Source organism: Arthrobacter sp. EM1 (assembly GCF_029964055.1).
In the GTDB taxonomy this organism is placed as follows: domain Bacteria; phylum Actinomycetota; class Actinomycetes; order Actinomycetales; family Micrococcaceae; genus Arthrobacter.
The window spans coordinates 1543798-2005170 of record NZ_CP124836.1 but is presented as its reverse complement, the minus strand read 5'-3'; the positions used below and the strand labels follow the sequence as shown (position 1 = coordinate 2005170).

At 65.6% G+C, this 461373-nt stretch carries 418 protein-coding genes, 1 tRNA gene, 7 pseudogenes and 1 riboswitch (2 of these 427 cut by a window edge); of the genes and pseudogenes, 217 read left to right on the top strand and 209 right to left on the bottom strand.

The window, feature by feature from the left end; genetic code table 11:
• The 3 genes from QI450_RS09195 to trxA form a co-directional block, all read right to left on the bottom strand.
• Positions 1 to 434, bottom strand: the 5' end (the start) of a protein-coding gene (locus tag QI450_RS09195; RefSeq protein WP_282467992.1) for an HAD-IC family P-type ATPase. The gene continues 2236 nt to the left of window position 1, outside the view; 434 of the gene's 2670 nt are visible here — the first part of the coding sequence; the start codon lies at positions 432 to 434; its stop codon lies beyond the left edge, outside the window.
• A 9-nt stretch (positions 435 to 443) separates the two neighbouring features.
• Complete coding sequence (locus tag QI450_RS09190; protein WP_226774517.1) at positions 444 to 1490, bottom strand: Gfo/Idh/MocA family oxidoreductase; 1047 nt, start codon at positions 1488 to 1490, stop codon at positions 444 to 446.
• A gap of 355 nt (positions 1491 to 1845) precedes the next feature.
• Positions 1846 to 2211, bottom strand: a complete 366-nt coding sequence (gene trxA / locus QI450_RS09185; RefSeq protein ID WP_226774516.1) for a thioredoxin — start codon at positions 2209 to 2211, stop codon at positions 1846 to 1848.
• Positions 2212 to 2374: 163 nt separating this feature from the next.
• Here trxA and QI450_RS09180 point away from each other — a divergent pair, with 163 nt between their 5' ends.
• From QI450_RS09180 to QI450_RS09145, 8 genes are all read left to right on the top strand, one after another.
• On the top strand, positions 2375 to 2704 hold the full coding sequence (locus QI450_RS09180; RefSeq protein WP_226774515.1) for a rhodanese-like domain-containing protein: 330 nt from the start codon (positions 2375 to 2377) through the stop codon (positions 2702 to 2704).
• A gap of 2 nt (positions 2705 to 2706) precedes the next feature.
• Entirely contained in the window at positions 2707 to 3033 is a 327-nt protein-coding gene (locus QI450_RS09175; RefSeq protein ID WP_226774514.1) for a metal-sensitive transcriptional regulator, read from the top strand.
• A gap of 145 nt (positions 3034 to 3178) precedes the next feature.
• On the top strand, positions 3179 to 3481 hold the full coding sequence (locus QI450_RS09170) for a rhodanese-like domain-containing protein (protein ID WP_226774513.1): 303 nt from the start codon (positions 3179 to 3181) through the stop codon (positions 3479 to 3481).
• Positions 3482 to 3587: 106 nt separating this feature from the next.
• Positions 3588 to 4196: a rhodanese-like domain-containing protein gene (locus tag QI450_RS09165; protein ID WP_226774512.1), complete on the top strand. Its 609-nt coding sequence runs from the start codon at positions 3588 to 3590 to the stop codon at positions 4194 to 4196.
• Positions 4193 to 4957, top strand: a complete 765-nt coding sequence (locus QI450_RS09160) for a sulfite exporter TauE/SafE family protein (protein WP_226774511.1) — start codon at positions 4193 to 4195, stop codon at positions 4955 to 4957. Before QI450_RS09165 ends, QI450_RS09160 begins: the two co-directional genes overlap by 4 nt.
• 183 nt (positions 4958 to 5140) lie before the next feature.
• On the top strand, positions 5141 to 5653 hold the full coding sequence (locus QI450_RS09155) for a DinB family protein (protein WP_226774510.1): 513 nt from the start codon (positions 5141 to 5143) through the stop codon (positions 5651 to 5653).
• Positions 5654 to 5730: 77 nt separating this feature from the next.
• A complete protein-coding gene (locus QI450_RS09150) occupies positions 5731 to 6189 on the top strand; it encodes a universal stress protein (RefSeq protein ID WP_226774509.1) in 459 nt (152 codons plus the stop codon).
• Between the two features lie 72 nt (positions 6190 to 6261).
• Positions 6262 to 6915 (top strand): DNA alkylation repair protein, encoded by a 654-nt coding sequence (locus QI450_RS09145; protein WP_226774508.1) that lies wholly within the window; start codon positions 6262 to 6264, stop codon positions 6913 to 6915.
• Between the two features lie 22 nt (positions 6916 to 6937).
• On the opposite strand, the gene QI450_RS09140 is transcribed toward QI450_RS09145, so the two are convergent.
• Complete coding sequence (locus QI450_RS09140; RefSeq protein WP_226774507.1) at positions 6938 to 7213, bottom strand: hypothetical protein; 276 nt, start codon at positions 7211 to 7213, stop codon at positions 6938 to 6940.
• Between the two features lie 172 nt (positions 7214 to 7385).
• Positions 7386 to 7584, top strand: a riboswitch (cyclic di-AMP (ydaO/yuaA leader).
• A 4-nt stretch (positions 7585 to 7588) separates the two neighbouring features.
• Between QI450_RS09140 and QI450_RS09135 the strand changes: the two genes are divergently transcribed.
• Complete coding sequence (locus QI450_RS09135; protein WP_282467991.1) at positions 7589 to 8350, top strand: hypothetical protein; 762 nt, start codon at positions 7589 to 7591, stop codon at positions 8348 to 8350.
• 57 nt (positions 8351 to 8407) lie between these two features.
• On the opposite strand, the gene QI450_RS09130 is transcribed toward QI450_RS09135, so the two are convergent.
• Both QI450_RS09130 and QI450_RS09125 read right to left on the bottom strand, forming a co-directional pair.
• Positions 8408 to 8995 carry a dihydrofolate reductase family protein gene (locus tag QI450_RS09130; RefSeq protein ID WP_226775065.1) on the bottom strand — a complete coding sequence of 196 codons (588 nt, stop codon included), beginning with the start codon at positions 8993 to 8995 and terminating at the stop codon, positions 8408 to 8410.
• A gap of 88 nt (positions 8996 to 9083) precedes the next feature.
• Positions 9084 to 10538, bottom strand: coding sequence for a DUF5129 domain-containing protein (locus tag QI450_RS09125; protein ID WP_226775066.1), 1455 nt, complete (start codon positions 10536 to 10538; stop codon positions 9084 to 9086).
• A 12-nt stretch (positions 10539 to 10550) separates the two neighbouring features.
• Between QI450_RS09125 and QI450_RS09120 the strand changes: the two genes are divergently transcribed.
• Positions 10551 to 11204, top strand: a complete 654-nt coding sequence (locus QI450_RS09120; protein ID WP_226775067.1) for a DedA family protein — start codon at positions 10551 to 10553, stop codon at positions 11202 to 11204.
• Positions 11205 to 11344: 140 nt separating this feature from the next.
• On the opposite strand, the gene QI450_RS09115 is transcribed toward QI450_RS09120, so the two are convergent.
• On the bottom strand, positions 11345 to 13024 hold the full coding sequence (locus tag QI450_RS09115) for a SulP family inorganic anion transporter (RefSeq protein WP_226775068.1): 1680 nt from the start codon (positions 13022 to 13024) through the stop codon (positions 11345 to 11347).
• 26 nt (positions 13025 to 13050) lie between these two features.
• Entirely contained in the window at positions 13051 to 13755 is a 705-nt protein-coding gene (locus QI450_RS09110; protein WP_226775183.1) for an endonuclease/exonuclease/phosphatase family protein, read from the bottom strand.
• Between the two features lie 199 nt (positions 13756 to 13954).
• On the opposite strand from QI450_RS09110, the gene QI450_RS09105 reads away from it, so the two are divergent.
• Together QI450_RS09105 and QI450_RS09100 are read left to right on the top strand one after the other, a co-directional pair.
• Positions 13955 to 14239: a DUF427 domain-containing protein gene (locus QI450_RS09105; RefSeq protein WP_226775069.1), complete on the top strand. Its 285-nt coding sequence runs from the start codon at positions 13955 to 13957 to the stop codon at positions 14237 to 14239.
• A gap of 85 nt (positions 14240 to 14324) precedes the next feature.
• Positions 14325 to 15128: a thioesterase family protein gene (locus QI450_RS09100; RefSeq protein ID WP_226775070.1), complete on the top strand. Its 804-nt coding sequence runs from the start codon at positions 14325 to 14327 to the stop codon at positions 15126 to 15128.
• 52 nt (positions 15129 to 15180) lie between these two features.
• On the opposite strand, the gene QI450_RS09095 is transcribed toward QI450_RS09100, so the two are convergent.
• A complete protein-coding gene (locus tag QI450_RS09095) occupies positions 15181 to 15564 on the bottom strand; it encodes a DUF2177 family protein (RefSeq protein WP_226775071.1) in 384 nt (127 codons plus the stop codon).
• Between the two features lie 16 nt (positions 15565 to 15580).
• Here QI450_RS09095 and QI450_RS09090 point away from each other — a divergent pair, with 16 nt between their 5' ends.
• On the top strand, positions 15581 to 16330 hold the full coding sequence (locus tag QI450_RS09090) for a lipoate--protein ligase family protein (RefSeq protein ID WP_226775184.1): 750 nt from the start codon (positions 15581 to 15583) through the stop codon (positions 16328 to 16330).
• 97 nt (positions 16331 to 16427) lie between these two features.
• On the opposite strand, the gene QI450_RS09085 is transcribed toward QI450_RS09090, so the two are convergent.
• Entirely contained in the window at positions 16428 to 18860 is a 2433-nt protein-coding gene (locus QI450_RS09085) for an alpha/beta fold hydrolase (protein ID WP_226775072.1), read from the bottom strand.
• Positions 18861 to 18930: 70 nt separating this feature from the next.
• On the opposite strand from QI450_RS09085, the gene QI450_RS09080 reads away from it, so the two are divergent.
• Positions 18931 to 19563 carry a TetR/AcrR family transcriptional regulator gene (locus QI450_RS09080; protein WP_226775073.1) on the top strand — a complete coding sequence of 211 codons (633 nt, stop codon included), beginning with the start codon at positions 18931 to 18933 and terminating at the stop codon, positions 19561 to 19563.
• A 26-nt stretch (positions 19564 to 19589) separates the two neighbouring features.
• Complete coding sequence (locus QI450_RS09075) at positions 19590 to 20447, top strand: 3-hydroxyacyl-CoA dehydrogenase (RefSeq protein WP_226775074.1); 858 nt, start codon at positions 19590 to 19592, stop codon at positions 20445 to 20447.
• Positions 20448 to 20468: 21 nt separating this feature from the next.
• Here the strand turns inward: QI450_RS09075 and QI450_RS09070 are convergent, their stop codons facing one another.
• From QI450_RS09070 to QI450_RS09040, 7 genes are all read right to left on the bottom strand, one after another.
• Complete coding sequence (locus QI450_RS09070; RefSeq protein ID WP_226775075.1) at positions 20469 to 20846, bottom strand: VOC family protein; 378 nt, start codon at positions 20844 to 20846, stop codon at positions 20469 to 20471.
• A gap of 49 nt (positions 20847 to 20895) precedes the next feature.
• Complete coding sequence (locus QI450_RS09065; RefSeq protein ID WP_226775076.1) at positions 20896 to 21333, bottom strand: universal stress protein; 438 nt, start codon at positions 21331 to 21333, stop codon at positions 20896 to 20898.
• Between the two features lie 160 nt (positions 21334 to 21493).
• A complete protein-coding gene (locus QI450_RS09060) occupies positions 21494 to 23164 on the bottom strand; it encodes a phosphodiester glycosidase family protein (RefSeq protein ID WP_226775077.1) in 1671 nt (556 codons plus the stop codon).
• A 140-nt stretch (positions 23165 to 23304) separates the two neighbouring features.
• Positions 23305 to 24153, bottom strand: coding sequence for an SDR family oxidoreductase (locus tag QI450_RS09055; RefSeq protein WP_226775078.1), 849 nt, complete (start codon positions 24151 to 24153; stop codon positions 23305 to 23307).
• A 194-nt stretch (positions 24154 to 24347) separates the two neighbouring features.
• Entirely contained in the window at positions 24348 to 24995 is a 648-nt protein-coding gene (locus QI450_RS09050; protein WP_226775079.1) for an MBL fold metallo-hydrolase, read from the bottom strand.
• On the bottom strand, positions 24992 to 26077 hold the full coding sequence (locus tag QI450_RS09045; protein ID WP_226775080.1) for an S-(hydroxymethyl)mycothiol dehydrogenase: 1086 nt from the start codon (positions 26075 to 26077) through the stop codon (positions 24992 to 24994). The genes QI450_RS09050 and QI450_RS09045 overlap by 4 nt, the downstream gene beginning before the upstream one ends.
• 120 nt (positions 26078 to 26197) lie before the next feature.
• On the bottom strand, positions 26198 to 26455 hold the full coding sequence (locus QI450_RS09040) for a mycoredoxin (protein ID WP_024367105.1): 258 nt from the start codon (positions 26453 to 26455) through the stop codon (positions 26198 to 26200).
• Positions 26456 to 26660: 205 nt separating this feature from the next.
• Between QI450_RS09040 and QI450_RS09035 the strand changes: the two genes are divergently transcribed.
• Entirely contained in the window at positions 26661 to 27590 is a 930-nt protein-coding gene (locus tag QI450_RS09035; protein ID WP_226775081.1) for an NADP-dependent oxidoreductase, read from the top strand.
• A gap of 90 nt (positions 27591 to 27680) precedes the next feature.
• Positions 27681 to 28427 (top strand): SOS response-associated peptidase, encoded by a 747-nt coding sequence (locus tag QI450_RS09030; protein ID WP_226775082.1) that lies wholly within the window; start codon positions 27681 to 27683, stop codon positions 28425 to 28427.
• A gap of 54 nt (positions 28428 to 28481) precedes the next feature.
• On the opposite strand, the gene QI450_RS09025 is transcribed toward QI450_RS09030, so the two are convergent.
• Positions 28482 to 28904, bottom strand: coding sequence for a VOC family protein (locus QI450_RS09025; RefSeq protein ID WP_282467990.1), 423 nt, complete (start codon positions 28902 to 28904; stop codon positions 28482 to 28484).
• Positions 28905 to 28918: 14 nt separating this feature from the next.
• Here QI450_RS09025 and QI450_RS09020 point away from each other — a divergent pair, with 14 nt between their 5' ends.
• Entirely contained in the window at positions 28919 to 29245 is a 327-nt protein-coding gene (locus QI450_RS09020) for a chorismate mutase (protein WP_226775185.1), read from the top strand.
• 8 nt (positions 29246 to 29253) lie between these two features.
• On the opposite strand, the gene QI450_RS09015 is transcribed toward QI450_RS09020, so the two are convergent.
• Positions 29254 to 29640, bottom strand: a complete 387-nt coding sequence (locus QI450_RS09015; protein WP_226775084.1) for a hypothetical protein — start codon at positions 29638 to 29640, stop codon at positions 29254 to 29256.
• A 157-nt stretch (positions 29641 to 29797) separates the two neighbouring features.
• Here QI450_RS09015 and QI450_RS09010 point away from each other — a divergent pair, with 157 nt between their 5' ends.
• The 6 genes from QI450_RS09010 (at position 29798) to pdxS (ending at position 38111) form a co-directional block, all read left to right on the top strand.
• Positions 29798 to 30136 carry a DUF6504 family protein gene (locus tag QI450_RS09010; protein WP_226775085.1) on the top strand — a complete coding sequence of 113 codons (339 nt, stop codon included), beginning with the start codon at positions 29798 to 29800 and terminating at the stop codon, positions 30134 to 30136.
• Positions 30133 to 33633, top strand: a complete 3501-nt coding sequence (dnaE, locus tag QI450_RS09005) for a DNA polymerase III subunit alpha (protein WP_226775086.1) — start codon at positions 30133 to 30135, stop codon at positions 33631 to 33633. The genes QI450_RS09010 and dnaE overlap by 4 nt, the downstream gene beginning before the upstream one ends.
• A 106-nt stretch (positions 33634 to 33739) precedes the next feature.
• A complete protein-coding gene (thrS, locus tag QI450_RS09000) occupies positions 33740 to 35746 on the top strand; it encodes a threonine--tRNA ligase (protein WP_226775087.1) in 2007 nt (668 codons plus the stop codon).
• A 16-nt stretch (positions 35747 to 35762) separates the two neighbouring features.
• On the top strand, positions 35763 to 36386 hold the full coding sequence (locus QI450_RS08995; RefSeq protein WP_226775088.1) for an HIT domain-containing protein: 624 nt from the start codon (positions 35763 to 35765) through the stop codon (positions 36384 to 36386).
• Entirely contained in the window at positions 36376 to 37014 is a 639-nt protein-coding gene (gene pgsA, locus QI450_RS08990) for a phosphatidylinositol phosphate synthase (protein ID WP_226775089.1), read from the top strand. The genes QI450_RS08995 and pgsA overlap by 11 nt, the downstream gene beginning before the upstream one ends.
• A gap of 170 nt (positions 37015 to 37184) precedes the next feature.
• Positions 37185 to 38111, top strand: coding sequence for a pyridoxal 5'-phosphate synthase lyase subunit PdxS (gene pdxS, locus QI450_RS08985; RefSeq protein ID WP_226775090.1), 927 nt, complete (start codon positions 37185 to 37187; stop codon positions 38109 to 38111).
• Positions 38112 to 38211: 100 nt separating this feature from the next.
• Here the strand turns inward: pdxS and QI450_RS08980 are convergent, their stop codons facing one another.
• Positions 38212 to 40224, bottom strand: a complete 2013-nt coding sequence (locus QI450_RS08980; protein WP_226775091.1) for a M3 family metallopeptidase — start codon at positions 40222 to 40224, stop codon at positions 38212 to 38214.
• An 80-nt stretch (positions 40225 to 40304) separates the two neighbouring features.
• On the opposite strand from QI450_RS08980, the gene QI450_RS08975 reads away from it, so the two are divergent.
• Together QI450_RS08975 and QI450_RS08970 are read left to right on the top strand one after the other, a co-directional pair.
• On the top strand, positions 40305 to 41573 hold the full coding sequence (locus QI450_RS08975) for a CapA family protein (protein ID WP_282467989.1): 1269 nt from the start codon (positions 40305 to 40307) through the stop codon (positions 41571 to 41573).
• A gap of 120 nt (positions 41574 to 41693) precedes the next feature.
• On the top strand, positions 41694 to 42530 hold the full coding sequence (locus QI450_RS08970) for an alpha/beta fold hydrolase (RefSeq protein WP_226775093.1): 837 nt from the start codon (positions 41694 to 41696) through the stop codon (positions 42528 to 42530).
• A 51-nt stretch (positions 42531 to 42581) separates the two neighbouring features.
• Here QI450_RS08970 and QI450_RS08965 read toward each other — a convergent pair whose 3' ends face one another.
• From QI450_RS08965 to QI450_RS08950, 4 genes are all read right to left on the bottom strand, one after another.
• Complete coding sequence (locus QI450_RS08965) at positions 42582 to 43427, bottom strand: class I SAM-dependent methyltransferase (protein ID WP_226775094.1); 846 nt, start codon at positions 43425 to 43427, stop codon at positions 42582 to 42584.
• Complete coding sequence (locus QI450_RS08960; protein WP_226775095.1) at positions 43424 to 44524, bottom strand: glycosyltransferase family 4 protein; 1101 nt, start codon at positions 44522 to 44524, stop codon at positions 43424 to 43426. Before QI450_RS08960 ends, QI450_RS08965 begins: the two co-directional genes overlap by 4 nt.
• 107 nt (positions 44525 to 44631) lie before the next feature.
• Complete coding sequence (locus tag QI450_RS08955; RefSeq protein ID WP_226775096.1) at positions 44632 to 45354, bottom strand: glutamine amidotransferase; 723 nt, start codon at positions 45352 to 45354, stop codon at positions 44632 to 44634.
• Positions 45351 to 46700, bottom strand: coding sequence for a Mur ligase family protein (locus tag QI450_RS08950; protein WP_226775097.1), 1350 nt, complete (start codon positions 46698 to 46700; stop codon positions 45351 to 45353). The genes QI450_RS08955 and QI450_RS08950 overlap by 4 nt, the downstream gene beginning before the upstream one ends.
• Positions 46701 to 46781: 81 nt before the next feature.
• Between QI450_RS08950 and pdxT the strand changes: the two genes are divergently transcribed.
• The 9 genes from pdxT (at position 46782) to QI450_RS08905 (ending at position 56713) form a co-directional block, all read left to right on the top strand.
• A complete protein-coding gene (pdxT, locus tag QI450_RS08945) occupies positions 46782 to 47483 on the top strand; it encodes a pyridoxal 5'-phosphate synthase glutaminase subunit PdxT (protein WP_226775098.1) in 702 nt (233 codons plus the stop codon).
• A gap of 3 nt (positions 47484 to 47486) precedes the next feature.
• Positions 47487 to 48242 carry a YebC/PmpR family DNA-binding transcriptional regulator gene (locus QI450_RS08940; RefSeq protein WP_226775099.1) on the top strand — a complete coding sequence of 252 codons (756 nt, stop codon included), beginning with the start codon at positions 47487 to 47489 and terminating at the stop codon, positions 48240 to 48242.
• Complete coding sequence (gene ruvC / locus QI450_RS08935) at positions 48239 to 48817, top strand: crossover junction endodeoxyribonuclease RuvC (protein ID WP_226775100.1); 579 nt, start codon at positions 48239 to 48241, stop codon at positions 48815 to 48817. Before QI450_RS08940 ends, ruvC begins: the two co-directional genes overlap by 4 nt.
• Positions 48818 to 48909: 92 nt before the next feature.
• Positions 48910 to 49557: a Holliday junction branch migration protein RuvA gene (gene ruvA / locus QI450_RS08930; RefSeq protein ID WP_226775101.1), complete on the top strand. Its 648-nt coding sequence runs from the start codon at positions 48910 to 48912 to the stop codon at positions 49555 to 49557.
• On the top strand, positions 49550 to 50659 hold the full coding sequence (gene ruvB, locus QI450_RS08925; protein WP_226775102.1) for a Holliday junction branch migration DNA helicase RuvB: 1110 nt from the start codon (positions 49550 to 49552) through the stop codon (positions 50657 to 50659). Before ruvA ends, ruvB begins: the two co-directional genes overlap by 8 nt.
• A gap of 189 nt (positions 50660 to 50848) precedes the next feature.
• On the top strand, positions 50849 to 51256 hold the full coding sequence (gene yajC / locus QI450_RS08920; protein WP_226775103.1) for a preprotein translocase subunit YajC: 408 nt from the start codon (positions 50849 to 50851) through the stop codon (positions 51254 to 51256).
• A 106-nt stretch (positions 51257 to 51362) separates the two neighbouring features.
• Positions 51363 to 53123, top strand: coding sequence for a protein translocase subunit SecD (secD, locus tag QI450_RS08915; protein WP_226775104.1), 1761 nt, complete (start codon positions 51363 to 51365; stop codon positions 53121 to 53123).
• Positions 53124 to 54146: a protein translocase subunit SecF gene (gene secF, locus QI450_RS08910; protein ID WP_226775105.1), complete on the top strand. Its 1023-nt coding sequence runs from the start codon at positions 53124 to 53126 to the stop codon at positions 54144 to 54146.
• A gap of 248 nt (positions 54147 to 54394) precedes the next feature.
• Complete coding sequence (locus tag QI450_RS08905) at positions 54395 to 56713, top strand: bifunctional (p)ppGpp synthetase/guanosine-3',5'-bis(diphosphate) 3'-pyrophosphohydrolase (RefSeq protein ID WP_226775106.1); 2319 nt, start codon at positions 54395 to 54397, stop codon at positions 56711 to 56713.
• Between the two features lie 46 nt (positions 56714 to 56759).
• Here the strand turns inward: QI450_RS08905 and QI450_RS08900 are convergent, their stop codons facing one another.
• From QI450_RS08900 to QI450_RS08890, 3 genes are all read right to left on the bottom strand, one after another.
• Entirely contained in the window at positions 56760 to 57272 is a 513-nt protein-coding gene (locus QI450_RS08900) for a type IV toxin-antitoxin system AbiEi family antitoxin (RefSeq protein WP_226775107.1), read from the bottom strand.
• Positions 57273 to 57541: 269 nt separating this feature from the next.
• Positions 57542 to 59167 carry a DUF349 domain-containing protein gene (locus QI450_RS08895; RefSeq protein ID WP_226775108.1) on the bottom strand — a complete coding sequence of 542 codons (1626 nt, stop codon included), beginning with the start codon at positions 59165 to 59167 and terminating at the stop codon, positions 57542 to 57544.
• A gap of 61 nt (positions 59168 to 59228) precedes the next feature.
• Positions 59229 to 60029 (bottom strand): peptidylprolyl isomerase, encoded by an 801-nt coding sequence (locus tag QI450_RS08890; RefSeq protein WP_226775109.1) that lies wholly within the window; start codon positions 60027 to 60029, stop codon positions 59229 to 59231.
• Between the two features lie 258 nt (positions 60030 to 60287).
• Here QI450_RS08890 and hisS point away from each other — a divergent pair, with 258 nt between their 5' ends.
• Entirely contained in the window at positions 60288 to 61646 is a 1359-nt protein-coding gene (gene hisS / locus QI450_RS08885) for a histidine--tRNA ligase (protein WP_226775186.1), read from the top strand.
• On the opposite strand, the gene QI450_RS08880 is transcribed toward hisS, so the two are convergent.
• A complete protein-coding gene (locus QI450_RS08880) occupies positions 61643 to 62941 on the bottom strand; it encodes an APC family permease (protein WP_226775110.1) in 1299 nt (432 codons plus the stop codon). The two genes, hisS and QI450_RS08880, sit on opposite strands and share 4 nt — an antisense overlap.
• A gap of 108 nt (positions 62942 to 63049) precedes the next feature.
• On the opposite strand from QI450_RS08880, the gene aspS reads away from it, so the two are divergent.
• From aspS to mmuM, 3 genes and pseudogenes are all read left to right on the top strand, one after another.
• Entirely contained in the window at positions 63050 to 64831 is a 1782-nt protein-coding gene (gene aspS / locus QI450_RS08875; RefSeq protein WP_226775111.1) for an aspartate--tRNA ligase, read from the top strand.
• Positions 64832 to 64856: 25 nt separating this feature from the next.
• Positions 64857 to 65558: pseudogene (locus tag QI450_RS08870) on the top strand (GNAT family N-acetyltransferase); the annotation flags it as partial.
• A pseudogene (gene mmuM / locus QI450_RS08865) lies at positions 65535 to 66380 on the top strand (homocysteine S-methyltransferase); the annotation flags it as partial. The pseudogenes QI450_RS08870 and mmuM, both read left to right, overlap by 24 nt.
• Before the next feature lie 348 nt (positions 66381 to 66728).
• Here the strand turns inward: mmuM and QI450_RS08860 are convergent.
• From QI450_RS08860 to QI450_RS08845, 4 genes are read right to left on the bottom strand one after another with little or no spacing between them, the layout of a single operon-like run.
• Positions 66729 to 67724 carry a HAMP domain-containing sensor histidine kinase gene (locus QI450_RS08860; RefSeq protein WP_226775112.1) on the bottom strand — a complete coding sequence of 332 codons (996 nt, stop codon included), beginning with the start codon at positions 67722 to 67724 and terminating at the stop codon, positions 66729 to 66731.
• Complete coding sequence (locus QI450_RS08855) at positions 67721 to 68395, bottom strand: response regulator transcription factor (protein WP_226775113.1); 675 nt, start codon at positions 68393 to 68395, stop codon at positions 67721 to 67723. The genes QI450_RS08860 and QI450_RS08855 overlap by 4 nt, the downstream gene beginning before the upstream one ends.
• 1 nt (position 68396) lies before the next feature.
• Complete coding sequence (locus tag QI450_RS08850; protein ID WP_226775114.1) at positions 68397 to 69137, bottom strand: VTT domain-containing protein; 741 nt, start codon at positions 69135 to 69137, stop codon at positions 68397 to 68399.
• 10 nt (positions 69138 to 69147) lie between these two features.
• Positions 69148 to 69912, bottom strand: coding sequence for a phosphatase PAP2 family protein (locus tag QI450_RS08845; RefSeq protein ID WP_226775115.1), 765 nt, complete (start codon positions 69910 to 69912; stop codon positions 69148 to 69150).
• Between the two features lie 170 nt (positions 69913 to 70082).
• Here QI450_RS08845 and QI450_RS08840 point away from each other — a divergent pair, with 170 nt between their 5' ends.
• Both QI450_RS08840 and QI450_RS08835 read left to right on the top strand, forming a co-directional pair.
• Positions 70083 to 71600, top strand: a complete 1518-nt coding sequence (locus tag QI450_RS08840; RefSeq protein WP_282468157.1) for a CYTH and CHAD domain-containing protein — start codon at positions 70083 to 70085, stop codon at positions 71598 to 71600.
• A gap of 236 nt (positions 71601 to 71836) precedes the next feature.
• Positions 71837 to 72058: a hypothetical protein gene (locus QI450_RS08835; RefSeq protein ID WP_226775118.1), complete on the top strand. Its 222-nt coding sequence runs from the start codon at positions 71837 to 71839 to the stop codon at positions 72056 to 72058.
• Between the two features lie 129 nt (positions 72059 to 72187).
• Here the strand turns inward: QI450_RS08835 and QI450_RS08830 are convergent, their stop codons facing one another.
• Entirely contained in the window at positions 72188 to 72409 is a 222-nt protein-coding gene (locus tag QI450_RS08830; RefSeq protein ID WP_226775119.1) for a hypothetical protein, read from the bottom strand.
• A gap of 193 nt (positions 72410 to 72602) precedes the next feature.
• Between QI450_RS08830 and QI450_RS08825 the strand changes: the two genes are divergently transcribed.
• The 4 genes from QI450_RS08825 (at position 72603) to QI450_RS08810 (ending at position 76981) form a co-directional block, all read left to right on the top strand.
• Positions 72603 to 75314: a PLAT/LH2 domain-containing protein gene (locus tag QI450_RS08825; RefSeq protein ID WP_226775187.1), complete on the top strand. Its 2712-nt coding sequence runs from the start codon at positions 72603 to 72605 to the stop codon at positions 75312 to 75314.
• Between the two features lie 130 nt (positions 75315 to 75444).
• Positions 75445 to 75807 (top strand): PadR family transcriptional regulator, encoded by a 363-nt coding sequence (locus QI450_RS08820; protein WP_226775120.1) that lies wholly within the window; start codon positions 75445 to 75447, stop codon positions 75805 to 75807.
• Between the two features lie 2 nt (positions 75808 to 75809).
• Positions 75810 to 76190, top strand: a complete 381-nt coding sequence (locus tag QI450_RS08815; protein ID WP_226775121.1) for a DUF1048 domain-containing protein — start codon at positions 75810 to 75812, stop codon at positions 76188 to 76190.
• 203 nt (positions 76191 to 76393) lie between these two features.
• Positions 76394 to 76981, top strand: coding sequence for a hypothetical protein (locus QI450_RS08810; RefSeq protein WP_226775122.1), 588 nt, complete (start codon positions 76394 to 76396; stop codon positions 76979 to 76981).
• A 121-nt stretch (positions 76982 to 77102) separates the two neighbouring features.
• Here the strand turns inward: QI450_RS08810 and QI450_RS08805 are convergent, their stop codons facing one another.
• Positions 77103 to 77750, bottom strand: a complete 648-nt coding sequence (locus QI450_RS08805) for an acVLRF1 family peptidyl-tRNA hydrolase (RefSeq protein ID WP_282360601.1) — start codon at positions 77748 to 77750, stop codon at positions 77103 to 77105.
• Positions 77751 to 77810: 60 nt separating this feature from the next.
• Between QI450_RS08805 and QI450_RS08800 the strand changes: the two genes are divergently transcribed.
• From QI450_RS08800 to QI450_RS08670, 27 genes are all read left to right on the top strand, one after another.
• The gene (locus QI450_RS08800; RefSeq protein ID WP_226775124.1) at positions 77811 to 79253 is read left to right on the top strand and encodes a replication-associated recombination protein A; all 1443 of its coding nucleotides are present in this window, start codon (positions 77811 to 77813) and stop codon (positions 79251 to 79253) included.
• Positions 79254 to 79444: 191 nt separating this feature from the next.
• The gene (gene rpsD / locus QI450_RS08795; RefSeq protein WP_123254752.1) at positions 79445 to 80071 is read left to right on the top strand and encodes a 30S ribosomal protein S4; all 627 of its coding nucleotides are present in this window, start codon (positions 79445 to 79447) and stop codon (positions 80069 to 80071) included.
• A 145-nt stretch (positions 80072 to 80216) separates the two neighbouring features.
• Positions 80217 to 80591, top strand: coding sequence for a DUF948 domain-containing protein (locus QI450_RS08790; RefSeq protein WP_226775188.1), 375 nt, complete (start codon positions 80217 to 80219; stop codon positions 80589 to 80591).
• A gap of 19 nt (positions 80592 to 80610) precedes the next feature.
• Positions 80611 to 80877 carry a DUF6167 family protein gene (locus tag QI450_RS08785; RefSeq protein WP_226775125.1) on the top strand — a complete coding sequence of 89 codons (267 nt, stop codon included), beginning with the start codon at positions 80611 to 80613 and terminating at the stop codon, positions 80875 to 80877.
• 165 nt (positions 80878 to 81042) lie between these two features.
• A complete protein-coding gene (gene alaS, locus QI450_RS08780) occupies positions 81043 to 83721 on the top strand; it encodes an alanine--tRNA ligase (RefSeq protein ID WP_226775126.1) in 2679 nt (892 codons plus the stop codon).
• A gap of 10 nt (positions 83722 to 83731) precedes the next feature.
• Positions 83732 to 84346 (top strand): Holliday junction resolvase RuvX, encoded by a 615-nt coding sequence (gene ruvX, locus QI450_RS08775; RefSeq protein ID WP_226775127.1) that lies wholly within the window; start codon positions 83732 to 83734, stop codon positions 84344 to 84346.
• A complete protein-coding gene (mltG, locus tag QI450_RS08770) occupies positions 84327 to 85988 on the top strand; it encodes an endolytic transglycosylase MltG (RefSeq protein WP_226775128.1) in 1662 nt (553 codons plus the stop codon). The genes ruvX and mltG overlap by 20 nt, the downstream gene beginning before the upstream one ends.
• Positions 85985 to 86899, top strand: coding sequence for a shikimate dehydrogenase (locus tag QI450_RS08765; RefSeq protein WP_226775129.1), 915 nt, complete (start codon positions 85985 to 85987; stop codon positions 86897 to 86899). Before mltG ends, QI450_RS08765 begins: the two co-directional genes overlap by 4 nt.
• Before the next feature lie 26 nt (positions 86900 to 86925).
• Positions 86926 to 88125, top strand: coding sequence for a chorismate synthase (aroC, locus tag QI450_RS08760; RefSeq protein ID WP_226775130.1), 1200 nt, complete (start codon positions 86926 to 86928; stop codon positions 88123 to 88125).
• Positions 88126 to 88136: 11 nt separating this feature from the next.
• On the top strand, positions 88137 to 88730 hold the full coding sequence (locus QI450_RS08755) for a shikimate kinase (protein ID WP_226775131.1): 594 nt from the start codon (positions 88137 to 88139) through the stop codon (positions 88728 to 88730).
• Entirely contained in the window at positions 88727 to 89818 is a 1092-nt protein-coding gene (aroB, locus tag QI450_RS08750) for a 3-dehydroquinate synthase (RefSeq protein ID WP_226775132.1), read from the top strand. The genes QI450_RS08755 and aroB overlap by 4 nt, the downstream gene beginning before the upstream one ends.
• Positions 89818 to 90336, top strand: coding sequence for a tetratricopeptide repeat protein (locus QI450_RS08745; protein WP_226775133.1), 519 nt, complete (start codon positions 89818 to 89820; stop codon positions 90334 to 90336). The genes aroB and QI450_RS08745 overlap by 1 nt, the downstream gene beginning before the upstream one ends.
• Positions 90337 to 90516: 180 nt before the next feature.
• Positions 90517 to 91080: an elongation factor P gene (efp, locus tag QI450_RS08740; RefSeq protein ID WP_226775134.1), complete on the top strand. Its 564-nt coding sequence runs from the start codon at positions 90517 to 90519 to the stop codon at positions 91078 to 91080.
• A complete protein-coding gene (nusB, locus tag QI450_RS08735) occupies positions 91080 to 91490 on the top strand; it encodes a transcription antitermination factor NusB (RefSeq protein ID WP_024368581.1) in 411 nt (136 codons plus the stop codon). The genes efp and nusB overlap by 1 nt, the downstream gene beginning before the upstream one ends.
• 429 nt (positions 91491 to 91919) lie before the next feature.
• Positions 91920 to 92519 carry a bifunctional pyr operon transcriptional regulator/uracil phosphoribosyltransferase PyrR gene (pyrR, locus tag QI450_RS08730; RefSeq protein WP_226775135.1) on the top strand — a complete coding sequence of 200 codons (600 nt, stop codon included), beginning with the start codon at positions 91920 to 91922 and terminating at the stop codon, positions 92517 to 92519.
• Complete coding sequence (locus QI450_RS08725; protein ID WP_226775136.1) at positions 92516 to 93553, top strand: aspartate carbamoyltransferase catalytic subunit; 1038 nt, start codon at positions 92516 to 92518, stop codon at positions 93551 to 93553. The genes pyrR and QI450_RS08725 overlap by 4 nt, the downstream gene beginning before the upstream one ends.
• Positions 93553 to 94920: a dihydroorotase gene (locus QI450_RS08720; protein WP_226775137.1), complete on the top strand. Its 1368-nt coding sequence runs from the start codon at positions 93553 to 93555 to the stop codon at positions 94918 to 94920. Before QI450_RS08725 ends, QI450_RS08720 begins: the two co-directional genes overlap by 1 nt.
• Entirely contained in the window at positions 94920 to 95438 is a 519-nt protein-coding gene (locus QI450_RS08715) for a hypothetical protein (RefSeq protein ID WP_226775189.1), read from the top strand. Before QI450_RS08720 ends, QI450_RS08715 begins: the two co-directional genes overlap by 1 nt.
• Positions 95419 to 96684 carry a glutamine-hydrolyzing carbamoyl-phosphate synthase small subunit gene (carA, locus tag QI450_RS08710; RefSeq protein ID WP_226775138.1) on the top strand — a complete coding sequence of 422 codons (1266 nt, stop codon included), beginning with the start codon at positions 95419 to 95421 and terminating at the stop codon, positions 96682 to 96684. Before QI450_RS08715 ends, carA begins: the two co-directional genes overlap by 20 nt.
• The gene (gene carB / locus QI450_RS08705; protein ID WP_226775139.1) at positions 96684 to 100010 is read left to right on the top strand and encodes a carbamoyl-phosphate synthase large subunit; all 3327 of its coding nucleotides are present in this window, start codon (positions 96684 to 96686) and stop codon (positions 100008 to 100010) included. The genes carA and carB overlap by 1 nt, the downstream gene beginning before the upstream one ends.
• A complete protein-coding gene (pyrF, locus tag QI450_RS08700; protein WP_226775140.1) occupies positions 100003 to 100869 on the top strand; it encodes an orotidine-5'-phosphate decarboxylase in 867 nt (288 codons plus the stop codon). The genes carB and pyrF overlap by 8 nt, the downstream gene beginning before the upstream one ends.
• Positions 100870 to 101116: 247 nt before the next feature.
• On the top strand, positions 101117 to 101452 hold the full coding sequence (mihF, locus tag QI450_RS08695) for an integration host factor, actinobacterial type (RefSeq protein WP_226775141.1): 336 nt from the start codon (positions 101117 to 101119) through the stop codon (positions 101450 to 101452).
• 24 nt (positions 101453 to 101476) lie between these two features.
• Positions 101477 to 102049 carry a guanylate kinase gene (gene gmk, locus QI450_RS08690; protein WP_226775142.1) on the top strand — a complete coding sequence of 191 codons (573 nt, stop codon included), beginning with the start codon at positions 101477 to 101479 and terminating at the stop codon, positions 102047 to 102049.
• A gap of 39 nt (positions 102050 to 102088) precedes the next feature.
• On the top strand, positions 102089 to 102349 hold the full coding sequence (gene rpoZ, locus QI450_RS08685; RefSeq protein WP_011692102.1) for a DNA-directed RNA polymerase subunit omega: 261 nt from the start codon (positions 102089 to 102091) through the stop codon (positions 102347 to 102349).
• A 19-nt stretch (positions 102350 to 102368) separates the two neighbouring features.
• Positions 102369 to 103640: a bifunctional phosphopantothenoylcysteine decarboxylase/phosphopantothenate--cysteine ligase CoaBC gene (coaBC, locus tag QI450_RS08680; RefSeq protein ID WP_226775143.1), complete on the top strand. Its 1272-nt coding sequence runs from the start codon at positions 102369 to 102371 to the stop codon at positions 103638 to 103640.
• A 78-nt stretch (positions 103641 to 103718) separates the two neighbouring features.
• Positions 103719 to 104954 carry a methionine adenosyltransferase gene (metK, locus tag QI450_RS08675; RefSeq protein ID WP_226775144.1) on the top strand — a complete coding sequence of 412 codons (1236 nt, stop codon included), beginning with the start codon at positions 103719 to 103721 and terminating at the stop codon, positions 104952 to 104954.
• Between the two features lie 172 nt (positions 104955 to 105126).
• Entirely contained in the window at positions 105127 to 107283 is a 2157-nt protein-coding gene (locus QI450_RS08670) for a primosomal protein N' (RefSeq protein WP_226775145.1), read from the top strand.
• Positions 107284 to 107565: 282 nt separating this feature from the next.
• Here the strand turns inward: QI450_RS08670 and QI450_RS08665 are convergent, their stop codons facing one another.
• The 4 genes from QI450_RS08665 to QI450_RS08650 form a co-directional block, all read right to left on the bottom strand.
• The gene (locus QI450_RS08665) at positions 107566 to 108651 is read right to left on the bottom strand and encodes a glycosyltransferase family 1 protein (protein WP_226775146.1); all 1086 of its coding nucleotides are present in this window, start codon (positions 108649 to 108651) and stop codon (positions 107566 to 107568) included.
• Positions 108648 to 109568, bottom strand: coding sequence for an alpha/beta hydrolase (locus QI450_RS08660; RefSeq protein ID WP_226775147.1), 921 nt, complete (start codon positions 109566 to 109568; stop codon positions 108648 to 108650). Before QI450_RS08660 ends, QI450_RS08665 begins: the two co-directional genes overlap by 4 nt.
• A gap of 19 nt (positions 109569 to 109587) precedes the next feature.
• Positions 109588 to 110466, bottom strand: a complete 879-nt coding sequence (locus QI450_RS08655; protein ID WP_226775148.1) for an aldo/keto reductase — start codon at positions 110464 to 110466, stop codon at positions 109588 to 109590.
• A gap of 84 nt (positions 110467 to 110550) precedes the next feature.
• Entirely contained in the window at positions 110551 to 111513 is a 963-nt protein-coding gene (locus QI450_RS08650; protein ID WP_226775149.1) for a sugar-binding domain-containing protein, read from the bottom strand.
• Between the two features lie 125 nt (positions 111514 to 111638).
• On the opposite strand from QI450_RS08650, the gene QI450_RS08645 reads away from it, so the two are divergent.
• The 8 genes from QI450_RS08645 (at position 111639) to holA (ending at position 123877) form a co-directional block, all read left to right on the top strand.
• Positions 111639 to 113432, top strand: coding sequence for a glycerol-3-phosphate dehydrogenase/oxidase (locus tag QI450_RS08645; RefSeq protein ID WP_226775150.1), 1794 nt, complete (start codon positions 111639 to 111641; stop codon positions 113430 to 113432).
• A gap of 154 nt (positions 113433 to 113586) precedes the next feature.
• On the top strand, positions 113587 to 114336 hold the full coding sequence (locus tag QI450_RS08640) for an MIP/aquaporin family protein (protein WP_226775151.1): 750 nt from the start codon (positions 113587 to 113589) through the stop codon (positions 114334 to 114336).
• A 50-nt stretch (positions 114337 to 114386) separates the two neighbouring features.
• Positions 114387 to 115901, top strand: a complete 1515-nt coding sequence (glpK, locus tag QI450_RS08635) for a glycerol kinase GlpK (protein WP_226775152.1) — start codon at positions 114387 to 114389, stop codon at positions 115899 to 115901.
• Positions 115902 to 116298: 397 nt separating this feature from the next.
• A complete protein-coding gene (gene leuS, locus QI450_RS08630; protein WP_226775153.1) occupies positions 116299 to 118824 on the top strand; it encodes a leucine--tRNA ligase in 2526 nt (841 codons plus the stop codon).
• Between the two features lie 96 nt (positions 118825 to 118920).
• Complete coding sequence (locus tag QI450_RS08625; protein WP_226775154.1) at positions 118921 to 119928, top strand: DegV family protein; 1008 nt, start codon at positions 118921 to 118923, stop codon at positions 119926 to 119928.
• Between the two features lie 134 nt (positions 119929 to 120062).
• Positions 120063 to 120977, top strand: a complete 915-nt coding sequence (locus QI450_RS08620) for a helix-hairpin-helix domain-containing protein (RefSeq protein WP_226775155.1) — start codon at positions 120063 to 120065, stop codon at positions 120975 to 120977.
• A gap of 9 nt (positions 120978 to 120986) precedes the next feature.
• A complete protein-coding gene (locus QI450_RS08615; RefSeq protein ID WP_256446874.1) occupies positions 120987 to 122930 on the top strand; it encodes a ComEC/Rec2 family competence protein in 1944 nt (647 codons plus the stop codon).
• Positions 122864 to 123877 (top strand): DNA polymerase III subunit delta, encoded by a 1014-nt coding sequence (gene holA, locus QI450_RS08610; protein ID WP_226775156.1) that lies wholly within the window; start codon positions 122864 to 122866, stop codon positions 123875 to 123877. The genes QI450_RS08615 and holA overlap by 67 nt, the downstream gene beginning before the upstream one ends.
• 122 nt (positions 123878 to 123999) lie before the next feature.
• Here the strand turns inward: holA and rpsT are convergent, their stop codons facing one another.
• The gene (gene rpsT, locus QI450_RS08605) at positions 124000 to 124260 is read right to left on the bottom strand and encodes a 30S ribosomal protein S20 (protein ID WP_226775157.1); all 261 of its coding nucleotides are present in this window, start codon (positions 124258 to 124260) and stop codon (positions 124000 to 124002) included.
• A gap of 174 nt (positions 124261 to 124434) precedes the next feature.
• Complete coding sequence (locus QI450_RS08600) at positions 124435 to 124974, bottom strand: type II toxin-antitoxin system PemK/MazF family toxin (RefSeq protein WP_226775158.1); 540 nt, start codon at positions 124972 to 124974, stop codon at positions 124435 to 124437.
• Between the two features lie 219 nt (positions 124975 to 125193).
• Between QI450_RS08600 and lepA the strand changes: the two genes are divergently transcribed.
• Positions 125194 to 127047 carry a translation elongation factor 4 gene (lepA, locus tag QI450_RS08595; RefSeq protein ID WP_226775159.1) on the top strand — a complete coding sequence of 618 codons (1854 nt, stop codon included), beginning with the start codon at positions 125194 to 125196 and terminating at the stop codon, positions 127045 to 127047.
• Positions 127048 to 127089: 42 nt separating this feature from the next.
• Positions 127090 to 128328, top strand: coding sequence for a radical SAM family heme chaperone HemW (hemW, locus tag QI450_RS08590; protein WP_226775160.1), 1239 nt, complete (start codon positions 127090 to 127092; stop codon positions 128326 to 128328).
• 18 nt (positions 128329 to 128346) lie between these two features.
• Here hemW and QI450_RS08585 read toward each other — a convergent pair whose 3' ends face one another.
• Entirely contained in the window at positions 128347 to 128766 is a 420-nt protein-coding gene (locus tag QI450_RS08585) for a DUF4870 domain-containing protein (protein ID WP_226775161.1), read from the bottom strand.
• Positions 128767 to 128909: 143 nt separating this feature from the next.
• Positions 128910 to 129758: a DUF3097 family protein gene (locus QI450_RS08580; protein WP_226775162.1), complete on the bottom strand. Its 849-nt coding sequence runs from the start codon at positions 129756 to 129758 to the stop codon at positions 128910 to 128912.
• Positions 129759 to 129978: 220 nt separating this feature from the next.
• On the opposite strand from QI450_RS08580, the gene hrcA reads away from it, so the two are divergent.
• The 3 genes from hrcA (at position 129979) to QI450_RS08565 (ending at position 133005) form a co-directional block, all read left to right on the top strand.
• Positions 129979 to 130992 (top strand): heat-inducible transcriptional repressor HrcA, encoded by a 1014-nt coding sequence (hrcA, locus tag QI450_RS08575; RefSeq protein WP_226775163.1) that lies wholly within the window; start codon positions 129979 to 129981, stop codon positions 130990 to 130992.
• Between the two features lie 94 nt (positions 130993 to 131086).
• Positions 131087 to 132214 (top strand): molecular chaperone DnaJ, encoded by a 1128-nt coding sequence (gene dnaJ, locus QI450_RS08570; RefSeq protein ID WP_226775164.1) that lies wholly within the window; start codon positions 131087 to 131089, stop codon positions 132212 to 132214.
• A 2-nt stretch (positions 132215 to 132216) separates the two neighbouring features.
• Entirely contained in the window at positions 132217 to 133005 is a 789-nt protein-coding gene (locus QI450_RS08565; RefSeq protein WP_226775165.1) for a 16S rRNA (uracil(1498)-N(3))-methyltransferase, read from the top strand.
• 42 nt (positions 133006 to 133047) lie between these two features.
• On the opposite strand, the gene QI450_RS08560 is transcribed toward QI450_RS08565, so the two are convergent.
• Positions 133048 to 133929 carry a GerMN domain-containing protein gene (locus tag QI450_RS08560; RefSeq protein ID WP_226775166.1) on the bottom strand — a complete coding sequence of 294 codons (882 nt, stop codon included), beginning with the start codon at positions 133927 to 133929 and terminating at the stop codon, positions 133048 to 133050.
• Positions 133930 to 134357: 428 nt separating this feature from the next.
• On the opposite strand from QI450_RS08560, the gene QI450_RS08555 reads away from it, so the two are divergent.
• The 5 genes from QI450_RS08555 (at position 134358) to QI450_RS08535 (ending at position 139870) form a co-directional block, all read left to right on the top strand.
• Positions 134358 to 135446: a PhoH family protein gene (locus QI450_RS08555; protein WP_226775167.1), complete on the top strand. Its 1089-nt coding sequence runs from the start codon at positions 134358 to 134360 to the stop codon at positions 135444 to 135446.
• On the top strand, positions 135443 to 135916 hold the full coding sequence (ybeY, locus tag QI450_RS08550) for an rRNA maturation RNase YbeY (protein WP_226775168.1): 474 nt from the start codon (positions 135443 to 135445) through the stop codon (positions 135914 to 135916). The genes QI450_RS08555 and ybeY overlap by 4 nt, the downstream gene beginning before the upstream one ends.
• Positions 135913 to 137244, top strand: a complete 1332-nt coding sequence (locus QI450_RS08545; protein ID WP_226775169.1) for a hemolysin family protein — start codon at positions 135913 to 135915, stop codon at positions 137242 to 137244. Before ybeY ends, QI450_RS08545 begins: the two co-directional genes overlap by 4 nt.
• Positions 137228 to 138187, top strand: a complete 960-nt coding sequence (gene era / locus QI450_RS08540) for a GTPase Era (protein ID WP_226775170.1) — start codon at positions 137228 to 137230, stop codon at positions 138185 to 138187. Before QI450_RS08545 ends, era begins: the two co-directional genes overlap by 17 nt.
• Before the next feature lie 102 nt (positions 138188 to 138289).
• The gene (locus tag QI450_RS08535; RefSeq protein ID WP_226775171.1) at positions 138290 to 139870 is read left to right on the top strand and encodes an LCP family protein; all 1581 of its coding nucleotides are present in this window, start codon (positions 138290 to 138292) and stop codon (positions 139868 to 139870) included.
• 91 nt (positions 139871 to 139961) lie between these two features.
• Here QI450_RS08535 and QI450_RS08530 read toward each other — a convergent pair whose 3' ends face one another.
• A complete protein-coding gene (locus QI450_RS08530; protein WP_226775172.1) occupies positions 139962 to 141914 on the bottom strand; it encodes a M13-type metalloendopeptidase in 1953 nt (650 codons plus the stop codon).
• Between the two features lie 251 nt (positions 141915 to 142165).
• Here QI450_RS08530 and leuA point away from each other — a divergent pair, with 251 nt between their 5' ends.
• From leuA to QI450_RS08515, 3 genes are all read left to right on the top strand, one after another.
• Positions 142166 to 143905, top strand: coding sequence for a 2-isopropylmalate synthase (leuA, locus tag QI450_RS08525; protein ID WP_226775173.1), 1740 nt, complete (start codon positions 142166 to 142168; stop codon positions 143903 to 143905).
• Positions 143906 to 143998: 93 nt separating this feature from the next.
• Positions 143999 to 144754, top strand: a complete 756-nt coding sequence (recO, locus tag QI450_RS08520; protein WP_226775174.1) for a DNA repair protein RecO — start codon at positions 143999 to 144001, stop codon at positions 144752 to 144754.
• An 8-nt stretch (positions 144755 to 144762) separates the two neighbouring features.
• Complete coding sequence (locus QI450_RS08515; protein ID WP_226775191.1) at positions 144763 to 145605, top strand: isoprenyl transferase; 843 nt, start codon at positions 144763 to 144765, stop codon at positions 145603 to 145605.
• A gap of 39 nt (positions 145606 to 145644) precedes the next feature.
• Here the strand turns inward: QI450_RS08515 and QI450_RS08510 are convergent, their stop codons facing one another.
• Genes QI450_RS08510 through QI450_RS08500 form a run of 3 tightly spaced genes read right to left on the bottom strand, consistent with a single transcriptional unit; the run spans position 145645 to position 149381 of the window.
• Positions 145645 to 146667: an alpha/beta hydrolase gene (locus QI450_RS08510; RefSeq protein ID WP_282468156.1), complete on the bottom strand. Its 1023-nt coding sequence runs from the start codon at positions 146665 to 146667 to the stop codon at positions 145645 to 145647.
• An 11-nt stretch (positions 146668 to 146678) separates the two neighbouring features.
• Positions 146679 to 147674, bottom strand: a complete 996-nt coding sequence (locus QI450_RS08505) for an alpha/beta hydrolase (protein WP_226775176.1) — start codon at positions 147672 to 147674, stop codon at positions 146679 to 146681.
• Positions 147675 to 147683: 9 nt separating this feature from the next.
• The gene (locus QI450_RS08500) at positions 147684 to 149381 is read right to left on the bottom strand and encodes an FAD-binding dehydrogenase (protein ID WP_282360632.1); all 1698 of its coding nucleotides are present in this window, start codon (positions 149379 to 149381) and stop codon (positions 147684 to 147686) included.
• A 67-nt stretch (positions 149382 to 149448) separates the two neighbouring features.
• Here QI450_RS08500 and QI450_RS08495 point away from each other — a divergent pair, with 67 nt between their 5' ends.
• Complete coding sequence (locus QI450_RS08495; protein WP_226775178.1) at positions 149449 to 150522, top strand: quinone-dependent dihydroorotate dehydrogenase; 1074 nt, start codon at positions 149449 to 149451, stop codon at positions 150520 to 150522.
• A gap of 87 nt (positions 150523 to 150609) precedes the next feature.
• Here the strand turns inward: QI450_RS08495 and QI450_RS08490 are convergent, their stop codons facing one another.
• Positions 150610 to 151209, bottom strand: a complete 600-nt coding sequence (locus tag QI450_RS08490; RefSeq protein WP_226775179.1) for a DUF3043 domain-containing protein — start codon at positions 151207 to 151209, stop codon at positions 150610 to 150612.
• Positions 151210 to 151314: 105 nt separating this feature from the next.
• Here QI450_RS08490 and QI450_RS08485 point away from each other — a divergent pair, with 105 nt between their 5' ends.
• The 5 genes from QI450_RS08485 to QI450_RS08465 all read left to right on the top strand — a co-directional run bounded on the left by QI450_RS08485 (position 151315) and on the right by QI450_RS08465 (position 156515).
• The gene (locus QI450_RS08485) at positions 151315 to 152745 is read left to right on the top strand and encodes a dipeptidase (RefSeq protein ID WP_226775180.1); all 1431 of its coding nucleotides are present in this window, start codon (positions 151315 to 151317) and stop codon (positions 152743 to 152745) included.
• A 171-nt stretch (positions 152746 to 152916) separates the two neighbouring features.
• The gene (locus QI450_RS08480) at positions 152917 to 153306 is read left to right on the top strand and encodes an iron-sulfur cluster assembly accessory protein (protein ID WP_226775181.1); all 390 of its coding nucleotides are present in this window, start codon (positions 152917 to 152919) and stop codon (positions 153304 to 153306) included.
• 200 nt (positions 153307 to 153506) lie between these two features.
• Positions 153507 to 154379 (top strand): cytochrome c oxidase subunit II, encoded by an 873-nt coding sequence (coxB, locus tag QI450_RS08475; RefSeq protein ID WP_226775182.1) that lies wholly within the window; start codon positions 153507 to 153509, stop codon positions 154377 to 154379.
• Positions 154380 to 154389: 10 nt separating this feature from the next.
• Positions 154390 to 156117 (top strand): cytochrome c oxidase subunit I, encoded by a 1728-nt coding sequence (gene ctaD / locus QI450_RS08470; protein ID WP_253032725.1) that lies wholly within the window; start codon positions 154390 to 154392, stop codon positions 156115 to 156117.
• Positions 156114 to 156515 carry a cytochrome c oxidase subunit 4 gene (locus QI450_RS08465; RefSeq protein WP_226772978.1) on the top strand — a complete coding sequence of 134 codons (402 nt, stop codon included), beginning with the start codon at positions 156114 to 156116 and terminating at the stop codon, positions 156513 to 156515. Before ctaD ends, QI450_RS08465 begins: the two co-directional genes overlap by 4 nt.
• A 118-nt stretch (positions 156516 to 156633) precedes the next feature.
• Here the strand turns inward: QI450_RS08465 and QI450_RS08460 are convergent, their stop codons facing one another.
• Positions 156634 to 156927: an HPr family phosphocarrier protein gene (locus QI450_RS08460; RefSeq protein WP_226772976.1), complete on the bottom strand. Its 294-nt coding sequence runs from the start codon at positions 156925 to 156927 to the stop codon at positions 156634 to 156636.
• Positions 156928 to 157091: 164 nt separating this feature from the next.
• Here QI450_RS08460 and QI450_RS08455 point away from each other — a divergent pair, with 164 nt between their 5' ends.
• Complete coding sequence (locus tag QI450_RS08455) at positions 157092 to 157883, top strand: GntR family transcriptional regulator (RefSeq protein WP_226772975.1); 792 nt, start codon at positions 157092 to 157094, stop codon at positions 157881 to 157883.
• A gap of 314 nt (positions 157884 to 158197) precedes the next feature.
• Here QI450_RS08455 and QI450_RS08450 read toward each other — a convergent pair whose 3' ends face one another.
• The 4 genes from QI450_RS08450 to QI450_RS08435 all read right to left on the bottom strand — a co-directional run bounded on the left by QI450_RS08450 (position 158198) and on the right by QI450_RS08435 (position 162573).
• Complete coding sequence (locus QI450_RS08450) at positions 158198 to 159877, bottom strand: cytochrome bc complex cytochrome b subunit (RefSeq protein ID WP_226772973.1); 1680 nt, start codon at positions 159875 to 159877, stop codon at positions 158198 to 158200.
• Positions 159855 to 160925 carry a Rieske 2Fe-2S domain-containing protein gene (locus QI450_RS08445; protein ID WP_226772972.1) on the bottom strand — a complete coding sequence of 357 codons (1071 nt, stop codon included), beginning with the start codon at positions 160923 to 160925 and terminating at the stop codon, positions 159855 to 159857. Before QI450_RS08445 ends, QI450_RS08450 begins: the two co-directional genes overlap by 23 nt.
• 101 nt (positions 160926 to 161026) lie before the next feature.
• Positions 161027 to 161812, bottom strand: a complete 786-nt coding sequence (locus QI450_RS08440) for a c-type cytochrome (protein ID WP_226772971.1) — start codon at positions 161810 to 161812, stop codon at positions 161027 to 161029.
• 86 nt (positions 161813 to 161898) lie between these two features.
• Complete coding sequence (locus QI450_RS08435; protein WP_226772970.1) at positions 161899 to 162573, bottom strand: heme-copper oxidase subunit III; 675 nt, start codon at positions 162571 to 162573, stop codon at positions 161899 to 161901.
• A 112-nt stretch (positions 162574 to 162685) separates the two neighbouring features.
• Between QI450_RS08435 and trpD the strand changes: the two genes are divergently transcribed.
• The gene (trpD, locus tag QI450_RS08430; RefSeq protein ID WP_226772969.1) at positions 162686 to 163744 is read left to right on the top strand and encodes an anthranilate phosphoribosyltransferase; all 1059 of its coding nucleotides are present in this window, start codon (positions 162686 to 162688) and stop codon (positions 163742 to 163744) included.
• Positions 163745 to 163800: 56 nt separating this feature from the next.
• Here trpD and QI450_RS08425 read toward each other — a convergent pair whose 3' ends face one another.
• Together QI450_RS08425 and QI450_RS08420 are read right to left on the bottom strand one after the other, a co-directional pair.
• On the bottom strand, positions 163801 to 164082 hold the full coding sequence (locus QI450_RS08425; protein ID WP_226772968.1) for an Lrp/AsnC ligand binding domain-containing protein: 282 nt from the start codon (positions 164080 to 164082) through the stop codon (positions 163801 to 163803).
• A 99-nt stretch (positions 164083 to 164181) separates the two neighbouring features.
• Positions 164182 to 164622, bottom strand: coding sequence for a DUF3054 domain-containing protein (locus QI450_RS08420; protein WP_226772967.1), 441 nt, complete (start codon positions 164620 to 164622; stop codon positions 164182 to 164184).
• Between the two features lie 319 nt (positions 164623 to 164941).
• On the opposite strand from QI450_RS08420, the gene QI450_RS08415 reads away from it, so the two are divergent.
• The 4 genes from QI450_RS08415 (at position 164942) to QI450_RS08400 (ending at position 166988) form a co-directional block, all read left to right on the top strand.
• Positions 164942 to 165244 carry a DUF4193 domain-containing protein gene (locus tag QI450_RS08415; RefSeq protein ID WP_226772966.1) on the top strand — a complete coding sequence of 101 codons (303 nt, stop codon included), beginning with the start codon at positions 164942 to 164944 and terminating at the stop codon, positions 165242 to 165244.
• 196 nt (positions 165245 to 165440) lie between these two features.
• Positions 165441 to 165677: a hypothetical protein gene (locus QI450_RS08410; RefSeq protein ID WP_226772965.1), complete on the top strand. Its 237-nt coding sequence runs from the start codon at positions 165441 to 165443 to the stop codon at positions 165675 to 165677.
• A 220-nt stretch (positions 165678 to 165897) separates the two neighbouring features.
• A complete protein-coding gene (locus tag QI450_RS08405; RefSeq protein ID WP_226772963.1) occupies positions 165898 to 166074 on the top strand; it encodes a hypothetical protein in 177 nt (58 codons plus the stop codon).
• The gene (locus tag QI450_RS08400; RefSeq protein ID WP_226772961.1) at positions 166071 to 166988 is read left to right on the top strand and encodes a cation diffusion facilitator family transporter; all 918 of its coding nucleotides are present in this window, start codon (positions 166071 to 166073) and stop codon (positions 166986 to 166988) included. Before QI450_RS08405 ends, QI450_RS08400 begins: the two co-directional genes overlap by 4 nt.
• A 19-nt stretch (positions 166989 to 167007) precedes the next feature.
• Here the strand turns inward: QI450_RS08400 and QI450_RS08395 are convergent, their stop codons facing one another.
• Entirely contained in the window at positions 167008 to 169401 is a 2394-nt protein-coding gene (locus tag QI450_RS08395) for an excinuclease ABC subunit UvrA (RefSeq protein ID WP_226772960.1), read from the bottom strand.
• Positions 169402 to 169532: 131 nt separating this feature from the next.
• Between QI450_RS08395 and QI450_RS08390 the strand changes: the two genes are divergently transcribed.
• From QI450_RS08390 to QI450_RS08380, 3 genes are read left to right on the top strand one after another with little or no spacing between them, the layout of a single operon-like run.
• Complete coding sequence (locus tag QI450_RS08390) at positions 169533 to 170768, top strand: type III polyketide synthase (RefSeq protein WP_226772958.1); 1236 nt, start codon at positions 169533 to 169535, stop codon at positions 170766 to 170768.
• A 6-nt stretch (positions 170769 to 170774) separates the two neighbouring features.
• The gene (locus tag QI450_RS08385; RefSeq protein ID WP_282359908.1) at positions 170775 to 171476 is read left to right on the top strand and encodes a class I SAM-dependent methyltransferase; all 702 of its coding nucleotides are present in this window, start codon (positions 170775 to 170777) and stop codon (positions 171474 to 171476) included.
• Positions 171469 to 172602, top strand: coding sequence for an FAD-dependent monooxygenase (locus QI450_RS08380; protein ID WP_282359909.1), 1134 nt, complete (start codon positions 171469 to 171471; stop codon positions 172600 to 172602). Before QI450_RS08385 ends, QI450_RS08380 begins: the two co-directional genes overlap by 8 nt.
• A gap of 46 nt (positions 172603 to 172648) precedes the next feature.
• On the opposite strand, the gene QI450_RS08375 is transcribed toward QI450_RS08380, so the two are convergent.
• Positions 172649 to 173053: a nuclear transport factor 2 family protein gene (locus QI450_RS08375; RefSeq protein WP_226775830.1), complete on the bottom strand. Its 405-nt coding sequence runs from the start codon at positions 173051 to 173053 to the stop codon at positions 172649 to 172651.
• A gap of 149 nt (positions 173054 to 173202) precedes the next feature.
• On the opposite strand from QI450_RS08375, the gene QI450_RS08370 reads away from it, so the two are divergent.
• Together QI450_RS08370 and QI450_RS08365 are read left to right on the top strand one after the other, a co-directional pair.
• The gene (locus tag QI450_RS08370) at positions 173203 to 174084 is read left to right on the top strand and encodes a hypothetical protein (RefSeq protein ID WP_282468155.1); all 882 of its coding nucleotides are present in this window, start codon (positions 173203 to 173205) and stop codon (positions 174082 to 174084) included.
• Positions 174085 to 174093: 9 nt separating this feature from the next.
• Positions 174094 to 174765, top strand: a complete 672-nt coding sequence (locus QI450_RS08365; protein WP_226775832.1) for a peptide deformylase — start codon at positions 174094 to 174096, stop codon at positions 174763 to 174765.
• Positions 174766 to 174815: 50 nt separating this feature from the next.
• On the opposite strand, the gene QI450_RS08360 is transcribed toward QI450_RS08365, so the two are convergent.
• On the bottom strand, positions 174816 to 176909 hold the full coding sequence (locus tag QI450_RS08360; protein ID WP_226775833.1) for a S9 family peptidase: 2094 nt from the start codon (positions 176907 to 176909) through the stop codon (positions 174816 to 174818).
• A 108-nt stretch (positions 176910 to 177017) separates the two neighbouring features.
• Here QI450_RS08360 and QI450_RS08355 point away from each other — a divergent pair, with 108 nt between their 5' ends.
• From QI450_RS08355 to QI450_RS08340, 4 genes are all read left to right on the top strand, one after another.
• On the top strand, positions 177018 to 177929 hold the full coding sequence (locus tag QI450_RS08355; RefSeq protein WP_226775834.1) for a methyltransferase domain-containing protein: 912 nt from the start codon (positions 177018 to 177020) through the stop codon (positions 177927 to 177929).
• Between the two features lie 96 nt (positions 177930 to 178025).
• Positions 178026 to 178487 carry an NfeD family protein gene (locus QI450_RS08350; protein WP_226775882.1) on the top strand — a complete coding sequence of 154 codons (462 nt, stop codon included), beginning with the start codon at positions 178026 to 178028 and terminating at the stop codon, positions 178485 to 178487.
• A 97-nt stretch (positions 178488 to 178584) separates the two neighbouring features.
• Positions 178585 to 179589, top strand: coding sequence for an SPFH domain-containing protein (locus tag QI450_RS08345; RefSeq protein ID WP_226775835.1), 1005 nt, complete (start codon positions 178585 to 178587; stop codon positions 179587 to 179589).
• A gap of 297 nt (positions 179590 to 179886) precedes the next feature.
• The gene (locus QI450_RS08340) at positions 179887 to 180234 is read left to right on the top strand and encodes an RNA polymerase-binding protein RbpA (protein WP_024367218.1); all 348 of its coding nucleotides are present in this window, start codon (positions 179887 to 179889) and stop codon (positions 180232 to 180234) included.
• A gap of 92 nt (positions 180235 to 180326) precedes the next feature.
• On the opposite strand, the gene QI450_RS08335 is transcribed toward QI450_RS08340, so the two are convergent.
• From QI450_RS08335 to QI450_RS08250, 18 genes are all read right to left on the bottom strand, one after another.
• Positions 180327 to 181070, bottom strand: coding sequence for a polyprenol monophosphomannose synthase (locus tag QI450_RS08335; protein WP_226775836.1), 744 nt, complete (start codon positions 181068 to 181070; stop codon positions 180327 to 180329).
• 438 nt (positions 181071 to 181508) lie between these two features.
• Positions 181509 to 183152, bottom strand: a complete 1644-nt coding sequence (locus QI450_RS08330; RefSeq protein WP_226775837.1) for an amidohydrolase family protein — start codon at positions 183150 to 183152, stop codon at positions 181509 to 181511.
• Positions 183153 to 183240: 88 nt separating this feature from the next.
• Positions 183241 to 186147, bottom strand: coding sequence for a DEAD/DEAH box helicase (locus tag QI450_RS08325; protein ID WP_226775838.1), 2907 nt, complete (start codon positions 186145 to 186147; stop codon positions 183241 to 183243).
• Positions 186148 to 186171: 24 nt separating this feature from the next.
• Positions 186172 to 187008, bottom strand: a complete 837-nt coding sequence (gene tatC, locus QI450_RS08320) for a twin-arginine translocase subunit TatC (RefSeq protein WP_226775839.1) — start codon at positions 187006 to 187008, stop codon at positions 186172 to 186174.
• A 6-nt stretch (positions 187009 to 187014) separates the two neighbouring features.
• The gene (gene tatA, locus QI450_RS08315) at positions 187015 to 187284 is read right to left on the bottom strand and encodes a Sec-independent protein translocase subunit TatA (protein ID WP_226775840.1); all 270 of its coding nucleotides are present in this window, start codon (positions 187282 to 187284) and stop codon (positions 187015 to 187017) included.
• A 29-nt stretch (positions 187285 to 187313) separates the two neighbouring features.
• The gene (locus QI450_RS08310; RefSeq protein WP_226775841.1) at positions 187314 to 187718 is read right to left on the bottom strand and encodes an alkaline shock response membrane anchor protein AmaP; all 405 of its coding nucleotides are present in this window, start codon (positions 187716 to 187718) and stop codon (positions 187314 to 187316) included.
• A 5-nt stretch (positions 187719 to 187723) separates the two neighbouring features.
• Positions 187724 to 189733 (bottom strand): WYL domain-containing protein, encoded by a 2010-nt coding sequence (locus QI450_RS08305; protein ID WP_282468154.1) that lies wholly within the window; start codon positions 189731 to 189733, stop codon positions 187724 to 187726.
• Between the two features lie 137 nt (positions 189734 to 189870).
• Positions 189871 to 190266: an FKBP-type peptidyl-prolyl cis-trans isomerase gene (locus tag QI450_RS08300; protein ID WP_282359914.1), complete on the bottom strand. Its 396-nt coding sequence runs from the start codon at positions 190264 to 190266 to the stop codon at positions 189871 to 189873.
• 43 nt (positions 190267 to 190309) lie between these two features.
• Positions 190310 to 191248 (bottom strand): FKBP-type peptidyl-prolyl cis-trans isomerase, encoded by a 939-nt coding sequence (locus QI450_RS08295; RefSeq protein WP_226775845.1) that lies wholly within the window; start codon positions 191246 to 191248, stop codon positions 190310 to 190312.
• Positions 191249 to 191358: 110 nt separating this feature from the next.
• Positions 191359 to 192723 (bottom strand): Pup--protein ligase, encoded by a 1365-nt coding sequence (gene pafA / locus QI450_RS08290; protein WP_226775846.1) that lies wholly within the window; start codon positions 192721 to 192723, stop codon positions 191359 to 191361.
• 1 nt (position 192724) lies between these two features.
• Positions 192725 to 193432 carry a proteasome subunit alpha gene (prcA, locus tag QI450_RS08285; protein WP_253032757.1) on the bottom strand — a complete coding sequence of 236 codons (708 nt, stop codon included), beginning with the start codon at positions 193430 to 193432 and terminating at the stop codon, positions 192725 to 192727.
• Position 193433: 1 nt separating this feature from the next.
• Positions 193434 to 194267, bottom strand: a complete 834-nt coding sequence (gene prcB, locus QI450_RS08280) for a proteasome subunit beta (protein WP_226775848.1) — start codon at positions 194265 to 194267, stop codon at positions 193434 to 193436.
• A 69-nt stretch (positions 194268 to 194336) separates the two neighbouring features.
• Positions 194337 to 194540: a ubiquitin-like protein Pup gene (locus QI450_RS08275; RefSeq protein WP_226775849.1), complete on the bottom strand. Its 204-nt coding sequence runs from the start codon at positions 194538 to 194540 to the stop codon at positions 194337 to 194339.
• A gap of 89 nt (positions 194541 to 194629) precedes the next feature.
• A complete protein-coding gene (gene dop, locus QI450_RS08270; protein ID WP_226775884.1) occupies positions 194630 to 196240 on the bottom strand; it encodes a depupylase/deamidase Dop in 1611 nt (536 codons plus the stop codon).
• 59 nt (positions 196241 to 196299) lie between these two features.
• Complete coding sequence (gene arc, locus QI450_RS08265; protein WP_226775850.1) at positions 196300 to 198096, bottom strand: proteasome ATPase; 1797 nt, start codon at positions 198094 to 198096, stop codon at positions 196300 to 196302.
• Positions 198097 to 198178: 82 nt separating this feature from the next.
• Entirely contained in the window at positions 198179 to 199279 is a 1101-nt protein-coding gene (locus QI450_RS08260) for a tRNA (adenine-N1)-methyltransferase (protein ID WP_226775851.1), read from the bottom strand.
• Between the two features lie 113 nt (positions 199280 to 199392).
• Positions 199393 to 200601 carry a site-2 protease family protein gene (locus QI450_RS08255; RefSeq protein ID WP_226775852.1) on the bottom strand — a complete coding sequence of 403 codons (1209 nt, stop codon included), beginning with the start codon at positions 200599 to 200601 and terminating at the stop codon, positions 199393 to 199395.
• Positions 200594 to 201343 (bottom strand): HAD family hydrolase, encoded by a 750-nt coding sequence (locus tag QI450_RS08250; protein ID WP_282468153.1) that lies wholly within the window; start codon positions 201341 to 201343, stop codon positions 200594 to 200596. Before QI450_RS08250 ends, QI450_RS08255 begins: the two co-directional genes overlap by 8 nt.
• A gap of 130 nt (positions 201344 to 201473) precedes the next feature.
• Here QI450_RS08250 and QI450_RS08245 point away from each other — a divergent pair, with 130 nt between their 5' ends.
• Complete coding sequence (locus QI450_RS08245) at positions 201474 to 202379, top strand: PAC2 family protein (RefSeq protein WP_226775854.1); 906 nt, start codon at positions 201474 to 201476, stop codon at positions 202377 to 202379.
• A gap of 20 nt (positions 202380 to 202399) precedes the next feature.
• Here QI450_RS08245 and mshC read toward each other — a convergent pair whose 3' ends face one another.
• Complete coding sequence (mshC, locus tag QI450_RS08240; RefSeq protein ID WP_226775855.1) at positions 202400 to 203680, bottom strand: cysteine--1-D-myo-inosityl 2-amino-2-deoxy-alpha-D-glucopyranoside ligase; 1281 nt, start codon at positions 203678 to 203680, stop codon at positions 202400 to 202402.
• Positions 203681 to 203695: 15 nt separating this feature from the next.
• Positions 203696 to 204529, bottom strand: a complete 834-nt coding sequence (locus QI450_RS08235; protein WP_226775856.1) for an undecaprenyl-diphosphate phosphatase — start codon at positions 204527 to 204529, stop codon at positions 203696 to 203698.
• A gap of 52 nt (positions 204530 to 204581) precedes the next feature.
• On the opposite strand from QI450_RS08235, the gene QI450_RS08230 reads away from it, so the two are divergent.
• Entirely contained in the window at positions 204582 to 205517 is a 936-nt protein-coding gene (locus QI450_RS08230; protein ID WP_282359924.1) for an aldo/keto reductase, read from the top strand.
• A 30-nt stretch (positions 205518 to 205547) separates the two neighbouring features.
• Here QI450_RS08230 and QI450_RS08225 read toward each other — a convergent pair whose 3' ends face one another.
• Positions 205548 to 205811 (bottom strand): hypothetical protein, encoded by a 264-nt coding sequence (locus QI450_RS08225; RefSeq protein ID WP_226775858.1) that lies wholly within the window; start codon positions 205809 to 205811, stop codon positions 205548 to 205550.
• Positions 205812 to 205850: 39 nt separating this feature from the next.
• On the opposite strand from QI450_RS08225, the gene QI450_RS08220 reads away from it, so the two are divergent.
• Positions 205851 to 206084, top strand: coding sequence for a DUF5703 family protein (locus QI450_RS08220; protein ID WP_226775859.1), 234 nt, complete (start codon positions 205851 to 205853; stop codon positions 206082 to 206084).
• Between the two features lie 19 nt (positions 206085 to 206103).
• Here the strand turns inward: QI450_RS08220 and QI450_RS08215 are convergent, their stop codons facing one another.
• Positions 206104 to 207270 carry an acyl-CoA dehydrogenase family protein gene (locus tag QI450_RS08215; RefSeq protein WP_226775860.1) on the bottom strand — a complete coding sequence of 389 codons (1167 nt, stop codon included), beginning with the start codon at positions 207268 to 207270 and terminating at the stop codon, positions 206104 to 206106.
• Between the two features lie 20 nt (positions 207271 to 207290).
• Positions 207291 to 208595, bottom strand: coding sequence for a M20/M25/M40 family metallo-hydrolase (locus tag QI450_RS08210; protein WP_226775861.1), 1305 nt, complete (start codon positions 208593 to 208595; stop codon positions 207291 to 207293).
• Between the two features lie 163 nt (positions 208596 to 208758).
• On the opposite strand from QI450_RS08210, the gene QI450_RS08205 reads away from it, so the two are divergent.
• Positions 208759 to 208841, top strand: a tRNA-Leu gene (locus QI450_RS08205).
• A gap of 218 nt (positions 208842 to 209059) precedes the next feature.
• Here QI450_RS08205 and malQ read toward each other — a convergent pair.
• Positions 209060 to 211294, bottom strand: a complete 2235-nt coding sequence (gene malQ, locus QI450_RS08200) for a 4-alpha-glucanotransferase (RefSeq protein ID WP_226775862.1) — start codon at positions 211292 to 211294, stop codon at positions 209060 to 209062.
• A 134-nt stretch (positions 211295 to 211428) separates the two neighbouring features.
• Between malQ and QI450_RS08195 the strand changes: the two genes are divergently transcribed.
• From QI450_RS08195 to QI450_RS08180, 4 genes are all read left to right on the top strand, one after another.
• Entirely contained in the window at positions 211429 to 211815 is a 387-nt protein-coding gene (locus tag QI450_RS08195; protein WP_226775863.1) for a TraR/DksA C4-type zinc finger protein, read from the top strand.
• Positions 211812 to 212612, top strand: a complete 801-nt coding sequence (locus QI450_RS08190) for a M50 family metallopeptidase (RefSeq protein WP_226775864.1) — start codon at positions 211812 to 211814, stop codon at positions 212610 to 212612. The genes QI450_RS08195 and QI450_RS08190 overlap by 4 nt, the downstream gene beginning before the upstream one ends.
• The gene (locus tag QI450_RS08185) at positions 212609 to 213673 is read left to right on the top strand and encodes a glutathione S-transferase C-terminal domain-containing protein (protein ID WP_226775865.1); all 1065 of its coding nucleotides are present in this window, start codon (positions 212609 to 212611) and stop codon (positions 213671 to 213673) included. Before QI450_RS08190 ends, QI450_RS08185 begins: the two co-directional genes overlap by 4 nt.
• 117 nt (positions 213674 to 213790) lie before the next feature.
• The gene (locus QI450_RS08180; RefSeq protein ID WP_226775866.1) at positions 213791 to 214921 is read left to right on the top strand and encodes an aromatic acid exporter family protein; all 1131 of its coding nucleotides are present in this window, start codon (positions 213791 to 213793) and stop codon (positions 214919 to 214921) included.
• Positions 214922 to 214998: 77 nt separating this feature from the next.
• Here QI450_RS08180 and QI450_RS08175 read toward each other — a convergent pair whose 3' ends face one another.
• The 3 genes from QI450_RS08175 to QI450_RS08165 are packed head-to-tail and all read right to left on the bottom strand — an operon-like array spanning position 214999 to position 218672.
• A complete protein-coding gene (locus QI450_RS08175; protein ID WP_226775867.1) occupies positions 214999 to 215913 on the bottom strand; it encodes a MaoC/PaaZ C-terminal domain-containing protein in 915 nt (304 codons plus the stop codon).
• Positions 215910 to 217250 carry a 3-oxoacyl-ACP reductase gene (locus QI450_RS08170; RefSeq protein WP_226775868.1) on the bottom strand — a complete coding sequence of 447 codons (1341 nt, stop codon included), beginning with the start codon at positions 217248 to 217250 and terminating at the stop codon, positions 215910 to 215912. Before QI450_RS08170 ends, QI450_RS08175 begins: the two co-directional genes overlap by 4 nt.
• A gap of 9 nt (positions 217251 to 217259) precedes the next feature.
• Positions 217260 to 218672 carry an acetyl-CoA C-acetyltransferase gene (locus tag QI450_RS08165; RefSeq protein WP_226775869.1) on the bottom strand — a complete coding sequence of 471 codons (1413 nt, stop codon included), beginning with the start codon at positions 218670 to 218672 and terminating at the stop codon, positions 217260 to 217262.
• A 68-nt stretch (positions 218673 to 218740) separates the two neighbouring features.
• Between QI450_RS08165 and QI450_RS08160 the strand changes: the two genes are divergently transcribed.
• Entirely contained in the window at positions 218741 to 219487 is a 747-nt protein-coding gene (locus tag QI450_RS08160; protein ID WP_226775885.1) for a TetR/AcrR family transcriptional regulator, read from the top strand.
• Between the two features lie 83 nt (positions 219488 to 219570).
• The gene (locus QI450_RS08155; RefSeq protein WP_226775870.1) at positions 219571 to 221697 is read left to right on the top strand and encodes an acyl-CoA dehydrogenase; all 2127 of its coding nucleotides are present in this window, start codon (positions 219571 to 219573) and stop codon (positions 221695 to 221697) included.
• A gap of 85 nt (positions 221698 to 221782) precedes the next feature.
• Here the strand turns inward: QI450_RS08155 and glgA are convergent, their stop codons facing one another.
• A complete protein-coding gene (gene glgA / locus QI450_RS08150; RefSeq protein ID WP_226775871.1) occupies positions 221783 to 222988 on the bottom strand; it encodes a glycogen synthase in 1206 nt (401 codons plus the stop codon).
• 95 nt (positions 222989 to 223083) lie between these two features.
• On the opposite strand from glgA, the gene glgC reads away from it, so the two are divergent.
• The 3 genes from glgC (at position 223084) to QI450_RS08135 (ending at position 226593) form a co-directional block, all read left to right on the top strand.
• Positions 223084 to 224499: a glucose-1-phosphate adenylyltransferase gene (glgC, locus tag QI450_RS08145; protein WP_226775886.1), complete on the top strand. Its 1416-nt coding sequence runs from the start codon at positions 223084 to 223086 to the stop codon at positions 224497 to 224499.
• Positions 224500 to 224571: 72 nt separating this feature from the next.
• Entirely contained in the window at positions 224572 to 226035 is a 1464-nt protein-coding gene (locus QI450_RS08140) for an SDR family oxidoreductase (protein WP_226775872.1), read from the top strand.
• Positions 226036 to 226122: 87 nt separating this feature from the next.
• Complete coding sequence (locus QI450_RS08135) at positions 226123 to 226593, top strand: pyridoxamine 5'-phosphate oxidase family protein (protein ID WP_226775873.1); 471 nt, start codon at positions 226123 to 226125, stop codon at positions 226591 to 226593.
• 38 nt (positions 226594 to 226631) lie between these two features.
• Here QI450_RS08135 and QI450_RS08130 read toward each other — a convergent pair whose 3' ends face one another.
• Positions 226632 to 227084 carry a universal stress protein gene (locus QI450_RS08130; RefSeq protein ID WP_226775874.1) on the bottom strand — a complete coding sequence of 151 codons (453 nt, stop codon included), beginning with the start codon at positions 227082 to 227084 and terminating at the stop codon, positions 226632 to 226634.
• Positions 227085 to 227374: 290 nt separating this feature from the next.
• Here QI450_RS08130 and QI450_RS08125 point away from each other — a divergent pair, with 290 nt between their 5' ends.
• A complete protein-coding gene (locus QI450_RS08125) occupies positions 227375 to 228103 on the top strand; it encodes a response regulator transcription factor (protein ID WP_226775875.1) in 729 nt (242 codons plus the stop codon).
• 43 nt (positions 228104 to 228146) lie between these two features.
• Here the strand turns inward: QI450_RS08125 and QI450_RS08120 are convergent, their stop codons facing one another.
• Positions 228147 to 229847: a GAF domain-containing sensor histidine kinase gene (locus QI450_RS08120; protein ID WP_226775887.1), complete on the bottom strand. Its 1701-nt coding sequence runs from the start codon at positions 229845 to 229847 to the stop codon at positions 228147 to 228149.
• A gap of 169 nt (positions 229848 to 230016) precedes the next feature.
• Between QI450_RS08120 and QI450_RS08115 the strand changes: the two genes are divergently transcribed.
• Positions 230017 to 230505: a pyridoxamine 5'-phosphate oxidase family protein gene (locus tag QI450_RS08115; RefSeq protein WP_226775876.1), complete on the top strand. Its 489-nt coding sequence runs from the start codon at positions 230017 to 230019 to the stop codon at positions 230503 to 230505.
• A gap of 90 nt (positions 230506 to 230595) precedes the next feature.
• Here the strand turns inward: QI450_RS08115 and QI450_RS08110 are convergent, their stop codons facing one another.
• The 3 genes from QI450_RS08110 to QI450_RS08100 form a co-directional block, all read right to left on the bottom strand.
• Complete coding sequence (locus QI450_RS08110) at positions 230596 to 231447, bottom strand: transglutaminase family protein (protein ID WP_226775877.1); 852 nt, start codon at positions 231445 to 231447, stop codon at positions 230596 to 230598.
• Complete coding sequence (locus tag QI450_RS08105) at positions 231444 to 232370, bottom strand: alpha-E domain-containing protein (protein ID WP_226762129.1); 927 nt, start codon at positions 232368 to 232370, stop codon at positions 231444 to 231446. The genes QI450_RS08110 and QI450_RS08105 overlap by 4 nt, the downstream gene beginning before the upstream one ends.
• Positions 232371 to 232445: 75 nt before the next feature.
• Complete coding sequence (locus QI450_RS08100; RefSeq protein ID WP_226775878.1) at positions 232446 to 234002, bottom strand: circularly permuted type 2 ATP-grasp protein; 1557 nt, start codon at positions 234000 to 234002, stop codon at positions 232446 to 232448.
• 162 nt (positions 234003 to 234164) lie between these two features.
• Between QI450_RS08100 and QI450_RS08095 the strand changes: the two genes are divergently transcribed.
• Both QI450_RS08095 and pepN read left to right on the top strand, forming a co-directional pair.
• Positions 234165 to 235196 (top strand): putative sulfate exporter family transporter, encoded by a 1032-nt coding sequence (locus QI450_RS08095; RefSeq protein ID WP_226775879.1) that lies wholly within the window; start codon positions 234165 to 234167, stop codon positions 235194 to 235196.
• Positions 235197 to 235200: 4 nt separating this feature from the next.
• Positions 235201 to 237804: an aminopeptidase N gene (gene pepN, locus QI450_RS08090; protein ID WP_226775880.1), complete on the top strand. Its 2604-nt coding sequence runs from the start codon at positions 235201 to 235203 to the stop codon at positions 237802 to 237804.
• Positions 237805 to 237889: 85 nt separating this feature from the next.
• On the opposite strand, the gene QI450_RS08085 is transcribed toward pepN, so the two are convergent.
• The 5 genes from QI450_RS08085 to QI450_RS08065 form a co-directional block, all read right to left on the bottom strand.
• Positions 237890 to 238999, bottom strand: coding sequence for a biotin/lipoate A/B protein ligase family protein (locus QI450_RS08085; protein ID WP_282359935.1), 1110 nt, complete (start codon positions 238997 to 238999; stop codon positions 237890 to 237892).
• A 123-nt stretch (positions 239000 to 239122) separates the two neighbouring features.
• The gene (locus QI450_RS08080) at positions 239123 to 239380 is read right to left on the bottom strand and encodes a type B 50S ribosomal protein L31 (protein ID WP_024365679.1); all 258 of its coding nucleotides are present in this window, start codon (positions 239378 to 239380) and stop codon (positions 239123 to 239125) included.
• A 136-nt stretch (positions 239381 to 239516) separates the two neighbouring features.
• Positions 239517 to 240326, bottom strand: a complete 810-nt coding sequence (locus QI450_RS08075; RefSeq protein WP_226774918.1) for an RNA methyltransferase — start codon at positions 240324 to 240326, stop codon at positions 239517 to 239519.
• 40 nt (positions 240327 to 240366) lie between these two features.
• Positions 240367 to 241152: a sulfite exporter TauE/SafE family protein gene (locus tag QI450_RS08070; protein ID WP_226774917.1), complete on the bottom strand. Its 786-nt coding sequence runs from the start codon at positions 241150 to 241152 to the stop codon at positions 240367 to 240369.
• 18 nt (positions 241153 to 241170) lie between these two features.
• Entirely contained in the window at positions 241171 to 241956 is a 786-nt protein-coding gene (locus tag QI450_RS08065) for an ABC transporter ATP-binding protein (RefSeq protein ID WP_226774916.1), read from the bottom strand.
• Between the two features lie 133 nt (positions 241957 to 242089).
• On the opposite strand from QI450_RS08065, the gene serB reads away from it, so the two are divergent.
• Positions 242090 to 242986, top strand: a complete 897-nt coding sequence (gene serB, locus QI450_RS08060) for a phosphoserine phosphatase SerB (protein WP_226774915.1) — start codon at positions 242090 to 242092, stop codon at positions 242984 to 242986.
• Positions 242987 to 243058: 72 nt separating this feature from the next.
• Here serB and QI450_RS08055 read toward each other — a convergent pair whose 3' ends face one another.
• Together QI450_RS08055 and fabG are read right to left on the bottom strand one after the other, a co-directional pair.
• Entirely contained in the window at positions 243059 to 243811 is a 753-nt protein-coding gene (locus QI450_RS08055; protein ID WP_226774914.1) for an SDR family oxidoreductase, read from the bottom strand.
• Positions 243812 to 244092: 281 nt separating this feature from the next.
• Complete coding sequence (fabG, locus tag QI450_RS08050; RefSeq protein ID WP_226774913.1) at positions 244093 to 244818, bottom strand: 3-oxoacyl-ACP reductase FabG; 726 nt, start codon at positions 244816 to 244818, stop codon at positions 244093 to 244095.
• A gap of 151 nt (positions 244819 to 244969) precedes the next feature.
• On the opposite strand from fabG, the gene QI450_RS08045 reads away from it, so the two are divergent.
• From QI450_RS08045 to QI450_RS08030, 4 genes and pseudogenes are all read left to right on the top strand, one after another.
• Complete coding sequence (locus QI450_RS08045; RefSeq protein ID WP_226774912.1) at positions 244970 to 245494, top strand: DUF3099 domain-containing protein; 525 nt, start codon at positions 244970 to 244972, stop codon at positions 245492 to 245494.
• The gene (locus QI450_RS08040; protein WP_226774911.1) at positions 245491 to 245739 is read left to right on the top strand and encodes a hypothetical protein; all 249 of its coding nucleotides are present in this window, start codon (positions 245491 to 245493) and stop codon (positions 245737 to 245739) included. The genes QI450_RS08045 and QI450_RS08040 overlap by 4 nt, the downstream gene beginning before the upstream one ends.
• A pseudogene (locus tag QI450_RS08035) lies at positions 245740 to 246608 on the top strand (SURF1 family protein).
• A gap of 3 nt (positions 246609 to 246611) precedes the next feature.
• Positions 246612 to 247088: a YbaK/EbsC family protein gene (locus tag QI450_RS08030; RefSeq protein ID WP_226774909.1), complete on the top strand. Its 477-nt coding sequence runs from the start codon at positions 246612 to 246614 to the stop codon at positions 247086 to 247088.
• A 13-nt stretch (positions 247089 to 247101) separates the two neighbouring features.
• Here QI450_RS08030 and QI450_RS08025 read toward each other — a convergent pair whose 3' ends face one another.
• Complete coding sequence (locus QI450_RS08025) at positions 247102 to 248700, bottom strand: ABC-F family ATP-binding cassette domain-containing protein (RefSeq protein WP_226774908.1); 1599 nt, start codon at positions 248698 to 248700, stop codon at positions 247102 to 247104.
• A 286-nt stretch (positions 248701 to 248986) separates the two neighbouring features.
• Between QI450_RS08025 and QI450_RS08020 the strand changes: the two genes are divergently transcribed.
• Genes QI450_RS08020 through QI450_RS08010 form a run of 3 tightly spaced genes read left to right on the top strand, consistent with a single transcriptional unit; the run spans position 248987 to position 251147 of the window.
• Positions 248987 to 249679 (top strand): biotin transporter BioY, encoded by a 693-nt coding sequence (locus QI450_RS08020; protein WP_226774907.1) that lies wholly within the window; start codon positions 248987 to 248989, stop codon positions 249677 to 249679.
• The gene (locus QI450_RS08015) at positions 249676 to 250467 is read left to right on the top strand and encodes an ABC transporter ATP-binding protein (protein ID WP_226774906.1); all 792 of its coding nucleotides are present in this window, start codon (positions 249676 to 249678) and stop codon (positions 250465 to 250467) included. The genes QI450_RS08020 and QI450_RS08015 overlap by 4 nt, the downstream gene beginning before the upstream one ends.
• Complete coding sequence (locus QI450_RS08010; RefSeq protein WP_226774905.1) at positions 250464 to 251147, top strand: energy-coupling factor transporter transmembrane protein EcfT; 684 nt, start codon at positions 250464 to 250466, stop codon at positions 251145 to 251147. The genes QI450_RS08015 and QI450_RS08010 overlap by 4 nt, the downstream gene beginning before the upstream one ends.
• Positions 251148 to 251286: 139 nt before the next feature.
• Here QI450_RS08010 and QI450_RS08005 read toward each other — a convergent pair whose 3' ends face one another.
• Together QI450_RS08005 and QI450_RS08000 are read right to left on the bottom strand one after the other, a co-directional pair.
• The gene (locus tag QI450_RS08005; protein WP_226774904.1) at positions 251287 to 252492 is read right to left on the bottom strand and encodes a thiolase family protein; all 1206 of its coding nucleotides are present in this window, start codon (positions 252490 to 252492) and stop codon (positions 251287 to 251289) included.
• A complete protein-coding gene (locus QI450_RS08000) occupies positions 252485 to 253891 on the bottom strand; it encodes an AMP-binding protein (RefSeq protein WP_226774903.1) in 1407 nt (468 codons plus the stop codon). The genes QI450_RS08005 and QI450_RS08000 overlap by 8 nt, the downstream gene beginning before the upstream one ends.
• A 58-nt stretch (positions 253892 to 253949) precedes the next feature.
• On the opposite strand from QI450_RS08000, the gene QI450_RS07995 reads away from it, so the two are divergent.
• Positions 253950 to 254840: a neutral zinc metallopeptidase gene (locus QI450_RS07995; RefSeq protein WP_226774902.1), complete on the top strand. Its 891-nt coding sequence runs from the start codon at positions 253950 to 253952 to the stop codon at positions 254838 to 254840.
• Between the two features lie 93 nt (positions 254841 to 254933).
• Here QI450_RS07995 and QI450_RS07990 read toward each other — a convergent pair whose 3' ends face one another.
• The 6 genes from QI450_RS07990 to QI450_RS07965 form a co-directional block, all read right to left on the bottom strand.
• Positions 254934 to 255266, bottom strand: a complete 333-nt coding sequence (locus tag QI450_RS07990; RefSeq protein ID WP_226774901.1) for a metal-sulfur cluster assembly factor — start codon at positions 255264 to 255266, stop codon at positions 254934 to 254936.
• Positions 255267 to 255279: 13 nt separating this feature from the next.
• Positions 255280 to 256077: a Fe-S cluster assembly ATPase SufC gene (gene sufC, locus QI450_RS07985; protein ID WP_226774900.1), complete on the bottom strand. Its 798-nt coding sequence runs from the start codon at positions 256075 to 256077 to the stop codon at positions 255280 to 255282.
• A gap of 87 nt (positions 256078 to 256164) precedes the next feature.
• Positions 256165 to 256524, bottom strand: coding sequence for a non-heme iron oxygenase ferredoxin subunit (locus tag QI450_RS07980; RefSeq protein ID WP_226774899.1), 360 nt, complete (start codon positions 256522 to 256524; stop codon positions 256165 to 256167).
• A gap of 31 nt (positions 256525 to 256555) precedes the next feature.
• On the bottom strand, positions 256556 to 257842 hold the full coding sequence (sufD, locus tag QI450_RS07975) for a Fe-S cluster assembly protein SufD (RefSeq protein ID WP_226774898.1): 1287 nt from the start codon (positions 257840 to 257842) through the stop codon (positions 256556 to 256558).
• Positions 257842 to 259305, bottom strand: coding sequence for a Fe-S cluster assembly protein SufB (sufB, locus tag QI450_RS07970; RefSeq protein ID WP_226774897.1), 1464 nt, complete (start codon positions 259303 to 259305; stop codon positions 257842 to 257844). Before sufB ends, sufD begins: the two co-directional genes overlap by 1 nt.
• Complete coding sequence (locus QI450_RS07965; protein ID WP_226774896.1) at positions 259305 to 260162, bottom strand: winged helix-turn-helix transcriptional regulator; 858 nt, start codon at positions 260160 to 260162, stop codon at positions 259305 to 259307. The genes sufB and QI450_RS07965 overlap by 1 nt, the downstream gene beginning before the upstream one ends.
• 156 nt (positions 260163 to 260318) lie before the next feature.
• On the opposite strand from QI450_RS07965, the gene QI450_RS07960 reads away from it, so the two are divergent.
• From QI450_RS07960 to QI450_RS07950, 3 genes are read left to right on the top strand one after another with little or no spacing between them, the layout of a single operon-like run.
• Entirely contained in the window at positions 260319 to 261287 is a 969-nt protein-coding gene (locus QI450_RS07960; RefSeq protein ID WP_226774895.1) for an ABC transporter ATP-binding protein, read from the top strand.
• The gene (locus QI450_RS07955) at positions 261284 to 262108 is read left to right on the top strand and encodes an ABC transporter permease (RefSeq protein ID WP_226774894.1); all 825 of its coding nucleotides are present in this window, start codon (positions 261284 to 261286) and stop codon (positions 262106 to 262108) included. The genes QI450_RS07960 and QI450_RS07955 overlap by 4 nt, the downstream gene beginning before the upstream one ends.
• A 7-nt stretch (positions 262109 to 262115) precedes the next feature.
• On the top strand, positions 262116 to 263060 hold the full coding sequence (locus tag QI450_RS07950; protein WP_226774893.1) for a COX15/CtaA family protein: 945 nt from the start codon (positions 262116 to 262118) through the stop codon (positions 263058 to 263060).
• Between the two features lie 106 nt (positions 263061 to 263166).
• Here QI450_RS07950 and QI450_RS07945 read toward each other — a convergent pair whose 3' ends face one another.
• Positions 263167 to 264129 carry a heme o synthase gene (locus QI450_RS07945; protein WP_226774892.1) on the bottom strand — a complete coding sequence of 321 codons (963 nt, stop codon included), beginning with the start codon at positions 264127 to 264129 and terminating at the stop codon, positions 263167 to 263169.
• A gap of 516 nt (positions 264130 to 264645) precedes the next feature.
• Between QI450_RS07945 and tkt the strand changes: the two genes are divergently transcribed.
• The 6 genes from tkt (at position 264646) to pgl (ending at position 272911) form a co-directional block, all read left to right on the top strand.
• Complete coding sequence (gene tkt, locus QI450_RS07940) at positions 264646 to 266763, top strand: transketolase (protein WP_282359979.1); 2118 nt, start codon at positions 264646 to 264648, stop codon at positions 266761 to 266763.
• 66 nt (positions 266764 to 266829) lie between these two features.
• Positions 266830 to 267960, top strand: coding sequence for a transaldolase (tal, locus tag QI450_RS07935; RefSeq protein WP_226774891.1), 1131 nt, complete (start codon positions 266830 to 266832; stop codon positions 267958 to 267960).
• A 4-nt stretch (positions 267961 to 267964) separates the two neighbouring features.
• Entirely contained in the window at positions 267965 to 269599 is a 1635-nt protein-coding gene (locus QI450_RS07930) for a glucose-6-phosphate isomerase (protein ID WP_226774890.1), read from the top strand.
• A 15-nt stretch (positions 269600 to 269614) separates the two neighbouring features.
• A complete protein-coding gene (gene zwf / locus QI450_RS07925; RefSeq protein ID WP_226774889.1) occupies positions 269615 to 271177 on the top strand; it encodes a glucose-6-phosphate dehydrogenase in 1563 nt (520 codons plus the stop codon).
• Entirely contained in the window at positions 271174 to 272115 is a 942-nt protein-coding gene (locus QI450_RS07920; protein WP_226774888.1) for a glucose-6-phosphate dehydrogenase assembly protein OpcA, read from the top strand. The genes zwf and QI450_RS07920 overlap by 4 nt, the downstream gene beginning before the upstream one ends.
• The gene (pgl, locus tag QI450_RS07915) at positions 272105 to 272911 is read left to right on the top strand and encodes a 6-phosphogluconolactonase (protein WP_226774887.1); all 807 of its coding nucleotides are present in this window, start codon (positions 272105 to 272107) and stop codon (positions 272909 to 272911) included. The genes QI450_RS07920 and pgl overlap by 11 nt, the downstream gene beginning before the upstream one ends.
• A 31-nt stretch (positions 272912 to 272942) precedes the next feature.
• Here the strand turns inward: pgl and QI450_RS07910 are convergent, their stop codons facing one another.
• The 17 genes from QI450_RS07910 to QI450_RS07830 form a co-directional block, all read right to left on the bottom strand.
• Complete coding sequence (locus QI450_RS07910) at positions 272943 to 273323, bottom strand: RNA polymerase-binding protein RbpA (protein ID WP_226774886.1); 381 nt, start codon at positions 273321 to 273323, stop codon at positions 272943 to 272945.
• Positions 273324 to 273440: 117 nt separating this feature from the next.
• Positions 273441 to 273698, bottom strand: a complete 258-nt coding sequence (gene secG / locus QI450_RS07905) for a preprotein translocase subunit SecG (RefSeq protein ID WP_226774885.1) — start codon at positions 273696 to 273698, stop codon at positions 273441 to 273443.
• A 49-nt stretch (positions 273699 to 273747) separates the two neighbouring features.
• Positions 273748 to 274563, bottom strand: a complete 816-nt coding sequence (gene tpiA, locus QI450_RS07900; RefSeq protein WP_226774884.1) for a triose-phosphate isomerase — start codon at positions 274561 to 274563, stop codon at positions 273748 to 273750.
• An 81-nt stretch (positions 274564 to 274644) separates the two neighbouring features.
• Entirely contained in the window at positions 274645 to 275871 is a 1227-nt protein-coding gene (locus QI450_RS07895; RefSeq protein WP_226774883.1) for a phosphoglycerate kinase, read from the bottom strand.
• A 10-nt stretch (positions 275872 to 275881) separates the two neighbouring features.
• On the bottom strand, positions 275882 to 276892 hold the full coding sequence (gap, locus tag QI450_RS07890) for a type I glyceraldehyde-3-phosphate dehydrogenase (RefSeq protein WP_226774882.1): 1011 nt from the start codon (positions 276890 to 276892) through the stop codon (positions 275882 to 275884).
• Positions 276893 to 277147: 255 nt separating this feature from the next.
• Positions 277148 to 277771, bottom strand: coding sequence for a superoxide dismutase (locus tag QI450_RS07885; protein ID WP_226774881.1), 624 nt, complete (start codon positions 277769 to 277771; stop codon positions 277148 to 277150).
• Between the two features lie 172 nt (positions 277772 to 277943).
• Complete coding sequence (gene whiA, locus QI450_RS07880; RefSeq protein ID WP_226774880.1) at positions 277944 to 278924, bottom strand: DNA-binding protein WhiA; 981 nt, start codon at positions 278922 to 278924, stop codon at positions 277944 to 277946.
• Between the two features lie 10 nt (positions 278925 to 278934).
• Positions 278935 to 279954: a uridine diphosphate-N-acetylglucosamine-binding protein YvcK gene (yvcK, locus tag QI450_RS07875; RefSeq protein WP_226774879.1), complete on the bottom strand. Its 1020-nt coding sequence runs from the start codon at positions 279952 to 279954 to the stop codon at positions 278935 to 278937.
• Positions 279954 to 280877, bottom strand: coding sequence for an RNase adapter RapZ (gene rapZ, locus QI450_RS07870; protein WP_226774878.1), 924 nt, complete (start codon positions 280875 to 280877; stop codon positions 279954 to 279956). Before rapZ ends, yvcK begins: the two co-directional genes overlap by 1 nt.
• Before the next feature lie 122 nt (positions 280878 to 280999).
• A complete protein-coding gene (gene uvrC, locus QI450_RS07865) occupies positions 281000 to 283027 on the bottom strand; it encodes an excinuclease ABC subunit UvrC (RefSeq protein ID WP_226774877.1) in 2028 nt (675 codons plus the stop codon).
• A gap of 44 nt (positions 283028 to 283071) precedes the next feature.
• Positions 283072 to 283740 carry a lysophospholipid acyltransferase family protein gene (locus tag QI450_RS07860; RefSeq protein ID WP_226774876.1) on the bottom strand — a complete coding sequence of 223 codons (669 nt, stop codon included), beginning with the start codon at positions 283738 to 283740 and terminating at the stop codon, positions 283072 to 283074.
• The gene (locus tag QI450_RS07855) at positions 283727 to 284503 is read right to left on the bottom strand and encodes an HAD hydrolase-like protein (protein WP_226774875.1); all 777 of its coding nucleotides are present in this window, start codon (positions 284501 to 284503) and stop codon (positions 283727 to 283729) included. The genes QI450_RS07860 and QI450_RS07855 overlap by 14 nt, the downstream gene beginning before the upstream one ends.
• Before the next feature lie 111 nt (positions 284504 to 284614).
• Positions 284615 to 287455: an excinuclease ABC subunit UvrA gene (gene uvrA, locus QI450_RS07850; protein ID WP_226774920.1), complete on the bottom strand. Its 2841-nt coding sequence runs from the start codon at positions 287453 to 287455 to the stop codon at positions 284615 to 284617.
• Positions 287456 to 287661: 206 nt separating this feature from the next.
• Positions 287662 to 288054, bottom strand: coding sequence for a GntR family transcriptional regulator (locus QI450_RS07845; protein ID WP_226774874.1), 393 nt, complete (start codon positions 288052 to 288054; stop codon positions 287662 to 287664).
• Entirely contained in the window at positions 288051 to 289787 is a 1737-nt protein-coding gene (locus tag QI450_RS07840) for an ABC transporter ATP-binding protein (protein ID WP_226774919.1), read from the bottom strand. Before QI450_RS07840 ends, QI450_RS07845 begins: the two co-directional genes overlap by 4 nt.
• A 200-nt stretch (positions 289788 to 289987) precedes the next feature.
• Positions 289988 to 291715 (bottom strand): ABC transporter ATP-binding protein, encoded by a 1728-nt coding sequence (locus QI450_RS07835; RefSeq protein ID WP_226774873.1) that lies wholly within the window; start codon positions 291713 to 291715, stop codon positions 289988 to 289990.
• 145 nt (positions 291716 to 291860) lie between these two features.
• Complete coding sequence (locus QI450_RS07830; RefSeq protein WP_226774872.1) at positions 291861 to 292640, bottom strand: trans-aconitate 2-methyltransferase; 780 nt, start codon at positions 292638 to 292640, stop codon at positions 291861 to 291863.
• Between the two features lie 116 nt (positions 292641 to 292756).
• On the opposite strand from QI450_RS07830, the gene QI450_RS07825 reads away from it, so the two are divergent.
• Genes QI450_RS07825 through QI450_RS07815 form a run of 3 tightly spaced genes read left to right on the top strand, consistent with a single transcriptional unit; the run spans position 292757 to position 297240 of the window.
• On the top strand, positions 292757 to 295303 hold the full coding sequence (locus QI450_RS07825) for a DEAD/DEAH box helicase (RefSeq protein ID WP_226774871.1): 2547 nt from the start codon (positions 292757 to 292759) through the stop codon (positions 295301 to 295303).
• A gap of 22 nt (positions 295304 to 295325) precedes the next feature.
• The gene (locus QI450_RS07820) at positions 295326 to 295826 is read left to right on the top strand and encodes a GNAT family N-acetyltransferase (protein WP_226774870.1); all 501 of its coding nucleotides are present in this window, start codon (positions 295326 to 295328) and stop codon (positions 295824 to 295826) included.
• Positions 295827 to 295878: 52 nt separating this feature from the next.
• Positions 295879 to 297240, top strand: a complete 1362-nt coding sequence (locus tag QI450_RS07815) for an alpha/beta fold hydrolase (protein ID WP_282468168.1) — start codon at positions 295879 to 295881, stop codon at positions 297238 to 297240.
• A 25-nt stretch (positions 297241 to 297265) separates the two neighbouring features.
• On the opposite strand, the gene QI450_RS07810 is transcribed toward QI450_RS07815, so the two are convergent.
• The 4 genes from QI450_RS07810 to coaE all read right to left on the bottom strand — a co-directional run bounded on the left by QI450_RS07810 (position 297266) and on the right by coaE (position 303213).
• Positions 297266 to 298600 (bottom strand): MFS transporter, encoded by a 1335-nt coding sequence (locus QI450_RS07810; RefSeq protein WP_226773382.1) that lies wholly within the window; start codon positions 298598 to 298600, stop codon positions 297266 to 297268.
• A 36-nt stretch (positions 298601 to 298636) separates the two neighbouring features.
• Positions 298637 to 299665: a TerC family protein gene (locus QI450_RS07805; protein ID WP_226773377.1), complete on the bottom strand. Its 1029-nt coding sequence runs from the start codon at positions 299663 to 299665 to the stop codon at positions 298637 to 298639.
• Positions 299666 to 299843: 178 nt separating this feature from the next.
• A complete protein-coding gene (gene uvrB, locus QI450_RS07800) occupies positions 299844 to 301925 on the bottom strand; it encodes an excinuclease ABC subunit UvrB (RefSeq protein WP_226773378.1) in 2082 nt (693 codons plus the stop codon).
• 82 nt (positions 301926 to 302007) lie between these two features.
• The gene (gene coaE / locus QI450_RS07795) at positions 302008 to 303213 is read right to left on the bottom strand and encodes a dephospho-CoA kinase (protein ID WP_226773379.1); all 1206 of its coding nucleotides are present in this window, start codon (positions 303211 to 303213) and stop codon (positions 302008 to 302010) included.
• A 22-nt stretch (positions 303214 to 303235) separates the two neighbouring features.
• Between coaE and QI450_RS07790 the strand changes: the two genes are divergently transcribed.
• Together QI450_RS07790 and QI450_RS07785 are read left to right on the top strand one after the other, a co-directional pair.
• On the top strand, positions 303236 to 303937 hold the full coding sequence (locus QI450_RS07790) for a YigZ family protein (RefSeq protein ID WP_226773380.1): 702 nt from the start codon (positions 303236 to 303238) through the stop codon (positions 303935 to 303937).
• On the top strand, positions 303921 to 304445 hold the full coding sequence (locus QI450_RS07785) for a GNAT family N-acetyltransferase (RefSeq protein ID WP_226773381.1): 525 nt from the start codon (positions 303921 to 303923) through the stop codon (positions 304443 to 304445). The genes QI450_RS07790 and QI450_RS07785 overlap by 17 nt, the downstream gene beginning before the upstream one ends.
• Before the next feature lie 163 nt (positions 304446 to 304608).
• On the opposite strand, the gene QI450_RS07780 is transcribed toward QI450_RS07785, so the two are convergent.
• The 4 genes from QI450_RS07780 to polA all read right to left on the bottom strand — a co-directional run bounded on the left by QI450_RS07780 (position 304609) and on the right by polA (position 311100).
• Positions 304609 to 305046: a VOC family protein gene (locus tag QI450_RS07780; protein WP_226773147.1), complete on the bottom strand. Its 438-nt coding sequence runs from the start codon at positions 305044 to 305046 to the stop codon at positions 304609 to 304611.
• A 379-nt stretch (positions 305047 to 305425) separates the two neighbouring features.
• Positions 305426 to 306907, bottom strand: coding sequence for a 30S ribosomal protein S1 (gene rpsA / locus QI450_RS07775; RefSeq protein ID WP_226773148.1), 1482 nt, complete (start codon positions 306905 to 306907; stop codon positions 305426 to 305428).
• A gap of 198 nt (positions 306908 to 307105) precedes the next feature.
• Entirely contained in the window at positions 307106 to 308395 is a 1290-nt protein-coding gene (locus QI450_RS07770) for a GNAT family N-acetyltransferase (RefSeq protein ID WP_226773149.1), read from the bottom strand.
• Between the two features lie 47 nt (positions 308396 to 308442).
• Positions 308443 to 311100 carry a DNA polymerase I gene (gene polA, locus QI450_RS07765; protein ID WP_226773168.1) on the bottom strand — a complete coding sequence of 886 codons (2658 nt, stop codon included), beginning with the start codon at positions 311098 to 311100 and terminating at the stop codon, positions 308443 to 308445.
• 187 nt (positions 311101 to 311287) lie between these two features.
• Here polA and QI450_RS07760 point away from each other — a divergent pair, with 187 nt between their 5' ends.
• Positions 311288 to 311752 carry a hotdog fold thioesterase gene (locus tag QI450_RS07760; RefSeq protein ID WP_226773150.1) on the top strand — a complete coding sequence of 155 codons (465 nt, stop codon included), beginning with the start codon at positions 311288 to 311290 and terminating at the stop codon, positions 311750 to 311752.
• 34 nt (positions 311753 to 311786) lie between these two features.
• On the opposite strand, the gene QI450_RS07755 is transcribed toward QI450_RS07760, so the two are convergent.
• From QI450_RS07755 to QI450_RS07725, 7 genes are all read right to left on the bottom strand, one after another.
• The gene (locus QI450_RS07755) at positions 311787 to 312338 is read right to left on the bottom strand and encodes a dihydrofolate reductase family protein (RefSeq protein WP_226773151.1); all 552 of its coding nucleotides are present in this window, start codon (positions 312336 to 312338) and stop codon (positions 311787 to 311789) included.
• Positions 312339 to 312381: 43 nt separating this feature from the next.
• A complete protein-coding gene (locus tag QI450_RS07750) occupies positions 312382 to 312603 on the bottom strand; it encodes a hypothetical protein (RefSeq protein ID WP_226773152.1) in 222 nt (73 codons plus the stop codon).
• Complete coding sequence (locus QI450_RS07745; protein ID WP_282468152.1) at positions 312603 to 313814, bottom strand: inorganic phosphate transporter; 1212 nt, start codon at positions 313812 to 313814, stop codon at positions 312603 to 312605. Before QI450_RS07745 ends, QI450_RS07750 begins: the two co-directional genes overlap by 1 nt.
• Before the next feature lie 202 nt (positions 313815 to 314016).
• The gene (locus QI450_RS07740) at positions 314017 to 314700 is read right to left on the bottom strand and encodes a hypothetical protein (protein ID WP_226773153.1); all 684 of its coding nucleotides are present in this window, start codon (positions 314698 to 314700) and stop codon (positions 314017 to 314019) included.
• 51 nt (positions 314701 to 314751) lie between these two features.
• On the bottom strand, positions 314752 to 315621 hold the full coding sequence (locus QI450_RS07735) for a universal stress protein (protein ID WP_226773154.1): 870 nt from the start codon (positions 315619 to 315621) through the stop codon (positions 314752 to 314754).
• 188 nt (positions 315622 to 315809) lie between these two features.
• A complete protein-coding gene (locus QI450_RS07730) occupies positions 315810 to 317123 on the bottom strand; it encodes an erythromycin esterase family protein (protein WP_226773155.1) in 1314 nt (437 codons plus the stop codon).
• A complete protein-coding gene (locus QI450_RS07725; RefSeq protein WP_226773156.1) occupies positions 317120 to 318502 on the bottom strand; it encodes an MBL fold metallo-hydrolase in 1383 nt (460 codons plus the stop codon). The genes QI450_RS07730 and QI450_RS07725 overlap by 4 nt, the downstream gene beginning before the upstream one ends.
• 216 nt (positions 318503 to 318718) lie before the next feature.
• Between QI450_RS07725 and QI450_RS07720 the strand changes: the two genes are divergently transcribed.
• Positions 318719 to 320506 (top strand): long-chain-fatty-acid--CoA ligase, encoded by a 1788-nt coding sequence (locus QI450_RS07720; protein ID WP_226773157.1) that lies wholly within the window; start codon positions 318719 to 318721, stop codon positions 320504 to 320506.
• Positions 320507 to 320515: 9 nt separating this feature from the next.
• Here the strand turns inward: QI450_RS07720 and QI450_RS07715 are convergent, their stop codons facing one another.
• Positions 320516 to 321031, bottom strand: a complete 516-nt coding sequence (locus QI450_RS07715) for a TspO/MBR family protein (protein ID WP_226773158.1) — start codon at positions 321029 to 321031, stop codon at positions 320516 to 320518.
• A complete protein-coding gene (locus tag QI450_RS07710) occupies positions 321028 to 321855 on the bottom strand; it encodes a dienelactone hydrolase family protein (protein ID WP_226773159.1) in 828 nt (275 codons plus the stop codon). Before QI450_RS07710 ends, QI450_RS07715 begins: the two co-directional genes overlap by 4 nt.
• A 214-nt stretch (positions 321856 to 322069) precedes the next feature.
• Here QI450_RS07710 and QI450_RS07705 point away from each other — a divergent pair, with 214 nt between their 5' ends.
• Positions 322070 to 324421, top strand: coding sequence for an FdhF/YdeP family oxidoreductase (locus QI450_RS07705; protein ID WP_226773160.1), 2352 nt, complete (start codon positions 322070 to 322072; stop codon positions 324419 to 324421).
• Positions 324422 to 324581: 160 nt separating this feature from the next.
• Here the strand turns inward: QI450_RS07705 and QI450_RS07700 are convergent, their stop codons facing one another.
• Entirely contained in the window at positions 324582 to 324899 is a 318-nt protein-coding gene (locus QI450_RS07700) for a DUF6457 domain-containing protein (protein ID WP_226773161.1), read from the bottom strand.
• 108 nt (positions 324900 to 325007) lie between these two features.
• Positions 325008 to 325988, bottom strand: coding sequence for a LysR family transcriptional regulator (locus QI450_RS07695; RefSeq protein WP_226773162.1), 981 nt, complete (start codon positions 325986 to 325988; stop codon positions 325008 to 325010).
• Between the two features lie 120 nt (positions 325989 to 326108).
• Between QI450_RS07695 and QI450_RS07690 the strand changes: the two genes are divergently transcribed.
• From QI450_RS07690 to QI450_RS07640, 11 genes are all read left to right on the top strand, one after another.
• Complete coding sequence (locus QI450_RS07690; RefSeq protein ID WP_226773163.1) at positions 326109 to 326987, top strand: xanthine dehydrogenase family protein subunit M; 879 nt, start codon at positions 326109 to 326111, stop codon at positions 326985 to 326987.
• 5 nt (positions 326988 to 326992) lie between these two features.
• Positions 326993 to 327553 (top strand): (2Fe-2S)-binding protein, encoded by a 561-nt coding sequence (locus QI450_RS07685; protein ID WP_282468151.1) that lies wholly within the window; start codon positions 326993 to 326995, stop codon positions 327551 to 327553.
• Positions 327550 to 329943: an aerobic carbon-monoxide dehydrogenase large subunit gene (locus QI450_RS07680; RefSeq protein ID WP_226773164.1), complete on the top strand. Its 2394-nt coding sequence runs from the start codon at positions 327550 to 327552 to the stop codon at positions 329941 to 329943. The genes QI450_RS07685 and QI450_RS07680 overlap by 4 nt, the downstream gene beginning before the upstream one ends.
• A 1-nt stretch (position 329944) precedes the next feature.
• Positions 329945 to 330865 carry an XdhC family protein gene (locus QI450_RS07675; RefSeq protein WP_226773165.1) on the top strand — a complete coding sequence of 307 codons (921 nt, stop codon included), beginning with the start codon at positions 329945 to 329947 and terminating at the stop codon, positions 330863 to 330865.
• Entirely contained in the window at positions 330849 to 331499 is a 651-nt protein-coding gene (locus QI450_RS07670; protein WP_226773166.1) for a nucleotidyltransferase family protein, read from the top strand. The genes QI450_RS07675 and QI450_RS07670 overlap by 17 nt, the downstream gene beginning before the upstream one ends.
• The gene (locus tag QI450_RS07665) at positions 331496 to 332419 is read left to right on the top strand and encodes a MoxR family ATPase (RefSeq protein WP_226773167.1); all 924 of its coding nucleotides are present in this window, start codon (positions 331496 to 331498) and stop codon (positions 332417 to 332419) included. The genes QI450_RS07670 and QI450_RS07665 overlap by 4 nt, the downstream gene beginning before the upstream one ends.
• 38 nt (positions 332420 to 332457) lie before the next feature.
• Positions 332458 to 333690, top strand: coding sequence for a VWA domain-containing protein (locus QI450_RS07660; protein WP_282359968.1), 1233 nt, complete (start codon positions 332458 to 332460; stop codon positions 333688 to 333690).
• Positions 333690 to 334487, top strand: coding sequence for an SRPBCC family protein (locus QI450_RS07655; RefSeq protein WP_226774356.1), 798 nt, complete (start codon positions 333690 to 333692; stop codon positions 334485 to 334487). The genes QI450_RS07660 and QI450_RS07655 overlap by 1 nt, the downstream gene beginning before the upstream one ends.
• A complete protein-coding gene (locus QI450_RS07650) occupies positions 334480 to 335607 on the top strand; it encodes an XdhC family protein (RefSeq protein ID WP_226774355.1) in 1128 nt (375 codons plus the stop codon). The genes QI450_RS07655 and QI450_RS07650 overlap by 8 nt, the downstream gene beginning before the upstream one ends.
• A 10-nt stretch (positions 335608 to 335617) precedes the next feature.
• Positions 335618 to 336304 (top strand): DUF5134 domain-containing protein, encoded by a 687-nt coding sequence (locus tag QI450_RS07645; protein ID WP_226774354.1) that lies wholly within the window; start codon positions 335618 to 335620, stop codon positions 336302 to 336304.
• A gap of 120 nt (positions 336305 to 336424) precedes the next feature.
• Positions 336425 to 337045, top strand: a complete 621-nt coding sequence (locus QI450_RS07640) for an L-threonylcarbamoyladenylate synthase (protein ID WP_226774353.1) — start codon at positions 336425 to 336427, stop codon at positions 337043 to 337045.
• Positions 337046 to 337058: 13 nt separating this feature from the next.
• On the opposite strand, the gene QI450_RS07635 is transcribed toward QI450_RS07640, so the two are convergent.
• Both QI450_RS07635 and QI450_RS07630 read right to left on the bottom strand, forming a co-directional pair.
• A complete protein-coding gene (locus QI450_RS07635; protein WP_226774352.1) occupies positions 337059 to 337337 on the bottom strand; it encodes a hypothetical protein in 279 nt (92 codons plus the stop codon).
• A 198-nt stretch (positions 337338 to 337535) separates the two neighbouring features.
• A complete protein-coding gene (locus QI450_RS07630) occupies positions 337536 to 338477 on the bottom strand; it encodes a BTAD domain-containing putative transcriptional regulator (protein ID WP_226774351.1) in 942 nt (313 codons plus the stop codon).
• A 375-nt stretch (positions 338478 to 338852) separates the two neighbouring features.
• On the opposite strand from QI450_RS07630, the gene QI450_RS07625 reads away from it, so the two are divergent.
• Positions 338853 to 339356, top strand: coding sequence for an HtaA domain-containing protein (locus QI450_RS07625; protein ID WP_226774350.1), 504 nt, complete (start codon positions 338853 to 338855; stop codon positions 339354 to 339356).
• 66 nt (positions 339357 to 339422) lie between these two features.
• Here the strand turns inward: QI450_RS07625 and QI450_RS07620 are convergent, their stop codons facing one another.
• Positions 339423 to 339689: a hypothetical protein gene (locus QI450_RS07620; RefSeq protein ID WP_226774349.1), complete on the bottom strand. Its 267-nt coding sequence runs from the start codon at positions 339687 to 339689 to the stop codon at positions 339423 to 339425.
• A gap of 231 nt (positions 339690 to 339920) precedes the next feature.
• On the opposite strand from QI450_RS07620, the gene QI450_RS07615 reads away from it, so the two are divergent.
• Together QI450_RS07615 and QI450_RS07610 are read left to right on the top strand one after the other, a co-directional pair.
• Complete coding sequence (locus QI450_RS07615) at positions 339921 to 340223, top strand: DUF4193 domain-containing protein (RefSeq protein ID WP_226774361.1); 303 nt, start codon at positions 339921 to 339923, stop codon at positions 340221 to 340223.
• Positions 340224 to 340341: 118 nt separating this feature from the next.
• The gene (locus QI450_RS07610; RefSeq protein WP_226774348.1) at positions 340342 to 342600 is read left to right on the top strand and encodes an EAL domain-containing protein; all 2259 of its coding nucleotides are present in this window, start codon (positions 340342 to 340344) and stop codon (positions 342598 to 342600) included.
• A 121-nt stretch (positions 342601 to 342721) separates the two neighbouring features.
• Here the strand turns inward: QI450_RS07610 and QI450_RS07605 are convergent, their stop codons facing one another.
• Positions 342722 to 343720 (bottom strand): pirin family protein, encoded by a 999-nt coding sequence (locus QI450_RS07605; protein ID WP_226774347.1) that lies wholly within the window; start codon positions 343718 to 343720, stop codon positions 342722 to 342724.
• Between the two features lie 70 nt (positions 343721 to 343790).
• On the opposite strand from QI450_RS07605, the gene QI450_RS07600 reads away from it, so the two are divergent.
• On the top strand, positions 343791 to 344462 hold the full coding sequence (locus QI450_RS07600) for an alpha/beta family hydrolase (RefSeq protein ID WP_226774346.1): 672 nt from the start codon (positions 343791 to 343793) through the stop codon (positions 344460 to 344462).
• Positions 344463 to 344475: 13 nt separating this feature from the next.
• Here QI450_RS07600 and QI450_RS07595 read toward each other — a convergent pair whose 3' ends face one another.
• Positions 344476 to 345759, bottom strand: a complete 1284-nt coding sequence (locus QI450_RS07595) for a cyclopropane-fatty-acyl-phospholipid synthase family protein (RefSeq protein ID WP_226774360.1) — start codon at positions 345757 to 345759, stop codon at positions 344476 to 344478.
• Between the two features lie 279 nt (positions 345760 to 346038).
• Positions 346039 to 347061: a non-homologous end-joining DNA ligase gene (gene ligD, locus QI450_RS07590; RefSeq protein WP_226774345.1), complete on the bottom strand. Its 1023-nt coding sequence runs from the start codon at positions 347059 to 347061 to the stop codon at positions 346039 to 346041.
• A gap of 361 nt (positions 347062 to 347422) precedes the next feature.
• Between ligD and QI450_RS07585 the strand changes: the two genes are divergently transcribed.
• Positions 347423 to 348145, top strand: a complete 723-nt coding sequence (locus tag QI450_RS07585; RefSeq protein WP_226774344.1) for a cytochrome b N-terminal domain-containing protein — start codon at positions 347423 to 347425, stop codon at positions 348143 to 348145.
• On the top strand, positions 348142 to 349095 hold the full coding sequence (locus tag QI450_RS07580; protein WP_226774343.1) for a hypothetical protein: 954 nt from the start codon (positions 348142 to 348144) through the stop codon (positions 349093 to 349095). Before QI450_RS07585 ends, QI450_RS07580 begins: the two co-directional genes overlap by 4 nt.
• A gap of 194 nt (positions 349096 to 349289) precedes the next feature.
• Here QI450_RS07580 and hrpB read toward each other — a convergent pair whose 3' ends face one another.
• Positions 349290 to 351953 carry an ATP-dependent helicase HrpB gene (gene hrpB, locus QI450_RS07575; RefSeq protein ID WP_282468150.1) on the bottom strand — a complete coding sequence of 888 codons (2664 nt, stop codon included), beginning with the start codon at positions 351951 to 351953 and terminating at the stop codon, positions 349290 to 349292.
• Between the two features lie 170 nt (positions 351954 to 352123).
• Positions 352124 to 353137 (bottom strand): 2-oxoglutarate and iron-dependent oxygenase domain-containing protein, encoded by a 1014-nt coding sequence (locus QI450_RS07570; RefSeq protein WP_226774341.1) that lies wholly within the window; start codon positions 353135 to 353137, stop codon positions 352124 to 352126.
• 392 nt (positions 353138 to 353529) lie between these two features.
• Here QI450_RS07570 and QI450_RS07565 point away from each other — a divergent pair, with 392 nt between their 5' ends.
• Entirely contained in the window at positions 353530 to 353865 is a 336-nt protein-coding gene (locus QI450_RS07565; protein ID WP_226774340.1) for a DUF1508 domain-containing protein, read from the top strand.
• Here QI450_RS07565 and QI450_RS07560 read toward each other — a convergent pair.
• On the bottom strand, positions 353840 to 354853 hold the full coding sequence (locus QI450_RS07560) for a hypothetical protein (protein ID WP_226774339.1): 1014 nt from the start codon (positions 354851 to 354853) through the stop codon (positions 353840 to 353842). The two genes, QI450_RS07565 and QI450_RS07560, sit on opposite strands and share 26 nt — an antisense overlap.
• A 22-nt stretch (positions 354854 to 354875) precedes the next feature.
• The gene (locus tag QI450_RS07555; protein WP_226774338.1) at positions 354876 to 355178 is read right to left on the bottom strand and encodes a DUF4193 domain-containing protein; all 303 of its coding nucleotides are present in this window, start codon (positions 355176 to 355178) and stop codon (positions 354876 to 354878) included.
• Between the two features lie 760 nt (positions 355179 to 355938).
• Here QI450_RS07555 and QI450_RS07550 point away from each other — a divergent pair.
• A complete protein-coding gene (locus QI450_RS07550) occupies positions 355939 to 356844 on the top strand; it encodes an MBL fold metallo-hydrolase (protein ID WP_226774337.1) in 906 nt (301 codons plus the stop codon).
• Positions 356845 to 356878: 34 nt separating this feature from the next.
• Here the strand turns inward: QI450_RS07550 and QI450_RS07545 are convergent, their stop codons facing one another.
• From QI450_RS07545 to QI450_RS07505, 9 genes are all read right to left on the bottom strand, one after another.
• Positions 356879 to 358087: an alanine racemase gene (locus QI450_RS07545; protein WP_226774336.1), complete on the bottom strand. Its 1209-nt coding sequence runs from the start codon at positions 358085 to 358087 to the stop codon at positions 356879 to 356881.
• Between the two features lie 82 nt (positions 358088 to 358169).
• The gene (locus tag QI450_RS07540; RefSeq protein ID WP_226774335.1) at positions 358170 to 359486 is read right to left on the bottom strand and encodes an MFS transporter; all 1317 of its coding nucleotides are present in this window, start codon (positions 359484 to 359486) and stop codon (positions 358170 to 358172) included.
• Positions 359487 to 359568: 82 nt separating this feature from the next.
• Positions 359569 to 360975 (bottom strand): MBL fold metallo-hydrolase, encoded by a 1407-nt coding sequence (locus QI450_RS07535; protein ID WP_226774334.1) that lies wholly within the window; start codon positions 360973 to 360975, stop codon positions 359569 to 359571.
• Between the two features lie 263 nt (positions 360976 to 361238).
• Complete coding sequence (locus tag QI450_RS07530; protein ID WP_226774333.1) at positions 361239 to 362702, bottom strand: protein adenylyltransferase SelO; 1464 nt, start codon at positions 362700 to 362702, stop codon at positions 361239 to 361241.
• A 23-nt stretch (positions 362703 to 362725) separates the two neighbouring features.
• On the bottom strand, positions 362726 to 363028 hold the full coding sequence (locus tag QI450_RS07525) for a hypothetical protein (RefSeq protein WP_226774332.1): 303 nt from the start codon (positions 363026 to 363028) through the stop codon (positions 362726 to 362728).
• A 184-nt stretch (positions 363029 to 363212) separates the two neighbouring features.
• Positions 363213 to 364469 (bottom strand): MFS transporter, encoded by a 1257-nt coding sequence (locus QI450_RS07520; protein ID WP_226774359.1) that lies wholly within the window; start codon positions 364467 to 364469, stop codon positions 363213 to 363215.
• 137 nt (positions 364470 to 364606) lie between these two features.
• Positions 364607 to 364933: a YciI family protein gene (locus QI450_RS07515; protein WP_226774331.1), complete on the bottom strand. Its 327-nt coding sequence runs from the start codon at positions 364931 to 364933 to the stop codon at positions 364607 to 364609.
• Between the two features lie 154 nt (positions 364934 to 365087).
• A complete protein-coding gene (locus QI450_RS07510; RefSeq protein WP_226774330.1) occupies positions 365088 to 366065 on the bottom strand; it encodes a TIGR03086 family metal-binding protein in 978 nt (325 codons plus the stop codon).
• Positions 366065 to 366436 carry a helix-turn-helix domain-containing protein gene (locus QI450_RS07505; protein ID WP_226774358.1) on the bottom strand — a complete coding sequence of 124 codons (372 nt, stop codon included), beginning with the start codon at positions 366434 to 366436 and terminating at the stop codon, positions 366065 to 366067. Before QI450_RS07505 ends, QI450_RS07510 begins: the two co-directional genes overlap by 1 nt.
• Positions 366437 to 366547: 111 nt before the next feature.
• Between QI450_RS07505 and arfB the strand changes: the two genes are divergently transcribed.
• Positions 366548 to 366970 carry an alternative ribosome rescue aminoacyl-tRNA hydrolase ArfB gene (arfB, locus tag QI450_RS07500; RefSeq protein WP_226774329.1) on the top strand — a complete coding sequence of 141 codons (423 nt, stop codon included), beginning with the start codon at positions 366548 to 366550 and terminating at the stop codon, positions 366968 to 366970.
• Between the two features lie 162 nt (positions 366971 to 367132).
• Here the strand turns inward: arfB and fmdA are convergent, their stop codons facing one another.
• The 3 genes from fmdA to QI450_RS07485 are packed head-to-tail and all read right to left on the bottom strand — an operon-like array spanning position 367133 to position 369405.
• Complete coding sequence (fmdA, locus tag QI450_RS07495; RefSeq protein WP_226774328.1) at positions 367133 to 368389, bottom strand: formamidase; 1257 nt, start codon at positions 368387 to 368389, stop codon at positions 367133 to 367135.
• 36 nt (positions 368390 to 368425) lie between these two features.
• Complete coding sequence (locus tag QI450_RS07490) at positions 368426 to 368716, bottom strand: zinc ribbon domain-containing protein (RefSeq protein ID WP_226774327.1); 291 nt, start codon at positions 368714 to 368716, stop codon at positions 368426 to 368428.
• A gap of 50 nt (positions 368717 to 368766) precedes the next feature.
• Positions 368767 to 369405, bottom strand: a complete 639-nt coding sequence (locus QI450_RS07485; protein ID WP_226774326.1) for an AmiS/UreI family transporter — start codon at positions 369403 to 369405, stop codon at positions 368767 to 368769.
• A 398-nt stretch (positions 369406 to 369803) separates the two neighbouring features.
• On the opposite strand from QI450_RS07485, the gene QI450_RS07480 reads away from it, so the two are divergent.
• Positions 369804 to 370481 carry a hypothetical protein gene (locus QI450_RS07480; RefSeq protein WP_282468149.1) on the top strand — a complete coding sequence of 226 codons (678 nt, stop codon included), beginning with the start codon at positions 369804 to 369806 and terminating at the stop codon, positions 370479 to 370481.
• A 364-nt stretch (positions 370482 to 370845) separates the two neighbouring features.
• Positions 370846 to 372321 carry a glycosyltransferase 87 family protein gene (locus QI450_RS07475; RefSeq protein ID WP_226774289.1) on the top strand — a complete coding sequence of 492 codons (1476 nt, stop codon included), beginning with the start codon at positions 370846 to 370848 and terminating at the stop codon, positions 372319 to 372321.
• Here QI450_RS07475 and QI450_RS07470 read toward each other — a convergent pair.
• From QI450_RS07470 to QI450_RS07460, 3 genes are all read right to left on the bottom strand, one after another.
• On the bottom strand, positions 372318 to 372767 hold the full coding sequence (locus QI450_RS07470) for a hypothetical protein (RefSeq protein WP_226774288.1): 450 nt from the start codon (positions 372765 to 372767) through the stop codon (positions 372318 to 372320). The genes QI450_RS07475 and QI450_RS07470 overlap by 4 nt on opposite strands.
• Positions 372764 to 373978 (bottom strand): molybdopterin-dependent oxidoreductase, encoded by a 1215-nt coding sequence (locus QI450_RS07465; RefSeq protein WP_226774287.1) that lies wholly within the window; start codon positions 373976 to 373978, stop codon positions 372764 to 372766. Before QI450_RS07465 ends, QI450_RS07470 begins: the two co-directional genes overlap by 4 nt.
• Positions 373979 to 374082: 104 nt before the next feature.
• Complete coding sequence (locus QI450_RS07460) at positions 374083 to 374760, bottom strand: hypothetical protein (RefSeq protein WP_282468051.1); 678 nt, start codon at positions 374758 to 374760, stop codon at positions 374083 to 374085.
• 315 nt (positions 374761 to 375075) lie between these two features.
• Here QI450_RS07460 and QI450_RS07455 point away from each other — a divergent pair.
• Positions 375076 to 376017 (top strand): annotated as a pseudogene (locus QI450_RS07455) (acetylxylan esterase).
• A 78-nt stretch (positions 376018 to 376095) separates the two neighbouring features.
• Here the strand turns inward: QI450_RS07455 and QI450_RS07450 are convergent.
• The 6 genes from QI450_RS07450 to QI450_RS07425 form a co-directional block, all read right to left on the bottom strand.
• Complete coding sequence (locus tag QI450_RS07450) at positions 376096 to 379329, bottom strand: D-Ala-D-Ala carboxypeptidase family metallohydrolase (RefSeq protein ID WP_226776469.1); 3234 nt, start codon at positions 379327 to 379329, stop codon at positions 376096 to 376098.
• Positions 379330 to 379343: 14 nt separating this feature from the next.
• Positions 379344 to 380687, bottom strand: coding sequence for a hypothetical protein (locus tag QI450_RS07445; RefSeq protein ID WP_226776470.1), 1344 nt, complete (start codon positions 380685 to 380687; stop codon positions 379344 to 379346).
• A 2-nt stretch (positions 380688 to 380689) separates the two neighbouring features.
• On the bottom strand, positions 380690 to 381259 hold the full coding sequence (locus QI450_RS07440) for a hypothetical protein (protein WP_226776471.1): 570 nt from the start codon (positions 381257 to 381259) through the stop codon (positions 380690 to 380692).
• A 17-nt stretch (positions 381260 to 381276) separates the two neighbouring features.
• A complete protein-coding gene (locus QI450_RS07435; RefSeq protein WP_226776472.1) occupies positions 381277 to 382530 on the bottom strand; it encodes a hypothetical protein in 1254 nt (417 codons plus the stop codon).
• Positions 382523 to 384913: a hypothetical protein gene (locus tag QI450_RS07430; RefSeq protein WP_226776473.1), complete on the bottom strand. Its 2391-nt coding sequence runs from the start codon at positions 384911 to 384913 to the stop codon at positions 382523 to 382525. The genes QI450_RS07435 and QI450_RS07430 overlap by 8 nt, the downstream gene beginning before the upstream one ends.
• A gap of 81 nt (positions 384914 to 384994) precedes the next feature.
• Positions 384995 to 385213 (bottom strand): hypothetical protein, encoded by a 219-nt coding sequence (locus QI450_RS07425; RefSeq protein ID WP_226776474.1) that lies wholly within the window; start codon positions 385211 to 385213, stop codon positions 384995 to 384997.
• Positions 385214 to 385374: 161 nt separating this feature from the next.
• Between QI450_RS07425 and QI450_RS07420 the strand changes: the two genes are divergently transcribed.
• The gene (locus QI450_RS07420; protein WP_226776475.1) at positions 385375 to 386112 is read left to right on the top strand and encodes a BTAD domain-containing putative transcriptional regulator; all 738 of its coding nucleotides are present in this window, start codon (positions 385375 to 385377) and stop codon (positions 386110 to 386112) included.
• Here the strand turns inward: QI450_RS07420 and QI450_RS07415 are convergent.
• Complete coding sequence (locus QI450_RS07415; protein WP_226776476.1) at positions 386081 to 387781, bottom strand: hypothetical protein; 1701 nt, start codon at positions 387779 to 387781, stop codon at positions 386081 to 386083. The two genes, QI450_RS07420 and QI450_RS07415, sit on opposite strands and share 32 nt — an antisense overlap.
• A 218-nt stretch (positions 387782 to 387999) precedes the next feature.
• Here QI450_RS07415 and QI450_RS07410 point away from each other — a divergent pair, with 218 nt between their 5' ends.
• The 12 genes from QI450_RS07410 (at position 388000) to QI450_RS07355 (ending at position 401798) form a co-directional block, all read left to right on the top strand.
• A complete protein-coding gene (locus tag QI450_RS07410; protein WP_226776477.1) occupies positions 388000 to 389976 on the top strand; it encodes an amino acid transporter in 1977 nt (658 codons plus the stop codon).
• Between the two features lie 304 nt (positions 389977 to 390280).
• A complete protein-coding gene (locus tag QI450_RS07405; protein WP_226760016.1) occupies positions 390281 to 390379 on the top strand; it encodes a potassium-transporting ATPase subunit F in 99 nt (32 codons plus the stop codon).
• A gap of 7 nt (positions 390380 to 390386) precedes the next feature.
• On the top strand, positions 390387 to 392054 hold the full coding sequence (kdpA, locus tag QI450_RS07400; RefSeq protein ID WP_226776478.1) for a potassium-transporting ATPase subunit KdpA: 1668 nt from the start codon (positions 390387 to 390389) through the stop codon (positions 392052 to 392054).
• On the top strand, positions 392051 to 394189 hold the full coding sequence (kdpB, locus tag QI450_RS07395; protein WP_226776479.1) for a potassium-transporting ATPase subunit KdpB: 2139 nt from the start codon (positions 392051 to 392053) through the stop codon (positions 394187 to 394189). The genes kdpA and kdpB overlap by 4 nt, the downstream gene beginning before the upstream one ends.
• Positions 394190 to 394199: 10 nt before the next feature.
• Entirely contained in the window at positions 394200 to 394811 is a 612-nt protein-coding gene (kdpC, locus tag QI450_RS07390; protein ID WP_226776480.1) for a K(+)-transporting ATPase subunit C, read from the top strand.
• 36 nt (positions 394812 to 394847) lie between these two features.
• Positions 394848 to 397508: a DUF4118 domain-containing protein gene (locus QI450_RS07385; RefSeq protein WP_226776481.1), complete on the top strand. Its 2661-nt coding sequence runs from the start codon at positions 394848 to 394850 to the stop codon at positions 397506 to 397508.
• Entirely contained in the window at positions 397505 to 398179 is a 675-nt protein-coding gene (locus QI450_RS07380; RefSeq protein WP_226776482.1) for a response regulator, read from the top strand. The genes QI450_RS07385 and QI450_RS07380 overlap by 4 nt, the downstream gene beginning before the upstream one ends.
• Before the next feature lie 428 nt (positions 398180 to 398607).
• A complete protein-coding gene (locus QI450_RS07375; RefSeq protein WP_226776483.1) occupies positions 398608 to 399048 on the top strand; it encodes a cupredoxin domain-containing protein in 441 nt (146 codons plus the stop codon).
• Positions 399045 to 399530: a hypothetical protein gene (locus QI450_RS07370; protein ID WP_226776484.1), complete on the top strand. Its 486-nt coding sequence runs from the start codon at positions 399045 to 399047 to the stop codon at positions 399528 to 399530. Before QI450_RS07375 ends, QI450_RS07370 begins: the two co-directional genes overlap by 4 nt.
• A gap of 121 nt (positions 399531 to 399651) precedes the next feature.
• Positions 399652 to 400404, top strand: coding sequence for a CHRD domain-containing protein (locus QI450_RS07365; RefSeq protein ID WP_282468148.1), 753 nt, complete (start codon positions 399652 to 399654; stop codon positions 400402 to 400404).
• A gap of 23 nt (positions 400405 to 400427) precedes the next feature.
• Entirely contained in the window at positions 400428 to 401102 is a 675-nt protein-coding gene (locus QI450_RS07360) for a class F sortase (protein ID WP_226776486.1), read from the top strand.
• 81 nt (positions 401103 to 401183) lie between these two features.
• Entirely contained in the window at positions 401184 to 401798 is a 615-nt protein-coding gene (locus tag QI450_RS07355; RefSeq protein ID WP_226776487.1) for a hypothetical protein, read from the top strand.
• Positions 401799 to 401865: 67 nt separating this feature from the next.
• On the opposite strand, the gene QI450_RS07350 is transcribed toward QI450_RS07355, so the two are convergent.
• Positions 401866 to 402273: a hypothetical protein gene (locus QI450_RS07350; protein ID WP_226776488.1), complete on the bottom strand. Its 408-nt coding sequence runs from the start codon at positions 402271 to 402273 to the stop codon at positions 401866 to 401868.
• Positions 402274 to 402635: 362 nt separating this feature from the next.
• Between QI450_RS07350 and QI450_RS07345 the strand changes: the two genes are divergently transcribed.
• Both QI450_RS07345 and QI450_RS07340 read left to right on the top strand, forming a co-directional pair.
• On the top strand, positions 402636 to 402920 hold the full coding sequence (locus QI450_RS07345) for a metalloregulator ArsR/SmtB family transcription factor (protein ID WP_226776489.1): 285 nt from the start codon (positions 402636 to 402638) through the stop codon (positions 402918 to 402920).
• Complete coding sequence (locus QI450_RS07340; protein ID WP_226776490.1) at positions 402917 to 403330, top strand: VOC family protein; 414 nt, start codon at positions 402917 to 402919, stop codon at positions 403328 to 403330. The genes QI450_RS07345 and QI450_RS07340 overlap by 4 nt, the downstream gene beginning before the upstream one ends.
• 97 nt (positions 403331 to 403427) lie before the next feature.
• Here QI450_RS07340 and QI450_RS07335 read toward each other — a convergent pair whose 3' ends face one another.
• From QI450_RS07335 to QI450_RS07320, 4 genes are all read right to left on the bottom strand, one after another.
• Positions 403428 to 403700, bottom strand: a complete 273-nt coding sequence (locus QI450_RS07335; protein WP_226776491.1) for a hypothetical protein — start codon at positions 403698 to 403700, stop codon at positions 403428 to 403430.
• Positions 403700 to 404380 (bottom strand): DUF2306 domain-containing protein, encoded by a 681-nt coding sequence (locus QI450_RS07330; protein WP_226776492.1) that lies wholly within the window; start codon positions 404378 to 404380, stop codon positions 403700 to 403702. Before QI450_RS07330 ends, QI450_RS07335 begins: the two co-directional genes overlap by 1 nt.
• Positions 404377 to 405066 (bottom strand): hypothetical protein, encoded by a 690-nt coding sequence (locus QI450_RS07325; RefSeq protein WP_226776493.1) that lies wholly within the window; start codon positions 405064 to 405066, stop codon positions 404377 to 404379. The genes QI450_RS07330 and QI450_RS07325 overlap by 4 nt, the downstream gene beginning before the upstream one ends.
• A 128-nt stretch (positions 405067 to 405194) precedes the next feature.
• Positions 405195 to 407936: a LuxR C-terminal-related transcriptional regulator gene (locus tag QI450_RS07320; protein WP_282468147.1), complete on the bottom strand. Its 2742-nt coding sequence runs from the start codon at positions 407934 to 407936 to the stop codon at positions 405195 to 405197.
• Positions 407937 to 408172: 236 nt separating this feature from the next.
• On the opposite strand from QI450_RS07320, the gene QI450_RS07315 reads away from it, so the two are divergent.
• Together QI450_RS07315 and QI450_RS07310 are read left to right on the top strand one after the other, a co-directional pair.
• Positions 408173 to 408529, top strand: coding sequence for a DUF6221 family protein (locus tag QI450_RS07315; RefSeq protein WP_226776495.1), 357 nt, complete (start codon positions 408173 to 408175; stop codon positions 408527 to 408529).
• A 122-nt stretch (positions 408530 to 408651) separates the two neighbouring features.
• A pseudogene (locus QI450_RS07310) lies at positions 408652 to 409037 on the top strand (ATP-binding cassette domain-containing protein); the annotation flags it as partial.
• A 111-nt stretch (positions 409038 to 409148) separates the two neighbouring features.
• On the opposite strand, the gene QI450_RS07305 reads toward QI450_RS07310, so the two are convergent.
• Positions 409149 to 409832, bottom strand: coding sequence for a GntR family transcriptional regulator (locus QI450_RS07305; RefSeq protein WP_226776496.1), 684 nt, complete (start codon positions 409830 to 409832; stop codon positions 409149 to 409151).
• A 449-nt stretch (positions 409833 to 410281) separates the two neighbouring features.
• Here QI450_RS07305 and QI450_RS07300 point away from each other — a divergent pair.
• Positions 410282 to 410407: pseudogene (locus QI450_RS07300) on the top strand (hypothetical protein); the annotation flags it as partial.
• A gap of 207 nt (positions 410408 to 410614) precedes the next feature.
• The gene (locus tag QI450_RS07295; RefSeq protein WP_282468167.1) at positions 410615 to 411856 is read left to right on the top strand and encodes an amidohydrolase family protein; all 1242 of its coding nucleotides are present in this window, start codon (positions 410615 to 410617) and stop codon (positions 411854 to 411856) included.
• Between the two features lie 58 nt (positions 411857 to 411914).
• On the opposite strand, the gene QI450_RS07290 is transcribed toward QI450_RS07295, so the two are convergent.
• Both QI450_RS07290 and QI450_RS07285 read right to left on the bottom strand, forming a co-directional pair.
• Positions 411915 to 413228 carry an MFS transporter gene (locus QI450_RS07290; RefSeq protein WP_226776497.1) on the bottom strand — a complete coding sequence of 438 codons (1314 nt, stop codon included), beginning with the start codon at positions 413226 to 413228 and terminating at the stop codon, positions 411915 to 411917.
• A gap of 143 nt (positions 413229 to 413371) precedes the next feature.
• Positions 413372 to 414745: a DUF3100 domain-containing protein gene (locus QI450_RS07285; RefSeq protein WP_226776498.1), complete on the bottom strand. Its 1374-nt coding sequence runs from the start codon at positions 414743 to 414745 to the stop codon at positions 413372 to 413374.
• Positions 414746 to 415030: 285 nt separating this feature from the next.
• On the opposite strand from QI450_RS07285, the gene QI450_RS07280 reads away from it, so the two are divergent.
• A complete protein-coding gene (locus QI450_RS07280) occupies positions 415031 to 416521 on the top strand; it encodes a chlorohydrolase family protein (protein ID WP_226776499.1) in 1491 nt (496 codons plus the stop codon).
• Between the two features lie 33 nt (positions 416522 to 416554).
• On the opposite strand, the gene QI450_RS07275 is transcribed toward QI450_RS07280, so the two are convergent.
• Together QI450_RS07275 and QI450_RS07270 are read right to left on the bottom strand one after the other, a co-directional pair.
• Complete coding sequence (locus QI450_RS07275; RefSeq protein ID WP_226776500.1) at positions 416555 to 417181, bottom strand: response regulator transcription factor; 627 nt, start codon at positions 417179 to 417181, stop codon at positions 416555 to 416557.
• Complete coding sequence (locus tag QI450_RS07270; RefSeq protein WP_226776501.1) at positions 417178 to 418377, bottom strand: histidine kinase; 1200 nt, start codon at positions 418375 to 418377, stop codon at positions 417178 to 417180. Before QI450_RS07270 ends, QI450_RS07275 begins: the two co-directional genes overlap by 4 nt.
• Positions 418378 to 418591: 214 nt before the next feature.
• Here QI450_RS07270 and QI450_RS07265 point away from each other — a divergent pair, with 214 nt between their 5' ends.
• From QI450_RS07265 to QI450_RS07255, 3 genes are all read left to right on the top strand, one after another.
• On the top strand, positions 418592 to 419164 hold the full coding sequence (locus QI450_RS07265) for a heme-binding protein (RefSeq protein ID WP_226776502.1): 573 nt from the start codon (positions 418592 to 418594) through the stop codon (positions 419162 to 419164).
• A 6-nt stretch (positions 419165 to 419170) separates the two neighbouring features.
• The gene (locus QI450_RS07260; protein ID WP_226776503.1) at positions 419171 to 419884 is read left to right on the top strand and encodes an ankyrin repeat domain-containing protein; all 714 of its coding nucleotides are present in this window, start codon (positions 419171 to 419173) and stop codon (positions 419882 to 419884) included.
• A gap of 365 nt (positions 419885 to 420249) precedes the next feature.
• A complete protein-coding gene (locus QI450_RS07255) occupies positions 420250 to 421578 on the top strand; it encodes a GGDEF domain-containing protein (RefSeq protein WP_226776504.1) in 1329 nt (442 codons plus the stop codon).
• Positions 421579 to 421620: 42 nt separating this feature from the next.
• On the opposite strand, the gene bcp is transcribed toward QI450_RS07255, so the two are convergent.
• The 11 genes from bcp to QI450_RS07200 all read right to left on the bottom strand — a co-directional run bounded on the left by bcp (position 421621) and on the right by QI450_RS07200 (position 434297).
• Positions 421621 to 422115 (bottom strand): thioredoxin-dependent thiol peroxidase, encoded by a 495-nt coding sequence (bcp, locus tag QI450_RS07250; RefSeq protein WP_226776505.1) that lies wholly within the window; start codon positions 422113 to 422115, stop codon positions 421621 to 421623.
• A 48-nt stretch (positions 422116 to 422163) separates the two neighbouring features.
• Positions 422164 to 422562 (bottom strand): winged helix-turn-helix domain-containing protein, encoded by a 399-nt coding sequence (locus QI450_RS18105; RefSeq protein WP_309485723.1) that lies wholly within the window; start codon positions 422560 to 422562, stop codon positions 422164 to 422166.
• A 254-nt stretch (positions 422563 to 422816) separates the two neighbouring features.
• Positions 422817 to 424160 carry an allantoinase AllB gene (allB, locus tag QI450_RS07240; protein WP_226776507.1) on the bottom strand — a complete coding sequence of 448 codons (1344 nt, stop codon included), beginning with the start codon at positions 424158 to 424160 and terminating at the stop codon, positions 422817 to 422819.
• Positions 424153 to 425349: a glycerate kinase gene (locus QI450_RS07235; RefSeq protein WP_226776508.1), complete on the bottom strand. Its 1197-nt coding sequence runs from the start codon at positions 425347 to 425349 to the stop codon at positions 424153 to 424155. The genes allB (QI450_RS07240) and QI450_RS07235 overlap by 8 nt, the downstream gene beginning before the upstream one ends.
• 60 nt (positions 425350 to 425409) lie before the next feature.
• On the bottom strand, positions 425410 to 427188 hold the full coding sequence (gene gcl / locus QI450_RS07230; protein WP_226776509.1) for a glyoxylate carboligase: 1779 nt from the start codon (positions 427186 to 427188) through the stop codon (positions 425410 to 425412).
• A 55-nt stretch (positions 427189 to 427243) separates the two neighbouring features.
• Positions 427244 to 428122, bottom strand: a complete 879-nt coding sequence (locus QI450_RS07225; RefSeq protein WP_226776510.1) for a 2-hydroxy-3-oxopropionate reductase — start codon at positions 428120 to 428122, stop codon at positions 427244 to 427246.
• Between the two features lie 39 nt (positions 428123 to 428161).
• Positions 428162 to 428962, bottom strand: coding sequence for a TIM barrel protein (locus tag QI450_RS07220; RefSeq protein ID WP_226776511.1), 801 nt, complete (start codon positions 428960 to 428962; stop codon positions 428162 to 428164).
• Between the two features lie 196 nt (positions 428963 to 429158).
• A complete protein-coding gene (locus tag QI450_RS07215; RefSeq protein ID WP_226776512.1) occupies positions 429159 to 429971 on the bottom strand; it encodes a bifunctional allantoicase/(S)-ureidoglycine aminohydrolase in 813 nt (270 codons plus the stop codon).
• A gap of 15 nt (positions 429972 to 429986) precedes the next feature.
• Positions 429987 to 431258 (bottom strand): aldolase, encoded by a 1272-nt coding sequence (locus tag QI450_RS07210; protein WP_226776513.1) that lies wholly within the window; start codon positions 431256 to 431258, stop codon positions 429987 to 429989.
• A 3-nt stretch (positions 431259 to 431261) separates the two neighbouring features.
• Positions 431262 to 432860 (bottom strand): malate synthase A, encoded by a 1599-nt coding sequence (gene aceB, locus QI450_RS07205; protein ID WP_226776514.1) that lies wholly within the window; start codon positions 432858 to 432860, stop codon positions 431262 to 431264.
• Positions 432861 to 432887: 27 nt separating this feature from the next.
• Positions 432888 to 434297 carry an NAD-dependent malic enzyme gene (locus QI450_RS07200; RefSeq protein WP_226776515.1) on the bottom strand — a complete coding sequence of 470 codons (1410 nt, stop codon included), beginning with the start codon at positions 434295 to 434297 and terminating at the stop codon, positions 432888 to 432890.
• Positions 434298 to 434506: 209 nt separating this feature from the next.
• Here QI450_RS07200 and QI450_RS07195 point away from each other — a divergent pair, with 209 nt between their 5' ends.
• Positions 434507 to 435262, top strand: coding sequence for an IclR family transcriptional regulator (locus QI450_RS07195; protein WP_226776516.1), 756 nt, complete (start codon positions 434507 to 434509; stop codon positions 435260 to 435262).
• A 61-nt stretch (positions 435263 to 435323) separates the two neighbouring features.
• Here the strand turns inward: QI450_RS07195 and QI450_RS07190 are convergent, their stop codons facing one another.
• The 5 genes from QI450_RS07190 to uraD form a co-directional block, all read right to left on the bottom strand.
• Positions 435324 to 436832 (bottom strand): nucleobase:cation symporter-2 family protein, encoded by a 1509-nt coding sequence (locus tag QI450_RS07190; RefSeq protein WP_226776517.1) that lies wholly within the window; start codon positions 436830 to 436832, stop codon positions 435324 to 435326.
• Between the two features lie 143 nt (positions 436833 to 436975).
• On the bottom strand, positions 436976 to 437884 hold the full coding sequence (gene pucL, locus QI450_RS07185) for a factor-independent urate hydroxylase (RefSeq protein WP_226776518.1): 909 nt from the start codon (positions 437882 to 437884) through the stop codon (positions 436976 to 436978).
• Positions 437885 to 439058: 1174 nt separating this feature from the next.
• On the bottom strand, positions 439059 to 441812 hold the full coding sequence (gene aceE / locus QI450_RS07180) for a pyruvate dehydrogenase (acetyl-transferring), homodimeric type (protein ID WP_226776519.1): 2754 nt from the start codon (positions 441810 to 441812) through the stop codon (positions 439059 to 439061).
• Positions 441813 to 442018: 206 nt separating this feature from the next.
• The gene (gene uraH, locus QI450_RS07175; RefSeq protein ID WP_226776520.1) at positions 442019 to 442360 is read right to left on the bottom strand and encodes a hydroxyisourate hydrolase; all 342 of its coding nucleotides are present in this window, start codon (positions 442358 to 442360) and stop codon (positions 442019 to 442021) included.
• Positions 442357 to 442854 carry a 2-oxo-4-hydroxy-4-carboxy-5-ureidoimidazoline decarboxylase gene (gene uraD, locus QI450_RS07170; RefSeq protein WP_226776521.1) on the bottom strand — a complete coding sequence of 166 codons (498 nt, stop codon included), beginning with the start codon at positions 442852 to 442854 and terminating at the stop codon, positions 442357 to 442359. The genes uraH and uraD overlap by 4 nt, the downstream gene beginning before the upstream one ends.
• A 615-nt stretch (positions 442855 to 443469) precedes the next feature.
• Between uraD and QI450_RS07165 the strand changes: the two genes are divergently transcribed.
• The 4 genes from QI450_RS07165 (at position 443470) to QI450_RS07150 (ending at position 449139) form a co-directional block, all read left to right on the top strand.
• Positions 443470 to 445014: an NCS1 family nucleobase:cation symporter-1 gene (locus QI450_RS07165; RefSeq protein ID WP_226776522.1), complete on the top strand. Its 1545-nt coding sequence runs from the start codon at positions 443470 to 443472 to the stop codon at positions 445012 to 445014.
• A gap of 76 nt (positions 445015 to 445090) precedes the next feature.
• A complete protein-coding gene (locus tag QI450_RS07160; RefSeq protein ID WP_226776523.1) occupies positions 445091 to 445855 on the top strand; it encodes an aspartate/glutamate racemase family protein in 765 nt (254 codons plus the stop codon).
• A gap of 60 nt (positions 445856 to 445915) precedes the next feature.
• Positions 445916 to 447268 (top strand): allantoinase AllB, encoded by a 1353-nt coding sequence (allB, locus tag QI450_RS07155; protein ID WP_282468146.1) that lies wholly within the window; start codon positions 445916 to 445918, stop codon positions 447266 to 447268.
• 218 nt (positions 447269 to 447486) lie between these two features.
• Positions 447487 to 449139: a molybdopterin-dependent oxidoreductase gene (locus QI450_RS07150; protein WP_226775735.1), complete on the top strand. Its 1653-nt coding sequence runs from the start codon at positions 447487 to 447489 to the stop codon at positions 449137 to 449139.
• A gap of 109 nt (positions 449140 to 449248) precedes the next feature.
• On the opposite strand, the gene QI450_RS07145 is transcribed toward QI450_RS07150, so the two are convergent.
• Complete coding sequence (locus QI450_RS07145; RefSeq protein ID WP_226775736.1) at positions 449249 to 449629, bottom strand: bleomycin resistance protein; 381 nt, start codon at positions 449627 to 449629, stop codon at positions 449249 to 449251.
• Positions 449630 to 449848: 219 nt separating this feature from the next.
• On the opposite strand from QI450_RS07145, the gene QI450_RS07140 reads away from it, so the two are divergent.
• Positions 449849 to 450376 carry a DUF427 domain-containing protein gene (locus QI450_RS07140; protein WP_226775737.1) on the top strand — a complete coding sequence of 176 codons (528 nt, stop codon included), beginning with the start codon at positions 449849 to 449851 and terminating at the stop codon, positions 450374 to 450376.
• 342 nt (positions 450377 to 450718) lie between these two features.
• On the opposite strand, the gene QI450_RS07135 is transcribed toward QI450_RS07140, so the two are convergent.
• Complete coding sequence (locus tag QI450_RS07135) at positions 450719 to 451252, bottom strand: TM2 domain-containing protein (RefSeq protein WP_226775738.1); 534 nt, start codon at positions 451250 to 451252, stop codon at positions 450719 to 450721.
• A 143-nt stretch (positions 451253 to 451395) separates the two neighbouring features.
• A complete protein-coding gene (locus QI450_RS07130; RefSeq protein ID WP_226775739.1) occupies positions 451396 to 451848 on the bottom strand; it encodes a hypothetical protein in 453 nt (150 codons plus the stop codon).
• A gap of 65 nt (positions 451849 to 451913) precedes the next feature.
• Between QI450_RS07130 and QI450_RS07125 the strand changes: the two genes are divergently transcribed.
• Both QI450_RS07125 and QI450_RS07120 read left to right on the top strand, forming a co-directional pair.
• Positions 451914 to 452309: an HsmA family protein gene (locus QI450_RS07125; protein ID WP_226775740.1), complete on the top strand. Its 396-nt coding sequence runs from the start codon at positions 451914 to 451916 to the stop codon at positions 452307 to 452309.
• 68 nt (positions 452310 to 452377) lie between these two features.
• Positions 452378 to 452636: pseudogene (locus QI450_RS07120) on the top strand (pyridoxal 5'-phosphate synthase lyase subunit PdxS); the annotation flags it as partial.
• 209 nt (positions 452637 to 452845) lie between these two features.
• On the opposite strand, the gene QI450_RS07115 reads toward QI450_RS07120, so the two are convergent.
• The gene (locus QI450_RS07115) at positions 452846 to 453196 is read right to left on the bottom strand and encodes a hypothetical protein (protein ID WP_226775741.1); all 351 of its coding nucleotides are present in this window, start codon (positions 453194 to 453196) and stop codon (positions 452846 to 452848) included.
• A gap of 694 nt (positions 453197 to 453890) precedes the next feature.
• Here QI450_RS07115 and QI450_RS07110 point away from each other — a divergent pair.
• A complete protein-coding gene (locus QI450_RS07110) occupies positions 453891 to 454334 on the top strand; it encodes a YdeI/OmpD-associated family protein (protein ID WP_226775742.1) in 444 nt (147 codons plus the stop codon).
• A 73-nt stretch (positions 454335 to 454407) separates the two neighbouring features.
• Positions 454408 to 454692, top strand: coding sequence for a DUF1905 domain-containing protein (locus tag QI450_RS07105; RefSeq protein WP_226775743.1), 285 nt, complete (start codon positions 454408 to 454410; stop codon positions 454690 to 454692).
• An 88-nt stretch (positions 454693 to 454780) separates the two neighbouring features.
• Here the strand turns inward: QI450_RS07105 and QI450_RS07100 are convergent, their stop codons facing one another.
• Positions 454781 to 455245: a phage tail protein gene (locus tag QI450_RS07100; protein WP_226775744.1), complete on the bottom strand. Its 465-nt coding sequence runs from the start codon at positions 455243 to 455245 to the stop codon at positions 454781 to 454783.
• A 137-nt stretch (positions 455246 to 455382) separates the two neighbouring features.
• Here QI450_RS07100 and QI450_RS07095 point away from each other — a divergent pair, with 137 nt between their 5' ends.
• Positions 455383 to 456171: an isocitrate lyase/phosphoenolpyruvate mutase family protein gene (locus QI450_RS07095; RefSeq protein ID WP_226775745.1), complete on the top strand. Its 789-nt coding sequence runs from the start codon at positions 455383 to 455385 to the stop codon at positions 456169 to 456171.
• 57 nt (positions 456172 to 456228) lie between these two features.
• A complete protein-coding gene (locus tag QI450_RS07090) occupies positions 456229 to 457020 on the top strand; it encodes an alpha/beta hydrolase (protein ID WP_226775746.1) in 792 nt (263 codons plus the stop codon).
• 34 nt (positions 457021 to 457054) lie between these two features.
• Here the strand turns inward: QI450_RS07090 and QI450_RS07085 are convergent, their stop codons facing one another.
• Together QI450_RS07085 and QI450_RS07080 are read right to left on the bottom strand one after the other, a co-directional pair.
• Complete coding sequence (locus QI450_RS07085) at positions 457055 to 458110, bottom strand: DNA polymerase IV (RefSeq protein ID WP_226775748.1); 1056 nt, start codon at positions 458108 to 458110, stop codon at positions 457055 to 457057.
• A gap of 141 nt (positions 458111 to 458251) precedes the next feature.
• Positions 458252 to 459016: a type 1 glutamine amidotransferase domain-containing protein gene (locus tag QI450_RS07080; RefSeq protein ID WP_226775747.1), complete on the bottom strand. Its 765-nt coding sequence runs from the start codon at positions 459014 to 459016 to the stop codon at positions 458252 to 458254.
• Positions 459017 to 459353: 337 nt separating this feature from the next.
• Here QI450_RS07080 and QI450_RS07075 point away from each other — a divergent pair, with 337 nt between their 5' ends.
• Positions 459354 to 460460, top strand: coding sequence for an IS110 family transposase (locus QI450_RS07075; RefSeq protein ID WP_282468062.1), 1107 nt, complete (start codon positions 459354 to 459356; stop codon positions 460458 to 460460).
• A 390-nt stretch (positions 460461 to 460850) separates the two neighbouring features.
• Positions 460851 to 461373, top strand: the 5' portion of a protein-coding gene (locus QI450_RS07070) for an IS481 family transposase (protein WP_282360797.1). 440 nt of this gene lie beyond the right edge of the window; the window shows 523 of its 963 coding nt (coding positions 1-523); its start codon is at positions 460851 to 460853; its stop codon lies beyond the right edge, outside the window.

Genomic DNA, 461373 nt, shown 5'->3' with positions numbered 1-461373 from the left:
ACATCGCCGGGCACAATCTCAGGCCCGGCAACCACCTGTTCGGTGCCGTCCCGCAAGGCCCTGCATGAGGGCGTGGAGAGCGATTGCAACGCCCGGACGTCAGCCTCAGCCTTGCGCTCCTGGACATACCCGAGGGCGGCATTGATACACAGGATGAGGAAAATCGCGCCGGAATCCACCCAGTGCTGCTGAATGAGGGTGACCACGGCGGCGGTCAACAGGATCCCAATCAACGGGCTGACGAACTGCCGCACCAGCACCCGCCACCAGGGCGTGGCTGCTGCGACGGTCAGTTCGTTGGACCCGGCATCGCCCAGTCGACGGGACGCCTCCGCTGCGGTGAGTCCGGAGGGCCCGGACGTCAGCCTGGCAAAGACGGCTGCCGAGTCCAACGCATGCCACGGCACGGGCTTCGCGTCCTTAGCCGGTGGCACTGGCGGCCGCTACCGCTCGTCGCTGGCGTAAGAAAGCCCGATCTGGCTCCGGACCGCGTCCAGGGCCAGCATGACCTGCACACTCTCGCGGGGCGAAAGGATATCGTTTGCCGTTGCGCCGGCGGCAATGAGCCGCTCGATTTCCCACGCCTGGTACTGCATGCCGCGGCCGGTGACCGGTTCGTCGAACCGCTCGACGACGGTGCCGCCGTCGTCGTACCGGGTGAAGCCGGTGGGGGTGTACCAGACCGGATCGATTTCGATGCGGCCTTCGGTGCCGATGACGGCGGCCCGGTTGGGCCCCGCGGTGTCCAGCGCGCACTGCAGGACGGCCTGCTGTCCATCCGGATAGTCGAAGATCATCGAGCTCTGGCGGTCGACGCCGGTAGCTGTCATGCTGGCGGCTCCCTGGATCCTGGTGGGGTTCCCGAACACATCGAAGGCGAAGGACACCGGGTAAATACCCAGGTCAAGGAGGGCGCCACCGCCGAGGGCGGGATCGTTGAGCCGGTGCTCCGGGTTCTTGGGCAGGTTCTGGTTGTGGTCCGCAATCAGCGTCCGGACGTCGCCGAGGGCCCCTGAACGGATCAACTCACGAATACGGACCATGTGCGGCAGATAGCGCGTCCACATGGCCTCAAGGGCAACCAGTCCGCTCGACTCGGCCAGGTCCACCACGGCCCGGGCCTGCCACGCATTCATGGCAAACGGCTTTTCGACCAGCACGTGCTTTCCGGCGTTGAGGGCCAGCAACGCGTGCTCGTAGTGAAAGGGGTGCGGCGAAGCAATGTACACAACATCGACGTCGGGGTCGTTTACCAGGGCTGCATAGCTGCCATGGGAAGACTGCAGCTGAAATCCAGCGGCAAACTCCCTGGCTCTCGCCGGCTCGCGGGATCCCACCGCCTGCACGCTGAAACCGTGCCCGACCAGATCCGAGGTCTGCAGCCCCGCGATGAATCCGGTGCCCAGGATTCCCCACCGGACAGGTTTGCCGGAGCCGCCCGGGGAGCCGCCGGAACCTTCAGCGGAGCGGGTTGCGGCGGTGTCTGACATGGCGGTGGATCCCCTCGGGCAGGCGGTCAAGAGGGCGTCGGGTGCGAAGTGGAGCGAAGCTACGCCGTCTGCTTATGCTAGCCCAGGGCGGTCCCCGGAGCGCTGCGAAGACGGGCCGGAAAGCCTTCCACCAGTTGGTGAAGAAGCTTCCCGGCCCGCCGTCGGATTACTTGCAGGTGCAGCGCTGTTCTGCGGCGACGTCGGCCATAACGGAATCGACATGCTCGCCGCAACCGGCCCAGGTGATCTTGCCACAGCTGTTGCAACGGACGGGACTACACATTGGTTTTCTCCTTGGTTGTGGTGGTGAAGCTGATTCGGCTGGGAGCCCTGTCTTGAGGGCGCTAGTGAGTGGTCAGGACGCGGCTGCGGTGGACATCTTGCTGCGGACGTCCTCCATGTCGAGCCCCTTCACGGCGGTGATGAGCTCCTCAAGGCCGGCGGCGTTCATGGCGCCGGGCTGGGAGAAGACCAGGATGCCCTCGCGGAACACCATCAGGGTGGGGATGGAGGTGATGTTGGCGGCCGCGGAGAGGCCTTGTTCGGCTTCGGTGTCGACTTTGGCGAACACGACGTCGGCGTGCACCTCCGAAGCCTTGCTGAAGGTGGGTGCAAACATCCGGCACGGGCCGCACCATGATGCCCAGAAGTCCACCAGCACAATGTCATTGCCGGAAATGGTGTCGTTGAAGGTCTTTTCGGAGATGTCGAGGGTTGCCATGCCTCAACTGTATACCCCCGGGGGTATAACCGCAACCGCTCCTTTGTTGGGTTCCGGACATTGTCCGCTCGGGAGGCGGCGCTTGCCTATATACCCCCGGGGGTATCACAATGGAAGAATTAGGCCCGTGCCCGGAGCCCCGGGAGGCCGGAAGGAAAGCGGTATGAAAGGCATTTCTGTTGATGATCTGGCAGCGCTCGCACCCGAGGTCCCCATTATCGATGTCCGGGAGGCTGAGGAGTATAACGAGGCCAATGTTCCGGGCACCAGGAACCTGCCGCTGTCGCGGCTGAGCCACTCCCTGGGCGACATTCCGATCGGGCGTGCGGTCTACGTTATGTGCGCCTCCGGCGGGCGCAGTGCGCGGGCCACAGCGCACCTGGTGGAGCAGGGCTACGACGCGGTAAACGTCCTGGGCGGCATTACTGAGTGGTACCGCAATGGTCACCCCGTTTCATATGGCCCTGTGTTATATCGCCGCGGAAGTGATTGAGCATGTCCTCGGTAGCCAGCGTTCCGGCGCCAACCCCGGGCAATAATGCCGGCCGGCGCCGGACTGTCAACCGGCTCAAAAGGGCCCACGGGCAGCTCGCAGCCCTGATTGCCGCCGTCGAGTCCGGGCCCGATTGCGGGAGTGTAGTCACCCAGCTCTCGGCTGTCCGCGGCGCCTTGGACAAGGCGGGTTTCGAGCTCATTTCGGCAGCGATGGGCGAGTGCCTCGCCGGGGCGCCGCCTGAACCTGAGGCAACAACTCCCGACGGCGCGGCGGGCCAGCAACTCACACTTGAGGAAATACGAGGATTGTTCCTGCGCCTGGCCTGAGGTGCCGGCGCCTCCCGGGACGTCGATGCCGAGGGGATCGGCCCGGACCCGGGCCTGAAATTTGAAACCACATACCCCGAGGGGTATGTTGTATAGGGCCGGATTCGCCACGTAGCCGTACCAGCATCCCGAAAGGTGCAACCCCATGGACATGACCTCCCAGCAGCTTAGCGACCACCTCCAGAAGGACAGCGACATCCAGATTGTGGATGTTCGCGAGGCCGATGAAGTTGCATCCGGCATGATCGCCGGAGCCAAGCACATCCCACTGGGTGAATTGCCGGCCCGGCTGGGGGAGTTGGACAAATCCCGCCGTGTGGTTGCCGTCTGCCGCAGTGGCCGGCGTAGCGAAGCCGCCGCCGAGCAGTTGGCAGCGGCCGGCTTTACTTCCTTCACAATGACCGGCGGGATGCTGGACTGGACCGCGGCCGGACTCCCCACAGGCTGACCCCTTACGGGTGTGCCGGGGCATCGTTCCCAGTTTTGAGCTGCCAGGCCACCCTCCGCTTCCGCGCCCAACCGCCGGAACCGCCCAAGCCAGACCGAAAGAGATTATGACTATCGCACCCAACACCGCCTCAGCCCGCCCCGCGCCGCAGACCATTGACGCGTCCACCCTGAAGGACTGGGAGGACAACCACGATGACCTGATGGTGATCGATGTTCGCAGCGGCGCCGAGTTTGATTCCTTGCATATCAAGGGCTCTTACCATGTTCCGCTGCCCATGCTCAGTGAACATACTGAAGAGTTTGCCACCAAGATGGGCACCCGCGTGGTCCTGGTGTGCCAGTCCGGAAGCCGGGCCGAACAGGCCCGAAAGTACCTCGACGCCGTTGGCCTGGGCAGCGCCAGCGTGCTGGCCGGCGGGGTTCCTGCCTTCGCTGCCGCCGGCGGCAACGTAGTCAAGGGCAAAAGCACCTGGGCCATGGAACGCCAGGTCCGGATGACAGCCGGATCCCTGGTCTTGGCCAGTGTGGTGGGCAGCAGGTTCCTCTCGCCGAAACTGGGCCTGCTCGCCGGCGGCATTGGCGCCGGGCTGACGTTCTCGGCTGCGACCAACAGCTGCGCCATGGGCCAGATGCTTTCCAAGATGCCCTGGAACCGTTCGGTCAATGAGCCCACCGCACACCAGGCGCTGCAGAACCTGGGCATCAAGGCGTGATCATCACCGCGGCGGCGTTCGGACTGATCGTCGGCGGCCTGCTGGGCTTGGTTGGCGGCGGCGGGTCCATCCTGGCCGTCCCCGCCCTCGTCTACGGGGTGGGGCTGCCGCTGAGTGCGGCAATCCCGACGTCGCTGGTTGTGGTCGGAGCATCCTCCGCCGTCGCGGTGTTGCCCCGGCTGCGGGGCGGTGTGAACTGGCGGCTGGCTCTTATCATCGGCGCAGCCGGCACGGCTACCGCGTATCTTGGTGCTTTCGTTAACCGGCTCCTCGACCCGAAGGTTTTGCTGCTCGCCTTCGCCGCCATTATGGTCCTCGCCGGGATCCGGATGATGCTTCCGTCCAAGGCGTCCGGCGGTTCCTGCGCCTTGCCCGGCGGAGGCGTCAACTGGCGCAGCTGCCTGCCCAAGGCAATCGCCACCGGTGCCGTCGTGGGGTTCCTGACCGGTCTCCTCGGAGTGGGGGGCGGCTTCCTGATCGTCCCCGCCCTGACCCTTGTCCTGGGCCTGCCGATGGCTGTGACCGTTGGCACCTCACTGGTGATCATCGTGATCAACTCGGTGGCCGGCTTTGCTGCACACCTCGGGGACCTGCAGATCGACTGGGCCGTGACGTCCGCCTTCGCCGGCGCGGCCATGGTCACGTCCCTCCTTGCCGGCAGGCTCGGGACCAGGATCCCGGACAAAGTCCTGAAGCGAAGTTTCGGCGTCCTGGTTCTGCTGGTCGCAAGCTACGTGACGGTGCAGGCGCTGCTCTCCTGAATACGTTCGCACGGCGGAGGTGTGCTGACGGCGTGTGCTGAAGGCGGTGTGCTGAAGGCGTGTGCTGAAGGCGGGACGCAGGATCGAAGATCAGGCCGGACTTAGGATCGATTCGGCCCTATCCGGGGGAGTGTTCTCCGTGCAAGCATGGGGCGGAGCGACGCTACTCGATGAGGGGACTCGATGAAACCCAACGAACTGCTGCTGGACGCCTTCGGCCGGCTCCGTGAAACCGTGGCAGACACCCTTGACGGGTGTGACGGTACGGCCCTCCTCCGTCGGCCAGCGGGCACCGGAAACTCGATGGCTTGGCTGATCTGGCATCTCAGCCGGGTGGAGGACGCGCAACTCGCCGCTGCGGCAGGACTGGAACAGGTCTGGATTGCGGAGGGGTTTGCGGATCGTTTTGATCTGCCCTTGGCTGCCAAAGACACCGGATACCGCCATACTTCGGACCAGGTCGACGCGGTGAAAGCCTCCCCGGAGCTCCTGGCGGAATACTATGAAGCGGTTCACAAGCAGACCGTGCAGTTCCTGGAATCCCTCGGCGACAAGGACTTCGACCGCATTGTCGATACCCGCTGGGACCCGCCCGTCACCCTTGGGGCGCGGCTGGTCAGCACCCTTGCCGATTGCCTCCAGCACGTGGGCCAGGCAGCCTTTGCGAAGGGGCCGAAACCCGCCGTCGAGGTCTAGGCCACTGGCACCGGCTTTCGCTCCCGCCACGACCGACTCGCCCACCTCGCCCACTGAATCTAGAGAATGGAAAAGACATGACCAGTACAGGCCCGTTTGTCATTGTGGTTGGTTTTGACGGCTCAGAGAACTCGGACAGTGCACTGAACTGGGCCGTGGATGAGGCAAAGCGCCGCAATGGCCGGATTCGCCTCATCACCGCCTGGAGCAAGCCCCCGCTCGCCTGGTACCCGGCACTTTTGGAAACGGCCGCCGGCGAAGTTGTGGCAGAGGACTCCCCCCGACGCGCAGCCGAGACGTTGCAGGCTGCTGCCCTGGAGACTGCTGAAAGCCAGGGCGTGGCAGCCAGTGGAGAAGTCGTTCACGGCGATTCGGCGGCGTCTGCATTGCTCGACGCCGCCAAGGCTGCCGACCTCGTTATCGTGGGGGCCCGTGGTCACGGCGGATTCCCCGGGCTGCACCTGGGATCGGTGGCAACACAGATCATCAATCACGCGCCCTGCCCTGTGCTCGTTGTCCGGCCCAAGGAGTCCTGAGCAGCGGGGCCCGTTGGCTCGCCCTGGCGGTCCGGATCATCAACAGCCCAGGGTCTGCGGGAGAATATCCCCATGAGCTATGCGGGTGATGCTATTGACGCGGCCCTCCAGCGCGAGTCCTCGTGGAGCCGAGCCGAGGACGCTGAGGCCAGGCACGGCAGCAATCACCGGTACTACGGTGCATCGGTCGGAGCCGTCCGCGGAACCGTCCGTGACACCCTCCGCCGCCATCCAGGACTGACCCATGATGACATCACCGCCCTGGGCTCCGAGCTGTGGGACGTGCCGGTCTTTGAACGCCGCCTCGCCGCCGTTGTGCTGCTGCAGTCAAAAGTGGGCGTGCTGACCAATACGGACCTGACCCGGATCGAGGGATTTGTGCGGAGTGCCCGGCTGGGCGCCTTGGTTGATCCGCTGGCCATCGACGTCGTTGGTCCCCTGATCGCCGGGCTCGACGTCGTCGGCAGGGTACGCGCCGACAGTGTCCTGGACCGTTGGATTCGGGATCCCGACGGCTGGCTGCGCCGCGCGGCCCTGCTGTCACCGCTGCGCGCACTCCGCACCGGCGCAGGGGACTGGCCCCGGTTCGTGCGTCACGCCCGATCGGCGCTGGCGCGGCCACCCCGAGCGGAGTCGGGTCAGGACGGCGAGAGTGCGGTCACCGACGTCGCGGTGGCCCTGATGCTCGCCGAGATGGAACGGCACCGGCCGGAGCTGGAGTTCTGACCCGGACGTCCCGGCCGGCAAGCTACCCTGAGTGGCCCGGTCGGCGCTCCACAACGGCGTAGGCCTTTTCGTCGAAGAACTCCCAATCCGTGATCACCATAAAGCCGAGGGTATCCACACGGTCATTCAGGACGCGGACATCGAAGCCGCCGTCGCGTGGCTCGGCGTCCCACGTCGAAACGTGGACTTCCCCGTTTTCCAGGACCAGCAGTTCGGTGTTGACACTGAAGTCCGCCAACGGCTGGTTACTGAGCTGGCAGATTGCCACAGCGGGCCGGGCGGCGTGGGGAGTGGTCATTTTCGGGCCTCTGCTTCGGGGGACGGTGTTGGCAACATCCTATGCCTGTGACCGCGTGCGGGAAGGGCCGGCGGGCCCCCGCAGCCCGGTCCGCCGTTACCGCAACGTGACATGTTGTGATCATTCCGTTATCTTTGTTAGGTGCCTGTTGTCTCCGAGACGGGCTCTCCCCAGCCGATTGCCTAACTCTGCCGCGGCGCGGGGATAACTCGCAGCAACGTCCGGCAGAGACGGGGAAACCACTTTTGGCCCGCTGTTCTCCAGGGGTCTTGGGGTGAAGCCGCACGGCCCGACATGATCGGGTCCGCGTGCGGCCGGGTGCCTCCCATCCGAATCCGACAGCTCACCCCGCAGGCATTGGGAGAGGCTCAACTAATGACTTTCAGCAACACTCACGCGCCCAACCGCGACGATCTTCGCAGTACCCGCCGCACCATCGGCCGTCAGGCCGCAGTCTTCGCCGCCGCTTCCGGAATGGTTTTCAGCGGCGCGATGGCCGCCAATGCAGCGGACGTGCCAGCCCAGCGCGACTCCGCACCCGCGAGTTCCGTCGATGTCAAGGGCGCGGTCGCCGCCCCGGTTATGGCGGACTCGGCTGTACAGATCACCTTCGAACGCCCCGTCGTTGAGACTGCCCCGGCGCCAGTGGTCGAGGCACCCCAGCCCGTCGCGGCCCCGGCGGCCCCCGCAGCACCGGCCCGTGCGGCCGCCCCTGCCGCCCCTGCCGCCCCTGCCGCCCCTGCCGCCGCGAAGGCTACTGTCAACGTCCAGGCTGCACCTGCGCCGGCAGCGGCTCCTGTTGCTGCCCCGGCTGCCGGCGGGGTCAATGCCACCCTTCTGGCCGTGGCGTACGGCCAGGTCGGCATCACGCAGGACTGCACCGCGATGGTCGAGAAGGCCCTGAACGCTGCCGGCATCCCGGTTGGTGACATTGGTCCGATGGGCTTTATGAACTACGGGAAGGTAGTCGGCGACCCCCAGCCCGGAGACATCATTGTCCAGTCCGGCCACGTTGCCATCTACGCCGGCAACGGCCAGGCCATCAGCGGCGGCATGAACGGTGTCAACGCCACCATGGCCCACCCGCTGTCCTGGCTGACCGCCACGGGGCCCATAACGTTCGTCCGCGCCGGCTAGCACAACCGCAGGCACTGTACTGAAGGCCGGTCGATCGGTTGCCTTGGGGGCAGCGGATCACCGGCCTTCGGTCTGCCCGGAGGCAGGCTCCGGGGAATACCGCAGCAACACCACCCCGCTGCCGAACGTACGGCTCTCCAGCAGTCGGAGCGCCGTGATGTCATCGGCCGCCTGAAACAAAGGCTTGCCCCGGCCAAGCAGGACCGGGTGCACATAGATCCGGTACTCATCGATCAGCCCCAGCCGCCTGAAGGCCGCCGCGAGCTCTGCACCGCCCAGCGCAAGGTCGCCATCCGAGTGTTCCCTGAGCCGCCTCACGTCCCCGGGAACGACCTCGCGCACCACCTGCGTATTCCAGCCGGCCTTCGACAAGGTCCTGGAGTAGACGACCTTGGGCATGTCCCGCCAGATCCCGGCGAACTCGATCTCCGGGGCCGTGCTGGACGGGTCCTGGGCGGCCGTGGGCCAGTACTCGGCCATCATCTCGTACGTCACGCGGCCGTCTAGAAACGCTCCCATGCCGCGGAGCTCTTCGTTAAAATGTTGGTGCAGTTCTTCATCGACCCGATGCCAGCTCAGGTCCTGCCCCGGCCCCTCGATGAATCCGTCCAGGGATACCTGAAACATCAGAATGACTTTGTGCATTGCATCACTCCTTCGCTGCCCGGCACCCCGGGAGTTCGAGCGTACGCCGCAGTTCGGCTCTCCGGTAGGGTCAATTCCGGCCGAACCGTTAGAAGCTGGATGAACTGCCGGACCCGGAGAAGCTTCCGCCGCTTGCGCCGTAGCCGGTGGTGCCGCCGCCGCCGCGGGCGCTTCCGACGCTGCTGACACCGGTGTTGAAACCGGAGTTGAAAGTGGGAACGGAGAAGAAGTAGTAGGCCGGGTACACGGTGCCAAGGATGCTGGGCTCGTAGGTACGCCCGTACTTGGCTTTGCTGCCGGCCTGGGCGCTTTCCATTTCCTTGCGCATCAGGTTGGCTTCCTTTTCGTTTTTGGCGTAGCCGGCGATGACGGTATCCGCGTGGTCCCTGAGCAGCTCGGAGAGCTGGGTGCGTGCGTCCCGCAGCCGGTCCAGGGCCGTCTCAGGGCTGATGGTTCCGTCCGCGAGTTCCGCCGTCCACCTTTCGATATCGCGGTGGCTTGTGTCCCGGAACGAACGCAGGGCCGCTGCGGTCGCCGTGTTGCCCCCGGCGTTGCGCTTGCTGAGCATCTGTTCAATTGCCGCGAGGTCGGCGCGGAACGGAGCGAGCTGCCGGTCCCAGGCAGGCGCCCACACGGAGCCACGATTGAGCAGGGCATTGGTGTCGGCGATAACGTCGTCGAGGGCATCCAATTCGGCGGCGGCGTCGGCGTAGCTGCGGATCAGTTTCAGGTTCGGCCGGCGGCTGAGGTCCCTGGCGGACAAGGAATGGACCTGGTTGGAGAGACCGGTGGCCGTGCGGTACTTCGCCATAAAGGTCCGGTGCTTTTCCAGCACTGTACTGCCGTAGCGGGACGCTTCCGGGATGGTGCCGGCGTTCAGTTCGGTGACCTGGAGGTCCATGCTGACGCTGGCGTAGCTCGCGTCGCCGCGAGCCTGTTCCTTGCGGCTGCTGAGCCTGGTCCGCCACCGCACGATCAGCCAGGTCGCGGCGCCGGCCACGGCGGCAGCCGCGGCACCCCAGGCCGCGACGAGGAAGGCTGTGGACCGGTACCAGGGCTGGTTGATCAGTTCGGCGCCGCGCTGGATGCCGGCGATGGTGCCGGTTGTCCACTGGGCATCGCGAAAGAGCTCCTTGGTAGCGTTCTGGATGTCCTCGCGCTGATCCAGCGAGACCTTCCGGTCCTCGCCCATGTACGTGCCAACATGCCGGCCCACCGGGTCCAGGGCGAAGATATAGAGCCCGTTCGCCCATTTTTGCCCGTCCTCGCTGATCCATTCCGGATGTTCGGACCGGGCGAAGCGCAGGACTTCCTCGTTGAGGTTATCCGACGCCGCACCACTGTAGGTGTAGACGGCCACCTTGGTGGGCTGGTAGAAATCAATCTGCCGGATTGCAGGCAGGAGGGTTTTTTGGTCAAGTACGCCCGCCTTGTCCTCCACAACGATGTCGGAAGCGGTAACGGCCTGTGCCGCCGGACCGGTCCCCGCCAGTCCGATCAACACGAGAGCGAGGACAGCACGTATTTTCCGAACGATTCCCATTTCCCGAGCGTAGTGCCTGCTGTCGATGGCGTCGACGGGGTGGGTGGCCTGGCCGGTCTAGCCGCGCGCGCAGTTGACGCCCTTGGTGAATGGGGTGTGGGACTCTTTACCCTGGCGGAGACGGTCTTCCCGCCCATTCCCAGCGAGGTCATCCTTCCGCTGGCGGGGTTCCTCACGCGGCAGGGGAGCATAAACATGGCTCTCGTGCTGGGCACCAGTACCCTGGGTGCCTACCTTGGCTCCTTGCTGCTGTATTGGCTGGGGGCGCGGCTGGGGCTGGAGCGGTCCATTCGGTGGTTGTCGAGGGTCCCGCTGATGGACCGGGAAGACTGTGAAAAAGCCGCAGACTGGTTCAGCCGTCATGGAAAGTCCGCGGTTTTTTTCGGCAGGCTGCTGCCGGGCGTTCGAAGCCTGATCTCGTTGCCTGCCGGCGCCGGGCGGATGCACCTCGGCACCTTCAGCGCGTTCACGGTTGCGGGGAGCGGAATCTGGAACGCGCTGCTAATCGGGCTGGGGGCACTGCTCGGGGCGCAGTACCGGCTCATTGACGAGTACTCCCGCTTTTTCAACGTTGCCGCCTACGCTGCCTTGGCTGCCGTCGCCGGCTGGCTTATCCTCAAGGGAATCCGACGGCGAAACAGCAGGTCAGGGCGGGGTGGGGCCTAAAGGCACCATGACGGCGGGCCCGCACCCACGCCATCGGGCAGGTCGGTGAACTCCAGGGCGTGAGCGGACGCCGTGTACTCGTGACGGTCAGGCCGGACGGCACGATCGACGTGATCACGTTGCAGGACTGAGGCCCTGCCCTACTCTAGGCCGAAGGCTGCCTTGTAGCTTCGCACCGCGTTGGAGACGGTGGGGTAGAAGTGTTCCGGGCCAAACCGGCTGCTGGCCCCAAACCGGATCAGCCGGTCCTTGATGGGACCCTTCATCTCGGCGAAGACCAGGCTGATCCCGCCCCTCGCGAGCTCGTCGTCGAGCGCCACAAGGTCATCCAGTGCTGTGGTGTCCAGGCCTGTGATGGCCTCCGACGCGACAATCACCCAGTGCACGGGGTGGGTCGTGCCGGCGACGAGCATCCTGATGTGATCGGTGAAGACGGCCCCATTGGCGAAGAACAGCGGCGCATCGAAGCGGACGATGACCAGGCCGGGGACCCGGTGGCCCTCGGGATGCCGGCTCAGGTCGTGGTAGCCGGGAACGTCCGGCACGCTGCCCAGTTCGGTTCGGTAGGGGTCCAGTGCGCGCAGGACAAAGGCGATCAGGGACAGGCCGATGGCGACAACAATCCCCTCCAGCACCCCCACAAAGGCGACGCCCAGGAACGTGGCAACCAGCAGTGCGGCCTCGGTCCGGCTCATCTTGAGCAACCGCAGCAGCGTTCGGACGTCGAAGATCGACGCCGCGGCGACCACAACCACACCTGCCAGCACGGGTGCGGGCAGGTACGATGTGACGCCGGGCGCCAGGACCATAAACAGCGCCACGAGAACGGCGGCAAAGACTCCGCCCAACGGACTCTTGGCGCCGGCTTCGAGGGCGATGGGCGTCCGCGAGGTGCTGCCGCTGATTGGGAATCCGCCGAAGAGGCCGCTGGCCAGATTCGCCATGCCGAGGGCACCCATTTCCTGGTTCCCGCTGACGTGCGCTCCGCTCCGGGCGGCCAGGCTTTTGGAGAGCACCGAGGTATCGGCAAAGGCAATCAGCGCGATGCCTGCCGCCGGGCCGACCAAGGCCAGCACGTCAGCGAAGCTGACTCCGCCGAGGGCCGGGAGCGGCAAGCCGCGGGGCAGGGCTCCGACGGTGGGGAGCGCCGGCGCCAGGTTCAGTGCCGCGGTCAGCAAGGTGGCCGCCACGACGGCGATCAGCACGCCGGGGAGCTTCCAGGGCAGAACACGGCACACCACGATGACGGCGATGGTGCCCGCGCCGAACAAAAACGCGAGGGGTTGAACGGCGCCCCGTGCCACTTCCGTGAAGGTGCCCGTTGCGATGCCAACAAGCGAGCCGCCGGGGGACGGGAAGCCGAGCAGTTTAGGCAACTGGCTGAGCATAATCGCCACGGCGATTCCGTTAAGGTAGCCAACGCGGATGGGTTTGGACAGCAGGTTGGTGACAAAACCGAGCCTGAGGATCCTGCCCGCCAGGAGCAGCCCGCCGATCATCAGCGCCAGGAGACCGGCCAGGGCTACGGCGTGGTCCGGATCCTCGCCGGCGAGCGGCAGGAGGGCTGCGGCGATCATCGGGGCCAGGCTGGAATCCGGTCCGATAATCAAGACCCTGGACGGTCCGAAGACGGCGTAGACGAGCAGCGGGATGATCGAGGCGTAGAGGCCTGTGACTGCCGGCAGCCCGGCGGCCTGGGCGTACGCCATTCCGGTGGGGATGAGGAAGGCACTGAGGGCCGCGCCGGCCATCAGATCCGATTTCAGCCAGATTCGCTTATAGTTGCGCACCGTCAGGAGCCCGGGCGGGGCTTTGGGCACCCAAGCTCCCCGCACGGTGCAACTGCCTACGCAGCTGGGGACGAGGAGGTGCCGGTGGCGTCCTGGCCGTACTCCGCCGAGATAAGGATGGGGAGGTGGTCTGAGGCGCCCCGGGGGAGGGTTTCCACGCTTTCGATATTGAGGCCCTGCGAGGTGGCGAAATCAAAGTGTCCCTTGAACACCTTGTAGCGCGTGTAGGTGCGCCGGTCGCTGAGGGTCAGGTCGTAGCCGGCATCCTTCATTTCCTCCGTGAGGTACTTCGTGAAAAACGGGTAGTTGAAGTCGCCCACCATCAGCGACATGAGGCCACCGCCCATGCTCAGCAATTCCGCATGGGCCGCATGGATCTGGTTCCGCCGCAGTGAGTTCGAAGCGGTCAAAGGAGCCGCGTGGAAGGAAGCGATAACGAGGTTGTGATCCGTTTCGTTGTCCACCACCCGGGTACCGATGAGCCGTTCGTGGGCGGGGGACAGGACCCGGTCATGCAGGGACTTCTTCAGCGCGAAAGTCTTCGTCTCATAGGCGCGGAACCGGTCCCTGCGGTAGTAGATCGCCAGGCCCAGCCGGTTGCCTTTGGTGGAGTCGGCAAGGTGCAGATCACCGATCGTGTCCGGGAGATCGTCAGTGTCGCATTCCTGCAGGCACAAGGCATCAATGCCAAAATTGTGCGCCAGATCAACCAGCTCGCCGCTGGCATGGTGCTTACGCAGGTTGTAGCTGATGACTCGAATCAGGGGGCACCTCTTCAGCGGATAGTCGCGGGAATTCACTTCCGAGTCTACCCAGTCGAGTGAATCGGCGGGGACTTAACGCCGCGGTTCCCGGCCGTTCCAGTGGAATCTTTGGGCGGCCCCCGTCGTTGAACCAATGGCGGGCAGCGGGGCGCGCCCGCCTGAACAGGCGTCCGATCCACCAACGGAAGAGAACATCATGGCAAAGGCAATCTGGAACGGCAAGGTCATCGCGGAGAGCGAAAATACTGTCATGGTGGAGGGAAACCACTACTTCCCGTTGTCCTCGGTGAACTCCGACTACCTTCAGGAGAGCAACTACAGCACCGTCTGCCCCTGGAAAGGCAAGGCCAGCTATTACAGCCTTGTGGTCGGCGGCCAGCGCAACGATGATTCCGCCTGGTATTACGCCGAGCCAAAGGCGGACGCCCGGCAGATCAAGGACCATGTTGCCTTCTGGCGCGGTGTCCGGGTAGAAGACTGAAACCTGCCCGGTTGAGGGCCGGCCTGCCGGCGCAGCGGAAGCGATAGTGTGTTCTGGGATTACCAGCCACGCGAAAGGGCAGACGTTGACTTTTGAACTACCGGTGCTTGCCGAGGGCAATTTCTACTACGAATCGCTGGGCGGCGGGCGTTTTCGCTCCACCATCCACGCCCAGGGAGCCTGGAATGTACACGAACAGCACATGGCACCCGCCTCGGGCATTATGGCCGACTGCCTTGCACGGCATAACCCGCGCAACGATATGCGGATGGCACGGCTGAGCTATGAGATCCTCGGGCTGATTCCGGGCGGCGAATTCGAGGTTGTCACCACGACCCTGCGGCCGGGCCGGACCATCGAACTGCTGCAGGCCGAACTGGTGGCCGGCGGCCGCACCGCGATCCGGGCCACGGCGTGGCGGATGATCACTTCCGACACTTCAGCCGTCGCGGCCTTTGAGGACCCGAAGATCCCCGCACCGGAGGACTGCGAACCGTACGACGCGGCCACCGTCTGGCCGGGCGGGTACATTGCCTCGCTGCAGATGCGGATCGCGGACGGACACCGGGCCGGTTCGGGCACCGTCTGGCTGCACACGGACCATCCGCTGACGGACACAGCGGACAGCAGTGACCTCGCCCGGCTGATCGGGCTGGTGGACACCGCCAACGGCATTGCCGCCCGCGTTCCACCGGGCACCGGCAGCTACGCCTTTCCCAACCTGGACCTCCAGATCCACATGTACCGGCGCCCCGAAGGGGAGTGGCTGGGACTGGACAACGAAGTCTCGTTCGGTACGGACGGAATTGGCCTGACGTCCACCGTGCTGCACGACCTCAACGGCCCGTTCGGCCGCGCCGAGCAGATCCTGACGCTCCGGAAGTCCTAGCGCGCGGCCGGCCCGTCCGGCGCCATCCGCGCTGGCGCCGGTGGAGCGCCGCCTAGTGGAACACGAGCCAGCCGACGACGGTGGCAAGGCCGGTCAGCACAGCGCCCCAGGCAATGTCCGCCACCACGATGACCAGCGGCCAGTTCTTCAGGGTCGAAGCGTTCGTCAGGTCATAGGTGGCGTAGGCGAAGGTTCCCAGCGCGGCGCCGTAGCCGAGTGCGGTGAGCCAGCTGCCGCCGTCGAGCGCGGGCTGGAGCGCGAAGAAGACGATCCCCGCGATGTACAGCACGTAGAACACAACGGCGTACCCTAGATTGGGTTTATCTGCCATAAGGTGCCCGAGATGGCTTCGATAGAACTTGCTCATCGACTTGAGCCAGATGGAATCGATGACGGCGAATGCGGCGGCCACGACGAGGAATTGCAAGATGAGCATAAGGGAGCATAACAAGATGCCGGAGGCCGCTGGCGCAGCACGGACGCTGACGATTTTCCGGCAGGAAGAATCGCTGGGGGCAGCCGCGGACCTGGACCTCGCCCTGGAGCTGCTCCGGAAGGTCAAAACCGGCGAAGCGGGGGCCATGCTCCGGCTCTACCGCCCGGCGCCCACGGTGGCCTTCGGGCAGCGGGACACCCACCTGCCGGGCTTCGATGCCGCGGCGCTGGCCTGCCGCGAGCTGGGGTTCGAGCCGCTGATCCGCAAGGCAGGCGGACGCGCCGCCGCCTATCACGAGGGCACGCTGGTGATCGATCACCTGGAACCGGCCACAGACGCGATCGCCGGAGCCAAAGGGCGTTTCTCCTTCTTTGGCGAACTGCTTGCGAGCGCCCTGCGGACCGCCGGCGTCGACGCGGCGGTCGGGGAGATTCCCGGTGAATACTGCCCGGGCGAGTTCAGTGTCCACGGGCAGGATCCGCAGGTGCCCCGGCGCCAGCTCAAACTCGTTGGTACCGCGCAGCGCGTGGTGGCCGGTGGCTGGCTGTTCAGCTCGGTTATCGTCGTGCAGAACTCGGTGCCGATCCGCGCCGTGCTGGAGGCAAGCTACGCGGCCCTGGGCCTGGACTGGGACCCTGCCACCGCGGGCGCCGTCAACGACCTTGTCCCGCACCTGGACGTGGATGCCGTCGAGGCGGCAGTGCTCGACACCTACGCCCGCTACGCAGCCCTGGCCTACGGCGACTTCGGCAGCCTGTTCAGCTGACGGGTGCCGGGAGTGAAGCTGCCGGCACCCGCCAGGGGCTGGTCTCCTTGCTGATGAAAGCGGCCAAAATCCGTCAGGACTGGCCCCGAAGGGCGGATCAGCGGCGTGCCGTCCGGCGGTCTGCGACGCGCCGTGCGAGGAAGTCCTCCACTACCGCTGCAAACTCGTCCGGTGTTTCGATCTGGGGCATGTGACCCGTCTTTGGGAAGACGTGGGACTCGGCGCGTGGCAATGCCGCGGTCGCCGCCTTGAGGTGGCTGAAGGGGAGGACGTGGTCGTGGTCGCCCCAGGCCACGAGCATCGGAATGTCCGACTGCGCCAGGGCCGCCATGAGGTCAGCCCGCCATTCTGCCCTGACGCCGGAGACGGTGCCGAGATCGCGGGCGACCTCAAGCAGGGTCCTGCGGTGCGTCGCCCGTCGCGACAGGGCGTAAGCCTGGCCGACCCGGGCATCGGTCACCAGCGCCTTGTTGTAGAAGATCGACTCCACAGTTCGGCGGGAAGCGGCCTCAGCAGGACGCGTGAGCAGAGCCGCGAGGGGCCTGACCGTGAGCAGGCGCAGGACCAGCGCGACCTCCTGGCCGAACCCGGCGCTGTTGGCAAGTACGAGGGCTGAGACGCGGTCCGGATGGTCCGCCGCCAGTTTCATGGCAACGGCGCCGCCAAGCGAGTTGCCGATCACGGGCAGCGGCTCGTGCACCCCGACGGCGTCGAGGAAGGCAGGCAGAGAGCCGGCAAGCTTGGCCAAAGTCGCGGGTCCGGAGAGACGGTCGGAGTAGGCGAAGCCGGGCAGGTCCACGCTGATGAGGGTGTGCCGCGCCGCGAGCCGTTCGTGCTGCTCGTTCCAGTCCTCCAGGCTCTGGCCGATGCCGTGCAGGAGCAGCATGGGATCCCCGCTGCCGGTCTTCCGGTAGCGAAACCGCGCACCGCCGACGTCGACGTGCCCGGTGCCGGGGAGGTCGAGCGGATCCGGGAGCGCCGCCGTCGTCGTCCGTCCGGATCCGCGCACCTGCTGCCCGCGCCGGCCGAAACGAACGTGGTCCGTGACCCGGCCGGCCCTAAGCAGGGCGAAGTCGCGGAAGTAGTTCTGGTGCAGCCGCCAGGGCGACTCTGCCCCCTGCCGGGGGAGCTTGTCGGCGCCGCGCAGGATGTAGCCGGCCTTCAGGTCAATCAGGGACGTCAGCTCAGCGCCCGCGACCTCGGCGGGTGCTTTGGGTGCCACCCACTGCAGGTTCCGGCGGTCGAGGTGCTTGAGCAGCCTGCAGATGTATCCCGCGACCAGATCGGCTTTGAGCGTCCATGATGCGTTGGTGTAGCCGATAGTGAGCGCAAAGTTGGGCACGCCGTCGAGCATCATGCCTTTGTAGGTCAAAGTTCGGCCCACGTCCACCGGCTCGCCGTCGACGGTGAGGGTCATCCCGCCAATCACAAGCAGGTTCAGTCCTGTTGCCGTGACAATCACGTCCGCCGGGATTGACCTGCCCGAGGCCAGATCAATTCCGTCCGGAGTGATCCGCGAGATCTCGTCGGTCACGATGTCGGCGGTACTGGCACTGATCGCCCGGTAAAGGTCCCCATTCGGGATGGCGCAGACCCGCTGGTCCCAGGGCTGATACGACGGGGCCAGATGCGTGTCGACGGCGAATCCGGCCGGCAGCTTGGCGACTGCCGATTTGCGTAGAATCGCCTTCATTGTTTCCGGCCGCCGCCGGCTCAACTGGTACGTGAACATCGAAAAGAGGATGTTCTTGGCCCGGACGACGTCGTAAGCCAGTTGAGCGGGCAGCTTTCCGCGGAGGCGGTCGGCCAGGTGGTCCCGGGACGGGACGGGCGCGATGTACGTGGGGGAGCGCTGCAGCATGGTGACCTTGGCGGCAGACTTCGCCATCGACGGCACGAGCGTCACTGCGGTGGCCCCGCTGCCGATGATCACCACCTGCTTGCCCTTGTAATCGAGGTCGGCCGGCCAGTGCTGCGGGTGCACCATCGAGCCGGCGAACGTGTCGGCACCTTCGATGGCCGGGGTGAAGCCTTCGTCATAACGGTAGTAGCCCGAGCAGACGGACAGGAAGGAGCAGGTGAACGTGACCGGCTCGCCCGCTGGGGCGGCCGGATCGCCCGCTGGGGCGGCCGGATCGCCCTGCCGGTATTCGCCGCCGGAGGTCGGGACTGCCGTCACGGTCCACAGCGCGGTTTCGCTGGACCACTCGGCCGAGACGGCACGGTAATTCAGCCGGATCCGCGATTCGAGACCCTCGTCCGCAACAGTCGCTTCGATGTACTCGCGGATCGAGTCGCCGTCGGCGATCGCCTTGGCACCTTCCCAGGGCCGGAACGAGTAGCCGAGGGTATACATGTCGCTGTCGGAGCGGATGCCCGGGTACCTGAAGAGATCCCAGGTGCCGCCCACGGCGCTGCGTGACTCCAGGATTGCGAAGGTCTTCCCGGGTGCCTCGCGTTTCAACCGGCTGGCGAAACCTATGCCGCTCAGCCCGGCTCCAACAATCAAAACATCCACGTGTTCACTCATGTCGCCAAGTTATCGACTTAGCGTTGACAGAGTCAACACCGCGTCGAAAAATTGGATTAGGATGGGCGGCATGGTTCAACGAGGACGACGTACCGCGAGGGTCTCGGGGGATGAACGCCAGGATGCAATCCTTGCTGCCGCCGAGGCGCTCCTTGCCGGGCGGGCCTTCGACGACATTTCGATCGAGGAGCTTGCCCGCGGCGCCGGCATCTCGCGCCCCACCTTCTACTTCTACTTTTCATCCAAAGACGAAGTGCTGCTGGCGCTTCTGGACCGCGTGATCACCGAGGTGGAACACCGGGTCGGTGACTTGCCGCGGGATTTCGAAAGCGATCCCGCGGCAGCGTGGACCCGTTCCATCGGCATGTTCGTGGCGGTGTTCGCGTCCCACCGCGGCGTCGCCACCGCGGCGATCACGGCCCGTTCCCGCAACGATGAGGTCCGCAAGCTCTGGTCCAAGTCGATGCAGTCCTGGGCCGACTTCTCGACCGATGTGATCACCTCAGAGCAAGCCCGGGGGGCCGCGCCGCGGGGTATCGATGCCCACGACCTCGCCGTGAGCCTCAACCTGATGAACGAGCGGGTGATCACCGCGGTGCTCAACCAGGAGAGCCCCGCCATCGCCGAGTCACGCGCACTGGACGTGTTAGCAACCATCTGGATCCGCAGTATCTACGGGTCCGTCAACCCCGGCCGCCCCTAGCGCCCGGCTCGAAAGGAAAAACTCGAATGCCCGACATCAAAACGCTGACCGTGCTCGGTACCGGAGTGCTCGGATCGCAGATCGCCTACCAGGCCGCCTTCCACGGATTCGAGGTCACGGCCTATGACATCGACGACGCGGCTCTCGAAAAGGCCCGGGCCCGCTTCGATCACCTCGCCGGTATCTACCGGGAACAAACGGTTGCCGGCGCCGTGGCGGGAAAGGCTGAGGCAGCTCTTGGCAACCTCCACCTCACCGCTGACCTCGGGGCCGCCGTCGCGAACGCTGACCTCGTGATTGAAGCGGTACCGGAAATGCTTGAGCTCAAGCGGAACCTTTACCGCAAGCTCGCGGATCTTGCTCCCGCCAAGACCATCTTCGCCACCAACTCCTCAACCCTGCTGCCCAGCGACCTCAAGGATTCCACCGGCCGCCCCGACCGCTTCCTTGCCATCCACTACGCCAACAACATCTGGACGCAGAACATTGCCGAGGTGATGGGCACCGCCGACACGGACCCGGCGGTGTTCGACGCCGTCGTTGGCTTCGCCCGAAACAGCGGACTGGAGCCGATCGAGATCAAGAAGGAGAAAGCGGGGTACGTCCTGAACTCGCTGCTGGTCCCGCTCCTGAATGCGGCCGCCGGCTTGCTGCTCCAGGGCGTCGCCAGCCCCGAAACGATTGACAAAACCTGGCGCATTGCTACCGGAGCACCGAGCGGCCCGTTCCAGATCTACGACGTTGTGGGCCTGGGAACCGCGTACAACATCGCCTCGTCCTCAGCCGACGCCGGGTCGCAGGCGTTCGCCCGGTACCTGAAGGAGAGCTACATCGACAAGGGCAAGCTTGGCGTCGCGACAGGCGAAGGCTTCTACAAATACTGAGTCCGCCGGCGGCTCAACCGCTTAGTCCGGGTCGACGTCCTGGACCGTTCGGGACAGCAAGCAGAACTCGTTGCCCTCGGGATCAGCCAGTACCACCCAACTGGCATTCGGGCCTTGGCCCACATTTGTGCGCTGCGCGCCGAGGGCGAGCAGTCGCTCCAGTTCCTCGGCAGTGGAGAGGCCGTCGGCCCGCAGGTCGAAGTGCAGCCGGTTCTTGATGGTCTTGCCTTCGGGCACCGCAATTACATCGATGGAGGGCCGGGTTTTATCCTGCGGCGCAATGCTGATGACGTCGCTGTCCGCTTCAACAACGTGCCAGCCCAGGACGGCGCACCAGAAATCGGCGACCACTTTTGGCCTGATCGCGTCGATGGCAACAGCAGCTAATTGACTGGGCATGGCCCCACGATAGCCCAAGAGAGATCCAGGGGCACCGCACCATCGGGACCTACTCCGTGCTGCGTTCGCGAAGTACAAGCACCGGGCAATGCGCATGATGAACCGCAGCTGCCGACACGGACCCGAGCATCATGCCGGTGAATCCTCCGTGTCCTCGTGAACCGACGACCACCAGGTCGGCCGCCCGGGAGGCTTCCACGAGCGCTGAGCCGGGATTAGCCTGCACTGCGCGTCCGGTGATGTTCACTCCCTGGTCCGTGACGCGGGCCAGCTCTGCCTTGAGGATGGCCTCGGCATCTGACTGGAAGACGTCGTAGTCCCAGACCTGGCCCAGGGCATCGCCGACATAGGGGAAGTTCCACGCCGCAAGCGCCAGCACCTGGCCGTTGCGGAGCTTGGCTTCTACGATTGCCCAGTCCATGGCGGCCTTGGACTGCGGCGAACCGTCCACCCCCACCACAATCCTGAAACTCCCGCTATCGTCCATGAGTCCTCCACTTCGCTTAGCAATGGGTCCTGGCTTTATAGTGAGGCCATCTTGGCACTCCGGGAGATTCTCCGGGAGTGCCATTAGCCCCGCGCCGCGGCCCCGGTGGGCGGCCACCTTGACCATCCGTGTCCGCCCAACCGTTTCCGGGCCGGTGGCATCAATTCTTGCGGCGCGGAAGGACCAGCAGTGCGTCGCCCACCGGCCGCTGCCCGGCTGCGTCGGAGGGGGAGTTGACGACCTGGCCGGCTACGACCATGGTGGTGGAGCCACCGCCGTCGAGGTTGATGGCGTCCACCATTCCCAGGGACCGGGCGACGTCGGCGGCTTCTTTGATGCTCAGCCCGAGCGATGTGGTTTGGCGTCCGTCGGCCGTGACCAGGAGGGTGCGCCCTTGGGCGTCGACGCCCGCGATGGTCCTCGGGTTGCGCTTGTGGACCCAGCCGTAATAGAAACTGTTGTTGTCGTCGGCGTGAACCATACCGTCCTTTCGGGCGGTGATGTTCTCGACGCCGCCGGAGACGAGCATCGGCCCGCCGTTGACGACGGAGGTGGCCCCGCCGGTCTTCTCCACCTTGCCGGCTTCATTGCTCAGGTCCGATTCGACATCGAGGCGTTTGCCGAGGATGGCCACATCCTTGAGCTTGGCCACGTCCGCTCCGGTGGCTTGCACTGTGCTGCCGGCGGCCGGGACGGCTGCACCCCGGGCGTTGTTGACCGCTGTTACGGTGCCGTGTTGATCGAGGATTACTTCGAGTCCCGGACCGGACGGTGTGGAGGGACCAAACTCCCCGCTGAAGGCGACGGTCTCGTCGGGGTCCGTGCAAGTGGCGTCGTGCAGGGGCAGGTTGGTGGGAAGATCGCCGGTACCTCCGCAGTTGCGGATCAGCCCCGGTACCCGGTTCAGGCCGTCAAGGGCCAGCGGCGCGCCGTGGCCGGGGGACGAGATGCGACCGCTCCAGGTCAGCCGTTTGATTGATGATTCGTTCTTTTTGCCGTCGATGACCAGAGCCGGCCGGTCCGCGACGGGTTCGCTGAGCAGTTTGCCGCCGACCACTGCGGTTCCGGCCGGGTCGCCTGGTGCACCGGCCCTCGGGTCCAGGACGAAGTAGCCGCCGTTCACCCCGGCCAGGGCAGTTTCGGCTGTCGCGAGCTGGCTTGTGGTTTCCCGGTCCTGCAGGTCCGGGCCGAACCCGGAGGTGAGCTCACCCCGGAAAGTCTTCGGATCAAGAGTGAGGACTTCCAGCTTCCAGGGGCCCCGGGTTGTCCCTGCGGTCCCGGCATCACCGTCCCAGCCGGTGTACAAGGCGGAGGCGGCGTAGCCTGCTGCCTTGAGCTGGCTGATCGTTGCCGTGCCGGCGTCCTTCGATTCAAACGCGCCGGCGCGCACACGGTATCCCAGGTCTCCGCCGGCGTCGGCGAGCTGGGGTGACTGGACGTGCTCAACCCGCGCCTGGACTCCGGCGTCCCGGAGTTTGAGGGCCACCGCCTCGGCTGTCGCTGCATCCGACAATGCGGAAGCCGGAGCGTCGGGATCGGCAGATGTGGACGGGATGGCGACTTCGGCGGTCCAGAACAGCGCGGCGTCCGGAGCGCCGCGGGTGATGGAAGTCCGTGTCAGGCCAGGGGCCAAGGTGGTGACGGTTCGCGTCTCGGGAAGATCCGGGGCGCCGAGTTCGAGTTTGCCGCCGTCCTGCCGTCCGTGTACCTGGGATGCAGGCACCGCGGTGTCTGCGAAGGACACGCCTGTTGGAGCAATGAAGGCTGCAGGAAGTCCAAGGGCAACGGCGGCAATTGCGGCCGCACCTTTTCGCAAAGTGGGAGGTGTCATGGCTCGAAACTACCTTCCCCGCCACCGGCTCCGGCCACCCCCGGGCCCCAGTTCGGAAGGCCTTTGCCGACTGTTCACGCGCTGTTTCGCGGCGCGGACGGCAGCTCGACAACCGCCTCAGTGCGGCCGTAGCGGCGCAGTCAGTCCCGGCCGGCCCCGCCAAGGACTGTGACGTCCAGGGGCATGCGGTTGGCGCGCCGCAGGCGCCCGGCCAGCACGTTGCGCACCCCCCGGGTCACCATTGTTGTCCTGCTCAGATACCGGTACTCGGCGGCATCCGAGGTGACGAGTTCCACGATGGGGCGCGCTGCGTCGTCGGCGGTCTGCCCCCAGAGTCCGACGACGATCTGCAGCCCGCCCAGTCGGTGCCCGTACCCGGGCTGGGAGGTGATGTGCCCCAGCATGTCCGTCATCACCAGTCCGGGGTTCATGCCATGTACCCGCACGCCGCTGCTTTTGGTCTCCCGGCGCAGCGTCTCGGTGAACTGGCGGACCCAGCGCTTGCTCGAGGTATAGGCGTTCTGCAGCGCCACCGGACCCTGGTCGCCTTGGCCGTAGATGTTAACGAGGTCGCCGTGGCCCTGGGCGAGGAACACTGGCAACGCGACCCTGGAGCCGTGGAACGTGCCGAGGATATTCGTGCGCACCACCCGCGTGAAGTCGTCGACCGGGGTAGACGCCGTCGGCCCAAAGACGCCGGCGGCACCTGCGTTGTTTACCCAGATGTCGAGCATCCCGCGGCCGAGGGCCTCCTCGCGCAGGGCCTCGACGTCGGCCAGTTCTCCGGTGTCGCAGTGACGTCCGGACGCCGCTATCCCTTCCGTGCGCAGCCGCTCGACGGCGGCCGCGACGTCGACCTCCGACCTGGACGCCAGCACCACAGTGGCGCCCCTGTGCCCCAGGACCCTGGCCATGGCAAACCCCAAACCACGTGTCGAGCCAGTCACGACGGCCACGCGCCCGCGCAGGAGATCTTGTTGTGAACTCATGGTTCCCTCTTACGCGAACCTGCCGCGGAGGGCAAGAGCCACCGGCGGTGAGACGGTCCCGGATGCCGACCCGCAGTTCGCCCCCGCAGGATAGCTCACCCCGGTTTGGCCTCCGGCCCGCGTGAACGTTCGAACAAACAGGCCGGGCACCAGCGGTGCCCGGCCTGCTTGTTGCCGGTGGTGGTCCCTGGCCCCTAGTGGCCCCGGGCGATCCAGTCCTGCAGCTGCGGCGCTTCGGCACCGACAGTGGTCGGGTCACCGTGCCCGGTCCGGACCACGGTGTCCGCCGGCAGCGTCAGCAGCCGGCCCTTGATGGACTCGATGATGGTGGGGAAATCGCTGTAGGACCGGCCGGTGGCCCCCGGACCGCCCTGGAACAGGGTGTCGCCGCTGAAAACGGTTCCCTCCTTCGCCAGCAGGAAGCACATGGAACCCGGCGAATGTCCGGGCGTGTGCAGGGCCACGAGCCGGGCGCCGGCGACCTCGAAGCTGTCGCCGTCCTCGATCGCGTGGTCCGGTTCGGTTCCCGGGAAGACCCGCTCCCACAGCATCCAGTCGTCCCGGTTCAGATATACCGGCGCGCCGACGCGGCCGCGGAAATCGCCGACGGCGGCGATGTGGTCGTCGTGTCCGTGGGTCAACAGGATCGCCTTCACTCTCCGGCCCGCAACGGCTGCGGCCACGGCACCGGCGTTATGCGCCGGGTCGATCACAACGCACTCCGACTCGTCGCCCACGATCCAGACGTTGTTGTCAACATCCCAGGTGCCGCCGTCGAGCGAGAAGGTACCCGAGGTGACCAGACGGTCGATCCGGAGGCCCTGCGCGGAACCTCCGCTCACAGTTCAACCACCGATCGCAGCACGGAACCGCCGTGCATCTTCTCGAAGGCCTCCTCGATCTGGTCGATCGTGATCCGTTCCGTCACAAAGGCATCCAGGTCCAGCTTGCCCTGCTGGTAGAGGTCGATCAGCATGGGGAAGTCGCGCGAAGGCAGGCAGTCGCCGTACCAGGAGGACTTAAGCGAGCCGCCCCGGCCGAAGAGATCCAGCAGCGGCAATTCCAGGGTCATCTCGGGATTGGGCACACCCACCAGGACGACGGTCCCGGCCAGGTCCCGGGCGTAAAACGCCTGTTTGTAGGTCTCCGGACGTCCGACGGCGTCAATCACCACGTCGGCGCCGAAGCCGCCGGTCAGTGCACGGATTGCCTCCACCGGGTCCGCGGCGGAGGAGTCCACGGTGTGGGTTGCGCCGAGGTCCTTGGCGCGTTCGAGCTTTTTGGGATCAATATCAACGGCGATCACCGTGGTGGCACCGGCGAGCGCGGCACCGGCAACGGCTGCCACGCCGACACCGCCGCAACCGATGACGGCGACGGTATCGCCGCGCTTGACGTTTCCGGTGTTGATGGCCGCGCCGATGCCTGCCATCACTCCGCAGCCGAGCAAGCCGATCGCGGCCGGGTCAGCCTCGGGGTCGACCTTGGTGCACTGCCCGGCGGCGACGAGTGTCTTCTCGGCGAACGCGCCAATGCCCAGCGCCGCGGTGAGCTCGGTGCCGTCCTCGAGTGTCATCTTCTGGGTGGCGTTGTGGGTATTGAAGCAGTACTGCGGCTGGCCGCGCCGGCACGCCCGGCATTCGCCGCAGACGGCGCGCCAGTTCAGCACCACACGGTCGCCGGGGGCAACCTCGGTGACGTCGGGTCCAACGGCGCTGACAACGCCGGTGGCCTCGTGGCCGAGCAGGAATGGGAAGTCATCGTTGATGGCGCCCTGCTTGTAGTGCAGGTCGGTGTGGCAGACACCGCAGGTGAGGATGTCCACAAGGGCCTCCCCGGGTCCGGGATCCGGGACCAGGATGGTTTCCAGGGTGACGGGCGCGCCCTTGGAGCGGGCTATGACGCCTTTGACTTTATGGACCATGGGAATAGTTCCTCTGCTTGTATCGGGGTTTTTGCCGCACAACATTCTTTCGCATAACGAGCGACGGCACGGCCTCCGGGGAGACCCTGCCGTCGCTCGTTACCGGTTCAAGGGTGGGCTTTAAGCCGCAAGGCGGCTTTTGACCTCAGCCGCGGAGGGGTTGGTGGCTGCAGTGCCGTCCGGGAACAGCACAGTGGGGACCGTCCGGTTACCTCCGTTGAGCTTTTCCACGAGATCGGCGGTGCCTTCAACTTCTTCGATGTTGATCTCGGTGTAGCCGATGCCCTGGGCATCCAGCTGCTTCTTCAAGCGGTTGCAGTAGCCGCACCACGTGGTCGAAAACATGGTGATGGTGCCGGATTCGGGGGTAAAGTCCACGAAGTTCTCCTCAAAGCTGGGTGCCGGCGCTGGATGGCAGCGCCCATGCCGGCAAAAGTGGGATGTCACTGGAAATAACCGTAACCTGCGGCGCGCTATTCCCGGGCAATGCCCGCGCCGTGTGCGCTCAGCGCCCGGGAGGTGAGGCCCGACACCCTCCGGCAGGTTGTGGAATAGGGTCCCGGCGGCAGCCGTTGACGCTGGCATGAAGGCAATTACTTATAGCGAATATGGCAATCCGGACGTCCTTGAATTGGCAGAGCTCCCGCTGCCGAAGGTAGGGCCGGGCATGGTCCTGGTAAAGGTCAAGGCGGCGTCGGTGAACCCGGTCGACTGGAAAATAATGGCCGGCTACTTGGACGCGGCGATGGACGTGCAGTTCCCGGCGGTCCCCGGCTGGGATGTGGCCGGCGTTGTCGAGTCGGTGGGGATCGACGCGCCGCATTTCCGGCCCGGCGATGAAGTCATTTCCTATGGCCGCAAGGACTACGTCCACGGCGGTAGCTTTGCTGAGTACATCGCCCTGCCGGAGCGGCTCCTTGCGCGCAAGCCTGCATCCCTGGGGTGGAATGCCTCCGCAGGTCTTCCGCTGGCCGGTTTGACGTCTTATCAGGTACTCACCCGGCTGGGTCTCACGGCGGACGAGACGGTGCTGATCCACGGCGGCGCCGGCGGTGTGGGGTCCCTCGGAATCCAGATCGCCGTGGCGCTCGGCGCCCGTGTAATCGCCACCGCTTCCGAGAAGAACCACGACTTCCTGCGTTCCCTCGGCGCCGAGCCCGTCAGCTATGGCGAAGGACTCGCGGAGCGGGTTCGTGCCCTGCGTCCGGACGGCGTCGACGTTGTCGCAGACTTCGTGGGCGGGAATCTCGAAGCCACCCTCGCTGTCCTGGCCGACGGGGGCCGGCACGCCTCGATTGCCGACAGTGAAGTGGAGCAGCACGGCGGGACCTGGATGTGGGTCAACCCTGTAGGCGCCGAGCTGCAGGAACTTGCCGACCTGGTGGACGAGCACAAAATCCGGGTCGAAATTGCCCGGACTTTCCCGTTGCCGCAGGCGGCAGATGCCTTCCGGTTCAATATGGAAGGGCACACCCGCGGCAAGATAGTCCTCACCGTCGACGACGCGCCCTGATGCGAAGCGGCGGCCGGACGCCGGCCGCCGCGGGCCCGGGTTCGAAGACCGCCGGATGACACCGTTTGGGCGCAGTGGCATGCTGGTGCCATGTGTGGACGCTACGTGATGGCAAGGGCCGTCGGAGACCTGCTGGCCGAGTTCGACGCGGGACTCGAAGAGGAGACCGTGATTCCGCCGTCGTGGAACGTGGCCCCGACCGCGGAGGTGCCGATCCTGCTGGAACGGCTGGTGGACGGCACGCCGGTCCGGCAGTTGCATATCGCCCGCTGGGGCTTGGTGCCGTCCTGGGCCAAGGACCCGGGGATCGGCTCCAAGATGATTAACGCCCGCAGCGAGAGTGTGCTGGAGAAGCCGGCGTTCCGGAAGGCAACCCGGGCCCGGCGGTGTGCGGTTCCCGCTGACGGATACTACGAATGGAAGGGCCAGGGCCGCGGCAAGCAGCCCTACTACGTGCACCCGAAGGACGGCCATCCGATAGTTTTCGCCGGTCTCTACGAATGGTGGAAAGACCCCGCCAAGGCCGACGATGACCCGGAACGCTGGCTGCTCTCGACGTCGATCATGACTACCGACGCGCCGCCGGAGGGTTATGCCGGGGGGATGCTGGCCGAGCTCACGGCCCTGCACGACCGGGTTCCGCTGCCAATGGACCGGACGACGCTGCAGGCGTGGCTGGATCCGCAGGCCGACGATGCCGCAGGGCTGGTCGATCTGGTCCGGGCGGGCGCGCACGACGTTGCGGAGGGCTGGACGATCGACGCCGTGGGTACCGCGGTCGGGAATGTCAAAAATGATTCCCCGGAGCTGATCCGGCCGGTGGGAAGCCTGTTCTAGGGATGCGCACACAGCCGTACTGCAGTGCTGCGGCGGGCACGCGGGGTGGCCGGTTCAGAGTGTCACCTTCCCGCCGCCGTCGACCGGCCAGCTGGGATTGAAGGCAACTTCCCAGCGGTAGCCGTCGGGGTCGGCGAAGTAGCCGGTATAGCCGCCCCAGGGCTGGGTCTTGGCCGCCGCGATAACGGCCGCTCCGGCGGATTCGGCTTCCGCCATCACCCAGTCCACTTCCGCGGCGCTGGCCAGGTTGTGGCTCAATGTGATGCAGGGAATGCCGGCGGGTGGATCGGTGCCGGCTTCTGCCTGCATCTGGCCGGCGTCCCAGAGCGAGAGGATGAGCCCGTGGTTGGCCTGGATGAACAGAACCTCGCCGCGGACTTCTCGGTGGACGGGCCAACCCAGGCCATCGACGTAGAAACTACGGGAGGCGCCAACGCTGCGGACACCCAGTGAAATTAAATCGACTCGTGGCTGCATCTTTCGATACTGTCATGGACATGTCCACAAATCACGAAAACGATAAAGCTGCCAAAGCCGACCGGGAACAGCTCGCGGCTGTCCGGGTGGCGGTTGACGAGGTGGACGAACAGATCGTGTCCCTGATCGGCCGCCGCGAGCGCCTGATCCGGATCGCCGGAACCCTCAAAGCGGACAGCGCCGAGGTGCGGGCCCCCGGACGCGTGGAGCGGGTGATCGAACACGTCCGCACCACGGCCCAGCAGAAGGACATCGACGTCGACCTCATCGAAAAAACCTACCGGGCCATGGTCGATGCTTTTATCACGCTCGAGCTGGAGGTTTACAAAGCCAGCTCCTGACGGGCGGCTTAGAGGGCTTCCTCTACCGCAACGTTTGACTGGTACTCCCGGCCGTCACAGTCGCTGAATGCCGTCATCAGGTGGCCCTTGGCCAGGCCCATGACAGTGCTGAGCGGGAAATGCCCGGTGATGGTGTTTCCGGAGTGGTCGACACCCTTAAGGTCAAAGTTCTCCTCCGTACCGTCATGGCTGAAGCAGTAGAAGGACACCGCCTCCCCGTTCATAAACTCGATCCCCATCCTTCGCTGGTGGGAATGATCCGGTGTTGCCGCGACGAGCCCCACCACATAAGCGCCCTGGCCGGGGATGTTTCCGTCTATATCGAACTTCGCCACCAGGGACGTGTCCTCGGCGGCGATGCTGACGTGTTTCAGAAGTGCGTTATGGGAGCTCATGGCTCAATCCTGCTACCTGCGCGTACGTCCGTCCACCCCTGACCTAGGTTTTGCCGAAGGACCGTCGTAGACTGGAGTTGTTCGAATATATGTTCGAATAGTTGCCGATCGTTTTTCTACCGGTCGTTTTTTCACATGGTGTGGTCCGGGAGGCGCAGTGGGTATGTTCAGCGAGACCGTGGACGTCGTCTGCACCCCTTCGGGCGAGCCTTTGACGCTCGGCTGGGCCGGCCGCCACTACATCCTTTGTGCGGAACCGGTCCGCTGGTACGAGCGGCGTCAATGGTGGGCTGAGGAACAGCGGGCACCGCTGGGGAGCGGTCCCGGGCTGGTGGATCACGAGATCTGGCGGGTGCAGGTGCGCCCGGCAGATTCCACCGACACCGACACCGACAGCCTCACCCTTGACCTCACCCGGCATGTGGGCAGCGGACGCTGGCGCCTGCTGCGGATCCACGACGCCCTGCGTCCGTTCCTTGCGCCCGAATCAGCATGAGCTTTACGCATCTCCATGTTTCCACCGCCTTCAGCGCCCACTACGGGGTCTCCTGGCCGGATGAGCTGGCCGCCGCCGCTGCCGCGGACGGCGCGACGGCGCTCGCCTGCACGGACCGTGACGGCCTCTATGGAACAGTCAAACACCTCAAGGCCTGCATGGCTGCGGGACTTGATCCGATTGCCGGCGTGGAACTTGCGGTCTTTGACGACGACGGCGACCTCCGCACCGAGGTAGCGGGACGTGTGGTTGTGCTGGCCCACGGGAACAACAGCGGTGCGGGCTACCGTGCGCTGTGCCGGCTGATCTCCGATGCGCATGCCCGCACCACGGGCAAGGCCGGGGGAGCGGTGCCGGTCGCGGTGACCAGGTCCGAGCTGGCCTCCCGGACCCTGCACCCGGAAACGCTCAAGCCGGTGTTGACCGTGCTGATCGGCCCGGACTCCGACGTGGGACGTGCCATGGGCGGGAGGCGCTACCTGCGCCCCCGCACCCTGTTCAAACGCTGGCTCGATGCCATGCCCCCGGGAACAATCGCCGCCGAGGTGGTCAGCCAGCTCAGTCCGCCCGGGGAACCGCTGAGCACCGCCCACGCTGTACGGATGCTCAAGCTTGCCGCTGAGCACGGGGTTCCCGCTGTATTGAGCAACGCCGTGCGTTACGTCGCCGAGGACGGGGCGGCTACCGCGGACGTGCTGGATTCCGCCCGCACGCTGAAATCGTTGCCCGAGCTTTCCGCCGCCCCGTTGCTTCAGCCCAACGGGCAGGGCTGGCTGAAATCCTCCGGCCAGATGCTGCAGTTGGGCAAGGAGATCATGCACGCCGCCGGATACGGCGCTGCCGACCTCAAAAGCCTGATGGCGCAGACCGAGGCGCTCGCGGACCGCTGCAGGATGGACCCGGTAACGGACATGGGCTGGAAACAGCCCGTGGTGCCGGAAGCCACAGTGATCGGAATCGCCGGGGATCCCCTCGCCGAACTCATCCTGCGCTGCGAGGCCGGCATCGGCAGGCGGTTCCCGGGGATCACCGGCAAAGCTGCCGGGGAACTGCGTTCGCGGCTGGAGCATGAGCTGGGAATCATCGACAACCTGGGCTTCGCCGCGTACTTCCTGACCGTGGCCGAGGTGTCCCGGATGATCCTGGACATGGGGGTACGGGCAGCGGCCCGAGGCTCGGGGGCCTCCAGCCTGGTCAATTATCTGATCGACGTCAGCCAGGTAAACCCGCTCCAGCACGACCTGATCTTCGAACGCTTTCTCTCCCGGGACCGTGCCACCCTGCCGGATATCGACATCGACGTCGAAAGCGCTGAACGGCACAACGTGTACCGGAAGATCTTTGAGCGCTTCGGGTCCGAGCGCGTCACCCTGATGAGTATGCAAAACGGCTACCGCGCTCGCGGTGCCGTGCGAGACGCCGGCCTGGCACTGGGCATGGAGGAAGGCGAGATTGGGGACATCGCCAAGCAGTTGTGGCGATTTTCAGCCCGGAACTTCCGTGAAGCGCTCGTGGAGAAGCCTGAGCTGAAGGAATTCGCCGGCCGGGTGGGACAGCGCGACTTCAGCGGGAACCAGCAGCTGGATCTGCTGGTGGACCTCACCGAACGGCTGGACCGGCTGCCGCGCCATATCTCCATGCACCCTTGCGGGGTGATCCTGGGGGATGCGACCCTGCTGGACCGGACGCCTGTCCAGCCCAGCGGGCTGGGTCTGCCGATGAGCCAGTTCGACAAGCACGACATGGACCCGATGGGCATGCTCAAACTCGACGTCCTGGGTGTCCGGATGCAAAGCGCCATGGCCTTCGCCGTCCGCGAAGTGATCCGGCTCCATCCCTCCAAAGCCGAGGTGGTCGCCGCAGGCGCACATCCGGCAGGGCCTGACGGGACGGGGCCGGACTACATCGCCGAGGACGGTCAGATCGACCTCAACGCCGTGCCGCTCGACGACGAACCCACCTATGAACTGATCCGCAGTACCCATACCCTGGGCTGTTTCCAGATCGAGTCACCCGGTCAGCGCGAGCTGATCGGCAAGCTCGCGCCCAGGGAGTTCAATGACCTGATCATCGATATCTCCCTGTTCCGGCCTGGTCCGATGAAATCGGATATGGTCCGGCCTTTCCTGGAGTACCGGCATGGATTTGCACCCGAGGTTTATCCGCACCCGGACCTTAAGCCCGTCCTCAAGGAGACGCACGGCGTCACGGTGTTCCATGAGCAGATCCTCAAGACCTTCGACGTGATGACCGGATGCGGGCTGGCGCGGGCCGACGAATTCCGCCGCGCCCTCGGCAACGATGTACTCGAAGGAAAGGTGGAGGAGTTCTTCCGGAAGGAAGCCCGCGCCCGGGGGTACAGCCCCGCAGTGGTGGACAAGGTCTGGGGAACGCTCAAGGCCTTCGGAAGCTTCGGGTTCTGCAAAGCCCACGGCGCTGCTTTTGCCGTACCCACCTACCAGTCGGCCTGGCTGAAGGCCCACCACCCGGAGGCGTTCCTCGCCGGACTGTGGGAGCACGATCCGGGCATGTATCCCAAGCGGCTCCTGGTGGCCGAGGCCCGGCGGCTGGGAATCCCGATCCTGCCCCTGGACATCAACCGGAGTCACGCCGAGTACCGGGTGGAACGTGTGGATACCGGTCAGGACCGCGGCAGACTGGGTATCCGGCTGAGCCTGAACGGCATCTATGGACTCTCCGGGTCCGAGCTGAAACGGATCGTGGCAGGACAGCCCTATGATTCGCTCGCGGACCTGCGGGCCAGGTCCCGGCTGAGCAGGCCCAGCATCCAGCGGCTGGCGCAGCTCGGTGCTTTCGATTCCCTGCACCGGGCCGCCGGCGGGGCCGCGAACCGGGCGGACTTGGTCCATCACCTGCAGGCCCTGCAAAGCCGGCCGCACCGCAAAGGCATCGACGTGATCGATGGTCAGCTGTCCCTGCCGCTGGGTGATGTCGAGTTGAAAAACCTCAAGGCCGGGCTGCCTGCGCCGACCCTGGTGGACACCGTCAGGGCCGAACTGGACCTGATGGCCGTGGATGTCAGCGACCACTTGATGGCAAGCCACCGGCCGATGCTGGACCGGCTCGGCGTCACCACCGCGGACAAGCTGCTGGGGTTGCGCAACGGCACCGAGGTGCTGGTCGCGGGGGTCCGGGTCGCCACCCAGACCCCTCCCATGCGGGGAGGCCGGCGCGTGGTGTTCATCAGCATCGACGACGGCACGGGCTGTGTGGACTCGGTATTCTTCCATGAAGCCCAGGAGCTTACAGGCCCGCTGCTGTTCGGCACCCGGTTGTTGCTGATCAGGGGAACAACCCGGCGGACCGGACCGAGGGGGATCAGTATCAGCGCCAGCATGGCCTGGGACCTGAGCCGCACGCAGACCCTGCCATTCCCGGCCCCGGCGGCCGGGATCCCGGACTACCGGGAAGCTGAGCCGCCGGGCCCGCTGGAGGGCATCAGCCGCCACCTCGCCATTACCGGGCTGGGAGGCTGAGTGGCGCGTTGGTTGGCCTCTGCAGAAACCGATAGCATGGACGGGGCTGGCTGTGGCCCCCGTACGCCACAAGCTACGAAGCCTCAACTTTGAATAGGAGACACCCGTGTCAGATGCCCAGCAGATCACCCTTCTCGTCGATGGCGAAGAGACCAAGGTGGCTACCGGGACCACCGGCGCGGAACTCTTTTTTGAGCGCCGCGACGTCGTTGTGGCCCGCATTAACGGCGAGCTGAAGGACCTGGACCAGCCGCTGCCCGAGGGCGCGGCAGTTGAGGGCGTCACCATCGATTCCCCCGACGGCCTTAACGTCCTGCGGCACTCCGCCGCCCATGTGATGGCCCAGGCCGTCCAGCAGCTGCGCCCCGACGCCAAGCTGGGCATCGGCCCGTACATCACCGACGGCTTCTACTTCGACTTCGACGTTGGGGAGCCGTTCACACCGGAGGACCTGAAGACTCTGGAAAAGATGATGCAGAAGATCATCAACCAGAACCAGAAGTTCGTCCGCCGTGTGGTTACCGAGGACGAAGCGCGTGAGGCGATGAAGGACGAGCCCTACAAGCTTGAACTGATCGGCCTCAAGGGCGCAGGCTCCGACGCCGACGGCTCCAGTGTTGAAGTGGGCGGCGGCGAGCTGAGCATCTACGACAACGTCGAGCGCAAGGAAGGCACAGCCGTCTGGTGTGACCTGTGCCGCGGACCGCACCTGCCCAACACCAAACTGATCTCCAACGCCTACGCGCTCACCCGCTCCTCAGCGGCGTACTGGCGCGGCAGCGAGAAGAACAAGCAGCTGCAGCGCATTTACGGCACCGCGTGGCCCACCAAGGAAGCACTCAAGGCTTACCAGGAGCGGATGGCCGAGGCCGAGCGTCGCGACCACCGCAAGCTCGGGGCTGAACTGGACCTGTTTTCCTTCCCCGACGAGCTGGGTTCCGGCCTGCCGGTGTTCCACCCCAAGGGCGGCATCATCCGCAAAGCGATGGAAGATTACTCCCGTCAGCGCCATGTCGAGGCCGGCTACGAGTTCGTCTACACCCCGCACATCACTAAAGGCCACCTCTACGAGGTGTCCGGCCACTTGGACTGGTACCGGGACGGCATGTTCCCCCCGATGCACATCGACGCGGAACTCAACGAGGACGGCACCGTCCGCAAGCCCGGCCAGGACTACTACCTGAAGCCGATGAACTGCCCGATGCACAACCTGATCTTCCGCTCCCGCGGCCGGTCCTACCGCGAACTGCCGTTGCGCCTGTTCGAATTCGGTTCCGTCTACCGCTACGAGAAGTCCGGCGTTGTGCATGGCCTCACCCGGGTCCGGGGCATGACCCAGGACGACGCCCACATCTACTGCACCCGCGAGCAGATGAAGGATGAGCTCACCAAGACCCTCAACTTCGTCCTTGCGCTGCTCAAGGACTACGGCCTGAACGACTTTTACCTGGAGCTCTCCACCAAGGACCCGGAGAAGTCCGTGGGTTCGGATGAGATCTGGGAGGAAGCCACCCGGACCCTCGCCGAGGTGGCCGAGGAATCCGGACTCGACCTGGTTCCCGATCCGGGGGGTGCCGCGTTTTACGGCCCCAAGATCTCCGTGCAGGCCCGCGACGCGATCGGCCGCACCTGGCAGATGTCCACCATCCAGCTGGACTTCAACCTGCCCGAGCGCTTCGAACTCGAGTTCCAGGCCGCCGACGGCAGCCGCCAGCGCCCCGTGATGATCCACCGCGCGCTGTTCGGATCGATTGAACGCTTTATGGGGGTCCTGACCGAGCACTACGCCGGTGCCTTCCCGGCGTGGCTGGCTCCCGTCCAGGTGGTCGGCATTCCGGTGGCCGAGGCGTTCAACGATTACATGTTCGACGTTGTGGGCCGGCTCAAGGCCGCCGGCATCCGTGCGGAGGTGGACATTTCCTCGGACCGTTTTCCGAAGAAGATCCGCACCGCCAGCAAGGACAAGGTCCCGTTTGTGCTGATCGCCGGGGGCGACGACGCCGAAGCCGGAGCCGTGTCCTTCCGCTTCCGTGACGGCAGCCAGGACAACGGTGTGCCGGTTGCTGAAGCCGTCCAGCGGATCGTCGACGCCGTCCGTAACCGGACCAGCTAGCGGACAGGGACCAGCGATGCGGGAATCCACAGGTGCCGCCCCGGACTATCCGGGGGATGCTGGCGTGACGGACGACTTTGCTTTGGCCGGGGTGCCGGACGCCTTCCAGCGTCTGTGGACTCCGCACCGCATGGCGTACATCAAGGGCGGCCAGAACCAGTTCAAGAACGTGGACGACTGCCCGTTCTGCGTGGCGCCGGACCGCGATGACGATGATTCGTTGATCGTCCACCGTGGTAGGACCAGCTATGTGGTGCTCAATCTCTTTCCGTACAACCCGGGCCACCTGCTGGTGTGCCCGTACCGGCACATTCCCGACTATACGGACCTAAACGTGGCGGAAACGGCGGAATTCGCCGAACTGACCCAGACGGCCATGCGTGTGCTGCGCAAGGTCGCCAATCCGACGGGATTCAACCTGGGCATGAACCAGGGGGTAACCGGCGGTGCCGGCATAGCCGGGCACCTGCACCAGCACGTGGTTCCGCGCTGGGGCGGGGACGGAAACTTCTTCCCGATCATCGCCCAGACCAAGGCCATCACGCAGACCCTGGGCGAGGTACGTCAGCAAGTGGCTGACGCGTGGCCGCAGGAGAACGGCGCGGGGCAGGCGACTGTCGGGGCCACGGATGCTCAATAGGCACGCGCGCGGATTCTTCACCGCGCTTTTCTCCCCGCTCGCCCGGTGGCTGTTGCGGATCGGCGTCTCCCCGGACGCCGTGACCATCGTCGGAACCCTAGGCGTGGTGGTCGGGGCGCTGGTTTTCTACCCGCTGGGCCAGCTTTGGTGGGGGACGCTTTTTATCACTGCGTTCATTTTTTCCGACGTCATCGACGGCATTATGGCCCGGATGCACAAGGGCGGGGGACGCTGGGGCAATTTCCTGGACTCCACCCTGGACCGGGTGGCCGACGGGGCACTGTTCGCCGGCGTCGCGGTCTGGTTCTTCACCGGCGGGGCGAACATCGCCATCGCCGTGGCCGCCATCCTCTGCCTGGTCCTGGGCATGGTGGTTTCTTACGCCCGGGCCAAGGCCGAGGCGCTGGGCTTCGAGGCAAACGTGGGCATTGCAGAGCGCGCCGAGCGGCTGGTGTCCGTGCTGGTGGTGACGGGCTTCACCGGCCTGGGCCTGCCGAGCGTGGTGCTTTTTGTGACCTTGATTCTGCTGGCCGCCGCGAGCCTCGTCACCATCGTCCAGCGGATCATCGCAGTGCACCGCCAGTGGATCGAATCGACCGAAGGCACCGCGTCCGAACAGGCGGCCTGAGCGTGCGCCTTCGACGGCGGCCCGGGGTGTAACGGAAATTCAGCGCCGCGCAACGGGGGACTAGTATTAGCTGTGCCGGCCAATGGATCCGGTAACCCGGTGCGTGCGAAGCGGTTCTTGTGCGCCGTCAGCGCTCCGGCGAGGTCAACTATCTACCCATAGGGGTTTTTGTGTCTACACCTGATGTAAGCAGCGAAGCCGGCGCGTCCGCACAGAGCGTTACGGGCAGCAGCCGCGTTAAGCGCGGTATGGCGGAGATGCTCAAGGGCGGCGTCATTATGGACGTCGTTAACGTCGAGCAGGCCCTCATCGCCGAGGATGCCGGTGCCGTGGCAGTGATGGCGCTGGAACGCGTTCCGGCCGACATCCGCGCCCAGGGCGGCGTGTCCCGCATGTCCGATCCGGACATGATTGAGGCGATCATCGCCGCCGTGTCCATTCCGGTCATGGCGAAGGTCCGGATCGGCCACTTCGTCGAAGCCCAGGTCATCCAGACCCTGGGCGTGGATTACATCGACGAGTCCGAGGTCCTGACCCCGGCGGACTACGCGAACCACATCGACAAGTGGAATTTCACGATTCCCTTCGTCTGCGGTGCCACCAACCTCGGAGAGGCGCTGCGCCGGATCAACGAGGGCGCGGCGATGATCCGGTCCAAGGGCGAGGCCGGCACCGGGGATGTCTCCAACGCCACCACGCACATGCGCTCGATCCGTGCGGAGATCAAGCGGCTCGCCGGGATGGCCGAGGACGAGCTCTACGTCGCGGCCAAGGAACTGCAGGCCCCGTATGAACTGGTGAAGGAAGTGGCCGCCACCGGCAAGCTCCCCGTGGTGCTGTTCACCGCCGGCGGCATCGCCACCCCGGCGGATGCGGCGATGATGATGCAGCTCGGCGCCGACGGTGTCTTCGTTGGCTCCGGTATCTTCAAGTCCGGCAACCCGGCCCAGCGGGCGGCCGCCGTCGTGAAGGCCACTACCTTCTTTGATGACCCGGACGAGATCGCCAAGGCCTCCCGCGGCCTGGGCGAGGCCATGGTCGGAATCAACGTCGACGAAATCCCGCAGCCGCACCGCCTCGCCGAGCGCGGCTGGTAACTGCACCAACGCCCAACTGACTCGCAGATATGGTCGTTTTGAGGGCTCAAAACGACCCCACCTGCGAGTCAGTTGGGCTGCGCGGGGTGGATTCCGTGGGCTACTCGAGGCCACGGCGCTTGAGCAGCGGTTCGAGTCCGGCGTCGCGGCCTCTGACGGCGCGGAAGGAATCCAGCGGATCCCGGCTGTTGCCGCGGGAGAGCAGTTCAGCCCGGAAGAAGTCGCCATTTGCGCGGGTGAGGCCGCCGTTGTCCTTAAACCATTCCACCGTCTCGGCGTCCAGCACCTCGCTCCAAATGTAGGAGTAGTAGCCCGCGGCGTAGCCGGCACCGGCAAAAATGTGCTGGAAGTACCCCGTGCGGTAGCGCGGCGGGATCAGGTGGTGTGCCACGCCGGCCGCTGCCAATGCCCCGGCCTCGAACTCCAGAACGTCCTCGGGCACCTCTGTGCCGTCCAGGACATGCCAGGCCAGGTCAAGCAGGGCAGCGCCCAGGTACTCGGTCGTGCCAAAGCCCTCGCCCCACAGCTGCGCGGCATCGAGCTTGGCCACGATCTCCTGCGGGAGCTTCTCGTTGGTGGCATGGTGGCGTGCGTAGTTCGCCAGAACCTCGGGCCACATGATCCACATTTCGTTGACCTGCGAGGGGTACTCCACAAAGTCCCGCGGCACGGAGGTACCGGAAAAGCGCGGGTACGTGACGGAGGAGAACAGTCCGTGCAGGGCGTGGCCGAACTCGTGGAACGCGGTGCGGAGTTCGTCGAGGGTCAGGAGGGTGGGTTCGCCGGCCGGTGGCTTGGAGATGTTCAGGTTGTTGATCACCACGGGCCGGGTGTTGAGCAGGCCGGACTGTTCCACCAGAGAGTTCATCCATGCTCCGCCGCGCTTGGACTCGCGGGTGTAGTAGTCGCCCAAAAATAGCCCCAGCTCGGTGCCGTCCTGGTTCCGGACTTCCCAGACCCGCACGTCCGCGTGGTAGCCGGAGAGGTCTGCGCGTTCGTGGAAGGTGACACCGTACAGCGCGTTGGCGGCGAAGAACACGCCCTCGTGCAGGACGCGGTCCAGCTCGAAGTAAGGGCGCAGAGCCTGTTCGTCAACTGCATACCGTTCGCGTTTGACCTTGGCGGAGTAGTAGGCCCAGTCCCAGGCTTCGAGCGGGTGCCCGGCGATCTTGGCCAGCGCTTCTGCCTCCGCATTCGCGTTGCGGACGGCGGCTGGCGCGAGCCGGTTCATCATGGCCTGCACGGCGGCGAAGTCCGGGGCGGTCTGTTGATCCACGACCAGTTCGGCGTAGTTGTTGAAGCCCAGCAGCGCAGCCTTCTCGGCCCGGAGCCGGACTGTGTCCTTGACCAGATCCAAAACATCAAGGTTGCCGCCGGCGCTGCCGCGGCCAACGGACGCCTCGTACAGGCGCCGGCGGACGCCCCGGTGGTCCAGCGCGGCGAGGGCGGGCTGGTTGCTGGGCTGGATGAGGGTCAGCAGGTACTTGCCTTCGTGCCCGGCAGTGCGGGCAGCTTCCGCAGCGCTGGCAACATCGTCCGCGGGAAGTCCGGCAAGTTCGGTGGCGTCATCGAGCAGCAGAGCTGCGGACTTCATTGCTTCCTTGACCCGCTGGCCGAATTCCGTGCCCAACCGGGAGAGCTCGGCGTTGACGGCCTTGAGCCGATCCTGGCCCGCGCCGTCGAGCTGGATGCCGGACTGGCGGAATTCCTTGAGGTATTCGTCCACCAGGCGCGAAGACTCGGCGTCGAGCTGGTCGGTGTTAATCGCGGCGAACCGTTCGAACAGGCCACGGTTGAGGTACACGGCGTCCTGATGGGCCGACAAACGCGGGGATAGGGTGGTCTCCAGTTCGCGGATGGCGTCCGAGGCGTCGGCCGAGACGAGGGTGAAGAAGGAAGCGGCGGCGCGCTGCAGGAGCTGTCCGGACCGCTCCATGGCGAGCGCCGTATTTTCAAACGAGGCGGGTTCCGCGGTGTCCACGATCGCCTTGATCTCCGTGAGATGGGCGGCAAGACCGGCCTCGACCGCTTCGGAGTAGTGCTCATCGGTGATGTCCGCGAAGGGCGGCAGGCCGAAGGGCAGGTGGCTGGGGCTCATCAATGGGTTGATCATGAAATAACTCTTTCATGTAATGCAGGGAGTCTCAACGGCGGCCCGGCGTTTTTTGCCCGGCGCCATCGTAGGATGGCGCCATGCGTACCCTTACCCCGACTCGGCGTGCTCGCCTGATCACCGTTGCCGCAGCCCTGTTCCTCGTAGCCTCTTTGGCTTCCTGCGGGTCCGGCGCACAACCGGAAAACGGCGGCTCGCGTTCCGCGGCCGCCGGTAGCAGCGAGAGTGGTGCTGCATCGGCGGGGAACCCGGTACCGGGCCCGTCGACGTCACCGGCCCCGATCCCGACGCCGGGGAAGGGCCCGGCCTGCCGGGCCGTCCGTTGCGCCTCGGTGCTGGTGACCGGCGACATGCTGGTTCATGCCCAGCTGTGGGACCAGGCCCGTGCCGACGCCCTCGCCACCGGTGCGAAGGGCCTGGACTTCGGACCGCTACTGGAAGGCCAGCGCCGATACATCGAGAAGAGTGACCTGGCGATCTGCCACCAGGAAACACCGGTAGCCGGCCCCACCGGCCCCTTCTCCGCTTACCCCTCGTTCAACGTCCCGCCGCAGATTATTGCGGCTGCGCAGGGGGTGGGCTACCAGGCCTGCACGACGGCGAGTAACCACACCATCGACCAGGGCACGACCGGCCTGGTCCGCACGCTGGACGCCATGGACGCCGCCGGACTCCAGCACACCGGCTCGTACCGGAGCGAAGCGGACTCGCAGGGAATTATGGTCCTGCAAACCACTGCGGCCAAAATCGCGGTCATCGATGCCAGCTATGGGTTGAACGGGCAAGTTCCGGAGGCCGACTGGCAGGTGGACATGCTCGATCCCGGGGTGATGATCGCCAAGGCCAAGAAGGCCCGCGCCTTGGGAGCGGACATCGTCCTCGCTGCCATGCACGCCGGCGACGAGTACTCCAGTGAGCCCAACGCCGAGCAGCAAAGCGTCGCCCACGCTCTCGCGGACAGCGGCCAGTTCACCATGATCTACGGTCACCACACGCACTCGGTTCTCCCGATCGAGCAGTACAAGGGGACGTGGATTGTGTACGGACTGGGCAATGGGATCACCGAACTCTCGCCGAGCTACGTGGTCAACAATGAAGGTCTCCTGGTGCGGGTACAGTTCAGCCAGGACGCCGCCGGCAAGTGGACCGCCTCCGATCTGGCCTGGGCGCCGTCGGTAATTGTCCGCAGCCCCTACCGCTGGTGTTCCGTTGCCTCCGACGCCCCGCAGGGCCCCTGCGCCGGTGCCGCGGCCGACGCGGCCACCCACCTGCGCACCCAGACCGTGGTCGAGTCGATGGGAGCCGCAGCCGCGGGCGCCCACGAACTGCTCATCACGCGGGAGCCGTAGCGCCGGGCGGAACGGCCGCGCCCACTCCGCGGGGTCTTGCCGTGATTCCGACCGGCGCATACCGTGGTGGTGACGCGAGGGCTGGGGGCAGTTCCTTTCACCACCGGGCAGGAGGCTTTCGTGGGCAGAGTACCGATAGCGGACCGGGAAACCCGGAACGGGACCTTTGCCAACGGCATGGACTACCTGAGCCTGGGCAATGGCGGGAAAAAACTCCTTTTCATCCAGGGCGGCCCGGGGAGCACGGTTCCCCGGGGGCTGCTGCGGCAGATGCTTCGGCGGCAGTTCGCCCCACTTTTCCGGGCCGGGTACTCCGTCTGGATTGTCACCCGGCGCCGCGGAATGCCGCCGGAACACCGGGTAGCCGACATGGCGGACGACTATGCGCGGCTGATAGCCGAGGAATTCGGCGGCCGCGTGGACATTGTCGTGGCTGAGTCGTTTGGCGGAATGATCGCCCAGTACCTGGCCGCGCGGCATCCCGAATCCTTCGACCACATGGCCATGGTGGTCACCGCCGCGGAGCTGAGTGACTGGGGCAAGGACGTCGACTCACGGATGGCGCATGCCATTGCGGACGGGGACCCGGACGGCGCCGGTACGGTTTTCGCCGAGTATCTGATCCCGAACGAGCGGCTGCGGTGGCTTCGGCGGCTGCTCGGACCGGTAATCAGCCGCCTGGTCATCACCGGGGCCGGCTATCCGCTCGCGGACGTCTTGACCGAAGTCGAGGCGGAAGTGAGCTTTGATTCCAGGGCCGTGCTCCCGCACATCCGGCGGCCGGTGCTGCTGCTTTGCGGTGGCTCGGACCAGTTCTTCCCGCAGGACGTTGCGCGCGAGACGGCCGGTCTTATCCCGGACTGCACCCTCATCTGGTACGAGGGCATGGGTCACCTCCGGGCAGCCTCAAGCCGCCGCATAGCCCGGGACGTCCTCGCCTATGTAGGACCTGGCTAAGCGACGGCGCGTTCCGGGAACGCATCGGCACGGTGTACCGGAGGGTCCGGCTCAGTCCAGCCGGGGCGTGGCGAAAACATCGCTGTGGCCGATCGTCGCCTGGCCCGGATCCCGGCGGGCGGCCAGCCAGTCGGCGACTTCCCCCGGGGTGAGCTCCTGCGTCTCCAACGCGGCAGCGCCGATGCCGGTGGCGAGTTCGCGCCGGAGATCCGAATCCTCCGGTCCGAGCAGCCAGGGTGAGTCGGCGGTGTGCACGGCATAACCGTGCACCTTGAGCAGTCCCGCCAGCGCAGCCGTGGCCCGCGGACCGCTGGACGGACCGAAGCCCTTGTCCCACTGCTGATGGCTGTTGAACGCACGAAGCACACGCCCGTCCTGCGGGTGGGCCGGCTGCCATTCCTGCCGGCCGTCGTAGCTCAGGACCGTGTAGAGCGGCAGCCCGGCCGCGCTGAGGGCGGCCGTGAACAGCTCCAGCCAGGGCTCCGAAACCAGGTCAAACAGTGCTGCGGCCGTGACAAGGTCCGGAGCCGGCGTCAGCACCTGCGCCAGGTCACGGGTCAGGTCGGCCTCGGCGAAGCTGACGTCGATGTGTTTGTTCTCCTTGCGCAGCCGAAGGAGGGCGCCCTCGGACCGGCTCTCGTCAGCCCAATCGACCAGGCGGTGCCGGGCCAAGGTCAGCAGCTGCGCGTCATAGTCCACCAGCCGCCAGGACTGGTGGTCCGGCAGCAACTTCGCGGTGCCCCGCAGATTGGACCCGGAACCGCAGCCCAGATCCACCACGCTGACGTGTGTGTGTGCAGCGAAATAAGCGGACAGCTGCTGGCCTAGCTCCGAATCCCGGGCCCGGTGGTCAGCCGGTTCGCGCAGGTCCAGCCACTCCGGGCTGAAGCCGCTCATGCCGCGCGCTCCGGGAGCAACCGGGCCACGGCCCGCACCGCGCCAGCGACCCGACCGGCAGTCTCAGACCAGGGCGGCAGCGTCCGTCCGGCGGTCCAGGAGCGCTCCCCGAGGTCGGCGAGGCGCTGCGGATTGGTCAAAAGTAGACGGAGGGCATTGCCGAGGGCGGGCGCGTCCCCGGGCGGGACCTTGACGGCAGCGCCGTCCGGCACCGTCTCGGCCGCGGCCCCGCCGGTGGTGCAGATAATCGGCAGGCCGTAGGACATGGCCTCCGCCAACGCCATGCCGTAGCCCTCATAGAGGGACGGCATCACAAAGAGGTCGCTGGAGCGGTAGGCGGCCGCCAGCTCATCCGCCGTCAGGACACCGGTGAAAGTAACCCGGCCGGCAAGGCCGTGGGCCTCGATGGCGGCGGCTACGCGGGCGTGCTCGCCCGGCACCCGGTGGGTTTCACCGGCGATGGTGACATGCCAGTCCAGGTCAGTCAACTGCGAAAGTGCCAGGGCAAGGACGCCATAGGCCTTGCGTGGGGAGACCGACCCGACGCAGAGCAGTTCCGCCCCGCGTGTGCCGTCTGAGCCTTCGGCCCGGTGTGCCGGCGGTGTCCCCGGACAGGCGATCGAGATTTTGCCGGCCGGGACGCCGTAGTCGCGGGTCAGAGTCCGGGCCGTCACCGCGCTGGTGGCAATCACGTGCGTGGCGCGTGCCAGGGCATGGCGCTCGGTTGCCGCGAGCAACCGGCGTTCGTCCTCCGCGATCCCGGCTTCCATTGCCAGTGGATGGTGTACGAGGGCCAGGAGCGGGTGGCTGGTCCCCTCTCCCAACATCTCAAGCAGTGTGTCCGGGAACGCACCGAACGCGAGTCCGTCCACCATAACCGGGGTCCCGCGCCGCAGCGAGGCGAGCACCCGCCTGGTTTGTTCAACGTCAGCGGCCGTCGGAGACGGCCACTGGCCCGGGAGTTGCAGGTGCTGGACCCGGATGCCGCAGCCGGGCAGGTGCGTCAGGAGGCTGCGGTCATAGGCGTAGCCGCCGGTGGGCGTTGAAAGGTCGCCCGGGATGGCGAACACCAGCCCGGGATCTGGATCTCCAACCATGGCGGACTCCATTTCGAGCGACGGTTGAGCGACGGATGAGCGAGGGGCCGCAGGTCACGGCACGCGAGACCCATGCTACCCGGATAGCCCGGACGGCGCCGTGGCTGTCAGCGCGGGCGGCGGGCGGCGTGGTCCCGGGCCAGGACGGCGTACGAGTCGTCCGGGGTACCCGGGGAGAAGCTGCCGTATTTGCGCTCGACGGCGGTCCGGATCAGGAAGTCTGCCAGGACCGGGTTCTTAGGCAATAGTGAGCCGTGCAGGTAGCTGGCCACAATGTTGCGGTAGCGGGCCCCTTCCTGGCCGGAACTGCTGTTGTTGCCCGTGCCCTTGGCGGTGGCTCCCAGCGGCGAGACGCCCGGGCCCAAGCTGGTCTGCCCGCTGTGATTCTCATAACCCAGCACGGTGCCGAACTCGGGGGAGGTCACCGACACGTTGCCGATCAGCCGCTCATCGGTGCCGTGGGTTTCCACGTCCAGGATGCCAATTCCCGGGATGATTGAACCCGTCCGGGTTTTGAAGAACTTCCCGAACAGCTGGTAGAGGCCGCAAATCACCAGCATCGGGGTGCCGTCCTCGGCCAGTTCCTTGAGCGCGGATTCGCGCGAGAGCAGGTCGTCCTGGATTACAAGCTGTCCGCTGTCCTGTCCGCCGCCTCCGACTACCAGGTCGATGTCCGCCGGAAAGGCGTCGCCGACGTTGTACTCAAGCAATACCGGCGTGTAGCCGTGCCAGCGCAGCCGCTGTGCCAACACCAGCGCGTTGCCCCAGTCGCCGTAGATGTTCATGTCCCGCGGGTACAGCTGGAGGACCCGGATGGTTCCTTTGCTCATGAGACCACCTCCACAGTGGTGATTTTGGCCAGCTCGCGGCGGATGGCGAGCATCGCCGTGTAGGTGCAGAAGATTCGTTTGGGCTTGTTTTTGGCCCCGCGGATAAAGGCTGCCAGTGCGGGCGCAATCTCGGTATTCACGGCGCCGATAGAGACGTCGTTATACTGCAGCCGGAGTGCCATGTCGTAAGCGCGGGAGCCGCTCAACTGGTCCACGCCGCCCTCGCTCAGGGTGTCGAATTCCACATCCCAGAGCCAGGACATGTCCCGGCCGTCGGCATAGTTGTCATTGATTGCGATCATCGTGGCGTACCCCGCAGCAGGAAACGACTTCAGCCCGAGGCGGAAGCCGCTGGGGTTCTTCACCAGCACCAGGTCCAGCGGCAGGCCGTCGACGACGAGGCTTTCTCCGCGGCCGAAGGCCGGTGCCACCCGGGACAGGGCCGCCAGCAGGCTCTCGTTGTCCGCGACGGCCGTTTTTCCAGCGACAGGGACCCCCACCGCAATGGCCCGCGCCAGGGTCAGCGCGGCCGCGGCGTTAAAGATGTTGTAGACACCGCGGAGCTTCATCGCCGTTGTGGCCGTGACGCCGTCGTACTCAAAGTCCGCGTCCGCCGCGCCCACCCGGCGAAGCACAACGTCGGCATGCGGCTTGGCGGGAGCCGGCGGCACCGGGCTGCCGGGGGCGGTCCGCATCTCGTCGTCGTTCGGGAAGGTGCTCAGCAGGGAATCATCCAAGCCGAAGTAGAGGACGTCGGGGCCGCTGTGCGTGCCTGTTTTTCCCGTGCCCGTTACGTGCGGTTGCGCGGAGAGAGTTTCCGCGATCCGTGCGACGCGGGGGTCCTCTCGGTTCAGCACGACGGTTCCGGTGGTTTTGGCGGCGATGTGCTGCAGCAGCTGCGCGGTCTTGTCGATCTCGCCAAAACGGTCCAGCTGATCCCGCAGCACGTTGAGCAGGAGGCAGTAGCGCGGCGGCACCTGGTTCACGAAGTGCACGGCGTGCGCCTCGTCCAGTTCAAGCACGGCGACGTCCGCGTCGAGGCGTCCCAGCCAGTCCACCTCGCCGAGCAGCGCAGCGGCCACGCCGCGGGTGAAGTTGCTGCCGGTGCGGTTGGTGAAGACCTTCAGGCCCTGACTCTCCAGGAGTTCGACCACCATCTTGGTGGTGGTGGTCTTGCCGTTGGTGCCGCTAACGACGGCGACGCCGTGCGGCAGCGTGGACAGCGTCCTGCGCATAAACCCGGGGTCGATCTTTTCGACGACCAGCCCCGGCAGGGCAGAGCCTCCGCCCCTGAGCCGGGACACCCGGCGGACGAGCTTGCCGAGCGGAATGCTGAAGTAAAACATGCTCTGTAATATATCCCAGCGACGGCATGGAAGCCCGCGGGGCGGCGGCGGCGGGTTCGTTCAGGCCACTATGCTGTTCGGATGACCAACCCCTCTTCTGCCCCCTCTTCCCGCGCGGGTTCGGGACTGCGGATCGGCGTCCTGGCCCTTCAGGGCGACTTCCGCGAACACCTGCGCGCGGTGGAAGAAGCCGGCGCCACGGGCGTCGGCGTCCGCCGGGCGTCCGAACTCGACGGCCTCGACGGCCTCATCATTCCCGGCGGTGAATCGACAACCATCGACAAGCTGTCCCGGGCCTTCGGTCTGCGTGATCCGCTGCGCACCCGCATCCGGGCCGGGCTGCCGGTCTACGGTTCCTGCGCCGGGATGATTCTCCTCGCCGAGGAAATCGCCGACCCCGCAAAGGACCTCGCCGGCAACCCCCAGCAGACCTTCGGGGGCCTTGACATCACGGTGCGCCGGAACGCCTTCGGCCGGCAGCGTGAGTCCTTCGAAACGGATCTCGATTTCAAGGGCTTGGGCTTCAGTGCCACCGGCGACGGCGTCGCCCCCGTGCACGCTGTTTTTATCCGCGGACCATGGGTGGAACGGGTCGGCGACGGCGTGGAGGTCCTCGCCGTAGTGGAGCCCGCAAGCGCCTCCCACCCCGAGGCGCTGGCCGGGGCGGCTAGAATTGTTGCTGTGCGTTCCGGCAAGCTGCTGGCCACCTCCTTCCACCCGGAAGTGACGGGGGAGAAGCGTGTGCATAAATTGTTTATCCGAATGATCAGAGGAGAAGCGTAAAGCATGTCAGGCCACTCCAAATGGGCGACGACCAAGCACAAGAAGGCCATCCTCGACAGCCGCCGGGCAAAGTCGTTCGCCAAGCTGATCAAGAACATCGAAGTCGCCGCACGGATGGGCGGTCCGGACCTCGCCGGCAACCCGGGCCTGGAACTCGCCGTCACCAAGGCAAAAAAGACATCGGTCCCCGCTGACAACATCGACCGTGCCATCAAGCGCGGCGCCGGCCTCACCGGCGAAGTGGTGGACTACACCGAGATCATGTACGAATGCCGCGGGCCGCAGGGCTCGGCGCTGCTGATCGAGTGCCTGACGGACAACAAAAACCGTGCCGCCTCCGAAGTCCGGCTCGCCATTTCCCGCAACGGCGGAACCATCGCCGATCCCGGTTCGGTCAGCTACCTCTTCTCCCGCAAGGGTGTCGTTTCGCTGCCGAAGAACGGCCTCAGCGAGGACGACGTCCTGATGGCCGTCTTGGACGCCGGCGCCGAGGAAGTCAAGGACCACTCGGACAGCTTCGAGATCCATTCCGAGCCGACGGACCTGCAGGCCATCCGCGATGCCCTCAAGGACGCGGGGATCGAATACGATTCCGACGAGGCCGAGTTTGTCCCGTCCATGCAGGTTCCGCTGGACCTCGAAGCCGCCAAAAAGTTCATGAAGCTTGTCGATGCCCTCGAAGAACTCGATGACGTCCAGAACGTCTACAGCAACGCCGACCTCAGCGACGAAGTGCAGGCCGCACTGGAAGCGGAGTGACGCTTCGCGTCCTCGGCGTCGACCCGGGCCTCACCCGCTGCGGGATCGGCGTCGTGGACGTTGAGAAGAACCGCCGGGCCACAATGGTGGCGTTCGGCGTCGTCGGGACCTCGCCGGAGGAAAGCCTGGACCAGCGCCTCCTGGTCATCGCGACCTCCATCGACGAGTGGCTGGACAAGTACACACCGCACGTCCTGGCCGTTGAGCGCGTCTTTTCCCAGCTGAACGTCAGCACCGTGATGGGAGTGGCCCAGGCCTCGGGCGTGGTGATCGCCGCTGCCGCGCGCCGCGGCATCCCGGTAGCGCTGCACACACCGTCCGAGGTCAAAGCCGCCGTGACCGGCAGCGGCACGTCCAACAAGGATGCCGTGACCAAGCTGGTTACCAAGATCCTCCGCCTTGACGCCCCGCCGCGGCCGGCCGACGCCGCCGACGCCCTTGCGTTGGCCATCACCCACGCCTGGCGGGCCGGAAGCGGCGCGGCCGTCAGCACCACCGGGCCCGGCAGCGGCTCCATGACCCCCGCGCAACGGGCTTGGGCAGACGCGGAAGCCAAAGCGCGCCGCACCCGCTGAATGTCCGGTGCGCTTGCTAGGGTATTCGTAGATATGTTCGGATAGCCGGGTCCTCCCGGTTCATGTATGGCTGAATTTTCAGGAGCCCGGCTTTGATCAGTTTTCTCCGCGGAACCGTAGCGCACGTTGGCCTGTCCTCCGCCGTGATCGACCTCAACGGCGCCGGCATGAGTGTGAACGCCACGCCGCAGACCCTCAGCAGGCTCCGAGCCGGCGAGGAAGGGAAGCTATTCACCTCCCTGATCGTGCGGGAGGACTCCCTGACCCTGTTCGGATTCGCTTCCGACGACGAACGGGCTGTGTTCGACATCCTGCTCAGCGTCAGCGGCGTCGGGCCCCGGCTGGCACTCGCAGTCCTGGCCGTGCATGAGCCGGAAACGATCCGAGTCGCCGCACACTCCGGAGACGGCAAGGCCTTCACCAAGGTGCCCGGGATTGGCCCCAAGGTCGCCGGGCGGATTGTGCTGGAACTGGCCGGCAAGCTGGTGCCGCACGGCACCGCGGCCGATGCACCTGCTCCCGCGGCAAGCTCCGAGTCGGTCTGGAAGCCCCAGGTGGTCGCGGCCATGACGAGCCTGGGCTGGTCCGAGAAGGATGCCACCTCCAGCATCGACAAGTCCCTGGCCGATTCACCCGAACTGGCCGACAGGGGCAACGTGGCCGAGATCCTGCGCGCCACCCTCCGCTGGCTGGGCCAGGACGGCGCCCGCGCCGGCAACAGGGCAGGTGCCCGTGGCTGAGCCGTCCGTCGTCGCCGGCGGAGAGGAGCCGGAGGAGCGGGTCATCGAAGCCGCCCTGCGGCCCAAAAACCTGCACGACTTCGTGGGCCAGCACCGGGTCCGAAAACAACTGTCACTGGTCCTGGAAGCCTCCCGCATGCGGGGCCGCAGCGCTGACCACGTCCTGCTCTCCGGTCCTCCCGGCCTGGGTAAGACCACGCTGTCCATGATCATTGCGGCCGAGATGAACGCACCGCTGCGAATCAGCAGCGGCCCGGCGATCCAGCACGCAGGCGACCTGGCTGCCATCCTGTCCTCGCTTTCCGAAGGTGAAGTCCTTTTCCTTGATGAAATCCACCGGATGTCCCGGCCGGCCGAGGAAATGCTCTACATGGCTATGGAGGATTTCCGGGTCGACATCGTCGTCGGCAAGGGAGCCGGAGCTACCGCCATCCCGATTGAACTTCCGCCGTTCACCCTGGTGGGTGCGACCACCCGCGCGGGCCTGCTGCCCGGGCCGCTCCGGGACCGGTTCGGCTTCACCGGACACCTCGAGTTCTACTCCGTGGCGGAATTGGAACTCGTCCTCCGGCGCTCTGCAGGCCTGCTGGACCTGAAGGTCAACTCCGCCGGGTTCAGCGAAATTGCCGGGCGGTCCCGCGGTACGCCCCGCATCGCAAACCGGCTCCTGCGCCGGGTCCGCGACTGGGCGCTGGTGCACGGGGTCGAGCAGATCGATGCCCGGACCGCGTCCGCGGCGCTGGACATGTACGAAGTCGACAAACGCGGACTTGACCGGCTGGACCGGGCCGTCCTGGAGGCCTTGATCACCAAGTTCGGCGGCGGACCCGTGGGACTGTCCACCCTGGCTATCGCCGTCGGCGAGGAGACGGAAACGGTGGAAACCGTCGCCGAGCCGTACCTCGTCCGCGAGGGCCTGCTGGGCCGGACCCCGCGGGGCAGGATCGCGCTCGCCCCGGCCTGGACACATCTTGGCTTCGCGGTGCCGCCCGGCGTCTTCGCGCAGGACCCGCTGGAACTCTTCCCGGCGGACGGGGACGCCGACTTCGATGCCGGCCCGGGCCAGGATGCCGATCCGGAATGGATCCGTAACCGTCAATAGCAGCGGCGCGTAGCCTTTCCCTCTAGACTGGTATGACGCTCGGCACGTTCGGGTCTTTGTTTCCGTGCGCGGCCAGTTCCTGGCCGCCGTCGGCTCGGCATAATTGCCTGCCAGCTATCCCGGAGCGAAACGGACGTTGCTGTACAACCAGCTACGCAAGTACAGAATGGAACTTTTCCCTTGGATCCAATGAACATCCTGCTTTTCGTTATGCTCGGACTCTTCGTCTTTATGATGTTCCGCCGCAACAAGAAGACCAAGGAACAGGCAGCCACGCTGCAGTCACAGTTCGCCCCGGGTGTCGAGGTTATGACCAGTTTCGGCCTCTTCGGAAGGATCGTCGAGATCGACGACGCAGAGAACAAGGTGCTGCTCGAACTCTCCCCGGGGAACACCGCCACGGTGCACCGCCAGGCAGTTACCAAGATCGTCGAGCCGGTCCTCGCCGCCGAGGAGCCTGCCGTGGTTCCCAACGATGCATCTTCGCTGACGATCGAGAAGTCCGAAAGCATCGCTCCTGTCAACGATGCGCCGCGCGATGAGACGCCTGAGGAAACCCTGCGCCGCCTCAGCGACGAAGGCAAAAAAGACAGCTAGTCTGCCTGTTTGAGCTATCCCGCGAAGCAACGGCTGCGGGCCACCGCCGGAGCGCGCCCGTGAGGGCCGCACGGCGGTTCCTCCGTAAACAATAGAAAGATCCACAATGGCACGAACTGGCCCCAAAAACACAGCCCTCAGGGTGCTGGTCTGGCTCGGCGTTATCCTCGCCGTCCTGACGGCCGTCCTGGCCGGCGGCACCATGGCCGGCCAGGCGAGCTGGGCACCCAAGCTCGCCCTGGACCTTGAAGGCGGCACCCAGATGATCCTGGCGCCCAAGGTTGAAGGCGGTTCAGGCATCAATGAAGAGCAGCTCAATCAGGCCGTGGCGATCATCCGCCAGCGTGTGGACGGCTCCGGTGTCGCGGAAGCGGAAATCAGCACGCAGTCGGGCCGGAACGTCGTCGTCAGCCTGCCGGGCACACCCGCCAAGGAAACCCGCGCCCTGATCCAGGCGTCCGCCGACATGAATTTCCGCCCCGTCCTCCAAGCCGGTCCGGGCGCAGCCGTCCCCACGGAGTCCTTGACTCCGGAAGACCAGCTGCCCAAGCCCACCGCCGAGCCCACCAACGGCAGCGACATTAACTGGGTTACCCCGGAGGTCTACAAGAAGTTCGAGTTGCTCAACTGCGACAACCCGTCGCAGGACAAGCAGGAACGCTCCGACCCGACCAAACCGCTGGTAACCTGCGAGCCGGCCTCCGCCAACTCCCCGGCGATCAAGTACATCCTTGGCCCGGTTGAAGTCAAGGGCTCAAACATCGCCGGGTCTTCCTTCCAGCTGCAGCGCGGCGCCCAGGGTGCGGTGACCAACGAGTGGGCAGTGAACATCCAGTTCAACGACGAAGGCACCACCAAGTTCAAGGCAGTCACCGAGCGGCTGTATCAGTTCAACGTCGCCAGCCAGGCCCAGGGCGGCTCAGATCCGAAGGCACAGTTTGCCATCGTGCTCGATGACCAGGTCATCTCCGCGCCGCGTGCGAATGCGACCATCACGGACGGCCGTCCGCAGATTACCGGTGGGTTCACCGAACAGTCCGCGAAGGCACTCTCGGACCAGCTCCGCTTTGGAGCCTTGCCGATCAGCTTCGAAATCCAGAGCGAACAGCAGATCTCAGCCACCCTGGGTGGTGAGCAGCTGCGGATGGGCATGTTGGCGGGCCTGATCGGCCTGTTGCTGGTGGTCGTCTACTCGCTGTTCCAGTACCGGGCCTTGGGCCTGGTCACCGTGGCGTCCCTGGTTGTTGCCGGTGCCCTGACCTACCTGGCCATAGCGATCCTTGGCTGGACGGAAAACTACCGGCTCTCGCTTGCCGGTGTGGCCGGTCTGATTGTGGCAATCGGACAGACAGCTGACTCCTTCATCGTCTACTTCGAACGCATCCGGGACGAGCTCCGGGAAGGCCGCGGACTCGTTTCGGCAGTCCAGAACGGCTGGAAGCGCGCCAAGCGCACAGTGCTCGCATCCAAGGCGGTGAACCTGCTGGCCGCGCTGGTGCTGTACTTCGTGGCTGTGGGCAACGTCCGCGGCTTCGCGTTTACGCTTGGCCTGACTGCCATCGCTGACCTCATCGTTGTATTTATGTTCACGCACCCGACGCTTCAGCTGCTCTCGGGCACCAAGTTCTTCGGCGAAGGCCACCGGTTCTCCGGCCTGGACCCGAAGCGGCTCGGCGCCATCCCGCTGTACCGCGGGGCGGGCCGGATCCGCACCCCGGATGACAAGCCCGCCGTTGCGCTTCGCGCCAAGAACACCGGCGCCGCGGCCGAGGCCGAACGCCGGATGACCATTGCGGAACGACGGCTCGCGGAACGCCAGGAACAGCTTGCCGGTTCCTCCAAGAACGCGTCCAAGGAGGGCAACTAAATGGCCACCAGCTTCGCCAATTTCGGCAATGAGCTCTACACGGGCAAGCGCTCGTACGACTTTGTCGATTCCAAGAAAATCTGGTTCCTGATTGCAGCCGTCCTGGTTGCGCTCTCGATCCTGCTGCCGGTCGCCAAGGGTGGCTTCAACCTCGGCATCGAGTTCAGGGGCGGCTCGGAATTCACCGTCTCCAACGTCAAGACCACGGACCCTGCCCTCGGCGAGAAAGCCGTGAAGGACGTTGTCTCCGGAAGCGTCCCGCGGGTCGCCAATGTTGCCGGCACCACGATGCGGATCCAAACGGACAAGCTCACCGACGACGAGACACTGCGGATCAAGGACGGACTCACCACGGCCTACGGCGTCACCGACAATGAGGTCACCTCGACCTTTGTCGGGCCGACCTGGGGTGCTGACGTTACAAAACAGGCCCTTTTGGGCCTGGCGATCTTCGTCGGGCTCGCCGCGGTGCTGATGGCGCTCTACTTCCGGACCTGGAAGATGTCGCTCTCGGCCCTCGTGGGCATGCTGGTGACGATGTTCATCACCGCCGGCGTGTACGCCCTCAGCGATTTCGAGGTCACGCCGTCGGCCATCATTGGGTTCCTCACCGTGCTGAGCTACTCGCTGTACGACACTGTGGTGGTCTTCGACAAGATCCGCGAGAACACCGCGGACCTGCAGGCGTCCACCCGCCGGACGTTTGGCGAGGAGGTCAACCTGGCTGTCAACCAGACCTTGGTGCGCTCCATCAACACCATGATGGTTGCCATCCTTCCGGTGGGGGCGATCCTATTCATCGGCGCTGGCCTGCTCGGCGCCGGAACCTTGCGGGACCTCTCACTGGCTCTTTTTGTCGGCATCCTGATCGGCACGGCGGCCACCATATTTATCGCCGCGCCCCTCTACGCCTGGCTGCGGCAGGGCGAACGGGAGTTGGTCAAGCAGGCCGCACGGGTGCAGCAGCGCCGGGCGCAGGCTGCCGCCAAGGCGGAAACCGCAGAAGCTCCCGCGACGGCCTAGCCGCAGCTGTCCTGCCGGACCCGGTCCGCCGGGGTATTTGCTTCCGCAGACCTTCGGGCCGGAGAACGCCATTCGTGGTGCTCTCCGGCCCGTCGCCGTATCGTCGACGGTTATCGAAGTATCCTGCTGCGGGAATAGACTGGAAGAATTAACGGGTTCGGAGAGGTGCTCCATTGGAAGAACGTTCGACGCCGGTGCCAACAGCACAGGCGGATGAGGCTGCAGGCCAGGGTTCGCAGACTGGCGTGGTGGCTCCGGGACGCGCTGATCCGCCCGTCCCGGTCGACAGTTCGGGGGCCCGCCAGACCTTCCCCGGCCGCCGTGAGCGCACCCGCTCCCGGCTGGCGCGCCTGACCGGCCGCGGTGCACCTGCCTATTCGCCCATCCTGGAGCCGCTCCTGCGCACAGTGCGGGCCAATAACCCCAAAGAGGACTTTGAGCTGATTCAGCGTGCCTTTGTGGTGGCGGAGAGCTGCCACCGCGGGCAGAAGCGCAAGAGCGGCGACCCGTACATCACCCACCCCGTGGCGGTGGCCACCATCCTGGCCGAACTGGGGCTCACCGGAACCACCCTGGCGGCGGCTCTCCTGCACGACACGGTCGAGGACACCTCGTACTCCCTGGAGGACCTGAAAGCCGAATTCGGGCCGGAAGTGGCCATGCTGGTCGACGGGGTCACCAAGCTGGACAAGGTCAGCTTCGGCGAGGCCGCCCAGTCTGAAACCGTTCGCAAAATGGTCGTCGCCATGGCCAAGGACATCCGGGTTCTGATGATCAAGCTGGCCGACCGGCTGCACAACGCCAGGACCTGGCGCTTCGTGTCGGCCGAGTCGTCGGCGCGCAAGGCCCGGGAAACACTGGAAATCTTCGCTCCGCTGGCACACCGGCTGGGCATGAATACCATCAAATGGGAACTTGAAGACCTCTCCTTTGCGGCGCTGTATCCGAAGGTCTACGAGGAAATCGTGCGTATGGTGGGGGACCGGACCCCCGAACGCGAAAAGAACCTCTCGGTGATCCGGAACCAGATCACCGAGGACCTGCGCGAAGCGAAAATTAAGGCCACTATCAGCGGCCGGCCCAAGCATTACTACTCGATTTACCAGAAGATGATTGTTCGGGACAAAGATTTCGACGACATCAACGACCTGATGGGCGTCCGGGTGCTGGTCGACTCGGTCCGGGACTGTTACGCGGCCCTCGGCGCCATGCACTCACGCTGGAACCCCCTCCCCGGGCGGTTCAAGGACTATATCGCGATGCCCAAGTTCAACATGTACCAGTCGCTGCACACCACCGTCATCGGCCCCGGCGGCAAACCCGTGGAGATCCAGATCCGCACGCACGAAATGCACCGCCGCGCTGAATACGGCGTTGCGGCACACTGGAAGTATAAGGATCAGCCGAACCGCACCGCTGCCGGGCCGGGAAGCCCCCGCGAGGGTGAGATGGGCTGGCTCCGCTCCCTCGTGGACTGGCAGCAGGAAACCTCCGATCCGGGCGAGTTCCTGGACTCGCTGCGTTTTGAAATCAACGCCCGGGAGGTTTTTGTTTTTACCCCCAAGGGCGAGGTTATGGCCCTACCCGCCGGTTCCACACCCGTGGACTTCGCCTACGCCGTCCACACCGAAGTGGGCCACCGGACCATCGGGGCCCGAGTCAACGGCAAACTGGTCCCGCTGAACAGTGAACTGAACCACGGCGACTGGGTGGAAATCTTCACGTCCAAGGCCGAGGGCGCCGGTCCCAGCCAGGACTGGCAGCATTTCGTCAAGAGCGCCCGGGCCCGCAACAAGATCCGTCAGTGGTTCAGCAAGGAACGCCGCGAAGAGTCGATCGACCGGGGCAAGGAAATGCTGACCAAGGCGATGCGCAAGCAAAACCTGCCGTTGCAGCGCCTGATGACCCATGACGCCCTCGCCGCGATCGCGGAGGACTTAAAGTATGTCGACATCTCCGGTCTGTACGCAGGGGTCGGCGACGGCCACACCTCGGCTCAGTCCGTTATGGAACGCCTCGTGGAAAGCGTCGGCGGCAACGACACTCCCGACGACGCCCTCACCGAGGTTTCCATCCCCTCGCAAGTCAGCAAGGGACGGTACTCCGATTCAGGCGTCGTAGTACGCGGCGTGGACGATGTCTGGGTCAAGCTCGCCCGCTGCTGCACACCTGTTCCGCCGGACCCGATCCTGGGCTTCGTCACCCGCGGTTCCGGCGTTTCAGTGCACCGGACGGACTGCACCAACGTCAGTGGGCTGCTGGAGCAGCCAGACCGGATAGTGGAGGTTGATTGGGCACCCACCCAGTCGAGCGTTTTCCTGGTCGAAATCCAGGTTGAAGCCCTTGACCGCAAGTCGCTGCTCTCGGACGTGACCCGCATCCTGTCGGAGAACCACGTCAACATCCTGGCCGCGAGCGTTCACACATCCACGGACAGGGTAGCCATCTCGAAATTCGCTTTCGAGATGGGCGACCCGAAATACCTCAGCCATGTGCTCAGTGCCGTCCGACGCATCGACGGGGTCTTTGACGTCTACCGGACCACCGGCAGCCGGCGGCGCGGCTGAATCTTGTTTGGCGAGACACCGTAACCGGGCGCCGGGAGGCGCCGGGTTATGGCGCCGGACGGGGCTGCAGCTGTTCGAGTTTCGCCAGCGCTTCCTTTTTGTGCGGCATCCGGGGCGATGCCTCCACGGCCCGCAGCAGCAGCCGGGTCTGCAAACCCAGATCTGGGTTTGCCAGCAGCGCCCGCAGCGCCGGAACGGCCCGCTCCGCGTCCACATGCAGGGCGATGTCCACAGCGGTCCGCAGCGGGCTGGAGACCAGCAGACCACCCAGGCTCACGACGTCGAACGGGCCCAGGCGCACCTCGTGGAGTGTGCACCCGCGGGCCGACCTGAGGCTGGATATCCGTCGCTTGGTGTCGACGAGCAGGGCAAGACGGTCAGGTTCGATGGCGCAGCCGTAAATCCAGGCGGCCGTCATCCGCCCCGCGACAACCCGGGTGCGGATGGCCGGGCTTATCAGGAGGGAGGCCGCACGGGCCCTGAGCCGCGGCGTGGGGCGGGTCCCCGGCGGCAGGTAGCCGCGCTGGTAGAGCTGCGTCAGCACGCCGTCCAACGCCATCGCTTGAAGTTCGGGCCAGGAGAAGAGCGCTCCGGGGGAATACAATTCAGCCGGCGGCGACAGTGCAGCCGTCAGCGGCGCTGACCCTGACCGCAACGTTGACAGTGACGGTAGAAGTGAGCCTGGGGTGGACGTGGCAGCGGGGCCGTGAACGATGACCATTCAGCCATCCTGACCCGTCCCGGAATCAGCGAACAGGCCCCGCACCGGTCATGTGGATAACCGGTGCGGGGCCCGCTTCGTAGGGCTTGGGGTCCGGCGCCTGCGGGCTAGGAGAGTTCGCTCGCTGATTTTTCGAGCTGTTTCAGCCAAGCCTCGCGGGCCTCGAGCGCTTCCTTGGCGGCCTTAATCTTGCGATCGTCGCCGGCCTTCTCCGCCTTGGCCAGGTCCTCCCGCAGCCCTGCAATGGCCGATTCAAGTTGCGTCAGCGCGCTGTTGGTGCGTGCTTTCGTCTCCGGGTTGGACCGCTTCCAGTTCTCGTCCTCGGCGTGGCGGACGCTATCTTCGATCTTCCGCAGCCCGGCTTCGACGCGTGCCATGTCGGCGCGGGGGACTTTGCCGGCCTCTTCCCAACGGTCACGGATGGACTGGAGCGCCTTTTTGGCCGCGGTGAGGTCCTTGATGGGGAGGAGCTCGTTGGCTTCCGTCAGCAGCGCCTCCTTGACCACGAGGTTTGCACCGTATTCCTGGTCGATCTCATCGTTGGCCGCCTGGCGGTGCGTAAAGAAGACGTCCTGGGCGGCACGGAACCGGGCCCACAGCGCGTCGTCGTCTTTGCGGCTGGCACGCGGCGATGCCTTCCAATCATCCATCAGGCGGCGGTATTCGCCGGCGGCAAAGCCCCAGTCGGTCGAGGAGGAGAGCGCTTCCGCCTCGGTGATCAGCTTCTCCTTAGCGGCCTTGGCTGCCGAGTTGGTGCTGTCCAGCTGGGAGAAATACGCACGGCGGTGCCGGTCAAAGACGGTACGGGCGGCGCGGAAGCGCTTCCAGAGGGTGTCCTCATTGCTGCGGCCGAGCCGGACGCCGCTCTTCTGCGCGGTCTTCCAGCCCTCGAACAGTTCGTTCATCCGGGCGCTGGATGTCTTCCACTGGATCTGGGCCGGGTCGTGGCCGGCAATCTCTTCAGCCTCGGCGACGATGGCTTCGCGGGCGGCCAACTCGGCAGCGCGGACGGCATCGTGTTCTGCCTTCTCGGACTTTTCGAGCTCGGAGATCTGCGTGGCCAGGGCGTCCAGACGGGACTCGGCGGAGCGAAGGTCGCCCACCATGTTGCGCCCGGCGAGTTGCTCGCGCAGGTGGGCCACGGTCTTGTGCATGTCCGTGGTGGGTGCCTTGGAGCTGACCCGCTGTTCCAGCAGGACAATCTGCGCGACGACGTCATCGTACTTGCGGGCGAAGTAACCCAGTGCCTCGTCGTCGCTGACGTCCGGGTACTGCCCGACAGGGTGCTCGGCACCGTCGAGGGTCAGGAACACGTGGCCGTCGCCTTCGACCCGGCCCCATCGTGCGGCCTCGGCCAGTGAAGCAGCGGAGGAAACGGTAGCCGGTGCTGCCGGTGCTGCCGGTGCGGGTTTCGCCTTCGGCCGTGCCGCAAACGCTGCCGGTGACGGCGCGGGGCGCGGGGCCGGGGGAGCCGCGGGCTCAGAGGCGGTATCCGCGGCTTCGGCGGCGGCGGGTGCGGCTTCGCCGGCGTGGGTGGAAGCGGGAGCCCCCGTTGCGGCGACAGCCGCGGCGGCCTGCGCCTCTGGTGCCGTCTCCGTCACCGTAGCCGGGGTTGTGGCATCTGCCTGCGCCGTGCCCGGGCCTGTGGCTGGTTCTGCGAACCCAGCTCCGGCCTGCGTTTCGTTGGCAGCTGCTGCTGACACTGTTTCGTCGGATTTCTGACTGTCTGTCACCGCTAGAAGTCTTTCGCTTGGAGGGAAATACCGGGGCCGGTGCCACGAGGGCGACGGCTGGTTACTTCAGAGAGAACGAGTCTATCGTGACTGGTTCCGCCGGGGCGCCGTCTGTGGGGCTGTCACCTGGTTTTAGTCCGGCGGCCGCGATTGTGGTCACAACATCCAGGCCCGAGGTCAGTTTCCCGACCACGGAGTATCCGCCCGCGGCATCGGCGGGAATGACGGTGTCCTTATACACGATGAAAAACTGCGTGCCGTTGCCGTAGGCGTTTCCACCGGTCCTTGCCACGGCAATGGTTCCGGCAGGGTAGGTGTTGTCCTGCGGCGTGTTTTCCAGCGGGCCCCACGTGTAGTTGGCGTCGCCGCTTCCGTCGCCGGCTTTGGACCCGCACTGCAGGACGCCGAACGTTTCGCCAGTGGTGAGCCGGTGGCAGCTCAGCCCGGAATAGAAGTTCTGGTCCGCGAGGGACTTGAAGACGGCGGCTGCCTGGGGCGCCTTGGTGCCGTCCAGCTCGATGCCCAGGGTGCCGCTGTTGAGCTTCAGTTCGCCGGTGAACGTCTGGCCGGCCGCTGTTTCAGGCTTGGGGATGTTGTCGGCATTACCGGCGGAGGCCGACGGCGTGGCGGACGGGGTGGTAAGTCCGGCCTGGGCTGCGGCGTATTCGTCCTCACTGGGATTGGCGGCGAAAACTGTCAGCTGCAGGACCAGTGCAACGACCAGCGCGGCGACTCCGGCGCCGACGGCAAGTACGTTGTCGCGCTTGCGCCGTTTGTCCTGCTCCTTGCGCAGCTCGCGCTTTGCCTCCATCTGCTGGACGCGCCGCTTCGCTTCGCGGGCGCTCCGTGAACTGGCCGCCAAAAGTCCTCCTGGGTTTAGGGCCGAACCTGCGCAAGCGCCGTGGCGCTGCGCGGGTTCAACGGTAAAACTGCAGGCAATCGCGCCGTTTACCGCCGCATTAGAAGATGCGGGCGCGGAAAGCATAAACTGACTGCCGCACACAGTTTATGCATGACCGGCCTGTCTGCCGCCCATCTGATCCCCGTTTCGGACGCCCGTTTCAGCCCCACCGCGGCGCAGAACACCTCGGCCGGTTATTACCTGAGGAGAAAATCCACCATGGCACGCACCGCCTCCCTGTCCGGATTCCCCGAGTGGCTTCCCGAGGAGCGGATGGTGGAGCTGCATGTGTTGGACACCCTGCGCAGGGTTTTCGAACTGCATGGTTTTTCCTCCATTGAAACCCGGGCCGTGGAGACTGTGGGGCAGCTGCTGCGAAAGGGTGAGATCGACAAAGAGGTCTATGGGCTGAGCCGTTTGCAGGACGATGAGGGGGCTCCGGCGCCGGACGGTGCCACTTCACACCGAAGCGATCCGCACGCCCTGGCCCTGCACTTTGATCTCACGGTGCCGTTCGCCCGGTACGTCGTCGAAAACGCCGGCTACCTTGCGTTTCCGTTCCGCCGGTACCAGATCCAGAAGGTCTGGCGCGGCGAGCGACCGCAGGAAGGCCGAGCCCGGGAATTTACCCAGGCGGATATCGACATCGTGGGCGACGGTAATTTGCCGTTCCGGTACGACGTCGAGATTGCGCTGGTGATCGCGGAGGCCCTCAGTGCCCTGCCGATCCCGGATTTCCTGCTCCGGATCAACAACCGCAAGCTGGCCGAGGGCTTCTACGACGGCATCGGCCTCACCGACACCGCAGGGGTGCTGCGCAGCATCGATAAGCTCGAGAAGATCGGCGCCGCCAAGGTCGCCGAGCTGCTCCGGTCCGAGCTGGGAGCCACCGCGGAGCAGGCCCAGTTAGCGCTCAAGCTGGCTTCGATCCGCACCGGGGACACGTCCTTCGTGGCGCAGGTCCGCGCTCTCGGAGTCAGCAATGAGCTCCTCGAAGAGGGCCTGGCCGAGCTGGAACAGGTCATCGCGGCCGCCGTCCAGCGCGCCCCCGGCAAGGTTGTCGCGGACCTCAGCATCGCCCGCGGCCTGGACTACTACACCGGCACCGTGGTGGAAACTGTCCTGGTGGGCCACGAACAGCTCGGCTCCATCTGCTCCGGCGGGCGCTACGACGCTCTCGCCAGCAAGGGCAACCGGACGTTCCCCGGCGTTGGACTCTCCATCGGCGTAACCCGGCTGGTGTCCCGAATCCTCAGCCAGGATCTCGCCAAAGCCACCCGGTCGGTGCCCACCGCCGTGCTGGTGGCGCTCAGCAGCGATGACAGCTGGGGGGCTGCGCAGGACGTTGCCGCGGAGCTGCGCGGCCGGGGGATCGCCACCGAAGTGGCGGCCAAGGCGGAGAAGTTCGGCAAGCAAATCAAATTTGCAGACCGCCGCGGTATCCCCTTCGTCTGGTTCACCGACGACGAGGGCAAACACCAGGTCAAGGACATCCGCTCCGGTGAGCAGGTCGACGCCGATCCGGCCAGCTGGGCTCCAGCAGCCGAGGACCTGCACGTCCGGATCCTGAAGGCCTAGGCAGCGGCTTTCCGGAGCCGCCGCCGCAGCGCCAGGACGCGCCCCGCAGCACCGGCGCCGAGCACCGCCGCCATCCCCAGCACCGAGGCCGGCGGGAGCGTCACGGCCAGCAGCAGGCAGCCGAGGAAGCCCACGGCATTGAGCCAGCGCGGGGCGTGCCCGGGGCGCTCGGCGAGGGTGAACGCTGCGGCATTCGTCACCGCGTAGTAGACCAGCACTCCGAAGCTCGAGTACCCCACCACCGTGAGCACGTTGGTGGTCAGCAGCAGCACAATGACGGCCGCGGCGACGGCCAGTTCGGCCAGGAACGGGACCGGGTGCGTGCCGCCCACCCGGGCGAGCGGAGCCGGCAGGTCACCTTCCCGGGCCATGGCCATGGTGGTCCGGCCCACCCCCGTGATCAGTGCCAGCAGCGCGCCGAGACAAGCTGCTGCGGCGCCCGCCTGGACGAGCGGGGCGCCGGCGCTGAGCCGGGAGCCGGCCACAGCGTCAAGCAAGGGCGCCGTGGAGCCGGCAAGTTGCCCGTCCGGCAGGTGCCGGGCCAGCAGCAGGGCCAGCCCAAGATAGATGATGAACGCAGCGGCCAGCGCCGCAAAAATGGCCCGCGGAATGGTGCGGGCCGGGTCTTTGACCTCCTCGCCCAGCGTCGCAATCCGGGCATAGCCGGCGAAGGCAAAGAACATCAGCCCGGCCGCCGGCAGCACGCCCCAGCCGCCGCCTGCCGTGGCAGCGCCGGCGGCAGGGTCCGCTGCCGGATGCGGGCCCAGGAGTGCGGCGGCGGCCACAAACGCCAGTGTGGTGAGCACCGCACCCAGCAGGATCCGGGTCAGTAGTGCCGTGCGGGTGATGCCCAGCAGGTTCACCCCCGTCAGGACCGCCACCGCGGCCACCGCCAGCGGCGTCGCGAACTCCGGCGCCGCATAGTGTCCGAACGTCAACGCCATCGCCGCGCAGGACGCCGTCTTGCCGGTCACAAACCCCCAGCCAGCGATGAAGCCCGGCCATTCGCCCAGCCGGTTCCGCCCGTAGACATAGCTTCCGCCGCTGGCCGGGTACACGGCGGCCAATTGCGCCGAGGCCACCGCGTTGCAGTAGGCGATCACACCGGCCAGCGCCACAGCGGCCGCCAGCAGTGGACCGGCCAGCGCAGCCGCCGGTGCAAAAACCACAAAGACGCCGGCGCCCAGCATCGAGCCGAGGCCGATCGCTGTCGAATCGAGCACGCCCAACCGGCGCTGTAGGGGCTGGGGCGTCTGCCGGTCCGGGGACGGCTTCATCTGGCGGCGGCTTGCCATGGCGGGAGGGGCCTTTCCAACGGGTAAACTCGTACGGGATCGTTCCTGTTAGCGATCCTAGTGAACATGATTTTTGATTTCCCTCTGTCTTCTTCAGAAAGGCGTGCTGTGCTGCGCACACATGACCTCGGATCCCTTCGCTCCGAGCACATTGGACAAACCGTAACCCTCGCCGGCTGGGTCGGCCGGCGTCGTGACCACGGTGGTGTTGCCTTCGTTGACCTGCGTGACGCTTCGGGCGTATCCCAGGTGGTTGTTCGTGAAGAGGAAGTCTTCCACGGCCTGCGCAACGAATACGTGCTGCAGGTTACCGGCACTGTCGCCCGGCGCCCCGAGGGCAACGAGAACTCCGCGCTGGCCACCGGCGAGATCGAGGTGATGGCCGAGAAGGTCACCATCCTCAACACTTCCGAGCCGCTGCCGTTCCAGATCGATGAGCATGTTGAAGTCGGCGAGGAAGCCCGCCTCAAGCACCGCTACCTGGATCTGCGCCGCCCCGGCCCCGCACGCAACATGCGCTTGCGCTCGGAGGCGAACCGGGTGGCCCGCGAACTTCTCCACCAGGACGGCTACGTCGAGATCGAAACCCCGACGCTGACACGCTCGACGCCGGAAGGTGCCCGCGACTTTGTGGTCCCCGCTCGCCTGGCACCGGGTTCCTGGTACGCGCTGCCGCAGTCTCCGCAGCTCTTCAAACAGCTCCTGCAGGTGGGCGGTTTTGAGAAGTATTACCAGATCGCCCGTTGCTACCGGGACGAGGACTTCCGCGCGGACCGCCAGCCGGAGTTCACCCAGCTGGACATCGAAGCCAGCTTCGTTGACCAGGACGACATCATTGGCCTCGGCGAAAACATCGTTAAGGCGCTGTGGAAGCTGATCGGCGTCGAGATCCCGACGCCGATCCAGCGCATCACCTACCACGACGCCATGGCCCGCTACGGTTCGGACAAGCCGGATCTGCGTTTTGGCCTGGAGCTTACCGAGCTCACCGAATTCTTCAAGGACACAAACTTCGGCGTCTTCAAGGCGCCCTATGTCGGGGCCGTCGTTATGCCCGGCGGCGCCTCCCAGGCCCGCCGCGCCCTCGATGCCTGGCAGGAATGGGCCAAGCAGCGCGGCGCCAAGGGCCTGGCCTACGTCTTGTTCAAGGAAGACGGCGAACTCGCTGGCCCCGTGGCCAAGAACCTCACCGATACCGAGCGTGCAGGCCTGGCCGCGGCCGTCGGCGCCACACCCGGGGACTGCATCTTCTTCGCCGCCGGTGAGAAGACGCCTTCCCGTGCCCTGCTGGGCGCCGCCCGCGTCGAGATTGGCCACCGCACCGGCCTCATCAACCCGAGCGACTGGGCCTTCTGCTGGGTTGTGGACGCGCCGATGTTCGAGCCCGCCGCGGCGGCCGTCGCGTCCGGTGATGTCGCCGTCGGAGCCGGCCAGTGGACTGCCGTGCACCACGCATTCACCTCGCCCAAGCCCGAATTCATGGACACGTTCGACAAGGATCCAGAGTCCGCGCTCTCTTACGCCTACGACATTGTCTGCAACGGCAACGAAATCGGCGGCGGCTCCATCCGTATCCACCAGAGCGAGGTCCAGGAACGGGTCTTCGAGCTTATGGGCCTGGACAAGGCGGATGCCCAGACTAAATTCGGTTTCCTGCTCGAAGGCTTTAAGTTCGGCGCTCCTCCGCACGGCGGCATTGCGTTCGGCTGGGACCGGGTGGTTGCCCTGCTGGCAGGCGTCGAGTCCATCCGCGACGTCATCGCGTTTCCCAAGTCCGGGGGCGGCTATGACCCGCTGACCCAGGCGCCCGCCCCGATCACGGCCCAGCAGCGCAAGGAAGCCGGCGTGGATTTCAAGCCTGAGGCCAAGAAGGCCGACGGCACCAAGTAATCTGACGCCGGCAGCAGCCAAGGCCATGGAACCGGCAGCGATGACCGGCCTTGACGCGCTGATGGATGCCGCGTGGCCGCCGGTTGAGCGGGAAGAGTCCGGCGGCTGGGTTCTCCGCGCGGCCGCCGGAGTGACGCAACGGGCAAACTCGGTGTGGCCCCGGGAGCCCGGCCCGGACTCCGGGGATCAACTCGCACTGCTCCGGGCGGCACGCCTCTGGTACCGAAACCGCCGGTTGCCGCTGATCTTTCAGGTCTTCGAGGACCCTCGCGTCGAAAGGCTGAGCGCCTTGCTGGACGCCGAAGGCTTTACCCGGCAGTCCGAAACCCTGGTGCTGGTCCGGGACGGTGCAATCGATTCGCCGGACGATGCCGGCGAGGTCGAAATTTCTGCGGGGCCTTCGGCGGAGTGGCTGCGGCTGTGGTGGGGCGTGGACGGCCGCGGCGATGACTCTGAGCTGGCTGTCGCCCGCGGGATCCTCGAGGGCTGTCCCTCGCTGTACGCCCTTGTCCGGGACGACGGCGGCCAACCGGCCGCCGTCGGACGTCTCGCACTTCCCGGTGGTGCCGGCGCGCGGGGCGGGCTGTATTGTATGGCGACGCGTCCGGACGTCCGGCGGCGCGGCTATGCGGCCAGGATCCTGCGGGCGCTGCTGCGCGCCGGTGACGCACGGGCCCTGGCGGGATACTGGCTGCTGGTGACGGTGGCCAACGCCGGGGCCCGCGAACTCTACGCCCGCGAAGGTTCGGATCTTGTCAGGCGCGTACACCTTGACTATTTCCGCTCCGGAGCCTCGGCCGCGATCACCGCGAGTTACCAGGCCACCCCGCAGGGATTTGCGCAGCGCGGCATCAGCGCGGATACCGCCCTGGAGCTGATTGCCCTGAGCGTGCGCCTGGCTGACGAAGCGCGCCGCGAGTACCTGTCCGAAACCCCGTCCCCCGGCCCCTGCTGGTTGCCGGATCGGTCGGACCTTATGGCGCATACCTCGCGGACGGGTCGGAATACCGCGGCGACTACAGCCTCAGCGGAGAGGAGTTTTTGGAGTTCCACCGGCCGCGAATCGCGGCGCTGGTGGATGCCGGAGCGGACGTTCTTGCGTGTGAGACGTTGCCGTCCCTGCCGGAAGCGGCGGCCTTGTTGACACTGATCAAAGAGTACGACGTCGAAGCCTGGCTCTCCTTTACGCTGCGGGACGGTGGGCACATCAGCGACGGTACGCCGCTGGCGCAGGTGGCGGCGCTGGTTGCGGAGCAGCCGCTCGCGGCGGCGATCGGGGTGAACTGTGTGCCCCTTGAGCTGGTCTCCCCGGCCCTGCGTGCCCTGGGTAAAGTCACCGGCATGCCGCTGATTGCCTACCCGAATGCGGGCGAACGCTACGACCCGGTCTCCAAAACCTGGGGGCCGGCAGCGGGTTCCGGCCGGCCCCGGCAGCAAACCACCCGCTGGACTTGCGGAGGGAACATCAATTTGGCGTGAACTTGGTGCCCGGCTCATTGGCGGGTGCTGTCGAACCACCCCGCGGGATATTGCCGCGGTGGCCGACCTCTCACGAAGTATCCGGACGGAAGAAGTACCCGGACGGAAGCTTCCGGCTGCTAGGAACACCCCCTGCCGGTCCGGCACAGCAAACGCAGCCCCGGCCCGCTGCACAGCACAGAAAAACGGCTTCTGCGCTGTGCAGCCCCCAATAAAGCGGTGCCTCGGAGGCCCCGGCTTCCATGCATCCCATTGTGTCCCGGATAATTGCCTTGGGCAAGCACTAGGTGCCGGAGCGTGGGATGGCCGGCACACACGTCAGCTATGGAACGGGCCGAAGGCCGCTGACCGGAAGTTTTTTGCGCGGGCGGGAATGCTCAGCTGCCGGCTCCCGCACTTAGTGCCTGGCCACCCGCACTTACTGCCGGACCAGCGGAAGCAAAAGCTTCATCGTGGTACCTGCCGGTCCGCTCCGGGCAACTTCGACGGTTCCGCCGGCCGCCGCGGCGATTTCGCGGACCAATGCCAGGCCGATGCCGAAGCTTCGCCGGCCCTGGGGCGCAGCCGGGGCGGCGGTCCTGACGAAGCGGTCAAAGATCCTGGCCTGGTCCACGCCCGTGATTCCGGGCCCTGTATCCGCCACGTACACTGCCGCCTGGTTGCGCTCGACGGCTGTGCTGATGGTGATGGTCCCGCCGGGCGGGGTGTGGGCGAGGGCATTTTCCGCGAGCGCAAGCACGGCCCGGCGCAGCGGGCTCGGGTCAATGCGCGCTTCCGGCCGCCCGGAGTCGGAGAATGTGAGCCGGATATCCTGTTGGGCCGCAATGTCCTGCAGGCTCTCAGCAACGGATCCGGCGACGTCGGCCAGATCCGTCGGTTCACCCGTGGGATCCGGTGCTGCTCCGGTTGCAGCCACAAGGAGCTCGTTGACGATGCCCGTCAGCGTTCCCGTGTCGGCACGGATCCGGCCCAGGGCCCGGCCCGTTGTGGAATCCGGCTCAGCATCACGCTGGGCGAGCTGTATCCGCGCGTCCAGGATGGCCAAGGGCGTACGCAGTTCGTGGCTGGCATCCTGGACGAACTGGCGTTGGAGGGCCAGTGCTTCCCCCAAGGGACGGATGGCGCTGCGCGCACTGAGCCACCCGACCACGCCGGCCAGAACAACGCCGGTCACCCCCGCGATGATCATCGCCTCGATGAGGTCCTTGGAATCGAGATAAGTGTAGGCCTTGCCCGCGGGGGAGGTGCCCGGAAGATCCGGGTTGGCCAGCTTATTCATCAGATATACCGTCGCGGCAGCGAGGAGGCACAGGACCAGCACACCGCAGGCGGCGCTGATCCGCACGGCGACCCTCAGCGAAGCCCGGCGAAGGGTGTCCCGGTCCGCTTCGCCGGGGACGGAGCGGCCGTTCATAAGGCATCGCCGATCTGGTAGCCGACGCCGTGGACTGTGCGGACGATCGACCTAGCGACTTTTCGCCGGAGGTGGTGGACGTAGGTGTCGATCACGCCCGGCTGGTCGGTGGGCTGGAAATGCCCGGAAAGCAGTTCGTCCCGCGTGAAGACCCTGTCCGGCTCGACTGCCAGGGCAGCCAGCAACTCAGCTTCCTTTGCCGTCAGGGACACCCGTGTCCCGTACACCGAGCGCACGGAACGCGATGCCGGATCGAGTTCCCAGTTGCCGATGCTTAGCGGCGCCAGGGGTGGCGCGAAAGTGCGCGTTAAGGCCCGCAGGCGCGCCCCGAGTTCACCGGCGTCGAACGGTTTGCTCAGGTAGTCATTGGCTCCCGCGTCCAGGCCCCTGACCTTTTCTTCGGCGGCCCCGAGAGCCGTGAGGATAAGCATCGGCGTCGATACCCCCTTGGCCCGCAGCGCTCCGATCAGGGCGATACCGTCCATCAGCGGCAAGCCGCGGTCGATCACCATCACGTCCCAGTCCTGGGTCAGCCCCTGATGCAGACCCTCCTGGCCGTTGGTGGCCAGCCTGACATGGTAGTCCGGTTCCAGCAGTTCGGCGATGAGCGGTCCCAGCACAATGTCATCCTCCACCAGCAGCAGGGACGGCGGACCGAATGGGGTTCTCATGTCAGCTATTGTCCTGCGAAATACGCTGCGCCGGGGGCCGGTCTGTCTCCAGGCTGCCGGGACCGGGCCGGGTTTCGGCCGCGGGGCCGCGGTTCCGGCGCCGTCGCTTAACGAACTCGACCACCCACGGCAGGACCGAAACGAGGACCATCAGCACTGCAATGACGTCGATGTTCTTGGCGATGACCTCAAAGTGCCCCAGCCATGTTCCCAGCAGCGTGACGGAAGCGGCCCAAGCCAGCGCCCCGGAGATGTTCCAGAGCGTAAAGGACTTGTAGCCGTAACGGGCGATGCCGGCGCTCAGGGGTGCAAACGTCCGGACCATGGGCACAAAGCGGGCCAGCACAACTGCGGCGCCGCCGTGGCGTCGGAAGAAATCCTCGGCGGTGGTCAGGTGCGCTGTCTTAAGGATCCGGGCATCGTCCTTGAACCACCGGCGGCCGAAGGTGCGTCCGATCATATAGCCAACCTGGTCGCCGGCGATGGCAGCGGCCGTGACAACGCCGATCAGCACCGGCAGCGACAACTGCAATTGCTGGTGCAGGAGGCCGGCCGTGAACAGCAGTGAATCTCCGGGCAAAAACGGGAAAAGCACCCCGGATTCGATGAAGACCAGCAGCGAGATGACGCCGAGCGCCGCCGGACCCAGACCCTGGAGGAGGCTGGCGGGGTCCAGCAGTGAGCGAAGATCAATCGAGGGGGCCACTGTGTGGACAAGCCCGGAGGCGTATATGACGTACATGGTCAGTTCCTTAGGCTTGGGATGATCGGAGTGCGGCGGGGGCCGTCACGCGGTCCAGGAGGGGCACGGCGAAACGGTTCCACAGTCCGGACAGCAGCACCACAGCCGCACTGGCCGCGAGGAAGGACGCCACCACGTCGGTGGGGTAGTGGACTCCGATATACAGCCGCGACCACGCCACCACGAGGGCCAGTGCCGCCGCGGCGAAGGCTGTCGCCTTGGCCCAGCGGGTTCCGCGGACCAGGAAGTACACGGCAAATCCCAGCGCCACCGCAAAGGACACGTGCCCGCTCGGGAAACTGTTGGAGCCGGTTTCGGGGGAGAGTGGATCGGCCAGCAGCGCCGGATTGGGACGTTGCCGGGCGATGATGAGCTTAAACAAGCCACTTGCCACCCAACCGGAGGATGCAAAGATGCCGAACGCAATGGCTTTTACCAGGGAACGCCTGATCACCCAAAGGTAGAGTGCAGCGGCGGCAACGAATGCGACTCCGGCCGCCGGGCCGAACACCAGGTTCAGGGTCATAGCGAGGCCGGTCAGGATTGCGGCGTGGTGTTGGCTGAGGTCCTGGTCAACGCCCAGTTCAGCCGCCGTACCACCGGGTAACAGCTGTGCCGTTGCGCCCAGGGCGATGACCGCCGCGGACAGCAGGATGCCCCATAACAGCCAATGACGGGGCTGGGGGATGGCCCAGGGCTGCGGGCCGGCAGCTGCCTTTAGTCCGGCAGAATCACGGGGCGCCGTAACGCTGCCAGCATGGGCGGGTCCAGTCATGGGGTCCTCCGGTCGGGTCGAGGGCGCTGTCCGGCGCACGCTCCAACTTTCCCGCAGGGCCTTTAAGAAACGCTTAAGAAGTGCCGGGGCCTGCGCGGAGCCGTTCCTGCAGGAACACGCTCGGCCGTCGGTTGTGGTGCGAGACCGGGGTGCCGGTCCTAGACTGTGTCATGGCCTCCGAGGACAGCGTTGAAATCGAGCGAAAGTACGACGTCGACGAAAGGGCCGCGCTGCCGCCTCTTGACGAGCTGCCGGGGGTGGCCCGGGCAGAACGGCCCGTTGAGCAGCAGCTGGAGGCCGAGTATTTCGACACGGCGGCCCTGGCCCTGGCGGCGCACGGCATAACCCTGCGCCGGCGGACCGGCGGCGACGATTCCGGATGGCACCTCAAACTCCCCGGCGGCCAGGACACAAGGCTCGAAATGCACGAGCCGCCGGGAAACGACCCGGAATTGGTTCCGCCGAGGTTCCTCCAGCTCGTCCGGGTGCACGTACGGGACCGTCCCCTTGCCGCCGTCGCCCGCGTGAGAACCCGGCGGATGCTACACCGCCTCCGGGACGATCACAACGGGATTCTTGCCGATGTTGCCGATGACCGGGTGCAGGCCGACAGGCTCGGACCGGAACCCCGCAGCCTGACGTGGCGGGAGTGGGAGATAGAACTCGTCCAGGGGTCCCGTGAGCTGCTGGACGCGGCGGAGGCGGTGCTTGCCGCGGCCGGCGGGCGCCCGGCCGCGCATGCCTCGAAGCTGGAACGCACGCTCGGGGATCAGCCGCTGGCCGGTCCGGCTGCACTTCCGCCGCCCGTGCGCCGCAAGGGGCCGGCGACTGCCGTGCTCGTGGCCTATGTGCACGCTCAGGTGCAGGCCATTTCGGAACTGGATCCGCGGGTGCGCCGGGACGCACCGGACGCCGTTCATCAGATGCGGGTGGCGACCAGACGGATGCGTTCGGTATTGGGCACCTACCGCCGGCTGCTGGAACCGGAACAGGTAAACACGCTCCGGGCGGAGCTTAAATGGCTGGCCGGCTGTCTGGGCGAGGCACGGGACGCGGAGGTGATGCGCGAACGGCTCGAGGACCTGGTTGCCTGCGAGCCGGCGGAGCTGGTGATCGGACCCGTCTCGCGCCGGATGCGGGAAGCGCTGGGCGCCGATTACGGCGCCGCCCGCGCCGCGGTATTGCAGGTGCTCGAGGATAAACGGTATTTCCGCCTCCTCGACAGTCTCGACGACTTCCTTGCCGCCGTGCCGGTGGCCGTTCCTGATCCGCGGCCGGCGCACGCGACCGTGGCCGCCCTGGTCAGGAAAGACTGGAAGCGGTTACGCCGGAATGTTCGGATTGCGGAGGCCACGCCGGACGGCCCGGATCACGACGCCGCCCTGCACGAGGCGCGTAAAAGCGCCAAACGGCTCCGCTACGCAGCCGAATCCGGAATTCCTGTGATCGGCAAGCGCGCTGCCCGGTTGGCCGGCGCCGCCCACGGACTGCAAAAAATACTGGGCGAGCACCAGGACAGCGTTGTCACCCGGGCCCTGCTCCGGCGCCTCGGCGCCCAGGCGCACCTCGCCGGGGAAAATGCCTTCACCTACGGGAGGCTGCACGCGCTTGAACAAGCCATGGCGGCCGACGCCGAATCCCGGTTCAGCAAGGCCTGGAAGCGTTTCCCAAAGGTGCCAAAGGAATGACAGCAGCCGCGCCATCGAGGGACTGCGCGCGGCCATTTCACCCCGGATCCAGAATGCAGCAGCGGCGCGGGCATGATGAGGATTCACATCCCGATATGGATGTTTTGTTAGGGCCGCTGCGATAGCGTAGCCAGAGGCTCGGGGAGTATCCCGGCGTCGGTGCATTCCCGTTCCGGCTTTCGCAGGCAGTCTGCGGCGAGTGTGCTGTTGTTCCGAATCGATCAAAGGACATAACCATGGCTGTATCCGTTGAACTTGGCAAGGCACTCGATAAGGCCTATGAGAACTTGACCCTTGAGGAAGTTCTTGCCGCCCCGCCGTCAGCGCTGGCCGGGCTCACCGAAAAGCACGACGAACTCCTTGCCGGCATGGGAATCAAGACCATCCGCGACCTCGGCAGCAACAAATTCTTCGCCACGGCCGGAGTGCTTGTAGCGCTGTCCGGGAAGGCCGGATAGCAGTCCTCTTGAAGCAGGCGCTGCGCTGACGCGAAAGGTCCGACCGGCCACACTGGTCGGACCTTTTGCTTCGCCGGGGGCAACGCTGGGACAAGGCCGTCGGTGCAGGACTGCCAGGACTGAACGGCTTCAGCTGCTGTCCACTGTCCCGGAGGAGAACTGCCGCCTGATTCTGTTCCGGGCCCCGTGCTCAACCAGGGTCGGGATGAAGGTCCGGATCCGGCCGGAAGCCAGTTGTTCGTACTCTTCCGTGACGATCCTCGCGATGAGCGTACGGGGAGCCTCGGGATGCCGGACGACTATCCGGTCCGTGACCTTGTTGATGGTGTCCTGTTTGTCCGCGTCGTCCATATACGCAGTTTGACCTCGGGCGACCCCGGTGTCTATCAGCATGCTTACGACGTGGACAGCAGCGTCCAGGACCTGATGGCGCTGCGCCGCCGACAGTGGTCTTCGTACCCTGGAAGCCTGGGATTCCGTGGCGCTGGACGCCAGCTATTGTTCCTCGACATGGCCGGGCCTACACTCTGGAGCTGTGGCACTTATGCAGCCCGTTATTGTTGGTCCGCTCTCTGAGCTCAGTTCCTCGATCCGTGTCCGGGGGCAACTGCCCGGCGCGGGCGTGACAGTCGAGACCGGTCTTCGCACGGTGGCCAAGGGGACTGCCACCTCAGGTGACCAACGCTTCCCGCTGGAACCGGGGCTGACCCTGTCCCGCTCAGAAACCCTGTTCGCAATCCAGCACCTCGGGGCCGAGCAGAGCGAGGTTCCCTCGGGCAACCTGGCGATGCCGGTTGCCGCGGCCCCGACAAGCAGCGCTGAATTTGGCCCGGTCCATGTCGCCACCCAGCTGTTCGCCTGCGGCCAGTACGTGTGGATTGACGGTGCGGTTTCAGGCGCAGACGTTACGCTGCTCGCTAACGGCAGCATCCTCGGCACCGGCCAGGCGCACGAAGGGACCGCGCGCTTCGCCCTCACCAGTGCCATCCCGCCAAACGGGTGGATCACCGCGCACCAGTCGGGACCGGGGCTCGCGCCCGGGCCCGACGTCGGCCGGACCTCAGACCCGCTTCCGGGCGGCTTGGGCCGGCCGCTGCCTGCCCCGGTCATACAGTCCCCGGTCCGCGGCTGTGACCCTTCCGTTATGGTGAGCGGGGTTTTCGATGGGGCCACCGTAACGATAGAGCGGCGTTCCGGGATCGTCGACAGCGCCGGGTTTGATCGTTCATCGCTGCGCTTCCTGCTGTCGAAACCGCTGGCGGAGGACGATGAGATCACCATCCGGCAGGAGGTGGCTAAGCGTTGCGAACGGCCACCGAAGAACTCGGACCCGGTCCTGGTTGGCAAGCTCGAACCCGTGGACCCGCCGGTCGTTGTCTCGCCGCTGTGTGCCGGCGCCACAACCGTCCGGGTGACCGGTTTGCGACCCGGAGCGACAGTCCACCTGGCGGCGAATCAGTTGGTGTTCGACGGCGCAGCACCGGCGGAGCAGACTTGGCTCGACTGCCGCGTGCCGCCGCTGACCACCGATCCGGTAAGCGCAACGCAGGAGTGTTGTGGAATTCTCAGCACGCCCGCGGTACCTGTGACGGTTGACGCGCACCAGGAGGAGGTGCCGGCCGCGCAAATATTCGGCCAACTGTTTTCCTGCACTGGTACGGTCAGCGTCACAAAGGCCCACCGCGGGGCGGTGCTCCAGGTCTTCGTTCGAACGGCCAAGGGGGACGCGGCCATCAGCGACCAGGTGCTGGCCCTCCACACCAATGTCGTCATCGCCGTGACCCCACTGTTGGTCGAAGGCGCAAGTGTCTTCGTCCGACAGTGGGCCTGCAGTGACACCGGTGTCGACTCCGCAGCGGGGCACGTGGCGGCCCATCCCATGCCGGGGCCGGTAGAGGTGCTCGGGCCGCTTAAGGATGCAGACACCGCCGTCGGCGTCCGGGGCGCGGTGCCGGGCGCGGTGATCGAGGTTTACGGCGCCGGCCACGAGTTCCTCGGTTCGGCGACGGCTGACGCGCTGCACCAGGTCGCTCTCGTCACACTGATTCGGCCGCTCCATCTGCGGGATCTTGTGACGGCCCAGCAATGGCTGTGCGGGAGGGCCTCAGAGGTCAAAGCCACAACGGTGGTCGGCTTCGCGGCGGCGTTCGGGCCCCGACCCTTCTACGTTGTTGGCCACAACCCGAACACCGTCGCCGACGCGACCGAGGCCGTCACCAACGGTGCCAACGGCCTCGAGCCGGACGTGCAAGTCTACGAGGACCACCCCGGGCAGCTGTGCATCAGCCACGGGACAGGGGAACCGTCCGCACCCTCGGTAGCGGACTATCTGATCGGCATCCACCAGCTCGCGCAGGCAAACCCCCAACTGTCGTTGCTCGTCTTCGACTGCAAACCGGAAGTCACCTCACCGGATCACGGCTTCGAACTGCTGCTGGCGATCCGCGAGCACCTGACCTTCGACAACGATCTGAACGTTATCCTCTCCATCGGCAACCGGGACGACAACCAAGGTGCCTTCTTCGACCGGATCGTGGACATCCTGGGCCCTCGCGAAGGATTGATGATCGATGCCGAGAACGATGCTGCGGCGGTATCGAACTACTTCACCAGCCGTGGCGTCGGCCACCAGGGCTACGGCAACGGCATCAGCTTCATGAACTTCATCCTCGGCCCGTACTACCGCTATACGCTGGAGGCGGCGTGCGGGATCCGCGCAGCGGCCGCGCGGCCTGCGTTCATTTACGTTTGGACGGTTAACGCGCACGACGAGCTACGGGAGTACATCCGCATCGGAGTCGACGGAGCCATCACCGACGACCCCCGTGACCTGCGCGACATCGCAGCGGAAGGTCAATTCTCGTCGCTGATCCGGTTGGCCACGCGCGCGGACAATCCGTTCAAACCGGCGAATTTCGGCTACGGCCTGCACATCCACACTGCCGACAAATGGATGGCCGGCACGGATGCCAACGTCACCTTCACCCTTACCGGAGCTGCCGGGTCGGCGAGCAAGACCGTGAACACCGAGCTCATTAAGCGAATGGAAAGCGACGACTGGAACTGGGTCACGCTCCCAAGCGGGGACCTCGGCGCGCTGCAGACACTAACCGTGCAGCGGGACAACGACGGCAACGCCCCCGACTGGTTCCTGGACCGAATCGAAGTCCACAGCGCCAGGTTCGGCAGCAGTGGCACGGCCATCTTCGATCGCGACATCGATGACACCACACCGTTCACCCAGCCGATCATCTGAGGTGTGCCAAAACTCTCAGAGCGCACGGGCGGTGCTGGATTAAATGCATCAACTGACCGTCACCACCTCGCTATTCAGTGATACTATCTAGTGGTAGTCAGCAACACTGAGTAGTAAAGAGGAGGCCGTTGTGGCCAACCAGATGACCGAGATGCTCAAGGGAACCCTCGAAGGCATCGTTCTCGCGAACCTGGCCGTTCAGCCGGCCTACGGCTACGAGATCACCGCACGGCTGCGCGAGCAGGGCTTTTCCGACATCGTTGAGGGCACCGTCTACGCCCTCCTGATCAGAATCGAACAGCGTGGCTTCGTCGACGTTGCGAAGGTCCCGTCGGCGAAGGGCCCGCCACGCAAGGTGTACTCGCTGAACGCCGCAGGCGCCGAGTACCTCGACGAGTTCTGGAGGAGCTGGAGCTTCCTCGTAGAGCGGATCGGACAACTCCACCAGCAGATCGAAAACCCGCAGGATCACCCCCAGGAAGACGGAGAGTAGTCATGGCCGCAAAGTGGCTCGAGGCCCTCACCGGGTCGCTGGAACAGAAGAAGCAGTACAAGCAGTCCATGGCCCGCATCGAGGCACTTCCGGAGCCCTACCGCAGTTCGGCGAAGGCGTTCAACCGGTACTTTATGTACTACGGCGGGATCACCGACGGAGACACCCTCACCACGATGATCGGTGACCATGCCGATCTCTGGGAACGCGCCGCTGTCGACGCCACGCCGGTGCGCGCCATCGTAGGCGAGGACCCGGTGGAGTTTGCCGAGACATTCGCCCAGGCCTACTCCGCCACCCGGTGGATCGATAAGGAGCGCGCCCGACTCACGAAGGCGATCGACGCTGCCGCCGGCGGCAAGGGAACGGGCCCGGATGCATGACAACCGGCCGGGCCCTCGAACCCGCGATCCGGGTGCGGGGCCCCGTAGACTCCTTTTATCTACTCGATCGATAATTGGGATTTTTGCTGGTTCGGAGAGTTGCGTCCTCGTCCCGCCCTGACGAGAACGGGCAAACGCCCCCAGGGTCACCGCCCGGCGGAGGCCAGATTCGCAACCGAAATCTAAAGGCACGAGGAAACGGCATGAGTAAGAAAAATCCCGCCACGCAGCCGCGGTCGTCCGCGCCGAACCGGCGGGCCGACAACCAAGTGAGCCGGCCGAACGGAAAATTCCGGTTCAGCGACCGATTCCTTAAAGTGGTCACCACCGCCCTGATCACCGTCATGCTGGTATCGATCGCCGCGGGATTCATCCTCGGACCGCTGAGCGACAACGTGGACGGGAGGGCGGGGGACGTTCTTGGGAACGTGGCCGTCGCCCTTATCATCGGCGGACTGGTGCTGCCTCTCCTGCTGGCCGCCGTTCTCGGCGGCGAAGCGATCCGCGCCGGCGCGGGATTCGTCGGTTTCTTCCTGATTGCGGGCATGCTCGCCGCAGCCGTGGGAACCACTGAGGCGGGCCAGGAGCTGCTCGGGCCGGTCTGGGGTCCATGGGCCGTCTGGGGCGGCGGTGCGCTGATGGTCCTCGCGGTCGGCGGCTTCTGGATCGTCGGTTGGATAGCGCGGGTGCCGATGTGGATTCAGGCTCCCGTCGCGGGTTCGCCCCGAGTTTACGTGCGCGGATCCAGCAAGAACCCTGCCGACCGGGTGCTTCCAAACGACCTGGAATAGGTCCGCCGGCGGCGTACCGCGCTGGTGGTTTTGCCGTGCCCACGGAGGAACCCGGGGGCAGCACCTGCGCGTCTCCTTGCACCATCCGAGCCGGCATTACCCTGCCGTACCCGGCGACTGTTTACAGCGGCGGGTCCGTGACGATGATCCGCACGGCACACAGCTCGGCGGCTGCCTTCTTCAGGACGGCAGCCCGCGGGTCCGGGACGTCCAGGAATGCCAGCCTTGGCCGCGGGGCATACTGCTTCAGCACCGGTTCGGCCAGGACCTGCTCGGCCAGGGTCCGGTCCCCGCCGGGAGCCACGTAATCGATCCGGTGATCCGCAAAAATACGGGCGGCATGGTTTGCCACGGCCTCCACCAGGGCGTCGGCCTGGTTCGCCCGCCGCCGGGCGAAACGCTGCTGGGACCAGCCTCCCGCAGCGGTACGGGACTGGACGTGGCGGGTGCCGGTCTTGGAAGCGAGGACGGCGGCGCCGCTGACCACTGCCACGGAGTAGCCGCCACGGCGGACCAGCACCGCCCCGATGCTGCGCTGCTGCGATGCCAGGGAGGCGAGCCGGGCAACGGCGTCGCCGCCGCTGCCGGGGCGGCCGTCCGCCGGCCATGGCGCCTGCAGCAATGCTACGGCGCCGTCAGCGGCGCGCAGTTGCAGGCCGGCGTCGAGCTCCTCCTCGGCGAGGACGCCATGGCTGGCCGCGAACCGCTCCACCCAGCCCGGCAGCCGATCGCCGGAGACAAACGCCATGCGGGTTTCGGTGCTGGCCATGGCGCGGGTCTCCGTTGTGGGGGTGTCGGTGCGGGCGGGAACTAGAAGTAGCCTATCTATGTGGAAGATCTCTTTGGCGCAGGACGGGACGGCGGCGCCGCTGTCGAGGATGATAACGACGCGGAGGACGCCGTTGACGGTGGTCCGGCCCGTCGCGCTGCCTCCCCGCGCAGCCCGCTGGCCGTCCGAATGCGTCCGCGGACGCTCGATGATGTGGTGGGCCAGCAGCACCTGCTGGGACAGGGTTCGCCGCTGCGCCAGCTGGCCGCCGGAACGGATGCCACCGGCCCCGCGGGTCCCAGTTCCCTGATTCTCTGGGGCCCGCCCGGCACGGGGAAGACCACACTCGCGCACGTCATCGCTAAAGGTCCCGGCCGGAAGTTCGTTGAGCTCTCCGCCATCACCGCCGGGGTCAAGGACGTCCGCCGCGTTATGGAGGAAGCTCTCACCGCCCGGGACCTTTTCAAGACCACCACAGTGCTGTTCCTGGACGAGATCCACCGCTTCAACAAGGCCCAGCAGGATGCCCTGCTGCCCGGCGTCGAGAACCGCTGGGTAGTCCTGGTTGCCGCGACCACCGAAAACCCCTCCTTTTCCGTCGTCTCCCCGTTGCTGTCCCGGTCCCTGCTACTGACACTTAAGCCGCTGACCGACGCCGACGTGGAGGGATTGCTGCTGCGGGCAGCGGCGGACCCCCGTGGACTCGGCGGCAAAGTGGAACTCACCGATGCGGCCCGGGGCCATCTCGTGAGGCTCTCCGGCGGGGACGCCCGCCGGGCACTGACCGCACTGGAGGCGGCGGCCGGCGTCGCATACGGGGATGCTGACGACGCCGACACGATCGCCGGGACGGCCGGGCCGGCCCCGGTGCAGATCGAGCTGAAGCACACGGAACGGGCCCTCGACGTCGCATCCGTACGCTATGACCGGGCCGGCGACCAGCACTACGACGTCGCGAGCGCATTCATCAAGTCCATCCGGGGTTCCGACGTCGACGCCGCCCTGCACTACCTCGCCCGGATGCTCGAGGCGGGGGAGGACCCGCGGTTCGTAGCCCGGCGCATTGTCATCTCCGCAGCCGAAGACGTTGGCATGGCCGACCCGACGGCGCTGCAGACCGCCGTCGCCGCCGCCCAGGCCGTGCAGCTGATCGGCATGCCCGAAGGCCGCATCATCCTCGCCGAAGCCGTGGTCCACCTCGCCACAGCTCCGAAATCCAACGCCGCCTATCTGGGAATCAACCAGGCGATCGCCGACGTCCGCGCCGGTCTCGGCAACGGCATCCCGGCGCATCTGCGCGACGCCCACTACCCGGGATCCAAGCAACTGGGCCACGGCCAGGGCTACAAATATGCCCACGATGCCCCGCATTCGGTCGCTACCCAGCAGTACCCGCCGGACGACCTCGTCGGCCGTAACTACTACGAACCGACCGGCAACGGCGCCGAACGGGACATTTCCACCCGGCTTGAGCGGCTCCGCAGGATCATCCGGGGCAAGTGATCGCCGGTCCCGGCGTGGTAAAGTAGTTCGTTGTCTGGCAAGGCACAGACGCACAATCCACTTGATACCGGCATTTTATGCTGTTCAAACGGGTTTGCCCCGTGCCCAGTAGCAAAAGGCAGCGGTTGGCCGATGCTCTCCATCGTGGAGGCCAGTAACACTGACACACCGCAGATATTGGAAGGACACAAGTGGCTAACAACACTCGTGCTCGCCGTACAGCACGCCTCTCGCGTGCACTCGGCATTGCTCTGACCCCCAAGGCCGCCAAGTACATGGAGCGCCGCCCGTACGGCCCCGGTGAGCATGGCCGTGCCCGCAAGAAGCAGGACTCCGACTACGCCGTACGTCTGCGCGAAAAGCAGCGTCTGCGCGCCCAGTACGGCATCCGCGAAGCCCAGATGACCCGCGCCTTCGAAGAAGCCCGCCGGACCAAGGGCCTGACCGGCGAGAACCTGATCGAACTGCTCGAAATGCGTCTTGACGCCCTCGTGCTGCGCGCAGGATTCGCCCGCACCATCGCTTCGGCCCGCCAGCTTGTTGTGCACCGCCACATCATGGTTGACGGCATCCGCGTTGACCGTCCGTCGTTCCGCGTCGGCGAGGGCCAGCTGGTCCACGTCCACAGCCGCAGCGAGACCATGGCTCCGTTCCAGGTTGCAGCAGCCGGTGCGCACCGCGATGTTCTGCCCATGGTTCCTGCCTACCTGGACGTCAAGCTTGACGCCCTGCAGGCACGCCTGGTCCGTCGCCCCAAGCGCTCCGAGGTCCCCGTGACCTGCGAAGAGCAGCTCGTTGTGGAATTCTACGCACGCTAGATTCACCGCGACACCTTACAAAGAAGCCCGTGGCAAGCGCCACGGGCTTTTTTGTATGTAAGGTACTTGGGGGAGTTCTGCGGTTGCCGGCTGTTTGGGCCGGCGGCGCCCGCAGAGACACTACGCAACAAGGAGATGAATGACTATGACTGGTGGCGATATTGCCGGCCTCATCGCGGCCGGAGTGTTTGCACTGCTGGTCCTGCTGCTTGCCGTGCCGATTTTAAAGCTTGGGGGAGTGTTCGATGAGGTGCGGACCTCCATCCGTTCGATCAGCGACGGCGCCACGCCGCTGATGGACGAAGTCACGGCGACTGTTTCCACCACCAACGAACAGCTCAAAAAGGTCGACGGTATCGCGAACAACGTCTCCGACGCTTCGGCGAACATCTCGGCGCTGTCCTCGCTGGTGGCCGCCACCGTCGGTTCGCCGCTGATCAAGGTCGCCTCCTTCAGCTATGGTGTGCGCGCGGCGTTCACCGCCCGCAAAAAGCCCGCCACCGGCCGCCGCAGCCGCTAACCCAGCTGGAGAACCTGACATGAACAGAATCATCTGGATGGGAATCGGCGTCGCCATTGGCGTCATCGCCTTCCGCAAGATCACCGAAGCGCAATCCAACCTGGGCCCCGAAGGACTCAACCGGGCCGTGGGGCGCGTCGCCGACGGTCTGTACGACTTCGCCGATGCCGTCCGCGAGGGCATGAATGAGCGTGAGACCGAACTGCGCCGAGCGCTCGGCATTGACGCGGGCCTGGACCAGACCATTGCCCACGGCGCAGCCGGCCGGGATGCAGTCCGGCGCTAGCCGGGAGAGAATATCAGAACAGCGGCGTCCGGAAAACGGACCGCCGGCACGGCCTATGGCCGGGACCAGACCGTTCCGCGGACCATACGCGGGGACCACAAACGCAGTGACCACAAACGCAGTGACCACAAACGCAGTGAACAGTGAAGGGTACGTAATCAGCTCATGAAGTCGCAGGAGATCACTAAGCGCTGGATCGACTTTTTTGTCAAAAAGGGCCACACCGCGGTGCCCTCCGCTTCCTTGGTCTCCAGCGACCCGTCCCTGCTGTTCACCGTCGCCGGCATGGTCCCGTTTATCCCGTACCTGACGGCCCGGGAGGAAGCGCCGTACGAGCGTGCCACGAGCGTGCAAAAGTGCATCCGGACCGGCGACATCGAGGAAGTCGGCAAGACCGCCCGCCACGGGACGTTCTTCCAGATGTGCGGGAACTTCTCCTTCGGCGACTACTTCAAGGAAGACGCCATCAAGTTCGCCTGGGAACTGCTCACCTCGAGCGTTGACGACGGCGGGTACGGGCTCCCACCCGAGCGGCTGTGGGTCACTGTCTACGAAGAGGACGATGAGGCCGAGCAGCTCTGGCTCCGGAACACAGGCATGCCTGCCGCGCGGATCCAGCGGATGGGCAAGGCGGACAACTACTGGTCCACCGGCCAGCCCGGTCCCGCCGGCCCCTGCTCCGAGATCTACTATGACCGTGGCCCCTCCTACGGCGTCGAGGGCGGCCCGATCGCGGACGAGAACCGCTACGTGGAAATCTGGAACCTGGTGTTTATGCAGTACCAGATCGACAACGTCCGCTCCAAGGTTGACTTCGACATCACCGGCGAACTCCCGAAAAAGAACATCGACACCGGCCTGGGCATGGAGCGGCTGGCGATGATCCTGCAGGACGTCGAAAACATGTACGAGACGGACCAGGTCCGCCCGGTGATCGACAGGGCCGCGGCCCTCTCCGGCCGGGAATACACCTCCGCCGAGTCCGCGGCCGACCCGCATCACACCGACGACGTCCGGATGCGTGTCGTCGCCGACCACATCCGATCCTCCCTGATGTTGATCGCCGACGGCGTGACCCCCTCCAACGAGGGCCGCGGCTACGTGCTGCGCCGCCTGATCCGGCGGGCCGTGCGCTCGATGCGCCTGCTCGGCGTCGAAAAAGCGTGCCTGCCGGAGCTGCTGCCCGCTTCCCGGGATGCCATGAAGGGCGTCTACCCCATCGTCGAGACGGACTTCGACCGGATCAGCCGGATCGCCTACGCGGAGGAGAAGGCGTTCCTGCGCACCATCGCCTCCGGCACGGCCCGGCTGGAGGACGCCGTCAAGGAGTCACAGGCCGCCGGGCGTCCGCTGTCCGGCCCCGACGCCTTCGCCCTGCATGATACTTACGGTTTCCCGATCGACCTGACCCTTGAGATGGCCGAAGAGGCCGGGCTTAAGGTCGACGAGCCGGAGTTCCGAAAGCTGATGCTCGAACAGCGCCAGCGCGCGCAGGCCGACGCGAAGGGCAAAAAGGGTTCCCACGCCGACCTCAGCGCCTTCCAGGAGCTGCTGTCCGCCGGAGAGACTGTTTTCACCGGCTACACCGAACTCGCGGGGGAATCGAAGGTACGCGGCATCCTTGCCGGCGGCCGCAAGGTCTCCCAGGCCTCCACCGGGGAGGAAATCGAGCTGGTGCTCGCCGAGACCCCCTTCTACGCCGAAGCCGGCGGCCAGGCCGCAGACACCGGACTGATCACCGGGGACGGTTTTGTCGTCGAGGTCCTGGACGTCCAGCGCCCGATCAAGGGGCTGAGTGTGCACAAGGCAATTGTCCGCGAGGGCGAAATCGGAGCGGACTCCCTCGTCCAGGCGGCCGTGGACCGGGAACGCCGGCATGCCGCCGAGCAGGCCCACACCGGGACCCACATCGTGCACGCCGCCCTCCATCAGATCCTCGGCCCGGAAGCACTCCAGCGCGGCTCCTTCAACAAGGCAGGCTACCTGCGCTTCGACTTCGCCTGGGGCGAAGGCCTCAGCCCCGCCACGCGCTCCGAAATTGAAGAAGTTTCCAACATCGCCATCCGCAACAACTACCGGGTGGACACCAAAGTGATGGGACTGGCCGAGGCCAAGGCCCTCGGTGCCATGGCACTCTTCGGCGAAAATTACGGCAACGAGGTCCGTGTTGTGGAGATCGACGGTGCCTGGTCCCGTGAACTCTGTGGCGGCACCCATGTTGCGAACACCTCGCTGATCGGCAGCCTGTCACTGCTCGGGGAACAGTCTGTCGGCTCGGGAAACCGCCGCGTCGAGGCCTTCGTCGGAATGGACGCCTTCCGGCACCTCGCTGCCGAACGCGCGCTGGTCACCGAACTCACCGACATGCTTAAGGTGCCGTCGGGACTGCTCGCGGACCGGATCGCCGCCACCCTGGCCAAACTCAAGACCGCCGAAAAGGAACTCGAGCGGTTGCGCAAGGAGCAGCTCACAGCTGCCGCCGGCCAGCTGGTGGGTACCGCCAGGGATGCCGCCGGCATCAAGGTCATCGCGCACGACGCCGGCCAGGTCAGCGGTGCGGACGACCTCCGCGGCCTGGCCCTGGATTTGCGGACCCGGCTCGGTTCCGATCCGGCCGCCGTCGCGGTTGCCGGTGTCAGTAATGACCGTCCGGTGATCCTGATCGCGACCAACGATGCCGCCCGGGCGGCAGGGGTCAAGGCTGGGGTCCTGGTGCGGCTCGCCGCGGGAATCCTCGGCGGCGGCGGCGGCGGCAAGGACGACGTCGCCCAGGGCGGCGGCACGGACGCCGGCAAGGTCGGCGCGGCCCTCGCCGCCGTCGTGGACGCCATCACCGGACGATAGTGGAAAAGCCGTGAACGAAACTGCTGTGCCCGGCGGCTACCCAATCGGCGTAAAGCTCGGGGTAGACGTCGGGACCGTCCGGGTTGGTGTGGCTGTCTGTGACCGTGACGGCATCCTGGCCACGCCGTTGCGCACCCTGGAACGGAACGCGAAGAAGAATACGGACGTGCGGATCCTGGCGGAACTGGCCCTGGAACTCGCCGTTGTGGAGATTTTTGTCGGCCTGCCGAGGACCATGAAGGGTGAGGAGCACGCCTCCGCCCGGATGGCGACTGACTATGCAAAGCTACTGGCGGGTAAACTGGGGGAGTCAGGTTCCGGGGTGCCGGTTCGGCTGGTGGACGAGCGGCTGAGCACAGTATCTGCGCACCGGCACCTGCACGAAGCTGGCATGAGCAGCCGGGATCACCGTAAGGTAGTTGATCAGGTTGCGGCCGCAGGTATCCTGCAACACGCGATCGATATGCAAAAGGCCAGGGGGACGGAGGTCGGACTCCGCGTATACGCGGAGTCCGCGCCGGGGCCGACCGGGGATGGTCCACAGGCCAGTCCGGCACAAGACGAGCATTCTGCACTACGCATTCTGCCCAAAATGGAAGGCTACAGTGAGCCCGGTCAACAGTGACGACTCCTCCGGTGCTGCCTTCGGCACCGGCCGACCGCTGACACGCAGGGAGCTGAGGGCCCAGGAGAAGGTCCAGGCGCCCGAGGGGCACAACGTCGTCCCGCCGCAGGCGTTCGAAACCGGCGAGGAAACCCCTGCGGCAGCACCCGGCGCCGACAACCGATCCGTCCCCGAAACCGGCGACGACGCGGTAGGTAATCGCGGGCTGAGCCAGGCGGACGAGGCGCCGGAGCCGCCGGCCGCAGCCCCGACCGTCCACGAACTGCCCGTGGATCCGGAGGTTCCAGAGGTTCCCGTGGACCATGTCCATCCCGTGGATCCAGAGGTTCCAGAGGTTCCCGTGGAGCATGTCCATCCCGTGGATCCGGAGGTTCCCGTACACGAGTACGCCGGAACTGTGGCAGATGCGGACACCGTCTTCCATGATTCCGACCTTCATCCCGGCGACGAACCGCACCCTGACGGGGTGACCCAGGACGGCCACCCCGACGCGTACACGTTCAACGACGACCATCACCACGAGGAAGACGGCCACGTTGTGTTGGCCGGAGGAGCCGCCATCCGCACGTCCAAGGGTCCGTCCAAGAAGGTCCGCCGCCGGCGCCGCTTCCTTGCCTTGCTGCTGACCCTGGCTGTTTTTGTGGTGGCGATTGCTGTGGGCGCGCAGTTCCTGAAGCCGCTTCTGGGCGCGGACACCGTGGCTGATTACCCGGGGCCCGGAACCGGTGAGGTCATGATTACCGTGCCGCCGGGCGCCGGACCCAAGTCCGTAGCGACCGAGCTGCAGGACAAGAAGGTCGTGGCGAACGCCGACAGTTTCCTGCGCGACTTTGTGGCCTCCGGCGGTGCGCTGGCCCCGGGCGACTTCAGCATGCGCAACGAAATGAAGAACTCGGACGCCGTCGCTGTCCTGCTGAACAAGGACCAAAGCAAGGTGATGTACTTTGCGCTCAGCGCCGGGCTCCGCATCGGTGACTCCCTCCAAGCCATCTCCGAAGGTACCGGAGTGCCGGTATCCGAGCTCAAGGCACTCAACGCATCGCCAGCCCAGTTCGGGGTGCCGGCCAGGGCTAAGACCCTCGAGGGTTTCCTCGCCCCGGGCGAATACCGGTTCCCGATCGGCACCCCGGCCAAGGATGTGGTGCAAAAGCTCGTGACCACCACCCTGGATGAGCTCACGTCCCAAGGCGTCACCGATCCGGCCAAGCAGTACGACGTTGTGACGGTCGCCAGCATTGTCCAGGCCGAGGGCGGCCAGGCCGAATACGGCGATGTGGCAGGCGCGATCTATAACCGCCTCAAGCCCAATAACACGGAGACCAACGGGCTGATCCAGTCGGACGCCACCGTAACCTACGGCCTCGGCATCAAAAGTTTCCACATCGACGAGGACCAGAAGGCGGACAAGTCCAACCCGTATAACACCTACGCCAACCAGGGCCTGCCGGTCGGACCCATCGGATCGCCGGGCCGAACGGCGATTGACGCTGCGGCAAAGCCCAAGACCAACGATTACCTCTACTGGGTGACCATCAACCTGGACACCAAGGAGACACGCTTCTCCAAGACGCTCGCGGAGCACAACACCTACGTGGCCAAATACAACGCTTGGTGTGAGGCAAACGCCGGACGCTGCGTATGACCGGCAGGGCTGCCGTGCTTGGGCACCCGATCAGCCATTCGAAGTCTCCGGCCCTGCACCGGGCCGCCTACGCCCGCCTGGGTGTGGAGCTGGACTATTCGGCGATCGATGTGACCGAAGCCGGGCTGCCGGCCTTTATGGCCCGGGTCAGGAAGGACGTGCAGCTGGGGCCGAGCTGGCACGGGCTGTCCGTCACCATGCCGCTGAAGTCAGCCATGGTCGGCGAAGTGGATGAGGTTCGAGGCGTGGCCCGCGAGCTCGGGGTGGTGAACACGGTCGCGTTCGAACGGCCGGCCGCGGGAACGGGCGCCGCTCCCATCCGTTTGGTCGGCTACAACACCGACGTCGCCGGAATCGTAAACGCACTCCGCCATGCAGGTGCCGCCTCGGCGCCCGCTGCCGCCGTCTTGGGCGGCGGTGGAACCGCAGCCGCTGCCATCGCAGCGCTGAAGGAGCTGGACGCGCCAGCAGCCGACATTTTCGTCCGCGACATCACCCGCGCGCGGGAGGCACGCGCGGCAGCTGCGGCACTTGGCCTGCCCGTGCGGGTCCGGCCCCTGGAGGGCGCGTCTGCCGCCCTGGCCCGGGCCGACGTCGTGATTTCCACGCTGCCCCCGCGGGCCGCCGATCCGCTGGCCGAGGAGTTGGCACGGTTGTTCGCGCAAGGGTCCGGAGGGCCGGCCGGAGAGGTCCGCCCGGGTGTGTTGCTGGACGTCGCATATGAACCCTGGCCCAGCCGGATCGCTGCCGCCTGGCTGAAGGCCGGCGGTGTGGTGGTTCCCGGCCTGGAAATGCTGATCTACCAGGCCGTGGAACAGGTCCGGCATTTCACCGGCCTGCACGAGGCAGTCCCGGCGGAAGTCATAGATGTGATGTGTGACGCAGTCGGGGCACCCCGACGGGTGTTCTAACCGCCTTACATGGCAGGATGGATTTTATGTTGCGTTGGTTGACTGCCGGAGAATCCCATGGGCCGGCCCTGGTCGGAATTATTGAAGGCGTACCCGCTGGTGTGGAGCTCACCAGCGAACGGATCGCTGATTCGCTGGCCCGGCGCCGGCTGGGCTACGGCCGTGGCGCACGGATGAAGTTCGAGCAGGACGTTGTGACAATCCTCGGCGGCGTCCGCCATGGCATCACCCAAGGTGGTCCCGTCGCCATCCAGATCGGCAACACCGAGTGGCCCAAATGGGAGCAGATCATGTCTGCTGACCCCGTGGACCCGGAAATCCTGGCCGACCAGGCCCGCAATGCGCCGCTGACCCGTCCGCGGCCCGGGCACGCGGACTTCACCGGTATGCAGAAGTACGGCTTTGACGAGGCGCGGCCCGTGCTGGAGCGCGCCAGTGCCCGCGAAACGGCTACGCGCGTCGCCCTGGGCGCCGTCGCCTCCGGATTCCTCAAGCAGCTCGGCATCGAACTTGTCTCCCACACCGTGTCGATCGCCACGACGGCCGTGCCGGAAGGGCGGCCGCTCCCGGTCCCGGAGAACGTGCTGGCACTCGACGCCGATCCGCTGCGCTGCTTCGACCGCGAAACCTCCGACGCCATGGTCGCCGAGGTCGACATCGCACACAAGGAAGGCGAAACGCTCGGCGGTATCGTCGAGGTCCTCGCTTACGGGCTTCCGCCGGGACTTGGCAGCTACGTCCATTGGGACCGCCGCCTCGATTCACGGCTGGCGGCAGCCCTGATGGGCATCCAGGCCATCAAGGGCGTTGAAGTCGGTGACGGCTTCCTCACCGCGTCACGCCGCGGCTCGGCTGCCCACGACGAGATTGTTAAGGACGCCGACGGCAGGATCGTGCGCACCTCAAACCGCGCCGGCGGCATTGAAGGCGGAATGAGCATCGGCGACGTGCTGCGGGTGCGCGCCGCGATGAAGCCCATCGCCACGGTGCCCCGAGCCCTCAGGACCGTCGATGTGAGTACTGGCGAGGCCGCCAGGGCCCATCACCAGCGCTCCGACGTCTGTGCGGTTCCCGCAGCGGGCGTCGTCGCCGAAGCCATGGTCGCGCTTGTCCTGGCCGAGGCGGTTGTGGAAAAGTTCGGCGGCGACTCCGTGCAGGAAACCGCCCGAAACATCAAGGGTTACCTGGACAACATTCCGGCGTCCCTGGACTCGATCGGCCGATAGTGCCGGCCGAAATGCCGGCAGGGCCGGCCAGGAATGCTGCCCGGCCCATCGTCTTGATCGGGCCGATGGCAGTCGGCAAATCAGCCATCGGATACCAGCTCGCCCAGCAGTTGGGGGCCACGTTTGTGGACACTGACGTCACAATCGTTGCCAACCACGGCTCCATCGCAGAGATCTTCGCCAGCCGCGGCGAGCATGTGTTCCGCGAACTGGAAGCCAGGGCCGTCGCCCGGGCCCTGGAAGACGCGCAAGGCAGGAATACGGTAGTCTCGCTTGGCGGCGGGGCAGTCCTGGACTCCGGTACCCAGCAACTGCTGGGGCACTGCACAGTGGTCTACCTCGAGTGTGACGCCGGCACAGTGGTTGACCGGATCGCCAGGAATTCCGGCCGGCCCTTACTGGCCGGAGATGCCATGGAACGCTGGAAGGCATTGTTCGCCACCCGCCGGCCGGTCTACGAACGGCTGGCTGACCTGGTCTTCGATGTGCGCAACGGAACCGTTGCGGACATCGCACACCGGCTTGAAGATGCGCTGCGCGCGTATGGCGCGGCGGGAACCGCTGGTGTACCCGCACCAGCGGCGACAAAGGAAGTTGAAAAGTGAACACCGAATCAACCGTCATCAAGGTCACCGGGCAGACGCCCGGTGAGAACTACGACGTCGTGGTGGGCCGCGGCCTGCTGGCCAGCCTGCCCGGACTGCTGGGGGAACGGGTCAAACGGGTCCTTGTTATCCACCCGCGCGCCCTGCGCCTCACCGGTGACACCGTCAGGGAAGAGCTCTCGTCGGCGGGCTTCACGGCACTCACCGCCGAAATTCCCGATGCTGAAGAAGGCAAACACATCGAGGTGGCCTCTTTCTGCTGGCAGGTGCTGGGCCAGAACGACTTCACCCGATCGGATGCCGTCGTTGCTGTTGGCGGCGGGGCCGTGACCGACCTTGCCGGCTTTGTCGCCGCGACCTGGCTTCGCGGTGTCAAAGTCATCCACATGCCCACGAGCCTGCTCGGTATGGTCGACGCGGCCGTCGGCGGCAAAACCGGCATCAACACCGCCGAAGGCAAGAACCTCGTTGGTGCCTTCCACCCGCCGGCCGCTGTTCTCGCGGATCTCGATACCCTGGACACACTGCCGAAAAACGAGATTATTTCCGGCCTGGCCGAGGTCATCAAATGCGGCTTCATCGCGGACCCGGCCATCCTCGAACTGATCGAGAAAGACCCCGCGGCAGTCACCGAGCCCCGCGGTGACGCGTTGCGGGAACTGATTGAACGCGCCGTCACGGTGAAGGCCACGGTCGTCTCCGCGGACCTCAAAGAAACCGGCCAGCGCGAAATCCTCAACTACGGCCACACCCTGGGCCACGCGATCGAGCTCGCCGAACGCTACTCCTGGCGCCACGGCGCCGCCGTCTCGGTCGGGATGATGTTCGCTGCGGAACTGGCCCGCAGCGTGGGGCGCCTCAGCGACGCCAGCGCCGACCGGCACCGCAGCATCCTGGAAAGCCTCGGTCTGCCCGTGACCTACCGGCGCGACCGCTGGCAGGCGCTGCTCGACGGAATGCGGCGGGACAAAAAGTCCCGCGGTGACCTGCTGCGCTTTGTGGTGCTCGACGGCGTAGCACGCCCCGGTATCCTCGACGTCCCGGACACCTCGCTGCTGTTCGCCGCGTACCAGGAGATTGCCTCCTGATGGCATTCCTCCCAGGCGGTACCAGCGACTGGCCCGCTGCAGGGTTCCCCGGGATCAAGATCAACCCGGACAGCCTGGTCCCGCAAATCGTCAATGAGGATGCCGTCGCCGAAGCGCTTGCAGCATCGACGGACCCGGGGGACCTGATCTTTGTGCGTCTGGTCGAAGGGCACCCGGCCGAGGCTGCAGAGTTGCTCGCCGAAGCCCGCTACAGTGACCCTGGCTCGTTGCGCCTGCGCATCTTCGAAGCCGACGTACTGCGGGTTTCCAACCGGCTTGACCGGGCCGTTGAGCTGTTTGATCAGCTGCTGGCGGAGACCCGCGGCACACCGGACGAGGCGGTCATCCGCCAGCACCTCGGACGGTCCCACTTTGCCAGCGGCAACGTCGGCGCCGCCGTCGAAAGCTTCGCCAAAGCGCTGGACCTGCGTGTGGCCGGGTCTGCCGACGCGGCACTGATCTACGCCTCCACGGTGGCTCTGCAACGCGCCCGGTACGTGCTGGATCTCGACTCTTGACGCGGGTCCGCGCGGGCCTGCGTGCAGCTTCCGGCCGCACCCGTCCGGCAGCGGGCAGACAAAACCGGTAGAATGGTTTTTGGATTTTTGATAAATACGCGCTGGCGGGCCATTTGGCATGCTTGCCTGGCATAACCGGCTGGCAGCTAGAAGCCGTCAGAAGAGAAACCAGAGGATACAGTGGCAACCACTAACGACATCAAGAACGGAACCGTCCTCAAACTTGAGGGCCAGCTCTGGAACATCATCGAGTTCCAGCACGTCAAACCCGGTAAGGGTGGCGCGTTCGTCCGCACAAAGATGCGCAACGTGATGTCCGGCAAGGTCGTGGACAAGACCTTCAACGCCGGACTGAAGATCGAGACCGCAACGGTAGACCGCCGTGACTACCAGTACCTGTACCAGGACGGCGCGGACTTCGTGTTTATGGACACGGCCGATTTCGACCAGCTCACCGTTTCGGGGGCAACCGTCGGGGACGCCACCAACTTTATGCTCGAGAACCAGAAGGTCAGCATTGCCATCCATGAGGGCAACCCGCTGTACATCGAGCTGCCGCCCAGCGTGGTACTGGAAATCACCTACACGGAACCGGGCCTTCAGGGCGACCGCTCCTCGGCCGGCACCAAGCCCGCCACCCTTGAGACCGGCTACGAGATCCAGGTGCCGTTGTTCGTCGAGAACAACACCAAGGTCAAAGTTGATACCCGTGACGGAAACTACCTCGGGCGGGTTAACGACTAGTGAGTGCCCGCGGTAAGGCCCGCAACCGGGCCCTGGATGTGCTCTTTGAGGCGGAACAACGTTCCGTGTCAGCGTTCGATGTGCTGAAGTCCCGGCGGGAGCAGACGGACCAGATCGTTAACCCGTACACCCTCGAAATCGTCGAGGGTGTGGTCTCCCACCAGGCTGCGATCGACGAATTCCTGGAAACCTATTCGCAGGGGTGGACGCTGGAACGTATGCCGTCCGTGGACCGCATCATCCTGCGGATCGGCACCTGGGAGCTGCTGTACAACGACGACGTGCCCGACGGCGTTGCCGTCAGCGAGGCCGTGGCCCTGGCCAAGACCCTCTCCACCGACGAGTCGCCGTCGTTTATCAACGGCCTGCTGGGCCGGCTGCAGCAGCTGAAGCCTTCGCTGCTCGCCTGACCCCGAAGCTCACAATAACCCCGTCCGGATCATCCCGGGCGGGGTTCTTTGGTGTTCTCCAGGCAGCCGGCGACGGCGTCCGGGAGGGGGCAGTCTCGGCGGGTTGATGGTGCCCGTCGAGGTGGTGTACGGGCGCATCGCAGCCCCTGAGGATCCGCTGCCGGGGCCGGCCGGTAATACTCCGGCCGGACATGTCCGAGCCACGTCGGATTGGCCTGCCGGGGCCGCGGCCGCGGACCGCCCGGGAGTCCGCCGGAGCGGTGGTGCTCCGGCGGTGGATCATTTGTTCTTATGGACTCGAGCCCATGTGCGTGTGAGCTGAATCGCAGGCCCCCGGCGTCGGCGCCGTCGGGGTGCTGTGGTAATTTAGGAGCGCAAACCATCCTTTTTTAATTCCGTCCCGTGAGGCGGGGAAAGGGGAGACGAGCGTTGACTTCTGTTCCAGAAGCACCGGTTCCGGCCAAGGCTGCACTCGCCCGCGTAGTGCTGAGCCAGGCGGATATAGACCGTGCACTCACTCGTATCGCCCATGAAATTCTCGAGTCCAACAAAGGCTCCCAGGATCTGGTCCTGCTGGGCATCCCGCGCCGGGGCTACCCGCTCGCCGTCCGGCTCGCCGCCAAGATTGCCGCCGCAGATCCGACCGTGGACCCCGCGGCGATTGTCGGCCAGCTGGATGTGACAATGTTCCGCGACGATCTCTCCCACCAGGGACTGCGGCCGCCGTACCCCACCCAGCTTCCCCGCACCGGCATCGACAACAAGGTAGTTGTCCTGATCGACGACGTCCTGTACTCCGGCCGGACCATCCGGGCGGCCCTCGACGCGATCATCGACCTGGGCCGGCCACGGATCGTGCGCCTTGCAGTGCTGATTGACCGCGGCCACCGGGAGTTGCCCATCCGCGCGGACCATGTGGGCAAAAACCTCCCCACGTCCTCTTCCGAAAAGGTCCGGGTCCGGCTGGCGGAGACCGACTCGGTCGACGGCGTACCGGTCAACGAAGTGGTTATCGAGGCCGCCGCATGAAGCACCTGCTCTCCACCGAGGACCTGAGCCTGTCCAACGCGGTCCGGATCCTCGACACCGCCGAGGAAATGGCCGCGGTGGGGGAGCGTGAGGTGAAAAAGCTTCCCACCCTGCGCGGCCGGACCGTCGTGAACCTGTTCTTCGAGGACTCAACGCGCACCCGGATCTCCTTCGAGGCCGCCGCCAAACGGCTCTCCGCCGACGTCATCAACTTCGCTGCGAAGGGTTCCTCCGTCTCCAAAGGCGAATCCCTCAAGGACACCGCCCAGACACTCGCTGCGATGGGCGCCGACGCCGTCGTTATCCGGCACTGGGCCTCCGGTGCCCCGCACCGCCTCGCCGCCACCGACTGGATCGACGCCGCCGTAATCAACGCCGGCGACGGCACCCACGAACACCCCACCCAGGCGCTGCTGGACGCCTTCACCATGCGCCGGCACTGGTCACGGCTGGCCGGAACCCCGTCCGCGGGTGCGGACCTCGCCGGCATGCGGGTAGCGATTGCCGGCGACGTGCTGCACTCCCGGGTGGCGCGTTCCAACGTCTGGTTGCTGCGCACCCTCGGCGCCGAGGTCACCCTGGTTGCCCCGCCGACGCTGCTGCCGATCGGCGTCGAAAAATGGCCCTGCAGCGTCAGCTACGACCTTGACGAGACGCTTGCCGGCGGCGTTGACGCCGTGATGATGCTGCGGGTCCAGGGCGAGCGGATGAACGCGTCGTTCTTCCCGAGCACCCGCGAATATTCGCGGCGCTGGGGCTTTGATGACAACCGCCTCCAGGCCCTCGACCATCTGGGCCTGAAAGACACCATCATCATGCACCCCGGGCCGATGAACCGCGGGCTGGAAATCTCTTCCGCCGCGGCCGACTCGCCCCGCTCCACGGTGCTGGCTCAGGTCCGCAACGGTGTGTCCATCCGCATGGCAGCCCTCTATCTGCTGCTCTCAGGTGACAACCGCGAACCGGCAGGCCACACCAGCACCATCCGCCCCGCAGAGAACACCTCCACCCCCGCCCCCAAGGAGAGCCACTAATGGCAGCACAACCCCAGGACCCCGGAGCGGGCGCCTACCTGATCCGCGGCGCCGCCATCCTCGGCGGAGCCCCCGAAGACCTGCTGATCCGGGACGGAATCATTGCCGCCCGCGGGCACAACCTCCCAGCGGACGGGGCGACCGTCATCAACGCGGCCGGCCTGGTGGCCCTGCCCGGCATGGTGGATATCCACACGCACTTGCGTGAACCCGGCCGCGAAGACGCCGAAACGGTCGAAACCGGCACCCGCGCCGCGGCCCTGGGCGGCTACACGGCGGTGCACGCGATGGCCAACAGCACCCCGGTGGCCGATACTGCCGGCGTCGTCGAACAGGTCCTCACCCTCGGCCGCACCGCCGGCTGGGTGGACGTCCGCCCGGTGGGCGCCGTCACCGTGGGCCTGGCGGGGGAGCAGCTGGCCGAGCTCGGTGCGATGGCGGACTCCCGGGCCCGCGTCCGGGTCTTCTCCGATGACGGCGTGTGTGTCCACGACCCCGTCCTGATGCGCCGTGCGCTGGAATACGTCAAAGCGTTCGACGGCGTCGTGGCCCAGCACGCACAGGAACCCCGTCTCACCGCCGGGGCCCAGATGAACGAAGGGGAGGTCTCCGCCGTCCTCGGCCTCACCGGCTGGCCCGCCGTCGCCGAGGAAAGCATCATTGCCCGCGACGTCCTCCTGGCCCAGCACGTCGGCTCCAGGCTGCACGTCTGCCACGTCTCCACCGCAGGTTCCGTAGAGATCATCCGCTGGGCCAAATCCCGCGGCGTGAACGTCACGGCCGAAGTCACCCCGCACCACCTCTGGCTCACCGATGAGCTAGCGCGCAGCTACGACCCGGTCTACAAGGTCAACCCGCCGCTGCGCACCGGCGCCGATGTCCAGGCCCTGCGCGCCGCTCTCGCCGACGGCACGATCGACGTTGTGGGCACCGACCACGCCCCGCACCCCAGCGAACACAAGGAGTGTGAATGGGCGCAGGCGGCCATGGGCATGACCGGGCTGGAAACCGCGCTGTCCGTTGTCCAGCACACCATGATCGAAACCGGGCTGATGGGCTGGGCCGACTTCGCGCGCGTCACCTCCAGCGCCCCGGCGGCAATCGGCCGCCTTGGCGACCAGGGCCGTCCGCTGGAGGCCGGCGAACCCGCCAACGTCACACTCGTGGACCCGGCTGCGCGCTGGACCGTGGACCCTTCTAAGATGGCCACCATGGGCCGCAACTCACCGTTTGCCGGCCGGGAGCTTCCCGGCAAAGTGGTGGCGACGTTCTTCAAGGGCCACCCCACAGTCCTGGACGGCCAGCTCAATACCCCCTACCGGTGGCCGGCAGAGCCCGCTGGCACCGCATCGGCGGGCCGTCCCTGATGGACAGGTTGCTCCCCGGACTTTTGATGCTCGCCCTCGCGGCAGCGGTGCTGGTGCTGATGTGGTTCGGCTGGCGGAACCGACTCCGCCGCCAGGCCGACGTCGACCCCCTCCCGCCGGTCCCCGCCGCTCTCGGCGCATCGCTGGCCGCCGCCGCCGGCCAGTACGTGACCACCACCACCGCCGGCGACTGGCTGGACCGGATCGCCGTGCATCAGCTGGGGATCCGGACGAACGCCGAACTCAGCGTCCACCCCGAAGGGGTGCTGTTCGACCGCGCCGGCGCCGGCCCGGTCTTTATCCCCGCGGGCAGCCTCACCGGCGTGCGGCAGGAAAGCGGGATGGCCGGAAAATTCGTCGAAAAGGACGGGCTGCTGATAATCAGCTGGATGCTCGGCAGCCGCGAACTCGATTCCGGGTTCCGCACCCGACGCGCCGACGACAAAAACATCCTCCTCAAAGCACTGCATGATTTGATCCCCGCGGCCCCCCAGGCCAATGCCGATAGTGGAAAGTAACGACGTGACGGAATCCAACGAAGTTTCAGACGTGACAACAACTGCAGCGACAACAACTGCACCCGCCCCCGCCGTGTTCGTCCTGGAGGACGGCCGGATATTCCGCGGTACCAGCTACGGCGCCACCGGAACCGCGCTCGGCGAAGCCGTCTTCGCGACCGGAATGACCGGCTACCAGGAGACCATCACGGACCCCTCCTACGCCCGCCAGCTGGTAGTCCAGACCGCCCCGCACATCGGCAACACCGGGGTGAACAAGGAAGACGCAGAGTCCCGGCGCATCTGGGTGGCCGGCTACATCGTCCGCGACGCCGCCCGGCGGCCCTCCAACTGGCGCTCCGAACGCAGCCTCGATGCTGAATTGGCCGAACAGGGAATCGTCGGCATCCAGGGCGTGGACACCCGCGCCATCACACGCCACCTCCGCGAACACAAGACCATGCGGGCCGGAATCTTTTCCGGCGACGCCGCCCGCGCGGCGGACCGGGAGCTGGTCGAGGCGGTCCTGGCCAGTGCCCCGATGGAGGGCTCACGCCTGGCCGAGGAAGTCAGCGTTGATGAGGCCTACACCGTGGAACCCAAGGACTGGGGCTGGGACGGCGAACCCGTCTTCAGCATCGCCGCGATCGACCTCGGCATCAAAAGGATGACTCCCGTCCGCTTCGCCGAACGCGGCGTCCGGGTGCATGTGCTGCCGGCCACCGCCACCCTGGCCGATGTCCAGGCGGTCAACCCCGACGGCTTCTTTATGTCCAACGGACCGGGCGATCCCGCTACCGCCGACAACCAAGTCAAGCTGCTCCGCTCCGTCCTGGACGAGAAGATCCCGTACTTCGGCATCTGCTTTGGCAACCAGATCCTGGGCCGTGCCCTGGGATTCGGCACCTACAAGCTGCGCTACGGCCACCGCGGCATCAACCAGCCGGTCCTGGACCGCCGCACCGGCAAGGTGGAAATCACCTCGCAGAACCACGGCTTCGCCGTCGACGCCCCGCTCGACGGGGCCACGCAGGCCCCGGAGGAGCGCTTTGGCCGGGTCGAAGTCAGCCACATCAGCTTGAATGATGAGGTTGTGGAGGGGCTGTCCTGCCTCGACATCCCGGCCTTCTCGGTCCAGTACCACCCCGAGGCAGCCGCCGGACCGCACGACGCCGCCTACCTCTTTGACCGCTTCATCGAGCTGATGGCGGACACTGCTTCCGCTACAAAGACTGCCACCGACTCCAAGACTGAGGACACGAAGTAATGCCTAAGAGAACTGACCTTAAGAGCGTCCTGGTCATCGGCTCCGGCCCGATCGTGATCGGCCAGGCCGCCGAATTCGACTACTCCGGCACCCAGGCCCTGCGCGTCCTCAAGGAGGAGGGCCTGCGCGTCATCCTCGTCAACTCCAACCCGGCCACCATCATGACCGACCCCGAGTTTGCCGACGCCACGTACATCGAGCCGATCACCCCCGAAGTGGTCGAGAAGATCATCGCCAAGGAACGCCCTGACGCGATCCTGCCCACCCTTGGCGGCCAGACCGCACTGAACACCGCCATCGCGCTGGACAAAAACGGCGTCCTGGAGAAATACAACGTCGAACTGATCGGCGCCAACATCGCCGCGATCGAGCTCGGCGAGGACCGCGAAAAGTTCAAGGGTGTGGTGGAACGCTGCGGCGCCGAATCGGCCCGCAGCCACATCATCCACTCCCTTGCTGAGGCACTGACCGCCGCCGAGGACCTCGGCTACCCGATGGTGGTCCGGCCCTCCTTCACCATGGGCGGCCTCGGCTCCGGCCTGGCCTACGACGAGAAGGACCTCCGCCGGATCGTTGGCCAGGGACTGCAGTACAGCCCCACCAGTGAGGTGCTGCTCGAAGAGAGCATCCTCGGCTGGAAGGAGTACGAGCTTGAGATGATGCGCGACAAGAACGACAACGTTGTGGTCGTCTGCTCGATCGAGAACTTCGACCCGGTCGGGGTACACACCGGGGACTCGATCACCGTCGCCCCCGCGCTGACACTGACGGACCGCGAATACCAGCGGCTGCGCGACATTTCCATCGCCGTCATCCGCGAAGTCGGCGTCGACACCGGCGGCTGCAACATCCAGTTCGCCGTCGAGCCGGACACCGGCCGCGTCGTCGTGATTGAAATGAACCCGCGGGTCTCCCGGTCCTCCGCCCTGGCCTCCAAGGCCACCGGCTTCGCGATCGCAAAGATCGCCACCAAGCTCTCGCTCGGTTACACCCTGGACGAGATCCCAAACGACATCACACAGAAGACCCCGGCGTCCTTCGAACCGACGCTGGACTACGTCGTCGTGAAGGTCCCGCGCTTTGCTTTTGAGAAGTTCCCGGCCGCTGACCCCACGCTGACCACCACCATGAAATCGGTCGGCGAGGCCATGGCGATGGGCCGCAACTTCACCGAGGCCCTGCAGAAGGCGTTGCGTTCCCTCGAGCAGAAGGGCTCGCAGCTGGACTTCAGCCACGTTCCGGAATGGGAAGTCCCGGAACTGATCGAAAAATCCAAGCGTCCCACCACCGAGCGCCTGCACCAGGTCCAGCGTGCCATGCTCGGCGGGGCCACCGTGGAGCAGCTTTTCGAAGCGACGAAGATCGACCCCTGGTACCTGGACCAGCTCCAGCTGCTGAATGAGATCTCGGTTGAAATCCGCAAGGCCGCCGCACTGACCCCGGAGATGCTGACCCGGGCCAAGCGCCACGGCTTCTCCGACGAACAGATTGGTGCCCTGACGCACAACTCCGAGGACGTCGTCCGCGGCGTCCGCCAGGCCCTCGGCATCCGCCCCGTCTACAAGACCGTGGACACCTGCGCCGCCGAGTTCGCCGCGTACACCCCCTACCATTACTCCTCCTACGACGAGGAGGACGAGATCGCGCTGCACGCCAAGCCGTCCATCATCATCCTCGGCTCCGGGCCGAACCGGATCGGGCAGGGAATTGAGTTTGACTATTCCTGCGTCCATGCCTCCATGGCGCTCCGCAAGGCCGGCTACGAAACAGTGATGGTCAACTGCAACCCCGAGACCGTCTCCACCGACTACGACGTCTCCACCCGGCTGTACTTCGAGCCGCTGACGCTTGAGGACGTCCTGGAAGTCATCGCGGCCGAGGAACGCACCGGCGGCGTGCTGGGCGTGTTCGTCCAGCTCGGCGGACAGACCCCGCTCAAGCTCGCCCAGCAGCTCGCCGATGCCGGCGTGCCGATCCTGGGTACCTCCCCGGAAGCGATCGACCTCGCCGAGCACCGCGGCGCCTTCTCCCGCGTGCTGGACAAGGCCGGACTCATCTCGCCCAAGAACGGCACCGCTGTGTCTTTCGACGACGCCAAAAAGATCGCTGACGAGATCGGCTACCCGGTCCTGGTCCGGCCGTCCTACGTACTCGGTGGCCGCGGCATGGAGATCGTCTACGACGAGCCCAACCTCTCCCGCTACATCGCCAACGCCACTGAGATCACCCCGGACCACCCGGTGCTGATCGACAGGTTCCTCGAGGACGCCGTCGAAATCGACGTCGACGCCCTCTATGACGGCACCGAGATGTACCTTGGCGGCATCATGGAGCACATTGAGGAAGCCGGCATCCACTCCGGCGACTCCGCCTGCGTGCTGCCGCCGATCACCTTGGGCAACAACGTGCTCGAACGCGTCCGCACCGCCACCCTGGCCATCGCCGAAGGTGTAGGTGTCCGCGGCCTCATCAACATCCAGTTCGCCCTTGCCTCCGACGTGCTCTACGTCCTGGAAGCCAACCCTCGGGCTTCCCGCACCGTCCCGTTCGTCTCCAAGGCCACCGGTGTGCAGATGGCGAAGGCGGCTGCCCTGATCGGCACCGGCGTCACCATCAACCAGCTCCGCACCGCTTACAAAATGCTGCCGGAAACCGGGGACGGCTCCACGCTGCCGCTGGACGCGCCGGTGTCGGTCAAGGAAGCCGTGCTGCCGTTCAGCCGCTTCCGCACCCCGGAGGGGAAGGTAGTGGACTCCCTGCTCGGGCCGGAAATGCGCTCAACCGGTGAGGTGATGGGGATCGACAAGCACTTTGACACCGCCTTCGCCAAGAGCCAGGCAGCCGCCAACAACGCGCTGCCCACCGAGGGCAAGATCTTCGTCTCGGTCGCGAACCGGGACAAGCGCTCCGTCATCATGGGCGTCAAGCGGCTTTCCGACCTTGGCTTCGAGATCGTCTCCACCGGCGGTACCGCTGATGTGCTGCGCCGCAACGGTATCCAGGCCACCCCGGTCCGAAAGGTCGCCGAGGGCTCCAGTGCCGACGGCGAAGGCACCATCGCGGACCTCATCATCGCCGGTGAGATCGACATGGTCTTCAACACCCCCTCCGGCGGCGAAGCCCGCAGCGACGGCTACGAACTGCGCGCCGCCGCGACGTCGATCGGCATCCCGTGCATCACGACGGTGGCGGAGTTCAACGCCGCCGTCCAGGCCATCGAGGCGCTTCGTACCTACGAATGGTCCGTTACGAGCCTGCAGGAGCACGCCGCGGCACTGGCGCTCTCACAGGAGCGGATGTCCCAGGAGGCGAACTCGCATGCCTGAGGCCACCGCCGCTGACCCGGCGGCCCGGGAGTCCTTCGGTTCCCGGTTGGGCCGGGCCATGGCGGAGCGCGGGCCATTGTGCGTTGGGATCGATCCGCACCCGGCGCTGCTGCAGCAGTGGGGACTGAACGACGACGCCGCCGGGCTCGAAAGCTTCTCGCTCACCGTCCTGGAGGCCGTGTCTGCCCTCGCTGCCGCGGTTAAACCGCAAGTGGCGCTGTACGAGCGGCACGGCTCGGCCGGCATGGCTGTGCTGGAACGCACTCTCGCCGCGGCGGCGCAGGCCGGGGTGCTGACAATTGCCGACGCGAAACGCGGCGACATCGGCTCCACCATGGCCGCGTACGCGGACGCCTGGCTGCGGGACGGTTCCGCCCTGGCCGCCGATTCGGTCACGCTGAGCCCCTACCTGGGCTTCGAGTCGCTCCGTCCGGCCCTGGAGCTTGCGGCGCACACCGGGCGAGGTGTGTTCGTCCTGGCACTGACGTCCAATCCGGAGGGTGCCTCGGTCCAGCACGTGGGGGGCGCCGACTCCGTTGCCCGCCGGATCGTGCGGGCGGCTGCCGCGGAGAACCGTCGGTATCCGGGGGAGTTGGGTTCGGTAGGCCTCGTTGTGGGCGCGACCGTCGGCTCCGCGCTGCTGGACCTGGACCTGGATCTCGCCGTCGTCCGTGGTCCGATCCTGGCCCCGGGGCTGGGGGCACAAGGCGCGACGGCGGCGGATTTGCGCCGGACCTTCGGCGGCGCCTACGGCCAGGTCCTGGCTACGTCCAGCCGGGATATTCTCTCCGCCGGCCCGCGGATCAAAGACCTCCAGGCAGCGGTCCGTCGCACGCTCGGGGAGCTGCGCGCAGCCTGAGCGCGACCGCGTGCACAGCGGACGGAACCGGCCGCTGTGCGGACCGCTCTGCGGGCCGTCTGCGGCACATGCCGGCCGCGGTCCGCTGCGGCAGCGACACCGGGCAGTGCTGCGAAACTTGTCCATTGATTTCTGCCTCGCCAAGACGGTAGGTTCAGGGGAAGTTCGCGGCACCGCACGGTGGTGCGTGCGGTCCGTCCGGGCGGGCAGTCGAAGCGGTCCGTCCGACAAGGCAGGGAGGCATTCATTGGGTTTGCGACCTCTCACTGCGCAGGAGCGTGCCGACGCCCTCGGGAAGGCCGCCGCGGCCAGGACAACCCGGGCCGCGGCCAAGGACCGGCTGAAATCGGGACAGCTGACAATCGCGCAATTGCTGGGCGAAGGCGAGAGCAATGACGCGATCGCCAGAATGCGGATCGTCGAGCTGCTTGAAGCCCTCCCCGGCATCGGACCGGTGCGTGCCGCGGCGATTATGGCACAACTGGGCATCGCGGCATCCCGCCGGGTCCGCGGTTTGGGAACTCACCAGCGCCGGGCGCTGGTAGATTTTATAGACAACAAGCAGCCCGGACCGCCGGGCTGACTCCCAACCGGATCAAAGGAATATGTGAGCAAGAAACCGGGACTGACAGTCCTCGCTGGCCCGACGGCTGTTGGCAAAGGCACCGTGTCCACCTATATCCGGGACAACTATCCCGGCGTCTGGCTTTCCGTTTCGGCGACCACACGTCCGGCGCGGCCCGGCGAAGTCGACGGCGTCCACTACTTCTTCAAATCGGCCGAGGAATTTGACGTCCTGGTCGAGAACGGGGACCTCCTCGAGTGGGCGGTGGTCCATGGGCGGAACCGCTACGGCACCCTGCGCAGCACGGTAGACGCCGCCATCGCCGATGGCCGTTCGGTGCTCCTGGAGATCGACCTGCAGGGTGCGCGCCAGGTCAAACAGGCCGTGCCGGATGCCCAGTTTGTCTTCCTGGCGCCACCTAGCTGGGATGAAATGGTCCGCCGCCTGGTCGGCCGCGGCACGGAAACGGCGGAGGAACAGCAGCGACGGCTTGAAACCGCTAAACTAGAACTTGCCGCTGAACCGGAGTTTCACCACACCGTCATCAATGATGACGTTCGACGGGCAGCGGACGAGCTTGTTTCACTCATGGGGCTGACCCCGAACCCACGCTAGGCGCCGGGACGTATCGGCCCGTTAGAATTTGGAGAATTCGTGTCCACGAACCTTGAAGGCATCATCAACCCGCCGATCGACGAGCTGCTGAAGGCCGCCGACTCGAAGTATGGACTGGTAATTTTCGGCGCCAAGCGCGCACGCCAGATCAACGCGTACTACGCGCAGCTGCACGAGGGCCTGTTCGAGTACGTCGGCCCGCTGGTCGACACCAAGCTGAACGAGAAGTCGCTTTCCATCGCGCTGCGCGAGATCAATGAAGGCAAGCTCGTCTCCACTCCGATCGAACCTGCAGAGTAATTACGCAGGCGGAGCACACGTGCGCATAGTCCTCGGAGTCGGGGGAGGGATAGCCGCCTACAAGGTGGCGTCGCTCCTCCGGCTTTTTACTGAAGCCGGCCATAACGTTACAGTGATCCCCACGGAAGCCGCGACCCGCTTTGTTGGTGTCGCCACGTGGGAAGCGCTGTCCGGAAATCCGGTCCGCAACAGCGTTTTCGACGAGGTTCACACCGTCAACCATGTCCGGCTCGGACACGAGGCCGAACTGATCGTAGTGGCCCCCGCCACCGCCGACCTGCTGGCCCGTGCCGCGGCCGGCCAGGCCAACGACCTGCTGAGCAACACGCTGCTGATGGCCGGCGGGTCTCCGGTGCTGATGGCGCCCGCCATGCACACCGAGATGTGGCAGCACCCGGCGACCCAGGCGAATGTCGAGACACTCCGCAGCCGGGGCATCACCGTGCTGGAGCCTGCCTCCGGAAGGCTCACCGGATCGGACTCCGGGCCCGGCCGGCTGCCTGAGCCCGAAGCTATTTTCGAGGCGGCACTCGCCCTCGCAGGGGCGCCCGCTCCCGCAGCTGTTCCAGTGGCGGAGGACGCCGATCCTTCGCCGCTGCGGCCACTGGCCGGACTCACTGTTACTGTCAGCGCCGGCGGCACACGGGAACCGCTGGACCCCGTCCGGTTCCTCGGCAATCGGTCCTCCGGCAAACAAGGTGCGGCACTGGCCGTCGCCGCCCGTGAAGCCGGGGCCAAGGTCCGGCTGCTGGCCGCGCACATGGACGTCCCCGCACCGGCCGGAGTCGACGTGATCAGGGTCGGGACTGCCTTGGAGCTCCGCAAGGCGGCCCTGCACGCGGCCGCTGACTCCGACGTCATCATCATGGCGGCCGCCGTGGCGGACTTCCGCCCGGCGGATGTGTCCAACACCAAAATCAAAAAGCGCGACGACGTCGCCGATCCGGTCATTTCGCTGGTCCGCAACCCGGACATCCTGCGCGAACTCGTCGAGGTCCGGGACGCGGCCTTGCGCCGCCAACTGATCGTAGGCTTCGCGGCGGAGACCGGTGATGCGGACGGGGACGTGCTGGAATACGCGGCGGCCAAGCTGCGCCGCAAGGCATGCGACCTGCTCGTCGTTAACCAGGTGGGCCAGGACAAAGTCTTCGGCGAAGACACTAACTCCGTAGTCATCCTTTCCCGCTCCGGCTCCGAACACCAAGAGGCGTCGGGCTCGAAGTCCGACGTCGCGGCTGCCGTAATAGAGCGCATCAGCGCCGAGCTCAGCCGGGTTGTTCCGCCCGCTTGAACCCGGTGTCAGCTGCGTCTCCGTCGTAAGGGGACACACGCCGCCGGACGTCCGTTTTCCAACCAGTAAGGTAGTTGAGTGACTTTACCGCTGCACATCCCTGATTTCCACGGGCCCACGCCCGCATCACTTCGGCTCTTCACCTCCGAGTCGGTGACCGAAGGGCACCCCGACAAGATCTGCGACCAGATCAGCGATGCGATCCTCGACGCCCTGTTGTCCAAGGACCCCGAGTCCCGGGTTGCCGTGGAGACACTTGCCACTACCGGGCTGGTCCACGTCGCCGGCGAGGTCACCACCGACGCTTACGTCGAAATCCCGCAGATCGTGCGGGAAACCATCCTGGGCATCGGCTACGACTCCTCGGCCAACGGTTTCGACGGTGCCCGCTGCGGTGTGTCCGTCTCGATCGGGCAGCAGTCCAATGACATCGCCGGTGGCGTTTTCAACTCGCTAGAATCGCGCGAGGGACGCCAGGAGGACGACTACGACCTCCAGGGCGCGGGAGACCAAGGCCTGATGTTCGGCTACGCCAGCGACGAGACCCCCTCCTACATGCCGGTCCCGATCTGGCTCGCGCACCGGCTCTCCGAAAAGCTGACCGAGGTCCGCAAGAGCGGCGAGCTCGGCTACCTGCGACCGGACGGCAAGACCCAGGTCACCGTTGGCTACGACGGTGACCGGCCGGTATCGGTAGAGACCGTGGTTATCTCCAGCCAGCACGCTGAAGGCACCAGCCTCGACCAGCTCCGCGCCGATCTCGCGGCCCACGTCGTTGACCCGGTCATGGCACTGTCCAACCTGGACATCTCCCGGGCCAGGAACATCCTGAACCCGGCCGGTGCCTTCGTTATTGGCGGCCCGGTCGGCGACGCCGGCCTCACCGGACGAAAGATCATCGTTGACACCTACGGCGGCATGGCACGCCACGGCGGCGGCGCCTTCTCCGGCAAGGACCCGTCCAAGGTGGACCGCTCAGCCGCGTACGCCATGCGCTGGGTCGCCAAGAACGTGGTGGCTGCCGGACTCGCCAAGCGCGCCGAAATCCAGATCGCCTACGCGATCGGGCAGGCCCGCCCGGTAGGGACCTATGTCGAAACCTTCGGCACCGAGACCGTCGATCCGGCCAGGATCAGTGCCGCGATCGCGGAAATCTTTGACCTGCGCCCCCGTGCCATCATCGACGCCCTCGACCTCAAGCGGCCGATCTACGCCAAGACCGCCGCCCACGGCCACTTTGGCCGGGAGGATCCCGACTTCACGTGGGAGCGGCTGGACCGGGTAGACGCGCTGAAGGCGTTCTTCAACGCGTAAGACGCCCGGCTTGTGCAGCCTGGTCACCGCAACGGCTAATCGCTTACGGTGAATTAATGTCGCTGCCCCATGATGAGCTGTAGCCAGGCCGCCGAATCCGGCGGCCTGGCTGTTTTGTTTCATGCAGTGCTGGCTGGGCCGGCGCTGAACCGCTGCTGAAGGGAGGAGACAAATGAACGGCCCGATTAAACACGCCACCCCGGATGAACCCCATCAACTCTCATTGCTGCAGGGCTTTCCCACCGTGGCAGCGGCGTCCCCGGGACCGGAACTAGCCGCCCGGCTTCCGGTGGCGCGGGTGCGGCTGGAATCTTCCCTCCCGCACCTTGACCGGCCCTTCGACTACAGCGTGCCCGCCGCCCTGGACGCCGCGGCGCAACCTGGGGTCCGGGTGAAAGTTAAGTTCAACGGTCAGGAGCTCGCCGGATACCTGATGGACCGGGCAGCCGAATCCGACGCCGGCCACCCCCTCGTTCCGCTGTACAAAGTGCTCTCGCCGGTGCCGGTGCTAACGGCCGCCGTCGCAGAACTCGCGGGACGTGTTGCGGCCCGCTACGCCGGCAATGTCAGCGACGTACTCCGCGTGGCGGTTCCGCCGCGGATGGCGAAACTGGAGAAGGAGCTCGCCGCCGAGGGGGTCCTGGACCCCTCAGTCTTCGCCGACGAGGCCTCCGGGCGCGGAACGGGCGCGGCACTTCCCGGCGGTCTGGAAGGTTCACGCTGGTCCGGGTACCGCAACGGACCGGCCTTCCTGCAGCACCTGAACGCAGGCGAGTCGCCGCGGGCGGTGCTCAGCGCACTGCAGGGCTACGGTGCCGGCGGCTGGCCCCGGCTGATCGCCGAAGCAGTTGCAGCCGTCCGCCTCTCCGGCCGCGGGGCCATCGTTGTGGTGCCCGACTACCGTGACCTGGACCGGGCGGAAACGGCGCTCCTGCAGCTGCTGCCGGCCGGGGACGTCGCCCGGCTCACGGCGGACGATGGCCAGACGCCCCGCTACCGCAGCTTCCTGCGGATCCTCAGCGGCGCCGCCGGGGTTGCTGTCGGCACCAGGTCCGCCGCCTACGCCCCGGTGCACAACCTGGGTCTCGTTGTCTGCTGGGACGACGGTGACGACCTGCACATCGAGCAGCGCTCACCCTACGCCCATACCCGCGAAGTCCTGCTGCTGCGCGCCGAGCAGGAGGGCGCGGCGTGCCTGCTCGCAGCGCATACCCGGAGTACCGAAACGCAGCGACTCGTCGAGGCAGGATGGGCCCGGTCGGTGGAGGCCGGACGCTCCGTTGTCCGCCGGAGCGTCCCGCGTGTGCTGAACACGGCCGACAGCTACGAACTTGAACACGATCCGCTGGCCCGGATCGCACGGCTGCCCGGCGCGGCCTGGCGTGCTGCCAAGGACGGACTCGAACGCGGCCCGGTCCTGGTCCAGGTCGCGAGGGCCGGTTACGCCCCGTCGCTGGCCTGTGAAAACTGCCGGGAGCCGGCGCGCTGTACGTCCTGCAGCGGGCCGCTGGCCATCGCCGGGGCCAGCGGGAGCTCCGCGGTGCCGCAATGCCGCTGGTGTTCAACGCCGGCGGCTGACTGGCGCTGCGGCACGTGCAATGGTACACGGCTGAGGCGCGGCGCCACGGGGGCCCTGCGGACGGCTGAGGAACTGGGCCGGGCCTTCCCCGGGAAGCCGGTGGTCACCTCATCCGGGGACCGGGTGCTGGCAACCGTTCCTGATTCCAAGGCGCTGGTAGTCGCCACGGTCGGCGCCGAACCCGTCGCGCCCGGAGGCTATGCGGCGGCACTTCTGCTGGACGGCGATTCACTGCTGCGGCGAGAAAACCTGCGGGCCGGGGAAGACGCCGTCAGGCGCTGGTTCAACGCTGCGGCGCTGGTCCGCCCCGCCGGGGAGGGCGGGCTCGTGGTGATCACCGCTGACGACGCCGCCGGTGTGGGCGCGCTGCTGCGCTGGGACCCGGCCGGCTACGCCGAGCGTGAGCTTTCCCTGCGCCAGGAACTGCAGCTGCCCCCTGCTGTTCGGGTCGCGTCGCTGACGGGCGGCCGGACCGCCGTCGGGCACTTCAGCCAGGCCGTCGAGCAACAGCTGGCCGCGCAGGGGATTACCCTTCGGACAGCGGGCCCCGCGCCGCTTGTGATCACCGGCGCACCCGCCCACGGCAGCGTTCGGGGCGCGGCGGGGGATGATGTCCGGACCCTGATGTTCATCCCCTACGGCCAGGCGGCCCACGTCACCATGGCGTTGCGGGCGGTTAAGGCCGCCGCGGCCGCCAAACGCACGGACGACCCGGTGCAGCTGCGGCTGGACGGCGTGGACGTGCTCTAGGGAAGGACCAAGAGGTGCCGGCCGCCTCGGCGCTTGTACAGCGGACTTGCGGAAATGACACCGCGGCCAGCCTCCAGGACGTGACTTCTGCCGCTGCCGGCATCGACGTGTTCCCGGGATTACAAGGAGTGCAGATCTACTCCGATGGCTTTGCTGGCGAGCTGGGATCACTCTGGTTTCATCCCTCAATCAGCGGACGTCCACTCACGTTTTGGCGCCCGATGCGGGCAGTGACCGCAGCACCGTGTATGCCGGGACCTTACCGACCCGGCGGCTGAAGTCCTAGGGCCTGGGCCGTTCGTGCAACTCCTTGGCCTCCGCGGCCGCGTCCAGGAGTCGGCGCGCCGATTCGTCCCAGCTGAAGTCCGCGGCGCGCTCGACCGAGCGGAGCGAACGAGCCTTCCACAGCTCCGCATCCTCCAGTTGCCGCACCGCGGCAGCAAATTCCTGCGGTGAATCCGGGTGGACGTAGCTGACAGCGTCACCACCGACCTCGCGGAAGATCGGGATGTCGCTGGCGATCACCGGTGTGCCGTGGGACATCGCTTCCACCAGGGGCAGCCCGTAACCCTCCGCTTTGGAGAGGCTGATCAAAGCCGTAGTGCGTCCCAGCATGGCCTCATACTCGGCGTCGGTCACGCCGTTGTGGAAGGTGATGCTCGTGCCGGCGGGCGCCAGGGCCTCGAGTTCCGCCCGGCGTTCCGGGGTGATTCGGCTGAGCAGGTGCAAGCTTATATCCGGCAACTCCGCCATGCCCCTGATCATGGTCTCCACGTTTTTGTAAGGCATAAAGGAGCCCATGTACAGGATCGTCTTGTCTGCCCCTGACCCTGGATCCCGCGGCGCGTGGCCGTGCTGCGGGGCGTTGCCCACGATCCGGACCGGACGCCGGGTCAGCTGGTACTTGGAGATCAGTGCCGCCGTCGTGGCGCTGATGGTGGCAACAACGTCGGCACGATTAAGCAGGAAGCGCTGCGGCCAGAAGGCCTTGTGGTAGAGGCGCCAGAGGACCCGGACGGGTGCGGGCAGGAAGCCCGGGGGAGCGGGGTGTTCGTAGTAGATCAGGTCGTGCAGGGTCAGCACCAGCGGGTACTTCCGGCCCCAGCTGCCCATCGTTTGCATCGGGCACACCACCACGTCGGCGTCGAGTGCGTTCACCTTTCGGGCGACGAACAACTCGGCGGGGGAGAGCGGGCTGTTGATCAGGGAATAGGGCACGTCCGGGAGCAGGGCCAGCTGGCGAACGTCGCTGATGAGCATGGAGACCTCGGCGATTTTTGCCGTTGCGGCGATCAGGCTGGCGCCGTAACGGCTGATTCCGTCGTGGTGGTCCAGCCGGGTGAACCGGGCATCAATAATGATTTTCACGCGGAATGGTCCTTCAGGAAGCGTCGGATGAATGCCGCGGCGGGTTCCGGGGTTTCGTAGTGGATCAGGTGCCCGACGCCGGCGATCACGTCCAGGCGGCCGTCCGGCAGCCGTGCCAGCAAGGTGTGCTGGTCCGGTAGCGCCGCAATTTCGTCTTTTTCACCGGCGATCAGCAGCACGGGAAGCGTCAGGCTGGCGGCCACTTCGGCGACATTGCTGCCAACCGATGCCTTAAAAGCTTCCAGCAGGCTCTCACGGTCCGCGAATGCGGAGAAATAGGCGCTGTGCTGGGCGTGGACAAAACGTCGGAGATGTTTCTCGCGCGTTTTCGCCATCGTCTCGCTCATGACCCGGACAATCAGCTGGCTGCGCAGCAGGCCCTGTCCCAGCCGGCGCGGCAGGCGCGCAGCGGTTTCGTAGTAGAGGACGGCGAGTTTGGTCAGCAGGGCCTTGGGCCCCTCAAGGGCCGGGGCGGCGATCGGGTTGATCAGGATCAGCTCCGCCACGGTGCCGGGGTGGCTGGCCACGTAATGGCTCGCGATGATGGAGCCAAAGGAATGTCCCAGCAGGACGGTGTCCGGTCCCAGAGCCAGGGCCGCGATAAAATCGGCGACGAAGCGGCAGTAACGTTCCACGCTGTGCCTGGCATCGGTGAACGCGGCGGAGCTGCCGAATCCGGGGAGGTCCGGCATAATAAGCCGCATCTCGGGGAGCTGGTCGGCAACCCTAAGGAGTCCATGGTGGTCGCCGCGAAAGCCATGGACCACCAGGATGGTGCGGGTCTGCGGGGTCACCGTTACCGGCTCGTAGCTCCAATACGCGACTTTGGTGCCGTTCACTACCACTTCGGCGGGATGGGTGCGCGCCGCAAGCCCGGCGCTGAGCAGGGGAGTGCCGGGGGAAGGCTCGGTGGCCATGTCTACCATTCGATGAGTCCTAATTGACGGAGTCCGGGTGCGAGCCGGTCCGGAAGCCGCGTTCCAGTCCGGCAAGGGTGTCCATGGCGGCGTCGTCCAGGCTGAAGCCAAAGACATTGAGGTTTTCCCTGATCCGGGCGTACGAGCTCGCCTTCGGGATGGCGATATTGCCAAGCTGGACATGCCAGCGGAGGATGATCTGCGCCGGGGTCCTGCCGTGGAGGGCCGCAAGATGAAGGACAGCCGCATCCTGCAGGACCTGGCCGCGGCCCAGCGGGCTCCACGCTTCGGTGGTGATTCCAAGCTCGCGGTGCAGGCTGCGCAGTTCCTCCTGCTGGAGCCAGGGGTGCAGTTCAACCTGGTTGACGGCCGGGACGACTTCCGCCGTCTGCAGGAGGCGGTCCAGGTGGGCCGGCTGAAAGTTCGAGACCCCGATGGCCCGGGCCCGGCCTTCCCGGTACAGCGTCTCCAGGGCGCGGTAGGTCTCCGGATACAGCCCCCGTTCCGCGCACGGCCAGTGGATCAAGTACAGGTCAACGTATTCCAGCCCGAGGTTGGCCATCGACGTGTCGAAGGCACGCAGCGTCGCGTCGTAGCCGTGGTCGTCGTTCCAGACCTTGGTGGTGATAAACAGGTCCTCGCGGGACAAGGAAGGGGAGGCTTCGCCGGAACCGCCGCGGGCGTCATCGCCGCTAACAAAACCGGACAAGGCGCCAACGCCCCGGCCAACGCCGGTCTCGTTGCCGTACATGGCGGCCGTATCGAAGTGCCGGTAGCCGGCTTCGAGCGCCATCGTCACGAGTCCGGGGGCGTCCTCCGGGGGCACCTTATAGAGTCCAAAACCCACCTGGTCGATCAGTACACCGTTGTTGAGGCTGAGCCGGGGTGAGGGTTTCATACCATCGACTTTACCGACTCCGCCGCCTGCACCGCCCACGACGGGCCGGACACGGGAGTCCGGGCGGCCCGGGAAGCGGCAGGATCAGACCAAACCGTCGAATCTGACCAGGTGCCGGGCGCTGGCCTCGTCCAGAATCAGGTCTGTCGCCAGGCCGGCGGCAAGGGCGCCGCGCAGGCCGTTGATCTTGGAAGCCCCCGAGACCACGCAGATCCGCCGGCGGACCTGGCGCAACTGTGCGAGGTCCGGACCGGTGGAACGCTCGTTAAGCATGATCCCGTCCGAGGAGCCGTCTGCGCGGAAGAACACCGTGGCAACATCGCCCACAACGTCTGAGGTGGCCAGGACGTTCAGGTCTTCTTCGTCGAGGTAGCCGCCGGCGTACACGTGGCTGGGATAGTCGGCGTCGACAGAGCCCACGCCGAAAATGGCAATGCTCATGCGGGACTGAAGTTCGAGGATCCGTTGCACGCTTCGTTCATTCCACATGGCCGTTTTGGTCGCGGCGTGGTCGAAGAACGCCGGTACCGGGAACTGCTCCACCCGCGCTCCGTAGGCGCTGCCAAAGCGGCGCATGATGTCGGAGGCATAGGTGATACCAGTGGTTTGCATGTTGCCCGCCCCGTTGAGCTGGACGATCACGCAGTCGTGGGTGATCTTCCGGGTCAAGTGCCGGCTCACAGCGCTCAAGGTCGAGCCCCACGCGACGCCGATAATGGCGTTGGAATCCACCAGCGGCCCGATCGTGCGGGCGGCCTGCATGGCCACGCGGTCCAGCGTTTCCGCCTCATTGAGCGTGTCCACTACCGGAACGACGTGCACGTCCACCTTGTATTCGGCGCGGATCATGCTTTCGAGTTCGGGCCCGGTGTCGAGGGGGCTGCGGATCTGGATTTGCACCAGCCCCGATTCCCGGGCTGAGGAAAGCAGCCGCGACACGGTGGACCGGGACGTGCGCAGCTCGCGTGCAATCGCGTCCATGGTCAGGTCCTGAAGGTAATACAACTGGGCGGCGCGGAGGGCGTCGGAGCTTCGTGAGGGTGTCATCCCACTTCCGTTCTGCACGTTTGTGCATAGTGCTTGACTCCATTTTCCATTACTCCAAAGAATAGTGATGAACGGCGCCGCGCCGCACGGCGCGCCGCACAGGACCAAACCCAAAGGAGTAGTTCTTGGGACAGAAGGATTCAGCCCGCAACCAGGCGTCGGCCGGCGAGCGCGCATCGGTGCAGAAGCTGCAGAGGCGGCCGCACGCGCAGGTGCTTATCATCGGCGGTGGCATAAATGGAGTGGGCACGTTCCGGGACCTCGCCCTGCAGGGTGTTGACGTGGCACTTGTGGAGCGCGGTGACTACTGCCAGGGGGCCAGCGGTGCCTCATCGCACATGATCCACGGTGGTATCCGTTACCTTGAGAACGGCGAGTTCCGCCTCGTCCAGGAATCGGTTGTGGAACGCAACCGGCTGCTGCGCATCGCCCCGCACTACGTAAAGCCGCTCCAGACGACCATCCCCATCTTCAGCACGTTTTCCGGCATCCTCGCCGCGCCGCTGCGGTTCCTGACCCACAAGCAGCACGGGGCTCCCACGGAACGCGGGGCCTTCCTGATCAAGCTTGGCCTGAGCATGTACGACTTCTTCTCCCGGGACGGCGGCACCGTCCCCCGACACCAGTTCCGCGGCCGCCGGCGGGCTCTTGCCGAGCTGCCCCGCCTGCACCCGGGAATCAAATATGCGGCGACGTATTTCGACGCCTCCGTGCACAACCCGGAGCGACTCACGCTGGATGTGCTGCAGGACGGCGAGAAGGCCGGCGCCGCGGGGGCCAGCGATGCCCGCGCCAGCAACTACCTCTCGCTGGTGGCGGTCCGCGACGCAGCAGGGACCGGGCGCACCGGAAGCATCGCGGAACTTCGAGACGAACTCACCGGTGAACGGTTTGAGTTCTCCGCCGACGTCATCGTCAACACCACCGGCGCCTGGGTCGACCAGACAAACCAGGCGATGGGCGAGGCGTCTGCCTTTATGGGCGGCACCAAGGGCTCGCACATTGTGCTGGACCACCCGGAACTGCTCGCCGCCTGCAGCGGACGCGAGATCTTCTTCGAACACACCGACGGCCGGATCGTATTGATCTACCCGATGGGGGACCGCGTCCTGGTCGGGACCACGGACATCGACGCGGACATGGCGGAAGACGCTGTATGCACCGAGGAAGAGATCGACTACTTCTTCGACCTGATCGGCCATGTCTTCCCGGACATCACCGTGGGCCGGGATCAGATCGTCTACACGTTTTCCGGAGTCCGTCCGCTGCCCCGGCACGACGCCACCCAGCCGGGCTTCGTCAGCCGCGACTACCGGATCGAACGCCGCGCCGGGGGCGCCGCCGGGACGGGGAGTGCCGGCGCAGTCGTGCTTAGCCTTGTGGGCGGAAAATGGACCACCTTCCGCGCCCTCGCCGAACACCTGAGCGACAAGGTCCTCGCTGAACTCGGAATGCACCGTAAAATCTCGACGGCGAAACTGGCCATCGGCGGCGGTGCCGGTTTCCCCGAGAGCGAGGATGGCGTGCAGCGCTGGATCAAGGCACACATGACGGACAACCGTGATGCCGACCGCACCGCAGGGCTGCTCACCCGCTACGGCACCCGCGCCGGGGAGATCATCAGCTTCCTCGACGCCGGCCCGGACCCGCTCCTGCACTCCACCCGCGAGCTCTCCGTCCGTGAACTGGAGTTTATGGCCCGGAACGAGCAGATCGGGCACCTGATCGACGTCTTGATCCGTCGCACGTCCCTCGCCTTCCGCGGCCTGGTGACCGGCGAACTTCTGCACGAGGTTGCCGGCATCCTTGCAGGCCCGCTCGGCTGGGACGCGGCCACCCAAGCCGCCGAGATCAGCCACGCTCAGGAGGTGCTCAAGCGATTCCACGGGGTCCACGTCCACAGCGTGGTCGCCGGATAGAGATCGGCGCCCGGGCGGATGACGTCCGGGCGCACCGGCTGCGGGGTTCAATGGAAGACCCGCGCAGCGGCCGGCCGGCGGAGCCACGGCCCCGCCGGCACACCAGCCCTTCAAACCCGCGAGGGGCTGACAACAGAAAATAGAGGAGTCAAAGATGTCTCTTGGAATAGTTTTCCTGTCCGAAGTCTTCGGTACCGCAATGCTGACCCTGCTGGGCTGTGGCGTTGTGGCAAACGTTGCACTGAAGGGTACAAAAGGAAATAACGGCGGATTCCTGATGGTCACCTGGGGATGGGGCATCGCTGTCTTCGCCGGTGTATTCGTCGCCGTGAAATCAGGTGCGCACCTGAACCCCGCCGTGACATTCGGCCTGCTGATCAATGGCAAAGGCACTTACGCCCCCGGCGTTCCGGTCGACTTTGCCTCGACGTTTACCTACTTCGGCGGTGAACTCCTGGGAGCCTTCCTGGGTGCTGTGGTGATGTGGCTGGCCCACAAGCAGCACTTCGATGTCGAGCCCGAGCCCGCCAACAAACTTGGCGTATTCTCCACCGGCCCCGCCATCCGCTCCACCACCTGGAACCTGGTCACCGAAATCATCGGCACCTTTGTCCTGGTCTTCGTCATCCTCACCTTCGGCGGGACACCGTCCGGGCTTGGCCCGCTGGCCGTTGCCCTGCTGGTCGTCGGCATCGGCGTCTCCCTCGGCGGCCCCACCGGCTACGCCATCAACCCCGCCCGTGACCTGGGCCCGCGCATCGCCCACGCCCTGCTGCCGATCAAGGGCAAGGGATCCTCGGATTGGAGCTATTCCTGGATCCCCGTCGTCGGACCGCTCGTCGGCGGCGGCCTCGCCGGCATTGTGGCCGCAGTGGTGCCGATCATTGCCACCGCGGCGGCTTAACCGTCGCGCTGCACACCTCCAACAGCCAACCCCAAGACAAGGACGTCACCATGAACCAGTATGTAATCGCAATCGACCAGGGCACCACCAGCAGCCGAGCCATCATCTTCGACCACAGCGGCAGCATCGTCTCGTCCGGCCAGCTCGAACATGAACAGATCTTCCCGCAGGCCGGCTGGGTGGAACACGATCCCGCGGAGATCTGGAACAACACCCGCGAGGTCATCGGCACCGCGCTGTCCAAGGCAAACCTCACCCGGCACGACATCGCTGCCGTAGGCATCACCAACCAGCGTGAGACCGCCGTCGTCTGGGACAAAACGACCGGCAAAGCCGTTTACAACGCCATCGTCTGGCAGGACACCCGCACCCAGCCCATCGTGGACGAGCTGGCAAAGGACGGCGGTGTGGATCGCTTCAAGGAAAAGGTGGGGCTCCCGCTGGCCACGTACTTCTCCGGCACCAAAATCAAATGGATCCTGGACAATGTTGAGGGCGCCCGCGAGAAGGCCGAAGCAGGCGACCTCGTGTTCGGCAACACTGACTGCTGGGTGCTGTGGAACCTGACCGGCGGCGTCGACGGGGGCGTCCATGTCACCGATGTGACCAACGCGTCCCGGACCCTGTTTATGGATCTCGAGACCTTGTCCTGGGACCAGGACATTCTGGACGCCTTCGGTGTCCCGGCCTCGATGATGCCGGAGATCAAGTCTTCCTCCGAGGTGTACGGGACGGTGCACACGTCCCAGCTGCTGCGTGAAGTTCCGGTCGCAGGGATCCTGGGCGACCAGCAGGCCGCAACGTTCGGGCAGGCGGCGTTTGAAGCCGGCGAAGCCAAGAACACCTATGGCACCGGCTGCTTCTTGATCTTCAACACCGGTGAGGAGATCGTCCACTCCAAGAACGGGCTGCTGACAACTGTCGGGTACAAGCTCGGCGACGCGGCGCCGCACTACGCGCTGGAGGGCTCGATCGCCGTGACCGGTTCCCTGATCCAGTGGCTGCGTGACAACCTTGGCATGATCAGCAGCGCCCCGGAAGTGGAAACCCTTGCCGCCGCGGTCAAGGACAACGGCGGGGTGTACATTGTGCCGGCATTCTCCGGACTGTTTGCTCCGTATTGGCGCTCCGACGCCCGGGGCGCGATCGTCGGCCTGACCCGCTTTGTGAACAAGAACCACATCGCCCGAGCTGCGCTGGAGGCCACGGCGTTCCAGACCCGGGAGGTCCTCGATGCGGTCAACGCCGATTCGGGCGTGCCGCTGACGGAGCTGAAGGTCGACGGCGGCATGGTGGCCAACGACGCCCTGATGCAGTTTCAGGCCGACATCCTGGGGGTGCCGGTGATCCGGCCCAAAGTCGTCGAGACCACTGCCCTGGGGGCGGCTTACGCCGCCGGCCTTGCCGTGGGGTTCTGGAAGGATCTGGGCGAATGCTCGGCCAACTGGGCCGAGGACAAGCGCTGGGAGCCGCAGATGGATGACGCCGAGCGGGACCGCCAGATGCGCCTCTGGAAGAAGGCCGTCACCAAGTCCATGGACTGGGTCGACGCCGACGTGAAGTAAGTCCCAGCCTCTGTTGAGGGAGGCCGCACCCGCCCTGCCCGTCCCCTGCTGCTCCCTGACACTCGCAAGCTCGTGTCGGGACCCTCGCAGCAGGGGGCCCATCGCGGTGCCCACCACACCCTGGCGGGGTGCGGCCTCCCTCTCGAGTGCGTCCACACTTCAGCCGCTCGTGGCGACTTACCTGTGGGTGGTTTGTGGGTGCGCTAAAGTAGTCCTGTGCGCGCGATCCTCCTGCTTAGCTAGCCGCCCGGCATTCCGTCGAAAACCCGGATTGCCGCGCGGCCGCCCCTCCGTGTCGAGGGGCTTTTGTGTGTCCGGGATGTTTGCCGGCCCGCAGCAGGGGATCAGGCGGGACAGTCCTGATCTGACAAGATCGAAAGAACAGAAGAGGCCAGCAGTGAGCGTTCAGCCGGAGACAGAGACCGGAACACCAGCAGTCGCAGCGGAGACGCCTGACGAGGGTGCCTACAGCTTTGCCGCCATGGAGGCCAAATGGCCGCAGGTCTGGGAGGACCTCAAGGTCTTCACACCCGTCGATGACGGGTCCAAGGAACGGCGGTATGTCCTGGACATGTTCCCGTACCCGTCCGGGGATCTGCACATGGGCCACGCAGAGGCCTTCGCCATGGGCGACGTCGTCGCGCGTTACCTCCGACAGCAGGGCTTCGATGTGCTGCACCCGATTGGCTGGGACTCCTTCGGACTGCCCGCCGAGAACGCGGCGATTAAGCGCAACGCGCACCCCAGCGAGTGGACCTATGCCAACATCGACACCCAGGCTGCCTCGTTCAAGCGCTACGCCATCTCTGCGGACTGGTCCCGTCGGATCCACACCTCCGACCCGGAGTATTACCGCTGGACCCAGTGGCTCTTTAAGCGCTTCTATGAACGCGGCCTGGCCTACCGCAAGAACTCCCCGGTCAACTGGTGCCCCAAGGACCAGACCGTGCTGGCCAACGAACAGGTCGTCAACGGCGCCTGTGAACGGTGCGGCACTCCGGTCACAAAGAAGTCGCTGAACCAGTGGTACTTCAAAATCACCGACTACGCAGACCGGCTCCTTGATGACATGGATGAACTGCGCGGCCACTGGCCCGAGCGTGTCCTGGCCATGCAGAAGAACTGGATCGGCCGATCCGAGGGTGCCCACGTCACCTTCGTGATCGAGGCCGAGGGCGGCAAGGCCGCCCAGGACGTTACGGTCTTCACGACCCGCCCGGACACCCTCTACGGCGCGACGTTCTTCGTCGTCGCCGCCGACGCGCCGATCGCCGTCGAGCTGGTCACCGGGGAACACGCCGCGGCCCTGGACGCGTACCGGGAACAGGTCAAGGCGCTTTCCGAAATCGAGCGACAGTCCACTGAGCGGGAAAAAACCGGAGTTTTCACCGGCCGTTATGCCACCAACCCGCTGAACGGCGAGAAACTGCCCGTCTGGGCGGCCGACTATGTGCTGGCCGACTACGGCACCGGAGCCATTATGGCCGTCCCTGCCCACGACCAGCGCGACCTCGACTTTGCCCGCACCTTCGACCTGCCGGTCCGGGCAGTGCTGGATACGGGGGAAGAAGATCCCGCATCCAGCGGTACTGCCACCACGGGTGAGGGAACCCTGATCAACTCCGGTGCCCTGGATGGACTGCCCAAGGCAGAAGCCATTCCGGCCGCCATCGAGATCCTGCAGCAGCAGGGCACGGGCGAAAAATTCGTGAACTTCCGCCTGCGCGACTGGTTGCTCAGCCGGCAGCGGTTCTGGGGCACCCCGATCCCGATCATCCACTGTCCCTCCTGCGGGGAAGTCCCGGTCCCGGACGAACAGCTCCCGGTTACCCTGCCGGCAGACCTGCGGGGCGAGGACCTCTCCCCCAAGGGCACCTCCCCGCTGGCCGCCGTCGAAAGCTGGGTCAATGTCGACTGCCCCGTTTGCCACGGGCCGGCCAGGCGGGACACTGACACCATGGACACCTTTGTGGACTCGTCCTGGTACTTCCTGCGCTTCGTCTCCCCGGACTACACCGGGGGGCCGTTCGACCCCGCCAAGATCAATGACTGGATGCCGGTGGGCCAGTACGTCGGCGGCGTGGAGCATGCCATTTTGCACTTGCTCTATGCCCGTTTTTTCACCAAGGTCATCCATGACCTTGGCATGATCGACACCGACGAGCCGTTCAGCGCCCTGTTGAACCAAGGCCAGGTACTCAACGGCGGTAAGGCCATGAGCAAGTCCCTGGGCAACGGCGTTGACCTGGGCGAGCAGCTGGACAAATTCGGCGTCGACGCCGTCCGGCTCACCATGATCTTCGCCTCGCCGCCGGAGGACGACGTCGACTGGGCAGACGTGTCGCCGTCGGGCTCCGCCAAGTTCCTCGCCCGCGCCTGGCGGCTGGGACAGGATGTCACCAGCGCACCCGGCGTCAACTTTGCCGCCGGGGACCGGGCCCTGCGTACCGTTACGCACCGCACAATCGCCGACGCCGAAGCCCTGCTTGACCACAACAAGTTCAATGTGGTGGTCGCCAAGCTGATGGAACTGGTCAACGCGACCCGAAAGACGATTGACGCCGGGGCGGGCGGCTCCGACCCGGCGGTCCGCGAAGCCGTTGAGACCGTCGCTGTCATTCTGAGCCTCTTCGCGCCGTACACGGCCGAGGATCTCTGGAACGTGCTGGGACACCCCGCCTCGGTGGCCAACGCAGGCTGGCCGGCACACGACGAGTCCCTCCTGGTGCAGGACACGGTCACCGCCGTCGTCCAGGTCCAGGGCAAGGTTCGCGACCGGCTGGACGTCTCACCGGCGATCGGCGAGGACGAACTGCGCGAATTGGCGCTGGCCTCGGAAAACGTCCAGCGGGCCCTCGACGGCCGCGATATCCGCACGGTAATCGTGCGGGCGCCTAAACTGGTCAACATCGTCCCGGCCTAACCGGGCAGGTCAGTGAACAGGCCGGCCGCCGCGGGAAACGGCGGCCGGCCATCACAGCGGGACCCGACAGCAAGTGCAGACGGCAGGAGGTGCCTGGTGCCCCACCGCGACCCAGCGGGGTGGCCGTGGCTGAAGGAGCGCCTCAACGGGTTGCGCCAGGCCAGGGTCCCCGCAATGGACCCCGGGTCCGGGGCTGCCCCGGATGGAGTCCGGACGGCCGTGGTCACGGACTCTGCCGCAGCACTTCCGGCCGACTGGGTACGCGCGGTATCCGCCGGCGGGGAGCTGACGGTCGTCCCGATGCCTGTGATGGTCGGCACTGAAATCTACGGCGAGGGCGAGGACGACATCGCGGATACCATCGCCGTGGCCCTGGCGAGCGGCAAACCCGTCAAGACCTCCCGACCTTCACCCGGCCAGTTTGAACAGGCTTATGTGGCCGCCCAGCGCAATGGCTTCGAGTCCGTTGTGTCGCTCCACATTTCCGGGGAACTCTCCGGCACGGTGGACTCCGCCCGGCTGGCTGCCGCCAAGGTGAGCATCCCGGTGGACGTCCTGGACTCGCGCACCGTCGGTATGGCTCAGGGAATGGCGGTCCAATGCGCAGTCAGCGCTGCCGCGCAAGGCAAGGCAGCCGCCGCCGTGCGTGAGTGCGCTGAATACGGGCTGGCCCGCTCCAAGGTCTACTTCTACGTACCCAGCCTCGAGCAGCTCCGGCGCGGCGGACGGATCGGAGCCGCGGCTTCTCTCTGGGGGACCATGTTCGCGATCAAGCCAATCCTTGCGGTCGAGGACGGCAGGGTCGTTCCGCTGGAGAAGGTCAGGTCCGCAGCGAAAGCCATCGCACGGCTCCGGGAGATCGCAGTGGCCGACGCCATTAGCCGGCCCCCGGGGCGGGCGCTCCTCGCTGTCCACCACTTTGGTAACCCGGCGGAGGCTAAACAGCTCGCCGCGGAGCTGGCCGCAGCCGTCCCGGGATGTCTGCCCGTCCAGATCAGCGCACTCCCCGCCGTGCTCGCTGCCCACGCCGGGCTCGGAGTGCTGGCGGTTATTGTGGGGGAGAGCGGCACGCCGGCAGCACGGGTGCCGTCTGCCGCCTCCTGACCGGGACGGCTTCCGGCACTTCCTGACCGGCACGCCGTCCGCCGCCACGCCCGGGGACCGGCTATTCCACAGGGGTTTTCCACATGGCACACTCGGCCCGGTGCCTCGTACGCTGCGGTTCGTAGGATGGGCGCATGCCGCGTCACGATCCGGAAAGCCCGCCCAGCCCCGAGGCCGTCCCTTCCGGCCGCAGGTTGTCGGCCGCCGTGACTCCTGCCTTCCGGGGTGCCGAGGACTTTAGGCCTGCCTCCGCCGGTGACAGCCCCGTCTCCGGCCTGCTCAGCGGGCCACCCGGGACCGGGCGCGCCGCGGAACAGCGCGTTCCGGGCCAGGCGGATGCGCCGGCCAGCCGCGGACCCCGGCTCCGATGGCGGACCGGACACCGCGCAGCTACCTTGCTGTGCCTGGTGGCGATGGCGCTCCTTGGCTGCTTCTGGTGGCAGGCATCGAACACCGCAACCCAGGTCAGCCCGCTCGGCGCCGTCAGCACCGCGGAACCCGGCGCGGAACCCGGCGCGGAACCCGCTCCGGAACTTGGGACGGCACCTGCGACGGGACCTGGGACGGGAGCCGTCGCAGCCGACCGGATCACCGTGCACGTGGCGGGCGCGGTGGTCCATGCCGGAATCGTGGAGTTGGCATCGGGGAGCCGCCTGCACGAGGCGATTTCGGCGGCGGGAGGCGGAGCGCCCGATGCGGACCCCGGCCAGCTTAATCTCGCGGCCGTGTTGGAAGACGGACAAAAGGTCGTTGTGCCGCGGCAGGGTGAAAGTACCGGGCCGGCCGGAGCTGCTGCCGCTGGGGCGGCCGGCGCCGCGGACGGGCCGGACTCGGCCGGCGGGCCCCCTCCTCCGGGCGGAAAGATCAACCTGAACACTGCCGGCGTCGACGAACTGGAGACCCTGCCGCGCGTCGGCCCGGTGCTGGCCCGGCGGATTGTCGAGTGGCGGTCCCAGCACGGCCGCTTTGAACGGGTCGAGGAGCTGGATGCCGTGGATGGCGTAGGGGCCAAGATGCTCGCAGCCTTGCTGCCTCTGGTGAGGGTCTGAGGGGCGGACATGGACCACGGCAGCCGCTGGCAGCGGTACGTGGACGCCGCGGCCCGCCGGCCCGCCGCAAACCAGCAGCCGCGGGAGGCGAAGGGGCCGCCGCCACCGGAGTGGTCCGGCCGGCTCCGGATGCTTGGCCCGAGGCTCCGCACCTGGTGTGCGTCATGGGAAGCCCCGGGCGGGCCCGCGCCGGCGCGGGAGGACTTATGGCGCAGGACCGATGTGCGCCTGGTTCCGATGGCGGCAATGGTCTGGGCGACGGCGGCCGCGGCGCAGCAGCTGCCCCCGGCGGTCCTGGCGGCGCTCTGCATGAGCTTCGTGACGGGGTCCGGGCTGCTCCTGGCCGTGGCGGCAGCCGGTTCAGGCAGTGGGCAGCCGGGCCCGCCGGCCCGGCGAAGCTTCCGCGCGACGATGGCCGTGGCACTGCTGCTCGCGGCTGCCGCCGGCGGGCACGCCGCCGCAGATTCTTCCCTCAGGCACGAGGGTGCCGTGTCTGCCGCCGCAGCCGAGGTAACAGCCGTTGCCGCGGAAGTGGAGGTAACGGGGACGCCGCGCCGGCTCAAGTCGCCCGGGCATACCGGGGCGGCGGACCGATGGGCCGTACCGGTCACGCTGATCGACATGACCTTCGACGCGCAGCGGGTACGCGTACCGGCCAGGCTCCTGGTCCTGGGCGGCGCCGGCTGGGAGTACGCCGTCCCCGGCCGGCGGATCCGAACGACCGGTAAACTTGCTCCGCCCACACCGGGCCTGACCGAAGCGGCAGTCCTCCTGGCAAGTTCCGTCCCCACGACGGTCGGGGAGCCCGGCACCTGGCAGCTCGCCCCGGGGGAGCTGCGCAGCCGTTTCACTGCGGCCACCGGGCAGTTCGGCGGCGACGCCCGGGGACTCCTGCCGGGAATGGTCACCGGCGACACGACCCTCCTGGACGAGGAGCTGGACGTGGCGATGAGGTCTGTCGGCATGACCCATCTGACGGCAGTGAGCGGCGCCAACTGCAGCGTCATCCTAGGCGCCCTCCTGCTGGCCGCGCGCAGCCTGCGATTGAGCCGGGTACTCGCTTCGGTCCTCTGCCTGGTTGGCTTGGGCCTGTTCGTCCTGGTGGTGGGCCCGGATGCGAGTGTCCTGCGGGCCGCGGTGATGGGCGCCATCGGTCTTGCGGCCCTTGCCGGCGGCCGGCCAGGACGCGGGCTAAGCCTCCTGTGCGTGGCCGTCACCGGCCTTGTCCTGCTCCAACCGGTGCTGGCCGCCAGCTTCGGATTCCTGCTCTCCGTGCTGGCGACCCTGGGTATTGTGACCACAGGCAGACCGGTCATGAAGTGGTTTCCGGCAGCCGTACCGCGTTGGGCCGCCGCTGCAGTGGCCGTGCCGCTTTCCGCACAGGCATTCTGCGGGCCGGTCATCGTTCTGCTCCAGCCCCAGTTCACTTCCTACGCCCTGCCCGCCAACATGGCCGCCGCTGCCCTGGTTGCCCCGGTCACGCTGCTGGGGACCGCGGCCGTGCCGCTGGTTCCGCTGGCTCCGGGCTTCGCCGCTGTCCCGTTGGGCGTCGCCGCCGCCTTCGCCGCCGGGGTAGGAGGAATTGCCCGGTTCTTCGCGGGCCTGCCCGGCGCGGTGCTGCCGTGGCCGGACGGGGCCTACGGCGCCGCGACCATGGCGCTCTTCTCGGCCGCGGCCTTCGCCGCCTGGTGGCTGGCCTTCCACCCCTTCCGGACGGCCGGGTTGGCCCTGACGGCACATCAGCGAACGGTGGCGTTGCTGAACCGGATACCGATGCGCGGCGATGGCCGGCACTCGGCCCGGGAAGGGAGCTGGCCCGGCTTGGTGCACCGCCCCGGCCGTGGCAGGCTTAGAGTCTGCACACAATCTTCCGGGAGGAAACCTCAGTGGCTGCTGCCCAGACCCCACGCACCCGGCCCGCGGCTTCGAACACGGCCACCTGGCGCGATGTGAGCCCGGCAGCCGTTGTGCTGGTGGGCGGCCCGGAAGACTACCTGGGCTCCCGCGCCATGGACCGGATCCGGGCGCAGGTCCGCGCCGCCGCCCCTGATGTCGAAGTCACCCGGCTCACTGCCGGCAACTACGAGCCCGGTTCCCTCGCCATGAATGTCAGTCCGTCACTTTTCGGCGAACAGAAGCTGATCGAGGTGGAAGGACTGGAGGGCATGAACGACGCGTTCCTCGCTGACGGTCTCAGATACCTCGCCCGGCCCGAGCCCGACGCTGTCCTCGTCCTGCGCCATAGTGGCGGCGTGCGCGGGAAGAAGCTCCTGGACGCCATCAAATCCGGCGGATGGCCGGTGGTGGACTGCCAGCCGCTGAAAAAGGACGCGGACAAGGTCGCGTTTGTGGCAGCCGAGTTTCGGGCAGCTTCCCGCCGCATTGATCCCGATGCCGTGCATGCCCTCGTCAACGCCGTCGGCGCCCAGCTCGCCGAACTGGCCGCCGCCTGCAGCCAATTGATCGCCGATGCGTCCACCAGCGTGGATTCTGCCATGGTGGACCGGTACTACGGGGGCCGGGTGGAAGCCACCGCGTTCAAGGTAGCCGACGCAGCGATGGCAGGGAATGCGCCGCTGGCCCTCTCCACCCTGCGCCACGCCCTCGATACCGGGGCGGACCCGGTTCCCTTGGTGGCCGCGCTGGCCTCGAAGCTCCGGAGCCTCGCCAAGGTGGCCGGCGCCCAGGGGTCCTCGTCGCAGATTGCCAAGCAACTGGGCATGCAACCCTGGCTGGTCGAGCAGGCACAGCGGGAGGTCCGGCGCTGGACCCCCGAAGGGCTTGTCCGGTCCATCCAGGTCACCGCCGAGGCCGACGCCCAGGTGAAGGGCCTGTCCCGGGACCCGGTCTACGCCGTCGAACACGCCGTAACCGTGATCGCTACCTCCGTCCGCCGCTGAGCCAGGACCGGGACCGGTGCCCACGCAGCAGGTGCTGCGCACGGTCGCTCTAGCGCTTAACTGGAAGTGGCCGGCACCCTGGGGTGCCGGCCACAATCGTCAGTTCGAAAGAACTGGAAACCTTAGAGCGCGTTGACCTTCTTGGAGATGGCCGACTTGCGGTTTGCGGCGTTGTTCTTGTGGAGAACGCCCTTGCTGACAGCCTTGTCCAGCTTGCGGCTGGCGGAAAGCAGTGCGGTAGCGGCCGCATCCTTGTCGGTTGACTCAACGGCGGTGTTGACGGCGCGGATGGCCGTCTTCAGCTCTGACTTGACTGCGTTGTTGCGCAGGCGGGCCTTCTCGTTGGTGAGGATGCGCTTCTTCTGGGACTTAATATTAGCCACGTGTGAACTCTCTTTTTCAATGCGGAAAATGGTCTAGAGGGCTTTCAGATTGGCCATTGACTGAGCGGCGTGGGGATACCTATGGCGACCAACCATCTGTGGCCGTCGACCTGCACGGACACACAGCTGTCAATAATAGCAGAGAGACCGGTCTGCTGGCGATTGAGTGCCCGGTCAGCGCCACCCCTGGCGGGTCCTCAGGGCGGCGGCGATGACGTTGAAGCTCTTGCGGTCGAGGATCGCGCCCTCGCGCCGGACATCCCGGGGATTGATCTGCAGGACACGGTCCAGTTTCGCTTCACTCGGACGGCGCTGCCGGTCCCAGGGGCCGGTGCCGATGTCGGCGTAGTCATCGGCCCGGCGAGGGTCCCCGTCGTGGTCCTTGCTGGTCAGCATAAGCCCCAGCAGGTAGGAGCCGTTGCTGCCCACCAGCAGCACCGGCCGGTCCTTGCCCTGCGAATAGTCTTCCTCGTACGGCACCCAGGTCCAGACAACTTCGCCCGGCTCCGGGCGTCCGTTGGCAGACGGGGCGTAGCTCACCTTGGCCGTGCCGCGGAAATCTCCGGGGTAGGTACCGGTCAGTGAGCCCGGGGCTGGCTGGCTGGCGGGTGTTCTTCCCGGCGGGGAGCTGCCCGGCGCGGAGCGGGGCTGGCCCTCCAGGAATCTCAAGGTCCTGCGGACAGCGTTGCCGATCGAGCGTAAGTTCCAAGCCATGGGGAAACCCTACCGGCACCCAGTACCGGCGCCGGGCACAACTGCGGCGAAGAATCCAGGCGGAACATCGGCGCCGCTGTACGGAGCAGGGATGCACTCCCACGGGCCCGGACGTGGGAGACTATAGGTTCAGCTACGCGGCACGTCGCAGGACGGGAAACCAGAGCCAGCGCCGATCCGTGGAAAAGCCACCCGTAATGCCAACAGTAAGGACCCTGCGTGTCTCCCATGGCCCGCACCGCCCCGGTGCCCGCCGCAACAGATCCGGCCATCCTCCGGAACTTCTGCATCATTGCGCACATTGACCACGGCAAGTCCACACTGGCCGACCGGATGCTCCAGTACACCGGCGTCGTCCAGTCCCGTGACATGAAGGCCCAGTACCTGGACCGCATGGACATTGAGCGCGAACGCGGCATCACCATCAAATCCCAGGCCGTCCGCATGCCTTGGGAGCTCGACGGCGTCAGCTACGCGCTGAACATGATCGACACCCCGGGACACGTCGACTTCACCTACGAGGTCTCCCGCTCGCTCGCGGCGTGTGAAGGCGCGATCCTTCTGGTCGACGCTGCGCAGGGCATCGAGGCCCAGACCCTGGCCAATCTTTACCTGGCGATGGAGAACAACCTTACGATCATTCCGGTCCTGAACAAGATCGACCTTCCCGCAGCCCAGCCCGAGAAGTACGCGGCGGAACTCGCCAACCTGATCGGCGGCGAGCCCGACGATGTGCTCCGGGTGTCCGGCAAGACGGGTATGGGCGTGGAGGTTCTGCTGGATAAGATCGTCCGAGACCTGCCGGCTCCGGTGGGCGATCCCAACGCTCCCGCGCGCGCCATGATCTTCGACTCCGTCTACGACACCTACCGCGGCGTAGTTACCTACGTCCGCGTGGTTGACGGCATGCTGCACCCCCGCGAACGCATCCAGATGATGTCCACCCGTGCCACCCATGAACTCCTCGAGATTGGTGTCAGCTCCCCGGAGCCAACCCCCTCCAAGGGCCTCGGTGTCGGCGAGGTGGGCTACCTCATCACCGGTGTCAAGGACGTCCGCCTGTCCAAGGTCGGCGACACCGTCACCAACCTGGCCAAGCCGGCCAGCGAATCACTTCCCGGCTATGCCGATGCCAAGCCGATGGTCTTCTCCGGCCTGTATCCCCTGGACGGCACGGACTACCCGGTGCTCCGCGATGCGTTGGAGAAGCTGATGCTCAACGATGCCGCCCTGGTCTACGAGCCGGAGACGTCCGCGGCGCTGGGATTCGGGTTCCGAGTCGGCTTCCTGGGGCTGCTGCACCTGGAAATCACCAGGGAGCGTTTGGAACGCGAATACAACCTCGACCTGATCTCCACCGCTCCGAACGTGGAGTACGAGGTAACCCTGGAGGACAAGAAGGTCGTCCACGTCACCAACCCCAGTGAATACCCCAGCGGCAAGATCGCCGAGGTCCGTGAGCCTATGGTCGCCGCCACCATCCTGGCGCCGAACGAGTTTGTCGGGGCCATCATGGAGCTGTGCCAGAGCCGGCGCGGCGTGATGGGCGGCATGGACTACCTCTCCGAGGACCGGGTGGAAATCCGGTACCGTCTGCCGTTGGCCGAGATCGTCTTTGATTTCTTTGACATCCTCAAGTCCAAGACCCGCGGCTACGGGTCGCTGGACTGGAAAGCGGACGGGGACCAGGTCGCTGACCTGGTCAAGGTCGACATTATGCTCCAGGGCGAACAGGTGGATGCTTTCAGCGCCATCACCCACCGGGACAAGGCCTACGCCTACGGCGTGATGATGACCGGCAAGCTGCGCGAACTCATTCCGCGCCAGCAGTTCGAGGTTCCCATCCAGGCCGCCATTGGCTCCCGCATCATTGCCCGGGAAAGCATCCGCGCGATCCGCAAGGACGTGCTCGCCAAGTGCTACGGCGGTGACATCACCCGAAAGCGCAAACTGCTGGAAAAGCAGAAGGAAGGCAAAAAACGCATGAAGATGGTGGGCCGTGTGGAGGTCCCGCAGGAAGCCTTTATCGCCGCCCTCACCACGGATGAGTCCAAGGATAAGGCCAAGAAGTAACGGTGCCAGCAACGACTGTTCCACGGCAGACGGGCCCGGCCCGTGCCTAGCGTCCTTCCGCTGGGCGATCCGGCGCCACCGGACGGGCTGCTGCCCGGCCAGGCACTGGAGGGTGCCGCTTCCCGGGATTTTGGGCTGTACGTGCATATCCCGTTCTGCGCCGTGCGCTGCGGTTACTGCGACTTCAACACCTATACCGCCACGGAGCTCGGTGGCGGCGCCTCGCAGGACGCCTACGCCGGCACGGCGGTGGCAGAAGTTTCCTTTGCGGCGGCGGTCCTGGCGGCCAGCGGCCTGCCGCCCCGCCCGCTGAGCACTGTCTTCTTCGGCGGCGGAACGCCGACACTGCTCCCCGCCGGGGACCTGGCCCGAATCCTTGCCGCCGCCATCGGGGCGTGGGGCCTGGCGCCCGGGGCCGAGGTCACCACTGAGGCGAACCCGGACTCGGTCACCCCCGAATCCCTTCAGCTGCTGGCCAACGCCGGATTCACCCGGGTGTCGTTCGGCATGCAGTCTGCGGTGCCGCATGTCCTTAAGGTACTGGACCGCACCCACACTCCCAGCCGGGTTCCCCGGGCCGTTCAATGGGCGCGGGAGGCCGGGCTCGCCGTCAGCCTGGACCTGATCTACGGAACGCCGGGGGAGTCGCTGGCCGACTGGCGCTTCTCGCTGGAGACCGCGTTGTCCTATCAGCCTGACCACATCAGCGCCTACGCACTGATCATCGAGGATGGCACGAAGCTTGCCGCGCAAATCCGCCGTGGCGAGGTAGCGGGAATTGACGACGACGACCATGCGGCAAAGTACGAACTGGCCGACGAACTCATCTCCGCCGCTGGACTGTCCTGGTACGAGGTCAGCAACTGGTCCCGCAGCCCGGAACAGGCCTGCCGGCATAATCTCGCCTATTGGCGGGGCGATGACTGGTGGGGAGTCGGCCCGGGCGCTCACTCGCACGTGGGCGGTGTGCGCTGGTGGAACGTGAAGCACCCCACTGCCTACGCCAATCGGATGGGTTCCGGGCTTTCCCCGGCAGCCGGCCGGGAGACCCTTGATTCTGCGACCCGCAACGTCGAGCGCGTGATGCTCGAAGCGCGGCTGAACTCAGGGCTGGACATTGCCAGTCTGGGCGGACTGGGGGATACCGGGCGGCATGCTGTCGCGGGACTCATCGCCGATGGCCTGGTGGAGCCCGTCGCGGCCTTCCACGGCAGCCTCATCCTCACGCTCAAAGGCCGCCTGCTGGCGGACGCAGTGGTCCGCAGGATCCTGCCGGACTAACCCTGCGTGCCCGGGGCCCTATTTGATAAAGCGGAAGTTGAACTCGTAGCGGTGCGGCTGGCCGCGGTTGACGTGGATTCCGGCTGCGACCGAAAAGCAGGTGACGGCGATCCAGATCAGAGTGGCAAGCACGGCGAAAATGTTGCCCACTACCGGGATAAAGACCAGGAGGTTGCACACGACGGCAGCAATTGTCGGGGGAAGCGTGAAATTGAGGGCTTCTTTGGACTCCTGCGCCGTGAACGGTCCGCGGTCCTTGAAGATCAGGTAGATCAGCAACGAGGGCACGCAACCGAGGATGCCGCCGAAATGAGCCAAGGTGGCCCATTGCCGGTCCTCGCCGGCCGTCAGCGGCAGCGCGTTGGCGGGAACGCCATGGTAAGGGGGCCGGCCATAGCCAGCCTTGTCGCCGTTATGCTCGCGTGCTTCATCTGCCACGGTGTTTTCCTTCGGATTGCGGTGGTGCCTTGGTGCCTGGAAATGCCGCTGCTGCGCCGGAAGCGCAACCGCCATACCAAGAATACGTGCTGGTGCGCGCAATCACGGATCGGCCCGCTGGCAGGAATGTCCGGCGGCGGCGTTCAGGGGACGGTCAGGAAGTCGATGACCTCCTCGACCCGGCCCAGCAGGGAGGGTTCGAGGTCAGCGTAGTTGTGGACCGTGCCGAGGAGTTTCTGCCAGCCCAGGCCAATGTCTTCCTTGGTGCTGTGCGGCCAGCCGAACGCGGTCAGGATACCCGTCTTCCAGTCCACACCGCGGGGGATTACCGGCCACTTCTCGATCCCCAGGACCGCGGGCCGGATGGCCTGCCAGACATCGACGTAGGGGTGGCCAACGATCAGGACGTTTCCGGCCGCCCCGGGGGAGGCCATCACGGCCGCCGCGATCCTGGATTCCTTGGAATCGGGCACCAGGTGGTCCACCAGCACACCGAGGCGGCGTCCGGGGCCGGGCCGGAAGGCAGCCACCGCCCCGCTGAGGTCGTCAATGCCATGCAACGGCTCCACGACGATACCCTCGACCCGAAGATCGTCACCCCAGACCTTTTCGACGAGTTCGGCGTCGTGTTTGCCTTCCACCCAGATCCGGCTGGCTTTGGCAATCTGGGCGCGCTGGCCCGCCACGCGGACGGAACCCGAGGCGGTGCGGGCCCCGGCGGCCGCCGCGCTCCCGCGGGGCGCCGGCGGCATCAGCCGGATCGGCTGGCCTTCCAGCAGAAAACCGAAGCCGAGGCGAAAGGACCGGGACTTCCCCCGGCGGTCTTCCAGGGCGACGACGTGCATCCCGCCGGACTTCTCCACCCGGGTCACGGCGCCGACCCAGCCGGACTGCACATCTTCGAGCACCATTCCGCGCTCGACGGCGACTTCGGGTAGTTGGGTTTTGGCGGGCGCGGACAGGTCCTGGGGCCCCCAGTTCTGGTACGACATCGGTTACACACTGCTTTGCGCTCGGTGGGCTGTGCCCCAAAACACCTGCCCCGGGAAGAACGCCCGAAGCGAATTCAATGCTAACAACGCGGCGACTCATATTAGACTGGTTAGCACTTAGGCATGTCGAGTGCTAGCCACTGTGTGCCCGGCCACTGTGTGTCCGGCGCGTGCGGCGGGCGGTGGCATCGAATGCGGGACGGTCGACAGGAGGTGGAGCGTGAGCGAACCACGCAAACTCGAAGTGCTGCGCGCCATCGTGGAAGACTACGTCCATTCACGCGAACCCGTGGGATCCAAAGCCCTCGTGGAGCGGCACCACCTCGGCGTGTCCAGTGCCACGATCCGCAACGACATGGCGGCCCTGGAGGACGAGGGGCTCATTACGGCACCGCACACCAGTGCCGGGCGAATCCCGACGGACAAGGGCTACCGGCTTTTTGTGGACCAGATTTCGGCGGTCAAACGGCTTTCGCCGGCCGAACGCCGGGCCATCCAGGCCCTGCTGGAAGGCTCTGAGGACCTCGACGACGTCCTGGACCGGACCGTGCGGCTGCTCTCGCAGCTGACCAACCAGGTCGCCGTTGTGCAGTACCCCCATCTGAGCCGGGCCAAGGTGCGGCACGTCGAATTTGTCCTGCTGGCGCCCCGTAAAGTACTTGCGGTGCTCATCGCGGACACCGGGAAGGTGGAGCAACGCGTCATTGACGTGGGGCACGATCTTTCGGATGAGGCCTTGTCGGAGCTGCGCACGCGGTTCCTCGGCGGCATCTCAGGGACCCCGCTGAACCTCTTGCCGCAGTCGCTGCACTCGGTGATCGGCAACTGCCCGCCCGCGCGTCGCAGCGCCGCCCAGGCGCTGGCCCGCGGCATTGAGGCTCTGGCCGCCAGCAGCCGCGAGGACCGGATGGTCATGGCCGGAACCGCGAACCTGGCCCGGTCAAACGTGGACTTCCCGCTGAGCATCGGCCCCGTGCTGGAAGCCCTGGAGGAACAGGTGGTGATGCTTCGCCTGCTCGGCGACATGGCAGCTGACCCCCGGGGCGTGACGGTGAGCATCGGCAGAGAAAATCCTTACGACGGACTCGCCGAGGCCTCGGTGGTGGCCACCGGCTACGGCCCGGACGCGACGGCGAAAGTCGGAGTGCTGGGCCCCACCCGGATGGATTACCCGACGACCATGGCCGCCGTCCGGGCGGTCGCACGCTACCTTTCCCGGATTCTCGGTCCCTGACGGACCGCGTCCACCCGCAACCGACCGGCCCGCGGGGCCGGCATCAGACTTCGTGCCCCTTAACAGGCAGTACTACCAGGAAGAGATAACAACTTTGAGCAGCCACTACGACGTTCTTGGAGTCTCCCGCGAAGCCACGGGAGAAGAGATCAAGAAGGCTTACCGCAAGCTGGCGCGGACCCTCCACCCGGACGTGAACCCGGGGGACGACGCCTCTGAGCGGTTCAAGGCGGTCACGCACGCCTACGAGGTACTCTCCGATCCGCAGAAGCGCCGGATCTACGACACCACGGGCAACGAAAACGGCAACGCCAACGGCTCCGGCGGCGGCAGCTACTCCGGCCAGGGCTTCGCTTTCCAGGACATTTTCGAGACGTTCTTCGGTGCCGGCGGCCAGGCCGGACCGGCATCCAGGATCCGCCGCGGCCAGGACGCCCTGATCAGCGTCCGGATCGAGCTCCGCGACGCCGTTTTCGGCGTCAACAAGAAGCTCGAAGTCGACACGGCCGTCACCTGTCCCAGCTGTGAGGGTTCCTGCTGCCGCGAAGGCAGCCACCCGGAACGCTGCGACATCTGCGGCGGCAGCGGCCAGGTGCAGCGCGCTGTCCGTTCCATCCTCGGCCAGGTGATGACCACGGCACCCTGCGGTTCCTGCGAGGGCTTCGGTACGGTCATCAAGGATCCCTGCAACGAATGTGCCGGCCAGGGCCGGATTCGCAGCCGTCGGTCCCTGACCGTGAAGGTCCCCGCCGGCGTCGCCACCGGCACCCGCATCCAGCTCTCCGGCCAGGGCGAGGCCGGACCTGCCGGCGGTCCCGCCGGGGACCTCTACGTCGAGATCCGGGTCAAGGAGGACGCCACCTACATTCGCGACGGCGACGACCTGCACGCGAGCCTGAGCATCCCGATGACGGCGGCCGCACTCGGCACCGAACTGACCCTCGACACCTTCGACGGCCAGCAGGAGATTGACGTCAAGGCCGGCACCCAGTCCGGTGAAGTTATGACACTTAGGGGCCTCGGCGTAACCCACCTGCGCGGCTACGGCCGCGGGGACCTGAAGGTTCATCTTCAGGTCGACACCCCCGCCCGGCTCGACGCCGCCCAGGAGGATTTGCTTCGGCAGTTGGCCAAGTTGCGCGGCGAACAGTTCAGCGAAGGGAAGCTTGCCGCGAGCGGCGGGGTCTTCGCCAAGCTGCGGGACCGGTTCGGTAACCTGTAGGCGTGAGTAACCCGGTCTTTTTTACTGCCCCCGGTACCCTGGACGGGCTGGCCCCGGGATCGCTCTTTGTCCTTGACGGTCCGGAGGCGCGCCATGCGGTGACGGTTAAGCGCCTCGGCATCGGGGAGTCCGTTGACATCGCCGACGGCGCCGGAAAGCGGCTCACCGGCGCCGTGGCGGCTGTCGCAGCCGCCGAACTGACGGTGAAGTGCGCCGTCCTGGCCGATGAACCCCGGCCCGGGACCCGGCTGGTCCTGGTCCAGGCCCTCGCGAAAGGCGACCGGGATGAATTGGCCGCCGAGACCGCCACTGAGCTGGGGATCGACGCCGTGGTGCCCTGGCAGGCTGAACGCTCGATTGTCCGCTGGAAGGCGGACCGTGCGGCCAAGGCCCATGCCAAGTGGCAATCGGTGGTTACCGCCGCGGCCAAGCAGGCGCGCCGTGCTTGGATTCCCGAAGTCCGCCCCGCCGTCGACAGCGCCGCACTGCAGGGGGCCGTGGCGGCCGCCGACCTCGCCGTCATCTTGCATGAGGACGCCGTGCGTCCGCTGCGGCAGGTGCTGGAGGCCTGGGAAGGTACCGGGGCCACCGGGGCCACCGGTGGCAGCGCCGGCAGCTACCGGGAGATACTTTTGATTGTGGGACCGGAAGGTGGCATCAGCCCGCGGGAAGTGACACGGCTCTGCGACGCCGGTGCCGTAACAGCCCTGCTCGGCCGGCATGTACTTCGCTCGTCCACGGCCGGGCCCGCCGCGACTGTCCTGGCCAGCGATATTCTGGGCCGCTGGTAGCGCGGCGACGCTCCGGATTGCTGCCCGGCGCTGCGGTGTTGACTACTTGACCGTGAACCCGCGGGTATCAACGTTCAGGTCCTCGGCCGGGTTACTGTCTTCCAGCTGGGATACCCGAACCTCGTAGCGGCCCGGCCCCAAGTTGACCGACAGGCTGAAGGCGCCCGACTGGTCGGCCTCGGCGGCGGCTGTGAGGGTCCCGTTCAGGTATGTTGTCTCGACGCTGCCGTTGACGCGCAGAATCTCCCAGCGAAGCTTTCCGCCCGGGGCGGTGCTGCGGCCGGAGATCTTTACCGCGCCGTCCGCGGCGGTGGTGCCTTCCTGCGGATCAATGATCCAGACGGGAGCGACCATTCCGACACTGCGCGAGGTCGGGGAGCCCAACCGGACGTGGTTGAAGGCAACGTAGTCGGTGTGCCCGTCCACCAGCACCACCACCTGGATCTGCTGGCCGGAGTCGACCAGTCCGGCGCTGGCCGCGGCTGCTGTCGCTGTGTAGACGAGCTGCTGGATTGCGCGCTCAGCCATGGCCGGGTCCAGGTTGCTGTTAAACGCGTCGGCGGACATGTCCACGGTGATGACGTTTTTACCCGAGATGGAGCTTGCGAGTTTTTTGGGGTCCTGCCACGGGGTGAAGAAGTCCGGGTCGAGCGGTTTCTGTGAGGTCATAACGCGCAGCGCCCGGGTGACCGGGTTGTCCTGTTCCGTAACGTCACGGAACTCCCGGTACAGGAAGGTGCTGTTGTTGCTTCGGCCGATCCAGTACACCGGCGCCTTGTTGGACGCTTGGGTCGTTTCCAGCGGGGCACTTGTGGTGGGCGGGGATGCCTGGGGCGCGAGGGCTTGCGACGGCGAGGCTGAGTCTGTGATCCCGGCTTGGGGGGTCGCCACGCAGCCGGAGAGGGTGAGCGCGGCGGGCAGCATCAGCAGCAGCGCGGCCCGGCGGGTACGCCTGCCTGCTGTTGCCTGCCCAATCCCGGCTTGCCTGATGGCTGCTGCCCTTTCTGCTCGGTTCCTTCGTGCCCAAGCCTCTGCCCGGCCGGATGAAAATGCCGTGCGAAGGCATTTTCCAGCATTGCATACAGGTCCGGCACGGAGAGCTGGAATGGGCAGGGGGGCAAGAACTGCAACGGGAACGATATACGGCCGATATAAACCTGATACCTAAAGCCCGTTCCCGGCAGGGCGGGGGCAGCACTGGCGCTAACACCCCGGGCGACGCGTCCACGGCGCTGGCGTAAGATGGAGCTACCCGTTGCCCCGGCCGCGGACGGCGAGCATCGCCGTCGGACCGGATCGCGGAACAGACCATTTCCGAACTGGAGGGGACCAGGGGCCCGCGGGCCAAGACCATGACTGAAGCAGCGAACGGCAAGTCCCGGATCAGCGACGCAGAGCGCTCCGCAGGTGAATTTCCCCACTCCCTCCCAGGGCTGCGGACGGAGGTAGTCCTGTTCGATAATTCCGATCAGATGGTCCAGTCACTCGGCAGCCATGATGAAGCCCTTCGCTTCATCGAGGCGCAGTTCCCGGCCGTCGATTTCCACGTGCGCGGCAACGAACTTGCGATCAGCGGTCCGGCGGCGGACGTGCCGCGGATCATGCGTCTGCTCAACGAGGTCCGGGGCCTTGTCGCCCGCGGCACAGTCATCACTCCGGCCGTCCTGCAGCAGCTTGTGTCGATGCTCCGAAGCCAGTCGCTGCAGAGCCCGGTTGAGATACTCACGCACAACATTCTCTCCAGCCGCGGCAAAACAATCCGGCCGAAGACGCTGAACCAGAAGAACTACGTAGACGCCATTGACGCCAACACCGTGATCTTCGGCATCGGCCCGGCAGGTACCGGCAAAACGTACCTGGCGATGGCCAAAGCCGTCCAGGCGCTGCAGCAGAAGGAAGTCACGAGAATCATCCTGACCCGGCCCGCCGTCGAAGCGGGGGAGCGCCTGGGCTTCCTGCCGGGCACACTCAGCGACAAGATCGACCCCTACTTGCGTCCGCTCTATGATGCCCTGCACGAAATGATGGACCCCGAATCCATTCCGCGGCTGATAGCGGCCGGCACCATCGAAGTTGCCCCGCTCGCGTACATGCGCGGACGGACGCTCAATGACGCCTTTATTATCCTGGACGAGGCGCAAAACACCACGCCGGAGCAGATGAAGATGTTCCTCACCCGGCTGGGATTCGGCTCCAAAATGGTGGTCACCGGTGACGTTACCCAGGTGGACCTGCCTTTTGGGACCAGGTCCGGCCTCCGGATCGTGGAGGACATCCTGCGGGGCATCGACGACGTCAATTTCACAGTCCTGGACGCCTCCGACGTCGTCCGGCACCGCCTGGTGGGAGACATCGTCAACGCCTACAGTGCGTGGGATGAAATCCAGAGGAACCGGGTCAAGCATTCCGTGGCCCGCGACAAGCGGGGAGAACACTCGTGAGCATCGAGGTCAACAACGAATCCGGCGTCACCGTCGATGAGGCCGAACTTGTACGGCTGTCCCGATTCATCTTCGAACGCCTGTTTATCCACCCGCAGGCCGAGCTGTCGATCTTGCTGGTGGATGAACCGGCGATGGAGAAGCTGCACATAGAACTGATGGACGAGCCGGGCTCCACGGATGTGCTCTCGGTCCCCATGGACGAGTTGACGCCGGGCACACCTGGCAAGCCCACGCCCCAGGGCATGCTTGGGGATATCGCGGTCTGCCCGCAGGTAGCCGAGGTCCAGGCAGTTAATGCCGGGCACTCCACCCAAGATGAAATGCTGCTGTTAACCACCCACGGCATCCTGCATCTGCTCGGCTTTGACCACGCCGAGCCGGAGGAGAAGGAAGAAATGTTCGGCCTCCAGCGCGAACTTCTTTCGGCCTTCACGGGTAAAGACGCGCCGTCAGAGACGATTCAGTGACGCCACTGATCGTTGCCGGCATGGCTCTTGTATTCCTGAGTTTTGCCGCCTTCCTGACCGCGGCCGAATCGGCTTTCAATTATCTTTCCCGGCACGACGCCGAAGCCGCGATCCTGAACAGCCGCGGTTCGGCGTTGAAACGGATCATGGCGCAGCCGGTGGCGCACATGCGGGCACTGCGTTTCTGGCGCATCTGGTTCGATACGGCCTCTGCGGTTGCCGTCACCGTGTTGTTGACCAGTTTGCTCGACAACGTCTGGCTGTCCGGCCTTATCGCCACGGGAGTGATGGCCCTGCTGGGCTTCGTGATTGTTGGTGTGTCCCCGCGTCAGCTCGGCCGGGTGCATTCGGCGGGTCTGGTCCGCTTCAGCGCACCGGTGATCCGCTGGCTGTGCTGGGTGCTGGGACCTATTCCCGGCTGGCTTGTGACCCTCGGCAGTGCGGTGGCCCCGGGAGCCCCCGCCGACAACGAGGCGTTCTTCAGCGAAGAGGAATTCCGTGAGCTGGTGGACCGTGCCACGGAATCGGACGTGATCGAGGACAACGAAGCCGAGCTGATCCAGTCGGTGTTCGACTTCGGCGACACACTGGTCCGCTCAGTGATGGTGCCCCGCACCGACATCCTCAGTATCGATTCCGGCTCGAGCCTGCACCGGGCCATGTCACTGTTCCTGCTCTCGGGCTATTCCAGGATCCCGGTCATCGGGGAGAACACCGACCAGGTGCTGGGCATCGTCTATCTGAAGGATGTTGCCTCGGTCATTCACAATCTCGGGGCCGACGAGGTTCCCCCCGTGGTTGACGAACTTGCCCGGGAAGTGCGCTACGTGCCGGACTCCAAGGCGGTGAGCGAACTGCTGCGCGAACTGCAGAAGGAATCGACGCACGTCGCGATCGTGATCGATGAGTACGGCGGTACCGCCGGGCTCGTTACGCTTGAGGACCTGATCGAGGAAATTGTCGGCGAAATCGTCGACGAATACGACACCGAGAGCGCCGAAGCCGTGGAACTCGGCGACGGAAGCTACCGGGTCAGTGCTCGGATGAGCATTGAAGATCTCGGCGAACTTTTCGACCTGGAGCTTGAGGACGACGAAGTGGACACCGTGGGCGGCCTGCTCGCCAAGGCCCTCGGGCGGGTGCCGATCGTCGGCAGTACCGTCGAAGTCCACGGGCTGAGGCTGCGTGCCGACCGGCTCGAGGGCCGGCGGAACCGCGTCAGCCACATCATTGCGGACGCCGTACCAAAAGTAGAAACTGACCTTGAAGACCTTCTCGACGAGGCCGCACCAATCCAACAGGGAGTCTCACGTGAGCAAGCAGAATAAGTCCGACGTCGAAGCAGCCCACGGCGGCTACCGCGCCGGTTTCGCGGTGCTCGTCGGCCGGCCCAACACCGGCAAATCGACCCTCACCAACGCGTTGGTCGGCCAGAAGGTCGCGATCACCTCGGCCAAGCCGCAGACCACGCGCCACACCATCCGTGGCATCGTGCACCGGGATGACGCGCAACTGATCCTGGTGGACACCCCGGGCCTGCACCGGCCGCGCACCCTGCTGGGGAAGAGGCTGAACGAGCTCGTCGCCGACACCCTCGCCGAGGTCGACGCGATCGGCTTCTGCCTGCCGGCCAACGAGAAGATCGGTCCGGGCGACAAGTTCATCGCGGCCCAGCTTTCGGCCATCGGCAATAAGCCCGTCATCGCCGTCGTTACGAAAGCCGACACGGTGGACCGCCAGGCTCTGACCGAGCAGCTTCTTGCCGTTGCTGCGCTGGGCCGGGAAGTTCTCGGCGAGGACGGCTGGAAGGACATCGTCCCGGTTTCCGCCGCCGACGGGTTCCAGGTCGAGACCCTTGCCGACGTCCTGATCAGCCAGATGCCGGCGTCGCCGCCGCTTTACCCCGACGGGCACCTGACGGACGAACCTGAAGCCGTTATGATTGCCGAACTCATCCGCGAAGCTGCCCTCGAAGGCGTCCGCGACGAGCTGCCGCACTCCCTTGCCGTGGTGGTTGATGAGATTGTCCCGCGTGAAGGACGCCCCGAGGACAGGCCGTTCCTTGATGTCCGGGTCAACCTCTATGTGGAGCGTTCTTCGCAGAAGGCCATCATCATCGGCAAGGGCGGCGCGCGGCTGCGTGACGTCGGCACAACAGCCCGTAAGGCGATCGAGGCGCTGCTCGGCGCCCGGATCTACCTCGATTTGCACGTGAAGGTTGCCAAGGACTGGCAGCGGGATCCGAAGCAGCTGGTGAAGCTCGGCTTCTAGCCGCCGTCCGCACTCCGCCGCTCCCAAAGAACCCGCCATCGGGGATTTCCCAGATTCGGACTCTAAAATGGCCTGATCCCTGTTGTGAAAGTAGGCTCCATAGTGTCTCGACCCCGAGAAGACCGCCAGGACGGTACCGGATCCCCGGTCCCGTCCGGGTCTGCTGCCCGGCATACGGTCGATCCCGCAGTGGGACCGGCGCGGCATATGGGTGCGCCCCGGCGATTGCCCGGCTGGCTGAAGATCGGGACTGCAGTGGTCTCCGTCCTGCTGGTCGGCGTTATTGCCTTCGGCGCCTACTGGGCGATTCGTTTGCAGGGCAACATCAGCAAGGCGTCGTTGGGCGCCGGCAGTGATAAAACCGAGCCCGTGGTGGACGACGCGCGGGACCGGATGCAGATCCTCATCCTTGGCTCAGACACACGCGACGGCAAGAACTCCCAGTACGGCGGCCCCGAGGATTCGACCGGTTACGGCAACTCGGACGTTATGATGCTGATGGACATTTCCGCCGACAACAAGCGCGTCAACGTCGTGAGCTTTCCGCGCGACTTGCTCGTGGATACACCGAAATGCACCGACCAGAAAACGAAGCAGGAGTTCCCGGCCCGGCAAAACGTTATGATCAACTCGGCGATGTCGGAGGCCGGCATCGGTTGCGCCGTCGACACCGTCAACAAGCTCACCGGCCTGGAGATCGACCACTTTATGATGGCGGACTTTGATTCGGTCAAGGAACTCTCCAACACCGTCGGCGGTGTGGATGTCTGCATCAGCGACGCCGTCTTCGACCCCGATTCGGGACTCCGGCTGCCCAAGGGCACCTCCAAGGTCCAGGGCGAACAGGCGCTGGCGTTCCTCCGGGCCCGCCACGCCTTTGCCGACGGCGGCGACCTCGGCCGAATCAAGGGGCAGCAGGGCTTCCTGTCCTCCCTGGTCCGCAAAATCAAGGACGACGGCACGCTCACCAACCCCGCCCAGATGCTTCAGATCGCAGACGTCGTCACCAAGAACCTCACAATCGATGAGGGCATGGCGTCGGTCCCGACGCTCTTGACGGTCGGAAACCGGCTGAAGAATATCGACGTTGGCAAGATCGCCTTTGTCGCTGTTCCCACCATGCCGGCCGCCAGCGACCCGAACCGGCTGGACCTGGCCGAACCCGCAGCCTCGCAGCTCTTCGCAGCGATGCGCAAGGACATCGATTTGACCGACCCGACGGCGACGCCCACCCCGTCGGGTTCACCGGATGCGAGTGCAACCGCCAGCGCGGCGCCGAGTACCAGCCCACCTGCCCCTGCTTATGACAAGGCGGTCCAGCCCGTTACAGTGGCCAACGGTTCAGGGGTCCCTGCGCGGAGCCAGGAAATCATCAAGTCCCTCACAGCAGGCGGTTTCAGCCAGCTTGCCCAGCTTGCCGCCCCGGCCGTCGTTACGACAGCGGTTTACTACGGCGCGGGATTCGAAGACGTTGCCGCGGACGTGGCCACGCTGCTGGGTGTCCCGGCGGCGCAGGTGCTCCCGGCCGCCGGTGTAAACGGTGTGCAGGTGTATCTGGGCAGCGACCTTGTAGGCGGCGCTGCGGGCGCTGACGCCCCGGTGCAACTACCCGCGGACATCGTGAATCAGACAGCCGGGGACGTCGTCTGCCAGCAGGCCAACCCGTTCCTGGTCACGCGCTAGCACGGTTAGCTCAACCGGGAAGGGCCGGCCGCGGATGTACTCCGCGGCCGGCCCTTCCCGGTTGGCCCGTTGTTGGTGCCGGGACGGGCGCCTACCAGATGCTGACGCGTTCGGTGGCCGGCATCCACATACCGTCCTGCTCCGTTGTGCCAAAGGCCTCATGGAAGGCGTCGAGGTTCATGGCGATCTGGTTGGTGCGGAACTCGTTGGGCGAGTGCGGGTCCGTGGCGAGCCGGCGGACCGCTTCCTCGGTCCGGATGGCCTGGCGCCAGCCGGCAGCCCAGGACGCAAAGAAGCGCTGCACGCCGGTCAGGCCGTCCAGCACCGGCGGCTCCTGGCCGTCGAGGCTGATCAGGTACGCCTTGTAAGCAATTGTCAGCCCGCCCAGATCGCCGATATTTTCGCCGAGAGTCAGTTTCCCGTTTACGGTGTGCCCGGGCGCTGCATTGGGGGAGAGCGCATCGAACTGGGCCACCAGCCGGGAAGTCAGCGATTCAAACGCCGTCCGGTCGTCTTCGGTCCACCAGTTGCGCAGCAGGCCGCTTCCGTCGTACTGCGAGCCCTGGTCATCGAAGCCGTGGCCGATCTCGTGGCCGATTACCGCACCGATGCCGCCGTAGTTGACCGCATCGTCGGCGTCAGCGGTGAAGAACGGCGGCTGCAGGATGGCTGCCGGGAACACGATCTCATTGAGCAGCGGGTGGTAGTAGGCGTTTACGGTCTGGGGCGTCATCAGCCATTTGTCCCGGTCCACCGGCTGTCCCACCTCATCGAGGTGCCTGTCGACGTCGGCACTGTGCGCGCGCTCCACATTTCCCAGCAGATCCGACGGATCGATCTGCACTGCGGAATAGTCGATCCACTTGTCGGGGTAGCCGATTTTGGCCCGAAACGAATCGAGTTTCTTCAGCGCCTCCCGTTTGGTTTCTGCACCCATCCAGGACAGGCCGGTAATGGATTCACGGTACGCCTCGATCAGGTTCGATACCAGCGACTCCATCCTCGCCTTGTGGGTTTCCGGGAAGTGCCGGGCAACGTAGATCTGCCCGACCGCCTCGCCCAATGCGGCCTCGACGGCGGCGACCCCCCGCTTCCAGCGGTCCTTATTGCGGGGCGTACCGCTCAGGGTGGTGCCGTAGAAGGAGAAATGCGCATCGACGAAAGCGGCGGAGAGGTAGGGAGCGGCCGAGCTGATGACCCGCAATGCGAGCCACTCCTGCCAGACTGACAGCGGCTCCGAGTCCAGCAGAGACGCTGCGCCGGCAAAGAAGTCAGGGGTGCTCACAACGAGTTCGGTGCGTTTCTCCGGCGCGATTGCGGCGGCGTCGAACCACGTGGCCAGGAGCGGGAAGAGCTGCGACGCCTCATCGGCTGACTTCAGGTTGTAGGTCTTCTGCGGATTCCGCAGCGTGACCTTGTCCCAGTGGTGCGAAGCCAGGGCCGTCTCCAGAGCCACAACCCGGCCGGCCGCGTCCGCCGGTCCGGCGACACCGGCCAGGGCGAAAACGTTTGCCACATGGTCCGTGTATGCCTGGACCACCGGTGCGAACTTCTCGTCGCGGTAATACGACTCATCCGGCAGGCCCAGCCCGCCCTGGCCGGTGTACAGCAGGACCCGGTCCGGGTTTCCGGCGTCGGGAGCGGGATAGATGTAGAACAGGCCGTCCACGTCCGCCCGGAACAGGCGCCCGGCAAGCGCTACGAGTTCGGCGACCGACGGTGTGGCGAACACGTCGGCGAGCCGCTGGCGGATCGGCTCCAGTCCCTTTGATTCCACCGCGTCCTCGTCCATAAAGCTGTTGTAGAGGTCGCCGATCTTCTGCTCGATCCCGGTCGACTCCGCGCCACGGGCGGCCGCGTCCCCGATGATCTCCCGCACCGCCAGTTCCGAGCCGTCCCGCAACGCCGTGAACGTCCCTTCCAGGGACCGGTCATCCGGGATCTGGATGCTCTTGAGCCAGGTGCCGTTAATGTTCTGGTACAAGTCATCCTGAGGCCGGACAGTGGCGTCGATAGTGGACAGGTTGATTCCCGAAAGTGGCACGGATGCTCCTCTGAGAGGCAGCCCGGCGCCGCCTTGCGAAGGAAGCCGGTCTGCATGGTGGACGTTGAGAAGGTATGGCTCCTTCATCTTACGCACCCGTGTTACTGTGACATGGTGCGCGCAGAACTGCTCCTTCTTAGCTGCCGCGGCGAGGCCTCAGACGCGATCTAGCGCAAGGCCCACCCTCGCTGCGGAGTTTGTGTTGCCCGGCCACCCTTTCACCAGGAATCACAGAAAAGGCCCCGATTGTAATGCGAAACGCACAAAAGCCCTCAGGAATGCCAGTTCACCGCTACGTCCCGTTCCAGGACCTGATCACGGTAGAACTGCCGGACCGCACCTGGCCGGACAAGGTCATCACGAAGGCCCCGCGCTGGTGCGCAGTGGACCTGCGTGACGGCAACCAGGCCCTGATCGACCCGATGAGTCCCGCCCGCAAGCTGAAGATGTTCCAACTGCTGGTCCGGATGGGTTACAAGGAAATCGAGGTCGGGTTTCCGTCCGCGTCGCAGACCGACTTCGACTTCGTCCGTCAGCTCATCGAGGGCAACCACATCCCCGAGGACGTCACAATCCAGGTCCTGACCCAGGCCCGGGAGCACCTCATCGAGCGGACGTATGAATCCCTCGCCGGCGCCAGGCAGGCCATCGTGCACCTGTACAACTCGACCTCGGTCCTGCAGCGCCGGGTGGTCTTTAATCAGGACGAAGACGGCATCCTGGACATTGCCCTGCAGGGCGCGCGGCTGTGCAAGAAGTATGAAGAGACCCTGCAGGACACCCACATCACCTACGAGTATTCGCCGGAATCGTTCACCGGAACCGAGCTGGAATACGCCGTCCGGGTGTGCAACGCCATCGCCGATGTCTTCGAGGCCTCCGCCGACAGCCAGGTCATCATCAACCTGCCGGCCACGGTGGAAATGGCCACCCCCAACGTCTACGCCGACTCCATCGAGTGGATGAGCCGCAACCTGCACCCGCGGGAGGGCATCATCTTGTCCCTGCACCCGCACAATGACCGCGGCACCGGCGTCGCCGCGGCGGAGCTGGGCTACCTGGCCGGCGCGGACCGGATCGAAGGCTGCCTGTTCGGGAACGGGGAACGGACCGGAAATGTGGATCTGGTGACCCTGGGCCTGAACATGTTCGTCCAGGGCGTCGACCCGATGATTGATTTCTCCGATATCGACGAGGTGCGCCGCACGGTGGAGTACTGCAACCAACTGCCCGTAGCGGAACGTACGCCTTACGGCGGGGACCTCGTCTTCACAGCATTCTCCGGCTCGCACCAGGACGCAATTAAAAAGGGTCTCGAAGCGCTCGAAAAGGACGCCGCTGCCGCCGGCAAGGACGTGGCCGAGTACCCCTGGCAGGTCCCGTACCTGCCGGTCGACCCGAAGGACCTGGGCCGCAGTTACGAGGCCGTCATCCGGGTCAATTCGCAGTCCGGCAAGGGCGGCGTCGCGTACCTGCTGAAAAACGAGCACAACCTGGACCTGCCACGGCGTGCCCAGATCGAGTTCTCCGGTGTCATTCAGAAACAGACGGATACCGTGGGCGGCGAAGTCAGCGGGGCTCAGCTTTGGCAGGTCTTCCAGGACGAGTACCTGCCCTCCGGCGCGGCCGACGCCCAGTGGGGGCGCTACGCGCTGGGCTCATTCAGCACCGAGACGGACGAAGCCGGCTCCATGACGCTGCACGCCGCGCTCAAGGTCGACGGAACCCCGGTCCACCGCACCGGTACCGGAAACGGCCCGATCGCCGCGCTGCTGAGCATCCTGCGCGAAGACGGCGTCGACGTCCGGGTGCTGGACTACAGCGAACACGCCCTCTCCGAAGGCGGCAGCGCCCTCGCTGCGGCATATGTCGAATGCGCCGTGGGGGAACGGGTGCTGTGGGGCGTTGGGATCGACGCCAACACGTCCACCTCCTCGCTCAAGGCCGTGATCTCGGCCGTGAACCGGGCCGTCCGGGACGCCCGCGCCTAAACGGCGGGCAACTGCGCCGCCGGATCCTCCGGCGGCGCAGTGCTGCTTTCCACAACGGCAGCGATTCCGTCAACGACAGTGCGAAGATTAACCGTGGCCCAACCATCCTCCTTTTCCTCCCGCGCCTACCGTGATGACGGCGTTGTGCTGCGTACCCACAAGCTGGGCGAAGCAGACCGGATCATCACCATCCTGACCAAGCACCACGGCCAGGTCCGTGCGGTGGCCAAGGGAATCCGGCGCACCAGCAGCCGCTTCGGCGCCCGGCTGGAACCCTTTATGGTCGCGGACCTGCAGCTGATTTCCGGTCGCAGCCTCGATATTGTCACCCAAGCCGTGGCCAAGGGCGTCTACGGCGGAAACATCGCCGCGGACTACGGGCGGTACACCGTCGCGGCAGCCATGACCGAGACGGCGGAGAAACTCACCGACGTCGACGGCGAAGCGGGCACGGCCCAATATAACCTCCTGGTCGGTGCCCTGGCATCGCTGAGCCGCGGCGACCACACCCCGGAGCTCATTCTCGATTCCTACCTGCTGCGGGCCCTCGCCACCGGAGGCTGGGCACCGAGTTTTACGGACTGCGCGCGCTGCGGGGCCCGCGGTCCGCACAATGCGTTCTCGGCGCCGCTTGGCGGCATGGTGTGCGCGGATTGCCGGCCGCCGGGATCCCCGGCTCCCGCCGCGGAGACCGTTGTGCTGCTCGGCGCCCTGCTGACGGGGAACTGGACGACGGCGGACGCCTCGCTCTCCGTGCATCGGCGCGAGGCTGCGGGTCTGGTGGCGAGCTACCTGCAGTGGCATCTGGAACGTGTCCTTAAGTCCCTCAAACATGTGGAGCGAACGTAACTGTGGCCTTGGGTAAAAACGCGGCATTTGCTAAAAAGAAGAGTCCGGTCCGGCAGCGGAGCACCCCGGTGGTGAGCCCTTATCCGCACGCCTCCGGGGCCGTCGCCCCGGCCATCCCCGCGGAGTTCATCCCGCGGCACGTCGCCATTGTGATGGACGGCAACGGCCGCTGGGCCAACCAGCGGGGCCTGCCCCGGATCGAAGGACACAAAGCGGGGGAGCCTGCCTTGCTGGATGTGGTGGCCGGGGCCATCGAGCTGGGCATTGAGTACGTCAGCGTGTATGCCTTTTCCACCGAGAACTGGCGCCGCTCGCCCGAAGAAGTGCGCTTCCTGATGGGATTTAACAAGGACGTGCTACGACGCCAGCGCAACCAGCTCGACGACTGGGGTGTCCGCATCCGCTGGTCCGGCCGACGGCCCAGGCTGTGGGGCTCGGTGATCCGCGAGCTGGAGGAGGCCGAGGACTTCACCCGTGGAAACAGCACCTGCACCTTGAACATGTGTGTTAACTACGGCGGCCGTGCCGAGATCGCCGATGCGGTGTCCGCCATCGCGGAAGAGGTGGCGGCCGGGCGGCTCAAGCCGGGCGCCATCACCGAAAAGACGATCCAGAGATTCCTGGACGAGCCCGATTTGCCCGACGTTGACCTGTTCCTGCGCAGCTCCGGGGAGCAGCGGCTCTCGAACTTCATGCTCTGGCAGTCGGCCTACGCGGAGTTCGTCTTTATGGACACACTCTGGCCGGACGTGGACAGGCGTACCCTGTGGGACGCCGTCGAAATCTATGCCCAGCGGGACCGCCGCTACGGCGGCGCAGTGGACGCGGCTGCCCCTGCCGGGCCGGCCTGACCGCGGGTCCGGCAGCCCGCTGCGCGGGTGCAGGGTCAGTCAGCCCGGGTACAGGCTGAGCCAGAGCACCAGATCGTCGTAGGCTTCCCGCCGCACAGCACGGCGGGAAAGGAAGATGTCGTGGATCGCTCCCGGGTAGCGGAAGACGGCCGCCCGGCGGCCCAGGCCGAGCGCCCGGCGCGCCGTTTCCTCCACATCGATGACGGCGTCGACGTCCGTGAGTTCCTCTGACCATTCGGCCTGGATCCGGGTTCGTCCTGACAGCATCACCAGCACCGGCGACGTGATGTCGAGCCGCCGCGCCACGGCCGCGTGGCCTGCCATGACCGCCTTCGTCCAGCCCGGCCTGACGGGGAACGACTCCCTGGGCCGCCACGCGGGATCCACAGCCCATTCGCCGTGCGCCGTGCCGCTCACGCTGTCCCAGTAGCCGGGCATGCTGGGCAGGAGCAGCGGCCGGCGCGGGTCGGTGCGCGCCAACGGTTCCACCAAATGCATCGCGATGTTCCGGATCAGGCTGCTGCCCTGCAGTTCCAGCCAGGGTGCATTGAGGATCAGGGTGCCCAGCTTCCCCGGATTCCGGTCCGCCCACAGCGCCGCCACGAGGCCGCCGAGGGAATGCGCGAGCAGGTGCATCGTCGGGTCTGCGGAGCTGCCGGTGCGGCCGGCGATGTCGGAGCCGATCGCTGCCAGCGCCGCCGCAATGTCCTCGTCGTAGACTGCCAGGTCGGCCGTGTAGCCGGGGGTTTGCCAGTCCCGGAGGCTGCGTCCGAATTTCCGAAGGTCCAGGGCGTAGAAGTGGAAGCCGCTGGCAACGAGGTGATCGGCGAGCTCGGCCTGCAGGAAATAGTCAGCCCAGCCGTGGAGGTAGAGGACCACCTTCTCCGGAGCCCGGATGCCCGGGACATCCGGGCTGTGGACCGCGGTGGGGGCCGCACCTGCGCCCGGGCGGGCATGCCGCACCAGGGTCGCGACAACGGGTCCTTCGTCGTCGGAGGACAAGGGCAGCTCGAGGCTCTCAAAGCGGGCCCCCAGCACGTCCTGCCGCCAAAGCTGGGTCACCAGGGGACGGTTCATCCGGTGCTGCCATTGTCCGGACCGTAGGCCCGGAGCCAGCGGGACAGCCGGGCGTAGGCGTCGGCCCGGACGGGCGGGGCGGAGAGGAACACATCATGCAGCGCGCCGTCGATCCTTTCCAGAGTGATGCTCCGGCCCAGGCTCAAGGCACGCAGGGCGATGGTGTTAACGTCCAGAACGGCGTCGGTGCGGCGCATCGATTCCTTCCAGAACATGCCGTTGGCGCTGGCCCCGGAGATCAGCACGAGGATGGGGGCGGTGATGTTCAGTCCCCGTGCCACCCTCGTTTGGCCGGCAAGGACGGCACTGAGCCAGCCGGCGCGGACGGGGAAGGCCCGGGGCGGGCGGTAACGGTCATCGAGAGCCCATTCGCCCTCGGCCGCGCTGCTGATGCTGCGCCAGTAGAAAGCGCGTTCCGGAAGCCGGATGACGGCTTCCGGCCGGAAACGCGCGAGCGGATCCACCATGGCCCGGGCCGCACGGCGTAGGGCGGGGCTGCCGTGCATTTCCAGCCATGGGCTGTCCAGGACCAACTGAGAGACCACACGCGGGTGCCGGCTTGCCCACAGCGCCGCTATCAGCCCGCCGGTCGAATGGCCCATCAGCGCCAGCGCCGGCGGGCCGTCCGCCCCGGGGTGGAGTGCGGTGATGATCCCGATCGCCGCGGTGATCTCGGCGTCGTAGTCAGCGAGATCGGCCACATAGCCGCCGGGCGCGCCCGCACGCAGGCTCCGTCCGTGATTGTGCATGTCGAGGGCAAAAAATGCGAAACCCCGGCGGGTCCAGAATCGGGCGAGCTCGGCGTTAAAAAAATAGTCGCTCCAACCATGCAGGAAGAGCACGGCCCGGGCCGTGTCCCCTCCAGTCGAACCCGCTCCGGCCCCGGCAACGTGCCGGACCAGTGTGGCGTTCCTTTCGACGCCGTCCGGACCGGCCGCCGGGAACGTGCAGGCTTCGAAATCGCCGCCCAGAATATCGGCCACCCACTCCACGGCCGGCATCTATACCGCCGACGCCGCGGCGCGCCCGGCCGATCGGCCGGAAAAGAGGCAGCCGCCGAGGAAGGTCCCCTCTAGGGCGCGGTAGCCGTGGATGCCGCCGCCGCCGAAGCCGGCAGCTTCCCCGGCGGCGAAAAGTCCGGGGACAGGCTGCCCGGCACCATCGAGGACCCGGGACTGCAGATCTGTGTGGAGCCCGCCCAGACTTTTGCGGGTCAGCACCGAGAGCCGGACCGCCAGCAGCGGCCCGTGCCGGGGGTCCAGCATCCGGTGCGGCGGAGCCACCCGCATGACCTTGTCGGTGGTGAATCGCCGGGCGGCGCGAATGGCAGCGAGTTGCGGGTCTTTGCCCAGTCCGCTGTCGAACTGCCGGTCCCGGGACCGAATCAGCCGGTCCAGCCCGGCCGGGTCAACCAGCGGCAGGCCGGTGAGCGAGTTCATGGCGGCCGCCAGCCCGGCGGGAGTGTCCGCCTGCAGGAAGTCGACCCCGCGGTCCAGGAAGCGCTGCAGTGGGCTGTCGTTCCCGGGCCCGAGCCGGGACGCCAGCAAGCGGAGGTCCTTGCCGGTGAGGTCGGGATTTTGTTCTGAGCCGGAGAGCGCAAACTCCTTGCGGGCGATGGTCCTGTTCAGGACGAACCAGGAATGCTCGTGGCCCGTTCCCAGGATGTGGCGCAGAGCCCCCAGCGAGTCGAACCCCGGAAACAGGGGAGCTGGGAGCATCTGTCCGCTGGCGTCAAGCCACAGCGATGAGGGTCCGGGCAGGATCCGGATTCCGTGCTGTGGCCAGACCGGCGAATGATTCCGGATCCCTTCGGGGTAGTGCCACATCCGGTCCCCATTAATGAGCCGGCCTCCGGCGCGGGCAGCGGCAGCCAGGAACTCGCCATCAACGGACGCCGGCACGCCGCTCAGCATCGTCCGGGGTGCCCGGCCGTCCGGCCACTGCTGCCGGACGGTGGTGTGGTTGCCGCCGATCCCGCCGGTGGTCACCACTATTGCGGCGCCTGATGCTTCAAAGCTGCCGACGGCGACGCGCGAGGAGGCTTCGCCGCGGGCCGCACCGCTGGGTTCCAGGATCTCGCCGTGCACACCAGTGACTCGTCCCGCCACGGTCACCAGGTCGGCGGCGCGGTGGCGGAAGTGGAAGGTGACCCGCCCCGAGGCCTCGCCTTCTCGCAGCTTTGCCAGGAACGGCGCCACCAGGGCCGGCCCGGTGCCCCAAACGACGTGGAAACGCGGCACCGTGTTGCCATGGCCGTCGGGGCCGTACCCGCCGCGTTCGGCCCATTGCACGAGCGGGAACAACTTCACCCCCAGCGAAGCGAGCCAGGCACGTTTTTCCCCTGCGGCGAAGTCCACGTACGCGGCGGCCCAGTCCATGGCCAGGGTATCTTCGCTCCGGTCGAAGGCGGCGGAGGACATCCAGTCGGCCAGTGCAAGGCCGGCGCTGTCCCTGACGCCAAGACGGCGCTGTTCAGGGGAGTCCACGAGGAACAGCCCGCCGAATGACCAGTGTGCCTGGCCGCCGGCGGAGGCCGCGGGTTCCTGGTCGAGCACGGCAACCCGGCGGCCGGCGGCGTAAGCCTGGGCCGCGGCCACGAGGCCCGCAAGGCCTGCACCCACCACGATGACGTCGGCGTCGATCACCGATCCGGCCGCCCGCACAGGGACCGGGGTCGGGGCGCCATTGTCTCTGCTCATGGCTTCATGCTAGCGCCAGGGAGTACACGGGTTTGGTCTGGACCGCCGCAACCGCAAAACTAGAGCCATGCGCGTATATCCGACATTCTTCCGACTGGCCTTTTTATGGATGGACGCCGAACGCGCCCACAAGATTGGCTTCCGGGCTATCCGGCTTGTCCACAGCTGCGGCGCGGGGCGTGTGCTCCAGCGGTTCACAGCGCCGGCAGCGTCACTAAAGACCCAGGCATTTGGCCTGACCTTCCCGTCGCCGTTTGGCCTGGCGGCGGGCTTCGACAAAGAGGGTCACGGAATCGAAGCCCTGACCGAGCTGGGCTTTGGCCATGTTGAGGTTGGCACCATCACCGGCCAGGCCCAGCCTGGGAACCCCGCTCCGCGGCTCTTTCGCTTGGTCGAGGACCGGGCAGTGATCAACCGGATGGGCTTCAACAATGACGGGGCCGCCGCCGTGGCGCCCCGCCTGAAGTCGGCCCGGGCCGCCCTGCAGCGCCGGTACCCGGGGGTCCGCCCCGTCATTGGGGTCAACATCGGCAAGAGCAAGGTGGTGGAACTTTCGGACGCGGCCGCCGACTACCTCATCAGCGCCCGCAGCCTGGCGCCCGCCGCCGATTACCTCGTGGTCAACGTCAGCTCCCCGAACACCCCGGGTCTGCGGTTGCTGCAGGACGTTCAGACGCTGGGCCCGCTGCTGACGGCAGTTGGGGAAGCCGCGGACCACGCTGCAGGGCGCCATGTTCCCTTGCTGGTCAAGATTGCCCCGGACCTCAGCGATGAGGACATCGACGACGTCGCGCGCCTGGCCCTGGACCTGAAACTTGACGGAATTATCGCCACCAACACCACCGTTGCCCGGACCGGGCTGTCCGCGGGTCCGGACAAGGTTGCAGCCTGCGGCGCCGGCGGGCTGTCCGGGGCACCGCTGAAGCAACGGTCGTTGGAAGTGCTGGCCAGGCTCAAGGCGGCAACCGGCGGCAGACTGGCACTCGTCTCGGTCGGCGGGGTCGAAACGGCGCAGGACGTGCAGCAGCGGCTCGACGCGGGCGCCACCCTTGTGCAGGGATACACGGCGTTCCTTTACGAAGGACCATTTTGGGCCGCCCGCATCAACCGGCAACTGGCCAAGCACCCCTCCCGGCGTTAAGCGGCCCATTCCCGCCCGGGTGTCCCGGGTCGGGGACGACAGAGCCCCCGGCAGTCCAACTGCCGGGGGCTCTGGTGCGCAGGGGGATCAGGCCGGGTAGTCGCCGCGCTTGACCAGGGGCTTGGGAAGGCGCAGGCGGCGGAACTGCAGCGAGCGCATGGAGCCGTACCATACGGTCCCTCGCTCCACGTCGCCGAACTTCTCCGCCAGGCGCTTCTTGAGCTTCCGGGACAGGATAAAGACGTCGACGAAGACTGCCAGGAACATTACCCAAAACCCGCCCAGGACATAGATCATCTGGGCGCTGGAGGCGGGGACCAGCAACGAGATGACCACAAAGAGGAGCGCACCGAACATCAGGTACTCGCCAAGGCTGAAGCGGGCATCCACATAGTTGCGGGCGAAACGCTTCTGTGGACCTTTGTCCCGCAGCGGCAGGTACTTCTCGTCGCCGGTGTCCATGGCCTGCCGCATTTTCAGCCGCTGCTCCTGGACCGCCGTGCGTTCCGCGGCTTTGGAGGCCTTGCGGTCCTCCGGCACTAGCGGGCGCTTGCGGGCGGCCACCTGCGCGCTGCGCTTGGGCGTGGGCGCGCCCTTGCCGAGGGCGGCGTCCCGGGCATTTGCCCCGGCCGCCTGCTGGTCAACAATGTCCTGCGCCGATGGCGCTTCTTTTTTACGTCCAAACACCACTACAGAATACCCCGGGGCGCAGGGCGCGAGACCCAGCGCACACACGATGCGATAGGCCCTGCCTGGTTTGCAGTGATCGACGGCGCAGGTAGTGTCTTGGCCATGACTTCATCACCCATGGGGAACCCAAAAACCGTGCCTGGCCGTGTCGGAAACGTCGACACTGAAGCCCTCCGGCAAGCCGTTACCGAAACGTTCGACACGACGATCGCCCAGTTGACGGAGCTCGTCGCCATCCCGGGCATCGCCTGGCCCAGCTTTGACCCTGCGCCGTTGAACGCCAGCGCCGAGGCCGTCGCACAGCTGGTCCGTGCCACCGGCTTCGAAGAGGTGCGGACCTTGCGTTGCGACAAGGAGGACGGTACGCCCGGTGGGCCGGCCGTCGTCGCCCGCCGGCCGGCCGCCCCGGGCAAACCGACAATCCTGCTCTACGCCCATCACGATGTGCAGCCCACCGGCGACCTGGCGCTGTGGACGACCGAGCCGTTCACCGCCGTCGAGCGCGACGGGCGCCTCTACGGACGCGGCGCGGCCGACGACAAGGCCGGAATTATGGCCCACATCGCTGCTTACTCGGCCGTGACCCGCGTGCTGGGCGACGAACTTGGCCTCGGCGTGACCTTCTTCTTCGAGGGCGAGGAGGAAGCCGGGTCACCAACGTTCCGGACTTTTCTGGAAACGCATCAGGAGCTGCTGCGCGCAGACGTGATTGTTGTGGCCGACTCCAGCAACTGGAAGGTCGGCATTCCCGCCCTGACCACCAGTCTCCGCGGCCTGGTTGACGGCACTATCGAGGTGAAGGTCCTTGACCACGCCGTCCACTCGGGGATGTTCGGTGGCCCGGTGCTGGACGCTCCGACGCTGCTGTCGCGGCTGATTGCTACCCTGCACGACGACGACGGGAACGTCGCCATCGACGGGCTGGTCAGCCGGGACGAGGTCGCTGTGGACCTTTCCGAAGCCGAATACCGCGCAGACGCTTCGGTGCTCGACGGCGTCCGGCTCGCCGGCACAGGCACGATTGCCTCCCGGATGTGGACCAAACCGGCACTGTCGATCATCGGCTTCGATGCCCCCGCGGTCGACGTTGCCTCCAACACCCTGCTGCCGCGCGCGCGGGCCAAGTTCAGCCTGCGGCTCGCCCCAGGACAGGACCCGGCCGAAGCGATGGACGCCGTCCGCCGGCATGTCGAAGCCAACGCGCCGTTCGGCGCGCACGTGGTCTTCACCCCGGGGGAGAGCGGCAACGCTTTCCTCACGGACACCTCTTCCAAAGTGGCCAGCGTCGCGATGTGGGCGCTCGGCGAGGCCTGGGGCGTCCCTGCGGTGGAGACCGGCATCGGCGGTTCGATACCCTTTATCGCGGATCTGACTGAGCTGTACCCGGATGTACAGATCCTGGTCACCGGCGTTGAGGATCCGGATTCCCGGGCGCACAGTGCGAACGAATCCCTGCACCTGGCCGACTTCCGGAACGCCATCGTTGCGGAGGCCCTGATGCTGGCCCGGCTGAACGCTGACGGGCTGGCCTAGGCGGGCGGGCCGGGTGTCTGTCCAGGGAACATCCGGCCCGCTTGGACGGTTGGCTCAGGAGTTAGAGCTACACGGCTGATCGACGTAGCATGTAGCTATAGCCCGTACCGTATAAGTAGGGGCGGGTGCCGCGGGAGCGGCGCCGCCACCACCGTCGTTAGAAGGTAGGCCATGAGCACTACAACCAATGAAAACAGCACCGACACCACCGCCGAGGCGGGCACGGAACTGGCAGCGCACGAGGTCAAACTGACCGACGTGGCGGCCGGCAAGGTCCGCAGCCTGCTGGAGCAGGAGGGCCGCACCGATCTGCGCCTCCGCGTGGCCGTGCAGCCCGGCGGTTGCTCCGGCCTGATCTACCAGCTTTATTTCGATGAGCGGCTCCTCGACGGCGACGCCGTCCGCGACTACGACGGAGTTGAAGTTGTGGTCGACAAAATGAGTGTGCCGTACCTCAGCGGAGCCAGCATCGACTTCGAAGACACCATCTCTAAGCAGGGCTTTACGATCGACAACCCCAACGCCGGCGGGTCCTGCGCCTGCGGCGATTCTTTCCACTAAAGCCGGCGAATCCGCCCGGGCTTAGTGCCGCAGGATCCACAACGAGCGGGGCCCTTAAAAAGGTCCCGACGCACTGCGCGGACATGTGGGCGAAAACTCGCGGGGAGCGGTAAGCTCTACACCGAGTAGTAAAACTTTTCGGCTGCCCCGTCCGCGATTTTGCGGCCCGGGGCAACAGCAACAAGTAGGAAGGGCCGTCTGTGAGTTCGCAGAACCGAACCGGCAGCCGACGCAAACAGATCACTACGATCACTGGCTTGGCACTCGCCGGCGCGTTGGCTTTGACTGGATGTTCACCAGAGGTACAGAAAGGGTGGTTGCCCACTGAGCGTGGCACCACCAACCACACTGACCGCATCATGGACCTCTGGGTCAACTCATGGATTGCCGCGCTGATCGTAGGCGTCATTACCTGGGGCCTGATGATCTGGTGCATCGTCGCCTACCGGCGCCGTAAAGGCACCGTTGGGTTCCCCCGGCAGAACAGCTTCAATCTGCCCCTTGAGGTTTTCTACCTGACGATCCCGCTGTTTATGGTTCTGGTCTTCTTTTACTTCACTGACAACGACCAGCAGGCCATCGACAACCGGTCGGTACCTGCCGACGTTATCGTTGACGTCCGCGGCAAGCAGTGGGCCTGGGACTTCAACTACAAAAAGGGCGACGTCATCCAGGAGGATGTCCACGAAGCCGGAGTCCAGGCCCACCTGACGGGCAACGATGTGGACAAGGAAAAGCTGCCCACCCTGTACCTGCCCGTGGACAAGTCCGTTGACCTGGAACTGAACGCCCGCGACGTCATCCACTCTTTCTGGGTTCCCGCCTTCCTGCAGAAGCGCGACATGATTCCCGGGAAGACCAACTACATCAGGTTCACCCCGACTAAAGAGGGAACCTACGACGGCAAGTGCGCCGAACTCTGCGGCGAGTACCACTCCGAAATGCTGTTCCGCGTGAAGGTCGTTTCCGAAGCCGAATTCCAGTCGCACTTGGAGCAGTTGCGCCAGGATGGCAACACGGGCCTCCTCGGCGAAGAGTACGACCGCAACCCGGCCCCGGCCGAGAACAAGTAAGGGGAGCGACGTGGCAACTACCTATTCCCAGCCCACCGGGATCCTTGGGGCTCCCGTAGTACCGAAATCCAAGGGACGCATTGTCGTCAACTGGATCACCTCGACTGACCATAAGACCATCGGGTACATGTACCTGATTGCCTCTTTTGTGTTCTTTTGCTTCGGCGGTGTGATGGCGCTGTTGATCCGTGCCGAGCTGTTCGAACCGGGTATGCAGATCCTGCAGACCAAGGAGCAGTACAACCAGCTCTTCACGATGCACGGCACGGTGATGCTGCTGATGTTCGCGACGCCGCTGTTCGCGGGCTTCGCGAACGTGATTATGCCGCTGCAGATCGGTGCCCCCGACGTCGCCTTCCCGCGGCTGAACGCGCTGGCCTTCTGGTTTTTCCTCTTCGGCTCCACTATCGCCGTGTCCGGGTTCATCACTCCGCAGGGTGCGGCGTCGTTTGGCTGGTTTGCTTATGCGCCGTTGTCCAACACGACCTTCAGCCCCGGTGTGGGCGGTGACCTCTGGGTCTTTGGCCTGGCGCTGTCCGGTTTCGGTACCATCCTTGGCGCGGTGAACTTCATCACCACGGTTATTTGCATGCGTGCCCCGGGTATGACCATGTGGCGGATGCCGATTTTCACCTGGAACATCCTGGTGACGGCGATCCTGGTGCTGATGGCGTTCCCGCCGCTGGCCGCGGCGCTGTTCGCGCTCGGTGCTGACCGCCGCTTCGGGGCGCATATTTTTGATCCGGAGAACGGCGGCGCGGTCCTCTGGCAGCACCTGTTCTGGTTCTTCGGCCACCCTGAGGTTTACATCATTGCCCTGCCGTTCTTCGGCATCGTTTCGGAGATTTTCCCGGTCTTCAGCCGCAAGCCGATCTTCGGCTACAAGGGCCTGGTCTATGCAACGATTTCCATTGCCGCGCTGTCCGTGACCGTGTGGGCGCACCACATGTACGTGACCGGCTCGGTGCTGCTGCCGTTCTTCTCATTTATGACCATGTTGATTGCCGTTCCGACCGGGGTGAAGTTCTTCAACTGGATCGGCACCATGTGGCGGGGATCGATTACCTTTGAGACGCCGATGTTGTGGAGCCTGGGCTTCCTGGCGACCTTCCTGTTCGGCGGCCTGACCGGCATCATCCTGGCTTCGCCGCCGCTGGACTTCCATGTCTCCGATTCCTACTTTGTGGTGGCTCACTTCCACTACGTGGTCTTCGGCACCGTGGTGTTCGCGATGTTCGCCGGGTTCTATTTCTGGTGGCCGAAGTTCACCGGGAAGATGCTCAACGAACGCCTCGGCAAGATCCATTTTTGGATGCTGTTCCTGGGCTTCCACGGCACCTTCCTGATCCAGCACTGGCTCGGCGTGGAGGGTATGCCGCGCCGCTATGCGGACTACATGCCGCAGGATAACTTCACCTGGATGAACCAGTTCTCCACCTACTCCTCGTTCCTGCTTGGCGCGTCGCTGATCCCGTTCTTCTGGAACGTCTACATCACCTGGCGCAGCAACGAACGCGTCGAAGTGGACGATCCGTGGGGCTTTGGCGCCTCTCTGGAGTGGGCCACCTCCTGCCCGCCGCCGCGGCACAACTTCACCTCGTTGCCGCGGATCCGCTCCGAGCGACCCGCCCTGGACCTCCACCACCCGGAGCTCTCCCAGTCCTACACGGTCGATACCTCCGATTCCCCGGCCGCAGCCGTGCTGGGTAACGCCGACCAGAAGGACAACGCCAAGTGAAGATTGAATCAAGGGTTTTTGGCCTCGGAGTCTTCTTTTTCGTCCCGGTGTCAGTGGTCTACGGGTTTCTGACCGGCTGGACTGAGTACGTTGGGTTCCTCGGAATTATGCTGGTCGCCGGCCTGGCAGGCATGATCGGTGCCTACCTTTCGTTCACGGGGAAGCGGGTCGGGATGCGTCCCGAGGACCGCAGCGACGCCGAAATCCATGAGGGCGCCGGTGAACAGGGTCACTTCAGCCCCTGGAGCTGGTGGCCCCTGGTTCTCGGTACGGCGTGCGCCACCGGCTTCCTTGGGATGGCGGTGGGTTTCTGGATCGTCTACATCGGTGCCGGCCTCGCCGTCGTAGCCCTCGTAGGCTGGGTCTACGAGTACAGCCGCGGAGATCACGCGCACTAAGGTCCGCACGGACGCGAACATGGATTCAACGGCAGCGGGCCCCACCATCGAGGTGGGGCCCGCTGCCGTTAACGCTTCCTGTTGGACGGGGCGGCGGCCGAGTCTCCGGTCGGGGCACCTAGCCGGCCAGGGATGACTCCACCAGGTCCCTGAGACTCTCCAGGGCCTTCTCTACGGCGGCAGGGCTGCGTTGATGCGGGAGGGATTCATCGGCAATGGAGAGCTCTACTGAGCACCCGAAGCGGAAGTCCTCGGTCATCACTTCCAGCAGTGAGCGGGCGTCGACGGCGGGCCTGCCGTCCCTGCTGATGGTGACGGGAAGCCCGGTGGCAAGGACTGCACGGACGAACCGGGCGGCCGGTCTGGCATGCAGTCCAACACGGGCCCTGACGATTGCGGTCCGAACAGGCAATGGTCTTCCTTTATCTCGCAACGGGAATTTCGGCCGGTGGGGGACCAGCGCATTCAAGCCTATCGGCGGGCGGCCCCGCGGGCGAACCTATACTTCTTGGTGGTCTAGACCGGGGTCAGGCATGGCCTAATCTTGAGGTATGGCTCATTCGGGAAGGCAGTGAAATGGCGCCCACTGATGCTTCGCGCATGGACGGTGAAATCGACCGTCACAACGGAACGCCCATTTACGTCCAGCTGAGGGAGATCATCAGGGCGCACATCGTAAGTGTTTGCCCGCCGGGCTCGGCGCTTCCCTCGGAGCGGGATCTCGCATTGCGTTTTGGTCTGGCCCGGATGACGGTACGCCAAGCCATTGATGCCCTCGTCGGCGAGGAAGTCATCGAACGTGTTGTGGGGCTGGGCACTTTTGTCCGAAAGCCGAAACTGGACCTTCAGGTCAAGCTCACTTCCTACAGCGAAGAAATGCAGCGCCGCGGCATGGTTCCCGCGGCTAAGGTGCTTAGCTTTGAGCAGATCGGTGCGAGCGCATTCCTGGCCCGTGAATTGCAGCTCGAGGAGGGGACACCCTTGGTGCGCTTCCGGCGGCTGCTGCTTGCCGATAGCGAGCCCATGAGCGTGGACGAGAATTTCATTCCGGCCCACCGGGTACCGGGCCTGCTCGACGGCGAACCGCCCACCTCGCTCTACAACGTCCTCAGCGAACGGTACGGACTGGTGATGGAGTGGGGAGAAGACATGATCGAGGCCACGGCTGCGTCGCCGTCAACGTCTCGTTTGCTCAACGTGGAGGTTGGGTCTCCGCTGCTGAAAATCCAGCGTCATGCCTTTGTGGCTCGGGCCATGGTTGATTACTCGGTGTCGTACTACCGGGCCGACCGGTACAAGCTGTGGGTGCCGCTGCAGCGGCCCGGTGTCCGCCCGACACGCAACTACGCCTCGGGATACCGCCCCTAGCAGCCCTTGGGCGCGCTGATCCTTCACCGCCCCTCGTGTGGGGCCTTGTGGGCTGTCCTAGGTGTGGCCAGTGGGCATGTCCTGTGGCGGGATCCGGCAGTGGACATATTGGCCTTGTGCGCTGTCCTTGCTGTGACCAGTGGGCATGTCCTGCGGGCCGATGGTCGCCGTCCGGACGGTGGCCCGGACACTTGGGAACAAAACAACTCGGGAAACACAACGAGGCGCCGGTCAAGTGGATGAGGGGCTAAGGCAATACACAAAAAAGGCCCGGTCCTGGAGGACCGGGCCTTTCTGCGGATCACTGCAGCAGGTTAGTGGCTGAGTGTCTTTTGATTATCCGCTGTTTCAATTGCTTCGTGCCCGCGGTGGGCCCCGTGGGAAGCTGCCAGTTCAGCGGGAGTTGCCGGCGCGACGCGGTCCTCAAAGAACAGCTGCGACAGCTTGGCACGGCGCTTTTCCGTTCTGTCGACGACTCCGTGTGCGTTCGGCTCCGCGGGCAACGGAGACGGTGACTCGAAGCCTACGAGCTTGTAGCGCTTGTACTCATCCAGCGGGGCGTGGACCTCGATGAATTCACCGTGCGGGAGCCGCACGATGCGGCCGGTTTCGCGGCCGTGCAAGGCTATCTCGCGGTCCTTGCGCTGCAGGGCCAGAGCAACGCGCTTGGTGACTATAAAGGCGAGGATCGGGCCGATGAAGAACAGCGCGCGCAGCCAGTAGGTGACATCGTTGAGCGACACGTGGAAGTGCGTTGCAATGAGGTCCGAACCGGCGGCCGCCCACATCACGCAGTACCAGACGAACCCGGCCATGCCGATGGCCGTCCGGGTCGGCGCATTGCGGGGACGGTCCAGGACGTGGTGCTCGCGGTTGTCCTTGGTGATCCAGCGTTCAATCCAAGGGTACGTGAACATAAGGGTGAACAAGATGCCGGCCGGGACCAGCGCCGGCAGCAGGACGTTGAACGTAAACACGTGACCGAACCAGATCTGCTCGACATGCCAGTCGCCGAAGGTGCCCGGCATCAGGCGCAGGGCGCCGTCAACAAAACCGATGTACCAGTCGGGCTGGGTGCCGGCGGACACGGGGGAGGGGTCGTACGGGCCGTAGTTCCAGATCGGGTTGATGGTGAAGAAGCCAGCCATCAGCGCAACGACACCAAAGACGATGAAGAAGAAGCCGCCGGCCTTCGCAGCGTAGACCGGGCCAAGCGGGTAGCCCACGACGTTGCCGTCGTTGCGTCCCGGGCCGGGGTACTGGGTGTGCTTGTGCACCACAACCATAAACAGGTGGAGCACGATCATCAGGAGGATGAGCGCCGGAACGAGCAGGATGTGCAGCATGTACAAGCGGCCGATTATGGCCGTGCCCGGAAATTCCCCGCCGAAGAGGAAGAAGGAGATGTACGTGCCGATCACCGGGATTGACTTGATAACGCCGTCGATGATTCGCAGGCCGTTTCCGGACAGCAGATCATCGGGGAGGGAGTAGCCCGTGAAGCCGGCAGCCATTGCGAGGATGAGCAGCACGCTGCCCACGACCCAGTTCATTTCACGCGGTTTGCGGAAGGCGCCGGTAAAGAACACACGGAGCATATGCACCGAGACGGAAGCAACAAACAGCAGCGCGGACCAGTGGTGGACCTGGCGCATAAACAGGCCGCCACGAACGTCGAAGGAGATGTCCAGCGACGAGCTGTACGCGACGGACATTTCGACGTTCTTCAGCGGCGTGTAGGAACCCGAATAGTGGGTCTCTGCCATGGAGGGATCGAAGAAGAACGTCAGGAACGTTCCTGAGAGAAGCAGGATGACGAATGAATAAAGAGCCACTTCGCCGAACATAAACGACCAGTGGTCCGGGAAGACCTTCCGGCCGAATTCTCGAAGCATACCGGAGCCGCCAACACGCTGGTCGACGAAATCGGTAATGCGGCCGCCTTTAGTTGTGGCGACGAAGACCGGTGCCTCAGGCGTTGTTGCTGCGCTCATGCTCATCACGCTCCCAATAGCTAGGTCCAACAGGTTCATGGAAGTCGCTGGTGGCGACCAGGTAGCCCTCGGCGTCGACTGCAATGGGCAGCTGGGGGAGAGGACGGCTGGCCGGGCCAAAGATAACCTTGCATTCCCGGGTGAGGTCGAAGGTTGACTGGTGGCACGGGCACAGCAGGTGGTGCGTCTGCTGCTCGTACAGGGCAACGGGGCAGCCAACGTGAGTGCAGATCTTGGAGTACGCGACGATGCCGTTGTAGCCCCAGTCCTCACGCCCGGCGGACGGGTTCAGCGACTCAGGATTGAGACGCATCAGCAGAACGACGGACTTTGCCTTCTCGTTCAGCTTGCCTTCGCTCAGCTCGTTCAGCCCTTCAGGGATGACGTGGAAGGCCGAGCCGATGGTGACATCCGAGGCCTTGATGGGCGTGCCGTCGGGGTCGCGGGTAAGCCGCTTGAGCTTACCCTCCTCGGGCGCCCACATGGTGTGAGCCAGAGCCTTATCAGGACGGGGACCCAGGTCGCCGAAGACGGCAAGGGCAGGCAGCGGCGCCAGCGCGACGGCGCCCAGCAGGGTGTTGCGGATCAGGGGCCGGCGCTTGATGCCAGTTTCCTCAACGATGTCGTCGACGATGCGGACGGCGGCCTGGCGGTCTTCTTCGGTGCGGATCGCGTGGCGCTCTTCCGACACTTCATGGTCCGGCATAAGGGCCTTGGCCCAGTGCACAATGCCGGTACCGATGCCGAGCATCGCAAAGGCCGTGCCGATGCCGAGTAGCGCGTTCTGCAACCGGATCGTCGCGATCGCGGTGTCATCTCCCAGATCGATGGCGAAGTAAGCCACCAAAAATATCAGGGTGCCAACGACTGAGATACCGAAAAGAAGGGCTACCTGCCGTTCTGCTCGCTTTGCGGCCTTCGGGTCCGTGTCGGCCAGGCGCAAACGGTGCGGAGGAAGTCCAGGGTCCTGGAACTTCTCCACCTCATTTTGACCAGCCGTAGCTACGGTGCCCGAGTGGTTCGGACTGCCGTCACTATGGTTGCCCATAATTCGCCTCATCCCTCTCTCGTCTCGGCGATTGCCGAGTTAGCTTTCAATTCAAACTGCCGACGGGTCAGCAGCAAAACTCTTACAGGTGCAACAGGTGGCTAGGACGTCCGGGACGTCAGCCAGATGGTGAAGGCGATGATAACGCCGAGGCCGGCGATCCAGACAAACAGACCTTCCGACACCGGGCCCAAGGCGCCCAGATCAGCACCGCCGGGAGACCCGTTGGCTTCGATCTGCTTCAGGAAAGTGATGATGTCTCGCTTACCTTCGGGGGAAACGTTGGCATCGCTGAAGACCGGCATGTTCTGCGGGCCGGTGACCATTGCTTCGTAGATGTGCTTGCCGGTGACGTCGGCCAGGGCCGGGGCGAACTTGCCACGGGTCAGGGCCCCTCCGGCAGCTGCGGCGTTGTGGCACATGGCGCAGTTTGTGCGGAACAGCTCGCCACCCTTGGCGGCGTCTCCCTTTTCATCGAGGACACCTGCCTCGGGAATGGACGGGCCGGGGCCGAGCGAGGCAACGTATGCGGAAAGCTGGTGGGTCTGCTCTTCGTTGAACTGGGCCGGCTTCTTGTACGCCTGCGGGCCGTTCATCTGCATGGGCATACGGCCCGTACCGACCTGGAAGTCGACGGCTGCGGCGCCGACGCCTACCAGGGACGGTCCGGACTGGGACCCGCTGGCACCCATGCCGTGGCAGGTGGCGCAGTTGGCGGCGAAGAGCTTGCCGCCCTCCTCTGCGTCGTTGGCGCTGAAGCTGGTGGTGGCCTTGGCCTGGTTGACGGTCGTGGCAACGGCGTACAGCCCACCAGTGACCAGGAGGCCCATCAGCAGCAGTGCAATTGCTGCCAGCGGGTGACGTCGCTTCTGCGAGAGTGCCTTCACGTGGTGGTTCCTTTATTCGATCGTGCGTTGGCTCCGGGAGCCGCTTCTTGAAATTCTACCTCTTGTAGAAAGAGTGGCAAGTGGTGCTACTTGAGGACATAGATGACCAGGAAGAGCCCGATCCAGACGACGTCAACGAAGTGCCAGTAATACGAGGTGACGATCGCTGAGGTCGCTTCGAAGTGGCCGAACTTCTTCGCCGCGAAGGACCGTCCCATTATGAGGAGGAAGGCAACCAGGCCGCCGATAACGTGCAGGCCGTGGAACCCGGTGGTGATGTAGAACGCCGAGCCATAAGCGTTGGAGGAGAGGGAAACATGCTCGGAAACGAGCATGGCGTACTCGGTTGCCTGGCCGGCCACGAAGAAGGAACCCATGATGAAAGTCACGGTGAACCATTCGTTCATTCCCCAGCGGGTGAAGCTGAGGGGGCCGCCGCTTCGGCGCGGCTGAAGCCGCTCAGCGGCGAAGACGCCCATCTGGCAAGTAAAGGAACTGGCCACGAGGACGATCGTGTTGACGAGCGCAAAGGGAAAGTTGAGCTTGGCTGTCTCTTCGGCCCACATTTGTCCGGAAGTCGAACGGAGTGTGAAGTACATGGCGAAGAGACCGGCGAAGAACATCAACTCACTGGACAGCCAGACTACGGTTCCAACAGAAACCATGTTCGGGCGATTCAGCGTCGGGTGCGCCGGGGTACTGGGGGCATGGGTCGCAGATGTCACATAGACATTATGTCTATAAAAGTCCCTGCTGCCCAACGCAAACCGCGTTTTGGGAGGACTTTTTCTACAAAGACGCGAATTCGAGCGGAAAAGTTCCCGGAGCGGTTCACATTGGTCATTGCGGTGCGCACCTCGATAGCATCGGAACGTGACTTCTCAGGCATCTGCACAGGCGGCAGTCAACTCGTGGCCGCGGCTCATCAAGGCACTCATCGACGGTACCGATCTCACGGCCGGCAGCACCGAGTGGGCGATGAACTCGATCATGTCCGGGGAAGCGACGCCCGTCCAGGTTGCAGGCTTCCTCGTGGCCCTGCGTGCCAAGGGCGAGACCGTGGATGAACTCGTGGGCCTGGTGGCGGCCATGATCGCGAACGCGAGTCCCATGGACATCTCCGGGCAGAAGCTGGACATCGTCGGAACCGGCGGTGACCAGCAGAACACCGTCAACATCTCCACCATGGCGGCACTCATTGCCGCCGGCGCCGGTGCCAAGGTGGTCAAGCACGGTAACCGTGCTGCCTCTTCGACCTCCGGGTCCGCGGACGTGCTTGAAGCCCTGGGTGTGCGGCTGGACCTGCCGATCCCGAGGGTGGCCCTTAACGCTGAGGAGGCAGGCATCACCTTCTGCTTCGCCCAGGTGTTCCATCCGTCCATGCGCCACGCGGCCGTTGCCCGCCGTGAACTCGGGGTCCCCACGGCGTTCAACTTCCTGGGTCCGATGACCAACCCCGCTAACGTGCAGGCCTCAGCGGTCGGCGTCGCCAACGTGCGGATGGCTCCGCTGGTGGCGGGGGTGCTGGCCAAGCGCGGGAGCCGGGGCCTGGTGTTCCGCGGGAATGACGGACTGGACGAGCTGACCACTACCGGCCCGTCGCGGGTGTGGGAAATCAGGAACGGCGAGGTGACCGAGGAGATGTTCGACCCGCGCGGGCTGGGCATCCGCCAGGCAACTCTTGAGGAGCTGCGCGGCGGGGACGCCGCGGCCAACGCCGCCGTCGTCCGGTCCGTTCTCTCCGGTGCGCAGGGACCGGCACGGGACGCTGCACTGCTGAACGCTGCCGCCGGACTCGTGGCGTTTGATCTGGACGCGGCCGGCCCGTTCAACGAACGGATGGCCGCGGCCCTCAAGCGCGCGGAAGAGTCTGTCCAGTCTGGTGCTGCTACTGCCGTGCTTGACCGCTGGGTCGCACTTTCCCGTAACTGACCCGCAGGCGTAACTGGCCCGCAGGCCGGCCCGTAAGCGGGCAAGCCTGCGGGAACCTACTCGTCGAAGCCGAGTGCGAAGGCTGCGTCCAGGTCATGCTGTGAATAGGCTCGGAAGGCGATCTGGGTGGTCGTGTGCACCACTCCGGAGACCTTGGAGAGCCTGTCCGCGATAACGTCCGCGAGGTCTTCATGCTTCGGAACCCGTGCGATCGCAATGAGATCCCATTCGCCGGTCACGGAGTAGACCTCGCTGATCCCCTGGATAGCGGAGATTTCTTCCGCGGTTTCCGGGATGCGGGAAGCATCTGTCTTAATCAGGACGAAAGCGGTGACCACGTGTGAGCCTTTCCGGATCTGTTGCGTCGTTGCCGGCCAACTTCAGCGCTCCCGTTGGGTGCTTCGGGGCCCCGGCCGTGTCACTGCCAGCCTAGTCCATCACGCCCGGCGACGGCGTGTGGTGAACCGCCGGACGCCGGCAGCTATCAGGCGGTATCCGAGCAGCAAAAGGCCCAGGCTGAGCAGGGCCACGATGATAAATGGCAGGACTACAGTTTGCCCTGTCACCGCCCGCAGGAGCATACCTACCGTCACCGCGCCGAGCCACACGGCGACGCCTGCGGGTGCCAGGGACAAGGGCGAGCGCCAGAGTCGCAAGACCAGCCAGGCCAGGGCCGCTCCTGCGAGGAAAGGCCAAGCGGTGGCGAACACGCCGGTGACGACGTCCCCGCGCTGATGGGCGTCCCGGCCGATGGCAGCGAAGAGCAGGATCAGAACGGCGTCGGCACCGGCGGCCAACACCGCTGAGCGCCGTGTCCGGGGCAGTAGAGGGCGGCCGGTACCGGAGGTCCGGGGGAGCGGGGACGTTGTGGAAGACATGCTGCCAAGCCTAGCGGCGCTGTCGTTGAAGCTGGTTATCAGCACAGGCTGGTTCAATGCGGCACAGCGGGGCTGCCCCCGGCGGGCTGGCCGGCGCGTGCAGAACGAGGCCGCTGGCTGGCGGAGTGCAGAACCGGGCGCGAATCTTGCCGCATGGCAGGTCGGCCTGGCGCACGCAAACGGCAGGGGAGTCCACCGGCCGCTAGGACCGAAGCGGGGGACGGCGGCTTCCGGCTCCCGAAGCAGGGAGGGAATATCAGGGCCATGGTGTAGGTTGCAGTTTCGTTAGTTAAGCACGACAGAAAAGAGAAGGACTCCCGTGGCAACCGATTACGACGAAGTACGTTCCGACGTTAAGGAATCACAGGACCGCTCGTTGGAGGCGCTGCAGTCCGCGAACGCCCCGGATGCCCGCAGCGTTGTCCGCGAGCTGGACGAATCCGATGCACTGGATGAAGGCATTACCCCCGGCGGTGAGTTTGTGGCCGAGGAACTCATTGTGCAGGTGATACCCCAGGCCGAGGATGAATTCACCTGTTACTCGTGTTTTCTGGTCCGGCACCGGTCCCAGCTGGCACGCAAGAAAAACGGCCACTCGTACTGCACGGAGTGCGAAGGATAGGACGGCCGTGTACCCGCTGCCGGGGGAGCGGCCCGCACCTTCGGTAGCGCTCGAAGCGGCCGTCCTTGGCGATATCTGAACCCTGGGTGGTGTGGGGGAGCTGCGGCCCGGAGTGCAGGCCGAACGCGATTGCCGGGTAGCTGGATTTCGCTCCAGCTGTCGGGTAAACGGATTGCCGAAGTGGCAGACTTTGGTTATGAGTATCGAGCAGTGGTGGCCGAAGCTGGCACCCGCAACGCGGGACTGGCTGATTGAGAACAACGGCGGCGCCGTCCCGGCCGAGATGGTTGCCGAGATTACGCAGGCCGGTGGGGTCGTCGATTCCGGAGCGTGGTGGTCTGGTGAGTACCGGGCCGGTGACTTCTATTTCTCCGACGAGGGTGTGGACTGGATCGAGGCCGTCGGCAATGGCGAAGTCCCCGAACCGCGCTGAACGGCAGAACGCAGGAGGATTCGGCAGACACCACATATTACCGGTCCACTTCCCCCGGCAATTTGCGACTACTTGACATAATGTTGATTATCGGCGTTTTCTGCAACGCTGGAAGTGGCCTTGGATCCAGCGTGACTCGCGCAAGTTGCGCGGCTTTGCCTCGCCGGGACGTTGCGCAACCCAAAGCCGCCGGATCCACGACCTTCTGTATCCTTTCAGCATGCGTATTCCGTTCAGCACCGACGTCCCGGCCCGCCTCGGAAAGTCCCTGGCGGCTCCGTGCAGGGCTGCGATCCTGAGCGTTGAATCCCTCGACAGCTGCGCTGAACCACGCCGCCCGCAGGTCCAGTTCGACGCCGGCAGCAACACAGCGTGCACCGTAGGGACACTCGTATGAGCGGGCATGATCACGATCACGGTGCAATCGCTGCCGGGAACCGCGCCAAGCTGATCCTGGTCTTTGCCATCACTTTCACCGTGATGGTCGCTGAAATCATCGGGGCTGTCCTGACGGGAAGCCTGGCGCTTCTGGCTGACGCGGGCCACATGTTCACCGACTCCACCGGACTGCTGATCGCCCTCATCGCGGCCTCCCTGGCGTTAAAACCGGCAACCCTCAAACGCACCTGGGGCTACAAACGCGCCGAAATCATCGCCGCCGCCGGTCAGGCGGCGCTGCTGCTCGGCGTCGGAGGATTCGTCATCGTGGAAGGTATCCGGCGGCTGATCGTGCCTGCCGAAGTCGGCGGCGGCACCATGCTGTGGTTCGGCATCATCGGGCTGGCCGGGAACGCCGTGGGACTGGTTGTCCTCGCGTCCGGGCGGAACCACAACTTCAACATGAAGGCGGCGTTCCTGGAAGTACTCAACGACGCCCTCGGTTCCGTTGCCGTCATTGTTGCGGCCATCATTATCGCCGTCACCGGTTGGGTCCAGGCAGACGCCGTTGTGTCGCTGCTGATTGGGGCGCTTATCATCCCGCGAACCCTGAAACTGCTTCGCGACACCGTTAATGTGCTGATGGAAAACGCCCCGCAGGGCCTGGATATGGCCCAGGTCCGCGAACACATCCTCGCACTCCCCCATGTCATCGACGTCCACGATCTGCATGCCTCACTGGTGGCCTCCGGCACACCCGTCCTCTCGGCGCACGTCACCGTCGAGGACGGGTGTATGACGGACGGCCACGCGGGAACCATTTTGGCGGAGCTGCAGCGCTGCGTCGCCGAACACTTCGACGTCAGTATCGAACACTCCACGTTCCAAATTGAGCCGGCCGCGCACCGCGACCAGGAGAGCATTCCGCACTGACTTGAGGTACCTGGTGCTTTCAGGCGCTGACGTAGGCCGCGAGGTGCTGGCCCGTGAGGGTGGAACGGGCCGCGACGAGGTCCGCCGGTGTGCCCTCGAACACGATCCTGCCGCCGTCGTGTCCGGCGCCGGGTCCGAGGTCGATAATCCAGTCGGCGTGCGCCATCACGGCCTGGTGATGCTCGATGACGATGACTGACTTGCCGGAGTCCACAAGCCGGTCCAGCAGACCGAGCAGCTGCTCGACGTCGGCAAGGTGGAGGCCGGTCGTCGGCTCGTCAAGGACGTAGATGCTGCCCCGCTCGGCCATCTGGGTGGCCAGTTTGAGCCGCTGCCGTTCCCCGCCTGAGAGGGTGGTGAGCGGCTGCCCGAGGCTGATGTATCCCAGCCCGACGTCGGAAAGCCGGGTGAGGATCTTATGGGCCGCCGGGACCGCCGCCTCCGCGGACTCGAAGAACCCGGCCGCTTCGGTCACCGGCATGGCCAGCACCTCGGCAATGTTCCGGCCACCCAGGGTGAAATCCAGCACAGACGCAAGGAACCGCTTGCCCTGGCATTCCTCGCAGCTGGACTCGACAGTCGCCATAACGCCCAGTTCGGTGTAGATCACACCGGCACCGTTGCAGGCGGGGCAGGCGCCCTCGGAGTTGGCGCTGAAGAGTGCCGGCTTAACGCCGTTGGCCTTGGCGAACGCCTTGCGGATCGGCTCGAGCAGTCCGGTGTAAGTCGCCGGGTTGCTCCGGCGTGAACCGCGGATGGCTCCCTGGTCGATCACCACGACGCCGTCCCGGCCGGCAATCGAGCCCTGGACCATCGAGCTCTTGCCGGAACCGGCGACGCCGGTGAGCACACACAGGACGCCGAGCGGAATGTCCACGTCGACGTCCTTGAGGTTGTGCGTCGCCGCGCCGCGGACTTCCATCGCAGCCGGCGATGTACGCACGGACTCCTTCAGCGTGGCCCGGTCGTCGAAATGGCGGCCGGTTGTGGTGTCGCTCCCCCGCAGCCCGTCCACGCTGCCTTCAAACACCACCTCGCCGCCGCCCGTGCCGGCGCCGGGACCAAGGTCGACGACGTGGTCCGCGATCGAGATGGTTTCAGGCTTGTGCTCCACCACAAGCACGGTGTTGCCCTTGTCCCGCAACTGCAGCAGCAGCCGGTTCATCCGTTCGATGTCATGCGGGTGCAGGCCGATCGTCGGTTCGTCGAACACGTATGTAACATCCGTGAGCGAGGAGCCGAGGTGCCGGATCATCTTGGCGCGCTGCGCCTCTCCCCCGGACAGGGTTCCGGCCGGCCGGTCCAGCGAGAGGTAGCCGAGCCCGATCTCCGCGAATGAATCCAGAAGGTGCTGCAGCCCGGTGAGCAGCGGGGCCACTGACGGCTCGTCCAGATCCCGGACCCAGCCGGCGAGGTCGCTAATCTGCAGGGCGCAGACGTCAGCAATGTTCTTGCCGTTGATCTTCGAGGAACGCGCCTCTTTGCTGAGCCGGGTTCCGTCACACTCCGGGCAGGTCGTGAAGGTGACGGCCCGCTCGACGAAGGCGCGGATGTGTGGCTGCATGGCTTCCGGGTCCTTGGCCAGCATGGATTTCTGGATCTTGGGGATCAGCCCCTCGTAGGTCAGGTTGATTCCTTCGACCTTGATCTTGGTCGGCTCTTTGTAGAGCAGATCGTGCAGCTGCTTCTTGGTGAACTTGCCGATCGGCCGGTCCATGTCGAAGAATCCGGAGCCGCCGAAAATGCGGCCGAACCAGCCGTCCATGCTGTAGCCGGGGATGGTCAGTGCACCTTCGTTGAGGGACTTGCTGTCGTCGTACAGCGCCGAGAGATCAAAATCGGTGACCGAGCCCAAGCCCTCGCAGCGCGGACACATGCCGCCCTGGTAGACCACGTCCCGCACCACGTTCCGCTCGACCCTGCCGCCCTTTTCGGTACTCATCACTCCGCTCGCCTTGCGCGTCGGGACGTTAAACGCGAACGCGGTGGGCGAGCCGATGTATGGCTGTCCGAGCCGGCTGAAGAGGATGCGCAGCATCGCGTTGGCGTCGGTGGCGGTACCCACTGTGGAGCGCGGGTTGGCGCCCATCCGCTCCTGGTCGACGATGATCGCTGTGGTGAGGCCCTCCAGGATGTCGACGTCCGGCCGTGCCAGTGAAGGCATAAAGCCCTGCACAAAGGCGCTGTACGTCTCGTTGATCATCCGCTGCGACTCCGCGGCGATAGTCGCGAACACCAGCGAGCTTTTTCCGGAGCCGGAGACCCCGGTGAACACCGTGAGCCGCCGTTTCGGGATCTCCAGGTTAATGTCCTTGAGATTGTTCTCGCGTGCACCTACCACCCGGATCAGATCGTGGCGGTCCGCAACGTGCAGCGCGGGCGACTGGGTATCCGGCGTCGGTGCCGTGCTCATTGTGACTCCATCCCGTGGGGCGCCGCGGCCGCAGTCTCCGCCGGGTCACCTGGCTCAATCTAACCAGCTTCGACAACGCATCGTCAGCTGACATCCATTGTCTTCTGCGCAGGCCTCCCTGAGAATGAACCATGACGGTCTACTTGAGGTCCCTGGAAACTGCTGTCCCGCCAACTGTCTTGATCCAGACGGAAGCACGGGATGTTTTTGCCGCCCAACCGGGACTGACCAGACTCGGTACCCGGCTGGTCAGCACGTGCTTCGATTCCGCCGCAATCGACACCCGCCACACCGCTGTTGATGAACTGACAAAGGACTTCCAAGCGGAGAATCCACGGTTTTTCGACGCCGGCACAGGGCTGCTGTTGAGCCCCAGTACTAAGGTCCGCAACGACATCTTCGCCGCCGAGGCCACCAAACTCTTTATCGAGGCGGCCCGGAAGGCCCTGGACGCCTGCCCCGGAATCTCTCCGGCCGGCATCACACATCTCGTCACGGTGTCTTGCACCGGCTTCTTCAACCCAGGACCGGACTACAAAATCGTCCGTGCCCTCGGCTTGAATCCTGCGGTGCAGCGCTACCACCTGGGATTTATGGGCTGCTACGCGGCGTTTCCCGCATTGCGGGCAGCCAAGTCCTTCTGCGAGGCGGATCCGGACGCCGTCGTCCTGGTCGTCTGCGCCGAACTTTGTTCGCTGCACGTGCGCACCTCTAACGACCCGGACACCATCATGGGTTCGGCGTTGTTCGCCGACGGAGCCGCCGCCGCCATCGTGACTGCCCTTGAGGACCCGGACGAGCCCGCTCTGCTGCAGCTGGACCATTTCGAGACGGTGCTGACGCCGGTCGGGGAGGAATCCATGGCCTGGAATATCGGCGACGAGGGCTTCGAGATGGTCTTGGGAAATTACGTCCCGCACATTATTGATGACCACATCATCGGCGCCCTGGAACCACTGCTCGCCCGGGAAGGAGCCTTGCTGGGCTTGCCCTACCGCGGTATCCGGCACTGGGCTATCCATCCTGGCGGCCGCAGCATCCTGGATAAGGTCCAGTCCAGGCTGGACCTCAGCGATGAGCAGCTGGTCCCGGCACGTGAGACGTTGCGCAACTACGGGAACATGAGCAGCGCCACAGTGCTGTTTGTGCTCCGGCACATCCTGGACCTGCCGCCGGCGGAAGGGGTCGAGGGCGGCAGCGAACGGATCTGTTCGATGGCGTTCGGCCCCGGACTGACGGTTGAATCCGCACTCTTCACGAAGCTCGGCAGTGTCCAGCGCGGTGCTCCCAAGCGCGGCGGGGACCCGGTACAGACCGCGGAATCGGTCGGTGCCGGGTCCCCGCAGCCGGAATCTGCCCTGGCCTGAGTTTCGGTGCTGAGCCTGCGTGCACGGGCGGCACACGCCGTCGAGGAAATGGACCTGCCCGACTGTGACCCTGCCCGGCTGGAGCGCACCTATGCCCAGTTCGCCCTGGTGAACCGCGCCGTCTCCGGCTGGCGCAGCCTCTACCTTCGCCAGCTCCGGCCGCGCCTGCGCCCCGGCGTCCCTGCCACCCTGCTGGACATTGGCTGCGGCGGCGGCGACGTGCCGGTGATGCTTTCCCGCTGGGCGGCCAGAGACGGCCTCCGCCTGGAGATCACTGCTATTGATCCGGATCCCCGCGCCGGCCGCTTCGCCGCGGAACGCCATTCGTCCACTGGCGTGAAGTTCCGCAGCTGCACAGCTGCGGAGCTGGGCTTCGAAGGCCTCAGCTTTGACCTGGTCGTGTCCAACCATGTGCTCCACCACGTGGCCGAGCATGAGCTTCCGGTGTTCCTCGCCGAGTCCGCCGCGCTCAGCCACGGCACCGTCATCCACAACGATCTCCGGCGCAGCGCGGCCGCGTACGGGCTCTTTTTTGCCGGGTCCTGGCCGTTTGCCGGCTCGTACATCAGGCCCGACGGCCTCACCTCCATCCGCCGCAGCTACACCGCAGCAGAATTGCGCAAGGCAGTTCCGCCCGGCTGGACTGTCCTCAGCCGGGCCCCTTTCCGGAACTTGCTGATCCGTGAGGCGGTTCCCGCCGGTGGTTGATGTTCTTGTGGTCGGCGGTGGCCCGGTGGGCCTGTTTATGGCCGCGCTGCTGCTCCAGCGGGGAGCCAGCGTTCGGATCCTGGAACGTCGGGCAGTCCCGGAACCGCACTCCCGGGCGATCGGCATCCATCCCCCCTCGTTGGACGCGCTCGACGGGGTCGGTGTGGCAGCAGTCCTGGCGGCCGAAGGGGTGCCGATCCGGAACGGCGTCGCCCTCGGCGGCGGCCGGACACTCGCACGGATGTCGTTCGCCGGGGTTTCGGACAGCTATCCGTTTGTCCTCTCCCTGCCGCAGGCCAGGACGGAGGCCATCCTGGAACACCGCGTCCGGCAGCTGGACCCCGCAGCCCTCCACCGCGGGGTCCAGCTCACGGGATTGCACGAGGACGGCGGCCTGGTCGCAGCCGACGCCACCGCAGCGGGATCGGTCCGCCGCTACTCGGCGTCCTTTGTTATTGCCGCCGACGGCGTCCGGTCCACAGTCCGTGCGCAGCTCGGCACGGCTGTCCGGGCGAGGGACTATCCGGACAGCTACCTGATGGGCGACTTTGCCGACACCACAGGGTTCGGTGCGGATGCCGCCCTGTTCCTGGAATCCGCGGGAATCGTGGAGTCCTTCCCGCTGCCGGGGTCGTTACGCCGCTGGGTAGTGCGCGTGACGGGCTCCGGGAACGGCACGGACGCCGCCGGGCTGGTGCAGCTGGTCAGGCAGCGGACCGGGATCGACGTCGATCCCTCGGGCCACAGTATGCTGAGCCGATTTGGCGTGCGTACCCGCCTGGTCCGCACCATGGTGGCCGGCCGCACAATCCTGATCGGTGACGCCGCCCACGAGATCAGCCCGATCGGCGGTCAGGGCATGAACCTGGGCTGGCTCGACGCCGCGGCGCTGGCTCCCCTTGTGCTGGCGGCGCTGGCGGGCGCGGACGTGGGTGCGCAGTTGCGGTCCTTCGAGGCCGGACGTATTGCTGCGGCCGCCCGGGCAGCCCGCCAGGCCGAGATCAACATGGCGCTGGGGCGGCCGCTGCCGGCGGTGCCATGGTCTGCGCGGAACCGCGCGATTGCGGCGGCCGCTGCCGTGCCCGCCGTAAAGAACTTTGTGGCCCGCCGGTTCACCATGCAGTGAGGGCCCGCCCGCCGCGACGACCCGGCAGGACGCCGGAGAGCGTAACTCAGGCCGGGGTGAAGTAGCAGTCGTAACTGTCTTGGCTGACAATCGTGCCGTCCCGGACCTCAAAGACGGCAGCGATCCTGGCCCGGATGACCTCGCCGCTGTTCCAGTGCGGCAGGTCCATCAGCAAGGTGGCGCTCCAGTCGGCTTCCAGCACCACCCGGGTCCCTTCGCAGGTTGTGCGGCGAACCAAGAAGCACTGCCCCGAGACGACTTGATGGGCTGCCGCGGCCCCGGCCAAGGCCTCGTCGCGGTTCCTCGCGGCACCTGCCGGTGCCAGCAGATGCGGTGCCTCGCTCAGCGTATAGTCTTCGGCGAGAAGCGGGGCGATCTCCGCCGGGCCGCCGTTGGCCTCAATAGCCCGCAGGAAGTTCAGGACAGATTCCAGGGGGGTCGGTGACGTCATGGCAACGAGACTAGCCGATGACGGCCGCGAGGCGCCGCCGCACCGGCCCGCGGCCGGAATACACTGATTCTATGGGCCGACTTCTTCCGCTCGTGCGGCGCCCTGCCGGCGAAAACCATCGGATTCCGGTGTGTAGGCGTGCCGCGGCCATGGTGTGCCTTGCGCTGACGGCCTCATGCAGCGCGGGCGCCACCCGCCCCGTCGGTCCCGTCAACGCACCACCAACGTCGGCTGCCGCCTTACCCATCACTGTCGAGATCAACCAGCTCCGCGACAACTACAGCCGGCAGATCATTGCCGTGCAACTCACGAACAACACCGACGGTCCGGTGACCGTGCTCAGCGCAGGGGTTGCCAGCCCGCTCTTTTCCGGCACGATCCCGTGGCAGGCAGCCCCCGGCGGAATCGAAATTCCACCGGGCCAGACCAAGATCCTGCCAGCCCAACTGCGTGCCCCGGACTGCGGAATCCGGACCCTGCCGCCGGGCGCGGGACCGGATGTTTCACTGGGCCTGGCCGTTGCCGGCGGAGCAGTTCACACCTCGACGGTCACCGCCGGCGACCCCTACGGCGTGATGGACCGGAACAACGCGGAAATGTGTCTTGCCCAGGCCGCCGGTGCGGTCGCTGACCTCCGGTTGGAAACGGAACTTGAGGTCTCCGCTGACGCCAAGAGCGCCGTCCTGCGCCTTGACGTCACACCGCGCAGCGTCCCGGGCGCCGTGAACCCCGGCTCGCTCGGAAGCCTGACCATCGACCGGATCGACGGGACAACCCTGCTCGACGAGGACCCGAGCCACCCCTGGCCGCGCTCTGTCTCGATCAGCGCCGGTGGTGCCGGCCAGCAATTCCGGCTGGTGATCCGACCCGCACGCTGCGATCCGCACGCCGTCGCTGAAGATAAAGTGGGCACTTTGCTCCCCCTCCGTGTCTCTTCGGGGGGACGGGAGGGAGTCTTGAAAGTTGACGCCGGCGCGCTGCTGCGTGGACGCATCTACGACTTTATTACGGCCGCCTGCGGACGCAAGTAGTCTGTTGGCATGTATTCCGACGCCAAGCCCACTGACTTCAGCGCCGCCCGCATCCATGAAACTGTCCAGCAGCTACTGTCCGCCGGGGTGCTTCCGGGCATTGTCCAGGCCGGGCATCCGGTGCTCAGGCAGCTCGCCGCGCCGTTCAGCGGCCAGGTGAGTGACGCCGAGCTGGGCCAGTTGATCGACCTGATGCGCAGCGTTATGCATAAGGCACCCGGCGTGGGCCTGGCAGCACCACAGCTTGGCGTCCCGCTGCAGCTCGCGGTTCTCGAGGACCAGTTCGACGTCGATCCCGACGTCGCCGCTGTCCGCGGACGGGAGCCGTTGCCCTTTTTTGCCATGCTCAACCCGAGCTACCAGCCACTTGGCGGCACCACAGTGGCCTTTTACGAAGGCTGCCTGTCGCTGCACGGACTTCAGGCCGCAGTCAACCGGCCCGAACGGGTTCGGCTCGACTTCACCGCAGCGGACGGCAGCCGGCAGCAGCGGGAATTCAGTGGCTGGCAGGCACGGATCGTCCAGCACGAAACTGACCACGTGCACGGCATCCTCTACCTTGACCGTGCCGAACTGCGCTCGATCAGCAGCAACGCCGAGTATTCCGCACGCTGGGCGCAGCCCGACATCAGTCTCGCCCGCCGGGAACTCGGCTTCCTTCCGGGCGATAGCGCCGACTGAACTCCGACTGAAGGCCGGCTGGCCGTCAGCCTTGACATGAGCCGGTGCCGTCAGCCTTGACGTCCGCCGGGGCCGTCCGCGGTGCCGTCAGCCTTGACGTCCGCCGGGGCCGGATTGGCCGCCGTGGGGAGGTACCGGGCCCACCACCGCAGGATCTGGTCGAAACGCTGCTTGCGGTGGTGCGGTGTTCCGGTGCGTGAGAGCTCATGGTTCTCCCCCGGGAAGACGAGGAAGGCGGCCTCCACACCGTGCTGTTTGAGCGCCGTGAAGTACCGCTGGCCCTGCTCCACCGGACACCGGAGGTCCTCCTCGCTGTGGATCACAAGCGAGGCGGTGCGCACCCGGTCCACCCGGGACATCGGGCTTTGCGCCGCCATCTGTTCGGCCGCGCGCCCGGTGTACTCCCCGCCGAAGAACCAGCCGATGTCCGAGGAGCCGACGAAGCTCACGGGATCGAGGAATCCACGCTCCACAATGGCGGCTTTGAAGCGGTGGTCGTGGCTGATGGTCCACGCGGTGAGGTAGCCGCCGTAGGACCCGCCCATAATGCCGAGCGCCCCGGCATCGAGCTCCTCGAACGTGCTGAGCGCGCCGTCGAGGAAGGCCAGGACGTCCTGCATGTCAAGGGTTCCCATCTTTTCCTTGATGGCCCGTCCGTGGTCTTGTCCGTAGCCGGCGGAACCGCGGGGGTTGCACATCAGGACCGCGTAGCCCGCCGCGGCGTAGACCTGTGCTTCGTCGAACAGCGCGCCGGTGAACTGGGCGAACGGGCCGCCGTGGATGTTCAGCAGCACCGGGTGCGGTCCGCGCCCCGGCGGCTGCACAAGCCAGCCGTGGACGGGGTAGCCGTCTGCTGAGGGGACTGTGAACTCCAGAGGCTTGATGATTCCGGGGCCGGAACGCAGCGCCGCGGAGAAATCGGTCAGGATCCGGAGCTGTCCGCCCGCAAGCACAGCAGTGTCCCCCGCCGTCGCCGCGTCCGTGAAACTGACCACCAGCGAGCCGCCCGACGCCGCGGCGCCGGTGGCCACCCGTTTTCCGCTAACCAGCACCTGGTGCTTCCCGGAGGCGTGGAACTCGATCACTTCGACCGTTCCGCAGACAGTATTGAGCAGCAGCACCGCGTCAGGGCCGGACAGTTCGATCCTGCCGTTGCAGCTCAGGTCCATCGTCTCGGCGTCGCTCAGCCGGGTGGCGTCGCCGCCGCCGGCCGGCAGCACGTAAAGAGCGGTGTTGCGTGCCACGAAGTCCAGGCCCGAGGCGCCCAATTCCTGGGCGAGGAAAAACAGCCGGTGTCCGTCCGGCGACGCGCGGACGGCGTGCACGTCCTGCCGGCCGGTGTTCTCCGGTACCACGGCCAGCGGCTCGGCTCCCCCGGTGCCGTCGCCGGTGTCCAGGCGGTAGATGCCGCTCGCAAGGTCGGCGTCGCTGCCACGATGCAGGGCCGCGACAAAATAGATTGCCAGCCCGTCGGCGCTGAAACCCGCACCGGTGTGGTCTGTGGCAGCCGTGGTTAGTTGCCGTGCGGCCGGGAGACCAACACCGGGTGTGCCGCCGTCGGCAACTGCGGTGCCGGACTTCAAAGCCCGGCCCGTTGGCACCACCTTGGGTTCAGCGCCAAGATCGGGCACTTCGACCAGGAAGAGCTGCACTGGCTGGTCCGCAGTGTATCCGACGCCGTTCATGCGGTACTTGTAGTCGGTGATCAGCCGGGCGTCCTCGCTGCCGGCGGATACCCCGGGGGTGCTGCCGTAGCGGCCGTTTTCCGGGGTTCTGGCCCCGTAGACAATTTGCCGGGAGTCCGGCGACCAGGCAAACTGGGACACTCCCAGCGGTGCGCCGGTGACTGGCAGCGGTTCCCCGCCGCCGGCCTCGACAATGTGGAGTTGAGGTTTTCCACCGTCCGCGGCGCGCAGGAAGGCCAGCATCTGTCCGTCCGGTGAGAAGTCCGGAGCGGTGTCGCGGAATCCGCGGGTCAGGCGGCGCGGAGCCTGACCCGGTCCCAGCGGCACCGTCCAGAGTTGCCCAACGTAGGCGTCGGCATCGAAATCGGGCCGGATCACGGAGACCACGGCGTGCCCGCCGTCTGGATGCACGGCAGGGGCGGACACGGAATTCAGCAGCGGCAGATGTTCGGATTTCACGTGTGCGAGCCTAGCCCCAGTTTCCCCGGCAGTGAAATAGCTCACGTCGGCGGCGCTGTGCCGTTCTGGAACGCCGCCGCCGCGGACCGGCCACCTAGGATGGACAGTATGCCCCCCGTTTCCCCCGACTTGCTGCTCTGCCCGGTCTGCCGGGCCCGGCTGGCTCCCGGCGGACCTGGCGTGCCGGCCCTGAAGTGTCCTGCCGGGCACAGCTTCGACGCCGCGAAGCAGGGGTACTTCAACTTCCTCGTTGGTAAAGGCACCGTATTCGAAGCCGATTCGGCCGACATGGTGGCGGCGCGCTTCGAATTCCTCGGCGCCGGCCACTACCGTCCGCTCGCGGATGCCGTGGCGGAACTGTCCGCCCGCTTCCTCGCAGGCGTTGACCCGCAAACGCCTCCGGTTGTGCTGGACGCAGGAACGGGCACCGGCCACTATCTCCGGGCTGTGCTGGACCAGGCCGCGCTGGACCGGACGCCCGCCCGGGCGATCGGCCTGGACATCTCTAAGTTCGCCCTCCGCAGGGCCGCGAAACTGAACCCCGAGGCGGTAAACCTCGTCAGCGACGTGTGGCAGCCGCTGCCGCTGGGTGACGGCAGCGTCGATGTCATCACTGTGGTCTTCGCGCCGCGCAACCCAAATGAGTTTGTCCGGGTGCTGCGCCCTGTCGGCCGGTTGATTGTGGTGACTCCGCGGCCGGGACATCTCCAAGAGGTGGCAGGCCAGTCCGGCATGCTTGGGATCGAGCCGACAAAGGACGAACGGCTCGCGGCCTCACTCGAAGGACACTTTTCGACGCTCTCCACCGACGATCTGGATGTGCCGCTGCTGCTCTCCCCGGACGACGTCCTTCGGCTGGCCCTGATGGGCCCCGCCGGGCACCATCTGAACCGGGATGCCCTGCTGGCCTTCGCGGCCGGGCTGCCGCCGCGCACAGCCGTCTCTGCCCGGTTCCGGATCAGTGTCTTTGAGCCGCGCGCCAAAGCCGCAGATAACGACTTGGCCACTTTCGCAAACTGATTTCTGCGGCCCTCCGCACGGCTTGCCTATCGGCTTAGGATGGAATGAGAGTAACTGAGGGTCTGCGCCTGCAGCCCCTGGGGCGAAGGGGGAATGATGCTGGACTGGCTAGCCGAAAACTGGTGGGCGCTGTGGCTCACGGTGTTCCTGGTTTTTGCCGTGGTAGAGATGCTCACTCTGGACCTCTTTTTTATCATGCTTGGCGGTGGCGCTCTGGCCGGACTGGTGGCAGCATTCGCGGGGGCCGACCTGGGCCTGCAAATCGTGGCGTTCTGCGTCGTGTCGCTGCTGATGATCGGCTTCGTCCGGCCCGTCGCGCTCAAGCACCTCCGCAAGGGTCCGGACGACCTTCGGAGCAACGTCGAAAGGCTGATCGGTGAATCCGCGCTGGTCATGGAGCCGGTCAGCGCCAGCGGCGGCCTGGTTAAAATTGGCGGCGACGTCTGGAGCGCCCGCTCCGAGACCGGCATGCTGGCCGCTGGCCAGCACGTAATTGTCAGAGCCATCGACGGCGCTACTGCCGTCGTCGCCCCGCAGCAGGAAACTGCCGTCCAGTAGCCGAAGCAAGAATTCCGGCGGCCGTCACCGGCGCCGGGGACGCGGCGGGACTCCGCCGCACACCATGGCAAGACCAAATCTGGGGAATAGGTGAAGTATGGATATCGCAGTCGCAATCGTGCTGCTGGTGCTCGTTGCGTTCGTAATAATAGTGCTGGTCCGGTCGGTTCGGATTGTCCCGCAGGCACGGGCCGGCGTCGTCGAACGGCTGGGCAAGTACCAGCGGACGCTGAACCCCGGCCTTACGATCCTGATCCCGTTTGTGGACCGGCTGCTGCCGCTGCTTGACCTGCGTGAACAGGTGGTCTCTTTCCCGCCGCAGCCGGTGATCACCGAGGACAACCTCGTCGTTTCGATCGACACGGTGGTCTACTTCCAGGTCACCGATGCGCGGGCAGCCACGTACGAGATCGCGAACTACATCCAGGCCGTCGAACAGCTCACCACCACGACGCTCCGAAACGTTGTGGGCGGCCTGAACCTCGAAGAAGCCCTCACCTCACGTGATCAGATCAACGGCCAACTCCGCGGTGTGCTGGACGAGGCGACCGGCCGCTGGGGCATCCGTGTCTCGCGGGTGGAGCTCAAGGCGATTGATCCGCCGCACTCCATCCAGGATTCGATGGAGAAGCAGATGCGCGCCGAACGGGACCGGCGCGCCGCCATCCTGACGGCGGAGGGCACCAAGCAGTCCGCCATCCTCACCGCTGAAGGCCAGCGGCAGTCCTCGATCCTGAAGGCCGAAGGCGACGCCAAGGCGGCGATCCTTCGGGCCGACGGTGAAGCCCAGGCCATCCAAAAGGTGTTCGGTGCGATCCACAAGGGCAACCCGGACCAGAAGCTCCTGGCCTACCAGTACCTGCAGACCCTGCCGAAGATCGCCGAAGGCTCGGCGAACAAGCTGTGGATCATTCCGAGTGAAGTCGGCGAGGCGCTCAAAGGTATCGGCAGCGCCCTCGGCGGAAGCAAGGACGGCCAGGCCAACGATGGGCTTTTTGGGCCTGATTCTGACGCGGCCAAGGCCGAAACCGCCGGACCGGCAGCGTCCGCGGGAGGCCCCGCCGACGGCGGAGTGGATCTCAAGGGCCGGCAAGAGCCCTAAGCGTTCCCGGTCAAGGGGAGGTATCCGCCGCTGGCGGGTGCCTCCCCTTTCCGCATCCCGCGAGGGCAGCCCGTTCCCTAAGCTTTACCGGGGACGGCCCGTTCGCGTATACTTAAATATTTGTCCGGCCGGTTCGGTCCGGCGGAACATTTAAGCTTCGCAAAGCGTTTTCTTTAGTGACGTTGTATCCGTTAAGGGTCCTGTGAGAATGCGCAATGCAAACCGTAGTCCGGCGCGGCCCCACAGCCCCCGGCTCACGCAGGGCCTGACCCTGCGAACCGAATAGAGGGAGAAAAGATGAGCGATCGCAGCCTGCGGGGTATGCGCCTTGGCGCCCAAAGCATGGAGACCGAGTCCGGTGTCGAGCCGGCTCCGCGCCAGCGGGTCGAGTACCGGTGCGCGGACGGCGAGCAGGTTTTTGTGACCTTCTCCTCCGAAGCCGAGATCCCCCCGGTGTGGGTCTCCAAAACAGGCAAAGAAGCCCTGCTCGTTGATGGCGAACGCCCGGTGAACCTCAACGAAAAGGCCGTTCGAACGCACTGGGACATGCTCCTGGAACGTCGCTCCCTGCCGGAACTTGAGCAGATCCTCGAAGACCGCCTGACGATCCTGCGCGAACGCCGGGGCGAACGGCGCTCCGCCTAAGGAACCCGCAGTCCAGGCACAGCAAAGGGGCCGGCCCGCACCGTCACAGACGGTGCAGGCCGGCCCCTTTTTTGTCCCCGGACGGGCGAGGGCTAGCGCTTGTGGCTGCCAAGCTTGCCGGACAAAGTGTTCCAGCGTGCGGCCAGGCCCCACTTGGTGACGTTGATCATGGCTTCGACCACGATGTTTCCGCTCATCTTCGAGGCGCCCAGTTCGCGTTCAACGAAGGTGATGGGCCGTTCGACAATTGTCAGACCCAGCTTGGCCACGCGCCAGGCAAGGTCCACCTGGAAGCCGTAGCCGACGGAATCAACCGCGTCCAGGTTCAGCTTCTCCAGGGTGCTGCGCCGGAACGCACGGAAACCGCCGGTAACATCCTTGATTTTCAAACCCAGCAGGAGCCGGGCATAGGTGCTGCCGACCCGGGAGATGGCTTGCCGGTACAGCGGCCAGTTGACGACGCTGCCGCCCGGTACCCAACGCGAGCCCATGGCGAGGTCGGCGCCTTGTTCGACGGCCTCGAGCAGTTGCGGAAGTTGCTCCGGCTGGTGCGAACCGTCAGCATCCATTTCGACGAGCACGTCGTAACCGGCGGCGAGGCCCCATTTGAACCCGGCGATGTACGCTGCGCCCAGTCCGGCCTTTCCCGCTCGGTGCAGGACGTGGACCTGGCTGTCCTCAGCGGCAAAGCGGTCCGCAAGCTGCCCGGTGCCGTCGGGGCTGTTGTCGTCGACAACCAGGACGTCGGAGCCAGGCACAGCCGTGCGCAGGCGCCCGAGAGTCTTGGGCAACGATTCCAGCTCGTTGTAGGTCGGGATGATCGTGAGGACACGCACAGCGAGGCCTTTCCTTGGAGGGAGCGGTCAAACGCCCGGCCAGTCACTTCAGAACTGACACCAGGCGCAACTCTCCATTATAGGCAGTCACCGGGCCCGCTGGGTCCGCGGCAGGTCCCGGGGCAGATCCACCCGCTTCGGGCCAGTTGCGGCGGCCAGCGGATAGGGCCGCAGAAACCGTTTTCTGCTGCGAAGTGGACCTGCCCCCTGTGGTACCCGTGGCCATGACCAAGTCAGCTGCCGGCTTGCGGCAACCTGGAAATGACCGGGGGACGTCCGGAGTCTGCGGCGTACGCAACCCTCCGTTGACCCTCAATGCTACGGGCCGGCCCCGATCTGTCAACCGCTTCCTGACCTGCCGGTTTATCCGTTGCCGCAGGTCAGGCGGGCTTGTCGGGGCTCGAATTTTCCGCTGGCAGCGGCCGGATCCGCAGTCGGTCAGCCTCGCAGCGAGCCGCTGGAATATAGTTCGCGGCCGTCCTTGACTGTCTGCAGGCAGACCGGCTCGGAGCCGGTATCCAGGGCAGGCAGCAGCGGCGTCCTGGCGCGGGGGTCCGTGCTCCAGGACTGGACCCGGCCGTCAGCTACCTGCACCATAAGTTCCTCTACTTCCCAGACTGCGAAGCTGGCCGGGGCGCCAGGTACCAGCTGGCCGGCCATCGGGTTGCGATACCGGGCGGCGCGCCAGCCTGCCCGGGTGTGGCCGAGGAACGCCGCGCGGGCCGAGATCTGCTCCGCGGGGTTGTTGTGCTGCAGGCAGGCCCGGACGCTTGCCCAGGGCCGCATCGCAGTGACCGGACTGTCACTGCCAAAGCAGATCGGCACACCCGCGGCGTAGAAGGATGCAAAAGGATTCATGCCGTCCCGCCGGGACCCGAGGCGCTGCTGGTAGAGACCGTCCCCGCCGCCCCATGAAGCATCAAAGCCGGGCTGGACGCTGACCGTCACCGAGTAGGCCGCCAGCCTGCGGATGGAGTCGGCGTCAGCGAGCTCGACATGTTCGAGACGGTGGCCCGCTGCCCGGACCCGTTGTTCACCGACGTCTGCCGCCGCCAGGTCCAGGGCCTCCAGCGCCGCATCCAGACCGGCGTCGCCAATGACGTGGAAGCCCGCCTGGATGCCCAACAGCGAGCATACGGACAGGTGCGCGGCGGCTTCCGCGACCGACAGATAAAGGCTCCCGCGTTCGCCTGGGGCGTCACTGTAGTCCGCCCGCAGTGCCGCGGTCCGCGAACCGATGGAGCCGTCCATGTTCAGGTCCCCTGCCAGCCCGAGTACCGGCACGCCCAGGCTGTCGAGCAGAGACCGGGCCTGGTCTGCCGAGGTTGCCAGTTCACCCCAGTAGGGCAGGACCTCCGGAACGGCGTCTGCGCCCGAGTTCCAGGCCGCGGCGAGCTGCAGGTCCTCGATACTGCCAATATGCGGCGCGGCCATTTCCGCCACGGCGACATAGCCGTTGGCCGCTGCCTCGGTGAGCGCCCGCCGCTGGTAGCCGCGCAAGGCGGCGGCCGGCAGTTGACGGGCAGCGAGCCGGGCGGCGGTGTGCGCCGCGCGCTTGACCTGGCTGCCCTCGCCAAAACCGTCCCTCCCGTGCAGACCGGCGGTTGCCGCCAACGAGGAGGAGACGATTGCCGAGTGCACGTCAACACGGGACAGGTAGACGTCCCGTCCCCCGGCGGCACGTTCCAATTCTTCGCGGGAAGGCAGTGCTGAGTCCGTCCACTGGGTGTCGTCCCAGCCGTGGCCGAGCACTGTGCCGTTGGCTGTGGAACCGGCGACGGCGTCGAGCAGTTCCCGGGCAGAGCGGACGTCGCCGAGCTGCAGCGAGTCCAGGGCAATCCCGGTTTCCGTGAGATGGACGTGGGAATCGACAAATCCGGGGGCCAGGAGCGCACCCTTAAGGTCGATGATCTCCATCGAGGCGTCCGCGATCGAGCCGGCAGCCTGCTCGGACCCGACCCAGGCGACGGTGTCGCCGTCGACCAGCAGCGCCGTCGCGAAGGGATCCGCGGCCGTGTAGACGGAGCCGTTGCGGTAGAGCGTTACCTTGTGATGCGCGGGGATGGCCGGTGAATCTGTCATGGGTCTTGGACTCCTTGCAACTGGTGGCCGGTGTGGCCGGACATGTTCGACGACGGTGGGGGCCCGGCCCGACGGCCGGCAGCGGCGGTCAGGCCACTGAGGAGTACGCGACGACGCCGCGCTTGATGAGTTTGATGGCCTCGGCGCACAGCCGCGAGACCCGCGGGTCCAGCGTCGGGATTTTCGCCAGCTGGTCCAACAGGTCGATGACCTGTTTCACCCACCGGACAAAGTCGCCGGCGGCAAGGTCCGTCCCGCTGAGGACCTCCTGCAGGTGACGGCCCTTGGCCCACTTGAACATCGGCCAGGCCAGGCCCAGCTCGGGTTCGCCGGTTAGCGGGAGCTTGTTGGCTTCCTCAACATCCTCCAGGGCTGACCATTCGCGGACCACAATGTCGACGGCGGATTCCAGCGAAACACTCGGCAGCTTGGGCCGGAGGCCACGTTCCTCACGTTTGGCCTGGTAGACCAAAACGCTGGCCAGGGCGGCCACTTCGGCGGCGTCCAGGTCATTAAAGGCGCCGAGGCGAAGCGACTGCGAAATGAGCAGGTCCTTTTCGCCGTAGATCCGGCGCAGCCGCTGACCATCCGCTCCGATGGTGAGCACGCCGTCCTCCGACGTCTCCAGGTACCCGTAGCCGGAGAGGACTCCGCACACCCGGTCGAAGGTTTTGGCGATGGTGTTGGTCCGGCCCTGGATCTGGCGCACCAGCCCGTCCGTCTCCTGCCGAAGCTTCCAATAGCGCTCCGACCAGCGCGCGTGGTCCTCCCGTTCGCTGCACCCGTGGCACGGGTGGGCGCGGAGTTCGCGGCGCAGTTCAGCGATCCGCTTTTCCTGATCCGGCTGCGCAGCGGCGCGGCCAAAGTCATCGTTCCTGCTCGGCGGCGCCGGCGGCCGGTTTTCCCGGAGGGCGTTGCGGACCGAGGACGCCAGGTCCCGGCGTGACTTGGGCACCTTGGCGTTGAATGACTTAGGGATCCGGACCCGGGTAATCGGAGCCAGCGGCCCTTCCACGTCTTGGGTTCCGATCCGCCGCAGCTGGTTGTCGAGCGTCATCACCGCCGGCCGCGGCTCGCGGGAGTGGTGGTCGGAGCTGAGGACCACTGCAAGTCCGGGTGCCCGCCCGGTCGGTACGTCCACCACGTCCCCGGGAAGCAACCGGCTCAGGGAGTCCTCGGTGACGGATTTCCGGGCCCGGGAGCTGGTCTTGGAAGCGTTCTTCTCTGCGTCGGAGAGGGCTCGGCGGATTCGTGAGTAGTCGGTGAAATCACCCAGGTGGCAGCTCATCGATTTACTGAAGCCGGCCAGGGACTCCTCGCGTCCGCGTACCTGTTTCGCCAGCCCGACGACGGACCGGTCGGCCTGGAACTGGGCGAACGAGGACTCGAGGATTTCCCGGGCCCGGGGGCGGCCGAACTGCGCCAGCAGGTTGATGGACATGTTGTAGGTGGGCCGGAAGCTCGAATTCAGCGGATAGGTGCGGCGTGAGGCGAGCCCGGCTACTGCCGCCGGGTCTGTCCCGGGCTGCCACAGCACCACGGCGTGGCCCTCGACGTCGATCCCGCGGCGCCCGGCGCGTCCGGTCAGCTGGGTGTACTCCCCCGCGGTGATGTTAACGTGCGCCTCACCGTTGAACTTATCCAGCTTTTCCAGGACCACGGAGCGCGCCGGCATGTTGACGCCGAGCGCCAGGGTCTCGGTCGCGAACACGGCTTTGACGAGTCCGTCGACGAAGAGCTTCTCCACCACTTCCTTGAAAGTGGGCAGCATTCCGGCGTGGTGGGCCGCGAGGCCGCGGAGCAAGCCGTCGCGCCAGCTCCAGAAGCCCAGCACGTCCAGGTCGTCGGGCGGGATGTCTTGCGCCGCTTCATCGACGCGCCGGGCAATGATGAGCTGTTCCTGCTCGGTGGTAAGCCACAACCCTGCCGCGACGCACTGAGCCACGGCGGCATCGCAACCGGCCCGGGAAAAGATGAACGTGATGGCCGGCAAGAGGTCCTGTCTGTCCAGGCTGGCGATGACCTGGGGGCGGCTGGCTTTCCGGACGGGGCTGCGCGGGTCGCCCTGCGGGGCCTCGTCGCGCCGGCTGCTTTGGCGCCGGACGTTCCGGCCGCCGTGGCCAAAACGTCCGCGGAAGTTCATCTGGCTCTCGGCGCGGGCCATGGAGAGCAGCTCGGGATTGACGTCAAAGCCCGGCCGTTCGGTGCTGACGGCGCCGGAGCCCGCGGCCTTCAGCCGGGCGGGCACGGCGGACACGGCGGCCTCGCCGGCCGGAGCGATCTCATCGAAGCTGGTATCGCCGGCGAAGAGGTCCACGATCTTCCGGCCCACCATCACGTGCTGCCACAGCGGAACGGGACGGTGCTCGGAGACGATGACGTCGGTCTGGCCGCGCACAGTATCCAGCCAGGCGCCGAACTCTTCGGCATTGGAGACCGTTGCGCTCAGCGAGGCAAGCTGGACTTCGCTGGGCAGATGGATGATGACTTCCTCCCAGACCGCGCCGCGGAAGCGGTCCGCAAGGTAGTGGACCTCATCCATCACGACGTAGCCGAGGTCGCCCAGAGTGCTCGAGTCGGCGTAGAGCATGTTGCGGAGCACTTCGGTGGTCATCACCACCACCGGGGCGTCCCCGTTGATGTTGGTGTCGCCGGTGAGTAGGCCCACCTGGTCCGCACCGTATTTGTCCGCGAGTTCAGCGTACTTCTGGTTGGACAGCGCCTTGATCGGTGTGGTGTAGAAGGCCTTGAGGCCGCGCTGGAGCGCCAGGTAGATGGCGAACTCCCCCACGATGGTCTTGCCGGCACCGGTAGGGGCGGCCACCAGGACACCGCGGCCGGACTGCAGTGACAGGCACGCTGCACGCTGGAAGTCATCGAGTTCGAAGGCGAGCGAACGGATAAATCCGCCCAGGTAGGTTTTGGCTTCGGCGGCCCGCTCGGCACTGGCGCGGTAGCGTTCAGATGGCGATTCCGGACCGGGTAGTGAGGACATGCTTCCAGCCTAGTGCGCCGGGAGCTAGAGATTCTCCAGCTCGGAGCCGGGAGTCGCCTGGTCTGCGGTGGCTTCGGTCTCGGCGGCCCGTTTGACGGCACGCCGTTCCCGCCGGCGGTCGTTGAGCAAACACAGCCCGATGGCGCTGAAGAAGAGCACAAGCATGGGTCCGGCAAGGTAGAACATGCTCATCGCGTCGGCGCCGGGTGCAGCCATGGCGGCGAAGAGGCAAACCAGGAAAACTGTGATCCGCCAGCTTTTGACGAGCTGCTTTCCCTTGACGATTCCCGCCAGGTTCAGCCCAACAAGGACAACGGGCAGCAGGAAGGCGATGCCGAAGGCGAGCAGGAGCCGCAGCACGAACGAAAGGTACACCTGGGCGCTGATGAAGTTGGATCCGCCGGATGGCGTGAAATCGGTCAGCACCCGAACGGCGTTCGGAAGCACCAGCCACGCCAGCAGGACTCCGCCAATAAAAAGTGGAACCGCGACTGCCACGAAGGACAGCGCCATCCTGCGTTCCTTTTTGTGCAGCCCGGGCACAATAAACGCCCACAGCTGGTAAAGCCAGACCGGGCTGGCGACGATCAGGCCAAGGAACACCGAGACCTGGATCATCAGGTCAAACGAGCTTGCCACGCCGTCGAAGTTCAGCGATGCCTGCCGGCCGGAGTGCTGGTTGAGGTCGCTGATCGGCTTGATCAGCGCCGCGAGCATCGGCTGATAGACGAGGAACCCCACGACGGTGCCCAGGATCACGGCGATCGCGGACCGGAAGAGCCGGTTGCGCAGCTCTTTGAGGTGATCGAGGAGCGCCATCTTCCCCTCGGGGTTCGACCGGCGGCCCATTGTTACTGCCATTCGGTGTTAGGCGCGGTTCGGCGGCGGAACGTCGGTTCCGCTTTCGGCGCGGGATTCCGTGCCGGCGGATTTCGGATGGTTGACGACCTTGCCCTCGACAGGCTCGGAGCCCTCTTTGTCGTCGGTAGCGCCGTCCTTTTTCATTTCCCGGACTTCCGACTTAAAGATCCGCATCGACTGGCCCAGGCTCCGGGCCATGCCGGGCAGCTTGGGTGCCGCGAAAAGCACCAATGCCAAAACAACGATGATGATGAGATGCCAGCCTTCAAGTCTCATGACAGGAGGTCCTTTCGTTTGGTTACATCTTACGTCTTAGTGAATTCGATGTCGCTTAGCCGTTGGGGCTGGCCGCGGTCCATCTTGCGCCTGACGCGCCGCCGCCGGCGGGCTTCCTGCCGCGCGGTTTTGGCTGCCCGGTAATCGTGCCGCAGCTGGTCCGGAGAGGCAAATACGGCCGATCCGGGTTCCCCCGCGAGCACGGATCGGTCCTTGCCCCCGGCGTCACCCGCGCCGTCCGGCCGGGTGTTTTCGGAGTTGCTTCCCGACGCCGGGCCGGCCGACGGGAAGCTGGCGAACCTCTCGGCTGCTTCCCCGAGCTCCTTGACCGTGGCCATAAAGGTCCGGAACAAGCGGACGCCGAGCGCGACGAAGAGCAAGAGCGACAGCGCGACGAGCGCTATCCAGATCACGATCCAGGACCACCAAGGCATGCTGACTACTCTAGCCGCCGGAGCGGCTGGTCTTCATATTGGGCAAGTGCGGCTGCGAGCCATTCGCGGGAACTGCCGGCAAGTTCTTCGGGCTCCAGGATCCGTGCAGTCCCGCCGTGCTGGGCCACGAACATCGGCAGCCAGCCAGTGCTGCCGAAGCGGATTTCGGCCAGCAGACCGCCGTCGGTCAGCTGTGCGGTCCGTTCGGCGTAGTATTCGTCGGCGAGGCCGGCGCCTTGCCGGGTCAGCTGGACCACCACCACCGCGTCGTCGTCGTTCGGGGTGAAGAGTTTGACCGGCAACTTCCCGTCCGGAGCCGCCTCACCGGACACTGGCTGGCCGGTGGTTTCCAAGGCGTCGATCCGGTCCAGCCGGAAGTTCCGCAGGGCATCCGCGGAATGGCAGAACGCCTCGAGATACCAGGTGTTGTCCAGCGAATACAGCCTGAGCGGATCAATGTTGCGGGTAGAGGCGGTATCGCGGAGCGGTGAGAAATAACGCAGCCGCAGCTGGGCGCCGTTTCGGATGGCCTGGCGGGCCGTCTCCAGGGCCGCAGTATTCCCCGGGGCCACCTCGGGTCCGGACAGGACGGCCGCCTTCAGGCCTTCCTCCCCGGCCGCGGCCAAAAGTTTGAGCGTAACGGATTCCAGTGCCCCGCCCTCGGCAAGTTCGGGCAGGCTGTTGAGTGTTTCCAGCCCGGTCAGCAGGGCGCAGGCCTCTTCCACTGTGAAGCGGACGGGCCGGTTCAGGTCGAGGTCCTGGGTGATGGTGACGTGGTCGTCCTCCCACTGGATATCGAGCAGGTCATCAGGGTAGCCCTCCGGAAGGCCCGAGCAGATCAGGATGCGCAGGTCAGCTTCCAGCTCTTCCCGGGTGATGCCGAAGTTCGCCGCTACCTCCGAGATGTGCAGTCCCTGGTGGTGCACCAGGAACGGCACAAGCTGAAGCATCCGGGTGAGTTGGTCTTCGGATGTGCGCTTGCGGCCGTGCCGTGCCGAACCCGTTGCCGGGAACGCAATCGGCGGGGCCGGCGCCGCCGCGAAGTCGGCGGCGCCCGCCAGGCGCCGGCGCACGGACGTCACCAGACCGGGCGGGGATACCACCTGTACCCGGGGACCGTAGGAGGCGAGTTCCTCCGCCAGCGTCTCAGCGTCCCGGTACGGGACACTGAGGCGGTCCCGCCCGGCGGCGGTCACCCCGACGTCTTCCGGCCCGCGGACGGCGGTGGCCCGCCTGCGGAGGCCGTGGACGCTGCCGGCCCGGACGTCCACGACGGCGGTCTGTACCGGCAGCTCCGTCAGCGTGGCAAGTTCTGCGCGTACGTTGAAGTCCGGCGGAGCCGTGAAGTTCTCCTTCGCAAGGACGTCAACGGCCGAGGTGAGCCGGGACAAGCGGAAGAAACGCTTGGCACCCCGGGTCCTGTCATGGCCGACGAGGTACCACTGGCCAAACCGGCTTCCGAGCCCCCACGGCTCCACGAGCCGGGACTCCTCCCGTCCGGTGCTGCCGGCCAGGTAGCGGAAGCTGACGGGGTGCCGGGCATGCACAGCGGCGACGAGGTCCTCGAATGCCTGGCCCGCGGGCCGGATCCGCGGCTGCAGCCCGGCGGGGAGCTCGGCGTCGACCAGCCCGCCTGATGCCTGCAGCTTGCGCACCGCGTTGACGGCCGCCGAACCGAGGGCTGCATGCTCCCAGAGCTGGGCTGCCAGGATGAGCACAGTGCACTCTTCCGGGGTGAGGCTGACATCGGGCAACCGGTTGGAATCCTTGCCGATCCGGTATCGGGTGGTGGCCGGATCATCCGAACCCCAGCCCTTGTCCGTCACGGTCTCGACCTCGAAGCCGAAGCGGCGCAGCTCGCCCTTGTCGCGTTCGAACATCCGGCCGAAAGCGACGTCGGTGCTGGTGGTGTCGTGATACACCTTTTGCCGCAACTCACCGCGGCGCAGGCCGTACGTGGTGTTGAGCAGGGCTATCAGGAGGTTCAGGAGGCGTTCGGTACGTGAGGCTGACACCCCGCTAGGGTACTAAAGTCTGCTCCCGAATATGGCAAAAGCGCGGCACCAGCCGGAAGAACTTCCCGGATGGCGCCGCGCCCAGCGGCTCAGGACCGCAGCCGGCGGGGCCGGCTGCGGTCACAGTGTGCCGGTGCTTAGCGGACTGCGACGAGGTCGACGACGAAGATGAGCGCCTCGTTCGGGCCGATCGCCCCGCCGGCGCCGCGGGCACCGTAAGCGAGCTCGGCGGGGATCTCAAGCCGGCGGCGGCCGCCGACCTTCATGCCCAGCAGACCTTGGTCCCAGCCCTGGATGACCTGGCCGACGCCGACACGGAAGTCGAGCGGCGCGCCGCGGCCCCAGGAAGCGTCAAACTCCTCGCCGGTGGACCAGGCCACACCGACGTAGTGGGTGGAGACGGTGTCACCGGCCTTGGCTTCGGCGCCGTCGCCTTCAATCAGTTCGGTGATGACAAGTTCGGTGGGAACGGCGCCGTCCGGGAAATCAATTTCCGGCTTCTGGCGGTCGATGTTTCGCTGTCCAAATGACATGGGTGCTCCTTCTAGCGTGACTTAGGTAGTGGGGGTGCAGCAGTTACTTCTTTGCCTTGATTTCGACGACGAATACCAGAGGTCCCGCGGGCTTTCCCTGGGCTGCAGCGGTCTTGCCGTAAGCCAGGTCTTCTGGGATTGTCAGGAGCAGTTTGGAGCCGACTTTTTGATCGGTCAAGCCTAGGGTCCAACCTCTAATGACTTCGGTGAGGCCGAATGTGGATGGTTCCCCTCTGTCGTAGCTGGAGTCAAACTTGCTGCCATCCTCCCAACGCCATCCGGTGTAGTTTGCTTCAATCCGGTCTGTTGCGCCTACCTTATCGCCAGAGCCCTCCGACAGGACCTTTACTGACAGGCCGGTTGGGGCATCCATCTTCGGGATCTCAACCGAGGGCGCACCCTTCTCATCGAACGTCACCTTTGGGAGCTTGCCGTCTTTGTCCAGCTTGTCGGTCTCTTCTTGGCTGAGGGCCCTGGGTGCATCCTTCGCGGACACCACCTTCACAATGAGGAGCTGGGTTGGGACGGCCGCGGCACCTCCGGCCGCAGCCTGACCGGGACTGACGACGGCAATTTGTGACCCTACCAAAGCGCCCACGAATGCGTTGTAGAGCGCGGGATTTCCGGTCTTCAGCTCCTCGTTCAGCTCAAACGCCTGAGGTTCCTCGGCGAACGTGTCACCGAGTGTTTTGCCGTCATTACCGTTGAAGCCAGCGACGGATACTTCGGCGACCTGATTGGGCTTTAGCGGGTCGCCACTTCCTTCGCTAACGACCTTGATAATAGGTTCCTTGACGTCGAGCGGCTTGGTGAATTCAACACCGGGTGCCTTCTTGTCGCCGTTCTCCGTGAGCTTGAGGGAGTCCAGCTTGGCCGTTTCGCCGGCGGACTGGCTGGAGGGCTCCGGGGCGGCCGGTTCGCCGCCGCCGCAGGCGGTCAGGAGCAGCAGCCCGGGAAGAAGAATTGCTAGTAGTCGGCGCACTTAAGAACTTTCGTCGGGGCAGGATGGACGCCTTGCCGGGCACAGGCCAGCAGCAAAGCAAGCGTTGGCCGCGAACGGCACTCGTCCAGAATAACGCGGAAAGCTGGGTATCAGCCCATAGAGTCCAGCAGGGCATCGACCCGTTCGTCCACACTGCGGAACGGGTCTTTGCACAAAAGCGTCTGATGGGCGCGGTCGTTGAGCTTCAAATGAACCCAATCTACGGTGTAGTCGCGGCCCAGTTCCTGCGCCCGCCGGACGAAGTCCCCGCGGAGCTTGGCGCGGGTGGTCTGCGGCGGAGCGTCCACAGCATCCTTCACTGCGGTGTCATCCACCACGCGGCGGACGGCACCGCGGGCCTGGAGCAGGTAGTACAGCCCGCGCGTGCGGGAGATGTCGTGGTAGGTCAGGTCCAGCTGCGCGATCCGGGGCGCGTCGAGGCCCAGATTGTGACGTGCGCGGTAGCTGTCCATCAGCTTCTTTTTAATCGCCCAGTCCACTTCGGTGTCGATCGTGCTGGTGTCGCCGCTTTCGATCGCATCGAGGGTGCGTTCCCAGAGATCCAGGATCACCGGAACATGGGCGTTGTGCGCCCCCTGCTCGGCGACGAACGCCGTGACCTTTGCCAGGTATTCGCGCTGGATCTCAAGCGCGGTGAGCTGCCGGCCGTTGGCGAGCCGGACGAGTGCGCGGCCGCTGAGGTCGTGGGAGATCTCCCGGATGCTGCGGATCGGGTTTTCCATCCGCATATCGCGCATTATCACGCCCGCTTCGATCATCCGCAGAATCAGGTCAACGGTTCCGACCTTCAGCAGGGCTGTGGTCTCGGACATGTTGGAGTCGCCCACAATCACGTGCAGCCGGCGGTAGAACTCGGCGTCTGCATGCGGTTCGTCGCGGGTGTTGATGATCGGGCGGGACCTGGTGGTGGCGGAGGAGACACCCTCCCAGATGTGGTCGGCGCGCTGCGAGAACGCGTAGGTCGCCCCGTGCGGGGTCTTGAGGATCTTGCCGGCGCCTGCGATCAGCTGCCGGGTCACAAGGAACGGAATCAGGATCTCCGCCAGCCGGGAGAACTCCCCCCGCCGCGGGATGAGGTAGTTCTCATGGCTGCCGTAGGAATTTCCGGCCGAATCGGTGTTGTTCTTGAACAGGTACACCGTGCCGTTGAAGCCCTCGGCTGCGAGCCGCTGCTGCGCCTCGTCGACGAGGTCGTCCAGGATCAGTTCCCCGGCCCGGTCATGCGCTATCAGCTGGGCGAGGTCGTCGCATTCCGCTGTGGCATACTCCGGGTGCGAACCGACGTCGAGGTACAGCCTGGAGCCGTTGGTCAGGAACACATTGGAGGACCGTCCCCAGCTGACAACCTTGCGGAAGAGGTAGCGGGCCACCTCTTCCGGCGCCAACGGACGGGACTCCGGACTTGAATAGGAAATTCCAAATTCGGTCTCAATGCCGAAAATGCGCTTGTCCATCTCAGTTCTCCTCCACCAGCACTGCCGTGATGTCTGCGTCGTCCAGCCTGCGGAAGGCGCGGCGGGTGCCGCGGCCGCTCTCCGAACCCCGGTCCAGTACCGCCACCTCAACGGCCGAGGCCGGCAGCGTGTTGGCCTCCTTGTCCGCGACCAGGCCCGCCAGTGCCAGCCTGATGGCCGCGGCGAAGTCGAGCTCGCCCTGCCAGCCGGCGGCCACCTCTTCGGAGACCTTGTCGGCCTGGCCGCCCATCACGATAAAACCCTTCTCGTCCGCGATGGAACCGTCGAATGTCAGCCGGTAGAGGTGGTCTTCGTCCGGGGAAGTGCCGACCTCTGCGACGGCCAGTTCGACTTCAAAGGGCTTTTGTTCGGCCGTAAACACTGCGCCCAGGCTTTGTGCATAGACACTCGCGAGGCCTCGGGCTGTGACGTCCTCCCGATCGTAGGAGTAGCCGCGCACATCCGCGTAGCGCACCCCGGCCTGGCGGAGGCTTTCGAATTCGTTGTATTTCCCCACGGCCGCAAAGGCGATCTTGTCGTAGATCTCACCGATTTTGTGCAGCGACGGGGACGGGTTTTCGGCCACCAGGGCGATCCCGTCGCGGCAGCTGATGACCACCACGGAACGCCCCCGGGCGATGCCTTTCCGCGCGAAATCCGCGCGGTCCTTCATCAGCTGCTCGGGCGATACGTAGAACTGCTGGGTCATCTCAAGCCTCCCGCCGGGCTGCGGCCCGGGACTCTATAACGGTGCCGGCCACTGCCGCAAGCTCACGCTCCGGGACCCGGAAGGCACCTGAGCGGTTGACGATGTAGACCACGGGCCAGAGCTGCCGGACCGGATCGGGTCCGCCGGTGGCGGAATCGTCGTCGGCGGCGTCGTAGAGGGCCTCGACGGCGACGGCCACGGCTTCCGGCTCCGTGAGGTTGGGGCGCCAGAGTTTCTTCAGCGAGCCGCGCGCGAACACCGAGCCCGAGCCGACGGTGTGGTGTTCCTGCTCCTCATACCGTCCGCCGGTGACGTCGTAGGAGAAGAGCCGGCCCAAGCCCGCCGGGCGGTCGAATCCCGCAAACAGCGGCACAACGGCGAGGCCCTGCATCGCCATCGGAAGGTTGCTGCGGATCATCGCCCCAAGCCGGTTGGCTTTGCCGTCCAAGCTCAGCAGCGTCCCCTCGATCTTTTCGTAGTGTTCAAGTTCGACCTGGAAGAGCCGGGTGATGTCAAGGGCGATTCCCGCGGTTCCGGCGATGCCGAGCACGGAATACTGGTCGGCCGGGAACACTTTTTCGATGTTCCGGCTGGCGATGACGTTGCCCATGGTGGCGCGGCGGTCGCCCGCCATCAATACGCCGCCCGCATATGTCAGCGCCACAATCGTTGTCCCGTGCGGCGCTTGCAGCGGCGCCGCAGGCAGCCCGGCCGGCAGCTGTTGGCCGGAGCCTTGCAGGCCGAACGGCAACAAATCGGGGCGTTGGCGTTGAAGGTGTTCAGCGAAGGAGGACGTGGCGTTGGCGGCTACCTGGTTGGCGGTGGTTTCCTGCACTGGTGCACTCCCTCAACGTAGTGAATCAACGACTTCCGGTCCTGAGCCCTCAGCCCGGTGCCAGCCGCGCTACTGGCCGCCCTTTTGGACAAAGGCGCGGACAAACTCCTCAGCGTTGGATTCCAGTACGCCGTCGATCTCATCAAGCAGGTCGTCGACGCCCTGGGTCGCGGCCGAGGCCTGGCCCTCCGCGGGTGCCGGCGGGGCGGCCGGAATGTCTTCGTCGACTTCCGCGTCCCGCGACTGCGGCTGCTGCTGCTCCTGGCCTGCCATGATTCTCTCCTTCTGTCCGTCCCTCCTTCGCAAGGGACTTCCTGTAAGCCATAGTGCCACGCCCGGCGGCGCTGCGGGGTCCTTTGTCCCTAGGAACCGGGTGGGAGCCCGAGCAGTTCGGCGAGGAACGGTCCGGCTTCCCGGTGCCGGGCGAACAGAGGCCCGGTGAGGGCCTCTGTTCCGCGCAGCGGTTCCCGGGTGGGGACCCGCTGCAGCCTGCCGCGGCCGGGCACATCGAAGATCACCGAGTCCCAGCTGGCACCGACCACGCCGGTCCCGAAACGGCTGACGCAGCGGCCCCTGAAGTACGCCCGGGTATCCGACGGCGGTTCCGTGACCGCGCGCTGGATCGCGCCGTCGTCGACCATCCGCCGCATTCGGTCCCGGGCCAGCAGCCGGTAGTAGAGTCCCTTCTCGGGCCGGATATCTGCCCATTGCAGGTCCACCAGGCCCAGCCGGGCGTGGCCCCAATCCAGTCCGTCGCGGTCCCGGTAGCCCTCCAGCAGCGAGAGCTTCGCAAGCCATTCCACCGAGGAGGCGGCGGCGGCACGGTCGCTGCCCAGCTCGGACAGCGTCGCCGACCAGCGTTCCAGCACCCCGTGTGTGTGGCCGTCACCGTCCACGGAATCGGCGACGCCGGTGTCCTGGGCGTGTTTTGCGGCCGCCTCGAAGTAGATCCACTGCAGGTCCAGGGCGGTGATCCGCCGCCCGTCGAGCAGCCGCAGGGTGGCCGTGAGCGAGGTGTCATGGCTGACAGCCTGCAGCGCGGCGACCGGCTCGTGGACTTCAATGCGGGGGGCAAGCCCGGCCTCGATCAGGCTCAGCACCAGCGCGGTGGTGCCGAATTTCAGGTAATTGGACGCCTGGCTGAGGTTGGCGTCGCCAATGATAACGTGCAGGCGCCGGTACTTGTCCGCCGTCGCGTGGGGCTCATCCCGGGTGTTGATGATGGGCCGGCGGATGGTGGTTTCCAGGCCGACCTCCGTTTCGAAAAAATCTGCACGCTGGCTGATCTGGTAACCCGGGAGGGAGCCGTCCTGCTTGATACCAACCCGGCCGGCGCCGCAAAGAACCTGCCGGGTGACGAAGAACGGGGTCAGCCCCCGGACAATGTCACCGAAGGGCACACTGCGCGGCATCAGGTAATTTTCGTGGGACCCATAGGAGACCGATTTGTTGTCCGTGTTGTTCTTGTACAGATTCAGCGGGGGCAGGTCGGGGTCGGCAGCGAGCCGCCGCACCGCCGCCAGGGCAACGAGGTCTCCAGCGGCATCCCAGGCGACGACGTCCAGCGGGCTGGTCACTTCCGGACTGGAGTATTCGGGGTGGGCGTGGTCGACGTAGAGACGGGCACCGTTGCCGAGCACCATGTTCATCAGCAAGGTGCCGGACTCGTCCTCGCCGTCGGCTTCCAGCTCCTGCCGTCCGTAGGCGAGGGCAACGGCTTCGGCGTCGAGCACGGGCGGCTGATCGGTCAGCTGGTCCGGTTCGGCCCGGCTTCGTTCCAGCGTCCAGCCGCGGGCATCGCGCAGCGGTTCCTCGTCGGAGTAGTCCCAGCGCGTTTCGGCCCCGCCGGCGGCGCGCTGCCGTGTCACCTGGGCATACGCCTGGATCACCCGGGCCGACATCATCGTGGCGTTCGCCCCCGGCGCGGACGGTGCGTGGATGCCGTATTCGGTCTCAGAGCCCATCACCCGCATGGCACCGCCGACGGGAAGCCCGCCGGGACCGCCGGTGGGCTTCCCCGGCACAGCGGATGTCACAGGTACTGGCCAGTGCTCGGCATTGTTTCGATGGACTTGCCGGGTTCCTGGCCGGCCTTGCCCTGGACAATGGTGCGGATATACGTGATGCGCTCGCCCTTTTTACCCGAGATGCGCGCCCAGTCATCGGGGTTTGTGGTGTTGGGCATGTCCTCATGCTCACGGAATTCGTCAATGACGGCACGCAGCAGGTGGTCGATGCGGATGCCCCTTTGGCCCACCGTCAGCAGGTCCTTGATGGCGTACTTTTTGGCCCGGTCCACCACGTTCTGCACCACGGCGCCGGAGTTGAAGTCCTTGAAGTAGAGCATTTCGGTGTCGCCGTTCGCATAGGTGACCTCGAGGTATTCGTTGGACTTGTCGGTCGAGTACATGGCCTCGACCGTGCGCTGGACCATGGCGTCCACGGTGGCCTGGATGTCCCCGCTGTATTCGGCCAGGTCCGACTCGTGGAAGGGCAGGTCGGCGGTGATGTACTTGTTGAAGATGTCCGCGGCGGCCTCGGCATCGGGGCGGTTGATCTTGACCTTGACGTCCAACCGGCCCGGGCGCAGGATCGCGGGGTCGATCATGTCTTCGCGGTTGGATGCGCCGATGACGATTACATTGTCGAGGCGTTCGACTCCGTCGATCTCGCTGAGCAGCTGCGGGACAATTGTGGTTTCGACGTCGGAGGAGATGCCGGTGCCGCGGGTCCGGAACAGCGAGTCCATTTCGTCGAAGAACACCACCACGGGGCTGCCTTCCGATGCCTTTTCACGGGCCCGGGCAAAGATCAGCCGGATGTGGCGTTCGGTCTCGCCGACGTACTTGTCCAGCAGTTCCGGGCCCTTGATGTTCAGGAAGTAGCTTTTCATGTCCGTTTTGCCGGTGCGTTCGGCCGCCCGGGCGGCCAGGGAGTTGGCTACGGCCTTGGCGATGAGCGTCTTGCCGCAGCCGGGCGGGCCGTAGAGCAGGATCCCTTTGGGCGCCTTGAGGCCGTGTTCGCGGTACAGGTCCGGGTGCAGGAACGGCAGTTCCACGGCGTCGCGGATCTGTTCGATCTGCGGCCCCAGGCCGCCGATGTCCTGGTAGGTGATGTCCGGTACTTCCTCGAGGACCAGGTTCTCGACCTCCGAGCGCGGGATCTTCTCGAGGGCGTAGCCGGTACGGGAATCGATCGAGAGTGCGTCGCCGACGCGGAGTTTCTGCGCGAGCAGGGCGCCCGAGAGCCGGATGACCCGTTCCTCGTCGGCCCGGCCAACTACCAGCGCCCGGTCCGGTCCCAGCAGTTCCTTCAGCGTGACCAGGTCGCCGGCCCGTTCGTATCCCAGCCCGGCGACCACCAGCAGTGCCTCGTTAAGCAGGACTTCCTGGCCGGCCGCCAACTGGTTTATGTTCACCAGCGGACTGATCCCCACACGCATCTTCCGGCCCGCGTTGAAGATGTCCACGGATTCCTCGGTGGCGGCCTGGCCGCCGTTCCCGGCGGCAGGTTGGCGCTTTGGATTCAGCTGCAGCACCGTGCCGAAGCTGTACGGCGGCTGGCCCTCCTGGTCGAGGGCATTCTTCAACCGCATGATTTCCGCTTTTGCGGTCTCCAGCATCGAGACCAGTTTGGAGTTGTTTTGCGTCGCAGCGCCAAGCTGGCGGTCAATCTGCCGGAGCTTGTCCCGGAGGATATTGAGCTGGCGCTCGGCCATCGACAGTTCGCCAATCGGGGGGCCACCACCGTCAGTGGTATGCGCTTGTTCCCCGGCTGCCGCCGCGTCCTGCGCCGGCGTCCGGCCCGGATCGGTGTTCGGAGTCTCCATGGTGCATCAGCCCCTTCGTACGCTTCTCCTTAGACACTAGTCCCAAGAAGACCGGTGACGCGGGAGAGTTCCGAAATGCGGACTACTTCGTGATCTCCGGATCGTCCTTGACGTTGGTTCCGGCGATGGCGTCCCGGGCCGCCCGGCGCAGCTTCTTGTCCGACACGGCGCGCTCCCCTACGGCACCGGGCGTCCAGGCATTTACATCCTCTTCGTTGAAGCCGGTCTTCGACGGACGGCGCTTCAGGGAGATGCCCGTGACGCCGTCCGCGAGCCGCCGGGTGACGAGCAGGAAGCCGGTGTGCGCGACCATCCTGTGGTCCGGACGCACGGCGAGACCCTCGAGGTGCCAGCCGCGGACCATGGATTCCCAGGCGTCGGGTTCGGTGAAGCGGCCGTCGGCGCGGATGGCCTCCGCGGTCCGGGACAGCTGCGTGACGGTGGCGACGTAGTTGATCCACACGCCGCCCGGTGCCAGGACAGTGGCTACGGCGTCAAGGCATTCCCACGGGGCCAGCATGTCCAGGACCACCCGGTCCACCGAACCGGGCTCCTCGGTGCGGACCACTTCCTCCTGGAAATCGCCAATGCTGATCTGCCAGGCCGGGTGCGGGCCGCCGAAGATCGTCTCGACGTTGCCGCGGGCGATGTCGGCGAATTCCTCCCGGCGCTCAAAAGAGTGCAGGTAGCCGTTGTCGCCCACCGCACGAAGCAGCGAGATGGACAACGCGCCGGAGCCGACGCCTGCCTCGACCACGCGGGCGCCCGGGAAGATGTCCGCCATGGTGACAATCTGGCCGGCGTCTTTGGGGTAGACGACGGCCGCGCCGCGCGGCATGGACAGGACAAAGTCCGAGAGCAGGGGCCGCAGCGTCTGGTACTGCTGGCCAACGTTGTTGACTACAACGGATCCATCCGGCATGCCGATGATCTCGTCATGGTTCAGGAAGCCGCGGTGGGTGTGGAAAGCACCGCCGGCTTCAAGGCTGATTGTGTTCATCCGGCCGCGTTCGTCGGTGAGCTGGACACGCTCACCCTCCCGGAAGGGTCCGCGTCGGCGCGCTGACCCGACGGGGGCGGCGGCCATCCGTGCGGTCGCCGTTGCCGGTGCGCTGCTGACGGCAGCGCCGTCGGCCGTTCCGGCGTCGTCTGGGCTGATGCTGGCGGCGGTGTCGCTGCTCATGAAGATGTTCCTCGCTCCTGGAAAGCTGTGTGGACGCCGATGGTGCCGGAGGTCCGGCCCCGGGTGCCCGGGGCCGTGGCCCGGGCACGGAAATACACGACCGGCAGGTAACTCTACCGGCTTTGGCCGAACATCCGCTTGCCGGGCCCCGGACGCCGGCCCTTGAGGGCTGCCAGCACGACTGATTGTCGGAGCAGTCCGGTGACGGTGCCGTCGCGGTCCACCACGGCGTACTCCACGCCGTCGAGCTGGGCCAGGTACTGGAGCAGTTCCTGCCCCTTTGACCAAGCGGGCACGTACGCGCCGGGTCCAAGGGCGTAGGACACGGCGGTGAGGGCGGTGGTGGCAGCCGCGCCGGCAGGAACGGTGGCCACTGCCGCGCCGTCGACCACTCCAGCCGGACGCCCGTCCGGACCGTAAAGGACAATAGCCGGAACTGCCCCGGTGGCCGGATTCGGGGCCAGCGCCAGCAGCTCGGCCACGGTGGCCGACTCCGGGAAGCCGAGCGCGGGTTCGGCCAGCGCCCCGGCTTCCACCAGGGGTAGCCGGCCCCGCAGCCGTGCCTGCACAATCGAGGCGCCGGCGCCCATCCAGAGGAAGCTGCCAACGAGGGCTGTGATGAGCATCAGTGAAACATCCGGCCGGCCGCCGCTGATCAATGGCAGCGCCACAAACCACAGCACGAGGGCGATCACAATGATCCTGCCGCCCCAGCCCGCCGCCACGGTGCCCTTCTCCTGGCTGCCCGTCAGTTTCCACACGGCGGACTCCACCAGCCGGCCGCCGTCCAGCGGCAACCCGGGCAGAACGTTGAAGAGGCCGATCAGCAGGTTGGCCCAGACGAAGATGTTGGCCAGGATGCCCGCGACTCCGCGCAGGTCGGCGCCGGTCAGCAGGAGCCAGCCCGCTGCGGCCAGGACAAAGTTCGCCGCAGGACCTGCCATCGCCACAAGGACCGACCGGCCGGGCGAAGCCGTGAAGCTTTCGAACTGGGTGTGCCCGCCCCAGAGGTTCAAGACGATCTTTTCGCTGGGCCAGCCGAAGATCCTGGCAGTGAGTGCGTGCGCGAGTTCGTGCACCAGGACTGAAATCAGCAGCAGGACAGCGTAGGCGAAGGCGACAAGGTACGCGCCGATGCCCAGCAAGGGGTTGTTCGCCTGCAGCACCGGGCCGTAGGCGATCACGGTGAAGGCGGCAATGATGAACCACGAATAGGCGAGGATTACCGGCACACCAAAGATGCGCCCCAGCGCGATTCCTTCTTTGCGGCCTTGTTTCCGGGGATTCTGCCCATTGCGTCCGCGGGTTTCGGTGTCAGTCATGGTCAGGCACCTTCGCAGCGTCGGGTTCCCGTTCGAGGGGCGCACCCGGGAACTCGTGCCGCAGCGCCACGAGTTCTTCGAGGTCGGCCACCGTACGGCCCGCCAGGGTGTCCCAGCTGGCGTGGCGGGGGTCCGGCGGCAGGGGCACAATGTGCGCAATGGCGACCGTCAGGACTCCGGAGGCGACGGCGGCCGCCACTCCCGGTTCCGAGTCCTCGAGTGCGATGCAGTGGTGCAGGGCCAGCGAGGGGTCCTGCTCCTGGAGCAGTTCGACAGCCTTGAGATAGGCCTCGGGATGCGGCTTGCCCTGTGTGACGGTGTCACCGGTTACCAGGAAATCGAAGTATGGCTTGGGAAGGCTCGCCACGATCTCGCGTGCCAGCGGGGCCTCGGACATGGTCACGAGGGCACAGCGGATGCCCGCGGTGTGGAGCTCGTCCAGGAGCTCCCGGGCGCCGGGCCGCCAGGGCACGAGGGTACGGACCCGGCTGATGACATGGGCCGTGAGGATGTTGATAATCTCACGGCGTTCCAGCGCGACGCCGGCGTCCTGCAGGATGCCCGCGGAGAAGTCCAGGGACTGGCCTACCAGCTGCATCGCCTGCGGATGGGACCACTGCCCGCCGTGCGCCTCGACCAGGGCATGCTCGGCCTCAATCCAGTACGGTTCAGTGTCGACGATGGTGCCATCCATATCCCAGAGCGCGGCTTTGAGGAGGGGCTGGGAAACTGTGGATTGCATACTTTCCAGTCTACGGTGCGGGCCTGTGCGGGGCCCGAGAGTACGCCTGTGGCGAATATCCACCGCGGGACGGCGATTCCCGGCGCTTCATTCCATGCGGCGGCCGGGTCCTTGGACGTAGGGTGAAGAGATGAACAGCTTTGAGGTAGACCCCACGGAAACGGGCAGCGTGCCCGAGCCGGAACGGCTGCTGCAGCCCGTTCCCGAGGGCAGGCGCATCACCGTAATGCTCGCCGCCTTCGAAGGCTGGAACGACGCCGGTGAGGCCGCGAGTGATGCCTTGCGCTACCTGAACAAGCTCTGGGGCGGCAAAAAAGTCGGATCGGTCGACGCCGACGAATACTACGACTTCCAGTTCACCCGGCCCACCATCCGCCGCACGGCGACCGGGGAGCGGAAGATCAAGTGGCCCTCAACCCGGATCTTCAAGGCGAGTGCTCCCGGGTCCAACGTGGACGTAATTTTTGTCCAGGGCACGGAGCCGTCCTACAAATGGCGCGCCTACACCGCCGAACTGTTGGTCCACGCCGAAGCTCTCAACGCCGACTACGTGATCCTCGTCGGCGCGCTGCTCGCCGACGTGCCGCACAGCAGGCCGATTCCGGTAAGCACGTCCACCGATGACCCCGCGCTGCGGGAGCGGATGGACCTTGAAGCATCGCAGTACGAGGGTCCCGTGGGAATCGTCGGGGTCCTCGCTGAAGTAGCACTGCTCGCCGGACTGCCCACGGTCTCGCTCTGGGCCGCGGTCCCGCACTACGTGGCCCAGGCGCCGTCGCCGAAGGCCCAGCTCGCCCTGCTGCACCGGATCGAAGAGTTGCTGCAGGTTCCGCTGGACACCCAGGACCTCGTTGAGGAGTCCGACGCCTGGGAACGCGGCGTGGATGAGCTGGCCACCGAGGACCCCGAAATAGCTGCCTATGTGCGCCAGCTGGAGGAGGCAAAGGACACTGCTGACCTCCCGGAGGCCAGCGGCGAGTCGATCGCCCGGGAATTTGAGCGTTACCTCAAGCGCCGCGGCAAGGACAAGCCATAGCGCAAGGCCGGGTTCGGGCCCTAGAGTTCGACGCCCAGCAGCGCATTGATGGCGTCGCTGACCAGGGCGCCCTCCGCCGGGGATCCCGGCCGGCCGGCTGCAAGGGCGGACGTCGCCCAGTCGTCCACGGCCGCGACCGCCCCGGGAGCGTTCAAATCGTTCGAGAGTTCGGCCCGCAGGCGGGACAGCAGCCCGGCACCTGAGCCCTCCGGCGCGGCGTCGGCCGCAGCCCGCCAGGTGCGGAGCCTGTCCTTGGCAGCGGCGAACCCGGCCCCGGTCCAGGACCAGTCACTGCGGTAGTGGTGGGCCAGAATGGCCAGCCGGATGGCGGCCGGCTCCTCGCCGGCGGCGCGGAGTTTCGAAACCAGGACCAAGTTTCCCTTGGACTTGCTCATTTTCTCGCCGTCCAGCCCGACCATCCCGGCGTGCGCAAAGTGCTGCGCCAGCGGGACGCCGGAGAGGGAGTGTGCGTGCCCGGCACTCATTTCGTGGTGCGGGAAGACCAGGTCCGAGCCGCCGCCCTGCACCGTAAAGGGCGCCGGCAGGTACTCGTGCGCGATGACTGTACATTCGATGTGCCATCCGGGCCGGCCCTCCCCCAGTTCCCCGCCGGGCCAGCTGGGTTCGCCAGCCCGCGCAACCCGCCAGAGCAGCGGGTCCAGGGCCTGATGCTTGCCGACGCGCCCGGGGTCCCCGCCGCGTTCGGCGAAGAGTCCCAGCATTTCGGCGTCGGAGAGTCCGGAGAGCGCGCCGAGGGTCCAGGCATCGGTGGCCTCGGCGGCGTGCTTGCTGGCGGCTTCGACGTCGTAATAGACATCACCGTCAGGCTCGCCGGCTGTGCCGGGGACCCGGTAGGCGAGACCCCGGTGCAGCAGCCGCTCAATGGCCGGCACAATCAGCGGGACAGATTCAACGGCGCCCACATAGCGGTCCGGTGCCAGTACATTGAGGGCCTCCATGTCGGTCTGGAAGAGCTCGATTTGGCTGGCGGCAAGCTCCCGCCAGTCCACGCCGGTCGCCGTAGCGCGCTCCAGCAGGGGGTCGTCGACGTCGGTGACGTTCTGCACGTAGGCGACCTGCTGGCCGCCGTCCCGCCACGCTCGGTTGAGCAGGTCGAACGCGACGTAGCTGGCGGCGTGGCCCATGTGGGTGGCGTCGTAGGGGGTGATTCCGCAGACGTACATCGATTGTTCACCCGCTGCCCCAAGGGTGACGACGCTGCCCTGGGCAGTGTCGAAGAGGCGGAGGGCAGGCATGTTGCCCGGCAGGTGGGGGACGGGGCGGGAGATCCAAGACTTCACAGTCCCAGCCTAGTGCTAGGCGCTGATGACGTTAAAACCGAGCAGCACGTACAGGGCCAGGCCCAGGCCGATCCGGTACCAGACGAAAAGACGATAGCTGTGGGTGGATACATATTTCAGGAACCAGCCGATGATGATGTACCCCACCACAAACGCCACGGCGGTGGCGAGGGCCGTTTCCGGGAGACCGTACGGGCCGCTGATGCCGTCCTTGGAGACCACCTTGTAGAGCTGGTACAAGCCGCTGCCAAAGACGGCAGGGATCGCCAGCAAAAACGAATAGCGGGCTGCCGCCTCGCGGGTGTAGCCCATTAGCAGCCCGGCTGTGATCGTTCCGCCGGAGCGCGAGACCCCGGGGATCAGGGCCATGGCCTGGGCCAGGCCGTAGAGGATGCCGTGTTTGTAGCTGAGCTGGGTCAAGTCGCGCTGCTGGCGTCCGACGGCGTCGGCGACTGCGAGGATCATGCCGAAAACAATCAGTGTGGTGGCAACGATCCAGAGGCTGCGGAGCACGGATTCGATTTGGTCCTGGAACAGCAGCCCGAGGACGATGATCGGCAGGCTGCCGAGGATCACCAGCCACCCCATCCTGGCGTCAGGGTGCTGCCGGGACACCCTGCCGGTCAGGGATCCGGCCCATGCCCTCACGATCCGCACAATGTCGCGGCGGAAATACACAATGACAGCGGTCTCCGTGCCGAGCTGGGTGATGGCGGTAAACGCGGCACCGGGATCGGCCGCCGTGGGCAGGAACGAGCCAACGATCCGCAGATGGGCGCTAGAGGAAATCGGAAGGAATTCAGTCAGACCCTGTACAAGGCCCAGAAAGGCCGCTTCAAACCAGTTCACGTTTATAGACCCTACGTTATGAAGCCGTCCTAATCCCCGTAAGCTTGCTGACATGCAGCAGCGTTATGTCGGCAACAGTGGGTTGCGCGTGTCCTCCCTTTCCCTCGGCACCATGTCCTGGTCCCGGGAAACAGATGAGCAGGATGCCTCGGCCCTGCTCCGCACTTTTCTGGACGGAGGCGGGACCTTGCTGGACACTGCAGCGTCCTACGGCGAAGGCCGGGCCGAGGCGATGCTGGGCGGCATGCTGGGCGACGTCGTGGCGCGCTCGGAGGTAGTCATTTCCACAAAAGCCGGGCTGTCGACGGCGGATGGCCGGCGCAGCGTGGACACCTCGAGGAACGGAATGCTTGCCGGCCTGGATGCGAGCCTTGCGCGGCTGGGGACCGACTACGTGGACCTCTGGTTCGCTCAGGCCTGGGATCCGAACGTCCCGTTGGAGGAGACCTTGTCCGCACTTGAATTCGCGGTGCGCTCGGGCCGTGCCCGCTATGCAGGCGTCTCGAACTTCAACGGCTGGCAGACGGCAAAGGCGGCAGCGGTGGCTGGTTTCCCGCTGGTCGCCAACCAGTCCGAATACTCCCTCCTGTGCCGCTCCCCCGAAGCCGAACTTATACCGGCCGTCGAGGACGCCGGATTGGGCCTGATGGCTTGGGGCGCGATGGGACGGGGGGTGTTGAGCGGGAAGTACCGCGGCCAGATTCCCGCGGATTCTCGGGCCGCCCAGGAGCGGTTGGCAGGATATGTCGAGCCGTACCTTGAAGGTTCGGCATCCAGCGTGGTGGAGGCTGTTGCAATGGCGGCGAAGGGCCTGGGCCGGACAGCCATGGACGTCGCCCTGAGCTGGCTGTTGTCCCAGCACGGTGTGGCAACGGCGGTCGTGGGACCGCGGACCCCGGTCCAGCTCAAGGAGATCCTGGATGCGACACTGGCGCCCCTCCCGCCGCAGATCGCGCAGGCCCTCGAAGATGTGTCCCGCCCCGTTTAGGCGGCGACCCCAGCCGGCTTCACCGCCGGATCAGTTCTGGAGGATTTCGAGGTCTTCTTCTTCGTCGGTCTCGTCCTCGTCCTCAGCACCGCCGTCGTCCATAACCTCAAGCCCGGTCACTTCGCCGTACGCTTCATAGAGGGCATCGTCGTAGACTTCAAAAGCATCGGCAAGGGTGAAAAACGCCGCCTCGACTGCTGGGTCCCCGGGCCGCCGCTGGGATGACGCCGCGGCAAGGTGTTCTTCCAGCGCAGCCGTGAGGGCTCCAAGCGCGACACGCGGATCGATGCTCATGACTTCACGTTAGCCGGAAATGGACGAAAATGGAGAGCAATGAAAGAACATTTTCTCAACAGCTCAGTCCGGCGGGAACGGGACTACGCCAAGCAGTACGAGTACCTCGTGGTGACGGTCAGTCCTGACGATTCCCTGCCCGAGGCGCACCGCCGTCTGGTCGAACATTCCGAGTACGGAAAATGGGAGCTGGAACGCAGTGTGCTGTATCTGGGCGGCGGCCGCCGCTTCTGGCTCCGCCGCCGGGTGACGCAGGTCCAGCGAACCGTTTAGGGCGCCTCCAGCGGACCACCTAGGCGTCGGGGTCCAGCGGACCCAGCCATGCGCTGGCTACGGTGTTGTGTGCCGATTCGTCGTCCGAGGGATGGAACATGCCCGCAAGTACGTCACGGTACAGCCGTTCCAGTTCGGAACCGCGAAAGTAGCTCGATCCCCCGGAGACCCTGATGGCCAGGTCCACGACGGTACGGGCCGTCTCGGTCGCACTGACTTTCAGACCGACCAGTTTCGGGAACCACTGGCCGCCGTGATCGGCAAGCGAGTCGACGTCCGTCGCGACGCTGGCCAGCTGCGGGTATAGCGCGTCCATCGCCATCGCTGCGTCGGCCACCTTCCAGCGGATGTCAGGGTCCTGGGCGTAGCTTCGCCCGCCGTTTTTGAACGACGTCCGTCGCTTAACGGCCTGGACGCCCAGGGACAGGGCGCGTTCGCCGATGCCGGTGTACACCGCGGCAAGGAGCGTCTCGAAGCACGCGAAGATGGCGAAGATCAGCGGATCGGCGTTCGGGCCTACCGGCAACTTCCGGAAGATCCGCTCCGGGGGCACCACGGCGTCCGCCAGGACCGTTGTGTTCGATTGGCTGGCCCGCATGCCCAGCGTGTCCCAGTCGGGCAGGATTTCGTAGCCCGGGGTCTCCCTGGTGATAAAACCGTGGACCAGTTGCCCCGCGCCGTCCGCGGCGGCGGAGTCCTTTCCAAAGATCCCGAGCCGGGTCCACACCGGTGAGAGGCTGGTGAAGATCTTTCGGCCGGTGAAGGCGTAGCCGCCGCCGGCCTGCGGAACAGCTGTGGTGCGCGAATCAAAGAGCACCGAGTCGTTGCCGGGCTCCGAGTTTCCGAACGCGAAGATCTCCCCCTGGCCGGCTTCCTTCAGGACATAGTCCAGCGACGAATCACCGCGGGCCGCCAAAACATGCGCGACGCCGGTCCACACCAGGTGCATGTTGATTGCCAGTGCGGTGGCCGGCGCGGCCGTCGCCAGCCGGCGCTGGAGCGCGGCTGCCGCCGCGAGCCCGAGTCCGAAGCCGCCGTCGGACTCGGGCACGAATATCTTCAGGTAGCCGGCCGCGGCCAGGTCCGCCAGGTCCTCGTGGAAAAAGGCGTTGTCCCGGTCGTAGCCGGCGGCGCGGCCGCGGATCCGGTCCAGCAGGGCGTCGGACAGCACGTCTTCGGGGCGCATGCGCGGTGCCTTTCGGGTGTCTAGTAGTTGGTGAGCAGGGTGTCCAGCACCCGCGAGCCGAACTTCAGGGACTCGGTGGGGACTCGTTCGTCCACGCCGTGGAACATTCCGGTGAAGTCCAGTTCGTCCGGGAGCTGGAGCGGGGCGAAGCCGTAGCCGGTGATGCCGAGCCGGCTTAGGGACTTGTTGTCCGTGCCGCCGGAGAGGGTGTACGGCAAAACCTTCGCGCCCGGGTCCTCCGAGTGCAGCGCATCAATCATGGCATCCACGAGGTTGCCGGCGAACGGAACTTCGAGGGAGACATCGTTGTGGACGTAGCTGACGTCGACGCCCTTGCCTGCGAGTTCGCGGACGATTTCAAGGACCTGCTGCTCCTGCCCGGGCAGGGTGCGGCAGTCGATGAGGGCCTCCGCAGATTCGGGGATCACATTGTGCTTGTAACCGCCTTTAAGCAGGGTGGGGTTGGTGGTGTTCTGCAGCGTGGCACCGACAAAGCGGGCCACGGTACCAAGTTCCTTGAGGATCTTGTCCGGATCGTCTGGATCGAATTCGACGCCCGTGAGTTCCGTCACGCCGTCCAGGAACTGCCGGGTTGTGGGAGTCAGCTCCAGCGGCCACCGGTACTCCCCGATCCGGGACACCGCGCTGGCCAGCCGGGTGACGGCGTTGTCCGTGTTGATCTGGGAACCGTGTCCAGCCCGGCCATGGGCGACAAGCCGGAGCCAGGAAATTCCCTTTTCCGCGGTCTGCAGCAGGTAGGTGCGCTGGCCGCCGATGGTGGCGGAGAAGCCGCCGACCTCGGAGATGGCCTCGGTGGCCCCGTCAAAGAGTTCGGGCCTCTTCTCAATCGCATAGCGGGCGCCGTAAGTGCCGCCGGCTTCCTCGTCAGCGAAGAACGCGAAGATCAGGTCGCGTTTCGGTTTGCGGCCGGTGCGGGCAAAATTCCGCAGGACTGAGAGGATCATGGCGTCCATGTCCTTCATATCCACGGCACCGCGGCCCCAGATCATGCCGTCCTTGAGTTCGGCGCCGAAGGGATCCACCGACCACTGGTCACGCAGGGCCGGGACGACATCCAAATGCCCGTGCACCACGAGGGCGCCGGCGGACGGGTCCTCCCCGGCCAGCCTCGTCACCACGCTGGCCCGGCCGGGAGCGGATTCGAAAATCTCGGCGTCGAGTCCCACTTCGGTCATCAGGCCCGCGGTGTATTCGGCGGCTGCCCGTTCGCCCGGGCCGGAGCCGTCTCCGTAGTTGGACGTGTCGATCCGGATCAGTTCCTGGCAGATCCTGACGACTTCGTCCTCGGGCCTGATTTCAGTCATGGTCGCTCCTCCTGGCGTCGGGTGGTTGTGCTCACTTCAGCCTACCCACCTGCGCCCCGGGGCCCCGATTATTTGTTTCCGGAAACTTCATGCTAGAGTCTTTCTCGCTGCTTCGGAGAAAACCGAAACGCTGAAAGGCGAAAAGGTTCACCGAACACCACCTGCGCGGGTGGCGGAATGGCAGACGCGCTAGCTTGAGGTGCTAGTCCTCGAAAGGGGGTGGGGGTTCAAGTCCCCCTCCGCGCACAACAGGAAAAGGCCCTGGAATCCGTATGGATTCCGGGGCCTTTTTTGGCTTTCAGGACTGGGTGCTTGGTACGGCCACCAGCCACGTGCCCTTCCCACCATCCCGGCCAAGGTCCGGACGGGCCGGTCGGATCTGCGTGGTGCAACTGGGCACATCCGGTTCGCATCTGGGAGCCCGCCTAAGCTATCCGGTACCTGGTCGGCGGGCGCGGCCGGAATCAGGGCCACTGCCCGCCAGCGCTGGCGGTCTCCTCTGGCCCCGAGGGTCTGCCCCGAAGCCCGGCAGGCTCCCCCAAGGCAGCGCGCACGACGGTGAGCAGCGAACGGAAACGGGGGTCTTCCGGCAGCGTGTCCAGCAGCACGGGTCCCCGGGGTCCGGCCAGCGGGATGCGCCAGTTGGGATACTGCGTGCTGGTTCCTGGCTGGTTCTGCGTGCGGGTTTCGCCCACCGCATCAACCAGGGCGACGCCCAGGAGCGACGATGGTGCCAGCGCGGTGAACGCGTACAGCGCCTCGACCGTGCCCTGCACGTCCGGATGCCCCGGCACTTGTGGGCGGCTTTGCTCGGGCAGGAGTCCACGGTCCCGGAGCAGGCTGAGCACCGCAGCCTGCTCTGCGGCGGCCGCGGCCAGTTCCTCATCCACCGGACGCTGCAGCAGCCCCAGGGATTCGCGGAGGGTGACGTGCTCGCCGGCCAGGAAGCCTGCTGTCGGTGGCAGGTCGTGGGTGTTGACGCTGGTCAGGCACTGCTGCCGGTACCGTTCCGGCGGGATGGGGCCCTCGGCGTTGTGCTCGAACCAGAGAATTGAGGTGCCGAAGATCCCGCGTTCGGCCAGGTAGTCCCGGACCCACGGCTCATACACCCCCAGGTCCTCGCCGATCACTATCGCGCCGGCCCGCTGCGCCTCCAGGGCGAGGATGCCGATCAGTGCCTCGTGGTCGTAGTAGACATAGGTGCCGTGTTCGGGACCGGCACCGGCCGGGATCCACCACAGCCGGAAAAGGCCCAGGATGTGGTCCACCCGGATCCCGCCGGCATGGCGCAGCACTGTCCGGAGCATGTCCCGGTACGCGGCATAGCCTGTCTCCGCGAGCCGCCCCGGGTGCCAGGGGGGTTGGGTCCAGTTTTGTCCCTGCTGGTTGAACATGTCCGGCGGCGCGCCGACTGTGACATCGCTGGCGAGTACCCCGGCCAGCGACCAGTTGTCCGAGCCGCCTTGCTTCACCCCGACCGCAAGATCATGGATGACCCCGATTTCCATACCGGCGCGCCGGGCCGAGCGTTGGGCTGCTTCGAGCTGCTGGTCGCAGAGCCACTGCAGCCAGCGGTGGAATTCGATCCGGCCGGCGAGCAGTGTGCGTTGCTCCTTGCAGTAGGCGGTGTCGGGCGCGGCTGCCTCGGCAGTCCACTGCGGTGCCTCCGGGGGCAGTTTCTCGGCCAGGGCGCACCAAAGCGCGAAGTCGTCGAGTCCTTGGCCCTGCCCTGCACAGAAATCCTGAAAAGCCACTGCGCGGGCCGGGCCCCGCGGGACGCCGAACACCAGTTCAAGGGCCGCCAGTTTTCCGGCGAAACTGGAGTTCCGGTCAAGCAGTCCGGTCGCCTGATTGGCGGTGTGCTGCTGACCGGCCAGGTTCTCCACTTCTGCCCGGCCTGCGGAGTCGAGGTAGCCGTACTCGGGGACCTCCTCCACCCGGAGGTAGAGCGGGTTGAAGAAGCGGCGGGTGGTCGGCAGGTATGGCGAGTCTTCGACCGGGGGGCGGGGTTCGGCGGCATGCAAGGGGTTGACCAGCAGGAAGCCTGCACCCTGTTGCCCGGTGATCGCGGCGAGGTCCGCGAGGTCCGCGAAGTCGCCGATGCCCCAGGACCGGGAGGACCGGACCGAATACAGCTGGGCGGTCAGTCCCCAGTTCCGCCGCCCGGCGAGCGCCTCGGTGGTGCTCAGCGTCAGCGGCGTGACGATGAGCGGACAGTGCGCCGCGGTGCCTTCGTTGTCTGCCAGCAGGGTGTGCCAGCCGAGGGGCACCCCGTCCGGAATCACGAAGGTCGCACGGCCGGTGAGGACGCCGTCGACGTCGACGGGGCCATCCCAATTTTCTTGTTGAGTCGTTTTGTACCTGCTTCCGTCCTCGGCGACAATCCACACCCGGACGGCGGTCCCATGGGGTACATGGACATCAATGGCGAGCGGCTGACCTGCACGGGCCACGGCGACCGCTGGCAACAGTCGCCGCCACGGTGCCAGTTGAGCCTCAGCCAGTGAGCGTTCCAGCTCCGCGGGGTCCCCGGCCGGCACACCCAGGGCGCCCAGGACGCTGCGCAGGGTCTCGTCTGCAACGGACCGTTCAACGCCGTCCCAGCCCCGGTAGGAGGTTCCGACACGATGGGCCGCTGCAAGTTCCCTGAGCAGTTCGGCTGTGCCGGTCGAGCTGTTGTGGTGCGTTCGGTCCGCCATGTGGCAACTGTAGACGCTTGCCGTCCGCCCCGTCCCGTCCCGAGGGAAGCAAGTTCTGCCCGGCGGTTCCGGCTAGCTATGCTGGCCCGCCGGCTTTAGGTGCAGGGCTCACCTCCAAGCTAGCGTTGCGTCCTATGATCGACGTCGAACGATTCCGGGTGCTTCTTCAGGAGGAGCGCCGCCGGAAACTTGCCCTCCTCCCCGCACTCAGCAAGGACATCAGCTCGGTCAATGCCGCCCGTCAGGACTCCAACGTCGACGACGAGCACGATCCGGAAGGTGCCACGATCGCGTTTGAGCTCTCGCAGGCGTCGGCCCTGCTGGAACAGAGCCGGCAGGGGTTCGCGCACATTGAAGCGGCCCTGGAACGGATTGAGGCAGGCACGTACGGCGTCTGTGCGGTGTGTGGTGAACAGATCGCAGAGGCCCGGCTGGAGGCCAGGGCGTGGACTCCGTTCTGCATCCGCCACAGTGCAGGTCCTGCGGGCCCGGCCGGAAGAACAGGACAACCGAAGCCATGACCAACGCCGCCGAGACCTGGTGGAGCCGGATCCTGGCAGGGTTCACCCACTCCCCCCTGCCCCACGTCACCGGCATTGAACTGGCGCTGGTGGTCCTGCTCGCCGTTGCGCTGTCCCTGCCACGGGTGACCTGGCGGTATTTCGGCTTGCTGGCCACCGTGACCCACGAACTCGGCCATGCTTTCGCTGCGCTGATGACCGGCCAGCGGCTCGGTGGAATCCGGCTGAGCCTGGACCACTCGGGCACCACCACCACCTACAGCCGCCGCCCGCTGGCAGCCGTCTGGTCGACGTTCTGGGGCTACCCGGTGCCGGCCGTCGTCGGTGCAGCCATGGTCTGGTGCGGTTTCAACGGCTGGGGTCCGGCGGCGATGTCGGTAGGAACCCTTGTGCTGCTGGCCTCATTCCTGTTCATCCGCAACGGGGTCGGACTGCTCATCACCGCGGCCGCTGTCCTTGCCGCCGTGCTGCTGGTGCTCTTCGTCCCGCCCGAATTCAACGGACACGTGGTGATCGTGCTCGGCCTGGCGCTGCTGGTCGCCGCCGTCCGCGACCTTGGGAAGCTGGCCAATGTGCACCTGCGGCACCGGGACCGGCTCGCATCCTCGGACGCGTACTTGCTGACCCGGGCCACGCGTGTTCCCGCGGGGCTGTGGATCGTGCTCTTCGCCGCCGTCGTCGGGGCCGCCTGGTGGGTGGCCTGGCAGCCGATGTTACAGGTGTTCGACGTGCTGGTCGGGGCCATGCTGCCGGGCTCAGCCGGCTTCCCGGACTTGGGGCATAGGCTGGGACCATGAATATGAAGCATACTGATGACCCGGCATTCAGCACTAAGGGTGCCTACGTCACCGGCGGCGGGGAGTTCACCCGCGACACCAACTACATCGAGGACCGGATTACCCGCGACGGCGCCCCGGGCCTGAAGGGGGAGCCAGGCTGGCCGGTGGAACCCGGACGGTACCGGCTGATAGCGGCCCGAGCGTGCCCCTGGGCCAACCGTACCGTGATCGTGCGCCGGCTCCTGGGCCTTGAGGATGTCATCTCCCTCGGCCAGCCCGGACCAACCCATGACGCGCGCTCGTGGACTTTTGACCTTGACCCCGGCGGCAAGGATCCGGTCCTGGGCATGGAACGGATCCAGGAGGCGTACTTTCGCCGGTTTCCGGAGTACCCCCGGGGCATCACCGTCCCGGCGATTATCGACGTCGGCAGCGGCGAGGTGGTCACAAACGACTTCCCGCAAATCACCCTGGACTTCTCCACCGAGTGGGCCGGTTACCACCGCCCCGGTGCCCCCGAGCTGTACCCGCAGGCCCTCCGCGGCGAAATCGACGCGGTCAACAGGCGGGTCTTCACCGAGGTCAATAACGGCGTCTACCGCTGTGGCTTCGCCGGCTCCCAGCGGGCCTATGATGCTGCATACGACCGGCTCTGGACGGCGCTGGACTGGCTGGAGGAACGCTTGACGGGCCAGCGGTACCTCGTTGGAGACACCATCACCGAGGCCGACGTCCGGCTCTTCACAACACTGGCGCGGTTCGATGCCGTCTACCACGGGCATTTCAAGTGCAACCGGCAAAAACTCAGCGAGATGCCGGCGCTCTGGGGATATGCAAGGGACTTGTTCCAGACCCCCGGCTTTGGCGACACCACCGACTTCGTGCAGATCAAGCAGCACTACTACATCGTCCATGAGGACATCAACCCCACCGGGATCGTGCCGATGGGCCCCGCGCTGGGCAACTGGCTGAGCGCACACGGCCGCGAAGCCCTCGGCGGCCGGCCCTTCGGGGATGGAACACCTCCGGGCCCGGTCCGGGCAGGGGAAGAAGTGGCCCCCGGCCACGGGGCCGGCTGAGGGCACGGGCTGCTGACGGGACAGCAACGCTCCCGACAGCACCAGGGGTGAGCTGCTTGGCCGGCTCAGCGTTCTTCCAGTTGTAGCAGCAATACCACCGCCCTAGGGTGGGTTCTGATGACAACTACAGAAGAGGCCACCCAGGCCGGGCGCCCCTCGCTGTTCCGGCGGTCTTGGGGGGTAGTGGCCAGCAACGCTTCCGTTGTGCTGCTGTGGCCCCGATTGCAGCTGGCGGTAAAAGCCGGACTCGCCGCGGGCATTGCGTTCGCCATAGCTCCCCTGATGCCGGGCTCGGCCGCCAATTACCCCTATTACGCGCCGCTGGGAGCCCTGGTGGTGATGTATGAAAACGTTGCGGGCTCCATGCGGCAAGGTGTGCAGACGCTGGTGGGGCTTGCCATCGGCATTGGCTTGGCCTTTGTGCTGTTCCTGCGCGGCAGTCCCACGCCGCTGACAGTCGCTTTGGTGATGGCCCTCGGCGTTGTTTTGGCGGGGCTGCCGAAGCTCGGCGCTGGCCGGGACTGGATTCCGACGGCGGCGCTGCTTGTCCTGCTGGTCGGCGGCCACGACCCGGACCAGTTCTCCTTCGGGTATCTCCTCCAGATGGGGGCCGGGGTCAGCGTGGGCATCCTGGTGAACCTGCTGGTCTTCCCGCCGCTGCACTTCCGCGCCGCTGAGCTTAGTATTGCCGAACTCCGGCTGGCACTCGCCAGTCAGCTCAGCGACATGGCAAAGGCATTAAAGGAGAGTTGGCCGCCGGAGCACAAAGAGTGGTCCCGGCAGTCCGACACCCTTGAAGCGTCCGTCCGCTCCGTTCGGCTGGCCGTGGAGAAGGCCGATGCAAGCCGGCGCGCCAACCCGAGGCGCAGGCTCCATCCGCGGGATATCGAGCGGGACTACCGCAACCTGAGGGACCTGGAGCGGGTGACCTTCCACGTCCAGGACGTGACGCAGGTGCTCTCGGATGTCATTTGGGCCACGGACACGCCCTTTGTGGTGCCGGATGAATACGCAGCACCACTCGCCGACGCCATGTTTGCGGTCGGCGACGTGCTGCGCGCACTCCAGGAGGAGGAACCGGAACGCCAGTCGGAACTAAGTGAAGAAGCCGACGCCGCCGTCAAGTCCCTGACGGCGCGCCTCGGCGCCGAGGACGTGCAAACTGAGGGCCCCAGTGCCGTCGAATCGATCCTTTTGAGCCTGCACCGGATGCTGCGTGTGGCGAGGGCTTTCGCGAACCAGGCATAGCGTCCGGCATTCGCATCCCGCACGGCCGCCTTCGCCCCGGACCGGGGCGAAGGCGGCCGTCGCTGGTTGCCGCGGCGCTACGGCAGGGCAGCAACCGAGCCGCTGAAGTGTTTGCGTCCGGTACGCGGGTTCCAGGCGACGAAGTCGGAGCGCCGCCACGCCCCGTCATCGGTGTGGCCGGTCCCGATCTCAAGGGCCACGCGGGCCGGCAGGAAAACCGGCGCTTCAAACGAAACCTCCCAGCTGAATCCGTCGGCCTTCGCGGCGCCCACGTCCGCAAGCGCCCTCGACGCCAGATACATGCCGTGTGCTATCGACCGGCGCAGCCCCAGGGCCTTGGCCGAGAGGACGCTCAGGTGGATCGGGTTGAAGTCGCCGGACACGGCAGCGTACGCGCGTCCCGTGTCCACGCCCAGCTGCCATAGCGCGGTCGGATTCGGTGCCGCAAAAACGGCCGGAACCGGAGCGGCCGTGGGCTTGTCGATTCCCGGCAGGAACACCCCTTTCGCCAGGTACGTCGAAACACCTCGCCAGCTCACTGCGTCCTCCCCCGCGCTGCGCACCTCTGTGACGAGATCCAGCTGGGTCCCTGAGCGGTGCCCCCTCAGGTTCTCCGCCCAGGAACGGATGTCCAGGGCCTGGGTGAAACGCAACGGCCCGGATTGCACTACCCGGTTCTCCAGGTGGATCATCCCCAGCAGCGGCAGGGGAAAATCATCCCGGTTCATAACGCTCATTGCCAGCGGGAAGGACAGCGCGTGGACAAATCCGGCCGGCAGGATGTCGCTGGCGGTCTCACCGATCAGGTGCTGATAGGCCGTGAGGTTTTCCACCGCCGCCGTGACGCCGCGAACCTCGTGCTGTGTCTCGGGGAGTCCGGCGCCGGCATGGGTGCCCAACACCCGTCGTCGGGCAGCGGTGGCCGCAGCGTTGACGTACAGCTTGGACAGTGACGGCAACTCCCCCAGGATGAGCGGCCGTGATGGGTTCATGCCCCCACCAGGTTCTGCCCGCAGACGCGCAGTACCTCACCGGTTATGCCGCCGGCCGCGTCACTGGCCAGGAACGCGATAGCCTCGGCCACGTCGCCCGGCCGGCCGCCCTGTTGGAGCGAGTTGAGCCTGCGCGCGATCTCGCGGGTGGCAAACGGGATCCTGGCGGTCATCTCCGTTTCGATAAAACCAGGAGCAACGGCGTTGATGGAGCCGCCGTGCGTGCCGATCAGCGGGGCCGTCGCCCGGACCATTCCCATCACGCCACCCTTCGAGGCGGCGTAGTTGGTCTGGCCGCGGTTGCCGGCAATCCCGCTGGTGGACGCGACGGAGACAATCCGCGGTGCGCTCCGAAAGTGTTCGGAGGCGAGCAGTGCCGCATTGATCCGCAGCTGCGCGGCGATGTTGACCCCGATGACGGAGTTCCAGCGGCCCTGGTCCATGTTGGCCAGCAGCTTGTCCCGGGTGATGCCGGCGTTGTGGATAACAATGTCCAGCCGCCCGTGGCGTTCCACGGCGTGGTCAATAATGCGCTGACCGGCGTCCGTGCCGCTGATGTCCAGCTGCAGCGCCGTGCCGTGCACTTCGTTGGCGACTGCTGCGAGGTGATCCCCGGCCGCCGGGATATCAACGGCTACGACTGTTGCACCGTCACGGTGGAGGGTACGCGCAATCGCAGCGCCGATTCCGCGCGCGGCTCCGGTCACGACGGCGACCTTGCCCGCCAGCGGCTTCTCCGCGTCGGCCGGCAGTTGCCCTTCGGTGCTGCTCACGGTCAGAAACTGTCCGTCGATGAACGCCGAACGGCCGGAGAGGAAGAACCGGAGCGCGCCGAGGGCGCTGGGGCTTGTGGTCCGGGCGTCCCCGGACAGCAGGATCCCGTTGGCCGTTGCACCGGCACGGAGCTCCTTCGCAAGCGAGCGCAGGAGACCGTCGACGCCTTGGCGGGCCGCCGCGGCGGCGGGGTCCGCGTTGGCGGTCGCGGTGCGGGAAACGGTGATGACGCGCGAGTGAGCGGCCAGGTCCCGGAGCGAGGCGGCTGCCGTGAGGACCGGCTTCTCGAGGTCCTCCGGCCGGGTCAGCCCATCGAGGACCAGGATGATGGCGCCAAGCTTCTCCTTGGGAACCGCGTGACGGCGAACATCGAGATTCCAGGACAGCAGGATCGACGCGAGATCGTCTGCTCCGCTGCCGGTACCCTGGACCAGAACAGGGCCGCTCACGAACGGCTGCCCCGGTGTGTAGCGCCGCAGAACCACCGGCTGTGGCAGGCCAAGTTTGCGCGCGATGTCCCGGCCGAGCCCCCGGCTCACCAGTGCGGTGTATTTATCAGGCATGGGATCCCCCTAGTGAGATTCAAGAATAGCGACGACGCCCTGGCCGCCGGCGGCGCAGATGGAAATGAGTCCGCGGGCGGGACGGCCATTAACCGGGCCCCTGGCGTGGAGCATCTTCGCGAGCGTGGCGACGATTCGTCCGCCGGTGGCGGCGAACGGGTGGCCGGCGGCGAGGGAGGATCCGTTAGCGTTGAGCTTGGACCGGTCAATGCTGCCGAAGGCGCCGTCCAGGCCCAGCCGGGTACGGCAGAATTCCTCGTCTTCCCACGCGGCCAGGGTGCTCAGTACGGTGCCGGCGAAAGCCTCATGGATCTCGAAGAAGTCAATGTCCGCAAGGCTTAGTCCGTTACGGGCCAGCAGGCGGGGAACGGCGAAGGCCGGCGCCATCAGGAGCCCGTCCTTGCCGTGCACAAAGTCGACGGCCGCCGCTTCGCCGTCGACGACGGTAGCCAGCTTGGGCAGGTCGTGGGCGTCGGCCCATTCCTCGGCGGCGAGCAGGACTGTCGAGGCGCCGTCAGTGAGCGGGGTGGAGTTGCCGGCCGTCATGGTTGCCGCTGTGCCAAGGTTTTTGCCGAAAACGGGTTTGAGCGTGGCCAGCTTCGCCAGGCTGGTGTCGGAGCGCAGATTCGAGTCGCGGGTAAGGCCGCGATACGGAGTGAGCAGGTCATCGAAGAAGCCCGCGTCGTAGGCAGCGGCCAGGTTGCGGTGGCTGTTAAAAGCCAGTTCGTCTTGCGCTTCCCGTGTGACCTTCCACTGCGCGGTGGTGAGCGCCTGGTGTTCGCCCATGGACAGGCCGGTGCGCGGTTCGCCGGTGCCGGGGGCGTCCGGGGTGAGATCCTTGGGCCGGAGCCGGCTCAGGACCTGCAGGCGCTGGGGCAGCGTCTTGGCACGATTGAGGTCAAGAAGCACTTCGCGCAGTCCCTCGCTGACGGCAATCGGAGCGTCAGAGGCGGAGTCGACGCCGCCGGCGATGGCCGAATCGATCTGGCCGAGCTTAATCTTGTTGGCCAGGCCGAGGACCGTTTCCAGTCCGGTGGCGCAGGCCTGCTGCACGTCATAGGCGGGGGTCTCTGCGGACAGTGCGGAGCCAAGCACGGCTTCACGGGTCAGATTGAAATCACGGGAGTGCTTGAGTACGGCTCCGGCAGCTACCTCACCGATGCGTTCGTCCTGGAGGCCGAACCGTGCGATCAGCCCGTCCAGCGCCGCCGTCAGCATGTCCTGGTTGGAGGACTTGGTGTACGCGCCACCGGTCCGGGCAAAGGGGATGCGGTTTCCGCCCACGATGACCGCCTTGCGGAGCTGCGGCGCCGCCGTGCGCGCGGCGGGGGCGGTGGCGATTCCCGCTGTGCCTCCTGCCGGCGCCGTGGCTGCGGGAGTCGGTTCCTGCGGTCCGGGTGTGGACTGTCCGTCGACGGTCATGGGCTGTCTCCTTTGATCAAAGCGGGTTACCGATACCCAGCGTACCTGATACGCTGGGTATCGTGAACATTCCCCAGCCTGATCTTCCCGGCGGCAGTACCTCCGGCACCCACGCCGCCGGCAGCGGCAGCGTGGATGGCCGGGCCTCGCGCTGGCAGCCGCATCGCGAGGAGCGGCGCCGGGAGCTGATCAAAGCTGCCCGCAAGGCAGTGCACAGGCTCGGCAGCGACGCTTCCATGGAGGACATTGCCGCCGCGGCCGGTACGTCGAAGTCAGTCTTCTACCGATACTTCGGGGACAAGGCAGGGTTGCAGCAGGCCGTCGGCGAAGTGGTTCTGAGCCAGATGCAGCGCCGCATCCAGGAAGCCGCGCAGGGAGCCCAGACGCCCCGCGAAGGACTGCTTGCGATGGTTTCCGCCTACCTCCAGATGGCGGAGACAAGCCCCGCCGTCTACACCTTCGTTACGCGCTACACCCCCGGCGAGGCGGATGCCGGGGGCGCCAGCATCCCCGCAGCCGGCGCCCTGGGCCACTTTTTTGCGGCCATTAGCGGCATGATCGCCCGGCCCATGCACAGCCACCTCGGCGACTCGACGGGGCGCGAAGCCGTACTCGGGTACTGGCCGACCGCCGCGATCGGCCTGGTCAGAAACGCCGGTGAGCAATGGCTTGCCAGCCCGGCTACGCCTGCCAAGCCCGGCCAGGAAGCGATGGCACGCCAGATCACCGACTGGCTGTGCCTGGGCATAGCCCCGGAGCTCCGCCCGGCCACCGCTGTGTCCGCGCCGGCCGGCGCGGCTCCGGCATCACCGTGAGCCGGCCGGCCCCAGTTCCAGTACCGACTTTTCCAGAATTCAAGTGTTAGAACCCAAGTGTCAGAACCAAAGAAGGAATCGACATGACCGAACTCGCCGACCGCCACGCGGTCCCTGCCACGCCCCGACCTGCTGCGGAGCGCAAGTCCGCCCGGCCGGCGAACTTAACCGGGATGGCGGCTCCCGTCGTCGATGTTGAACTGCTCGGCGAGCTGCTGCTGGGAAAGTGGGCCGACACCCGCCGGACCGCACGGGCGCTCGCAGGGCACCCCGAACTGCACAAGACGGAGGGGCTTACCCATACCGAACACCGCCGGCGTGTCTTCGGCCAGCTGAAGATCCTGGTGGAGAACGGCGCCGTACACCGTGCTTTCCCGGCGGCCGTCGGCGGCGCCGACGAGCACGGCGGCAACGTCGCCGGGTTCCAGGAACTTGTTATCGCGGACCCTTCGCTGCAGATCAAGGCCGGCGTCCAGTGGGGTCTGTTCGGCTCCGCCGTCAACCACCTCGGCACCGAGGAGCACCACAAGAAGTGGCTGCCCGGCATTATGAACCTTGACATCCCGGGCTGCTTCGCCATGACGGAGACCGGCCACGGATCGGACGTCGCCAGCATCGCCACCACAGCCACCTACGACCCGGACACCGCGGAATTTGTGGTCCACACGCCCTTCCGGGCCGCGTGGAAGGACTACATCGGGAATGCCGCCGTCGACGGACTCGCCGCCGTCGTCTTCGCCCAGCTGGTGACGCAGGGCGTCAACCACGGTGTGCACGCCTTCTACATGAACCTCCGGGATCCCGAAACCAGGGAATTCCTGCCCGGCATCGGGGGCGAGGACGACGGGGTCAAGGGTGGACTCAACGGCATTGACAACGGCAGGCTGCACTTCACGAGCGTCCGGATCCCGCGCACCCACCTGCTGAACCGCTACGGCAACGTTGATGCCGATGGCAGCTACAGCTCGCCCATCGCCAGCCCGGGCCGCCGCTTCTTCACCATGCTTGGCACCCTGGTCCAGGGCCGGGTCTCCCTAGACGGTGCCGCCGTGACCGCGTCGAAGCTTGCCTTGAAAACGGCGATCCAGTACGCCACAGAACGCCGCCAGTTCAACGCTTCCTCGCCAACCGATGAGGAAGTACTGCTCGATTACCAGCGGCACCAGCGCCGGCTGTTCACCCGTCTGGCCACCACGTATGCCGCCGGTTTCGCCAGTGAGCAGCTGTTGCAGAAGTTCGACGACGTTTTCTCCGGCCGGGCCGACACTGACGAGGATCGGCAGGATCTGGAGACCCTCGCGGCGGCGCTTAAGCCGCTCAGCACCTGGCACGCCCTTGACACCCTGCAGGAATGCCGCGAAGCCTGCGGCGGGGCAGGTTTCCTGATCGAGAACCGCTTTGCCTCGCTGCGTGCGGACCTCGACGTCTACGCCACCTTCGAAGGCGATAACACGGTGTTGCTGCAGTTGGTCGCCAAGCGGCTGCTGGCCGACTATGCCAAGGAGTTCCGCACCGTGAACTTCGGTGTGCTCGCCCGCTATGTGGTGGGCCAGGCCACGGGGGCCGCCATCCACCGGACGGGCCTGCGCGGCGTCGCCCAGTTTATGGCTGATTCCGGGTCGGTTCAGAAGGCGGCCATCGCGATTAAGGACGAAGCCAGCCAGCGCGCACTGCTGACCGACCGGGTGCAAACCATGGTTGCCGAGGTGGGCGCGGCGCTCAAGGGCGCCAACAAGCTGCCCCAGCAGCAGGGCGCCGCCCTGTTCAACAGCCACCAGGACGAACTCATCGAAGCCGCCCAGGCGCACGCCGAGCTGCTGCAGTGGGAAGCCTTTACCGAGGCGCTTGGCACGGTCACGGACCCGGGAACCCGAAAGGTCCTGACCTGGCTGCGCGATCTCTTCGGCCTGGCCCTGATTGAAGACAACCTGTCCTGGTACCTGATGAACGGCAGGCTCTCCATGCAGCGCGCCCGGACCGTGGGCGGCTACATCAACCGCCTGCTGGTGAAGATCCGTCCGCATGCCCTGGACCTGGTCGATGCCTTCGGGTTCGGGCCGGAACACCTCCGCGCTGAGATCGCAACGGGCGCTGAGAAGGTCCGCCAGGATGAGGCCCGCGAGTACTTCCGCAGGCTGCGCGCCAACGGGGATGCCCCCGTGGACGAGAAGATCCTCTTGGCACGCAAGGGCCACGGGAAAAAGTCCTAAGGTCCCGGCCCGGTCCGGAACACCACAACGGCGCCGCCCCCGCAAGGGGGCGGCGCCGTTGTGGTGTGTGGCCGGATGCCTGCGGTCAGGAGTTCGTGGGGAGCACCGAGCGGTAGACCGCAAGAGTGGTTTCGGTGATGGATTCCCAAGAGAAGTGTTCTTCGGCGCGGCGCCGGCCGGCCTGGCCCATGGCGCGGGCCCGGGCGGGATCGGTGACAACTTCGGTCAGCGCGGCAGCGAATTCGGTGACAAATTTCTCCGGATCCAGCGGAGTGCCGGTCCCGTCCGTGACTTGCTCGATGTCCACCAGCAGTCCGGTCTCGCCGTGCTGTACCACCTCCGGGATTCCGCCGGTGGCACTGGCCACCACGGCGGCACCGCAAGCCATGGCCTCAAGGTTTACGATGCCAAGGGGCTCATAGATGGACGGGCAGGCAAAAGCAGTGGCGTGGCTGAGCACCTGGATCAGCTCGTTGCGGGGCAACATCCGCTCCACCAGGATCACACCGCTGCGCTGGGTCTGCAGCTGCGCGATCAGGCGGGAGGTCTCGGCGGCAAGCTCGGGGGTGTCTGCGGCACCAAGGCACAACACCAGCTGCACGTCGGCCGGCAGTTTGGCGGCCGCGCGAAGCAGGTAGGGCACGCCCTTCTGGCGGGTATTGCGGCCGACGAAGACTACGCTCGGCCGTGCCGGGTCAATCCCCAGGGCGCGGACGACGTCCTCTCCTTCGTCCCGGTTCCAGAGGCTCACATCGATGCCGTTGTGCACTACCTTGACCTTGGCGGGGTCCACCTCCGGGTAGCTGCGCAGAATGTCCTGGCGCATGCCCTCGGAGACTGCGATGATGGCGGCTGCGGCCTCGTAGGCAGTCTTTTCCACCCAGGAGGACACGGCGTAGCCGCCGCCAAGCTGCTCGGCCTTCCACGGGCGCAGTGGCTCCAAACTGTGGGCACTGAGCACGTGTGGAATGCCGTGCAACAACGAGGCGATGTGCCCGGCCATGTTGGCATACCAGGTGTGTGAATGCACGATGTCGGCGCCGGCAATATCCGGCACAATCCGCAAATCCACTCCGAGGGTCTGCAGCGCAGCGTTCGCCGTGCCCAGATCCCCGGGCACGGCGTACGACGTGACGCTCGCGCCGTGATAGTCGGGTTCACGGGCCGCGCCGAAGGCGCGAACCTGCAGATCCACGTGCCGGGCCAGCACACGGCTGAGCTCGGCCACGTGGACCCCGGCGCCGCCATAGATTTCGGGCGGAAATTCTTTGGTCACAATGTCTATACGCACAAACTCCAAGGTAGTCGTTACGGTGGAACTGATCTAGTGTGAAGACGTTCGGGCGAGCCGGACTGTTTGTGGAAGTACAAAGGCGTTCAGGAGCGATCACTATGCCGAATAAGAAAGTTTTGGCCATTGTCCTTGCCGGTGGCGAGGGTAACCGGCTTATGCCATTGACGGCGGACCGGGCCAAACCCGGCGTGCCCTTTGCCGGGAGTTATCGCCTGATTGACTTTGCGTTATCCAACCTGGTCAATTCCCGCTATCTGCAGATCGTTGTGCTTACGCAGTACAAGTCGCACAGCCTGGACCGTCACATTTCCGAAACCTGGCGGATGTCCACCCAGCTGGGCAACTACATCGCCTCCGTCCCGGCGCAGCAGCGAGTGGGCAAAAGCTGGTTCCTCGGCAGCGCGAACGCCATCTACCAGTCGTTGAACCTCATTCAGGATGCCAATCCCGACATCGTCGTCGTCGTCGGTGCAGACCACGTATACCGGATGGACTTCGGGCAAATGGTCGACCAGCACGTCGCCAGCGGCGCCAAGGCCACAGTGGCCGCCGTACGGCAGCCGCTGCACATGGCCGACCAGTTCGGTGTGATCGAAGTGGACCCGGATAATCCGGGGAAGATTGCCGCGTTCGTCGAGAAGCCCGCCACCACCCCGGGGCTCGCCGCCGACCCCACCCAGTTCCTCGCCTCCATGGGCAACTACGTGTTCAGCACCGACGCCCTGGTCGAGGCCCTGCACCTCGATGCCGAGCGACTTGATACCAAACACGACATGGGCGGGGACATCATTCCCTACTTCGTTGACCAGGGCGAAGCCGGCGTCTACGACTTCACCCTGAATGAGATCCCGGGCTCCACGGAACGCGACCGCACCTACTGGCGCGACGTGGGCACCATCGACTCGTTTTACGATGCGCACATGGACCTTATCTCTCCCGTTCCGGTATTCAACCTCTACAACTCCGAATGGCCGATCTACACGCGGCAAAGCATTTCCCCGCCGGCCAAGTTCGTCCGCGGCCAGAAGAACACTGTCGGCACAGCGATGGATTCCATCGTTGCCAGCGGCACCGTGATTTCCGGCGGCATTGTGGAGGGCTCAGTTCTCTCCAACGACGTCTACGTCGGCACCTCCAGCCGGGTCCTCGACTCGGTGCTGATGGATAAGGTCACCATTGGCTCCGGCGCAGTCGTCAAGCGCGCCATTATCGACAAAAACGTCAAGGTCCCGGCGGGTGCCGCGATCGGCCTCGACCACGATCTGGACCGGGCCCGCGGATTCAAAGTCACAGACTCCGGCATCACTGTCCTGTCGAAGGGCCAGCATGTTCCCGAACCCGGCGAAGCTGAACGCGCCCTGGCCGCCGCCAACCTGATCCTGGTGCCGAACGCAGTCAAGGCTGCCACGGAAAACTGGCCCGCGCTTCGTGAATCCGTGCACAAGGTAGCCGAAGTGCAGGCTGCCGCGGTGGGCGTGGCTGCTCCACAGCCGACCGAAGCCCACTGATCCGGCGCTGCTGCGCCGGGAGCCCGGTACCGGCGTCGGTCCGGGCTCCCGTCAGGCTGTAAAATTGGGGCAATGAGCTCTCCCGATGTGCCGTCCGATCTGACTCCCGAGGAAATCCGGGCCTGCCTAAAGGTCCTGAACAGCATCCACGTCTACGACGAGGAGCACCCGGACTACGTCTCGGTGCGCCGCGCCACCGGGAAGATGTTCAAGGCCGTGAAGCGGCACCGCCGGGTCAGTAAGCGGGACATGATCGCCGAAGCGGACCGTGCCGTGATCGCACAGACCGCTACGGCGGCCCCGGACCGGATCGACGACGAAACCCGCGGTAACAAACTCGCGCCCTCGGCCACCGGCGAGATTGCCGGGCACTTGATCAAATCCAGGCCCTGCTATATCTGCAAGCAGCATTACACCCAGGTGGATGCTTTCTACCACCAGCTGTGCCCTGATTGCGCCGCCTTCAGCCACAGTAAGCGGGACGCACGGACCGACCTGACCGGACGCGCAGCCCTGCTGACCGGCGGCCGGGCGAAGATTGGTATGTACATTGCGCTGCGGTTGCTCCGCGACGGCGCCCACACCACCATCACCACCCGTTTCCCCAAGGACGCTGCCCGCCGCTTTGCCGCGATGGAAGACAGCAGCGAATGGCTGCACCGGCTCAGGATCGTTGGGATTGACCTCCGCGACCCCTCCCAGGTGATGGCACTGACCGATTCGCTCGAGGCGGCGGGTCCGCTGGACATCATTATCAACAACGCAGCCCAAACCGTCCGGCGCTCCGGCAATGCCTATCAGCCGCTCGTCGACGCCGAGGATGAACCCCTCCCCGCGGCGCTCCAGGCGGCCAATGGCGGCCCGGAACTAGTCACCTTCGGCCACGCCCACGACAAGCACCCGCTGGCCCTCGCCAGCACCGTCCTGGAGCACCCGGTGCTGGCTGGAGACGCCATCACCTCGCTGGCGTTGTCCGCGGGTTCCGCATCCTTGGAGCGCATCGCTTCCGGCACCGCCATCGACGCCGGCGGCCTGGTCCCGGACCTGGCCAGTATCAACAGCTGGACCCAGGTGCTGGACGAGGTGGATCCCCTGGAAATGCTGGAGGTCCAGTTGTGCAACGTCACCGCGCCGTTCCTGCTGGTTAGCCGGCTTCGAGGGGCGATGAAACGCTCAACCGCCCGGCGGAAGTACATCGTCAATGTCAGTGCCATGGAGGGCCAGTTCGCCCGAGCCTACAAGGGCCCCGGCCACCCGCACACCAATATGGCCAAAGCGGCGCTGAACATGATGACACGGACCAGCGCCCAGGAGATGCTGGACGCGGACGGTATCCTGATGACCGCCGTCGATACCGGCTGGATCACCGATGAGCGCCCGCACTACACCAAGGTCCGCCTGATGGAGGAGGGTTTCCACGCTCCCCTGGATCTGGTCGACGGGGCCGCCCGGGTCTACGACCCGATTGTGGTGGGCGAGTCCGGCGAGGACCAGTTCGGCGTCTTCCTGAAGGACTACAAGCCTAGTCCGTGGTGAGCGCGGGCTGGTTTCACGCCGGTGCCGGGAGGGTCCGGGCCCTATGGCCCTAATGGGTTCCCGGCAGTGCCCGTAACGTTGGTGCACATGAATACAGAGACGACGCCCGCGCCCGAATTCGGGCTGTCCATTGACCAGTGCTGGGTCCTGCTGGACACGGAAGTGGTGGGGCGGATCGCCCTGATTGTGGATGGGCACCCGGAGATATTTCCGGTGAACTTTGCGCTAGACCGCCGCTCGATCGTCTTTCGCACCGCCGGTGGCACCAAACTCTGGGCGGCGATGACGGCGAAGCCGATCGCCTTTGAGATCGATGGCTACGACGCCCACGAACAGCAGGCGTGGAGTGTTGTTGCCCGCGGCGAGGCGCAGCTGATTGAGAGCCAAGAGGACAAGGACGCCGTCGACGCCCGCCTCCTTGAGCCGTGGCAGCCGGGCGACAAGGGCTACTATGTGCGGCTCTCCCCCAAGGCCTTGACGGGTCGCCGGTTCACAGTGAGGAACCCGGATCTGTGGAACACCCGCCTCTCTGATCCCCGCCGGGCCTCTTTCGAGTAGCTTTCGAGTAGCTGCCACCGGGCTGGAGCCTGCGGGCGCTACCTCGCAGCTTTGGGTTCCGGGGAATGGACCACCAGCACCGGGCAGTGGGCGTGTGCCACCAGGGCGGAGCTGACCGAACCGATGAGCAGTCCGCCGAAGCCGCCATGGCCCCGGCGCCCTACCACCAGCAGTTCGGCGCTCCGGCTGGCCTCAAGCAGGGTATGGCGGGGGTGGCCCTGGACGAGTCGGGTTTCGAGGTTGGCGGGGACGTCCGCCCCGAACGCCTTCTCCACGGCTTCCTGCAGGATTTCATCGGCGCGGACATCGAAGTCGTCGATGCCCATGGCGACATATCCGTCGTAGACCGGGGGGACGTCCCAGCAGGCCAGCGCCACAACCGTCGCGGAGAGCGCTGCGGCGAGGCTCTGGGCCTGGCGCAGGGCTTCAACCGATGCATCGGAACCGTCGACTCCCACCACAATGGTCCGGACTTTGGTGGCTTCGGTCATGGCAGATCCCTTCGGTATACAACTGGCACGTCCTGCCTACCATGACCTGCTGGCCGCAGCAGCGCCTAGGGCCAAAAGGCATGGGCAACACACGCCGGAACTGTCCCTGCGGGACCTAGGACCCTTGTCCGGTCCCGGGACACGGAGAAGAATGGCAGTCGTTGGGAACGGAACCGGCGGCCGGAGCGGACAATGGGGAGTCTGCGAATCCCGCGCCGGCATAATCGTCGGAGCGGGCCTCGGAGTATCCGCACCATACACGGCAGCATAAGCCGCCGGACAGGAGAATCATGATTGCCTGGGCAGACGCAGGTCTCACTGCAGCCGACGGGGCACCGGCCGTTATCCGGGTCTTTATCCTTGATGACCACGAACTCGTCCGGCGCGGGCTCCAGGAGCTCCTCGAGGGTGAGGGCTTCCTGGTGGTGGGCAGCTCGGGTTCCGCCGTCGAGGCGACCCGGCGCATTCCGGCCCTCCATCCTGACGTCTGCGTCCTGGACGCCCGTCTGCCGGACGGGACCGGAATTGAGGTCTGCCGCGACGTACGTTCGGTGGACCCGTCGCTGAACTGCATTATTCTGACGAGCTACGACGACGAGCAAGCACTGCGCGGAGCGGTTCTGGCGGGCGCGAGCGGCTATGTCCTAAAGGAGATCGGTGGCACTGACCTGATCGGGGCGCTGCGCCGGGCTGCTGCCGGCGAGTCCCTCTTCGCGGAGGGCGTCGCCGCCGGAATCGTGGACAGCTTGGTGGCGGCCGAAGATGTGGACCCCAGGACTGCCTCCCTGACGCCGCAGGAGCGGCGGGTACTGGAGCTGGTGGGCGGTGGGCTCACCAACCGCCAGATTGCAGCGGAGATGTTCCTCGCCGAGAAGACCGTCAAAAACTACGTTTCGTCACTGCTGGCCAAGCTGGGCTTTGAACGGCGGACGCAGGCTGCGGTGTTTATCGCGAGCCCCGCGTCGCCGGCACCGCAAGGAAGCCACGCGGAAGCACATCGACCCCACAGCGTCCGTTAGCCGGCGGGCCTCGAACCGCGATCACTGCCCGCGACGCCTGCTGCTATAGCGGCACGGACCATTCAAGGCTGGTGCCGGCGTCCGGAGCGCTCGTGATGGTGCAGCTGCCGTCCAGCATCCGGGCACGGTCCTCAAGGTTGGCCAAACCCCGGCGTTTTCCGGGTTCGGTGAAGCCTGCTCCGTTGTCCGTGATGACCACTGTCACCCTGCCTTTGACCACACCTACCGACACGGAGATGGCGTCGGCGCCGGAATGCCGAAGTGCGTTGCTGAGGCCCTCCGACACCACAGCCACAACATTGTCCGCTTTGTCAGGGGTGACGGCGTCCACCGGTCCGGTGATGGTCAGGCTGGGTGCGAACGGCATGGACTTCGCCGAGCTGCGTGCCACCCGGCGGATCCGTCCGCTCAGCAACTCGGTTTCGCTGCTGCTGCTCTTGAGCAAATAGATCGTGTCCCGCAGGCTGCGGATCGCTTCGTCAAGTTCCCCGGTGATGGTGCGGATCCGATCGGTCGCGAGTTCGTCCTTGGTAAAGCGGGTCAGGCTCTGGACGCTCAGTCCGGCCGCGAACAAGCGCTGGATCACCAGGTCGTGCAGGTCCCGGGCGATGCGTTCCCGGTCCGTGAATACCAGCAGTTCTTCCCGGAGCCGGTGCACGCGGGCCAGTTCGAGGGCGAGGGCGACGTGGGAGCCGAAGACGGCGCCCATCTCGATGTCGGTCCTGGCGTACTGCAGCGAATCGGTGTCCCGGACCAGGATCAGGAGTCCGTGATGGGCGCCCTGGGTGCTCAGCGCCACCGCCAGCAGCGGGCCGGTGATGCCGCCGTCGATCCCGCCGAACAGGGCGGAGGCGTCAGCGAGCACAACAGGCTCGCCGCCGTCGAGGACACTTTCCAGCAAAGGCAAATCCAGTGTGAGCGCCCGGCCGGAGAACTGCGCACTTTTTGCTCCTGCCACCCCGGCGACAAGATATCCTCGGCCGCCTGCAGCGGGTGCCACCAGCATTGCGAGCTGCGAGCCGGACTCCTGGAGGGCCCGGCTTGCGATGGGGTCCAATCCGCCGAAGGTGTAGTCGCGGTCATTGCTGAGCATCAGCCCCGAGACGTCCATGCAGGCTTCCAGCCAGCGGGCCCGGCGCCGGGCGTCGTCGTAGAGCCGGGCGTTCTCAATGGCAACCCCCGCGGCGGCCGCCAAAGCGACGGCGAGACCCTCGTCTTCTGCCGTGAAGTCGCTGCCGTCCTCCTTTTCGGTCAGATAGAGGTTGCCGAAAACGACGTCCCGAACCCGCACCGGGACGCCGAGGAAGGACTTCATGGGTGGATGGTCCGCCGGGAATCCATAGGATTCAGGATGGCTGCGCAGGTCATGAAGGCGGAGCGGGCGGGGATCGGAAATCAGCAGGCCCAGGACCCCGTGCCCGGTAGGAAGGGGTCCGATCCGGTGGGCCAGTTCTTCGTCGATGCCGACAGTGATGAAGTGGCTGAGGGCCCGGTCATCGCCGATGACTCCCAGGGCCCCAAAGCGGGCCCGGAGCAAGCGGCAGGCGGACTGGACGACCCTTTCCAGGACGGCGTCCAGGCTGAGGTCCTCGGCAATAGCGACAACGGCCTCCAATAGGCCGGCCATCCGTTCCTGGGACTGGAGCAGTTCCTCTGCCCGGGAAACGAACCCCTTGAACGTATCGTCAATCATGGGCTCTGGCTCGGCGGTGGTCTGGTCCGGACGATTCCCTGCTGAATGCATGCTCATGGCCCCAATTCGATACAACGAACACAACTGTCGTCCGCGCTGGCGACGGTGATGCCAGACTACCCTGATGCTGGCGCATCGGCCCTCGGAGCCCAACGACGGAGCTTCGGATTGTGACCTTTTGCCCTATCGGCCGCCCAGTAGCTGACGTAGGGTCGCTGACATGAGTACTGACCCGAAGCCGGAAAAAACACAGCAGGCACACGAAGTTGAGAACCTGGACCACCACGAATGCTGGCGGCTGCTACGCGGCGTGACCGTTGGCAGGCTGGCCGTCTGGGTGGATGGCCATCCCGACATATTCCCGATTAATTACAAGGTGGACCACGGTACCCTGGTCTTCCGCACGGCTGACGGCACCAAGCTGCAGGCTGCCACCGGCGACACACCGGTGGCGGTGGAGGCAGATGGGGTGGACGCCGACAGCGGCATCGCGTGGAGCGTGGTGATCAAGGGCCAGGCGGCCCCGGTGCAGAACGTGGAGGAGGTTCTGGACACCGTGGGGCTGCTCCTGTTCCCCTGGCAAGCGGGCAAAAAGGAACACTTTGTCCGGATCACCCCTGACTCGGTGACCGGACGCCGGTTTAAAGTGGTTCCGCCCCTGACCTGGTGGACACCACTGGATGACGCCACCCGCTCCGGACTCGAATAGCCCCTCCCCAGGGATGCCCGTCGGCTGTGCTGACCCCGGGGCTACCGGAGCAGCCGCAACTGAGAGGGCAACCGGGTGGGGTGCCGGGAATCAGGCCAGCCGGGTGATTTCGACGCTGACATTGAGTGCTGAGCCTCCGCCGCCGGACAGGATGCCCTTAAGCGGTGCCACATCGCGGTAGTCACGGCCCCTCGCCACTGTGACATGGAGGTCGCCCGCCGGTTTGTGGTTGGTGGGGTCCCAACTGCGCCATTCACCGTCCCACCACTCCAGCCAAGCGTGCGACTGCCCGGCCACCGGCTCGCCGAGTTCCGCCGTCGAGCGCGGGTGGAGGTAACCGGACACGTAGCGGGCAGGGATCCCCCGGCTGCGCAGCGCGCCGATGGCAAGGTGCGCCAGGTCCTGGCAGACGCCCTGGCGCTGGCCCCAGGCTTCCTCGGCGTTTGTGGTGACTCCGGTGGTGCCCTTCATGTAGGTCATTTCCCCGCGCATCCAGCCAAAGACAGCCATCGCCGCCTCGTGCGGATTGCGGTCCCCCACCACGCCGGGGATGATCCCGAGCACTTCGGCGCCCGGGCCGGTGAGCTGGGACTGCGGAATCCAGTCGCTGAACTTGTTGAGCGCTTCCGCGGCGCCAAGAACCTCCCAGCCCACAATGTCCGCCTCCGCCGGGACCCGCTCCGCCCGGTGTACCTCCACGGTTGTGGTGGACAGGACCTCCAGGTGCTCGTGCGGCATCTGCATGTCAAAGGCGGTCACCCGGGTGCCCCAGTAGTCGCGGTAACTGCTCAGGGCCGCCTGTGACGGTGAAACCTTCAGCGAGGACTCCAGCACCACCTGTTGGGGGTCCGTCAGCGGGGTCATGCGGGCTTCGTTGTACGAGAGCGTAACGCGCTTGTTGTACTTGTACGCGGTCTTGTGGATGATGCTCAGCCGGGTCATGAAACTTCTCCCACCCAGGCCAGTTCGTCTGCCTGATTGAAGTACTTACGGGAAATGGCGTCCGAGGCCTGCGAGACGGCCTTCTGGACGCGCTCCATGTGCTCCGGAAGTTCGGACATCAGGTCGTCGGTCCGGTGGAACTCCAGGAACGTCCGGGCCTGCCCCACGATCCGGCGGGCGTCGTTGATAAAGCCAACGCGCTGGGCCGAAGGGTCCAGCATGGCGAGGCACTCATCCGCGTCCCGCAGCGCATAGACGATGGACCGGGGGAACAGCCGGTCCAAGAGCAGGAACTCGGCGGCATGCTGATCGCCGAAAGCCGCCCGGCGGGTCCGCAGGAAGGATTCGTAGGCACCGGCGCAGCGGAGCATGTTCACCCAGGACATGCCGGCCGAAAGGACGTCCCGGGTGGAGAGCATCCGCGCTGTCATGTCCGCGCGTTCCAGCGAGCGGCCCAGGACCAGGAACTGCCAGCTCTCGTCGTGGCTGACCGTGGTGTCCGCGAGTCCGCTGACCATGGCGGTCCGCTCCAGCACCCAGTTGCAAAAGCGGTAGGTGCCCACAACGTCCTTGCGGTGCTGGTTGAGCCCGTAGTAGGTCGTGTTGAGGCTTTCCCAGAGGCCTGAGGACACCGTTTCCCGGGCCCGACGGGCGTTTTCCCGCGCCGCACCGAGTGAACCGGCAATCGACGTGGCACTTTGTTTGTCGTACGCGAGGGCGTTGAGCAGTTCGGGGAGGCCGAAGTCCTCACTCTGTGCCCGGGCGCCCATCACGGCAAGGAGCTCCTGCGCGACGCTGCGCTGTTCCTCCATCGGCAGGTGATTCAGGCGCTCCAGGTGGACGTCCAGGATCCGCGCGGTTCCGTCGGCCCGTTCCACATAGCGGCCGATCCAAAACAGTGACTCGGCGATACGGCTAAGCATGGGCGGTTACCTCCGGCGCATCGGAAACATAAAAAGGACGGGTCAGCGGAAAAGCGATCGACATGGTGCCTCTGGTCATTGCTGCTGCTCCTTCTGGCTGTCGCGCCAGTTGCTCTCTACCGGCCAGACCGAGACCCGCTCGCGGACCTCGATGGCCGGACGCGGGAGGGTCTCCACCGGCACTGCGGGGGAATCCGCCAGCACCCAGGTGTCCTTGGAACCGCCGCCCTGGCTGGAGTTCACAATCAGGGAGCCCTCCTTCAGTGCCACCCGGGTCAGGCCGCCGGGCAGCACCCAGACGTCGTCGCCGTCGTTGACGGCGAAGGGACGGAGGTCCACGTGCCGCGGGCCGAACTTGTCGCCGCTGAGCGTGGGAACGGTGGACAACTGCAGGACCGGCTGCGCGATCCATCCCCTGGGGTCCGCGATAACGCGTTTGCGCAGGGCCTCAAGTTCCTCCCGGGAAGCATCCGGACCGATCACCAGTCCCTTGCCGCCGGAGCCGTCCACGGGCTTGACTACGAGTTCGGCCAGCCGGTCAAGGACCTCCTCGCGGGCCGCTTTCTCCTCCAGCCGGAAGGTGTCCACATTGGCGATCACGGGTTCTTCGCTGAGGTAATAGCGGATCAGGTCCGGGACGTAGCTGTAGACCAGCTTGTCGTCGGCGACGCCGTTACCCACGGCGTTGGCAATTGTCACGCCGCCGGCCCGTGCGGCGTTGACCAGGCCCGGACAGCCGAGCATCGAGTCGGCGCGGAACTGCAGCGGGTCCAGGAACTCGTCATCGATGCGCTTGTAGATCACGTCCACGCGCTGCTCGCCGGCGGTAGTGCGCATGTAGACGCGGTTGCCGCGGCAGATCAGGTCCCGGCCTTCGACGAGTTCGACGCCCATCAGGCCGGCGAGCAGGGTGTGTTCGAAGTAGGCGCTGTTGAAGACGCCGGGGGTCAGGACGACGACTGTGGGGTCGTCGACGCCGGACGGTGCCGTCTTGCGCAGGGCGGAGAGCAGCCGCCGCGGGTACTCCTCGACCGGCCGGATGAGCTGCTGGCCAAAGGCCTCCGGCAGGCCTTTGGCCATGGCGCGGCGGTTCTCCAGGACGTAGCTGACCCCCGAGGGGACGCGGACGTTGTCCTCCAGGACCCGGAAAGTTCCTGCGGCGTCGCGGACCACGTCGATGCCGGAGACATGGACACGGACACCGCCGGCCGGTTCAAAGCCGTGCACCTGGCGGTGGAAGTGTGCGCTGGTTGTGACGAGCTGGCGCGGGATGACGCCGTCGGCCACTACCGTCATCTTGTCGTAGACGTCGTTGAGGAACGCTTCGAGGGCCCGGACGCGCTGCGCCACACCCTTCTCCAGCACGGTCCACTCATCGGCCGGGATCACCCGCGGCACGATGTCCAGCGGAAAGGGCCGTTCCTCCCCCGCAAAGTCGAACGTAACACCGCGGTCCAGGAAGGTCCGCGCCATGGAATCTGCCCGGGCAGTGACATCGGCCAGCGAAAGTTCCCGCAGGGCGCCGGCAACCTGCCCGTACGACTGCCGGGGCTGTTGCCCGGGGGTAAACATCTCGTCGTAGGCGCCGGTGCGTTCGGCGGCCACCGAGTAATCCAGGAATAGGTCAGACATGGACACTAGACAACCACCTTTTTGTTGCGAAATCATTTCCTCGCCCGCTGAGCGCGGCGCGTCCGGGCGCGGGGAGCAGTTCTGGCTCGGGCTGCGGGCTGCCCGCTGTGCTGCCGACGTGGCGGTGACGGCTTTTTCGGGCAGTTGCGGGACAGTGGATAGGTGCCTCACTTCCCTCATCCATCGCTCCCGGCCGCCGGTCACCCGAGCAGGCTGCTGCCGGGGCTGCTGGCCGCCGCGGCCGCCGTCGCCCTGGCCCTCGCGGTCCACACCCAAGTGCCGGCCCTCCCGGCCATGACGCTGGCAGTTGTGTTCGGGCTCCTGGCCGCAAATATCCCCGGCCTGGGCGCCTGGTCCGCCGGGCCCGGGCGGCCGGGGCTGGATTTCGCCGGCAAACACCTGATGCGCGCCGGAATCGTGATCCTTGGCCTGAAAGTCAGCCTTGTGGATGTGCTCGGTCTTGGCTGGGCCGCACTGCTGCTGATCACCGGCGTTGTGCTGGCCGCCTTCGCCGGGACGTATGTCATCAGCAGGCTCTTTCGCCTGCCACCCCAGGTCTCCCTGCTGATTGCGACCGGTTTTGCCATCTGCGGCGCCTCGGCCATCGGGGCGATGGCCGCGGTGCGCCGGATCCGGCAGCCGGACACCGTGTTGCCGGTGGCCCTCGTAACCCTGTGCGGCACCCTGGCCATCGGTGTGCTGCCGCTGCTGATTCGGCCGTTGGGACTGAGCCCCGAGGTCTTTGGGGCCTGGACCGGAGCCTCCGTGCATGACGTGGGACAGGTGGTGGCCACGGCGCAGACCGCCGGAGCGGGCGCACTGGCCATCGCCGTCGTCGTAAAACTCACCAGGGTAATCCTGCTGGCACCCATCGTCGCCGCCGCGGGGCTGCACCACCGCCGCCGCGCCGACGCCGGGGACGGACTCAAGCGGCCGCCGATCGTTCCGCTGTTTGTGCTCGGTTTTGTGGCGCTCGCAGCCCTGCGCAGCACGGGCTGGCTGGCCCCCGGCATCCTCGAGGGCGCCGCGGTGCTCCAGGACGTGGTCCTGGGGATGGCGCTGTTCGGCCTCGGCTCTGCGGTGCGGGTGGGTCAGCTGCTGCACACCGGTGCACGGGCCCTGTTGGCCGCCCTCGCGTCCTGGCTGCTGATCGCGGCGCTGGGACTTGGCGCCGCGTTCCTCATGATTAGATAGCGGGGTGTCGAACCAGAACCTGCGCCGCGATGAAGCCGCCGACCGATCCGCCCTGATTGCCACCCACAGCTACGATGTCACCCTGGATGTCCGGGCGGCCGCTGATGCGGACGTCGACGGCTACACAAGCCGCAGCGTCGTCACCTTCTCCGCCCGTGAACCGGGCCGCTCAACGTTCCTGGACTTCATCGGCGAGGTGCAGAGCATTTCCCTGAACGGCAACCGGCTCGCCGTTGCCGACGTTGTGGACGGGTCCCGGATCCGGCTGGAGAACCTGCAGGCGGAGAACCAGGTCACCGTCACCGGGACCGCGCTGTACAGCACCTCCGGGGAGGGTATGCACCGTTTCTTCGACCCGGCCGATGACGAGTGTTACCTCTACACCCAGTACGAGCCGGCCGACGCCCGCCGCGTGTTCGCCAACTTCGAACAGCCCGACCTCAAGGCCGAATTCACCTTTCACGTTCTGGCGCCGTCGCGCTGGCAGGTGTCCTCCAACGGCATCGAGACCCGGCGGACGCCCCTGGCGGGCGAGCCCGAGGTGAGCCGCTGGGACTTTGCCCCGACCAAAGCGATGTCCACGTACATCACGACGGTGCTGGCCGGCCCATATTTCAAGGCCGAGGATTCCTGGGAGGGTACCCTGGCCGACGGCAGCAGCCTGGTTGTCCCGCTTGCCCTCTACTGCCGGGCGTCCATGGCGGCGTCCTTCGACCCGGAGGTGCTGTTCACGCTCACGAGGAACGGCCTGGATTTCTTCAACCGGCTCTTCGACTTTCCGTACCCGTGGGGGAAATACGACCAGGCGTTTGTGCCCGAATACAACCTTGGCGCCATGGAGAACCCGGGGCTGGTGACCTTTACGGAAGGCTACGTCTTCACCTCCCGGGCTGCCGATTCGCAGTACCAGGCCCGCGCCAACACCCTGCTGCACGAAATGGCCCACATGTGGTTCGGGGACCTCGTCACCATGCAGTGGTGGAACGATTTGTGGCTCAAAGAGTCCTTTGCCGACTACATGGGAACCCTTGGCGTGGACCGGACCACTGACTGGGCCACGGCCTGGGTGAACTTCGCCAACAACCGCAAGGCCTGGGCCTACATGCAGGACCAGCTGCCGACCACACACCCGATCGTCGCGGACATCCCCGACCTCGAGGCCGCCAAGCAGAACTTTGACGGGATCACCTACGCCAAGGGCGCCTCGGTACTTAAACAGCTCGTCGCGTACGTGGGTTTCGAGGCCTTTGTGGCCGGCTCGCGCCAGTACTTCAAGGATCACGCCTACGGCAACACGACCCTGGCCGAGCTGCTCGCCGCGCTGGGCGCCGCCTCCGGCCGGGACCTGGCGGGCTGGGCCCGTCAGTGGCTGCAAACCTCCGGCATTTCCACCCTCAGCAGTGAGATCGAGGAACGCGACGGCGTCATCGGTAGTGTGACGCTTCGCCAGGATGCCGAAGACCCGGCCACGGGCCGGCAGGAGCCGCGCCCGCACCGGCTGAGGATCGGCCTCTACAACGCGGACGAAGACGGTGCCCTGGTCCGCACCGACAGCGTCGAGATTGACGTCGACGGGGAACGCACCGAGGTGACGTCCCTCACCGGCAAGCCACGGCCGGCCCTGCTCCTGGTCAACGACGAGGACCTTAGCTACGCCAAAGTCCGCCTGGACCCCCGCTCGGAAGCCACCGTGCGGTCCTCCCTCGGCGCGCTCAACGATCCGATGGCCCGTGCCCTGTGCTGGACGGCACTGTGGGACTCGGCCCGAGATGCGGTCACTCCGTCGTCCCTCTACGTGGACGCCGTCAAACGCTTCGGGCCCGCGGAATCCGGGATCGGCGTGCTCCTGACCGTCCTGGCCAACGCCGCCACCGCGATCGAACGTTACGTCCCCGCTGCCGGGCGGGGCGCCGTCCGCGACGGCTTCCTGACGCTCGCTGTGGACGAACTGCTGCGGGCCGCGCCGGGATCCGACCATCAGCTGGCGTGGGCCCGCACGGTCGCCACAACCAGCCGCCACAGCAGCGGCCGGCTTGACCTGCTGCGCGGCATCCTGGACGGCAGCACCGTCGTTGAAGGCCTGTCCGTGGATGCGGAGCTCCGCTGGAACTTCTGGCACGCACTGGCCGCCAACGGTGAGGCCACACCCGCCCGGCTCGACGCGGAGCTGGCACGGGACAACACCGCCGCCGGGAGGGCCGGGCACGCCACCGCCCTCGCAGCCCGCCCCGAGTCGGCCGTCAAAGAGGCAGCCTGGCACGAAGCGGTGCATGGCACCTCGCTGTCCAACCAGCTGCTGAGCGCAACGATCACCGGTTTCACCACGGCACCGGCGCCGCTGCTGGACCCGTTCGCGGACCGCTATTTCGACGCCCTGGAGGACGTCTGGGCCGGGCGCAGCATCGAAATAGCCAGCCGGATTGTCCGCGGGCTCTACCCGGCAGGTCAGGATCTGGACGCCGGCACTGCGGATACGAACGCCGTTATTGTCCGGACGGACCAGTGGCTTGCCGGCCACCCGGATGCGCCGCGGGCGCTGCGGCGGATCATCATCGAACAGCGCAGCCACCTGCACCGGTCATTAACCGCACAGGCCCGCACCATATAGGCCAGCACCTTGTAGGCCAGCACGGGCCGGGACCGCCGCTCACCCGGGACCGCGGCTGACCCGGGACCGCCGGGCGCAGCTGGGCTCAGGGCACCCGGTGCAGCCACTCCGCGGTGCCGAACTTGTCCTCAACCCGCTGGTGCGCGGCCGCGAGCTCGGCGTGGGTGATTTCCGAGGGAGTCGCGGCGTAGCGTTCGGCGAAGACATCGATCATGGCCGCGACGATTTCGGCGCGGCTCAGCCCCGTCTGCCGCCGGAGCGGGTCGACCCGCTTTTTTGCGCTCCGGCTGCCCTTGTCGGAAAGCTTCTCCTTGCCGATCCGCAGGACGTCGACCATCTTGTCCGCATCGATGTCGTAGCTCATGGTCACGTGGTGCAGCATGCCGCCGTTCGCGAGCCGCTTCTGCGCCGCACCGCCAATCTTGCCTTGCTCGGTGGCGATGTCGTTGAGCGGCACGTAGAAGGCGCTGATCCCGACCTTCTCAAGGGCTGACATCACCCAGGCGTCGAGGAAACCGTAGGAATCGGCAAAGCTGATGCCGTCCACCAGGCTCTGCGGCAGGTACAGGGAGTACGTGATGCAGTTGCCTGCCTCCATAAACATCGCTCCCCCTCCACTGATCCGGCGGACCACACTGATGCCGTGGCGTTCGACGCCGGCGGGATCCAGTTCGTTGCGGAACGACTGGAAACTACCGATCACGACTGACGGTTCTTCCCAGTCCCAGAAGCGCAGGGTGGGGTTGCGGCGCCCCGCGCCAACTTCTTCCGTCAACACCTCGTCCAAGGCAACGTTGATCCGGGTGGGCAGCACGGACGGGGCGATGATGTTCCAATGGTGGTCCCCCCAGCCGGTGGCCTTAGCGAGGGCGCGCCGGACCGTGACCGCTATCGCGTTGGCGGAAAAACCGAACAGGACGGCGTCCGGCGGCAGGGCCGCTGCCACCGCGGCCGCGAGGTCCGCAGCACTGGTGTCCGCGGCGAGGCCGGTGAGTGCCCGGTTGATCTCCAGCAGCGCCTCATCGGGTTCCAGGAAGAAGTCCCCGCTGAGTGAGACGTTCGCGAGCATGCCGTCAACGACGTCGAAATCGGCCACCACCAGTTTGCCGCCGGGGACCTTGTACTCCCCGTGCCGGCGGCCGTCGTCGTCAGGGGAGGTGGAACGGGGGGCCGGGGATGGGGAGGGGGACGTCATGTCCTTAATCCTGCCACGCGGTGACCGCACCGCAACCACGCTGCAGCGCCGCACCGCCCGGGACGCAAAAAGCCCGCACCGTCACCGGTGCGGGCTTTTCCAAAAGACCTTGGGGAGAAGAAGTTACTTCTTGCCGCCGAAGCCCTTGAAGCGAGCGTTGAAGCGCTCGACGCGGCCTGCAGAGTCCATAATGCGCTGCTTGCCCGTGTAGAACGGGTGGGACTCGGAGGAGATTTCGACGTCGATAACCGGGTAGGTGTTTCCGTCTTCCCACTCGATGGTCTTTTTGGAAGACACGGTGGACTTGGTCAGGAACTTGACGCCGGAAGCCAGGTCGTTGAAAACAACAGCTTCGTACTTCGGGTGAGTATCAGACTTCATAATTGGACCTTTGTTCGCACAACTGGATTTTGCCAGTTGCCAGGTATGAATGGGATGGCCAGCGGAATGCACCGGACGGCCAGCTATCAATCATAGCGGAAAGCCGGCGCCTTCGCCGCCTGGCAGGTGATGCTGTTCAACCGCGCGGACGAAGCTCCCAGAAGGCTACGGCGGAGGCAGCAGCGACGTTGAGCGAGTCAACGCCGGCGCGCATCGGGATTTTGACGGCGAGATCGACGGCGGCGAGGGTGGACGCGCTCATCCCGGCGCCCTCGGTACCGAGGACCAGGGCGAGTTTCTGCGGCTGCCGCTCAGCCAGATCGTCCAGGTCCACGGCGTCGTCCGTGAGCTCCATGGCTGCCACTGTAAAGCCATGGCTGCGGAGTACCCGCAGGTCCCCCGGCCAGTCCTCCAGCCGGGCCCACGGCACCTGGAACACCGCCCCCATGCTGACCCTGACGCTGCGGCGGTACAGCGGGTCCCCGCAGCGCGGCGAGATCAGGACGGCGTCGACCCCCAGGGCCGCCGCTGAACGGAAAATCGCGCCCACGTTTGTGTGGTCCACAATGTCCTCCAGCACGGCGACCCGGTGTGCCCCGGCGAGGAGCTCGGGCAGCGGCACAGGTTCGGGGCGCTGCATGGCAGCCATCGCGCCGCGGTGCAGGTGGAAACCGGTGATGTCCTCCAGCAGGGCCGCGGAACCGATGTAGGCGGGAACGTCCGGGTACTGCTCAAAAATGTCCGCGAGGTCTGCACGCCATTTGTCGGCCAGGAAGAAGGAACGGGGCCGGTGCCCCGCGGCGAGGGCCCGGCGCAGTACCCGGGAAGACTCCGCGATATACATACCCTCTGCGGGTTCGCGGAGCTTACGCAGGTGCACGTCCGTGAGCTGGGTGTAGTCCGAGACCCGGGGGTCATCGGCGGAGTCGAGGCGGTGGAAAGTCACTGGCGGGTCATTTCAGCGGAAGCTATCAACGGTCATCGGGCTACTTGAAGAGGTTGGCGATCATAAAACCGAGGGCCACCAGGCCCAAAACGAAGATGACGCCGCGCAGCACCACCGGGGACAGCCGTCGACCGACTTTGGACCCGACGAAACCGCCGATCAGTGAACTGACCGCAATCAAACCGACGACGGCCCATTCGATCCGGCCGAAGGCAAATAGCAAATAGGAGGCCGCTGCCACGACGTTCACGCCCAGGACCAGGATATTTTTCATCGCATTGGCGTTCTGGATGGTGCCGGTCATAAAGATGCCCAGAATCCCGACCAGCAGGATGCCCTGGGCGGCAACAAAGTAGCCTCCGTAGACACCGGCGAGGTAGACCAGGCCCACGAGGATTACACCGTGGCTGCGGTCCCGGATGGCGTGTTCGGGGTTCTGCTCCCGGACCCTGACCCACTGCTGCAGCCGCGGCTGGAACACCACCATCAGCAGAGCCAGCACAATCAGGGCCGGCGCGGCGTAATGGAAGACCTTTTCCGGCAGATGCAGCAGCAGGTACGCCCCCGTGATGCCGCCCAGCAGCGAGGCGGGCAACAGCCGAAGCAGCTGTTTGCCTCGCCCCGACAATTCCTTGCGGTAGCCCCAGGCTCCGGCGGCGTTCCCGGCGACCAGGCCCATCGCATTGCTGATGGACGCCGTCACGGGCGCGTAGCCGAGCGCGATCAGCACCGGGAACGTCACCAGGGTGCCGGAACCGACCACACTGTTGATGGTGCCGGCCCAGAGTCCGGCGAAAAAAATGAAGACGCTATTGAAGAAATCCACGCGCGCTCAGCCGCCGGTTCAGCGGCGTGCGGTGGCCGTGTACCGGCCTGCCACGACGCTGAGGTCCAGCTGCAGCCCGAACGTTTTACTCAGGTTCGCGGCCGTGAGGACGGCTTCAATCGGGCCCTTGGCCACCACGGCGCCGTCGCGGAGCAGCATGGCGTGGGTGAAGCCCGGCGGGACTTCCTCCAGGTGATGCGTGACCAGCACCATGGCCGGCGCAGCCTCGTCGCGGGCAAGGCTGCTTAGCCGGTAGACCAGGTCCTCCCGGCCGGCCAGGTCGAGCCCGGCGGCGGGTTCATCGAGGAGCAGCAGCTCGGGATCGGTCATCAGGGCCCGGGCGATCTGGACCCGCTTGCGCTCCCCCTCGGAGAGGGAAGCGAAGCTCCGGTTGAGCAGCGGGCCCATGCCCCACTCGTTCAGGAGGGCGAAAGCGCGGCGTTCGTCGTCTTTCTCATAGCCCTCCCGCCACCTTCCGGTGACGCCGTAGGCTGCCGTGACAACGACGTTGAGGACCTTCTCGTGTCCTGGGATCTGGTTGGCCAGTGCCGCTGAGGACAGCCCGATCCGGGGCCTGAGCTCAAAAACGTCGACGGCGCCAAGAATTTCCTCCAGGATGCCGGCCATCCCGGACGTGGGGTGTATCCGCGCGGCGGCCAGTTGGAGCAGAGTGGTCTTGCCGGCACCGTTGGGACCCAGGATCACCCAACGTTCGCCTTCCTTGACCTGCCAGTCGACCTTGTCCAGGAGGGTCTTTGCCCCACGTACAACGCTGACGGCGGCCATTTCAAGAACATCACTCATAGGAGTAGACACTAGGACAAAAAACCGGGCGACTGATAACCGGTACCCCGGGGCCGTGTTGTCCGCCAGCCGAGGCGTCACCGGGACGCAACGAATTCGGAGCCGTATCCGCCGGATCGCTAGGATTACTGCCATGAACCTGTTAGTGACAGCCGTGAGCTATGCCCCGAAACTGAGTCTTCCCGAGGTGCAGCGGATCCGTTCGCTGCTCGCGGCAGCGGGACTGACGCTGGACGCGGAGACCCGCACCGGCGACGGCCGTTTTGATGTTCACATGGCGGACCTGAGCTTTGCCGGGAGCCAGTCCGGGGCGGCGCTCGCTGACCTCCGCCGGGCAGTTGCAGCAAACGGCGCGGCCGGAATCGACACGGCGATCGTGCCGGCCACGCTCCGCAATGCGCAGCGGAAATTCCTCATCATGGACGTGGACTCCACCCTCATTCAGCAGGAAGTGATTGAACTGCTCGCGGCACACGCCGGCAAGCGCGAAGAAGTGGCAGCGGTGACCGAGGCCGCCATGCGAGGAGAACTGGATTTTGCCCAGAGCCTGCACGCACGGGTGGCGGTGCTTGCCGGGCTGCCAGCCGACGTCGTCGACGCCGTCCGCGCCGAGGTCGCGCTGAGTCCCGGCGCGGCCGAGCTCGTGGCAGCTTTCCGGGCCGCCGGCCATGTGGTGGCGGTGGTCTCCGGCGGCTTTAACCAGATCCTGGAACCGATCGCGGAGGGCCTTGGCCTTGATTACTGGATCGCCAACGAACTGGAAATCGCCGATGGTGCGCTGACCGGGAAAGTCCTCGGTGCGGTCATCGACCGGGCGGCGAAGGAGAAATACCTGCGTGAATGGGCCGCCATAGAAGGCATCCCGATGGAGCACACAATTGCTGTGGGCGACGGCGCCAACGACCTGGACATGCTCGAAGCGGCCGGGATCGGGGTGGCGTTCAACGCCAAACCTGCAGTCCGGGCGGTGGCGGACGCCGCAGTGAACCTGCCCTATCTCGACGCTGTTCGGTTTATCGCCGGCGTTTGAACCGCGGCAGCGGCGGCAAAGGCCGGGGCAGGTGCCCCGGCCTTTGCCGCTAACCGCATAAGCAGCCAGTCATCAGTTGCTGCTCTTGTCGAAGTAGTCGGCCCCGCCGACGTATTCGGTGTGCCCGCTTTCGACGTCGGCAGTGGCCATCTTGGCGACCTCTGCCGCGAACTCCTTCACGGAGTACAACCGTCCGGCCTCGGCGCGGCGGGCTTCGATGGCGCCCGGGTTGGAGCGGTCCAGCAAAGTCGCCGTGACGGTTCCCTCGATCATGTCGCCGGAAACGACGACAAGGGAGATGCCCTTTTCGGCAAGGTTTGGAATGAGTTCGCGGAGTGCGTCTTCACCGGCGCGCTTGCTGCGTGCCACCGGCTCATAGTTCTCCATGGTGGGCACCGTGTTGATGAAATGCGCCTGGTGGCTCGTGACAAAGACCACGCGGGCACCCTCGGGCAGCAACGGCACTGCGGCATTAAGCATATTCACCTGGGCGTCCCGGTTGAGCTTGAGCGCGTAGTCCTCCTCCATGCCGGATTCCATCCCGCCTGAGGCGTTGAGGACCAGGATGTCGAGGGAACCGAAGTTCTCCATCGCGGCACTGGCGAGAGCCTGGACGCCTTCCTGGGTGGTGAGGTCCGCTCCGACGGCGGCAGCGCGGCCGCCGGCCGCCTCGATTTCCGCAACCACCTTGTTGGCGCGGGGCGCCTTCTGGCGGTAGTTCACCACGACGGCGGCGCCTTCGGCGGCGAGGAACTTGGCTACCTCAGCGCCAATGCCCCGCGACGAACCGGTCACGATTGCGGTCTTGTTATCCAGCAGTCCCATTCGAGCTCCTTTGTTCCAAACGTCCAAAAACGGTGGGTCTGCAGACCATCATGCCAGCGCTGCGGGTGATTTCAGTTGTTTGGGGTCAACAAAGAAGCTGCGGCAGGCTAGTGCCGACCAGGGCCGAGGACGCCGGCACGGGTTCCGCTCCTGTGCGGATCACTCCCCGGAACTTCGGTCTGCACCGCCGCAATGGTGCCGTCCGGGAACCACCCGGCCGGTGCCACCACCGCCGGGGGCGCCGCGGCTCCCGCCGGGTCCACGGCGCGTCCGGATCCGGCTTAGTGGCCCATGCCGAGGCCGCCGTCGACCGGGATGACGGCACCTGAGATGTAGGCGGCCTCGTCACTGGCGATCCAGCGGACCACGTTGGCCACCTCGGAGGCCTCGGCAAAGCGCGCAGCGGGAACCTTGGACAGGTAGTCCTTCCGCGTTGCCTCGGGCAGTTCCGCCGTCATGTCGGTGTTGATGAAGCCAGGTGCCACAACGTTGGCAGTGATACCGCGGGCGCCCAGCTCGCGCGTCAGTGAGCGGGCGATGCCGACGAGGCCGGCCTTGGAGGCCGAATAGTTGATCTGGCCCGGTGCGCCGAAGAGGCCCGAGACGGACGAGATCAGGACCACGCGGCCCTTGCGGGCCCGGATCATACCCTTGGAGGCCCGCTTGATCACGCGGAAAGCGCCCGTAAGGTTGGTGTCGATGACAGAGGTGAAGTCGTCCTCGCTCATGCGCATCAGGAGGGTGTCTTTGGTGATACCGGCGTTGGCGACCAGCACCTCGACCGCACCGTGGGCCGCCTCCACGTCCGCGAACGCGGCGTCCACGGATGCTTCGTCCGTAACGTCGGCCTTAACGCCAAGAATGCCGGCCGGGAGATCCGCTTCGCTGCGGTAGGTGACTGCCACTTTATCCCCGTTGGCGAGGAACGCTTCGGCGATGGCGAGGCCAATTCCGCGGTTTCCGCCGGTGATCAGGACACTGCGGCCGGTGCTGGCTGTTTCAGGCATGGTGGGCTCCGGAATTCTGCGGCGGCCGGCGCCGCGCTGGTGGGCGGGATTTTTCCTGCCTTCGATCTTAGCGCCCGGCGGGCCCGCGTTTGGGCGGCCCCGTCGTTGGTGAGAGAATTGAACTGAGCCCTGGGAGCGTGATCTGACAGCCTTGACACTCAAAAACCGACCCCGTGGACCTGCGGACGGGAATCCGGAACTACCGTCCGGTGACTCCGAGGTTCACAGCATTACTGACGCCGCCGCCGCACACTCTGAAGAGATGCGCCAGCGGATGATCAAGTACGCCGTCGCCATGGGTATCCGCATGGTGTGCCTGGTCCTGATTTTTGTGGTGGACGGCTGGCTCAAGATCCTCCCGATCGTCGGCGCCGTGTTCCTGCCCTGGTTTGCCGTTATAGTGGCCAACGGCAGCGATGCGGCCGAGATCCACTCCGATTCGCTGCTGGACTATGCGCCACTGGCTCAGCTTGAAGCGCCCGCCGGTCCGGGCGAGGCGGCCGGCCCGGCTGCCCCTACCGGTCCCGGCGGCCCGGTTGCCCCGGCGCCGGAGGACCCGTCGATGACGCTGCTGCAAGGCGAAATCGTTGATGATGATGACCTCACGCAGGCGTCCGCGGAGGTTCCAGAGCGAAACGCCGGCGGCGACGGGAAACACGGAAGGGCCGCATCATGAACCTCTTTGACCTGACCGGAAACAGCGGTGAGGCCGGTCCGGCCGAAGCTTTCTGCTCCCGGAAGGGCTGCCGGCGCGGCGCTGAATGGCAGCTCCGCTGGAACAACCCCAAAATCCACACCCCGGACCGGCGCAAGATCTGGCTGGCCTGCGGAGAACACCGGCCCTGGTTCGAGGAGTACCTGCAGGCCCGCGGGCTCTGGAAGGACACAGTGGCACTGAACCCGGCAGGCAGGGCAAGCTGAATGTACCGTTTTCTGTTCTCCAGCAAATGGCTGGGGTACCTGTTGCTGGCCGCCATATTTGCCGCGGCCTGCGTCGGCTTGGGCCGCTGGCAGATGGATCGCCGGGCGGAGACCCTGGCCGGCATCAACCGCGTCACGTCGAACTATTCCGCCGCGCCCGTTCCTTTCGCTGAGGTCAAGGGCCAGTTCAGCGCGCTGGCGCCCGAACGCGAGTGGACACAGGTGGAACTGAAGGGCAGCTACGACGTCGGTGGCCAGCGCGTGGTCCGCAACCGCCCGCTCAACGGCCAGCCGGGCTACGAAGTTGTTGTCCCGTTCCGGGTGGACACCGGTGAGACGGTGGTGATCGACCGGGGCTGGTTGCCGATCGGCAACAACACCCCGGGACGCCCCGACGCGGTTCCTGCCCCCCGCAAGGCACAGTGACAGTCGTCGCCCGCCTGAAGCCGGCCGAGCCCGCTCTCCAGCGCGGCGCCCCGGACGGCCAGCTGGCCTCGATTGACCTCGCCGCCTATTCCGCCCAGCTGGGGTATCCCCTGCTCAGCGGCGCTTACGGGCAGCTTGCGTCAGAGAGCCCGGCCGCGGCGGATATGCCCTTCCCCTTCCCCAAGCCCTCCACGGACGAGGGAACCCACCTCTCCTACTCGCTGCAGTGGTTCGCGTTTGGCGTGCTGATGTTCATCGGCTTCGGGTACGCGGCCAGGCAGCAGGCACGAAACGCGGCCATTGACGCCGAGGACGCCCAAACCGACGGCGGGCCGACCCATTCCAGCGGCACTGCCGTGCGCCGTCGTCCGGTCCCCCGCAAACGGAAGCAAGCCACCGCGGAGGAAGAGGAAGACGCCCTCCTGGACGCCCAGGGGTTCTGAGGCGTGGACGGCCCGCTGCCGGGGCCCGTGGCCAGGGTGCAGCACGCATTGCACGCGCTCGGTGCCGCGGACACCGTTACGGTTTTCGACTCGATTGTCCCGACGGCGGCCGCCGCGGCCGCCGCCCTGGGCTGCGACGTCGCCGCCATCGCCAACAGCCTGGTCTTCGACCTCGAAGGGGTGCCGCTGCTGATCCTGGCCAGCGGGGCGGCGAAAGTTGATCTCCCAAAGGTCAGCGCGGAACTTGGCGCCGGCAGGATCCGCCGGGCCTCGCCCGGCTTTGTGCTCGAACATACGGGCCAGGAAGTAGGCGGCGTCGCACCGGTCGGGCATCCGAAAAAAATCAGGACGCTGCTCGATCAGTCGCTGGCGGCCCACCCCGTTCTTTGGGCCGGTGCCGGAGACCACAACTCGATGTTCTCCATCAGCTACGTTGAGCTGCAGCGGATCACCGAAGCCACAGTGCTGGCCGTACGGTAACGTGCGGCCCGCCCTACGCCAGGGTAATCAGGTCCAGGTAGTCTTCGTTCCAGTGGTCCTCGATGCCGTCGGGCAGCAGCACAACCCGCTCCGGGTTCAGCGCCGCCACGGCGCCTTCATCGTGGCTGACAAGCACAACAGCGCCGGTGTAGTTGCTCAAGGCCCCGAGGATTTCTGCGCGGCTTGCCGGGTCGAGGTTGTTCGTGGGCTCATCGAGGAGCAGTACGTTCGCGCTGGAGGCCACGATGGTGGCGAGGGCCAGCCGGGTCTTCTCACCGCCGGAGAGCACACCGGCGGGTTTGTCGACGTCGTCACCGGAGAACAGGAACGAACCCAGGATGTTGCGCACTTCGGCGTCGTTCATGTCCGGGGCTGAGGAACGCATGTTCTGCAGGACCGTGCGGTCGACGTCGAGCGTCTCGTGCTCCTGCGCGTAGTAACCAACTTTCAGACCGTGGCCTGCCACGACTTCGCCGGTATCCGGCTTGTCGACGCCCGCGAGCATCCGCAGCAGGGTCGTCTTCCCGGCGCCGTTGAGGCCCAGAATGACCACCTTGGAACCGCGGTCGATGGCCAGGTCGACGTCGGTGAAGATTTCCAGCGAGCCAAAGGACTTGCTGAGGCCGTCGGCGGTGAGCGGGGTTTTGCCGCAAGGCGACGGATCCGGGAAGCGCAGCGCCGCAACGCGGTCGGTGGCACGCACGGCTTCCAGGCCGCCGAGCAGACGCTCGGCACGCTTGGCCATGTTCTGCGCGGCCACAGCTTTGGTGGCCTTGGCGCGCATCTTGTTGGCCTGGTCGAAGAGGACCTGGGCCTTCTTCTCGGCATTGGCGCGCTCCCGCTTGCGCGCACGCTCGTCCGTCTCGCGCTGGGTGAGGTAACGCTTCCAGTCCATGTTGTAGAAGTCGATTTGGGCGCGGTTGGGATCGAGCAGGAACACCTTGTTGACGGTGGCCTCAAGCAGCTCGGTGTCGTGACTGATAACTATCAGACCACCCTGGTGGTTCTTGAGGAACTCGCGGAGCCAGGCGATCGAGTCCGCATCCAGGTGGTTGGTGGGTTCATCGAGGAGCATCGTCTCGGCGTCGGAGTAGAGGATGCGGGCGAGTTCGACGCGGCGGCGCTGACCGCCGGAGAGGGTTTTGAGCGGCTGGTTCAGCAGCCGGTCCGGCAGTGCGAGGTTGGAGCAGATCGCCGCGGCCTCAGCTTCGGCCGCGTAACCGCCGGCGGCCAGGAACTCCGATTCAAGCCGGTCGTAGCGGTTCATGGCCTTGCGCTGGACCTCAGCGTCTTCGCTGGCCATGTCCTCGTGGGTCTGCCGGAGTTTGCCGACTGCGATGTCCAGTCCGCGGGCGGACAGGATCCGGTCGCGGGCCAGCTGCTCCATGTCCGGGGTCCGGGGGTCCTGCGGCAGGTAGCCGATCTCGCCGCTGCGGGTGACCTTGCCGCCGGCCGGCTGGCCCTCGCCTGCAAGTACCCGGGTCAGAGTGGTCTTGCCTGCACCGTTACGACCAACAAGGCCGATCTTGTCTCCTTTGTCGATCCGGAAACTCACCTGGTCCATAAGGAGGCGGGCGCCGGCGCGCAGTTCGAGATCCTGGACGGTAATCAATGCAGCTAAGGCCTTTCACAACGGGGAACGCCGCGGCACAACGGTGGAATCTGGTGGGGGCCGGGGCAGTGTGGCCGAGAGAACGGCCGCTTCAAGTCTACCGGCCCAGCCTACGGCTGTTGACAAGGACGCCGCCGGCGGCCCGAATCTCCGGTGGCCAGCTGTTGGCGGGGGCCTCCAGCCGGCGGTCCGCTGGTTAGTAGGGCATCTACAAAAAACCCTTGCCGCTGCGGCCGTAGAGTCAAATCCAGGAGCAGTCCCCGTGTCACTTGCGATAGGAAATCCCATGACAGAGACCACTGGCAGCGACGCCGCCACCCGCGCCCGGCAACGGAACCGCTGGAACGCCACCGACCTGGCACTGATCGCGGTTTTCGCTGCGCTGGTGGCCGGCTCAGCCTTGATTGCCGCCGTTCCGGTGGCCGGGCTGGGTGTTCCCATCACGGTGCAGACGCTCGCCGTGATGCTGACCGGTCTCGCGCTCGGCCCCGGCAGGGCGTTTGCCGCCGTCGGGCTCTATGTGCTCCTTGGTCTCGCCGGGCTGCCGATCTTCAGCGGCGGACGCAGCGGGCTCGGGGTCCTGGCCGGTCCTTCGGCGGGTTACATCATCGGCTTCGTGTTTGCCGCGACGGCGGTGGGCTGGCTCAGCGCAATGGTGCTCCGGCGGACCGCGGGCCGTACCGGCAGGGGCCGCCCGGCGCTTCTCTTTGCTGCTGCGATGGTGAGCAGCATCATCTTCGTCCACGGCCTCGGCATCCTGGGTGTGATGGTTAATGCAAAGCTTGACTTCGAAAAAGCGTTCCTCGGTGACCTGGTCTTCTACCCGGGAGATGTGATCAAAAACGTGCTGGCCGTGACAATTGCGCTGACCCTGCACAAGGCCTTCCCGGACCTGCTGCTCCGCCGGGTCCAAACCGTTCTGCCGGCCGGCCCCGCGGCCGGCAGCAGTTCCAACGCCAAGGCGGCCCAGCGGCCATGAGCACCATCGTGCTGGACCGGGCCGCGGTGCGGGTGGACATCGACGGCCGGGCCGAGCCGAAGACCCTGCTGAAGGGGCTCACCCTGCGATTCACGGAGCAGCGGATCGGAGTGATTGGTGCCAACGGCTCCGGCAAGTCCACCCTGTTGCGGCTGTTGAACGGGCTCGTGCAACCAAGCAGCGGGACTGTCACTGTAGACGGGCAGGACACCGTCCGCGCAGTCCGGGAAGTACGCCGGCGCGTTGGTTTTGTCTTTACGGATCCGCTGTCCCAACTCGTCATGCCGACCGGCCGAGAGGATGTGGAACTTTCCCTCCGGCGTTCGGTCCGCAATGCCCGGGACCGGCGAAGCAAGGCCGAAGCGGTGCTGGAGCGCTTTGGGCTGTTGCCCCTGGCGGACCAGAGCATCTACGAGCTGTCCGGCGGGGAACGCCAATTGTTGGCTCTTGCGGCGGTCCTGGCCGTGGATCCGGCCGTGCTGGTCCTGGACGAGCCGTCGACCCTGCTGGACCTGCGCAACCGGGAACTGCTGCGGCGCACCCTGGCCGGGCTCAGCCAGCAGGTCATCCTCTCCACCCACGATCTGGAGCTGGCGCTGGACCTTGACCGGGTCCTTGTGGTCGACGCCGGCACGGTGGTGTTCGACGGCGGCCCTGCCGCCGCCGTCGAGCACTACCGCGGGCTCTGCGCCGGCGGGCCCTTCGGCTCCTGGCCACGACCCACTCAAGCTCCGGCCCCCGGTCCGGTCCGGCCGAGGCGGGGGCATCCGCAGGCGGAACAGCTATGAGCAACCACGCGTTCCTGCTCGCCAACTATGTGCCCGGAGATACCCTGCTGCACCGCGCACCGCTGTGGCTGAAGTTCCTGCTGGTTGTCGGCTGCGGCCTTGCGTCGTTCCTGATTGTGGACTGGGCCGCTTCGGCAGCAGCTCTGGCAGTGCTGTCCGTGGTGTTCCTGCTGGGCGGCGCAGGCCTGTCGCGGCTGATGCAGGCGGTCCGGCCGGTGCTTCCGGTGCTGCTGGTGATCGGGGTGTTCCAGTGGTGGCAGCTGGGCGGTCCTACCGCGGCACGGATTGTCTTGAACGTGCTGGTCTGTATTGTGGCGGCGTCGATCCTCACCGCCACCACCCCGGTGCAGCGGCTGCTCGACGGGGTTGCTTCGCTGGCGCGGCCCTTCCGGCGCCTCGGTGCGGATCCCGAGCGCTTCGCATTGACCATCGCCATTATGCTCCGCAGCATCCCGTTCATCGCCGGCGCCTATGGCGACGTCCGCGATGCCGCCCGAGCCCGCGGGCTCGAACGCAACCCCCGTGCCCTGATCCTCCCGGTCTTTATCACCACAGTCGCCTTTGCCCGGCAAACCGGAGAGGCGCTCGCTGCTCGCGGCCTGGGCGAAGCCGAGACCGGGACCGGGACCGAGGGGCATGGCGAGCCAGCCCCACCCGCCGCTGGACATGTCCTCCCCTAGCCGCACCCGCCGCTGGACATGTCCTCCCCTGGCCCGTGCCACTGGACCCAGACCTGTTATGTCCACCGGGTGAGCCCGGGGTTGGGCATGTCCATGCGCCGACGGCGGTTGGGCATGTCCACCGGAGGCAGGGACGCAACTACCGAAGACTCCGGTATTCCAGCAGCGCCGCGGTTCCCATTCCGCCGGCGATGCTGATCAGGGCAAGCGCCAGCTGTCCCTGCACCGGGGTGCGGCGGGCCTGGGCCAGCAGCCGGGTGACCAGCACCGCGCCGGACGCCCCGTAGGCGTGCCCGAGGGCCAGGGCCCCGCCATCGAGGTTTGCGCGCTCCGGGTCGATGCCGAGCCGGTCCAGGCACGCAATCGTCTGGGCTGCGAATGCCTCGTTGAACTCGACCAGGCCCAGCTCCGCGGCCGTAACGCGGCTGCGGCCCAGCACCCGCGCGGCCGCCACCGCCGCGCCGATGCCCAAGAGTTCCGGATCCACGCCCGCCGTCTGCGTGTCCCGGACCAAAAGCCCGTCGCGGGCGCCGAGCGAACGTGCCCGTTCGACCGAGGTGATCACGACGGCGGCGGCCGCGTCGGCGTCGAAGCATGAGTTCCCTGCGGTGACGGTACCGGCGGCGGCAAACGCCGGCGGGAACCGGGCCAGCACAGCCGCTGTCAACCCGCGGCGCGGCCCGTCGTCGCTCCGGATGGTGCGCGGACCGTCCGGTCCGGACACCCCGGGGAGTTCAACTATCTCGGCGTCGAAGAGTCCTGCCGCTGCCGAAGCCAGGGCGCGGTGGTGGCTGCGCAGCGCACCGGCGTCCTGGCGCTCCCGGCTGATCCCGAAGCGGGAGGCCACGTTTTCCGCGGCCTGCCCCATATCAGGGTCACCGTATCCGGGGGGGACAAACTGCGCCCGGGAGAAGAACTCCGGGACGCCGGCGCTATTTGTGCGGGCGCGAAGCGGGGCCGTGCTGATGCTTTCCACACCGCCGGCCAGATACAGTCCGCCGCCGCCTGCGGCCACAAAGCGGGAAGCGAGCACAATTGCGTCGAGACCGGAGCCGCACTGGCGGTCCACTGTGAGACCGGGGACGCTGACGGGCAGCCCGGCTCCGAGGGCCGCTAGCCGGGCCACGTTTCCGCCGCCGCCCACGGCGTTGCCGATCAGAACGTCCTCGACAGCTTCCGGGGCCACGGCCGTGTCGCGCAGCAGGCTTTGGAGGACGGGGGCGAGGAGTTCATGGGCGGGCACGGTCTTTAGGACTCCGTTGGCCCGGCAAATCGGGGTGCGCCTGGCGGCGATGATGACCGGCTGCCGGTCCTCGGGAAGAATCAGTGTGCTGGGGTTAGTCAAGGCGCCGGACCCGGGGGTCGTTGCGGGCGATCCAGTCGAGCATCAGTTCCCGGCTGAGTTTGCCGCGGTCCGTCAGGGGAAGCTCCGCCAGGAGGAAGTACTGCAACGGCCGTTTGCTGCGGGCCAGCACGCCCTCAACGCCCGCCTTCAGCTGGGTCGCTGTCACGCCCCCGTGGGAGGGGACAATGCCGGCGACGACCTTCTGGCCGCGGAGATCATCCGCAGGGCCCGCGGCAACAGCGGCGGCCACGCCCGGAATGGAAGCCAAAGCCAGCTCCACCTCATGCGGGTAGACGTTGGTGCCGGCGGTGATGATCATCTCTGCGCGTCGGCCCAGCATGTGCAGCGTGGCGCCCTCAAGGTAGCCCTGGTCTCCCACGGTGTGCCATCCGTTGACGTTCTGCAGCGCGCGGCCGTCGTCGCCCCAGAGGTAGCCGTCACTGACCATCCCGCTGCGCACGCAGATGTTGCCAACGCTTCGGTCGGGCAACGGGTCTCCGGCGTCGTCGAGGATGCGGATTGCGACGCCGGGAAACGCCGTGCCGATCCCGGTTCCGAGCTGTTCCGGGGGCTGCCCGGGCAGGAGGCCCGCGCCGGAGACGAAGCTGAGCTCCGAGGCGCCGTAGTACTCGAAGATGGTGGCATTGGGTGCCCAGCGGCGTGCCGCCTCGAGGGTCCGCGCGTCCAGCTTCGAACCGGCGCAGATGATGCTCCGGATGCCGGCTGCGTCGACACCACCGCTTAGGCCCCGTTCGCTAAGGAGCCGGAGCATCGTAGGGACCAGGACCAGCCGGGTGATTCCGTCGTGGCTGACGGCAGCGTGTGCCTCTCCGACGTCGAACTTGGCCAGGGTGTGGAACTCCGAGCCTGCATACAGGCATTCGGACAGGGCATAGAGGTTTAGGCTGGCGGCCAGCGGGCCGGGCGCCAGGGTCCTGTCCCCCGGTTCCAGGCCGAAGAACTCCACCGAGGCGTCAAAGGACAGCCGCCAGGACCGGCGGGAACGGCTGAATGCCTTGGGAACCGACGTGGTGCCCGAGGTCAGGCCGATCAGGAACGGGGACCCGGCCGGCCCGTCCACCAGAGCGGACCCGGCGACCAGCGCATCCGCGGCCGGAACTGCGTCGCCAATCCGTTTCCTGATTTCGTCCTGCAGGTGCGGCGGCCAGGCCGGGTCCAGCACCGCGCATTGCCGCTCCCCCGCCACCGCGGCCGTAAACGCCGCGGCGAAGTGCAGGGAGTTCTCCTCACAGAGCACCGTCACCGCGGGCGAGCCGTCCACCAGGCCGGCGGCCGCCTCGCGCAGTTCCTCCCAGCTCAGGCGCTGCCCGGCCACCACGACGGCGGTACCGTCGGGGCGGTCATCGGCCCACTGCAGGAGTCTGTTAATAAATGGCATCGAATCAACTTTACCGGCCGGGGAGTACCGGGCAGCCGGTCCACGATAATGTGACTCCATGAGTTTTAATGACAACGTCCAACTGGACCCATCCCAGGTACAAGACCGCCGCGGCGCGGGCCGCGGAGTCAAGGTCGGCGGCGGGATTGGCGGGGGCATCGTCCTGCTGATCGCAGTCCTGCTCGGCGTAAATCCCGCCCTGCTGGATGGCCTTGGCGGAAGCAGCACGCAGGACCCCGGGCCGCAGGGGCAGGGCGCCGCCGCGGCCTGCCTGACAGGTGCCGATGCGGACGCCCGCCTCGACTGCCGGATCACGGGAACGGTCAACAGCCTGAACGCGTTCTGGCCCGCCTACCTGGCGGAAACCGGCACCCGGTACCCGCAACCGCAAACTGTTATCTTCGCTGCGGCCACCGGCACAGGCTGTGGCAATGCCACCTCGGAGGTGGGGCCGTTCTACTGCCCCGCCGACAGTACCGCGTACTTTGACCCGGGCTTTTTCCAGGAACTGGTGGATCGGTTTGGCTCTTCCGGCGGACCGCTGGCGCAGGAGTATGTGGTGGCCCACGAGTTCGGCCACCATGTCCAGAACATCCTGGGGAACCTGGACCGGGCCCAGCAGGATCCCCAAGGACCCGAATCCGGGGCCGTCCGGGTGGAACTGCAGGCTGACTGCTACGCGGGCTTGTGGGTGCACTACGCCACCACCGCGAAGGATCCCGCGACCGGGGTGCCGTTCCTGGAACCGCTCAAGGAGCAAGACCTCAAGGACGCGCTGTCCGCTGCCTCGGCGGTCGGTGATGACCGGATCCAGAAGGCCGCGACCGGCAAGGTGACTCCGGAGGCCTGGACCCACGGTTCCAGTGCCCAGCGCCAGACCTGGTTCTACCGGGGCTACACGTCCGGGGATATCAAGCAGTGCGACACCTTCACCGGCGCCACCCCGTAGCCGCAGACCCTGCAGGCCGTGAAACGCCGACGGCGGGCCCGCCCCCAGGGGGTGGGCCCGCCGTCGTCTGTACGTCCGGGACGCGGTGCAGACTTAGATGTTGAAGCCGAGGGCCCGCATCTGGTCGCGGCCGTCTTCGGTGATCCGTTCCGGACCCCACGGCGGCATCCACACCCAGTTCAGCCGCCATTCGTCGACGACCCCGTCGAGGGCCTTGCCGACCTGCTCCTCGATCACATCGGTGAGCGGGCAGGCAGCCGTCGTCAGCGTCATGTCGATCAGCAGGGCGCCATCGTCGTCCGAGTACTTCAGTCCGTACAGGAGGCCCAGATCAACGATGTTCACGCCCAGTTCAGGGTCGATCACATCCATAAGCGCCTCTTCGACATCCTCGAGGGCCGTGCGGGCCACATTGAGTTCGGTCATCGTATAGTCCTCACTAGGCCTGTGCTGCAGCGGAAGCGGCAGCGATGGTGGCCGCTCCTGCGCCGGTGGCGTAGCGGTCGTAGCCTTCATCTTCGAGGCGGTCGGCGAGCTCCGGGCCGCCCTCTTCGACAACCTGGCCGTCAACAAACACGTGCACGAAGTCCGGCTTGATGTAGCGCAGGATCCGGGTGTAGTGCGTGATCAGCAAGGTGCCCATTTTGCCCTCTGAGTGGGCGCGGTTGACGCCTTCGGAGACAACCTTCAGTGCGTCGACGTCGAGGCCGGAGTCGGTCTCGTCCAGGATGGCGAACTTCGGCTTGAACAGCTCCAGCTGAAGGATCTCGACGCGCTTCTTCTCGCCGCCGGAGAAACCCTCATTGACGTTGCGCTGGGTGAAGTCGGCGTCAATGCGCAGCTGCGCCATGGCAGCCTTGACGTCCTTGGTCCAGGTCCGCAGCTTGGGTGCTTCGCCGTCGATCGCGGTCTTGGCGGTGCGCAGGAAGTTCGTCATGCTGACGCCGGGAACTTCGACGGGGTACTGCATGGCCAGGAATACGCCGGCGCGGGCGCGCTCATCGACGCTCATGGTGAGGACATCCTCGCCGTCCAGCGTGATGGTGCCGGAGGTGACGTTGTAGCGCGGGTGACCGGCGATGGTGGACGCCAGGGTCGACTTGCCGGAACCGTTCGGGCCCATGATGGCGTGGGTCTCGCCCGTGCGGATTGTCAGGCTGACGCCCTTCAGGATTTCCTTTGTGCCCTGCTCGGTGTCAATGCTGACGTGCAGGTCCTTGATCTCAAGAGTAGACATGTGCCTTGTTCTCCTCTGCACGGTGCCCTGTGGCACTGTGCGGTTCTTTGTCGATAAGTTTCTTGTGCGGGGGCCGGCTGCAGGCAGCTAGCTGAAGTTCGGGGCCTCGGCACCGTTCAGGACGTTGGTGAAGTCCACATAGACCTCGTCGTCCAGGACGGTGACGGCAAAGACAGGAACAGGGTCGTACGCCGGCAGCTGCAGCGGCTCGCCGCTGCGCAGGTCGAACTGTGAGCCGTGGCCCCAGCACTCGATCCTGCAGCCCTCCACCTCACCCTCGGAGAGTGAAATGTCCGCGTGCGAGCAGGTATCACCGATGGCGTGGATCTCCCCCATCGAGTCCTTGACGATCGCGACGGGGAAGTCGTCGACCAGGATCCGCAGCGCCTGCTTGAGTTGGATCTCACTGGCTTTGCAGACGAGCTCGCCTTGTGGCTGTTCAGTCATTGCTGGTTTCCGTGTTCTCTCGTGCTGCGCTTTAGTTTTCCGTCGCCGCGAGTTCGCGCTCGACGGCTTCCGTGAGGCGCTCCTCGATGGCCGGGACCTGGATCTGCTGGATGATCTCGTTCAGGAAGCCGCGGACCACCAGACGGCGGGCCACCTCTTCCGGAATTCCGCGGGCCATCAGGTAGAACAGGTGCTGGTCATCGAACCTTCCGGTTGCGCTGGCGTGTCCGGCCCCGGCAATCAGGCCGGTCTCGATTTCCAGGTTCGGCACGGAATCGGCGCGGGCACCGTCGGTGAGGACCAGGTTGCGGTTGGCCTCGTACGTGTCGGTGCCCTCTGCTTCCTTGCGGATCAGGACGTCACCCACCCAGACGGCGTGCGCATTGCGGCCCTGCAGGGCGCCCTTGTAAAGCACGTTGGACTTGCAGTTGGCGACTGCATGGTCCACAAAGAGGCGCTGCTCCAGGTGCTGGCCGGCATCGGCGAAATACAGGCCGAACAGTTCCACTTCAGCGCCGGGAGCCGTGAAGCGGGCCGACGGCGTCACCCGCACCAGATCCCCGCCCAGGCTGACGACGATGTGCTTGAACTTGGCGTCACGGCCGAGCTTCACCTGCTGGGACGAGGCGTGTACGGCGTCGTCGTTCCATTCCTGGAGCGAGATGACCGTCAGCTGCGCGCCGTCCCCGACGAGGATCTCGATGTTTTCCGAGACGACAGCCGTGCCCTGGTGGTCCAGGACAATCACGGACTTGGAGAACTGTTCCGCAACAATCACCAGGTGCTGCGCGGAAGCTTCGGTACCTTGGCCGGTCAGCAGGACGCTGACTTCGCCCTCCACCTGGACCTCGGCCGGAACCGTAATGACGGTGGCTTCGGTGAAATTCTCCCAGGCGTTCGCGGAGACACGGTCCTCGGGGATCGCGGCAGAGCCGATCCGGCGGTCCTCACGGCCGACGGTCTCGACCACAACGCTTTCGGGGGCGGTGACGCTCACGGTCGGCGCAGCGCCGTCGAGGACGTCGGTGTGCAGGCCGCGGAGCCGCTTGAGCGGGGTGAACCGCCAGTCTTCTTCCATCCCGGTCAGCGGCTTAAAGTCCGCCAGTTTGTAGGAGGTCAGGCGCCCGGCGCGCGAGCTGTCCGGAATACCAACGCCGCCGCCGTGCGAGTGGGCCTTGACGGCTTCGCCGGCCAGGGGCGACTTGGACTCCGCAGAGTTCAGCGGGGAGAGGCTTTCGCCTTCCTCGGTGAAACCGTTGATGAACGGCTGGGCGGAGGGCGCGCCGATGCGGGCTTTTTCAGTAGTGATGTCAGTCATTAACCGACCGATCCTTCCATCTGCAGTTCAATCAGGCGGTTCAGCTCGAGGGCGTATTCCATCGGCAGCTCACGGGCAATCGGCTCGATGAAGCCGCGGACGATCATCGCCATGGCCTCGTCTTCGCGCATACCGCGTGACATCAGGTAGAACAGCTGCTCCTCGCTGACCCGCGAGACGGTGGCCTCGTGCCCCATCGTCACATCATCTTCACGGATGTCGATGTAGGGGTACGTGTCCGAACGGCTGATGGTGTCCACCAGGAGAGCGTCGCAGCGGACGGTGTTGGCCGAGTGCTTCGCGCCCTCGCGGACCTGGACCAGACCGCGGTAGGCGGCACGTCCGCCGCCGCGGGCCACGGACTTGGAAACTATCGAGCTTTTTGTGTTCGGAGCGATGTGGACCATCTTGGAGCCGGTGTCCTGGTGCTGGCCTTCGCCGGCAAACGCAATCGAGAGGGTCTCGCCCTTGGCGCCTTCCCCGACAAGGTAGACCGCCGGGTACTTCATGGTGACCTTGGAGCCGATGTTGCCGTCAATCCACTCCATCGTGGCGCCCTCTTCGCAGATGGCGCGCTTGGTGACCAGGTTGTACACGTTGGTGGACCAGTTTTGGATGGTCGTGTAGCGGACGCGGGCGCCCTTCTTGACGATGATTTCCACTACTGCGGAGTGCAGCGAGTCCGAGGTGTAGATCGGCGCCGTGCAGCCTTCGATGTAGTGGACGTAGGAGTCCTCATCCGCGATGATCAGCGTGCGCTCAAACTGGCCCATGTTTTCCGTGTTGATGCGGAAGTAGGCCTGCAGGGGGATGTCCACGTGGACGCCCTTGGGAACGTACACAAACGAGCCGCCGGACCACACCGAGGTGTTCAGCGACGCGAACTTGTTATCGCCCACCGGGATGATGGTGCCGAAGTATTCCTGGAAGATCTCCGGGTGCTCGCGCAGCGCGGTGTCAGTGTCCAGGAAGATCACGCCCTGCGCTTCGAGGTCCTCGCGGATCTGGTGGTAGACAACCTCGGACTCGTACTGTGCAGCCACGCCGGAGACCAGGCGGCTGCGCTCGGCTTCCGGAATACCCAGCTTCTCGTAGGTGTTCCGGATGTCCTCAGGCAGGTCTTCCCAGGTGTTGGCCTGCTTTTCCGTGGACCGCACGAAGTATTTGATGTTGTCGAAGTCAATGCCGGAGAGGTCAGCGCCCCAGGTTGGCATGGGCTTGCGGTCGAAGTACTTCAGACCCTTGAGGCGCAGGTCCAGCATCCATTCCGGCTCGTTCTTCTTGGCTGAAATGTCGCGGACGACGTCCTCGTTGATGCCCCGGCGGGCGTTGGCGCCGACGTCGTTCTTGTCGGACCAGCCGTACTCATAGGTACCGATTCCGTGGAGCTCGGGATTCTTTTCCAGAATCTCCGAAATCACAGTGGATTCAGCAACCTTCTTCTCTGATAGTTGGTCCGTCATCACGGCCTTTCTTGCAGATGGTTGGATACTTCGTCCAGGCTGCCCGGGTTGGTTGCGGTGCTGTGAGGCACCGTGGCCGCCGGACGGCCTGTAGGTATGTGGGTGGTGCAGACGTGGCCGCCGCGGGCCAGTGTGGACAAGCGGCGGACATCAACGCCCACCAGCCGGGAAAACACGTCGGTCTCGACGTCGCAGAACACCGGGAACTGCGCGGCGAGCTGTTGGATGGGGCAATGTCCCTGGCAGAGCTGCACGCTGGAGAGAGCCGCCGGCAGCGGCGCCCGCGCCTCGATCGACGCAGTGGAGGCCACGAACCCGTCGCGGCTCAGCGCCTCCGAAAGCGCCTGGGCACGGGCAGTGATGTCCTGCCCGGCCGCCTCAATCTCGGGCGCGTAGCGGCGCTCCATTTCGCCGAAACGCTCGACGGCGAACTGCCGCACGGCCTCAGGGCCCGCCATTTCGCCCAGGCGCCGCAGCGCCAGGGAAGCGATGTCGAGGTAGTCGTTTCCGAGTGTTTGCTGGCCCTGTGAACTGAGGACGTAACGGCGCGCCGGACGCCCTGCCCCCGCTCCGGAGCGGGCCGCCCGCTTAACTTCGATCACGCCACCGCTGGAGAGGTGGTCCAGGTGCCGTCGTACCGCCGCGGACGTGAACCCCAGCAGGTCCCCGAGTTCAGTTGCGCTGATGGGGCCGTGTTCGAGCACGGCATTCAGCACCCGGTCCCGGGTGCGCTCTTCGGCATCGGCCGCCGGAAAAGCAACTGACGCATCGGCCGCCACGGACCCGGACGATGCCCTTGGCACCGTGCGCGGGAGGCTTGTTCGCCCGGTAGGGCTAACAGACTGGGGTGGGCTCATGGAATACACAACACAATAATGTCGTAATTTAGTCCCCCGATCCAGTAAGGCAGGACTATCCCCGCTGATGCTGTGCGCCGGCCGGCGCCAGCAGCCCGCCTTCGCACCCCGGCTGACGGCCGGAATGCGGGCTACTACATCCCGTAGAATGTTCTGGTGCGATCCCCCCAATCCCCCGTCCTGACCATCAGTGGCCTCGTCAAGGATGTTGGCCCACTCCCCACCCTCGACGGTAAAATGCTGCGGGTGGTCAGCGGGATCTCCCTTGTCGCCGAACGCGGACAGGTCACGGCACTGCTGGGGGCCAACGGGGCCGGTAAGACCACTACTATCGAATGCGCCCAGGGGCTGCAGAAGCGCACCCAGGGAAACATCAGCCTGCTCGGCGAGGACCCGGACACGGCGGGGGCCCGCCTGCGCGCCCGCGTAGGAGTGATGCTGCAGGACGGCGGCCTGCCGCCCTCGGCCCGGCCCATCCCGCTGCTCAGGCATATCGCCGGCATGTACCAGAACCCGCGCCCGGTCGGGGAACTTATTGAACGCCTCGGCATTGACGCTTTCAGCCGGACGTCGGTGCGGCGGCTCTCGGGCGGGCAGAAACAGCGGCTTGCTCTTGCCGCCGCCCTTGTGGGCAATCCCGAAGTCCTGTTCCTGGACGAGCCAAGTGCCGGCCTGGACCCGCAGTCGCGCCAGCTGGTGTTCGAGCTCATCTCCGAACTCCGGAACCTCGGGATGGGAATCGTCCTGACCACCCACCTCATGGACGACGCCCAGCGGCTCGCCGACTACGTCTACATCATCGACGCCGGCCGCAACGTTGCCGAGGGGACGGTTGCAGAACTCCTGCAGCACCCCCTCCCGGCAGGCGCCGGCGAGCAGCACATCCGAACGCTGCTGTTCGAGACCGAGCCCGGACTGGATTTCACCGGTGTGCTGCGGGGTGGCGTCAGCGTCACCGAAACGCGGGCCGGCAGCTATGCCGCGACGGGTGCGCTGACCGCCGAGGACCTCGCGGCGATCACCGCTTGGTGGGCCGGCCGGGGAATCATGCCACGCTCGCTGCGCCTGGAAGCGCGCAGCCTCGAGGACGTTTTCCTCGACATTTCCGGAAGGGAAGTCCGATGACCCGCGAAAGTTCCGCCGCCGGCAGTACGTCACTGGGGAGCGTTCCGCCGGGTACCGTCTCGCCGGCAGGTCAGCTGGGGAGCGCCCCCGCACCGCTGCTTCGCCGCATCCTCCTGCAGGGACAGTACGAGACCGTCACCATGCTCCGGAACGGCGAACAGCTGATCCTGGCGATAGTGCTGCCGCTGCTGGCCATGGTGGGCCTGACCGTAACACCGTTGCTGGACGGATTCGGCGCGAGCCGGATCAATGTCGCAGTGCCGGGCATCCTCGCGCTGTGCGCCATGTCCACAGCCTTCACCGGCCAGGGCATCTCGACCGGGTTTGACCGCCGCTACGGTGTACTCCGATTTCTCTCCACCACTCCGCTGGGCCGAACCGGTCTGATAGCCGGCAAGGTCCTCGCGGTCCTGGTGGTCCTGACCCTGCAGGTCCTGGTCGTCACCGCAGTGGCCTTGATGCTTGGCTGGCAACCGAATCTGCTGGGCTGGGCCCCGGGTCTGGCTTTGCTGGTGCTCGGGGCCGCGTCCTTTAGCGCCCTGGGCCTGCTGGTCGCCGGGACGGTCCGGCCGGAGGCGACCCTCGCGATCACCAATCTGCTCTGGATCCTGCTCGGTGCCCTCGGGGGGATTGTGATCCCGGCCGAACGGCTGCCCGTCTTGGCGCAGGCGATCGTGCACTACCTACCCTCCGGCGCCCTCGGACAGGCTCTAAGGGATGCGTTTCTTTCCGGCAGTGTCAACCCCGCGCCCGTAATTGTCCTGCTGCTCTGGACGGCGATCGCCGGCGGCGCAGCAACCCGTTGGTTCAAATGGAATTGAGAAAACTGTGAGCACGGACTCCCGCCTGCCCCGAACCGCCGCCCGGGTTATCGCCTGGCTGCCCGACACCGTTAACGCGACGGTAAAGCGGCTGGCGGTGCTGTCCCTCATCGGCCAGACCCTCCTGATCGTGACCGGCGGCGCGGTCCGCCTCACGGCGTCGGGACTGGGTTGCCCGACGTGGCCGCGCTGCACGGATTCTTCGCTTGTGAACACCCCGGAAATGGGCATCCACGGCATCATTGAATTCGGCAACCGGCTCCTGACCTTCGCACTGGCTGCGGTCGCGGTAGCCATGCTGGTGTATTTGTGGAAGCTCCGCAAGGAACGCCGCGACCTCTTCCTGCTGGCCCTCGGGCTGCTCGCCAGCATCCCGGCACAGGCAATCATCGGCGGCATCACAGTCCTGACCCAGCTGAACCCCTGGGTGGTTGGCCTGCACTTCCTGGTCTCCATGGCACTCGTGGTCCTCGCAACCCTATTGGTTAACCGCGCCTACGGGCGGACGGGAAAATTCCGGGTGGCAGTGCTGGTGGCGCTTCCCGGGGCCACCCGCCCGCTGATGATTGCCGTCGCAATGCTATCCGCCGTTGCAGTCTGTCTGGGCGTGGTGGTTACCGGCGCGGGCCCGCACGCGGGCGACGCGGACGCCCCGCGCAACGACCTGGACTGGGACCTGTTCGCACACATTCATGCTGTTCCGGCCTACCTGGTGACCGCCGGTGCCCTGATCGCGCTGTACCTCATCGTTAGGGACCGGATCACCGGACCCTTCCGCACCGCCGTCGTGATGCTCCTCGGCGTCACCGTGCTGCAGGCCGCCATCGGCTTCACCCAGTATTACAACGGCATCCCGGCGCTGCTGGTCGCCGCACACATGCTCGGGTCTGCCCTGCTGATGAGCGCGGCAACCAACGCCGCCGACCTCGCCCGCAGCAGCCCGCTGAAGTAACAATTCACCACACAAACAACGCGGGGTCACCTGCCGCCCGGGATGGGCGGCAGGTGACCCCGCGTTGTTGTTACGGAGGTCAAGCGGAGGTCAGGATGTGCGGCGGCTAGCGGCCCATGATCGCCGGTCCGATGAACGGATCGACCGCGACGGCGATAAAAAGCAGGGTCAGGTAGCTGATTGAACCGTGGAAGACCTTCATGGCACTCTTGTTGGACACGTCCCCGGCCTGCGCCCGGTTGTGCAGTGAGTGCGATTCGTAAAGGAACCACGCCCCCGCGAGGACCGCCGTCACCGTGTAGACCCAGCCGGCGCCGCCGGCCGGGACCAGCAGCAGCGAGCATGCCACCATGGCCCAGGCGTACAGGACCACCTGCACCGAGACCACCTTCGCACCGGCGATCGCGCCGAGCATCGGAACGTTGGCGTTGCGGTAGTCCTCGCCGTAGCGCATGGACAGCGGCCAATAATGCGGCGGCGTCCACAGGAAGATGACCATAAAGAGCACAACGGCAGGCCACTGCACCGTGTTCGTCACCGCAGCCCAGGCAATGAGCACGGGGAAGCAGCCGGCAGCGCCGCCCCAGACGATGTTCTGGGCCGTGCGGCGTTTGAGGATCATGGTGTAGATAACGACATAAAAGACAATTGCACCAAGCCCGAGCCAGGCCGCGAGCGGATTGGCGCCGAACCAGAGGATGACGATCGCTGCGGCGCCCAACAGCCAGGAGAAGACCAAGGCCTCCCGCGGGGTGACCTCCCCCGTGACGAGCGGCCGGTTCTCGGTGCGGTGCATCAGTTTATCGATGTCGCGGTCGATGTAGCAGTTGAAGGAACCTGCGCTGCCCGCGGCGAATGCGCCGCCTACGAGCGTTGCCAGGATCAGGCCGATCGACGGGAAGCCGCGTTCGGCGTAGATCATGGTCGGCAGGGTGCTGACCAGCAGCAACTCGACGACGCGGGGTTTTGTGAGCGACAAATAGGCCTTGGCTTTGCGGGCAAAGCCGATCCTCCCACGGACGGGAGAAGCGTTCAGCGGCGTATCTGTTGTGCTCACGGTGGCAGTCACTCTGTTCTGTCTGGCTGATCAGTCCGGCTTTTCCGCAACACAGGTTGCATGTCGGCGGGGGCCCACGCGCATTCTACCGGCGCGTCCGCACCCCCACGGGTAGCCACGATCCATCATACCGTGACGGCACGGCGCGCGGGTCCCGACGGTGCCGCCGGCAGCCCCGGGTGTTTCGAACAGGTTAACGCGGGCTCACGGGCGGCCGCGGCGGCCCGTGATTCATATAACCGGAAATCCCGTCCATTTAGTGAGATTCGCGGCCGTCCGAGGGTGGAATGGGGCTAAGCTGTCTGCAGATCAGCGCGCACGGAACGCCCTGCACGGTCCGTTCCAGTGACTGAAGTGCCTGTCCGGAGTTTCCGCGGATGTCCGATTGCACGCGCGACTGAATGATAGATCAACGTTTCGATGGTGAACGGCTGGTACGTACCGCAGCGGGCACCGAACTGTGCCCGGACGGGACTGACCAAACCACCCGCCGTCAGCACAGAGAGGGGCCCGGTTTTCGTGCCACATTTGGAAGAGCAAGAACTGTCTTGGACCAGCTTGGACCAGCGCGCCGTGGACACTGTCCGCGTTCTCGCTGCCGACGCCGTGGAGAAGGTCGGCAACGGCCACCCGGGGACGGCGATGAGTTTGGCGCCTGCCGCCTACCTTCTCTTCCAGAAGTTGATGCGGCACGATCCGAAGAGACCTGACTGGTTGGGGCGGGACCGTTTTGTGCTCTCCCCCGGGCATACCTCACTGACCTTGTATATCCAGTTGTTCCTTTCCGGGTATGGCCTTGAGCTGGAGGATTTGAAGGCGTTGCGCACCTGGGGTTCGTTGACGCCGGGCCACCCGGAATATCAGCACACGGCCGGGGTGGAGATCACCACTGGGCCGTTGGGTCAGGGTCTGGCGTCCGCGGTGGGTTTTGCCTATTCCCAGCGGCGGATGCGCGGGTTGTTCGATGCTGATGCTCCCGCTGGTGCCAGCCCCTTTGATCACACCATCTGGGTTATTGCCTCCGACGGCGACCTGCAGGAGGGTGTGACCAGTGAGGCGTCCTCCCTCGCCGGCCACCAGGAGCTCGGCAACCTCGTTGTCATTTATGACGAGAACCACATCTCCATCGAGGACGATACCGACGTCGCCTTCACCGAAGATGTCCTGGCCCGCTACGAGGCCTACGGCTGGCACACCCAGCGTGTGGACTGGACCCGGACCGGCGAATACAAGGAGGACGTGCAGGAACTCCACGCCGCACTCCTCGCCGCGAAGGCCCAGACGGACAAGCCCTCGATCATCTCGCTGCGCACCATCATCGGGTACCCGGCACCGAAAAAGCAGAACACCGGTAAAATCCACGGCTCCGCGCTGGGCGCGGAGGAAGTTGCGGGCCTGAAGAAAGTCCTGGGATTCGACCCGGAGCGCTCGTTCCAGGTCGACGACGAGGTCCTGGCGCACACCCGGGAAGCGCAAGACCGCGGCGCCGCGGCCCGTTCCGAGTGGCAGGCGTCCTTCGAGGCGTGGCAGGCCGGGAACCCCGAGGGCGCGGCACTGCTCGAACGCGTCGAGGCGCGTAAACTCCCGGCCGGTTTCGACGCCTCCCTGCCGGTCTTTGAAGCCGGCAAGGACGTTTCAACCCGGGCCGCATCCGGGAAGGTCCTGAACGCGATCGGCCCGGTTATGCCCGAGCTGTGGGGCGGTTCGGCGGACCTGGCGGAGTCGAACAACACCACTATTGAAGGCTCCGCGTCGTTCATCCCGGTGTCCCGGTCCACAAACGCGTGGAAGGGCAACCCGTACGGGCGCGTCCTGCACTTCGGGATCCGTGAGCACGCCGCCGCGTCGATCGTGAACGGCATCACCCTGCACGGGGCGACCCGGGCGTTCTCCGGCACGTTCCTGATCTTCTCCGACTACCAGCGTCCGGCCATCCGGCTCGGTGCGCTGATGGGAGTCCCGTCCTTGTATGTCTGGACGCACGACTCAATCGGTCTCGGCGAAGACGGTCCGACCCACCAGCCGGTCGAGCAGCTTGCGTCACTGCGTGCCGTTCCGGGCCTGGACGTCGTCCGCCCGGGCGACGCGAACGAGGTCGCCGCGGCCTGGAAGGTTATGCTCGAAAACCACCAGAACCCGGCCGGGATCGTGCTGACCCGTCAGAACATTCCCACCTGGGCCCGCGGCGGAGGGGACGCCGACGCGGACACGTTCGCGTCAACCGCCGGTGTCGCAAAGGGCGGATACGTTCTCGCCGAAGCCTCCGCCAACGGCCAAACCGCCCAGGCCCGGGTCATCCTGATCGGCACCGGTTCCGAGGTCCAACTCGCCGTCCGGGCCCGCGAAGCACTGCAGGCCGAAGGCATCCCGACCCGGGTCGTGTCCATGCCGTGCGTGGAATGGTTCAACCAGCAGGACCCCGCGTACCGTGAAGCCGTGCTGCCAAGTGCCGTAAAAGCACGTGTCTCGGTCGAGGCCGGGCTTGCCCTGGGCTGGCGGGAGTTCGTCGGCGACGCAGGCCGTTCCATCAGCCTTGAACACTTCGGCGCTTCCGCGGACTACAAGCGCCTGTTCCAGGAATTCGGCATCACCGCCGAAGCCGTCACCGCCGCAGCCAAGGAATCCCTCGCCGGCCTCACGGCCTGACCCGAACTTCATACCTTCCGGGCCGCCGCCCCAACAGGCGGCGGCCCCAGACTCCAGGAGTGAAATATGACCACCACCCCCGCTTCTTCCCCCACGCAGCAGCTGTCCGACGCCGGCGTCTCCATCTGGCTCGATGACCTCTCCCGCGGGCGCCTCGATACCGGTACCCTGCGCAAACTGATCGAAGAGAAAAACGTCGTGGGGGTCACGACCAACCCGTCGATCTTCCACGCGGCTATCACCACCGGCCACGACTACGACGCCGTCATCGCCGCCCAGGCCGCGGCCGGGGCCAGCGTTGAGGACACCGTCTTCGCCATCACCACAACCGACGTCGCCGACGCGTGCGAGCTCTTCGCCCCGGTGGCGGCTGCCAGCAACGGCATCGACGGGCGTGTGTCCATCGAGGTGGACCCGCGTCTGGCCTGGGACACCGCCGGTACGATCACCGAAGCCAAGGAACTCTACGCCCGGGTCAACAAGGACAACGTCCTGATCAAGATCCCCGCGACCCTCGAAGGCCTCGAAGCAATCACGGCCACCCTGGCGGCCGGCATCAGCGTCAACGTCACGCTGATCTTCTCGCTGGAGCGCTACCGTGCCGTCATCAACGCCTTCCAGACCGGCCTTGAACAAGCCAAAGGCAACGGCCACGACATCGCCACGATCCACTCCGTCGCGTCGTTCTTCGTTTCCCGCGTCGACTCCGAGATTGACAAGCGCCTCGACGCGATCGGCACCGACGAATCCCGGGCCCTCAAGGGCAAAGCCGGCCTGGCCAACGCCCGCCTTGCCTACCAGGTTTACGAAGAGCTCTTTTCCACCGAACGCTGGGGCCTCCTGGCCGACGCCGGGGCCCGCCCGCAGCGCCCGCTGTGGGCCTCCACCGGAGTCAAGGATCCTGCCTACCCCGACACCCTTTACGTCACCGGGCTTGTGGCCCCCGGCGTTGTGAACACCATGCCGGAGAAGACCCTCGACGCGACCTTCGACCACGGCGCCGTCACGGGGGACACGATCAGCCGCGGCTACGACGACGCCAACGCCATGCTGAATGCACTCGATGCCCTCGGCATTTCCTATAACGAAGTCGTCGCGACCCTCGAAACCGAAGGCCTCGACAAGTTCGTGGCAAGCTGGAAGGAACTGCTGGCCGACGTCGGGGTCGCCCTCGCCGCTGCACGGAAGGACGCTTAGTCCCATGACCACACTCAGCTACGACGCCACGGGCGCCGCCCGCCTCGCCCACGAACAGCACCTGCCTGCCCTGCTGGCGGACAAGGTCGCCACCCGGATCTTCGCCAAGGACCCCACGCTGTGGGGTTCCGAGGCCGAAGCCGAGGCTTCCGTGCGGCTCGGCTGGGTCGAGGCGGCCACGGTCTCCCAGTCCCTGGTGGCGGACATCCTGGCCCTGCGTGACGCACTGCGCGCCGAAGGTGTCCGCCGGATCGTGCTCTGCGGCATGGGCGGTTCCTCGCTGGCCCCGGAGGTCATCGCCGGAACCGCCGGCGTCGAGCTGACCGTCCTGGACAGCACCGATCCGGAACAGGTCTCCGCCGCGCTTGCGGACCGGCTGGCCGAAACCGCTGTTGTGGTGTCCTCGAAGTCCGGATCCACCTTGGAGACGGATTCCCAGCGCCGGATCTTCGAGCATGCCTTCACCGCGGCCGGACTCGACGCGAAGAGCCGGATCATCATCGTCACCGATCCGGGATCCCCGCTGGACAAGGCCTCCCGCGAGGCCGGGTACCGCGCGGTATTCAACGCTGACCCAAACGTCGGCGGCCGCTACTCGGCGCTTACTGCGTTCGGGATGGTTCCGTCCGGCCTTGCCGGGGTGGATATCCAGGCTTTCCTGGACGAAGCGGAGGAAGCCGCCGAGGTCCTCAACGAGGACGGCGGGGAAAACATCGGTCTGGCCCTCGGCGCCGCGCTGGGCGGCACCAAGCCGCTGCGCAACAAGATCGTTATTGCCGAGGACGGCTCGGGGATCAAAGGCTTCGCGGACTGGGCCGAACAGCTCATCGCCGAGTCCACCGGCAAACTCGGCACCGGCGTGTTGCCGGTTGTCGCCGGACCGTCTTCCCCGGAAGCGACCCTCGGCGCCGCGGACGTCCTCGTCATCCGCCTTGTGGCGGCCGATGCCGACGTCGACCTCGGTGAGAACGAGGTTGCGATTGCCGGCGGCCTGCCCACCCAAATGATGACGTGGGAGTTCGCCACGGCTGTCGCCGGGCGCCTCCTCGGGATCAACCCCTTTGACCAGCCTGACGTCGAAGCTGCCAAGGTGGCCGCCCGCGGCCTCCTTGACGCGCAGCCGGAGCCGACGCCGGCGGCCTTTACCGACGGTGCTATCGAGGTCCGCGGAGGTTCCTGGCTTGGCGGCGCCCGAACCGCTGCCGGCGCTCTCAGTGCGCTGCTCGGCGAACTGGAGCCGGACAGCTACCTCAGTGTCCAGGCCTACTTTGACCGACTCGCCTACGCACCCCTTGAGGACGTCCGGGACCAACTGGCAGCCGTCACCCGCCGCCCCGTGACGTTCGGCTGGGGCCCGCGGTTCCTGCACTCGACCGGGCAGTTCCATAAGGGCGGACCCGCGATCGGTGTCTTCCTGCAGGTGAGCGCAGCGGCAGCCACCGACCTGGCCATCCCGGATCGGCCTTTCAGCTTCGGGGAGTTGATCTCGGCCCAAGCCGCCGGCGATGCGCAAGTCCTCTCGGAACACGGCCGCCCGGTCCTGCGCCTGCACCTCACGGACCGCGCCGCAGGCGTCCGCCAGTTGCGGGAAATCGTTGCGGCGCTGGCCGGCCAGGCAGTCCCCTCCACCGAAAGCTAAGGCACCCACCCAACCATGCCAGAAAACCACAACGGCAACCGCAATTCCACGGGCCGGGGGCGGAACCCGCTCCGGGACCCGAGGGACCGGCGCCTGAACCGTATTGCCGGACCGTCGTCGCTGGTCCTGTTCGGGGTCACGGGAGACCTCGCCCGTAAAAAGCTCATGCCGGCCGTCTACGACCTGGCCAACCGCGGGCTGCTCCCGCCCAGTTTCGCGCTCGTCGGTTTTGCGCGGCGGAACTGGGAGAATGAGGACTTCGCCGCCGAGGTGAAGACGGCGGTGAAGGCTTACGCCCGCACCCCGTTTGATGAGACCGTGTGGACCCAACTGTCCGAGGGCATCCGTTTTGTGCAGGGCGAGTTCGACGACGACGAAGCGTTTAAGCGCCTCAGTGAAACCATCGACGAACTCGACGAACAGCGCGGAACCCGCGGCAACCACGCGTTCTACCTCTCCATCCCCCCGAACGCCTTCGAACTGGTGTGCCGGCAGCTGTCCAAACATGGCCTGGCGCAGGCCGCCGGAGACAAGTGGCGGCGCGTTGTGATCGAAAAGCCGTTCGGCCACAACCTGGAATCGGCACGCCAGCTCAACAACATCGTGGAATCCGTCTTCCCGCCCGATTCCGTTTTCCGGATCGACCACTATCTGGGCAAGGAGACGGTGCAGAACATTCTGGCACTGCGCTTCGCCAACCAGCTCTTCGAACCGCTCTGGAACGCCAACTACGTCGACCACGTCCAGATCACCATGGCCGAGGACATCGGCACCGGTGGCCGGGCGGGCTACTACGACGGTGTCGGCGCAGCCCGCGACGTCCTCCAGAACCACCTGCTGCAGCTCCTGGCGCTCACCGCAATGGAAGAGCCGATTTCATTCAACGCCGATGACCTGCGCGCGGAAAAAGAGAAGGTCCTTGCAGCGGTCCGGCTCCCCGCAGACCTGTCCACCCACTCGGCCCGAGGGCAATTCACCGGCGGCTGGCAGGGCGGCGAGCAAGTTGTTGGCTATCTGGAGGAAGAAGGCATCCCGGCGGACTCCAAAACGGAGACCTTCGCCGCGATCCGGGTCGACATCAACACCCGGCGCTGGGCGGGAGTGCCGTTCTACCTTCGCGCCGGCAAACGGCTGGGCCGCCGGGTGACCGAGATCGCTGTGGTGCTCAAGCGCGCACCGAACCTGCTCTTCACCGACCACGGTGAGGACGACTTCGGCCAGAACGCCGTGGTGATCCGGGTCCAACCCGACGAGGGCGCCACCATCCGGTTCGGCTCCAAGGTGCCGGGCACGCAGATGGAGGTCCGGGACGTCACGATGGACTTCGGCTACGGCCACTCCTTCACCGAGTCCAGCCCCGAGGCCTACGAACGGCTGATCCTTGACGTGCTGCTTGGTGAACCGCCGCTCTTTCCCCGCCACGCGGAAGTCGAGCTGTCCTGGAAGATCCTGGACCCGTTCGAGGAATACTGGGCGTCCCTGCCTGAACAACCGGAACCGTACGCCCCCGGAAGCTGGGGGCCGGCTTCCGCCGACCAGCTGCTTGCCCGCGACGGACGAACCTGGAGAAGGCCATGATCGTAGATCTTCCCGACACCACCACCTCGAAGATCTCCAAGAAGATCACGGCACTGCGTGAGCAGGGCGGCGTGATCGCCCTGGGACGGGTACTGACCCTGGTAGTCGTCACCAAGTCCGGGCTCGAGGAGGAGGCTATCGAAGCCGCCAATGAGGCCAGCCGCGAGCACCCCTGCCGGATCATCGTCCTTGCCGACGCCGGCGCCAAGGCTCCAACCCGGCTCGACGCGCAGATCCGGGTGGGCGGTGACGCCGGCGCATCCGAGGTTATTTTGCTCCGCGGGTACGGCGAACTCGCGGAGGAAAGCGAATCGCTCGTTGCGGCGCTGCTGCTGCCGGACGCGCCGATTGTAGCCTGGTGGCCGCACGGTGCCCCGAAGAATGCGTGCGAGACGTCCATCGGCCGGATCGCGCACCGGCGCATCACGGACTCGGGCAACGAGGCGGACCCGCAGCGGGCCCTCGAGAACGTCCGCCGCACCTATAAAGCCGGTGATACGGATCTCGCCTGGACGCGCCTGACCAACTGGCGAATCCAGCTGGCGGCGGTCCTGGACCAGGTGGACAGCTCACCGGTCACGGCCGTCGCCGTCGAAGGCGCCTCGGACTCCCCCAGTACTATCCTGCTCGCCGCATGGCTGACGCTGGCACTGGATGCCCCGGTGACAATTGTCGCTGACCCGGCCGGCACCGGAATCCGGCGTGTCCGGCTGACCCGGTCCAGCGGGGACGTGCAGCTGTTCCGGCCCGGGCAGACAGTGGCGGAACTGAGCCAGCCGGGCCAGCCGGTGCAGCGCATCTCCCTTCCGCGCCGCAGCCTGAAGGACTGCCTGGCCGAGGAGCTGCGTCGGCTCGATCCGGACGAAGTGTTTGGTGAAGTGATTACTATTGGACTGCCACGTACCAACTTAAGGAGTGTCCGTCCCAGTGAGCGCTGAGCCCAGAGTAAGCATCCATCCCGACTCGACCGTTCTGATGGCCGCCATCGCGGCCCGCCTGATCACCAAGCTCGTGGACATTCAGGACAAACACGGCGAAGCGACGGTGGTGCTGACCGGTGGCTCGATGGGCATCGGGTCGCTCAAGGCAGTCGCCGAGTCGCCTGCTGCGCCCGCCGTGGACTGGTCGAAGGTCAATTTCTGGTGGGGTGATGAGCGGTTCCTCGCAGCCGAGGACCCTGAACGCAACGCCCGACAGGCCCGCGATGCGTTGCTCTCCCATATCAACGCCGATCCGGAGCGAATCCACACCCCCGGTTCCACCGCGGACTTTGACACACCGGAAGAGGCTGCCGCGGACTATTCCCGCCGCCTGGCCGCGGCCGCGGCTGCGGAACACGCCGCGGACATGTCCGACGACCGGCCGGAGCGGCCCGGGGTCCTCCCCCGCTTCGACATCGTGCTCCTCGGCGTGGGTCCGGACGCGCACGTCGCCTCGCTGTTCCCCGAACAGGCCGGCGTCAGGGAGAAGCAACTGACGGTGGTGGGGGTCCGCAACTCCCCCAAGCCGCCGCCGATGCGGGTGTCGCTGACGCTGCCGGCCATTAACACGGCACTGGAAATTTGGATGGTCGTTGCCGGCGAGGACAAAGCCGGTGCGGTCGGACTGGCCCTTGCCGGAGCCAACCCGGTACAGGTGCCGGCGGCAGGTCCAAGGGGCCGGGACGAGACGCTGTGGCTGATCGACGAAAATGCGGCCTCGCACGTTCCGGAACAGTTGGTGCGCAAGGCCTAGGCCGCTCTCTTCCACCGCCTATCCTGCCAATCTATCCTGGCGGGAAGGATCGGCTGGCGCGCAGCCGCTCCAGCGCTCCGGCCAGGACGTCCTCGGCGTCTTGGCTGGAGCGCCGTTCTTTAACGTATTCGAGGTGGCTCTTGTAGCCTTCCGCCGGGACGTCATCGAGTGAGAATTGGGTTTCGTCCCGGGTTGCGGTTCCGCCGCAGTGCCGGCAGTCCCAGACACCGGGGATCTGCTCGTCGGGCAGCTGCGCGAAAACCAGTGCAGTCTCGTGGCCCTTGGCGCAACGGTAGGAGAACCGGGTGCGTGGTATCCGGGCGGCCGCGCTGGCTGGCGGCTCGTGGCGTGCTGGAGCCCCTTCTGTGGCACCTACCCGGGTTCCCCGGAACCCGGAGGCAGAATGAAGCATCGGGAGCTCCTGGCTACTCGAGGGACGGAATGCGCATGCAATCAGCCACAGTGTAGTTGGTGAGCTCCCGATGCCGGGAGGGCCAGAGGACCCGTTATTGAGTTTTCGGCCGTTGGGTCAGGAGTCGCCGGCACCGCTGAAACGCATCAGCAGACCCAGCCCGATGATCACAATGCCCCAGGTGATGCCAAGGATGACCGTAAAGCGGTTCAGGTTCCGTTCGGCGACGCCGGAGGAGCTGAGGCCGGAGGTCATGCCGCCGCCGAACATGTCGGACAGGCCGCCACCGCGACCCTTATGCAGCAGGATGAGCAAGGTCAGCAGCAGGCTGGTGATGCCCAGGAGGACCTGCAGAATGACATGAAGAACGTCCACGACGGCCTTTCAGAAGATTTGGATTGCGGGGGCCACGATGGTGTCCGGACTAATCCGTCAGCAGGTGACTCTCGAACCTGACAATATTAGCAAACTCGGCGGCATCCAGGCTGGCGCCGCCAACAAGCAAGCCGTCCACGTCGTGCTCTTTCATGATGGCGGCAGCGTTGTTGGCCTTAACCGAACCGCCGTAAAGCAGCCGGGTCTTGGCGGCGACGTCGGCACCAAAAAGGGTGGACAGTTCGCTGCGGATCGCGGCACACATTTCCTGCGCGTCGTCCGGACCGGCAACTTCGCCCGTTCCGATGGCCCAAACGGGCTCGTAGGCGACGACGAGTTCCGCGGCCTGCTCGGGGGTGAGGCCCTCGACGCCAGCCCGGAGCTGCGCGAGTGTGTGGTCAACGTGCGTTCCGGCCTGCCGGATTTCCAGGCCTTCGCCGACGCACAGCACGGGGGTAATGCCGTGCCGGAAGGCTGCCTTGGTCTTCGCGTTGAGGACCTCGTCAGCTTCGTGGTGGATGGTGCGGCGTTCGCTGTGCCCGACCAGGACGTAGCTGCAGCCAAGCTTGGCGAGGAACTGCCCGGAAATGTCGCCGGTGTACGCACCGGAGTCGGCCGGCGAGAGATCCTGGCCACCGTAGACAACCTTCAGCTCATCGCCCTGGACGAGCGTCTGGACACCGCGAAGGTCGGTAAACGGCGGGAAAACGGCAACCTCCGCCCGGCTGTAGTCGTGCTTGGCGTCCGAGAGGGTCCAGGCCAGCTTCTGCAGCAGGGTAATGCCCTGGACGTGGTCCATGTTCATCTTCCAGTTGCCAGCGATGAAGGGCGTCCGGTCGAATTTTCCGTTGCTTGACGTAGTCACGTGGTCTCCAAAAAGGTCGTAGCAGTGAAACAGCCGGCAGGGCGCCCGTCCTTGGAGAAGGGGCCCTGCCGGCTGGAGGATTTAGCGGTCCAGGACGCTCAGGCCGGGAAGTTCCTTGCCTTCAAGGTACTCCAGGCTGGCGCCGCCGCCGGTGGAAATGTGCCCAAACTGATCATCGGCGAAACCGAGGGTCCGGACCGCGGCGGCGGAGTCGCCGCCGCCGACGACTGTGAACGCCCCGGTTTCGGTTAGTGCCGCGGCGACGGCCCGTGTCCCGGCGGCGAACGCAGGGAACTCGAATACCCCCATGGGTCCGTTCCAGAACACCGTCCTGGCGCCCTGGATCCGTTCCGCGAACGCGGCAGACGATTCCGGACCGATGTCCAGGCCAATGCCCTGCGCGCCAAAGCTGCTGCCTTCCATCGCGTCCGCACGCACCGTCTCCTGCGCGGCGTCGGCGGCGAACTTATTTGCCACCACGACGTCGGTGGGAACCACAAATTCGGTCCCGGCGGCCGCTGCGCGCGCCAGATAGTCCTGCACGACCGGAATCTGGTCCTCTTCGAGCAAACTGCCGGCCACCTTGTGGCCCGCGGCGGCGAGGAAGGTGAACAACATGCCACCGCCGACCAGGATGGTGTCTGCCTTGCCGATGAGGTTGTTGATCACGGCCAGCTTGTCCGAGACCTTGGAACCGCCCAGCACAACGACGTAGGGCCGCTGCGTGTCGGTGGTGAGCTTGCGCAGCACCTCGACCTCGGTGCGGACCAAGTCGCCCTGGTAGGAGGGCAGGCGGGTCGCGACGTCGTACACACTGGCGTGCTTGCGGTGTACGGCGCCGAAGGCGTCGTCCACAAACGCGCCGTGGGATCCGGTGAGGGCCACCAGCTCATCGGCGAATGCGCCCCGTTCAACGTCGTCCTTTGACGTCTCCCGGGCGTCGAAACGAACGTTCTCCAGGACCAGGGCCTCGCCGTCCTGCAGCGCCGCCGCTCCGGCCGCAGCGGAACTGCCGACGGTGTCCCCTGCAAGGGCGACCTTGAAGGAGGCGAGTTCGGCAAGCCGCGCGACAGCTGGCTTGAGTGAGAACTTGTCCTCGGGGGCGCCCTTGGGGCGGCCGAGGTGGGCTGTAACCAGCACGCGGGCACCGGCATCCGTGAGCTTCGCCAGCACTGGGAGGGAGGCCTTGATGCGGCCGTCGTCAGTGACTGAAGAGCCGTCGAGCGGTACGTTCAGGTCACTTCTGACCAGAACGTACCGCCCGCGGACACCATCAGCGATCAGTTCGTTGAGGGTGTGGAATGTCATGAGTCTTACCCTAGCCCAGCTTGGCTGCGACGAGCTCCGTGAGGTCCACGAGGCGGTTGGAGTAGCCCCACTCGTTGTCGTACCAGGAAACAACCTTGACCTGGTTGCCGATCACTTTGGTGAGCCCGGAGTCGAAGATGGAGGATGCCGGGTCGCCGACGATGTCGGAGGAGACGATCGGCTCGTCGGTGTAGGTCAGCAGGCCCTTGAGTTCGGGAGTTTCGGACGCGGCCTTGAGCGCGGCGTTGACTTCCTCGACGGTCGTCTCTCGCGACACAATAACGGTCAGGTCGGTTGCGGAGCCGGTAGGGACCGGCACGCGGATGGCGTAGCCGTCGAGCTTGCCCTTGAGTTCGGGCAGGACCAGTCCGATTGCCTTGGCCGCGCCGGTGGAGGTGGGAACCATGTTGATGGCTGCGGCACGGGCACGGCGGAGGTCCTTGTGCGGGCCGTCCTGCAGGTTCTGGTCAGCGGTGTATGCGTGGATGGTGGTCATCAGGCCGCGCTCGATGCCAAAGGCGTCGTTGAGCACCTTGGCGAGCGGGCCGAGGCAGTTGGTGGTGCAGGAGGCGTTGGAAATGATGTGGTGAGCGGCCGGGTCGTAAAGCCCTTCGTTCACACCCATCACGATCGTGATGTCCTCGTCCGAGGCGGGGGCGGAAATCAGGACCTTCTTGGCGCCGGCATCGATGTGCTTCTGCGCATCGGCGGCCTTGGTGAAGAAACCGGTGGACTCGATCACAACGTCGACTCCGAGCTCGCCCCAGGGCAGCTTGGCGGGGTCGCGTTCGGCGAGGACCTTAACGGTCTTGCCGTCGACGACGATGTTGCCGTCCTTGACTTCGATGGTCTGGGCCAGACGGCCGCCGACGGAATCGTATTTGAAGAGGTGCGCCAGTGCTTCCGGGCTGGTGAGGTCGTTGACTGCAACGATCTCGAGGTCCGCCCCCTGGGCGAGTGCGGCGCGGAAGTAGTTGCGGCCAATACGGCCAAAGCCGTTAATACCAATACGGGTGGTCACGTTTTCAGTCTCCTTGGTGCTTTTACAAGCACGACTAGTTGAGAAGGCGCTCAAGCCAACTAACAGATCCCGCACGCCATTGGGCAGAGATGATTACCAGATCGGAGGGCGACCAGCCACATTGCTGAAGGCTAACCGCCTTCCGTGATCCATCTTACGTTTAGCTTGGCCCGCCCCCGCAAGTGCGGGGGCGGACCGTCCACAATTTGGGCCGAACGGGCCCAATTGTGAGCTTTGTTACAGCCGCATGACCTGCTACAGCGTGATCAGGCCGGTGGCGTTCTGGCGGGCGGCGTCAAAGCGCTTGGCGACGTCGGCCCAGTTCACGATGTTCCAGAAGGCCTTGACGTAGTCTGCTTTGACGTTGACGTAGTCCAGGTAGAAGGCGTGCTCCCACATGTCCAGCATCAGCAGCGGCGTGGTACCGACGGCGACGTTGCCCTGCTGATCGTAGAGCTGCTCGATCACGAGGTTTCCGCCGATCGGCTCGTAGGCCAGGAACGCCCAGCCGGAGCCCTGCAGGCCCATGGCCGCGGCGGTGAAGTGCGCCCGGAACGCGTCAAAGGAGCCGAAGGCGTCATCGATGGCGGCCGCCAGCTCGCCTTCGGGCTTGTCCCCGCCATCAGGGGAGAGGTTGTTCCAGAACACGGAGTGGTTGATGTGTCCGCCGGTGTGGAACGCAAGGTCCTTGGAGAGGCGGTTGATGTTGGCGAAGTCGCCCTTTTCGCGTGCTTCGGCCAGCTGGGCCAGGGCGTTGTTGGCGCCGGCCACGTAGGCGGCGTGGTGCTTGCTGTGGTGCAGCTCCATGATCCGCGCGGAGATGTGGGGCTCCAGCGCTGCGTAGTCATAGCTGAGGTCGGGCAGTACGTACTCGGTCACAAAATCCTCCAATGTCGTGGACTGGTTGTCCGTTTGGTAAGTCTCGGATTGTGCATCCGGATGTGTTTGCACCCGGAAGTTTCTGGATCGGGATCCAGTGGGCATAGCCTCCGGTCCGGCTGAGGTATTCCCGCTGCCCCATCTGAATTCTGCAGTTGTTTCTGAGGAGAGGCTACTCGTCAAGCATTTCCGGTGTCACATTCGCTTCCGTACCGGGGATGCCGAGGTCCTGCGCCCGTTTATCCGCCATGGCGAGCAGCCGGCGGATCCGTCCCGCGATTGCGTCCTTGGTCATCACCGGGTCCGCGAGCCGGCCCAGTTCGTCCAGGCTGGCCTGCTTGTGCGCGACCCGCAGCTCACCGGCGTACTTCAAGTGCTCCGGTACGTCGTCGCCGAGGATTTCCAGGGCCCGGTCCACGCGGGCGCCGGCAGCGACGGCGGCCTGCGCGGAACGGCGCAGGTTGGCGTCGTCGAAGTTGGCCAGCCGGTTCGCGGTGGCACGGACTTCCTTGCGCATCCGGCGCTCTTCCCAGACCATCAGCGCGTCGTGGGCGCCCATCCGGGTCAGCAGCGCGGCGATCGTGTCGCCGTCGCGGATAACCACTCGGTCCACTCCCCTGACTTCGCGGGCCTTGGCCTGGATGCCGAGCCGACGGGCGGCGCCGACGAGGGCCAGTGCGGACTCCGGGCCGGGGCAGGTGACCTCCATGGCAGAAGAGCGGCCGGGTTCGGTGAGGGATCCGTGGGCAAGGAAGGCGCCGCGCCAGACGGCCTCGGCGTCGGCCGCGGATCCATTCACCACGACCGAGGGCAGGCCGCGGACCGGGCGGCCGCGGGCGTCCAGGAGACCCGTCTGCCGGGCCAACGCTTCGCCGTCGCGGACCACACGCACCACGTAGCGGCTGCCGCGCCGCAGCCCGCCGCCGGACACAACGATGATCTCGCTCTGGTGTCCGTACACTTCGGCGATGGCTGCCCGGAGCCGGCGCGCAGTCGACGCGAGATCCACCTCGGCTTCGATCACAATCCGGCCCGAGATGATGTGCAGCCCGCCGGCGAAGCGGAGCATGGCGGACACTTCAGCCTTGCGGACCGAGGATTTCTTGATGTCCAGCCGGGACAGTTCTTCCTTGACTGATGCTGTCAGTGCCATGGCACCTTTCCTACCTGTTCCCGAAAATGTCGTGGTAAGCCGTTGCCAGCCGCAGGGGGTCGTGGATGGGCTGGCGGCGCGACGCCCCCACTTTACCCAACACCACCTCGGCGCCGAGCATCCCGGCGGCCTGTTCGAAGTCGGCGAGGTCAGCCACGGACGCCGGATCGGCCAGGACGACGTCGATCGTAAAGTCCGGCGCGTACTGCCGGAGCACCCGCAGGTGGTCGGCGGCGGACATCCCGAGGGTTTCCTTGGTGTCCGTGGCGAGGTTCATGGTCAGGCACCGGCGGGCTGCCGTGTTGCACAGCGCTTCACGCATTTCCGGCAGCAGCAGGTGCGGCAGCACGGAGGTGTACCAGGAGCCCGGGCCGAGGATGACCCAGTCGGCCAATTCGATCGCGGTGAGTGCCTCGATGCAGGCCGGGGCGTTCTCCGGCAACAGCCGGACGCTTTCCAGTGAGCCCGCGACGGCGCATTTGGCCTGCCCGGACACCGTGTGCAGCGCCGAGGTGCCGTCCGGGGCGGTGACACGGACCTGGCCCTCGATGGTCAGCGGGAGGCTGGACATCGGCAGGACCTCGCCGCGCGCGCCCAGCAGCGCACCGGCCCATTTGAGGCCCGCCACGGTGTCGCCCAGGAGTTCCCAGAGGGTCACAATCAGCAGGTTGCCCATGGCGTGCTCGTCGAGCGAGCCGCCACGGCCCTTGCCGGGTGCGAATCGGTGCTGCATCACATCCCGCCAGGTGCGGCCCCAGTCGGTGTCGTCACAGAGTGCCGAGAGTGCCATCCGCAGGTCCCCGGGGGGCAGCACGCCATACTCCTCGCGCAGCCGTCCGGAGGAGCCACCGTCATCAGCTACCGTCACGATGGCGGTCAGCTCAGAGGTCAGCAGGCGCAGCGCTGAGAGCGACGCGGCGAGGCCATGGCCGCCGCCGAGCGCGACGACGGAAGGGCCCTTATCCTGCTGGCTGCCGAACGCGGCACTGGCCGGCGGAACGAGGGGCAACGGCCCGGTGAGCAGCGCCATTATTCGCGGCCCAAGTCCCGGTGGGTGGTGGTCACGGTGACGCGCGGGTACTGCGCGAGCCGGCGGGACAGTTCGACGGCGACGGCGACGGAGCGGTGCTTGCCGCCGGTGCAGCCGACGGCAATGGTCGCGTAGTGCTTGTTCTCCCGGCGGTAGCCGTCCAGGACCGGCTCAAGAGCCAGCACGTAGCGTTCCACAAAATCGCTGACGCCTTGCGCCTTGAGCACATAGTCGCTGACGTCCTCGTCCAGCCCGGTGTGCGGGCGGAGGGCCGGCACCCAATGCGGGTTGGGAATAAAACGGGCATCTGCGACGAAGTTGGCGTCGACCGGAAGCCCGTACTTAAAACCGAAGCTCATCACGTTCAGGCGCAGGGCCACGGGTCCCGTTTCGCTGAAGAGTTCGGTGATCGCCGTCGCGAGCCCGTGCACGTTCAGCGCGGAGGTGTCCAGCACAATGTCGGCAGAGGTTCGCAGTTCGTGGAGCAGTTCGCGTTCCGCGGCGATGCCGTCAAGGATCCTGCCGCCGGCCTGGAGCGGGTGCGGACGCCGGCCCTGCTCGAAGCGGCGGACCAGGACGTCGTCGTTGGCATCGAGGAACAGGACCCGGAACCCGACGCCGCTGGCTTCCAGGTTCCGCAGGGCCGAACGGATGTCGGCGAACAGCTCCTTGCTCCGGACATCCATCACAACAGCAAGCTTGGAAATAGAACCCGGGGCGTGGGAGACAATTTCCGCGAGGGTGCCGAGCATCTGCGGGGGGAGGTTCTCCACGACGTACCAGCCGTGGTCCTCCAGGGCGTCCGCAGCAGTGCTCCGGCCGGCTCCGGACATGCCCGTCACGACAAGAAGTTCCGCCTCAACGGGCTTTACCGGTGTCATGCCGTCCGGCTCTGTACCGGATCCTGCCGTCGACTCTGCCATCAGTGAAGCCCCGTTCTGCTGTGCTGTTGTGCGCTGCCTCTTCAAGGGTGGCGGCCGCGCAGTGTTCCGTCGCGGCCCGCCTCATCCCAAGTCCTAACCCTAGCTAAGTTTGCCGGCGCTAGCTAAGTGTCCAGGATTTCACCGGTGGTCATGTTGACCGCGGGCACTGTGGCGTTCTCGACGTCGGCGGAGAAGTGCCGCACGATCGCCTCAGCCAGGGACGGACCGATCCCCTTGGCCCCGGTCAGTTCCTCGATGTTGGCCGCCTTGATGCTCTTCACCGAGCCGAACCGGGCGAGCAACGCCTTGCGTTTGGAGTCACCGAGGCCGGGCACACCGTCGAGCGCGGAGACGGTCATCGCCTTGCCGCGCTTTTGCCGGTGGAAGGAAATCGCGAAACGGTGCGCTTCGTCCCTGATGCGTTGCAGCAGATACAGCCCGGCGGAGGCCCGCGGCAGGATCACCGGGAAGTCACTGTCCGGCAACCAGACTTCCTCGAGCCTTTTGGCTAGGCCGACAACGTACACGTCGTCGATGCCCAGCTCGGCCAGGGCCCGGGCGGCCGCGTTGACCTGGGGCTTGCCGCCGTCGACGACGACCAGGTTGGGCGGGTAGGCAAATTTGGTTCGCGGCGCCGGAGTGGTGGTATCCGCCACCGTGGTCCCGGCCGCCGGGGCGACGGCGGCGTCTGCCACAGCGTTCAGCAGCGCCTGGTGTCCGGGTTGCCGGGCCGCGTCTGCCTGGACCGCTTTCTCCTGCAGATAGTTCCGGAAGCGCCGGGTGAGAACGTCATGCATGGCGGCAGTGTCGTCAGTTGCGGCGGCGCCGGTGACGGAGAACTTCCGGTACTCGGACTTCTTCGGCAGGCCGTCTTCCACCACCACCATGGAACCAACAACGTTGGTGCCCTGGACGTGCGAGATGTCGTAGCATTCGATCCGCAGCAGCGCGATCGGCAGATCCAACGCCTCCTGCAGTTCCTGCAGGGCCTGGGAACGCATGGTCAGGTCCCCCGCGCGCCGTGATTTGTGCAGTTTAAGGGCATGCTCGGCGTTCTCCCGGACGGTGGACAGCAGCGCGGCCTTGTCGCCGCGCTGCGGGACACGGACGTCCACCCGGGCCCCGCGCAGCCCGCTGAGCCACTGTGCCAGTTCGGCGGCGTTGCTGGGCTCCGTCGCGACGAGGACCTCCCGCGGCAGCCTGCCCTGCAGTCCTGCTTCCTCGCCGTAGACCTGCTGGAGCAAATGCTCCACCAGGTCCGGGGTGGTGGTGTCCTCGACCTTTTCCACCACCCAGCCGCGCTGACCGCGGATCCGGCCGCCCCGGACGTGGAAGACCTGCACGGCCGCTTCGAGCTCATCCTCGTGCAGGGCAAAAACGTCGGCGTCGGTATCCTCGGCCAGGACCACTGCGTTGCGTTCAAAGACCTTTTTCAGCGCAACGATGTCGTCCCGGATCCGGGCAGCCCGCTCGTAGTCCAGTTCCGCGACCGCCGCAGCCATGTCTTTCTCGAGCCGCGTCACGAAGGGTTTGGCTTCGCCGCCCATAAAGGAGCAGAAGTCCTCGGCCAGCGCGCGGTGGTCTTCGGCCGAGATGCGCCCGACACAGGGTGCCGCGCACTTGTCGATGTAGCCAAGCAGGCACGGCCTGCCGCTGGCTTCGGCCCGTTTCAGGACGCCGGGGCTGCAGCTGCGGACCGGGAAAACTCGCAGCAGGGTGTCCATGGTGTCCCGGATGGCGCCCGCGGTGTAGGGGCCGAAGTAGCGGGTCCCCTTGCGGCGCTCGCCACGCAGGACCTGCACCCGGGGGTATTTCTCCGCCATCGATACGGCGAGATACGGGTAGCTCTTGTCATCCCGGAACATGACATTGAACCGGGGTTTGAATTCCTTGATCCAGGTGTACTCCAGCTGGAGGGATTCAAGTTCGCTGCCGACGACTGTCCACTCGACACTGCTCGCGGTATGCACCATCGCATATGTCTTAGGCAGCAGGCCGGCCGGGTTGGCGAAGTAGGAGTTCAGCCGCGAGCGGAGGTTCTTGGCCTTGCCGACGTAGATGACCCGGCCGTGCGGGTCGCGGAAGCGGTAAACGCCCGGATTGGTCGGAATCTCACCTGTCTGGGGTCGGTAACCCGCTGGATCTGCCACGATTCCAGTCTACTGAGCCTGCAGCAGTGCCCTTGACGGCTGCGCTAGTCCACTGCCTTGCTCTGGTTGTAGCTGGTGGAACGTTCCTGGCCGCTGAGTTCGGCGATCGCGTCCATAATGCGGTCGGTGGCCTGCCGGCGGGCCGGCAGGGAGTGGTCCGGTCCGGTTTTGTCGAAATACATCGGTTCGCCGACCCTCATGGTGAAGTGCTGCGGCTTGACCGACTTGCTGTCCGCCGGCTGCAGGTGCTCGGTGCCGATCAGCCCCACCGGGAGCACCGGGGCGCCGGTGGTCAAGGCAAGCCACCCCACGCCGGTGCGGCCGCGGTAAAGAATTCCGTCGCGGGAGCGGGTGCCCTCCGGGTAAATACCGATGCCCTTGCCGGAGTCCAGGATTTCCAGCAGCGTTTTGAGCGCCTGGACGCTGGCTGCCTGCTCGCCCCGTTCCACCGGGATCGAGCCAACGGCTTCGAAGAAGGACTTCATGACCTTGCCTTTGACTCCGCCGGTGGTGAAGTACTCGGCTTTGGCAAAGAAGGCGACCGGGCGGGGCATCAGCGCCTGGACGATCACGCTGTCCAGGAACGAGAGGTGGTTGGGGGCCACGATGAAGGGACCGTGCTTGGGCACGTTCTCAAGTCCGATGACCGTCGGCCGGCAGGTCGAGGTCACCAGACCCCGGGTGGTCCAGCGGATTGCATCAAACATTGCCATCGGTGCACACCTCGTTTACAGCGTCGTTCGTCAGGTTCGGGTTCACGGCAACCGGGTCCAGCGGCTCCGGATTCACGGCGGTGTCCCGCCGGGTAATGCTCCCGTAGAGTTCGGCGCTGCTGTGCACAACCTCCACGGCGCCGGCAGTGTTCAGTTCCCCAGCCGGAGCGAATCCCCAGCCTACGCCGATACAGTCAAGGCCGTTGGCAGCGGCGCCGGCAACGTCCTGGGCACGGTCCCCCACCATCACGGCACCGCGGGTGTCCAGGCCACGGCCGGAGAAATCCGAGAGCGCCGCGGCAACGATCGATTTCTTCCCCGACTGGGTCCCGGCTGCCGCTGCCTCATCCGCGGCCGAGCCTCGGATGGTGAGGAACAGGCCGGCAATCCCGTGGTGCTCCAGCACTGTCCGGGCCAGGCCCTCGGGTTTCTGGGTGGCGACGGCGATGGGCCGGCCTGCGCCGGCAAAGGTTTCCAGCAGCGCGCGAATACCGGGATAGAGCCGGCTTTGGGCGATGCCGGTGGCCAGATAGTGCGCACGGTAGATGCGGATGGCGTCGTCCAGTTGACCGGCAGGCACCCCGGCGATTTCGGTGAGCGAATGGCTGAGTTTGGGGCCAATCATGGCATCCATTCGGGCTTTACCCGGAATGCGGAGTCCGAGCTCTGTAAGGGCCGCCGCGATTCCGTCCGATATTCCGTGCACCGGATCGACAAGAGTGCCGTCCAGGTCGAAAATCACGGGCACTGTTGTTTGGGTCACCGGCTTAGTTTCTCACGAGTCTCCCGATGCCAGAAACCCGTATGCCCCGAAAGGAATGTATCCGACGCGGCAAGGCCGGCGCTTCGGTGGAAGCACCGGCCCCGGCCGGCTTCAGGCCAGAATGTCGGCCAGGAAGGCCGCGGTATGGCTTTGGGTGGACTTTGCCACCTGTTCCGGTGTTCCGGAAGCTACAATTCGGCCACCGCCGGACCCTCCGTCCGGGCCCAGGTCGACGATCCAGTCAGCGCTTTTAATTACATCGAGGTTGTGCTCGATGGTGATGACGGTGTTGCCCTTGTCCACGAGGCCCTGCAGGACCAGCAGCAGTTTCCGGATGTCCTCGAAGTGCAGCCCTGTGGTGGGTTCGTCAAGGACGTAGATGCTGCGGCCGTTGGAGCGCTTCTGCAGTTCGGCTGCCAGCTTCACCCGCTGGGCCTCGCCGCCGGAGAGTGTCGTCGCGGGCTGCCCCAGCCGGACATAGCCGAGCCCGACGTCGACGAGGGTGCTCAGGTGGCGGGCAATCGGCGAGAACGCCGCGAAGAATTCGGCGCCTTCCTCGATGGGCATGTTCAGTACGTCGGCGATCGTTTTGCCCTTGTAGTGGACTTCCAGGGTTTCGCGGTTGTACCGGGCGCCGTGGCACACCTCGCAGGGTACGTAGACGTCCGGCAGGAAGTTCATTTCGATCTTCAGCGTGCCGTCACCGGAGCAAGCCTCGCAGCGGCCGCCCTTGACGTTGAAGGAGAACCGGCCCGGCAGGTAGCCGCGCACCTTGGCCTCAGTGGTGTCCGCGAAAAGCTTGCGGATATTGTCGAAAACGCCAGTGTAGGTGGCTGGGTTGGACCGCGGTGTGCGGCCGATGGGGCTCTGATCGACGTGGACCACCTTGTCGAGATGCTCGAGGCCCTGGATGGACTTATGCCGTCCGGCCACCTGTTTGGCGCCGTTGAGCTTGTTGGCCAGGACCTTGTACAGGATCTCGTTTACCAGGGTGGACTTGCCGGAGCCGCTGACGCCGGTCACCGCGGTGAACAGACCCAGCGGGAACGTAGCGTCAACGTTCAGGAGGTTGTGCTCCTTGGCGCCGACGACCTTAAGCTCACGCTTTTTGTCGTACTTTCGCCGCTTTTTCGGGACTTCGATCCGCTTCCGGCCGGAGAGGTAGTCACCGGTGAGTGACTCGGTGTTCTCGAGCAGCCCCTGATAGGAACCGGAGTGCACCACCATGCCGCCGTGCTCGCCGGCGCCGGGTCCGATATCGACCACCCAGTCGGCCTCCTGGATGGTGTCCTCGTCGTGTTCGACCACAATCAGGGTGTTGCCGAGGTCCCGCAGCCGGGTGAGTGTCTCGATCAGGCGCCGGTTATCCCGCTGGTGCAGGCCGATGGAAGGCTCGTCCAGGACGTAAAGGACACCCACCAGGCCGGAACCGATCTGGGTGGCCAGCCGGATCCGCTGGGCTTCGCCGCCGGAGAGAGTGCCGGACGCCCGCTCCAGGTTCAAATACTCCAGGCCGACGTCGAGCAGGAAGGTGAGCCGGGCCTGGATCTCCTTAAGGACCTGGTTGGCAATCTGGGCCTCCCGTCCGGTCAGCACCAGGTTGTCCAGGAAATAGGCGCAGTCGCGCATTGGCAACGCGGCGACCGCGGCAATGGACTTGCCGTTGATCAGCACCGAGAGCGAGGCCGGGTTCAGGCGTGCACCGTTGCAGACCGGGCACGGAATCTGCCGCATGTACTCCTCGTAACGGTCCCGGGCCTTGTCCGAGTCCGTTTCGAGGTGCTTGCGGTGGACGTACTGGATGACGCCTTCGAAGCCTGTGCTGTATTTGCGTTCCCGGCCGAAACGGTTGCGGTACTGCACCACCACTTTGTGGTCCTTGCCGTGCAGCACGGTCTGGCGGGTGTCCTCGGAGAGCTTGTCCCACGGGGTTTTCATGGAGAAACCCAGTTCCTTGGCGAGTCCGCCGAGCAGCCGGTTCCAGTACTCCGTGGTTGCCGTGCCGAGCGACCACGGAGCGATGGCACCCTCCGCCAGGGACAACTCCCCGTTCGGGATGATCAGTTCCTCATCGACCTCGAGCTTCGTGCCGATGCCGCTGCAGGCCGAGCACGCACCGAAAGGATTGTTAAAGGAAAAGGAGCGGGGTTCGATCTCATCGATCGCCAGGGGGTGCTCATTTGGGCAGGCGAGGTGTTCGGAGAACGCCCGGACCCGCTCCGGGTCGTCAGCTTCGAGGTCGACGAACTCGGCGAGGATCCTGCCCTCGGCAAGGCCCAAGGCAGTTTCCACCGAGTCCGTGAGGCGCTGGCTGATGCCGTCCTTGACCACAAGGCGATCCACCACCACCTCGATGGTGTGTTTGAACTGTTTGCCCAGCTTGGGCGGGTCGCTGAGTTGGATCAGCGTGTCATCGACCCGGGCACGCGAGTATCCCTTGGCGGTGAGCTCCTTGAACAATTCGACGAATTCGCCCTTGCGGCCCCGGACAACCGGTGCCAGGACCTGGAAGCGGGTGCCTTCCGGCAGCTCCAGGAGCTGGTCCACGATCTGCTGCGGGGTTTGCTTCGCGACGGGCTCCCCGCAGATGGGGCAGTGTGGGCGGCCAACGCGGGCCCACAGGAGCCGCATGTAGTCGTAGATTTCGGTGATGGTACCCACCGTGGAGCGCGGGTTTTTGCTGGTGGACTTCTGGTCGATGGACACCGCGGGCGAGAGGCCCTCGATGAAGTCGACGTCGGGCTTGTCCACCTGGCCGAGGAACTGCCTGGCGTAGGCGGAGAGGGATTCGACGTAGCGGCGTTGGCCTTCGGCAAAAATAGTGTCGAACGCCAGGGACGACTTGCCCGAGCCGGAGAGGCCGGTAAAAACGATCATGGAGTCGCGGGGCAGGTCCAGGTCCACGTTGCGCAGATTATGCTCGCGCGCGCCTTTGACCACCAGCCGCGACATGTCCGGACGCTTCACCGCGGGGCGCGCATCGTCTGCGCGGCCCGGTTTTGCGGACTCCGTCGGGAGGACTGCGGACTGGGAATCTACGGCTGGATCGTCAGCTACGGCTTTAGGCACGCTACCAATGCTAATCGAAAACTTCTTCGAAGATCCATTTCCGGGGCGCCCCGTGCCGCGAAATCCCGCGCGGCAACTTAGCGCCGGTCCTAGGAGCGGTCGTACGCGGCGGCGAGCAGCTGCACGGCCTCGGCGAAGCTGGCGCCCTGGGCTTTCGCGGCATCGGCGAACCCGGCAGCCACAGCGGAGAGCGAGCTCCAGGCTTCGTCCCGTGCGCACATCACAGTGCCGTTTCGGCCCCGGGTGACCACAACGCCGGCGGCCTCGAGTTCCTTGTAGGCGCGGGCCACGGTATGGGGTGCGACCCCCAGCTCGCCGGCAAGGCTGCGGACGGCAGGGAGCTTGGTCCCGGGCGCCAGCGCGCCGTTGTCGGCCCGTTCAATAATGTTGAGCCGGAGCTGATCAAACAACGGGACCGTGCTGCCGGGGTTGGGCCGCCAGGCACCGGGAAAGGGGACCGTCGATGCGTCCGTGGGGGTCACTGTCCGGGCTCCCGGCCGGAGGTGGCCTGTTCGCGGCGGGCGAACTGTGCCTTATACAGTTTCAGGTACATCCCACCCCTGGAGATGAGTTGGCGGTGGGTTCCTTGTTCAACGATCCGTCCTTGATCCATGACCAGAATTAGATCAGCGTCGCGCACGGTGGACAAGCGGTGGGCAATCACGAAGCTGGTGCGTCCCTGCCTGAGGCCGCGCATCGCCCGGCGGATCTGGACTTCGGTGCGGCTATCCACCGAGCTGGTCGCCTCGTCCAGGACCAGGATGCTGCGCCTGGCGAGTTGCGCACGGGCAATCGAAATCAGCTGGCGCTGTCCGCGGCTGAGCGAGTCTCCGTCGTTGCCGAGCATCGTGTCGTACCCCTCAGGCAGCGCCCGGACGAACTGGTCAACATGGCTGGCCTGAGCAGCGGCAATCACTGCGGCATCGCCCGCGCCGGGGCGGCCGTATTCGATGTTCTCCCGGATGCTGCCGGTGAAGAGCCAGGAGTCCTGCAACACGGTCCCGAACCTGGCCCGCAGTTCGTCGCGTGTCAGTTCCGCGATATCCGTGCCGTCGACAGTAATCCGGCCCGAATCGAGTTCGTTGAAGCGCATAAGCAGGTTCACCACAGTGGTCTTGCCGGCTCCGGTATGGCCAACAATTGCCACGGTCTGGCCGGGTTCCACGGTAAAACTCAGATCCTGGACCACCGGTGAACCGGGCCGGTAACCGAACGTCACACGCTCAAACGTGACCCGGCCCGCGGCATGGGGCGGCGCAATTCCGGCCCCGTGCCGGCCCGGGTCCGGGTCCGGCGGGATCTCCGGTGCATCCAGGAGGTTAAAGACCCGCCCGGCCGAGACCAGGCAGGACTGCAGCAGGGTCAGCATGCCGCCAATCTGCCCCATCGGTTGGCTGAAGAGCCTGCTGAATTGGATGAAGGCCTGAAGGCCGCCAATCGTCATGGCCCCGGACAGCACCTGAAGCGCCCCGACGACGGCGACGGCGATGTAGTTGAGGTTGGAGACCAGGACCATCAGCGGCTGAACGACGCCGGACACGTACTGGGCGCGTGCGCCCGCGCGGCACAATCGGTCGTTGGCGTCCCTGAAACTGGACGCAGCTGCCTCCTGCCGGCCAAAGGCCTTGATCACCTCATGTCCGGTGAATAGCTCCTCGAGTTGTGCGTGCAGCTCCCCGGTGCTGCTCCATTGCTCAGTGAAATGGCCCTGTGACTTCCGGGCCACCAGGACGGTGATGAGGGTCGACACCGGGACGGACACCAGCGCGATCACTGCCAGCACCGGGGAGATCCACAGCATCATGCCCAGCGCCCCGGAGAGCATCAACAGCGACATAATGAGCTGGTTGAGCAGCTGGTTGAGCGCCTGGGCAATGTTGTCGACGTCGTTGGTGGCTCGGCTCAGAACGTCGCCACGGTGCTGCTCGTCGAAGTGGCCCGACGGCAGGACGTGCAGTTTGACCTCCACCGAGGCACGCAGCCCGCTGCTGAGTCGCTGCGCGGCAACGGCCGTCAGGGTGCCCTGGATCCAACTGAAGGCCGAGGCCCCCAGATACATCAGCGAGACCTCCGCCAGCAGGGCAGCCAGCTGATCCTGGTCGAAGGTTCCGCCGGTGACGCCAGCAACAACGACGTCGGTGGCGTCGCCGAGGACTTTGGGCGCCAGCACGTTGAGCACCACAAATGCGCAGGTGGCAGCGAGGACGCCTGCCATCAGCAACCTCGACGGGCGGAGCAGCCCGAGTAGCCGCCCTGCCGTGCGCCAGCGAAGCCGGCCGGCGCCCGGGGTCGTTCCGGGAGGCGCTGACGGGAGGGCAGCGCGCCGGCCGTCCGGTTGTGTGTCCAGCACGGGTTGCTCTGTGGTCCCGCCGGCGGCGGGAGTGCCGGTCCCGGCGTCGGGGGGCGGCTCCGGCTTCACGGGGTCTCCTCAAGCAACAGCTGGGAGGCTGCGATCTCCTGGTAGCTCGGCGAGGACTCCATCAGCTGCTGATGTGTTCCCTGTGCCACGAGCCGGCCGTCCTCGAGGACAAGGATCAGCCCTGCGTCCTCGATCGTGGCAACACGTTCGGCCACGATCAGGACAGTGGCCGAATGCAGCAGCGGCGCCATCGCCTGTCGGAGCCGGGTGTCCGTACCGTAGTCCAACGCCGAGAAACTGTCATCAAACACGTACACCGCCGAACGCCGGAGCAGAGCCCGGGCGATGCAAAGCCGCTGCCGCTGGCCGCCGGAAAAATTCGTTCCGCCCTCCGTCACCGGTGCCTGCAGCCCCTGCGGCAGCCGCCGGACAAAAGCACCGGCCTGCGCATTCCCCAGTACCTGCCAGAGTTCCTCGTCCGTGGCTGCCGGCGCGGCCATTCTCAGGTTCTCGGCAAGCGTCCCGGAGAACAGGTAGGAGTGCTGGGGAACGAAGGCTATCAGGCTGCGCAGCGTCGCCAGGGACAGCCCGCGGACTTCGGATCCGCCGATGCTGATCGTCCCGGCGGTGGCATCCAGGAACCTTGGCAGCAGGTTCAGCAGGGTGCTCTTACCGCTGCCGGTGGCGCCGATGACCGCCGTGACGGTTCCGGGAAGGGCTGTGAAGCTGACACCGTCAAGGACGGGGACCTCAGCCCCCGGGTATGCGAAGGAGACGTTTCGGAACTCCACGGTGTTGCCCACCGGCGCGGCTCCCGCCGGGCCGTCCGTGATCGCTGGCACCGTGTCGAGGACAGCCTGGATTCGTTCGGCGCAGGCAGCCGCGCGGGGAGCAGTCATCACAACGTACATCGCCATCATGATCGCGATCAGGATCTGCAGGATGTAGGCGATGAAGGCCGTCACGGCTCCCAGCCGCATTTCTCCGGACTGGATGCGGTGCCCGCCGAACCAAACCACACCAACTGAGGAGAGATTCACCACGAGCATTATCAGCGGCATCATCCCGGCGACCAGCAACGCGGAGCTCAGGTTGTTCCGGGTCAACTCCTTGTTTGCCCCTTCGAAGCGCCGGATCTCATGCGCCTGCCTGACGAATCCGCGGATAACGCTGGCGCCGATGATCTGCTCGCGCAGCACCCGGCCGATCCGGTCGATGAGCTCCTGGCCCTGCCGGTAGAGCGGAACGAGGCGGCGCACGATCAGGACCATAATGACCGCAAGCACCGGAATCACCGCGACGACGATGCCGGAGAGCGCAATGTCCTGGTGGACGGCGAGCACCATGCCGCCGATGAAAATGGCCGGTGCCGCGATCAGCATCGTGAACACAAGAACCATGAGGTTTTGCACCTGTGCGACGTCGTTTGTGGCCCGGGTCACAAGGCTGGCGGCCCCGAACTCGCCGATTTCCTGCGAGGACAGGGATTGTACTTTTACAAACAGCTCTTCCCGCAGTTTCCGGCCAAGTTCCATAGCCGTGACAGCGCCCAGGTAGCCGGCGCCGATTGCAGCTACCACCTGGACGCCGGCAATCGCCGCCATCCAGGACCCTAACCGCAGGATCTCCGGGACATTTCCGCGGACGATTCCGTTGTCGATAATGGCGGCGTTCAGGGTAGGAAGGAGGAGGCTGGCAGTCGTCTGCACGAGCTGCAGGGCCACAATTGCCAAGACGGAACCTTTATGGGCTCCCAGAATGCGTCGTGTCAGGCCAATAAGCACCGAACCTCCATCGCTAGCTCGGGGCGCCGATCGGGATATTTCAAGGCAGCTGCCCCCTGGCCGCCCCGCCATTGTAACCACGCTCACACTGTGCTCGAGTGTAACCCGGTGCCCGGCTGCCCGATGGGCCGCCCGCCAGGGCCGGTCATCCCGGGGTGCGGGCCACAGCGAAAATCCGGCGAAACCCGAACACTGTGCCGTGCGGGCCGGCAGGATAGGCCCGGGCCAGCAGTGCGGAGTAGTCGGCTTCGAAAGCACGGGCATCGGCGGCGGACAGTGCGGCCAGGACGGGCCGCAGCCCGGTCCCGCGCACCCATTCGAGCACCGGGTCCGGGCCGGGAAGGAGCTGCAGGTAAGTGGTCTCCCACACGTCCGCCGCACAGCCGGCGTCGAGCATGATGTTCAGGTATTCTTCCGGGCGGCCCACTGCGTCCGCGTGGCGCAGCACACCGGCGAGCCGGCCCGACCATGTCACCGATTCCGCCAGGCCGCGCATCAGCGTGTGCGAAGGCGAGCGGAAATTCCCGGGCACCTGCAGCGCGAACCAGGCGCCGGGCTTGAGCGCGGCGAGCCAGCGGGCCAGCAGGTCCCGGTGGTCCGGAACCCATTGCAGCGCGGCGTTGGTCACCACCACGTCGGTGTCATCGGAAGGCATCCAGCTGGCAATGTCCGCGTGGCTGAAAGAGAGATTCGGCAGCGGCTCCGCAGCGGAATCGGACCGGGCCAGCATCTCCGCAGAGGAGTCCAGGCCGGTCACCTGCGCCATAGGCCAGCGCCGGGCGAGGGCGGCGGTCAGGGCCCCGGAGCCGCAGCCGAGGTCAACGACGTTCCGGGGAGCATCCGCATGGATCCGGGCAGTCAGGTCAAAGTACGGCCGGTCACGGTACTCCCCGAACTTCGCGTACTTGGCGGGATCCCATTTCACTGCGTTCCTCCAGACACCGGCAACGATGCGCCGTGCGAAGCCTAACCCCGGCCCGGGCAGCAGCCCAAGAGGTGTCCGGCCCGGCTCCGCGGCGCCGGACACTAAGCTGGGAGGCAATGAAACTTGTTGATCAGCTCCCCGCCCCGGCCGCCCGGGTCCCAGGCCGGACCGGCCTTGACCCGGACGAGCTTTACACCCGCTTTGTCGAGTGGACCGAAACCCGCGGGCTGGCCCTGTACACCGCTCAGGACGAAGCCGTGATGGAGCTTGCCTCCGGCGCCAACGTGATCCTGGCAACCCCCACCGGATCCGGAAAGTCCCTCGTCGCGATCGCGGTTCACTTCCAGGCCATGGCCCGCGGCCAGCGCAGCTACTACACGGCCCCGATCAAGGCCTTGGTCTCGGAGAAGTTCTTCGCACTGTGCGATATTTTCGGCGCCGAGAATGTCGGTATGATCACCGGCGACTCCGGCGTTAACCAGGACGCCCCCATTATTTGCTGCACGGCGGAGATCCTGGCCAACATCGCCCTCCGCGAAGGGGCCGACGCCGAGCTCGGCGCCGTGATCATGGACGAGTTCCACTTTTACTCCGACCCGCAGCGCGGCTGGGCCTGGCAGGTCCCGCTGCTGGAACTCCCCCAGGCGCAGTTCCTGTTGATGTCCGCCACGCTTGGCGACGTTAGCCGCTTCGAAGCCGGAATCACCGCGCTGACCGGACGCCCGACGACGACCGTCAGCTCGGTGGAGCGGCCCATCCCGCTGCACTATTACTACGAGCAGACACCTGTACACGAGACGCTCGAAGAACTCCTTGCCACTAAGCAGGTGCCCGTATATGTGGTGCACTTCAGCCAGGTGGAGGCGATCGACCGGGCCCAGAACCTGATGAGCGTCAACGTCTGCAGCCGCGAGGAAAAGGACAAAATCGCCGAGCTGATCGCCGGCTTCCGCTTTGCCGCCGGCTTCGGCAAGACCCTCAACCGGCTGGTCCGGCACGGGATCGGCGTCCATCACGCCGGTATGCTGCCCAAGTACCGCCGGCTGGTGGAGCAGCTCGCGCAGGCCGGGCTGCTTAAGGTCATCTGCGGCACCGACACGCTCGGCGTTGGCATCAACGTCCCCATCCGCACCGTGCTGCTGACCGCGCTGAGCAAGTACGACGGCGTCCGAACCCGGCTGCTGAATTCCCGGGAATTCCACCAGATCGCCGGCCGCGCCGGGCGGGCCGGTTACGACACGGCGGGGACCGTGGTGGTCCAAGCGCCCGAGCATGTCACGGAGAACGTCAAGGCCATGGCCAAAGCCACGGCCAAGTTCGGGGACGATCAAAAGAAGCTCCGGCAGGTGGTTAAGAAGAAGCCGCCGGAAGGCTTTGTCTCCTGGGGCGAACCGACTTACAAGCGCCTGGTGGAATCCGTCCCGGATCCGCTGACATCCAGTTTCTCCGTGACCCATTCGATGTTGATGAACCTGATGGAGCGGCCGGGCGACCCGTTCCAGGCCGCCCGCCGGCTGCTCACCGAGAACCACGAGACCCGGTCCTCCCAGCTGCAGCTGATGAAAAGGGCGCTTGGGATCTACCGGGAGCTCCTGGCTGCAGGAGTGGTGGAACGGATCCCGGTTCAGGAGCAGGGACCCGATGGCCGCACCGTCCGGCTGACCGTCCACCTGCAGGCCAACTTCGCGCTGAACCAGCCGCTGTCCCCGTTCGCCCTCGCGGCACTGGAGCTGCTGGATCCGGAGTCGCCGTCGTACGCCCTGGACGTGGTGTCAGTCATTGAGTCGACGCTGGAGAAACCCCGTCAAATCCTCTCAGCGCAACTGAAGAAAGCGCGCGGCGAGGCCGTCGCGGCGATGAAGGCCGACGGAATCGACTACGACCAGCGCATGGCGATGCTCGACGAGGTCAGTTACCCGCAGCCGCTCGGGGAGCTGCTCGGGGAGGCGTTCGACGTTTACCGCCGGGCCGCCCCGTGGATCGGCGACTTTGAACTGGCGCCCAAATCGATCGTCCGGGACATGTACCAGCGGGCCATGAACTTTGGCGAGTTTGTCCAGTTCTACGGGCTGGCCCGCTCGGAGGGGATTGTGCTGCGCTACCTGGCCGACGGATTCAAGGCGTTGCGCCAGACGGTCCCCCAGGACGCCCTCCGCGAGGACCTCGAGGACTTCATCGCGTGGCTCGGCGAGCTGGTCCGGCAGGTTGATTCCAGCCTGCTCGACGAGTGGGAGGAGCTCACCTCCGGCAAGGCGCCAACACCTCACGATGCTCCGCCGCCACCGCCGCCGTCGCTGACCTCCAACGTGCGGGCCTTCCGGGTAATGGTCCGCAACGAGATGTTCCGCCGGGTGGAGCTCTTCGCAGATGAGGACGCTACCGCCCTGGCCGGGCTCGATTCCGGCTCCGGTTGGGACTTCGAACGCTGGGAGGACGCGCTGGACGACTACTTCGACGAACATAACGATATCGGCACCGGCCCGGATGCCCGCGGTCCCGGCCTGCTAATGATCACCGAAGAGCCCGCGCTGTGGAAGGTCCGGCAAATCTTCGACGATCCAGCCGGCAATCATGACTGGGGCATCTCAGCCGAGGTTGACCTTGCCGCCTCGGATGAGACCGGCACCGCCGTCGTGCGCGTGACGGACGTCAACCGGCTCTAAGCGGCCCTAGTAAACTCGAATAATGAGTCTAATCCGGCCCGCGACGGCAAACGATGTCCCCGCAATCCTGCAGATGATCCATGACCTGGCTCTCTACGAGAAGGAGCCGGACGCCGTCCGGAACACCCCGGAGATGCTGGGCGAGGCCTTGTTTGGCGAGAACCCGCGGGTGTTCGCCGCCATGGCTGAGAACGAGACCGGTGAGGTGCGGGGGTTCGCCCTCTGGTTCCTGAATTACTCCACGTGGGAGGGTGTCCACGGCATCTATCTCGAGGACCTGTATGTGCGCCCGGAGGCACGCGGCGAAGGCCACGGCAAGGCGCTCCTGCGGCACCTGGCTGAGACCGCCGTCGCACGCGGCTACGCCCGCGTCGAATGGAGCGTCCTCGACTGGAACGAGCCCTCGATCAATTTCTACAAAAAACTCGGCGCACACCCGATGGAGGAATGGTCCACGTTCCGGCTCACCGGTGAAGCGCTGGAGGCCTTTGCCGGCGCCAGCAAGGCCCGGGCCCGTGGCTGACCGGTCGGTTGCTGGCCGGCCTGTTGCTGGACGGCCTGCGGCCGACCTGCCCATGACCGGTTCCGGTGCCGCGGACCTGCTGGCGGCCGCACGGCCGACTGTCCCGCACACCATCAAGTCGCGGCACGTCTACCGCGGGATGCGCACGGCGGAGCACTACTTCGAAGTGCCGCTGGACCACTTCGGCGCTGGCGGCCCGGCCGGCGAGACCATCACCGTCTTCGCCCGCGAGTACGTCTCCGCGGACCACAGCGAGGAAGCCGCCGCCCAGCTCCCGTGGCTGCTGTACCTGCAGGGCGGGCCGGGCGGGCGCGGAAACCGGCTTCCCGCGCTGGGCGGCTGGAGCAAGGCCGCCGCCAGGGACTTCCGGATCCTGATGCTTGACCAGCGCGGCACCGGGCTGTCCTCCGCGATAGACCGTAAGACACTTCCACTGCGCGGCAGCGACGCCGATCAGGCGCACTACCTCAGCTATTTCCGCGCTGACTCGATCGTCGCCGACGCCGAGTCCATCCGGCTTGCCCTGGGGTCGGGACCGTGGACGATCTACGGTCAGAGCTACGGTGGCTTCTGCGCCCTCAGCTATCTTTCCTTCGCTCCGGAGGGCCTGCGGGAGGCCCTGATTACGGGCGGCCTGGGCCCGCTCTCCGGACCCGCGGACCGGGTGTACCAAAAAACCTTCGGGCGGGTGGCGGCCCGCAACGCCGAGTATTTCGGCAGGTATCCGGAGGACCGGGCAGCGGTCAGCCGGATTGCCCGGCACCTTCGTGAGACGGCGGAGTTGCTGCCCGACGGCGAACGCCTGACCGTGGAACGTTTCCAGATGGTCGGGTCATTTTTGGGCGGAAACACCAGGGTGGACGCCCTGCATCACCTGCTGGAGGACGCTTTCGTCGGCACACCCGCCGGCGAGCGGCTTTCGGATGCCTTCCTGGAGCAGGTCCGCGGGCTGGTGTCCCGGTCCGCCAACCCGCTGTACGCGCTGATGCACGAATCAATTTATGGCCAGGGTGAGTCCACCGACTGGGCCGCCTGGCGTGTCCTGCAGGACTTCCCGGAGTTCTCCCCGGAGGCCCCCGAGCCGTTGCTGACCGGTGAAATGGTCTACCCCTGGTACTTCGAGCAGGATCCCGCACTACGGCCGCTGCGGAACATTGCCCGGCTGCTCGCCGAAAAGGACGACTGGCCACGGCTCTATGATGCCGAACGGCTCGCTCTGAACAGCGTGCCAGTGGCGGCCGCCGTCTACACGGACGATATCTATGTTGACCGTGGGCTTTCGCTGGAGACCGCGGCTGCTGTCCGCGGACTGCAGGTTTGGGAGTCCGCGGACTTCCACCACGACGGTATTGCGGACGACGGCGAGGGTATCTTCGGCCGACTCCTGGGCCTGACCCGCTCCGTCAGGCCCTAACCCGGCGGTTCGCTGCACCGCAGGGTTAGGGCGCCGTCAGGCGGCGCGCACGCATGGCGGCGAGGGAGCCGACGGTGAACACCACCGCGGCGACGGCGGCCGCCGCCAGGTTGAGGCCCCGGTAGCCAACTCCACTCATCAGCAGCCCGGAGAAGCCGGCCCCGACAGCGCCGGCGACCCCCATCATCGTGTCCGAGACACCCTGGACGAGGACGCGGTCACCGGCGTGGACGCTTTCGGCCAGCAGGGTTGAACCCGCGATCGTGGCAGCGGACCAGCCCAATCCGAGCAGGATCAGGCCCACGGCGACCAGCGCCGGTTCGGCCTGGCCGAAGCCGGCCACGAGGACCGAGAGCAGGATCAGGCCGTGCCCCAGCAAAATGACCGGCAGCCGGCCCGTTTTGTCCGTCAGCCAGCCCATGACCGGTGAGAGTGCGTACATTCCGGCGATGTGCAGCGAAATGGTGAAGCCGATCAGGACCAGGACATCGGTGCTGGCGGCGTGCGCATGGCCGGCCGGCATGCCGGTGAGCGGTCCCTCGGTCAGCAGTTGCAGGTGCAGCGGCGTCATCGACATCACGGCGGCCATGCAGCCGTGCGCGGAAATAATCGCCAGCAGCGCAAAGCGTGCCCGCGGCGAGGCCCGGATGGCATCCAGGCCGTGCCGGAGGCTGTTCCGACGCCGGGCGGCGGCGGTGGGCGTCGGCTGACTTTCGGACCGCAGCCTGGCAGCCAGCAGCAGCGGGTCCGGCCGCAGGCCAATGAGCAGCAGCAGCGCGGCCAGGGCCAGTCCCGCCGTCGAAAATACAAAGGGGCCCGCCAGTTCCGGCAAGCCGAGCGCACTGCCTACCAGGGCGCCGGGACGGATCAGGTTGGGTCCGGCCACGGCGCCGATTGTGACAGCCCACACGACGATCGCCAGGGCTCGGCCGCGGCGTTCCGGAGCGGCGAGGTCGACGGCGGCGAAGCGGGCCTGCAGGTTGGCTGCCGTGCCCAGTCCAAGCAGGGCCGCTGCCAGCAGCAGCACGGGAAAGCTTCCCGTCACAGTGGAAACGATGACCAGCAGGGCTCCGGCCATGGCAGCGAGCAGGCCCGTAACCAGCGAGCCGCGCCGGCCGCGCCGGCCGGCCAGGCCTGCCAGCGGCAGCGCGGCCGCCGCCGCGCCGAGGGTCATGGTGGTGGTGACAGCTCCGGCCCACGCGTTCGAGCCCGAGAGCTGGACGGCCAGGAGGGACCCGACGGACAGGCTGGCGCCGCTGCCCACGCCGCTGAGCAGCTGAGCCGTGCTCAGGACCCAGACGGTTCGGCGCTGGACCCGCTGCGGGTCCAGGACCGAACCGTGCGCCGGGCTGGAGTCGATGGTTTTCACGGTCCGAGCTTAGCCGAACCGTGGAAGCTACTCGGCGTCGATCAGGCTCTTGCGGGAGTCTTCCTCGAGCCGGGGGTCCACCTTCGATGTTGTGGTGCCGGAGCTGACCAGGCTGGCAATGACGGCCACGATGATGGTGCCGATGATTACCGCGAGCGAGAGGAAAGTCGGGATCTCGGGAGCCCATTCGATGTGCCGGCCGCCGTTGACAAACGGGAGTTCGTTCACATGCATCGCGTGCAGGACCAGCTTCACACCAATGAACGCGAGAATCACGGAAAGGGCGTGCTTCAGGTAGACGAGGCGGGTCATCAGGCCGCCGAGCAGGAAGTACAGCTGACGCAGGCCCATCAGGGCGAAGATGTTGGCGGTGAAGACGATGAACGGGCTTTGCGTCAGGCCAAATATGGCGGGGATGGAGTCCACCGCGAACAGCAGATCCGTCAGGCCGATGGTCACAAAGACGACCAGCATGGGGGTGAAGACCCTCTTGCCGTCCACCATGGTGCGGAGTTTGCCGCCGTCGAACGTCTGGGACATCGGCAGGACAGTGCGGATCCGGGCGATGAGCGGGTTTTCCCGGTCTTCCTCGTCACCGCCGTCGTCCTGGAGCTGCTTCCACGCGGTCCAAAGCAGGAAGGCGCCGAAGAGGTAGAAGATCCAGCTGAACTGTTCGATCACTAGTGCGCCGAGCAGGATGAAGATGCCGCGCAGGACCAGCGCGATGATGATGCCCACCATCAGGACTTCCTGCTGGTACTTACGGGGTACCGAAAAGCGGGCCATGATGATGATAAAGACGAACAGGTTGTCGATGCTGAGGCTGTACTCCGTGACCCAGCCGGCAATGAACTGCCCGCCGTACTCGGGACCGGTGAAGGCAAACATCGCTGCGGCAAAAACGAGCGCCAGCCCGATGTAGAAGGTGACCCAGAGGCCTGCTTCCTTCATGGAGGGCTCATGCGGCCGCTTGAGGACGAGGAGCAGATCGACGGCGAGGATGGTGCCGAGGACAACGAAGGAGCCGATCTCAAACCAGAGGGGAAGTTCAGGCACGAAGATACCTTTCGCAGGGTACAACTAAGCGGTGCAAGTCTCTCCGGCCAAGCTCTCGCACCCGGGCCATTGCCTCCAGGTACCACTTGCAGCCCGCTACGCCCGGCAGGGCGTCTGTGCCATGCGTGTTGACGATCGTAGCGCTTGGGATACTCCCCTACGTTCGTCCTACCCTACCTTAGGCGTGCCCGGCGGACTGCATCTGGCGCAGTTCCTTCTTCAGCTCCCCTACCTCGTCACGAAGCCGGGCGGCAAGCTCGAAGTGCAGCTCCCCGGCGGCGGCATGCATTTGTTCGGTGAGCTGCTCGATCAGGCCCACCAGATCCTCGGCCGGTGCCGCGGCCAGGCCGTCCGCCCGGACCTTTGCCGAGCCCTTGCCCTTGCCGCGCGACTTGCCGGCCGCGGCGAGGAGTTCGCGGGTGTCGGCGTCCTCCTTGGCGATCTGGTCCGTGATGTCGGCGATCTTCTTCCGCAGCGGCTGCGGGTCGACGCCGTTAGCGGTGTTGTACGCCACTTGGATCTCGCGCCGCCGGTTGGTCTCGTCAATGGCCTTCGCCATGGAGTCGGTGATCCGGTCCGCGTACATGTGGACCTCGCCGGAGACGTTGCGGGCGGCCCGGCCGATGGTCTGGATCAGCGACGTTGCCGACCGCAGGAAGCCTTCCTTGTCCGCATCCAGGATACTCACCAGCGACACCTCGGGCAGGTCCAGGCCCTCCCGGAGCAAGTTGATGCCGACCAGGACGTCGAAGACTCCCATCCGAAGTTCCCGCAGCAGCTCGACGCGGCGCAGGGTGTCAACGTCCGAGTGCAGGTATTCGACCTTGACGCCGTGCCCGAGCAGATAATCGGTAAGGTCCTCCGCCATCCGTTTGGTCAGTGTGGTGACCAGGATGCGCTCATCCTTCGCGGTGCGGGTCTTGATCTCACCGAGCAGGTCATCGATTTGGCCCTTTGTCGGCTTGACGATCACCTCGGGGTCGATGAGGCCGGTGGGCCGGATGATTTGCTGGACGTAGCCGTCGGCTTTGCCGAGCTCGTACTTGCCCGGCGTGGCGGAGAGGTAGACGGTCTGCCCAACGCGGTCCTGGAATTCGTCCCATTTCAACGGCCGGTTATCCATCGCGGAGGGCAGCCGGAAGCCGTGGTCTACGAGGTTCCGCTTCCGGGACATGTCGCCCTCGTACATCGCGCCGATCTGCGGCACTGTAACGTGCGACTCGTCGATGACCAGGAGGAAGTCGTCCGGGAAGTAATCGATGAGGCAGTGCGGCGCCGTTCCGCGGGCGCGGCCGTCGATGTGGCTGGAGTAGTTCTCGATGCCGTTGCAGAAGCCCATCTGCTGCATCATTTCCAGGTCGTAGGTGGTGCGCATCCTGAGTCGCTGCGCTTCCACAAGTTTGTTCTGGCTTTCCAGGACCTGGAGCCGTCCGGCGAGCTCGTCTTCTATCCGCTTGATCGCCCGGCCCATACGTTCCGGACCGGCGACATAGTGCGATGCCGGGAAGACGTACATTTCGGTCTCATCACGGATGATTTCTCCGGTGAGCGGGTGCAGGGTATAGATGTTCTCGATCTCGTCGCCGAAGAACTCGATCCGGATCGCAAGCTCCTCGTACATCGGGATGATTTCTACGGTGTCGCCACGGACCCGGAACGTGCCTCGGTGGAAGTCCATGTCGTTGCGGGCATACTGCATGGAAACGAATTTCCGCAGCAGGTCATCGCGGTTCATCTGGGCGCCCTTGCTCAGTGTCACCATGCCGGCGATGTATTCCTCCGGGGTGCCGAGGCCATAGATGCAGGACACGGTGGCGACCACGATCACGTCCCGGCGGGTCAGCAGCGCATTGGTGGCGGAGTGCCGGAGCCGTTCGACTTCCTCGTTGACGGACGAGTCCTTTTCGATGAAGGTGTCCGTCTGCGCCACGTAGGCTTCCGGCTGGTAGTAGTCGTAGTAGGAGACGAAGTATTCGACGGCGTTGTTGGGCAGCAGCTCGCGGAATTCGTTGACGAGCTGCGCTGCGAGGGTCTTGTTTTGCACCATCACCAGGGTGGGCCGCTGCACCTGCTCGATCAGCCACGCCGTCGTCGCGCTCTTGCCGGTACCCGTGGCGCCGAGCAGCACCACGTCCTTCTCGCCGTTTTTGATGCGCTCGGTCAGTTCCCCGATGGCGGCCGGCTGGTCGCCTGCCGGCTGGAATTCGCTGATGACCTCGAAAGGCGCCACGACACGGTTGATCTGCTGGGCAAGACTCATGTTCCTAATGTACCGCCGGGCCCCGACGCTCCGCCCTGATTCAGCTTTGGGCGGTACGTTCCGGTCCGGCTTCGGGCCCCGGCTACAAGGGAGGCTGCCAGCCGGTGCGCCGCGCCCACGCTTCCATTTGCGCCGGGGCGTGCCCGGCCATCCCGTCCTCCGTGTCCGAGGCGTAGCCAGCGGTGCTCCGATCTGCGCCGTGCAACCTGCCGGCCCGGCGCTTCTCGGCAAGGTATTCCTCCCGGGCAGCCGGGTCATCGCGCAGCCAGTCCCGGAAGCAGAGCGCGAACCGCCAGCCCGGCGAGCCCACGGCCCGGACGTGGAGGTTGACCGCCCGTCCGGGGTCCGCGTTGGCGTGCAGGCGCTCCGGCCAGCTTGCCGGGTCCGGGTCCGGGGGTTGGGGGTTGCCGGAAACCGCAACGGGCCGGGCCGGGAAACCCGCCTCGGCGAGCAGCAGCGAGATCCGGTCCGCGGCGGCCATGTCCTCGACGCCGAGCTGGAGGTCCAGCACGTCGTTCGTGCCGAGGCCGGGCACGGCAGTGGAACCAACATGGTGCAGGGCCAGGATGTTCTCCCCCGCAGCCGTCCGCAGGCGCGCCATAAGCCGCGCGGCTTGCACCGGCCACTCGGGGTTGGCGTGCGCCGGCACCGGGGCGCCGGTCCGGGGTGCCGGGCGGTGCCTGCCCAGGTTCTCCGCGAAGGGTGCCAGCCGGAATTTCCAGAGCCGGTCCACCGCGTCCCGAAGTTCCTGCTTGGAACCGGAGTTGTCCAGGACGACGTCGGCTGCTGCCAGCCGGTCCTGCCTGCCCGCCTGCGCCGCCATCCTGGCGCGGGCGTCAGCGGGGCTCATCCGCCGGTGTTGCACCATCCGCTGCAGCCGGGCCTCATCCGGCGCGTCAACCACCACCACCAGATGGAAATTGGAGCCCTGGCCGGTCTCAACGAGGAGCGGGATGTCCTGGACCACCACGGCGCCCATAGGGGCGGCGGCGGACAGCGCGGCAGCCCGCTCCCGCACCAGCGGATGGATGATGTTGTTCAAAACGGCAAGGCGGTCCGGGTTGCCGAACACGAGGGCGCCGAGCTTGGCCCGGTCCAGGCCGCCGTCGGGCGTCAAAACCGACTTGCTGAAGGCCTCCACCACCTTGGCGAGTCCGGGTGTGCCGGGCTCGACGACCTCCCGGGCCAGGGCGTCTGCGTCGATCACTACGGCGCCCAGTTCGCGCAGGCGCGAGGAGGCCACTGACTTGCCTGCGGCGATGCCGCCCGTCAACCCGATTTTCAGCACTCCACCAGACTAAACTGATCCGGTGGCTGAAAATGCGGTTTTCCCGGAGAGCAGGGCCACCGTGTACACCTCGCTGGCGGCGGACCGGGAGTTCCGCCACGAGACTGAGGTTAGACGCTCCCGCTTCATTACGGTGCTGCAACGGACCGCAGACGAGGATGGGGCCCGTTCGGTCCTTGCCGCCCTGCGCAAAGAATTCCACGACGCACGGCACCACTGTTCCGCGTTTGTGCTCGGTCCGGACCGGGATGTCCAACGCTCAAACGACGACGGCGAACCGTCCGGAACCGCGGGCAACCCGATGCTTGATGCGCTGCTCAAACGCGAAACCGCTCCGGGCGCGACGGATCTCAGTGATGTAACAGCTGTGGTGGTCCGGTACTTTGGCGGGATCCTGCTGGGGGCAGGCGGATTGGTCAGAGCCTACTCGGAAGCCGTGACCGCTGCCTTGGACCGGGCGCCCCTCGTGCAGCGCCGCCGGCTGCGGATCTGCAGGGTGGCCGTTCCGCACACGTCCGCCGGGCGGCTGGAAAACGAGCTCCGCGCCGCGGGTTACGTCATGGCAGAATCCAGTTACGCGGCGGAAGCTACTATCCTTCGGCTTGCCCTGCCGGATGATCCGCCTGGTCTGGCCCGGGCGGCCGAGCGGCTGGCCGCGCTGTCTGCCGGAACGGCCGAATTAGTGCCCGGAGAAACGGAGTGGATCGATGTCCCCCACGGGTGAGCCTTCCCGTCCCGCCGTGTTGCTCGTTGATGTCTCAGGGGCGGTCCTCGAGCAGCTCCTGTCAGTGGCGATCCAGGACGCGGATGCGGACGACGTGACCCCACCCTTGGGCAGCGCCGCCGGCTGGAATTCGGAACGGATCAGCTGGTTCCGCGAATACCACCGAGCGGCCGCCGGACTCGACGGGCCAGGCCAGCAGCAAAGCTGGGCGGTCAGTTCCGGCGGTGAACTGGCGGGAGCGGTCCGGCTGCGGCGGACCGGAGCCTGTGCGCTGGAAACGGGTATCTGGCTGGCGCGCAGCTTCCGCGGCCGCGGAATCGCACGGGAAGCGCTTCGTCTCGTGATTGGCCGGGCCGCCGCGACCGGGGCGTCGGTGCTGGAAGCCGAGACAACGGCAGGGAACACCGCGGCGCTGGCCCTCCTGAGGTCAACCGGTGCCGAGCTCGAGGAAGGCGAAGCCGCCACCGGTGCAACGGTTCCGGTCAAGGCCAGGATCGCGTTGCGCTGACTCCCCCACCCTGAGCATGCCCGCCGTTCACCACCCCCCGGTGGACATGCCCACTGTTCAGCACCCCCCGATGCTGAGCATGCCCCCTGTTAGCCCAAGCCCTTGGACATAATCCTGATGTTCCCATCGCCCGGGTCCGCGGCTGGACATGGTCCACCCGGATTCAGGCGAGAGCCGCCGCAATTTCCCAAATGTGGCCGCCGGGGTCGCGAAAGCTTGCCGTGCGGATACCCCACGGCCGGTTCACCGGTCCATTCAGGAGTTCGACGCCGCGCCCGGTCAAATCCGCGCACAAGGCATCAACGTCGTCCACCTCGAGGGTGAATTGCATCCTGGCGCCGACCTCGGCGGAAGCCACCTTGGCAGGGCCGATGAGCTCCGGTGCCTCGGAAGAGTTCAACAAATTGATCAGGGTGTTCTCGAACCTAAACACAGCCGAGGCCTCGTCTTCATACGCCACCGGCAGACCAAACACTTCCCGGTAGAAGCGTTTTGCCACGGGCAGATCCTCGACGAATAAGGTGATGGCTCCGATTGCCCCTGGCCAAGTCCGGTTGTCAGCTGGCTCGGTTGCCTGGAAATTTCCTGCAGTTCCACCCATAGTGGCCGCCCCCTTGTGTTCCGTTGACCTAACCCGGACAGCATCGACGCTAAGCAGCTGCAAAGTCAACCATTCCGCCCGCCACCAACGGCATGGCCTGGCTCGGTCTGCGACGGACATGTCCACCAGGCCCGGCGGGATACCTCCGGACATGCCCCGCCCTCGGGACCAGGCCTGAGCATAATACTGTTATGTCCAGTGGCCGCAGCCACCACCGGGCATGTCCCCACGGGGAGCAGCCAGGGCCGGCCCGAAAACAGTGGCACTTGTAAAACAACACAAAAATGGCCGCCCCCGGAGGGACGGCCACTTTTATGGCGCTAATTTAGGCTACAAACTGCCAGGGCCCGGGGAGTGGATCCCCGGGAACCACGGGCAATTAGTTGCCGGTCAGCTTCTCGCGCAGTGCTGCCAGAGCCTCGTCGGAAGCGAGCGTGCCGCCACCGGTGTTGGACTCGGCTGCAGCCGGCTCGGAGGAGTAGCTGGTGGTGCCGGAGTCGCTCTCGCCGGACGTTGCAGCTGCAGCGTCATCGGCAGCGTGCTGGGCAACCTGCTTCTTGTGGGCTTCCCAGCGGGTCTGGGCGTCAGCGTACTGCTGCTCCCAGGCGGCGCGCTGCGTCTCGTAGCCTTCAAGCCACTCGTTGGACTCCGGATCGAAGCCCTCCGGGTACTTGTAGTTGCCTTCTTCGTCGTACTCTGCGGCCATGCCGTACAGAGCCGGATCGAATTCGGTGGAGTCGGCGTCGACGCCCTCGTTGGCCTGCTTGAGGGACAGCGAGATGCGGCGGCGTTCGAGGTCGATGTCGATGACCTTGACGAACAGCTCATCCCCGACGGAGACAACCTGCTCGGCCAGCTCTACGTGGCGCACTGCGAGCTCGGAGATGTGGACCAGGCCTTCGATGCCGTCTTCAACGCGAACGAACGCGCCGAACGGAACCAGCTTGGTGACCTTACCCGGCACAACCTGCCCGAGGGCGTGGGTGCGGGCGAAGGTCTGCCACGGGTCTTCCTGCGTAGCCTTGAGCGAGAGGGAAACACGCTCGCGGTCCAGATCGACCTCGAGAACCTCGACGGTGACTTCTTGGCCCACCTCGACAACCTCGGACGGGTGGTCGATGTGCTTCCAGGACAGCTCGGAAACGTGAACGAGGCCGTCTACGCCGCCCAGGTCCACGAAGGCACCGAAGTTGACGATGGAGGAAACGACGCCGGGACGGACCTGGCCCTTTTCCAGCTTGTTGAGGAACGTGGAGCGGACCTCGGACTGGGTCTGCTCGAGCCATGCACGGCGGGACAGCACCACGTTGTTGCGGTTCTTGTCCAGCTCGATGATTTTGGCTTCGATCTTCTGGCCGATGTACGGAGCAAGGTCGCGCACACGGCGCATCTCGACGAGGGATGCCGGCAGGAAGCCGCGCAGGCCGATGTCGAGGATAAGACCACCCTTGACAACCTCGATGACGGTGCCGGTGACGACGCCGTCCTCTTCCTTGACCTTCTCGATGTCGCCCCAGGCGCGCTCGTACTGAGCACGCTTCTTGGAGAGGATCAGGCGGCCTTCTTTGTCTTCCTTGGTGAGCACCAGGGCTTCGACGAGATCGCCAACGGAGACGACGTCTCCGGGATCAACATCGTGCTTGATGGACAGCTCGCGGGAGGGAATGACACCTTCGGTCTTGTAACCGATGTCGAGCAGAACTTCGTCGCGGTCGACCTTCACGACGGTACCTTCGACGAGGTCCCCGTCGTTGAAGTACTTGATGGTGGCGTCGACAGCTGCGAGGAAGTCCTCAGCGGTACCGATGTCGTTAATTGCGACTACGGGTGTACCGGGCTTCTCGGTGGAGGTGATGGTCATGTAGTAGGGGCTCCGTTGTGGATAGTTAGTCGGTCAGGCCAACCGCTGCGCCCGCGTCGGCGACACGGGAGCAGGCACGGCATTTTGCCGGGTCATCCTGATTTGTGGATTGAAGATGCGGGCACGTAGTACACGCCCGTTTAGTCTAGTCGTATACGGGAACGCCGGTCAAAGTGCAACGGCTCGGGGCCAATTCGCCTAAAAGTGCGTCAGGCAGTGCGGTGCACGGTCGACGGCGAACATCAGCCGTGCGGTCAGTGCGGCCCCGGAAACGTGCTCCAGGATCCGCCCGGCAGCCGCCAGCGTCACCGGGCAGACTGCGCCGAGAAAGACGGACCCGAGTTCCGCGACGTCGAGGCTCAGGTCCGGTTCGGTGCCGTCCGGGGCGGACTCCACGCGGGCTTCACCGTCAGTCACAGTGAGCGTGTACGTGCCCGCCGCGAAGCCCAGGGTGTCGGTGACGTGCAGGACCAGGCTGCCGTCGGTCGAGTAGCGTCGTGCGCCGAGGGCTTTGGCCGTGTCCAGGATCCGGAGCCAAAGCATGTCTGCGTTCTCGGCGGACTCGATGCAACGCGGGTCCTCAAGGGCCCACGTCAGCGGATCGTCCACGGGGGCTTCGGCCCACGCAACACGCTGAATGAGGTCGATGCTGCCGAGGAACTGCCACAGCTCGAGGTAGCCGGACGTGGTGGCAGCGACGAGGTCAACGACTTCCATGGTGGCTGGCGTGGTGTCCCAGCCGGAGAATTTGTAGGCGACATAACCGTCCACAGCACCGTCGGCGTCGTAGTGCAGGGCACAGCGGATCGATTCGTCCTCCGCCCCGTCCCGGCCTAGTGTCCCCGAGCTGCGCTGCCGGTAGGCGTCCTGCCGATCGATAGACCCGGGCGTGACCCGGTGGACGCGTTCGAACACGCCCTGGGCCAGCTCCAGCAGGACTTTCCGGTCGGCGACTTCCACCGAGCCGCTCGCACTGTGCCGCAGCCGGAAGCGCGGGCCGGTGTCCACCTTCACGCTGCGCTCGAACGTCGCGACGCCGAAGCCGAACCGCCCGTAGATGGAAGCCTCGGACGCCGTCAGGGCAGCAATGGCCAGGCCGTCGGCTTTCGACGCCGCCAGGTCCTCGGTCATCATCCGGCGCAGGAGTCCCTGCCGGCGGTGGGTTCCCCGGACGGTTACGGCGGTGATCAGCTGCGCTTCGAGCTGCCGGCCGTAACCGACATTGAGGTTTTTGCGCAGGGTCCCGAAGGTGGCCACGGGGATGTCGGCAGCCAGGGAATGCGCGGCCACTGTGCCGCGCTGGTAGACCCCCGTCAGCTCGCGGTTGTCGGCGCGGTACATGGCCATGACCTTGTCCACGAACTCGTCCTTGTGGCGCTCGTCGTAAAAGCCGACGCCGACGCCGCGCAGCCAGGAGACGCCCAGCGCGTAGTCCGGTTCGCCCTTTTGGGCCGCCCGGAACCTCCTGATCTCGTACTTTTCAGTCATGTGCTTTCCCCCTGGGTATCCTGCAAAATCCACAATTCACGCAGGCATCAATGCCCCGCCTCGTACCAGCTCGAACCGACGCCGATCTGGACTTCCAGCGGAACGGTCAACCTGGCAGCCGCCCCCATCTGCTCGGTCACGAGCTTTTCCACGGTGTCCCGCTCTCCGGCCGCGACTTCCAAAACCAGTTCGTCATGGACCTGCAGCAGCATCCGCGACTTCAGTCCCTGTTCGGCCAGCGCACCGGAGACCCCGAGCATCGCACGCTTGATGATGTCCGCTGCCGATCCCTGGATCGGAGAGTTCAGCGCAATGCGCTCAGCGTTCTCGCGCAGCTGGCGGTCGGTGCTCGTGAGGTCCGGAAGATACCGGCGTCGGCCCTCGATGGTGGCGGTGTACCCGTCGATTCTGGCCTGCTCCACGACGCCGCGGAGATAGTCGCGGACGGCGCCGAACCGGTCGAAGTAGTCCTTCATCAGCGTCCTCGCCTCATCGACGGAAACCTCGAGCTGCTTGGAGAGCCCGAAGGAGGTCAGTCCGTAGGCAAGGCCATAGGACATGGCCTTGACCTTGGAACGCATCGCACTGGTCACCTGGTCTGTGGGTACATGGAAGATGTTGGAACCTACGAACCGATGCAGGTCTTCGCCGTCCTTGTAGGCCTGAATCAGGCCCGCATCCCCCGAGAGGTGCGCCATGATGCGCATTTCGATCTGCGAGTAGTCGGCCGAGAGCAGGCAGTCGTAGCCATCGCTGACCACAAAGATGCTGCGCACACGGCGGCCCTCCTCGCTGCGGATGGGGATGTTCTGCAGGTTGGGGTTGTTGGACGAGATCCGGCCGGTGGCTGCGACGTTTTGCGCGTAACTGGTGTGGATCCGGCCGTCGTCGGTGACGGACTTCTTCAGCGACTCCAGCATCTGACGCAGCTTCGAGGACTCGCGGTGCGCCATTAGCTGGACGAGGAATTCGTGCCCGGTCTTTTCCAGCAGGTTCTTGAGCGACGCGGCGTCGGTGGTGTACCCGGACTTGATCTTTTTGGTTTTCGGCAGTCCCAGCTCCTCAAACAGGACCGTCTGGAGCTGCTTCGGCGACCCCAGGTTTACTTCGTGGCCAATCGCGGCGAACGCAAGCTCCTGGGCGTTGTCGATGACCTTGGCCAGATCCGCCAACTGCTCGTCCATACGCGCCATGTCGATGGCAATTCCGGCGAGTTCCATGTCGGCAAGGACCCGGCTGACGGGCAGCTCGAGGGTGGTCAGCAGGTCCTGGGCTCCGCGTTCCTGCAGCTCAGTTTCGAAGTAGCGGCTCAGTGCCTGGACGACGGCGGCCACCTGGACGAGCGCGCCGGCGGCGGCAGTATCGCCGTCGAACGCCAACTCAAGCTGGCCGGCCTTGGCCGCCTCGGTCGCGACGCCGATGTTCAGGTGGTGCTGGGCGAGTTCGGCGAGCTCATAGCTGCGGCGGTCAGGCTGAATGAGGTACCCGGAAATTGCGGTGTCGTCCACCACGCCGTCCAGGCCCAGGCCACGGTTGGAGAGAGCTTTGAGTGCCGCCTTGTAGCCATGCATGACCTTGGGCGCGGCCGCGTCCCTGAGCCAGCCGGCCAGGACGTTCTCGGCGGCGGCATCCTGGCCGGTGAGGTCGATGTAGGCAGCCCCGTCCGCACGGACGATGGCCAGGGCAGCGGCATCCTCGCCGATCCGGCCCGGCACGAGGTCGACGGCGACAGCTGAACGCTTGCCGGCCCCCGAGTCGAGGAAAGCAGCCAGCTCGGCAGCGTCCGAAGGGACCACGAAGTCCGGAGTGTCGAGGCGCTCTCTCTCCGGCTCAGCGACCTCACTGCCGTACAGGGCCAAGAGCCGGGTACGGATGGTCTTGAATTCGAGGGTATCGAACAACTCCTCGATGGCAGCCTGGTCCGGCCGCGGTTCCGAAAGTTCTTCCAGCGTCACCGGGAGCTCCAGATCGGTGTGGAGCCTGTTCAGCCTCCGGTTGCGCTTGACGTCCTCAACGTTTTCGCGGAGGGAATCCCCCACCTTCCCGCCGATGGAGTCGATGTTCGCCAGAACCCCCTCCAGGCCGCCGTAAAGGTTAATCCACTTCGCTGCCGTCTTGGGGCCGACGCCGGGAACGCCGGGAAGGTTGTCCGCGGACTCTCCCACCAGCGCGGCGAGGTCCGAATACTGGGCTGGCGTGACGAAATACTTCTCCTGGATGGCCACGGCATCCAGGCGGGGAATGTCACTGACACCCTTTTTCGGGTACAGCACAAAGACGTTGTCAGTGATCAGCTGGAAGGCATCCCGGTCCCCCGAAACCAGGAGCACCTCGAAACCGGCCTTGTCTCCCATCGTGGCGAGGGTGGCCAGGATATCGTCAGCTTCGTAGCCGGGCATCTTGATGGTCTTGATGCCCCAAGCTCCCATGACCTTGTCGATGAGGTCGATCTGGCCGCTCATCTCGCGGGGGGTTTCGTTGCGTCCGCCCTTGTAGTCGCTGTATTCGGCCTTGCGATGGGTGGTGTCATCGGAGACGTCGAAGGCGACGGCAACGTGGGTGGGCTTCTGCTCCTTGATGAGGTTGATCAGCATGGACGTAAAGCCGTGTACGGCGTTTGTGTGCTGTCCCGTGGCGGTGGAGAATTTGTCAGCCGGCAGCGCGAAGAACGCACGAAATGCCATGGAGTGGCCGTCGAGGACCATCAGCCGGGGCTGACCGGTGATCGGAACCACGGGCGCCGCAGTGGCGGAAACCGGTTCCGCGGCCCGGCTGGAGGGCACGGGCCTGGCCGCAATCGCTGATTCGGTCTCCGTTGCCGGAAGGGTATCCGCGGCAGAGGGGGCAAGGGCCGGTTTGGTAGTTTCGCTCACAGGTGCCAGCCTAGTTCCCATGACGGACAATTTCACGCCGGGCCCGTACACGGCCGAGCTGGCGGCAGCCGGGATTCCCGAGGAAATGCACGATTGGCTGGGGCACTACGGTGTGGGCGCCCTGGTGGTGAAGATGGGCATCCATTTCGTGGAGATGAGTCCCGAGCGCACTGTTGGCACCATGCCGGTGGAAGGCAACACCCAGGTCGCCGGCATCCTGCACGGCGGTGCCCACGTGGTGCTTGCCGAGACGCTTGGTTCCTTTGCTGCCGGAATGCATGCCGGGCCGCAGCGGCAGGCGCTGGGAATCGACGTCAGCGCCACGCATCACCGGGCAATCACCGCGGGCACGGTGACCGGCACGTGCACTGCCATCCACCTTGGCCGCACCCTGACCACGCACGAGATCGTGATGACGGACGAGCAGGGCCGCAGGCTCTCGACCGCGCGCATCACCAACCTGATCCGCGACATCGCCGAGTAGCAGCCCCGCAGCCCGGCGCCTCGCCGCAGCGGTTCTATGCCTGGGCGCGCCCGAAACGGTAGCGCAGTTCCATGATGCCCCGGCCCATGGTGTGCGCGTAAAGCAGCTCCATCGGTGCCGTCGGCCCCGACATCGGCAGCACCGGCTTGCCGCTGCCGAGGACAACGGGAATTATCGAAATAATGATCTCGTCCAGCGCGCCGGCATCCGCGAATTGGGCTGCGAGTACGCCGCCCCCGACGATCCAGACATTCCGGTCTCCCGCTTCGGCCTCGAGATCAGCAACGAACTCGGCCACGGGACCGCGGACAAACGTCACGTTCGCACCGGGCGGGGCGGAGAGTTCGTGGCGTGTGAAGACCCAGCACGCCGTCGTTGGGTAGGGCCAGTGGCCGGGTTCGTTCTTCCTTAGCCAGGCGTAGGTCTCACCGCCCATCACGATGCAGCCCACCTCCGCCATAAAGGCTTCATAGCTTTCCTTGCCCCCGGCGAAGCCGTCGAACTGGAGCAGCCAGTCCAGTTCGTCGTCGGCGGTGGCGATGAATCCGTCCAGCGAGGACGCAACAAAATACTGGAATCCAGGCATGGCCCCAGCGTAGCCGGACCCGCCCCGGACGCCCACCTGCCGGTTATTTGCTGAAGTAGGGAATGATCAGGTACAACCCGAACAAGACGGCCAGCCCGCAAAGACCGAAGCAGACGTACGCGAGCGGCCGGACCCATGCCGGTTTCCGCTCATCGACGTCGCCGGCGATGGCCGTGAGGCGGACTCCCAAGGAGTAAAGGACCACAACGGTCAGCGCAGCGACGAGCGTTGCGCCGGCGACTTGAACCAGTTCCAGCCACTTCATCAGAGCTCGCCCTTCGGCTTGTTGTTGGTGCCGGCGGCGGCGCGTGCCTTTTTCTTGCGGAAGTGCACGGCCGTGCCGGCTTCCTCGACTTCTACGGCATTGTGGTGTCCGACCCGCGACTTGTTCGAGTGCACAAACATGTAGGTCACGGCCGCAGTGCCGGCCACGGCGGCAATCACCACGCCGCCGACGCCGGTATTCACCAGCAGTGCCGTGAGCGCCCCCATCAACCCCGCAGCCGGAAGGGTGAAGAGCCAACCCAGCGCAATCCGCCCAGCGGTGCCCCATCGTACGGTGGTCCCGCGCCGGCCCAAGCCTGAACCGATTACGGAGCCGGACGCTACCTGCGTGGTGGACAGTGCAAACCCCAGATGGGAGGAGGCCAGGATGGCGGAAGCCGTGCTGCTTTCGGCGGCAAAGCCCTGTGCCGGCTTGACGTCGGTAAGCCCGGATCCCATCGTGCGGATGATGCGCCAGCCACCGGAGTAGGTACCAAGCGCGATGGCGAGGGCGCAGGCGGCGATGACCCAGAGTTGAGGTCCGGAGCCCGGCTGCTGGCTGCCCGCAGCAATCAGCACCAGCGTGATGATGCCCATCGTCTTTTGTGCGTCGTTGGTCCCGTGGGCAAGGGCAACGAGGCTGGAGGTGAAAATCTGGCCGGTCCGGAATCCGCCGCGCTTCTGGGTGAGCTTGCTGCCGGTATCCGGATCGTGCCGGGAAGTCAGCGCATACGCAAGCTTGGTGCACAGGTACGCAACACCGCCGGCGATGATCGGCGCAAAGATGGCGGGCAGGATCACCTTCTGTGTCAGGGACGAGAAGTTAACCGAATGGATCCCGATCCCGGCGATGGCCGCACCGATCAGACCGCCAAATAATGCGTGCGAGGAACTCGACGGCAGGCCTTTGAGCCAGGTGATCATGTTCCAGAGGATGGCGCCCATCAGGCCGGCGAAGATGATCTCCGGTGTGATCTGGATGCCGTCGGCACCTTCCTTGATAATTCCGCCTGACACGGTCCTGGCCACTTCCGTGGACAGGAATGCTCCCACCAGGTTCAGGACCGCCGCGAGGGCGACCGCCGTTTTGGGTTTGATGGCGCCGGTGGCAATGGGGGTGGCCATCGCGTTGGCGGTGTCATGAAATCCGTTGGTGAAGTCAAAAAAAAGTGCCAGCGATATCACCAGCGCCACCATGATGGTGATTTGCACCTATTGCCCAATCTGCAGAGTAGTCGGTCAGCAGTTTCATCCGCCGGCGCCGCATCATTCATCCGGAATTCACCGGATAGGCGTGCGGGGTTCAGCAAAATCGCTTGACGCGTTAAAGGGTAAAGGGCAAGGGTAGCAGGGCCCAAAACTGGCCCCGGCGCCGCCCTGGCCGGGTCAGTGGGCGGGGCGCAAGCGCCTTTCCTCAGTTCTGCTGGAGATCGGGTGCCGGCGCGGCGTCGATCATCGCGGCGGCCTTCTGCTCAAGCGCAGCAACCGTCACGTCAGGCAGCGCAATCAGTCCGTCCAGTTCGCGGCGCGCGCGCCGGTACGCGGTTTGCCGTTCCGCCGGTGTGGCAGCAGCATCCGACGCGATCCGCAGCAGCTTCCGGGCCGTCGCGAGGCGCTGCCGCTCGGGTCCGGTGAAGTTGCTGTCCTTGATCCGCAGGGCCTCACGCTCGGCGACGTCGAAGGCGAGGGCGAAGCCGTGTACGGCTTCGCGGTACTCAGCTAACCGCGACAGCGTTGTGATGTCCTCCGGGGCTTCGGGTCGCATGGCGTCGGCCGTCCGTTTGGCGCGCAGGAACGCTACCGTTAGCGGTTCGCGGACGTCGGTCATGGCCGGAAAGTCGATGAGCTTGCCCACGTCGAGTTCATAGTCGAGCCACCGCCGGTTGACGGCGTTGTGGCTTTCCACCAGGTTCCAGGCCTCGGACCGGCTGGCCTGTTCCGCCTCCGCGGCCTGGTTGCGAAGCGTATAGAGCTCAACCCGCCGCTTGTGCCGGCGTTCACTGGCTTGGGACCAGGAACGTGCCCAACCGCCGAACACTCCGCTGAGCGGGAAGACCAGCCACCAATAGTGGCCAATAAAATCCAGGACGGGCTGCACCAGAGGTTCCTCCCACCCGGCGCGGGCAGGCTAAAAGGTCCGCTGCGCCGCTCAGTCCTTGTGCTTAACCTTGTGGACCCGGGTAACGATGGTCGGGCACGGCAAGCTGAGGAGGACGGCGTGGGCTGTGGAGCCGAGCAGCATCCGGGAAAAGCCCCCGTGGCCGCGGCTGCCAACCACGAGGAGCCGTGCGTCCCTGGCGGCTTCGACCAGGGCTTTGGCGGGTTCGGTGTCGGTCTCCAGGCGCTGGTGGACAATCAGGTCCGGATACTTATCGCCCAGCCCTGCGACGGATTCCGCCAGGACGACCCGGTCCTCCTCAAGGATGGATTCCGCGAGCCCGCTCTCCGGCAGCTGGGTTTCGATCCAGCGCGCCGGCCTGCGGAAGGCGAAGACGACTGTCAACTCGTCACTGCCGCGGTCTGCCTCCGCGGCCGCGAAGTTCACGGCCTGGAGGGATTCTTCGGAACCGTCCACTCCCACCACAACGCCGTGGTTCCCCGCGCCGGCCTTGAGCGGAATGACAGCTGCGGAAGCTTCGGAGGCGGAGACGATCTGCAGGGCACGATCCGACATGGGGCCGCCGTCCAACCAGTGTTTGTCGTGCTCGCCCACGACCACCAACGATGCTTCCTTGGCGGCGTCCCGCAGCACCGAGCTGCCGCTGCCGTGACCGAGTTCGACGTCGACCTTGACACTGGGGGCCTGTCCGCTGGCGCTGGCCTTCGCCTCCTGGAGCAGTTCCGTGCCGGCCTGCCTGATGAGTTCGTGGTACTGGAAATCCGGGGTCATCCAGCGGTCATCCACGGCGTGGATCACCGTGACGGGAAGCTTGTCGCGGGCCGCGCGTTCGAGGGCCCATGCCAGCGCGGCCTTGCTTCCGGCTGATCCGTTGATACCGACGACGATTGGCTTTTTCATTCTGAATCGTGCTCTTTTCCGTAGCGGGGTCTGTCCTGCTTCGCGTGATCCGGGCGGCAGTACCGGGAGTCCGCCGACACCTTATTCTCCGCCGGGGCTGCTCCGCCGGTTAGGGGCTTAAGCCCCGCGCACCGGTGCCTCATCCGCGCCGGGACGTGAAACGGGCCCGGACGTGAAACGGGCCCGGACTAGAAGCCGGTCGGCTCAGTTGCAAATTCCGGTTCCCGCGGCGGAGCCTCATGGTGAATCGGTCGCAGCGGGCGGGTGTGCTCGAACCAGACCAGCGCGTCGTAGCGCTCACCCATCCGGGTCGGAACGTAATTCCCCAGCTCCCGCTCAGGGTGGTAGAGGACACCTATCGCCCGGTGGCCAAGCCAGCTCGAGAGCCAAGGCCCGTTCCTGTCGGCATTGAACTCCAGCACCGCTTCCGCCCCCAGTGCCTCGTGCAGGAAATCCTCGTGGCTGCCCGGGCGCGCGGCCGGAACCGGCAGGACCCGCTCGTGGCTGCCCCAGGCGTCCGCCGCGATTACCCCGCCCCGGTGGCAGGCGAGGCCCACCAGCAGCACGCCCTCGGCGGCGTGCCGTTCGCGCAGCAATTGCCCCACGTTCACCAGCCCGTCCTGCGTCATATCCGTAGCCCGGGCATCCCCCACATGGGTGTTGTGCGCCCAAATGAGTCCCTTCGAGTCGGCACCCAGGTGTTTGCTGAGCCGGTCGATGGTATCGGCCATGTGGTGGTCCCGGATGTTCCAGGACTGGCGGTCACCGCGGACCATGATCCGGTAATAGTGCTCGGCGTTGGCTGCCACCTCGGCGTTCTGCACCGCGTCGAACGCTCCTTCGTCGTGCCCGCCCGGGCCGGACACCCTGCTTCTGACCTCGGTGAGGAGGGCGATGACGTCAGCCTCGCAGGACTGCGGGACCAGCCTCGTGCTCCAGGCGTACCTTTGCGGGTCTTCGTGGTGGGGCACGAAGCACTGCCAGGCTCGCAGGGCCGCGGGTACCGCGCCGGGCTCGTTGTCCCGAAGCCAACTGATGATTTCTCGGAGCGAATCCCAGAGCGAGTACACGTCGAGCCCGTAGAAACCGACCCGCCGGCTCATCGGACGGCGGATATTCCAGCTTCGGAGCCAGTCCAGGAAGGCCGCAACTTCCTCGTTCGCCCACAGCCAGGTGGGCCAGCGTCCAAATCCCGCGAGCAGGGCATGGACCCCCTGGTCCTGCCCGGTCTCGCCGCGCACCCAGCGGTTGATCCGCCAGCAATCGGGCCAATCCCCCTCGACACCGATCCAGTTATAGCCCTCCTCTTCGATCAGGCGCCTGCTGAGGGTGTCGCGCCAGGTATAGAACTCGTGTGTTCCGTGGGACGCTTCGCCAATCGCGACGAACCGGCAGTCCCCGGCCCGCCGGACGAGCCCGTTGAGGTCCCGGTCGGTCGTCAAGGGCCGGGCCAGCGAGTGTATTTCGGCCAATACCGCGGATTTCGCGGTGCCCGAGGTCACCAGGGCTCCTCAACGGAGATCGTTTCGAGGTGCTCGGGAACCCGGGCCCGCCAGCCGAGTTCACGCTTGATCCGCAGGCGCAGGGCATCGGAGGCGTCCGGCTCTCCGTGGGTGATGTAAGTCATCCGTGGTGCTGTTTCGGCGGCCTTCATCCACGCGATGATGCCGTCGGCGTCCGCGTGCGCAGAGAGGCTTTCCATTTGGATCACTTCAGCGCGGACCACGATGTCCTCACCATAAACGCGGAGCTCGCGCCCGCCGGCCGCGAGGGCGGCGCCACGGGTGCCGCCGGCCTGGTATCCGCTGAGGATCACAGCGTTCTTCGGATCCGGCCCGTAGGCGGCGAGATGGTGCAGGATCCTTCCGCCGGTGAGCATTCCGCTGGCGGAGATGATGATCATGGGGCCGCCGCGGAGGTTCAGCAGCTTGGATTCATCAACGGAGCGGGTGAGCCGGGCGATTTTGTACATGTTCCGGTATTCCTGCTCGCCAAGCCGGTGCTCTTCGGGGTGGCGCTGATACATCCCGGAGGCATCGATCGCCATTGGGCTGTTCAGGTACACGGGGATGTCCGGGATCAGGTTCTTGCTGCGGAGCCGGGACAGGTGCAGCATCAACGTCTCGGCCCGGCCGACGGCGAACGCCGCGACCAGCACCACGCCGCCGCGCTTCGCGACCCGGTTAATAATGTCCGCCAGTTGCTTCTCCGGAGCCACGGTGGAGTGCTTCCGGTTCCCGTAGGTCGATTCAGTGACCAGTACGTCGGTCGCTGGCAGGGGCCGTGGCGGGAACATCAGCGGGTCATCAGACCGTCCCAGGTCCCCGGTGAAGTGCACCGACCGGGAGCCCATCCGCACGTGGACCTGCGCGGCGCCGAGGATATGGCCCGCCGGCAGGAGCGTCAGCACCATCCCGCCGCCGAGGTCCAGTGGATCGTCAAAAGCACGGACAGTGAAACTGTTGAGCGAAGCGACGGCGTCAGCTGCGGTGTAGAGCGGCAGCGCCGGGTTGTGCCCGGCCGATCCCCTGTGGGTGGCGTACCGGGCTTCCTCCTCCTGCAGGTAGCCGCTGTCGGGAAGGAGCAGCTTGCACAGGTCGGTGGTGCCTTCAGTGGCGATCACCGGACCGGCGAATCCATTGCGCACCAGGACGGGAACGTAACCGGTGTGGTCCAGATGCGCATGGGTCAGGACGACGGCGTCGATTGATTCCGGCGGGACCGGAAACGGTGTCCGGTTGCGTTCTCGGCTGCGTTTGTAGCCCTGGAAGAGTCCGCAGTCCACCAGGACCAGTTTACCGCCGGCTTCCAGCAGGTAGCGGGAACCTGTGACGGTATCCGTGGCTCCGAGGAAGCGGAGGGTTGGCTGCTGGTGCGTCATGGTGTTCCCGTTCCCGCCTGGAATGACCGGCATCAACACGACGGGGCGGCGCTGACCCGCGCAAGCGATGTAGCCTCAGCTTCCGCCCGCACCGCGGCCGGCCATAGGGCCAAAAGTCACGGGCGCGGCAGCCGCACCGCGCAGGCACCGGTAGGATTTTTTGGGCGGGCCTCCTGGCGCGCGAACACCTGTGGATTGCAGTGGCAAGGACTGATCATGAAAAAGACATCGACGTCGAGCTCGTCCACCGGCCCAGCTTCGGCGGATACTGCCCGGGAACATGGGCAGCCGTGGAGCGAACGCCCCTGGACCCGCGCGTACGGGCCGGGCGTACCGTCCCGCCTGGCGCTCCCGAAAGGCTCGCTCGTCGACCTCCTGGACAAGTCGGTGCGGCGTTATGGGTCGAAGACCGCGCTGGAGTTTTTCGGCGCCCGCACCAGCTACCGCGAGCTCGGCACGCTGATCAGCCGGGCCGCCGCCGGTCTGGAGAAGCTCGGCGTCAAGGCCGGCGACCGGGTCGCCCTCGTGCTGCCAAACTGCCCGCAGCACATCATTGCCTTCCATGCCGTGCTGCGCCTGGGCGCCGTTGTGGTCGAGCACAATCCGCTGTACACGGACCGGGAGCTGCGCCACCAGTTCGAGGATCACGGGGCCGTCGTCGCAATTGTTTGGGATAAAGCGGTGGAACGGGTCCGCCAGTTGCCGGCCGACGTTGGGCTGCGCAGCATCGTCTCGGTGGAACTCATTCCGGCGATGCCGCTGCTGCAGCGGCTGGCGCTGCGGCTTCCGGTTCCGGCGGCCCGTAAGGCCCGCGCCGCCCTCTCCGTGGGCAGCAAGCAGCCGAAGGCCCGGCCCGTAGCCGCCCCGCGAACGGTACTGCCGTGGCGGGACCTCCTCGACGCCGGCAGACTCAAAAAGAATCATCCGCGCCCCGCACCCCGGGACGTCGCGGTCCTTCAGTACACCTCCGGCACCACGGGGTTGCCCAAAGCGGCCATGCTCAGCCACGCCAATCTGCAAGCCAATGCCGCCCAGGGCAGGGCCTGGGTGCCCGGGCTCAAGGACGGCCGGGAGACCGTGTACGCGGTGCTGCCGATGTTCCATGCCTACGGGCTGACGCTCTGCATGACGTTTGCCTTGAGTATCGGCGCGAAACTGGTCCTGTTCCCTAAATTCGACGTCGATCTGGTGTTCAAGGCGCTCAAGAAGTCCCCTGCGACTTTCCTGCCGGCCGTGCCGCCGATCTACGACCGGATCGCTGCGGCCGCGGCGGAACGCGGCGTTGGGCTGGGAAGCATCCGCTTTGCCATCTCCGGCGCGATGAACCTGCCTACGGCGACCGTGGAGACCTGGGAAAAAGCGACCGGCGGCTACCTGATCGAGGGCTACGGACTCACCGAAACGTCTCCGATCGCGATTGGCAACCCTTTCGGCGCCAGCCGAAAGCCGGGCACCGTCGGGGTACCCTTCCCGTTGACCGACATCCGGGTGGTGGATCCCAGGAACGTCGCGCTGGACCGTGCGGCGGGCGAGGAGGGTGAACTGCTGATCCGCGGTCCGCAGGTATTCGCCGGCTATTGGAACCGGCCGGTGGAGACCGAGGAGGCCCTGCTCGACGGCGGTTGGTTCCGTACCGGAGACATCGTCTCCGTGGACGAGGACTACTTCGTGACCATTCGTGACCGGATCAAGGAACTCATCATCACCGGGGGCTTTAATGTCTCGCCCAGCGAAGTTGAAGACGTCATGGCCACGTTCCCGGGGGTTGCCGAAGTCTGCGTCGTCGGACTGCCCCGCGCCGGCGGCGGCGAGGACGTGGTCGCCGCAGTCGTGCCGGCCGCCGGCACCAGCATTAACACCGACTCGCTCCTGGTCTTTGCCCGGAAACACCTGACCGCCTACAAGGTACCCCGCCGGGTGGTGGTCCTTGAGACGCTCCCCCGCTCGCTGATCGGCAAGGTCCTGCGCCGCGAGATCCGGGACACCCTCGCGGCAGTGCGCTGAGGCGAAGGATTACTGCCGGCCGCCGGCCGCACCAGGATTGAGACGCGCGATAGCCGCCGACAGGACGGCGGCGAACCCACACCACAACGCGTAGGGGGCCAGGGCCACGCCTGCACCGCGGTTCAATTGATATGTACGACGCACCAGATCGGCGCTGCTTGCGGTCAGCACAGCGCATTCCGCCGCTGCCAGCCACGGCCGGCGGGCACGCCAGAAAAGCCAACTCCATGTCGCGTTAAGAACCAAGTTGACTGCCAGGGCGCCCCGGTAGGCACGGGTCTCCGCCGCTGCGATGCTGCCGTCTGGCGGATCCTCCGCCTCGCCGCTGTCCAGGGCGGCGGCGGAACTGACCGCGAGATCCGCATAGAGGGCAGTCCAGACCACTGGAAAGGCTATAACCGGCGGCTGCCAGCCCGGTTTCCGCAGCCCCCGGTACCAGCGGCTGTCCGGATCGGTGGCTAGGCCCCCGGCCGCTGCCGTGGCGGCGGTCGCTGCTGCGGTCCACACGGCTGTGCGCAGTTTCATGGCCCCTCATTGGGTGTTGTAATACCGGCACGGCCCGGGAGCAGGCGCTCGCTGATGAATTCGATGGTCCGGTCAAGGGCCGCCCTGGTCGGGTGGCCCGGGGTGTCCACCAGGTCCACGGTCAGCACACAATGTGCGGACTGGGCGATTCCGAGCGGGTTGCCCGGCGAGGAATCGATTTCTATCCCTTCGAAGCTCCCGCCGAATTCGCGCCGCATGGTTTCGAATCGCTCTGCCGGGCACGCCCGGTCGTTGCTGAACCGCAATCCGAGGAGCCGCAGCCCCTGGCTGGTCCGGTCCTTCACCCGGTCCAGTTCGACGTCGTCCAAACCTACAGCGGCCCGCCGCCGTGCCGTCAGGCCCGCGGGCAGCGCTGGCTGGCTCATAACAGGGGCGAGGACTGCGGGTTCCAGGGCCATGGCCAGCGCGAAGCTTCCGGTCATGCACATGCCGATCGCCCCGACGCCGGGACCCCCGCACTCCTGATGGGCGGTAGCGGCAAGGGCGCACAGCCAACCTGTGGCGGGACTGCTCCGGTTCGCCAGGACGGCGAATTCGCGCGAGACGCATACTTTCGCTATTGACTTCACAATTCCCTCACCCGCTTTTCCGCCGGGACGCCCAAACATGGAAGGAAGATAGACCGTGAATCCGCTCTCGATCAGCCTGCGCGCCAGGTCCAACACGCCCGGGTGGATCCCGGGGACCTCGTGGATCAGGACCACCGCCGGGCCCGCTCCCGCCCGGAACACCTGGTGGTGGATGCCGCCGTGGCTGAAGGTCGACTCGGTGAAGCCCGCCAGCGTTACCTTTTGCTCCGGCATCTAAGACCCTTTCGGATTCGGGCCGGCTCTCCCTGATTCACTTTGGCCGCACCGCCTACCGCACATGCTACGTAACCGCGGCGCCGCCGTCGACGGTGAATTCCTTCCGGCGCTCCGGGCCAACTACTAGGCCCGTCTCAGGACAAAAAGGTAGTCTGCTTGGTATCAGTGAAGCGCAGCCTAAACAGGCGGTGGTTGCAGAAGGGAAGTTCACGTGACCAGCAAGAACCCCCAGGTCGAGGAATACGACGACAAGGACCTCGTGGTCGGAGACGGTCCAAAGGACTGGGCCGCCGGCATCCCCGGAGTGATGCACTCCATGGTGCCTGCCATCGAGCACATGGGTGTGAACCGGACGCGCAAGACCGTTCTGGCGATGAATCAGAAGAAGGGTTTCGACTGCCCGAGCTGCGCGTGGCCGGACCCGAAGCACCGCAAGACCTTCGAGTTTTGTGAAAACGGCGCAAAGGCTGTCACCTGGGAGGCGACTCCGGTGGTCATTGGCAGTGAGTTCTGGGCGGAGCATTCCGTCAGCGAACTGCGGACCCGCTCCGAATACTGGCTGGGAATGCAGGGCCGGCTTACCGAGCCCGTCCACAAACCGGCCGGCGAGGACCACTACAAGCCGGTGAGCTGGCCGGAGGCGATCCGGATCGTCGCGGACAAGCTCAAGGGCCTGGACTCACCCGACGAGGCAGCGTTTTACACCAGCGGCCGCACGTCCAATGAAGCCGCCTTCCTCTACCAGTTGATGGTCCGCGGCTATGGCACGAACAACCTGCCGGACTGTTCCAACATGTGCCACGAGTCCTCGGGCTGGGCCATGGGCCAGACCATCGGCATTGGCAAGGCAACCGTCAGTTTCGACGACTACGCCAATGCCGACCTGATCATCATCATGGGCCAGAACCCGGGCACCAATCACCCGCGGATGCTTACCGAGCTGGAAGCCTGCAAGGAAAACGGCGGCGAAATCGTTGCTGTCAATCCCCTGCCGGAGGCCGGGCTGCGCCGCTACAAGAACCCGCAGAAGGTCAAAGGCATCGTTGGCCGCGGCACGGAAATCGCTGACCAGTTCCTGCACATCCGCATCGGCGGTGACATGGCGCTGCTGCAGGCAATCTCCAAACGTGTGCTCGACGCTGAGGCACAAAACCCCGGCACCGTGCTGGACCACGAGTTCCTGGCCGCGCACTGCGAAGGACTCGATGAGCTCAAGGAACACCTCAGCTACCTAGACGAGGGAGCGGTCCTGGCTGCGACCGGCCTGCGAACCGAAGAAATTGACGAACTCGCGTCGCGCTACCTGAAAGCCGAGAAAGTCATTATCACCTGGGCCATGGGCATCACGCAGCAGAAGAAGGGCGTGGCAACCATTAAGGAGATCATCAACCTGCTGCTGTTGCGTGGAAACATGGGCAAGCCCGGCGCCGGAGCCTCCCCTATCCGGGGGCACAGCAACGTCCAGGGCGACCGCACCATGGGTATCTGGGAGCAGATGCCGCAGTCCTTTATGGACGCCCTCGGCGATGAGTTCGGCTTCGAACCGCCCCGGGAACACGGTGTGGACGCCGTGGAAACCATCAACAAAATGCGCGATGGAGGGATCAGGTTCTTTATGGCTCTCGGCGGAAACTTTGTAGGCGCCATGGCAGACACCAACGCCACCGAAGCGGCCATGGCGGGAACTGAGCTTTCCGTGCAGGTATCCACGAAACTCAACCGCTCCCACGCTGTGACAGGCGCGGAGGCACTGATCCTGCCCACGATGGGCCGGACGGAGATTGACATCCAGGAGTCCGGACCGCAGTTCGTCTCCGTGGAGGATACCGTCTGCGCCGTGCACCCTTCCTGGGGAAGCGTTGAACCGGTCTCGCACCACTTGCTGTCCGAGACGGCGATTGTCAGCCGGCTCGGCAAAGCGCTGGTTGGGGACCGGATCAAGGCCGACTGGGACGGCTTCGAGAAGAACTACGACCTGGTCCGTGACCACATTTCGCAGGTCGTGGGCGGTTGCGAGGACTACAACACCAGGATCAGGCAGGAAGGTGGCTTCATTCTCGAGAACGGACCGCGGGATTCCCGGACGTTCCCCACCCCGACCGGCAAAGCTGTGCTGACTGTCAACGATCTGGAGCACGTGCAGAAGCCGGAGGGAACCCTGATCCTGCAGACCATGCGCTCCCATGACCAGTTCAACACCACCATCTACGGGCACAATGACCGCTACCGGGGTATCAAGAAGGGCCGCGATGTGGTCTTCGTGAACCCGGACGACATCGTGGAGCTGGGCCTTGCCGACGGAATGTTGGTTGACATCCGGGGCGAGTACCGGGATGGCGTGGAGCGTATTATCCGGAAGTTCCGCGTGGTGTCCTACCCGACCGCACGGGGCTGCGCCGCCGCCTACTACCCGGAGGCCAACGTGCTGGTGCCCCTGGACCATACGGCCGACGGCAGCAACACGCCGGTGTCCAAGGCCGTTATCGTCAGGCTTGAGCCCAGCCCGGACCAGGCAGCGAACAGTTCGAGCTCGCCGGCATCCGGCGCGGCGCAGCTGCGGTAGAAGGCTTTCCCGCGGGACATGCCCAGCCCTGACCGGGCCCACTGGACATCATGGAACAATGTCCAGTCTCCGGAACCAGGGGTGGGCATGTCCCGCGGGTTTGCCCGCAGCTCCCACGGGGTTTGCAGCCGCTCCCGTGTTGGCTTGCCGGCTGCTGCGGCTATTGTGCCCGCTTCGCCCAGCCCTCTTCGTCGGGTCCGCCCGACTCGCCATGCTCACAGAGCTCAAGAACCTTGTTGGCGGCGGCGTGGACGGCCTCATCGGTCCCCTTGCGGCCCTCGGTCGAAGCGGTTCCCGCGGCGAATCCGACGATGAATGCGCTGACGGCATCGGCGTGCGGCCCCACGGCTTTGAGTGACTCGTCTGCGACTTGAACGATTTTCTCGTGGTCTACTTCCAGGTCAAGAATCTGCAGCGCCTGAATCAGGCGGGCACTCCAATGCCGCAGTGAGCTGTCTTCGTCCCGGGTCAAAGTCATGTATGGCTCCTCGTCGTAGCGGTAGGTGGGTGATTATCTACCCCCACTAGGGTTAGCACCGACCCCGGTGTTTCGCAACGCGAGACAGTCAAACCCGGCGGGGAAGCTTCAGCTCCACAGTGCGACGTGAAACTTCGGTCCCCGGCGTTCCAAGCCCCTCGAACCGCCGGGGGCCGTCATCGCAGCAGTCGCATCCGCGGTTCCGGCGAAGCGCTGCAGCGTCTGCGCCATGGTGGTGGTCCGGCGGTGGTCCAGGGTGCTCGCCCACCACAGTCCGGTGACCGGTGTCCCGACGACGGGTACCCGGGCGAGTGAGCCGCCCTGGAGTTCGGTTCGGACATTGTTGCCGAGCGCCAGCATGATGCCCTCCCCCGCCCGCACCGCTGCCAGGGCCTCCGTCTCGCTGCTGAGCCGGATGATCTCCGGCGCCACTCCCAGCGTGGCCAGCCAACGGCCCTCCTCCGAGCTGTTTTGGATCCCCGCCGGACCGGCGAACCAGGGCCGGTCCAGCAACCGGGCCGCCGTAACCGGTCCGTGCAGCCGGGCCAGCGGATGTACCGCCGCCGCTACCAAAACACGCTGGTAGCGCAGGAACGCAACGCACTCCATTCCCGCTCCGATGCCGACGGTGCCGGCCGGAGACCTCGGCCGGGCGCCGAGGGCGATGTCGTACGCGCGCTCCTGCAGCAGCGAGGCCAGATCGTCGGCGGACTCGACCACTACGTCCACCGCAGCTCCGGGGACACGCTGGGTGAAGAGATCCAGCAACCGACCGGCAGCGTGTTCGGCAAAGGGAGCGGTCGATGCAATCCTCAGCCGTCCGGCGTCGTTCTTGGCGTTCGCCACCTGCCAGCGCGCTTGGTCTGCCATGCCGACTATGTCCTGGGCGTAGTCCGCCAGGGCGCGGCCCCCCGGCGTGAGCGCGATGCCCCCTCCGGCACGCACAAAGAGCGGGTCGCCAAGGTCCAGCCGGAGCGCCGCCAGGGCCGCGGAAACTGCCGGTTCACTGACTCCGAGGGTTTCCGCGGCAGCGTGCAGCGACCCCAGGCGGGCGACCAGGGCGAACGTGCGGAGCTGGCTTAATGTCATGGCCACAGCGTCATAACCTTTCGCTTATGACGATATTGACACTGCGTATCAGGTGAGGCAAGACTTGCCCCAAATCGGTGCTGCGCGACGTTGCCAGCGCCCCGGGGTGAGGTGGGAACAATGCAGATTCCGGCTCCTTTTGACTACGTGCGGGCCACTTCCGTGGACAACGCCCTGGAGCTCCTCTCCCGCCACGGGCCGGAGTCGCGGGTCATCGCCGGGGGGCACAGCCTCCTGCCGATGATGAAGCTCCGGCTCTCCCGGCCCGAATGGCTGATCGACATCAACGACCTTTACGAGCTCGACTTCGTCCTTCGTGACGGCGACACGCTTCGTATCGGCGCCCTGACGCGCCACTCGACCCTGCTGGAATCTGACGAGATCGCGGCGCTCTTCCCGATCGTCCGCGACGCCGAAGCGGTGATCGCCGATCCGGTCGTGCGCAACAGAGGAACCATCGGCGGATCGCTCTGCCAGGCCGATCCGGCCGAGGACCTGTCCACGGTCTGCGACGTGCTGGGTGCCGAAGCCGTGATCCGGGGACCCGCCGGCGAGCGCGTCCTGGCCATTGCCGACTTCCACCGAGGGCCCTATGAGACGGCGGTGGGCCAGGACGAACTGCTGTGCGAGCTCCGCTTCCCCATCCGCCCCCGCGCGGGCAGCGCCTACGAAAAGGTCGAACGACGAGTGGGCGACTGGGCTGTCGGCGCCGCCGGCGCGTCCGTGACGCTCGCAGCAGATGGCACTATTACTGATGCCGCCGTCGGGCTCACCGCCCTCGGCCTCGACCACACTGTCGCCGGGGCAACCGAACTGCTCCGCGGCCAGCAGCCACGGGAGGAACTGTTCGTGGCGGCCGGACGGATCGCCGCGGAAGCCTGCGACCCGGTGGCCGACCAGCGCGGCCCGATTGACTACAAACGGCACCTCGCCGACGAACTCACCCGGCGGGTACTGCGGCAGGCCTGTGCCCGCGCCGCCCAGACACAGGAAGGCTGAAGCGGATGCAAATCAGCATGACCGTCAACGGCAACGAAGTCACCAACGACATTGAGCCCCGTGTGCTCCTGGTCCACTACATCCGCGAGGTCCTGGGCCTGACCGGCACCCATTGGGGATGCGACACCAGCAACTGCGGCACCTGCGTGGTCCTGATGGACGGCCAGCCGGTGAAGTCCTGCACGGTCCTCGCGGCGATGGCGGCAGGACACGACATCCGCACCGTCGAAGGGCTCGCCAGCGGCGCAACCCTTGACCCTGTCCAGCAGGGCTTTATGGAGGAACACGGGCTGCAGTGCGGCTTCTGCACTCCCGGCATGATGCTGACCGCCCGTGCCCTGCTGGACAAGAACCCGCACCCGGACAGCACCGAGATCAGGCAGGCCATTTCGGGCCAGATCTGCCGGTGCACCGGCTACGCCACGATCGTCCGGTCGGTGCAGTGGGCAGCCTCCCACCCGGCGGGCGCCGACAGCGACGCCACGGTCGACGAGGTCATCGACGGAACCGACACCGTGGTTGAGGACATCGCAGCGCACACGGAAGACGCAGAGGTGAAGGCATGACAGTCATCCACGAACGGCCGTCCAATCCGGCGGCCGGTGACTCGGACCGCCCGATCGGCTACGGCCGTATCCAGCGCAAGGAGGACCCGCGCTTTGTGCGGGGCAAAGGCAACTACCTGGACGACATTGTCCTGCCCGGCATGCTGCATGGCGCCATCCTGCGCGCCCCCGTCGCGCACGCCCGGCTGGTCTCCATCGACACCACCAATGCCCTCGCCCACCCCAAGGTCCTCGCCGTCATTACCGGCAAGGACCTGCTTGGCCTCAAGCTCGCGTGGGCCCCCACGCTCTCGGCGGATGTCCAGGCAGTCCTGGTAACTGACAAGGTCCGCTTCCAGGGCCAGGAAGTCGCCTTCGTCGTGGCCGAGGACCGCTACGCAGCCCGCGACGCGCTCGAGCTGATTGACGTCGAATACGACGTCCTGCCCCCGGTCATCGACGCCCGGAAGGCCCTCGACGCCGGCGCCCCCGTGATCCGCGACGAGATCGAGGGCCGGACGGACAACCACATTTTCGACTGGGAAATGGGCGACAAAGCCGAAACCGAAGCCGTCTTCGCGAGCGCCGATGTCGTTGTCTCACAGGAGATCGTCTACCCGCGCGTGCACCCCGCCCCGATGGAGACGTGCGGCGCGATTGCCGACTTCGACGCCGTCGACGGCAAGCTGACCCTGTACGAAACCACGCAGGCCCCGCATGCCCACCGCACCCTGTTCGCGATCGTCGCCGGGATCCCCGAGCACAAGATCCGTGTGGTGTCCCCGGACATCGGCGGCGGCTTTGGCAACAAGGTCGGCATCTACCCCGGCTACATCCTCGCCGTCGTCGGCTCGATCGTCACCGGCCGCCCGGTGAAATGGGTGGAGGACCGCTCCGAGAACCTGATGTCCACCTCCTTCGCCCGCGACTACATCATGCAGGGCGAGATTGCGGCCACCAAGGAAGGCAAGATCCTCGCGGTGCGCACCAACGTCCTGGCCGACCACGGTGCGTTCAACGCCACTGCGCAGCCCACTAAGAACCCGGCCGGCTTCTTCTCCATCTTCACCGGAAGCTATGACTTGAAAGCCGCGTACTGCTCCGTCACTGGCGTCTATACGAACAAGGCACCCGGCGGCGTCGCCTACGCCTGCTCGTTCCGCGTCACGGAGGCCGTTTACCTCGTCGAGCGGATGGTGGACATCCTGGCCCGCAAACTGGAAATGGACCCGGCGGAACTGCGGCTGAAGAACTTCATCAAGCCCGAACAGTTCCCTTACGCCAATAAGACCGGCTGGGTGTACGACTCCGGCAACTACGAGCCCGCGATGCGGCTCTCGATGCAGCTCGCCGGCTACGACGAACTGCGCCGCGAGCAGCAGGAGAAGCGCGCCCGGGGCGAACTGATGGGGATCGGCATCTCCTTCTTCACCGAGACCGTTGGTGCCGGCCCCCGCAAGCACTTCGACATTGTGGGCCTCGGCATGGCCGACGGTGCCGAACTGCGGGTCCATCCCACCGGCAAGGCAGTGGTCCGCCTCTCGGTGCAAAGCCAGGGCCAAGGCCACGAAACGACGTTCGCGCAGATCGTCGCCGAAGAACTGGGCATCCCGCCGGAAGACATCGACGTCGTCCACGGCGACACCGACCAGACGCCGTTCGGCCTCGGCACCTACGGGAGCCGCTCGACGCCGGTGAGCGGCGGCGCCGTCGCCCTCGTCGCCCGCAAGGTGCGGGAGAAGGCGAAGCTGATCGCCGCAGCCATGCTGGAGACCCGGCCCGAGGACCTCGAATGGGAGAAAGGCCGCTGGTTCGTCAAAGGAGATCCCAGCGCCGGGAAGACCATCCCGGAAATCGCCATGGCTGCCCATGGCACCATGACGCTGCCCGAGGGTGTTGATGGCAACCTCGACGCCGAGGTCACCTACGACCCGCCGAACCTCACGTTCCCGTTCGGAGCCTACATCTGCGTGGTCGACATCGATCCGGGCACCGGGCACGTCAAGGTCCGTCGCTTCATCGCCGTCGACGACTGCGGCACCCGGATCAACCCGATGATCATCGAGGGCCAGGTCCACGGCGGGCTGACCGACGGCGTCGGGATGGCCCTGATGGAGATCATCGAGTTCGACGCCGACGGCAACTGCCTGGGTGGATCGTTTATGGACTACCTGATCCCCACCGCGATGGAGGTGCCGGACTGGGAGACCGGATTCACGGTCACGCCGTCCCCGCACCACCCCATTGGGGCGAAAGGCATCGGCGAGTCCGCCACCGTCGGCTCACCGCCGGCGATTGTGAATGCCGTCGTCGACGCACTGGCCCCCTACGGGGTGGTTCACATGGACATGCCCTGCACACCGGCCCGGGTCTGGGCCGCCATGCAGGGCCGGGCAAGGCCGCCGATCTGACATGGCACCGACTGGAGATTCCCTCGCGGCCCGGGCGAATGACCTCGCCTCCCGCCGTGAGCCGTTTGTGCACGCCACTGTGGTCCGGGCCCAGCACCCCACCAGCGCCCACGCCGGGGATACAGCCCTCATCCTGCCCGGCGGCGAGATCCAGGGCTTCGTCGGCGGGAGCTGCGTCGAGTCCTCGGTGCGGGAGTACAGCCTGCAGGTCCTGGCCTCGCAGGAACCCCTGCTGCTGCGCGTTGTCCCCGGCGAGCCGTCCCGCAGTGCTGAGGAGGGGGCTGTTGAGGTGTCCAACCCCTGCCTGAGCGGCGGGGCGATCGAGATCTTCCTTCAGCCGCGCATCCCGGCGCCCCGGGTTCTGGTGGTCGGTACAACGCCCGTGGCCCAGGCGCTCGAGAGCCTCGGCTCCGGCGTCGGAATGGCAGTGGAACTCACGGACGGCGAATCCGCGGCTCCGCGGGGAGACGACGCAGCGCTGATTGTGGCCTCCCACGGCAAGGCGGAGGAGGCCGCGCTTGAGTCCGCACTGCGTGCCGGGGTGCCGTATGTCGCGCTTGTGGCCAGTGGGACCCGGGGCGCAGCGGTACTGGAATCCCTTGACGTCGACCCGGCGCAGCGTTCGCGGGTGTTCACCCCGGCCGGCTTGCAGCTGGGGGCCCGCACTCCCGGCGAAATCGCGCTCTCGATCCTGGCGCAGCTCATCCAGGAGCGGTCGACATCACGGCAGCCGGCGACGGCAGACCCGGCGACGGCAGCGGAAGTTCCGCCCACCGCGATCGACCCGGTCTGCGGCATGTCCGTTGCGGCGGCCGACTCCTCGATCCACCTTGCGCACAACGGTGTGACCGTCTACTTCTGTTCACCCGGCTGCCGTGCCGCCTTCCGCAAAGATCCGGAGCACTATGACCTCACCCCCTGAACGTCCACCCGCACGGCACCGGACGGCGGGGCTGATCCTGGCGGCCGGAGCGTCGCGGCGCCTGGGCCGGGCCAAGCAGCTGCTTCCCTACGGGACGGGGGTGCTCCTCGACGCCGTGCTTGCTGTCGCCCGGGACTGCGGCCTTGAGCAGACCGTGCTGGTCCTGGGAGGCTCTGCCGGGGAGGTCCGGCGCACGGTCGACACCACAGGCTGCGAGATTGTGCTCAACCCGGACTTCGGGGCGGGCTGTTCCTCCTCGATCGCCGCCGGCATCGCTGCTCTCCACCCGGAAACGGGCGCCGTGCTCCTGCTGCTTGGTGACCAGCCGGGTGTCCGTTCCGTCGACGCCCGCGCCCTGCTGCGGCTCCTGGCCGCTGATACGGATCATGGTGGAAAAAATGCCCCCGGCATCGCCGTCTGCCGCTACGACGACGGCGTCGGCCACCCCCTGGCGTTTACCCGTCGGATGCTCCCGGACCTGGCCGCCCTGCACGGCGACAAGGCAGTCTGGAAGCTGCTGGAGCAGCGGTCCGACGACGCGGTCGAACTTCGCGTTCCGGGACCCGTGCCGCTCGACGTCGACACCGACGAGGACTACCGGCGGGTCCTGGCCGGGCTGGAGGGCGAGCTGTGAACGCCGCTGCGCGCGCCGGCGCGGAGGAGGATATCCAGCGGCGGATCCCCGACGTTGCGTCCCTGGTCTCGGCGCTGGACAGCAGCGACTACCTGGCCGACGTCGGACTGGCCACCGCGCTGTTCCTGGCCGTCCGGCTGCCTCAGCCACTTCTCCTGGAGGGCGAAGCGGGCGTCGGCAAGACCGAGGTGGCGAAGACCCTTGCCGGACTGCTGGATACGCCGCTGTACCGGCTGCAGTGCTACGAGGGGATCGACGCCGGCGAGGCCCTCTACGAGTGGAACCACCAGCGGCAGCTCCTCGGCATCCGGCTTGCCGAAGTGCGGGATGCCTCCGTGACCGAGACCGACCTCTTCGGCCCGGAGTACCTGCTGCGCCGGCCGCTGCTGCAGGCGATCGAACATCCCGGACCGCGCCCGGCGGTGCTGCTGCTGGACGAGATCGACCGCGCCGACGCCGAATTCGAGGCCTTCACCTTCGAATTGCTCGCCGAAGCCGCCGTCACGATCCCGGAACTGGGCACCATCCGGGCCACCCATCCCCCGATCGTTATTCTGACTTCCAACCGGACACGGGACCTGCACGATGCCCTGACGCGGCGATGCCTGTACCACTGGATCGATTACCCCGGTCCGGAGCGGATCGCTGAAATTGTCCGCCGCCGTGTGCCTGCCAGCAGCGGCCCGCTCGCTTTGCAGGCCGCCGCCATGATCACCAGGCTACGCACGCTGGACCTCGCGAAACCGCCGGGGATCTCCGAGGCCATCGACTGGGTGTCCGCCCTCGCCGTGCTTGGCATCGAGCACATTGACTCGACGACAGCGGAACGAACCCTCGGGTCGATCGTCAAGAACCGCGACGACCTGGAACTGGTTGGCGCCCGGGGGGCCAACTGGCTTGTGGCCGGTGCAGGCGGGTGAGCGCGTTGACCGCCGGAACAGTCCAGGATACGGCCCCCGTGCCCCCCGCAGTGGAGGCGGCCGCCTTGTCCGCTGCGTTTGTCACCGCCCTGCGCAGGGCCGGGCTATCGTGCTCTCCGGACCGGGCAGTCCGGCTGGCCGAGGCTCTCCGCCTGGTCCCTCCGGCCGACGTCGAAACCCTCTATTGGGCATCCCGGGTGGTCTTGGTGTCAGCTCACGGACAGCTTCCCGCGTTCGATGCCGTCTTCGCTGCCGTATTCCGCGCCGGATTCGACCCCGCTGCACCGCCGCGCACCACCGCCCCGGCCGCCCCGCCGCCCGGCCCCCCGGAGCAGGCACGCACCAGGCCCTCCCCGGCCGAGGACCGTGCCCCGGGCAACGCGCCGGCCGACCCGCGGGCGACGCCGCCGGTTGCCGCCGCGGGACCGGACAGCGACGGGGACAACCACGCCCCGGAACGGGAAGCAGTCCTCGCCATGGCCTCCACCGATGAGCAGTTGCACGCGATGGCTTTCGCTCAGCTGACCGACGCGGAAGTCCTGGAAATCCGGCGGCTGGCGTCCGGGTTGCTGCTCGCCACCCCCACGAGATTGAGCCGCCGCACCCGCAAGTCCACCCACAGCAGCGCCCGGCTGGACGTCCGCGCCACGGTCCGCGCGTCGCGGCGCTCCGGCACCGACACGACGGGGCTGTTGTATGCACGGCGCCGTGAGCAGCGCCGGAAGCTCGTGATGCTGTGCGACGTCTCCGGTTCGATGGAACCGTACGCGCGGATCTTCATCTCACTGCTGCAGGGAGCCGTGGCAACAGCCGGCGCCGAGGCCTTCGGGTTTTCCACCCGGCTGACGCGTCTGACCCGGCAGCTGGCGCTACGCGACCCGGACGAGGCCCTGGCCCGCGCCGCGGAGGCCGCCCCGGACTGGGCCGGCGGCACCCGTATTGCCGACAGCATCAGGCACTTCGTTGATGACCACGGCCGCCGCGGGCTGGCACGGGGCGCGGTGGTGGTCATTTTCTCGGACGGCTGGGCGCAGGAGGACCCCGACAACGTCGCGGCGCAGATGGCACGGCTGCGGCGCCTGGCCCAACGGATTATCTGGGTCAATCCGCGCAAGGCAGCCCCGGAATACCAGCCGCTGGCGGGCGGCATGGCGGCCGCGCTGCCATACTGTGACGCCTTCGTCAGCGGACACAGCTACACGGCTTTGGCTGCGGTGGCGGCCGCAATCCGCGGCGACAGCCAGCCATCACTCAAGGGAAGAGGGAACTGATGCAAATAGACAGCACCTTTGCGGTCGTAGCACCGATCGGCACCGTCTGGGACACCATTATGGACTTTGAACGTGTGGCTGGCTGCGTCCCAGGCGCCAAAATCCTGAACAAACTCTCCGACGACGCCTACCAGGTGGGCATGGGCGTGAAACTGGGCCCGGTTAACATGCAGTACAAAGGCCTGCTCAACGTGATCGAGCGCAATGCCGGCGAACACCGTGCCGTACTCGGCGGAAAAGCCCAGGAAACCCGCGGCCAGGGCACCGCCGAAGCCACAGTGACGCTGCTTCTGACGGAAGAGGCAGGCGGCACAACCCGAGGGACAGTCAAGGCCGAGCTATCGCTTTCCGGCAAGGCCGCCGCGATGGGCAAGGGTGTGATCGGCAGCGTCACCGAACAGATGATGACCCTCTTCGCCAGCAATCTGCAGGCCATGATCGCCGCGCCCGCCGCGCCCGGCACCGTTCCGGCAGACGGGGTCCCCGGACCGGTGGCCGCCCCGGAAGCCGGGGCCGCAGCGGTGGCCCCGGCGCCGTCGTCGGAACTTCCGGGACTGCGGCCGGGCGCCGTGCCAGCAGCGGGCGCGCCTGCCCCGACAACCGCCCCGGCATCTGCCACCGCCGGCAGTTTGGACGCACTCAGCCTCGCCAAGGGCATTGCAACGGATCAGCTCTCCAGCCCTGTCAAGGTGCTGGCACTTGTAGCCGTGGTGGCGTGCATCTCCTACGTGGCCGGGCGGCTCTCGGCGTTCCGCCTGATCCGGGCGATTGGCAGGCTGAAGTCCGACCGTGCGTGATGTCCTGGCGGCCATGATGACGGGCTGGCGGAGGGGTGACACCGCCGGCCTCGCCACGGTGGTGGGCACGTTCGAGTCAGCCCCCCGCCTCCCTGGGGCGTCCATGCTTGTCACGGCTGAGGGGACGGCAGCCGGCTCGGTCTCCGGCGGCTGCGTCGAAGGTGCTGTGTACGAGCTGGCCACGCAGGTCAGGCAGGACGGCACTCCCGTCCTGGTGCGCTACGGGATCAGTGACGACGACGCGTTCGCCGTCGGTCTGAGCTGCGGCGGGATTATCGACATCTTCGTGGAGCCGGTTTCCCGGCAACGCTTCGCCGAACTCGACGCCGTCAGGCAGGACATCGACGACGGACGGCGCGTCGGGGTCGCGACAGTGATCGAACACCCGGACAGCAGCTGGCTGGGCCGGCACCTGATTGTGCGGTCCGACGGTTTCGAAGGCGACCTCGGGTCCGGGCGGGCAAATCATGCCGTGGGCGATGACACCCAGGGCCTGCTCGCCGCGGGACGCTCCGGCATCCTGAGCTACGGCCCCGATGGCGAGCGGCTGGACACCGGGATGCGGGTCTTCTTCGCGAGCTACGCGCCGCCGCCGCGAATGCTCATTTTCGGCGCGATCGATTTCGCTTCTGCGCTGGCCCGGTTGGGGACCTTTCTCGGCTACCGCGTCACGGTGTGCGATGCGAGGGCCATTTTCGTTACGCCCGCCCGCTTTCCCGACGCCGCAGAGGTCATCAACGCCTGGCCGCACCGCTACCTCGCCGAGCAGCTGGAACAGGACCTGGTGGATGAGCGCACCGTGATGTGCGTTCTGACCCACGATCCGAAGTTCGATATTCCACTGTTGGACGTTGCCCTGCGCGGCCGGCCCGTGGCTTTTATTGGTGCCATGGGTTCGCGCCGGACCCATGACCATCGGGTCGCGAGGCTGCGTGAGGCGGGAGTGGACGAGGAAGCGCTGGCGCGGCTGCACAGCCCCGTGGGACTCGACCTTGGCGCGCGGACTCCCGAGGAGACAGCGGTGTCCATCGCTGCCGAGTTCATTGCCAAGCAGTGGGGCGGCAGCGGGGCAGCACTTCGGCAACTCGAGGAACGCATTCACCACGAAGAGCAGCATTGACCGGGCTCCGTTGATCGCTAACGACGTCGCGCGCTGGGGGCTGACGGCACTGCTGCTGGCAGCGTCGCTGTTCGCGGTTTTTCAGGCCAGCCGCAAGTCGCCACCGGCCACTAGGGTTGAATATTGCCTCCATGCCGCGATGCTGGCGGCCATGGCGGCCATGCTTGCTTCCGGGGACCGGTGGCCCGCGCTCCCCCAGATTATGGTCTTTGGCCTTGCCGCCTGGTGGTTCGTGCTCCGCGCCGTCTCCCGGCGCCCCATGGTACTCGCCGTACTGAACGTCACCGCCGCCGGACCATGGCACGGCCGCCGCGAGGGCGAAGCCAGCCGTGGCAGGTTGCTGTACAACGCCCTAACCATGGCTGCCATGGCCTACATGCTGGCGGTCATGGACTTACGCGGCACCCACCGGACACCGGCCGCTCCGACGGCCGCCGGCCTTGCGGACCTGGCGGCGCACCACGGTGGCCCCAGTGCGCGGCCGTCGCTGGCAGGGTCCTTTCCGGCCGCGCTGCCGGAATGGACAAGCCTGTCCGCTCCCGTCCTGGCGGTAGCCTTCGGGGCGGCCGGCGCCGTGTGGGGCGTGCTCCTGCTCCGGCGCGCCCGACGCCGCAACCGGACGGGCAGCGGCGCGCCGTTCCTGGAACTTGTGTCCGCGGTTTCGATGGCAGTTATGTTCGCGGCTTTCGCTGTATAAGAGCCCGGAGCTGGCATTCACCCGCGTGGGATCGATCCGACCCTGCCGCCAGCGGACCGGAAGATGACTCACGGGCCCTGCGGCAGGCGGTCCAGCCACCGGCGGCGGTAAGCTCGTGCCATGGCGAGATACTTCGATGTTCACCCAGAAAACCCCCAGGCGCGCTCCATCAGCCAGGCGGTGGAAATGATCCGGTCCGGCGGGCTGATCGCGTACCCCACCGATTCCTGCTACGCGCTCGGTGCTCAGCTGGGCAACAAGGAAGCGCTGGACCGGATCAGGACTATCCGCCACCTCAATGACAAACACCACTTCACGCTGGTCTGCAAGGACTTTGCCCAGTTGGGCCAATTCGTGCAGATCGACAACGACGTGTTCCGGAGCATCAAGGCCGTCACGCCGGGAAGCTACACCTTTATCCTGCCCGCCACCAAAGAGGTTCCCAAGCGCCTGCTGCACCCGAAAAAGAAGACGGTGGGGGTGCGTATCCCGGACAACCGGGTTGTCCAGGCTTTGCTCGCCGAACTTGGCGAGCCGTTGCTCTCCAGCACGCTGTTGCTGCCGGACGAGGAAGAGCCGCTGACCCAGGGCTGGGAAATCAAGGAACGGCTTGAGCACGTGGTCGACGCCGTCATCGACTCCGGCGATTGCGGCGCGGAGCCGACCACAGTCATCGACTATTCCAGCGGCACTGCCGAAATCGTCCGGCGCGGCATGGGTGACCCCGCACGCTTCGAGTAGCGCGGCCCGGGGGCTAAGCTGACGCCGTTTCGGCGTTCCCCGCGACGCCCGACGCCCGGTGGCGCAGCCAGCGGCGTGACAAGTCCAGAGCCGCGAGAAGTCCCGCGAGCGGCGTGAGGACGGCTGCGACATAAACGAACAAAAGCCAGCTAAGCGTGGTCAACGGCGTCTGGTGGTCGCTCAACAGCGACAGGCCCCCGCAGAGTCCTAGGATCCAGAACACCGCCACGCCGGCGAGCACTGCTGCCGCGGGGAAGTACTCGCTGGTGACGGCGTTTTTTGCAATACTCATCGTTTTCATAAACTGTCCTCGTGCGGGCGGAAAGGAAAGAGGTCCGCTGGGCCTTTTCCAGTATGGGGCCCGCAGCCCCCGGATTTTCGGTGAATGCCCGTCGCGTGATGAAGCTAACGCCCGTTCCTGCTCATCGGTGGCATGCGACGCGGCTTTTCATTCACGTGCGTTCCCGAAGCGGCGGCACCGCAGCGGACTTCAGACCGCCATGGCCAGCGCCTGTTGCATAAAAGAGCCGAGCACCCGGCCGGCGTTCTCCTGCAGGCGCCGGGAGTCCGCCGCGGCAGGCTGCACCGATTTGGAGCCATGCAGCCGCTCCCCCAGATAGAGCACCGCTGCCAGGACTTCCGAGAGCTCCGCGTTTCCCTCGGCTTGTTGCCTCAGCAGCCTCAGGTGGGCAGTCTGCAAGGCTGGCCCCGGAGCGCAGCCCAGGTCACGGTCGAACAGCCGGCGGCAGCGCTCATACGCTGAGAGGCCCTCAACCGGCAGGCCCGCCTGCTCGTATCCGGCGACAAGGACCGTCCATGCACGTTCGTTGAGCGGCTCGGACCGGATTACGGCCTGCGCCAGTGAAATGGCGAGCTGGGGCCGAGCGAGGAACGCAGCCGTTTCAGCCGCGAGAATCTGGGCCCCCAATTTGTCGGCTTCGTGGCGGGTCCGGGCCTCCTCCGCCCAGTCGGCCGCGAGTTCAAAGCCCAGCAGCGGTTCCCTCGCCAGTTCCAGGGCCCGCATCGAGAGTGCATGCGCCTGGGCCGGCGGAGAGTTCCGGGCCGTGCGTAGCAGTTCGCGGAACTCAAACAAGTCCAGTGTCACCAGCTGCGGGTCCAGCAGGTAGCCAGAGTTTGCGGTACGAAGCGGGCCCGACTTGGTGTTGCCTGGCTGGATCGCGCGCCGGAGGCTGCTGACATAGCTCTCCAGTGTGGCGACGGCGCCGCCGCTGGCCCGGGGTCCCCACAGGATCTCCACAAGCCGGGCCTTTGACACCGGTGTGCCAAGGTTCAGCAGGAGAATCTCCAGGATGTGGCGCGGCTTGCAGCCTCCCAGGTCCGCTGCTTTGAGGACGGTGCCGTTTCGCCGGACCTCGAACGATCCGAACAGCCGGACCGAAATTGCCACCGTGGGTTCGCTCGGATTCTCCACGTTGATCCCCTCCCCAACTATCAACTAATCGCGCCTGGAAGCGCCGAAAGGAGCTATTCGGATCCGCCCCTGAGACTCAATTCCATCCGGCCTTCTAGGTAAACCGTTGCACGCGGATCCGGGTGCAACAAGAAGTGCAACTACCCGATCCTTTGTTCCGTGGAAAGTCGGGTATACGTCCTTGTGGCCCCAAGTATTAGGCGGGCGAATTCTGAGTACCCGCAACGTAGGGCAGGTACCGCAGCGCCGGACCGGTGGGGCTGCGGCGGCACAACACAGCGCCGGAGCCGGGCAACCCGGCGCCACAGTTCAGCTGCCGGGCAATCCGCCGATAGGCTCAGAGGAGACCAGCCTTTCACCTACAGGAGAACCTTCGTGAACCGAGCGTCCGATCCAGCCGATCGACTGCCCCCGCTGGGCCTCAGCTGGGGCGTCAAGCGCAGCTTCATCGATTACATCGCCAGCCTGGCTGATGGGTCCGTTTCAGCAACCAGCGGGGCTGCCAAGGCCGATGACTCGCTTTTCTGCTTCGGCCCCGGTTCCTGCGACTACGACGTTGCGCGCGGAACTGGAGTGCTGCGCTTCCGCGGAGACGTCCGGCTCGCCGGCCACCATGGAATGCTCTTGGTCAGGTTGCTGGACCCTTGGATCACCTTCACGGGCGGCAGCGGAGTGCTCTCCATCAGCACCGGCGACGGCGGCGGCCAGGACCGCGCCACTATTGGTTTCCTCAGCCCTGCAAGACCAAACCAGTCCGACGGGTCCCTGGTGTGGGATCACATCGACGTCGTCATATCTCCGGAAGGATCCGAACTCTTCGACGGACAGTACGCTGCCGGCCAGCCGATGGATCCGCTCTTCATCCGGGTCACCCAGTAGGAGAACCCTGCGGGCTGCAGCCACGGACACCCCTGATCCAGGGTGCTGGCACGCACGCTGTGTTGCCTAGTTCTCTTTGGTGCCCTGCGGCAGCAGGGAAGGTTTTCCAAACAGCCAATCGGAGACGTCGCTGCGCAGCACCAGGTGGGGCCTGCCCGTGTCGCTGACACTGCCGCTGGGAACGTAGTAGCCCCGCCCGGAGCCAGGACCGCCTGCTGCCCGGTCAAGCGCATCCGTGAGATCCCTGGGCAGGTGACCGGCCGGCCCGCAGGCCCGGAGGCCTTGAACTTCCTCGGGCGTAAGCCTTCCTAGAACTGCGGTTATATCTGCCATAACGTCTCCTCTGCGGCGGCTGGTGCCTAAGTAATCAGGCTAAGACCCCGGCGTAAACGGCAGATGACATCCGGGCGAAGATCCTTACACACCCGGGATGTAGGTGACGGCCAGCCGGAGGTGTCGTGAGGGTCACTGCCCCGGGGGCGCCCGCCCGCAGCTATTGCGCACGTGGATGCTGTACCGTTCAATCCCGGGAAACTCAGAACTATGGAATCGAGAATCAACCAGGTGGCAACCGATTATGACGAAGTCCGATCCGACGTTGCGGAGACCCGCAACGCTTCGCTGGAGGCTCTTCGCTCCGCGAACGCACCGGACGCGCGCAGCGTAACCCGCGAACTCGACGAGGCGGACACCTCCGAAGGTGTGGAATTGCCGGGCGCTGACTTGTCCGGCGAGGAACTGACGGTCACCGTCATTCCGCAGAAAGACGACGAGTTCATGTGCTATTCGTGCTTCCTGGTCCGGCACCGCTCGCAGCTGGCCCGCGAGAAATCCGGCCACTCGTACTGCGCTGACTGCATGAACTGACGGACTGTCCGCGTCACATTTTCCCGATAGCGACGCAGGTCATGGCTTGCGCGGCCCGTTCCGATACGCTTTTCCTTGACGATTCGGCGCGTGCCGGTGCGGAGCCGGAGGCGGAATCATGCGGAACTGGACCACGACGCCGGAAGACAGGCCTGCGGTGGCGGCCGGGGCTGCCCCGGACGGGGACGTTGTCCTCAACAGCTTCGGCACCGGCAATGCCGGTACCGAAGCTGTTCCCGCAGGCACCGCGACCCGACGCCCCGGGCGCACCTGGAGCCTCAAGACTGAATGGTCCAGGGCGTTCGCAGTAATGCTGGTGGCGCTCCTCCTGGGGGCCGTCGCTACGGTTGCCGGAGTTCGGGCCGTCGGTGACCAGGTTCAAAACGCTTCCGCCGGACTCCACAGCGCGTTAGAGACAGTCGCGCAGTTGCGCACTGCAGTTGATACCCACGAACAGGCCGCGCAGCGGCTGCTGTCCAATGCTCCGGTTGACCGCACGGAATTCCTGCGCCAGCAACTGGACGTGTCCCGCCGCTTCGACGAGGCGATCCAGGTCCTGCCGGCAGAGAGGGACATGCGCGGGACCGCCGCCACAGCCCAAGCGCAGTGGCAGGACGGTCTCGCAGCACTTGGGCTGTGGGGCAACCAGGTACAGGGCGTCACGGCAAGCCGCCTGACCGGCGCACCGGCCCTTGCCATGTCCGGCTCCGGGGTCCGCGTCCTGCTGGATGAGATCCAGCAGTCGGCCCTTGAAGCGATGGACTCCGGTCTGGCCTACAGTGCTGAGCTGGAGCAGACAGTGATCGCAGCGCGCAGCGCCCTTTTCGCCTTGGCCGCGGCTGCCGTCATCTACTTCCGCGGCAGATTGGTCAAGTTCCTGATCCGGCCCGTCGAGGGCATGCACGTCGGTGTCCTTAAACTGCAGGCCGGGGACTACAGCCACCGCATCGACGTCGTCCGGCGCGACGAACTGGGTGAACTGGCAGAAGCCTTCAACTCCATGGCCGCTGCTGTCCACAACAGCCATCTGGCCCTGACGCACCGGGCCACCCACGATCCGCTCACCGGGCTGGCCAACCGGGCGGCGCTGACTGAGCGTCTCGCGGTCTCCTTCGAGCCCGCTTCCGAAGGCAAGCCCCGGCACGAAGGACTTCTGATCGTCGATGTTGACGACTTCAAAGATGTCAATGACACGCTGGGCCACGAGGGTGGCGACGCGCTGCTTATCCAACTGGCCGGCCGGCTGCGGGCCTGCGTGCGCTCCGGCGACCTCGCCGCCAGGCTCGGCGGCGATGAATTCGCGATCGTCGTAGCGGACGACGCCGACGGGTCCGCCACGGCCGCGATCGCGGAGCGGATTCACAACGTTCTCGGGTCGCCATTCGCCGTCGGAGACGTCCGGTTGAAGGTTTCAGTCAGCATGGGGGCCACCCTTCACCGGCCCGAAACCGGGGAGCCCGCGGATCTGCTGCGGCAGGCCGACTTCGCGATGTACATGGCAAAACAAGGAGGCAAGGGGCGGTTCCAGAGCTTCGATGCCGAGGGCTATAACAGGATGACGCACAGTGCGGCACTGCGTGCCGCGCTGGCCGCGGCAGTGCCCGAGCGGCAGTTGCAACTCGCCTATCAGCCGGTCGCTGACCTGGACACCGGGAGAATCCTCGGCGTGGAGGCACTGGTGCGCTGGAACCATCCCACACTGGGGTTGCTGGAGCCGGACCAGTTCATCGCCCTTGCCGAAGAAACCGGTGATATCGAGGCGATCGGCGGTTGGGTGCTCAGCACGGCGAGCCGGCAGGGCGCCCGCTGGCGGGCCTCGATCAGTCACTGCGAAGACCTTTGGGTGTCGATCAACCTCTCCTCCCTGCAATTGTCCAGTCCGCGGAACCTCGGCAGGATAGAGAGTGTTCTCGAGGATCCCGCTGCGGAAGCAGACAAAATTGTGCTGGAGGTCACCGAAACGGCTCTGGCCAGCAGCATCGACGGCGGTGTCCAGGCGCTCCACCGGCTAAAGACCTTCGGGGTCCGGATCGCCATCGACGACTTCGGCACCGGCTACTCCTCGCTGAGCACTCTCGCCGAGCTGCCTGCGGACATCCTCAAGATCGACCGCTCATTCCTCTCCGCCAGCGCTTCCGACACAGCATCCGCGGCCCTGCTCGAAGGCATCCTGGGACTGGCCCACAAACTTAACCTTGACGCGATCGCCGAAGGCATCCAGGACGACGCGCAACTGGCCCTGCTCCGCCGCCTGGGCTGCCGGATGGGGCAGGGCTACTTCCTCTCCCCGCCGGTGCCCGCATCAATGATCGAGTCCCTTCTCGCCGCCGAAGCGCGGCTCCAGCCGGCTGGCGGTTCGCCAGCGCCAGGCTTGTGAGGACGCAGCCCGCAGCCTGGTTTTGAACCGGCCGTCCAGTCCCGGTTCAGTGCACGGCAGGCCGCGGCTACGCACTGCTGTGGCGGGGGCCGGGCTGTGCTGTGCTGTGCACCGACGAGGCTTAGTCCCGGGGGCGGAGTCTGGCGTTCGGGAGCGCAGGGGCCGGCAGCGGTGCCGGTTCCCCGTTGGGGAACGTGCCGAACCGTGGTGCGGCCGGGTCCGTCCCCGTGGCAGCAGCTGGATCCCCGGCGCCGATCTCCGTCTGCCACTGCGAGCGGTACTCGACGATTTCTTCATGGTTGCGGCCCACGAAGTTCCACCACATCACGATCTGCTCGCCCAACGGTTCACCGCCGATCAGGAGCAGACGCAGCGGTTCGTCTCCGGCCACCAGCGTCAGGGACGTCCGTCCGACCGGCACGAAGGCGAGGTGGTCCTGCAGGACCGGGCGCCCGTCCAGGATGAGGGTTCCAGCGTCCACCAACAGGCCATATTCGAAGGTTGGATCGGTGTCCAGGCTGAGACTGGTTCCGGCGTCCAGCACGATCTCGGCGCCGAGCAGCGGGGTGTGGGTGGTGACCGGCGATGTTGTTCCCGCGATGGATCCCAGAAAGACCCGCATCATCCAGCCGGGTCCGGTCAGTGGTTCGGGGCGGTAGTGCTCAAAAGTCGGCTCCATCCCGCGTTCCCTGTCCGGCAGCGCCACCCACAGCTGCGCGCCGTGCAGGACATCCGTTGCGGGAGTGGAGAACTCGGAATGGCTGATACCGCGACCTGCAGTCATAAGGTTAACCTCGCCGGGACGCACGGCCGCGTGGAATCCGGCCGAGTCGCGGTGCTCAATCTCACCGGTGAACAGCCAGCTGACCGTCTGCAACCCGGTATGCGGATGGCGCGGCACGCGCATGCCCCCGGACCCGCCAACCCGGTCCGGGCCGTAGTGGTCCAGAAAGCACCACGCGCCGATGAGGCTCCTGCGCCGTTGCGGCAGTGTCCTTCGTACGTCCATGGCCCGCGGACCGCCCAGCGGGACCCGGCGCGGAACGAGAATCTCCACCCCGGCGCAGCCGACGTCCTCAGCACAAATAATCTCCTCCGGCGCCACCTCGGTATTGCTCATAACAACAGCGTAGCGACCGAGCCGCGCCTGCCGAAGTAGTCCGCGGCGTTGCAGCCGTCATGATGGAGTTATGACCGTCACCGAGTTCCCCGTCGCCATCCCTGTGGGAGGATCCTCCGTTTCGGGCCTTTATGCCCGCCCCGAGAATCCGAGTGCCACACTGGTTATCGCCCACGGGGCCGGGGCCGGCATGGAGCATCCGTTCCTCACCGGCTTTGCCCGCGCCCTGAACCAGCTGTCCATAGCCACACTTCGTTTTAACTTCCCCTCCCGGGAGGCTGGCCGGGCGTTCCCCGACCGGCCGCCGGCGGCCATGGCGGCCTGGCGCGCGGCCATGACCGAGGCGGCTTCCCGCTCCGCGGGCGAGCCGCTCTGGGCAGCGGGCAAGTCCTTCGGCGGACGGATGGCCTCCATGGCGGTTGCCGACGGAATGCCCGCAGCAGGACTCGTCTACCTTGGTTACCCGCTCCATCCGCCGGGAAAGCCGGAAAAACTCCGGGATGAACACCTCTACGGGCTGGGCCTTCCGATGCTCTTCCTGCAGGGCACCCGTGACCCGTTTGCCACGCCCGAGCTGTTGGCGGCGGTGGTGGCCGGGATTGGCCCGTCGGCGGTGCTTCAGTGGCGCGATGGCGGCGGCCACAGTTTCGATGTCGCGGGAACCAAACGCGGCCCGGACGAGGTCGGGGCAGCACTGGCCGGACCCACCGCGGACTTCATCGCAGCCCACCAGGCCAACTGAGGCGTGCGAAGGCTCAGAGCCACGCGGTCCGGCGAAGCGGCGGCTCGGCGCCGCCGGGCCGCTGCACCAGTACCTGGTTAACGCCGGTGATTCCGGCTTCGAAGCCCAGTGCGCTGGCGGCCATGTAGAGCCGCCACACCCGGGACCGGCCTTCGCCTGCGAGTTGCGTGGCCTGACCCCAGTGATCCTCGAGGTTCTGCACCCAGGCCCGGAGTGTCAGCGCATAGTGCCGGCGCAGGGCTTCGACGTCGAGGACCTCGAGTCCGCCGGACTCGAGGGCTCCAACCATCTCCGCGAGGCCGAGCATCTCACCGTCCGGGAACACGTAGCGTGGGATGAACGAGTCCGGATCCGGCGCGGTGGGGCCGGCGTTCCAGGAGATGGCGTGGTTGAGCAGCCGGCCGCCCGGCCGGAGCAGCCCGTGCAGCTTGGCAACATAGCCGGCCATCTGCTCGCGGCCCACGTGCTCAGACATACCGATGGAGCTGATCGCGTCAAAGGGCCCGTCGTCTACGTCGCGATAGTCCTGGACCCGGATGGCCACCCGGTCCGTCAAACCGGCGTCTGCCACCCGCTTGGCTGCCATGGCCGCCTGTTCACGCGAGAGCGTGACGCCTACGACCTCGACCCCGTAGTTCTCGGCCGCGTGCAGGGCAAAGCTCCCCCAACCGCAACCGACATCCAACACGCGCATACCCGGGCGCAGTCCCAGCTTCCGGCAGACCAGTCCCAGCTTGGCGTCCTGCGCCGCTTCCAGCCCGGTGTTCCCGTCCTGCCACACCGCGCAGGAATATACCAACGACGGGCCCAGAACCAGAGCGTAAAAGTCATTGCCGACGTCGTAGTGATGGGAGATCGCCGCAGCGTCACGCTTGCGGGTGTGCCGCCGGCCGGCGCGCACGGTCTTTGCCTCTTCCGGGGGCGGCGCCGGGTTCGGCCCCAGGGCGCCAAGCAGGGCGGCGTTTTTGAGAATCGTCCCAAACTCCCGGACCGTCAGCGGGCGGAAAGGTCCGGGCTCCGCAAACTTACCGGCGGAGCTGAGGGCGCCGAAGCTGGCGAAGACGTTACCCGGCGCGTCGATGTCACCGGAAATATACGCGCGGCTGAGTCCGAGCTGGCCCGGGGACCACAACATTCGTCGCAGGGCCCGCCGCGTGCGGAACTCGACGACCGGGGCGCCGACCGGACCCGCCTCCGAGCCGTCCCATGCCTTCAGCCGCAACGGGATCTCGGCCGTGCCCAAGACGATGGCCAGCACTTCGGCCAGCCGCGCTGCCACCCCGGTTCGCTTCGCCATCATCTTGGTCCCTTCCAGCACGACGTTCCACTTCCAATCTAATTCGGCGCGCCACGGCCGGACAGGGGCCGGATGGCCCTGACGCCGTCCCGGTAGCGGCGGCCTTGTCCTTCCGGTGGGCCGAGTGTGTTCCCGGCGCGGCGTTCTGCCCCGATATCGGCTACCCCTCAGCCCAGCGTCCTGCGGGACCGGACCGCCTCCGGAAGCGGGGCCTTGATGACGACCGGTTGCGTCGGCTTGGCGGGTTCACCGGCCGAGGGATGCGGGGTATCTGAGCCGTTACTCCTTGTTCCTGGCCCGGCTGGGCTGCACCCGCATCGGTTCGCCGGGCATCTTGGGAAAATCCGGCGGGAAGGGCAGCTCCCCCAGCCCTGCCGCCAGGTCACGTTCCCACCACTGGAGCAGAACGTCGATGGTGCCCGGCTTCGCGTGCATATCCGCCCACGGGTCTCCGGTGGCCCTGAGCCGTCCCGGCACGGTGGCGATGGTGAAGTCCTGGGCGCTGACGTGCTCGAGGTCCGCCCAGCTGATCGGGCAGGAAACGGTCGCCCCGGGGATTGCCCGCGGGCTGTAGGCCCCGGCCATGGTGCGGTCGCGGTTCGCCTGGTTGAAGTCCACGAAGATCCGAGCGCCGCGCTCTTCTTTCCACCATGCGGTGGTGACCTTCTCCGGCATACGCCGCTCCAGTTCACGGGCGGCAGCGATCACGGCGTGACGCACCTCAAGGAACTCCCTGCTGGGTTCAATCGGCGAGAAGACATGGAGTCCCCGATTGCCGGAGGTCTTGATGAAGGCATCCAGCCCGGCCTCAGACAACACGGTACGCAGTTCCTGCGCGGCGGGAATAGCGTCATCGAATCCGGTGCCCGGCTGTGGGTCGAGGTCGATCCTGAGCTGGTCCGGGTTGTCCGGATTGCCGGCCCGGGAAGCCCAGGGGTGGAAGACCACAGTATTCATCTGCACGGCCCAGACTGCAGCGGAAACCTCATCGAGCACAAGCTGGGGATGTGATCGTCCGCTCGGATACACCACCGTCACAGAGCCGACAAAATCCGGGGCGCCCCTGGGCGGGTTCTTCGAGAAGAACTGCTCGCCGTCGATAGTGCCGCCGAACCGCTGGAGTGTGAGGGGGCGGCCGCCGTTTGCGGCCAGGAAAGCCTCCCCGACGTCGACAATGTACCGGGCGAGGTCCAGTTTGGTAAGCCCGAGCTGCGGCCACAGCACCCTGCCGGGACTCGAAATCCGTATGTCCCGATCGCCGTCGGGGCGGCTGACTGTGATGGTGGCTTCTTCCTTGGCCATGGGGACAACCTACCCCCGGACCCAGGACAACTGAAGAGGCGAACGGATGGCCGCAGTGGCCTGTAGTTTCCGCATTTCATGTGGCACTTGGTGCTGCGGACATTCGGGATCACTGGAGGCGAAAGACTCTAGCTACGGATTTTTGCCCGTGGTTGCGTTAATGCGGGATCCGAAACAGATAGAGAATCGAGCATCCAATGACCGGATGGCTGGCCGCAGGCGTTGGCACGCTAGGGGTTGGAACCTATTTTGGCTGGGATGGCTTTACTATTCAGTCAGGAAACCTGGTCGTGATCATCGTAATGATCATCTTGTTCGTCGTTGCCCTCGTCCTACCCTTTCCCGGCGGGAATCGGCGCAAATGACTGCCCGGGCCACAACGGCGCACGGTTTGCCGGAGGAACGCGAGGCTCATACCTGGACCGGACGGGCCCGCCGGTGGCTGCTTGGGAAGCTTCCGCCGGAGAAGCTGTTGCCCGAGGACCAGCCCAGCTATGTGATGTCGTGGGCCTATGTGTTCGGCATGGGGGCAATAGCTTCGCTGCTGTGGATCATCATTTCCGGCGTCGTGCTGGGATTCAACGGGCCCCACTGGTATCACGTGTCCGCATTGGGCGGCTTCGTCAACAGCACCCATCTGTGGAGCGTGGAACTGTTCTTCATCTTTATGGTGGTGCACCTGTGGCTGAAATTCTGGATGGCGGCCTGGCGCGGAGGCCGGGTCCTGACCTGGATTACCGGAGTAGTCGCCTTTGTCGTTTCCATCGTCGCTGCCTTTACCGGGTATCTGCTTCAGACGAACTTCGATTCCCAGTGGATCGCTTTCGAAGCCAAGGACGCGTTGAACGCCGTCGGGGTGGGCGCCTGGTTTAATGTGGCCAACCTCGGGCAGATCTTCGTCTGGCACATCACCCTGCTTCCCCTGGCCGTCGGGGCCATCGTTATTCTGCACGTCCTCCTGGTCCGGGTGCACGGTGTAACACCCCCGCTGGAGGCAGGCGAGGGCGACGCCCAATTGATGCACAACAGCCCGGAGCCCACTGAACCTCCGGAGTCCACCAAGACCAAGGACGTCGCGCGGTGACGAGGCAGAACAACAGCACCTCCTGGCGTAAGGCGAACAACATCGCCAGTCGGCCCTGGACGGGCAGCGTCCGCGAGTACGATCTCGTCAAGGAACTGACCATCGGCGTTGTCGTGGTTGGCCTTCTTGTGCTCGGGGTGTCCGCCATCTTCGGGTCACCTGATGAGCCCAGTGTCAGTCTCAAGGGGTGGGCGATTGCCGCCCCGGCTGATTTCGTCGCCACCGCCGCAAAGGAACTTGGCAGCACCAGCGACACCGCAGGGTACGGGCCGCCGTACAACGCGACTCCGGATGCAGCGCAGAAAATCGGTCCCATCGACCTGCAAAGCCTCTCGGGCGTCCGCATTCGGGTGGATACAGCGAATGACTTCGTGATTGCGCCGCTGGAGACGTTGCCCTCTCCGCCGGCCGCCGTAGCCGATTGGACTGCCGCCACGGATCAGCAACGCTCCGACTGGACAGCCGCCTATTCCGATGCCCTCGACGCCGCCCCGGACAACGCCCCGGCCAGCGTAGCCGCGGGCGACTACGGCCCGGTTCCTGCGCTGACCGGCGCGCTGCTGGACATGGCACGGAACGGCAATCTGGACGGCGTGCTGGAAGGTGGCGGCAACTTCTACAACATGGACTACACCCGCAGCCTGCTGTTTCTCGGCGACGGCACCTATTTCCCGGACCTTGCGGCCAGCCAACACCTCACCGGGGACCAGTGGGGCGTCATGAACGAGACCGGCGACACGCCCGGGCAGTCCTGGCTGTGGCTTTTCTCGCTCCTCTATCAGGTGGAACCATTCAAGTCCTCGCCTAATGCCGATGCCCTTGTTGTGGTCACAATGCTCGTGTTGACCGCGTTGCTGGCCGCACTGCCGTTCATTCCCGGCCTGAGGTCGCTGCCGCGGCAGGTACCCGTGCACCGCCTGATCTGGAGAGACTACTACCGAAACCGTTGACCCCGTCAGCAACGGATCGGGTGCCACGGTCGGGCGGACTACCGGCCAAAGCCAACTGGTGACGATGTGGTTCGTTCCCAAGGGTTCGCCGCTGTGGTGTTCGTGCGTCTACAGTGCCGGCCGCCCCTCCCGCACCGCTCCGCCCTCGCCGAGGAAGCCACCCACTCCTGACCCTGCATGGGACAGCCCGTTCCTCAGCTCCGGTTTTTGGTCCGTGAGGTCGCCGGCGCCGTCCAAGGATCCACCGGCCAGGGATGCCTGGGGTAGCGTCCGCGCATCTCGGCACGGACCTGTGCGTAGGGCCCGGACCAGAACGAGGCGAGATCATCGGTAACAGCCAACGGCCGCCGGGCGGGCGACAGCAGATGGAAGAGCACGGGTACCCGGCCGCCCACCAGCCGCGGCGTCCGGTCCCAGCCGAAGCACTCCTGGAGTTTGACGGCGACGACGGGGCGGCCACTGCCGTCCCCATCAGCGGGGTAGTCGATCCTGACCCACGAACCGCTCGGCACCTCAAGGCGTTCGGGAACGAGTTCCCCTAGACGGGAGGCCTCGGGCCATGGCAGCAGGCGCCGCAGCGGCTCCGTCAGCTCGATCCCGCTCGTGGCGGCGCCGCCGGCCAGCGCCTCAAGCTCCGGCGCCAGCCACTCCTCGAGCCGGGCCAGCAGCGCCGGCTCGGAAACATCCGGCCAAGGCCCACCCAGTTCCCGGTGGAGCAGGGCGAGACGGCGGCGGAGTGCGTCCGCCGCCGTCGACCATCCAATGGTTCCAAGTCCTTCCTTTTCCAGCTCCCGGGCCACGGCTGTGCGCCCTTCAGCAACAGAGGGACGCACGGGAGTGGAGGACAGGACGATCGCGCCCAGCCGGCGGTCCTTGCGGGCGGTGACCCTGCCTTGCTTGAACCGTGCTTCCACGCTCTCGGTGAGGAGGTGCCGGGCTGCGGCCTCCGCCGTGTCCGCCGTCAGCGGCGCAGCGGAACGGATGACGGCTCCGGTGCCGGCCGCATCGCGTCCCTGGGCCCGGGAAACTTCGGCGACAGCGAGCCATTCGTGACCGGCCAGGGAACTTCCGGTGGGGAGACCGGCCCGCGTCCCGGAGCTGAGCAGGTAGCGCTCCGGGCCGTCACCGGCGACCCGCCGAGCGACGCGGTCCGGGAACGCGAGGGCAACGACGAAGCCGACTGATTCAGTGGCGCTTACCGCCGCCTGCGGCAGGGTTGTGGCGCCGAACTTCTTCTGGCGAGCGACCGACTCCATCCGCCGGACATCCTCCAGCCAGCGCCGGGATGCTGGTTCCCGGCCAGCGCGCAGCGCGGCTACCAGCCGCGGCAGGTCGGCGCCGGGGGCACGCTGGTCCCCGGCGACGACGGCGACGGCTTCCGCGGCGGCACGGATTCCGACGACGGCCCCGCCGTCCAGCAAGGCGCGGGCAAGCCGGGGATCGGCAGGAACTCTTGCCAGTTCCTTGCCGAGATTCGTGGCGAGGCCGTCCGGGGCCACCGCGCCGAGTTCGCGCAGCACCTCGACGGCCTCGTCCATCGCAGCCTGCGGAGGGGCGTCGGGCAGGGACAGGCCGCGGCCGCCAGGCGAACCCCAGCAGGCCAGGATCAGGGCGGAGGCGGTGAGGTCCGCGACGGCGATCTCCGGCGTCTGGTGGGCCGGCGCTGCACCGTAGCTCTTTTGGTCGTAGCAACGGACCGCGCGTCCGGGGCCTTGGCGCGCAGCCCGGCCGGCCCGTTGTTCGGCGGAGGCCCGGGAGCAGGAAACGTTCACGAGGCCGGACATCCCCCGGCCCACATCCCGACGGGGCTCGCGGGACAGGCCTGAGTCGATGACCAGACGGACGCCCGGGACGGTCAAGGAGGATTCTGCGAGCGACGTCGACACGATGATCCGCGGGCGCCCGCCGGTTTCCCGCCCGGAGACGGCGCGGTCCTGTTCTGCGGGTCCAATCTGTCCGTGCAACTCAAGGACGTCAGCACCGGTCCTGCCACGGAGCCGGCCGGCAACATAGGACACTTCCCACGCTCCCGGCACGAACACCAGTGCGTCCATGTCCTGGCCCGCCGCGAGTGCGTGGGAGTGCGACGATGCCGCGGTGTCCGCCACGTGGTCAAGGAACGCGCGCGTGACCCCGCGTTCATCCAGACGCGGCACCGCGGCGGGCACCCAGTCCACCTCGAGCGGATACAGTGCGGACGGGCAGTCAACCACCGGTGACGGCAAGCCGCCGTCGTGGTTTCCGGAATGACCCGCCGAACCGATCAGGGCGGCGAAGCGGGGCGCGTCCAGGGTGGCGGACATCGCGACGAGTCCGAGGTCGCCCCGGAGCTGGCGCACTTCCGTGAGCATACCGAGCAACAAGTCGGTTTCGAGGCCGCGTTCATGCACCTCGTCCAAAATGACGGCGCTGGCACCTTCCAGTCCAGGATCCGCGAGCAGCCGGTTCAGCAGGATGCCCGGGGTGACAAATTCGATCAGGGTGCCCGGACTCGTCTGCCGTTCCCCGCGGACTGTGTATCCGATGCGGTCCCCAACCCGGCTGCCGTCCAGAGCCGCCAGTCGCCTCGCCGCGGACCGGGCGGCGACGCGCCGGGGTTGGGTCACGATGATGCCCGGGGCGGGCCCGGGGCCGGGCCGCCAGGCAGCGCCCAGCTCCAGGTTGGCCAGCAAGGGCGGCACCAGGGTTGTTTTGCCCGTGCCCGGCGGCGCCTGCACCACAGCAGCGGCGCCGGGCCCCCCGCCCTGCAGCGCCCGGGCCAGCTCACCGAGCGAGTGTGCGAATGCCAAGCCGGCCCCGATGACTCCCAGATTGAAGGGGCCGGGAGCAGCGGGCAGCGGAGCGGCTGGAGAAGTCACGTTCCCATTGTGCCCACAAAGCCGGGGCCGGAGTGCAGCCGGACGTTCCCCTGGACCCGGCGGGCCAGCGCACCATGTCCGGCATGCCTAAGCCGGCGCAGGGCGGGCTCGTTGCTGCCCGGGTGAGGTAGGCGGGCTTGGGCTTCCAACCGCGGCCAGGTCCGGGCAGGTCAGCCGTTCGTCAGATCAGAGTGGTGGGCAGCGACCACGTTAGGGTGGGCCCGCACCCGGTAGCGCAGGGCATTGTCACCGTACGTTTCCAGAATCGGGCTGTTCGTCGGATCCACCGACAGGCCGCGGGCTTTGGCCTGGAACTCGGGGCTCACGGCGAGTTGCGGCATCGTCGCGTCCAGCGCGGGGTTGAAGAAGAAGGGCAGTGATATCCGGTCCGTGCCGCGCAGTGGCGAGATTACCCGGTGCAGCGTGGCCTTGAGGTACCCGTTTGTCGCCAGTTCGAGCATCTCACCGATATTAACGACGAACGTGCCCGGCACTTGCGGGGCATCGATCCATTGCCCCTGGTACTCGACCTGCAGGCCACCTTTGCCGGGCTCGACAAGCAGCAACGTCAGGACACCGCCGTCCCGGTGGGAGCCCACACCTTGCTTGGGTTCCGGGTCGGACTCCCCCGGGTACCGCACCACTTTGAGCAACGGAAATGCCCTTGCCGCGAAGGCCGCATCAAAGGTGTTTTGCGGCGCCCCCAGGGACACAGCCAGCGCTCGCAGGAGGTCCAGCGAAATGGCGCTGAGCCGTTCGGTCCACGCCAGGACGATGTCCCGCATTTCCGGGATGGCGTCCGGCCACAAGTTGGGTCCCTCAAGGCGCCAATAGTCGGCGACGCCGGGTCCCGGGCTCACAGCCGCCCGCTCGACGCCGATGTCGATCTGCTCGCGCCAGTCAACAGCGCCGTCGGTTAGCTCGCCGCCGACCCTGGTGTATCCGCGGAACTGCGGACTGTGGACATTTTCGACGGCGAGCTTCTGTTCGTCGGGAAGTTCGAAGTAGCGCCGGGACACGTCGAGCATGGCGTCCGTCAGCTCCTGCGGGATGCCGTGTCCGGCCAGGTAGAGGAAGCCAACCTCGTGCATGGCGTTGCGCAGCTCATCGCGAAAACGCGTGGCCTCCCGGTGACCTGCACTTAAGAGGGAGTAGTCCAGGACGGGCAATGATTCGAGTGTCATCCATTAGTCCTTATCAATGAACTTGGCAAGTTGCGGACTGAATACTCTTTAATATTACGGACGGCTGGTCAATGCGCGGCATTCAGATGTCGAAATAAGACCCTGGTGGGCCGCGGGTCCGGATATGCGCAGCAGTGGACGCTGGCAACGCCTGTCACCTGAGTGATGGGCGTGACGGCGGACTGTCGTGGCTCAGCTTTTACCCAGGGTTTACATGCCATCTCTTGCGGCGTCCCGTTGCCTGCAAGAGACTGTTGATCACGAGATGACGAGAGTCAGTGGTTGTTCAGTGGTTGTTCGGCCAGGACAGTGGAAGATCAACGCAGCGATGAGCCGGTGAGTCTTCTGCAGTGTGGACGACCGGGGAGGAACCGCAGACCGGAAGGATTGTTATGGCCGCCTCTTTTGAATTGTTCATCGACGCAGAGTCGCACTTCCGATTCCGCCTGCGGGCACCGGACGGGACCGTTGTGGCAGTATCGACGGCGTTCAACGACAAGTCCAAAGCCGTCGCCGGCATCGCCGAAGTGCGCGAATGCGCAGGCATGGGCCTGATCACCGACCTGTGCGCCGGGGGAAGCGCGCAAAGCCCTGTCCGGGAACCAGCGCCTTCCGGCCCGGCGCTGGCGGAGGGTCATGAACGGCATAAACGAAGCGAAAAATTCCATTCCCGCGCCCGGACAATCCGCAGGATCACAACAGCTACCAGGTGGAGCGGGGCAGCATAGGATCGTCGCTGAATGAGACCGGCAGGCGGGCCTGGGCCGGCACTCCGTCTCCGCACCACTTAAGGACGCGCAAGGCCCGCAGGGTGTTCCACCGACTGGGCCGCCCGTCGCCGTCTTCGAGCTGGAAATGGACCTGCCCCGGATGCGTGTTTTCCAGGAGCCAGGTGCCGTCCGGCTGCCTCTTCGAGCCAAGCAACTCGGTTGCGTCGGCTAGCCGCGGGTCCGGCGGATTCCCGGTGGAGCGGAAGTAGTCAAGGGCGCGAAGGACGTCGTAGTGCCAGCGCGTCGGGAAGCTGAACTTCAGCCAGGCCGGGTCGGCTGTTTCGCCAGTGCTTTTGCGTCGGAACAACCGCCGGTCCAGCAGATACTCCTCGCCGCGCCGCCGGGCCTCGCTGGTTTCAGCTGAACCTCCGGTTGCCTGCTCGTGAGCGAGCAGGCCTTCGAGGACATTGATCGTCGTTGCAACCGACGAAACCACGGCACCGTCGGCCGCCCAGCAATTCCAGCCGCCGTCGTTGAGCTGATCCCCTAGTAGCCGGGCCACGACGCCCTCGACGTCCTCACCGAAGTAGGCGCCGAGCCCGACTGCCATTCCATTGATGCAGGGCTCCACCTCACCGGTGAAATAGGGCTGGGCGCCTTCCTCCCAGCGGCAGTTTTCCCGCACGAGTTCGACGGTGCGGCGGATCTGGTCGTTTTTCGGGTCGACGCCGAAGTCCCGCAACTGCAGGAGGCTGTACGTGGTGGCGGTCCAGGGCTGGCACCCGGCGGCGGGAACGTCGGTCCCAACGGCGGCGGCCGGGAAATAGGCTCCCCCGGCCCATTGGCCGTCCGCCCCGCGCAGTGCCAGCAACCGGGCACCCCACCCCTCAGTGGCCACCCGCGATCGCTCAGCTGTCACAACGCCGGTTGTGGCGCCGTCGAGATCTCGGAGCACTTGCCAGCGAATGGCAGGATCGGAATCCCGCAGCCAGTCCAGGACTGTCATGCGCAGAGACTGCTGCCCGCGCCTAGCCCTCGCAATCAACGCAGTACAGGTGACCGTTCTTCTCGCGCGCGATCTGGGAGCGGTGCCGGACCAGGAAGCAGGAGTAGCAGGTGAATTCATCCTGCGCCTGGGGTATGACCTGGACGACTAGTTCCTCGGCGACGAACTCTCCGCCCGGCGCAATCGAACCGTCTAGCGAATCCGCCTCATCCAGGTCACGCACCACACTGCGGGCGTCCGGAGCGTTCTCAGATTGCAGCGCCTCCAGGGACCTGTCCTGCGACTCCTTGACGTCGGAGCGTACTTCATCATAATCGGTTGCCACTGGGGTGTTTCTCTCTTCTACGGAATGCTTGTCGGATAGGTGTTCAACAGACAGGAGTGCCCTGGTATTCCCCCTCACCAGAGATTAGCCCCGATAAGACCCGGGCACGAGCCAGTGCGGGACTGTTGCCAAAGAATTACGGACAGCAATTGATTTGTACATTCGTTGGCGTTAAGGCTAGATTCGGGGAAGTTTCTTTGGGGGAAATCATGAACAAAGCGCAAAGGCGTGCCCACGTGGAGCCGCCGTGTCCGGAATGCGGCTCACGGGTCATTCCGATTTGGAAAGATGAACGGTCCGTGGCTTCCAAGCAGCCCGATTGGCGGGTGCGCGCCCGTCAATGCAGCGACCAGGAGTGTGCGCTCGGCGCCACCCCTGACGTGCTGTCGCCGTGAAAGGCGCCGTCCGGGCCGCCCTGCTGTCGCGCTCGGACCGCCAGCCGACAAAACACTTCCGGACACCAGCGGGTCTCCCCGATTCGACCGGAAGGGTGTTCAATAGTAGTAGGGGCGGCGCCCTTCCCACATTGCTCAAGGTGGCTGGCCCCAGTTGCTTGCCGGAGCCGCGAGGCCCGGTGCGAGACGGGGTCGGCGACGCTTGAGAACCCTCTGAGACCGGGGTTCTCTGCCCCAGCCGTCGTCGGCCCCCTGGTTGTTCCGGCCTCGTCACACTACCCGGCAGCGGGAGTGCGTCCCCGCCCGGTAGCCAGCTGACAGTAATGTACCTACATGAAACCTAGCGATGACCACCGAGGAACGCCATGACCGAACTCGATCTTGACGTGCGCTGGTACGAGGGAACCCGATCGCGGCCCAGCCGCACCGCACCGCCAATCCAGGTCCACCGGGCCGCACCGAACACCATAGTGCTCCGGCAAAACATCACCGACAATTTCGAAGCTCCGTTCCTGTACCTGCTGTTCGGCGACGAGCGCGCCTTCCTTCTTGATACGGGCGCGACGGCGGACCCCACCAGGTTTCCGCTGCGTGCAACGGTGGACACCCTTATTGACCGCTGGCTGCACGAACACCCCCACGACGGTTACGAACTCGTTGTTGCCCACTCCCACGCCCATGGAGATCACATTGCCGCAGACGGGCAGTTTACCGGCCGGCACCGGACAAGGCTCGTGGGACACAGTGCCGAGCACGTCGCCGCGTTTTTCGGAATCCACGATTGGCCGCACGGCACGGCCCGGTTTGACCTCGGCGGACGCATTCTTGAACTGATCCCCGTCCCCGGCCATCATCCGTCCGCCATCGCCGTCTATGACGAGGACACCGGCATCCTGCTCACCGGGGACACCGTCTACCCGGGACGGCTCTACGTGCAGGACTTTCCGGCCTTTCAGCATTCGCTGCGTACGCTCTGCGATTTCGCTGCGGCCCATCCGGTCGCTGCTGTTCTTGGTGCGCACATCGAAATGCCAGCCCGCCCGTTTCGGGACTTCCCGCTCGGTTCGACCTGGCATCCAGACGAAGCGCCGCTTCCGTTGGCAGCCGGGACACTCCAGGCGATCAGGGACGCCACCTTGCTCAATGACCGCCCCGGAGCGCAGCGTCACGCTAATTTCATCATCTGGAACGGGCCGTGCCGGCGCGAGTCAGTAGCCCAGTCCGTCCGGCTCCTCCTGTCCCGGGCGCTGGGCCGCGGACTCGGCCGCTAGCTGTGCCCCTGGGCCGGCGAGCCAGCACACCGCCCTAGCTGCCCGGGGGCGATGCCAGGGACGATCTGTTGAAGTCGGTGTGCCATACCCCGGTGGGTTGTCCGTTGCCGTCGGTGACCACATACTCTGGCCATCGATCGAAAGCAGAGCACGGATGGGAGATCCCCAAGTCGACCACATCCGTGACGGAAAGGCCCTCCGCTTCGGCCAGGACGGTGTGATGGTCAAAAAGGGTCCGCACCAGGGCTGTTGCGCCGTCTCGTGGGCCGCCGTCCGCAGTCAGGGCCGCCAGGAAGACCGGCTTTCCGGCGTCGTAGGGAAGGTCCCGTTTGCCGGCGCCGACGACGGCGGTTCCCGCCTCGGGAACGGACACTACGACGGCCCGGACCGAAAGTGCCGGCACCAGCCCCGGAACCGGACTGACACTTGCGTAGGTCCCGTGGTCGTGGGTGACGTAGCAGCCGGAGCGCAGGATCGTTCGGGTGCCGGGCACTTGGCTGTCGTCGGGAAGGTGAGCGGCAACGCGGTCCGGAAAGGCGGAGCCGCCCATGGTGTAGATGGGAGCGACTGTGTCGAAGTATTTCGCGGCAGCATAATACGCGTCCCGCACCAGCCGGCAGTGCCGGTCGACGGCGTCGAGCGTCGACTGGGTCCGGCTGTTGGGTACTACCCCTTCGTAGCCGGCAACACCGACGAGCCGGAGTCCCGCGGTGCCATGGATCAACTCGGCCAGGCGCAGCGCCTGCGGGAGGTTCCGGACGCCTGTGCGCCCGCCGGGAGTGCCGACGTCAATCAGCACCTCAAGGCCTGCGGCGGCCCCGGCGAAGACTTCGGCTGCCGCCGCAACACCGGCAGCAGAATCCACGAAGCAGCAGATGTGCCGACCGGAATCCTCCTCCAGCAGGGTACGGAGGCGCAGGAGGCCGTGCCGATCAACGATCTCGTTGGCGACGAGGACGCGCTGGTGTCCCCAGCCGATGGCCAATTGCGCTTGATCCAGGGTGGCAACCGTGACGCCAACGGCCCCGGCAGCCACCTGGCGGTTGATGATTGGCGCGGACATCGTTGTCTTAACGTGGGGAGCAAGTTCAACTCCCCGCTCCTGGCACCAGGCCGCCATGACTCGGATGTTGTTGTCAAGGGCCTCGATATTGAGACGCAGTTGAGGATACGCCGGGTTGCTGGCGGTTCCGGCCGCTGACTCTTTGTTGCTTCCGCAGTGAGGGTGGGTCGGGCTGATCACGGCGCTCCTTTCGCTCCGGTCCGCACGGCCCGCTAACCGCAGCAGTCCACGGGAGGCCATCGCTGGCGCTGTGTTGATTGTGTCACGCCGCGTTCGGGCCGCGGACTGGTGCGGGCACCCGGCCGCCGTGATGGTCGGCGCCGCGCATACGCACAGCCACAAACAGTCCGGACAGCGCTGTGAGTCCTGCAACGACGCCGACGGCGGCCGGGATGCCCATGGCGTCCGCGACGATGCCGGAGAGCAGTGCGCCGACAGCGAAGCCGCCGTCGCGCCAAAGCCGGTAGACGCCGACCGATCTGGCCCGCCACCGGGGATGGGCGACATCTCCGATAGCCGCAAGCAGGGTCGGGTAAACCATGGCAGTTCCGAGACCGAGAAGAACGGCGGCGGTCAGCCAGGTGGCGAAGTCATGGCCGACGGCGATCACTGCCAGGGCGGCGGCCTGGACCATCATGCCGCCGACGATCAGCCCTTTGCGCCCGTATTTGTCCGACAATGCACCGGTGAAGAGTTGCGCCGCACCCCAGACGGCGGGATAGGCCGCAGCGAGAAGACCGATCTTTTCGATCGTCAGTCCGGCGGCGGCAAACATAACTGGGAAGAGTCCCCAGGCGAGGCCGTCGTTGAGATTGTTGATCATGCCGGCCTGGCTTACCGACGACAGGGATTTGTCCTGGAAGCTGGTGAACGCGAAGATCTGGCGGTTGCTCAGCTCGGCGCCGGCCGCTTTGCGGTGGGCCGTGTGATTGGCGGCTTCGACCCCGGCGTAGTCCCGGGTTTCCTTCACGGCAAAGACCGACAGCCCGAGGCCGAGAGCGATGTAGGCGGCGCCGAGCAGGAAGGGCCCGGGCCGCAGACCGTAGGTGGCGGCGATGTGGCCGGTGGCGAGGGCGGTGCCGGCGACGCCGAGGTAGCCGGCGGCTTCGTTGAGGCCCATCGCCAGCCCGCGCCCGGATGGTCCCACCAGATCCATTTTCATCACGACTGTGGTGGACCACGTGAGGCCCTGGCTAATGCCCAGGATCACGTTGCCGGCGACGATCCAGCCCCAGCTCGGCCCAAGAATAAGCATCAGCGGAACCGGCAGAGCAACTATCCAGCCGGCTATCAGAATGGGTTTGCGGCCGTAGCGGTCCGAGAGGGTGCCCGCGAAATAGTTGGTGGCGGCCTTGGCGAGGCCAAAGGCCAGGATGTACGTCAACGCGCTGGTGTAGAGGCCGAGGTGGAAGACCTGCCCGGCCAGCAGCGGGAGCACTGTGCGTTCCTGGCCCAGGGTTCCTCCGACGAGGGCATTAACTGCGACGAGGAGCATAAACTGCGCAAGGTTCTGCCGCAGCCCCAACGTGATGCCGCTGGGGCTGCGCCGCTGCAGGCGTGAATCGGTGGTGCCGGACATCAGCATGCCTCACGTGGTTTGAGCAGAAGACCGACGGCGGCCCTGTCGCCAGGGCCGCCGACGGCGGTGTCAGGGTGTGAAGCTAGCTCGCTGAGACGGCATCCAGCGGCTGCCGCGATACCCAGGCGGCGTAACTGCCGTCCAGTTCCACGACGTCGTAGCCCGCGCGGCGCAGGGCGCTGGCCGCGACGGAGTTCCGGACGCCGCTCTGGCAGTAGCTCACGATGGTTCCTTCGGCGGGGAGCTGGTCGAGGTTCCACATCACCCGGCCGCCGCTGAGCTGGTGCGAGCCGGGGATGTGTCCGGCCGCGTGTTCGGTGCGGTTGCGGACGTCCAGGACCATGGCCGCGTCGCAGCCCGCGAGTTCCTCCGGCTGGATGAGTTTCGGAATGCTGACGGGCAGACCCTCGAAGCCGGTGACATAGCCGGCCACCGAGTCAATGCCGACGCGGACCAGATGGTCCCACATCTCCTGCGCGGAAGCCTGGTCCGGAGCCAGCAACACCAGCGGGTTCTTGTCCGTTTCCGGGTTGACCACCCAGGCTCCAAAGCTGGCCACGGACTTCCCGGCCGGGATGTTCACAGAGCCGATGACGGTACCTTCATGAACCTGGTCGTTGGGCCTGGTGTCAACGAATGTCACAGTATCGGCGGCGAGATCGGTGGCGAGCGTCGCCAGGGTGAGCTCCTGCAGCGGTGCGCGGGCGCCCAGTAGCGCCGGTCCCTGCCGGTTTTCGCGCTTCATCCGGCCAAAGTACGCATGCGCGTCCGGCTGGCCCTCGAGTAGCTCGTCAATGAAGCCCTGCTCGTCATTCGCCGAGAGGTACGGGGCCCACCAGGCGAAGCGCCGTTCGTACCCGACAGTGCTGGACGGGATTGCGCCGAGGGCTTTTCCGCAGGCGCTGCCCGCCCCGTGGGCAGGGTGGACCTGGACGTAGTCAGGCAAGGTCACGAACTTTTCCCGCAGGCTGGTGAAGAGCTGCTTGGCTCCTGCGAATCGGGTATCCACACCGCCGGCGGCCTCATCCAGCAGATCCGGCCGGCCCAGGTCGCCGGAGAAGACGAAGTCGCCGGAGAGCAGGTACCCGGGATGGTCACTGAACGCCCCGTCCGTTACAAGGAAGGACAGGTGCTCCGGCGTGTGGCCCGGGGTGTGCAGCGCTTGGATGCTGATGTTGCCAAGAACAATCTTGTCGCCATCGAGCAGCCGTTCGCCGTCGAATCCGTACTGCCAGTCCGGTCCGCCTTCCCCGGAAACGTAGATTTTCGCGCCGGTAGCGGCGGCGAGCTCACGGGTGCCGGAGAGGTAATCGGCGTGGATATGGGTCTCGGTCACGGCCACGATCTTCATGCCGTTTTTCGCAGCAAGTGCCTGGTACACCGCGATGTCGCGGCGGCCGTCCACCACTACCGCTTCGCCCTTGGCCTGGCAGCCGATCAGGTAGCTGGCCTGGGCAAGGTCCTCGTCGTAAATGCGTTCCAGAAGCATGTGCTCTCCTTCGTCATGTGTCGGGGTGTCCCCGTGAACTAGGTTTAACACTAATACCCCCGGGGGTATCTGGCAAGCGGCCGATTCTGCCGAAGGCCGTTCTACGCCACGAGTCTCCCAGATACCCCCGGGGGTAGTCAAAATACTGACGGGGGTATCCTCGGTGTCGCCGCTGAAACGGACTCGCCAGTAACCGGCAGGGCCGCGGAGGACCTGGCGCCGGACGCCAGCAATGAACCCGCAGACCGGCCGGTGGCGAGGTGCTAGGTTCCGCAGAAGGTCCGGTAGGGGCCAAACTCGACCGGCGGCGCTGCAGCGAAGCGTTCCAGGCCCGGGCGCTCGACGAAGGGGTTGGTCACCGCGGCCAGAAGTTGCCCTAACGGTGCGAGGTCGCCGCCGGTACCGGCCGCGAGGGCGTCCTCTACAAGGTGGTTGCGCGGGATATAGGCGGGGTTGACCCGGTCCATTGCATCCGCGTCCGGATCTTCGGCACTCCAACGCTCCACCCATGCATCGAAAGCCGCCGGGTCGGGAAGCAGAGACCTCGCCGGCCCGGTGTTGCCGCGGGCGGCAGCACCAAGGCTTCGGAAGAAGGCGGTGTGGTCGGCACGCCCGGCCTGCAGGATGCTGAGCAGCTCGTCCACCATCGTGGCAGCCACATCGTCTTCGACGCCGGCAGCCAAGCCAAGCTTCGCCCGCATCCCGGCCGACCAGGCAGCGCCGTACTGCTGCCGGAACCCGGCGAGCGACTCCTGCGCCAGGGCGATCGCCTGCTCTTGCTCGTCGTGGAAGAGCGGCAAGAGGGACTCTGCGAGCCGCGTGAGGTTCCACTCCGCAATGGCGGGCTGGTTGCGGTAGGAATAACGTCCGGTCTCGTCAATCGAACTGAAGACCGTCGCCGGAATAAAGGCGTCCAGGAAGGCGCAGGGGCCATAGTCGATGGTCTCGCCGGAGATTGTCATATTGTCGGTATTCATAACGCCGTGAACAAACCCCACCAACATCCATTGCGCAACCAGCGACGCCTGGGCGCTGATCACTGCCTGGAACAAGGCCAGATGGGGGTGCCTGGCTGCGGCCGCGGCGGGATGGAGGCGGGTGATGGCGTGGTCGGCGAGCCGCCGCAGCAGGCCGATGTCCCCTGTCCCCCTGGCGTACTGGAAGCTGCCCACCCGCAGATGACTGCTTGCCACCCGCGTCAGCACGGCCCCTGGCTGCATCGTTTCGCGTTGCACCTGCTGCCCGGTGGCCACTACCGCCAGGGACCGTGTGGTGGGGATGCCCAGGGCATGCATCGCTTCACTGACGATGTATTCGCGGAGCATCGGCCCCAGCACTGCCCGTCCGTCGCCGCCGCGGGCAAAAGGGGTGCGCCCGGAGCCCTTGAGATGAACATCGCGGAGACGGCCTTCCACGTCCATCAATTCGCCGAGCAGGAGCGCTCTCCCGTCGCCCAGCCGAGGGGCCAACGAGCCGAACTGGTGGCCGGTATACGCCTGTGCCACAGGAGTCGCACCGTCGGGGACCAGATTGCCGATCAGCAGCCGCAGCCCATCGGAACCGCGAAGGTAGGCGGGATCAAGGCCAAGCTCTCCGGCCAAGGGCTTGTTGAGGACCACGAGCCGGGGGTCCGGGGCCTCGTCCGCCTGCCAGGGGATGGACATCTCCCCCAGCTCCCGGGCAAAACGGCCGTCAAAGCTGACAGGTGAGGAAGCTGTGGCAGTCATACTCCAAGACTAACTGTGGCGCCTCAGCGGGCTGCCACCTTCTTAATGGCTACCATCTCTATAATCCTGGTCGAGGGCTCTCCAACCAACGCCGGAGCCGTCACACCGGTCTTCCAGGTGTCGTTCTGCAGACGGCCCAAAAAATCCACAGCCTCTTCCTGGGTATCAAAATCCATCTCCAGCATGACGTAGTCCTCTTGGTCCAGCGGCCGCGAAATCCGGAACGACCGCACTCCCGAAGCGGCCCGGTCCAGCGGGTCACTGTCGAAAGCCCTCCTCCACATGCCGAAGTCCCGGACCTGGTGTTCGATCTGCAGGGTAATCATGTGACTCTCCTGTCGCCGTGGTTATTGAAGCCCAACTCTAGGCCCGAAGGGCTGCTCAACGTAAGGTGTCCGGGACCTGCCAGAAAGCGGGGCGGTCCCTGGATCCGCGCCAAAATGACTATTGCCTGCTGGTGATCAACGCAGAGCACGGGCGGGCCGCGGGAATCATTACTGCACGGAATCACTACTGCGCGGAATCGGTCGGCGCGGCGGCCTGATCGGCCCGGTGGCGCTGGCGGCGGCTGGCCAGCAGGAAAGGCGCGGCGACTAGCCCGATGATGCCGCCGACCGCCAGCGACGCGGAGTAGCCGTACACATCTGCTGCCCGGCCGAGCATCGGCTGCACCACCACACCGCCGCTTGATCCCATCAGCGAGTCAAAGCTAAGCACTGTTGCCCGTTGCCGCGAGGCGATCATGTCGTTGAGGTAAGCCTGCCGCACCGGGGTGCCCGCGGACGTTACCAGGGCCCAGAGTGCCAGCAGCACCAGGGCCACCCAGAACACCTGGATATACCCAAGAGTGACCAGGATTACCGCCCCCATAACGCTGCTCAGAATGAGTAAGGTCGTCCGCCGCTGCACAAGGCGCCGCAGCCGTGGCGCCAACCAACCGCCAATCACCTGGGCAGCTGCCACGATTGCCGCCGCCACCCCGGCCACGGAGTACGCGTGCGGGTCGCCGAAAAGCTCCAGCAGGTACGGCTGGAGCGCGTAGAAGACATAGATCCCGACGCCGGCACTGAACGGCGCGGCGAACATCACGTACCGGACGGGCGGATTCTTCATGCCGTTCTCAATCGAGGCGGAGAGTACGGCACGGGTCGCCTGAAGCGGGTGTCCCTTCCGTTCCGGAGTGAACCCGACGTCGTGCATGAGCCTAAAGGCCACAACGAACATCACCATCAGCACTCCCACCCGCAGCATAAACGGCACGCCGAGGTTGGTGGCCTGGGCGATGACACCGCCGGCCACCGAGCCAGCAAGCATTGCGATGCCCGAGACCATCAATCCCCGGCCGAGTACCGTCTCCAGGTCGCCTTCGTATCCGGAAAACCGCAACGCGTCGACGAGCCACGCTTCCACCGCCCCGGAGAAAAAGGTGAATCCCAAGCCGAGCACAACGGAAACCACTGCCCACAACCAGAATGGGGCGGAAAGCTGCCACAGCAGGTAATAGAGGTAGGTGGATAGCGCCAGCGTGACGGTGCCGAGCAGGAAGGAAACCCGGCGTCCCCAGCCATCGGCGATCGCACCGGTGGGCACTTCAAACAGCACCATCCCGGCGGTGAAAAAGGCGTTCGCGGCAAAAGCCTCAAGGTTGCTCAGCCCGGCATCGAGCAGGAAGAGGGTGTTGATCCCCCATATGAACGAGGCCGCAAGGGTATTGCCCAGCGTCAACGTCAGATAGATGCGCTGAATCGTTAGGGCGGCGGCGTTCATCGGGTTGCCGTCCCCGGCGGGGCGAGCGGCTGGCACCAGGCCATTCTCGTCTCCTTGCTCGATGAGAGCCAGAGAAGCGGGCGGAGGAAACCCGCACGCAGCTCGCTCGGTTCGCCGGGGCACCACTCATTGCGGCGCTACATCTCGCCGAGCTCGAAGATCTCCAAGGTGAACGTCCCTTTCCGCTCGGACAGGAAGGGGTGTCCGTCCGCCAGGGCTCTAGCCGCCGCGAGGCTTTCGGCTTCCACTATCGAATAGCCGTTCAGATCCGAAGAGTCCGCCACGGCACCGTCGTCCACCACCGCTGTACGGGAAGGCGTAAACGGTGCGCCAATATCGAGCAGGGCCGGCCCGATTTTCTCCACCCAGCCGCCCCAGGCGGCAGTCTGCTCCGCTGACTGCTCCGGGGTGAACTGGTCCATCGGTGTGGCCGGACCCTTGTAGAGATAGATGAACTTGCTCATAACATGTCCTTTCATCTGCGTTCGCCTTTCGAACGGCCCGGCATGGACGCTGAGACCGCCCCGCCCGTGCGAACTATTAGGAGGCGGGATTGTGCAAGGGATGCAGCAGATGCGGCCGCCCTGGCATTGTGTGCTCCTGCCGTGAGTTGGCTTATCAGATGCCGGCGACCTCACGGCCGGTGAACGCAACGAGGCGCTCCATGCTCGCCGCCGACTCATCGACAAGCGTCCCCGGGGCGAAGTCGCCGCCGCGCTGGTGAGAACTGATCGTGTTCCGGGCAAGGCCCAGCACGTAGTCCGCGAGTACCGGCGAGACGGTGAGCTCCTGCCCGGTGGCCTTCGCAAAGTCCCAGGCGTGGACCAGGAATTCCACATTCAGGATATTTGCCACCATCGTGGCGGGAAGTTCCGCGAAGCCCATGTCCACGCTTCCCGCCAGGCCCCGGGCCCGGAAAGCTTCCAGGACGATTTGCGCTGCGTCGGCGATTCTAACCTCGGGCGGGGCCGTCGGCTGGGCAGGAACGGAAACACCGAGTGCACTGCCGATCGATGCAATCGACCCGAAGAGATGGTTCAGGAGGCCTTCCACGGTGAAGCCTGCGCAGGGCGTGCGGGCTCCCATGTCAGAGTCCTTGAGTCCGCGGAGAATGCGTTGGACTACGGCGAGGGTGGCTTCGGCGCTGGCAAGCTCATCGATCGGATCCGGGGCTGCCGCCCAGTCATCGTCACCGGCGTCGCCGGTCGTGGCCAAAAGTACGAGTCGCGCCATAAAGTGGTTCCAGCCTTGGGCGTGGCCGATCTCCTGCTCCGCGGTTAGCCCGTCGTGGATCAGCTGGACAGTCGTTCCGCCGTCGACCGCTTCCAGGGTCACTGTCACAGTCGAGGCACCCGGCGGCAACTGGGTGTCCCCCTCCCATCCCCAGGTGTAGATGACACGTTTACCCGGCTCGATTTCCACAAACGTCCCCAGCGCCACATGTCCCGGGGTAACGGTCCAGCGATAGCTTCCACCGATGCGAAGCTCGACCCTGGCCGCGACGGCCTTCCAACGGCGAAGCCGTTCAGGCTCCGTGATGAGCAAGAAGGCGGTATCCGGGTCAACCGGGAGGAAAACAGTTTTTGTGTAGGACATCAGTTCTTCCCTTGCCGTGAAGGTGGGCGGAGCCGGCCGGCGTCAGCGACCAGCAGATCCAGTTCGTTGGTCCAGAAGGAGTCGAATTGTTCACGCAGCCGGACCATCCCCGAGGAGTCCAAACCGTAGTACCGGTTCCTGCCGTCCTTTCGGGCCGAGACGAGACCGACATCGGATAAAAGCAACAGATGCTGCGAGATCGCAGAGCGGCTCACAGGAAAGTTTGCGGAGAGCTCCGTTACCGTTTTCTCCCCCGCTGCCAAGAGTCGAAGCAGTGCCCGCCTGGTTGGCTCCGTGGCAACTTCCAGAAGATCAGGCACAATTAATACGTTAGCCTTGGCTAACGTATTGTGCAAGTGTTTGTCGGGCATAACACCCGCTCGCTGGTTGGCGCAGGCCCGGACACCGACCGCCGTTGCCGGGACCGTGGATTCGCCCATGGCGAGGCTCCAACTGCGCCGATATTGTGCGAGGCTTAGCGGATGGATCTGGAGGTGTCGGCCGCGCTCACGATTCCCGCGGCGGAACTGGGCTGGCGGTTCTCGCGTTCGTCCGGCCCGGGAGGTCAGCACGTCAACACCTCGGACAGCCGCGTCGAGCTCACGTGGAATGTCGTCGCCTCCGCGGTGCTTTCGGACGATCAACGACTGATGCTGGTCACCCGGCTGGATTCCCGCCTCATCGCCGGAAGCATCACAGTTACCGCTTCCGAGCGGCGTTCCCAGCTGCGCAACCGCGAAATCGCCTTGGCAAAGCTCGCCGGCCTCATAGCAGGCGGCCTTGCGCCCGAGGCTGCGCGGCGCCGCGCCACCAAACCGACGCGGGGTTCCAACCGCCGGCGACTCGCGGCAAAGGAACAGCGCTCGGCGACAAAACGGCAGCGGCAACGGCCGTCAGCAGAGTAGCGGGGCGGCGGATCCCGGACCTGCGGCTGACGGGCGAGCCGGCGCCCGCGCAGGCCTCAACCCAGCGTGCCCAAGATGGCGGTCCGGCTCCCTCCGGCGGCGGGCCGGGTGACGCTGGGTGTGCTGTGGGCCGGGGCGCCGCGGGCGCCCCGGCCCAGGCGATCAGCCGTTCCGGGACATGGGCACGCCCATGCCGGGATCTATCTTGTGCGGGCCCGCAGCCGACGGTGTGACATCGAAGTCGAAGATGGCTGTGGGGATGTAGACAGTCGAGCAGGAGTTGGGGATATCCACAACACCGGAGAGCCGGCCTTCAATGGGCACGGCTCCCAGGATCATGTAGGCCTGCTCTCCGCTGTAGCCGAACTTCTTCAGATAATCGATGGCGTGGAGGCAAGCCCGCTGGTAGGACAGGTGCGAGTCCAGATAGCGCTGTTCGCCGTCAAGTGTCACCGACGTTCCGGAGAAGGCCAGCCACTGCGAGAACTGCGGGTCGACGTTGCCGGGCATAAAGATGGCATTCTCGCTGACGCCGTAGGTGTCCATGCCGCCTTTGATGATGTCCACCCGGAGGTCTATAAAACCGCCCATTTCGATGGCGCCGCAGAAGGTGATTTCGCCGTCGCCCTGGGAGAAATGCAGATCACCCAACGAGAGGTTGGCGCCGTCAACGAAGACCGGATAGAAGATCCGGCTGCCCTTGGACAGGTTCTTGATGTCCTGGTTTCCACCGTTTTCACGCGGCGGGGCAGTCCTGGCCGCTTCCGCTGCGACCCGGCTAAAATCCGCCTCGGGCAGGTGTCCGAGTACAGCGTGCCCGGCCTCGGGCGGCAGCGCCAGGGGTGGGACGCGGTTGGGGTTGGTGGCAATGAGGTCACCTTCGCGCTTGTTCCACTTCGCGAGCAGTTGAGCCGACGGCGCCGTGCCCATCAGTCCCGGGTGGATCAGCCCGGTAAAGGAAACGCCGGGAACGTGCCGCGATGTTGCGATCTGTCCGGTGAAATCCCAAATGGCCTTATAAGCGTCCGGGAACTGATCGGTCAGGAATCCGCCACCATTGTTTCTGGAGAAAATACCGGTGTAGCCCCAGCCCTGCCCGGCGAGCGGGCCGGAATCTTCCTGCGGAATGGGACCAACGTCGAGAATATCAACCACCAGCAGGTCCCCTGGTTTTGCGCCTTCGATGGCGAAGGGGCCGCTGAGTTTATGGACGGTCAGCAGGGGAGCATTCAGGATATCGTCTGCCGAGTCGTCATTGACGATCGCGCCGTCGAACCATTCCCGGCAGTCCACCCGGAACGACTCACCAGGCTTGACCGTGGCAATGGCAGGGATTTCCGGATGCCATCGGTTATGGCCTATTTTCTCCTGGTCCTCGAACTTCTTTGACGAGTCAAGGTTAAATATCTTTGCGGGCATTGTGTCTCCTTTGACTAGGTTCCGCTTCTTAGATTCCTAGGGCCGCGGTAGTTTCTGATGTAACGGGTTGGAGGTGTATGGCTGGACCCTCTTGGGGGCGCCCGGAATGCGGGAGTTCACCACCTGGGGTTCGGCGGCGCTGCGCACGGTGCTGTCGATAAGTTTGAACGCGGCTGACCCGGACCGTGAAAGGTAGGGACTGCTGATGACGCGGCGGGATACGCCGCCGCAGGCCGGGCATACTGCGGTCTCCGGCGCCTCTCCGATCGGGTGCTGCGATTCGAACAAAACCTCATGGGATGGGCAACGGTATTCGTAGGTGGCCATGGCCGGGTCCTCTCTTGTCCGGGTGGGAGACTATTCCCCCTACGGGATGTTTAAGCGGTCCGGGCCACATTGGTGGGCTGGGGCGCCAGGGCCCTGTTGCGCATCGCCTTCCGGCCGAGGAAGTAGGCCGCGGCCAGGGCCACCGCGGCAATCGCGGCAACCAGGGCCGCATACCCGTTGTTGGTCTCATAGCGGCCAAGAAGCAGGAAGAACGCGGGGATGGTGCCGGTCAGGTGGCTGATGAAGACGGTGAACCAACCGGTCATGGTGGTGAGCGAATCCTTCTTCAACCCGAGGACCAGGAAAAAGAGGAACCAGAGGACGGCCCAGACAAACCAGATGATGCCAAAGACCGGGTCCGCCACCAAGGTAAATTGCAGGACTCCGATCGCAACGGCACAGGCTGCCACAAACAGCGAGAACCAGCCCAGGCCTTCGCCGCTGATTCCTGTCATTTGCAGGATCCCTACATACAAGTAGGTAAACCCGAACAGATACAGACCGGCCGCACCGAAGATAACAGTGGGATCGTTGTTGGCCTGAAGGATGATAATCGTCGGAAACACCACCTGCATGGTGCCAACAAAAAAATTGAGGATTGCCGCAGACTTCCCCGGGATGACCCCCAAAAGCATCAGCCCGTTGATAAACAGAACTGCTCCAACGTAAAGCAAACCAACACTACCCATGTCAACTCCAGCGCGAGGTGAATAGAGACTTTGCGGGCGCTCCCGGCGTTCTTTGGCAAGTGCTGTGCCCGCCTAAAGAGCCGAAGCAAAAGAATGTCCTGAACTCAGGATTTATCCCTAGACTAGACCTCCCGGGCGGCACCCACTAAGGTCCTTTGGCCCTGCCGCTAGGGCCGAATTGACGGGGCGGTTATCGGAGCGGCGGCCCGGGCCTTGGGCCCGAGATAAGTAACGGGTTGGTGACGGTTCCCGGGTGACCCATCCGGGGTGGGGGGTGTTCCCGAAGTACTCCTGACAGACCAAGCCGGACCCGCTGGATTCATTGTCAGGACCGCACCGCTTACGGTGTGGCCGCGGGAACGGATACATCCACTGAACTACTTTCAAGGAGCATTCCCATGCGCACATCGATCAAGACTTTCGCCGGTATCGCCGCGGCCGGTTCGCTGATGTTCTCCCTGGCTGCCTGCAGCCCGGCCAGTAACACCTCCGCCGCTCCGGCGTCCTCCTCGGCCTCGATGTCCGCCGAGGCGCCCAAGGCGCTGGCCTCCATCCCGGCCCTGACCGGGACCTCCACCGCCGTGAAGCTCGATGCCTCCTTCGCCAAGGCCCTTGAGACCCTGAAGCTGACCCCGGGCACCGTCGGGACCGCGGCACTGACCGATGGTTCGCTGATCTTCCCGATCACCGGCGGCAAGGTCGATTACTACGACCCGGCCAAGGACTACCGCCCGTTCGTCCAGGGCCTGATCAGCCACGCCGGTTCCGGGTTCTCCCTGACCGCCGGAGACACCAAGGTTGACCTGACCAACTTCACCATCGACCCGGGCACCTCCAAGCTCTACGGCGACGTCGCGGTCAACGGCACCACCGCCGCGAAGCAGGCCTACATCTTCAACCTCGACGGCTCCACCCTCAAGCCCCTCGCCAAGGTCGGCGACACCGCCGTCCTGGAAGGCACCCGGGTGCTGATCTCCGACACCGCCGCCGGCCTGCTGAACAAAACCTTCAAGACCGACGCCGTGAAAGCCGACATGCTCGTCGGCATCGCCAAAATCACCGTCAACACCAAGTAACACCCACCCGCAAAAGCCGCCCGGTGCAGGGTCTGCACCGGCGGGGCGTGCCACGGTACCTCCTGTTGGAGGTCCGTGGCACTGTGCGTATACCGTAATGATTACAGGGCGAAGCAGCGCTGCCTGATCCGTCTCCTGATAAGGATGTTTGAAATGACCGCAGCCCTGGTGGATGTTGTTCTCCCGTGTCTGAACGAGCGCGGTGCCCTGCCGTGGGCGCTCTCCCGGCTGCCCCGGCTGCCCAAAGGATGATCAACAGCGTGGATCTGACTGTGGCGGCCATCGCCAAACAGTACCTGCCCGGCCGCGTCCTGTGCCGGTTCTCCCCCGGCCCCGGGGCGGACAGGAAGGCAGCGTGAGCGTCATGGCCCGTACCTCACCCAACAACCAAGCGAAGCGGATCCTCCCCGGAGCCGCGGCTCGGCTGGTAGCGCTGCTGCTCGTGCTCGCGGGCTTGTTGTGGTGGATGGTGGTCCCGCAGAACCCCTTCGAATCAGCACCGATTGTCGGCACACTGTTGTCCTGGGGCGCGCTTATTGGGGCAGTTGGCCTGCTGCGCCATGTCCCCCGGCGCCGAGTGGGCGCCGTAATCATTGCGGGCACTGTACTGCTGGGGCTGGTGGCCGTAAGTGCGCCGCCGCGGACCAGTAACGACTCCGCCAGGTACGCCTGGGACGGTATCGTCCAAAAGGCCGGCATCTCCCCCTACTCCTTCGTTCCGGTCGATGAGACGCTGGCGGCCCTGCGGCCGGAATGGCTGTTCGTCCCGGGAGCCAACAACGATGACGGCCGGCCCGGGTGCGCCCGCGACCTGTTCGGCACCGAATCCGTCCCGGCCAACGGCTACCCCTCGGGGGCTCCGCTTTGTACGGCCATTAACCGCCCGCACGTGCCCACGATCTATCCGCCCACCGCGGAAATCTACTTTTTCGGCGTGCGGGCCGCCGTCCCTGACTCGGTCGGATATCTTCCATTCCAAGTGGGGGGCCTGCTTGTCAGCATTGCGGTGACGCTGATGCTCATCACTGCCCTGGCCCGGCGCAGCCTTCCGCTGCACCTGGCGGCCGTCTGGGCCTGGAGCCCGTTCGTGCAGCTTGAGGCTGTGAACAACGCCCACGTTGACCTGCTCGGCGGCGCTTTGATCCTGACCGCAGGACTGCTATTGACCGTAGGCAAGCCGCTGCGCTCCGGGGTGGCGTTCGGCGCCGCGGTCGCGACCAAACTCATTCCGGTGATCGCCGCCCCCGCCTTGTTGTTCAAGCGTCCTGTGCGCTTCATTGCCGCAGCGCTGACGACTTTCGTCCTCCTCTACGTTCCCTATCTGGCAGTTGCAGGGGCAGGAGTGCTGGGATTCTTGCCCGGCTACCTCAAGGAGGAGGGCTACAGCCAGCGTGGTGGCACCCGGTTCGGGCTGGCCCAACTGGTCTCGGCCGGTCCGTGGCCGCAGCTGCTGAGCGCGGCAGCGCTGGCCGCCGTCGCGCTTTGGGTGTTGCGGCGCACCAGGCCCGGGAATGCCTGGGAACAGCAGACAGTCATGATCGGGTTGACGCTGCTGATTGTCAGCCCGAACTATCCTTGGTATGCCCTGATGCTGTTACCGTTTATTGTCTTGAGCCGGCGCTGGGAATACGTGGCCATCATCCTGGCCCTGGACGCCATCTACATGCTGCCGTTCGAGGACCCGTTCACGGTTCCGGTGCATCAAGCGGTCCTTGTACTCGCAGCCGCGGCCGTCGCAGCCGGAGTTTGGCATCGGCGCCGTCGGGAACTTCAGCTGGCGGCACTCGCCGGCCTCGAATCGTCGACGCCGGATGGCGGCGGGTGCGTGTCACCCGCCTAGTGGTTGGATCTTGCGAAGCGGGCCCGGCGTTCCAGGATCAGGATGCCGGCGGCGGAGGCCAGGGCGAGTAGGGCCCAGAACCAAACCAGGTTCATGGCGTAGTCGGCTTCGAGGACCGTGACGGACTGCGCTACCGACTTCGCCTTGAGCAGGATCCCCGCCACCAGGGTCACCAGGGCACCGGTGAGCAGGGCGCCGCGCAGGACGGCGGCGGACGCCGGCTGCAGTTTCGAACCGGTCCGGGTCAGGGCCGCCCCGGCAAGGGTGGAGAGCGGCACAATAACGCCGTCGTGGATGAGCACGGCAACGGCCATCCACGTCAGCAGGCCGACCAGCTGCGCCGGACCCAGCTGGGTTGGCAGCCCCAGCAGCCCGTAGGCAATGATGCCCAAGCCCGCCATGCCCAGCCCGGCCCGGACGGTTTTGAAAGCAGTTGCACGTTTCACAGGATCTCCATACTCTGCAGCCACTTGGTCTGCAGGACTCCGGGACGGCCGGGGGCGATGATTCTGGCGGGATAGCCATGGTCCAGGTCAAGCACGGACCCATTCAGCTCCAGGGCCACCAAGGTCTTCTCGTCCTGCGTGTACTCGGCAGGCATGGTCATGGTGCGGTAGGCGCCCTCCGGCTCCAGGCTGGTGAACCGAAGCCGGGATCCCGCGGGGGCGCCGACGGCCGCTACCAGGTCCTGGACGCGCACGCCCCGCCACTGGGCCAACTGACTCCACCCCTCCACACATGCGATGGGCAACTCGTGGGTGTGCTGGGGCATCGCCCTAAGCTCATCGAGGGTGAAGGAACGTGTGGAATCAGCAGACTTGACCATCAGCGCCCACTTCGGGGACATCGCCAGGCCGGCGACCTTGGCATCGCCGGCAGTTCGATTCACGGGCACGCCTTGGGGGCCGGTACCCATTTTGCGCGGGGCAAAGAAGTTCGCTGGTGCCAGCCAGGAAAAGGACTGTCCCGCCGTTGTAACCACCACGGCTCCGGTCGCGCCGGTAACAGCAGTGAGGAATGCACGCCGGGTCCAGCGGCCCGGTCCGGATGTGCCGGGCTCGGGAGTTGACTCCAAGACTCCAGCGACGGCGGGTGCAGCCGATTCCACGACGGCGGTCTCTTGCGCACGCTTGCTGCGCCAGTGGGCGGCGATGACCGGGAGCTTGAGGGCAATGTGCAGCAGGAGCGAGCCCCAGATGACCCATGCCAGCCAGTAGTGTGTCTCCCGGAACGGGAACGGCCACGGATACCATTTGTATGTATTGATCAGCCCGGTGGCCAGCTGCACCAGCGAGGACGCGACAAATAGGGCAATGGAGGCCCGTTCAAGGCCGTGCACCACCGACTTCACCGGGGGCCAAGCCAGCAGCTCGGGGAAGACCGACCACAGTTTTGCCAGCAGCAGCGGAATCGCGGCAATCCCTGACGTTACGTGCAGTCCCTGGGTGAGCTGGTAGATCCATACCGGGCTGGTAGGAAAGAACATCCACGCCGGCGGATTTTGGAGTCCGTGGCTGAAGAGGCCGGTGAGGAAGCAAACGGTGAAGGTAATCCCGAGCCAGCGGCCCAGAACAACGGTCAGGCGTGTGCTGCGTGTGGGCGAGGCAAACTTTGCCGCCAGCGCCTCGGTGAGCTTCTGCCCGTCAGGCTTTTGCATATCTGATCCCTTTAACCGTTCCGTGGCCGCCAGGGCCGCCCTTTCCTGGAACCGAAACGCCACAGACCCTGGGGTCCGTGGCGTCCGGCTTTTGCGGGTGGGTGTTACTTGGTGTTGACGGTGATTTTGGCGATGCCGACGAGCATGTCGGCTTTCACGGCGTCGGTCTTGAAGGTTTTGTTCAGCAGGCCGGCGGCGGTGTCGGAGATCAGCACCCGGGTGCCTTCCAGGACGGCGGTGTCGCCGGCCTTGGCGAGGGGCTTGAGGGTGGAGCCGTCGAGGTTGAAGATGTAGGCCTGCTTCGCGGCGGTGGTGCCGTTGACCGCGACGTCGCCGTAGAGCTTGGAGGTGCCCGGGTCGATGGTGAAGTTGGTCAGGTCAACCTTGGTGTCTCCGGCGGTCAGGGAGAACCCGGAACCGGCGTGGCTGATCAGGCCCTGGACGAACGGGCGGTAGTCCTTGGCCGGGTCGTAGTAATCGACCTTGCCGCCGGTGATCGGGAAGATCAGCGAACCATCGGTCAGTGCCGCGGTCCCGACGGTGCCCGGGGTCAGCTTCAGGGTCTCAAGGGCCTTGGCGAAGGAGGCATCGAGCTTCACGGCGGTGGAGGTCCCGGTCAGGGCCGGGATGGAGGCCAGCGCCTTGGGCGCCTCGGCGGACATCGAGGCCGAGGAGGACGCCGGAGCGGCGGAGGTGTTACTGGCCGGGCTGCAGGCAGCCAGGGAGAACATCAGCGAACCGGCCGCGGCGATACCGGCGAAAGTCTTGATCGATGTGCGCATGGGAATGCTCCTTGAAAGTAGTTCAGTGGATGTATCCGTTCCCGCGGCCACACCGTAAGCGGTGCGGTCCTGACAATGAATCCAGCGGGTCCGGCTTGGTCTGTCAGGAGTACTTCGGGAACACCCCCCACCCCGGATGGGTCACCCGGGAACCGTCACCAACCCGTTACTTATCTCGGGGACAAAAACAGTGAATTGACCCATCTGCCAGGAGTTCTGAACGATGCGGTTCCTGCCCTGGCCGGCAGGTCCTTGGCGGTCAGGGCGGGAGCGGCGGGTGATTTACCTGACGCTTCAAGTACACCCTGGGCGAAGATGGGCTGGCCTACAAGTAAATTTCAGTACAGCGCCCACTTTGTAGCCACCCCCGGCTGGGACCAGCTGCGCAGCTACACCTCATCAGCAGTGGAGCCGGAAGACTTCGACGATTTCTGGAACCGAACCATTGCCGACGCCCGGGAGTTCCCGCTCGACGCCGAATTCACCCCGGTGGGGAACCTGCTGAGTGTCATTGACAGTTTCGATGTCACGTTCGCGGGCTATGGCGGGGATCGGATCAAAGGCTGGCTGCATCTGCCGGCCAACCGCGGCGCCGGACAGGAGCTGCCCGTGGTGGTGCAGTATGTCGGCTATTCGGGTGGGCGCGGCCTGCCTGGTCCAGCAGGACACAAAATGGGCGCAGGCAGGCTACGCGCACTTCATTATGGACACCCGCAGCCAGGGGTACGGCGGCACCCTTGGTGCGACAGCAGATCCGCATCCCTCCGCCGGGAAGGTGTCCTACGCCGGGCTGATGACGCGTGGCATTTCAGCCAAGGAAGACTACTACTACCGCCGCGTTTTCGTTGACGCCTTCACGGCATTCTGTGCACCATGGCCGACGTCCCGTTCCTGCAGGATTTTCCCCGCGCCATCGACATCGCCCCGCGCGGCCCGTACCCGGAAATTGCGAATTTCCTGGCCCGCCATCGTGACCATTACGAGCCGGCACTCGGGGTCCTGGGTTACTTCGACGGTGTACACCTGGGCCGGCGCGCCACGGCGCCTGCCCTGTTCTCCGTTGCGCTAATGGACCATACCTGCCCGCCATCCACCGTCTTCGCCGCATACAACGCTTATGGCACCGGGCCGGCGGACGCCCCGCAGGCCGCTCCCGCTAAGTCGATCGAGGTCTACCGGTTCAACAACCACGAGGGAGGCCAGGAACACCACTGGGTTGCCCAGTTCCACTACCTGGCGGAGCTGCTGGCCGGTTAGCCCACGCTCGGAACCACTGCTGCGTGCGCTTCAGATCCAATGTTCCGCCCGCCGTGCGTTGCGGAACGAGCGGAGTATCTAGTGTTCCGCGAAGATGCCTTCGGCAACGTCCAGCCCTGCCTCCATCTCGCTGCTGTCCTCGTGAGAGACCGGGCCGACCATCGTGGCGGTGCCCTGTGTGCCAATAATCGCCTTGGCGGAGAGCGCCCGCGATACGTTGACCTCAAGCGGGTCCGGATTGACGAGGGCCTTGCTGTGCAGACGAAAGATCGAATTGTTGAACCGGATCTGCACGTTCCCCAGTCCCGGTGCCGGTACCATCAGGTCGGCGTCGCCGGCGAACGAACGAACGCCGATAACGGGGCCAGGAATGCGTACCGGGTCCGGCGTCGGAAAGACGAACACGCCAAAAGGCGTACAGGTGCCCGTCCCGGGTTTGCCCCCGCCGGGTACCACCTTGGCCAGGAGCTTTCCGATCATATCCAGCAACGGTTTGGGTAGGCGCTTTTTGACCCCTGCGGGGATGATTTTGTCCACCGGAACCTGCAGCATAAATCCGAGTCCCGTATAGCTGTATGCCTGTACCTGGCGGGTCTGGATATCACGTATCCGGTACGCTGCGGTGGTTCGAGCGACACCGAGCATACCCGCCGTTCCGGGTATCGGCAGGGACTGGACCTGGTTCTTCAGCGAGGTGAAACAGATCTCGAAACGATCCGACGATGGCCGCACGGGCGGGGGCCTGAGCCCCGGCGGGTGAACTGATACCTGCACAAGGCGCCTGCGCGGGTCCTCGACGTTGGGGACCGCGTCTTGGAAACCCAACCCGCGCTGGTCCCCCATGGTCACTCGTCCCGGCGGAATGCCGGCCGCGGCCAGCAGACATTCCAGGCAACGCGCCACCGTCGTCATCCGCCAAAACGAAAGACTCAGGTTGTGATCAACGTTGCCCGTTCTCGAGGCAAAACCATCGACGCTGATTTTCCACCCGGCGTCGGAGAAGCGGCCCGAGCGAACATCGGCGGCGATCTTTGCCACCAGGATTTGCAGAGCCTGAAGGTGCCTGGCGCGCAAGGCATAGTCATTGACCTTGTAGTCCCAGAGTTGAACTCCGTAGACGCGCGGGTCCTGGGTGGTCCGGGGTTCTGCCACCCCCTCCTTCGTTGATGCACCGCCTAGCCGAAACTTGGGTTCGTCGCCCCGCAGCGCGCCACATACCGGAGCCCGGGGTGAGGGCGCCTCCAATAAAGCGAAGGGTGCAGCCTCCAGTGCGAAAGGACCCGCTTCGTCAAAGGACTCCGATGCCTCCACCGATTCGGCTCCCTCCACTGCCTCCATCGCCGGCAGCGACTGCATTTCTTCAACTTCAGCGCCCTCGTCCGCGTAAAGCGCCTCGTCCAGATACGCTGATTCATCCGTGAACGCGGCTTCGTCCCTCTCCCCGACCGTTGTCCATTCGGCGGCGGGCGCTTCCGGGAGGATGCTGCCCGCCGCCAGCTTCACAACGTCCGGTACATCAGCGGACGGATCCACCAGGAATCTCCAGCCGAAATGGCGGGGAATGTTGCCATGGCTGACCCTGGTGCCTTCGACCCGGAAGCTGGGCGAGGCGGTATTCCGAAGGGCTGCGTGCACGGCCTCGCTGTGTCGGGCCGTTTGCTCCCCTGGCCGGTAGATAACACGGAGGGCGCCCGTTCCGGCCGCCATTCGGCGCTGGGCCCAGCCGATCAACCGTGCCGGGTCGGTGTAGAGGGCATCGAACGTGTAAATCTCGTGCGGGTTGTTGTGGTCAAGGATTGACATCAGCGCCGCCCCGCCGCCGGAATGCGCCGTAAGGATCAGCCTGTCCACCGCCACCGTGGCGCCCGTGCTCGCGGTGAATCTCTCAAGGGCGGCCGCTACAAGGGCTTGGAGCCCACCCGCTTGGGTCAGCGCCGGAAAGGTATAGCGCTGGTTGTTGTGCCCGGCCTTGGTCCGGGGGGCGTGGTTGCCGCGCGGCAACACCAAGAGCGTCGGTCGGGTCCGGGCAGGTCCGCCCGGCTGCTCCGGGTTTGCGATGTCCAGCCCGCTGAACGGCTCCTTCTCCTTCGCGATGTTCAGGGCATATCCGCTGGGCGTGTGCCCATGCAGGTGCACTACCACGTCGACGACGGACGGGCGGGTCATGGCATTCCACTTCAGCACAAGATCGGGATGCGTGCCCGCGTGTGATGCCAGTAGGGGCAACTCATTAACGACCAGCCTGCCGGCCGCCACATCTGATGCGGTTCCCGGATGGACTGGCGGTAGTGGCCGCGGCGGTGCGGATTTCCGGTGCCGCCTGTAGCTTTCGATTTCCGCGAGCGCCTTGCGGTTCTTGTCGCCGCTGAAGTAAGTCCATTTGGCCCAGGAGCCGCGCACGTCAACGTGCGCGAAGTTCCCGCCGATGCCGACGCCGATTCCTTCACCGCAGGCGTCGAGCGCCAGCTTCGCGATCTGCATTCCGTTCAGGCCGGCGATCTTGATGTCCGCCGCTTGGCCGCTGCAGTGGCGGCTGAGCGTTGGGCTCTTCCCAGCTCTGCGGTAGACCGCAACGTTCCGGGCCCAGGAACGGTATCCCGATGTGATCTTAACTGGCCGGGCCGCCCGGTCACGGATGGCCTGGAGCGCTGTCACAAGCTCCGCGGAAATCCTCGCCCGGTCATCGGCCCGGCCCCCGCTGGAGGCGAGTTCGCCCACGGTGAAGTTCCTGGAGAGCTTTTCCTTCCGGACGCCGGCGCCGGTCGCGTAAATGGGGACTCCGGTGTTGTGCGGGTCCCAATGCTCTTCCCCCTTCCCTTGATTGCCGGGGCTCGGGACCAGTACAAGTCCGGTTTCGAATCCCTCATGATGCTGGCCTGTCAGCAGCGGCTCTGCTGCGAGCATTGAGGCAAGTTCGGATTCCTCAACCTCGCCGTTTTCCTGCGCCTGACCGCCCAGTTCCCCGGCGCCGTCGGCGAATTGATCAGCGGCCTCGTCCGTTGCCTCGTCGGCGAATTGATCAGCGGCCTCGTCCGTTGCCTCGTCGGCGAATTCATCAGCGGCCTCGTCCGTTGACTCGTCGGCGGTTTCGTCCCAGCCAAGCTCATTCCAGGCCGCTTCGCCGGTACTCTCGTTCCATTCTGTCTGGCCGGCATATTCGTCGGCATATTCGTCGGTTGTCTCATCCCATGACGTTTCGCTGCCCCCGTCTGGGAGGGAGAACACGCTTGGAGTGGGCCATGACTCGGTGCCAACGTCCGGGACCAGATGCGCCGGGGGCGCAAATATGCTGGACATTTCAAGCTTTTCCATGGTCGTTCTTTCGCTCAGAGCCGGGGCCCGGCTGGGGCCCGGTTTCCATTACTAGACGGGACCGTCACTGGAACGGAAGCCCCGGGGCCCGGGAGCCTGGTGGGCTGCGCTGAACGCAGGTCAAGTTGGGGGCGGCGGGTGGTGATCGCCAGGTCCTTGACCCGCTCGCCGGTGCCCGATTGCCAGAGGTCGATGATGCGGTTCATGGTTTCGGCAATCTTCGGGTTGGCCACGCCGTCCTTCTTGTAGAGCAGTGTCGCCTTGTCCGTGGCGTTGAACATGCCCAATTCGATGAGCCACATCAGGGTGGACACGAGGTCTGCGAGTTCGAACAGCTCACGCGCCTGCCTCGAGGGGGCGATCCCCACCACTTTGCCGATGGCCGACAGCCGGTCGGCTGCATTCCCCAGCCCACCGGCATTGGCATGCAGGTCCACGACCAGTGACGTATCGTATTCAACGGTCAGGTGGAACCAGCTGAGCATTGTGACGTAGGCAAATTCCTCCTGAGAAACCATTCCGCCGCGCCGTCGGAGCTGCAGCATTTCGCCGATGGTTTGGCAAAGGTAGCCGATATACGTGGGATCCGTGGAATTGGAGCCCGAGGAGTTTCTGTCATTTTCGATGCCCATCCAGACCTGCCTGAGCAGTTCGTTCCATAGTTCAAGGAATCTGGTGTTGCCGGCGGTGCCGATGTTGAGCTTCCAGGGCTGGCCTTCCACGGCCTTCGTTGGAGCGTGCGGCAGGTCCAGCCCAAACATTCGCCAATAGATGTTGCGCCGGTTGATGCTGGCGTCCGGCCGCAGCTGGCTGGTCATCAGCCCGCCCATTCCGAAAAGCGGTGGATCGCGGAAGAACAGCTGCTCGGTATTCCGTGCCCAAACCAGGGTATCCACACTGGGCGCCGGAAGGCTCTCACCCCATGCGTAGCGCCGCACCACTTCGCCCAGGATCTCGAAAACGCCGGTCGCTTCCACCAAGTAGGCGTAGAGCAGGTTCTCCCATACCGGCGGGGGCGTCAGCTTCTGAAATGCGGATGTTGGGTTGTAGGGCTGCAACGGAGTTGGCGAACCTGGCGCCGGGTCAATGCCGGAAAGCAGGGTATCGCGAAGCAACTGGGGCAGCGTGGTCTTGGTAACGGCGTCCGGATCCCCCAACGGCACCGGCACCGAACCTCCGCCGCCGAGGATCGCCTGCCAGGCAGGGTTGGCAATTCCGCCTTGAGACCACACTTCTTCCAGCCATCTGCTGAGCTGCAGCGGGTGGACGGCCATTACGGCGTTGGCCTTTTCTTCAAGTTTCCATGCGGGCGCTGGTGAAACTGGATCGGGGATTAGTCCGACTAATGTCCGGAACATGGCTAGTCCTTCACGGTGGCTGAGCCGCCGGGCTGGCGGCGGGAGGGAGTCTCGGATACTGGGCTGGACGGGACCGGGCGGCCGGTGACCGAGGTCTTTTGTTTGCTGCGGTTCCTGCCCTTGTCGTGGAAGTGCGGGACTCCCACGGCTAGCGGCTCGCCATGGGCATCCCAGACTTCAACGGAAGCCACCTCCGGGTCCGCGATGACAAGTTCCCAGTACTCGTTGTCGACGTCGCCTACGGAGTAGAACGACTCGAACGGCGGATGCGGGTAGCGCAGCAGGATGCTGGCCGCGCGGCTTGGCAGTGCCTCGACGAAGGTCAAGGTGTAGCGTGCGTTCCGTGCATCGCCGGGACTGATATCAGGGGATGCGAGGATCGCCTTGTCCGGGGTTTCCCCGTGCCGACCGAAGTTTCCCAGACCGTTGCGGAGGGCGCGGAACTGCAAAATGAGTTGCTGCTGCTCCGGCCGGAGCTCCTGCTGCGGGCCGCGTCCGAAGGCGCTGACCAATTGGGCGACGTTCTGCGCGAACTGCTCGGCAGATCCCTGCGGGGTGTATTGCTCGGTCATGGTGTCATCTCTCCTGCTTATGCGGCGATGGGCCGCTCGCCGCCGAGGCGGCTCAGCCACGTTCGCATTTCGGTTGGCGTGTTTTGGGACTCGAGGCCGCGGAGTACGCTCAAGGCCAATATCCGCAGCGGCTCCAACCGCTGCAGATGGTTCGAGGTGTAAAGCGAGTCCCCTGACCGCTGGGCCAAGCGGTCGAGTTCGGCCGGGGACAGCCGCCGAGGGTCTGCGAGCGCAGCAAGCGGAACGCCGTGGAATGCCTGCATCGGTTGGCGCGTGCACACATCCACGATGGTCGGCAGCAGGGGCATGCTCTCGGCCATGATCTCGGCAACCTCGCGGGGAGCCTGTCCCAGCGGGTACCGGGCCAGCCACCCGGCGCCCAGCACGTCCCAGGGCCCGGCTCCGTACCAGGAGCGGCAGAGCGCCACATTAAACTGGACCCGCAGCGCCGATATGGGGTGCGGATCGCCCGGGAGCATGCGATAGACGAGCTGGGCAGGGCCGTCAACAACCGTCGCCAGCGCTGGTACCGGCGCGTAGCCCAGCAAGGCAAAGGCGTACACGTCGCCGGCCACCTCCGCAGCCCAGGCCCGCCATACTTCGGCCACCAGTGTGTTGTGCGGTGCCAAGGCCTTGTAGAGTGCTGTGCCCAGTTCCGTCGTCCACCCTGTCAGGTGTGCCACCTGGTGACCGGTCTCGTGGACCAGGGAAGTCGGCTGCCAGAGGTTGTGCCTGGTGATCTTGATGGCAGCGGCCGGCGACAGGGAGGAATCCCACAGCCGCGCCCCGGCACGCAGGATGGAGGCGCCCAAGCCCTTGTCCAGATAGCAAAGCGCCGGCGGAGTGTCGATGTTCAACGGCCGGAGAACCTGGTCCATGCTGTAAACGGCAAGCGCGTCAAGGCCCCGCAGCACCGATGCCACGACCGGATTTGTCCGGGTGTTGACTGCGTCGCCGTAGAAATCGATGACAGCTTCGGCCCGGCTATAGCGCCGCCGCAGGATCAGCAACTCCGACCTAACGGCGGCGAGTTCGCCAACGGTCTCGGCGGCCTTGAGCGAAAAGAGGGCACGATCAGCGTGGGCGGTGAGGCGAACAACGACGGAGGTCAGGCTCCGGCGGAGGTTCAGGCCAAGGTAAGACTCGAGCTCCTTCCACGCCGCCGGTGACGCCGAAACCTCCAGGTCGCCCAAATCGACGCACGCTCGGCGCCAGTGCCGGATTTCGACACCGAGGGCCGCCCTCGCGGCGGTGGTACTGGAATCAGACATGGTGCCATCCCGGCTTCGCCGAAACGGTTGGCGGCCGCAGGGCGGCTGTCGGATGTCCGGTAACCGATGTGAAGGTCACGGTGAGGGTGACGCCGGAGGCCGGGTCCGCGACGGCGGCGCCCAGCTGCGCGCCCCGCTGGACCAGGTATTTGGAGATTGCGGTACCCGTTGACGCTGCCATGGCTGCGGCGATCCGGTTCGCTGCAGCAGGATCGCTCACCAGGGAGGAGCGCAGCAGCCGTCGGCTGATTTTCGTTGTCAGGTGTGGAAGGTAGATGGCACGAAGTTCCGAGAGTACGGCAGGCAGATCCCGCTGCCCCGAGGGGGCTGAGCGTTGGATGGATGCCAGCAGCGCCCGGGCCCGGCGCTCCGAGAGCCTGATCGCTATCCGCAGTTGCCTGCCGGCCGGATCCCAGTCAATGACGAGCAGTCGTCTGGGCCGGGCGCTCTTGCGTGCCGGCAGCTGCCCGGCGCGGATCCGGAAGTAGCGCTGTCCCGGCACCGGCTGCTGTGCCAGGGGGAATCGATGCAGCGCCAGCGGCGCGCGTCCGAGCCCGGGTTCCCGCAACAGCAGGCCCGCGGCTTCCGCTGTCAGGGGCTGGAATTCGTTGTCGACCGGGTGCTCGCCGGCAGGCAACCCTTCGTCTCGAGTGAAGTGGCCCGGTATCGTGCCCGGCAGCGTCTCGTAAAGGTCGATCTCCGCCTGTACGGGCCAACGGTCAACGCCCCGGTCCAACAGGTACGTTTCCATCGTCCCGCCGTCGGACCATCTTAATGCCCGGGCCTGCTGCCGGCTGATCGGGACGGCGAAGACCTGCGAGTATTTGCGGAACCGGTACCGCGGCCGCAGCGAGCGCGGCATCAGGATCCAGTAGCCCTCTGCGCCGGCAGATTCACGTTCGGGCAGATCTGCCCGCAGGAGCCGGTCGGGCAGGTAGGCCGCGGCGGCCCGCGAAAACGCACGCTGGACCGCGGCGCTGACCTGGAGGGGGTCCTCGAGCGCTTCATCGGTGATCTCGTCGAGAACTTCCATCGCCGTCGCTTCTACCGTGGAGGCCAGGGCCTCCCCGGACAGGGTCTGTTCCTGCTGCGGGCTTGTCTCCAGGCCCAGGGCGGTGAATCCGACGTCGACCCCGGCCTTGGCGATGAGCCGTGCCGCCTCCGGTCCCACCATCCCCTTGATCAGATTCGCCAGCGGAGTGGCAATCAGGTTGATGAGCTTCCCCCGGGCGCCGGTGAGTTTCAGTCCCAGCTTGAGCAGCGGCCGGATGGCAAGGACAACCGGCAGGAACTGTTCAATTTCGGCCGTTGGCGGCTCGGTTCCGGTGTGCTCGCTCAGCGCGCTGGCCAACCGGGCGCGCGCATCATCCAGCCCGGCAGCCTCATCGAACTCGGGCTCGATGTATTCGGATTCGTCGAATTCCCCGGATTCTTCACCGGCGGATTCGACCGGGTACAGCAGGTTTACAAGTTCGGTGTCAAAATTCTGTGCCAGCGCTCCGGCGGACCCCGCAATTTCCTCGGTTTCGGTCGCCGGGAACTCCCCTGCCTCGTCAAGACCAAGCTTGGTCATAAGGATCTTCACGGCCGGCCGCACATAGGAGGGCAGCAAGCGGGTCAGCGGGGCTGCCAGCTTCTTAACCACGCCCTTGAGCAGGGCCAAGCCGATTCCTTTGAGCCTGTTGAGGATAGGTCCGATCAGGTGCTTGCCGATGGTCTGGATGCCGCTTTTGATCGTCTGCAGCCCGCTCTTCGCCAGGTCGATAACGCCCTTCACCGGGTTCTTGATGAAGTTCCCTGCCTGGCGGACCCTCTCCTTGATGAAGGACTTCGCCTTTCGCAGCAGCTTTCCCAGAAAGTTGTCGAAGACCTCCGATCCGAGGGTGGGCGCCGGCTCCAGGGAGTCCAGGAGCTCGTCCAGTTCCTGCTCGCTCAGTCTGGTCAAATCGGTATTTTCCAGGCCCCCGCCGATCCTGTTGATCGAGTTTTCCCATTCATTTGTCAGCGGATCGATCCACTCATCGAGTGCCTCGCGGGTTCCGGCATCCGTCGGCGCCGCAGACCATTCTTGGGCATCGGCCAGCACACGCGAGGCTCCCTCGTTGAGCAGCTGTTCGAGGGCGTCCTCAAATTCCTCGTCATGGAGGGTTTCGAGGAAATCGCGTGCTTCAGCCGTTTCCCGCTCGACGTCGGCTTCGCTGTCAGCCTCGGCGCCAAAGGGGGAATCCGTGTAATAGATCGCTTCGAACAAGGCGTCACCGGACTCCTCGGAAGGAGCTTCGGCCCCCGGGGCTGCCTGGTCGGTGAAATGCGAAAGCCCCGCAAACGGGGAGGTATAGCTCCCGGCTTCTCCGGAAGAAGCCGAATAGGAATCGACGCTCATTTTCCCACCTCCATTATTCCTCTTGATCCCATGATCGGGTCCGGTGTCTTCCGGGCCGTCAATCCTGCGTATCTTCCGGCGTCAGCCGCCGCCCCGCGGCGGGACCGCCGCGCTCCGGGGACCGGGACCGCCGAGTTCCTCCAGCAGTCGCTCGACCAGCACACACACCTCGTCGACGCTGGCGAAGACCCATTGGCGCGCCGGGTCGGCGGGGTTCCCGCCGGTCAGGATGCGGACGATCAGCTGGCCCCCGTCCCGCCTGGCCCGGATAACAATGATCTGGTAGTCGGTATATTCCACTTCTGCAGCTTCCCGCCCGGCCATCGTTTGCAGCGTCAACGTTCCGTCCGCGTTGACATAGTGTTGACACCGGGTGGACGTCGGAGTCTGATGATCAAAGTGATCCATTCACGGCCGCGTATCCGGGGAGGGCCCTGATGCACCCATCACATCGTCCCGTCGTGGCACACTCTGACGGGCGGGTCAGCCTTTCGCTACTCGGAGGGTTCTCCTTGCGCATCGCCAACGCCCCGGTGTCGTTGCCCCTGCACGCCCGCCGCGTTATCGCCTACCTTTCGCTGGACAAGCTCGGGGCACACGACTGCGACCGGACGGTGCTGGCCGAACGGCTGTGGTCCGACTCAACGTCCGAACGTTGCCGCGGAAGCCTCCGGACGGCACTCTGGCGGATCCGCAGCGCCGATTCGCGCCTGATCGATGGGGATTCGGACCGGGTGTGGCTAGCCGACGACGTCGAGGTGGATGTGCACCGCCTGCGCCGACAGGCAGAACGGGTACTGACCGATGTGCGCGGTGAACCCGAACATTCGCAGTTTCTGGCACATGCGGAGGAACTTCTTCCGGGCTGGGACGAGGACTGGCTGTTGCTGGCCCGCGAGCAGTTGCGTCAGATGCGCCTGCACGCGTCCGAGGTAACCGCGCGCAGGCTTCGTGAACGGGAACGCTACATCGAAGCCATCGACGTCTTGCTGGCGGTAGTTGCCGAGGAGCCGCTGCGTGAGTCCGCGCAGCGGCTCCTGATCGATGCTCATCTGGGCGAAGGCAACGTATTCGAGGCCAGGCGGCAGCTCAACGGATATGCCCGCCTGCTGTGGACCGAACTGGGGTTGCGCCCCTCGCCGGAGTTATTCAGGAAGGTCGGCTTGGTCATGCCGGTGCAGGGAACTGCGACGCACTAGTTGCCTGCGCCGGGGGCAACAGCGCCGATACCCTGGTCCGGGGCGAGGGGTCGCAGCCGCGGGCATGCACCGAGGCCACCAGCATCGTCCCGGTCCAGGACCTCTGAATGAGGGCTTCCGATGCCGTCGTCCAGACTTCTCGTTCTTCCCCTGGTTGGAGATCGAAGCCTCCAGTAGCGGCGATGTTCCGGCAGGCCCCCGCCGCCCGCTCCGCGCCAGTAGCGGCACCGGCCAGCGAAAACACCACCATAAAGTGCCTGCACGGACCGCCCCCGGAGTCGTTGCTCACACTGACCCGGATCCGGTCCCCTGCACCCCGGGCCGCCAACCCATGGAGCCGAAGCTTCGGAGCCGGCGACGGGTCGGGAAGCCCGTAAACAAACCGGTGGAAAGCATCGACCACAGACGGCTCACCGCCCGCAACCAGGATGTCGGCCTCCAGCCCGATCGTGGAAAGCGGAGCGCTGCAATGCCGGGCGTATACGGCCCGCATGCAGGCGCGCAGGCGTTCCACCCCCAGCGCGTCGGCCAGCCCGCGGAAGAATCGGCTACCGTCCGGATAGGCATTGACCGCGGTCCGACGGTCAAAGGGACGCCGGGAACACAGTTCCACCGGGGCTTCATTGAAGTCGAAAGCCTCCAATTGGCCGGCGCCGTGCTCATGGTAGGAGGTGAAGGCCTCGTCCCACCAGCCGTCGGCCTGCGAGGCCGGCATGACCCCGCGGGAAAACCAGGAATGGAAAACCTCGTGGGCCAGCGCCCGCCGGGATGTGGTGGCCCCATGGTGGTATTCCATCCCACCGCGGTTGCCGTTGAAGAAGCAGACGAACCGGTTCCCCGGGAACCTGCCGTAGTCCGCCTCGTTCTGCGCCAGCAGACTCTCGATCCTGCCCAGCTCATGGCCGAGGTCCTCCGGTCCGGCGGAGCATTTCCAGGCCTCGACAGTGACGGCGGTGCCCGAGACCGGTAATACCACCGTCGACTTCTGGCCTTCGACGGTGGCCGCCGGGCGGAGCTCCACAAGGTGCGAAAGGGTGGTGAACGACGCCGGGAATGCAACGGACCAGCGTCCCGGGCCGCCAACGGCAACGTCCCCGTTGCTGATCAGCACGTGCGCCACCTCCGTCCCTGTCAGGGTGATGTTGAGGGTGACGGGGAACTGGTCGAACGGAAGGTTGGAGGGGAACCAGGCTTCCAGGTAGCGGCCCGCGAAGAGGTCCGACATGCCCAGCGTCCAACGCAGCGCGGGACCGTCGGACCACTCCAGCACCGGCGGCGAGGCCCCGCCCAGCTCAGCGTGCGGCAACCCCAACCGGTAGCGGAACCGAAGGCTGTGGACGGACCCGCGGTCCTGGAACCGGCGCAGGACCCGGACGGAGCCGGCCGGTCCAGCACCGACGTCGCACCCGCCGATCATTTCCGGATCGAGCGGCACCCCGTCCAGCCAGCAGCTGTCCACACTCTGACGTAAATCGAAAAACGGGTTGCCCCCGGTGGGACCCACCCGATAATCCATCGTCGCCGCGGCCACCGACGTGCCCCGGACTGCATCAAAGGACACCTCGGCCCGAAGCTCCAGGACGTGCACCGGGACCACCATTAAGCTGCCGGCCAGGGTAGCCGGCGGGGCATTGGAAAAGTCCGCGGCCCCAGGGCCCGTGCCACTCACACCTCAGGAATAGCACGGCCGGGAGGCGCTGTCACGGGAAATAGCGCCGCACACCGCCGGACGGTGCAAACCAACGCTCGCGGCGCACTATGGGCACCGCGGCTGCGGGCGGGTGTTAAGGATCCGTCAAGACTTCTGCGGGTCCGGCAGCGGCGACTGAGCCCGGTGTTAGGGTCGGCAGTGACACACGATGCCGGGCATCGCGCGGAGAGGCACGGATGACCACAATGAGCAGGCCGCCTGCGGACCCCTCGGCGGCGCGGCCGGGTGCCCGTGAAAACTTAAGGAGTTGGCTCCTGTTCGGCCTACAGGACGCAAAGGGCACCCACCAAGGGCCCGGTGCCGTGAGTGAATCGCATCTGAAGAAGCATCCATGGTGGCAGGTGATGTGCCTGACCGGCGTCGACTACTTCTCAACCCTGGGCTACCAGCCGGCCATCGCAGCGCTCGCCGCCGGTGTGATCTCGCCGCTGGCGACGATGGTACTGGTGGCTGTCACACTGTTGGGCGCCCTTCCCGTCTACCGCCGGGTTGCCGGGGAGAGCCACCGCGGCGAGGGTTCCATCGCCATGCTGGAGCGGCTGCTGCCCCGTTGGGGCGGCAAGCTTTTTGTGCTCGTTCTGCTGGGGTTCGCCGCTACGGACTTTATGATCACCATGACGTTGTCTGCGGCCGACGCCACAGCCCATGCGATCCAGAACCCGTTCGTTCCGGGCTGGTTGCAAGGCCAAAACGTGCCGGTGACTCTTTTCCTGCTGGCCATGCTCGGCGCGGTCTTCCTCCGCGGGTTTAAGGAGGCCATGGGCGTCGCGGTCGTCCTGGTCGGCATTTACCTCAGCCTCAACGTCGTGGTGGTCATCACCACAGTCCTTGAAGTGCTGGCCCACCCCGTTGCCGTCGGGGACTGGTGGACCGCCCTGACAACCTCCCATGGCAACCCGTTTATGGTGGTCGGCATCGCCCTGCTGGTCTTCCCCAAACTCGCACTGGGCCTGTCCGGCTTCGAGACCGGAGTGGCCGTGATGCCGCAAGTCCAGGGAAAGCCGGGTGACACCGAGGAGAATCCGGCCGGCAGGATCGAAGGTGCCCGGCGGCTGCTGACAACCGCCGCCGTCATTATGAGCAGCTTCCTGATCACCACCAGCTTCACGACTGTGATCCTGATCCCGGAGCAGGAGTTCCAACCGGGCGGCCAGGCCAACGGCCGCGCCCTGGCTTTCCTGGCCCACGAATACCTGGGGGCAGGGTTCGGCACTGTCTACGACGTGAGCACGATCGCCATTCTCTGGTTCGCCGGCGCGTCCGCGATGGCCGGGCTGCTCAACCTCGTCCCGCGGTACCTTCCCCGCTACGGGATGGCCCCGGGGTGGGCGCGTGCCGTGCGTCCGTTGGTCCTGGTGTTCACATTGGTCGGATTCCTGATCACATGGCTGTTTAATGCCGACGTCGACGCGCAGGGCGGTGCCTACGCCACCGGCGTCCTGGTGCTGATGACCTCGGCAGCGGTTGCCGTGGCGCTCTCAGCCCGGCGCGCGAGGCAACGCAAGCGGACTCTGGGTTTTGGCGTTATAGCAGCGGTGTTCATCTACACAACGGTGGCCAACATCATTGAGCGCCCCGAAGGCATCCGGATTGCAGCGATCTTTATTGTGGGCATCATCGTGATCTCGTTGCTCTCACGCGTCCGGAGGGCCTTCGAACTTCACGCCACCCAGGTCCATCTGGACCGGCAGTCACTGGAATTTATGTCTGACGATTTGGACGGGCCCATTGCCATCATCGCGCACGAGCCGCTGCGCCTGAGCGCCACGGCCTACCGGGACAAGCTGACATCGGCGATCCAGGTCAGCCATCTGCCGGTGGACTACCAGGCGTTGTTCCTGGAAGTGGTCGTCGACGATTCCTCTGACTTTGAAACGGCATTGGAGGTGCGAGGGGTGACCCGGCACGGGTACAGGGTCCTGGAAGTCCACGGACCCGTTGTGCCGAACACCATCGCCTCGGTGTTGCTCCACATCCGGGACGTGACCGGGTTGATGCCGCATATCTACTTCCGCTGGACCGAGGGAAACCCGGTCACCAACCTGCTGCGCTTCCTCGCGTTCGGTGAGGGCGAGATCGCCCCGGTGACCCGTGAGGTGCTCCGGGAGGCCGAACCCGATGTCACCAAACGGCCCTGGGTCCACGTCGGCTGATGGCCGGACGCCTGACGTCGTGCGCAGCACTTAAAGCAGCACGGACCCGAATCCTCCGTGCGCGTTAAGACAGCGTCAAGATTCATCCTCCGGGCGTTAAGAAACCATCAGGAACCGGATATTCGGCCGTCGCTGGGAGTTGACTTTCACTAGCCCCGCAAACGGGGAATGGATGAAAGGAACCTGCGATGGCCGACCTGGCTGTTATCGGAATCCTCATGGTGTCAATGGGTTTCGTTATGTGGATAGGCCATGTTGTGGCCGGGATGGTCGGCACCGCCGACGAACGGCCGGAGGGCGGCCAATGAGCGCCGACGCGGTCATGTGGCTGGTCCTGCTGATTGCCGGACTGTGCCTCTTCGGCTACCTGCTGGCCGTCCTGATCCACCCGGAAAAGTGGTGAGCAGACTATGACTTTTAATGCTGCGTCTTTCATCGTCCAGGTGGCCGGACTCCTGCTGGTGCTGGCGGCCCTGCACAAGCCCTTTGGTATCTATCTGGCCCGGGTGTTCGAGGGCACAAAATCCAGCCGTCCCGAGCGCCTCTTCTACCGGCTTGCCGGAATCGACGCGGGTACTGAGCAGACCTGGTCCGTCTACCTGCGCAGCGTTCTGGCGTTTTCTGCTGTATCCCTCCTGGCCGTGTACGGCCTCCAACGCCTCCAGGGCGTCCTGCCTGGCAGCGGCTCCCTGCCCGGCGTGGACCCGTGGATAGCCATGAACACCGCCGTTTCCTTTGTGACCAACACGAACTGGCAAACGTATGTGCCGGAGGCCACCGTGGGCATTTTCGTTCAGATGGCCCTGCTTGCGGTCCAGAACTTCCTCTCCGCAGCGGTCGGCATCGTCGTCGCCGTCGCCCTCATCCGCGGCATCGCCCGAACGAGGACGCAACGGCTGGGCAACTTCTGGGTGGATCTGTCCCGGACGTCGTTCCGGATCCTGCTGCCGATCGCGTTCATCGCGGCAGTGGTGATGGTCCTCGGCGGCGTGGTGCAGAACTTCTGGCCGACCGACGTCACGAACCAGTTCACCGGAGTCGGCCAGACCATTCCCGGCGGCCCGGTGGCGTCCCAGGAAGCCATCAAGGTCCTCGGGACCAACGGCGGCGGCTACTTCAATGCCAACTCCGCCCACCCGTTCGAGAACCCGAACGCCGTCATCAGCTTCTTCGAGGTGTTCCTGATCCTGCTCATCCCTTCGGCCCTGCCATACGCCTTCGGCCGGATGGTCGGCGACCAGAAGCAGGGCTACACCGTGGCTGCGGTAATGGGCTCCCTGTGGCTTGCTTCCACCACCCTGATGGGATGGGCCGTGGCTTCGGGCCAGGGCGCTGCGACCGCTGCGGCCGGCGGGCTGGGCGAAGGATTTGAACAACGCTTTGGTCCCGCGCCGAGCGCGATCTTCGCCGCGGCCACCACGCTGACCTCCACCGGCGCGGTCAACGTCGCCCATGACTCCCTGCCGCCGCTGGCCGGCGCAGTAGCCATGGTCAACATGATGCTCGGCGAAGTAGCCCCCGGCGGAACCGGCTCGGGGCTTTACGGCCTGCTTATTCTGTCGATCATCGCCGTCTTCATCGCCGGCCTGATGGTGGGGCGGACCCCGGAGTACCTGGGCAAGAGGATCGGCCCAACGGAAATGAAGCTCGCAGCCATGTACATCCTGATCACTCCCACGCTGGTGCTGGCCCTGTCCGGTATCACCGTCCTGCTGCCGGATGCAGTTGCCAACGCCCCGTCGACCGGTCCCCATCAGTTCAGTGAGGTGCTCTACGCCTTCACATCCGGGGCCAACAACAACGGGTCCGCTTTCGGCGGCATCACCACATCAGGGCCGTACCTCTCGGTCATGATGGGCCTGGCAATGCTGTTTGGCCGCTTCCTGCCGATTATCCTGGTGCTCGCCCTGGCCGGCTCCCTGGCCCGGCAAGGCAAGGTTCCCGCCTCCGCCGGTACCGTCCCCACCCACGGCTTGCTGTTCGGCGCCCTGCTGCTCGGCGTGACAGTAATTATGACCGCCGTGAGCTACTTCCCTGCCCTTGCCCTCGGGCCCCTCGCAGAAGGACTCCTCAAATGACCCGGTCCAGCTCGGCACCCGCCGCGGACACCGCCACCCGAACCTACGCCGACGGCAACCCCCTCGGCACCCCCGGCGAACACAAACACCACACAAAAACCCCGGCAAAACTGACGTTCGCAAGCGTTATGGCCGCCCTGCCTCTCGCAGTCCGGAAGCTCGCGCCCGGGCAGATGATCCATTCCCCGGTCATGTTCACAGTGCTGGTGGGCGCCGCCTTGTGCACTGCGCTCTCCTTCTACCGGCCGTCGGCCTTCGGCATTGCGGTCACCGCCTGGCTATGGCTCACCGCACTGTTCGGCACACTGTCCGAATCCATCGCGGAGGGCCGCGGCAAGGCCCAGGCCGACAGCCTCCGCGCCAGCCGCCAGGGAATCTTGGCCCGGCTCCGGCAGCCCGACGGAGCCATCAAAGAGGTCCCCGGCACCGAGCTTCGGCTCAACGACGTCGTCATTTGCGAAGCGGGAGACGTCATCCCCTCGGACGGCGAAATCATCGAGGGCCTGGCCAGCGTCGACGAATCGACGATCACCGGCGAATCGGCGCCGGTGATCCGCGAATCCGGCGGCGACCGGTGTTCCGTCACCGGCGGTACAAAGGTCCTCTCGGACCGGATCGTCATCCGCATCACCGCCGAGCCCGGCGCGACGTTTGTCGACCGGATGATCAAGCTCGTCGAGGGCGCCGTGCGGCAGAAAACGCCCAACGAGATTGCTCTCCACGTGCTGCTGGTATCACTGACCATCGTCTTCCTGGCCGTGACCATGTCACTGGCGCCGTTCGCCGCCCTCGCCGGCGCAACGCCGTCGCCGATTGTGCTGGTTGCGCTGCTGGTCTGCCTGATCCCGACCACTATCGGGGCCCTGGTCCCGGCGATCGGCATCGCCGGGATGGACCGGCTGGTCCAGCACAACGTGCTGGCGACCTCCGGCCGCGCCGTGGAGACCGCCGGAGATATCACCACCCTCCTGCTCGACAAGACCGGAACCATCACCTACGGCAACCGCCGGGCCGTGAATTTCTTCCCCGCCCATGGTGTTGAGCCGGCCCGGCTTGTGGAAGCGGCCCGGGTCTGCAGCCTGGCCGACGAAACCCCGGAAGGACGGTCCATCGTGGATCTCGCCGCCGGGGACGGTGCTGCCGGGCAGGATCTGGCAACGCTGCAGCGCAGTTCCGGTGATTTCACGGTGGTCCCTTTCAGCGCCAGCACGCGTATGAGCGGGCTGGACCTTGACGGCCGGCAGATCCGAAAGGGCGCCACCTCTGCAGTGTCCGCGTTCGTTGCCGGTTACGGCGGCCACACCCCGGCGGAGGTCACGGACCGCGTCAACGACATCTCCGCCGGGGGCGGCACTCCCCTGCTGGTCGCCCAGGTGAGCCAGGACGGCAGCGCGGAAATTTTGGGGACCGTTCACCTCGCCGACGTCGTCAAACCCGGAATGCACGCCCGATTCGACGAACTGCGGAAAATGGGCATCCGCACCGTGATGATCACCGGGGACAACCCCGTTACCGCCCGGGCGATCGCCGCCGAGGCCGGCGTCGATGATTTCCTGGCCGAAGCAACCCCCGAGGACAAACTCGCGGTCATCAAAAAGGAGCAGGCAACCGGCCGGCTCGTGGCCATGACCGGGGACGGCACCAACGACGCCCCTGCCCTGGCCGCGGCGGACGTCGGCGTCGCCATGAACTCCGGCACCCCCGCCGCCAAGGACGCTGCCAACATGGTGGACCTCGACTCCGATCCCACCAAACTCATCAATATCGTCGGCATCGGCAAGCAACTGCTGATCACCCGCGGGGCGCTGACCACGTTCTCGGTCGCCAACGACGTCGCCAAGTACTTCGCGATTGTGCCCGCCCTCTTCACCGCGGCCTTCCCGGGGCTCGGGCTGCTGAACATCATGGGCCTGGCAACCCCCTCCTCGGCCATCCTCTCCGCGGTGATCTTCAACGCCCTGGTCATCGTCGCCTTGGTGCCGCTCGCGCTCCGGGGTGTGAAATACCGCGCCGTCTCGGCCAATCAGGCGCTGGCCCGGAACCTGCTGATCTACGGGCTCGGTGGACTCATCGCCCCCTTCGTCGGCATCAAGATCATCGACCTGATCATTTCCCTCATCCCCGGCATCGGCTAGGAAGACCATTATGAACACTCTTACCGGCTATCTGCGCCAGGCCGGAACTGCGCTGCGGTTCCTGCTCCTCGCCGCCCTCGTCCTTGGCGCCGCCTACCCGCTGGCCGTCTTTGGCGTCGGGCAGCTGATCGCCCCGTACCAGGCCAACGGGTCCATCATCAAAGACAGGGCGGGAGCCCCGGCAGCGTCTGCCTTGATCGTCCAGGCCCCCGCCGACGACGCCGGCGTCCAGGATCCGCGGTGGTTCCATGCCCGGTCTTCCGCGGTGAAATGGGACCCGGCGTCGTCATCGGCCAGCAACCTCGGTCCCAATGATCCCAAGCTCTTGGACGCCGTCACCGCCAACCGGTCAGCTGTTGCTGGCGCCGAAGGCGTCGACGCGGAACGGGTGCCGGCAGACGCGGTAACTGCCAGCGGCTCGGGTCTGGACCCGGATATCTCCCCCGCCTACGCCCGGCTGCAGGTTCCCCGCGTTGCCAGGGCGCAGCACCTGAGCGCCGATGCGGTGATGTCCCTGGTCAACAAGCACACCAGCGGCGGCTTGGAGGCCTTCCTGGGCCAGCCTTCCGTGAACGTGACTGCCCTCAACATTGATCTCGCTGCCACGGTACAGTCCAAGTGAGAGTCCACCTGAGAGTCCGAGCGAAAGGATAAGTCCATGGCCCGTGGCACGCTGCGGATCTTCCTGGGAGCCGCGCCCGGGGTCGGTAAAACCTACGCGATGCTTGAGGAAGCGCACCGCTTAAGCCGGCGCGGCGAGGACGTTGTGGTCGCCTGGGCCCTGGACCATGGGCGCAGCGACACCAGTGCCCTGCTAGAGGGGCTGGAAGTTGTGCCGTCCAAGCACCTGGCATACCGCGGGACGGAGTTTGTGGAAATGGACCTGGACGCCGTTCTTGCACGGGCTCCCGGCACCTCGGTAGTGGACGAATATGCCCACTCCAACATTCCCGGCAGCCGCCATGCCAAAAGGTGGGAGGACATCGACGAACTCCTCGATGCCGGCATCAACGTTTTGTCCACGGTCAACATCCAGCATCTGGCATCCCTGGGCGACGTCGTCAGCGCCATCACCAACGTCCGCCAGGCCGAGACCGTGCCGGACGACATCGTCCGCCGGGCAGACCAGATCCACTTGGTTGACATTTCCCCTGAGCTGCTGCGCCAGCGGCTGGGCGATGGCAAAATCTACAGCGGCGACAAGATTGACGCGGCCCTGACGAACTACTTCCGGCTGGGCAACCTCACCGCCCTGCGGGAACTGGCACTTCTCTGGCTGGCTGACCGGGTGGATGAAGGCCTGGCCAGGTACCGCGCTGAACAGGGCATCGAGGCTACCTGGCCCGCCCGGGAGCGGATTGTTGTGGGCCTGACCGGCGGCCCCGAAGGGGAGATCCTGATCCGCCGCGGGGCCCGGATCCTGAACCGCGTCAATGGCGGGGACCTGCTGGCCGTGCACGTCCGGGCGGCTGACGGCGTGGCGGGCGAATCACCCCAAGCTCTCGAAGCCCAGCGTCGTTTGATCCTGGACCTGGGCGGCAGCTACCACGTCGTGACCGGCGAGGATCCGGCTGACGCGCTGCTGGACTTCGCCCGCAGCGTCAACGCCACCCAGATTGTCGTCGGCATCTCACGCCACAAGCGGCTCGCGGGCCTCCTGGGAAGCCTGCTCGGCGGCGGCACCGGGACCAGGGTCGTGCGCGACTCCGGTGACATCGACGTCCACATGGTCTCCCACCCCCTCGGCGGCCGCGGCGCCGGTCCGCGGCGGCAACGGGACCTCGGGCGGATCCGTGTCGCCGCGGGTTTTGTCCTGTCCGTCGTACTTCCTGTACTGCTGCAGATGCTGCTCTCGCTGAACCCGGACCGGAATGTTGCCACCGCAGCACTCATCCAGCTCGCCGGGTCCGTCGCCGTCGCGCTGGTCGGCGGACTCTGGCCCGCCGTCCTGGCCGCCCTCTGGAGCAGCCTCCTGGTCAACTATTTCTCCACACCCCCACTGGGCAACCTGACCATCAGCGACCCGCAGAATCTTCTCGCCCTGTTGGTCTTTGTGGGCGTCTCCGCGGCCGTTGCCGTCGTCGTCGACCTCTCCGCCCGCCGGTCCAAGGAAGCCTCGCGCGCACGGGCGGAGGCAGCCACGCTGGGGGACCTCACCCGCAGCGCCGGCCGTGCCGAGGACACCCTAAAGGGACTCCTCGATCAGGCCCTGGACGTGTTCCAGGTCAGTGGCGCGGTCCTCTACAGTTCCGCCGGAAACCCCGGCACTGGAGGGGCAGGGAAGGCCGGCTGGCGGCTCGTGGCACAGGCCGGCACAGTCCCTTCCGCCGGCCTTGACGGTGCGGAAAACATCGAAGAGATCGACTCCACAACCCGCCTCGTCCTCTCCGGACGGACACTGCCCGCCAGTGACAGACGGTTGCTCGGTGCGTTCGGCGTGCACCTGGCCGCGCAGCTGGAGCGCCAGCAGCTGGCGGCCAGCCGCCGGGACGTCGTGCGGCTTGCCGAGGGCAACACGATGCGGACCGCCATTCTCCGTGCGGTCTCCCACGACCTTCGGACACCGCTGGCGGGCATCAAACTGGCCGTCGGCGGCCTCAGGCAGCCGGACGTCCACTACACCGACGAGGAGGAACAAGAGCTGCTCGCGACCATAGACGAATGCTCTGACCGGCTGGATGCGCTGGTGGGCAACCTGCTGGACATGTCCCGGATCACCTCCGATTCCGTCAATCCGCTCATCAGGCCAGCGCGCTGGTACGACGTGATGCCTGCCGCTCTGCAGGGAATCCCGGCCGGCCGGGTGCGGATCGAGCTGCCCGGCAATATGCCCGAAGTCGAGGCTGACGCCGGAATGCTGGAACGCGTCATCGCAAATATCGTGGAGAACGCCGTCAAGTACGCACCGGACTCCGACGTTGTGATTGTAGGAGCAGCAGGCGGGCTCAGCCACGCAACGCTGGGTGGCCAGCCTGCGGGGGAACTGCGCATCATCGACCACGGCCAGGGCGTGCCGGCGGAAAGCGTCGTACGGATGTTCCAGCCGTTCCAACGCCTCGATGACGTCCCGCAGGCAACTGGCGTGGGTCTGGGACTGGCTGTTGCCAAAGGCTTCACCGAGGCGATGGGCGGAACCCTGACCGCGGAAGGGACACCAGCTGGCGGACTGACGATGGTGATCCGGCTGCCCCTCTCTCCCGGGGCGGCATTCCACCAGACTGGGGCCCAAACTGGTGGCCAAACACGGCGTCAGGCGCAGCCAGCCCTCCCGCGGCCGCTGAACACCCAACCCGCGTCCGCGACGGAGGCCACGCAGTGAACGACGTGCTTGTGGTCGACGACGATCCCCACATTCTCAAAGCCCTCAAGATCACCCTGCATGCGCACGGATACAACGTTGTGACGGCCCCCGACGGCGATTCCGCACTTAGGGCCGCCGCCCAACACAGCTTCGCCGTCATCGTGCTGGACCTGGGCCTGCCGGACATGGACGGAACGACCGTCATCAACCGTCTCCGGCAATGGAGCCGCGTCCCGATCCTGGTCCTGTCCGCACGGCACGGCTCCGAGGACAAGGTCCGGGCCCTGGATGCCGGAGCCGACGATTACGTCACCAAACCCTTTGGACTGGACGAGCTGCTGGCGCGGCTGCGGGCCGTCCAACGCCGCAGCATCCAGGCCGACGAAACGCCCATCGTATCCACTCCCGCTTTCACTGTGGACCTGGCTAAAAAACGCATCACCCGCAACGGGGAGGATGTTCGGCTGACCCCCACCGAATGGGGCATCCTGGAACTGTTGGTCCGGAACCCCGAGAAGCTCATCACGCAACAGCAGTTGCTCACCGAAATCTGGGGTCCTGCGTATGCCAAGGAAGCCAACTACCTGCGTGTGTATATGGCCCAGCTCCGCCGCAAGCTCGAACAAGAAGCCGGCAACCCCCGCCACTTCCTGACCGAGGCGGGCATCGGATACAGGTTCATGCCCTGACCCGCAGCCATAAACCCGGCCGGGCCTTTGCACTTGTGGCCCGCGTTGGGCAGGCTGGTCTGATTGGTGCCGGAGCTGGTTTGCGCCGAAGTCCGGCCGGGGTAACGGCCGATGGAAAATTGACGCCGCGGAGTTTTACGTTGTCCCCGGCAGGATGCCCGACGACACTTGCGACGGCAGTCTATGATTCCGGCGTCGGAAAGCGTTGTTATGCACCGCGTAGGCTCGAATGCCGGCGGCGCCGGGCGCGAACGCAACGAGGGTTCGCTGGGGGAAGCCTGCCCGCTGGCGGCGGATTGTCAGCATCGGGTAAACCGGGCTGCTTACCGGGCAGTCCCTGTGGTGCGGCGTGACGAATATCATATGTGGGGCTGGGCTGACAACGCCGCCCTGCGTTCTTGGACGATCACACCGTTGAAAGGGACCTCATGAAAATTGGCAACCGAGCGTGGATCATTGTCGCGGCCGCAGGACTTGCGGGCCTGACCGGATGCTCCGCCCCTGCCGGGCAGGCACCGAGCCAGGATCCGCCTGCCTCCACTTCATCCGCGGCGCAGGCATCGCCGGGTGCAACAACTCCGGGATCATCCGGGGCTTCCTCCGGACCGGCCGCACCGGACGGGGAAACCGTGATCAAAATCCGGGACTTCGCCTATGAGATGCCGGCGTCCGTCGCGCCTGGAGCGACAATCACTGTGATCAACGAGGACACCGCCCCGCACACGGTCACCGCCAAGGACGGTGGGGCGTTTAATGCGCAGGTGGCGGCCGGGCAAACTATAACCTTCACGGCCCCCAAGGACGCTGGCGATTACGCCGTCATCTGCACGTACCATCCCCGGATGGCCGGAACACTGGTCGTGAAATGACGCCGGCCAGGCAGCGCGTAGGCCGGTCGGCTGTTGTGCGGCTGGGCCTGCGCACCCTGATTGCTGCCGGGTTGGCGATCAGTGCGGTGATCCACTTCCAGCTTGCCGCCGGTTACCAAGAGGCCGCACCGGGCGGCGTCGGGCAGGGAACCCTGTTCCGAATCCACGCTGCGGGGTCGTTGCTGGCGGCGGTGTTTGTCCTGCTCAATGGGGGCTCGCGGGCCTTTATTGGGGCGGCAGTGATGTCACTCTCGGCGTTCGCCGCGGCAATCATTTACCGCTACGTTCAGCTGCCGGAGATCGGGCCGATCCCGGCTATGTATGAGCCTGTCTGGTACCCGGAAAAGGTCCTCGCCACCGTCGTCGAGGGGCTGGCCGGGCTGCTGTCCGTTGGTGGATATCTCCTGCTGCGCAAGGGCGCGCAAACGCGCGGGCCCGGCCCCACAGCAGCGGGCGCGAGCCCCCAGGGCCCGCCGGCGTAATTTATCTCACATCCAAACACATCTGGATCCCAATCCGCTCCGAACTACTGCTGTCCCTAACGTGGGACATCACGAACACTTGCATGAGGAGAATGCTTCGATGAAGAAGACACTGCGATTCATGGCAATACCCACCCTTGCTCTGGGAGCGCTCGCCCTTTCCGGTGCCCCGGCCATGGCGGCCGACGGGTCATACCAGTCCACACTGGGACAGATCAACGGCAGCTCCGCGTCCGGCACGGTCACCGTCGACGTCACGGGTAACCAGGCGCACGTTGTGCTGAAGGTTGCAGGACTGGCCCAGACCTTTATGGACGCGCCTTACCCGCATGTTCAGCACATCCACGGCGGTGCCAAGGGCGCGTGCCCGGCACCGGGTGCGGATATGGACGGCGACGGTGTGGTCAGCACAACAGAGGGAGCTCCGTCCTATGGCGGCATTGTCACCACGCTCTCCACCACCGGCGATACCAGCCCGGCCGCCGGGCTGGACCTCAAGGTCGCCGGTCAGGGCGCCAGCTACACCGTTGACCGCACGTTCGAATTGAACGCGGAAACTAAGGCTGCCCTGGAAGCCGGAACCGCGGTTGTGGTTGTCCATGGTCTCGACCCGGCCACGCTGAGCGCTGCCGGCCAGGCGGCGAAGAGCGATCTGGCGCCTACCCTGCCGCTGGCAGCAACATCGCCGGCCCTGTGTGGAACCCTGGCTGTCGGTCAAATGTCCATGCCGGTCGGTGGCGCTGACACCGGCGTCGCACAGGGTACCAGCGGAACGGACGCGGGAACGCTCGCGCTGGGTGGTGGCCTTGTGCTTGCAGCCGCCGCCGGCGGGGTTTATCTGGTTCGCCGCCGCCATTCCGGTTCAGCGGCTTAAGCACAGCTGCCCGGACTGTCATTATGACGACAACGAATTTCGGCCGCCGCGGAAGCCTGCTGGCCTCCGCGGCGGTTGGACTTCTGCTCCTTGCCGGCTGCTCGGCAGGCAACGCAGAAATATCCGCCGGCGCCTCCGGTGCGGCACGGTCAGCGTCGCCAACACCGAACACATCCACGGCTTCGGCGACGGCCACCAGCCCGGCACCGGCCACGGTGTCCGCCCAGGCCCTTCCCACTGTGCTGCCGAAATCTACTCCTGCCTCGCTCTCCATCCCGGCGATCGGCGTCCAGACTGAACTCCTCGGCCTGGGCCTGCGGGATAACAAGTCTCTTCAGGTGCCGCCGGACGGCCCCGGAGCACCGGCTGGCTGGTACAACGGATCACCCACCCCCGGTGAACGCGGACCGGCCGTCCTGCTGGGCCACGTCAACGCGGTCGGCGGCGGACCCGGAGTTTTCGCCAACCTCCGCAGCCTTACCGCTGGAACACCTGTCACCATCCAACGGACCGACGGCTCCACCGCAACGTTCACGGTTGACCGGGCCGCAGCTTATGGCAAGGACGCGTTCCCCACCCTGGAGGTCTACGGCAATACGACTGCGGCCGAACTGCGGCTGATCACCTGCGATGGATACGATCCAGCCACGGGACTGTTCGACGACAACTACGTCGTCTACGCCACGCTCCAAACCTGACCGTCCGGTCTGTGCAACATTGCCACGGCGGCTCCGTTGCAAAACGACGCGAGCGATAATTCACAAGGAAGTGGACGCGACATGAAATACCAAAATTCCTGGCTTGCAGCACTGGCCGCGGCGTCGCTGCTGCTGTCCGGCTGCGCTGCCGCCGGAGCCGCCGCTCCCGGCGCCGCGGCGCCGACGGCGTCGGAGACCCACGCGGCGGGGCACACCGGGGAGCAACACGATACCGGCACCGACGCCCCGGCCGCGGCCGAGGGCCCACCTGAAGCGGCCCAAATGGTGTGCGGGAAAGAGACGCAGGACAATATCTCTTCGAGCCTTGCCCTCAGCGCTGCCCCGCACAGCGTGAGCAGCTGGGCCGACAAACTCTTCACCTGTACCTATCACCTTGCCGAAGGAAGCTTCGTGATCTCCGTGAAGGAATCAGCTGATCCTGCAGCGGCTCGCCAGTACTTTGATGCGCTGCAAAGTGAAGCCGGGGATGCGGCGCCGATCCAAGGGCTTGCCAACCTCGGGTTCCCGGCCTACGAGACACCCCGGGGGTCAGTTGTTTTCCTGAAGGACAACATGACCCTGTCCGTGGACGCCACAGACCTGCCCGGAGCCGTCGGGCCGAACAGCGTCACACCCGCGGCATTTGCATACCAAATCGCAACCACCATCCTGGCCTGCTGGACCGAACACCCCTAAAGCGCCCGTTAGTGGTGGCTGTGCTCGCTAGCAACTCCTACGCCCCCGGCGGCGGCCAACGGTGGCGTCAGTGGTGGCTGAGGTGCTCGTCGTCTTTCCAGATGCCGTCACCGGGCATGTCGAGCCGGCCGGTCATCGGCTCTCGCCATTGCGGGGTGTCAGTGGGTTCTCCCCAGTAGTCGGTGACTCGCACGGCTTTCCCATCCTCAAGTTCGCCGATGGTCACGTTGCGGTAGAGCCGACCGTCGCCGTAGTTGCACGTCCACTCCACCACCACAACATCTTTCAGGTAGAGGCGTCTTCCAACCTCGAGCGTAAGTTCGGCGAAATTGCCCTCGACGCTGCCGATCAGCTTTTTGGTGCGCACGACCTCGCCCATTTGAGGCCATTGCCGCACCGCATTCTCGGCCAGAGGCACACCGAGGATGTAGGCGAGGCGGGTCTCACCGTTGGACGCCGCTTGATCAGCGTTCATCGAAATATCCCTCCGTCTGTCCCCTTGTCGCCGAGTGTTGTGCCTGACCGCGGCTTAGGGGCGGCCCGTCGGCTGATTGGATCTCCAGACTTTTTGCTGGCGTTGGGGCACACGGCCATCATCGACTAAACAACGCCGCGTTGGCAACGGTGTGTCCCAAACGGCAGTGGCAGGATCTGCCGGAATTCTCTACCCTGGCCCGCCTGCCGTGCATCCGTCAGTCCGGGCAACTACTGCGGCCCGTTCCGGTCGGCGGATAGAGGTGGCTGCCACCTGGTGGAATACCAGCAGTTACTCCGGCGGACGTTTGCGGAACGGTCGCAGCCTTGATAAGCAAGCGGTGACTTGCCTATAGTGAAGCCATGGTTGATGTCTTCCGAGCACTCGACGATGCGACACGGCGCACAGTCCTTGATGAGTTGTCAGTGCGCGACGGTCAAACCCTGTTTGAGATCTGTTCCATGCTGACGGTGCGGCATGGCCTCAGCCTCACGCGCCAGGCGATCTCACAGCACCTCGGCGTGCTTGAGTCGGCAGGCCTCGTAGTGACGGAGCGGCGCGGACGTTCCAAGTTCCACTACTTTAACCCTGAGCCAATCGCCGAGATTACCGGACGATGGACCGCCAGAAAGAGGATCGAAGAATGAAAATTGCCCTGACGAGCCTGTTCGTCGACGACCAGCGCGCTGCCCTTGCCTTTTACACGGACGTACTCGGTTTCTCGAAGCGCCACGACATCCCCCTCGGCGATGACTTCTGGATCACCGTTGTATCCCCCGAATCGCCGGATGGTCCGGAGCTGCTTCTCGAACCGTCGAGCCACCCGGCAGTAAAGCCGTATCGGGATGCCCTGGTCGAGGACGGCATTCCACTCGCTCAATTCGCCGTCGCCGACATCGAAGCCGAGCACTCCAGACTCACCAGCAGGGGCGTGGTGTTCACGCAGCCGCCAACTGACATCGGCACCGCTGTGGTGGCCGTCTTTGATGACACCTGCGGCAACCTCATCCAGCTCATCGAAATGAAGCGGGACGAGGACGACGCCGACTCCCGCTGAGCGAGCGACGGATTCGAACCACGGCTTCACCCAGCTGCGCGAACTCGGCGACGCCGTCTCGAAGATTCCGACCGAGAAGACCGAATCATGGGGAAAATCATGCGCCGTCGATTACTTCCGCCGTGGGCGCTTGTGTATCTGATGGGTCGATGGCCTCCACCGAGATCAAGATGAGGCCAAGATTTCGGACTTTCACCAGGAGCCCGTGCAGCGCCGGTTGATCAGGGACGAAACCGCGCAGGCTGGTCGTCCCATCGTCTTCGTGGGTCAGGGTAAGGTCGCCGAACCAGGCAGACCAGCGCTCGTCGAGGTGCCCATCCACCCGAAGCTGGTAGCCAGCGGGATCCTTTTGTCTGCGTCGCTGCCCCATTAGGACCAGGCCTCCGGCGCCGGCGGCCCGGTCCGGCTGCTGCAGCGGTGGATGACGAACTCAGCGACCGTGAGATTGATAGCCCACCCGGCGCCCAGCATAAGGTCGGTACTTAGCACGCTGGTGCCGAACGCTGCGTGTCCTATGCCTTGGGTGAATACCTGGGTGCCTGCTCCTAGGGCCAAGGCATAGGCCCGCGTCATCCATGCCTGGTGAAGGCTTATGTCGCCTCGGCGGACTGCCGCGAATCCCAGGACGATGCTGGCAGCCATGCCGGATCCGAAAGCCAGTCGAAACACATAAGCGAGTTCCCCGGTGCCCGGCTGGCGGGGGTAGAACAACGTCATCCACAGTGCAGATGCCGCCACTGCCAGGCCGAGGCCCAACAAGGCTCGTCCCGCCGTCCGGTGCCAAACCGGGTGGCGGCGCCGGAAGCTGGGGGCGAATTGAAATGCGCCGACGACGGCGTATCCCACGGCGCAGACTATATGCACGGTCACAGCTAGCGGCGAGGCAGTCATCCGGGCGTTATCCGGGATAAGCGGCGGGCCGCCGGCCAGTTCCAACAGCCGCAGGCAACCGGCAACGGCCGGAACCAGGACGAGGGCTACCAGCGCGAACGGCACCCACCCCACCTGGCGGGCCGGCCGGTGGGGACGGGGCGCCGCCTGAATGCTCACTTGGCGCCAGCTTGGTGGAGCGGTGAACTGACCGTGTCGTTGAGGCGACGGGCAGCAGGGGCGCGCAAGCCGTGCCACAGCGAGTAGCCGAGGCCGATCATGGCTACGCCGGTAGGAATAGCGAACAGCCGTTCGTTGACCTGCGGAAGCAGCGGGATAGCGAGAGTTGCCACGGATCCGGCGGCGAGCAGCACGGCGGCCCATCGGGCGAGGATGTCGGCGCGGAAGAGTCCGATGCCGAACAACAGGCCGCCGCCGAGGAAGGTGGCGGCCGAGGCCAGGTTCAGGAGCTGCATCAGGCCGATGTCGCCGCTGGCGTGGCCGCCCGTCACTACGGCAAAGACGTCGTTGACGTATCCGGGCGCCATTCGGGCAAGCGTTGGAAAGACAACAGCCCCGATGACTTCGACGCTCATCATCAAGAGGTAGCCGGCGCCGAACACGAGGTACCCGATCAGGCCCAGCACTCCGGCCTGCTTCACCTGGCGCAGGTACATGCCGGTGATGCCGACCAGCGATAGGCCGGACATCAGCACCTTCAGGCTTTGTCGGACCGTGTACTCGCTGGTGGTGGCGAACTCTGCATCCAAGGGAGGGTGGCTGATCTGGACACCGATGAACAGCAGGCCTGCTGCGACGGCGGCCAGGCCGGCTGAGCGGGCGAGGCGGGCGGGTGTTATGGACATGTCTGGCTCCCTAATCGTAAGTCCCGGCCGCGTGGCGCTGCCGGATAACTCAAAGGTAGGGACGGATGGTGTGACCCGGCGTCACCCCATGATGTGACTGACAGGATGAAACATGATCGTGGGAGCGGCTAGATCAGCCCGTGGTCGCGGGCACAAAGAACCGCTGCTCGGCGGCTGGTTACGCCGAGTTTGGTGAAGACGTGTTTGGTGTGGGATCGCAAGGTGTTGTGCGAGATGAACAGTTCGCGGGCGATCTCCGGTCCGGTCAGCGCGCTGTCGAGGAGCTTGAGAACCTGGATTTCCCGCTCGCTGAGGGAGTCAACGGCCGACGCCGGGCGCTCCCCTGGCCGGGAGGTTTGCGCCGCAGACCCCTTGCCCAGGTTGAGCAGCCGTGACGCGTGGGCGACGGTGCCGCCGTCGTGCATTGCCGAACGCAACAACTCCACCATGGGCGCTCCTTCGTCGAGGAACAGCCGCACGTACTCATCTGGTTCAGACGCTTCCTCCCACGCGCAGCGAAGCGCTTCGAGCGCCTGCTGTCGATGCCCCTGCACGTGGTACACCAAAGCCTGGAGCATACGGATCTCCACCACGCTTCCCGCGCGCCCGGATGACGAGGCATGGGCCAGCAACTCCGCCAACAGGCGGTGGACGCCCCGGACGGCGCCGCCTTCCGGGTCGGCCCGCTCCTGGGCAATCAACAGCCGCACCAGCGTCAGGTGATTGTATTCCCTGAGATAGCTGACCTCGTCCGTGACGGAAAGCCCCCGTTCACGTGCCCAGCCAGCAGCCTCCGACAAGGCGCCCTGGGCTATCCAAACGCGCGCCTTGATGGCGGCTATCGGGCGCACATCCGGGAAGAACCCGGGCCGGTAGAGCTCCTCCGCCTGGTCAAGAAAATCGATGGCGCGATCGTGGTTTCCTTCATCGCGGGCCACCAGTCCCGACGCCACGAACCACCGGTAACGGCTTTCCGTCATCGGTCCGCGGTGAACAAACGCCGCGGCCAGCTCAAGGTGCTGCTTGGCGTTGCCGAGGTCTCCGGCCTGGCGATCAATTTCGCCCAGCCCGACATGCAGGTCACTGCTCGCCCGGGCCATGGATCCACCGCGCGCCCGGGCCCGCTTCAGCGACTTCTGATACAGCCGGCGTGCCTCGCCGGGACGCCCCGTCGCGAGCCACAGGTCCGCGAGCACCACCGTGCCGCTGAGCTCGTCGACCAGGTTTCCGCCTGCTCGCAGGCTCGCCACAGCCTCGGAGAACGTCCGCGCCGCTCTCCGCACGTCGCCGGCAGCCCAGGCTGCGAGCCCCAGGAACCCGGCGGCCCCGCCGCGCGCGAGATGGTCATCCGGGCCGGCAAGCTCAAGTGCCTGCCGGGCATAAGACGAGGTGGCCGCCATATCACCCCGTGCCTGTGCGAGGGAAGCCCGATAAACAGCAATTGTCGACGGCAGTGTCTGGACCTCCTCTATGCCGGCCCAGGACGGCGTCGTTCCACCGCGTGACGCTGATTCCGGCACGCCGAGTTTCACTTCCGCAGCGAGTGCGCTACCCGCGTCATCGAGCCAGGACTCCACCCCGTCAAGGTCCCCGGAGGCCATCAGCATCCCGGCAAAGAAGACACTCAGGACCGGACTGCGGCGAATGGCATCCTCGGGAAGGACGCTCAGCCAACTATGCAATACGGCATCCTGGCGGTTGCGCCGCAGTACCGGCACCGCCAACTCCATCAGGTGCACGGCACGGTCGAAGTCGAAGGTGGCCAAGGCATGCCTGACGGCGTCCTCACTCTGGTCATGGGATTCATACCACCGGCTGGCGCGCTGGTGCAGTAACGGAATCCGTTCGGGGTGCTCGCTGAGGAGGCGGGCCCGCAGCACGTCGGCGAACAGGTTGTGGTAGCGGTACCACTCACGCCGATCATCCAGCGGGACGAGGAACAGGTTCGCCCGCTCCAAGGCCGTGAGCATTTGGCTCCCGTCGCCGCGCCCGGTAAGCGCATCACAGAGCGGACCGGTGAGCCTGTTGAGAACAGCCGAGTCCAGCAAGAACCGACGAACCGCATCAGGTTGATGCCGCAGCACCTCCTCGACGAGGTAGTCGAGCACATAGCGGTCGTTCCCGGCGAAGCGGGCGATGAAGCCGGCGACGTCGTCGTGCCGTTGGAGCGAGAGCGCGGCGAGCTGAAGCGCGGCAATCCACCCCTCGGTCCGTTCTTCCAGCGTCGCCACGTCGTCCGCGGCCAGGTCCAGTCCCGCCACTTCTTTGAGATAGGCGGCGGCCTCCTCCGAGGTGAAGCGCAGATCCGCGGCACGGATCTCGATCAGCTCGCCGCGCACCCGCCACCGGGACAGTGGCAGATCCGGGTCGGCCCGCGTGCTGATCACCACGTGCACGCGGGGTGGAAGGTGCTCAAGCAGGAAAACCATTCCCGCGCTGATATCGCCACTGTCGACCACGTGGTAGTCATCGAGCACAAGCCAAACATCAGCGGCAGCCGCGGCCAGATCGTTCAGCATCGTCGCAAGAACAAGCTCGGTGGGCATTGGTCTGGACGCGATGAGCTCCAGCGCAACCGGACCGATGCCCGGCACCGCCATTTGGAGGGCATTCACTACGTAGGTCCAGAACGACGCAGGCTCGTTGTCCGCAGGGTCGAGCGCGAGCCAGGCAACACAGCGGGCTTCACCGGGCGTTTCAGCCAGCCACTCTGCGAGCAGCGTAGTCTTGCCGAAGCCAGCCGGAGCGGATATCAGCGTAAGCCGCGGCTCTGCTCCGCCACGCAAGCGTTCGCTGAGCCTGGGGCGAGGTACCAGGGCACGTCTCAGCTTCGGAACGAACAGCTTCGTAGCAATTATCGGATATGCCATGTGATCCCCGCTGGCCAAAAGTGTGTGGCAGATAACACCAGCCTACCGAGGCGCTGGTCAACATCGATGCCGCTTCGGCAGTGCGGCCGCCTCTGGCACTCAAACCCTCCCGGGGACGGGCCCTTGCTTTAACCGATCCCGCCCCATAAGTTCGCCTTGGCCCACTAACGCTGCAAGGCCGAATGGTCCTGACCCGAAACGATATGCGCGGCACGAGAACTGAAATGATGAATGACATGGATATTGTCCAGTTCCTGGAAGACCGGACCTCGGAGCAGGAGGCGGCGCTCCGAGCCGGGGCCTTCACACTCGGCTCATCCACGAACCCCGCTGATGGCAGCGAAGACAGCGCCACCGTGCAGGAACGCATGCTGGAAGAATGCGCCCAGCAGCGAGCCCTCATTGCGAGCTGGAAGGAATCAGCCGCGGCGGAAGGGATCACCGACCCGGATGAAGCAACCGACACCATCGCCATCGCCAGGCGAACCATGCTCGTTCTGCTCGCAGGTGCCCACCGGGACCACCCGGACTACAATCCGGATTGGGACCCGGAACCGCCCACCATTGGACCCGGCGACCCGTCCCGGGGATAGATACCTTGTAGGACAACCCCCGGCCGCCTGCGTTGAATGACGGTTCGACTCCCGGCTTTTAACACTCCCCCGTCGGTGCCGCCAATCCCGGCCGGATCTACTGGGCCCGGCCGGCTGACGAGCCGCATCAGTTTTCCGGGGGTATCCATCAGCGGATCCTCATCGCGATGGCCATTGCCCTCGAGCCGCCCTTGTTGATCGCGGACGAACCGACGACAGCACTGGACGTTACCGTGCAAGCCCAGATCCTCGAGCTGCCGACCGCCTGGCTGTTATGTATGCCGGGCGAATTGTGGAAGCGGGCGACGCTGATGCTGTGCTCGGCTCCCCCGCCCATCCGTACACTGATGCCCTCCTCTGTTCGGTGCCACAAGCCGCTATGCGCGACGCAGATCTCCTGAAGAACTCAGGCCTACTGCTCAACCTGAGGGAGCCACCGTGCCTTGTGCGCTCCGCATTTGCCGTTCCCGATGCCCCAGGAGCGTCGGGGTGTCCGCGCAACAAGTGATCAGGCCGCACGAACTGCGTGGTCTGCTGCCGATCAGCGGCCGCGGACAACGCGCTCGGCAGATCCTCCCGGTCCGGCACGAAGGTGCTGCCGGGTCGATTACACCGGCAGCTACGGCGCGAGCGTATGGGCGAGCCCGGCAAGTACTGGTTCGCGGCCTAACTCGATATGGGAGTACGCAAGGGAATAAGCCAAGTCCGGGCGGCCCTGCAGGATGGCATTGCAGAGCTCCACGTGCTCGTCACGCTGAAGCTCATTGCTGCGGTTGTGGGCGAGGCCAAAGATCCAGCGCATCCGGCCAAAAAGGGGCTTCACAGAATCGACAAGTAGTCGGTTGCCGGAGAGCCGCACAATTTCGGCATGGAATTCCGCGCTGAGACCTGCAACATTCGCCTCAGGACCGTCGTCGATAGCGCGTCGTGTTTCGTCCACGAGTTCCTGCAATCTTGCACCGTCTTGACCGTCGGCAACCCGGACCGCTGCAGCACGCGCGGCAAAAGTTTCGAGGCAGAGGCGGACGTCGAAGAGTTCGTTGACGTCGGTGAGCGTCAGCCGCCGCACCGCCGCACCCCTGCGAGGTGATGTTTCGACGAAGCCGTCCTGTTCCAGGCGCTGGATGGCCTCCCGGACGGGGATCCTTGACACGCTGTGAAGTTCTGAGAGTTCACGTTCGCGCAGCCGCGTACCCTGCTCGTATTTGCCTGTCACAATCCCCTCAAGGACAAGCTGATACACGTGTTCGGCCCGGACCTCGTCGTCCCGCCCGTTCAGCGCATCCCCTTTCGGTTCAACCACATTCACCCCGCCGTTCATCACTCACCCTCTGGCCCTGCGGACCGTGCCGCTCAGCGTTCCACCTGAGCATACACGTGCCCGACTGCCGGCTCCGGGCACACCCACCGGCTTCCATCCTGCCTGTCCTGGATTGGCTTGCCCCGGGAATGGACACGTATCCCGGTGTGCCGCGGAGTATGGGCCGCATCAAGGCTGGTATTCCAAATAATATCGAAAGGTGATTTACATCGCACAAATGGTGCTCTAATCTATGTTTGGTATACAAAACAATGGAGCCTGCTCCGCGGACCTGAATCGAGCGTTCCCAATGACCCAGCTTCAGTCCGGTGCCACACCAACTGCTGCGAGGACGTTGCCTGGCGACAGCGCCGGCGCCAGCGGCCCCCTGTCCCCCGGCGGCCAACCCGCCGTCGCTGCCGGGGGCCAATGCGTCGAGTCGGGACCGGTGGATGAGATCTTCCACGACACCCGGCATCCGTACCCGGCACCCCTACACCCAGGCGCTGCTCTCAGCGGTGCCGTTGCCCGATCCACGGGCAGCCCGGCAGCAAGTGAAGATCAGGCTCCGCGGAGATCTTCCGTCACCGTCAAACCCGCCCAGCGGCTGCGTCTTCCGCACCCGCTGCCCACTGTTCGACGCACTGCACGAAAGCCGGCAGCAGGTGTGCATCAGCGACATTCCCTCACCGGCCGGCCCGGCCGCCCCGGCCTGCCACACCGGCGGGGCTGGCCGCCGCCACCCCCGCCGGTGTGCAATAGACCCAACAATAAGGAGCACTACATTGACTACCCTGATCCGCGCCGCCCGTCCCTGGGGGCAAGCGCTGAGCGACATCCTGCTCAAAGATGGGAAAATCGCCGGCATCGAGCCGCATAACCCCGCGCACACCCCGACGGACCCGCCAGGGGCCCTCCAAGAGGCGGCCACCGTCGTCGAAGGCCGCGGCCGGCTGCTGCTCCCGTCCTTCTCCGACGTCCATGTCCACCTGGACTCGACCCGCATCGGCCTGCCGTTCCGCGAGCACACCGGAGGCCCCGGCGTTTGGACCATGATGATGAACGACCGGAAAAACTGGCGCGACGCCGAGGTCCCCCTCCAGGAACGCGTCAACAACACGCTGGGCCGGATGATCGCGCGCGGCACAACCAGGGTCCGCTCCTACGCCCAGGTCGATGTGGACTGCCGGCTGGAACGCTTCGAAGCGGTCCTGGCGGCTAAGGAACACTTCGAGGACCAGGCCGACGTCGACATCATCGCCTTCCCGCAGGCCGGTCTCCTTCTCGAGGACGGCACCGTGCCGCTGATGGAGCAGGCCCTCCGGGCCGGGGCCAACGTGATGGGTGGCATTGATCCATGCAGCCTGGACCGGGATCCCGTCCGGCACCTGGACATCGTCTTTGGCCTGGCCGAGAAGTACCAGGTTCCCATCGACATCCACCTCCACGAACCGGGCGAGCTGGGCGTCTTCAGCACGGACCTGGTGATGGAGCGAACCCGGGCCCTCGGGATGCAGGGCAAGGTCACCATGTCCCACGCCTACCAGCTGGGCAGCGTCTCCGAGGCCACCACACACCGGCTCGTCGAGGAGTTCGCGGAGCTTGACATCTCCATGGCATCCGTGGCCCCGGCGGCATCCGGGCAGCTCCCGCTCCCGCTGCTGGCGGAGGCCGGTGTCCGCGTGGGCCTGGGCGAGGACGGGCAGCGCGATTACTGGTCCCCCTACGGCAATACAGACATGCTGGACCGCACCTGGCAGCTCGCGTTCACCCATGGTTTCCGCAGGGACGAGTTGATCGAACACTGCCTGGCCATCGCTACGGTGGGCGGCGCCAGCGTGCTGGACCCGGCCGCCATCCGGCTCAACGGCACCGCGCACCGGCCCTGCCTTGACGTCGGCGATCCGGCCGAGCTGCTGCTGGTCGACGGCGAGACGGTCGCCTCCGCGGTCATGGACCGGGGCACCGACCGAACCGTGATCCACCGCGGCCGCGTTGTGGCAGACCAACTGCAACTACTTCCCTAGGCCCGCAATAAAGTGGCAGGTTCCTTTCTAAGGGACCTGCCACTTTTTTGTGTGGGGGTCAGCTTCCGACGCCGGCCGGCCGGGTCTCGCCGGTGAACACCGTGCTTTCGTCCGCAGACACGATTCGCCCGCTCACCGAGAAGTATCCCGCCAGGGACAGCAGCATGGCCACTCCCGCCAAGGCCCAGAACGCAGCTTCCCAGCCGCCGGTCACATCATGAATCAGGGCGGCCAGCACAGGTCCAAGGGAGGCCAGGGCGAACCCGAGCCCCTGGCTCATCGCCGAAAGACTCCCCGCGGTTTGGGGCCCCGTGGAGCGGAGCACCACGAGCGCAAGTCCAAGCCCGAGTCCGGCGCTCTGGACAACTCCCAGGACACCTATCAAGAGGAACTGAAACTCAGCCGGGCCGGCCAGCACCCCGAGCAGCGCGGCGGCCACAAACATCCCCAAACCGGGCGCCATGATCTTGAGAACAGCCGGCCGGCTGGCCAGCACGGGTGCCAGCAGGCTGGCGGGAAGGCCGGCCACGCTGAACCACGCAAGATGCGCCGCAGCGTCGCCGGCGGTGAGGCCCTTCGACACCAGGAAGACTGTCAGCCATGAAGTGACCGCGAAGTAGAGCATCGCCTGGAGACCAAAGAATGCTGTCACCGCCCAGGCAGTTCCCTGGCTCCGCAGTGCGCGGGCGGCAGGGAGTAGCCGCTCCGCACCGGCCCTTGAGCTGCCGGAGCTGAAAGCATTTGAAGGTGGAATGGCGGCCAGCGTACCGGCAGGTCCGGTGGCCACCCCACCGTGTTGGAGCATCAGTATTGCCGCCAGCACAGCTGGTACAGCCCAGATGGCCAGAGCCCCGTTCAGGCTTCCGTCCAGAGCGTGCTGCAGCGGTTGGATCAACCCTGCCCCCAGTGCCGCGCCGAGTCCGAAGCCCATGCTGCACAGCCCCGTCCACCAGCCGTTGCCCTGGTTGGCCTTGACGACCTGGGGCAGCAACACGCTGGCTGCCATGATGGCCATGCCGGCCACAAAGGTGCCGGGGAGCAGTAGGGCAGGCACCAGCACCCGGGCGACCAGGGCCAAGGCCAGCAACAGCATCGCAAGAGCGATGGCTGTCCCTGCACCCAGGCGGCGGGCGAGCCACGGTCCGCACGGGGCGGACATTCCGAAGGCGAGGACCGGCAGCGCCGCAAGGAGCGGCAGCGCCGGGGCAGCTATCCCCAGCCCCTGTTCCAGTTGGCCCATGGATCCGGCGATGGTCGTAATCGCCGGCCGTAGGTTAATGGAAACGAGGCTCAAAGCGACGAGTGTCAATGCGATCTTCGAAGCTGCAGGTGTCCGGGGCCGCTCCCAGGGCGCCCGGGGGATCTTTTTCACAGTCGTCTCCTGACTATATTCTGGTATACCAAGCCTAGCCTGATCTAGGGACCGTAGGTTCACGCGCAGAACGCATGCGTGCGGCGTTCGTAAAGGAGGATTCTTTGGAATACCAGATTTCTAAAGTGAGCTCAGGGCGCCGGTTACCGGCCGAGGGCAATCTGCCCCAGGGCGGCCGCCGCAATGAAGGATGCACTGTAGGTCACCAGCGCGACAACGATGATCTTCCAGCTCAAGGACTTCAGCGCCTTGATGTCCCGCCCGACCGTAAGCCCGATCAAAGTCAGCGCAGGTAGCCCGATGAGAATGACGTCCAGATGTCCGGTCAGCGCCGCAAGCAGACCGGCAGTGGGCAGGAACGGCGCCGACAGTACCGTTGTGAGAGTCAGCACCCACACACTGGACGGCACCGAGGGCATCAGACGGGCCAGACGGAAGGACAGCCCCGTCAGCAGCAACAGGACGACCACACCCGCCAGATCGTTCCAGGCGAAGCTCTTCGTTCCGATGACGTTCATAGCGAGGGCGGAGGCCCCGGCGATGGCGAAGGCGAGAATCGTAATCCGCGGAGTCAGCTTCAGTGCCGGATCCACCTCCACTGCCACTGGAGGGGCAAGCTGCGCCGCTGCGCTCTGTGCCGGCTTGCCTCGGGTCCCCCGCGTGGACCTGCCTTCGTCGTCCTTTCCAAAAAGGCGGCTCCAGAACGCATACAGCCTCCGGCACAGCGGCAGGGACAGGAAGACCCCCGCATAGAAGCCGACGATGTTCGTAACGAGGTTGGACAATGCGGCCAGCGCCATGATTTCACCGGCCTGTTCCGGGTAGAGCAGCGAAAGCGCCCCCACTCCCCCGAGCATCATCGACGCCGAGCCGAGCCCCAGCCCGAGGGCCAGCGCACGCGGATCGAAGATATTCAGCCCGCCCAGGAAACCTGCGAGCAGGGAGATAAAGACAGCACCAAACAGGCTGCCGAGCAACCACACGGAGAAAACGCCCCGGTACTCCCCGGAGCGAACCCCGAAACGCTGGATGGCGAAGGCAAGAAACGACTCGCGGTCAATTGACCAGGTAGCCCCGATCGCTACCCGACCCAGCCCCATGGCAACAGCTATCGGCAAGGCGAGGATGACCGTGCCGAAGATGTGCCCGACCTCCTGAAGAAGGATGGCCGGACCGATCTCAGTGACCTTCGCCAGCGACGGCCCGATCTGCGTGCCCAGCCGGGCGAGGAAAAGGATGATTCCGATCTCCAACAGAAGCGTCGCAACGGCGCGGCTGGCCCCCGAGACGCGCCGGATTCGCTGGGTTCCGATGATGCCGCCGATGACAACGGCCCAAATGATGGGGAAGAGCACCACCGGCGCCGGGCCCAGCTGAAACTTGTACGTGCCAATCAGGACGGCCGCCGTCGAGACGAGCATGGACACGGTCACCACCGTCCACCAGTGCCGGCGCGTGATCTGCTGGTCCGCGACGGACGCGGAGGTCTGACTGATTTGTTGGGCTTCTGAGGCCATGGGAGTAACTGTCCTTTGGGAAAGACCCTCCACCCGTACTGGGCGGCTGCTGGGTCGGGGGTACATGTGTGTTTTATGTCGCAACTATTTTGTATACCAAAAATATAGTAAGCCGGTTCGGACGAGATGTAAATCACGTTTGAAGCCCGGCGATTAGCTGGTTCGGTTGACCGGGCCCCATCTGACCTCACCAAACCCTTGTTATTGGTATACCAAAATCGATATGGTTTGATCTGTGCGGTTCACCCTGCGGTGCCCGCTCCATCATCGACATTGGAGGTTGGTTTGCGCACCAAGTTCAGCGCAGCATTTGTGCTCGGGCATAAGGACGGTCACCACGTGCTTATCCGCGACGGTGACGTTGTCTACGAGGACACGCGCATTGTGTATGTCGGGCACGGCTACGAGGGTCCCGCGGACGAGCACTATGATCTTGGCCGTTCCCTCATCACGCCGGGTCTCATCGATCTGGACGCCCTGACAGACATCGATCACCTGCTCATCGACTCGTGGGCATCGCCGGACCGGGCCACCGGTCTGCAATGGTCCGAAGACTACTTCCGAAGCCGCCGCGCGGACGTTTTCACCGCAGAGGAGCGCCAGACCATCCGAAAATACGCCCTGGTGCAGTTGGCACTGCACGGCATCACTACCTACATGCCCATCGCATCGGAGATCCATTCCGCCTGGGCGGAAAGCTTTGCAGAGCTTGCCGGCATGGCCGAGACCTCCCGCGAGCTCGGCCTCCGGGGATATTTGGGCCCGGCGTTCCGCTCCGGGGTAAATATTGTCAGGGCCGATGGACAGCGCGACGTCGCATTCGACGAGAGCCAGGGGCGGGCCGGGCTCGCCGATGCCGTTCGCTTCCTGGACTACGCAGAGGATCTGGCCGATCCGCTGATTACCGGGGTTCTCCTACCGTGCAGAATTGAAACGCTGACCGCTGAACTCCTGCGCGCAACGGCCGAAATCGCCCGAGAAAGGCATGCCCTCGTTCGGTTGCACTGCCTTCAAGGGGCTCTGGAACGGGAACTGCTGCAGCGTTGGCACGGACTTACTCCCCTCCAGCTCTTGCAGAAAACAGGGCTGCTGGATGTGCGCCTACTCATCCCGCACGGAATCTTCGTGGACCGGAATCCGGCCCTGGGTGGTATGGATGCCGGTGATCTTCAAACTCTTGCGGATGCAAATATCTCCATCGTCCACTGTCCACTCACATCCTTCAGATACGGCATGGCACTCGACTCGTTCGCTGCCTTCCGGGCAGCAGGCATCAACCTGTGTCTTGGAACGGACTCCTTCCCGCCGGATCTCATCCGCGGCATGGACACCGGTGTACACCTGGCCAAACTCCTAGAGCGAAGGCCGGACGCAGCACCCGCGGAACACTACTTTGAAGCAGCAACCCTCGGCGGAGCCCGCGCCCTGGACCGCCCTGACCTGGGGAGGCTGGAAGAAGGAGCGCAAGCGGACCTCGTTGCGTTCGCTCTTGACGACTTCCGGGACGGAGTCCTGGACGACCCGATTCGAACCCTGTTGCTGAACGGAACAGCACGGCAGGCCACTCATTCCGTCGTCGCAGGGCGCATCGTAATGCGGGACGGCGACATCCCGGGCATTGATATTCCGGGCCTGAAAGCGGAGGCCCAACGGCTGTTCGCAAAGATGCGCGAAGCATACTCAGAGCGTGACAGCGAACGCCGGTCTCCGGACCAACTGTTCCCTCCGACTTTTCCCTATGCCAGTGCACCGACTCCAAGCGCATCAAAACCATAACGCGGGACGTTTCAGCCCCGGCTTCGGCACGGCCTAGCGCATGCCCTCCCGGCGGATGGCGGTGGCGATAGCCGCTGCCCGGGTTTCGACGCCGAGTTTGGCGTAGATATGTGCCAAATGCGTTTTGACTGTGGCCTCGGAGATGAACAGCCGCTGGCCGAGTTCCCGGTTGCTGAGTCCTTCGGTCAGGAGGCTCAGCAGTTCGGCCTCGCGCGGGGTCAGGATTGCGTCCGGGTTGCGCAGCTGCTGGAAGAGCCGCGAAGCCACCGGCGCGCTCATCACGCTCTTGCCCTGGACTGCGCCGCGGACAGCTGCAAATATCTCCTCGGGTGAAGCGTCCTTAAGCAGGTAGCCCATCGCCCCGGCATCCACGGCGCGGACGATGTCGGCATCAGAGTCGTAGGTGGTGAACACGAGGATCGCCTGCCGACTGTTGCGGCGCCGCAATGCCTTGATGGCCTCGATGCCGTCCATGCCGGCACCCATGGCGAGATCCATCATCACCACGGCCGGACCGTGCCGCTCCACCAGCACCAGTGCCTCCTCGCCGGAGGCTGCCTCGGCCACCACCTCAATGCCGGGCTGCGTCCCCAACAGCGCCTTGAGCCCGCTGCGGACCACCAGATGGTCATCTACCAGCAGCACGGAAATGATGTTCACTGTTTCTCCCCGGTAGGCAGTTCCGCGGCCACAACCGTCCCGCCGCCGGGGCTGCTTTCCACCGAGAACACGCCGCCGAGTTGTTCCACCCGCTGCCGCATGGCGCGCAGGCCATAGCCTCCTGCGTCCGAGGGCGGCGCCAGCGACGACGGATCGAAGCCCGCGCCGTCGTCGTATACATCCAGCGTGACAGCGCCCGGTAGAAAGCCGAGCGTTACTGTTGCGTTGGCCGCAGCCGCATGCAGCGCCGTGTTGGCCGTCGCGCTCTGGACCACCCGCAGCAGGGCGTGCCGGGTGGCGGCGGTGACGGTACGGGGCACACCGGTGACAAGGAGGCGAACACCCGGCAGGTACTGCGACGCTGCCCTGGACACGGCATCCGTCAGGGGCGCCGTATCCAGCCCGGGGGAAGCTAATTCGTGGACCAGGCTGCGGGTTTCGGCCAGGTTTTGGCGCAGCAGACCGCTGGCCGAACGGACGTCCTCACACGCGGCCGGGCTGGGCCAGGACCGGCTGGCGGCTTCCAGGAGAAGGAGACTGCTCGCCAGGCCCTGCGTCACGGTGTCGTGGATTTCCCGGGAAACCCGCGCACGTTCTTCGATGCTGCCCGCCCTCCGCTCGGTGGCCGCCAGCTGATCCTGTGCCCGCGTCAGCGCTTCATTCAGGCGGCGTTGCTCCGCAGTGTCGTGTTCAATCCGGTTATAGACCAGTGTCAGCATGAACCCGACGGCCAGCGGGCCCAAGAGCATGGCGACATCGTTTCCGCCGCCCAGCCGGAAGAGCCCGACGGCGGTAACTGCCGCCGTCGCGCCGCCAGCGAGGTTGGCGACCCAGCCGGTGAAGGCAGTGCGGCACAGGAAGAACAGGGCGAAGGAGCACCAGGCAAAGCTCGGCGCTGCGATCACCAGCACGGCCCACAGCCCCGCCAGGAAAAACATCCACACCGCCCAGGGCCGCCTCCGCTGCGAGAGCACAGCGATCACGGCGTACAGCGAACAGACCGCTGTGGCGAGTGCCAGGACCTCCACGTTGTCCGCGGGGCTGTGCCGCATCGCATACCGGACCGCCGACGCGACCACCAGCACGGCAAAACCGATATGGACGACGACGTCGATTCGGCCCAGCGGGCCGCTGCCCGTGGCGGTGGCCCGTTGGTGCCGGGAGTGTTCCCGCAAAGTGGCTGGTGAGGAAGGCATAGGGTCCGGTTCCGGTGGATGAAGTGCTACCCCACCATATTAAGTCCCGCGCCGTTAGGCCTCCCTCACCCTTTTGGCTGATACTCCTGGCCCGATGGGGGAGGAATCGGCAGACCAACGCCCGATGTCCCCACCGGTGCGAGGCCGAAGAATGGATTTGGGGCCCGGGCCGTTGGCTTGGGCCCACCCCCCTACCGTACTCCGAGGAGAACCCGTGAAGACGTCCAAGAAGATCACCGCCGCCGCTGCTGCTGCATTGCTCATCACCGCAGGGCTGACGGCTGCCGCCAATGCCGGGCCCAACCCGGCCCCGGCTGCGGTAGCCGCCGCCGACATCCAGCCGTCCCCTGGAAAAGTCATTGCCCAGAACCGCATCAGCGTGGGCGCATCGGCTGCTGCCGTACAAGCTGCCCTCGCAAAATGCCAAGCTGACAAGCTGCCGTTCGTGACGGTGGCACTGGTCGACCGCTTCGGAACCGTGCAGGCCCTTCTCCGCGGCGACAACGCCGCAGAGCACACGATTGAAGCGGCCAGGCAAAAAGCCTATACCGCAGCGGCTTTCGGAACGCCCACCAGCGAGCTGTCCAAGCGGATCAACGGGAACGGGCCCAGCATCGCTGATCTCCCGGGCACCCTCTTCTTGGCCGGCGGGGTTCCGCTCAAGGTCGACGGGGTCTCTGTGGCGGGCATCGGTGTGGGCGGTGCTCCCGACGGCAAGCTCGACGAGGCCTGTGCCGCGGCCGGGGCGGACGCCATCGCGGGTGTGGCACCGGGCACAGCCAAGTAGGAAGTCATGATGTTCTGGAACCGGAATCTTGTCCTGATCTGCGCAGCGATGCTGGGGCTGGCGGCCTGCGGCCCGGGAACCGGGGAGCCACTCCGTCCCGCGTCACCGACGGGCGGGGTGAGCCCCGGACAACGACCGCCGCCACTGGCGGCCCCGCCGCCTGTGGCCCCGCCGACGGCTTCCTCCGCTCCGCCGGCCCGTTCCCGCGAGGCGCAGGCATCACTGGACCAGCGTCTTATCCTGGCTGCCAAGGCCAACGACGTCGCCCACGTGACCGAGCTGATCCGGGCCGGGGGCAACGTCAACGCCAAAGACTCCCGCCAGGATTCAGCGTTCCTCTACTCCGGGGCAGAAGGATTCAACGGGGTCTTGCTGCTGACGATCGCCAACGGTGCTGACGTTTCCAGCACCAACCGGTTCGGCGGGACAGCCCTGATTCCCGCCAGCGAACACGGACATGTGGAGACCGTCCGCATCCTCACAGCAGCAGGGGTTCCCGTCAACCACGTAAACAACCTGGGCTGGACCGCCCTGCAGGAGGCCATCCTGCTCAACGACGGCGGCCCCAGGCAGCAGGACGTAGTCAGGCACCTCCTCGCCGCAGGAGCGGACCCCAACATCCCGGATCCTCAGGGGCGAACGGCTTTGGAGAACGCGCACCGGCTGGGGTTTGCTGAGATCGTCAGTATCATAACGGCGGCCGGCCCAAACAACCTCTGAGAGGATGCCGTCACCACCACCCGGAGCAAATTGTGAATCGACGCCTCAAAGGGTGTGCTCGACAGATGTCCGAGGTTTAGCCCACGGACACCGCACCCGCCGACCGTGAAGGGGCAGCGATTTTGTTCCCTGAACCCACTCCAGCATAATCAGTGAACCGCCCGCACGCTGACGAGGAACACTCCACGATTGCCCGGGTCGCAACCGAAAGCCGGGGGGGCTATGAGGTCGATCATGAAAGGTGCCGGGTGCTCTCGCACGACGGCGAACCCACTCAGACCGTGGGCACTCTAGTGCTAGCGCCGCTGCGGAAGAGACCGGCCGGTTCTCATTACGGGTGGCTGCCCCGGCTCTCCGGCAATGTCATGCTGGACCTCAGAATCTGGATGCTGGGTTTCGGGCTCCTTATCGGCCTGGTCTTCCCATTTCTTCTGATCGTGCTCGGACTCTCACCCGAGGCGGCCGTGCAGCCAGGCTTCTTTGCCCTGACCGTGGCCGCGGGGATCGCTGTCGCGGAGATCAACCATCTCCTAGTGCGTGTGGTCGTGGGGGGTCGGCTGCGTTCTCTGGTTGCCGGGATGGCTCCTGTCGAGGCTCTGTTGGTCGATGCGGCCGCGAGCGGTGACTGGACAGGATGCGATCTGGCGGGCTGCGCAATTCCAGTGGACTCAGCCGATGAATTCGGCGACGTGGCCCAGTCGTTTAACGGCCTGGTCGCCAGCCTGTCGGACAGCCACCAGGTTTCCGATGGGATCAAGAAGGTGTCGCAAGCCCTCGCTGCCCACCTGGAAATCGGCGCCCTCGCGGAGGCGGCGTTGCATGAGCTGTCGGTGCACACCGCGTGTGCTGCTGCGGCGCTGCTCACAGTTAGCAACGGCACGCTCCACGTGGCCGGATCATTGCGGATGCGAGCCGGTATCGACCTGACGGGTACAGAGTTGGTACTCGGTGTCTTGGGCACGGCACGGCCCGCCGTGCTTATGCTGCCCGAAGACCTCGTCAGGGCCGGGGCACTGACGGAATTTACTCCGCAGGAGGTACACATCCTGCCCGTCCTGTTCGACGCGGCCACAGTCGGGGTCCTGGTGATGGCGTTCGCGGAGCACCCTGCCCCGGCGGCCAGGGCCGTGTTGGGCGCCTCGCTTCCGGGTCTGGCAGTGGCCGTGAACAACGCCCTCACGCACGAGGACCTGCAACGGATCGCAGCTTTGGATCCACTGACAGGCGTGTTCAATCGACGCTCAGGTCTGGTTCGGCTGGAGGAGGAATTCGATCGGTCCAGGCGATCCCACCAGTCACTCGGGGTGCTCATGTTCGACATTGACCATTTCAAGGTGGTCAACGATACCTTCGGGCATCTGGTCGGCGACCGAGTGCTGCGCAGCGTGGTGCAAGCGGCGCGAAAGGTCCTGCGCGGGAGCGATGTGCTGCTTCGTTTTGGCGGCGAAGAATTCATTGTTGTTTTGCCGGGGGCGACGCGGGACGATCTCGCCATAACGGGCGAGAGGATCCGACTGGCTGTCGCCGAAGCAGGCCTCCTCGAGGACGGTCACCCCATCCGTCTGACCGTCAGCGTTGGCGGTTTCGCGGGCCACGCAGGGAACACCACAACCCCGGAGGAAATGATCTGTCACGCCGACGTCGCCCTCTACTCCTCCAAGCAGTCAGGCCGGGACCGATGCGTGATTGCCTGATGGCGCAGGAGAGGCCATACCGAAGCGATAGCCGGCCGGTGGCTACAGGCCCAGTGCCGCCTTCAGCTGCGCGACGTGGCCCTTGGCGGTGACCTGGTACTGCGCGAGTTCGACGATGCCCTCGGGGTCCACCACCACCGTGGAGCGGACCAGGCCCTCCGTAACCTCGCCGTTGACCAGCTTCTCGCCCCACGCACCGTAGGCCAGGGCCACAGCATGGTCCTCGTCGGCAAGCAGCGGGAAGGTAAGCCCCTGGTCGCCGGCGAAGGCGGCCAAGGCGGCCTGCGAATCCGGAGAGATACCGAGGACTGCATATCCGGAACTCGTGAGGGAGGCGAGGCTATCGCGGAAATCGCACGCCTCGGTCGTGCAGCCCGGGGTCGCTGCCTTCGGGTAAAAGTACACGATGGCACTTTTGCCGCGGTAGTCCGTCAACGAGACACGCTTGCCGCCGGCGTCGGTCAAGCTGAAATCCGGTGCCGGCGTTCCGGGCTGAAGCTTCGTGGGGACTCGCTGGGATGTCGGGTTCAGGTTCATGGTCTTCCTTGACAGGTCGTGGGAATCGGATTTCCCGGGCGAAACAATTCAGATGGAGTATTCGGCAGGTCCGCGCACTTTGGCGTAAGGACCGGGGACAAACTGGTAGCCCCCGCCGCGAACCGTGGCAATCGTGGACCGGGCCCCGCCAAGCTTTCGGCGCACGCGGGCCACATAGACGTCAATGGATCGCGAGGCGCACCCCGGGAAATCCAGCGACTCCAGAAACTCCCGGAGTTCACTGCGAGCTATCGGCCTCGAGCAGTTTTCCACGAGGTAGCGCAAGAGCCTGAACTCGACCCCGGTCAGCTGCACAGGCCAGTTATCGACGTGTACTGTTCCGGTGGCGAGGTCCACTGCCACCGTGCGGGGGCGCGCACCGGCCCGGAGCGGGGGCCCTGTATCGTCCTCTCCCGGGCCCACGTCGTCGCTCCCTTCGGGGGGCACCGCTTCAGGTTGCGCTGTTCCGGAGGCGGGCCAATGATGTACTTCCGCCTCCGGAACAATTCTTAGCACGCGGGCCAGGAGCACTTCGGCCGCATGAACCATGGCTGCCTCATCTGCGCGGGTCGATTCAACCCAGATTGCCAGACCCCTGGGCATGCTCTTCCGGCCAGGACCGTGCAGCAACCCGCTGGTCCCCCGGTCCGCAGGTGCCGCAGGACCGCTTTTATGGGCGTGGACAGACATGGCGGTGGGGTTTAGATGCCGCCGCGGCGCAGGAGGGTGCCGTGGGGGGTGTGGTTGTTGATGGGGTGGCCGCGGAGGTAGGTTTTGCGGACGACGCCGGAGAGTGCTTTGCCGTCGTAGGGGGTGATGGGGTTTTTGTGCTGGAGTTTGGTGACGTCTACGACGTAGGCCTCGTCGGGGGCGAAGATGGCGAAGTCCGCGTCGTAGCCGAGGGCGATGTGGCCTTTGGTGGTGAGGCGGGCGAGTTCGGCGGGTTTGGCGGCCATCCAGGAGATCACTTGTTCCAGGGCGATGCCGCGGTGGCGGGCTTCGGTCCAGATCAGGGACAGTCCGAGCTGCAGGGAGGAGACCCCGCCCCAGGCGACGGCGAAGTCGCCGTTTTCGAGGTCTTTCAGGTCCAGGGTCGAGGGTGAGTGGTCTGAGACGATGCAGTCGATGGTGCCTTCCTGGAGGCCTTTCCAGAGCAGTTCCCGGTTCGCGGCTTCCCGGATCGGCGGGCAGCATTTGTATGCGGTGGCGCCGTCGGGGATTTCCTCGGCCATCAGTGTCAAATAGTGCGGGCAGGTCTCCACGGTCAGGTGCACGCCGTCGCGTTTGGCCGAGGCGATCATCGGCAGCGCGTCCGAGGAGGACAGGTGCAGGATGTGGGCCCTGGCTCCGGTCCAGCGGGCGCGTTCGATGACTTCGGCGATGGCTTTGTTCTCGGCCCCGCGCGGGCGGGAGGAGAGGAAGTTCGCGTAGTGGTCCCCGCCCGGGTGCGGTGCGCGGTCGATCGCGTGGGAGTCTTCGGCGTGGACGATCATGAGTGAGTCGAAGGATTTCAGCTCGGCCATGTCCGTTTCCATTTCATCGGCCTCCAGGTGCGGGAATTCATCGACCCCGGAGTGGAGCAGGAAACACTTGAACCCGAAGACGCCCTCGTCGTGGAGGCCCCGGAGGTCTTTCAGGTTCCCCGGGACGGCCCCGCCCCAGAACCCGACGTCGACAAACGCCTGGTCCGCGGCGACTTCACGTTTGAGTTTCAACCCTTCGACAGTGGTGGTCGGCGGAACGGAGTTCAGTGGCATGTCGATGATCGTCGTGACGCCCCCGGCCGCGGCGGCCCGGGTCGCGGACGCGAACCCTTCCCACTCCGTGCGGCCCGGTTCGTTGACGTGGACATGGGTATCGACCAGGCCCGGGATCATCGTCTCGTCATCGGCGAGGTCTATGACCTGCGCCCCGGCCAGGGCATTACCCAACGGCTCGATCGCCACGATCCGCCCGCCCCGGATCCCGACCTCCCGCGCCGCGATCCCCGCCGTCGTCAACACACGCCGACCACGAACAACCAAGTCATAGCGTTCTTCAAGCATTGAGGTACTCCTTCGAGGGCGTTGATTCCATGGGCCGGAACCAGGGTGAATCAGGACCGAGTTGGCCGCCGATGGTGGTGCCGACCGTTTCGAGCAGACGCCCGGCTTCGGCGATGCACTTTTCCACGTTCTCTTCAATCGAGGTCAGGGCAAACGTGGACTGGAATCCCGCGGCGCGCAACTGACCGGCCGTTAATGTAGTGCGCCCGCAGACGGCGATGACCGGTACGCCGGCCAGCGCCGCTGCCCGCGCCACTCCCATGGGGGTTTTGCCGAGCAGGCTTTGTTCATCCAGGCTGCCTTCGCCGGTGATAACGAGGTCAGCCCCGACCAGCCGATGGGCGAGGTCGGTAAATTCAAGGACGACATCGATGCCTGGCCGGCGGGAGGCCGCCAGGACCGCGATGGCGGCATACCCGACGCCGCCGGCGGCACCGGCGCCCGGTGCCTCGGCAGCCTTTTGTGCCCGGAACCCCAGCTCATGGCTGAGCACGTCCACGAAGTGTCCCAGCGCGGAGTCGAGCGTTCTGACGTCTTCGCTGGACGCCCCCTTTTGCGGGCCAAACACCGCCGCCGCACCATCCGGGCCAAGCAGCGGATTGTCCACATCACTGGCCAGAACGAACCGTGTTTCCTCCAGCCGCGTATCGAACCCGGAGAAATCAATCCATTTCAGCCGGGCCAGGGCAGCCCCGCCGGCCGGAATTTCATTTCCGTCCGAATCGATGAAGCGGGCACCGAGCCCCTGCAGCACCCCGGCGCCGCCGTCGGTGTTGGCGCTTCCGCCAACACCGAGGATGATCTTGCGGCAGCCTGCGTCCAAGGCTGCCCGGATCAGCTGCCCGGTACCCAGAGAGGTTGATCCCAACGCATCTCTGATGCCGCCGGGCAACACGGCAAGTCCTGATGCCGTCGCCATTTCGATAATCGCTTCGCGGCCCCGGACGGCGAATTCGGCTTCCAGCGGCTCGCCCGTCGGGCCGCTGACGATAGCGGTACGGCGGGTGAAACCGCTGCCGACAGCAGCATCGAGGGTACCTTCGCCGCCGTCGGCCACGGGAATGCCATCCACGTCCAGGACCTGGCCGGCGGCCCGCTTTACGGAGCGAAGACCTGCCGTGAGATGGGCAACGATGTCCGGGGCCGTCAGTGAGCCCTTGAACTTGTCCGGTGCTATGACCACTCTCATGCCGGGGGTTCCTTTCAATGATTCGGACGCGCCGGGTTGGCGCGCGGGAGACGGCTGGTGTTAGTCAAGCATTGCGATGATGGCCGTGGGGGCGTCGGCGCCCTGCGCAGCGACCTCCTCGAACTCGTTGATCGCATTGATCTCGGTGCCCATGGAGATGTTGGTGATCTTTTCCAGGATCACCTCGACCACCACGGGAACGTTGAACTCGCTCATCAGCGCCTTGGCCTTGTCGAAGGCTGCCGAAAGGTCACTCGGGTCTTCCACCCGGATGGCTTTGCAACCCAGGCCTTCGGCAACCTTCAAGTGGTCCACGCCATAGCCCTTGGTCTCCGGAGAGTTGATGTTTTCGAACGCCAGGGACACGTTCTGCTCCATCTTGAAGCCGCGCTGGGACTGGCGGATCAGGCCCAAGTACGAGTTGTTCACCACCACGTGCACGTACGGGAGGTTGAATTGTGCGCCGACGGCCAGTTCTTCGATCATGAACTGGAAATCGTAGTCGCCGGACAAGGCAACGACTGTCTCGTCCGGCTTGCCGCGGACCACACCGAGTGCGGCAGGTCCGGTCCATCCCAGCGGGCCTGCCTGGCCCGCGTTGATCCATTTGCGGGGCCCGAACACGTGGAGCATCTGGGCACCGGCGATCTGCGAGAGGCCAATCGTGGTTACGTAGGTGGTGTCTTTGCCGAAGGACTTGTTCATTTCCTCGTAGACACGCTGCGGCTTGATCGGGACATTTTCAAAGTGCGTTTTGCGCTGCAGTGAGCCCTTGCGCAGGACGCATTCGCCGACCCAGTCGCTGTAATCCGGCAAGGTGCCGGCGGCTTTGCGTTCCCGGGCCAGCTCCAGGAGCCCGTCCAATGCCGCGCCGGCGTCGGAGGCGATGCCCAGGTCCGGGGAGAAGACGCGGCCGATCTGGGTCGGTTCGATGTCGATGTGCACGAACTTGCGGCCGGACGTGTAGGTGTCCAGTCCGCCGGTGTGGCGGTTGGCCCAGCGGTTGCCGATCCCGATCACAAAGTCCGAGGCCAGCATGGTCTCGTTCCCGTAGCGGTGTGAGGTCTGCAGGCCCACCATGCCGGCCATCAGGCGGTGGTCGTCCGGGATGCTGCCCCAGCCCATCAGGGTGGGGATGACCGGGACGTTGAGCAGTTCGGCCAGTTCGACAAGCTGTGCCGAGGCCGAAGCGTTGATCACGCCGCCGCCGGCGACGATCAAGGGGTGCTGCGCTGCGGTGAGCATGTCCAGGGCCTTGTCCAACTGCTTGCGGCTGGCTTTGGGCTTTTCCACCGGGAGGGGCTCGTAGGTGTCGATGTCGAATTCGATCTCGGCCATCTGCACATCGAACGGGAGGTCCAGCAGCACCGGGCCGGGGCGGCCGGAGCGCATGAGCTGGAAGGCTTTCTGAAAGGCGCCGGGGATCTGGCCGGGCTCCAGAACTGTCATTGCCATTTTGGTGACGGGTTTGGCGATGGATTCGATGTCCACGGCCTGGAAGTCTTCCTTGTGGAGCTTGGCAACGGGGGCCTGCCCGGTGATGCAGAGCATGGGGATGGAGTCCGCCCACGCCGCGTAGAGTCCGGTGATCATGTCGGTGCCGGCGGGACCGGACGTGCCGATGCAGATGCCGATGTTCCCGTCCTTGGCCCGGGAGTACCCGTCGGCCATGTGCGAGGCGCCTTCCACGTGCCGGGCAAGGGTGTGGCGGATGCCGCCGTGCTCCCGCATCGCCGAGTAAAAGGGGTTGATCGCAGCACCTGGCAGGCCGAACGCCTCAATGGCGCCCTCCTTTGCCAGGATCGCGACGGCTGCATCTACGGTGCGCATTTTCGTCATGGTGTTCTCCTTGAAAGTCTGTTGGGTGTGCTGGTCCGGCTCAGGTGCGGCAGTGTTACTTGCGGCCGCTGAGCTGGAGGGTCTGCTTGAACAGACCCGAGTGGTCGAGGCCGCCGTCGCCCTGGTTGACAGTGGCTGCGACGAGCTGAGCGGCGAGGGCGCCGAGCGGGAGCGAGACGTTGGCTTCGCGGGCGGCCGAAGTGACGATACCCATGTCCTTGTGGTGGAGCGCGAGGCGGAAGCCTGGCGCGAAGTCGCGGTCCAGCATCTTCTGGCCCTTCTGGTCCAGCACTTTGGAGCCGGCCAGGCCGCCACCGAGGACCTTGAGCGCGGCATCAGTATCCACGCCGTAGGCCTCAAGGAAGGCTACGGCTTCGCCCAGTACCTGGATGTTGACGGCGACGATCAGCTGGTTGGCCGCTTTGACGGTCTGCCCGGAGCCGGCCGGGCCTACGTGGACGATGGTCTTTCCCACAGCGTTGAGCACGTCCTGTGCTGCTTCGAAGTCTGCTGCGTCGCCGCCGACCATAATGGAAAGCGCGGCGGTGATGGCGCCCTGCTCGCCGCCTGACACCGGGGCGTCCAGGGCACGGATACCGGCGGCCTTGGCATCGTCCGCCAGCCGCTTGGCCACATCGGGGCGGATGCTGCTGGCATCAATCCAGAGGGTGCCCTGCTTCGCGTTCGCGAACAGGCCTTCGGGTCCGGAGACGACGCTTTCGACGTCAGGTGAGTCCGGAACCATCGTAATAACGACGTCCGCGTCCCTGACAGCGTCGGCGATGCTCGCTGCACCCCGGCCGCCCTCGGAGACCAGCGTGTCGATCTTGTCCTGGCTGCGGTTGAAGCCGGTGACGCTGTGGCCTGCCTTGACGAGGTTGATGGCCATGGGAAGGCCCATGATGCCGAGACCGATGACTGTGACGTTGCTCATGTTGTATTCCTTTGCTGAAGTAGGGTGGCCGGTGCGCGGTCAGTGCGCAGCAGGCTGGCGGATGGCCCAGTTGAAGGCGGCTTTGGCCGGTTCTTTGTATTCGAGGCCGATGTAGCCCGTGTAGCCGAGTTCGCGGCTCCGGGAGATCCATTCGCCGAGCGGAAGGTTTCCGGTTCCGGGGGCTCCGCGGCCGGGGTTGTCGGCGATTTGGATGTGGCCGAAGTCTTTGGCGTGCTGTTCAATCACGGCCGCGACGTCGTCCCCGTTGACGGCCAGGTGGTAGAAGTCGGCAAGGAGCTTGACGTTATCGGCGCCGGACTCGTCCTTGACCCTGGCGATCACCTTCAGGGCGTCGGCGGCCGTGAGCAGCGGGTAGCGCGGTGCGCCGCTGACCGGCTCCAGCAGGACGGTGCCACCGATCCGTGCGACGCCGGCGGCGGCCGTCGCGAGGTTCTCGGCGGCTACGGCGTCCTGCTTTTCTGCGGAATCTCCCGCAGTGCGGTTGCCGTAGAGGGCGTTGAACGCTGTGCACCCGAGTCGCTCGCCGATGCCCGCGACGACGTCGATGTTGTCCAGGAACTCGGCCGAGCGGGCCGGCCAGGACACCAGGCCACGGTCGCCTTCCGGCATGTTGCCTGCGTTGAAGTTCAGCCCCGAGAGCTGGACGCCGGCGTCGGTAATGGCCTTCTCAAACTTGGCCACCTCGCTGTCCGAGGGTACGGAGGTCTCAAACGGCCACCAGAATTCGACGGCGTCAAACCCTGCTGCCTTGGCGGCCGCGGGCCGCTCGAGGAGCGGCAGTTCCGTCAGCAGGATGGAGCAGTTCACGGTATACGTCATTGGATTCGTCCTTAGCCCTCTGAACCGGCAACAACCGGTAGTCTTGATATTTTCTAGATTCCGCTTTGTGGAATCTTTATTCTGCTTTATGAAAAGTTTAGGCTTCGTTGTCCGCGACGTCAACCTGCGCAGCACCCCGGTGGCGGTTAAAGCGCGACGCCCCGGCCCAGTAGGGCCGGGGCGCACGCGCGGGTGGTTAGGTCAGGCGGATCTGGCGGTTGACATCCTTGTAGAGCAGGTAGCGGAAATTGCCGGGGCCGCCGGCGTAGCATGCCTGCGGGCAGAAGGCACGCAGCCACATAAAGTCGCCCGCCTCGACCTCTACCCAGTCATTGTTGAGCAAGTACATGGCCTTGCCCTCCAGGACGTACAGGCCGTGCTCCATCACGTGTGTTTCCGGGAACGGGATCACTCCGCCGGGCTTGAACGTCACGATGTTCACGTGCATATCGTGTGCCAGATCGCCGGGGTCCGCGAAACGTGTGGTCTTCCAGACGCCGTCAACATCCGGCATTTCGCGCGGCTCGACTTCCTGGTCACTGGTGACGAAGGATTTCGCCTCGTAGCCTTCCAACCGCTCGTAGGCCTTGCGGATCCAGTGGAAGGAGACGATCTCGTCCGAGACGTTCTCCAGGCCCCACTGCGCGCCGGCAGCAATGTAGGCGTACCCGCCTTCTTCGAGCTGGTGCAGTTCACCGTCAAGCGTCAGATTAACCTTGCCCCTGGTGACGAAGATGACGCCTTCAACGCCAGCCTCGAATTCCGCCTTGGGCGCGCCGCCGCCCGGGCCAATCTCCACGATCAGCTGGGAAAAAGTAGTAGCGAACCCGGAGATTGGGCGGGCGATGATCCATGAGCGGGTGTTCGAAAAGCCCGGCAGGTTGCTGGTGACGATGTCTGTCAGGACGCCCTTCGGGATGACCGTATAGGCTTCCGTGACGATGGCGCGCTCGGTGGTGAGGTGGGTCTGCGGCGGCAAGCCGCCTTCAGGTGTGTAGTACTTGCCCATCAGGTGAATCCTTACTTAGGAGGTGGAAGTGGTGGCCAGCCGGGGGTGGGCCAGTGCTGTCAGCCGTGGAACTCCGACGCCGGCAAGCGCCTGGACTTCGTCGGCACCTACGGCGCCGCACTGGACGCCGCGCAGCACAAAAGCCGCCAGTGCCCGGGCGGTGGCCGGCTCGTCCATCACGCCGCCTTCGGTCTGTTCAACGTAGTTTCGCAGCCGGGCCGCGGCGGCCGGAAGCCCTTGGCGGTAGAAGGCGTAGCTCGCTGAAAAACGGCTGGGCAGCTGGGCGGGATGGAGGTCCCAGCCCTGGTAGTAGCCGCGCTCCAGCGAGCGGCGGACCAGCCGGCCATGGATCGCCCAGGCATTCTCAACACCATCTCCGACGGGAATGATATTGGTCGAGCCGTCGGAGAGGCGGATGCCCGTACCGGCGACAGCCAGCTGCATAACCTCCTTGGCGAAGTCGGCCACGGGATGTTCCATCGACTGGTACTCGGCAGAGATCTGCAGGGACGCGGAATAGTCGTACGTTCCGTAGTGCAGGGCACTGATCCGGCCCGGGACGATGTGCGGCAGCTGCGCCACCGGGGAGGTTCCTTCGGGACCTAGGATGAGTTGGGGTGTTTCCACCTGCACTTCAAACCTGAGCCGCCCGTGCGGCAGCGAGTGGATCTCCTCAAGCCGGGAGACGGCATAGTCCATAGCCTGCACCTGGGCCACTGTGGTGACCTTGGGCAGTGTGAGGATCAGGCCCTCCGGGAGTTCGCCGGCGGCCGCAAGTGATGCCACGAAAAGATCCAGCGTGCGAAGTCCCCGGTTTCGGGTGGCAGCTTCAAAGCACTTGAAGCGGATGCCAATGAACGGCGGTGCCGTGCCTGCAGCAACCGCGGCCGCCACGGCCGAAGCCGCAGCCGCAGCCGCAGCATCCTCAGCGTCGTCTCCCCGGTCCCCGTAGCCGTCCTCGAAGTCCAGCCTCAGGTCCTCGATCGGCTCGGCTGCCAGTTTGGGTTCCACCCGGGCGGCCACCGAGTTGGCGAGTTCGGCATCCTGGCCGAGCAGTTCGCCGATGCGGGCCAAGCCGCCGTGGGCCTCTGCTGCGGCCAGCGCTTGGGCTCCCCACTCGGCCGCCAACGACGGCGTGAACCGGTCTGCGGGAACGTAGACCGTGTGCACCGGTTGGCGGGAACCGTCGTCGCCCGGGTAGTTCTGCTCCAGCAGGCGGTCCGTTGCCACCAGTTGCGCTTCGATCTCGGCCAGGTCCCTGCTGGTCAGCGAAAGGTGCTGTGCCACCTTTCAGCCGACCAGTTCGTAGGCGGGGGTGGTGAGGAAGTCCGTGTATTCCTCGGAGAGGCAGATGTCCGCGATCAGCCCGCTGGCGGGCTGGTAGTAGCGGCGGAACGCCTCGTCGCCGAACTCGGAACGGAGCCGCTCCGTTTCCTCGCCCAGGATGCGCTCCACCAGTTCCCGCGTGACGGTGTTGCCGGTATCTGCCAGGACGGATTTGTTGCGGATCTGCTGCCAGACCTGCGAGCGGGAGATCTCCGCCGTGGCGGCGTCCTCCATAAGGTTATGGATGGCCACAGCACCGTTTCCGGAGATCCACACCGCGGTGTAGGCAACGGCGACGTACAGGTTTAGGCGCAGGCCGGCCTCGGTGACCTGACCGTCGGCCGAAGCGATGTCCAGGAGTTGTTCCGCAGTGACCGAGACCTCTGGCCGCAGCTTGTCCAGCTGGTTGGGACGGTCGCCAAGGACCGAATCGAACACTTCACGGCACGTCGGCACCAGATCTGGGTGGGCCACCCAGGACCCGTCGAAGCCATCGTTGGCCTCCCGGGTTTTGTCCGCCCGGACCTTGGCAAATGCGGCTTCCGTAACCTCAGGATGGCGGCGGTTGGGGATCACCGCAGCCATGCCTCCCATCGCAAAGGCGCCGCGGTGGTGGCAGGTCTTGACCAGCAGTTCCGTGTAGGCGCGCATAAACGGTGCCGTCATGGCCACCGAGGCACGGTCCGGAAGGACAAACTCCTCGCCGGCATCGCGGAAATACTTGATGATGCTGAACAGGTAGTCCCAGCGTCCGGCGTTGAGTCCGGAGGCGTGGTGGCGGAGTTCGAACAGGATCTCGTCCATTTCAAACGCGGCAGGAATCGTCTCGACCAGCACCGTGGCACGGACGGTTCCCTGCGGGATGCCGAGCCGGTCCTGGGCGAAGACAAACACATCGTTCCAGAGCCGCGCTTCACGGTGGCTCTCCAGCTTGGGCAGATAGTAGTACGGGCCCTGTCCGTTGCTGATGAGTTGCTTGGCGACGTGGAAGAAGTGCAGACCGAAATCAACCAGCGCGCCGACCGCCGGCCGACCGTTAACAAGAAGGTGGCGTTCCTCCATGTGCCAGCCGCGCGGACGTGCGACGACGACGGCGAGCGGTACGTCCGTCCGGAGGGTGTACTCCTTTCCCTCCGGGGAGATGTAGCTCAGTGTTCCAGCGGCGGCGTCCCGCAGGTTCAGGATCGCGTCTATGACGTTGGCCCAAGTGGGTGTGCTGGCATCCTCAAGATCTGCCAGCCAGACCTTTGCGCCCGAGTTCAGCGCGTTGATGGCCATTTTGGCCGGCGTGGCGGGTCCGGTCATTTCCACACGCCGGTCCTGCAGTGCGGCCGGAGCGGGGACCACCGTCCAGTCGCCCGCGCGGACGTCCTGGGTCTCGGGCAGGAAGTCGAGCTTGCCGGTCCGGGCTACCTGCTCGCGCCTAACCACGCGGGCCGCGAGGAGTTCGGCACGGGTACCGGCGAAGCGAAGGTGGAGTTCCTCCACAAAGGCCAACGCCTCCGGGGTCAGAATTTCTTCGGCACGTGCAATCGGGTGCGGGTCAGTGACTGAGAGAGCCATGGTCCGGGTCCTTTCCTTGACGGTGAATCAGGCTTTTGCGAAGACAGCTGCGCGTGCTGCGTGGGCTGCGTGGGCGACCGCGGACGCTACGTCGGCGGCAACATGCGGATCAAAGACACTGGGGATGATGTAGCTGGCATTAAGCTCGTCATCGGCCACACGGTTGGCGATTGCCTCGGCGGCCGCCACCAGCATCTCCGGGATGATGTCCGATGCTCCGGCGTCCAGCAGGCCACGGAAGAAGCCGGGAAAGGCCAGCACGTTGTTGATCTGGTTCGGGAAGTCGCTGCGGCCGGTGGCTACAACTGCCGCGTGAAGGGACGCGACGGCCGGGTCGATTTCCGGGGTCGGGTTGGCCATGGCGAAGACGATCGCATCCTTGGCCATGGAGGCGACCTGCTCCTCGCCGATCACGTTGGGGGCGCTGACGCCGATGAAGACGTCGGCGCCCTTAATCGCCTCGTGCAGTGTCCCGGAGAAGCCTTCCTCGTTGGTGTTCGCCGCGATCCAACTGCGGTGTTCGTCGTCGTAGTCCTGGCCGGAGTGGATGGCACCGGAGCGTCCGGCGGCGATGATGTGCCGGGCACCCTGGGCCTTGAGCAGCTGGATGATGGCCGAACCGGCGGCACCAACCCCCGAGACGACGATCCGCACGTCGGCGAGCTTTTTGCCCACCACCCGCAGCGCGTTGACCAGGGCAGCCAGGGTGACAATGGCGGTGCCGTGCTGATCGTCGTGGAAGACAGGGATGTCCAGCTCTTCGCGGAGGCGGTTCTCGATCTCGAAGCAACGCGGTGCGGCGATGTCTTCAAGGTTCACACCACCGTAGACGGGGGCTAGGGCCTTGACGATCATGATGATTTCCTCGGTGTCCTGGGTGTCCAGGCACACCGGCCAGGCGTCGACATTGGCGAACTGCTTGAACAGCGCCGCTTTGCCTTCCATCACGGGCAGGGCAGCTGCGGGGCCAATGTTGCCCAGGCCCAAGACGGCGGACCCGTCGGTCACGACGGCGATTGTGTTGCGCTTGACGGTGAGGTTCCGTGCGGCGTCGGGGTTCTCGGCGATCGCCATGCAAACGCGCGCCACTCCCGGCGTGTAGGCACGGGAGAGATCGTCGCGGTTGCGGAGGGCCACCTTGGGCACCACCTCGAGCTTGCCGCCGAGGTGCATCAGGAAGGTACGGTCCGAGACGTTGCGGACCGTAACGCCCGCGAGAGCGTTCAGCGCGTCTTTGACGCGGCCGGCGTGCTCGTCGTCGGTGGTGTTGCAGGTGACATCGACCACGAGCGTCTCGTGGTGGGACTCTGTGACGTCCAGCGCGGTAATTGCGGCACCGGCAGCGCCGACAGCGGCCGCGAGTTCGCTCGTGGCGGTGAAGCTGGACGGCGCGTCCACGCGAAGGGTGATCGAATTTCCGGGGCTCGGGTTCGCCATTGAATGTTCCTCCAGTTCGGGCCCAGGGCTGGGCTGCTGTGCTAAATAAAAAAGTTTCGTATTATGGATATTATTATCTACTGAGTGGAAATACAACCCTGTGGTGTTGTGGTGGGCCTCAGCGCGGTGCTGTATCTTAGGGATTTCAAGCAATTATTTTCACGATGTGGATATAACGTGCCGGACCGATCCAGCAGGAGACCACTGTTATGGCCGAAAAAGCCCCCGGAGGCGTGCAGTCCGTTGAACGCGTCTTCGAACTCTTGGAACTCATTACCGACGCCGGCGGAAATGTCACGTTGAGCGAGCTCTCGTCCTCGACCGAATTGCCGCTGCCGACGATTCACCGCCTGCTGCGCACGCTCGTAACGCTGGGTTACATCCGGCAGCTGCCCAACCGCCGCTACGCATTGGGGCCCCGACTGATCCGGCTCGGCGAAGCGGCGAACCAGCAGCTGGGCGCCGTCGCCCGGCCGCAACTGAAGTCCCTCGTGGACCGGCTGGGCGAGACAGCCAACATGGCGGTACTGGATTCGGACATGGTTATCTACGTGGCACAGGTGCCGTCCCTGCACTCCATGAGGATGTTCACCGAGGTGGGCCGCCGTGCCCATACCCATGCCACCGGCGTCGGCAAGGCAATCCTGGCCCAGCTCGACGACGAAACCGTCCGCGGGATTGTCCACCGCAGCGGGATGCCCGTTGCCACGCCGAAAAGCATTGGCGACGTGGAGAGCCTGCTCCTTGAGCTGAAGCTGATCCGTGAACGTGGTTACTCCATCGATGAGGAAGAACAGGAAATTGGTGTTCGTTGCTTCGCTATGGCGGTTCCTGATTCACCCACCCCGGCAGCCATTTCGGTGTCCGGTCCGGTATCGCGGGTGGACCAGTCCTTCGCGGAACGTGCCGTGCCCTTGCTGCGTGAAGCCGCACTGGCAATTTCAGCTGAGCTGAACCACCAGTAGGCCTTGTTGGCACTGTCTTCGCGGTCGTCGCGAAGACAGTGCCAACCGCGGGCGTTGGCGGTCAGTGTCCGGCCGGGCCGCCGGTAGACTCCAGCGGCACTTCCTTGCCGTCGCAGTCAATCAGCTTGCCGTTTTCGTAGCGGTCACCGTCGGCCAGGCACTTGAGGTCTTCCTCGCGGATGACCCGCCCTGTTCCGGCGACAAAGACCGACTGGTTCTCCGAGTTTCCTGCCTTCAGGTGGTTGAAGAGCAGGTTCAGTGCGATGGCCATCACGGCGGCGGAGCTGATCCCGGAGTGGAAGATGGTGCCGAACCAGGACGGGAACTTGTCGTAGAAGGTGGGAGCGGCAATCGGAATCATGCCGAAGCCGATCGATGCCGCCACGATGATCAGGTTCATGTTATTGCGGTACTCCACCTTTGCCAGAGTCCTGATGCCGCTCGCGGCGACCGTTCCGAAAAGTACAATCCCGGCTCCGCCAAGGACTGCCGTCGGGACCGCAGCAACAACCCGGCCCATCACCGGCAGCAGGCCGAGAAGCACCAGGATAACGCCGCCTGCCGCGACAACGTAGCGGCTCTTGATCTTGGTGACGGCTACCAGCCCCACATTCTGGGCAAACGCACTCTGGGTGAAGGAGCCAAAGACCGGCGCCACCATGCTGGAGACCATATCGGCGCGCAGGCCGGCAGCGATCCGTTTGGAATCGGTTTTGGTGCCGACGATTTCCCCGACGGCCAGAATGTCGGCCATGGTCTCGGTCAGGATGACCAGGACCACGATCACCATCGAAATGATCGCGGCGACTTCGAAGGTCGGGGCACCGAAGTGGAAGGGCGTGGGAAAGGCGACGATCGGCCCACTACCCACCTTCGAAAAGTCGGCCATGCCGGTGACAACCGCAACCACAGTCCCAATCACGATTGCCAGCAGGATGGAGAGCCGCGAAATGGTGGCACTGCCGACCTTGCTGAGAATCAGGACCAGGGCAAGCGTCACGGCGGCCAGCCCGATGTTGGCCATACTGCCGTAATTGTCGGCCTTCCTGTTTCCGCCCATGGCCCAGTTGGCGGCGACGGGCATCAGCGTCAACCCAATGGTGGTGATGACGGTGCCGGTGACCACGGGCGGGAAGAACCGGACGATCTTGGAGAAGACCGGGGCAATGAGCAGGCCGATGGCGGCAGAGACGATGACAGCACCGAAAACTGCCGGCAGGCCGCCACCGCCCGTAACGACTGCGACCATGGTGGCGACGCTGGCAAACGACACACCCTGCACCAGCGGCAGCTGCGAACCGAAGAACGGCAACCCGAGGGTCTGCAGAAGTGTGGCAAGGCCGCCCATAAAGAGCGCGGCGGCGATGAGGATTCCAACGTCTTCGGGCGACAGTCCCGCTGCCTGACCCACAATCAGCGGCACGGCAATGATTCCGCCGTACATCGTCAGGACGTGTTGGAAGCCGTAGGCGAAGCTGCCTCCGATGGAGAGCCGTTCGTCTTCGGGGCGGGCCGAAGACGTGCGGCCGCCGCTCGCCTTGGCGGAATTCTTGGCATTTTTTAGGTTCATGGCAGACCTTCTTGGTTCATGGCAGACGTCGTCGTCTGGCTAACTGGTGTCTGGCTAACTGGATGCTGCAGGTACGTCGGTAGTGCGGGGGTGCGGTGGCGCAGGCACACGGAGTTACCCGCGCCACCACCATGTTTTTCAACTCAGCAGAAGCCGGCGATTCCCGACCATGCAATGGCCGCCGGAGTGGATTCCTCGCGCTGGACGGTGGCCTCGATCAGGCCGTACGGCCGGTCTGCGGCGAAGAAGACCTCATTGGGGTTGTCAAGGCCGAAGGGTGAGAGGTCCACCAGGAAGTGGTGCTTGTTCGGCATGGAGAACTTGATCTCGTCGATCTCAGCGTGCGCCTCCAGGACCTTCTTGCCCATGTCGAAGAGTGTCTGTTGCAGGGCGTGCGAGTAGTTCTCGGTGAACCCTTCAAGAAGCAGGCCCTTGACATCTTCATAGCTCTTGTTGAAATCGAAGCTGCTGAAGTCCGTCCCGGTCTTGAAGCGCCAGCGCGCGGCCACATCCGTAGCCAGGATCCGGTCCGTGGTCTCCGGAAGCGTCGTGTACCTGTCTTTGGGGTAGCCGACGAAGCCTGACTGGGTGGTTTTGAGGACGGTGAGGTCCCGAAGCCCGGAAATGAGGTGGTTGGTGTCACCGTCACGGACGAGGACGACGGTGCGGATTTCCTGTCCGTTGCGCACGAATGAGTGGTCGTGGGAGGTGCCGTGGGACTGGATGCGGTCCCAACTGTAGGCCTCGGCTTCCCAGCGTCCGCCGGAGACCCAGTCGAAGCTGGAGGTGAAGTGATCACCCAACCGAAGCAGCAGGGCCTCGGGCGATCCGATGCCCTCGCGGGCAAACGCGTACACCGTGTTCTTCTGGGTGTCGGTTGGCACAACGTGGGCGTTGTCCCCCGCCAGATGCGCAGCGGAAAAATCGCCGCGGAGCTGTGAGGAGACGTTGAGGTCCTCAATTTCGTGCCGGTCCGAATCCCGCGTGATCTTGACGACGCGGACTTCCGCCTTGCCGAACTGATTTTCGCCAAGGATGATGTTGCTGCTCATGGTCTGCTCCAAACTTCCGTTATGTGAAATAAATAATCCACACTGAAAACGGGCGCATTTTCTACTGCGGCCCAATGGTTTGCTGTCGACCCAAACAAAAAATGAGCCGACATCGCTACGATGTCAGCTCATTACAACCCTGCCTGCTGCTCCCAGGTTACGTGACGTCCGCCACGAAGTACTTCAACACTAAGGGACATTGACCGTGTTGTACATCACGATCTACAAGAAACTTTTCCGCACCGCGCCGGTTCCGCGCACCCGCCGGACCCCTTGACCGACAGATCCCACGTCCGTATGCTTTTTCATACAGTAAAAAAGTTATTTCATTATATGGAAATGAGGTCATCATGTCGCATGATGAGGGGCACGTGCCCGCACAGTCGGAATCTTCAGCAGGGTCAGCAGCGCCAGCTCCTGATTTCTATTTTCCTGCCGGCGGCGGTACGGATCCTGACTTCGCTCCGCGGGCAGAGACGGTGAACGTTCGGGGCCCGTTCTCACGGTGGCTGCACAACTCGCTGCTCGCCGGCAGGTGAAGGGACTCCCCTGCCGAGTTACGAAGTCCGCCGGAGCGCCGGTTGTTGGGCTGCTCATTAAAGCGCGACGGCGATCGCGCATCAGCCGGATGGTACACGTCAGGCCTGGGTTGAAACCCGCGGCCCACGGCAACCCCACATAAACCCCAGGGCTGGAATCAGGTACCGGATCCACGTCAAGCGCCACAATCCCGCGGCTTCGCGGCGTGTCGAAGATGGGTCAATGCCTCTTGCCAGTACCCCGCGCCGACGGCCCGGCCCCCGCCGCGGCGCATCCTCCGCCGCGGCGCATCCTCCGCCACAATAAGCGGCCCATCCGGACGCTTCTTTAACTGCCCGCGTCGACGGATCCTGGCGGGCATCTCCGAGCACAAGCGACACCGATGAACTGGCTATTGCCGTGGTGTGCGGCAACGTTGTTTAAAACCAATGCGTCCAAGCCATCGCCGGGCTTTCAAGGAAGCTGGTGCAAGTCCGTCCCGGACCGCGGTTTCCAGCTTCGCGACGGGTCACAGACCAGCAGGCGCGTCCCGCAGTCCCGTGCGCCCGGCCGTGGAGGTAATGTCCACGAACGGGCGCGCTGTCGACTCGGCGATATACGCGGCCCCGGCGAAGGAACGCGCGGTGGCGGACCGTCAGGAATCCCCGCCTGCCCCTCCCGTAGTCCCGGCCGTGACATCCAGCAGGCGGTATTTTTCGATTGCCTGGGCGGGTGCTTGGGTGTCTACTTCGCCGCGGCGGGCGAGCATCTGCAGGGAACGGACGACCACTGAGTGGATGTCGTTCTTGAAGAAGCGTCGTGCTGCGGCGCGGGTGTCGGAGAAGCCGAAGCCGTCCGCGCCGAGGGAGGCGAACTCGTTCGGGATGAACTGGCGGATCTGGTCGGGCACGGCTTTCATGTAATCGGTCACGGCGACGATCGGTCCGGTAGCGCCGGCGAGTTGTTCGGTGACGAACGGGACGCGTGCGGGCTGGCCGGGGTTCAGGAATGCTTCTTCCTCGGCGGCCATCGCGTCCCGGCGCAGTTCGGTCCAGGACGTCACGGACCAGACGTCGGCGGAGACTCCCCAGTCTTCGGCGAGGACTTTCTGGGCTTCGAGGGCCCACGGGACGGACACGCCGGAGGCGAGGATTTGCGTGCGCGGGCCATCGATCTTGGCCGGCGCGAGCAGGTAGATGCCCTTGATGATGCCCTCGACGTCGAGTTCCGCCGGTGCTGCCGGTTGGGAGATCGGCTCGTTGTAAACGGTGATGTAGTACATCACGTTCCGTGACGGGTCGTTGTCCGCCGGGCCCGGACCGTACATCCGGTTCAGGCCATCGCGCATGATCACGCCGATCTCGTACCCGTAGGCCGGATCGTAGGTCATCACGGCCGGGTTGGTCGCGGCCAGGACCGGGGAATGGCCATCGGCGTGCTGCAGGCCTTCACCGGTCAGGGTCGTCCGGCCGGCGGTGGCGCCGATGATGAACCCGCGGGTCATCTGGTCCGCGGCGGCCCAGAAGGAATCCCCGGTGCGCTGGAAGCCGAACATCGAGTAGAAGACGTAGATCGGGATCAGCGGTTCCCCGTGGGTGGCGTAGGAGGTCCCCGCGGCGGTGAACGCCGCGACGGAGCCGGCCTCGTTGATGCCGGCGTGCACGATCTGCCCGGAGATGGACTCCTTGTAGGCCAGGACGAGCTCGCGGTCCACGGAGAGGTAGTTCTGCCCGTTCGGGTTGTAGATCTTCGCGGTGGGGAAGAACGCGTCCATGCCGAAGGTCCGGGCCTCGTCCGGGATGATCGGAACGATCCGCTTGCCGAACTCCTTGTCCCGCATCAGGTCCTTGAGCAGCCGGACGAAGGCCATGGTGGTGGCTGCCAGCTGCTTGCCGGAGCCGCGGTTGGCGACTTCGTAGACTTTCTCCTCCGGGAGGGTGACCTCGGTGTGCTTGGAGCGGCGTTCGGGGACGAAGCCGCCGAGCGCGGCCCGGCGTTCCATCAGGTACTTGATCTCCGGGGAGTCCATGCCGGGGTGGTAGTACGGGGGCCGGTAGAGATCCCCTTCGAGCTGTTCATCGGTGATGGGGATGCGCAGGTGGTCCCGGAAAGCCTTCAGGTCCGCGAGGGTGAGTTTCTTCATCTGGTGCGTGGCGTTACGGCCCTCGAAGTGGGTACCCAGGCCGTAACCCTTGACCGTGTGGGCCAGGATAACGGTGGGCTTGCCCTTAAATTCGGTCGCGGCCTTGTACGCGGCGTAGACCTTGTTGTAGTCGTGGCCGCCGCGCTTGAGGTTCCAGATCTGGTCATCGGTGAGGTCCTGGACCATTTCCTTGGTCTGCGGAGTCTGGCCAAAGAAGTGCTCCCGGACAAACGCGCCGGACTCGGCCTTGTACGTCTGGTAGTCCCCGTCAACGGTTTCGTTCATGATCTTCACCAGCGAACCGTCCTCGTCCTTGGACAGGAGGTCATCCCACTCCCGGCCCCAAACGACCTTGATGACGTTCCAGCCCGCGCCGCGGAAGAATGCCTCCAGTTCCTGCATGATCTTGCCGTTGCCCCGCACGGGCCCGTCGAGGCGCTGGAGGTTGCAGTTGATCACGAAGTTCAGGTTATCGAGCTTGTCGTTCGCGGCGAGCTGGAGCAGGCCCCGGGACTCCGGCTCGTCCATTTCCCCATCACCCAGGAACGCCCAGACCTGCTGGTCCGAGGTGTCCTTGATACCGCGGTTGGCCAGATACCGGTTGGACTGCGCCTGATAAATCGCGTTCATCGGCCCGATACCCATCGAAACCGTCGGGAATTCCCAGAACTCCGGCATCAACCGAGGATGCGGGTACGAGGAAAGCGCATGGCCCTCCTTGGACTTCTCCTGCCGGAAACCGTCCAGGTCCTCCTCGGACAACCGGCCTTCCATAAACGCCCGGGCATACATCCCCGGAGACGCATGACCCTGGAAAAACACCTGGTCACCGCCGCCGGGATGATCCTTACCGCGGAAGAAATGATTAAAACCAACCTCATACAGCGTCGCGGCACCGGCATAGGTGGAAATATGCCCGCCAACACCAATATCAGACCGCTGCGCCCGATGCACCATAATCGCCGCATTCCACCGCAACCACGCCCGATACTTCCGCTCGATCTCCTCATGCCCCGGGAACGCCGGCTCCTGATCGACCGGGATCGTGTTCACATAATCCGTGGTCGTCACCATCGGAACACCCACGCTTTGCGCGCCGGCCCGCTGAAGCAAACTACGCATTATGTACTGGGCACGCTCGGTACCCTGTTCCTGAATCAAGTCATCCAGGGACTCCAGCCACTCGGCGGTCTCTTCCGGATCACGATCAGGCAGCTGGTTAGTCAACCCGCTAAGGATATGGGAGGTCTCTTCTCCTGCAGCCACGTCCAACCTCTCTTCATCTTTGAATGTCTGGGCTAGTTATTTTCATATTGTGAGAAAACATTCTTGCTATTCGAGATTACCGACCCCGGTAGGGGCAGTCAAGCAGGAACGGCCGCCAACGACCAGCTGCACACCTCAGGGGCCTGTCCGTGGATTGTGACTGCGGAAAGGCGCCGTCCGGGCTGAAGCCGGACGGCGCCTGGGGTTCAGCTGCCGCGATAGCTGGAGAATGAAAACGGGCTCAGGAGCAGCGGCACGTGATAGTGCGCCTCATTCCTGTCGACGGTAAACGTCAATACGACCTCCGGAAAGAAAGCGGGCGTGTTCAGGGCGGTGAAATACTCCGCCGTCGAGAACTGCAGGCGATAGGTGCCGGAGTCCAGCACCTCGGGACCGAGATCCTTGACGCGCCCATCGCCATCGGTATGCCCGGCCGCAACCTCCGACCAGTCTCCGTTGTCCAGCGCCAGCAGGCTAACAGGGACGCCGGCAGCGGGTTTGCCCGTCGCCGTGTCCAGAATGTGCGTTGTTATGTGGGAACTCGTCACTGGCTCATCATTCCTCTGAGTCGATGGATGGAAATCTCGCGCAGCTGCTGCTGCACTATAGGCTCTTCCTCGTTGGCGGTGTGGGAAATCCGCACCTGAAGCGCCTCCAGGATTTCCTCTTTACTGCGGCCGGCGGCGCGGATCAGAAATACCCGCCCGAACTTCTCTTCGTAGCTCCGGTTCCCCTCGGCCAGCGCCGCAATGACAGCATCCGAAGACTCGCCAAGGGCATCCTGCTCACCGCGCGAGAGTTTGGCTTCAGAGCTCTCCCCCGCAGCGACCTCGCCGATCCGGGGATGGTGGGACAATGCCGATTCCACTTCAGCCGCAGCGAAGGGAAAGGCGGCACTGCGGGCGAAGTTCAACAGGTCCTCGACTGAGGCGAAGGGCCGCTCGTCGGCAATCTGCTCGACCCACCTTTGAATATCAAGGCAGGGACGCAGCGCGGAGATAATTTCCGGGCGGCTGGCCCCGTTGAAATCCTTGAGCAACATAATTAGTCCTTCTGCTTTGGGCCGCTGTCCGCGATGCGGTGGGACAACACCAGTCTATTTCACATCATGGAAGTCTTATTCCAATATCCATCAGTGAAGCGTACGCGATTTTGCGTGTCAACTTTTTCCAGTGCCTCACCACTGCACGGGACGCCGATCGCTTCCGTGCCGCTGACCCGACCATACCGGCGCGCAGCCCGAGGCGCCGGCGGCCACAAAAGGCGCCAGGCATCCGACGGCGGCGCACCGTGCGCCGTGCGGCATCACCCACTGCCGCGGCAGCCCCGCCACCCCGGTCACCTTGGTTCCACCATATGAAAGTTTTCTCTTCCCTTGTGGAAGGACGTGATCTGGGTTACTTTTAATTTGTTCCTCAACGAGGAGGACAGCAACAAACGATTGGTCGTCTTTATGCGGCAGCCCCTGCTTATCCCCGGGACGTACCCCGTCGACAATCCAGCTATGCCGCGGCGCCGTCTGGACCCGCTGGTCCCCCGGCTTTCCGTTCCTGAATCTCAGGACTGCAGTACACGGCCATAAGCCGCCCCTCCAGCCTGTCGGCAGTTACGCCGACCCTTCGATAGAACACATTTCTTGTTTCCGAGAGGCAATTCCATGTCACAACTGCCGAACGCGGCTCCGCCCGTCGACGAGAACCATGACCGTCCCGCCGTTGCGTTGGATGACGTACCCTCCGCCGCGGAGCTCGGCTTGTCCCCGACGAGCGCCCGACTCTACAACCAGGACCTCGCGCCCACAATGATGAAGGGCCGCCGCTGGACCGCCTACAGCATCTTCACCCTCTGGGCCAATGACGTACACAGCCTGGGCAACTATGGTTTTGCGATCGGCCTCTTCGCTCTTGGCCTTGGTGCGTGGCAAATCCTGCTCGCCCTCGGCGTCGGTGCCGTCCTGCTGTTCCTGCTTCTGACGTTTTCCGGCTTTATGGGCCATAAGACCGGTGTCCCGTTCCCCGTCATGAGCCGCATCGCCTTCGGAATCCACGGCGCACAAATCCCGGCCCTGATCCGCGGCGGCGTTGCAATCGCCTGGTTCGGCATCCAGACTTACCTGGCTTCGCTGGTCCTCCGTGTCCTCCTGATCGCGCTGGCGCCCGGCCTGGCGGACCTCGACAAGGACTCCATTCTCGGCCTTTCGACCCTGGGCTGGGCGTCGTTCCTCGCACTGTGGATCGTGCAGGTGATCATCGTCCGGTACGGGATGGACATGATCCGTAAGTACGAGGCGTTCGCCGGGCCGATTATCCTCATCACCATGGCCGCACTGGCCATCTGGATGTTTATGCAGGCCGGAGGCTCCATTGCGCTCTCGACACCGGACGCCCTGACCGGAGGCGCCATGTGGCGGGAGATCTTCGCTGGCGGCGCACTCTGGGTTTCCATCTATGCCACGTTTGTGCTGAACTTCTGCGACTTCACCCGATCGTCCACCACCCGCAAATCCATCATCAAGGGTAATTTCTGGGGCATCCCGATCAACATGCTCTTCTTTGGCCTCATCGTCATCGTGATCACGGGAGCCCAGTTCAAGATCAACGGCGTAGTGATCGGCAGCCCCTCCGACATTGTCCAGTCGATCCCCAACACCTTCCTTCTGGTGGCAGCGGCACTGGCTTTGCTCATTCTGACCATTGCTGTGAACCTGATGGCCAACTTCGTTGCGCCGATCTACGCCCTGACCAACCTCATGCCTAAACGGCTGGACTTCCGCAAAGCCAGCCTGGTCAGCGCAATCATCGGACTGGTGATCCTACCCTGGAACCTCTACAACAATCCGGCAGTCATCGTCTACTTCCTGGGCGGCCTCGGCGCGCTCCTCGGCCCGCTGTTCGGCGTCATCATGGCCGACTACTGGCTGATCCGCAAAACCCGCATCAATGTCCCGGAGCTGTACACCGAAGTCGATAAGGGTTCCTACTTCTACAGCAAGGGCGTCAACATGAGGGCGGTCGGAGCGTTCATTCCGGCGGCGATCATTTCGCTCCTGATCGCCTTCATTCCGGCTTTGCAGCCGGTCGCGGCGTTCTCCTGGTTCATCGGCGCCGGAATCGGAGCCCTGGCGTACTTCATCGTCGCCGACCGCAATCGGGAATTCCATGACGTCTCCGGCGAGCCGATCGCCGTACCCAGCCTCCACTGAACCGCCCGGCATCCCGGCCGGTCCGCTCTTGCCCAGCGGACCGGCCGCTTCCCATCCAGACGACCCGAAAGGCATCATGCGAATCCTCGTCGCAAACGTCAACACCACCGCTTCCATGACGGAATCGATCGCCGCACAGGCCCGCACGGCCGCCACTGCCGGGACCGAGATTATCGGTCTCACCCCGCGCTTTGGCGCGGACTCCTGCGAGGGAAACTTCGAAAGCTATCTGGCCGCCATTGCCGTGATGGATGTTGTCCTTGCATATCCCGAACCGTTCGACGCCGTTATCCAGGCCGGCTACGGCGAACACGGCCGGGAGGGGCTCCAGGAACTGCTCGACGTGCCAGTCATCGACATCACCGAGGCAGCCGCCAGCACCGCGATGTTCCTGGGCCACAAATATTCAGTCGTCACCACCCTCGACCGGACGGTTCCGCTCATTGAGGACCGGTTGAAACTCGCCGGACTCGATGCCCGATGCGCCTCCGTGCGGGCAAGCGGCCTGGGCGTCCTTGAACTCGAGGAATTCCCGGACCGTGCCGTGGAGGCCATTCTGGACCAGGCGCGACGGGCCGTGGAAGAGGACAAAGCGGAAGTTATCGTCCTCGGCTGCGGCGGCATGTCCGGGCTCGACGATCAAATCCGCGCATCCCTTGGCGTGCCCGTCGTCGACGGCGTCGCAGCCGCAGTAACGATCGCCGAGTCACTGGTGCGCCTTGGGCTGAGTACGTCGAAGGTCCGAACCTTTGCCACGCCCCGACCCAAGGTTGTCACCGGATGGCCGTTTTCCATTAACCAGAACGCCGATGGCACAACTTCTGACGTCCACGCCCGCTAGCGGGAGCAGTTCCGGGACGTGCGTAGACCTGTTAGCCCAATCACCAGAGGAACAAAATCAATGAGTGAAACGACCAGACCGGAATATGACTTGGTTGTTCGTGGTCGGCGTGTGTTGACGACGGCGGGGATCGCGGCGCGGGAGGTCGGGATCCGGGACGGCCGGATCGTGGCGATCGAGCCGTTGGGTAATGCCCTGGCCGGGGCGCAGGTCATAGACCTCGCCGATGACGAGACGATGATCCCGGGCCTGGTCGATACCCATGTCCACGTCAACGAACCGGGCCGCACGGAGTGGGAAGGGTTCGCGTCCGCGACCCGGGCCGCCGCGGCCGGGGGCGTCACGACGATCATCGACATGCCACTGAACTCCATTCCGCCGACCACCACTGTCGAAGGGTTGAAACTCAAACGTGAAGTCGCCGCGGACCAGGCGTTTGTCGACGTCGGGTTCTGGGGCGGGGCCGTCCCGGGGAACCTGAAAGACCTCCGGGGCCTCCACGACGAGGGCGTCTTCGGGTTCAAGTGTTTCCTGCTCCACTCCGGGGTCGATGAATTCCCGCACCTGGAGGCCGATGAAATGGAAACGGACATGGCCGAGCTGAAATCCTTCGACTCACTCATGATCGTCCACGCCGAAGACTCCCACGCGATCGACCGCGCACCGCACCCGGGCGGGGACCACTACGCGAACTTCCTCTCCTCCCGCCCGCGCGGGGCCGAGAACAAAGCCATCGCCGAAGTCATCGAACGCGCCCGCTGGACCGGAGCCAGGGCCCACATCCTGCACCTGTCCTCCTCGGACGCGCTGCCGATGATCGCCTCGGCCAAACGCGACGGCGTGCACCTGACCGTGGAGACCTGCCCGCACTATTTGACACTGATGGCCGAGGAAATCCCCGACGGCGCCACCGCATACAAATGCTGCCCGCCGATCCGGGAAGCCGCGAACCGGGAACTGCTCTGGAAAGGCCTCCAGGAAGGCACCATCGACTGCATCGTCTCAGACCACTCACCCTCGACCCTGGACCTGAAAGACCTCGAAAACGGCGACTTCGCCGTCGCCTGGGGCGGGGTCTCCTCCCTGCAGCTCGGACTGTCCCTGATCTGGACCGAAGCCCGCCACCGCGGCATCGCCCTGGAACAAGTCATCTCCTGGATGGCCGCCAAACCCGCCGAACTCGCCCGCCTCACCACCAAAGGCCACATCGCCCTCGGCTACGACGCGGACTTCGCCATCTTCGCCCCCGACGAGGCCTACGTCGTAGACGTCACCAAACTCCAGCACAAAAACCCCATCACCCCCTACGACGGCAAAGCACTCTCCGGCGTCGTCCGCAAAACCTACCTCCGCGGCCACCCCATCAACAACCACACCCCCCACGGCACCCTCCTGCGCCGAGGCGGCATCTAAACCCCACCCGGGCAGGCAGCATCGCTAAAGTGTCTGACGGTCACCCCGGGCCGGCTCGAATCCCGGGAGCAACAGCTAGGCTTCGGATCATGACTCCTTCTTCGGAAGATCTTCCCAGTCGTGCTCCCGATATTGCTGCGGGCGGGAAACACCGCAGTTTCCGGTCGGAGCTCGACCGCCAGAGATACACCGCAGTTAAGGCGGATTGGGCCGGTGGCGTGCCCGCCCAATACGGTGTGGCTCCCCGGGTGCGGATCGGTCAAAACAGATGGTTCAACCTGCTGTGGCTGATCCCGATCGGTCTCTTGCTGCTGCTGGTAGCTGTCGCGGTCGCCAAGGGCCTCCGGGGGCTCCCGTCGGTGCAGGATTTTCTCGTCCGCTATCCGGGCATCTCGGCATTGCCCGGAAGTGCGCCCGTCGGGTTCCCCGTGTGGGTCGGCTGGCAGCATTTTCTGAATATGTTCTTGATGATCTTCATCATCCGGTCCGGGATCACAATCATCGCCGACCACCCGCGGCTCTACTGGACCCGGCACTCCACCCCCGGCCGCGACTGGTTCCGAGTCCAGAAACCCGTACCGCCCAACCCGCTCTACACGGCGAAGGAGGATTCGATCACACTGCCGGACGGAGTCGGCCTGCCGGGGCGCCGGCACTCCATCGGCTTGGCCCGATGGTGGCATCTGGGCATCAACACCCTCTGGTTGGCCAACGGCGCCGTCTTCTTCGTGCTGCTTTTCACAACCGGACAGTGGATGCGCCTGGTCCCGCTGCACTGGGACGTCATCCCCAACGCGCTCTCCGTGATGATCCAGTATTTATCGCTGGACTGGCCGACAGAGAGCGGGTGGAACAATTACAACAGCCTTCAACTGATCGCTTACTTCATCACGGTTTTCGTCGCTGCACCGTTCGCCCTTATTTCGGGGCTGGGAATGTCGCCGGCACTCTCCACCCGGTTCCGGCGCATCAGCTCCATTTTCAGCATCCAAGCTGCCCGGTCGCTGCATTTCCTGGTCCTGTGCTGGTTCCTGATGTTCATCGTCATTCACATTGCCCTCGTAATGACCACCGGAGTCCTCCAAAACCTCAACCACATGTTCGCGGCCCAGAACAACGAATCCTGGACGGGGTTCTGGATTTTTGCTCTCGCCATGATCGTCCTGATCGCCGCCTGGGTGGCAGCCACCCCATTCACCTATAGGCATCCACGGGTTGTTCAGAAGGTCGGATTCGCTTTGACCGGACCGGTGGAACGCCTGTTCGAGCACCTCGACGCCAAGCCTGGCCAATACACGGAAAAGGACATCTCCCCATACTTCTGGCACAACGGCAACTATCCGGACACCGAGCAATACCAACAACTATCCGCCGGCCACTTCACCAACTACAAACTCCGCGTCAACGGGCTCGTTGAGAACCCGTTGGAGCTGGACTTGGCACAGTTGCGGGCGTTGGAGCATCACGAGCAAATCACTCAGCACTTCTGCATCCAAGGCTGGTCCGGTGTCGCCAAATGGGGCGGCGTTTCCATGCGTACCATTCTGGACATGGTGAAGCCGAGCGCGGAAGCAAAGTGGGTGATCTTCTACTCCTTTGCGCCCGGCCCCGAAGGCGGCCTGTATTACGATGCCCACGCCGTCGAACAGATGGACCACCACCTGACCATGCTGGCCTATGACATGAATGGCGCCCCCTTGTCGTTTGGCCATGGGGCACCTCTGCGGCTCCGGAACGAGTCCGAGCTTGGCTTCAAAATGGTCAAGTGGATCGAAGGAATCGAGTTCGTCGAATCCTTCGCAGCTATTGGCGGTGGTCTTGGCGGATACAACAACGACCACGAATTCTTTGGCTACCGGCAATCGATCTAGCCCAACGTCCGCCCCCGGCGCCTGGGAATCTTGCTTTCGCACTGGAACTCGCCGCCGTACCCTTTTTCATTCGCGGCCGCAGCCCGGCCGAAACCACTGGCCTTGTCCGTTAGGCCCGCTGCTCGATGAGGGTGAGCTGGGTGCCGTCGGGGTCCACGAGAAACCCGGCCCGAAGACCCCACCCCTGCATACGGACAGGGCGCAGTCGCGGCATCCCGGTAGGGACGTCGGGCACCCCGAATCGGCGGATTGCCTCGTGCAGCTCGTCGACGTCGATGACGCGCAGGCAGCACATAAAGCTGCTCACTAGAGGGTCAAGGTCGGGGGCTGGGAAGAATTCCAGCTGCAAGCCACCTCGGGCCAGAATCATCCAACCCTCGTCGCGAAACACTCGCTGGAAACCAAAGCCGCCGTAAAAGGCTTCAGTCCGGTCGAAGTTTCGGGACGGAAGATTCGGCACAGCGCGGTCGATGACGGGATTCGAGACCATAAACCAATAATGGCAGAGGACGTACCTCTTCGACGTTGTCAACTTTGCCTCGGCATTAGTGCTTGCACTCGTGACTGTGAGCCGCTTCGAGCTAATCTCTTTGCCGTGATTGAAAACGCTGCAGTCTAAATGACTGCCGGAACCAGCCGCCAACTGTGCCAATCGAGATCCCCCGGCGTTTAACGGTAGCCTCCCAGCGGAAGATGGCAGCATGGGGGCATGACTCCTGCTCACGGTTTTTCCGGCATCTTCCGGCGTCCCCAACCCATCAAACCCAGGGCCGGTCAAGAATCGGTGTGGGACTACCCGCGGCCGCCAAGGGTCGAACCGCGACCGGACCGGGTCATCGTGCGGCTTGGCGGGGAGGTGATTGCCGACACCACCGATTCAGTGCGCGTCCTGGAGACCAGTCATCCGCCCGTCTACTACTTGCCATTGGAATCATTCCCGGCCGGTGTACTCGTCCCGGTCGAGGGCACCAGCTTCTGCGAGTTCAAGGGAGAAGCGCACTACTTCGACGTCGTTGCCGGCGGAGTCTCTGCTGCCAGGGCCGGGTGGATTTACCCGGAACCCGCCCGGGGCTTCGAGGCGCTCAGTACCCGGGTAGCGCTCTACCCCGGTCGCATGGAATCCTGCGAGGTCAACGGCGAGCAGGTGACGTTCCAGGACGGTGACTTCTACGGCGGTTGGATCACCACGCAGATCGTTGGTCCGTTCAAGGGCGGCCCCGGTACGGCCGGCTGGTGAGCACATCGGCCTTTCCCGCCGGCAACACTCGTCCGTGACTTCGTCTCTGGCGGCACAGTAGAACCAGTACAGCAACTCCCGCCGCTGCAGGTCCTGCGGGATGCCCCTGAAACGAAGAACACCGCCATTTCCAGCTGACCTTAGACCGCCGTGCCGGTCCGACCGTCACTGCCGTGGACGTCGGATAGATGCGAGTCTGAAAATCCCAGCGCCGCGGACACAACCTGGTGGTTTGGAACTGCGATCGGCTTTGATCTGTTCAAACTGTTCGGCCCTGGCGTGGATGATCTGGGTCAAGGCGTCCCCCTGGTGTTCGCTGATGGATTATGCGGTTCACGAAGGTCAGTCGCGGAGCGGGACACCGTTGGAATCGGTGCGGAAGTAGGCCGAGCCGGCGATGATCATGATGCCCTCAACGACGCCCCACAGACCGACGATGCCAAAGGTAAAAACACCCAGGACGAGCGTCAGGACGAGCTGGATGACCGCGATCTTGGTGAAGCCGAGGTAGAAGCGGTGGATGCCCAAGCCGCCGAGGAAGATGCCCAGGAGTCCGGCGACGACCTTGGACTTGGGCTGCGCGTAACCGTACGCGGGGTTCGGCATTGGCGGCTGTCCCTGGTACTGCGGCTGCCCCGCATATGGGTACTGCTGGCCCTGGTACTGCGGCTGCCCGGCATATGGCTGCTGCGGGCCGGCCGAATAGCCCGGCTGGGGCTGGGGCTGCGGCTGCCCGGCATAGGGGTACTGCTGACCCTGGTAGGGAGGCTGCGGCTGGGCGCCGGACGGGTACTGCTGGCCCGGGGAGGGCGGTACAGTGGGCGGCCCGTAACCTTCCGGCGGAACAGCATTGGAGTCAAAATTGGGCTGGGTCATGGTGGTGCCTTTCAATGGAGTGATGATGCAGTCACGGCAGTCCAGGCGGCAGCACCGTCAAAGACTGCTTCCCCCAAGAATCCACGTGCCGTCATCATTCTGACGGAACAAATCCGTCAGCGCGACACGACACATTGAATGTCCTAGCCAAAGGCCCGCGTAACCGACTCGCCGTTGAATTTAAGCGCAATTGCCTGCCGTTCGCTGCGGCTCACACAGCGGCTCTCGTGCCCGCACAACACCAAGAGCCCGAAGGCACCATGGGACTCGCTGTCCACGACTCCGCCGGGCACGCATCGACAGCCGGTGGTCAGTTGGCGCTGGGAGCAGGATGTTCCGGGTACACAGTGAATCGACCGTCGGAGTCCACGTCCACGCTGCGGCGACCTGCGCGGCTTCGCTCCGTGGCCGGCCCTGGCCGTGCCCTGCAGGATCACGACCGTGTCGTGGGACCAGACGGAACCGGCATCGTCACGCAGCGGCCAGTATCCCTCGTTGCCTGTGTCCAGGGTGCGGATGCCGAAGCCCGAGCACATCGCCAGAGCCAAGGCCCGGTCCAGATTCCCCAGCAGCGCTTCCACCTCGTCGCGGGGCATGCCCAGCCGATCGTGTCCGGTTTCGTCCGACCTATTGGTGAGCGCAGGACCTGTAGTCTCAGGGCATGCTCACGGCTGCAATCATTCTCATCACCGCGGCCCTGGCCTTCTACTCTGTTGGTGTGTGGGCCGAACATCGCCAGCGCGTTCTCAAGTGGTGGCATGCGGGGTTCTTTGGCCTGGGGCTGATCTGCGACGGCACCGGAACCTACCTGATGACCCAACTCGCGGCATCCGGGGCGGCCCGTGCAGGTGGAATCGGTGCAGGACTCAATACCATCATGGCCATAACCGGTACTGCGGCGTTGCTGCTTATGCTGGTCCACCTGGCATGGGCGGGCATCGTGCTTCTGCGCGACCGCGACGCTGAAAAGAAGCGCTTCCACAAGTTTTCCCTCCTCGTCTGGGCCATATGGCTCGTCCCGTATCTGGCCGGAGCCATCGGCAGCAATCTGCGCTGACCTGGCGCGGGACCGGTAAGGGGGCGGACTCCATGTGAACGAGGTCGGCGTCAAAAAGCGTCAAGTGGATGACCAGGATCGAATCCGTTGAAACGTCCGGGACATGGGCGGGCGTCATCATCGACGTAGTTAACGTCGACCAGGTCCTCATTGCCCAGGATGCCGGAGCCGTGGCAGTCATAGCGCTGGAACGCAGTCCGGCCGACGTCCGGGCCCAGGGCGGCCCGCATGTCCGATCCGGACATGATTGAGGCGAACATCGCCGCAGTGTCCATTCGGGTCATGGCGAAGGTCCGAATCGGCCACTTCGTCGAGACCCAGGTCATCTAGCCTGGCCGTGGCTGGTAACTGCACCAACGCCCAACTGACTCGCAGGTGGGGTCGTTTTGAGGGCTCAAAACGACCCCACCTGCGAGTCAGTTGGGCTGCGTGGGGTGGGTTGGTCACGCCACCGAAGACTCCAACATCCTCTGGTTAGCCCAGGTCCCGGACTAGCAGAGAACGAACCACGCACGCGATGGACCATTCCGTTGCCGCTAGGCGGCCCACGCGGTGCCAAACAGGTGTTCGGCCAACCGGAGCAAGTGTGCGGGCGCATCTGTTTCGTCGCCTTTGTCGCCGTGTCCAAGAAACACGGCCGTACCGCTGACTGTCTCCTCGAAATGTAAACCTGCTTCGCGCATCAGCACTTCGGCCCGGACGTTCTGGGGCAGGGGAATAAAGTCTGCTTCGTCGTTCAAATAGACATGCCAATCCCCGCAAGTGAACGCTTCAACATTTCCGTCAATCAAGGCTTGGCGTGCGGCCGGCGTTGTGTCGATCATTTCCATGCGAACGGCTTGGCCGAGGCGAGCCGGGATGATCAGGGCGTTACGTTGCGAGCGCATTCGAAATCCCTTCTTCGCAACCCTTTGTTCGTTGGTGAATTACAGAGCCTGCATGTCGCGTGACAGCGACCGCAAGCCGCTGGTGGGGTCCTATAGCCCAGCGCGCGGCTGCCGATCGTATGACCTGCGCGGTCTTCTACCGATGCGTCAACGCTGGTTTTTGCGAGGCTTTATGTACAGACTCGGGCTGGTTGCGCCTTTTTCTCTTTTGTCGGCCCTCTTTTCAAGAATCGACTTTCCCGCTTTTTTGGTACCGATATTTCTAGGGGACTTTCCTGACAATGGAATCACGCCTTTCTAAACGCTATCTATCGACAACCATACCCGCTTATATTTTTAATGCCAGTCCCCGAGTTGCCTGCCAATATTGACTGGTTATGGACGAAGGTTGGGCCAGAAATATTTACCTTTGACCGGGCCGGCTATTGCCCGTGGAAGGACGTAGTTGTTCCGCTCAGGACTGCCATGTTGGCCGTGAAGTGAACCATGCCTGACCTCCCGTTGCCGCTGCCGGTCATTCTGTGACTGCCACTTCGCTTCCGGCTGAAAGCCCACACCCGGGGTGAATTTTTGCGGCTATGACACGGTCGAACGAGGGGGGGCAAGTAGCTGTCATACCGTGGCCACAAAGGGTCGACACAGTCAGCCCTCCACCGCCGTGGACCTGATGGGGGCTCCGGCGCATACTGTGAGGATGAAATTCACCACGACCATCCTGGGCAGCGGAAACAAAGTCGGCATCGAGGTCCCAGAGGACATCGTAGTTGCGCTTGGTGCCGGGAGGCGGCCCCCGGTGGTTGTGACAGTCAACGGCAAAAGCTATCGCAGCAGCATCGCAGTGATGGGCGGCCAGAACATGGTTGGCGTCAGCGCGGTCAACCGTGAACTGACGGGGGTCTCTGCAGGGGACACTGTGGAGGTGGACGTCGAGGTGGACACCGAGCCGCGAATCATCGATGTTCCTGAGGACCTCGCCGCTGCCCTTGCGACGGAACCCGAGGCGAAGGCCTTCTACGCGACGCTGAACTACAGTAGCCAGCGGCGCTACGTGGAGCCAATCGCGAATGCAAAAACTGCAGAAACCCGCTCCCGCCGAGTCGCCAAGGTGGTAACTGATCTCAAGGCCGGTCTGAAATAGTGGGCGTTCCCTGGAGCACCTTCACCCAGAGTGCGGCCGCAGTTTCCTCGACCCGCACTAAGGAACAACGACCATGGCCGCTAAGCAACCGCTGAACATCACCTTTACCGCGCTTCTGGGCAGGGTGCGTCCGGGAGACACGTGGACCTGCGTCCAGCTTCCGGATTCGGCTCAGATCTTTGGCACCAGGGGGCTTGTCAAAGTAGCCGGCACCATTGACGGGTACCCGTTTACCGGAGCGTTTATGGCGCTGGGCGATGGCACACACAAGTTACCGGTCGCTGCGCCCGTGCGCAAAGCCATCGGCAAGGCTGATGGCGATAGCGTCGAGGTAAGACTCACCCAGCGGTTGAACTAAACCTCAGCTCCACGACGTCCCGGCGAGGGTTGCCTCTACGCACCCCCGAACGCGGGCGTAACAGGCTTAACATCAGCTGCCAAGCGGATCAGTATTTGCCCTTGATCACAAAGTAGGAGCCGCGGATAACGCCTGCCAGTTTTGACTTCTGGCGGGCGAACTTGAAACGTGACTCCAGTTCCGCTGGAATCACCATGCCTTCGGCCAGTTTGAATCCAACCGCCCGTTTCCCGCCGTCCTCGATGCTGTACATAACGTTGATCGACAGCCCGGATTCGTAGAAAACGTAATCCATCCGTAAACCGCCGACTTCAAACGCGGTCGCCTCGAGCGGGCGGGAGCCGATGACGAGGTCGCGCTCGTCCTTAAGAATGCGGCTCACCCTATCGACTACTTCCGGAACCTCGCTTGCGGGGCTAACGGTGAAGACGTGGTCGTATTTGTTGCGGTAGTAGCGTCCCTCGTTGGCGCGTAACCCAGCGAGCGCCCCGGCGACCGGAGACGATTCCAGGCCGACAGTAGAAACGTTCGCGAAGTCAACAACGTATGGCATGCGCCCTCCTGACTAGATGTGTTGGACCAACGATAACGGGCCTTGTCTCGAGTGGCGTCCCTCCCTTGCACCGCCCAGCCATGTTTGTAGACTGCAAAGGTATTCACATATGCGGTTGGCCGAAGTTGGGAATGAAAATGGCGGCTTTTCGGGATCTCCACAACACTGCGTCGCCGCTGCTGCTCCCCAATGCCTGGGACATAGGGTCTGCCTTGGCATTTGCGACAGCAGGATTCCCGGCCGTCGGCACCACCAGCTTTGGTATTGCGGCAAGTGCCGGCCTCCCCAACGGAGGACGGTCCAGCAAGGCGGAAACCTTCGCACTGGCGGCGCAGCTGTGCCGCCTGCCTGTCCACGTCACGGCGGACATCGAAGACGGCTACTCCGATGATCCTGCCGAGGTTGCGGAGACTGTGGCCCGACTGGCTGCCCTGGGCGTGGCCGGGATCAACCTGGAGGACAGCACAGCCGGGCACCTGGTCGATCCCCCAGCCTTTGCCGAGAAGGTTGCCGCCGTCAAGCGACGCAGCCCGGAAATGTTTGTCAACGCCCGGGTGGACAACATTTGGTTCGGCGAACAGGCCACTGTGGATGCCGTCCTGCTCCGCGCCTCGGCCTACGCCGATGCCGGGGCGGATGGCATCTTTGTGCCCGGACTTGTGGTTCCGGAGGACATCCGGGCCATCACCGCCGGCATCGGGCTGCCGGTCAACGTGCTGGCACATCCCTCGCTGACTGTTGCCGAGCTGGGTGAGCTGGGGGTCCGGCGCGTAAGCTCCGGCTCCCTACCGTACCGGGCAGCTGTTGACGCGGCGGTGATGGTGGTCACGGCCCTTCGTGGCGGCCGGCAGGCGCCGGTCGCCACCCCGTACTGGGAGATGCAATCGCGCCTCGTAGCATTCAGCCAGCGCCCCACGGAGCCGTAGGAGGCCACCTGGATATGGGTGGTGTTGCTGCCCCGAATCGATCAATACGATGTTGACATGGAGCGACGGATCAACGATGTCCTGATTCATTACGTCGAGCACGGTGTCGGCATGCCGCTTATTGCGCTTCATGGCGCCGGTGTGGATCACCGCGAGATCGAGGCGGCGATAGAGGCCGTCGTCCCCGGCCCGGGATTCCAGCGGATCTACCCGGATCTGCCGGGGATGGGTCATTCCACGACCGGGGACCTGGGTTGCAACGACGATGTAGTCGCGCTCCTCGCTGACTTCATTGATCGGCTGGAGGCCGGACCGGTGATGCTGCTGGGGCATTCCTACGGCGCATATCTTGCGCGCGGAGTGGCCGCACAGCGGCCGGACATCGTGCGCGCTTTGGCCTTGCTATGCCCCGGCGCCGAGCGGTCTCAAAATGTGCCGGACCATCGGGTGATCTATCAGGACGATGACGCCTACGACGAACTCGAACCTGAGCAACGGCAGGGGTTCGATGAGTACTTCGTCGTGCGCACACCGGCCACCGCACGCCGTTACCGCAGCCATGTCGTGCCGGGTACAACGCTCGTCGACGCCAAGGGACTGGGCCGTATCTTCGCCGAATGGACGGTCGACGTCGGGTCTGGCACCTTCACGGGGCCGACCCTAATCGCGGCCGGACGGAGCGATGCGATCGTTGGTTACACCGACGCCATGGATCTGCTCGAGCGCTATCCGCATGCCAGCCTGGCAGTAGTAGAGGGCGCGGGCCATGCACTCATGCACGAACGGCCCGAGCTCCTCGCCGCGTTGCTCGGTGATTGGCTTGACCGGGCCCGGCCGGACGAAAAGTGATCGCCTTCGCCAGAAGACGAGGGCAAAGGCGTCGTTACCAGCCGCCGCGCGTGGGCGTATGTCCCTGTCGGGCGTCGTCGGGCATTGCCATTTCGGCCCGCAGGCCCAGGAGCCGGACCGGACGGCCAACTTCGATTCCGGCTGCGAGGTCCAAGGCCCGCGCGAGGATCTCATCCTGGTCGGAAGTTTCGGGAATCCTCCGCGCATGGGTCTTGGTGATGAACGGCGCGTACCTAACCTTCAGGGTCAGCCCCACCACGGGCCGTCCTTCCGCCCCAACATCCTCAAGCACGCGCGCTGTCAGCTCCCGCACGGCGGCGTCCACCTGGGCGGGCTCGGTCAGATCCCGCTGGAAGGTTGTTTCCCGGCTATGACCGCGGGCAACCCACGGGGTGGCGTCCACAACGCCGGCGCCGTCCCCGCGTCCGAGCTCCGCGTACCAGGGACCCATCCTGGGGCCGAACTCCGGGACCAGGTCCTGGGGGTCGGCCGCGGCGAGCTCCGCGACTGTTTTGAAGCCGAGTTTCGCCAGCCTGCCCGACACTTTGGTTCCGACGCCCCACAGGTCCTTGGTGGGCCGGCTGCCCATAACGTCGAGCCAGTTCCCGGCAGTGAGACGGAAGACGCCGGCCGGCTTGCCGAAACCGGTGGCGACCTTGGCGCGGACCAAGGTGTCGCCGATGCCCACGCTGCAATGCAACAGCGTTCGTTCCAGGACAGCGGCCTGCACGTGCCGGGCATAAGCTTCCGGGCTGTCAGTCTCAATGCCAACAAAGGCTTCGTCCCAACCCAGCACCTGCACGGTGGCACCGGGCTGCCCGCGCAAGGTAGCCATCACCGTTTCAGACGCCGCTAGGTAGGCCTCCTGATCGACGGGCAGGATCACGGCGTCGGGCACTTTCCGGGCCGCAATGCGTAGCGGCATTCCGGAACCCACACCGAACGCCCTGGCTTCGTAGGATGCGGTCGACACCACGGCCCGTTCCGTGGGGTCGCCCCGGCCGCCGACAATGATCGGTTTGCCCGCAAGCTCCGGCCGCCGCAGGACTTCGACTGCCGCGATGAACTGGTCGAGATCGACGTGCAGCACCCACCGGATTCCGTTCACGCCACCAGTCTGCCCTAAACATCCCTGGCAAGCGCCCGCTCCCATCGGGTGGTGAGCAGAGCGCCCCAAGACAACTGACGGCCGCCCCGTTGCCGGGGCGGCCGTCAGTTTCAGTGCGCGGTCTTAGTGTTCCGCTTCTGCGGCAGCCTTCTCGGCGTCCTTCTCGGCACGCAGAGCCTCCGTTTCGTGCCGTTCCTCGGCTTTTTCCCGGTGGATGACCTCTGCGAAGAGCTTCTCCATCTCCTTGGCCACGCCGGCGGCTGAAGCCGGATTCTGGCCAGTGACCAGCCGGTCGTCAACCACAACCTTCTCCTCAAAGACATCAGCGGAGACGTGGGTGGCGCCCTGTTCCTCAAGCCGGTCGGCCAAAAAGAACGGGATGACCTTGTCTTTTCCCGCGGCAACCTCCTCGTCGTTGGTGAAGGCCGCCACCTTCCGGCCCTCGACGAGGCGAAGCCCGTTCTCCAATTCCACGTTCAGCAGGCCGGCCGGTCCGTGGCAGACCGCGCCCACCAAGCCGCCGGCGTTGTAGACGCTGGCGACGAGGTTCTGCAAGCCTTCGCTGTCCGGGAAGTCCCACATGGTGCCGTGGCCGCCCACGAGGTAGACGGCGTCGTACTGTTCGGGATCAACGACGTCGACTCGGGCGGTGTTGTAGAGACCGGCGCGCGTTGCCTCGTCCTCCGTGAAGGCAACCTGGATGGGATCTTCTGAGTCCACCTCGTCACGTGGGGGCTGGCCGCCTTGGATGGACGCGAAGTCGACGAAATGCCCGGAATCCTTGAAGACCTTCCAGGGATGTGCAGCCTCGGCCACGTTGTAGCCGGTCTTCTCGCCCGTACCGGGGATCTCCGAAACGCTTGTCAGTACCATAAGAATCTTCTTCATAAAATGCTCCTATCGTCGAATTCCAGCCTACGCCAAGCCTAATTCACGCCCGACGCAGGTGGCAGTCGGCTGCCTGGCAACTCTGCGGATTCCGCACGGATCACGGCCAGGGCCCAGCGATCGCCTAACGCGGTGACCGCTGCCTCGATCGGGCATCCCGACCGCCGCTCAGCCTTCTGCCACTAGACGATATGAAGTGTGGTGGGGCGCGCCGGACGTAGCGACTGGAACCTCGGGTTCAAAGAGGTTCGTGGGTTGTCGGTCCGGGTCCTTCCGCACGTGGGTGCGGGGGGTGTGGACTGGCAGAGCCACATTTGAACGTCTGGAGGTTCCAACCATGAATAAGCGTACTTACGTCGGTTTGGATGTCCATGCACGCAGCGTCAAAGGCTGCGCGATCGACCGTGAAACGGGCGAGATCCTGAGGCAGAGCCTTGCCGCGAACGATGCGGGGATCGCCGAGTGGGTTTCCGGGCTGCCGGAGCCGGTCCTCGTTGTCTATGAGGCAGGCCCCACCGGATTCGGGTTGGCCCGGCTACTGGTCAGTGCAGGGGTCGAATGCCTGGTCGCGGCGCCGTCCAAGCTCCAGCGGCCGTCCGGGGACCGGGTGAAGACCGATGCCCGCGATGCCGAACATCTGGCCCGGTTGGCCCTGCTCGGACAGATCACGCCCGTGCGGGTTCCTGGCCGTGCGGATGAAGCGGCGCGGGACCTGGTCCGGGCCCGCGAGGACGTCCGTACGGATCTGATGAGGGCCAGGCACCGGATCTCGAAGCTCCTGTTGCGCCACGGTCTGGTCTACTCCGGCGGCCATGCCTGGACCGATGCCCACCACACCTGGCTGCACCGGCAACGATTCGATGATCCGTCCCTGCAGGCCGCTTACGAGGCCAGCCTGGAGGCCGCGGAGCTGACGCTGGACCGCAGGAACCGTTTGGATGCGAAGATCACGGCCCTCGCGGCCACCGACCGCTATGCACCCGTGGTCCGTGCGCTGATGTGTCTGCGCGGGATCTCGGTGCTCACCGCCTTCGGCCTGGCAGTGGAGATCGGTGATTGGACCCGCTTCACTGGCAGCACCATCGGCGCCTATCTGGGCCTGGTGCCCTCCGAACATTCCTCTGGTGCTTCACGGTCCCAAGGCGGCATCACTAAAACAGGAAACACCCATGCCCGCCGCCTGCTCGTCGAGGCCGCTTGGCATCACCGCCGTCCATATGCCAACGCAAGCCGTGACATGCGTGCCCGCTGGGACGCAGCCGATGAGGCCTCCCGGGTCCGCGGACATCAAGGCAACCACCGCCTGCACCGCAAGTGGGACCAGTTCGAAGCCCGTCACAAACGGCGCGTCATCGCCAACGTCGCTGTCGCACGGGAACTGGCTGGCTGGTGCTGGTCTCTCGCGGCCGCGGTCCAACAGGAGCAGCCATGGACGGATGAATAGACGTGTGCCGTTCCCGGCTCCGTCCGGAGGCTCGGCAGCGTGGAGGAGACCCGCGATACACCTATGGGCAACCGGTAAATTACGGTGACGCCCGACATTGCTAGACCAGCGGCACCCCTCCAGCCGAACACCTCGTCCTGCGGTAGCCAACCCGCGAATATCAGTCTGACAGCGCCGTCGACCACGACGCGCCGGCCGCCGGACCAAGCAGGGGAACGAACACAAAAGAGCGGTCCAAGACATCCAATCTTGGACCGCTCACCCTTGCCCTCTTGACATGGACTACCTACATATCAGGTGTACTCAGCCAGGACGTTGGTTACATGTTGAAAGGGTGAAGACCTCTTAGGTTGGTGGTTACCACACACACCAAACGACTAAGAGGTCTTCATGGTCCACCGTAATGCCCGTCTGACTCCTGCCGGTAGAAGCATCCTTGTCCAGCGTGTTCTGGGCGGCCGTCCCGTGGCGCATGTGGCGAAGGAAATGGGTGTTTCCCGTGCCTGCGCCCACCGGTGGTTCCGGCGATATCTGGAGCACGGCTCGGACGGTATGGAGGATCGCTCGTCCCGCCCGCGTTCGTGCCCGCATGCCACCCCCTCGGCGAAAATCGACGAGGTCCTCGAGGCGCGGGTAAAGCACCGCGAGGGCCCGGTCGAACTGGCCGAACGCTGCAACGTCCCGGCCCGCACGGTCTCCCGGATCATCGCCCGGGCCGGGCTGCCCCGGTTATGGGAACTGGACCCGATCAGCGGCGAACGCATCCGCGCCGGCCGGGCAACCGACCACCGCTACGAACGCGACACCGCCGGAGAACTACTGCACATTGACGTGAAGAAACTCGGGAAAATCCCGGACGGCGGAGGCTGGCGGGTCCACGGCCGGTCCGAAGCCGTCAGAGGCCGCGGACTGG

Excerpts from the sequence above, each read along its gene's own strand:
- ligD (WP_226774345.1), bottom strand. The coding sequence starts at position 347,061 with ATGGCCAAGGAAGAAGCCACCATCACAGTCAGCCGCCCCGACGGCGAT.
- QI450_RS07140 (WP_226775737.1), top strand. The coding sequence starts at position 449,849 with ATGACTCCTGCTCACGGTTTTTCCGGCATCTTCCGGCGTCCCCAACCC.
- secF (WP_226775105.1), top strand. The coding sequence starts at position 53,124 with ATGGCCACCAGCTTCGCCAATTTCGGCAATGAGCTCTACACGGGCAAG.
- QI450_RS08480 (WP_226775181.1), top strand. The coding sequence starts at position 152,917 with ATGAGCACTACAACCAATGAAAACAGCACCGACACCACCGCCGAGGCG.
- QI450_RS07135 (WP_226775738.1), bottom strand. The coding sequence starts at position 451,252 with ATGACCCAGCCCAATTTTGACTCCAATGCTGTTCCGCCGGAAGGTTAC.
- QI450_RS07955 (WP_226774894.1), top strand. The coding sequence starts at position 261,284 with ATGACCCGCGAAAGTTCCGCCGCCGGCAGTACGTCACTGGGGAGCGTT.
- QI450_RS08085 (WP_282359935.1), bottom strand. The coding sequence starts at position 238,999 with ATGACGTCCCCCTCCCCATCCCCGGCCCCCCGTTCCACCTCCCCTGAC.
- QI450_RS07515 (WP_226774331.1), bottom strand. The coding sequence starts at position 364,933 with ATGAGCAAGTTCATCTATCTCTACAAGGGTCCGGCCACACCGATGGAC.
- allB (WP_282468146.1), top strand. The coding sequence starts at position 445,916 with ATGAGTGAAACGACCAGACCGGAATATGACTTGGTTGTTCGTGGTCGG.
- QI450_RS07165 (WP_226776522.1), top strand. The coding sequence starts at position 443,470 with ATGTCACAACTGCCGAACGCGGCTCCGCCCGTCGACGAGAACCATGAC.
- trxA (WP_226774516.1), bottom strand. The coding sequence starts at position 2,211 with ATGGCAACCCTCGACATCTCCGAAAAGACCTTCAACGACACCATTTCC.
- QI450_RS09190 (WP_226774517.1), bottom strand. The coding sequence starts at position 1,490 with ATGTCAGACACCGCCGCAACCCGCTCCGCTGAAGGTTCCGGCGGCTCC.
- rapZ (WP_226774878.1), bottom strand. The coding sequence starts at position 280,877 with ATGGCAGAGTCGACGGCAGGATCCGGTACAGAGCCGGACGGCATGACA.
- QI450_RS08960 (WP_226775095.1), bottom strand. The coding sequence starts at position 44,524 with ATGGTTGGAGATCCAGATCCCGGGCTGGTGTTCGCCATCCCGGGCGAC.
- QI450_RS08110 (WP_226775877.1), bottom strand. The coding sequence starts at position 231,447 with ATGACCCGGCTGAGCATCATCCACAAGACCGCGTACAAGTACAACAAG.
- QI450_RS07690 (WP_226773163.1), top strand. The coding sequence starts at position 326,109 with ATGCAGATTCCGGCTCCTTTTGACTACGTGCGGGCCACTTCCGTGGAC.
- sufB (WP_226774897.1), bottom strand. The coding sequence starts at position 259,305 with ATGACGGACCAACTATCAGAGAAGAAGGTTGCTGAATCCACTGTGATT.
- secD (WP_226775104.1), top strand. The coding sequence starts at position 51,363 with ATGGCACGAACTGGCCCCAAAAACACAGCCCTCAGGGTGCTGGTCTGG.
- dnaE (WP_226775086.1), top strand. The coding sequence starts at position 30,133 with ATGAGCTTTACGCATCTCCATGTTTCCACCGCCTTCAGCGCCCACTAC.
- QI450_RS07105 (WP_226775743.1), top strand. The coding sequence starts at position 454,408 with ATGGCCGCTAAGCAACCGCTGAACATCACCTTTACCGCGCTTCTGGGC.
- QI450_RS07405 (WP_226760016.1), top strand. The coding sequence starts at position 390,281 with ATGAGCGCCGACGCGGTCATGTGGCTGGTCCTGCTGATTGCCGGACTG.
- QI450_RS07355 (WP_226776487.1), top strand. The coding sequence starts at position 401,184 with ATGAAATACCAAAATTCCTGGCTTGCAGCACTGGCCGCGGCGTCGCTG.
- QI450_RS08860 (WP_226775112.1), bottom strand. The coding sequence starts at position 67,724 with ATGAACGGCCGCTCCGTCCCCGGCGAAGCGGACCGGGACACCCTTCGC.
- QI450_RS07720 (WP_226773157.1), top strand. The coding sequence starts at position 318,719 with ATGAAAAAGACATCGACGTCGAGCTCGTCCACCGGCCCAGCTTCGGCG.
- QI450_RS08805 (WP_282360601.1), bottom strand. The coding sequence starts at position 77,750 with ATGGCCAGCACCGAAACCCGCATGGCGTTTGTCTCCGGCGATCGGCTG.
- QI450_RS08080 (WP_024365679.1), bottom strand. The coding sequence starts at position 239,380 with ATGAAGTCTGATACTCACCCGAAGTACGAAGCTGTTGTTTTCAACGAC.
- QI450_RS08135 (WP_226775873.1), top strand. The coding sequence starts at position 226,123 with ATGAATACAGAGACGACGCCCGCGCCCGAATTCGGGCTGTCCATTGAC.
- QI450_RS09055 (WP_226775078.1), bottom strand. The coding sequence starts at position 24,153 with ATGAGTTCACAACAAGATCTCCTGCGCGGGCGCGTGGCCGTCGTGACT.
- QI450_RS07075 (WP_282468062.1), top strand. The coding sequence starts at position 459,354 with ATGAATAAGCGTACTTACGTCGGTTTGGATGTCCATGCACGCAGCGTC.
- QI450_RS08600 (WP_226775158.1), bottom strand. The coding sequence starts at position 124,974 with ATGGCTTGGAACTTACGCTCGATCGGCAACGCTGTCCGCAGGACCTTG.
- QI450_RS07535 (WP_226774334.1), bottom strand. The coding sequence starts at position 360,975 with ATGCTTCTGGAACGCATTTACGACGAGGACCTTGCCCAGGCCAGCTAC.
- QI450_RS07825 (WP_226774871.1), top strand. The coding sequence starts at position 292,757 with ATGAAACTTGTTGATCAGCTCCCCGCCCCGGCCGCCCGGGTCCCAGGC.
- QI450_RS07550 (WP_226774337.1), top strand. The coding sequence starts at position 355,939 with ATGACCGAACTCGATCTTGACGTGCGCTGGTACGAGGGAACCCGATCG.
- QI450_RS08120 (WP_226775887.1), bottom strand. The coding sequence starts at position 229,847 with ATGCATTCAGCAGGGAATCGTCCGGACCAGACCACCGCCGAGCCAGAG.
- QI450_RS08330 (WP_226775837.1), bottom strand. The coding sequence starts at position 183,152 with ATGACAGATTCACCGGCCATCCCCGCGCATCACAAGGTAACGCTCTAC.
- QI450_RS07930 (WP_226774890.1), top strand. The coding sequence starts at position 267,965 with ATGACCACACTCAGCTACGACGCCACGGGCGCCGCCCGCCTCGCCCAC.
- QI450_RS07670 (WP_226773166.1), top strand. The coding sequence starts at position 330,849 with ATGACCTCACCCCCTGAACGTCCACCCGCACGGCACCGGACGGCGGGG.
- QI450_RS08365 (WP_226775832.1), top strand. The coding sequence starts at position 174,094 with ATGTATTCCGACGCCAAGCCCACTGACTTCAGCGCCGCCCGCATCCAT.
- QI450_RS09015 (WP_226775084.1), bottom strand. The coding sequence starts at position 29,640 with ATGAGCTCCCATAACGCACTTCTGAAACACGTCAGCATCGCCGCCGAG.
- QI450_RS08940 (WP_226775099.1), top strand. The coding sequence starts at position 47,487 with ATGTCAGGCCACTCCAAATGGGCGACGACCAAGCACAAGAAGGCCATC.
- QI450_RS08720 (WP_226775137.1), top strand. The coding sequence starts at position 93,553 with ATGGCAGCACAACCCCAGGACCCCGGAGCGGGCGCCTACCTGATCCGC.
- whiA (WP_226774880.1), bottom strand. The coding sequence starts at position 278,924 with ATGGCACTGACAGCATCAGTCAAGGAAGAACTGTCCCGGCTGGACATC.
- QI450_RS09020 (WP_226775185.1), top strand. The coding sequence starts at position 28,919 with ATGGACATGTCCACAAATCACGAAAACGATAAAGCTGCCAAAGCCGAC.
- QI450_RS09075 (WP_226775074.1), top strand. The coding sequence starts at position 19,590 with ATGCCCGACATCAAAACGCTGACCGTGCTCGGTACCGGAGTGCTCGGA.
- QI450_RS08105 (WP_226762129.1), bottom strand. The coding sequence starts at position 232,370 with ATGCTTAGCCGTATCGCCGAGTCACTGTTTTGGATCGGCCGCTATGTG.
- QI450_RS07965 (WP_226774896.1), bottom strand. The coding sequence starts at position 260,162 with ATGAGCCCACCCCAGTCTGTTAGCCCTACCGGGCGAACAAGCCTCCCG.
- QI450_RS08790 (WP_226775188.1), top strand. The coding sequence starts at position 80,217 with ATGACTGGTGGCGATATTGCCGGCCTCATCGCGGCCGGAGTGTTTGCA.
- pafA (WP_226775846.1), bottom strand. The coding sequence starts at position 192,723 with ATGGACAAGCGCATTTTCGGCATTGAGACCGAATTTGGAATTTCCTAT.
- QI450_RS07860 (WP_226774876.1), bottom strand. The coding sequence starts at position 283,740 with ATGGCAATGTTTGATGCAATCCGCTGGACCACCCGGGGTCTGGTGACC.
- QI450_RS09065 (WP_226775076.1), bottom strand. The coding sequence starts at position 21,333 with ATGGACGATAGCGGGAGTTTCAGGATTGTGGTGGGGGTGGACGGTTCG.
- QI450_RS07100 (WP_226775744.1), bottom strand. The coding sequence starts at position 455,245 with ATGCCATACGTTGTTGACTTCGCGAACGTTTCTACTGTCGGCCTGGAA.
- QI450_RS07375 (WP_226776483.1), top strand. The coding sequence starts at position 398,608 with ATGAAAATTGGCAACCGAGCGTGGATCATTGTCGCGGCCGCAGGACTT.
- QI450_RS07600 (WP_226774346.1), top strand. The coding sequence starts at position 343,791 with ATGACCGTCACCGAGTTCCCCGTCGCCATCCCTGTGGGAGGATCCTCC.
- QI450_RS07110 (WP_226775742.1), top strand. The coding sequence starts at position 453,891 with ATGAAATTCACCACGACCATCCTGGGCAGCGGAAACAAAGTCGGCATC.
- QI450_RS07385 (WP_226776481.1), top strand. The coding sequence starts at position 394,848 with ATGGCCCGTGGCACGCTGCGGATCTTCCTGGGAGCCGCGCCCGGGGTC.
- QI450_RS08195 (WP_226775863.1), top strand. The coding sequence starts at position 211,429 with ATGATCGACGTCGAACGATTCCGGGTGCTTCTTCAGGAGGAGCGCCGC.
- QI450_RS08230 (WP_282359924.1), top strand. The coding sequence starts at position 204,582 with ATGCAGCAGCGTTATGTCGGCAACAGTGGGTTGCGCGTGTCCTCCCTT.
- QI450_RS08375 (WP_226775830.1), bottom strand. The coding sequence starts at position 173,053 with ATGACGTCACCGACCCCCCTGGAATCTGTCCTGAACTTCCTGCGGGCT.
- QI450_RS08340 (WP_024367218.1), top strand. The coding sequence starts at position 179,887 with ATGAGCGATCGCAGCCTGCGGGGTATGCGCCTTGGCGCCCAAAGCATG.
- QI450_RS08650 (WP_226775149.1), bottom strand. The coding sequence starts at position 111,513 with ATGACACCCTCACGAAGCTCCGACGCCCTCCGCGCCGCCCAGTTGTAT.
- QI450_RS08345 (WP_226775835.1), top strand. The coding sequence starts at position 178,585 with ATGGATATCGCAGTCGCAATCGTGCTGCTGGTGCTCGTTGCGTTCGTA.
- aceB (WP_226776514.1), bottom strand. The coding sequence starts at position 432,860 with ATGGCTCTCTCAGTCACTGACCCGCACCCGATTGCACGTGCCGAAGAA.
- QI450_RS07115 (WP_226775741.1), bottom strand. The coding sequence starts at position 453,196 with ATGCGCTCGCAACGTAACGCCCTGATCATCCCGGCTCGCCTCGGCCAA.
- QI450_RS09095 (WP_226775071.1), bottom strand. The coding sequence starts at position 15,564 with ATGCTCATCTTGCAATTCCTCGTCGTGGCCGCCGCATTCGCCGTCATC.
- QI450_RS08020 (WP_226774907.1), top strand. The coding sequence starts at position 248,987 with ATGACAGAGACCACTGGCAGCGACGCCGCCACCCGCGCCCGGCAACGG.
- QI450_RS07370 (WP_226776484.1), top strand. The coding sequence starts at position 399,045 with ATGACGCCGGCCAGGCAGCGCGTAGGCCGGTCGGCTGTTGTGCGGCTG.
- glpK (WP_226775152.1), top strand. The coding sequence starts at position 114,387 with ATGAACCAGTATGTAATCGCAATCGACCAGGGCACCACCAGCAGCCGA.
- QI450_RS08155 (WP_226775870.1), top strand. The coding sequence starts at position 219,571 with ATGACCGAACTCGCCGACCGCCACGCGGTCCCTGCCACGCCCCGACCT.
- QI450_RS07200 (WP_226776515.1), bottom strand. The coding sequence starts at position 434,297 with ATGGCGAACCCGAGCCCCGGAAATTCGATCACCCTTCGCGTGGACGCG.
- QI450_RS09025 (WP_282467990.1), bottom strand. The coding sequence starts at position 28,904 with ATGCAGCCACGAGTCGATTTAATTTCACTGGGTGTCCGCAGCGTTGGC.
- QI450_RS09135 (WP_282467991.1), top strand. The coding sequence starts at position 7,589 with ATGACTTTCAGCAACACTCACGCGCCCAACCGCGACGATCTTCGCAGT.
- QI450_RS07160 (WP_226776523.1), top strand. The coding sequence starts at position 445,091 with ATGCGAATCCTCGTCGCAAACGTCAACACCACCGCTTCCATGACGGAA.
- QI450_RS08000 (WP_226774903.1), bottom strand. The coding sequence starts at position 253,891 with ATGCCATTTATTAACAGACTCCTGCAGTGGGCCGATGACCGCCCCGAC.
- QI450_RS07080 (WP_226775747.1), bottom strand. The coding sequence starts at position 459,016 with ATGAAGAAGATTCTTATGGTACTGACAAGCGTTTCGGAGATCCCCGGT.
- QI450_RS07340 (WP_226776490.1), top strand. The coding sequence starts at position 402,917 with ATGAAAATTGCCCTGACGAGCCTGTTCGTCGACGACCAGCGCGCTGCC.
- QI450_RS08995 (WP_226775088.1), top strand. The coding sequence starts at position 35,763 with ATGCGGGAATCCACAGGTGCCGCCCCGGACTATCCGGGGGATGCTGGC.
- QI450_RS07520 (WP_226774359.1), bottom strand. The coding sequence starts at position 364,469 with ATGAACGCCGCCGCCCTAACGATTCAGCGCATCTATCTGACGTTGACG.
- QI450_RS07335 (WP_226776491.1), bottom strand. The coding sequence starts at position 403,700 with ATGGGGCAGCGACGCAGACAAAAGGATCCCGCTGGCTACCAGCTTCGG.
- allB (WP_226776507.1), bottom strand. The coding sequence starts at position 424,160 with ATGCTTGAAGAACGCTATGACTTGGTTGTTCGTGGTCGGCGTGTGTTG.
- QI450_RS07780 (WP_226773147.1), bottom strand. The coding sequence starts at position 305,046 with ATGGGTGGAACTGCAGGAAATTTCCAGGCAACCGAGCCAGCTGACAAC.
- QI450_RS09150 (WP_226774509.1), top strand. The coding sequence starts at position 5,731 with ATGACCAGTACAGGCCCGTTTGTCATTGTGGTTGGTTTTGACGGCTCA.
- QI450_RS09090 (WP_226775184.1), top strand. The coding sequence starts at position 15,581 with ATGCCGGAGGCCGCTGGCGCAGCACGGACGCTGACGATTTTCCGGCAG.
- QI450_RS07435 (WP_226776472.1), bottom strand. The coding sequence starts at position 382,530 with ATGTCTGATTCCAGTACCACCGCCGCGAGGGCGGCCCTCGGTGTCGAA.
- QI450_RS07325 (WP_226776493.1), bottom strand. The coding sequence starts at position 405,066 with ATGTCCATAACACCCGCCCGCCTCGCCCGCTCAGCCGGCCTGGCCGCC.
- QI450_RS08850 (WP_226775114.1), bottom strand. The coding sequence starts at position 69,137 with ATGTACGTCATATACGCCTCCGGGCTTGTCCACACAGTGGCCCCCTCG.
- arfB (WP_226774329.1), top strand. The coding sequence starts at position 366,548 with ATGGATCTGGAGGTGTCGGCCGCGCTCACGATTCCCGCGGCGGAACTG.
- tal (WP_226774891.1), top strand. The coding sequence starts at position 266,830 with ATGACCACCACCCCCGCTTCTTCCCCCACGCAGCAGCTGTCCGACGCC.
- QI450_RS08810 (WP_226775122.1), top strand. The coding sequence starts at position 76,394 with ATGAGTAAGAAAAATCCCGCCACGCAGCCGCGGTCGTCCGCGCCGAAC.
- QI450_RS08215 (WP_226775860.1), bottom strand. The coding sequence starts at position 207,270 with ATGCGCCCCGAAGACGTGCTGTCCGACGCCCTGCTGGACCGGATCCGC.
- QI450_RS08395 (WP_226772960.1), bottom strand. The coding sequence starts at position 169,401 with ATGAGCACGGCACCGACGCCGGATACCCAGTCGCCCGCGCTGCACGTT.
- QI450_RS08455 (WP_226772975.1), top strand. The coding sequence starts at position 157,092 with ATGGCGCCCACTGATGCTTCGCGCATGGACGGTGAAATCGACCGTCAC.
- QI450_RS07770 (WP_226773149.1), bottom strand. The coding sequence starts at position 308,395 with ATGACTGAAAAGTACGAGATCAGGAGGTTCCGGGCGGCCCAAAAGGGC.
- QI450_RS08765 (WP_226775129.1), top strand. The coding sequence starts at position 85,985 with ATGACCGGCAGGGCTGCCGTGCTTGGGCACCCGATCAGCCATTCGAAG.
- tatA (WP_226775840.1), bottom strand. The coding sequence starts at position 187,284 with ATGAGACTTGAAGGCTGGCATCTCATCATCATCGTTGTTTTGGCATTG.
- QI450_RS08010 (WP_226774905.1), top strand. The coding sequence starts at position 250,464 with ATGAGCAACCACGCGTTCCTGCTCGCCAACTATGTGCCCGGAGATACC.
- pyrF (WP_226775140.1), top strand. The coding sequence starts at position 100,003 with ATGCCTGAGGCCACCGCCGCTGACCCGGCGGCCCGGGAGTCCTTCGGT.
- QI450_RS07725 (WP_226773156.1), bottom strand. The coding sequence starts at position 318,502 with ATGACGCACCAGCAGCCAACCCTCCGCTTCCTCGGAGCCACGGATACC.
- QI450_RS08245 (WP_226775854.1), top strand. The coding sequence starts at position 201,474 with ATGAACAGCTTTGAGGTAGACCCCACGGAAACGGGCAGCGTGCCCGAG.
- QI450_RS07785 (WP_226773381.1), top strand. The coding sequence starts at position 303,921 with ATGTCCCCCACGGGTGAGCCTTCCCGTCCCGCCGTGTTGCTCGTTGAT.
- kdpC (WP_226776480.1), top strand. The coding sequence starts at position 394,200 with ATGAACACTCTTACCGGCTATCTGCGCCAGGCCGGAACTGCGCTGCGG.
- QI450_RS07345 (WP_226776489.1), top strand. The coding sequence starts at position 402,636 with ATGGTTGATGTCTTCCGAGCACTCGACGATGCGACACGGCGCACAGTC.
- QI450_RS08275 (WP_226775849.1), bottom strand. The coding sequence starts at position 194,540 with ATGGCAGGCCAGGAGCAGCAGCAGCCGCAGTCGCGGGACGCGGAAGTC.
- QI450_RS08180 (WP_226775866.1), top strand. The coding sequence starts at position 213,791 with ATGACAACTACAGAAGAGGCCACCCAGGCCGGGCGCCCCTCGCTGTTC.
- QI450_RS07130 (WP_226775739.1), bottom strand. The coding sequence starts at position 451,848 with ATGCCCCGCGACGAGGTGGAAGCGCTGCTGGGGAATCTGGACCGGGCC.
- QI450_RS07125 (WP_226775740.1), top strand. The coding sequence starts at position 451,914 with ATGCTCACGGCTGCAATCATTCTCATCACCGCGGCCCTGGCCTTCTAC.
- QI450_RS08725 (WP_226775136.1), top strand. The coding sequence starts at position 92,516 with ATGAAGCACCTGCTCTCCACCGAGGACCTGAGCCTGTCCAACGCGGTC.
- QI450_RS07620 (WP_226774349.1), bottom strand. The coding sequence starts at position 339,689 with ATGGCAGATATAACCGCAGTTCTAGGAAGGCTTACGCCCGAGGAAGTT.
- kdpA (WP_226776478.1), top strand. The coding sequence starts at position 390,387 with ATGACTTTTAATGCTGCGTCTTTCATCGTCCAGGTGGCCGGACTCCTG.
- QI450_RS08410 (WP_226772965.1), top strand. The coding sequence starts at position 165,441 with ATGAGTATCGAGCAGTGGTGGCCGAAGCTGGCACCCGCAACGCGGGAC.
- QI450_RS08445 (WP_226772972.1), bottom strand. The coding sequence starts at position 160,925 with ATGGGCAACCATAGTGACGGCAGTCCGAACCACTCGGGCACCGTAGCT.
- QI450_RS08950 (WP_226775097.1), bottom strand. The coding sequence starts at position 46,700 with ATGTTTTACTTCAGCATTCCGCTCGGCAAGCTCGTCCGCCGGGTGTCC.
- QI450_RS07710 (WP_226773159.1), bottom strand. The coding sequence starts at position 321,855 with ATGCCGGAGCAAAAGGTAACGCTGGCGGGCTTCACCGAGTCGACCTTC.
- QI450_RS07255 (WP_226776504.1), top strand. The coding sequence starts at position 420,250 with ATGCTGGACCTCAGAATCTGGATGCTGGGTTTCGGGCTCCTTATCGGC.
- QI450_RS07980 (WP_226774899.1), bottom strand. The coding sequence starts at position 256,524 with ATGACTGAACAGCCACAAGGCGAGCTCGTCTGCAAAGCCAGTGAGATC.
- QI450_RS09105 (WP_226775069.1), top strand. The coding sequence starts at position 13,955 with ATGGCAAAGGCAATCTGGAACGGCAAGGTCATCGCGGAGAGCGAAAAT.
- QI450_RS08165 (WP_226775869.1), bottom strand. The coding sequence starts at position 218,672 with ATGACCGTCGACGGACAGTCCACACCCGGACCGCAGGAACCGACTCCC.
- QI450_RS07430 (WP_226776473.1), bottom strand. The coding sequence starts at position 384,913 with ATGAGCGTCGATTCCTATTCGGCTTCTTCCGGAGAAGCCGGGAGCTAT.
- tatC (WP_226775839.1), bottom strand. The coding sequence starts at position 187,008 with ATGGCAGTAACAATGGGCCGCCGGTCGAACCCCGAGGGGAAGATGGCG.
- arc (WP_226775850.1), bottom strand. The coding sequence starts at position 198,096 with ATGGAGACTCCGAACACCGATCCGGGCCGGACGCCGGCGCAGGACGCG.
- QI450_RS07315 (WP_226776495.1), top strand. The coding sequence starts at position 408,173 with ATGGATATTGTCCAGTTCCTGGAAGACCGGACCTCGGAGCAGGAGGCG.
- QI450_RS08580 (WP_226775162.1), bottom strand. The coding sequence starts at position 129,758 with ATGTCGTACCAGAACTGGGGGCCCCAGGACCTGTCCGCGCCCGCCAAA.
- QI450_RS07640 (WP_226774353.1), top strand. The coding sequence starts at position 336,425 with ATGGCGAGATACTTCGATGTTCACCCAGAAAACCCCCAGGCGCGCTCC.
- QI450_RS07360 (WP_226776486.1), top strand. The coding sequence starts at position 400,428 with ATGACGACAACGAATTTCGGCCGCCGCGGAAGCCTGCTGGCCTCCGCG.
- QI450_RS07820 (WP_226774870.1), top strand. The coding sequence starts at position 295,326 with ATGAGTCTAATCCGGCCCGCGACGGCAAACGATGTCCCCGCAATCCTG.
- QI450_RS08845 (WP_226775115.1), bottom strand. The coding sequence starts at position 69,912 with ATGACTGGACCCGCCCATGCTGGCAGCGTTACGGCGCCCCGTGATTCT.
- QI450_RS08225 (WP_226775858.1), bottom strand. The coding sequence starts at position 205,811 with ATGAGCATCGATCCGCGTGTCGCGCTTGGAGCCCTCACGGCTGCGCTG.
- QI450_RS07440 (WP_226776471.1), bottom strand. The coding sequence starts at position 381,259 with ATGACCGAGCAATACACCCCGCAGGGATCTGCCGAGCAGTTCGCGCAG.
- QI450_RS07995 (WP_226774902.1), top strand. The coding sequence starts at position 253,950 with ATGAGTTTTAATGACAACGTCCAACTGGACCCATCCCAGGTACAAGAC.
- QI450_RS07095 (WP_226775745.1), top strand. The coding sequence starts at position 455,383 with ATGGCGGCTTTTCGGGATCTCCACAACACTGCGTCGCCGCTGCTGCTC.
- QI450_RS09070 (WP_226775075.1), bottom strand. The coding sequence starts at position 20,846 with ATGCCCAGTCAATTAGCTGCTGTTGCCATCGACGCGATCAGGCCAAAA.
- QI450_RS07485 (WP_226774326.1), bottom strand. The coding sequence starts at position 369,405 with ATGGGTAGTGTTGGTTTGCTTTACGTTGGAGCAGTTCTGTTTATCAAC.
- serB (WP_226774915.1), top strand. The coding sequence starts at position 242,090 with ATGAACCTGTTAGTGACAGCCGTGAGCTATGCCCCGAAACTGAGTCTT.
- alaS (WP_226775126.1), top strand. The coding sequence starts at position 81,043 with ATGAAGTCGCAGGAGATCACTAAGCGCTGGATCGACTTTTTTGTCAAA.
- QI450_RS07680 (WP_226773164.1), top strand. The coding sequence starts at position 327,550 with ATGACAGTCATCCACGAACGGCCGTCCAATCCGGCGGCCGGTGACTCG.
- QI450_RS08450 (WP_226772973.1), bottom strand. The coding sequence starts at position 159,877 with ATGAGCGCAGCAACAACGCCTGAGGCACCGGTCTTCGTCGCCACAACT.
- QI450_RS07750 (WP_226773152.1), bottom strand. The coding sequence starts at position 312,603 with ATGAAGTGGCTGGAACTGGTTCAAGTCGCCGGCGCAACGCTCGTCGCT.
- QI450_RS07220 (WP_226776511.1), bottom strand. The coding sequence starts at position 428,962 with ATGACGTATACCGTGAACTGCTCCATCCTGCTGACGGAACTGCCGCTC.
- QI450_RS09175 (WP_226774514.1), top strand. The coding sequence starts at position 2,707 with ATGTCCTCGGTAGCCAGCGTTCCGGCGCCAACCCCGGGCAATAATGCC.
- QI450_RS07285 (WP_226776498.1), bottom strand. The coding sequence starts at position 414,745 with ATGGCCTCAGAAGCCCAACAAATCAGTCAGACCTCCGCGTCCGTCGCG.
- QI450_RS08835 (WP_226775118.1), top strand. The coding sequence starts at position 71,837 with ATGGCTGTATCCGTTGAACTTGGCAAGGCACTCGATAAGGCCTATGAG.
- QI450_RS09170 (WP_226774513.1), top strand. The coding sequence starts at position 3,179 with ATGGACATGACCTCCCAGCAGCTTAGCGACCACCTCCAGAAGGACAGC.
- QI450_RS09125 (WP_226775066.1), bottom strand. The coding sequence starts at position 10,538 with ATGGGAATCGTTCGGAAAATACGTGCTGTCCTCGCTCTCGTGTTGATC.
- QI450_RS08615 (WP_256446874.1), top strand. The coding sequence starts at position 120,987 with ATGGACCACGGCAGCCGCTGGCAGCGGTACGTGGACGCCGCGGCCCGC.
- QI450_RS08815 (WP_226775121.1), top strand. The coding sequence starts at position 75,810 with ATGGCCGCAAAGTGGCTCGAGGCCCTCACCGGGTCGCTGGAACAGAAG.
- QI450_RS08125 (WP_226775875.1), top strand. The coding sequence starts at position 227,375 with ATGATTGCCTGGGCAGACGCAGGTCTCACTGCAGCCGACGGGGCACCG.
- QI450_RS08880 (WP_226775110.1), bottom strand. The coding sequence starts at position 62,941 with ATGGCAAGCCGCCGCCAGATGAAGCCGTCCCCGGACCGGCAGACGCCC.
- QI450_RS08100 (WP_226775878.1), bottom strand. The coding sequence starts at position 234,002 with ATGTCTGACCTATTCCTGGATTACTCGGTGGCCGCCGAACGCACCGGC.
- kdpB (WP_226776479.1), top strand. The coding sequence starts at position 392,051 with ATGACCCGGTCCAGCTCGGCACCCGCCGCGGACACCGCCACCCGAACC.
- QI450_RS08900 (WP_226775107.1), bottom strand. The coding sequence starts at position 57,272 with ATGGCGTTGGACGGCGTGCTGACGCAGCTCTACCAGCGCGGCTACCTG.
- QI450_RS07350 (WP_226776488.1), bottom strand. The coding sequence starts at position 402,273 with ATGAACGCTGATCAAGCGGCGTCCAACGGTGAGACCCGCCTCGCCTAC.
- QI450_RS08310 (WP_226775841.1), bottom strand. The coding sequence starts at position 187,718 with ATGCCTTGGTGGTCCTGGATCGTGATCTGGATAGCGCTCGTCGCGCTG.
- QI450_RS08830 (WP_226775119.1), bottom strand. The coding sequence starts at position 72,409 with ATGGACGACGCGGACAAACAGGACACCATCAACAAGGTCACGGACCGG.
- malQ (WP_226775862.1), bottom strand. The coding sequence starts at position 211,294 with ATGGCGGACCGAACGCACCACAACAGCTCGACCGGCACAGCCGAACTG.
- QI450_RS08250 (WP_282468153.1), bottom strand. The coding sequence starts at position 201,343 with ATGCAATCCACAGTTTCCCAGCCCCTCCTCAAAGCCGCGCTCTGGGAT.
- QI450_RS08220 (WP_226775859.1), top strand. The coding sequence starts at position 205,851 with ATGAAAGAACATTTTCTCAACAGCTCAGTCCGGCGGGAACGGGACTAC.
- QI450_RS07190 (WP_226776517.1), bottom strand. The coding sequence starts at position 436,832 with ATGAACCTAAAAAATGCCAAGAATTCCGCCAAGGCGAGCGGCGGCCGC.
- QI450_RS07490 (WP_226774327.1), bottom strand. The coding sequence starts at position 368,716 with ATGGCCACCTACGAATACCGTTGCCCATCCCATGAGGTTTTGTTCGAA.
- yajC (WP_226775103.1), top strand. The coding sequence starts at position 50,849 with ATGAACATCCTGCTTTTCGTTATGCTCGGACTCTTCGTCTTTATGATG.
- leuA (WP_226775173.1), top strand. The coding sequence starts at position 142,166 with ATGCGAAACGCACAAAAGCCCTCAGGAATGCCAGTTCACCGCTACGTC.
- QI450_RS08130 (WP_226775874.1), bottom strand. The coding sequence starts at position 227,084 with ATGACCGAAGCCACCAAAGTCCGGACCATTGTGGTGGGAGTCGACGGT.
- QI450_RS07505 (WP_226774358.1), bottom strand. The coding sequence starts at position 366,436 with ATGCCCGACAAACACTTGCACAATACGTTAGCCAAGGCTAACGTATTA.
- QI450_RS08190 (WP_226775864.1), top strand. The coding sequence starts at position 211,812 with ATGACCAACGCCGCCGAGACCTGGTGGAGCCGGATCCTGGCAGGGTTC.
- QI450_RS08980 (WP_226775091.1), bottom strand. The coding sequence starts at position 40,224 with ATGATCAACCCATTGATGAGCCCCAGCCACCTGCCCTTCGGCCTGCCG.
- pucL (WP_226776518.1), bottom strand. The coding sequence starts at position 437,884 with ATGAGCAGCAACATCATCCTTGGCGAAAATCAGTTCGGCAAGGCGGAA.
- QI450_RS07090 (WP_226775746.1), top strand. The coding sequence starts at position 456,229 with ATGGAGCGACGGATCAACGATGTCCTGATTCATTACGTCGAGCACGGT.
- QI450_RS08175 (WP_226775867.1), bottom strand. The coding sequence starts at position 215,913 with ATGAACCCATCACGGCCGCTCATCCTGGGGGAGTTGCCGTCACTGTCC.
- QI450_RS09140 (WP_226774507.1), bottom strand. The coding sequence starts at position 7,213 with ATGACCACTCCCCACGCCGCCCGGCCCGCTGTGGCAATCTGCCAGCTC.
- QI450_RS07895 (WP_226774883.1), bottom strand. The coding sequence starts at position 275,871 with ATGACATTCCACACCCTCAACGAACTGATCGCTGATGGTGTCCGCGGG.
- QI450_RS09045 (WP_226775080.1), bottom strand. The coding sequence starts at position 26,077 with ATGGTCCATAAAGTCAAAGGCGTCATAGCCCGCTCCAAGGGCGCGCCC.
- QI450_RS07260 (WP_226776503.1), top strand. The coding sequence starts at position 419,171 with ATGATGTTCTGGAACCGGAATCTTGTCCTGATCTGCGCAGCGATGCTG.
- QI450_RS07510 (WP_226774330.1), bottom strand. The coding sequence starts at position 366,065 with ATGTCCTACACAAAAACTGTTTTCCTCCCGGTTGACCCGGATACCGCC.
- QI450_RS08355 (WP_226775834.1), top strand. The coding sequence starts at position 177,018 with ATGCCCCCCGTTTCCCCCGACTTGCTGCTCTGCCCGGTCTGCCGGGCC.
- QI450_RS07235 (WP_226776508.1), bottom strand. The coding sequence starts at position 425,349 with ATGAGAGTGGTCATAGCACCGGACAAGTTCAAGGGCTCACTGACGGCC.
- QI450_RS07635 (WP_226774352.1), bottom strand. The coding sequence starts at position 337,337 with ATGAGTATTGCAAAAAACGCCGTCACCAGCGAGTACTTCCCCGCGGCA.
- hisS (WP_226775186.1), top strand. The coding sequence starts at position 60,288 with ATGGCACGCACCGCCTCCCTGTCCGGATTCCCCGAGTGGCTTCCCGAG.
- QI450_RS08040 (WP_226774911.1), top strand. The coding sequence starts at position 245,491 with ATGAACCTCTTTGACCTGACCGGAAACAGCGGTGAGGCCGGTCCGGCC.
- QI450_RS08840 (WP_282468157.1), top strand. The coding sequence starts at position 70,083 with ATGGCCTCCGAGGACAGCGTTGAAATCGAGCGAAAGTACGACGTCGAC.
- QI450_RS08560 (WP_226775166.1), bottom strand. The coding sequence starts at position 133,929 with ATGCTGCCCGCCGCGCTCACCCTCTCCGGCTGCGTGGCGACCCCCCAA.
- sufC (WP_226774900.1), bottom strand. The coding sequence starts at position 256,077 with ATGTCTACTCTTGAGATCAAGGACCTGCACGTCAGCATTGACACCGAG.
- QI450_RS07225 (WP_226776510.1), bottom strand. The coding sequence starts at position 428,122 with ATGAGCAACGTCACAGTCATCGGTCTCGGCATCATGGGCCTTCCCATG.
- QI450_RS07715 (WP_226773158.1), bottom strand. The coding sequence starts at position 321,031 with ATGAAACTGCGCACAGCCGTGTGGACCGCAGCAGCGACCGCCGCCACG.
- QI450_RS07465 (WP_226774287.1), bottom strand. The coding sequence starts at position 373,978 with ATGCAAAAGCCTGACGGGCAGAAGCTCACCGAGGCGCTGGCGGCAAAG.
- QI450_RS08405 (WP_226772963.1), top strand. The coding sequence starts at position 165,898 with ATGCGTATTCCGTTCAGCACCGACGTCCCGGCCCGCCTCGGAAAGTCC.
- QI450_RS08785 (WP_226775125.1), top strand. The coding sequence starts at position 80,611 with ATGAACAGAATCATCTGGATGGGAATCGGCGTCGCCATTGGCGTCATC.
- QI450_RS07320 (WP_282468147.1), bottom strand. The coding sequence starts at position 407,936 with ATGGCATATCCGATAATTGCTACGAAGCTGTTCGTTCCGAAGCTGAGA.
- QI450_RS08500 (WP_282360632.1), bottom strand. The coding sequence starts at position 149,381 with ATGAGCAGAGACAATGGCGCCCCGACCCCGGTCCCTGTGCGGGCGGCC.
- QI450_RS07565 (WP_226774340.1), top strand. The coding sequence starts at position 353,530 with ATGGCCGCCTCTTTTGAATTGTTCATCGACGCAGAGTCGCACTTCCGA.
- QI450_RS08185 (WP_226775865.1), top strand. The coding sequence starts at position 212,609 with ATGAATATGAAGCATACTGATGACCCGGCATTCAGCACTAAGGGTGCC.
- bcp (WP_226776505.1), bottom strand. The coding sequence starts at position 422,115 with ATGAACCTGAACCCGACATCCCAGCGAGTCCCCACGAAGCTTCAGCCC.
- QI450_RS08210 (WP_226775861.1), bottom strand. The coding sequence starts at position 208,595 with ATGACTGAAATCAGGCCCGAGGACGAAGTCGTCAGGATCTGCCAGGAA.
- QI450_RS07445 (WP_226776470.1), bottom strand. The coding sequence starts at position 380,687 with ATGTTCCGGACATTAGTCGGACTAATCCCCGATCCAGTTTCACCAGCG.
- QI450_RS07920 (WP_226774888.1), top strand. The coding sequence starts at position 271,174 with ATGATCGTAGATCTTCCCGACACCACCACCTCGAAGATCTCCAAGAAG.
- QI450_RS09155 (WP_226774510.1), top strand. The coding sequence starts at position 5,141 with ATGAAACCCAACGAACTGCTGCTGGACGCCTTCGGCCGGCTCCGTGAA.
- QI450_RS08065 (WP_226774916.1), bottom strand. The coding sequence starts at position 241,956 with ATGAGTGATGTTCTTGAAATGGCCGCCGTCAGCGTTGTACGTGGGGCA.
- QI450_RS07450 (WP_226776469.1), bottom strand. The coding sequence starts at position 379,329 with ATGGAAAAGCTTGAAATGTCCAGCATATTTGCGCCCCCGGCGCATCTG.
- QI450_RS08400 (WP_226772961.1), top strand. The coding sequence starts at position 166,071 with ATGAGCGGGCATGATCACGATCACGGTGCAATCGCTGCCGGGAACCGC.
- QI450_RS08300 (WP_282359914.1), bottom strand. The coding sequence starts at position 190,266 with ATGTCATTTGGACAGCGAAACATCGACCGCCAGAAGCCGGAAATTGAT.
- QI450_RS08825 (WP_226775187.1), top strand. The coding sequence starts at position 72,603 with ATGCAGCCCGTTATTGTTGGTCCGCTCTCTGAGCTCAGTTCCTCGATC.
- QI450_RS08965 (WP_226775094.1), bottom strand. The coding sequence starts at position 43,427 with ATGAGCGGCTTCAGCCCGGAGTGGCTGGACCTGCGCGAACCGGCTGAC.
- QI450_RS07460 (WP_282468051.1), bottom strand. The coding sequence starts at position 374,760 with ATGCGCACATCGATCAAGACTTTCGCCGGTATCGCCGCGGCCGGTTCG.
- fabG (WP_226774913.1), bottom strand. The coding sequence starts at position 244,818 with ATGCCTGAAACAGCCAGCACCGGCCGCAGTGTCCTGATCACCGGCGGA.
- QI450_RS07145 (WP_226775736.1), bottom strand. The coding sequence starts at position 449,629 with ATGGTCTCGAATCCCGTCATCGACCGCGCTGTGCCGAATCTTCCGTCC.
- QI450_RS08055 (WP_226774914.1), bottom strand. The coding sequence starts at position 243,811 with ATGGGACTGCTGGATAACAAGACCGCAATCGTGACCGGTTCGTCGCGG.
- QI450_RS07595 (WP_226774360.1), bottom strand. The coding sequence starts at position 345,759 with ATGGCGAAGCGAACCGGGGTGGCAGCGCGGCTGGCCGAAGTGCTGGCC.
- prcA (WP_253032757.1), bottom strand. The coding sequence starts at position 193,432 with ATGACCCAGCAGTTCTACGTATCGCCCGAGCAGCTGATGAAGGACCGC.
- QI450_RS08260 (WP_226775851.1), bottom strand. The coding sequence starts at position 199,279 with ATGAGCAGCGACACCGCCGCCAGCATCAGCCCAGACGACGCCGGAACG.
- QI450_RS07815 (WP_282468168.1), top strand. The coding sequence starts at position 295,879 with ATGACCGGTTCCGGTGCCGCGGACCTGCTGGCGGCCGCACGGCCGACT.
- QI450_RS07675 (WP_226773165.1), top strand. The coding sequence starts at position 329,945 with ATGGCACCGACTGGAGATTCCCTCGCGGCCCGGGCGAATGACCTCGCC.
- QI450_RS08115 (WP_226775876.1), top strand. The coding sequence starts at position 230,017 with ATGAGTACTGACCCGAAGCCGGAAAAAACACAGCAGGCACACGAAGTT.
- QI450_RS08670 (WP_226775145.1), top strand. The coding sequence starts at position 105,127 with ATGAACGGCCCGATTAAACACGCCACCCCGGATGAACCCCATCAACTC.
- rpsA (WP_226773148.1), bottom strand. The coding sequence starts at position 306,907 with ATGACCATCACCTCCACCGAGAAGCCCGGTACACCCGTAGTCGCAATT.
- QI450_RS07560 (WP_226774339.1), bottom strand. The coding sequence starts at position 354,853 with ATGACAGTCCTGGACTGGCTGCGGGATTCCGATCCTGCCATTCGCTGG.
- QI450_RS08555 (WP_226775167.1), top strand. The coding sequence starts at position 134,358 with ATGACTGAAGCAGCGAACGGCAAGTCCCGGATCAGCGACGCAGAGCGC.
- QI450_RS07215 (WP_226776512.1), bottom strand. The coding sequence starts at position 429,971 with ATGGGCAAGTACTACACACCTGAAGGCGGCTTGCCGCCGCAGACCCAC.
- QI450_RS09165 (WP_226774512.1), top strand. The coding sequence starts at position 3,588 with ATGACTATCGCACCCAACACCGCCTCAGCCCGCCCCGCGCCGCAGACC.
- zwf (WP_226774889.1), top strand. The coding sequence starts at position 269,615 with ATGCCAGAAAACCACAACGGCAACCGCAATTCCACGGGCCGGGGGCGG.
- QI450_RS08755 (WP_226775131.1), top strand. The coding sequence starts at position 88,137 with ATGCCGGCAGGGCCGGCCAGGAATGCTGCCCGGCCCATCGTCTTGATC.
- QI450_RS09035 (WP_226775081.1), top strand. The coding sequence starts at position 26,661 with ATGAAGGCAATTACTTATAGCGAATATGGCAATCCGGACGTCCTTGAA.
- QI450_RS08420 (WP_226772967.1), bottom strand. The coding sequence starts at position 164,622 with ATGTCTTCCACAACGTCCCCGCTCCCCCGGACCTCCGGTACCGGCCGC.
- QI450_RS09080 (WP_226775073.1), top strand. The coding sequence starts at position 18,931 with ATGGTTCAACGAGGACGACGTACCGCGAGGGTCTCGGGGGATGAACGC.
- QI450_RS08350 (WP_226775882.1), top strand. The coding sequence starts at position 178,026 with ATGCTGGACTGGCTAGCCGAAAACTGGTGGGCGCTGTGGCTCACGGTG.
- QI450_RS07840 (WP_226774919.1), bottom strand. The coding sequence starts at position 289,787 with ATGGCAGGCGTCCTCGCTGCCACCTGCGCATTTGTGGTGCTCAACGTG.
- QI450_RS07685 (WP_282468151.1), top strand. The coding sequence starts at position 326,993 with ATGCAAATCAGCATGACCGTCAACGGCAACGAAGTCACCAACGACATT.
- QI450_RS08620 (WP_226775155.1), top strand. The coding sequence starts at position 120,063 with ATGCCGCGTCACGATCCGGAAAGCCCGCCCAGCCCCGAGGCCGTCCCT.
- sufD (WP_226774898.1), bottom strand. The coding sequence starts at position 257,842 with ATGACTGACATCACTACTGAAAAAGCCCGCATCGGCGCGCCCTCCGCC.
- QI450_RS07700 (WP_226773161.1), bottom strand. The coding sequence starts at position 324,899 with ATGACTTTGACCCGGGACGAAGACAGCTCACTGCGGCATTGGAGTGCC.
- QI450_RS08655 (WP_226775148.1), bottom strand. The coding sequence starts at position 110,466 with ATGAAACCCTCACCCCGGCTCAGCCTCAACAACGGTGTACTGATCGAC.
- QI450_RS07610 (WP_226774348.1), top strand. The coding sequence starts at position 340,342 with ATGCGGAACTGGACCACGACGCCGGAAGACAGGCCTGCGGTGGCGGCC.
- QI450_RS08485 (WP_226775180.1), top strand. The coding sequence starts at position 151,315 with ATGACTTCATCACCCATGGGGAACCCAAAAACCGTGCCTGGCCGTGTC.
- QI450_RS07570 (WP_226774341.1), bottom strand. The coding sequence starts at position 353,137 with ATGACACTCGAATCATTGCCCGTCCTGGACTACTCCCTCTTAAGTGCA.
- QI450_RS07270 (WP_226776501.1), bottom strand. The coding sequence starts at position 418,377 with ATGCCTTCCTCACCAGCCACTTTGCGGGAACACTCCCGGCACCAACGG.
- fmdA (WP_226774328.1), bottom strand. The coding sequence starts at position 368,389 with ATGCCCGCAAAGATATTTAACCTTGACTCGTCAAAGAAGTTCGAGGAC.
- QI450_RS07480 (WP_282468149.1), top strand. The coding sequence starts at position 369,804 with ATGCGCACATCGATCAAGACTTTCGCCGGTATCGCCGCGGCCGGTTCG.
- QI450_RS07695 (WP_226773162.1), bottom strand. The coding sequence starts at position 325,988 with ATGACATTAAGCCAGCTCCGCACGTTCGCCCTGGTCGCCCGCCTGGGG.
- QI450_RS07755 (WP_226773151.1), bottom strand. The coding sequence starts at position 312,338 with ATGCCTGGATTCCAGTATTTTGTTGCGTCCTCGCTGGACGGATTCATC.
- uvrA (WP_226774920.1), bottom strand. The coding sequence starts at position 287,455 with ATGTCGCGGCTGGTGGTCAAAGGCGCGCGCGAGCATAATCTGCGCAAC.
- QI450_RS08855 (WP_226775113.1), bottom strand. The coding sequence starts at position 68,395 with ATGAGAACCCCATTCGGTCCGCCGTCCCTGCTGCTGGTGGAGGATGAC.
- QI450_RS07525 (WP_226774332.1), bottom strand. The coding sequence starts at position 363,028 with ATGATTACCCTGCAGATCGAACACCAGGTCCGGGACTTCGGCATGTGG.
- QI450_RS08255 (WP_226775852.1), bottom strand. The coding sequence starts at position 200,601 with ATGACTGACACCGAAACCCGCGGACGCAATGGGCAGAATCCCCGGAAA.
- QI450_RS08745 (WP_226775133.1), top strand. The coding sequence starts at position 89,818 with ATGGCATTCCTCCCAGGCGGTACCAGCGACTGGCCCGCTGCAGGGTTC.
- QI450_RS07475 (WP_226774289.1), top strand. The coding sequence starts at position 370,846 with ATGGCCCGTACCTCACCCAACAACCAAGCGAAGCGGATCCTCCCCGGA.
- QI450_RS07365 (WP_282468148.1), top strand. The coding sequence starts at position 399,652 with ATGGCAATACCCACCCTTGCTCTGGGAGCGCTCGCCCTTTCCGGTGCC.
- QI450_RS07195 (WP_226776516.1), top strand. The coding sequence starts at position 434,507 with ATGGCCGAAAAAGCCCCCGGAGGCGTGCAGTCCGTTGAACGCGTCTTC.
- QI450_RS08975 (WP_282467989.1), top strand. The coding sequence starts at position 40,305 with ATGCGTACCCTTACCCCGACTCGGCGTGCTCGCCTGATCACCGTTGCC.
- QI450_RS08325 (WP_226775838.1), bottom strand. The coding sequence starts at position 186,147 with ATGTCCTCACTACCCGGTCCGGAATCGCCATCTGAACGCTACCGCGCC.
- QI450_RS08715 (WP_226775189.1), top strand. The coding sequence starts at position 94,920 with ATGGACAGGTTGCTCCCCGGACTTTTGATGCTCGCCCTCGCGGCAGCG.
- QI450_RS07910 (WP_226774886.1), bottom strand. The coding sequence starts at position 273,323 with ATGCTTCATTCTGCCTCCGGGTTCCGGGGAACCCGGGTAGGTGCCACA.
- uvrB (WP_226773378.1), bottom strand. The coding sequence starts at position 301,925 with ATGAGTCTTGCCCAGCAGATCAACCGTGTCGTGGCGCCTTTCGAGGTC.
- aroC (WP_226775130.1), top strand. The coding sequence starts at position 86,926 with ATGTTGCGTTGGTTGACTGCCGGAGAATCCCATGGGCCGGCCCTGGTC.
- carA (WP_226775138.1), top strand. The coding sequence starts at position 95,419 with ATGCCGATAGTGGAAAGTAACGACGTGACGGAATCCAACGAAGTTTCA.
- QI450_RS07990 (WP_226774901.1), bottom strand. The coding sequence starts at position 255,266 with ATGACCGAACTCAATGTGGCCCGCACGGCCCTCGAGGATGTCGAAGAG.
- QI450_RS07530 (WP_226774333.1), bottom strand. The coding sequence starts at position 362,702 with ATGACTGCCACAGCTTCCTCACCTGTCAGCTTTGACGGCCGTTTTGCC.
- QI450_RS07735 (WP_226773154.1), bottom strand. The coding sequence starts at position 315,621 with ATGAAAAAGCCAATCGTCGTCGGTATCAACGGATCAGCCGGAAGCAAG.
- gcl (WP_226776509.1), bottom strand. The coding sequence starts at position 427,188 with ATGACGAAAATGCGCACCGTAGATGCAGCCGTCGCGATCCTGGCAAAG.
- QI450_RS09130 (WP_226775065.1), bottom strand. The coding sequence starts at position 8,995 with ATGCACAAAGTCATTCTGATGTTTCAGGTATCCCTGGACGGATTCATC.
- QI450_RS09180 (WP_226774515.1), top strand. The coding sequence starts at position 2,375 with ATGAAAGGCATTTCTGTTGATGATCTGGCAGCGCTCGCACCCGAGGTC.
- polA (WP_226773168.1), bottom strand. The coding sequence starts at position 311,100 with ATGGTCCTCGACGGCCACTCCATGGCATTTCGTGCGTTCTTCGCGCTG.
- QI450_RS08170 (WP_226775868.1), bottom strand. The coding sequence starts at position 217,250 with ATGCCTGATAAATACACCGCACTGGTGAGCCGGGGGCTCGGCCGGGAC.
- QI450_RS08640 (WP_226775151.1), top strand. The coding sequence starts at position 113,587 with ATGTCTCTTGGAATAGTTTTCCTGTCCGAAGTCTTCGGTACCGCAATG.
- pgsA (WP_226775089.1), top strand. The coding sequence starts at position 36,376 with ATGCTCAATAGGCACGCGCGCGGATTCTTCACCGCGCTTTTCTCCCCG.
- QI450_RS07410 (WP_226776477.1), top strand. The coding sequence starts at position 388,000 with ATGACCACAATGAGCAGGCCGCCTGCGGACCCCTCGGCGGCGCGGCCG.
- QI450_RS08495 (WP_226775178.1), top strand. The coding sequence starts at position 149,449 with ATGCGCGTATATCCGACATTCTTCCGACTGGCCTTTTTATGGATGGAC.
- QI450_RS07760 (WP_226773150.1), top strand. The coding sequence starts at position 311,288 with ATGACGGACAATTTCACGCCGGGCCCGTACACGGCCGAGCTGGCGGCA.
- uraD (WP_226776521.1), bottom strand. The coding sequence starts at position 442,854 with ATGTTGCTCAAGGATTTCAACGGGGCCAGCCGCCCGGAAATTATCTCC.
- QI450_RS09060 (WP_226775077.1), bottom strand. The coding sequence starts at position 23,164 with ATGACACCTCCCACTTTGCGAAAAGGTGCGGCCGCAATTGCCGCCGTT.
- carB (WP_226775139.1), top strand. The coding sequence starts at position 96,684 with ATGCCTAAGAGAACTGACCTTAAGAGCGTCCTGGTCATCGGCTCCGGC.
- QI450_RS08370 (WP_282468155.1), top strand. The coding sequence starts at position 173,203 with ATGGTGTGCCTTGCGCTGACGGCCTCATGCAGCGCGGGCGCCACCCGC.
- QI450_RS09085 (WP_226775072.1), bottom strand. The coding sequence starts at position 18,860 with ATGAGTGAACACGTGGATGTTTTGATTGTTGGAGCCGGGCTGAGCGGC.
- QI450_RS08660 (WP_226775147.1), bottom strand. The coding sequence starts at position 109,568 with ATGGCCACCGAGCCTTCCCCCGGCACTCCCCTGCTCAGCGCCGGGCTT.
- QI450_RS07655 (WP_226774356.1), top strand. The coding sequence starts at position 333,690 with ATGCAAATAGACAGCACCTTTGCGGTCGTAGCACCGATCGGCACCGTC.
- QI450_RS08140 (WP_226775872.1), top strand. The coding sequence starts at position 224,572 with ATGAGCTCTCCCGATGTGCCGTCCGATCTGACTCCCGAGGAAATCCGG.
- QI450_RS08015 (WP_226774906.1), top strand. The coding sequence starts at position 249,676 with ATGAGCACCATCGTGCTGGACCGGGCCGCGGTGCGGGTGGACATCGAC.
- QI450_RS07585 (WP_226774344.1), top strand. The coding sequence starts at position 347,423 with ATGACTGCCCGGGCCACAACGGCGCACGGTTTGCCGGAGGAACGCGAG.
- QI450_RS08955 (WP_226775096.1), bottom strand. The coding sequence starts at position 45,354 with ATGAGCAAAGGAACCATCCGGGTCCTCCAGCTGTACCCGCGGGACATG.
- QI450_RS07605 (WP_226774347.1), bottom strand. The coding sequence starts at position 343,720 with ATGAGCAATACCGAGGTGGCGCCGGAGGAGATTATTTGTGCTGAGGAC.
- QI450_RS09145 (WP_226774508.1), top strand. The coding sequence starts at position 6,262 with ATGAGCTATGCGGGTGATGCTATTGACGCGGCCCTCCAGCGCGAGTCC.
- QI450_RS07540 (WP_226774335.1), bottom strand. The coding sequence starts at position 359,486 with ATGTCCGGCACCACCGATTCACGCCTGCAGCGGCGCAGCCCCAGCGGC.
- yvcK (WP_226774879.1), bottom strand. The coding sequence starts at position 279,954 with ATGGCGCTGCTCACCGGGCCGTTGCCCCTCGTTCCGCCGGCCAGTGCC.
- pdxT (WP_226775098.1), top strand. The coding sequence starts at position 46,782 with ATGACCAACCCCTCTTCTGCCCCCTCTTCCCGCGCGGGTTCGGGACTG.
- dop (WP_226775884.1), bottom strand. The coding sequence starts at position 196,240 with ATGCGGGTGATGGGCTCTGAGACCGAATACGGCATCCACGCACCGTCC.
- QI450_RS08390 (WP_226772958.1), top strand. The coding sequence starts at position 169,533 with ATGACGGTCTACTTGAGGTCCCTGGAAACTGCTGTCCCGCCAACTGTC.
- QI450_RS09030 (WP_226775082.1), top strand. The coding sequence starts at position 27,681 with ATGTGTGGACGCTACGTGATGGCAAGGGCCGTCGGAGACCTGCTGGCC.